The organism is Geomonas oryzisoli, assembly GCF_018986915.1.
Classification (GTDB): Bacteria; Desulfobacterota; Desulfuromonadia; order Geobacterales; family Geobacteraceae; genus Geomonas; species Geomonas oryzisoli.
The window spans coordinates 2096404-2557776 of the sequence record NZ_CP076723.1; the positions used below are offsets into that span (position 1 = coordinate 2096404).

Here is a 461373-nt window from a genome sequence, read left to right on the forward strand (position 1 = left end):
AAGTTCTTCGGTGGTGAAGGCGACGACGTCGTCGATGCTCTCGGCGTCGAGCAGAACCATGACCAGGCGATCGAGCCCCAGGGCGATGCCGGCGGCTTCGGGCATCTCCGCCAGCGCCGCCAGGAACTTTTCCGGTACGGGGTAGCTGTGCTTGCCGTGACGCGCCCGCTCGGCCGCCTCGGCCTCGAACCTCGTCCGCTGCTCGACCGGGTCGATGAGCTCGGAGAAGGCGTTGGCGATCTCCAGGCCGCCCAGGTAGAGCTCGAAGCGCTCGGCCACACTGGGGTCGTCGGCCTTGAGGCGGGCCAGGGCTGAACAGCTGGCAGGGTAATCGTAGATGAAGGTGGGGCGGCCGATGCCGAGCTTCGGCTCGATCCTGTCCACCATGAGCTCGTCGAAGGTCCCCGCGCTCAGGGCCGCTTCGGCGGTGGTGTCGGTGTAGCGCAGGAAGGCGTCGCGCACCGTGATCCGCTCCCAGGCTGTGGCGAGGGCGATCTCGACGCCGCGATAGGTGATGGTGTCCACCCCGGCTGCGGTCCTTACCAGTTGCTCGGTTTCGTCCATCAGCACGCGGTAGTCCGCCCGGGCCCGGTACCACTCGAGCATGGTGAACTCGCTCAGGTGGCGGGTGCCGCGCTCGCCGTCGCGCCAGCAGCGGCAGATCTGGAAGATGCGGGGATAGCCGGCGGCCAAGAGCCGCTTCATGCAGAGTTCGGGTGAGGTCTGCAGGAACCAGCCGTCGCTGGGGATGGCGTCGATCTGCGCCTCGGGGGCGGGAGCAGGTATGCGAAAAGGGGTCTCGACTTCGAGATACCCCTTTTCCTGGAAAAACATCCTGATCCTGGTGAAGATCGCGCCACGCTGGGCCAGGGCTTGAGAGCGCCTGGCCAGTGGCCAACTTCCCGACATGCCTTACCCCTTGACCCTGGTGGAGTACTCGCCGGTGCGGGTGTCGATGGTGATCAGCTCGCCTTCTTCGATGAACGGCGGTACGCGCAGCACGTAACCGGTCTCGACGGTGGCGGGCTTGGAGTCGCTGCCGGAGGTGTCACCCTTGACCCAGGGATCGGTCTGCACGACGCGGAGGTTGACGAAGTTCGGTACGTCGACCCCGATCGCCTTCTCCCTGAACAGGAGGACGTCGACCTGAAGGTTGTCGATCAGGTAGTTCTTGGCGTCGCCCATGGCGTCTTCGCTGATGTGGATCTGCTCGAAGGTCGAGTTGTCCATGAAGCAGTAGTGATCGTCTTCCTTGTACAGGTACTGCATCACGCGGTCTTCCAGGTTGGCCGGCTCGAAGGTCTCGCCGGAGCGGTAGGTGCGGTCCAAGGTGGAGCCGGTGATCATGTTCTTCATCTTGGTGCGGTAAAGGGCCTGCCCTTTGCCCGGCTTCGCGAAGTCGAAGTGGGTGATGATGTAGGGCTCGTTGTCGATGGTGATCTTCAAGCCTTTTCTCAGGTCTGCTGCAGTGTACATTGATTCTTCCTCTTCTTGCTGTGAGATTGAATAAAGGTTCAGTGCGCTGCGCGCGAAGCACGCAGCTAAACCGTAGTGGGTCCTATGTTATCCGTATGTGCCTTGCAGCGGTGCTGAGGATGGCAGGGACAGACGCCGGTGACGTACGGGGGAAGGGCTTATTTGGCGCGATAGGTGATGCGGCCGCGGCTCAGGTCGTAGGGAGAGAGCTCTACGGTGACCTTGTCGCCAGGCAGGATCTTGATGAAAAACTTCCTCATCTTGCCGGAGATGTGCGCCAGCACCATGTGGTCGTTTTCCAGCTTCACCTTGAACATCGCGTTGGGAAGCGGCTCAATGACCGTTCCTTCTACTTCTATTGCTTCTTCCTTGCTCATTTTTGCTCCTGAGGGATATATGGCTTCTTTTAACAATCTGTGAGTCTACAAATTTTTCCCGCAAAAAGCAAGCTGCATTTCACTGCTGTTACCATTTTCCCTTCGATATCATGCCTATTTACAGAACTCCCATAACATGCTAAAAAAATGGCCAGATTTTTCCAAGGAGTACCGAGGTTACATGCAAAAACTGATCAGGGAGATCCCGCTGTCCAACGGGCTCACCGTTCGCTTCTTCGATGCCACGCGCCGTTACTTTGGCGACTACCACCAGGTCCGCATCCAGATTTGCTGCGAAGTGCCGCTTTCGCCGGAGCTTTTCCCCGACGAGGACTCCCACCAGAGTGCCAGAAAACTGCTGGGCCCCAGCGTGAGCTACAAAAAGGAAATCGAGCACCAGGGCGTTGCCTCTCTCTCAGTGGAACAGACCGTGGAGCGGGTCATCGCCGACTTCGCCGCGCACTCCCTTGGGTACTTCAACAACCCCGGATTTCCGCAGAAGCTGATCCAGGCCGAACTGGCCCGAGTCCGGGGACGCAAGACGGGCTTCGTACCGCGCGGTGTCCATGGCTGAGCCGGTCGTTGTCATAGAAAGTCTCTGCTACGGCGGCGCCGGTTTCGGCAGGGTGGAAGGCAAGGCCTGTTTCGTCCCCTGCACCGCCCCCGGCGACCGGGCGAGGATCCGCGTGGTGAAGGAGAAACGCTCCTTCCTGGAAGGGGAGCTGGTCGAACTGCTCGAGCCTTCCGACCTCCGCGTCGTACCGCCGTGTCCCGTCTTCGGCGCGTGCGGCGGCTGCGACTGGCAGTTCCTGCCGTACCCCGAACAGTTGCAGCAGAAAGGGACCATCTTCGCGGACACGCTGGCGCGCATCGGCAAGGTCCCCAGGGAAAAGGTGCTGCCGGTCGCGGCGGCGCCGGAACCGTTCGGCTACCGCTCCCGCGTTCAGGTGAAGGTATCCGTGGTCGCAGGCGCGGTGCAGATGGGCTTTTTCCGCACCGGCTCCCATGACGTGGTCGATTTCGGCGCCGGGTGCCCCTTGGCCAACCCGCAGCTGAACCGCATGGCGGCCGAGTTCCGGGCGATCCTACCCGGGCTGCCGCAGTTCGAACTCATCCACCAGATCGACCTCTCCATCGGCGACACGGGGGAGGGGATCGCCATCGTGCACAGCAGGGGGGGCGCGGGGGGACGACTGATCGAAGCCCTGGCCCGGGAGCGGTCGCAACTCCCCTCGGTTGCCGGCGCCTTCCTGCGCAGCGGACAAAAGGGGGACCTGGCGAAGGTCTTCGGCATCGAAGCCCTGAGCTATCGAATCCCCGCCGGGTTGATACCGGGCTCGAAGGAGCTTACGCTCCGATTCGGGCGGGGTGGGTTCTCGCAGGTGAACTACCCTCAGAACCTCGAGCTGATCCGTACCGCCTGCGGGTGGGCCGGGCTGACCGGGAAAGAGAGGGTGCTCGACCTGTACTGCGGCAACGGCAACATCTCCCTGCCGCTGGCGCTTCAGGCCGCGGAGGTCCTGGGAATCGAAGGGTATGCCCCGTCCATCCTCGATGCCGCGGCCAACGCCGAGGCCAACGGCATCGGCAACGCCACCTTCCAGGTGAGCGATGCGGCCCAGGCCGTCCGGCGACTGGTCAAGCGCAAGGAGAGGTTCGACCTGGTGGTGCTCGACCCGCCCCGGGGAGGGGCCGAGGCCGCCGCCGAGCTCGCCGCTCTCGCACCGGCAAAGATCATCTACGTTTCCTGCGATCCGGCCACGCTGGCCCGCGATCTCGCTTCACTTGGCAGCAACGGGTACCAGGTGACCCGCTCGAAGCCGGTAGATATGTTCCCGCAGACCTACCACCTCGAGAGCGTTACCGAACTGGTTCGTGCATAAGTAATTACAATCCACCAAATGGAGGCTGCATGTTTTTCGGACTGTTCGGCAAGAAGGATTTTCGTCATTACCAGAACCAGGGTGCCAAGCACCTCGCCGCAGAGCGCTACGCTGATGCACGCGTCGACTTCCAGGAGGCGCTGAAACTCTGCCCTGCAGACGCTTCCCAGGAGGCAGCAGCCATCCGTCAGGGGCTCGACCAGGCCGGGAACCACCTGGGAGAGCTGAACCTGCAGGAAGGGGAGCACGCCCTGCGTGCCGGCGAGACGCAAAAGGCCTATGATCACTTCTGCCTTGCCGCCGACCTTGCCGCCGATCCCGCCATAAAGTCCCGGGCCCATGCCCAGGCCGCGAAACTGGAGCAGCCCGAGGCCCAGGCTGCCGCCAAGCCTGCCGAGGCACCGGCCGGTGCCGGCAACTACAAGCCGCACGGCGGCGGTTCCTGCACCACCTGCAAAGGGCACGGCGACCACCACCACGAGGAGCCGGCTCCGATGGAGATGAGCCTTTCCGAGGAAGACCAGTTCTACCTCATGGTCCAGCCGCTGCCGGGGGACCTGCCGGGGAGATACGCAGAACTCGGTCCCAAATTCGCCAAGGCGTACCTCATGATTCATGAAGGCAACGACCGCGACGCGTTCCCCATTTTGCAAGAAATGTTGTTATCTGGTGAAAATGACATTGTATTATACGAAGTGGCACTTATAATGTTCAGGGCGGGGCAAATTCATGAGAGCGAGGCGCTCCTGAATCGGGCACTGGCGCTCAACCCGCAGAACGCAACCGTGTACATCGCGCTCGTTCATTTGATGGCCGGCGGCGGACGCTACCCGCAGGCGAAAGCGGTTGTGCAGAGCATGCTGGACGCGGACATCCTGCCGGATCAGGCCCAGTTCATGCTGGCCGAACTGCACGAGACGACGGGAGACGTGGAACGGGCCATGGAGCTGTGGACCAAGTCGCTGGATTACCCGAGCGTGGCCAAGGCGGCGGCCGAGCGGCTCATCCCGATCCTGAACCGTCAGGGTCGTACCGACGACGTGAAGTACCTGTCCAAAAAATATTTAAAAGGATGTTGTTAAAAGAAGCTGGTTTCCGGAGGTGGACAATGAACAAATCAGAACTCATTGAATCTCTCGCAGCTAAAAAGACCCTCTCCTTCAAGAAGGCGGAGGAAGTCGTCAACGCCGTCTTCGCATCGATGACCGAGGCCCTGCTCTCCGGCGACCGGATAGAAATCAGGGGCTTTGGCAGCTTCGTAGTGAAGGAGTACGACGCCTATACCGGCAGGAACCCCAAAACGGGTGAATCGATCTCGGTCAAGGCGAAGAAGTTGCCCTTCTTCAAGGTCGGTAAGGAGCTGAAGGAGAAGGTCTCCGGCTGACCTTTCGGTTTCACCTGACACGAGCAACATAACCTCGACACCACCACTGCGCCCGCCGGTCGACATGGCCGACGGGCGCCCATTATTCTTGATGCAACGTTAGCCTTAACACGCTGGACTGGCCTTACCATGTTTCCCACCTCTTGGTCGTACATCGTCGAGGCTCTCGGCGGCCTGGCGCTCTTCATTCTCGGCATGCGCACCATGTCGGAGGGGCTGCAAAAGGTAACCGGAGAGCGCCTGCGCCGCGTGCTGGAGCGCACCACCGGCAACCGCCTCACCGCCCCCCTGATCGGCAGCTGCCTCGCTTCCATCCTGCAGTCCGGCTCTGCGGCGTCGGTCCTCGTGGTCGGCTTCGTGAACGCCGGGCTCCTCTCCCTGTACCAGGCGCTTGGAGTCCTGCTCGGCACCGGCATCGGCACCACGCTCGCCATACAGTTCATCGCGTTGCGCGTTTCCGCCCTCGCGCTCCCGGCCATCACCATCGGGGTGTTCCTCAATTTCTTCTCCCGCAGCCGCAAGCTTTCCGAAGCGGGAGGGATGCTGCTGGGGATCGGCCTCGTCTTCTTCGGCCTCTCCATCCTGGAAGGTGCCTGCCTGCCGCTCAGCGAGAGCGCCATCATCGCAGGGCTGCACCAGGGGCTCCCCTCGCTGCGCCTGGTCGCGGTCATTCTCGGCGCGCTGCTCACCTTCCTGGTGCAGTCAGGCAGCGCCACCCTCGGGGTCGTGATCGCGCTCGCCTCGGCCGGCGTCCTCTCCTATGATGCTGCCATCGCCATGGTGATCGGCGAGGTGGCCGGTGCGGCCCTGATACCTCTCATCGCCTCCATCGGAGGCACCCAGACCGCCAAGCGCGCCGTCATCATCTATTTCGGCATCAGTTGCGTGGCGATCGCCCTGGCCCTGGCCTTCTTCCCCTTCTTCCTGAAGGCCGTGGCGCTGGTCTCCCCGGGGGATCTCTCCCTTCTGCACCGGGGTGCGCCCCCCGAGGCGGTGGTGCAGGCCCTGCGCCCGCACATCGCCCGGCATCTGGCCAACGCGCACACCCTGTTCACCGTCGCCTCTCTGTTCATGTTCCTGCCCACCATCGGCTTCTTCGCCCGCTCCGCGGAGACGCTGCTCCCGACCAGGCGCTCCGAGAGCGAGCCGCGCCCCCGCTTCATCGACGTGCGGGTCATCAAGACCCCCACCATCGCCCTGGTGCAGGCATGGAACGAGCTTTCCAGGATGGGCGGCATCGCCGCCGCCATGTACGCCGATCTCGTTAGCCAGTTCGACGGCTTCAACCCCAAGGTCGCCGCCGCGGTGCGGGACAAGGAGGTGGTGCTGGACGTGCTGCACCGCGACATGTCCCAGTTCCTGGTGGCGCTTTCCCGGGAGACGCTCTCGCTGGACCGCGCCGTCGAGATACCCACCATGCTGGAACTGGTGAACGAGATCGAGCAGGTAGGGGACCAGGCCGAGGCCATCCTCAACTACCTCATGCGCAAGAAAGAGGAGCGGCTCCGCTTTTCCGCCAGCGCCATGGAGGAGTTGAAACGGGTCGCCGCCAAGGTGGGGGAGGTGGTCGCCCGGTGCGAGACCGCCCTGAAAGGTGAACAGGTCGAGGACGTGACCAACCTGAAACTGGAGATCGCCTCCCTGGAGAGCGAACTGCAGGCAAGCCACCTGCGCCGCCTGAAAAGCGGCAAGTGCAACATCGTCGCGGGGCTTCTTTACAGCGACATCATCGTCAGTTTCTCGAAGATATCGCAGCTCTGCTTCTCCATAATCGCCCAGAGAAAAGGACTCAACCCATGACAGACAAGGTAGCCGCCATCGACCTCGGCACCAACACCGCAAGGCTTCTCATCGCCACCCAGGCCCCGTACCGCCAGGTTCTGTTAAAACGCATCATCACCAGGCTCGGCGGCGGTTTCACCCGCGAGGTCGGCCTCTCACCCGAAGCCCAGGAGCGCTCCCTTGCCGCCCTTAAGGAATTCGCCGCCGACATGGCCGGTCACGGGGTGGTACGGCTGAGGGCGGTCGCCACCTCGGCTGTGCGCGACGCCAAAAACGGCGCCGATTTCTGCAGGCGCGTCCTGGAGGAAACGGGTATCGCGCTGGAGGTCATCGACGGCGGCGAAGAAGCCATGCTCACCCTGAGGGGGGTGGCCTCCATACTGGACAACAAGGACGAGGACCTGGCGGTGTTCGATGTCGGCGGCGGGAGTACCGAGTACACTTTGGCCGCGGCCCGCAAGCCGCTCTTCTCCCGCAGCCTCCCGATCGGCGTGGTGCGTCTCACCGAGGGGAAGGTGGGGGTGGCCGAGATGGAAGACAAGATCCGGCGCGAGCTCACGGCGCTTCGGGATGAACTCTCCGCAGAGGGACTTGCCGATCGGTTTAAGGGTGCGACCCTCGTGGGAACCGCGGGGACGGCCACCACCCTGGCCGCCATCGACCTCGGCATGACCGACTACGACTACAAGAAGGTGAACAACCACACCCTGCCTTTGGCCAAGGTGGAGGCGATGTTCCACCGGCTGCTTCCCCTCACGCCGCAGGAGCGTCTGCAGGTGCCGGGTCTCGAACCGGGGCGCGAGGACCTCATCATCGCCGGCATACTGGTCGTGCTGACCACGATGCGCGAGTTCGGCTTCGCCACCTTCAAGGTGAGCGACTCGGGGGTGCTGGAAGGGCTCATCCTCGGCGTCCAGGCGGCGCCGTAGCCGCTTTTGTTTTGACAACAAACGGCGAAACGTTATACTCATTAACCATTCGTTCCTTTACCTTTTAATACGCAGGTTGCCCCGTCCGTCCTTCGGGAAGCGGTCCGGCCTCCCTTTCTTGCCGAAGGAGCCTCGTGTCCATGTATCTCAGTAAAGATTCGTACAAAAAGATCATAGATGACCTGCGCGACGGGCTCTATATCGTCGACACGGACCGGAAGATCGTGTTCTGGAACCACGCCGCCGAACGGATCTCCGGGTACAGCGCCGAGGAGGTGATCGGCAAACCGTGTGCCGACAACATCCTTTGCCACGTCGACGACGTCGGCCTCAACCTCTGCTGCAGCGAATGTCCCCTCGCTTCGACCATCGACTCGGGTATCCCCCACGACGCACAGGTGTTTCTGCACCACAAAAACGGGCACCGGATCCCGGTGCTGGTACGTGTCATCCCCCTTACCGACGATACCGGCCAGGTGATCGGCGGGGTGGAGATGTTCTCGGACAACAGCGGCCAGGTGGACAACGACGACCGGCTCAAGGAGCTGGAAAAACTGGCGCTTCTGGACGGCCTCACCCAGTTGGCCAACCGCCGCTACCTGGACCGCGAGCTCGAGTCCCGCATCGAGGAGATGAACCGCTACGACATCCCGTTCGGCATCCTGTTCATGGATCTGGACGATTTCAAGACCATCAACGACCGCTACGGACACGACACCGGAGACCGGGTGCTGCAGTTCGTGGCCGGGACCCTGAGCGCCAACTCCCGCCCCTTCGACCTGTACGGCCGCTGGGGCGGGGAGGAGTTCGTCGGCATCATCCGCAACGTATCGAACGCGAACCTGAAGCACATGGGGCAGCGTTTGCGCCGCCTGGTCGAGAAGTCGTTCGTGCTGGTGGAAGGCGAGGCGCTGCGGGTCACCATCTCCATCGGCGCGACCATGGCCGTCGAAAACGACACCGTACAGACACTGCTGGCACGCGCAGACGGCCTTATGTACCAGAGCAAGGCCGCCGGCAAGAATCGTCTTACCATCGGCTGAGGCCGGAAACCGCTTCCCCGGCAACCTGCAGCATCCCTTTCTTAGTTCAGACCCGCACCCGTCTTCCGGTCCCCCCCCAGTCAGCTTTTCTTACAGAAACTCCCGTCCCCGACACCCACTGGCGAAAATGATGGTAGACTCATGTCGTTTGCTTAGACGCGCAGTCGCTGTCCTAACGCCATCAACAGGGAGGAACCAAAGATGGGTGTCAAGATCGCCACGAGATGTACTGTCGCCGTCCTTGCCAGTCTGGCCGCCACCGCAATCTGGGCCGGGTGCAGTCACCGCAACGCTGAGGTGCCGACGACACAGGTAACCGAAGCGCCGCTTGATCCCGCCGATGCGGCCATCGCCCCGGCGCGGTGGGGCAAGCTGTACCCGGTCCATTACCAGCAATGGAAGCTGACCAGCGAACCGACTCCTGCCGGGCTCAGCAAGTACAAACGGGGCTACGACGTGGGAGAAGAGCGTCGAGATAAGCTGGACGAATACCCCTTCCTGGCGCTGCTCTACAACGGGTGGGGCTTCGGGGCGGAGTATAACGAACCGCGCGGGCACTATTATATGGTGCAGGACCAGTTGGAGGTCGATCCCGGCAGGGTCAAGGCCGGAGGTGCCTGCCTTACCTGCAAGACTCCCTACGCTCCCAAACTGGCCAAGGAGATGGGGCCGGCTTACTTCTCGACTCCGTACAAGGAAGTGCTGGCGCGCCTGCCCAAGGCGAACCAGACCCTCGGGGTCGCCTGCATCGACTGTCACGACAACAAGGGGATGGCACTGCGGATTTCCCGCGGCTTTACTTTGGGCAAGGCACTGAGAGAGATCGGCCTGGACCAGGATAAGCTGACACGAGAACAGAAGCGCACCTTCGTCTGTGCCCAGTGCCATGTCACCTACATGATCCCTAAGGACAAGGAGATGCACTCCACCGACGTGGTCTTCCCCTGGGCCGGCAGCCGGGAAGGGCACATCACCATCGAGAACATCATCAAGCAGATCAAGAGTTCCCCATCGCACGGAGAATGGGTCCAGGCGGTCACCGGGTTCAAACTGGCCTTCATTCGTCATCCCGAGTACGAGTTCTACTCGAACCAGAGTCCTCACTACCTGGAAGGGGTGACCTGCGCCGACTGCCACATGCCGATGATGACCACCAGCAACGAGGAACTGACCGACCACAGGATCATGAGCCCGCTCAAGGGAAGCATGTCCGCCTGCGCCGCGTGCCACAGCGAAACGCCCGCACAACTGCGCCAGAAGGTTATCGCCATCCAGGACCGCTTCATCGACCGCTACCTGAAGACCGGGTATGCCGTGGCGACCGATGCGAAGCTCTTCGAAATGGCCAACAAGGCCAGGGGCGCAGGCAAGCAGATCGACGAGGAACTGTACGCGACCGCAAGGGAACACTACGAGCAGGCCTTCTACCGCCTGATCTTCCTCGGGGCCGAGAACTCCACCGGTTTCCATAACCCTGCGGAGGCCGCGCGCGTCATCGAGGATGCCGCCAACCATGCCGCAGGAGCGGATATGCACCTGCGCCAGTTGCTGGCCAAGGCGGGCGTATCGGTGCCGGACAAGGTCGACCTGGAACTCTCCAAGTACACGATGAACCGCGGCACCAAGAAGCTGCAGTTCAAGAAAGAGCACGAGATCCTGCCGCCGACGCTGGTGAAATAGCGGCGCCGACATTCGCTAGGAGGGGAGGGCGGGCCCACGGGTCCGTCCTCTTTTTTTGTCAGCATCCCTTTCCGCAAGTGGGGCAGCTTACCCGAAGGGGGGTACTGGCTCCGCAGGTGCCTGTCCCCTTGATGCTTGGAAAAGCCGATTGAGCCGAAAAGAGCGTTCCGCTAGAGGGACAGGCACCTTACGGAGCCTGTCCCTTCTGCCAACACCGGCTTGACGCTGCTCCCGCCGGCGGGTAGACTTGGCCCGTCTAATGATTTCAGCAGCATCGCTGCATTTCAAGTGAACCGGGGAGACCCGGGGGCACCGCGAGGGAGGAGAAAGTGGAATTTAAGGAATGGACGCCGGCAACGCTTCTTGAACTGTCCGGCAGCTACTGGAGCACCTGCACCCTGCATGCGGGGGTGAAACTGAACGTCTTCTCGCCACTCGCATCGGGTTCGATGACCGCAGACGAGCTGGCTCGTGACCTGGACCTGGATGCACGCGGTCTTGCCATGCTGCTGGACGCCCTTGCCGCCTTGGGGCTGTTGGTAAAGCAGGATCAACGTTACACGACAACCCCGTTTTCAGCGAAGTTCCTAAACCGCACTTCGCCCGATTACCTCGGGCACATCATCATGCACCACCATCACCTTGTTGCCGGCTGGAGCCGCCTCGACGAGTCGGTGAAATCCGGGCACCCGGTACGGGAACGGGTCTCGCACGAGGACGTGGCAAGCTCGCGCGAAAGCTTCCTGATGGGGATGTTCAACCTGGCCATGATACTCGCCCCCAAGATCGTCCCCCAGGTCGACCTGCAAGGGCGCCGGCGCCTGCTCGATCTCGGAGGCGGTCCCGGCACCTACGCGATTCACTTCTGTCTGCACAACCCTCACATCGATGCCGTCATCTGCGACCTCTCCACCACCAGGACCTTTGCCGAACAGACTGTCGCGCGTTTCGAGCTGTCGGACCGCGTTGGGTTTGTCGCCGTCGATTTCGAACAGGACGACCTGCCCGAGGGATTCGACGTGGCCTGGCTCTCCCACGTGCTGCACGGTATCGGCCCGGATGCCTGCGCAAGCGTACTCAGAAAGACCGTATCGGCCCTGGAGCCTGGCGGGTTGATCCTGATCCAGGAATTCATACTCAACGACAAGCGCGATGCACCGGTATTTCCCGCCCTGTTCTCGCTGAACATGCTGCTCGGTACGCCCGAAGGGCAGGCCTACAGCCAGGGCGAACTGTTCGAGATGCTGGAGAAGGCCGGGGCGACGCAGGTACGACGTCTCCCCATCGAGTTACCCAACGGTGCAGGCGTCATAGCCGCGCTAGTCCCGTAACAAGCTTGCACTTCACGAGTACAACGTAGCGGCGCATCCCCCTCCCCGAAGGGGGAGGGTTGGGGAGGGGGAAGGCAGGTACAGAACCGGGGGTATGAAAGGAGGCGATATGGACCAGGAGGAAAGTAAAACATCCGCCAGCAGCAGCGCGATCGTGCTGCCGATTTTCGCAGTTGCCTGTGCCGCCTGCGCGGCCCTGCTCCTTTTCTCCTCCGGGCCGGGTGCAAAGCTCCATGTCTGGACCTTCAGAACCGGTTTCTCCATGATCAAGGCGGCAGGCTACATCGGCTTTGGATGTGCGGTCATTGCGCTCGTATCGAGTGTCGTTTCGGTCAGGAGGAGGCACTTCAAAGGGATTTTCGTCTCGCTGCTCGCCCTGCTTCTCGCCCTGGTCTCCTTTGCGATCCCGCTCTACTGGAAGGTCCAGGCGCAAAGCTATCCGCGCATCCACGATATCAGCACCGACCTAAACAACCCGCCGCGCTTTGTCGCCATCAGCACCGAGCGTCGCGCCGGCGTGAGGTACGGTGGGATCGAGGTGGCGACGCAGCAGATGAAGGCTTATCCCGACCTGAAAACGGTGGTGCTGGCGGTGCCTGCGAACGAGGCCTACAAGATGGCACTGCTGACGGCGAGGGATCTGAAATGGGATATAGTGGCGGAGCGTCCGGCGGAAGGGATCATAGAGGCGACAGATACGACGAGGTGGTTCGGCTTTAAAGACGATATCGCGGTGCGGATCGTTCCGGCCGGAGATCGATCACTGCTCGACATACGGTCGGCATCCCGGGTGGGCATCTCCGATCTCGGCACCAACGCGAAGAGGGTGCGGGCATTTCTCGCGAGGATCGCGCCGCCCCACAAGTAAGGCGAAGGCGCAGATACTTCACGTGACGCAACCGACGCGCGAGTCACTTTGATCCCCGGTGGAACTCAGGTTCTCCGGGGTTTTTATTTGTCGTCCTTGCGCCGGATCAGCTTGAGGATGTTCTTGGCACAGAGGTCCAAGTTGTTGTGAACGAAGTCTAGGGTCTCCATGCGGTTGTCGACCGTCACGAAGTGCGTTTGGGGAGAGGTGCAGGTAGCCGCTCCCTTGCCGGAGAGCTGCACCTGCAGTACACAGAAGTTTGCCGAGTCCAACCTGGCACCGTTGCTGCGATCTCTGGAAGCCATCACGTCCTCCTTTACAGCTAATGACGTTGTACGCCAACCATCAGACTGAAAGCATCCACGTAGGTACCGGCAGCTTGAATTAAGTCCTGATATTTAGATGTAACTTAGATCACAGTTAACCCAATTAATTCCGGTTGTGCCGACGGACAAAAAACGGGAGCCCCACCGGAATGAAGCTCCCGCGCATAAAGTGACAGTGGTTGCAGCGACTCAATATTTCTCGAACCGTTGATCCTGTTCTTCAAGATCCAGAACCGCTCCCGAGTAGGTGAGCTTGCTGGAGGCGGGCTTAAGCCCGGCTTTTCTGGCCGCAGGTTTCGTGGGAGCTCTGCGCAGGGGGGCAGCGCCCTTGTCCCCTTTGTTGCCGGCGGTGAGAAGGGAGATAGCGCTTTGCAGCTGCTCTGCCTGTCCCGCGAGCTCTTCGGCGGTGCTGGCCATTTCTTCGGCAGCGGATGCATTCTGTTGGATCACCTGGTCGAGCTGCTGGATCGCCTGGTTGATCTGCAGCACGCCTGCGTCCTGCTCCTTGCAGGCTGCAGTGATCTCCTGTACCAGCTCGGACGTTTTCTGAATGTTCGGGAGCATCTGCGCCAGCATCTCACCCGCCTTGTCCGCAACCTCAACGCTCCCCTGGGACAGGCTGGATATCTCGGCAGCAGCCTTCTGGGAACGCTCTGCGAGTTTTCTCACCTCGCTTGCCACAACCGCGAAACCTTTGCCGTGCTCACCGGCACGGGCCGCCTCGATGGCGGCGTTCAGGGCCAACAGGTTGGTCTGGCGGGCGATCTCCTCGATTATCGAGATCTTTCCGGCGATCTCCCTCATGGCCTGCACCGTCTTGGTGACAGCCTGGCCGCTCTCCTTGGCGTCGGCAGCGGTCTGCAATGCGATCTTCTCCGTCTGCAACGCGTTGTCCGCGTTCTGACGGACATTGGCGGACATCTGCTCCATGGACGATGATGCTTCTTCCGCGGCCGCGGCCTGTTCGGTCGCCCCCTGGGAAAGCTCTTCGGCGCTTTGCGACATCTGCTGGCTGCCGGAGGAGACGTTGTTGGCAGCGCCCATAACCTCGGAGACCACTGCCCGCACCGAACGGATGATGAAAAGGGCCACCGCGATCACGATGCCTACCACGATCAGCGTCGAGGTCACCGCCAGGACCAGCGCGGATTTCTTGATGGCTATCGCGTCCTTGCTCCCCTTGTCCGACAGCACCAGGTTGTACTTCAGGTGGGTGGCGAAAACGCTGTCGGCCTTGGTGCAGACAGATTTGTTGGCCATGAACAGCTCTCTTGCTTCATTGTTTTTGTTGGCGCGGGACAAGTCCAGCACCTTGTCCACCAGGGCATAGAGCTCTGCGACGACGGCACGGTCATCCGCGAGATACTGCTTGTCCTTGTCGTCGGAGAGAAGCTGCTCGTACTCTTTGAGCGCCTTGTCCACCTCTGATCTCCCATCCTGGATGATCCGGTCCAATTCAGCCATCTTGGCGTGATCGGTGTTCAGGATGTGGATCAAGGTGTCGCTTTGCACATCACGCATCGCTATCGAAGCCCTGTTGAGGACCGTGATACTCGGGACGCTGTTAATGTTGCCGTAGTTAGCGGCGTTGTAGACGCGCTCCGATTGGAACTCATTGAACACCGTGAGTCCCACCATCGCGAACACCGAAACGAACAACAACAGGAATAATCTCTTCGAGATAGACATGCGCAGCTCCTTTTCGCCTCTCCGCCGGTTGGCGAAGGCCCTTTCTCATTGCCCAAGTCTTTTCGGAATTGCAATACGGTTCTTTAGTAAAAAAATTGGCTATTCACGACGGCTGGTATTAGGCGAACAGCCAACGTTGTACCAACCGTGTGTAGCGCGGCATTACCACGTAAACCATGAGGAAAACGATGATTCCGGAAATGAACAGGGTGTCGAGGTAGGGAAGGGGAGGTACGCCGATCCTGCGTAATAGCGGCATTACGGCCAGCGGCACACACGATGCCAGCGGAAAGATTGCCGACCAGGTCACCAGGAATTGCTTCCAGCGGACCGGTACTTTGGCCTTCGCGCCGGACGGGGTGAACCAGAAGTCGAGGCCGCTACGCACCAAGAAATCGTCATCGCCGGCGAGCAAGGGGCGTACCTTTTCGATCAGCCGCCGGCGCACCTCCGAGTTCATCCACTCTTGCAGGTGCTCGGCGGTATCGAAGCGGACGATTATGGTGTAGGTCTCCGACAGGTCGGGCAGGGGGCGAACTATGTGCCAGTCGAGATGGCCCAGGGACGCCCTGCACAGGGGGCCAATTTCGTTGAGCCACTCGTTGTACCCTGCCTGCTGCCCTTCCTTCACCCGGTGGGTGATGACCACCGTGGCCCCCTGCTGCAAGTTCTGCGGGAATTTGTCTTCCTCACCCATGGGGTCTCACCCTCACAGCCAAAAAATGAAGAGGGGTGCAGTGCATGCCACCCCTCCGAGAATGTATCACTGTCAGCTGACGGTGCTTACAGTGCGATGTAATTTCCGGTCCCCGTAGCATCGAGCTCGAGCAGGTAGCCGATGCCGGTCCCGGTGTAGGTCAGACGCACTCTCGCCCCATTGTCACCGGTGAACAGAAGTTGCCCTGAGATCGGATCCCCGTAGATAGTGGTGGTAGTGGAGAGAGGGGTGAGGGTGGTCATGGTGACATAGCCGTGATCGGAGTGATAAAAGGTTCCCTGGACGGTCATGGTGCTGTACGAGACAACCATGCTGAAATCCTTGTACCAGTAAGTCTTACCGGTTGCTCCGTCGATGAAGACCATGGAGAAGGTGATGGTTTTATCGAGGCCGTTCTCGATCGTCATCCTGCCTTTGACAGTGACGAACGTTCCTGCGTCGCCGCCATAAAGCCCCGGCTCAGCGATCTGAAGGGAAGAGATGACGATGGAGAGGCGGTCTAACTCCCCTGTTGCCGCAACGGAACCGCTGACAGTGACCGTGCCCGACAGGATTGCCGAACCAGCGGCCGGCTGGTAGGCGTTGTAGGTGAAGGTCGCCGACAACTTGCCCGTCGCGGGATCGAGAGAGCCGACATAGCTGAACGAACCGGAGTAGCCGTATTCGGTCCCGCTGGTTGCCTGCGCGACCGTCTTGGCCATGGCAGGTTTCCGCACCATCGACGCGACGCTGCTTTCAAGAACGTCTGAGAGCGATTTGACCGTGATTGAATCCGGACGAGAGGCGGCTACGTTCTTGGCAATCGCCCCTAAGGACGACACGCTGTCGAGACCGTCCATCACGTCGATCGACATCTGAGTTGCATTGCCGGCCGTCAGGGCTGCCGGGGCTGTCTTTCCCGTATAACCCGTCGTCTCGCCGCCCCCACCGCCACATCCCGCAAACTGCATCAGGGCGATCACCAGGGCCATTACTTTGGCAAACTTCATAAGCATCTCTTCCTCCTTCATTCATTCCATAATCTTGGCTACGAACAGCGCAAATTCGTTGCAGGATAACATCGCTATTAATGATAAACAACGAAAAAGTACAAACCAGTGACCGCTAACGATGCGGAGAACCACTACAGTGCCACCCCTTCCATGATCTGCCACCGGAGTCATGTTTCCACTCGACGCGTGGTTGCTGCCGCTAATTTGGGCGGCCTGCCCGTTGTCGTGCCACCTCTTCTTCGGAGTCCTGCGCGTGGCACTGAATACTTTCCATAGTGTTTTGCGACGTAATTCCGGTGAGTTGCGTCGACTGAGATTTGCGTATACCGTCTTGGAGTTTGCCGGTGGCACAGCTTCTGCTCTACCAGCTCAATGCCTGACGGCAGGTCGAGGGCAACGGCGCCCACCACGCTTTGAAAAACGGAGCTTGCGCTTCGGAGGGAGGCGACATGGGTGAGCAAACAAGAGTCTTCATCGGCGATACCACGTTGCGCGACGGCGAGCAGACCGCCGGCGTTGTCTTCAGCGCTCGAGAGAAGATCGCCATCGCAAGGCACCTCGACGCCATGGGGGTGCACGAGCTCGAATGTGGAATCCCAGCGATGGGTGAGGAGGAGCGCGAGTCGATTCGGGCCCTGGTCGACCTGGGACTGTCGGCCCGGCTCATCACCTGGAACCGCGCCCTGGTGACCGACATCGAGGCGAGCATCGCCTGCGGCATTGAGGCCGTGGACATCTCGCTGAGCGTCTCGGACATCATGATAGAGCACAAGATCAACAAGAGCAGAGAGTGGGTGCAGGAACAGCTCAAACGCGCGCTGGGGTTTGCCAAAGGGAAGGGGCTGTACGTCTGCGTCGGCGGCGAAGATGCCAGCCGTGCCGACGGCGACTTCCTCATCGAGTTGATGCGGACCGCCCGTGACAACGGCGCCGACCGCTTCCGCTTCTGCGATACGCTCGGCATCCTCGACCCGTTTGCCATGTACGAGAAGGTGGCGCGCCTGAGCGCGGCGGTTCCGGAACTTGAGATCGAGGTGCATACCCACAACGACCTGGGCCTCGCCACCGCAAACGCCCTTGCCGGAGTCAGGGGCGGTGCACGCTACATCAGCACCACGGTCAACGGCCTTGGCGAGCGCGCCGGCAACGCCGCCCTGGAAGAGGTGGTCATGGCCCTCAAGGTCGCCTGCGGCATCGACGTGGGCATCGACACCAGGCGCTTTCGCGCCGTATCCAAGCTGGTCGGGCGCGCATCCAATCGCGAGGTGCCGGCCTGGAAGGCGGTAGTCGGGGAAAAGGTCTTTTCGCACGAATCCGGCCTGCATGCCGACGGGGTGCTGAAGGATCCGCGCAACTACGAGCTGTTTCCGCCGGAAGAGGTGGGCCTCACCAGGCACATCGTGGCCGGCAAACACTCCGGCACCAACGGGATCGTGGAAAGCTACCGCCAGATCGGCATTCCGGTCTCGCGGGACGAGGCGCAGGAGCTCATGGCACTGGTGCGCAGCACTGCGCAGCGCATCAAGGGACCGCTGGCGCCGAAAGACCTGATCAAGCTGCACCAGGCGCGCTCAGTCTCGCTGGCCGCGTAATGCTGCGCGGCCCGGGGACGGTCAGACGAGCCTCACGCCGGTGCACAATAGTTAGGCAATTGCCTTGCTCGAAAGCTCGACAGGATGAAGATTGAGAAAACGGTAAACGATATATCAACGCAAAAGCAGCAAGTTACGGATTGGCACAGCAACTGCAATAAAGAAGACAAAACCGAATAGGGATACACCGAGGTATTCCAACTAGAGCAGGAAGGCAAGGGCGCCACCGTAGCAATACGGAGCGCCCTTTTTTATTGGAATTGGCCTCGAAAACCAAAAGAGCCCCGCGCCGCCTTCGAATCTGAGGTGGCCGGACGAGACCGGCGGGTTCGTCAGAGTGGCTGACGATGTCGGTCGAGCGGTTACCGGTAGACGGCGACGGCAGTGGGGCACACAAAAAGGAGAAGGAACATGAGACAGATCGCGATTTACGGCAAAGGCGGCATCGGCAAATCCACCACCACCCAGAACACTGTGGCAGGCCTGGCATCCCTGGGCAAGAAGGTCATGATCGTCGGCTGCGACCCCAAAGCTGACTCGACCCGTCTTATCCTGCACGCCAAAGCCCAGTCCACCGTCATGGATCTCGTCCGCGAGCTCGGCACCGTTGAGGACCTCGAGCTCGAGGACGTACTCAAGGTCGGCTACGGCGACGTCAAATGCGTCGAATCCGGCGGCCCGGAGCCGGGTGTCGGTTGCGCAGGCCGCGGGGTCATCACCGCCATCAACTTCCTCGAAGAAAACGGTGCCTACACCAGCGACCTCGACTTCGTCTTCTACGACGTTCTGGGCGACGTCGTCTGCGGCGGATTCGCCATGCCGATTCGCGAGAATAAGGCGGAGGAGATCTACATCGTCTGTTCCGGCGAGATGATGGCCATGTACGCCGCCAACAATATCGCCAAGGGCATCCTGAAGTACGCCTCCTCCGGCAAGGTGCGTCTCGGCGGCCTGATCTGCAACTCGCGTAACACCGACCGCGAGGACGAACTGATCATGGCGCTCGCAGCGAAACTCGGCACCCAGATGATCCATTTCGTCCCCCGCGACAACCAAGTCCAGCGCGCCGAGCTCAGAAGGATGACCGTCATCGAATATTCGCCTGAGCACAAGCAGGCCGATGAGTACCGCGAACTGGCCCGTAAGATCTCCGAGAACAAAATGCTGGTGGTGCCGACCCCGCTTACCATGGACGAACTCGAGGAACTGCTGATGGAGTTCGGCATCATGGAAGCCGACGACGAGTCGGTCGTCGGGGTGGCAGAGGCGGCATCGAAGTAACCATCTACCCAGGGCCCGGTGCTCTCGAGCACGGAGCCGGAGGAAATTTTATGTCCACTGAAATAAAGACCGTAGAAGGAATCACGAAAGAGTCGACCCAGGCCATGATCGACGAGGTCCTGGAACTCTATCCCGAGAAGGGTAAGAAAAAGCGCGCCGCGCATCTCGCGCCCAACGACCAGGCATCCGGTTCTGCCTGCGTCAAATCCAACAAAAAGACCGTCCCCGGCGTGATGAGCGCCCGCGGTTGCGCTTACGCTGGCGCAAAAGGGGTGGTGTGGGGCCCGATTCGCGACATGGTGCACGTATCGCACGGCCCGGTCGGCTGCGGATGGTACTCCTGGGGCACCCGGCGTAACCTCATGAGCGGCATCACCGGCGTCGACAGCTTCCCGATGCAGTTCACCTCCGACTTCCAGGAGAAGGACGTCGTCTACGGCGGCGACAAGAAGCTCGCCACCTTGCTCCAGGAAGCAAAGGACCTCTTTCCGCTCGCCAAGGGGATCTCGGTCCTGTCGGAATGCCCGGTCGGTCTGATCGGCGACGACATCAACCAGGTCGCGAAGGTTGCCGCCAAGGAACTGGACATCCCGGTCATCCCCTGCAACTGTGAGGGTTTCCGCGGTGTTTCCCAGTCGCTGGGTCACCACATCTCCAACGACACCATCCGTGACTACATCATCGAGACCCGCGAGTTCCCTGATCCCATCGGGCCTTACGACATCGCACTGATCGGCGAGTACAACATCGGAGGCGACGCCTGGTCCACCAAGCCGCTCCTCGAGGAGTGCGGTTTCAACGTCAAGGCGGTCTGGACCGGCGACGGCGAGATGGACCGCATCGCGGCCACGCACCAGGTGAAGCTGAACGTGATCCACTGCTACCGCTCCATGAACTACATGTGCAAGGTCATGGAAGAGAAGTACGGCATCCCCTGGATCGAGCTCAACTTCTTCGGCCCGACCAAGATCAAGGAGAGCCTGAGGAAGCTTGCGGAGCTCTTCGATGACAACATCAAGGCCAAGGTGGAGGCGGTCATCGCCAAGTACGATCCCCAGATGCAGGCGATCATCGAAGAGTACAAGCCGCGCCTGGACGGCAAGAAGGTGATGCTCTACGTGGGCGGCCTGCGTCCCCGTCACACCATCAACGCTTACGAGGACCTCGGCATGACCTGCGTCGGTTCCGGTTACGAGTTCGCCCACACCGACGACTACGACCGCACCGCACCCGAGATGCCGGACGCCACCGTGGTCTACGACGACGCCTCCGAGATCGAGATGGAGCACTTCGCCCACATCCTGAAGCCGGACCTGATCGGTTCGGGGATCAAGGAGAAGTACCTGTTCCAGAAGATGGCCATCCCGTTCCGCCAGATGCACAGCTGGGATTACTCCGGCCCGTACCACGGCTACAAAGGGTTCCCCATCTTCGCCCGCGACATCGACATGGCGGTCAACAGCCCGACGTGGAGCCTGGTTAAGGCACCGTTCTAACTTCATATTTACCTGGCGGTGTGACGGATGAGTCTCCCGCCGAAGGAGAAATGCAATGGCAAACAATCTCGGACTTAAAGTCAAGCCGGTCACCGAGACACCTGAATCCGAAATAAAGAGGGTGGCGGCCTGGATCAATACGGAGGAATACAAGGAGAAGAACTTCGCGCGTCAGGCCCTGGTGATCAACCCGGCCCACGCCTGCCAGCCGCTGGGTGCCGAGCTCGCCGCCCACGGTTTCGAGGGAAGCCTTCCCTTCGTGCACGGCTCCCAGGGGTGCGCTTCCTACTACCGCTCGACCCTGAACCGTCACTTCCGTGAGCCGGCTCCGGCCGTCTCCGACGCCATGACCGAGGACGGCGCGGTGTTCGGCGGCCAGAACAACCTGCACGAGGGGCTTGAGAACTGCTACAAGCTCTACAAGCCGAAGATGATCTCCGTCTTCACCTCCTGCATGCCGGAGATCATAGGCGACGACCTGACCGCGTTCATCAAGAACGCGCGCCTCAAAGGGTTCGTCCCCAACGACATTCCGATCCCGTACGCCAACACCCCGAGCTTCAACGGCTCACACATCCACGGCTACGACGCCATGCTGCTCTCCATACTGCAGACCTTGACCAGTGGCAAGAAAGTGGAAGGGCGCTGCACCGGCAAGCTGAACCTGCTTCCCGGCTTCGACGCCAACACCGGTAACATCAGGGAGTACAAGCGTATTCTGGAGGCCTTCGGTATTCCCTATACCGTGCTCGCCGACATCTCCGACGTCTTCGACTCCCCCAACGACGGCACCTACCGTCCGTACCCCGGTGGGACCAAGCTGGAGGACGCCGCCGACTCGATCAACGGCAAGGCCACCCTTGCCTTGGGGACTTACTCCACCGCCAAGACCTACGGCTGGATCAAGGACAACTACTCCGGCAAGCATGCCAGCATCCCGATGCCTTTCGGCATCGCCAAGACCGATGCATTCTTGCTGAAGCTCTCCGAGCTCACCGGCAAGCCGATCCCGGCTTCGCTGAAGGAGGAGCGCGGCCATGCGGTCGACCTGCTGACCGACGCGCACCAGTACATCCACGGCAAGAAGTTCGCCGTCTACGGTGACCCGGATTACCTGCTCGGCCTGGTCTCCTTCCTGCTCGAAGTCGGCGCCAAACCGACCCACGTGCTCTGCTCCAAGGGCTCCAAGAAACTCGAGAAAGAGCTGCAGGCACTGCTCGATTCCTCTCCGTTTGGCAAGGAAGGGAAGGTCTACATCAACAAGGACCTCTGGCATTTGAGGAGCCTGGTGATGACCGAGCCTGTCGATGCCATCATCGGCGATACCCACGGCAAGTTCGCCGCACGCGATGCCAAGGTGCCGCTGTTCCGCTTCGGCTTCCCGATCTTCGACCGGGTGAACCTGCACCGTGAGCCTCTGATCGGCTACCAGGGCGTCATGAACATGATGTCCACCATCTGCAACAAGTTCATCGACGTCACCGACGAAACCTGCGATGACCGTCAGTTCGAGATGATGCGTTAAAACCCAAAACCGTTAGCCACGGAGGAAATCTAAGAGAAGCAAAAGACTAAGACTTAACGTTAAGGCTTTTAGGTTTTCTCCGATGTTCTCAGAACTTCTCCGTGGCTAACGGTTTCAGCCCCAGAAAGGAGGCTCCAATGGCGAAGCCGGATTGGTACGACACGACAGACTGCGATACACACGACGCTGGGGCTCCCAAGTTCTGCAAGAAATCCGAACCGGGCGAGGGGACGGAACGAAGCTGCGCCTATGACGGTGCGCGCGTGGTCCTCATGCCCATCACCGACGTCATCCACCTGGTGCACGGCCCCATCGCCTGTGCCGGCAATTCCTGGGACAACCGCGGGGCACGCTCCTCGGATTCCCAGATCTACCGCCGCGGCTTCACTACGGAGATGCTGCAAAACGACGTGATCTTCGGCGGCGAGAAGAAGCTGTATCGCGCCATCCAGGAACTGGCGGCGCGCTATCCGGAGGCGAAAGCGATCTTCGTCTACGCCACCTGCGTTACCTCCATGACCGGCGACGATATCGAGGCCGTCTGCAATGCCGCCAGGGACAAGGTGAACATCCCGGTGATCCCGGTCAACACGCCTGGCTTCATCGGCGACAAGAACATCGGCAACCGTCTTGCGGGCGAAACCCTTTTCAAATACGTAATCGGGACCGCCGAGCCCGAGTACACCACCGACTACGACATCAACCTGATCGGCGAATACAACATCGCCGGAGACCTGTGGGGCATGCTGCCGCTCTTCGATCGACTGGGGATTCGCGTTCTCTCCTGCATCAGTGGCGATTCCAAGTTCGAGGACCTGCGTTACGCACACCGCGCCAAGCTGAACGTCATCGTCTGTTCCAAGAGCCTGACCAACCTCGCCAAGAAGATGCAGAAGAACTACGGCATCCCGTATCTGGAGGAATCCTTCTACGGCATGACCGACGTGGCCAAAGCGCTGCGGGATATCGCACGGGAGCTGGACGACCGGGTGAACGGCCTGGAGAAAAGGGTGATGCAGGACCGGGTGGAAAAGCTGATCGCCGAGTGCGAGGCCACCTGCCGCGCGGAACTTGCTCCCTACCGCGCCCGACTGGAAGGGAAGAGGGCGGTGCTCTTTACCGGCGGGGTTAAGACCTGGTCCATGGTCAACGCGCTTGCCGAGTTGGGGGTCGAGATCCTCGCCGCCGGCACCCAGAACTCCACCCTTGAGGACTTCTACCGGATGAAGGCGCTGATGCACGAGGATGCCTCCATCATCTCCGACACCAGTACGGCCGGGCTCCTTAACGTCATGTACGACAAGCTTCCCGACCTGATCGTTGCAGGCGGCAAGACCAAGTTCCTTGCATTGAAGACCAAGACCCCGTTCCTGGATATCAACCACGGACGCTCGCATCCCTATGCCGGATACGCCGGCATGGTTACCTTCGCCAAGCAGCTTGACTTGACGGTGAACAACCCTATCTGGCCCGCTCTCAACGGCAAAGCCCCCTGGGAGAAGGATGCCGCTGCACTGGAAGCGGATCTGGCTATAACATCAGGGCACGCAGCCGCGTTTGCTGCCATCGAGATGAAAGGATCGCGGGTGAAGGTGCCCACCAAAAACGCAACGGTGAACCCACAGAAGAACTCACCGGCGTTGGGCGCAACGCTGGCCTATCTCGGCATCGACGGTATGCTGGGCCTCTTGCACGGCGCCCAGGGCTGTTCCACCTTCATTCGGCTGCAACTCTCCCGACACTTTAAGGAGTCCATCGCGCTCAATTCGACCAGCATGAGCGAGGATGCCGCCATCTTCGGCGGCTGGGAGAACGTGAAGATGGGCCTGAACCGCGTCATGGAGAAGTTTAAGCCCGCCGTAGTCGGGGTCATGACCACCGGGTTGACCGAAACTATGGGCGACGACGTGAGAAGCGCGATCGTGCAGTTTAGAGAAGCCCACCCCGAGCACGATGATATTCCTGTGATCCATGCTTCCACCCCTGATTATTGCGGGTCGATGCAGGAAGGGTATGCCGCCGCGGTCGAAGCGATCGTCGCAACTGTGCCGGAAGGAGGCGTCTCAATACCTGGACAGGTAAGTATCTTGCCGGGTTGCCAGCTAACTCCCGCCGAGATCGAAGAAATTGCTGAGATCTGCCGTGCTTTCAGTCTTGATCCGGTGGTTATTCCCGACATCTCCAATGCCCTGGACGGCCATATCGATGCGACAGTTTCGGCTCTGTCCACCGGAGGGGTCAGCATCGAGCGGATCAAATCTGCCGGAAGAAGTGTCGCCACCCTGTACTTTGGTGATTCGCTGACTGACGCCGCCACCATTCTCAAAGACAAGTTCGGCATCCCGAGCTACGGCTTCACCTCGATCACTGGCCTTGTCGAGTCTGATCATTTGATGACCACGCTCTCTGCGATTGCGGGGAGGCCGGTTCCGGATAGGTTCCGACGCTGGAGAAACCGCCTCATGGACGCCATGGTCGACAGCCACTACCAGTTCGGCCAAAAAAAGATCGCGCTCGCCCTGGAGGCCGATCACCTGAAAGGAATGACCAGCTTCCTCAACGGTCTCGGCTGCGAGATCCAGGTCGCCATAGCGGCCACCAGGACCCGGGGACTAGACCAGTTGCCGGTAGAACACCTCTTCGTAGGGGATCTCGAGGACCTGGAGCAGGCGGCTGCGGGAGCGGACCTGCTGGTGGCCAACTCCAACGGTCGCCAGGCGGCCAAGAAGCTTGGGATCGGCGCGCACCTGAGGACAGGCATGCCGGTGTTCGACCGACTCGGGGCGCACCACAAGATGTGGGTAGGCTATCAGGGAACGCTGAACCTGATTTTCGAACTGGCCAACATCTTCCAGGCCAACGCCAAGGAAGCACAGAAGCTGGCGCACAACTAAAGCAGGTTAAATCTCAACCTCAACCTGGCTTTTAAGGAGACTCGCTATGAAGATCGCTTTTACTACCAGCACGGGCGAAACCATCGACATGCATTTCGGTCAGGCGGAGTCCTTCCACATCTGGGAGGTGGGGCCGGAAGAGGCACACTACGTCCAGACCGTCTCCGTGAGTGAGCACGGCAGCGACGAGGAGGACCGTATCGCCGCCCGCGCCAACCTCCTCTCGGACTGCGCCATCGTCTATACCATGCAGATCGGCGGTCCGGCGGCTGCGAAACTCGTGGCCAAACGGATCCACCCCATGAAGACCAACGTCGAGGTGGGGCTCAAAGAGTCGATCGAGAAGATGCAGGAGGTACTGAGGGGAAACCCGCCGCCCTGGCTGCGCAAGGCGATGAACAAGGACCAGGCGGGATCATTTCTGGACGAAGACTAGCCCCCTCCCCCTGGACGAGGACTAGCCTCCCCCCGGAGGGGGGAGGTTGGAGGGGGGGAAGCAGTGTTGCGCGGACTGCTTCCCCCTCCCTAACCCTCCCCCTCCGGGGGAGGGAACAAGACCGAGAGACTCCGCTTAACATTAATTCGATGCATTAACTATCAGCTGATAACTGACTTACAAAAGGAGAATTATCATGGCTTACATCACCGGTTTGACCAAGAGCAAAAAAGAATGGACCCCCGAATTCATCGTCGCCATCGACGACGAGACCTGCATCGGCTGTGGCCGCTGTTACAAGGTCTGCGCACACGACGTGCTGAGCTTCGAGGAACTGGACGAGGACGATTCGGCGAAGATGTTCATGAAAGTGGAGAATCCCGGCAACTGTATCGGCTGCGGGGCCTGCGGCAGGACCTGCTCCAAGAAGTGCTTCAGCTTTGCGCCGGTAGAGGCGTAAGAAACGTTTCCCCCCCTCCCTTGACGGGAGGGGGGACTTTCACGGAGGTGAAACATGTTATTCGCCGTTGCATCCAGGGATGGGAAGGAGATAAACCAGCACTTCGGCCACGTCGAGCGCTTCCTCATTTACCAGGTGGAGGACGATGGCGTTACCTTTTTGGAAGAGCGTCCTGTCGAGAAATACTGCCGCTTCGATCCGGAGCATCCGTTACGCGCCCACACGCTCAAGGACACCGCGGACGCACTCAAGGGATGCCGTGCGGTGGTCTGCTCCATGATAGGCGAGGCTCCCAAGATGGAACTCGAGCGCCTGGGCGTGGAACCGTACGTCGTGGAAGGCGAAATAGAACCTATCCTGAGGGATCTAGCGCGAGTGCTGTAAAAGCGTTCTTTCTCATCCTCAACCTTAACCTCAACCTGCCTTAGTCTCTCAGTTGGTGATTCAATGGAGAATTCATTCAACCACTGCAACCTTCCCCCGTGGGTCATCGCCTCCCGTCATTTCAACGACAACCCGCAGCCCTTGGAAATCCAGGGGGTGCGCGCAGTGAATCGCTTCCTGTTCGACAAACTGGACGGCATCACGTCACATGAGGAGCGTGCTGCTGTCTTCAACGACTACATGTCGGTGAAATTCCAGTTGCACCAGTGGCAGCAGGAGACGGCGACAGCACGCAAGAGCCTGAAAAACAGCTACCTGCGTTTCCTCAGGGGATGGATGATGGACTCCAACTCCGTGGAGGGCGCGGTTCTGAAAGGATGGGTGGAGAGCAGGATGGGGCTGGCTCCGACTTTCCACAACGTGCGCATCGCAGGAATACACGATGAGAATTACCTGCAGTACGCCGTGGACCGCACCAAGGGGAGCGCGCGCACTTCCGCGATCAATTCCCAACTCGACCTGCTCTACGAGTACTCGCAGTACGAGCTTGCCAAGAGATATCCGGACCGCCGGCACCTCACCCTGTACCGCGGCACATTTGACCGCTCCGAGTACGATGTTCTCGAGCCCCTATCAAAGCGTGAAGAGATCGTCCGCCTCAACAACCTCAACTCCTTCACGACGGACGAGGAACGCGCCTGGGAGTTCGGCTTCATCGTGTGGCAGGTGCAGGTCCCCCTGGCTAAGGTATTCTTCTACAGCGAATTGCTTCCCAACTCGATATTGAAGGGGGAGGGGGAATGCCTCGTGATCGGCGGCGAGTACCGCGTCAAGCGGCTGATGTGCACTGTTTAGTTGAAGCTCAATGCTTGAAAATTTATCACTTGCGATCGAGAACTCATGATTTGCGATCAACAACTCATCAGTTGCCGGGTCCACAACTTGTCAACCGCGGTTCACGTCTTATAAATCCCGGTTCACGGCTTATCAATCGCGGTTCACGTCTAATAAATCGTGGTTCACGTCTAATAAATCGTGGTTCACGTCTAATAAATCGTGGTTCACGTCTAATAAATCGTGGTTCACGTCTAATAAATCGTGGTTCACGTCTAATAAATCCGGGTTCACGTCTAATAAATCCGGGTTCACGTCTAATAAATCCGGGTTCACGTCTAATAAGTCCGGGTTCACGTCTAATAAATCCTGGTTCACGTCTTATAAATCCCGGTTTACGGCTAATAAATCCTGGTTTACGGCTAATAAATCATGGTTTACGGCTAATAAATCCTGGTTTACGTCTTATCAATCGCGGTTCACGGCTTATCAATCGGGATCAACGACTTATCGGCCGCGACCAATAAGTTATCCATCGGGTTCAACAAGTTGTCAACTGCGATCGACATCTCACCGCCGGCTACAACCTCTGCACAAGCGGCGACAGCCGCATCAACTGCTCGGCCAGGTCTGATATCTCGGCGACCAAATCCTTTGCCAGTTTCTTCCTCCATCTGGACGGAATTCCCTCTTCTCCATAATAAGCTCCGGCGAGGGCGCCTGCTACGGCGCCGGTCGTGTCGGCGTCCCCCCCCTGGTTGACGGTGTCGATGACGCAACCTTCGAAAGAGCGCGACCGGAAGAAACAGTGGAAGACTGTCTGCATGGTGTCCACCACGTAGCCTGTAGCCAACCCCTTGTATGGATCAAAAGCAAAGGAGGGATGCAGGGAAATGAGTTGGTCCGCCTCCCTGCGCAGTTGCAGCATGGAGCGCCCCGTAAGCGCCAGGTGCAACAGCCGACCCAGGTATATGGAGGCGGAATCGGAGTAGGGGTGGTTGTGGGTAAGATGGGCCTGCTCGAGGGTGAGACGGTCCAGTAAAAGATCATTGCCGACGGTGCAGAGGGCGACGGGCAGTGTCCGCATAGCCGCACCGTTGCCGCCATCCCACTCGTTGGGAGGAGTTTCCAGGATACCGCGCAGCATGTAATTCCTGATGCCGCGCCGGCAGGTGTCACCGACATCGATGGGCTTGGACTTGAGCCAGCCAGCAAGATTATCGGCTGCCGCCTGCAGGTTCCATCCTCCTTCCTTTACGATGGCCCGCGCAAGGCAAAGAGACATCTCGGTATCGTCGGTCACCTGTCCTGGCTTCAATCGGAGCCAACCGCCTCCCACCATCTCTTTCAGGACTCCGTATTTGTCCTTTATCTCCCCACGCGTCATGAACTCAACGGGAGCCCCAAGCGCGTCGCCGACCGCAAGCCCGATGAAGGCACCCCGAGCGCGGCTGATGACATCGCTATGTAAGAAATGGCCGCTCATGGCCGAAACTCTGCAATAACCAATCCGCCGGCACCCACAGCCGGCACCAGCGGAGAGAACAAGTCCAGGCGCAGGTTTCATCGCTATCCGCATAGCGGGAAAAGAGGAGCTTGCTACCACAGCGCCATCAGCAATGCACAAAATTTAGTCTGATGGTGGCATTCGTAAGCAGAACAACAGCAAGAAAAATTGAAAACAAGAGCACCGGAACGTACTGGCATACACCATCCGCACAAGGAATTCGGCCGGCAAGACAGAAGCTCCGATGTCCTGGGGCGATTCCGGGTAACGTGCTCTTTCTGCAAGGGTTACCGGCGATTCGTTTTCGGCTCACTTGGCTTATGCTTCGTCGGTTTCTGATGAGAGGGAGAAATTGTAGACGGAACCGGAGCCGGAAGCTGGCACGCTAAATGCTCATAAGAGGTCAAAGGTACAACGTTGTATCTGACAGTGACGGCAACGATGCCCGGCGGATAGAGATATCCGACCGGGCATTTTCGTTTTCAGGACCGCCTGAAAGAATCAAGGAGGATGACATGGCAACCTCGTGCGAAAAGATGAAGAAGATTCAGGGACATCCCTGCTTCGGCGGCAACCACCACAAAAACGGAAGGATGCACCTGGCTGTGGCCCCCAAGTGCAACATCAAGTGCGGGTACTGCACCAGGCGCCACGATTGTGCCAACGAGTCCCGCCCCGGCGTGACCAGCCGCCTGCTTTCGCCCGAGGAGGCGATCGTACGGGTGCGCGAGGTGATGGCTAGCCCGGTGACCGGCCCCATCATCAAGGTCATCGGCATCGCGGGACCCGGCGATCCTCTGTTCAACGAGGAGACGTTCGAGACCTTCCGCCTGGTGGACCGCGAGTTCCCCGACCTGATCAAGTGCATGAGCACCAACGGTCTCCTTCTGCCCGACAAGATGCCGGTCCTGAAGGCGCTTGGATTGCACAGCCTCACCGTCACCCTCAACACGCTGGACCCGGAAATCGGCGGAAGGATCTACTCCTATGTGCACTACCATGGCACGACCTACAGCGGGAAGGAGGCCGGAGAGATCCTGGTGCGCAACCAGCTCGAAGGAATCCGCCAGGCCGCGGAGCTGGGCATGACCATCAAGATAAACACGGTCCTGATCCCGGGGGTCAACGACGGGCAGATCCCGCTCATCTCCCAGAAAGTCAAAGAACTCGGTGCATTCGTGATGAACATCATGCCGCTGATCCCGCAGGCGGATTTCGCTCACATTCAGCCGCCTTCCGCTGAGCGCCTGGACGAGCTGCGCCGGGACAACGAGAAGACCATCGGGCAGTTCAAGCACTGCAAGCAGTGCCGCGCCGACGCTGTAGGACTTATCGGCGAGAATCTGCAACTGGCAGTGACAACGGCGGGCTGATCATGCCTGGCCCGTTTCTAAGCTCCGATATCGATCCGTTTCTCACGCTGGCAACGACGGAGGGATGGATCTGCGGGAAATGGGAGATGGAGTTCCTGTTGAACGCCTTCCCGCAGGGATGTCTGGTCAAGCGCGTCGAGAGCCGGGCGCTGGGCTACATCACCTCGCTGCGCCACGACAAAAGCGGCTGGATTGGGAACCTCCTGGTGGCACCCGACGCGCGCAGGGGCGGCATCGGGACGGAACTGATGCAGGGAGCGTTACAGGCGTTACTCGACGCCGGCGTCGAAACCGTTTGGCTGACCGCCTCTGCCAAAGGGGTGGATCTCTACAGGAAACTGGGCTTCATCGCTATAGACAGCATCAACCGCTGGGTGGGGGAGGGGGGAGGAACCCTCGGCTGGTCTCCCTTGAATCCTTGCGATCCCGAGATGATCCGGCACGTGGATCGCGTCGGTTGGGGAGACCGCCGCGATGCGCTGTTGGCCGTAACCGGCAACCGTGGACAGATCATCTGCGGCAACAATTCATTCGTCTGCATCCAGCATTGGGAGCAGGGGACACAGCTCGGCCCTTGGGGTGCACTTCACGAGGAGCATGCTGAGCCGTTGCTAGAAGTGGCCGTGGCCGCGGCGGGACCAGCCGTGTTTCTCGACGTCCCGGCAGGCAACCTCGCAGCTGCGGTATTGCTGACTCGCAAAGGCTTTTCAATCAGGGGCAGCAACACCCTTATGTACCTTGGCGCCAAGCCTAACTACTCGCCGCACAATGTGTTTGCACTGGCAAGCATGGGTAGCATGGGTTGATTACAAGATAAGTCGGTAAAACAGTAACCCAGCAAATGCATAAGTCGGTAAGTATGGTTTGCATAGAAAGCTGACAAGGAGGGGCGCATGTTAGTCGTCGCCTGCATCAAGCAGGTTCCGGACACGACGCAGGTACAGATCGATCCGGTAACCAACACTCTCATCAGGGACGGCATACCGTTCATCATCAATCCGTATGACAGTCACGCTCTGGAAGAGAGTCTGCGTCTTAAGGACAGCCATGGTTTCAAGGCGGTGGCCCTGTCTATGGGACCGCCCAATGCCGAGGCCACGCTCAGGAAGGCGTTGGCGTTGGGTGCCGATCGGAGCATTCTCCTTTCCGACCGCGTCTTTGGCGGCGCCGACACGCTCTCAACCAGCAACGTGATCGCTGCCGCCATCCGAAAGTTGGGCGAACAGGAAGAGGTGGGCATTGTTTTTTGCGGCAAGCAGACCATAGACGGCGACACCGCACAGGTCGGCCCCGGTATTGCCGTTCGCTTGGGGTACTCCCAGCTGACCCTGGTGGACCGGATCGAAAAGATCGACATGGTACAGAAAACCATCGTGGTGCGCCGCAAGTTGGAGGGGCGTTACGAGGTCGTCGAAGCGCGGCTGCCTGCCATGATCACCGTAGTGCGTGAACTGAACCGGCCGCGCTACCCGACCGTCCCCATGCGGCTTTCCTCCGCCAAGGCCCAGGTCGAATGCTGGAGCAACGAACAGTTGCAGCTGGACGTGAACAGCGTGGGGCTGAAAGGATCACCGACATGGGTGAGCCGCATTTTCTCCCCGGAACGCCAGGAAGGCGAGATCATCGGCGACGGCATGACCGACCCCGTGGGAGCGGCCAACCTGCTGCTCGACCGGCTGATCGACGGTGACATGTTGGCGGTTTAAGCGATTCTTGTCCGCCCAGTCTGACACGTCGGACCTGTCCGACGATATTCCCCAAAAGCAGGTGCCCCATGACTGAACCTGTAAAACAAAAGAAACCGCGCGGCAAGGCGCGAGTGATTTCCGGCAAGTGCATCGCCTGCGGCGCACGATGCCAAAGCGTCTGCCCCGTAAACGGCGTGGAGATGAGTGAGCAGGGTGAGCCGATCATCGAGGCGGCAAAGTGCATCGGCTGCGTGAAGTGCGTCAAGGCCTGCCCGGCAGGCGCGCTGGAGATGTTCTACACGCCGGAAGAGCTCGCCATCATCGCCAGTTTCGAAAAGCACGGCGGCGAAGATGTGGACGAGGAAGAACTGGAGCGGCGCCGCAGAATCGCGGCCTACAAGGGGGTCTGGGTCTTCATCGAGCAGAACGAAGGCGAGGCGGCCAAGGTTTCCTGGGAATTGACCGGGGTAGGTCGCGAGCTTGCCGACCAGCTCGGGGTGCCTCTTTCGGCGGTGGTGATCGGCTCCGGCGTGGAGCACCTTGCCGACCTCGCCTTCAGCTACGGGGCGGACCAGGCATACCTGGTCAACGACCCGGTTTTCCGCCAGTACCGAACCGAACCGTTTCTGGCAGCCATGTGCCACCTGATCGATAAACACAAGCCCGAAGTGGTGCTGATGGGGGCAACAGGCATGGGGCGGGACTTGGCCGGGGCCGTCGCGACCCGCGTAAAGACCGGGCTCACCGCGGACTGCACGGGCCTTGGCATCGACGCGAAAGGAAACCTCATGCAGACCCGTCCGGCCTTCGGCGGCAACATCATGGCGACCATCATGTGTGACCGGTTCCGGCCGCAGATGGCGACGGTGCGCCCGCACGTGATGCCGATGCCGCAGCAGACAAACGGCAGAACCGGCTCTGTCATCCACGAAAGCTGTCCCATCTCCGAGTCGTCCATCTTCACACGCGTACTGGAGGTGATCACCGAGAAGGGCGCCAAGGACAAGGTCGACGTGGCCGGGGCGGAGTTCATCGTCTCCGGCGGCCGCGGGCTGATGGCCAAGGAGAACTTCGCCATGTTGGAGGAGTTGGCCGAGGAACTGGGCGGCGTGGTCGGCGGGTCGCGCAGCGCCGTGGATGCCGGGTGGCTGCCCCAGGACCGGCAGGTAGGTCAGACGGGAAAGACAGTACGTCCCAAGATCTACATCGCCTGCGGCATCTCCGGCGCGATTCAGCACCTGGTAGGGATGCAGGATTCCGACGTCATCGTTGCCATCAATCGCGATCCCGAGGCGCCCATTTTCGAGGTGGCAACCTTTGGCATCGTTGGGGACCTGTTCCAGGTGGTGCCGGCGCTCACCGCCCGGGTAAGGGAGATGAAGCAAAGGACAGCTGCCTGAAAACCTTAAAGCAGTTACGCAAAGGACGCCGAGTGTCCGCTGAGGGACAAAGAATAATCTTGTAAGGTGTCTGGCGTTCTTTGCGCATGCTTCGTGTTCTTTGCGTAACTGCTTTTAGTCAAGACTTTATGGAGCACCTATGGAACACACACTATTTTTTGTAATCCTAAGCCTGTCTTTCTCGGCTTTTGCCTTCAGCTGTTACCGCAGACTGGCGCTGGTTGCTGTCGGCCGGAACGAGTACCGCTTTGACCGCCCCCTGGACCGTCTACGTGAGATGCTGGTCTACGCGATCGGCCAGAAGAGGGTGGTCAGCCGCCCCTTCGGCCTGAACCACGGCATCATCTTCTGGGCATTCCTGGTGCTGGCCCTGGCCAACCTGGAGTTCCTGGTCTCGGGAATCTTCCCGACAGTCTCTTTCGCTTTGCTCCCGCCCCCCCTACACGGTGCGCTGCTGCTCCTGTTCGACGTCTGTTCTATGGCAACGCTGGTAGCGGTAACCATAGCTGCGGTGCGCCGCACGGTGAACCCGCCCTTTGAGGGCGCCCGCACCTTCGAGGCCTACCTCATCCTGACCATGATCGCGACTCTGATGCTCGCCTACTTCGGACTGAACGGCGTGCGCATCGCTCAGGGGATAGTGCCCGCAACGAACACCACCCCGGTGTCGGATCTTGTCGCACGCCTGATCATGGCCACTCCTGCCGCCGGCGCCCTGGAACAGGCCGGCAGCGTCTTCTGGTGGCTCCATGCCGTGGTTCTTCTTGGATTCATGAACTTTCTCCCCTACAGCAAACACATGCACATACTTACCGCCATACCCAATATCTTTCTGCGCAGTATGGAGAAGTGCAATACGCAGGAGCGTGAGGAGTTCCTGGAAGGAAACAGCTTCGGGGCCGCAACGGTCGAACGGCTGACCTGGAAGGATCTGCTAGATTCCTTTTCCTGTACCGAGTGCGGCAGATGCCAGCAGTCCTGCCCGGCGTCGAGCACCGGCAAGGCGCTCAATCCTCGCAGCGTCATCCACGCCATCAAGGAGAACCTGCTGCAAAACGGCGCTGTCATCGAAAAACTCTCCGGCGACAGCGAGGCGGAACGCTGCATCTCTCTCATCGGCAAGGCCAAAGCGGGAAGTACCAAGGAGGCGGCGCTCTGGAGCTGCACCTCGTGCGGCGCCTGCATGGAGGCCTGCCCGGTCTTCATCGAACACCTCCCCAAGATCGTCAAGATGCGCCGGCACCTGGTGCAGATGGAAGCGAGCTTCCCCGAGGAGCTGCTCAGCCTCTTCGAGAACATGGAGCAGCGTTCCAATCCGTGGGGCATGGCCCCGTCGGAGCGGAGCAAGTGGAGCTCACAGCTGGACCTGCGCCCGTTTGTGGCGGGGGAGACGGAGTACCTGCTCTTCATCGGCTGCTCCGGTGCCTTCGATGCACGCAACAAGCAGGTCTCGGTGGCGCTGACCCGGGTGCTCGATGCGGCAGGGGTCTCCTACGGTGTCTTGGGCAAGGAAGAGAAGTGCTGCGGGGATAGCGTGCGGCGGCTGGGTAACGAGTACCTGTTCGACCAGATGGCGAAGGAGACCGTCCGGCAGTTCATAGCAAAGGGGGTGACCAAGGTGATCACCCAGTGCCCACACTGCTTCACGACGCTGAAGAACGACTACCGCCAGTACGGACTGGAACTGGAAGTGTTGCACCATAGCGAGCTGATCGAGCGGCTTTTTCAGGAAGAAAAGCTGATCCCCGAAGGGAAGGCCGAGCTTGGCAGGGTGGTGTTCCATGACTCCTGCTACCTCGGCAGGCACAATGATGTCTACCAGGCGCCTCGCGACGTGCTTAGGACAGCTACGGGGCATGAGGTACTGGAAATGGGGCGCAACCGGGCGAACGCCTTCTGCTGCGGCGCGGGGGGAGGGCGCATGTGGCTCGAGGAGCACGAAGGGACCCCCATCAACCGCAACCGGGTTCAGGAGGCACTGGCGCAGCAACCGGAAACCATCTGCGTCAGCTGTCCCTTCTGCATGACCATGTTCGAGGACGGCATCAAGGAAGTGGCCGGGAACACCACCCAGGTCAAGGACATCGCGGAAGTGGTAGCGCTCTCCCTGCAACCGGTCCCTTTTCCTCCATCCATTTCATAAGGGAGTAGGCCTGTTCCTCGTTCATGTGGAGGGTCGAGTAGAGGTATTCAGCGTCGGTCTCAGGATGCACCAGCTTCCTGATGTCCGCGTACTCCGGGGAGTTGAGCACCCGTACGATGCAGGGATGCAGAGTCGCTGCAGGGATGCCGTAAACCTGGCTGGTGAAAAGGCTCACCCTGGTCGGCCTGGGATAGACGCGGGATTCTTCCCGCACCGTGCCCACGATGGTGCTGCAGGCGTCGGAGACGGCGGAACGAACCAGCAGTGCCGCATATTTCTCCGTGATGTGCGCGTTGCAGTAGAGGTAGAGCTCGCCGCTGAAGGCGGAGACCGTCTTGATGTCCCTGTACTGCACCTGGGTCTGCATCTCGTTGAGAAGCGAACAGATTTTTACCGGCTTGATGTCCGGGAGAAGCGCGAACATGGCGTTGAGCGGCGTCAGGGCCGTGATCACCCGGGAGTCCCTGCGGATTTTTTCGGCCATGGCGTACTTCACTTCCTCCAGCTTCGCCTTGGCGGCCGCATCTTCGCTGCTCATGTAATCCTGGGAGTAGAGGAAAAGCTGTCCGGAAGGGGTTACCAGGGTGCGTATGTCACTGGCGATGGCACCCGTTGAGATCGCCTCAAGTACTCCATGTTGGAGGTCACCCGGCAATCCTTTGGCGAGGACGGTCACGATGCGGGATGAGGTCAACGCTCCGTACCTTTTCGAGTTGCGCCTGACATTGTGAATCAGCTTTGTCTTGACCTCTGTGATCTGCTCGGTCATGCCGGTCAAATGGAAGGTCTCAGCTGCGGCTCTTTGGCTGTGGTCGGAGTGGAATCCCTGATGCATTGTCAGTGGTACCTCGCACGGTGAGCATTAAAACATATTCATCGCCATTATAATAAACGACATTCGCACCGTGTAAACAGTACCCTGTATTTTTTTTCACCACCTCCGCAATTGCCTGTCTCCTTAGGTTTATACGCCATCGATATTCCCAACATTAACGCTACACCACTCTTGACATTAATCTCGCCTAATATATATTTGTACCCTCTAAAGTCTGGACATTCTGACCAAGGAGGTCGGCATGGAATATTCAGGGTTTATGCTCGTGTTGGGGGGCGTGTTGCCTTGCCTTGGGGTGGGGCTGTTCTGCTACCTGTTGAGACTGCTCCTCGAGTTCAAAGCCGAGAACTGCAGCACCGACGAACCGCATTATGTGCGTGAGATAAACAGAAAGTTGAACCTCAACGATGTTGAGACCGAGCGGGATCTTTACTGACATAGCCAACACTGTTGCGCCAGCCCGCTTCCTCCTGCTAAACTGCCGCGAAATCAACCGCCTCCGTGCGGGTTTTTCCGGTGGTATCCATGCATCTCCTCACATTCGTCTTCTTCATCCTTGTATCGGCCACCCCGGCATTGGCCGGCCCGATCGAGGACTGCCGGGAGTTCGCCACCTATGGCGTTCCGGGGCAAAGCGGTGATCTGCTGTGCCGTAAGGGTTTCCTGCTAAGCCATGATTCGCAAAAGAAGACGCCGCTTTGGGTCGTCGAGAGGATGACCAGGGAGCGGCTGCAGGCAAAGCTTAAGCGGGCCAACAACTTCCGCCCCGATGCCGAGCTTCCCAAGGGGCAGCGCGCGGAGCTTTCCGACTACCGGGGATCGGGCTATGATCGCGGTCACATGGCACCGGCGGCGGACATGGCGTGGGACGAGCAGGCGATGTCGGAGAGCTTCTACCTCTCCAACATGGTGCCGCAGGCGGGCGAGGGGATGAACCGCGGCATCTGGGCCGAGCTCGAGGGGAAGGTGCGCAAATGGGTGGAGAAACGGGGGGAACTCTTCATCTACAGCGGCCCGATCTATCCCAAGGGCGCGGTGAAAACCATCGGGCGCAACCAGGTGGCGGTGCCGGCCGCACTGTACAAGGTGATCCTCGATCCGGCCCGGCACGAGGCGCTCGCGCTGATCATGCCGAACCAGGCGCTGGAGAGCGATGACATGCCGAAGTACCTGGTGCCGGTGCGCGAGGTGGAACGGCAGACCGGCCTTGATTTCTTTTCGACACTCCCCAAGGACGAGCAGGACCGGATCGAGACACCGGTTCCGCCTGCACTCTGGCAATAAGTTGAACTAACGCTTGAGAGTCGTCCCGATAAACTCCGCCGCGTCCCTCTTGAGCTGAACCAGCGCATCCCCCTCCAAGTACATCATGTGGCCGGAGCGGTACCGTTTGACGGAGATGTTTCGGCGCAGCCCCGCAGCCAGGCCGAGGTGTGCCAGGGTATAGTCGGTGGCGAAATGCGGCGTGGCCAGGTCGAACAGCCCCGAGGCGACCATGACCTTCAGATAGGGGTTCTTGACCATGGCGTTACGCAGGTTTTCCCCGGTATCGGCATAGCTGTTCTTGGCCTCCCAATCCCAGCGGCCGGTGCCGCCTCCCAGCACGTAATACTCAAGATCCGACTGGTAGCCCAGTTCCTCCCGCAGATAAGCGTTGACGGTGCTGGTGAAGGGGGGACGGATGTTGGCAACGGTAGCATCGAACCCCAGCTGTCTACCGGGCTCCGCATTTTCCGCGTTGAACCTGCTGTCCATCAAGCCCACCATGCGCCCCTCGCCGCGCAGCAACTCCCTGGCGAAATCACGGTTATCAACCCGCAAGTTCCTGTTCTGTACCAGCTCGACACTGAGCCCGGTGAATCCCGCCAACTTTTCGGCAACGGACTTTCGCTCCGTCGCGGTCAGTCGATCACCCTTGTTGAGCGCCCAGAGATAGTCGGATGCCGCCCACTGTTCAGCCTGGGCCAAGGTCCGGTCCAGGTCGGCCTGCAACTCCGGTGCGAGTTTGCCATGGTACCAGGCGGTCGCCGTGTAACTCGGCAGGAAAAGCTGGTAGGGAAGGTCGTTACCGTAATCGAAGGACACGGTCTGCAGGTTGAGGATGCTGGAAACGAGGATCAGTCCGTTCAGCGCCACACCGTGCTCGACCAGGTGCTCAGCCAGCCCTGCCGACCGGAAAGTGCCGTAGCTTTCGCCGACCAGGAAGACGGGGGCGTCCCAGAGCCCGTTGCGGGTAAGGTAGAGCCTGACGAAACGATCCAGCGAGTCGATGTCGCCTTGGACGGCCGCGAATTTCTTGGTGAGGTCGGGCTTGGCGGCACGGCTGTATCCGGTGCCGACGGGGTCCACGAAGACAAGATCGGCGACGTCGAGCAAACTCGATGCGTTGTCGACCAGGTGGAAAGGAGGTGCCGGCATGCTGCCGTCGGGGAGCATCTGCACGCGCCTGGGTCCCAGTGCCCCGAGGTGCAGCCAGACGGAGGCGGCACCGGGACCGCCGTTGAAGACGAAGAGCACGGGGCGGGTTTTGGGCGAAGCGGGTTGCACAACGCGGTAGGAGACGTAGAAGATGTCGGCTTCGGTCTCACCGGTGTCGGTGAGCACCGGCAGTGTGCCGGCGCAGGCCTGATATGAAATCTCCTTGCCGCCGATCTGCGCCTTGTGATCGGTTACCACGGCTCGCGACGTTGTCGGTAGCTTTGTCTGCTTCTCCTGCTTCTCCTGCTGCTCCACGCTTTGCGGCTTGCTCTCTGGTACTGGAGGCGCGGCAGACGCAGGTGGGTGGGCTAAGGCAAGGAGCAATGCCGGAACGATCAACAATGGCTTATACAAGGGACACCCTCCTGGATGAAAGAACAAGATATGACATTGGATACTATCCGATGGTGTAAGCGAGGTCAATTATTGAGGAGGGCAAATAAAAAAAGCACCCTGCGTGGTGCGCAAGGTGCTTTGGCGATGCCGTGTCGCAGTTCTGTTAGTAAGCGACGTAGGGACCGGTGCCGAGCCCGGAGCTTTCACCTTCGATACCGAAGGCTACGCTGCGTCCCATGAAGAAGGGGAGCCCCCAGTCGAACCCGAAGCCGGACGGTCCGCCGATGTCGCTGAAGACCCGGTTGGAGCTGCTCACGAGGGTGTTGAAATTGGAGACCTGGAAACTGACCGTGGACCTTGGTGTGCCGCCTAGGCCGACGTTGGTCGCCAGCAATGACCTGGTAACCGGGGGGCAGTACCAATCGGTATTGGGCGCGGGACACACCGGGAGCACGCTGGGATCGGCGTTGGGGAAGAACAGGCCGTTGGAGCCGGTATCGACGAACCCGTTGGTGGGAACGCCGTTGAAGACGGTGGTGAAATCCCCGGCCGAGTCGGTCCTGAGCACCACCGGCCCCGAAAGGATGTTGTTGGTGCTGGTACCGATCCCGAGAATCACCGATCCTTCCACCGACGGCACGCCCCCCACGGGCACTGCCGGCAGGCTCACGATCAAGCCGTTGTGATCTGTCGGCAACGCAGCAACCGGGTTCTGCACCTGGTCAGCCAGCGGGACCGAGGCGCCGACACAGGTAGTGCCGTTGCAGCTGTAATACACACCGTTGTCGGCAGTAATGGTGCAGCCGAGCCCGCAATCCTCCTTGAGGACACCGATCCCGAGGATACCGGCGAAACCTGAGGAGACCGGGGTGGGGTCTGCGTTGGAACAGGTATTGGGAAGCGAGCCGAAGCTGGAGTTGATCACCTGGATCGGTACGGAGACGTACGGTTCGTTGCCCAGTTTGACCATGGCCGTCCTGATCGGCCCCCAAAGGGAGCTGCCGTCGGCGAACTGAACGCATCCGGTCAGCGAACCTGCACCGCTGGCAACAGGCGGCAGGGTCAGGTTCGGGATCGCCTGCTGGAAGACCCGCAAGCCGTAACTGCCGGTGTCCAGGAGGATGTCGTTCACCGTCTGGCAGACGGAAAGGTCGGGGTTGCAGATGGTGACGCTGACGCAGGCCTTGTTGAGGTAGCTTCCCCCGGAACAGAGGGAGCCGTTGACCGACATCGGCATCACGTTGGCGGCAGGGGACGATGTCGACGTCGTGGTCAGGTTGGTCGATCCGGCAACGGCGCCCAGCGTGGCGGTCACGGTCGTTATCCCCACCGAGACCGCGGTGGCCACCCCCTTGGTCCCGGTCGCGTTACTTATGGTCACCACCCCGGCAGCTGAGGAGGTCCAGGAAACCAGGCCGGTGATGTCCCGGGTACTGTTGTCGGAATAGGTTCCGGTTGCGGTGAACTGCCCGGTGGTGCCGACGGCTAAGGTCGAATTGACCGGAGCGACCGATATCGAGGTGAGGGTAGGGCCTTTTTTGCCGCCACCGCCGCACCCGGACAGGGCGACCAGCACCGCTACCATGATCGTGACGACCAGCAGCTTAACGGATCTCATCGAGGCTCACTCCTTCGGGCAGGAGTTCGGAAAGGTAGGCCCGCCCTTGCAGGTTGCGCATATGTCCCCAGGTTTCCACCACCAGCCGCCGCGTGGTCAATTTGAGACCTCGGCGCCCCGGCTGACGCGGTGTGCCGGCAAGCGCCTTGCGGTAGTCGTCGTGATAGTTGCCGAGCAGCACCTGTAAATCGGGGTGCACCAGCCCGTTCCAGGCTACCGCGAAGACCACGCCGGAAGGATTGACGTATTCCCGCACCGTGGTGGCCGTAATTCCTGATGCGATCGACTCGACGCGATACCTGGCGGTGTTGGTCGATTTCAGGAACTTGCCGGAAAAGGCGTTGGTGTCCCGGACAATGGTCTGGGCCGGTTCGCCCAGGGTCGCGTGCGCCAGGTCATAGCTCAAAGAGATGACCAGCGCCATGCAAAGCGAGATACGGCAGATTGGTAGCATCATCGTTGTCCCCTGTACCGCTCGGAATTTGGGTGTCCAAGAAACAAGGTGACATTCTACCAACAATTCTTTTCTTGTCTTAGCAAACGTTAATTTTTATCGACAACCGGAACAAGGTGGGCGGAGGCAGGCAAAAGAATACGCCGCCTCGGTATCCCGAGGCGGCGTACGGTAAACGCGGAATATGTGGTGGGGACAGGCCGTGCGGCTATTTCTTCCCTTTCTTGGAGAGCTCGGCAGCAACTTCCTCGCTGATGTCTTTGGGCTTCACCTTTTCATCGGCAAAGAGTACCCCTTTTTCCTCGACCACCAGCAGGTAGCCGTTGGCCTTGGCGTAGTCGGCAGCAGCCTTCTTGATGATGCCACCTATCTCATTGGTCAGCTTCTCCTGCAGCTTGTTTACCTCAAGCTCACTGGCGCGGGCCAGCTTCTGGTAATCCTCGACCTTCTTCTGGAACTCGGCGGCCTTGGCTGCGCGCTCTTTCTGGGTCATGGTGGGCAGCTTCGCCTCGATGGCGGCCTTTTGCTTCTCGAGCTGCTTGGTGCGGGCGTCGAGTTTGGCGCGCAGCTGTTCCGACTTCTTCTTCAGCGACTCGGTGGCCGCCTTCCCCTCGGGAGATTCCGATGCGACCTTGGACATGTCGATAAACGCGATTTTGACCGATGCCGCGTTCGCTTCGTCCTTGGCGGGAACAGCGGGGGCAACCGCAGCGGCCGGTGCCGGTGCGGGAGCGGGTGCTGCAACCGGAGCTGCTACGGGAGCTGCAACCGGAGCGGTCTCAGCGGCAAAGCCGTTGGCGGCGACGAAAGAGGTGAGTGCGGAACCGATGAGTAGTGTCACGAACCTGTTCATATGATCGTCCTTTGCTTGAGTAGTGGTGACTGCGACTGGAGAGCATAAAGCCTTTGTTACGCTTTGGCAATTAAAAGAAATGTGGTGTCGGGTATCGGAGACCTCCTCGGGGGCGGCAAAGTATCGGCAAAACGTACCTATAAAGGCTGTTGACTCGTATACGCCTCGCTGCTACCATGCCACCACTCAAGAGGAGCGCCCCATGACCGATATACTACAGAAACTGCAGACAGCGACACCCGATGACCCGACAATGGCAGAGCTGTTGCGCGAGGCTTTGCAGGAGATCCGCGAACTGAGAAAGCAAAGGGACGCCCTGGAAGAGATCATGATCGTGCTGTCCCGCACCGAGCTTCCCTGGGACGAGGAGGGGAAGCCGACCGAGGGCCTGCCGCACTTCAAGGAACGCTACCTGAACGCGGTCCACGAGGCAGCCGGACTGCTCGGTCTGGAGCTGCGCAGCACCATCACCAGGACCGAACCGAGAACCTAATTCCAGCGTTGTCCTGCTCTCCCCCTCCCTTGACGGGAGGGGGCAGGGGGGTGGGTGCCCCTGCCATGACCGCCGATGTGGCACCTACCCCCACCCCCTAACCCCCTCCCGCGAGGGGAGGGGGGACTTTAACCGGACAATCTTGCCTGATTCCACCCTTTACACCAAATACTGGAGCATACATGCCTACCAACATGATGGAATGGGGATTCGTTGTCGTTTTCTTTCTGCTGCCCGGCACCATCGGCGCTTGGGTCGCCTACACCAAGGGGCGCAACCCGCTGCTGTGGTTTGTGCTGAACGGCCTTTTCGCCCCCACGGTGATGATCACCCTCTTTCAGCGCCCGCTTCGGCCGATGCAGGGGCACTACCGGCAGTGCCCGAAGTGCAGCGAGTTCAGCAAGTGGCGCGAGCAGGCCTGCCGTTTCTGCGGCACCGCGCTTAGCTGAGCCGGGTCATGTTCTTCCGCAAGCAGCCTGATTTCGGCCAACTTCTGCGCGAACTGGGGACATTCAGCCGCAGGGACGTAACCCAGGGGCTGAAACTGGCCACATACAAGAAAGCGGCCCAGACGCTGCTGAAAAAGGATGCCGTCTCCGCGCACGTCCTGCTCGGACTGGTTGCCTGCCTGGAGCACGACATCGCTTCGATGCACGCCCAGTACCTCCAGGCCATCGAGCTTTCCGACTCCCATCTCTCCCTGATGTACTATGCCCTCGCCCTCGAAAAATCCTGTCTTTGGAACGATGCCGCAAAGTATGCCCTGCTTGCCCTGGACCGTGCGCCCCAGGAACCGAAACTGCTGAACGCCGCCATCGGCATCGCGCCGTTGACGGGAAGGTTTTCCCTGTTGAAGAAACTGCTGTCCCAGTGGCAGGAGAGTCACGAGGGGGTGCGCCACCCGCGCCAGGACGATTACGAGGCCGTGACCGACGCGCTGACACGCCAGGGGCTGGCGGAGCAGGACCTGAAATCCGTTCTGGCAGCCGTAGGCACCGCCTTCTCGGAGACCGATGCCATCGTGCTGCAGTGCCGCTATGAAGTTGTTCGCGGCAAGGATTCCGCCTTCATCCATTACCGTTTCGTGCTCCCGGACAGCCTGGTCGCCACCTACTACGAGGACCGGGTTTCCGAAAAACTCTCCGCCACCGCCTGCCATCCGCGCATCTTCGACGCGTTTTCCTTCTCGGTCGAGAACGGCACCCTGTATGAGCTCTACGACTGCATGGAGCGGGAGTTAGCCTTCAGCGCCGATACCATCAAGGTGCCGGATCCCGACAAGATGAAACTGATCGAGGAACTGATCCGGGACGTGGAGGTCTGAGATGGTGAGCAACGAGTCGCGCATCCGCTTTCACGCCGCGTTCGAACAGGTGCTGGACGAACTGATCGCCGTGGTGGCCAAGGAAAAGGAGAGGAATCCGCAGACCTATAAGACCTCACCGCAGGCGAAACTGCTGGCGCGGGTGTACCGGGCCATCAAGGACGAGATACCCGCAGACCCGCAGCACGCCTCGTACTACCAGGGGGAGGCCGAGGGGCACGCCTACCGGCAGTGGCGCCGGGCCAAGCCGACCAAGGAGCACCGCCTCTTCTTCAAGTGGGACAAGGAGACCAACGCCATCATCTACGCTTGGCTGAACAGCGAGGTGAGCCTGGTGAAATACAGAAGCCACATGGAGGCGTATCGGGCGTTCAGGGTGAAAAGCAAGGGTTGATGGGAATTATGGGAGGGATGGGATATGGGACTTATGGGAGCCCGGTAGGGTCCACCGCTTCCACAGAGCTATGGGCCGTAACGTCCCCCGCCCCCGGAGGGGGAGGGACGGGGAGGGGGCTGCAAGTCAGCAGTTGCTTGGTATGTCCCCCCTCCCAACCTCCCCCCTCCAGGGGGAGGAGTTCAGTGCCAAGGCTGCGCAATAACCGGAGGGGACCGGCAGGTCTACGAGGCGCCAGCGACCAAGCTCGGCGGGCTCCGCACCGTGCCCCAGAAGGGCCGCCGGTTCCCCCGGCCGCAGCGACACGTCGAACCCGGTGGATGGTTGGGAGAAACCGCTGCCGGTCGCCTTCATATAAGCTTCCTTCCTGGTCCAGCAGCGGTAGAACGCTTCCAGTTGCTGCCGCGGGTCCAACCCGAACAACTCTTCACGTTCCCGCACAGAAAAATAGCGCTCCGCCATGGGGCGAAACGCCAGCTCCTGCCGTATCTCTTCGAGGTCGACTCCTATCTCCGCACCGTAACACGCTGCTATCAACAATTGACCGCCGGAATGGGAAACGTTGAAGCGCAGCCCTTCGGCCGCCTGCCCAGCGACCAGGGACGGCTTCCCGAACTCGCCTTCCGCAAACACGAGCCGTCCGGGTTCCTCACCGACAAGATCCGCCAGAATCTCCCGCACCAAGCCGCGCCCGACCAGGAACAGTTCCCGCTTTTCAGGATCGAGCAGCCTCGCCCCGCGCCGCAGTTCGTCTTGGCTTAAGAAGCCGATAAGGCGTTCCTTGTCGTGCTCCGGGCGCTGCAGCGGTTCGAGGCGGTACTGCGCGCGCACCGGCTCCAGTCCGGGGACCGGTATCAAGCTCCCGCCTCGAACGATGCGCGCAGAAGCTTCAGCCCCTCCTGCGTCGAGATGCGGGGGGTATAGCCGAGGTCCCTGCGGGCAGCGGAGATATCGAACCAGTGGGACGTGGCCAGTTCCTTGGCGACGAAGCGGGTCATGGGAGGCTCGCCGGAAAGCCTGAGCGTCTTCCAGGCGACCTCGCAGGCGACGCCGGCGGCATAAGCGACTCCGGCCGGAATGGTGCGGGTGACCGGCGGGACACCGGCCGCCTCCAGGATCGCGTTCACCATATCCCACAGCGCGATGGGCTCGCCGTTGGAGATGAAGTACGCCTTCCCGGCGAGCGGGGCGTCGGCGGTGAGGCGGTCCGCCGCGTTCAGGTGCGCCTCGGCGGCATTCTCCACGTACACGGTGTCGACCAGACAGGTGCGCGTGCCGATGCGCCTCAAGGCGCCGGCGCGTCCCTTGGTGACGATGCGCGGCACCAGGTGGTTGTCGCCCGGTCCCCAGATCAGGTGGGGACGCAACGATACGGTGGACAGGGTGCGCGAGTTGGCGGCAAGGAGCGCCTGCTCCGCGAGCGCCTTGGTGTGCGGGTAATGCGCCTCGAAATGGGTGGGGTAGGGGAGGGACTCGTCGCCCCCCTCGACGTCGGACCCGTCGAAGACGACGCTGGGCGAGCCGGTGTGAACCAGGCGCCGGATGCCTAAGATGCGGCAGGCGGCGATCACGTTCTCGGTGCCGACGACGTTGGCCAGGTAGTACTCCTGGAAGTCACCCCAAATGCCGGCCTTGGCTGCGACATGGAAGATAATGTCGCACCCCTTCGCCGCATCGACCACGGCGTTAAGGTTGGAAAGGTCGCCGCGACGCTGCTCCACGCCCAGTGCTGCCAGCTCCGGGTACTCGCCACGCGAGAAACTGACCACCTCGTCGCCGCGGGTGCGCAACTGCCTGACGATGGCCGAGCCGAGAAAACCTCCACCTCCGGTGACTAGCGCGCGCATTTAAGGGTCTCCGCGGCCCAGACCGCCAGCTTCTCCCTGAAGATCTTGGCGTTGTGCCGGATATCCACCGGGAAGGCGGGGTGGAACAGGATGGTTTCGATGGAGCGGGTGTGGATATGCTCTTCTGCCAGCGTTTTCAGCTCCGTGCGCACCTGCTCCTGGTCGACCTTGACGTTCTTCTCCAGTTCGATGCAGATCACCGGAGTGAGGGCGCCCGGCTCGCCAACGCCCACCAGGGCGCTGCGGAACACGGCGGGATGCGTGTTGAAGACGGCCTCGCACGGGATGGTGTAGAGCGGGCCGCCCTCGGTCTCGACGCGATGGGACTTGCGGCCGCAGAACCAGACGCGACCATCTTCGTCCCTGCCGCCCAGATCGCCCATGCGGTGAAAGAAGGAACCGGTGGCCGGATCGATGATCTTGGAGAGGTGGTCCGATTCCGGACGGTTGTAGTAACCGCGGGTCACCTGCTCTCCCTGCACCACGATCTCGCCGATCTTTCCCGTTGGGACGCGCAATTCGTCATCCCAGCCATAGATGGGGTTGTCGGTGATCTGGATGATCTCCAGACGGATCCCTTCGACCGGGCGCCCCACGCAGACCCCGCCACCTGCGTCAGTGATCTTGCGGGTTTCCTCAAGGATCTCGGTGCTGCCGATGGAACAGACCGGGAGCGCCTCGGTAGCGCCGTAGGGGGTGAACACCTGCACGCCCGGATTGAGAAGGCTCGTGAAACGCTCCAAAACGGAGGCCGGGACCGGCGCACCGGCGGAGATGGCGCGGCGCAGGGTCGGGAGTTTGATGCCGTGCTCGACGCCGTAGCGTCCCACCCGGTTGATGAGGGCGGGGGAACCGAACATGGTGGTCACGCCGTATTCGTTGATAGGCCCCACGATCTTGCGCGGATCGACCGAACCGGGGCGGGTGAAGTCCATCTCCGGGATCACCGCGGTCATGCCGAGCGCCGGGGCGAACAGGGCGAAAAGCGGGAAGGTGGGGAGATCGATCTCGCCCGGTTCGATGCCGTAGACCTCTTTAAGCGCCTTGACCTGCGCGGAAAAGTTCCCGTGGCTGTAGATCGCCCCCTTGGGGATGCCGGTGCTGCCGCTGGTAAAGAGGATCGCCGCGACGTCGTCCTTCTGGGTCGGAGCGAGCGTGAAGGGGGAATCGTCCTGCTGCTCGGCGATGATCTTCGCGAGCGTGGTCCCCTCCCAGAACAGGCGCGGTCCGACGGTGACACAGGTGCGGATGGTTTCTTTCCCCCAGCCAAAGAGCTTGCGCGCTATGTGCGCCTTGGGGATGCCGATGAAGGCGTGCGGTTCCGCCTCGGAGAAACACTGCTTCAGGTTCTTGATCCCGAGCCCCGGGTCGATGAGTACCGGCACCGCACCCACCTTGAACAGGGCGAAGGTGAGGGCGAAGAACTCCGGGCTCGGCGTCACCATGAGCACAGTGCGTACGCCGCTGCAGATGCCGTTGGCGATCAACCCGCGCGCGATCTTATCGCTCAGGCCGTTCAGCTCGGAGAAGGTGAGGCTCCGCTTCCCCCTGGGGAAGATGATCGCCCTGGTGTCCGGCTGGCGCCTAGCCATCTCGGGCAGGTGCGCAGCTATGTTGACGAATTGGGTCTCGGACATGGGTCAGGCCGTCTCCCGGGTCTCGGTCTGCTGCATAAATTGGACGATGAGCGGCACCACTTCCTCTTTCATGTCTTCCAGCACGTAGTGGCCGGCGTCGGGGTAGCTTTTCACCTGTGCCTTGGGGAAGCGGCGCTGCCATTCGGCGAGGAAGGTGGTGTCGAACACAAAGTCGAGCTCGCCCCAGAAGATGGCCATGGGGAGGTCGCGGAAGCGATCCAGCCCGTCGGCGATCTCGCTCACCAGCTCGTAGCCGCGGTCGCCGGGCGCCAGCGGGATGTCCTGCACGAAGCGCAGCGTGGCGATGCGGTTCTGCCAGGAGTCGTAGGGGGCGCGGTAGGCCTGCATCAGCTCCTGCGACATCGGGTTCTTCTTGCAGCCGACGATTGAGGCGCCGACGCTGAAGGCATTGAAACCGCGCACCAAAAGGGTTCCCAGCAGCGTGTCGCGGCAGATCTTCAACCCCAGCGGGAAGGTCTTCTCCTTGGGAAGGTGGAAGGCCGCGGTATTGAGGACCACGATGCGGCCGATGCGCTCGGGGTGGCGGCTCGCGTACCCCATGCCGATCATCCCGCCCCAGTCGTGCACCACCAGGGTGATCTTCCCCTGCAGATCGAGGGAATCGATGAGGCGCTCCAGATCGTCGATGCGGCGGGAGAGGGTGTAGTCGTAGTGGTCGTCGCCGGGCTTGTCGGAGAAGCCGCAGCCGATGTGATCCGGCACGATGCAGCGGTAGTTGTCGCGCAGCGCCAGCACCAGGTTTCGGTAGTAGATAGACCAGGACGGGTTGCCGTGCACCATGACCACCGGCGCGCCGGTCCCTTCGTCCAGGTAGTGGTACGAAAGGCCGTCGAGGTCGAGGGTGCGGCCGGTGAAGGGATAGTAGTTTTTCACGGCGTCTCTCACCAGTCCACTCCCAGCATCAGACAGTTGAGCCCGCTCCCGATGCCCAGCAGGGCCACCCGGTCGCCGGCGGAAAGGATGTCGCGCTCGTCCGCCAGCGCGGCGGTCAGCGGCAGGGAAACGGTCCCCATGTTCCCCAGGAACTCGTAGCTGGTGAAGTCCTTGTGCAGGGGGATGCCCAGCGTCTTCAGGATGGCGCTCTGGTGCGCGCTCCCGACCTGGTGACACACCACGCGGTCCACGTCGGTTTCCCTCCAGCCCACTTCGGGGAGGAATTCGTCCCAGGTGCGTCGACCCAGTTCCACGCCGAAGTTCATGACGCTCACCGCGTCGGTGCTCATGGACTGCTCGTACCCGCCCTTGCCGTCGGGGGTGATGCCCCACAGGCACAGGCCATGGTGTTCCGGCGCAGCCTGGGTGATGCCGCCGCGCAGCCGCCTGCGGCCGGACTTGGAGAAGGAGCCGTCGGTGAGGAGCACCGCAACCGCGCCCGAGCCGCCGGTGAGGGTGGCCAGCGAACTGGCGAAGTTCTCCATGCTGCGGTCCTCCAGCATCTTCGCGATCATGACGTCGTTGATGTCGCGCGCGCTCTCGCAGGAGACCACCAGGCCGGCGCGGATCTGTCCGAGCTCGATGCGGTTGGCCACCTCCAGGATGCCGTTGAGGACTCCCAGGCAGGCGTTGGAGAGGTCGAAGATGGCCGCGTTGCCGGAAACACCGAGGCCCGCGGCGACGCGGCAGGCGGTGGCCGGTTCGAAGCGTTCCCGGCAGACGCCGGTGTAGAGCAGGGCGCCGATCTCGTTGGGGGAGATGCCGGCGGACGCCAGCGCCTTCTTGCCGGCCGCGATGGCGCCCTTGGAGAGCTGGAAGCCGGGTTCCCACCAGCGGCGTTCGCGGATTCCGGTCAGCGCCTGGAGTTGACCGGGCGTGAAGTGCAGCGTCTTGTAAAGCGGCTCCAGCCGCGCCTCGAGCTCATCCGAGGTGACCACCACCGGAGCGAGCTCGTAACCGAAAGATTCGATATATACCTTGGAATACTTCATCAATCACCTTAAGAAACGGAAGCTGGAAAACTTAAAAGCGGAAAGCGTGACCACAGAGGACACGGAGGTCCACAGAGGACACGGAGGTCCACAGAGGACACAGAGAAAAAATTGTAGTTAAAGTCACCACAGCTACCTGTCTGCCACCATGATGGAGAACGGAGAGGAAGACCAACCTCGAACGTAGAACGTAGAACGTTGAACAGGTTTAGCCTCTTTCTATCTGCACGGTGAAGTCGTTCATCTGGTAAATGGCCCGCCCATCCACGTACAGGAAGCCTGCGGCGGTGAGGATGCGATTGGCGTCATCCACGGCGGTGACCCAGGCCATCACGGTCACTTCCTTGTTGGCCGGCACCACCTGCCCGCGATAGAGCCAGCGGTGCTTGCGCTCCAGGGCGACGGCCGCGACGGTATCGCCTTCGTTCCACCCCCAGCGCTCGACGGCGGCGAACTTCATCAACTGCAGGAACGATTCCAGCCCCAGGGAACCCGGGGTTACCGGATCCTGGTAGAAATGCGCCTTGAAGTACCAATCCTCGCCGACAACGGTCTTGATCCCCCTGAGGTAGCCAAGGCCCGCCGGGCCTCCGTCCGGGACGTACAGTTCGATCCTGTCGATCATCCTCAGCGTCTTGTCCGGGAAGGGACGCTGCTCGGGGTAGGGGAGGGAACGCCCGCGCCCGGCTTCCTCGGCACTCGGGATATACGGAGCCGCCTCCCTGATCCCCACCTGGTTGGCCAGCGCTTCCTTGGCGAAGAACCCGAACATGGTTTCGCCTTCGTAGAGCACGCCGTGACGGTCGGCGACGGAGAAGTTGAACTCCTGGATGATCATGCCGCCGCTGGTGGCGGCCTTGGTAAGGGTCGCCGTGGCGGTAAGCGTGCCGCTGTGCGGCGTCACGGGGCGATGCTGGACCGCGGTACCTCCCAGGTTGCGGAAGGAGATATCGGTCGGGCTGGTGAGCGCGGAGCCGACGTAGGCCGCAAGCCAGCCGCAGGGCTGCAGCGCGGCTTCTAGGAGCACCGCGAAGGGCATGCGCGTCTGACGGTCGGCGGCGAAATACCACTCGTCCACCGGGATGTCGTACTGCGCCTCGGCCATGGCGCCCGGCACCATCTGCCACGGCTCGCCCTTGATGCCGGTGACGCGGTCCATGAACTGGAAGGGAGGACCGGGGAGGCGGGCGATCTTCCTCTCGCTGTCAAAGACCTTGTAGCGGTCGCCGAACCCTTCGGAAGGATTGCCGTTGCTGTACGCCAGGATCTGCTGCTTGGTGTAGAGCGCGGCTTTCCGGTCGTATAAAGGTGCCTGCACGCCCTGCGCGGCAGGCGCGGCAAAGCTCAGGGATTGCGCATGTTTGGACTGCCAGAGCTGAAGCAGGGCTTCACGCGTCGTACCGGTGAGACGGGCCGACATGTTGGTGATTTCCACGATGGGCTTGCCGTCGGCGTACATGAGTGCGTCGACGATGGCGTACGGTTCCGGCCGGTAGCCCAGTTCGCGCACGGTCACCTCGTAGGTCACCACCTTGGTGGTCTCCAGTACCTGGCCGCGGCAGCAGAGCTGGCTCGCGACGCCCGGAACCGGCTGCCACGCGGCGCCGTCGGCCTCCGCCACCCAGCCCAGGCGCAGCAGGAAGATACGCAGCGTGTGCATGCAGCACTCGTACATGAGCGTGCCCGGCATGACGCGGTCATCCACGAAGTGACAAGTGATGAACCAGTCATCGGGATGGATGTCCGCTTCGGCGCGGATGAAGCCGAGGCCGCAGCGCCCGCCGTCGGGGACCAGTTCCATGACCCGGTGCACCAGCTCCATCCTGCCGCCGGGAAGGGTAAGGGGACGCTGGACCGGGAGACCGGCGAAGAGCGGTCCGAAGCATGCCGCCAGGTCGCCTCGACGCAGGGCGTCGAGCTGCCGCGCGTCGTAGGATGCGGGCTGCATGGAGACCAGGTACTGCCAGTCCGCGGGGAGCTTTCCGGTGCGGGGACGCAGGTCGATGGCCCCGCGCACGATCCCCTTGCCGGCGTCCAGCTCCTGTTGGCTGAAGAAGCCGGCGCAGCCGTTGCGCATGGAGAGAAGCGGCTCCCCGTTCACGGTCGCCTCGAAATGGAACCGGAACAGGTAGGTCTCGCCCTGCCTGAAGAAGCGCTCGATGCGGATATCGTAGTTGATGGTCTCGCCGGGGGCGGGAAGCTCGCGGTGGAAGGTCACCACGGCGTCCAGGAGCCGGTAGACGGCGAGGCCCTTGGTGATGAAGTCGATGCCGAGATAGCCGGACAGGAACAGGTCGGCCTGGCCCGCCTCGACCGCGATGCAGGTCGGTATGCGCCCGCCGTCCAGGTACCAGGCGCCGGGATGCACATCGTGCTGGGTCACCACCCGACCGCTGGTCATCGATTTCGGCTCACCCTCGAGCGCCACGATGCGGTGCACGAGCTGCAGCGGCACGTCCGGCAGTCTCACCCTGGTCGGGTAGCTGTCCGCCTCGGCGAACTCGGGACCGAGCATCTTTGCGACCGACCCGATGGCGAATTCCAGGCACATGTCGTAGTCGTACAGCGCCGGCAGCGCACCGGGGTAGGGTGCGGGAGCGGGATTCGGTGCCGGAGCCATTCCTGATACTTGGGCTCTTCTCGGTGCTTGAGCCACTCCCGATACCGTAACTGCAGACGGTGCAGCATTATCAACCACTGCGCGTGCCTCACGTCCTCCCCTTTGCGAAGGGGAGACAGAGGGGATTTGCACCTCAACCGGTATCCCGGCAGCCAGCATCTGCTGCTGGATGGAGATCTGCAGCGCCAGCGTATCGGCGATGGACCGGCTCAGGTCGTTGGCCACTCTGAGGTACGCCTCGTGGGCCTGCTGGTGGGCATCACGCGCGCGGGCAAAGTCGCCGAGCAGAGGCTGAACCGTACTCTCCTGTGCAGGTATCTGCGACGGGGGGACTGGCTCCGTAGGTGCCTGTCCCCTTTTAGCCTGTCCCTTTTCTACCCCTTCTTCAGGCGTATTTCGTGCCGTACTTACCTGAACATCTGCGGGTCGGCTTATCGGAGGATTCGGTGTATCCGCAGGCGCTGGGCGGACAGGCGTCTGCAGCGGGGAAGCCGCCATCGGCACGGCCGTGGTCTTGGGCGACAGGGGGACTGGCACCTGCGGAGCCAGTCCCCTCTCCGGTGCGAACGGTGCCCCGCCGGTGGTGAAACGAAGGCCTTTGTGTTCGGCTGCGATAACCGACGCCGGCACGGGGACATCCGGAACAGTGGAGAAGAGCGGTTCCAGATCGACAGGGACGCGCTCGGCGGTAAGCTGCGCCAGCAACCGTAGTACCGCGGAGTTGGCATCGGTGCCGGGCTGGCAGACGGAACGCGCCACGTGCGGGCGGTTGTTGAGGATGCGCCCGATCATCCGGCTGCAGGAAGCACCGGGGCCCATCTCGATGAAGTAACGGATCCCTTCATCGTAGGCGGCTTCGATCACCTTCGGATAATCGATCCCTTCGACGGCCTGGGCCAGGATCGACTCGGCCGCGCTGCGGCGGTTAACCTGGTAGGCGCTCCCGGCCGCGCCGCTGTAGAAGGTGATCCCGGCGGGCGGATTGGTGTTGAAGACGTGCAGGTCGCGGTAGGCGTTCGCCACCTGGCGCGCCACCTCGCAATGCACGGTGGTCACACCCTGCAGCGGGAAGAAACGGCAATCGAGCATGGCCACCAGGTGCTTGACCCACTTAACATCGCCGCCGATGACGCACTCGTCGGGCGTGTTGACGATGAGGAGGTACACCCTGCTGGTCTTCTTGATGGCGCGCCGTACCTCGCGCGCCGGGGCGTCGACCACGCCGATGCTCCAGTTGATCTCTTTGCCTTCGGGCTCCCCCCATGCTTCGCGGGCGGCGCGGCATTCGCCGGCCAGGTCGCGGGTGAAGAGGGTGGAAGCCTTCATGCGGGTCAGCATGAGGTCGCGCTCGGTCCAGGTGCGGGTGGCGAAAAGCCCGGCGGATTCGCCCAGGCTGTAGCTGATCACCGCGCTCGGCTTGATCCCAAAGCGCTGCACCACGTCGGTGACCGCGCAGCCGGTGGCCACTTGGCCGAAGATGACGGCGAGATGGTTCTCGTGCACGCTGTCGATCGGCGCGCCGTTCCAGAACTGCTCCGGCTGGAACTGCTCGCGCAGGTAGAGGTTTTCCGCGTCCTGACGGCGATAGATCTCGGGCCAGCGGGCGGACAGCTCCATCCCCATACCGGCGAAATGGTTGCCGGAGCCGGGGTAGACGAAGCCGATCTTGCCGCTTTTGCCGATGGGCTTGGCGGTGAAGAAGAGGCGGTCGCGCTGGGAAGGATGCAGCACCGCCTCGGCGTAGGTCTCGTCCGAGCGCAGGATCCGCTCTCCCTGCAGGCAGAGCGAGGCGAGCTCGTCGGCGCTGCGGGCAACCAGGGAAACGGCAAGCGGTGCGCCGGAGGCGCTGCTTTCCTTGCAGACGCGCCGGGAGAGGGCGGCCACGTTCGGAGCCGGCTTTCTTTCCGCCGTCTCCCGCAGCTGCTGCAGCCCTTCGGCCAATTCCTGCCGGTCGGCACCGGTGACGCTGAACAGGAATTCGTCCCAGCCCCCCAGCGGCGCAATCTGCTCTACCACTGCGCGCTCGGGGACGTTATCGTACCCCTGCAGCACGACATGGCTCACGCTGCCGTCCACGCCAAAGACGCTGACGCCGGCATGGCGCGCTCCTTCGCTGCGGTTTCTCAGCCAGTAGCGTGATCCGTTGGGGAGGAAGAGGGCGCCGTTGCCGGAGAGCTGGCCCACGGGACGCTCGCCGGAGCGCGCTCCCGGGATGATCTCCTGGTACAGCGCCAGGCAGCCGCGCACCAGCGAGGCCAGACCCGAAGCGGCGCCGGTGTGACCGATATCGCCCTTGACGCTGACAACGGGGAGGCGCCTTTGTTGCGCCGTGGGACCCGGCTCGTCGAAGAACTCGGTGAGTGCGGCGGCTTCCATGCGGTCTTCGGCCGCGTTGCCGCTGCCGTGGGCCTCGATGAGACCGATGCCGGCGGGCGCTGCCTCGGCCTCGCCGTAGGCGCGCTCCAGCGCGTGACGGTAGGCGGGAACGCCGGGGAGCATGACTTCGCCGCTCGCGCTGCCGATGCCTCCGATGACGGCGTAGATACGGTCTCCGTCGCGCTCAGCATCTTCCAGGCGTTTCAGGATCACGGTGGCAGCTCCCTCGCCGACCACGGTGCCGTCGGCGGACTGGTCGAAGGGGGTGGCGCTGCCAAAGCCGGAGTAGGGGCGGTTAAGGTGTTGCCCGATCACGGCCCGCAGGTCGCCGGCGAGATCCACGGCTCCCACGATGGCACGGTCGATCTCGTCCGACTGCAGCTGGCGCACCGCCGTTTCCAGGGCGCGCAGGCCGGAGCTTTCCTCGCTGGACATGGTGAAGCTCGGGCCGCCACAACGGAATTCCCGGGCCACGCGGCTGGCGACCACGCTCCCCAGGGCACCCATGGTGCGGTTGGCGGTAAGTGCCGGGCCAGCCTGGTCGCGCAGTTGTTCGATCCACAGCTCCATCTCCTCCGGAGAGAGCTGCAGGCCAAGTTCCCGCGCCCACGCCTTGGCCTTTTCCGCGATGGTCCAGCGGAAGGCGAAATTGGTGCTGTTCAGGTCGAGCGCGATGCCGACGAAGACACCGGCGCGCAGGTTGTCGCCGCGCTCCATCCCGGCGTCTTTCATGGCGGCAGCGGCGGACTGCAGCATCAGGAGCTGCTGCGGCAGCATCTCCTCGAGTTCCTTGGGCGGGATGCGGAACTGGTCGGTCGGCTGGGAGAACTCGTCCAGGTAGAAACCGGCGAAGGGGGTGTCCTTCAGCTTTTCCTTGCTGAACCAGGCGCTTTGCTCGGCTCCCCACCAGTCCTTGGGCTGGGACGGCTTCGCACCGGGCTCACCGCCGAGTACGCGGGTCTGGAATGATTTCAGATCCTGCCATTTGCCAAAGCGGGCATCGAGGCCGACCACGGCAACAGCCGGGGACTGGCTCCGCGAGGTGCCTGTCCCCCTGCTTGTAGCTTCAGCAGCACCGGCTGCGCCGTCAGACAACCATTCCTCGACCAGCAGGTGCGCGTTGATGCCGCCGAACCCGAAGGCGGAAACGGCGGCACGGCGGGGCACGCCGTCGCCACGACGCTGCCACGGGGCTGCGCCCTGCAGGACTTTGAACGGGCTGCGCTCGAGCTGGAAGGTATCCGGAGCCTTATTGAAATTCGCCGTCGGGGGGAGGGTTTCCTCGGCCATGGCCAGGAGCACCTTGGTCAACGCGGCGGAACCGGCGGCGGTCAGGAGGTGGCCGATGTTGGATTTCACCGAGCCGATCACGCATCCCTTGCCGGGGGCGTCGCCCCAGAGCTCTCGCAGACTGCCGACCTCGGTCGCGTCGCCGACCGGGGTACCGGTGGCATGGCACTCGATGAGATCGACGTCCTGCGGCGCCCACCCGGCCTTGGCATAGGCGGCGCGCATGGCGCGCAACTGCCCGTCGGCCATGGGGGCCAAAAGGCTGCCGCCCACGTCGTTGGAGAGACCGATCCCCCTGATCACGCCGTAGATGTGATCTCCCTGCGCGATGGCGTCGTCGAGCCGCTTGAGCACGAAGATGCCGGCCCCTTCACCCACGACCAGGCCGTCGCCGGAGGCGTCGAAGGGCGAGCAGATGCCGCGCCGCGACAGGGCGCGCAACTGGGCGAAGCCCATCTGGGTGTAGAGGGGATCGGGACGGGACAGGCCGCCGGTGAGCATGGCGTCGGCGCGGCCGGAGATGAGCTCGTCGCAGGCAAGCTTGATGGCGTACAACGAGGAGGCGCAGGCGGCGTCCAGGGTGCTGCATCCTCCGCCGAGCCCGAGCGCGGAGGCCAGGAGTCCGGCAGGAAGCCCGGCGACGTAGCGGTTCAACGGGTTCGGGATCGGGTCGCTCCCGGCGTGCCCCAGGAGTTTTTCCTCGAAATTCCGGCCCAGGAGGGCGCGGGAGAGTTCGGCGGATTTCTCGCTGGGAAGGGCCAGGTTGCCGATGATGACGCCGATGCGGGAGCGGTCGAGCTTCGCCGTTACGGCGCTGTCGAAGGCACGCTTGCCGGCATGCAGCAGCAGGTGGAAGGCGGGATCCAGCCCGTCGGCGAGCTTCGGGTCGATGTGCAGCCCGGAAAGCGAGGACAGGGGCGGGAGGCCGTCGATGAAGCAGCCGCGTTTGGAGTACACGTGGTCCGGCTTCCCGGCCTCCGGATGGAAGGCGGCGTCAGCCGCGAGGGCCCAGCGTCCTGCCGGTACCTCGCGCGCTGCGCTCTTGGCGTTACGGATGTTATCCCAGAATTTCGTCAGTTCCGGCGCGTCGGGAAAGATCCCGCCCATGCCGACGATTGCCACGGAAGGCGACTGCTGCTTCATGCCTATGCCGCCCCCACAACAGTTACGGTTCTAAGCTTGTTGCGCTGGAAGGCCTGCTTGAGGGACGGGTCTATGACGCACTCGTACCCTTCCAGACGCGCGACCAGCTTGCCGCTGCTGCGATCCAGGAACTCCATGTCGGCGCTGGCGCCGTGCTTGCTCTCGGAGGTGACGCGGATGACCACCTGCACCCCTTCGCGCGGGAAGGACTCCTGGAACTGGCGGTAGCGCCCGGCAAAACAGGGGAGCGAACCGGCGCCGAAGCGCTCGAAGCTCCAGAGAATCATCATCTGGAAGGCGCTGTCGAGGACCAGCGGGTCGGTGAGCCAGGAGCTCCTCAGGGGGCGCCTGATCCACTTGGCAGGCGCCGGGGCACCCTTGACCGAGGCGGCGATTCCCTTGGCGGAGCAGCCGTCCACCTGCTCGATGCCGTGCAGGTCCGGCCCGTGGAACAGGCGCTCGTTGTTGTAGATCACGCCTTCATGCGGGGCGTACGGTGTGCTCGGGATCTCCTTGATGGAGCGGATCCCTTCCGGGTGCTTGGTGGCAAGCACGATCTCGGCGCGGGCGTGCAGGATGGTCTTGCCGTTGACGCCCGGGCTGGAGAGTTCCACCGGAACCAGCCAGAACGATTCGCGTTTCTCGGCGCGGCCCGCCATCACGTTCACCGTGAAGGGGGTGTTGTCCTCGAAGACGACCCCTTTGCAGATACGCAGGTCGTTGAAGCCGTGGAAGCGGAAACCGGGGTTGCCGTGCAGCGCGCCGTGGGCGAGCCACTCGACGATGACCGCCATGGGGAGTACCGCCTTGCCGTCCAGTACGTGGGAGCGCAGGAAAGGGTATTCCGGGACGGTCAGCGTGAGCGAGAAGGCCTCGGACAGGCTAAGCGACTTGCCGGCCGCGGGAGCCGCAGCAGTCACCTGTTCGGGAAGCTGGGCGATGGCCACGATCTCGACCGGCGCATCGGCCGCGGAAATCTCGCGTGCCAGGAACTCGCCGCCTTCGGCGAGATCGATGACGCCGATCCCTTCGGAGGCGAAGACCTTCTTCAGGGCCGGGGTGACCATGCCGCCGTCCCACGGGCCCCAGTTGATGCTGACGCAGTGGCAGCCGGAGCGGCGGCGCGCCTCGGCCTGGGCGGTCTTGTTCAGCACCTCGTTGGCCACCGCGTAGTCGACCTGGCCCACGCGACCGAAACGGCCGGTGGAGGAGGAGAAGAGGGCGACGAATTTGAGGTCGTCGTTGCGGGTCGCGTGCAGCAGGGCGCGCAGGCCGTGCACCTTGGTGCTGTAGACCTGCTGGAACTGCTCGGGTGTCTTGTCCACGATGAGCCGGTCGGCAAGGACGCCGGCGCCGTGCACCACACCGCGGATCGGGCCGTGGGCGCGGCGGATCTCGCCGAGTAGGAGCTCCATGGCGCTCTGGTCGCGGATGTCGACCGAGCGGTAGATCGCCTCGGCGCCGGTGGCGGCGATACTGGTGAGGGTCGCGCGCAGTTCGCGCCCCGCCACCACGGAACGGTAACGCTCCTCGATCTCCCGGGGGTGCAGCTTCCCGGTCGCGTTCTGCATGATGGCGCGCTTGATGTCGGCCTCGTCGGTCAGGCCGGTGAGCCAGGCAGGCTCCTCCTGCGGCTCCGGGCTGCGGCCCAAGAGAACCAGGAAGGGATGGTATTCCTTGGCGAGCGCCAGGGCTGAAACCGCGGTAACGCCGCGTCCGCCGCCGGTAATCACCACGACGTCACCCTGGTCCAGGACCGGGACGGCAGGAGCGGGGGCAGCGGGCAGGACAGCGGTCTGCAGGGCGAAACGTCCTTCCGGGGTGAGGCCTACCTCGACCGGACCGCGACGCAGCATCTCGATGGCCACGGCGCCCGCAGCGGCCGCCGGATGCGGGAATTCGCCGAGGTCGATCGCCTTGCAGGCGACATCGGGCCACTCGAAGGCGGCGGTCTTGGTGAGACCAGCCAGGGCGCCGGAGAGCGGATCCTTCAAGGTCTTGCCGGATCCGAAACCAAAGGCACCGTCCAGGCGGGAGACGGTAACGCAGACCGCACCTTCGGCACGCCCGGACTCACCCAGGGCGGCAGCGGCGTCCTTCAGGAGGCGGAAGGCGTTTTCAAGGAACAGATCGTCGGTACCGGCAACAGGCGCGCAGATGACCAGGCCGGAAAGTTTCCCGGCGGGTGCGATCTGCTGCGCCTGGGCGGCGTTGATCTTGCGCACCGAGCAGCCGTGCTCGAGCAGGATGCCGCACAGCTCGGCGGCAAAGGCGGAGCCGTCGTCGGTGACCCAGATCTCGCCGTCGTTGGCGATGGTGATCGCGTCGTCGTCGCTCTCCGCGATGACAACGGGAACCACGGAGCTGCGCTGGATCGGGTGCGCCACGCTTTCAGCGGGTGCCGAGGCAGCGGCCACAGGGGCGGCAGTCGCGGGTGCGGCTTCGCTCGCAGCCGGTGCTGCCGCTTCGACGACAACCGGAGCGGCGGCTTTTGCAGGCCCGGCCAGGAAGGCGGCGATGTCGCCCAGGGTACGCAGGGTCCCCAGGTGCTCGGGACCGATTGCCGGGCAGGCGGGGAGCCGTTCCTGCAGGGCGGAAAGGATCTCGACACGCTTGATCGAATCGATGCCGAGGTCGGAATCCATGCCCATGGTCAGTTCCAGCATTTCGGCGGGGTAACCGGTCTTGTCGCTGACGACATCAAGCAGGGCCTGGCAGACGGCGGCATGGTCGACCGCAGCGGTGGCGGGGGCAACCGGCGCAGCGGGTGCTGCCGGAGCGGCAACGGCGGCAGCGGTCGGGGCGGCGGCAGAACCGGCACCAAGGAAACCGGCGATGTCGCCCAAGGTACGCAGGGTGCCCAGGTGCTCGGGCCCGATGGTCGGGGAACCGGGGAGACGTTCCTGCAGCGTGGAGAGGATTTCCACGCGCTTGATGGAGTCGATGCCCAGATCGGAGTCCATGCCCATGGTCAGTTCAAGCATTTCCGTGGGATAGCCGGTTTTCTCGCTGACGACGTCCAAGAGGGTTTCTGTCACGTTGGAAGGGGGACAGGCACCTGCGGAGCCAGTCCCCATGCTGGTGACAGCGCTCGCGGTGGCAGTGACGGACACGGCGCCAGCGGCCAGGTGCCCGGCGATATCGCCCAGGGTGCGCAGGGTGCCCAAGTGCTCGGGGCCGATGGCGGGGGAGCCGGGGAGGCGCTCCTGCAGCGTGGAGAGGATCTCGACGCGCTTGATGGAGTCGATGCCGAGGTCGGAATCCATACCCATTTCCAGTTCGAGCATTTCGACGGGGTAGCCGGTTTTCTCGCTCACTACGGCGAGCAGGGTCTCGGTCACGTTGGAAAGGGGACTGGCACCTGCGGAGCCAGTCCCCGCGTTGGTGGCGGCACTCGCAGTGACTGGTGCGGCGGCAGCGACGGAAGCCATGCCTGCAGAAAGATGACCGGCAATGTCGCCCAGCGTGCGCAGGGTGCCCAGGTGCTCGGGGCCAATGGCCGGGGAGCCGGGGAGGCGCTCCTGCAGGGTGGACAGGATCTCGACGCGCTTGATGGAGTCGATGCCGAGGTCGGAGTCCATACCCATGTCGAGCTCGAGCATCTCCACAGGGTAGCCGGTCTTCTCGCTGATCACGGCGAGGAGGGTTTCGGTTACCTGGGAAGCGGGGCAGGCCGAAGGGGGACAGGCACCTGCGGAGCCGGTCCCCTGGCTGGCGGCAGCGGCAGGCGCGGCACCAGCGGCGAGATGACCGGCGATGTCGCCCAGGGTGCGCAGCGTGCCCAGGTGCTCAGGGCCGATCACGGGTGAGCCCGGCAGGCGCTCCTGCAGGGTGGACAGAATCTCCACGCGCTTGATGGAGTCGATACCGAGGTCGGAGTCCATACCCATATCGAGCTCAAGCATTTCAATGGGATACCCGGTCTTCTCGGAGATGACGGTCAAGAGGGTCTGGGTAATGTGACCGGCATCGGCGCCCTTCGCCGCGACAGGGGCCGAAGCGACAGACGCCACAGAGGCGGACGCTGCCGGCGCGGCAGCCACAGGAGCCGGAACGGCCTTGGCGGCAACCGGAGCAACCGGAGCCGGGGCTGCGGCCACCGGAGCTACGTAGGCAGGCGCCTGGACAGGGGCGGCGACGGGAGCGGCCGGAGCGAATGCGGTCGGCGCTACCTGCGCGGCCGGAACAACCGGCGCACCCATGATCAGTCGTTGTTGCTGCTCCAGCAGCGTCTGGAAGGTCTTGGCTGCGGCTTCCTGTCCTTCGAGGAAGCGGCGGTGCAGCAGCGCGGTATCCTCCTGCATTTTCTGCAGGACCGCCATCCCTTCACGAGCCAGGCGCAGCGATTCGTTCAGCGAGGCATGAGCAGCGGGCTGGGCAACGGCAGGTTGCGGCTGATACGTCGGCGCTGCGGGCGCGGCAGTCTGATAACCAGCCTGCTGGGGCACCGCTGCTGCGGCCTGAACCGGAGCGCTGGGAGCGGACATAGCGGCGACCGGTGCCGGAGCCGCGACCACGGCCGGCTTCGGCTGAACCGCCGGTTTCTTCGGCTTCGCCTTGACGTAGTTGGCGCCGCACAGCGGGATGGTCAGCGCAGGCTTCTTGCCGGTGGGTGCCGGGGCCGGACGGTGCCCCTCATCCCAAAGGGCGAGGTTCACGCCGTAACCGAGCACGGCAAGCTGAGCCAGGGTCCTGGCCAGGTCGGCTACGCCGGTACGTTTGCCGGAGGAGGCGTCGATGGCGAAGGCGAGGTGGGGACGTTTGCCCAGGATGGCCTGCACCAGGCCGGTCAGGCGGTTGCCGGGGCCGACCTCGACGAAGGAGGTAATCCCAGCTGCGTACATCGCCTCGATCTCGGCGACGAACTCGACGGGCTTGGCGAGTTGTGCGGCGAGCTGCGCCTTGGCGGCGGCCGTATCGGCCGGGTAGACCGCGGCGGTGGTGTTGGCGTAGACCGGGATCTTGGCCTGCGGCATATCGATCTTTTCCAGGGCAGCCAGGAACGGCTTGGCGGCATCGGCGACCAGCGCACTATGGAAAGCGGCGGCAACCGGGAGTTCCTTGCAGGTCAGGTCGAGCCCCCTGAAAACAGCCGCGGCGCGCTTGATCTCGGCGGTGGTGCCGGAAAGGACGGCCTGGGTCGGGGCGTTCCTGTTGGCGATCACCAGGTCGAGCTTCTCGGCGGCGACCACCTCGGCGACTTTCTCCAGCGGCGCGGAAACGGCCAGCATGCTCCCCTTGTCGCCGGCACCGGCACCCATGAGTTGGCCGCGCAAGCGCGACAACTCGTGCAGTGCGCTCTCATCGAGCCTCCCTGCAGCACAGAGGGCGGTGAGCTCACCGTAGCTGTGACCGGCGACGGCATTCGGCTCCACCCCGAAACTCCGCAGCACGCGCAGGGCGCCGAGGCTGGTCGCCCCGATGGCGGGCTGGGCGGCCTGGGTAGCCCGCAGTTCCTCTTCCTGTTTGGCGCGGGTAGCCTCGTCGAAAGCGGAAGGGGGATAGATCAGGTCGGAAAGTCTCTTGCGGCCGGCACCGACGAAGCCTTCGTCGGACGCGGCAACGGCGTCCAGCACCTGCGGGAAACGGCAGGCGAGGTCGTTGAGCATCCCGGTGTACTGCGAGCCCTGCCCGGGGAACAGCATGCCCAGCTTGCCGGAGGCATCGCCGCAGGCGTAGTAGGCGCCATCCGGAGTCTGCCACGCGGATTTCGCGTCCTTGTCCAGCATGGCGCGGGCGTTCTTCACCAGGGAGGCGAGGTTGGTCTTGTTGCGCTCCACGACCAAGGCGAGGCGGCAGGCCGCCTTGGCATCGAACGAGGCGCGGGAAGCAAGGGCCAGGTCGCGCAGCACGCCCCAGGCGGCATCCGCGGGAACGGAGTCGAGCCTGGCGGCGACAGCGGCGGCATCTGCGCCGGAGAAGGCCAGGATCTGCGTGTTGCCGTCCCAGTCGACAACCTGCTTCTTAGGCTGGTACTCCTCGAGGACCACGTGGAAGTTGGAGCCGCCGAAGCCGAAGGCGCTGACCCCGGCGCGGCGCGGCACATCGGGACGGGGGAACCAGGGACGCTTGCCGGTCGGGAGGTAGAAGGGGGAGTTTTCACCCACCACCACGCTTTGCGGGGTCTGTACCTTGATGGTCGGCGGAATCACCTTGTGGTGCAGGGCGAGCGCCGCCTTGATCAGGCCCGCGGAACCAGCCGCCGCCTTGGTGTGACCGATCTGCGACTTGACCGAGCCGAGGGCGCACCACGGGTTCTCGGCCGTGCCGTACACCTCGCGCAGCGCGTTCACTTCAACGGCGTCGCCGACCTTGGTGCCGGTGCCGTGCGCTTCCAGAAGGCCGATACTCTCCGGGGTGACGTCCGCATTCTTGTAGGCGTTCAAAAGCGCCTTCTTCTGCCCGGCGGAGCTGGGGGCGTAGATGGCGTCCCCTTTGCCGTCGCTGGAGGAACCGATGCCGCGGATCACCGCGTAGATCTTGTCGCCGTCGCGCTCCGCATCGGCCAGGCGCTTCAGCACCACGATACCCAGGCCTTCACCAAGGATGGTCCCGTCGGCCGAGACGTCGAAGGGCTTGGCGTTGCCGGAGGGGGAAAGCGCCGGGGTCTTGCTGAAGCACATGTACATGAAGATGTCGTTGAAGGTGTCGATGCCGCCGCTCACGACGATATCGGACTTGCCGGACATGAGCTCCATGGAGGCGAGATGCAACGCGCTGAAGGAGCTGGCGCAGGCGGCGTCGACCACGCAGTTGGTGCCGCCGAGATCGTACTGTTTGCTGATCCTGCCCGCGACCACGTTGCCCAGGAGCCCCGGGAACGAGTTTTCCTGCCAGGGAACGTAGGAATCGGAGATGCGCTCGACCACGTCTTTCGCGGTTTCCTCGTCGACGCCGGCGTCCTTGAGCGCGGAGCGCCAGACCGGGTGCCCCAGACGGGCCCCCAGCGGGATGACCAGTTCCAGCGTGCCGGTGACCCCGAGGATTACGGAGACGTTGCTCTTGTCGAAGGCGCGATCGGGGCCGTAGCCGGCATCTTTGAGCGCCTGACCAGCGGCGACCAGGCCCAGCAACTGGGAGGTGTCGATCGCCTCCAGGACGTTGGGCGGGATGTTGAACTCCATCGGGTTGAAGTCGACGGGAGAGAGGAAGCCGCCGCGGCGCCCGTAGGTGCGGTCGGGACTCTTCTGATCCTCGTCGTAATAGGCATCCACCGGCCAATGCGTGGAAGGGACTTCGGTGATGGCGTCGACCCCGTCCACGATGTTGGCCCAGTAGGCGTTTTTATCCGCTGCTTGCGGGAAGAGGCAACCGATGCCGATGATGGCAAGCTGAGTTCCGTTGCTGGAGACGGCAGGTTTCAGATCATCAGTTTTCAACAAAGGTACTCCTTGATTTGTGCGATTTCGAGGGGGTGCGGTGCGATCTCTTCCAGGCGCAGCTCGATGCCCTGGCTGCGCAGGAAGTTGGCGCGGGTAAGGTGCGCCGCGCCGTGCAGGATGTTGAGCGCCACCGTGACGATCTTGCGCTCGGCGGCTGCCTCGAGGAAGGAGCCGGCGGCCCATTCGTTGAAGGCGCCCATGGCGGGGCCGCACCAGACCTGGTAATCCATCTTGCGGGTTTCAACGCCGTCCTTGGCCCAGTGTGCCCCCATGCCGAGGTACCAGCGGAAGACCAGCGCCATCTTGTGCTTCGGGTCGCGCTCGCTGCGCTCCACCTGGGAAGGGTCGCGCTTCAAAAAGTAGTCGCGGGTGCCGCGCCAGATCTCTTCCAGCGGGGCGAGGAACATGGTCTTTTCCAGCTTCTCGCGTTCCGCGGCCGGGATCTCGTCCATGCTGCCGTAGCTGCGGTAGAGCTCGTAGAGCTTGGCGGCGCGCATGGGGAACATGGTGCCGCGCTTCAGGACCTGCACAGTGACCCCCATCTCGAACATGTCGGCGGCGGGCGCCATGGTGACGTCGGCCTGGCGGGTGCCGGCCAGCATGCCGCGCACGAGGTCGGAGGTGCCGGACTCGACGCAGGCCTGGTTGACCGAACCGGTCATGACGTAGGCGGCGCCCATGGCGAAGGCGGCTGCGGCGGAAGCCGGGGTGGAGACGCCGCCGCCAAGACCCACGCGAAGCTTGCAGTCATAGCCGTACTGGCTCTCCAGCCGTGCGGCAAGCGAGTTGATGGTCGGGAAGAGGGCCATGGCCGGCCGGTTGTCGGTGTGGCCGCCGGAGTCGGCCTCGGCCGTCACGTCCTGGGCCAGCGGCACATGGGCTGCGAGCTCGGCCTGCTCGGCGGTGATGGAGCCGTTTTCGACCAGGGCGCGCAGAAGCTTCTCGGGCGCGGGCGCAAAGAACTTCGCCGCCAGCTCCTCGCGGGACACCTTGGCGATGATCCGGTTCGGGGTGACGATGCTGCCGTCGGCCGCGCGCTTGATGCCGTGCAGGCGGTAGCGCACCAGGGGGAGGGTCAGGGCGAGAAACGCCGATGCCTCGATGATGCGCACACCCTTGCGGATGTAGAGTTCGGCCAATTCCTTCTCCAGCTCCGGCTCGTGCGGGGAGTGGATCAGGTTGAAGCCGTAGGGGATGTCGCCCAGGGACTGCTTGAGGCGGTCGGCTGTGTCAGAAACCGTGGAGATGGGAAGGCCGGCTGCGCCGAAGAAACCGAGCATCCCGGCACGACCGAGCTCTTCCGCCATGGCGGCGGAGCTGATCCCCTTGGCCATGGAGCCGCCCAGGTACGGGTACCGGATGCCGATCTCGCGGCAGAAGGAAGGATCGCCCAGGTTTTCAGGGAGACAGGCGGGGGCGTACCCGACGCAGGACTGCACGCTCCCGGCGCCACCAAGTTGGGGGACGAGGTTGCCATCGCGCTGCACCAGGTACAGGGGGTGGCGTACGACGCGGAGCGCGTCTCTAAGACTCATAACGGCAGGCTCGGAACTCTCGGATTTGGCAGAGCGAGCAGCAGACTCGCCCTGAAGTGAAAAAAGATCCAAACGGGATTCTCCTGTTGCCACGAATTTGCAGCGGAGTTGCGATGGCGTAAAGGTACTGAATCGGTAGAAGGACAAGGCTCGGGCATAGAGAAGGCAGGTTCACGCATCAGGTCTATTGCAGCAACGAAAGGCGGATCCGGCTGTAAGCAATGGTGCCCAGTTTAACAGAGTACGTGTACATTAAATCGTGCAAAAAAGCAAGACAAGACGCGGGTTCAGGGCAACTTTTAACAGTACGGAGGGAGGAGCTGTGGCTCATCGACCTCCCTTTTGTTGGATGGCTTTGAGCAGGTAGGGATAAACGGTCTCTGTGACGATGGTGTACCCAGTGGCGGTAGGATGGACACCGTCCGCCAGGTTGAGGCTCTCCTTGCCGGCGACCTTGTCCAGGAAGAACGGGACCAGGATCACCTTGTGCTCCTTGGCGACGCGGGGGTAGATGGCGGCGAATTTGGCGGTGTAGGCGGGTCCCAGGTTCTTCAGCATCCTCATGCCGGCCAGGACCACGACCACGCCCTTGGCCTGCAGGGTGGACACGATCTTGCCGATGTTGCGGTGGGCAAGTTCCGGGTCCTGACCGCGCAGGCCGTCGTTGGCGCCGGTTTCCAGGATGACGATGTCGGGCTTTAGCTTCATGACCCAGTCGACCCGGGCGAGTGCCCCGGAACTGGTTTCGCCGCTGATGCCGGCGTTGATGACGGTCCACTGGTAGCCGGCCTGCTGCAGTTTGCGTTGCAACTGGGCGGGGTACGCCTCGGACTCCGGTACGCCGTACCCTGCGGTGAGGCTGTCGCCGAAGGCGACGATGGTGCCGTGGCTTGCCGGTTTGGCGGCGCCTGCCGCGAGCACCGGCCCCGCACCGGCCACGGCGCAGAGAGCGAGGGTGAAGATGGTGAAGAGGTTGCGCATGTTTTCTCCTTTGCGGGCAGACCCGGCCGCCGAAGGGGACTGGCTCCGAAGGTGCCTGTCCCCCTCGCTTTTCTGGCTACTCGTCCGGGCCTCTGAAGCGGGCGCCGTAAACCAAAGGGGACAGGCACCTTTCGGAGCCAGTCCCCTTTCTACTCATCCGACTGCTCGCGCAGGAACGTCACCGGCTTTTGCCGCAGCAGCGGGAGGGTCACGGCCAAGCCGACCAGAACCACCAGCAAGGTTGTTCCGGCTAGCAGCAGCAGGCTGTCGGCAGGGTAGGGCTGGTACCCCATGTCGAGCCCCTTGCGGCAGATGAGCAGGCTCGCCACCTGGGACATGAGCAGGGCGATCGCCCCGCTGACCAGGCCGAGCAGCAGGTTTTCGGCTGCAAAAACGGCCAGCACGAAACCGCGCCTCGCGCCGAGGATGGTGAAGTAGACGGCCTCCTGGATCCTGGCGTAGCGGGTCGCGAAGACCGAGCTTACCACAATCAGCACCCCGGCGACGATACTGAAGGAGGTGAAGAAACGCACGATGGTGGAGAGCTTCCCCATAATCCGGCCGAAGACGACCACGGTTTCGGTGAGATCGATGACGCTCACGTTGGGAAACCGGGCGACGACCTGGTTCTGCAGGGAACTGATGCGATTCTTGTCGACGCGAACCGCTGCAAAGATGGTGTGCGGTGCACCGGCAAGCGCATCCGGCGGGAAAACGAAATAGAAAAAGGGGGTAAAACCGCTGCTGGTGCGGGTGCGGATACTGGCGATGCGGGCGGTCATCGGAACACCCTGGATCTTGAAGGTGATGCTGTCGCCCATCTTCATGTCGTGCATCTTGAGCACCGTGTCCAGCACCGACACCTGCAACGTGTCGCCCCAGTCCTTCCTGAACAAGGTGGCGCCGGAAACGATGCGCTCGTCGGCAAGAAGGTCGTTGCGGTAGGTAAGGTTCATCTCCCGCCCGAGGTTGTCTCCCCGCGACTGCCGCTCCTTTTCGGGATCGATAGCCTTGTCGTTCACGGCACTCACCGTTCCCTTGACGATGGGGTAGTAGCCGGCACCGGCCCCCAGGAGCCTGGCCACGCCTTCCTTCTGGTCGGGCTGGATGTCGATCAGGAACACGTTGGGGGCACCGGGAGGGAATGATTCGATGAAACTGGCATCGAGGTTCTTTTCCACCAGGGTGATGGAGAAGATCACACCGAGGGCGGCGGACAGGGTGACGATGATGGAGAGGGAGGCGTTGTGCGGCCGGAACAGTCCTTTGAGGGCCTGCCTGAGCGCGAGATTGCCCGGGCGGCTTCGCTTCAGCAGACCCAGCACCAGCGCGGCAAGCAGATAGGAAACCAGGACGAGCGTTACCAGTGCCAGCATGAAGTAAAGCCCGGTCTTCAGATCGCGCAGCCGGATCAGCACCATGGAGAGGAAAAAGAGCGCGCCCAGGCCGGCGATGACCCAGGTGGAGCGGCTCCAGATCCGCGCCGCGTCCTCCTTGCCGAAAATGGCGCGGGGCTTCACTTCCTTGAGCCGGTACAGGGGAAGGGCTGTGAACAGGAGCACCACCAAGAGACCGATCAGCATTCCCTGCCAGATCGCGCCCGACGAGATCTGCAGCGTCACCTGGGCGGGGATGAGCCCGCTGAAAAGGGCGGGGAGGAAGCGCTGCAACAGGAAACTGCCGGTGAGACCGATGATTGTTCCGACGGCGCCGAGGACCAGGGTCACGGCCAGGAAGTGCCAGATGATGAACCGGCTCTTCGCCCCCAGAGCCTTCAGCACGGCGATGGTCCGCTCCTGCTCCTTCAGTAGCGCAAAAAGAGTGCTCTGGATGCCGAAGCCCGACAGAAGCAGGGTGAAGATGCCGCTCAGGTTGAGGAAGAAGAGGAGGTTGTCGAAGAAGCGCTTTACCCTGGAGCCGGCGTTCTTGTAGGTGGCGACACGCACGCGGGTTTCGTCGCTGGCGGCGGTAAGGCGCGCGGCGATGGCATCGAGTTCCCCCTGGTGCGCGAGCTTGAGCAGGGTCACGTGTTCCACGCGGCTACCCACCCCGATCAGTCCCAATGCCTCCTTGTCTGCCGCGGCGATGAAAACCCTGGGGCCGAGCGAAAAGAAATTGACCGGCCGATCGGGCTCCTGCAGCACCACGTCGCGCACCACCAGCGTCGCGTTACCGACCTTGAGTGAATCCCCGAGATGCAGGCGCAGACGGTCCAGAAGCTGCTGTTCCACGACCAGGGTGCCTGGCTTGAGCACGTCGGCCAGGGGCTTGCCTGAGCCGAGCAGTACCCTGCCGTAGAAGGGGTAGCCCGGCTCGACCACCTTCAGGTTGCAAAGCAGAGAACCTTCACCCGTTACTTTCTGAACCACCGAGTAAAAGTCCCACAACCTAGCACTTTTTGCCTGACCGTTTTGTGCCAGGGTGGCGATTTCCTTTTCTACCGAAGGGGGTAGGGGGGCGTGGGACCTGACGATGATGTCGCCCGCGTGCAGCGACTGGGCGTCGCGCAAAAGCGAGCTCTCGACGCTCTCACGGAAGCTCCCCAGCGAGACCAGGGTGATCATGGAGAGGGCGACGCAGAGGATGAAGACGGCGCACTGCCGCTTAGCCCCGGTCATCTGTCGCGCTATGAAACGGAGGTTAACCATGCGCCGGATCCGCGACCACACGCCCGTCCTTGAGGGTCACCACGCGGTCCGCGCTCTGTGCGATCTCGGGACTGTGGGTCACCAGGAGCAGGGTGGTGCCGCGCTCGCGCTGCAGATCGAGAAGCAGTTGCAGTATCGCGGAACCGTTGACGGAATCGAGGTTGCCGGTCGGCTCGTCGGCGAAGATGATGCGCGGCTCGTTGATGAGGGCGCGGCAGATGGCGCAACGCTGCTTCTCCCCGCCGGAGAGTTGGTGCGGGAAACTGGTCATCCGGTGCGCCAGGCCGACACGCTCCAAAAGCGCCTCCGCCTTGGTTCGGGCATCTCGGTCGCCCCTCAGTTCAGCTGGGAAGGTCACGTTCTCCAGGGCCGTCAGCGACGGCACCAGGTGAAAGGACTGGAACACGAAACCGAAGGTGCTGTTGCGCAAGGGCGCGAGGGCGTCCTCGGCAAGGTCGGTTATGTCGCGCCCCTCGATAAAGACGCGCCCCTGGTCGGGGCGGTCCAGTCCGGAGAGGAGGGTGAGGAGTGTGGACTTGCCGCTGCCGCTTTCACCTTTGACGACCAGGAATTCCCCTTCGGACACTGTCAGAGAAACCCGGTCGAGCACGGTGATGTCGCGGCTGCCGATGCGATAGTTTTTGGTAACGTCGAGCGCTTGCAGGATGGTCATCAGGGTAGGGTCCGATCTCGTATCTGGCTTCACTGCATAAATCGAGGCTTACAGTCAGCAATATCTATCACAACTACAAAGAAAAGGGCAGGTCCCAGGACCTGCCCCCGCAGGTAATTATCACTCATCGGTAGCCCGTCAACGCTCCGGTTCCTCGGGATACGGTTCGAAGAAACTCTTGGCGGCCTTGCACACGGGACAGTGCCAGTCAGGAAGCAACTCCTCAAAGGAGATGTCCGGCGGGACATCGTTGATCGGGTCTCCCTCATCAGGGTCGTAGACGTGCCGGCAAATGGTGCAGATCCATCGCTGCATGGGCAATCCCCCCTCGCTTCGCGAGCTACCACTGAACCGAATCCGGCTCCCTCTTGACCAGCAGGATGCTGCAGGGCATACGGCGCAGGATCGCGTCGTTGTCCCGCCCAAAGAGCATGTGCTCGACGCGCCCTTCTTCATGGGCAAGCAGCACCATGAGGTCGATCCTTTCGTCCTTGACCACCTGCATGATCTCGTCTACCGGCTTCCCTTCTTTGATGATGACCTTGATGGGCAGGCCGGCGCGAATCTCCTGGCCGATCATCTGGTTCAGTTCGTCCTTGGCCCGCTCCCTAATGCTCGCGTAGTTCTTCACCTCGTCGGGGATGGCGCTGGGGGCGTTCAGCGCTCCTCCCGCCATGCTCATGGTCCCTTCGGGATTGCTTGCGATATGGAGCACCATGAGCTCGGAGCCGTATCTCCTGGCAATGGAGACCCCTGCCTGAACGGCATCCCTGCAGTATTCGCTCATCCTGTTGACCACGAGAACGCGTTTGTAATTTTCCATGGCCTTGCCTCCTGAGTGGACGTCGCTTTGTGGTTCCCGGTATCCCTGAATTTAAGTATCCGCCTGAATCGTGCAGCATTTTGGGATGTTAACGAATCCGGCGGGGGGGAGGCGCTAATGATTGACCAACCCAGTATATACGATTGCCAACCCGCAGCAACTTGGTATAAATATTTCCAATCTTTTGCCGCCCGCCTTCACAACCCTGCCTACACGTAAATCCAGCCCGTTAACGGAGGTGACACATGTGCAACCTGATCAGGATCGCCGTAGTCTTGTGCTTGACCAGCCTGCTTTGTTCCTGCGCTTCGGTTTCTGTGGTAGACACCTGGCGCAACCCGACCTTGACCGGCAGCCGGGTGCACAAGGTGCTCGTGGTGAGCTTTGCCAGAAAAGAGGGGAGCCGTGCCGTCTATGAGAACACGCTGGTCAGCGAACTGCACAAGCATGGAGTCGAAGCGGTGGCGAGCTACTCCATCCTTTCGCAGGCGACACTGCCGGACTGGCACGCACTGGACCGGGCGGTGCGCTCGACCGGATCACAGGGCATCATCACCATCCAGACCATCAAGGTCGAAAAGCAGACCACGGTGCAACCCAGCGCGATCGCGTCGCCGTACCCGGGTTACTGGTACCCTCCCGCCTTCCCGGATTGGAACTTCCCCGGTTACTACCAATCCATGGCCCTCTACGGTCCGACCTACGTGACCACCTACGACATCGCGACCATGCAGGTGAACCTGTTCGACGTGAGCTCCGACAAGCTGCTCTGGGCCGGCACCATGCAGACCTACGAACCCGAAGCGGTCACCAAGGTAGGTAAGGACCTGGCGCACAAGGTGGTCACGTCCCTCAAGAAAGAAGGACTTATCTAAGAGGTCCCCGATGTTGTGCCTGAACCCGGTGCCGCGTTCCTTCTACGACCGCGACACCATCACCGTCGCACATGATCTCCTGGGGGCGTTCCTGGTCCATGATGTGGCCGGAGAGGTGAGGGTGGGGAAGATCGTCGAGGTGGAAGCATATCTCGGCGAGACCGACCTGGCGGCGCACTCTTCCAAGGGGCTCACGCCGCGCACCCGCATCCTCTTCGGCCCGCCCGGCTTCGCCTACGTCTATCTCATCTACGGGATGTACTTCTGCATGAACGTGGTGACCGAGCGGGAAGGAAGCGCCTGCGCGGTGCTTCTGCGCGCCCTGGAACCGGTGCAAAACGTGAGCGAGCGCACCCGGGGCCCGGGGCTTCTCTGCCGCGCCATGGGAATCGACCTGCACCACAACGGGCAGGACCTCGAGAGCAGGGACTTCTTCATCGCGCCCAGAGACGACTATGCGCCACACCAGGTGGTGGCGAGGCCACGCATCGGCGTTGCCTACTCCGGCATCTGGGCCGCAAAGCCGCTTCGTTTCTACCTCAAAGGGAACCCTTACATTTCGAAGAAGTAGCCGCCACCCCACGCTCACCCTCCACCCGCAGTATCTTATCCCCCACGCGGTGAACCCGATCGAGATCCGACAGTAGATCCTGCCGGCCTCCGTGGAGCACATCCGGCCCCCAATTAACAGTCGACCGCCCCTTAAAACATTAGTGCAAACAAATCTTACTCCGTTATACTCTTCTGCATTTGCCAAGGAGAGCCCGCCATGGAAATGGAACAGGCCGAGCAGCTCTACCGCTTGATGTTCACAAATATGAGGGAGGCGCTCGTCATCCTGCACCTTGACGCGCGGACCCCGGACAAGCCGCCGCTGGTCATCGAGATGAACCCCGCTGCGGTCAAACTGTGCCGCTGCAAGTCCTTCAACTTCCAAAACTGCCTGGTGACCGACTGTTTCCCCGGCTGGCTCGATCCGGACCGGTTCAAGGATCAGTGTCATCGACTCGCCGCCTTCGGAGGGTCCCAGGAGCTGGGTGAGGTTTCCCGGGAGGAGCTGTATTACCGGATCCGGATCTTCGCCCTTACCGACAACCACATCGGCATGGTGATCAGCGACTGCACCCGTTATCGCGAAGAGGAGGCGGAAATCGCAGACCTGAGCGCGAAGCTGGAAAAGGAAGCCGCGACCATGGAGCGACGGGTCGCGGAAAGGACCTCACAGCTCGAGGAGATCAACGAGGAACTCGATTCATTCGCCTTCTCGGTCTCCCATGATCTGCGGGCTCCCATACGCGCCATGCAGGCCTTCGCGGAGATCCTGCTGGACGACGAACTGCAGACACCGGCGGAGCGCAACGCCTACCTGGTCCGCATCAAGACCGCGGCGCAGGGGATGGACCGTCTCATCCAGGACCTGCTCGCCTACAGCCGGGTCAGCAGACAGGAGATCACGCTGGAGCCGGTGAACCTGGACCAGGTGGTGCGCGACGCGGCACAGCAGCTGGAACTGGCAGCGGGGGGAAAGGCCTATCGCCTCGAGATCTCGAGCGACCTCCCCGCGGTCATCGGCCATCCTACCGTGCTGGTCCAGGTGCTGCTCAACCTGATGACCAACGGCATCAAGTTCGTGCCCAAGGGGGTGATCCCCCTGCTGCGCATCTGGAGCGACGAATCGCAGGAGTACTGCCGGCTTTACGTACAGGACAACGGCATCGGCATCGCGCCGCAGCACCAGGAGAGGATCTTCAAGATCTTCGAACGCCTGCACAGCATGGAGAGCTACCCGGGGACCGGGGTGGGGCTGGCCATCGTGCGCAAGGCGGTACAGCGCCTGGGCGGCCGGATCGGATTGGAATCGAAGGAAGGGGAGGGGAGCCGGTTCTGGATTGAACTCAGGAGGGCGGAATAGCGCCGGGGGAACCATGAGCTACGTGCACCACACCATCCTCCTGGTCGACAGCGACCAGGACCAGGCCCATTTCACCAAGCTCGCCCTGCAGCGGGTCGGCGTGATCACCCCCGTGCAGAGCGCCAGGGACGGCGAAGAGGCCATCGGCTACCTGAGCGGCCGGGGGACCTTTCAGGACCGGGAGTGCTACCCCATGCCGGTCCTGATGCTGCTCGACCTGAAACTGCCGCACATCTCGGGGGTGGGGCTTTTGTCCTGGTTGCGGGAACAGCCCGCCCTGAAGCGGCTCCCCGTGGTCGTGCTCACGACGCCGGTGCCCCCGGCGGATCTGAACCGGGCCTACGAACTCGGCTGCAACTCCTTCCTGGTCAAGCCCAATTCCTTCAACGCGCTGCTCGTGATGATGCAGAACCTGGTGCAGTACTGGCTGGGGCTGAACGTCGCACCTGAGCTCGCGGGCCATCCGACGTCCCAGGAACAAGATGGCAGCACCATCCAACCTCTTTGAAACCGGTACGGCAGTACGGCGGCAGGCCATCCTGGATTCGCACCGAGGAAAGACATGGCAGATGCGGCAACCACACTTCGTGCAGTGCCATCCGATGCCGAGAGCCCGGCGACAGGCAAGAGCGTCAGCCGCAGCCACCTGGTGAACCGCCTGAACTACATCAATTTCCAGGACCAGATCGTCCTGGTCGGCCTGAAACACCTGGTCTACGACGATTCCATCATGCTGCGGGCGCGCCCCGAACCGTGCGCGGGCGAGCAGCTGGACTGCCGCTGGGACGAGCCCTGGAGCATCCAGCAGATCCTGAAAACCTACCGCTTCGACTACCTCCTCATCGCCGACGGAAAGAAGTACCTGGTGGTCAACTCCGAGCTCACTTCCATGGACGAGACGGGGCTGTCGCTGCTGCTGCCGCCGGCCTGCCGCGAATTCCAGGCCAGGAAGATAAGGCGGCACCCCGCCGGCGACATCTCGGCGCAACTGCTGCAGCACGGCGTCCTCTTCAACTGCATCCTGGTCGACTTCACCCCGGTCACGCTCCGGTTGACGGGGAGCTGGGAACGGCCGGTGTCCCTCAACTGGATCAACACGGAAGAACCGGTACATCTCAAACTGTCACGCGGGGGTGAAGTGATCTTCTCGGGGACCTTCGACATCCTGTCGCTGTACGCCGATACCGCTTGCTGCACCTTCGTCCTGCAGCAGCACCAGAACAACTTCCGCCGCTTCAGGACCAAGAGCTACCGAAACGAGCGCAAGGAACTGGTTCCGTCTCCCAACATCGTGTTCGATCACCCCTTGATCGGCAAGAGGGTGAACCTGAAGATGGGGGACATCTCGGGGACCGGTTTCTCCGTCGAGGAGAACGAAGGGGAATCGGTGCTGCTGCCGGGGATGATGATCCCTGGGGTGAAGATCAGCTTCGCCCAGGGGCTCACCCTGGACTGCTTGGCCCAGGTGCTCTCGCGCAACGTGACGGGGGAGGAGGGGGAGGAGCGGACGGCCCGCTGCGGATGCGCGATCCTGGAGATGGACATCCTCGACCACGTCAAGCTCCTCTCCATCCTGCACCAGGCCGCGGACCGCAACGCCTACGTCAGCACCGAGGTGGATCTGGACGACCTGTGGGACTTCTTCTTCCAGACCGGTTTCATCTACCCGGGCAAGTACGCCTTCTTCCAGGCCAACAAGGAGCGCATCAAGGAGACCTACGCGAGGCTCTACAACGAGAACCCGCACATCGCCCGGCATTTCATCTACCTCAGTCGCGGGGCCATCCTGGGACACCTGGCGATGGTCCGTTTCTACCGCGACACCTGGCTCATCCACCACCACGCCGCCCGCAAGTCCGCCTCGGTGAAGGCGGGCCTTGCCGTGCTGGAGCAGGTCGGCCAGTACCTGAACGAACTGGAGAGTTTCCCCTTTGCCCACCTGCGCTACGTATTCTGCTACTACCGCCCCGACAACAAGTTCCCCGCCCGGGTCTTCGGCGGCTTCGCCCGGCACCACGATGACCAGAGAAGCTGCTCACTCGACCTGTTCGCCTACTCCCACTACCGTCAGCAGGAAGAGGAGCCCCCCTGGCCCGAGCCGTGGCTGCTCGCCCCCAGTAGCGACTTCGACCTCACCGAACTGGGACGCTTCTACCGGCATGTCTCCGGGGGGCTGCTGATCGATGCGTTCGACCTGTACCCGGGCGCCGCGGGGAGCAGTTCGGTCAACGAGGAGTACAGAAGCCTCGGCTTTCGCAAGGAGAGCTACCTCTACTCGCTGCGCAAGGGAAGCAGCCTCAAGGCCTTCTTCCTGGTGAACCGTACCGACGCCGGTTTCAACATGGCCGAACTCACCAACTGCGTCACGGTGCTGGTCATCGACGAGGAGACGCCGGCCGACCTGATCGAACTGGCCCTGGGGCGGGTGAACCGCCACTACGAAGGGGAGGAGATGCCGGTGCTTACCTTTCCCGACAGCTACGTCCAGAAGAAGGCGCTCCCCCGCGAGAAGAGCTATCTGCTGTGGACCCTGGACATGCGCCACAGCGATCACTTCCTGCAGTACTGCGACGGCCTTTTCAAGGGGCACGCGAAAGGGCAGTGAGTGCCCCTGGAGCCGGAATGGAACCATCCCGCCTACGCGACATGCCGCTTTACAACAGCAGGATCATCAACTCGTTCATCCTGCTGGTCAAGCACAAGTACAGCCACGTCGACATCAACGAACTGCTCGAGTACGCCGGGATGAAGGAGTACGAGGTGGCCGACCAGGCGCACTGGTTCCGGCAGGACCAGGTGGACCGCTTCTACGAGAGGCTGCTGCAGATGACCGGCAACCCGAGGATCGCCCGTGAAGCCGGGCGCTACGCGGCCTCACCCGACGTGCTGGGGGCGATGCGCCAGTACATCCTGGGGCTAGTCGATGCTTCCAGCACCTTCGACATCATCAGCAAGGCCACGGCCAACTTCACCAGGAGCACGACCTACCATTCCCGGCCTCTTGCCTCGAACATGGTGGAGATCACGGTCACGCCGGTGGAACCCGGCCTGGAGAAGCAGTACCAGTGCGAGAACCGGATCGGCTTCTTCGAGGCGATCGTGCTCATGTTCAACCACAAGCTCACCGACCTGCAGTATTTCCCGGAAATCCGCCACCTCCCCACCATCCAGCAGCCGGAATGCGTGTTCCGGGGCGACCCGGTCTGCCGCTACATCGTCACCTGGGAAAAAAGCGCCTTCACGTACTTGAAGAAGGCGCGCAACCTGCTGGCCCCGGTGCTGGTCGTCGCGAACCTGGTGCTGCTGGTGGCGCTGCAGGGAGACGGGGCGCTTACCATCCTGCTCGGCTCGCTGTGCCTTTTCCTCCTGGTATGGCTGGCGGCGGAAGTGGGGGAGAAGAGGGCCGTCAAGGAGGGGCTCGACAGCACCAACCAATCCATCGAAACCCTCCTTGAGCAGATCGATCTCAACTACAACAACGCCATGCTGACCCACGAGATCGGACAGCGGCTGGGGAACCTGACCCGGCTCGAAGAGATGCTCATGGACGTGGCCGACATCATGCAGCGCAGGCTCGAGTACGACCGCGGCGCCATCTTCCTGGTGAACGCAGAAGAGAAGAGACTGCAGCTGCGGGCGAGCTACGGTTACGGCGCCGGAGAACTGGCCTGCCTGAACGGCCTCAATCTGCCGCTGGACCACGACGGCGCGGGCAATGACGTCTACGTCGCCTGCCTCCACGAACAGAGGCCTTTTTTGGTCAACGACCTGGAGCGGGAGAAGGAGACACTGGGGCAACGCACGCTTTCCTGCGCCCTCAAAAACGGCACCCGCGCCTTTATCTGCTGTCCCATCGTTTCCGACGGGATCTCATTGGGCGTGCTGACCGCGGAAAACGTGAGGACCAAGCGCCCGCTCGTGGAAAGGGACGTGAGCCTTCTGATGGGGACGGCCTCAATAATCGGCATCAGCTACCGCAACTGCGAGCTGATCGGCGCTTTGGAACAGGCCAAGGAGGAGCTGGAAGAACGGGTGGCGCAGCGCACCGCCGACCTGGAACAGAGCACGCGCAAGGTCGAGCTGCAGCACGAGGAGCTGACGCGGACCCTGTTCGAACTGGAGGAGGAGACCGCCCAGAGGCTGCAGGCACTGGAAGAATTGGGGGAGAAGGAGCGCATGCTCCTGCAGCAAAACCGCTTGGCAGCCCTTGGGGAGATGATCAGCAACATCGCCCACCAGTGGCGTCAGCCGCTCAACGAGCTAGGGCTCATTGTGCAGGAGCTCCCGGTCATGTTCGACCGCGGCCGGCTCACCCGCGAATACCTGGGCGAAAGCGTAACGAGGTTCATGAAGGTGCTGACCCATACCTCGAGGACCATCGACGACTTCAGGAACTTCTTCAAGCCGGACAAGGAGGCGGTTTCCTTCCGGGTCGCCGAGGTGGTCGAGAAAACGCTGTCCCTGGTCCAGGAGAGCTTCCGGCACCTGCAGATCGCCGTGGACCTGCAGATAAAGGGGGAGCCATTGATCACCGGCCATCCCAACGAGTTCTCCCAGGCCGTTCTCAACATCCTGTTCAACGCCCGGGACGCCTTCCTGGACCGCAAGATCGAAAAGCGCGAGATACGGGTCGCGGTGTTCGAAGAGAAGGGGCGCTCCGTGGTGACGGTGCGGGACAACGCCGGAGGGATCCCGGAGGCAATTCTCGAGAAGATCTTCGATCCTTACTTCACCACCAGGGGGCCTGAGCGGGGGACCGGCATCGGGCTGTACATGTCCAAGATGATCATCGAGAAGAACATCCCCGGCAGGCTCACGGCGCGCAACGTGGCAAACGGGGCGGAGTTCCGCATAGAAGCGCCTGGAAACGCGAATTGACAAGGTGGTGGAGCAGGCTAGAATAAGCGTTTGTTAATTTGCAAAGAAACAGGTTCTAACCCCTGCCCACGGCAGGCAGCCGAGCAGACGCAAAAACTTCCGAACGCTCGGCTTTTTTTCGGCCGAGGGTCCCGCTGGCGGCGCGGAGAAGCACATGGCCCCTTCGTACATCCTGCTGGTAGAAGACAACCCCGACGATCTCTTCCTGGCCAGCCGCATCATAGGCAAGGCCTGCGCGCACGAGATCCTCACCGCTCGCGACGGGGAAGAGGCCGACGAACTGCTCCGGCGCATGGAGCAGGATGGGAGCTACCGCCAGATCGAGCTGGTACTGCTGGACCTTAAACTCCCCAAGGTCAGCGGGCTCGACCTGCTGCGCGGCATTAGGGGAAATACGAATCTGCAAGTCCTCAAAGTCGCCATACTCACTTCATCGGACAACGAAACCGACCAGGAGCAGTGCTGGGAACTCGGCGTCGTGGACTACATCTACAAGCCCATGACGGTGGAGCGGTTGAATCGCATCCTGTCGCGCAACGAGGAGGCTCAATGAAAGACGGGGCTCGGGTGGGCGCAGGGATCAGCATGCTCTATGTCGAGGACGAGGCCGACGCCCGCCAGATGGTGACGAGGATGCTGGCCCTGAACTACCCAAACCTCACCGTGTACGGCGCCGACAACGGTTTACATGCGCTGGAGCTGTACCGGCAGCACACCCCTGAAATCGTGATGACCGACATCAACATGCCGGTCATGGATGGCATCCGGATGTCCCGCGAGATCAAGGCCATCAACCCCGAGGTCCGCATCATCGCCGTCACCGCCCACAGCGACACCTCCTACCTCTTGAGCGCCATCGAAATCGGCGTCCACCATTACGTCCTCAAGCCCCTCAACTACCAGGAGCTCTTCACCGTGCTCGACAAGGTACTCGAGCAGATCGAACTGAAACGGCTGGTGAGCGCACAGCACCGGCGCCTCGCGGAAAGCGAGCACCAGCTCGTGGCGGCGCAGCGCATCGCCCATCTGGGGAGCTGGCAGCGTGATCGCGACGCGGAGAACATGGCCTGGTCCGACGAGATGTACCGCATCTGCGGGGTCGAGCCCGGCTCCGTCCCGGCGACCTACCCCTCGTTCCTGGAACGCTTCCACCCCGATGACCGCGACGAGGTAGCCGGCTCGATGCAGAAAGCGCTGGCATCGGAGCACCAGCCGGAGCACAAGTTCGTGCGGGTGCTGCGGTCGGACGGTTCCGTGCGCATCGTGCGGCTCGACGTCGAAGCCGTGCGGGAGACCGACAGCGCATGCGGCGTGATCGGCACCTGCCATGACGTGACGGAGCTGAAGCTGGCCGAACAGCAGGTCCGCTTGCTCACCGAGGAACTGGAACGGCGCGTGTTGCAGCGGACCTCCCTGCTACAGGCGACGGTGAGCGAACTGGAAAATTTCAGCTACTTCGTCTCCCACGATCTGAGGGCGCCTGTGGCGCGCCTGGAGGGATTCTGCACCGCACTCGTCGAGGACTGCGGCGTCTGCGGCCATGCCAACTGCCGCCAGTACGCCGAACGGTCGGCGAGCGTAGTCCAGCAGATCAAGCAGATCATGGACGCCTTCAACAGCCTGACCCACCTGGCGCGCTGTACCCTGACCATCCGCGACACCGACCTGAGCGCGCTCGCCCGCGACATCGCCGACGCATTGGCCGCCGAGGATCCCGAGCGCAAGGTCGAGTTCGTCATCGCCGAAGGGGCCCGGGTAAAGGGCGACCCGGAGCTCCTGGGGAAGGCGCTAGGACAGCTGCTGGGCAACGCCTGGAAGTTCACCTCCAAGACCGAGCTGGGACGGATCGAATTCGGCTGGAACGACCAGCAAGGCGTCCGGACCTACTTCGTGCGCGACAACGGAGCCGGGTTCAACATGAAGTACGCGCAGAAGCTGTTCAAGCCGTTCCAGACCATCCACGCTCCTGGTGAATTCGGCTGGACCGGGACGGGGATCGGGCTCGCCACCGCGCACAGCATCGTGCTCAGACACGGGGGGCGCATGTGGGCCGAAGGGGAGGTGGGGCAGGGGGCCACCTTCTACTTCACCCTGGAGGCGAACCCGGAATCGGGAAGTTACCTCAAGGAGGCATAGACTCTTGCGTGGCTTCGTGACACGAAAACCCGGGGCGATACCGGCGGCGGACAAGGAGGACGCCATGGCCTACCTGGCGGCCATCGTCGATTCATCGAACGACGCCATCTTCAGCAAGACCCCGGACGGAACCATCACCAGCTGGAACCAGGCGGCACAGGGCCTCTACGGCTACAGCGCCGAAGAGGCCGTGGGGAGCAACATCAGGATGCTGGTCCCCCAGGACCGGCACGAGGAACTGAAACAGATCACCGAGAAAGTGCTGCGCGGGGAGAAAATCCGCAACCTGGAGACGGTGCGCCTGGCCAAGGGGGGGCGCGAGATCCAGGTCTCACTCACCCTATCCCCCATCTTCGACCCGCAAGGAACCCTCACCGGCATATCGATCATCGCGCGGGAGAACGCGGAACGGATCCAGAAGGAACGGCTGCTGCGCGAAAGCGAGCGCTACTACCGCGCCCTGGTCGAGATGGCGCCGGACGCGGTCCTCGTGCATCGCGGCGGCTCCTTCCTCTACGCCAACTGTGCCGCGCTGGGCACCTACGGCGCACGCACCCTTACGCAGCTGCAGGAGCACGCATTCCTGGACCTGGTGCACCCCGAAGACCGCGAGGCGATGCGGCTCAGCATCGAGTCCGTCATGGGGGGGAATGAAGGGTCGACGCTGGAGTTCAGGCTGCTGCGGCTGGAAGGGGGCGAGCGCTTCATGGAAGGGTCCTCGACGCGCATCGGCTACCAGGGAGTGCACGCCATCCAGATGATCGCCCGCGACATCTCCGAGCGCCGAAACGCCGAGGAGGAACGGGAGAGCATGCTGAGGCAACTGGCCTTCCAGCAGAAGCGGTTCGAGGCGATCGTCGAACAGCTTCCGGTAGGTGTGGTCATCGCCGAGGCACCTTCCGGCAAGGTGGTCTACCAAAACGAGTTGACCCGGACCATCTTCCGTGAGGCCGTGGAAGATGTTGGCAGCATCGACGAGTTCGGCCGCTGGAAGATGGTCACCCTTGACGGCAAGCCGGTGCCCATCGAGCACTACCCGCTCATCCGCGCCATCCGCAAAGGGGAGACCGTGTTCGCCGAGGAATACCAGATCCTGCGCGGCGACGGCACCCGCGGCTTCATCAGTGTCAACGCCACCCCGCTGCGTGACATCTCCGGCGCCATCATCTCCGGCCTCATCGCCTTTAACGACATTACCGAAAGCAGGAACGCCGCCAAGGCCCTGCTGGAGAGCGAGGAGCGCCTGAAACTTGCCCTGGATGCGGCGCAGATGGGCTCCTGCGACATGGACACCTCCAGCGGACTGGGCATCTGGTCCCAGCGCCATTTTCTTGTCCTGGGGTACCCCGCGCCGCAGGAACCAAGCGGGCCGGCAACGCTTTCCATGTGGCAGGACCGGATTCATCCCGTCGACAAGATACGGGTCATGGCCGAACTGGACCGGGTCTGCAAGGAACATGAGCTGTTCAGTTCCGAGCATCGCGTATTCCGCGCCGACGACGGGGCGTTGTTATGGGTCAACGTGCTGGGACGCTTCTGGTGCGAGGAATCTTCCTGCCGCTTCATCGGCGTCATCTTCGACGTCACCGGGCGCAAGGCCATCGAGGAAGAGTTGCGCATGTCGGTACAGCGGTTTCGCGACCTGGCCGATTCCATGCCGCAGATCGTCTGGACCGCCAACCCCGACGGCAACCTGGACTATCTCAACGCCCACTTCGAGAACTACACCGGGCTGCGGCGCTGCATCCTGGTCCGGACCAAGGGGGACCCCGGCAGCCTGATCAACGACTGCATCCATCCAGAGGACCGGGAAGCGACCGCCCACGCGTGGAGCCACGCCGTCGCCACCGGGGAGATCTACCAGATCGAGCAGCGCATCAGGCACCGCGATGACGCTTACCACTGGCACCTAACCCGCGCGGTCCCGCAACTTGACGAGACGGGGAGGGTGGTGAAATGGTACGGCACCGCGACCGACATCAACGACCTGAGAGAAACCCAGGAAAAATTGCGCGCCAGCGAGACGAGGTTCCGCTGGTTGTACGAGTCGAGCCTGATCGCCATCTTCTTCTGGAACCGGGACGGATTCATTACCGACGCCAACGAGGCCTACTGCGAACTGGTCGGCTACGACGAAGCCCAGTGCCGCGGAGGGACCCTGAGCCTCGCCGACGTCACCACGCCCGAGGAATACGCGAAGGACCGGGCCGCGATGGACGAAACCATCACACGCGGCATCAGCAAAACCTACGAAAAAATCTTCATCAAGCGCAACAGCAACGAGAAGGTGGCAGCGCTGACGGCCTTGGCGCGGATGGCCGAATCCACAGCGGAGGGAATCGGCTTCGCCGTGGATCTGACCGACCAGAAAAGGGCGGAGCAGGCACTGAAGAAGAGCGAAGCGAGGCTGAAGCTCGCGGTCGAGGCGACCGGTCTGGGCATCTTCGACGTCAACCTGCAGACCGGCAAGGGGGATTGGTCCGACATAGCGAAACGACACTACGGGTTGGCCCCAGACGTCGACGTCGAACTCGAAATGGTGTTGCGGTTGGTGCATGCCGAGGACCGCGAGCGGCTGGAGCAGATCGTCAAAGACGCCCGCAGCACTACCGGCGCAGGCCTCTACAGCGCTGAGTACCGCACCATCGCGCCCGACGGCAAGGTACGCTGGCTCAGCATGCGTGCCAGGGTCTCCTACGACGAATATGGCGCGCCGTTGAGGCTTGTGGGGGCGTGCCTCAACATCACCGACAGCGTGCTCGCCCAGGAGGCGCTGAGAGAGGAGATGACCGAACGGGTGCGCGCCGTGGAAGAGCTGCGCCGCCAGGAGCAATTGTTGATTCGGCAGGGACGCTTGGCCGCGATGGGAGAGATGATCGGCAACATCGCCCACCAGTGGCGCCAGCCGCTCAACACGCTCGGTCTCATCGTCCAGGAGTTGCCGAGCTACTACGAAAAGGGGCTCTTCACCAAGCAGTACCTCGACAACAGCGTCAGCCGGGCCATGCAGGTCATCAACTACATGTCCCAGACCATCGACGGCTTCCGCAACTTTTTCGGCCCGGAAAAGGAACAGCAGAAATTCCTGGCGGCTGCGGCCCTGGAGCAGACGCTCTCCATACTGCAGGCAGCCTTCGCCGCGGCACGGATCGAATTCGACGTGTCGGCCGACCCCGAGGCGGAGATCTTCGGCTCCCCCAACGAATACTCACAGGTTCTGGTCAACATCCTGATGAACGCGAAGGACGCCCTCGCGGAGCGCAAGGTGGCTCAACCGAAGATCACGGTACGGCTCCACCGGGAAAACGGGAAAACAGTCCTCTCCATCGAGGACAACGCGGGCGGCATACCGGCGGACATCATCGACAAGGTCTTCGATCCCTACTTCACCACCAAGGGCCCCGACAAGGGGACCGGCATCGGCCTGTTCATGTCCAAAACCATCGTGGAAAAGAACATGAAAGGGTCGCTCACCGTTTGCAACACCGACCTGGGCGCACGATTCTGCATCGAGGTGTGACTGATGGAACAGCCCCGCCAACATTTCAAGGAAGCAGCCCTGCTCCTGGTCGAGGACGAGATCGAGGCACGCGAGATGCTTGCCCGGATACTGACCCTCAACTACCCCGGTATCAGGATCTATACGGCGGACGACGGCCGGGCCGGCCTCGAGCTGTACCGCCAGTACCGCCCCGACGTGGTGGTCACGGACATCAACATGCCGCAGATGAACGGCATAGCGATGGCGCGCGAGATCAAGGAGATCGATCCCGATGCCACCATCGTGGCGGTCACCGCCCACAGCGAGACCACTTACCTCATGAGCGCCATCGAAATCGGGATGGACCACTACGTGCTGAAACCTGTCAACTACCCGGAGCTGTTTCGGGTGCTGGACCGTGTCGGGGACAAACTTTCCCTGAGGCGGCTGGTAGAACAGCAGGTGACGGCCCTGCGCGCCTCGGAGCGGCGTTTCTCCACCATCTTCCAGGCAACCCCCGACCTTTTGAGCATCGCCTCCCTGACCGACCTGAGGCTGATCGAGGTGAACGAGGCGTTCCTGCGGGTGCTGGGATTCGACCGCGAGGAGGTCATCGGGCGCAGCGGCGCGGAGCTCGGGCTGTGGCTCGATGCGGGGCAGCCCGAGGCGCTGCTTCGGGAGGTGGCGCAAAGAGGGGCCGTGCGCGACCTGGAGGTCCGCATCCGCGGCAAGTCGGGGGAGGAGCTGGAGGGGCTGGTTTCGGCGGAGAGCATCGAGATGGACGGAAGCCCCTTTCTGCTGACCCTGTTCAAGGACATCAGCGAGCGCAAGCGCCTGGAGGAGGTGATCAAGCACCAGGCGCAGCACGACACCCTGACCGACCTTCCCAACCGCAAGCTTTTCATGGATTTCCTCGCCCTCGAGCTGGCGCAGGCGCGCCGCAACCGCAAGAACCTGGCTGTGCTGTTCCTGGACCTGGACCATTTCAAGCAGATCAACGACACACTTGGCCACGCGGCAGGCGACCAACTGCTGCAGTCGGTGGCCCAGAGGCTCAAGGGGTGCGTGCGAGAGTCCGACACGGTAGCCCGCATAGGGGGGGACGAGTTCAACGTGCTGATGCCGGACCTGACGCAGCCGGACGATGTAGGCACGGTGGTAAACAAGATCGTGGGGGTCTTTCAGGCGCCGTTTCGGCTGGAGGGGATCGAAGTGAAGGTGGGGACGAGCGTCGGCATCAGCATGTTTCCCGCCGACGGCGACAGCTGCGAAGAACTGCTGCAAAAGGCGGATGGCGCCATGTACGTGGCCAAGCAGAACCGTGGCAGCAGCTACCAGTTCTACAACAGCGAGATCAACGCGCGGACCCTGAACCGCCAGACCCTGGAGCGGCAGCTGCGCCAGTCGGTAGCGAATGGGGAGCTGGAACTTCTGTACCAGCCGCTGCTCAACCTGGGCAACGGACGGATCATCGCTGCGGAGGCCCTTTTGCGCTGGCGCCACCCGGAGCGGGGACTGCTGCTCCCCGAGCACTTCATCGCCGTCGCCGAGGAAAGCGGCGCCATAGTGCCGATCGGGGAGTGGGTCATCCACCACGCCTGCACCCAGGTGAAGCGCTGGCAGCAGAAGGGTTTCGACCTCTCGCTGGCGGTGAACCTCTCCAACCGCGAGTTCCACCAACCCCACTTCATCGAACAGACCCTCACCGCCCTGTCGGAAACCGGCATCGGCGCGGGAAGCCTGCAGATCGACATCCCGGAGCGCGCCATCATGGATAACGGCACGTCGTCGCGGCAGAACATGCTGCGGCTCACCGAAGCGGGGGTAGCGTTCTCGGTGGACGATTTCGGCGTGGGCACGTCGTCGCTGCAGCGGATCAGGCAGCTTCCCATCGCCAAGCTGAAGATCGACCGCAGCTTCATCAGGGCCCTCGACAACCCCGACAACCTGGACGTGGTGACCGCGATGATCTGCATGTCGCACAGCCTGAAGCTCAGGGTAAACGCGGTCGGCGTGGAACGGCCGGAGCAACTGACGCTCATGCAGAATTACGGCTGCGACGAGGTGCAGGGGAACCTGATCGGCCGGCCGCTCCCCGCGGCGGAATTCGAGCAGATGCTGGCCCGGGCGGCAGCCAGGGGAGCGCTGCCGCTGTAGTATCAGCGGCCGAAGGCCTTCAGGAACGCGGGGAGCAGGAAAGGATTGTCGCACGTGATGGCACCGCCGAGGAAATCCATGATTCCGGGACGATAGCCGTCGTACCAGATCCTTTTGAACATATCGGCGCCGGTGGTGCACTCACAGTCGACCGGTTCCGGCGTTGCCCCCCTGACCACCCGGTAGCCGTCGGGACCGACCACGATGGTGACCGTATCCTCTCCCAGGTGAAAGCGAAAGACAGTCTCCGCGTCAAAGACTCCCTTGCAGAAGGCGGCTTCCATTTCCGATATCATAATTTCGATCACAGCTAACTCCTTGTGCTATAGTAAATTTCTCTTTTAGATACTCTAAAAACTACGTCATGTGGTTGAACATATCGGCTTTCATGCGGGAACCTATCCGCCGTAAGTTCAGCGACACTGTCCCGGGGATGATATTGGCCACCCGCATGCGTGTCAAACTATTCCTGTGCATCCGACTTCATCGTAAGAACGATATTGTAGTCGCCGCTGTGCCAGTCTTTTTTTTGCGAATGAGTTCAGGCACTCTTGTATTATGCATGTCATGTACTATCTTTTAGTACAGAGGCACTCAGATACTTGTTCTTGATGGGAGCTCGCCGTGGAAAAGGTGCCTTTCAAATCGATACCCGACCTGCTACGGCACCAGGCTAACCGGCTGGACGCGAAGCTGGCGGTGAAATACAGGAAACAGGGAAACTGGGTCACCCTGAGCTATTCCCAGCTCTTCAACCGGTCCCTCATGGTGGCGCGCGGCCTGCGCAAGCTCGGCGTCAGGCCGGGCGACAAGATAGCCATCCTCTCCGAAAACCGCGTCGGGTGGATCATAGCCGACATGGGCATCCTCTGCGCCGGCGCCGTCACCGTCCCGGTGTATCCCACCAACACCCCCGAACAGGTCGAATACACCCTGAACCACAGCGACGCCCGCATCGTCTTCATCTCTGGCAAATGGCAGTACCGGAAACTTTTGAAGATAAAGGACGCCATCCCCATGGTGCAGCTGGTGGTCTCCTTCGAGCGTTTCCTGGGTGAGCCTTCACTGCCGCTCACGACGTTTTACCAGCTCTCCGAGATCGATGACCCGATCAGCGACGAGGAACGGCAGGAACTGTCAGCCGTGATCGACGGCATCGCACCGGAATCGCTGATGACCGTCATCTACACCTCCGGCACCACGGGCATCCCCAAGGGGGTGATGCTCTCGCACCGAAACATCATCTTCGACGTGTTCGCCACCATCGAGAAGGCTGCGGTGCTGGAGGAGGGGGAGGTATTCCTTAGCTTCCTGCCGCTTAGCCACGTGCTGGAAAGATGCACCGGCTACTACCTCCCCATGGCACAGGGGGCCATGATCGCCTTTGCCGACAGCATCGAGAAGATAGCGGAAAACATGCTGGAAATCCAGCCCACCATCATGGTCTGCGTGCCGAGGCTCTTCGAGAAGATCCACTCCCGCATCTACGAGCACGTGCACCAGCTTTCCCTGTACAAGAGGAAGCTGTTCAGAAGCGTCCTCGCCATCGGGCGCAGGTACGTCCACGCGAGGTACATCGAGAAGAAGGTGTCGCTGTGGCTCGCGCTGCAGCACGCGCTCGCCGACCGCATCGTCTTCAGCAAGCTGCGGCAGCGTTTCGGCAACAACCTCAAATTCTGCTCCAGCGGCGGCGCGCCACTGGACCGGGAGATCAACGAGTTCTTCTGGAGCATCGGCGTCCCCATCCTGGAGGGGTACGGCCTCACCGAGACGAGCCCCGTCCTTTGCAACAACACCTTCGAGGCACTGCGTTTCGGCAGCGTCGGGACCCCGCTGGAAAAGACCGAGTTCCGGGTGGACGACGACGGCGAACTGTTGGTGCGCGGACCGCAGGTCATGCTCGGCTACTACAAGGACGAGGCGGCCACCCGGGAAGCGTTCAGCGACGGCTGGCTGAGGACCGGCGACATCGGGCGCCTGGAGCAGGGTTTCGTGGTGATCACGGACCGCAAGAAGGATCTGATCGTCACCGCCGGCGGCAAGAACATCGCCCCCCAGCCCATCGAGAACCTGCTGAAACGGGACAAGTACATCTCCCAGGCCTACGTCTACGGGGACAAGAGGCCCTACCTGACGGCGCTCCTCGTGCCGACCCTGGAGAAGCTCCTGGAGTTCGCGCGTGAGAAGCGGATCGTCTACACGGACCTCGAGGAGCTGGTGGTGCACGAACCGGTGGTCGAGCTGTACCGGCAGCGCGTCGAGGCGGTCAACGCCGAACTGGCCCATTACGAGACCATCAAGCACTTCGTGCTGCTGCCGCGCGACTTCACGCTGGAATCGGGGGAGCTCACCCCGACACTGAAGGTGAAAAGACGGGTGATTTCTGAGCGTTATAAGGATATGATAGAGCGGATGTATACCGTCGCGGAGAACTGAGACCGCGTCCGGGCCGGAGGATGTGATGAGACAGATGAACAAGGTTGCCGTGTTGGGTGCCGGTGTCATGGGCGCGGCCATCGCCGCCCATCTCGCCAATGCGGGCATAGAGGTCCTGCTGCTCGACCTGGTGCCGGAACAGGCCAAGGGGTCGCAGGACAAGGCGCAGCGCAACCTGGTCGCCGACCAGGCGCTCGCGGCCCTGGCCAAAAGCAAGCCCGCCGCGCTCTACGCGCCGGAGTACGCGGCCTGGATCGAGACCGGCAACTTCGAGGACGACAGCCCCCGGCTCAGGGAGTGCGACTGGGTCATCGAGGTGGTGCTGGAAAACCTCGAGGTGAAAAAGCGTCTCTTCCTGGAGCACGTGGTCCCCAATCTCAGTGAGAACGCCATCCTCTCCAGTAACACCAGCGGCCTTTCCGTGAACGAACTGGCGCAGGTGCTCCCGGCCGACGTCAGGCGCCGCTTCATGGTGACGCATTTCTTCAACCCGCCGCGTTACATGCGCCTGATGGAGATGGTTCCCTGCACCGAGACCGATCCCCACCTGCTGCGCAACATGGCGTCCTTCCTGGACAAGCGGCTGGGCAAGGGGGTGGTGTTCGCCAAGGACACGCCCAACTTCATCGCCAACCGCATCGGCACCTATGCAGGCGCCGCCACCTGGCGCCACATGGTGGAGATGGGGCTCACCGTGGAGGAGGTCGACGTCATCACCGGCCAGGCCCTGGCCCGCCCCAAGACCGCCACCTTCGCCCTCTGGGATCTGGTTGGGATCGATACGGTGGTGCGGGTGATGGACAACAGCTACCAGCTTTTGACCGGCGACGACGAGCGCGAGCTGTTCCGGGTCCCGGAGAGCACCCGTCGCATGGTGGCCGAGGGGCTCACCGGGAAAAAAGGGAAGGGGGGCTTCTTCAAGCGCGAGAGCGTGGACGGCACCAGCGTCAAACTCTGCTACGACCCGCAAACCGGCGCCTACCGCGAATGCGTTTCTCCGAAGTTCGCCTCGGTGGGTGCGGCCAGGCAGGTCGACGACCCGGGCGCCCGGGTGAAGACGCTGCTTCAAGGAAGCGACCAGGCTGCCGAGTTCGCCTGGAGGACGCTGCGCGACACCCTGATCTACACCGCGAAACGGATCCCGGAGATCGCGGACGACGTGGTCAACGTCGACAACGCCATGAAGTGGGGTTACAACTGGGACCTCGGCCCCTTCGAACTGCTGGACACCCTGGGTGTCGCCTCCTTCGTGGCCCGCGCCGAGCGCGACGGCGTCACCGTGCCGCAGTATCTGCGCGAGGTGGACAGCTTCTACCGCGTCGAGCAGGGCAAGCGCTACTTCTACAGCGTCCCGGACAAGAAGTACCGCGAGGTGCCGCTCACCCGGGGCCAGGTCTCGCTCACCCTTTTGAAGAGCGCCGGCGGCGTCGCGGAACAGAATGCGGCAGCCTCGCTCATCGACATCGGCGACGGCATCTTCTGCCTCGAGTTCCACTCCAAGATGAACACCATCGGCGGCGACACCCTGAGCATGATCCAGAAGGGGCTGCGCCGGAGCGAGTCCGACGGCCTGGGCATGGTCATCGCCAACGAGGGAAGCCTCTTCTCGGCGGGCGCCAACCTGATGCTGATCGCCATGGCGTGCGCGGAAGGGGCCTGGGACGACCTCAACATGACCGTGAAATCGTTCCAGCGCGCCATGATGGCCATCAAGTACTCCAAGATCCCCGTGGTCGCCGCGCCCCACAGCCTGGTGATGGGAGGGGGATGCGAAACCTGCCTGCACGCCGACGCCATCAACGCCCATGCCGAGACCTACATGGGGCTCGTGGAAATCGGGGTCGGTCTCATCCCGGCCGGCGGCGGCACCAAGGAGATGGCGATCCGGGCCATCCGGCTCGCAGAGGCCAACGATACCGACGTCTCTCCGTTTCTCCTCAAGAACTACCGGAACATCGCCATGGCCAAGGTGAGCAGTTCGGCCACCGAGCTCATAGCGATGGGGCTCATGCGCCCCGGCGACGGCATCACCCTCGCCCTGGACCGCCGCATCCACGATGCCAAGCTCAAGGCGATCTCCCTCGCCGCCAACTACCGTCCCGGCAGGCCCGAAACGGCGCTCAAGGCGCCGGGGCGCGGCATCGCCGCCAGCATCAAGAGCCAGCTCTGGAACCTGGAGCAAGGGGGCTTCATCTCCGGTTACGACCACTACCTCGCCTCGGGGATCGCCGACGTCATTACCGGCGGCGACGTCCCGGCAGGGACCGTCATCACCGAGGAGTACCTGCTGGACCTTGAGCGGGAGACCTTCCTCAAGTTCTGCGGTCAGAAGAAGACCCAGGAGCGGATCCAGCACATGCTGAAGAAGGGAAAGCCGCTCAGGAACTGAGCCGTGCAGCAGGGGAGGGCGTCAACCGAAGCCAGCAAAGGAGCAATATCATGCGAGCAGCATATATCGTAGAAGCCGTGCGCACCCCGGCCACCAAGGCCTACAAAGGGAAACTCAAGGACGTCCGTCCCGACGATCTCGCGGCCGCGGCCATCAAGGGGCTCGTGGAGCGGACCGCCCTGGACCCGGCGCTGGTCGACGACATCATCATCGGCTGCGCCTTCCCGGAAGGGGAGCAGGGGATGAACGTCGCCCGCATCGCCGCCTTCAAGGCCGGCATCCCCTACCAGGTCCCCTGCCAGACCGTGAACCGGTTCTGCTCGTCGGGCCTGCAGACCATCGCCTCCGCGGCGGAGCGCATTATGGCCGGTTTCGCCGACTGCATCATCGCCGGCGGGACCGAGAGCATGTCCATGATCCCGATGGGAGGGAACAAGTACAGCGCCAATCCCGGCCTCATCGCCTCCTGGCCCGAGACCTACGCCTCCATGGGGATCACGGCGGAACGGCTTGTGGAGAAGTACCGCATCTCGCGGGAGGACCAGGACGCCTTCGCCCTCGCGAGCCACCAGAAAGCGGCACGGGCCCTTTCCGAGGGGAGGTTCGCCGAGGAGACCGTGGCGGTGCCGGCCCGGTACTGCTCCCTGCACAAGGGGAAACTCCAGTGCCGCGAGGAAGTGATCGACGCCGACGACGGGGTGAGGGGTGACACCACCCTGGAGGCCCTGGCGAAGCTCAAGCCCGCCTTCAAGGTCGACGGCACCGTCACCGCCGGGAACTCGTCCCAGATGACCGACGGGGCGGCCGCGGCGCTGGTGGTCTCCGAGGATTTCCTGAAACGGACCGGGATGAAGCCGCTGGCCCGCTTCGTCTGCTTTGCCGTGAAGGGCGTCCCCCCCGAGATCATGGGGATCGGTCCCGTCGAGGCCGTCCCCGCGGCACTGAAGATGGCGGGCATCACCCAGGACCGGCTCGACCTGGTCGAGTTGAACGAGGCCTTCGCCGTGCAGGCGCTCGCCTGCATGGGGGAACTGGGGCTCGACCCGGCCCGGGTCAACGTCAACGGCGGCGCCATTGCGCTGGGACATCCGCTGGGGTGCACCGGGACCAAGCTGACGGCGAGCCTGCTGCACGAGATGCGCCGGCGCGGGATGCGCTACGGCATGGTCACCATGTGCATCGGCGGCGGCATGGGGGCGGCGGGTATCTTCGAGATGAGCTGAGCCGGCGGTGCGTTCCACTACAAACGAGAGGTGTGACATGGCAGCAAGGATATTCAAGGGAGCGGAGTTCCTGATCACCGAGCCGGGCAAGGACGAGGTCTTCGTCCCGGAGGATTTCAGCGACGAACAGCGCCAGATCGGCGCGACGACCGAGCAGTTCGTGGCGAACGAGGTGATCCCGGCGCGTGAAGATATCGAGCATCAGGATTTCGGGAAGGTGGTGCAGCTGCTGAGGCGCTGCGGCGACCTGGGGCTGTTGATGATCGACGTCCCCGAGGAGTACGGCGGTCTCGAGCTGGACAAGGCCACCAGCATGCTGGCGGCCGAGAAGATCTCGGGGTCGGGCTCGTTCTCCGTCGCCTACGCCGCCCACAGCGGCATCGGCACGCTGCCGCTGGTCTACTACGGCACCGAGGACCAGAAGTCACGCTACCTGGACAAGCTGACCAGCGGCGAGTGGATCGCCGCCTACTGCCTCACCGAACCCGACTCCGGCAGCGACGCCCTGGGCGCCAAGGCGAGCGCCACGCTCTCCGCAGACGGAAGCCACTATATCCTCAACGGTACCAAGCAGTTCACCACCAACGGCTCCATCGCCGACCTCTACACCGTTTTCGCCAAGGTGGACAAGGAGCACTTCACCGCCTTCCTGGTGGAGCGGACCATGGCAGGGGTGAGCGTCGGGCCTGAGGAAAAGAAGATGGGGATCAAGGGCTCCTCGACCACCCAGGTCATCCTGGACAACGTCAAGGTCCCGGTCCAAAACGTCCTTGGGGAAATCGGCAAGGGGCACAAGATCGCCTTCAACGTCCTGAACATCGGCCGCTTCAAGCTCGGGGCCGCGGTCACCGGGTCGGCCAAGTTCGCCCTGGCCGACGGGGTGAAGTACGCGGTACTGAGAAAGCAGTTCGGCCGCCCCATCGCCTCTTTCGGGGCCATCCAGGAGAAGCTTGCCGACATGGCGGCCGAGATCTTCGCCTCGGAGTCGCTGGTCTACCGCCTGGCGGGGCTCATCGACGACCGGCTGGCCACCATCCCCAAGGAGACGCCCAACTACTACGACGCCTACCAGAAAGGGATCGAGGAGTACGCCATGGAGTGCGCCATCGCCAAGGTGTTCTGCTCCGAGATGCTCGCCTTCGTGGCGGACCAGGTGGTGCAGATCCACGGCGGCTACGGCTTCATCCAGGAGTACCCGGCCGAGCGCTACTACCGCGACGAGCGCATCAACCGCATCTTCGAGGGGACCAACGAGATCAACCGGCTGCTCATACCGGGCACCCTCCTTACCCGCGCACTGAAAGGGGAGATCCCGCTGCAGCGCGAGGCGATGAAGGCGCTCGACGCGCTGACCACGCCTTCCTTCGAGGAGCCGGACGACTCCGTCCCCTTCGCCGCCGAGAAGGCGCTTCTGTCCGGCCTGAAGCAGCTGTTCCTGGTCGTGGCCGGTTCCGCCGCCCAGAAGTACCAGGCGGCCATCAAGGACGAGCAGGAGGTCCTCATGGCGCTCGCCGACGTGGTGATCAACATCTTCGCCATGGAAAGCGCGGTGCTGCGCGCCGAGAAGATCCTGCCGCGGCTGAGCGAAGCGAAACGCCTGGCGGTGTCGGCGGCGGTCAGGTGCTTCTGCTTCGGCGCCAACGAGAAGACCGCCAGTGCCGCGCGCAAGGCGGCCTTCTACAGCGAGGAAGGGGATACCCTCACCATCCTGCTGGGCGCGGTCCGGCGCTTCACACGCTACCAGGCAGCGGGACTGCTTAAGGACAAACGCCTTGTGGCACAGGCGGTGATCGACGCGGAGAAATACCCGTTCTGACAGCGCCAGCCTTGACAGCCAAGCGGGCCGGTTCCTCAATGGGGGACCGGCCCGTTGCGTTCAGACAGCCGCATCAAGAGCAGGGCCCTGCAATGGTTGACAACACGTGCCGCCGTACTGAAAAATGTAACTTTTATGAGTGGTACAATGACACGTCTTGTGGCAAAATTGAGTTCCTAAGAGTGCTCTAAGCGGGACTGTGACAGTGGCGGCGGGAGGAGCAGATGGCAGTGCCTAAAGGCAGGGGCGAAAGCAAGTCAAGCGCCGGCAAGAATCCCGACAGCGGCGAGAACCGTGATGCGCAGCGCAAAGGGACCGGACCGGCGCCAAAGGAGGCAGTCTCCAGCCTGGCGCCGTCCGCGGGCGCATGTGAAAGAAGGCTTGCCGAGGCACAGCAGGAGCTTCGACGACTGCACGAAGAGCTGGCCAGGCAAAAGGCGAGTGCCGACAACCTGGGGCGGGAGTTGGAAACCTTCAGCTATTCCGTCTCACACGACCTGCGCGCTCCGCTTCGGCACCTGATCGGATTCAGCAACGCCCTCCTCGAAGATTACGGCGCAGCACTCGAGCCGACCGCCCACAGTTACCTGGACTGCATCGTGCGGGCGGGGCGCAAGATGGAGGGACTGGTGGACGCGCTGCTCGCGCTGTCACGTATCGGGCGCCAGGACATGACCCTTTTGAACCTCGACCTCTCCCAGATGGCCAACAGCTACACCGCATGCATCCGCGAGAGGGAGCCGGGGAGAAAGGTGACCTTCAGGATCGCGGAGCACCTCCACGCGCACGGAGACGCGGTGCTGTTACGGACCGCCGTGGAACATCTGTTGGAGAACGCCTGGAAATTCACGGGGAAGAAGGACTCCGCCACCATCGAACTGGGCAGCAAGGAGGAGAGGGGAGAGCGGGTTTACTTCGTAAGGGACGACGGGGCGGGCTTCGACATGCGTTTTGCCGACCGGCTGTTCGGCCCGTTCCAGCGCATGCACCGGGAAGAGGAATTCCCCGGCCTGGGGATCGGGCTCGCCATCGTGCAGCGGATCATCAACCGCCACGGAGGCAGGATCTGGGCGGAGGCGGAAGTGAACGCGGGGGCCACCTTCTACTTCACCCTGGGTAGCTGAAACGACCCTTGCGCTAAGCCGGGGCAGGGCACTCTTGGGACAGGGAGCCGAAGTACAGCTTGAAATCGTTCAACCTCATCACCATGGCGGCACGGGTGATATTTTCCGCCAGCAGAGCGTTACCGGCATTGGCTGCGGCCAGCATTTCGCGGTAGTAGTCACGCAACTGCAAGCGGTGCTTGTCCTTTGAAAAGAGCGCGGACCTGAGCTTGGAATAGACGCTGGCGAAGCTGTTCAGCATCAGGGGGTAGATGCGGTTGCCCGACATCACCGCCATGGCGAGGTGCAGCTCCCAGTCGAAGTTGACCAGGGCCGAGGAGCAGTTGCGCAGTTTTTCCGCCTTGCGCAGCACCGCGGCCAGCCCCGCCGCGTCGTTTTCGACCGCGCGGCGGGCGTAGTCAGGTGCGAACTGCACCCTCAGCTCCAGCAGGTGGGTGGCCAGGTCGTAGGGAAAAGGCTCGCTGTTGCGGTTGATGGAGGAAAGGAGCTCGAGGTCGCCCTCGGACCAGAAGTCCTTCACCATGGTGACATGACGTTGCTGCACCGAGATCCATCCTGCGTTCTGCAGCTTTTGCAGCGCTTCCCGTACCGTCGCCCTGCTGACGTCGAAGCGCGCGGCGAGATCACGTTCGCTGAGCAGCGGGCTTCCCGGCTTGAACTCCCCCTTCAGCATCCCGTCCACCAAAGCCTTCTCCACCATGTGGCAGGTTTTCCTCATAGGCCCCTCACTTTATCGATGACCAGGCGGACCGGCGGAGCTTGATCCGCCCCGCTTAGCACGGTTTTCGCGCGGCTGCACAACCTACATAAAACACAGTTTTGCTAAAATGACAACGGATTTTTTTGCCACCACGGGATAATTTTGCCTTCCACATCGGCCAAAGACTGCCAGTATTAGCCAATTCGAGATGGCGGGCAGTTACGCCGGACAGAACAAACAAACCGACAAACCAGCACCACGGAGCCACAGTTAGACGCTGTTTTAGGATGAGCACAAAAGACGGGGAGTACAGCGGGGCGACGGGCGCCCCGCGGGAGTGATCTCAGACGGGGAAGGTGCGGAACTCTCAGCAGGAAGTGTGGTCGGCCTTGCGTGGGGTCGAGAGGGTGAAGTAGAAGGCGGCCCCTTCACGCTCTTTTCCTTCGGCCCAGATGCTCCCTCCGTGACGTTCGATGATGCGGCGCACGGTGGCAAGGCCGATACCGGTCCCCTCGAACTCGGAGCCGTGCAGGCGCTGGAAGGGCTGGAACAGCTTCTCGACGTAGGCCATGTCGAAGCCCACGCCGTTGTCCCTGACGAAGAAGGCGTGCCTTCCCCCGACCAGGGTCTGTCCGAACTCGATACGCGGGGAAGCAGCGCGAGAGGAGTACTTGACGGAATTGCCCAGCAGGTTCTGCAGCACGAGCCTTACCAGGGCACTGTCACCGTAGGCGCTGATGCCAGGCTGGACCACGAATTCCGGCGGGTTGTCGGATTCGTCGCTCAGCATGTCCACCACATCGGCGGCCACCTGGCTGATGTTGAAGGTGGTCCGCTTCATGATGGCGCGCCCGACCCGGGTGAGGGCCAGCAGGTCGTCGATCTGTTTTCCCATCCGGTTACTGGCGGTGCAGATGCGTTCGAGGTAGTAGCGGGCGTCCTCGGGGAGCGACTCGCCGTACTCCTCGACCAGGATGGAGCTGTAGCTGTTGATATGCCGCAAAGGCGCGCGCAGGTCGTGAGAAACGGAGTAGCTGAAGGATTCTATCTCCTTCTTGGCGGCCACGAGCTGCGACGTCCTCTCGATCACCCTGCGGTCAAGCTCGTCGTTTAAGTTGCGGATCGCCTCCTCGGCGGCCTTTCTCTCGGTGATATCCTTGATGGTTCCGATCATGCGCACCTGTTTCCCGGCCGCGTCCCCGCTCAATTCGCAGCACTCGGTCACCCAGCGTTCCACGCCGTCGTTGTGCCTCCTGATCTTGTACTCGTGTTCGAAGGGACGGTTGTTGCCGATGGCGGCTCGGTAGCTGTCAATGAACTTCTCGCGGAACTCCTCGTGCACGATATCGAAGTGCCCCTGCAGGTTCTTGGGGTAGGCCGCGTCGATCCCCAGGATCTCCTCGAGCTTGCTGGAACAGGCCCACTCGTCTTTGGTGATGTCGAGGACGTAGCTGCCCAGTTGGGCGATGCGCTGGGTCTCCCGCAGCAGGCGGTCGCTGTCGGCAAGGACCTGTTCGCGTTTTTTCTGCTCGGTCACATCCTCCAGGGTCACGACGGTCCCGCTCACGGTGCTGGCCGGGTCCAGGAAGGGGGCGGTGCTGATGGAGAGGACCGCGGAACTGCCGTCGGACCGGGTGAAAACGAAGCTGGACTGCAGCAGACAACGCCCCTGTGCCAGGATGTGGCCGAGGGAGAGTTCCGAGCCGGTGGAGGGATCCCGTTCCGCCGACAGGATCGAGTCGATGACAGGGGGCTCCCTGTGCGCCATCTGCTGCTTGGTCGCCCCCAGGATCCGCTCCGCTTTGGGGTTCACGAAGGTGGTGTTGCCGTCGGACTCGATGAACATGATGCCGACCGGGCTGGTCGCGGTGATGAGGTTCAGCAGACCGTGTTCCATCTGCAGCAGGTGCTCCATGAGCTTGGCCCGGTTTATGTCCTGCAGAGTCCCGGCCAACCGGCAGGCCTTGCCGCAGGCGTCCCGCTCGGCCGCCTTGCCGGTGCAGCGGAACCAGTGCCATTTCCCCTCATTGGTTTTCAGGCGGAACTCGAGCTCGAACCTTTCAATGCCGCCGCTTATGCAGCTTTCCAGGACGCGGCGCGCGTTTTCCAGGTACTGCGGATGGATGATGTTGCTCCACTCCTCCAGCCGCCCCTGCATCTGACCGCCGGTATAGCCCAGCATCTCGTAGCAGTAGGGGCTGAAGTAGCAGTCGTTGCCCGCGACGTCTAAGTCCCAGATCCCCAACTCCGCCGCGTCCAGGGCGACGCGATGTCGGTCGACGCTGAGGGCTAGTTCCTGGTTTGCGTGGTGCTGCGCCGTGATGTCGATGGTGCACACCTGATAGCCGAGGAGGGCCCCATCCTGGTCGCGCAACGCGGCAACGACTGCCTGGAGACGTGACACCGCGCCATCGGCGTAGCGGTACTGGAACTGCCGGCACCACTGCCGCCCGGCCTCCATGGCGCCCCGAAACGACTCAGTCAGGGACTTTCGCTCCTGCGGGTTGAGAAAGCCGACCGCGTGCGTCGCGTCGTCATCGGGGCCTGCGGGGGAGCCAAAGGTTGAAGCCAAGGGGTGGCCCTCCGCATCGGTCCGGTACATCCCCAAAGGGGCGGACCTGAACATGTTGCGCAGCACCTGCTCATACCCATGAGCCGGCAAAGCAGGGTGGGCTATCGCAGGAGCGTCGTCCCCAATGCAGGCTCGGGAAACGGTGTTGCTGTTATCATTGACCTGGTTTACCTGCAACAATCGAGTCATGTGCTCCCCTTTGGGCAATGATCGGTCCTTGTGTCTCATAAACCTTTCCTGCACTTCATCGTCTGTCTCAGTTCAACCGAGAGAACAGTCATTGAAAAGTTTTTTCTAATATAACAACATTCCAACAAAGTAGCAACTGTAAATTATAAAAAAATAATGTCATAGACGGAAAGGTCGCCGGTCGCTCCCTGACAATGTACCACCTAAGAGTTGACTGTCGCCGCACCTTTGCAGTAGTAATGAGGAACACATAAGACAAAGGGGGAACACCATGGAAACCACCTCTACCTGCACCTGCGGAGCCAAACACACCGGGCACATCTGCATGCTCAAAAGCGCCGGACGCCTGGAAGACGTCGCACACATCACCAGCAGCCCGACCGTCGTCTGCTTTACCTGCGGGGTGGAAGCCAACTCCGAAGACAACGTCTGCAGTCCGATGCCCCTGGACAAGTAACCGGAGCGACCATGCCAGAGTTGCCCGAAGTAGAAGTAACCCGGCTCGGGATAAAGGACCACCTGGCCGGTGCGCGCATCGCCTCGGTGGAGCTGCGCATCGGCAAGCTGCGCAACATGGTCCCGGAGGGGCTCTCCCAGCTCCTCGCGGGACAGACGGTTACTTCCGTCGAGCGGCGCGGCAAGTACCTGATCCTCCACTTCAGCGCGGGCTCGCTGCTGCTGCACCTGGGGATGACCGGCCACCTGCGGCTGGTGCCTGCCTCCGCCGCACCGGGTCCCCACGACCATTTCGACCTGCGCCTCGCTTCCGGACTGGTGCTCCGCCTGAACGATCCGCGCCGTTTCGGCTCGATCCACTTCACCGGCTCCGATCCGCTGCAGCATCGGCTGCTCCGAAACATCGGCCCCGAACCGCTCACCGGTGCCTTCGTCCCGGATTACCTGTACCGGCTGAGCCGAGGCAGGAAGGTCGCCCTGCAGCGCTTCCTGATGGACAGCGCGGTGGTGGCGGGCATCGGCAACATCTACGCCGCCGAAAGCCTCTTTCGTTGCCGGATGCACCCGGACACCCCGGCTGGAGAACTGACCCAGGCTGACTGTGCCGCGCTGGTGGCGGCTATCAAGGAAACCTTGGCGACCTCCATCGCCACCGGACACGCGACCATGGATTTCCTCAAAACCGAAGAGAGGCTCGTCTATTTCCCGCAGCAGCTCTACGTCTACGGGCGGGCAGGGCTTCCTTGCCGTGAGTGCGGCACCCCCGTCACCAGGGGGAGGCTGGGCAACCGCTCCACCTTTTTCTGCCGGCAGTGCCAGCCGGAGTACCGGCCGCCGCGGTAAAGGGAGCGACCCTTTGTCGTTGCGGTTGTTCCAATGCCTGCTAAACTGCCGCAGGCGACGCACCGCTGTCATATCACACCAGCTTCAGGAGGTTTTCCCGCATGAGCATCCTTTTCACGCCGTTTACCCTGCGCGAGTTGGTCTTCAAAAACCGCATCTTCGTCTCCCCGATGTGCATGTACTCCAGCAAAGAAGGGCTCCCCACCGACTGGCACATGGTGCACCTGGGGAGCCGGGCCGTAGGGGGCGCCGGCCTGGTCATGGTCGAGGCGACCGCAGTCACGCCGCAGGGGCGCATCTCTCCTGATGACAGCGGTATCTGGAGCGCCGAGCACGCCGCCGCCTTCGCCCCCATCACCCGCTTCATCAAGGAGCAGGGCTCGGTGCCCGGCATCCAGCTTGCGCATGCGGGGCGCAAGGCCTCCACAGATCTCCCCTGGAAGGGTGGACGCCCGGTCGACGTCAACCACCGCGGCTGGCAGACCATCGCCCCGAGCCCGGTCCCCTTTTCCAGGGAGGACCCGGTGATCCCCCGGGAGGCGACCCTGGAGGACCTGGAAACACTGCTGGGGCAATTCGCGGCGGCTGCGCGGCGCAGTGTCGAGGCCGGGTTCGAGGTGGCCGAAATCCACATGGCGCACGGCTACCTGCTGCACCAGTTCCTGTCGCCGCTCTCCAACCAGCGCGTTGACGATTTCGGCGGCTCCCTTGAGAACCGCTGCCGCTTCCCGCTCAGGGTCGCCAAGGCCGTACGCGACATCTGGCCCGAGCACCTCCCCGTATTCGTCAGGGTTTCGGCCTCGGACTGGATGGAAGGGGGGTGGGACCTGGAGCAGACCCTGTACCTGACCAGGGCCTTGAAGCAGATCGGGATCGACTTCATCGACTGCTCCTCGGGCGGGATGGTCCCCGAAGCCATGCCGCCGTTTGGCCCCGGCTTCCAGACCCCATTCGCCACGGCCATCAGGAACGAGGTCGGCATCCCGACCGGGGCGGTGGGGGTCGTCACCGATCCGGTCCAGGCGGAGCAGATCGTCGCCACCGGCCTCGCCGATGCCGTGCTCCTCGCGCGCGCCATGCTGCGCGACCCGTACTGGCCGCTGCACGCCGCGAAGGCCCTGGGCGTGGATCTGCCCTGGCCGTTGCAGTACGAGAGGGCGAAATAGCCTGAGGAAGTCCCCGGAGCAGGTGCGCACGAGTACCGCACGAGTACCGCACGAGTACCGGGCGAGGTAGGGCAAGGTAGGCGAGCGAGGTAGGGAAGGTAGGAAAGGTAGTGAGAGGAAAGGGAAGGGGAGTCACATAAGGCGGCAGGGGATCGACACCCTGCCGCCTTATCTCTCAGTAGGCCGCTATCACGTCTCTAGTCGGCCGCTACCACATGGATGGCGACGATCGCCGCCACCGCGCCGACCCAGTACACCCAGCGGTATTCGCCGAAGTGCACGTCGCAGAACTCCTTGAAGGTCAGGCCGCTGTGGCTCTTTTTCGGCCGTTCTTCGGCGGCGGCCGCCGTCCCTTGGACGTCGTTCACCGCAACCAGCGTGGTGGCGCGCTCCTCGCGCGGCATCAGGTTCACGCCTTTTTGCGTTTCGGACTGCGCCGCGGGCTGCTGGTTCACCAAGAGCGCCACGTCCTGGGCTCCTGCTGCAGCGGGAGCGAACGAGACGAGGCAGGCAAGGATGGCAATTTTCTTCAACATGGTTTTTCCTCCTCTGGGTCAATGCGGCGCGAACGCCGCTCAAGGGCACCGTTTCCCGGCACCAAAAATAGTAGGAAGATGATTGTAACATCACCCCTTGCATATTCACGTCCGGATCATTATTTTTCTGCCTGAGCAATCGGCTTCATGGTATAAAGAGGGACGTAAATCACTGACAACTTGCGCCAGGAACTATTCCAAAGCGCCCAATCAAAGGGAACATTCAATGGAAAGATATCAAACCCAATACCGGACCATCAGTGTGGTAAACAGCGGCGTCATGAGAGGAGTCTACGGCTGGATGAGCGGCGGGCTGCTGCTGACCGCTCTCGTTTCGGTGATAACCGCATCGTCCCCGGCACTGCTGCAGGCGATCCTGGGTAACCGCATCCTCTTTTACGCCCTGATCTTCGGCGAGCTCGGCCTCGTGGTCGCCATAAGCGGCGCCATCAACAGGATCAGCACCGCCACCGCGAGCCTTCTGTTTCTGCTCTACGCGGCGCTGAACGGCCTCACCATGTCCACCATTTTCGTGGTCTACACGCACTCCTCGATAGCATCGACCTTCCTGGTCACCGCCGGTATGTTCGGCGTCATGAGCCTGTACGGCTATCTCACCAGGAGCGACCTCTCATCGTGGGGAAGCTTCCTGTTCATGGGACTGGTAGGTGTGGTGATCGCCTCGCTGGTGAACATCTTCCTGCATAGCTCGATGCTCAACTGGGTGCTGAGCCTGTGCGGCATCATCGTATTCACCGGCCTTACCGCCTACGACACGCAGCGGATCAAGCAGATGGGCAACACCGGCGGCAAGGGGGCGATCCTCGGCGCGCTCACCCTGTACCTCGACTTCATCAACATGTTCCTGCTGCTGCTCAGGTTCCTGGGGGACCGCAGGTAACGGGCAAAAAAGAACCCCGGCGCAAGCACTATACGCCGGGGTTCCGCGTGTCACCGGGAAGAAAGGGGGGCTTAACGGAGCCTGATCCCCTCCTTGGTGATCTCGATGACCCCTTCCCGGTACAGGTTACCGATCACGGTCTTGAAGTTCTTCTTGCTCATCCGGAACATCTCCGCGATCAGCTCAGGAGGCGACTTGTCCCCCACGGGAAGAAAGCCGCCCCTCTCACCAAGTACCCGCAACAGGGTCTCCCGTCCGCCGGTGAGGTCCTGCTTCCCACCTTTTCTCAGGGTCACGTCGATCTTGCCATCGACCCGAATCTTCTTCACGTACCCCTTCGCGGTGTCGCCGACCCGGTATTTGCCGAACAGCTCGGTCTTGAACAGCAGCCCGTCGTAACGGCCGTCGATGATGACCTTGGCGCCCAGGTTGCCGAACTCGTAGAAGGTCAGCGTCACGTCCTGCCCCTCCTTGAGGCCGGAGGCCGACTTCTCGAGGAACTTGCCGATCTTCGCCGACGCCGCGATCCGGTCCGAGCGGTCCAGGTACACCCGCACCAGATGCCGTTCCCCTTTCAGCATGGGGCGCGGCTGCTCGCTGAATGGGACCAGCAGGTCCTTTTCCAGCCCCCACTCCAGGAAGGCCCCCACCGGGCTTACGTCCTTGACTTCCATGAGCGCAAAATCGCCGACCTGTGCCTTGGGTTCCAGGGTGGTCGCGATGAGCCGATCCTCGGAGTCGAGGTAAACGAACACCTTCAGGTGCTCGCCGTGGTGCAGTCCCTCGGGAACGTACTTGGTCGGCAGAAGGATTTCTCCCAATTCCGACGCGAGGTAGGCACCAATGGCACTCAGTTTCTTTACTTCCAAACGGTTGTATTTACCTATTTCTAGCATCTTTGTCTCTGCTCCAGTCGCGCGGTTCTAATGTTTTGCCGCCGCAAACCGAAATACTATATCAAATCGCTGCGAGAACCTATCAATCTTTTCGTGCATGGGACATCCTTCACCGCGGCACGCACCGACAATCGCATAAAAAACGCTTGCTAAACAGGCACTTTGCAACACAACGGAAACATTTTTTTAGCTGGACAGCACCGACAAATTCATACTATGGTAACGAGTTCCCGCAACGCCGCGTAGCGCGGCCTGCCAGCGGAGGCTGATTGCGCCCCTTAAGCCTGAAAAACAAGATGACGGCAACCATATCCCTGCTGATTGCCGGGCTGCTGTCCATTCTTGCGCTTAGCACCCACCTGTACTTCACCGACCAGATCAAGGGGCTGCTTTACACCCAGCAGTTCAACATGGTGACGGCCCTTGCCGACCAGATCGACGACAAGTTACGGCTGTCGCAGGCCGAACTGGTCGCTACCGCCCGCACGCTCAAGATCGGCGCGTTAGGCGACCCGCGCACCTTGCAAAGCTTCTTCAACCAGCGGCCGGGCAACCTCACCATGTTCGACAACGGACTCTTCCTCTTCTCCGCCCGGGGAGCGCTCCTGTCGGGGAACCCGCTCGACAGCGGCATTGTCGGCAAGAACTTCCTCTACCGGGACTACCTCAAAAACACCCTTGCCACCAAACAGCCCCAGATCTCGGCACCCTTCATCTCCGCCCAGACCCACCAACACCCGATCATCATGCTCACCGCTCCCGTGCTGGACGAGAAGGGAGAGGTAGCTGCGGTCTTCGCGGGAAGCATCGACCTGACCAAGGACAACTTCATCACCAAGGTCGGCAGGGTGACTCTTGGCGACAAAGGGTACCTCTACCTGTACAGCACGGACCGGGTGATGATTGCCCACCCCGACAGCCGCAGGATTTTCAAGAAAGACGTCCCTGTCGGCAAGAACCGTCTCTACGACGAGGCCATCGCGGGGTACGAGGGAACCGGCGAGACCACCAACTCCAGGGGGATGCAGGTAATCAGCTCCTTCAAGCGGCTCCAGACCACCAACTGGATCCTCGCCAGCAACTTCCCGCAGGTGGAGGCATACGCCCCGATCTACCGGGCCCGCAGCTACGTCCTCGCCGCGCTGTTCGTCGTGTTCCTCATCTCCATGCTGGTGGTGTGGCTGTGCATGAAGTTCCTCACCGCTCCCCTCATCTCCTTCACCGAACAGATCAGGATGCTGACCCAGAACAAAGAAGGCGACGCCGCTCCCATCAACATCGCCGCACCGATCAACATAGCCGCAGGCGATGAGATAGGTGTGCTCGGGGATGCCTTCAACCAGCTGTTGCAGGAATTGCAGCTGCAAAGGCACGAGTTGAAGCGGCAACTGGAATTCTCCCAGAAACTGATCGAGGTCACCCCCATTCCGGTGTACTACAAGGGGGACGACGGCCGCTACCTCGGTTGCAACCAGGCCTTCCTCAACTTCACCGGTTTCACCAGGGAACGCGTCATCGGCAGGACCGTCTTCGATCTCGCCCCCGGCCCCTTCGCCGAAAGGCACCACCGCTCCGACCAGGAGATGATCGCCGGGGGCGGGGTCCAGGTCTACGAAGGCCAGGCGCTGCATGCCGATCAATCTACGCGCGACGTCATCTTCTGCAAAACCAGCTTCGTTTCCACGAGCGGCACCTGTGGCGGGATCCTGGGCGTCATGCTCGACATCACCGAACGCAAACAGGCCGAGGCGAACCTCCAGTCCCAGAAAGAATTCGCCGAGAGCCTGGTTCTGAACATGACCCAGCCGACCTTCGTGCTGGACTGCGAGCACCGGGTCATCATGTGGAACCATGCGCTGGAAACGCTTACCGGGATAAAGGCGAACGAGGTGCTCGGCTCCGCTAATCTCGGCAAGATCTTCTACGGTGTCGACCGGCCCGTTCTTGCCGACATCGTGCTGTACCAAAGCCACGAGGATGGGGCGCGGCTATACAGCAATTACCGTAGCTCCACCCTGATCAAGGACGGGATACAGGCGGAAGGATGGTACCAGGACCCGGACGGCAACGCCCATTACATCACCGTAAATGCCGCGCCGATCCGTGATCGGCAGGGCAGGGTGGTCGGCGCGATCCAGAGCCTGGAGGATATCACCGAGCGCAAACAAGCGGAGGACGCGCACGAAAAGACCCGGCGTCAGCTGCAGCTCATCCTGGATGCGGCCGGTGAAGGGATCAACGGCGTCGACCTGCAGGGACGCATCACCTTCGTGAACCCGGCGGCCGCGCAGATGGTGGGATGGAGCCAGGAAGAACTGCTTGGGCAGCATCAGCACTCCCTGATGCATCACACCCGTGAGGACGGTTCCGCATTCCCCGAACAGGAGTGCCCGATGTCGGCAGCCTGCTACGAGGGACGTCCCTACCAGGGGAGCGACGAGCTGTTCTGGCGCAAGGACGGCAGCAGCTTCTACGCCGAATACAACTGCAGACCGCTGCGGGAAGGCGGCGAACTGGTAGGGGCCGTGGTCGTCTACAAGGATGTCACCGAACGCAGACAGGCCGACGAGCAGTTGCTCAAGCTGTCACAGGCGGTCATGCAGAGCCCGGTTGCCATCATGATCACGGACATCAAAGGGACCATCGAGTTCGTCAACCCGCGCTTCACCGAGGTGGCGGGTTACACGTCCGAGGAGGTCATCGGGCAGACGCCGCGCATCCTGAAGAGCGGCAAGACCTCCCTGGAACTGTACCAGGGGATGTGGGACACCATCACGTCAGGCCGCGTCTGGACCGGCGAGTTGTACAACCGGCACAAGAACGGCACCACCTTCTGGCAGCATGCCACCATCTCACCCATTCTGAACAGTGCCGGCGTCATCAGCCATTTCATGGCCTTCATGGAAAGCATCGGTGAGCGCAAGAAGCTAGAAGAGCAGCTGAGGCAGGCACAGAAAATGGAAGCGATCGGGCAGCTTGCCGGCGGGGTCGCCCATGATTTCAACAACATCCTCACGGTCATCCTCGGCTTCGGGCAACTGCTGCAGCACTCCCTGCCCAAAGGCGATCCCATGCTTGATCATATGGAACAGATCCTCGATGCAGCCGACCGGGCGACGCACCTCACCAAGAGCCTGCTGGCCTTCAGCCGCAAGCAGGTCATGGTGATGCAGCAGGTGGAGCTGAACGAACTGACCCGCAGGCATGCCAAGTTCCTGGTCCGGATCATCGGCGAAGACGTCACCTTGAAGACCTCCTTCAGCAACGAGAAGCTGTTGGTACTGGCCGACAGCGGCCAGTTGGAACAGGTGCTGATGAACCTCGCCACCAACGCCAGGGATGCCATGCCCGCCGGCGGGGAACTGACCATCAAGACCGAGCTGGTCACCCTCGGCAAGGAATTCCATCGCCAGTACGGCTACGGCGTCCCCGGGCGCTACGCTCTCATCACCGTCGCCGATACCGGCACCGGGATGGATGCCGAAACGCAGCAGAAGATCTTCGAGCCGTTCTTCACCACCAAACTCCCCGGGCGCGGCACGGGGCTCGGCATGTCGATCGTGTACGGGATCATCAAGCAGCACGGGGGCTACATCACCGTCTTCAGCCAGGCCGGCTTCGGCACAGCCTTCAGCATCTATCTGCCCCTGATCACCGAGAAGGCGCAGTCGAGTGAGAAACCGGCCACCTTCATCCCCGAAGGTGGGAGTGAGACCATCCTCGTCGTCGAGGATGACGCAGCCGTGGGGCGGCTGGTCGAGTCAGTTCTGAAGAGGTACGGCTACCAGGTCATACTCGCGAGCAGCGGCGACGAAGCGTTGCAGCTTTTCGCGTCGAGGTGGCGCGAGATCAGCCTGGCGCTTCTGGACGTCATCATGCCCAAGATGAACGGCAAGCAACTCTGCGAGGAATTGCGCCGACTTGCACCGCAGTTGAAAGTCCTTTTCCTGAGTGGCTACACGGCGGACGTCATCCAGGACAAGGGGATTTTCCTGGAAGAGGGGGTCGACATCATCAAGAAACCGGCCCGCCCCATCGAACTGGCCAAGAAGGTGCGGGAAATGCTCGACACCTGATCCCCTTCCCCAGCCGCGAACAGGGTAGGGGAATGGCCCATTCGCGATTAAACTATTAATTTTCGGCTACTTACAGAGGTATTGTTATGCTTATTGAGAACATCACCATGGATGAGTTTGCCCGTGGGCTGGAGGGGTGTAAAACCGTTTACATTCCTTTTGGATCGGTCGAAGAACACGGCAGCCATCTGCCGCTTTCCACCGACACCATAGAGGCTTACGAAGTCGGAAAACGTGCGGCCGAGCGGATTCCGCTGTTTGTGGCGCCGCCGGTGCATTATGGCTGCTGCCGCTCGACATCGCGCCATCCGGGCACCGTGTCCATCAGCACGGCGACCCTCAAGGCGTTGCTCAAGGACATCGTACGTTCGCTGCACGCCCAGGGGCTGACCAATTTCATCGCGCTTACCGGGCACGCCGGCGGTTCGCACCGGATGGCGCTGCAGGATGCCGGCGAGGAATTGATCCAGGAACTGCCCGAGATCAACATGGCCGTGGTCACCGAGTACGAACTTGCCAAGGACAGCGGCGCCCATCTGATCGAGACCCGCGGCGACGCGCATGCCGGCGAGATCGAGACCTCGCGCATCATGCATTCGCATCCGCACCTGGTCAAAGGACTCGCTCCCGAAGAGTACCCGAATTTCCCGACCGGGATCCTGGTCCGTGACAAGCGGAGCTTCTGGCCCGGCGGAGTCTGGGGGAATCCGGGCAAAGCGAGCGCGGAAAAGGGAAAGATCCTGGAATCACTGGTGGCCGACAAGGTGGTCGAGCTGGTCAAGGCCCTGGAGAGCCGCCGCTGGTAATCGCCCAAAAAAGCGGCTTCCAAATTTGCCCTGTAGAGGGACTTTTCGATCGGGTGCAGGGGTAACCTTGCACCCGATTTTGCTACAGGAGCGCCAGGAGGGCTTTTAGGCCGATCCGGTGGCGACGACCTGCGAAAAAGTTCGACGGATGAGTTGGGCACCGAGACGTGCCGGGGTGAATGAGAGAGTCGCTCGACCGGTCGCTGCATCGTCGACCCGCAGGCTAGGACGGTTGCCTCGAAGGCGCAGTGATCGACCAAGGGTGGACCCGGGTAGCACTGATCCGGGAAGAAGGGACACGGTGACGGCGTACGCGGTCCCACGAGAATAAAAACAGTAAAGCAGCCGGCAGGTCAGCGGCAGATTGCGACAGCGAGGATCGACGATCGTAAAGGCCGGGGGCATTCCTATTTCATAAGCTGGTTGGCAGGTCGGCAGGGCCTCCAGAAGATAGGGGGTGCCGCCGGGGGCCGTGCTGGACATATACAGACCTTCAACTTGACATAATATATCTTATGGGACAAACAGAAGCCCAATCCCCTCATTGCCGCCGCCCACCACTCGCGCGACTCTCGGTTTTGGGTATCTAGGTCATGAGCCGCCTTGGGTGCCTGCTGCAGACGTAGTATTCCTTCATCCCCAACAGCAATGACATCTATCCCTTTCATGGTATGTGGAAATACGGGATGTGTATTGTCACGTTTGATCAGGGTCCTCGTTATTAGTCCCGCATATACAGCTGTGAAGCGGGGAAAGAGGTGCGCCATGAAACATCCCCGCTAGCCCTCCTCATCCCCTCACCTCGTGTGAATCGGCTTCGGATTCTAACCCCGTATCGGCGTCCAAAATCAACCTACTCCACATGAAATATCTCATAGTTACAGTTTTGAAGCGGGTCCCATTGATACCTAAAAGTGGGTTAAATTAGGATTACGATTCACATAGGTATACATTTTTCTGATTGACAGCGGACTAAAACGGGATAAAACCATAATCGTTTTGGCTTAACCAAAACTCGAATTAATCAACCTACTCAAACACCTCCCCACGCAAGCCACTAGAAACTTCTGCTATTAAACCGCTGCCGCCGCTATGAGTTGGAAAGGCGAAGCTGGTACACTTTCGCTCACGGCTGCCTCGGCTCTGATTGTTGTGCTACAACACTATGATGCTATATCGTTCCCGGGGCCAGGCACAGCCCCAGGAGAACGGAGGTGGGAACTGTGCAAAAGAACCCAGTATTGATCATTGCCGCCCTTGAACACCAAGGGTTATACCAGGCACTGCCGCTGTGGGACGAACAGGTTGAGTTCTACACTTTCGCAGCAGCGTCCCGACACATCAACCGCTTTAGAGCCGACCTGATCCTCCTTGACTGCGGCTTCGATGACGAGGACGGACTCATGATGCTCAAGGAGCTAAAGCTAAAAAACGAAGACATACCGGTGATGTTCATCACCAGCGCCGGTTCAGAAAGAACTGCTGTTGATGTGTTTCGGATCGGAGCCATCGACTACGTCAAACAGCCTGTAGACCTGATCGTCCTGAGAAATACGGTAAAGAACCTCCTGGAGGTGCAAAGGAGTGATTCCTGGCCCCAGTGGTGCCGCAAAATCGCCAGCCAGGTCATAGCCACCAGCAACTGCACGGGTCACGATGTCCCGCCACACATTCTGCGCTGCATCACGTACATCAAGGAAAACTTATCGTCTCCCATCTCCCTGGACAATATGGCCAGGGAAGGCGGCCTCAGCAAATCGTATTTCTGCAGGGAATTCAAAAAAACGATGGGTATGACGCCGATGCATTTCCTGTCACGGCTGCGGATAAAACGTTCAAAGGATCTGCTCCGCAAGAATATCCCTATCTCCGCAATAGCAATGAATGTGGGATTTAACGATCTTAGCAGTTTTAACAGGCATTTCCGGGACATGGTGGGCCAAACCCCGACCGATTTCCGGAAGTCCCACTGTCCTGACTAAACGTTGGCATCTGCACAGTAACTCACAGGCGGCCTGCCCCCACCCCGAGCCCGTCTTCCAAAGTCAATATCCGCCCTAACTAAAGCAACCTCAGCATAGTGTCATTTTTCTGGGATGCTATCCTTCTCCGTGCAAGCTCTCCTTGGTCCATTATTACACCTGCATCGCCGTGCTGACTCTCACTGGGGAAAGGGGGTGGAAATGGTACAGCAGTCATTCCGGCACCAGGAGCATACTAAGGAGCAGTGGGAGCTATGTCAAAAATTAAGAATCATTTTAGGGAGGAGAGTATGAATTTTTTTGCCATTCTCGCACTCGCACTTTTGACCGCAACGTCGGCTTTCGGAGCCTCTGCCAAGTTCACCGCAAATGTTGGGACTGTAGCCGTCGTGCACTCCGCGCTGGCTAGCAACGATGCCGATGGCTGGTCCACCGTGCTGCAAGGAGAAATCCATACCGCAACGCCGAAAGACCTGCTGATCGGCGTCTCTCTGGAGACCACCCTGCTTACCGACACCGCGGTCAAGAGCAGTGGTGGCGTGAAGGACACTTCAACGGCCGAATCCGGCATAGAGGTCAAGGTGCTTGTCGACGGGACCGAGGCTGCGCCTGGCGTGGTGGTTTTCGACAGGAGGAAGCAGCAACTTTCAGCGACCCTGGGGGGGTATTACAGCGCGTGCTTGGACCAAAACGGCGACGGCATCACTGACCTGCTCACCGAATGCACCCTCATCCCGGAAGAGATCCAGCTTCTTTTGGACACGACGGCAGCCCACCACTTCAACTTTATCAAGGCCGACCTTGGCCAAGGTGTCCACACCGTGGTCGTCAAGGCAAAGATAAGCAACAGCGCCCAGTTCTCAAACGGGACCGCATCGGCCTCCGCACTTCTTGGCAAAGGCTCACTTAGCGTCGAGGAAGTGCAAGCCATCAATGCCGCCGAGGGGATTGTCATGCAATAACCCCTTTGCAGGTTAGAGCATGAGGCGATGGGGCAACGGAAGAGGATATTCTTCGTAACGTTGCCCCATCACTTTCCCGGAAGGAAACAGCCAAATGGCATAGGCATCGCCTCCAGAAAAAGCACCCCCATCCCCCACGCGCTCTACACCACCACTCCCGCCATCCCCCCCTCCATCCGACCCTGGCTAAAGACGCGGCAAAGACTTCATACGAGAGTTTGAGCAATGCTGCACCAGGTCTCCCCCCCCAAGGCATGATGCGAAACCGACTCTTTCAACATTGCCGGACAAAGACATGAAAAAAACGTTAAGTGTAGCTGCGTAAATGCCGAGTAGGAATTGTGATCGTGCCGACAATGCCTGCTTGTGTTGTTCCATTTAAGGCTTCGTGTATGGACTCTGTTTAGCGAATACTACGACACCAAATCTGCAACCGGGAGGATCCTTATGTCTTGTCTCAAGGTCAGACACCTCTGTCTCATCTTGGCTTTTCTCTACTTACTAGCCCTTCCCTTCCAAGCCTTTGCCACAGAAAAGGTCTACACGCTGGCCATAGTGCCTAATCTTCCCGCGGTTACACTGCATAAAAACTGGACCCCGCTGGTGGAGCACCTTTCCCGCCAGGCGGGCATCAAAATCGAGCTCAAACTCTACGACAAGATCACCGCCTTCCTCGAGGACACCAAGGGGGACCACGTCGACTTCATGTACGCGGCCCCCAACATGTTCTACCTCGCATACCAGAAGCAGAAATACATCCCGCTGGTACGGGGCTCGAACATGCTGCGCGGCCAGGTCTTCGTCCGCAAGGACTCGCCCTACCACCAGGTGAAGGACCTCAAGGGGAAAACGATTGCCATCGTCGGCCCCAAGAACGTATGCAGCGTCATCACCCGCCACGCGCTTATTACCGGCCAGCAGATCGATTTCAACGTATCCTTCAGCGGTTCAACGATCAACGTCGCCAAGAGCGTCCTGGTCGGCAAGGCCGATGCGGGCGCAACGCTGGACAGCAGCATGATCGACGATTTTCCGGAGATGCAGAAGGAGTTCCGGATCATCATGAAAACCCCGGAGGTGGCCTCCCACCCTTTTGCAGCCCACCCCAGAGTCCCCAAAAAGATCAGGGACGCGGTTACCAAGACCCTGCTCGACCTGGACCATACCGAGCAGGGTCGCAAGATGCTGAAAGCGGTCAAACTCACGGCCCCCATCAAAGCAGACTACCAGCGTGATTATGCGTTCTTTGCGGACGTCAACTTCGACCTGCTGGACAAACAGCAGTCCCAATAACACAATCCTGCGATGTTAAAGCGCCTCGAAGTAAAGATCATCGTATCGTTGGCCCTGATCCTGACCGCCATGATCGCCGTTTACGGCTGGTGGACCGGAAGCCGGCAGCAGTCGATCTACGTCCAGGCGCTCTCGGACAACCTGCGGGTCCTCGCCCATGGACTCGCGGACAGCGCCGCCGGTTTCATCGTCATCCAGGAATACGCCGGGCTCGAGGCGCACATGCTTAACGCGGCGCAGATGCCCGATGTCGTGTCAATACAGGTAATTGAGCCTAACGGCAACCTGTTGTGCAACATCGAGCGCCCCTCGCGCAGCACCCCTCCCCGACTCGTGTACGGAAACAAGGCAGTCACCGTCCTTACCAAGGCGGAATCCTTGCTCATGCGCCAGGGCGACCAACTGGTGTTCTGGGCGCCCATTTCCGCAGGGACCCACCTTGGATGGGTGCGGATGGCCTTCAGCCTGGAAACGGCCAACCAGCTGCAGCTGGCTACGTGGCACAGCAGTCTGCAGATCGGCGCGCTCTGGATCCTGGTCGGCACCCTTTTGATGGTCCTCGTGGTCAAACGACCGCTGCGTGCCATTGCCGAGCTCAGCCGTTTCGCCCAGGAGCTGCAGGATCGCAAGGGAGCCCAGGTCTCGGTGCAGCGGGGAGTCTACGAAATCGACCTCCTTGCCGATGCATTGAACCATTCCTCCACCCAACTGCGCGACGCCGAACAGCGCCTGATCGCGGAACAGGAAAGACTTACCGTTACCCTGCAGTCCATCGGCGAGGGCGTCATCGCCACCGACACCAACGACCGCATCGTGCTGCTGAACCAGGTTGCCGAGACACTCACCGGCTGGACCGAGGCAGAAGCACGGCACCACCGGCTTGATCAGGTGCTGAAAGTAGCGGGAGAAAAAGAGCACTCAGAGGTGATGGCGGAACTGCACCACGTGATAGAGGCGAGACAGGCCCTTGAATTAGCCGGACAACACACCCTCGTTTCCCAAAGCGGCACCGAGCGCACCGTAACCGTCAACAGTGCGCCCATCATCGACAGTTCGGGAGAACTGGGGGGGATGGTCCTCGTAATCCGCGACATCACCGAAAAAGCCAAGATGGAGGCCGAAAAGCGCGGATTGACGCAACAGTTGGTGCAGTCCCAGAAGATGGAGGCGATCGGCCAGTTGGCGGGCGGAGTAGCCCATGACTTCAACAACATGCTGGGCGTGATCATGGGGCACGCCGAACTGGGCATACTGACCGCAGAGCCTGCCGGCCCGATGCACGAACGGCTCAAGGAGATTCTCGACGCGGCCAAGCGCTCGGCAGACATCACCAAGCAGTTGCTGGCCTTCTCGAGGCAGCAGCACGCCGAGCCCAAGGTACTCGATCTGAATGAGACCATTGCGCGGATGCTCAAAATGCTGCATCGCCTGATCGGCGAAGATATAGACCTGTCCTGGTCGCCAGGATTCGACCTCTGGAAAGTGAAACTGGACCCGTCACAACTGGACCAGGTCATGGCCAATCTCTGCGTCAACGCGCGCGACGCCATTGCCGGGGTCGGCAGGATAGAGATATATACCCAGAACGTTGCCCTTAACCTGCATGACCAGGCACGGATGGCCGACCTGGTGCCCGGCGACTACGTGATGCTGGAAGTTTCGGACAGCGGGCGCGGCATGTCCCGGGAGGTCATGGACCGGATCTTCGAGCCCTTTTACACCACGAAGGAGCTTGGGCGCGGTACCGGGCTCGGGCTCGCCACGGTGTTCGGCATCGTCAAGCAAAACAACGGCAACATCGAGGTGGCCAGTGAACCCGGCCATGGTGCAACCTTCCGTATCTATCTGCCCGCGGTGCATGAGGTCGCCCACGAGGCGAAGCCGGAGAGGGAACGGCCGGTGGGAGGAACGGAGAGCATCCTGGTTGTCGAGGACGAACCGGCCATCATGGAGATAGGAACCACCATCCTGTCCCAGTTAGGCTACACCGTCTATGCGGCAGGCTCGCCCGAGCAGGCCATCGAAATCGCTGCCGACCCCGGCAAGCGGATCGATCTGCTTCTGACCGACATCATCATGCCCGGGATGAACGGTCGTGACCTGTCCGAGCGGTTGCTGAAAACCCGCCCCAGCCTCAAGTGCCTGTTCATGTCGGGGTACACTGCCGATGTCATCGCAGAGCGGGGCAAGGTGGACGAGGACATGTGCTTTCTACAAAAGCCCTTCACCATGCAGTCACTGGCGCACAAGGTGAGGGAGGTCCTGACCGAGTCCTGAAATGAGAAGCGGCATCCCCGGAGACAGCCACCCGGAGATGCCGCAGGTGCGAGGTCTACCTGCCCATCATCCCCCCGCCCCCCATCATGCCGCCGAAATAAGAGGACATGTTGTGGAACGGTTGGCCGATCGTGATGTTGTTGAGGTCCGAGGACATCAGGGTCATCAACTGGGTCATGTCCGCATCGGTCGTGGCGGCCCGCACCGACGACATGTTGCTGAACATCACCCCCATCATGCCGCGGTAACGGTTGACATCCACGACGGTGTTGCTGCCCGACTGGTACACCTGCCCCATCTGCCCCCCCATCAAGGTGGCCATGTTCTGGGCGGTCTGGTGCAGCGCCGTGTTCTGCCCCGCCATGTAATCCCCCATCAGGTCGGCGTCCTGGGAAAGGTGCAGCTTGAGCCGCATCTGATCCATCGCCTGGGTCATGGTGTAGTTGCCGGTCTCCATCATCTCGCGCACCTGCGTGCTGATCGGGCTGATGAAGTTGCTGCTCACCGTCCCGGAGACGCTGTCCTTGGGGAGGCTCAACAGGTAGCTGTGCGCGACCGGCAGACCGGTATCCTGGTCTATGGTCACGTCCTTGACCGCGAGGGCGACGATGGGGTATTTGCCGACATCGGCAGGGTCCACAGTGAGGGTGTAAGCTCCGTTAGCGTCGGTTTGCGCAGTGGGCTCACCGGCATCGAGGCGATAATTGTTGTTCTTGTCCATAAACACCGTCGCCTGGTACAGGTATCCGTCGGCCACCTTGCCGGCCACTTTGGCCGCAGTGGTGGAGGAAGAACCGCCGCCGCACCCTGCCAGCATACCCACCGCCAAAACTGCTGCCGCCGCAATGATCTCTCGTTTCATGGTAATGCCCCCTCTTCTATCCGTGTAAGTTGGTGATTTCAAAAGTCGTAAGAAACCGCGATGCCGCTACCGTAATCGGCGCTGCTGCGGGTCCACCCCTTGGCAAGATACCCTTCGATGCTGGTGTGACCGGTGGCCAGGTACTTGAGCTTGAGGCGCGTTTCCACCAGGGCGCTTGCCCCCTCGATGGGAGCGGTTGAGCTCTTCACCACCAGCATGGGCAACAGCGAATCCGTTACCTCGTAGCCAGTTCCCGCGTTGAAGCTAAAGTAATCCTTCAGGGGCAGCAGCGAGGAATGCCCCTGTACGGTGTAACCGGTTTCCACGAAGGAATACCACCGGTCCACCTGTTTGAAGAATTCGACCGCGCCCCCCTCGTCGAAGGCCCCGGTGCCCAGGGCCTTGTTCTCGTCTCCGGTGGGAAACTTCACGAAAAGGTAGGGACGGATCCGCGGCATGAGCTCCCCCTCCGGCACCAGGACGTAACCGGCCTTGGCTGTGATGTCGCCGACACCGCTCGAGGAGCGGCCGTAGCTGTCGGGCTTGGCGGAGGACATGGAGCCGCTGCCGCCGTGCTGACCGTTCATGGCCGCGACTTCTTTTTGCATCCCGGCCATCTGCCCGCCGGAGCCGAGCAGCACGCCGGTGTTGACGGCGGAATTGCTCTGGTAGACATACGGTACTTCCAGTGAAAAACCGAGCCGGTCGGTGGCTGCGAGCGCTACGGTCAAGGGAAGATAGACGGACCGCGTCGTGACGCCGGTGCCGTAATCGCCCGTAGCGAACTCGAAGCCGAGGGTGGCGGAGAGCGCCGGCCCTTCCGCCCTCACCGCCGCCGGGACCAGCAACGATCCCACCACCAACAAACCGCCAACGACCTTGCCGCAGATACCCGTCCTGATCATCGTCACCTCACCGGCCCAACCTGATTGGCGGCGCTAGCGCCGCATGCCGCCGCCCATCATACCGCCCCCACGCATGAAGCCGCCGCCGAAGCCGCTGCCGCCGCCGGCGCCAAACCTGTTATCCTGCGCGCGGGCACCTGATCCGGCTCCTTTCACCGACCAGGCCGGTTCGCCGCTCTCGCTGCGCAGTTCGACAGCGGCTCCCGTGGTCCTGTTCACCAGTTTCTGGGTCAACAGGTAATCTTTGCCGTCCCGCCCCTGCGCCCGGGCTCCCTTGGCGCTGATCTCGTCGTTGATCCGGACGGCGATTCCTCTTTTCTGCCAGTAGGCGCCCGGTCCCACACTCAGGCTCACGGCGCCGGAGGCGGTCTGCACCTCCACGATGTACTGCTCGTTTTCTACCTGGTGCGGTGCGGCAGTGACACGCCCGGATACGCTCCCCACCGTGTTGAGGTCGTAGCCCCGGTTGAAGTCAAGACCGCTTTTCCCCTTGTCGTCGGAGCCGAAGCCGAGAAAGCCCGCGGAAGCTTCCCCGACCCACACCCCGTTCAGGAGCAAAGCCATGATCATCACAATTAAACGCCCACCTGCCATAACAATGCACCGTCCTTCCGATTGGTCACCACATCGGATGCAACATGCAGCATCCGGTCAGCAGCGCAAATGCCGCCATTACCACAACCACCGCTATCGTCTTCATCACTCCCCCGTTGTTCCGGTTACCGGCATCACTGATCAGCACGCTACCTCCCAAGACCTCAACCTCCTTTTGCGAAATGTCGACGATCAAGGGGTAATCACGGTCCGTGCCAGGTTACGGCAGCATCGCAACCAACCGATTCAGCGAGGTTTGCGGCGGCAGGGCATGTGCCGGGGAAGCGTCTTTGGTGCAAAGAACTGCACCATCGCGCAGCGGTCTTGCACCACTCATCCCTCATCCAGGAAGCCATACTCCTTCAGTTTGTACTGCAACGAGCGCCGGGAGATGCCGAGCTCCCCTGCTGCGAGGCGGCGGTTGCCGCCATGTTTCGCGATCGCCTGCGCGATCAGGTCGCGCTCCGCTCCTTTCAGGCGCTCCCGGCTGTCCAGTTGCCCCACCTGGGCGGAGGTCATGATCTCGTCCGGAAGCGTTCGTGCCCGGACCAGGTCCTTGGCGAGGATCACCGCCCTTTCCATCACGTTTTGCAGCTCGCGGACGTTGCCTGGCCAATGATAACGACGCAGAGCGGACAGCGCCTCGTGCTCGATCCCCTTCAGCGTCTTGCCCAGCTGCGAGCTGAAGCGATGCATGAAGTATTCAGCCAAACTAGCGATGGCATCAGTCCTTTCCCGAAGCGGTGGCAGTTGCAGCGGGAAGACGTTAAGCCGGTAGTAGAGATCTTCGCGGAAGCGCCGCTCGGCGACTTCATCGCGCAGGTTGCGGTTGGTCGCGGCGACGATGCGGACATCGGCCTTTATCTCCCGGGTCCCCCCCACCCTCTCGAAGGACCGCTCCTGGATGACGCGCAGCAGTTTGGCCTGGAGGGAAAGCGGCATCTCGCCTATTTCGTCCAGGAAGATGGTGCCCCCCTTGGCCAGCTCGAACTTGCCCTGGCGCGCCTGTACGGCACCGGTAAAGGCCCCCTTCTCGTGGCCGAACAGCTCGCTTTCCAAGAGGTTTTCCGGAATGGCGGCGCAGTTTATGGCGATAAAGGCAGCCTTGCTTCTCGGGCTCATCAGGTGGATGGTCCGTGCCACCAGTTCCTTGCCGGTGCCGCTTTCGCCAAAGATCAGCACGTTGGCCATAGTGACCGCCACATCGTGAACCAGTTGCCGCACCACGCGCATGGCGTCGCCGGCGAACAGCAGTTCCTCCGGCGGCAGTCCGGCGATCTCGGACTCCTTCAGGGAGAGGTAGTCACGGGCGCGCCCCTGCGTCTCGATGGTCCGTTGCACCAGGGTGAGCAGCGCCTGGGGATCCTGAAGCGGTTTGGTCAGGAAGTCCACCGCCCCCTCCTTGATGGCGCAGACGGCTTCATCAACGGTGCCGAAGGCGGTGAGGAAGATGAAGGGGGGCGCACCGGGATCGGGCCGCGTCTCCCGGAACAGGTCAAGCCCGCTCTTTCCGGGTAGCTTCAGGTCGGACACCACCACGTCGAAGCCGGTCTGGCGCAACAGGCGCAACGCCTTGGCGCCGTCGGCTGCGCATTCCACCTGGTACCCTTCGTCCTGCAAAATGGTCTGCACGAAGGCTCGAAAGGTCTCGTCATCCTCAACAACCAGCACTGATCCCTTCATCTCGGCTCCTCTACCTGGTCAGCGGGCGCAGGGGAGAGTCAGCGTGACCACGGTCCCCTCCCCTTCCCTGCTTTGCAGCGTGATGCGGCCACGGTTTGCTTCAACTATCTTCCTGCACAGGGCAAGCCCCAACCCGGTCCCGCGGCTTTTGGTGGTGAAAAACGGCTCGAAGACGAGCTGGCGGTGCTCCTCGGCAATGCCGCTGCCGTTGTCCCGGATGCTGATGACGGCATCCTTGCCTGACCGCTCTGCCAGGAACTGCAGCTCCCCCCCATCGGGCATGGCCTGAACCGCGTTATGCCCGAGGTTCAGAAGGGCCTGCTCGATCCGGTCGCGGTTGCCGCGAACCAGCAGATCGCCGGGACAGCGCCAGGAGATGCCGACGCCGTGCGTACCAGCATCGGGCTTGAGTAGAGAGACGGTGTGGTCGAAAAGGTTCGCCAGGGCGAAATCAGCCACGGCTTCGGGCTCATTGGCGGCATAGGCCAAAAGATCGTTCACCAGGCTCTCCAGGCGCACCGCCTCGGTCACGATGCTATGCGCGAAGGAGGCATTGCGGGACTCCTGGGGCCTGGCGGCGATCACCTGGGCGAACCCCTTGATGCCGGCCAGCGGGTTGCGGATCTCGTGGGCCAGTACGGCACCCATTTCGCCGAGCTTCGCCAGCGTCTCCCTGCGCGCCAACTCCTCCTGGTGACGTTCCTCGCGTCGCGCATACCGCGCGAGGCCCACGCTCAGGAGCCATCCCGCCACGACAAGCGCAAGCACGATGGTCATATTGAGGCGCGCGCGGCGTATCACCGCATCGGCGCGGTAGGTGTGCAGGGTAAGCACCAGGGCAAGCGGCTCCCCGCGTACCGTCACGGGCGAGCTGAACTGGTAGGCACGCTCCCCGGTTCCGAGCACGATACGGGTCTCGGACCTGGTCAGCAGCGGGATCATTTGTGAAGGGGCTTCGACGGCGGTGCCGACGAGATCGCGGTTGGAGTGGAAGCGGTAGACGCCGCGGCCATCGACCAGGGCGAAAAATGCGACATCGGTTGGATGGAAGGAGTGCAGAGTCTCCAGCGAGGGATCGTTGGCGGCCAGTTTCTCTATGGCGGTGGTGAGCGACAGCGCAAGCCCGCGCAGGTTTTCCCTGGCTATGGGCCCGGCCTCGCGGTAGTCGTAGACGGCGAACCAGAGCAGACAGCAGGTAACGGTGATGCCCAGCAGCAATATGGCTTTTTTGAACATGTGCTTCCCAGGCCCCGTCCCTGACCGTGCATCACTCCCGTCAGTGTTCCTTTATCTCCAGCGCGACCTCGCCGTCACCCGATGCGCTCCGTCCAAGCTTGTCGGTGATCTTCCAGTGCACCTTGACCGGCGCACCCGGTTGCAATGCCAGGGGAGTCTTGGTCTTCAGAACGCCGGCCATGTCGAAGACGGACTGGAAGATATCCCCCTCTATCTTCTTACCATCGGCACCGGAGAGGGTGAGCTCCTTGATGTCGACCGGCCGGTCGAAGAATGCGTCGATTTCCTCGACGTTGGCGGAGCCCTTCTCCTTCATGCCGACGACACCCAGAAGCCGGGGCGCGGCAAGAGGAAGCACAGCACTCTCATCGGCCTTGGCGACCAGTTGCTCCAGGGGCGTCTCGGCACCTTCGACCTTGATGACGACCCCGGTCACGCCGGTGAACTGGCGCAGGGTCAACGTCACCGCATTGACCACCGCCTGCCGCACTTGGGGGTCGGGCTTCATCGAATTGACTTCCTTGCTGAAGTTGACGGTCACCGTGCCGGCGGCTTGGGAGACATCGAGGACGCGGCTGCCGACCGGGAACGGCTGGGCCAACTCCCCCTGGTAGGTCTTCTGGTCCCCCATACCGGTTATCAGCTTGCCCAGCGCCACCTTTTTCAGGCTCGCCTCGTCGAAACTGAAGAACGGGAAAGGCAGCACCTTGCCGGGGTCCTTGGCGGACGGGAAGTAGATGACGAACCCGTAACAGGTGCCCTTGTCTACCGGCGGAACGGGCCCGAAGTACTTCACGAAAGCGCCGGTGGCGTTGACCCTGCCCTTGGCTTCAGGAGGCGTCTCCTGACGGGAGGTGCACCCTGCGAATACAGCGAGAAGAAGAAGCAGGAATACGCCCCGTACAGTACGGGCGAGGTTCGTTTTAGTCATGTAAGTATCCTCTAAGATATTTTAGAGAAAAACGCCAGGTGAAATTTCTTATAGCTCAATCAGTTGCGCTTAAAGACAACAAGAAGTGCCAGCGACATCGGAAGAGGACGGAAGCAACCGGGAGGGAAAGGATGAAGCGAAGGGCGGCTCCGGTTCCGGAGCCGCCCCGACTGTACTACTTCACGGTGTACCAGAACTTGGAGCTGCGCACCTGGCCGTCTTTCAGCTTGAACTTGCACATGACACCGTACTTGCCCTTCTTGGAAAGGTCGAAGTCCGCGCCGAAGTGCCCCTGCATGCCCATCAGGTCCTTGGTCTGCTCGGCCTTGTCCGGGCCCTGGACCTTCGCCTTCACCTCACCCTCGGTGAGCGCCTTGCCGGTCTTGGCATCCTTGAATTCGACGGCGATATGGTGAGTCTCTTTCATGCCTTTGGGCAGTTCCATCTTCATGGCAGCCATGTGCTCTTTCATGCTCATGACCTTGAAGGTGGCCTTCACGCCATTGACAACCTCTTCGTGAGCGACGCCGCCCATATCGTGATCCATCTTCATGTTGCCATGACCCATGTCCATGGAACCGTGATCCATGGCATAGGAAGCGATCGGAGCGGAGAGAGCGAGTGCGGCGGCAGCAAGAACGACGAGTTTTTTCATGGTGATTCTCCTTTTGCGTGAAAAATAACTGTTATTGACTAAGCACGCGGTGTGCCAAGAGCTAAAGTGCCGATTCAGAGCCATCTCGTCACAGTGTGGCACTGCAACGACGAAGAATATTCTACTACCGCAGTAGCATATTCGTCTAATGCTTCATGCCGGAGTACTTGAGCTTCCCTTTCTTCAGGTCGTGCTTCTTCATCAGCACGAAGATGACCGGGGTCATGATCAGAACGTGCACCGCGGACGAGATCATCCCGCCGATCATCGGTGCCGCGATCGGTTTCATCACGTCGGCGCCGGTACCGGAAGACCACATGATGGGCACCAGGCCAAGCAGGGCGACCGCGACGGTCATCAGCTTGGGACGCAGCCTGAGGACCGCCCCTTCGAAGGTGGCGTCGTAGATGTCCTGCTCGGTCACCGCCCCCTTGAGCAGTTTGCGGTCCAGCGCCTCGTGCAGGTAGATGACCATGACCACACCGGTCTCGACCGCGATGCCGTAGAGGGCGATGAAGCCGACCCAGACGGCTACGGACATGTTGTAGCCGAGAAGCTTCACCAGGTACACCCCGCCGACCAGCGCGAAGGGGACCGACAACATGACCATGCTCGCCTCCAGCGCGGAGTGGAAGGTGAAATAGAGCAGGATGAAGATGATCAGGATGCCGGCGGGAACGAGCATCTGCAGCCGCGCCTTGGCGCGCACCTGGTTCTCCCACTGACCGGACCAGGCGACGTAGTAACCCGGCGGAAGCTTCATCTGCTTCTCCAGCACCGTTTTCGCCTCGTTGACGAAGCCACCCATGTCACGCCCGCGGACGTTGAGGAAAACGATGGAGCGCAAGAGACCGCCTTCGCTGTTGATCTCCGGCGCACCGGTGGAGACCTTCAGCTTGGTCACCAGCGAGAGCGGCACCTGCGCCCCCTCCATCCCCGAAACGAGGATGCGCTGGATGGACGGGATGTCGCTGCGCATCTCGCGCATGTAACGCAGGCGGATCGGGAAACGGTTGCGCCCTTCAACGGAGGTGGAGAGCATCTCGCCGCCAAGCGCGGTGGAAATCACCTCCTGGATGTCCCCCACCGACACACCGTAACGCGCCGCTGCTTCGCGGTCGATGTCGATGTCGATGTAGTTGCCGCCGGTGACGCGCTCGGCGACGACGTCCGCAGCGCCTGGCACTGTCTTCAGGATCCCTTCGGCCTGCACCGCGAGGTCCTTGAGCACGTTCAAGTCGGAGCCGAAGATCTTGACGCCCAAGTCGGTACGCACGCCGGTGGAGAGCATGTTGATGCGGTTGATGATGGGCTGGGTCCAGCCGTTTCTGACGCCGATCTGCTGCAGCTTGCCGTCCAGCTCCGCGACGATGTCGGCCTTGGTGACACCGGGGCGCCACTTCTCCTTGGGCTTCAGGATGATGATGCTCTCGAACATGGAGACCGGCGCCGGGTCGGTCGAGGTCTCGGCGCGCCCGACCTTGCCGAGTACGTGCTCCACCTCCGGCACGCTCTTGATCACGGTGTCCTGCACCTGGATCAGGCGCTTCGCCTCGTTGATGGAGATATTGGGGAGCGTAACCGGCATGTACAGCAGCGAGCCCTCGTCCAAGGGCGGCATGAACTCGCTGCCTATGCTCATGAACATCGGGATGGCGATGGCGAGCGCCACCACGTTCAGCGCGATGGTGGTCTTCTTCCATTTCAGCACCCACCGAATCACCGGCGAATAGAGCTTGATGAAGAAGCTGGAGACCGGGTTCGAGCTCTCCGGCGGCATCTTGCCGCGCATCAGGAAATACATCAAAACGGGCACCAACGTGATGGCGATGAAGGCCGACCCCATCATCGAGAAGGTCTTGGTGAAGGCGAGCGGGTGGAACATCTTCCCTTCCTGCCCTTCGAGCAGGAACACCGGCACGAAGGAGAGGATGATGATGGCCAGCGAGAAGAAGATGGCGCGCCCCACCTGCTTCGCGGAGGTGATGATGACGTCCAGGCGTTTTTCCTTCCGCTCCTCGGGCGGCATCTCGGAGAGGTGGCGGTAGCAGTTCTCCACCATGATGACGCCGGCGTCGACCAGTACGCCGATGGCGATGGCGATCCCGCCCAGCGACATGATGTTCGAGGTGACCCCCATGAGCTTCATGGTAATGAAGGAGATCAGCACCGCGATGGGGAGCGTCAGCACGATGACCAGGGCGCTCTGGAAGTGCAGCAGGAACACGAGGATGACCAGCGACACCACCACCGATTCCTCGATCAGCGAGTGCTTCAGGGTGTGGATGGCGCGCTCGATCAGGTCGCTGCGGTCATAGGAAACCATGATCTTGACGCCCGGGGGGAGACCCTTTTCCAGGGAGACGATCTTCTCCTTGACCCGGTCGATGACGTCCTTCGCGTTCTCGCCGTAGCGCATGACCACGATGCCGCCCACGGCCTCGCCCTGCCCGTTCATGTCCAGCATGCCGCGCCGGATGGCGCCGCCGAGCTGCACGGTGCCCAGGTTCTTAACGTAGATGGGCGTGCCGCGCATGTCGGCGCCCACCACGATATTCTCAAGGTCAGCGGTGGATTTGACGTAGCCGCGCCCGCGGATCAGGTACTCGGCGTCGGCCTGCTCCAGGAGCCTGCCCCCAACGTCGTTGTTGGACTTCTTGATGGCATCGGCCACCTGCCCGACCTTGATGTTGTAGGCGAAGAGGCGGTTGGGGTCGAGGTCGACCTGGTACTCGCGCACGAAGCCGCCGATGGAGGCGACCTCGGCCACGCCGGGGACCGTGTTGAGCTGGTAGCGCACGAACCAGTCCTGCAGCGTCCGCAGTTGCTCCAGGTCGTACCCCTTTCCTTCCAGGGTGTACCAGAACACGTGGCCGACGCCGGTGCCATCCGGGCCCAGGGTCGGCACGACGCCCTGCGGCAACAGGCTCGCGGCGTAGTTCAGCCGCTCGAGGACGCGGGTCCTAGCCCAGTAGATGTCGGCCTTGTCCTCGAAGATCACGTAGATCATGGAGAAACCGAAGGCGGAAGAAGCGCGCACGGCGCGCACCTGCGGCAGCCCTTGCAGGTTCACCGCGAGCGGATACGTTACCTGGTCCTCGACCACCTGCGGCGAACGGCCCGGGTAATCGGTGAAGACGATGACCTGGTTGTCGGAGAGATCCGGTATCGCGTCCACCGGCGTCTTGTACACGGCCCAGACGCCCCAGGCGATCAGCAGGGCGAACAGCATCAGCACTATCACCCGGTTGCGGGCGGAATATTCGATGATCTTTTCAATCATGTAAAACCTCAGTGCTCATAGTAATTCCAACAACTACATCTTCATGTCGCCCATATCCATGCCGCCGCCCTTTTTCGGCGCGGCGGGTGCAGCCGGAGCGCCGTGGCCCTGGTGCTCGCCTGCTGCACCGGGAGCCGCAGGGGCCGCGGCGCCGGGAGCGGTAGCACCGCCGGCGTGCCCCTCGTGGCCACCGCCGCCGCTGCCGCCGGCAAGCTGCGATTCGGAATCGATCAGGTAACCGCCCGAAGCCGCCACCTTGTCGCCCTGCTTCAGGCCGGACAGGATCTGCACCTTGTCCCCGACGCGCGCACCCACCTGCACGTCGTGAGGCTCGAACATGCCGGGCTGGGACTCGACCCACACCACCTGGCGCTTGCCGGTGTCCATGAGCGCCGTGGTCGGCACCACCAGCGCGCTCCCCAGCGGCGCCTTGATGGAGGCGTTGACGAACATGTCCGGCTTCAGCTTGAGGCCGGGGTTCGCCAGTTCCACCCTCACCTTCACGGTGCGGGTCTTGGGATCGAGGAAGGGGTAGATGAAGGAGACGCGCCCGGCGAAGGTCTTGCCCGGGTACGACTGGGAGACGATCTCCACCCGCTGTCCCATCTTCACGAAGCTGAACTCGTTCTCGTACACCTCGACATCGACCCAGACGGTGGAGAGGTCGGCGATGTTGAAGAGCGGGTCCCCCATGTTGACGTACTGCCCTTCCTGGACCACCTTTTCGATCACCACGCCCGAAAGCGGCGTGTAGATGGGGAGCTTGATGTTCGGGTGCCCCGCCTTCTCCAGTCCCGCGATCTGCTCGTCCTTCACCCCCAGGAGTTTGAGCCTCTGGCGTGCCGAGGCAACCAGTCCCTCACCCCCCTGCGAGATGGCGTCGATGGTCGATTTCTTGAACTGCTCGCGGCTTCTCAGCGCCAGCAGGTATTCCTGCTGGGCGGCGACCAGGTCGGGCGAATAGATCTCCGCCACCGGCCTCCCCTTGGAAACGAAAGCGCCTACGGTGCTCACGTTGAGCTTGTCGATACGACCCGCCACCCAGGCGGTCACCTTGGCCTGCCTGGACTGGTCGTACTGCACGATACCGACCGCGTTGATCTCCTTGGACAGCGGTGCGTATTCGGCCGGCACCGTCGCCACGTTGGCCATGACCGATTGGGTCGGCGACAGCGAGACGTGCCCGAGCATCTTCTGCTCCTCGGCGCTTGCCTGGGTCCCCTCCACCTTCTTGATCAGCTGCATGCCGCAGATCGGGCAGACCCCGGGCTTATCCTTGATGATGAAGGGGTGCATGGCGCAGGTGTAGAGCACCTGCGCCTGGGCGGCCTTTTCCTTGCCGGCCGGGGCCTGGAGCTTTTGCTGCCACAGGTAGTATCCTCCGCCGGCTGCCGCCGCTACCAGGATCAGGACGATGGGGATTGCGACCTTCACGCTTTTGTTCATGAGTAAATACCTCGCGGGGTAGAAATTAAATAAATTGCAGCGGTCAACGCGAAGAAACATGCTGCTTTTACAACATAATGTGCTGTCGCGTCCCCTCCCCCGGAGGGGGAGGGACAGAGAGGGGGATCGTTACCTTGGGGGCTCCCCCCTCCCAACCTCCCCCCTCCGGGGGGAGGAGCTATAGCTACTGCAGATCCTTGCCGACCAGCGCTTCGAGCTGGGCCAGCTTCATCTGGTAATCCGCCATCGAGTCGTAGTATTCGCGCTCGTAATTGAAGAGGGTGACCCGGTTGTCCAAAAGGGTAAGGAAGTCGACCTTATTGACCCGGTAGCCGATCACCGCCGACTCAAGTGACTGCTCCGCCTGGGGGATGATGCCGGTGGTGTAGAGATCGATCAGCTTCCTGCGCCGCTCCATCTGAGCCAGGAGATCGTTGATCCCAGAGGAGATTGTGTTCCGCGTGCCGTTCAGCTCTTCGCTCGCCATGTTCACTTCCGAGCTCGACTCGGCCCTCATGGCGGCGCGGCGCTCCTTCTGGATGGGGAGGTTGAAGGTGACGCCCAGCGAGTACATGTCGGAACCGTCGCTCCCCATGGCCCTCTGACGCTGCATGTATTCGAAGGAGACGTTGAAGTCCGGGTAGGACTCCTTCTGCGCCAGCAGGTGCCCCACCCTTCCCTTCTCGATCTGTGCCTTCACCGACTTCAGTTGCGGCCGGTTCTCCTCGGCAATGTCGACCAACTGTTCCGGCGTGTAGCTGAAGGGGGCCGGCTTGAAATCGGGAACGGCGCCGACCTTGGTGCTCTGGGGGCGGTTCAGCAGCGAGTTGAGACTAACCTCGAGGCTCCTGCGCTGCTGCTCCAGCGAGATCTTCATGTCCAGCATCTTCGAGCGTTCCAGGAGCGCCTTGTAGATATCCTGCTGCGCACCCTGCCCGACCGAGTACTTGGTCTGCGCCAGGGTGATGAAGTCGTCCAGGATCTTGATGTTCTTCTCGATGATGTCCAGCGATTTGTCGGTGAAATAGACCTGGTAGTAGGCTTCCCGCACCATGCGCGTCAGTTCGAGCTTGCGCTCCTCGACGCTCCAGCGGTAGCTTTCGGCCTCCGCGGCGGCGATGTCTTCTTTGAGCTTTCTCTTGCCGGCAAAGGGGATCTGCTGGCTGATGCCGACCACCTTCTGGGTCATGGAGTCCTTGTTGAAGCTCAGCGGATCGGTAACGATCATGTTCTGCAACTTGAACATGATCATGGGATCCTCGAGGGCGCCCGCCTGCTTGATGCGGCTCTTGTACATCTCCCAGCGCGCCGAGGAGGACTTCAACTCCGGGTTGCTGGAAAGAGCGGTCTGCACGAGCTGATCGAGGTTTTCGGTGGCTGGTTTTGCGTCTTCTGCGAGAACCGCAGGGGCGGTCATCAGGATGGACAACAACAGGTACAGCGGAAAAAGCCGGTATTTCATGGTGACTCCAGAAAACATGGCGATAGCTTTCACAACGTTTTACACGATTCGTGCCGAGCCGTAAGTCACTGTTTTATCGAACCTCACACATCGCACTGGTGAAGAAACGCGAAGGATATTCGGCACTAACAGTGGAATATTATACACAGTTCGGCAGACTTTACTTTAGACTTGAGAAAAACGGCACAAAAAGAAAAATCTGAAGAACACTTCGATAGAAGAAGTATGTGTTCCCCAGATTTTTCTATTATAGAGGATGTTAGGTCGCCCTAAGCGCTGATCAAGCCATCCCTCAAGTGAATGGTTCTATCCGAATAAGCACCGTTCTCAGGGTTATGAGTAACCATCACCACGGTCTGGCCTGCCTCATTCAGTTGCCTGAACAGTGCCATGACCTCCTCGCTGGTCTTCGAATCGAGGTTCCCCGTTGGCTCGTCCGCAAGCAGGATGTGCGGGTTGTTGACGATGGCGCGCGCGATGGCGACACGTTCCTGCTCGCCGCCGGACAGCTGGTTGGGAAGCCGGTCCGTCTTGGCACCGAGGCCGACCCGCTCCAGCGCCTGGCGCGCGGCCTCCCGCTTGTCGGCGGTGCTCATCTTGACGATGGCCAACGGCAGCATCACGTTCTCAAGGGCGGTCAGGTACTGGATCAGGTGGAAGGACTGGAACACGAAGCCGAGGTTCTGGGCGCGGAAGTCAGCCAACTCCTCGCTCTTCAACTGGTACAGCTTCACCCCGGCCATCTCGACCTCGCCGCTGGTGGGGTGGTTCATCCCGCCCAGGACCGAAAGCAGGGTGCTCTTGCCAGAGCCGGACTGCCCCATGATGGTGATGAATTCGCCCGCCTCGATGGTGATGTCCACGCCGCGCAGCGCCTCTACCAGGTCCGAGCCGGTCTGGTACTGCTTCTTCACGCTCTTCATTTCTATGATTGCCATATCGTCCTCTTTTAAAGCGCCCGCAGGGCTTCGGTCGGGTCCATTTTGCTGGCGTGCAGCGCGGGATACAGACTGGCCAGGATGCCTAAAAGCAGCGCCAGGGCTATCGAGCCGAAGGCGACGGTCGTGTCCCAGACCAGGTGGGCGTTCTTGGTTTCCGCCATGAACGGGAGCGCCAGCTTGGCCCCACCCATCCCGGCCGCGTAGCCGAGGACGCCGGCCAGAAGGCTCACCAGCGCGGCCTCCAGGAGGATGATCCGCATGATGTGGCTCTTTCTGAAGCCGATGGCGCGGAAGACGCCGATCTCGGTGGTGCGCTCGTTCACGCTCCCCATCATGGTCACGAAGACGATGAGGGAGCCGATGAAGACGACGACGCTGGCCATGGCGTAGGAGAAGCGCTTGAACTGGTCCAGTGCCTTCAGGCGGCCCGCGACGACCTGCTGGATCGCGGAGACCTTGCTGTCAGGCAGCAACTCGGCAATCTGGTTCACCATGTCGCTGATGGGGCAACCGGAGCAAAGCGCCGCCACCTCGGCCATGGTGATTTTCCCTTCCTTGCCGAGAACCTTCTGCGCCTTGGGGAGCGCCATGAAGACGAGGGCATCGTCCTGCGACCCGGTCTGGTTCAGGACACCGGCCACCTTGAACTGCTCACCCTTGATCTCGATGTTGTCGCCGGAGGTCACGTTGAGGGTGTTGGACGCGTCGCTGCCCAGCAGCACCTCGTTGTCAGCCTTGGGCTCGCTGCCGAAGATCTGCCACCACTGTTTCATCTTGAGCTCGGCGGCGAAATCGACGCCGACCAGCAGCACGTCGTGGCTGCCGACTTTCACCCCGCCCAGCACCTTGGGTGAGATGGAGGAGATGTTCTTGTTGTTCTTGATCTTGCGGACCTTGTCCAGGTCTTCCTCTTTGATTTCGCGCTGATCGAAGGTGACGCCGCCCAGGTTGATGCCGCCGTAGTTCATTGACAGGCCGTTACTCTGCGGCGTGATCAGGATGTTGGCGCCGAACTCGTCCATCTTCCTTTCGATGTCGGTGGACATGGAGCGGGTCAGGGTGACCAGGGTGACGATGGTGGCGATGCCTACCATGAGGCCGATGGTCAGAAAGGCCATCTTGGCCTTGCGACGCTTCAGGTTGTTGATCGAGATGGTGTGCAGTTTCATCGTGTCTCCGTGCTGCGGTGTCGATCGGTGCTATTGGGGGGGGCGAATGATTATTCGCCCATGTTCGTATCCATTTCCCTGACGAGCCGCCCCTCCCCTCGCTAGGGAGGTCCATGACCGGGCAAGGGCGCTGCCGCGGGACCGAGGAGGAGGAGCCCCGCGGCAGCTTATGCAACGACTACCGGCTACCTTTTAATCAAGTGTCATGCCAAAGGTCGAGCGAAGGGGTAAGCCCCTGTAATCCCGTTGGAGCCCGGTGCCGGCGGCACGACACGGTAACGTCCGCGGGGGAATATTCCACGTTCCCCGCAGAATATTCCACACACGGCCGCGACGCGGCTAGTTGCCTACCTCGTCGCTTCTGACCAGCTTCATGCCGCAGATCGAGCAATCGGCGGTCGGATCGTCGCTGGTGATCCAGGGGTGCATCGGGCAGGCATAGAGAGCGCCCTTGGCGGCAGGCTTGATGGTAGCCTTTTTGCCGAAAAAGAACCAGAGGTTGCCCGCTATCAGGGCGACTCCGCCGACGGTGACCAGTATTTGGGAAGTGTCCATGATTATCCCCTCTCCACGGTAAACCCGCGCAGCCGCAGGGCGTTGGTAACCACGCTCACCGACGAAAGCGCCATCGTCAGCGACGCGATGATCGGGCTCAACAGCCAGCCGGTGAACGGGTACAGGATGCCTGCAGCAATCGGGATACCGAGTGTGTTGTAGAAGAAGGCGAAGAACAGGTTCTGCTTGATGTTGGCGATGGTGGCACGGGAGAGCGCGATGCTGGAGATGACGCCGTTCAGGTCGCCGCGCACCAGCGTGATGTCAGCGGCCTCGATGGCCACGTCGGTGCCGCTCCCCATGGCGATGCCGACGTCGGCCTGGGCGAGCGCCGGAGCGTCGTTGATGCCGTCCCCTACCATGGCGACCACCTTGCCCTGTGCCTGCAGTTTCCTGACCTCCTCCCCCTTCCCGTCCGGCAGCACCTCGGCGACCACGCGGTCGACGCCGACCTGCCGGGCGATGGCATCCGCCGTGCGCCGGTTGTCGCCGGTCAACATGATCACCTCGAGCCCCAGTTCGTGCAGCCGCTTGACGGCCCCGGCGGAGCCCTCCTTGACCGGGTCGGCGACGGCTATGACGCCGGCAAAGGCGCCGTCCAGGGCGACCAGCACCGGGGTTTTCCCTTGGTCAGCGAGATGGTGGGCCTTGGACGTGTCGGCGGCAACGCCATGGTTACTGAGCAGCAGTTCCGTACCGATCAGGATCTTTTTGCCGTCGACCTCCGCCTCGATGCCATGGCCGGGGATGGCGTTGAAGCCGGTCACCGGAAGCCTGTCCAGCCCCTGCTCCTCCGCCGAGCGCACGATAGCCTCCCCCAGCGGATGCTCGCTGCCCGCCTCGGCCGAAGCGGCCATGCGCAGCAGGGTCTGAGGATCGAACTTATCGCTCTCGATATCGGTGACCGCGGGTACGCCGCGGGTGATGGTGCCGGTCTTGTCCAGCACGATGGTAGTCAGCTTGTGTGCCGTTTCCAGCGCCTCACCCCCCTTGATGAGGATGCCGCTCTGGGCGCCGCGCCCGGTGCCGACCATGATGGCGGTCGGCGTGGCCAGGCCGAGGGCGCAGGGGCAGGCGATGATCAGCACCGAGACGAAGGTGAGCACCGCCATGTTCAGGCGCGTGTCGGGCGGCGAGACATCGAACCAGACCACGAAGGTTGCGATGGCCACGCTGATGACCACCGGGACGAAGTAGCTGGCGATCAGGTCGGCCAGGCGCTGGATAGGAGCCTTGCTCCCCTGGGCCTGCTGCACCAGGCGCACGATCTGCTGCAGCACCGTGTCCTTGCCGACCCTGGTGGCGCGCATGCGGAAGGAGCCGGTCTTGTTCAGCGTGGCGCCGATCACGGTATCGCCGTTTTTCTTGTGCACCGGCAGCGGCTCGCCGGTCAGCATGCTCTCGTCGACCGACGACGCCCCTTCGATCACCTCGCCGTCCACGGGAACCTTCTCGCCGGGACGCACCACGATGACCTCGCCCAGTTGCACCTCGGCGATGGGGATGTCTGTCTCCTTGTCGTCACGCACCACGCGGGCCAGCTTGGGCTGCAGACCGATCAGGGCGTGGATGGCGCCGCTGGTCTTGCTGCGGGCCCGCGCTTCCAGCAGGCGCCCCATCAGGATCAAGGTAACGATGATGGCGGCCACCTCGTAGTAGACGCCGACCGGCGCGCCCATGGTATGGCCGTGACCCGCGGCTGCGCCCGCCATCAGCCACTCGGGGGCGATGGTGGCGACCAGGCTGAAGACGTAGGCCGACAGTGTGCCGAGGGCGACGAGCGTGTTCATGTCGGCGACGCGGTGCTTCGCGGCGGTCCAGGCGCCGGTAAAGAACTCGCGCCCGGCCCAGAACAGCACCGGCGTGGTGAGGGCGAGCTCGACCCAGGCGCGGCCGGGAAAGTTGAAGGCCTCCTCCAGGGCAGGCACCACGTGTCCGCCCATGGCCAGCACGGCGACCGGCAGAGTCAGGGCCAGGGCCAGGAAGAACTTGGCCCTGTTCTTCCGGTACTGTGCCTCGTGCACCTGCGTCTGCGCTTCCAGCATGCCGGCTTCGTCCGCTTCCGCCCCGTCCCCCGCCTCCAGGACGTCATAGCCCATGTCGCGCACCACCTGCTTCAGGTCGTCAGGGCTGGTCCCCTTCGGATCGTACTTGATGGTGGCGCGGGTGGTGGCGAAGTTCACCGCCGCAGTCACCACGCCCGGCGTCGCATTCAGGGTCTTCTCGATCCGCCCGGCGCACCCGGCGCAGTTCATGCCCAAAAGCGGGAACTCGCACTGCTCGGCCTGCCCAGCATGCCCAGCCTGATGCGACTGTTCCGGCACCGGTTTTGTAGCCGCGACGGCAGCTCCCTCGTCGTTGGCGAGATAGGTAGCCGGCGAGGCCATGAACTTCTCCAGGCAGCTCGCGGAGCAGAAATTGTAGGTGGTTCCGTCATGTGCGGCGGAAAGAGGAGCCGGTGCAGGGACCTCCATGCCGCAGACAGGATCGCGTGACACAACTTTTCCAGACATAGTTTCCTCCCTCGACAGCTACTTCAGAAAGCGCGACAGCGCCGTCTTGACCTCGTCCAGCAGTTGCTGCTGGCTCATCGGCTTGGCCTGGTCGTGCTGCTTATCCCCCTGCCCCAGCACGCAGTTCTCGAGGTGCCGGGTCAGCAGTTCCACTCCCAGCGCGTCCAGCGCCGACCGAACCGCAGAGATCTGGTTCAGGATGTCGACGCAGTAACGTTTCTCCTCCAGCATCCGCTCGATGCCGGCCACCTGCCCGGCGATCCTTTTGACACGGGTATTCAGCTTGTTTGTTGGCGAGTCGCTCATGGCTCCCTCCGGACCTTTGATACCCCATGGGGGTATATTGACTAAAGCAACAATACCCCTAGGGGGTATCAAAGGTCAAGAGCATTATGCAGGGAGGACAAGAGCCATCGTCGGCGCCGCGTCGTATGTAGGTCGCCCGCCTTTGCCGTTCGATGACGCCGTAAGCAGCATGACGGAAACCGAGGCGCGACTCTTGCCGCTGGTGGGGGCAAAAAAAAGGGGCGAATGATTATTCGCCCCTACAGGTTGGAACGGTTGCCGCTGACTGCTTTTAATTCTTGAGAAACTGCCTCAGCACGAACGGGAGGATCCCGCCGTGGTGGTAATAATCGAGCTCGTTGGAGGTGTCGATGCGGACCTGGACGGTGAAGGTGCCGGTCGAACCGTCGACCCGGGCGTATTTCACCTCGAGCTTCTGCCCCGGCGTCAGGGCGTCCAAGCCGGTGAGATCGAAGCTCTCGGTACCGTCCAGGCCGATCCCCTTGTAGTTCTCACCGGGCAGGAACTGCAGCGGCAGAATCCCCATCCCGACCAGGTTTGAGCGGTGGATGCGCTCGAAGCTCTCGGCGATGACGGCGCGGATGCCGAGAAGCTTGGTCCCCTTGGCCGCCCAGTCGCGCGACGACCCGGTCCCGTACTCCTTGCCCGCGATGACGACCAGCGGCGTCCCCTCGGCCTGGTAGTGTTCGGATGCTTCGAAGATGGACATCTGCTTGCCGCTGCCGTCCCCCTTGGCGAAGTACATGGTGACGCCCCCCTCGACACCGGGCACGAGGGCGTTCCTGATGCGGGTGTTGGCGAAGGTGCCGCGCACCATCACCTCGTGGTTGCCGCGCCGTGCGCCGTAGGAGTTGAAGTCCTTGGGTTCGATGCCCAGCGACATCAGGTAGCGTCCGGCCGGAGTCGTCTTGCCGATCGAACCGGCGGGCGAGATGTGGTCCGTGGTGATGGAATCCCCCAACAGGGCCAGGCAGCGGGCACCGGTGATATCCGGGATCGGGTCCGGCTGGGGCGGCAGTTCGAGGAAGAATGGGGGCTCCTTGATGTAGGTCGAGTCTTGCTGCCACTGGTACAGCTCACCGCTCGGTACGGTAAGGCCGCGCCACTCGTCGTCGCCGTGGAAGACGTCGGCATAGTTGGTGGCAAACGACTCGGCATGGACGCAGCTTTGCACCAGTTCCGCCACCTCCTTGTCGTCCGGCCAGATGTCCTTCAGGTAGACCGGCTCGCCGTTGGGATCGGTGCCCAGGGGATCGCGGGTGAGATCGATGTTGATGTTACCCGCCAGCGCATACGCGACCACGAGCGGCGGGGAGGCGAGGTAGTTGGCGCGGACGTGACTGTTGATGCGCCCCTCGAAGTTACGGTTGCCGGAGAGGACGGCAGCGACGGCGAGATCACCTTCGACGACGGCTCGGGAGATATGGTCCGCCAGCGGACCGCTGTTGCCGATGCAGGTGGTGCAGCCGTAGCCGACCAGGTGGAAACGGAGCGCATCCAGGTACGGGGTCAATCCGGCGGCGGCCAGGTAGTCGGTGACCACCTTTGAACCGGGGGCGAGGCTCGTCTTCACCCAGGGGCGCACCTGCAGGCCGCGCCGCACCGCGTTCCGGGCGAGGACGCCCGCACCGATCATCACCGAGGGGTTCGAGGTGTTGGTGCAGCTGGTGATGGCCGCGATCACGATGGAGCCGTGGCAGAGGTTGTAGCTGGTGCCGTCGGGCTGGCGCACCGGGACGCACTGCCCCAGGGACCCCAGGGCCTTGTCCGGGTGCTCCGCCATCAGTTCCGGCGCGACGGTTACCGGCGATCCTCCTTCGCCGAGCCAGCGGTTAAGGGTCTCCTTGTCCACGTGCGCGGCATCCTGCTGTCTCAAGGTGACGAGCTGCCTGCGGAACGAACCGCGCACCTCCTTCAAACGCACGCGGTCCATGGGACGGCTGGGACCGGCCAGCGAAGGTTCCACGTCGGCCAGGTCCAGCTCCAGGGTGTCGCTGAAGATCGGTTCGGGACGGTCCGAGGAGCGCCACAGTTCCTGCTCCTTGAAGTACGCATCCACCAGCGGCACACCCGCCCCCCGGCCGGTCAGCCCGAGGTAGGCGGTGGTCTGCTCGTCGACGGGGAAGACGCCGATGGTGGCGCCGTACTCCGGGGCCATGTTGCCGATGGTGGCCCGGTCGGCGATGTTGAGCGAAGCGGCGCCGGGGCCGTAGAACTCGACGAATTTGCCCACCACCCCCTTCTTCCTGAGCATCTGGGTGATGGTCAGCACCAGGTCGGTCGCGGTGGCGCCGGGGCTCAGTGCGCCGGTCAGCCGGAAGCCGACCACCTGCGGGATAAGCATGGAGCAGGGCTGCCCCAGCATGGCGGCTTCCGCCTCGATCCCACCTACGCCCCACCCTACCACGCCCAGGCCGTTGATCATGGTGGTGTGCGAGTCCGTCCCCACAAGGGTATCCGGCAGCACCCACTCATCGCCGTCCACCGTGTTGACCAGGGCGACCTGCGCCAGGTATTCCAGGTTGACTTGGTGGCAGATGCCGGTCGCCGGCGGCACTACGCTGAAGTTCCTGAAGGCGGACTGTCCCCAGCGCAGGAACTGGTAGCGCTCGTGGTTGCGTTCGAACTCAAGCACCGAGTTGGCCTTGAGCGCGAGCTGGCTGCCGTACTGGTCCACCTGCACCGAGTGGTCGATGACCAGATCGGCGCGCTGCATCGGGTTGATGTCCGATGGGCGTCCCCCGAGGCGGCTCAGTGCGGAGCGCATGGCGGCCAGGTCGGCCACGGCGGGAACGCCGGTAAAGTCCTGCAGCAGGATGCGGGCCGGCATGAACTGCATTTCCTTGTCCGGCTCGGCCTGCGCGTCCCATCGCGCCACCGCCTCGATATCCTCCTTTTTGACCACCACACCGTCTTCGCGGCGCAGCAGGTTCTCCAGCAGGATCTTCATCGAATAGGGAAGCCGGGAAATATCGATGCCGGAATTGGCCGCGAAGGCCTTCAACGAGTGATAGCGGTAGGTCTTGCCGTCCACGGTGAGCGTGGAGAGGGTGTTATAGCTGTTGGTGGTAACGCTCATGCTGGTCTCCTCAGACTTTTTTTACCGCTACGTTGGCCGCGACGAGGATCGGGTCCCAAACCGGCGCGTAAGGCGGTGAATAGCTCAGGTCGAGCTCCGCGATCTCGAATACGGTCATGTTCTTGTAGATGGCGGTCGCCAGGACGTCGAGGCGCTTGGCCACCACGTCTTCCCCCACCATCTGGCACCCGAGCAGCAGGCCGCTCCCCTTCTCGCACAGGAGCACGATGCGGATGGTGCCGCCGCCGGGAAACTCGCCCCGGGTCGGCCCGTCGACCACCACCTTCACCACATCCTTGTTGAGCGTTTGCAACTGCCGCTCGCTCAAGCCCGTGGTGGCGATGGTATAGTCGAAAAACTTGAAGACTGCGGTCTGGTCGATGCCCCAGAATTGCATCATCCTGCCGGGATTGCAGATGTTATTTCCGATGACCCGACCCTGCTTGTTGGCTGTCGGTCCCAGCGGGAAGTAGGAGTTGAGCCCCAACTGCCGGACGTAGTGCTCAGCGCAGTCACCGCCGGAGAAGACGCCGTCCAGGTTGGTGCGCAGGTAGCGGTCCACCTTGACGGCCCCGGCAACGCCGAGCTCGCCACCTGCCGCGGCAAAGAGCGCCGTGTTGGGCCTGGCGCCCGCGGCGACCACCACCATGTCGGCCTCGAAGGTCCCCGCCGATGTCTTCACCTGGCGCCCCACCTTCTCCTCGACATCCACGCCGGTGAGAAGCTCGATCCCCTTCGCGCGGGCCTTTTCCATCACCTTGTTGCGCACCTCCTCGCAGAAGGCAGGGAGGATGACCGGCGCCTTCTCGATGATCACCGGGGTGAGTTTCATGTTGGTGAGTACGTCGGCGACTTCCAGGTTGGTGTAGCCGGCTCCGATCAGGAGCACCTTGGCGGGGGGATTGCGGTAGAGGAACTCCTTGGCGCGCCGCGTGTCCTCGAGGGTGCGGAAGTAGAACACATCGCTGCCGTCGAACCCCGGATAGTCGAGGCGAATCGCAGTGTTTCCGGTGGCATAGACCAGGAAGTCGTAAGGTTCACTGTAGATTTTGCCGCTCTTCAGGTCGGTGACATCGACCCGCTTACCGTCAGCGTCGATCCGGGTCACTTCCTGGTAGAGCCGGTAATCCACCCCGCGCTCGGAGCGGATGGTATCCAGCGGGATCGCGTACAGCTTCTCGACCGGCTTCTCCTTGAAGAAGAGGTTGTACGGCATCCCGCAGGCCGCGTAGGAGACATCGCCGCTCTTTTCGAGGACGATCACCTCGGCCTCGGGGGATTGCCGCTTGATCTGGCTGGCGGCGGAAAGTCCGGCGGCTATGCCGCCGATGATGACGCACTTCATGAGATGATCTCCCCAGAAGAAGCTTATGCCGGTTCGAACATGCTCTTGTCGACACCGCACACGGGGCAGACCCAATCCTCCGGGATATCCTCAAAGGCAGTCCCCGGTGCCACACCGCTGTCGATGTCCCCCACCTCCGGATCGTAGATGTAACCGCAAACCGTGCAGCGATACTTTTGCATGACTTCCTCCTTGGGGTTGATACAGCCCCGCACCCCGCCAGATTCAGTCTGACGCAGGACCTGAGCTGAAAAACATCATAAAAAGTAGCTGCCGTCCCATTAATGTCAAGCCGCCGCCTGATCATTAGAGAGAGCGGTATATACATTCGGGCGCCAACGGTGCTAAAAGTAGCGCTCTGCGCCGTGGCAGTCGGCGCGGGCTTAGCCTCGACGAACTGGAGATTTCAATGAAAGGTGTGCTGGGAAAATTCGACGCAGGGCTTTTAAGCTCGGAGCAGCGTCCCATGCTGCGCTTCCTGGTGGTGCTGACCGCCGCCTCGACCATCGGCCTGCAGGGCTATACCATCCTCTTCAACAACTTCGCCGCCGAAATGGTGCACCTGAACGGCAGCCAGGTAGGCGTGACGCAGTCGGTGCGCGAGATCCCCGGGCTGTTGTCGCTGCTGGTCGTGTTCGTACTGCTGCTGGTGCGGGAGCACAAGCTGGCCGCGCTTTCCATCGTCCTTCTCGGCCTCGGCACCGGAATCACCGCGTTGATCCCCTCCTACGGCTGGGTCATCTTCACGACGGTGGTCATGAGTTTCGGCTTCCACTACTACGAGAGCACGAACCAGTCGCTGACACTGCAATATTTCTCGACGGCCGTGTCACCACTTATTTTCGGTCGTCTGCGGGCGCTCGCGGCGGTGTCCAGCGTCGTCGCCGGCATCATCGTGTACTGCCTGAGCGGCATCGCACAGTACCGTGAGATGTACCTGACCATCGGCGGTCTCGTGCTGGCCGCAGGGATCTGGGGATTGTTCCAGAACCCGACCCACGCCGGCATCGTGCCGCAGCGCAAGAAGATGATCCTGCGCCGCAGGTATTCGCTCTTTTACCTGCTGACGCTCCTCTCCGGCGCGAGGCGCCAGATCTTCGTGGTCTTTTCGATCCTGCTCCTGGTCCAGGTGTTCCATTTCACGGTGCGGGAGATGACCATCCTCTTCATCGTGAACAACGTGGTCGCCTACATCCTCAACTCGCTGATCGGCAAGGCCATCAACCACTTCGGCGAGCGGACCATATCGTCCATCGAGTACTCCGGCGTCATCGTCATCTTCCTGGTCTACGCCTTCACCACTTCGAAAAATCTGGTCATGCTGATGTACATACTGGACAACATCCTCTACAATTTCGAGGTTGCTATCAGGACCTACTTCCAGAAGGTGGCTGATCCGGCCGACATCGCCTCGTCCATGTCAGTAGGGTTCACCATCAATCACATCGCGGCCGTTTTCCTGCCGGCTCTGGGTGGATACTTCTGGATGATGGATTACCGGATACCTTTCATAGCCGGCACCGTGCTTGGTGTGGTGTCGCTGGTTGCGGCACAGTGGATGCGGGTCCCTGAGAAAGGCCAGGGGGCAGTACTCATAGCCGAAGCAAAATAAACAACTACACAAGTAAAGCAGTAAGTACATACACAAATACGCCACCAAACCAGCGACAACTGCCAAGGAGGTTACGACATGATGATTGCGATTCCGGAGAAGATGAAAGAAGTGATGGCGCATGAGGGCGTGGTGGCCATAGTGACGCAGGGCATTGAAGGCCCGCACATGGTGAACACCTGGAACAGCTACCTGAGGATCAGCCCGGAGGGGAAACTGCTGGTGCCGGTCGGCTACATGCATGTCACCGAGAACAACCTGGCGCAAAACCCGAGGGTCCTGATGACGCTGGGTGCGCGGGAAGTGGAAGGAAGTCACGGTCCCGGCACCGGGTTCTTCCTGGAGGGGACGGGCACGATGGTCGATTCCGGTCCCACCTTCGACTCGACCAAGGGTGAATTCCCCTGGGCCCGTGCCGTGCTGGAGATCAAGCTCTCCGCCGCCAAGCAAACCCTGTAGATCACCTCACCACGCTGTAGATCACCTTACCCTCACACTGAACGTTGCCGGTAAGTTCCCCCCTTGTTTGTAAAAAGGGGGGGGACTACCCCTTCATCCTCGTCCGCTGCAGGTTGAACGTCGCCTGCGGCTCGCGTGCCGCACTTTTTCCCGATTCCAGTAGTGCAAAGCGCAGACAGTTGGCCCCTATGGTGGTCAGGGCCCCGCTCACCTTCCTTTTAACCGGAGAGCGCACCGGCAACAACTCGACCAGGATGCCCGTGACGAGAGCGGCCTTCGCCGCCGTCCACAACACGCCACCCTTCCCTCCCCTGGCGGCCGCGGCCACTTCGGGCACCGTCCCCTCGCTTCTCTGCATGGCAACCATGCAGGCGGCTTCCCCCGCCTTGCCGACCATGCCGAAACGCTGCACCACCTTTTCCTCGCGCTTGTCCAGCGGCATCAACTGCAACACCCCCGCCGTGCTTGCCGCGGCCGACGAGGTGAACAATAACGGCAGCAAAAGGCGCCGCTCCCGCCAGAGCGGGTTCGCCGTATTACCGAGCAGCACGCCCGTGTAGCCAGCCACCATGAGCCCGCCGAGTGCCGTGCCGTAGCGGGTCACCGCGCCGGAACGATCCCCCTGCAACAGGGAAAGGGTCGCCAGCATACCGGTCCCCGCCAGGGACCAGGACCCGAGGCTCATGGGGGAACTGGGACGCAGCACCCGCAGCATGTTCAGGAAACGGCTCATCTTGCCCAGGTCGTAGGTAAGGAGGGCCGGCCCAACCGTCGTACCGAGAAACGCGAGCAGACGACACCAGGCTGCCAGCCGCCGCAGACGCGTCTTCCCGTGCAGGGCAGCCGCCAGAACCGCCCCCCCGCCGGCCACGCCCCCCACATAGAAGTAAGCAGGCACCGACCAGATCCACACCGGCTCCTTGAGGAGCGCCAGCCGGTAATAGTCCTGCGCCGGTCTCGGTTGCGAGGGCACTTCCCGCCACAGCGGCACGATCCCCCCCGCGTCGGGCTCGGCATGTTTCACCCGCTGTGCCGCGCCCTCGCCGGTCTGCAGCGCCAGGGTCGGACTCATCTCTCTTCCTACCTGTGATCGTCTCTGTGCCAGGCTCATTTCCGCTCCCCTCCCCTGCTGTGCGCCGCCACCACGGCCGCTGCCGCCATCCCCGCCGCCGCAAGTGCCATGACGCCCCACGATCCACCCACCCCCTTGGTCGGCACGGACGGATCGGGCGGCAGGTTGTACGCCTCGGGGCGGTCCAACAGCAGGAAGAAGGCGTGCAAACCCTCCGTTCCGGGCTGGTCGCGCTCGCTCATCCCGTAGAGCCAGGCCTCGGTCACGCCGCGCCGGTGCAGCTCCTGCAACCGAGCCCGGGCCATCTCCTTCAGGTCGTCCAGCTTTCCGAAGGTGATCGAGTCGGTCGGGCACGCCTTGGCGCAGGCGGGCTCCATCCCGGCCTTCTGCCTGTCGTAGCAGAGCGTGCACTTCCAGGCGCGGCCGTCGTCCTCGCGCCGATTGATGACACCGAAAGGACAGCAGACCACGCAATAGCCGCAGCCGTTGCAGACGTCGGGCTGGACGTAGACGGTGTCGAACTCCGTGCGCACGATGGCGCCGGTGGGACAGGCCTCCAGGCAGCCGGCGCGCTCGCAGTGCTTGCAGACGTCGGACATGAGGAGCCAGGAGAACGGTCGTGACGTGGCCTGCCCGGAAAGGCGGGCCTGACGCTCGATGAACGCGACGTGCCGCCAGGTGGTCGCTTCGAGGTGGATGGTGTTGTCGTAGGAACGGCCGCTGAAGAAGTCGCCGTCGGCGGGAAGCTGGTTCCACTGCTTGCAGGCGACCTCGCACGCCTTGCAGCCGATGCAGACGCTGGTGTCGGTAAAGAAACCGGTAGCTGGCGTGGTCATGATTCCTCCGTCATTTCCGTCTTGCCTGCGTGAAGTCCGTGTTTGCCCCCGGGCTTCTCATGCACCGGCGGGAGGTCCCGCTCAGGCCCTGCCACCTCCCGCTCGGCGAGCGGTCCCTGGGCGGCGGCGCGCCGTTTCTTCGACCTTCTTCCCGCGACGAGCTGGACCGAGAAGGCCTTCGACTCCTCGATGCTCACGTTGGGGTCGGCCACGAACGCGGTGAGCTCGTTGGCCGCATCGCCGGTGGAGCGTCCGATCCAGCTCCAGTGATAGGGAATCCCCACGGTGTGCAGGGTCTGCCCCTGCTGCACGAAAGGCTGCATCCTGCCGGTCACCAGCACCCGCGCCTCGATCTCGCCCCGGATGGTGCTGACCGTGGCCCAGCCGCCATTCTCCAGCCCGCGCAGCTCAGCCAACTCCGGCGACACCTCGACGAACATCTCCGGTTGCAGCTCGCACAGCCAGGGGACCCAGCGGCTCATCCCTCCGGCGGTGTGATGCTCGGTAAGGCGGTAGGTCGTGGCGATGAACGGATAGTCCGGATCCCCCCAGGCCTTGTGGTAGGGGTTATCCTTGCGAATCCACTCCATGCGGGCCGGGTTGCACTGTTGCCCGTAGAGCGGGTTCTTCAGCACCGACTCCTCCGGCTCGTAGTGCGTGGGGAGCGGGCCGTCCAGAAGCCCGTTGGGGTCATAGAGCCACGCCTTCCCTTCCGCCTGCATGATGAACGGATCGATACCGGAGAGGGTGTCGATCCCCTTGGCGTCGGGGGGCGGCCGGTACTCGGGGGGACGGTCCACGATGAAATCGGGATTGTCGTAGCCGGTCCACTTGCGCTGCTCGGTATCCCACCATACGTATTTCTTCCGCTCGGACCACGGTTTGCCATCCGGGTCGGCCGAGGCCCTGTTGTAGAGCAGTCGACGGTTGGCCGGCCACGCCCAGCCCCATTCCGGCGCCACCCAGGTCTGCTCCGACGCAGGCTTCCTTCTGGCGGGCTGATTGACGCCGTCCTTGTAGCAGCCGCAGTAGATCCAGCAGCCGCACACCGTGCTGCCGTCATCCTTCAGCTCCTTGTAACCCGACAGGTACCTATGCCCCCCCAAGGTGTAGCCGCTTATCTCGGCAAGCACCTCCTCTGCATCAGGCTCCTCTATATCGCCGATGCTGCGGTAGTCCCAGGTCAGGTCGCGCAGGGCAAGATCCTTCTGCTCCGTCGAGGTCCTATACAGTTCCTTCAGCCTCCTGCCGAGATGCCAGATGAAGTGCAGTTCGGAGCGGCAGTCGCCGGGCGGTTCCACCGCCTTGTGGTGCCACTGCAAAAGGCGCTGCGTATTGGTGAAGGAGCCATCCTTCTCGGTGTGGGCGGCGCAGGGGAAGAAGAAGACCTCGGTGCCGATATCCGCCGGTTTGACGTCGCCGGCAACGATCTCGGGCGCATTACGCCAGAACTCCGCCGTTTCGGTTGGGGCGAAATCACGCACCACGAGCCACTTCAGGTTGCGCAGCCCCTTGCGCTGCAGGGCGCAGTTCATCGACCCCACCGCCGGGTTTTCTCCCATGACGAAATACCCCTGCACCAGGGAATCGGCCATCGCGGCCACCGTCACCATGTGGGAGTGGTCGCCGGAGATGTGAGGCAGGTAGTGGTAGCACCAGTCGTTTTGCAACGTGGCGGCCGCACCGTACCATGCCTTCAGCAGCGACACCGTGTACTTGGGAAACTCGCTCCACCAGCCTGAGGCCGATTCGTTGTACTCCAGGTACTTCTTGAGGTCGGTATCATAGGAAGCCTTGGGCATGGGGAGGTAACCGGGGAGCATGTTGTAGAGGGTCGGGATATCAGTGGAGCCCTGGATGGACGAGTGCCCGCGCAGCGCCATGATGCCGCCGCCGGGGCGCCCGATGTTGCCCAGCAGCATCTGCACGATGGCCGCCGTGCGGATGTACTGCACCCCTATGGAGTGCTGGGTCCAGCCGACGGCGTAGCAGAAGGCGCTGGTCCGGTCACGGCCGGAGTTGTCGCACAAAGCGCGCGCCACCTTCTCGAACAGCTCGGGAGGAACGCCGCAGGCCTCCTGCACCACCTCGGGCGTGTAGCGGGAGAAGTGCCTTTTCACGATCTGGAAGACGCACAGCGGATCGGTGAGCGTGAAGTCGTGTTGTTCCGCGGAAACGATAGCGCCGCGCTCTGCACGCGGTTCCCCCGAGAACATCTCACGGTGCCCGGCGGCGGGTGTTACCTCGAGACCCCGGTACTGCCAGGAGGATGGATCGTACTGTCCCTTCTCGGCATCCCAGCCGCTGAAGAGGCCATCCAGGTCCTCGGTATCCTGGTAGTCCTCCGAGACCAGCGCGGCGGCATTGGTGTAGTTGATCACGTAATCCCTGAACCAGCGGTCGTTGGTGATGATGTAGTTGACCAGGCCTCCCAGGAAGGCGATGTCGCTGCCGGGACGGATCGGGACGTGGATATCGGCTACGGCGCTGGTGCGGGTGAAGCGGGGATCGACGTGGATGATGGTGGCGCCGCGGCGTTTGGCCTCCATGACCCAGCGGAAGCCGACCGGGTGACATTCGGCCATGTTGGAGCCCTGGATGACGATGCAGTCGGAATGTTGCAGGTCCTGCTGGAAGGTGGTCGCCCCGCCCCTGCCGAACGAGATCCCCAGACCGGGGACCGTGGAGGAGTGTCAGATCCGCGCCTGGTTCTCAATCTGGACGATGCCAAGCGAAGTGAAGAGCTTCTTGATCAGGTAGTTCTCCTCGTTGTCGAGGGTCGCTCCGCCGAGATGGGCGATGCCGAGCGTCCGTCGCAGGGGGTGCCCCTTTTCGTGCTGATCCTCCCAGGTTTCATCGCGGCTCTGTTTGACCCGGTCGGCCACCATCTCCATCGCCTGCTGCAGCGGGATCTTCTCCCATCTGATGCCGTACGGGCGCCGGTACAGGACGTTCATGGCCCGGTGAGTACCGGTGACGAGTTGCATGGTGGCCGATCCCTTGGGGCAGAGGCACCCCTCGGAGATGGGGGAGTCGTAATCCCCCTCTATATCCATGATCTTGCCGTCTTTGACGTAGACCTTCTGGCCGCATCCGACGCCGCAGAAAGGGCAGATCGACTCTACCACCTTGTCCGCGTCGGCGGTCCTGGGACTGAGGGAGCGTGTTCTCTCTGTCATGGCGGATTCACGCAGTCCGCCCGGGTCGCGATTGGCCACCTGGCGCAGGGCCGGCCACGTTAGGAACCAGTTTTTCTTTGCCATCGCCTGCTCCTTGATAAACCGGGTTAAAAAACATTAGATGGGTTTAACATTGATGATAACAAAGTCAAACTTTAAATAGGGGACCAGCAGAAGCTTGGGGTAAAGGGTATAGTCTGTTTTCGGATCGTAGGAGTGCCGGCAAAGACAAATCCCCCCTGCCCCCCCTTTGACAAGGGGGAACGTGATGTCACGTTCAGCACTTCGTTTATTATTTGCACATAGAGCCAGACACGTGGTCCCTGTAGGGGCGAATAATCATTCGCCCCCCTGCCCGTTCACTCGCAATTTGCTGTAGGGACTCCCGCACTCAACATTGAATGAAAAAAGCACCTGCCGGCGCGAGGCCGACAGGTGCTTTTTACTATTAGGGGACTGGCTCCGCCAGGTGCCTGTCCCCTTAGTGCTTTGGGAAGGCGGCTGAGCTGAAAGGAGCGTTCCGCTAGGGGGACAGGCACCTAACGGAGCCTGACCCCTTCCGGCAAGGGGATTACTTGAAGGTAGCCAGGATGTACTTAGCGATGGCATTCGCCTCGGCATCGGGCACGGCCTTGGCGTCGAACTTGGTCATCCCCGGACCCGGATTGCGCATCTTGGCGACGATGTCCTTCTCGGTCTTCACGCCGTTGGCGGCGAGGTCCTTCTTGCCGAGCCCCTTCTTCGGGTTGATGATGTTGCCACCTTTCGGATGACAGGCGACACAGTGCTGATCGAACTTGGCCTTGGCATCGATCTTCTCGCCCTTCTTGGCTTCGGCGAAGGCGGGAACCGCGATTACCGACATAGACAGCACAGCAGCAGTAGCAATGACAACTTTTTTCATGTTGATTCCTCCTTGGTAGTATCGGGGGGGCGTGCCCCAGTTGAGTATCGCTTGCAGCCTAATAGCACCCGGCTGGAAAGGAAAAGCGGAATCAATGCTAGTCTAGATTTTCCTGTTGTCAATGACACGACATGCTTTGCCTTCCGCCCTCGGGATGCTGTTCGGCTCAACCAGCTTCACAACGGCACCGACGCCGAGTACGGAATCGATCTTCTTCTCGACCTTGTCCAGGAAAGCCTTTTGCATCTTCATCTCGTCGAAGAAGATGTTCTCGGTGACCTCGATCCGGATCTCGAGGGTATCGAGCGCCCCCTTCCGGTCCACGACCAGCTGGTAGTGCGGCTGGCACCCCTCGATGGCGAAGAGCACGTCCTCGATCTGGGACGGGTAGACGTTCACCCCCTTGATGATGAGCATGTCGTCGGAACGCCCCATGGTCTTCTTCATGCGCACCATGGTCCTGCCGCAGTCGCACTTTTCGTAGTCGAGCGAGGTGATGTCACGGGTCCGGTAGCGCACCATCGGGAAGGCTTCCTTGGTGAGGGAGGTGAGAACCAGTTCGCCCACGCTCCCCGGGGGCAACACCGCGCCGGTGTCGGGGTCGATGATCTCGGCTATGAAATGGTCCTCGGAGATGTGCATGCCGCACTTGCACAGGCACTCGCCGGCTACCCCCGGGCCGATGACCTCGGAGAGCCCGTAGTTGTCGGTAGCGGTGATGCCGAGACGCTCCTCGATCTCGCGGCGCATCGATTCGGACCAGGGCTCGCCGCCGAAGAGACCGACCTTCAGGGTCAGGCTCTTGGGATCGATGCCCATCTTCTCCATCCGCTCCGCGATGGTGACCGCGTAGCTCGGGGTGGAAACCAGCGCGGTGGTGCGGTAGTCCTGCATGATCATGATCTGTTTTTCGGTGTTCCCCGCTCCCATCGGGATGACGGAGGCGCCGATCATCTCGGAGCCGTAGTGCAGGCCGAAGGCGCCGGTAAAGAGGCCGTAGCCGAAGGCGATCTGAACCACGTCATCGCTGTTGACGCCGGCCGCGGTCATGAAGCGGGCCACCAGGCCGGACCACACCTTGAGGTCGTGCTTGGTATAGCCGACGACCGTCGGCTTGCCGGTGGTGCCGGAGGAGGAGTGGATGCGAACCACCTCGCGCAGCGGCACCGCGAACATGCCGTAGGGGTAGTTGAGGCGCAGGTCCTCCTTGGTGGTGAACGGGAGCTTGGACAGGTCGGCGAGGGACTGCACATCCTCGGGGACGATCCCCATCTCCTTGAACCTGGTGCGGTAGCAGGTGACGTTCTTGTAAACGCGGTTCAGAGTAGCCTGGAGCCGCTCCAGTTGGAGTTGCTCGATCTCTTCCCGCGGCATGCACTCGTAATCGGGATCCCAAATCTGCATAAAAACCTCGCTTCAATTGACAATTGACAATTGACAATGGACAACTAAAACCCGCTGCAATTGACAATTGACAATGGACAGCCCCCCCGCTTGCTGGCCTCGACACAGGCCGTCAGCAAATAGCGGGTTCATAATTGTCAATTGTCCATTGTCAATTGTGCATTGATTATCATCTCTCCCAAATTTCTTTCTTGTCGCGCCCGAGATAGGCGCGCTGCACGTCCTTGTTTTCCAGCAACTCGGACGCCTTTCCTTCAAGTATCACTTTACCGGTCTCAAGGACATAGCCGCGGTCGGCGACCTTCAGGGCGGCGCGGGCATTCTGCTCTACCAAGAGGATGGTGGTCCCTTCCTCGCCCCTCAGACGCTCGATCACCTTGAAGATGTCCTGCACGACCAGCGGGGCGAGCCCCATGGACGGTTCGTCCAGAAGCAGCAGTTTCGGGCGGGCCATGAGCGCACGGCCGATGGCAAGCATCTGCTGCTCCCCGCCGGAGAGCGTGCCGGCCGCCTGGCGACGGCGCTCCTTGAGCCTCGGGAACATCAGGAACATCCGCTCCAGGTCGGTGCCGATCTCGACCCTCTGTCCGCCGGCGCGGTAGCGCAGGTAGGCGCCCAGTTCCAGGTTCTCCTCGACGGTGAGCGGGTTGAATACCTGGCGCCCCTCGGGCACCTGCGACAGCCCGAGGGAAACCACGCGGTCCGCCGCCTGCCCGACAATGTTCTTACCCTCCAGCAGGATCTCTCCGCTCGCCGTGGGGATGATGCCGGACAGGGTGTTGAGGAGCGTGGTCTTGCCGGCACCGTTGGCACCGATCAGGGTCACTATTTCGCCGGCCTTCAAATGCAGCGACACGTTCTTGAGCGCGTGCACCTTGCCGTAATAGGCGTTGATGTTCTTGATCTTTAGCATTTGTGTCCTTTGAAGCTCTCTGCCCCGCATACTCCCGTGGAGGCAGATTTGGTTCTTGGGAGTGAGCCTGCACTCTCCTCCCCCCGGAGGGGGGAGGTTGGGAGGGGGGAATGATAAGCCGCTGTGCTCCCCCTCCCTGCCCCTCCCCCTTCGGGGGAGGGAACCAGACTTGCTACTCTTCGCCCAGGTATGCAGTGATTACGGCCGGATTGTCCTGGATCTGCCGCGGCGTCCCTTCGGCAAGCATGGTGCCGAGGTTCAACACCACCAGCTGATCGCAGATATCCATGACCAGGTCCATGTCGTGCTCGACCAGGGCCACGGTGACGCCCAGATCCCGGATCCTCTTGATCAACTCGGCCAGATCAGCGGTCTCACTGCTGTTCAGCCCCGCCGCCGGTTCATCCATCAACAGTATCTTCGGCTCCAGCGCCATAGCCCGGGCGATCTCGAGGAGCCTTCCCTTGCCGAAGGACAGGGTCCCGGCCTGTACCTCAGCCAGCTCCGGGATCCCGACGAAGTCGAGGAGCTCCATGGCCCGCTCGCGGATGCGGCGCTCCTCGCTCATCTGCCAGGGCATCCGGAAGGAGCAGGCGAACAGCCCGGAACTGCTCTGGGTATGCAGCCCGACCATGACGTTCTCCAGCACGGTCATCTTGCCGAAGAGCTCGATGTTCTGGAAGGTCCGCACGAGCCCCAGCCGCGCGCGCCCTTCCGGCGGCAGCTTGGAGATGTCCTTCCCCTCCAGGAGCACCGCCCCGCTGGAGGGGGGATAGATCCCGGTGGCGACGTTGAAGAGGGTGGTCTTGCCCGCGCCGTTGGGGCCGATGATGCCGGTGATGGACCCCTTGCCGACGTTGAAGCTGATCCCTTCCAGGGCGGTCAGTCCGCCGAACCTCTTGCCGATTCCGTTCAGGCTAAGCATCGCTCCCCTCCGCTACCTTCCTCGCCGGCACCAGGCGCCGAAACAGCGCCGGTATCCCCTCCACCAGCCCTCCGGGGAGGTAGATGGTCATGGTGATCAGCAAAAGGCCATAGACGATGATGTCGAAGTCCTGGAAGGAGCGCAGCATCTCGGGAAGCAGGGTCAGAAGCAGCGCCCCCAGGATGGAGCCGTACACGCTTCCCAGGCCGCCGATGACGATCATGGTGAGGAGCTCCACCGAGAAATGGAAGCCGAAGGAGTTGGGCGAGATGAAGGTCATCACGTGGCAGTAGAGGCTCCCCATGATGGCGGACATGAAGGCCGACAGGGTGAACACCTGCACCTTCATGAGCCTCGCGTTGACACCCATGACGCGCGCGGCGACTTCCGAATCGTGAATGGCCCGGAGACCGCGGCCGAAGCGGGAGTTCACCAGGTTCAGCGACAAAAGGATCATCCCCAGCGCGAAGACCCAGACCAGGTAATAGTTTTTGAGGTCCGAGTCGAAGGTGAGGCCGCCGATCTGCAGGTTGGGAATGCCGGAGAGCCCGGACGGCCCGCCGGTCAGGTCCACGGTCTCGTTGAAGGCGATGTTGACGATGATGCCGACGCCCAGGGTGGCCATGGCGAGGTAGTGCCCCTTCAGGCGCAGCACCGGGAACCCGATGGCGAACGCGAAGGCCGCAACGCAGAGCGCGACCACGACCATGGCGAGCCAGGGGTTGAGGCCGTAAGCGGTGGTGAGTACGCCGGAGCCGTAGGCGCCAAGGCCGAAGAAGGCGGCCTGCCCGAGCGAGATCTGGCCGGCGTAGCCCAGGAGGAGGTTCAACCCCAGGGCGAGCACGCTGTTGATCCCGACGAAGATGAGAACGTTGGTGAGATACCCCCCGGAAAGCGGCAGCGGGATGAGCAGGACCACGAGGGCAAAAACGAGAAATTTAATTCTGTCCGATTTCAAAGTAAAACCTTTAAACCCTTTCAGTTTCGCCCTTCTTGAATAGTCCCTGCGGCCTGATGAAGAGGATCAGGAGCAGGATGAAAAACGCGATGGCGTCCTTGTAGCCTGAAGAGATGAGCCCGGCCCCAAGCGACTCCAGGGTGCCCAGGATCAAGCCCCCCAGCACGGTGCCCAGGCCGCTCCCCATCCCCCCCATGATGGCGGCGCAGAACCCCTTCAGCCCAAGCATGACGCCGACGTCGTAGGCGGTCATGGTGAGCGGCGCGATGATGACGCCGGCCAGCGAGCCGACGGCGGCGCTGATCACGAAGGAGAAGAGCACCATGCGCCCGACGCTGATGCCGACCAGGTTGGCGGCGCGGCGGTTGAAGGAGCAGGCGCGCATGGCCTTGCCGCTGATGGTGTGGTTGAAGAAGAGCCTGCACCCCACGATGACCAGCACGGTGACCCCGAAGATCCAGAGGTGCTGCGGCAAAAGCGTCGCCCCGGCGATGCTGATCGGGTCGGTACCGGAGAAGGCCGGCAGCGCCTGGGTATCCTTCCCCCAAAGGAGCATCACCAGCCCCCGGATCAGAATGCTGGCGCCGATGGTGATGATGATGAGCATGAGCGGGGTGGCGTTTTTGAGCGGCCGGATGGCCAGCCGCTCGAAAACAAGGCCGATGATGGTGGTCACCGCGACCGCAACGGCGATGGCCACCACCAACGGCAGATGCAGCACGTTCAGCGAAAAGATGGCCAACACCCCGCCCAGCATGACGAATTCACCCTGGGCGAAGTTGATGATCCCGGTGGAATTGAAGATGATGGCGAAGCTTAAGCCGATCAGGGCGTAGATGGAACCTGTGGCGAGCCCCGATATGACGAACTGCGTTACCTGGTTTAAAAGCTCCATGAATCCTCTTACCTACTTGACCAGTACCCAGTCTTTTTTGCGCACTTCGACCAGGGTGAAGGCGTCCTTGGTCAGACCGGCGTGGTCCTTGGCGGAGTAGCTGAACACGCCGCCGATGCCCGGGAAGTTGCGGGTGGCTTCCAGCGCGTTGCGGATGCCGGCCGGGGTGTCCCCGCCCTTCTCGATGGCGCCTTTGAGCAGCATGACCGCATCCCAGGCGTGGCCGCCGAAGTGGTCGCCCTCGGCCTTGTAGTGGTTCTGGTAGTCCTTGATGAAGGCGAGCAGGGAGTTTCTCTGCTTGTCGGATTTCGGGAGCAGGTCGGCGACCAGAACCTTCCCGGACGGGAGTTTGATCCCTTCGGCGGCGTCACCGGCCAGTTCGATGAACTTCTTGGAGGAGACGCCATGGCTCATGTACACCGGGATGGCGAGGCCGAGCTGCTTCGCGTTTCTCGCGATGACGGCCGGCCCGGGGTTGGTGCCCCAGCAGATGAGGGCCTGGGCCTGGGAGCCGCGGATCTTGGCGAGCTGCGCGGTCATGTCGGTGTCCTTCGGACCATAGGTGTCGTCGGAAAGGATCTGGATGCCGTAGCGTGCAGCATGGGCCTTCAGCTGCTCCCGGCCGGAGGCGCCAAAACCATCGGAAACGGTAAGGAGCGCCACCTTGGTCTTCTTCTCCTTCTTCAGTTGTTCAAAGATCCTGGCGACGGCCAACCCGTCGTTCTGGGCGGTCTTGAAGACCCACTTCCTCACCGGTTCAGTGATCTTGCTCCCGGCCGCGCAGGAGATCAGCGGGATCTGGGCCCTCTCTACCACCGGAATGATGGCCATGCTGTCACCGGTGGTACTGGGGCCGATGATGGCGACCACCTGGTCGTTCTTCACCAGCTTGTTGGCGAGTTGTACCGCCTTGGTGGCGTCCCCGGTAGTATCGTAGGTGATCAGCTCCAGTTTGCGCCCTTTGACACCGCCGGCCTTGTTGATCTCGTCGACCACCATCTGCGCCGTGTTGCGCTCGGGCTCGCCGAGGAACGACGCGGGGCCGGTCACGGCGAAGAGCGCGCCGATCTTGATCGGCGGAGCTGCCAGCGCGGCGGTGGACAGACAGAACAAAGCAATCGAAGCAAAAGCAGTCGAGACGATTTTTTTCACGAATTCCCTCCTCTTTTGAGCGGCACTTGCGCCGCCGATCATTATTTCACGATGACCCAGTCGCCCTTGACGATGCGGACCATCTCGAAGGCGCCCAGGTCGAGGCCGTTGTGGTCGGTCGGGGACATCTTGAAGATGCCGGACACACCCACCATGCGGCCGTTTTTCTCGATGCCGTCGCGGATCTGCGCCGGGGTTACGGCGCCCTTCTTGATGGCCGCTGCGATAAGCTGGAACCCGTCGTAGGCGTAGCCGCCAAAGGTGGAAGCCTCGACGCCGTAGTTCTTCTTGTAGTCGGTGTTGTAGTCCTTCAAGAGCTTCGCCTGCGGGTCGGTCGGCTTGAGCAGATCGAAGACGGCCAGTTTGCCGGCCGGCAGCACGATTCCCTCTGCGGCCTGAGCGGTGGCGAGCTCGATGTACTTCTTGGAGGCGACCCCGTGGCTCTGATAGACCGGGGTCTTGATGCCGAGTTGCTGGATGTTGCGGGTGATGATGGCGGGGCCGGGGTTGGTGCCCCAGCAGATGATCGCGTCCGGCTTGGCCGCCTTGATCTTGGTGAGCTGCGCGGTCATGTCGGTATCTTTCGGGGAATATACCTCGTCAGCGACGACCCTGAAGCCGCGCTTGGTCGCCATCTGCTTCAGCTGCTCGCGACCGGAGGATCCGAAAGAGTCGGAAACGGTGATAAGGGCGATGTTTTTCTGCTTCAGCTTCTCCGCCTGGATCAGGATCTTTTCCGCGGCGACGTGGTCGTTGGCCGGGGTCTTGAAGACCCATTTCCTTACGGGATCGGTGATCTTGATGCCGGCGGCGCAGGAGACCAGCGGGATCTGCTCTTTCTCCGCGATGGAGATGACGGCCATCGATTCGCCGGTGGTGCTGGGACCGACGATGGCGGCGACCTTGTCGTTCTTGATCAGCTTGTTAGCGAGCTGCACCGCCTTGGTGGCGTCGCCGCCGGTGTCGTAGATGAAGAGTTCGATCTTGGAGCCGTTGATGCCCCCCTTGGCGTTGATTTCTTTGACCAGGAGTTCCAGCGTGTTCTTTTCAGGTTCGCCAAGGAAGGAAGCAGGACCGGTGACGGCGAAGAGTCCTCCGATCTTGATCGGAGCCGCGGCGAAGGCCGCAGTGGCACTGCACAGAAGCAGCATGGTGATACCGATTACAGCGAACATCTTTCTCATCTGTTGCCCCCTCTTTGGTGAAACACATTGATTATTAACAGGTTGTACGACAGCCGTTGAAGAAACGGTTCATGCTGGGCGGTTCAACGCTCCTCCCCCCGGAGGGGGGAGGCTGGGAGGGGGGAGCAGTTACAGAGGGGAAGTTTCCCCCTCCCCAACCCTCCCCCTCCGGGGGAGGGAGCGCCCCCCTTCGCAGCGCCCTGCGGATTACATGCTGTACAGCCTCTCCCCCGGCAGGATGTTGAAATTCTTGCCGGTAAGCGTAGTGATCGCCTTCTGGGTCTCGTCGAAGCGGAAGATCATCACCGCGTTCTCGCCGCAGCGCTCCACGAAGGCGTACATGTACTCGACGTTGATCCCGTCGGCGTCCAGCACCTGCAGGATGTCGGCGAGCCCGCCGGGACGGTCCGGGATCTCGACGGCGACCACCTCGGTCTTGCTCACCGTGAAGCCCCGCTCCTTGAGTACGCCCCTCGCCTTTTCCGTGTCGTTCACGATGAGGCGCAGGATTCCGAAATCGGAGGTGTCCGCCAGGGAAAGGGTGCGGATGTTGACCCCGGCATCGCCCAGAATGCGGGTCACTTCGGCCAGACGTCCGAACTTGTTTTCGATGAATATGGAGATCTGTTCTACGTGCATGACGGTCCCTCCTTAGGCCTTGTTCCTGTTGTCGATGACGCGCTTTGCCTTCCCTTCGCTGCGGGTGATGCTCTTGGGCTCGACCAGCCTCACGCGGCAGGTAACGCCCAGCATCTCCTTGATCTGCTTTTCGATCTTGGCCGACAGCGCCTGGAGGTGCTTGATCTCGTCGGAGAAGATGTTTTCGCCCACCTCGACCTGGACCTCGAGCGTGTCGAGGTTGTCCTTTCTTTCCACGATGAGCACGTAATGCGGCTCGACCCCCTCGACGCCCATGAGTATGGCCTCGATCTGGGACGGGAAGACATTGACGCCACGGATGATGAGCATGTCGTCGCTTCTGCCGCTCATGCGGGCGATGCGGGCATGGGTCCTGCCGCAGGCGCACGGTTCGTAGGTGATGGAGGTGATGTCGCGGGTACGGTAGCGGATAAGCGGAATCCCTTCCTTCGTGATGGTCGTGATCACCAGTTCGCCCATCTGCCCCTCGGGAAGCACCTCGCAGGTCTCGGGATTGATGATCTCCGGGATGAAGTGGTCCTCCCAGACGTGGAGCCCCTTCTTCGCCTCGCAGCATTCGATGGCCACGCCCGGTCCCATGATTTCGGAGAGACCGTAGATGTCGACTGCGGAGAGGTTCAGCTTGGTCTCGATGTCGCGGCGCATCTCCTCGGACCAGGGCTCGGCGCCGAAGATGCCGACCCTCAGCTTCAGGTCGCGGAAGTCGATCCCCTCCTCCTTGGCGGCCTCGGCCATGAACAGCGAGTAGGACGGCGTGCAGGTGAGCACGGTGGAGCCGAAGTCCTGCATGATCATGATCTGTTTCTTCGTGTTGCCGCCGGACATCGGGATGACCGAAGCTCCCAGCCGCTCCGCGCCGTAGTGCGCGCCCAGGCCGCCGGTGAAGAGGCCGTAGCCGTAGGAGTTGTGGATGATGTCGCCCTTATGCACCCCGGCCGCCACGAACGAGCGCGCCATCAGCTCGCTCCAGGTCTCGATGTCCTTTTTGGTGTAGCCGACCACAGTCGGTTTGCCGGTGGTGCCGGAGGAGGCGTGGATGCGGACGATGTCCTCCATGGGGACCGCGAACAGGTTGTAGGGGTAGGAGTCCCGCATGTCCTGCTTGTAGGTGAACGGGAGCCGCTGCAGGTCAGCGAGCGACTTGATGGAATCGGAAGCGACCCCGGCCTTGGCGAGCGCCTCCTTGTAGAAGGGGACGCTTTTTTCCACTCGCGCCACCATCGACTTCAGCCTCTTGAGTTGCAGCGCCTCCAGCGCCTCCCTCGGCAGTGTCTCGAATTCCTCGTTGAAAAACATGACTGACTCCTTAAAAACCAACGTCAAAAGCAAATTCTTTAACGCAAAGTCGCAAAGCCGCAGAGACGCAAAGTAGAGACCGAAAACTGGTTTAAAAACAAGAAATTTTTGCCTTTATCCTTTGCGGCTTCGCGCCTTTGCGCCTTTGCGTTAAGGCTTGCAGGTCTTGCCTTTACTTAAGCCCGCGCCCCATCTGGAACGCCTTGAGGTTCACTTCCAGTGCCTTTTTGGGCACCATCTTCTCGATCGCCTCGACCCAGTATTTCTCCTCGATATCCAGACGCTTGGAAACCGCACCCAAGAGCACGGTGTTCGCCGCGCGGGCGTTGCCGGCCTCTATGGCGAGGTTCTGGCCGTCCACCAGCAGGCAGTCCGGGCAGAGCTCCTGGATCTTCAGCGCCATGTCGGCAGGATACGTCTCCTGTCCGACCAGCACGGACGGCGGCGCAATGCAGAGGTCGTTGACCACGACGGTGCCGCCGGGCTTCAACAGGGACAGATAGCGATAGCTCTCCATCAACTCAAAGCCGAACAGGATGTCCCCCTCCCCTTCGGGAACCATCGGGGAGAAGACTTCTTTGCCGTAACGGACGTGCGAGACGACGGAACCGCCGCGCTGGGACATGCCGTGGATCTCGCTCTTCTTGACGTCGAAACCGGCCAGCATGAAGGTCTCGGAAAGGATCTCGGCGGCGAGCAGAATGCCCTGGCCACCCACGCCTACCAGGACGATGTTGGTTACCTTGTCGCTCATTTTGCCTCCTGAATCGCAGAGAACTTGCACAACTGGCTGCAGACGTCGCAACCGTTGCATAAAAGCGGATCAATGTGCGCCTTGCCCTTCTTGCCGCTGGCCGGGATCCACTCGATCGCCGGGCAGCCGATCTTCAGACAGGCACGGCAACCGGTGCAGGATTCCTCAACGACCTGCAGCGGTGCGCCGGCCTTGAAGATCCCTTCCCTCTTGATGAGGACGCAGGGCTTGTCGGTGATGATGACCGAAGTCTCGGGACGCTCCATCTCCTCGGAGATCACCGTGCGGCACTCGTCCAGGTCGAGCGGGTTGATGGTGCGCACGTTCTTGACGCCGATTGCCTTGCACAACAGCTCGAAGTCCACGGCGTTGGCAGGATCGTCCATCAAGGTGTGCCCGGAGCCCGGGTTTTCCTGGCGGCCGGTCATGGCGGTGATCCTGTTGTCCAGGATGATGACGGTGGCGGCACCCTTGTTGTAGACCATGTCCATCAGGCCGTTGATGCCGGTGTGCAGGAAGGTGGAGTCGCCGATGACCGCGACCACCTTCTTCCTCTCTTCCGGGGAGAGCACCTTGACCGCGCCGGTGGCCATGCCGATGGAGGCGCCCATGCAGACGCAGGTATCCATGGCGGAAAGCGGCGGCATGAAGCCCAGGGTGTAGCAGCCGATGTCGCCGGATACGTAGGCCTTCAGCTGGTTCAGGGTGTAGAACACGCCGCGGTGCGGACAGCCCGGGCACATGTTGGGGGGACGACCCGGGAGTTTTTCCACAGTGGTCTGGGCATTTTCGGGGAGACCGAACGCCTTCCTCACGCGGCCCGGGGTGAGCTCACCGCAGATCGAGATGATCTCCTTGCCGACGACCGGAATACCGATCGCTTTCACCTGCTCCTCGATGAACGGGTCCAGTTCCTCCACCACGTAGAGCTTTTCCACCTTGGCGGCGAAGTCACGGATGAGGTCGAAGGGAAGCGGGTGCACCATGCCCAGCTTCAGCACTGAAGCCTCCGGCAGCGCCTCGCGCACATGCTGGTAGCTGATGCCGGCGGTGATCACGCCGATCTTGGTATCGCGCATCTCGACGCGGTTGATCGGCATGCAGCAGCCGTCCTTGGAGAGCTGGACGGTGCGATCCTCGACCACGACGTGGCGCACGCGTGCGTTGCCGGGCAGCATGACGAACTTGGCGGCGTTCTTTTCGATCTTCGCCTCGCGGACCTGATCGGTGCGCTCGCCGAGGTTCACCACCGACTTGCTGTGCGAGATGCGGGTCGTGGTGCGCAAAAGGACCGGGGTGTCGTACTTCTCGGAAATCTCGTAGGCCAGCTTGGTGAACTCCAGGCACTCCTGGGAGTCGCCCGGCTCGAGCATCGGCACCTTGGCGAACTTGGCGTAGTTGCGGCTGTCCTGCTCGTTCTGGGAAGAGTGCAGTTCGGGGTCGTCGGCGCAGACCAGCACCAGGCCACCGTTGACACCGGTGTAGGAAAGGGTGAACAGCGGGTCGGCAGCGACGTTGACGCCGACGTGCTTCATGGTGACCAGGGACCGGGCGCCGACGAACGAAGCGCCGATGCCGACCTCGAGAGCGACCTTTTCGTTGGTGGCCCAGGAAGAGTCGATTTCCCGATAGCGGACGGTGTTTTCCAGGATCTCAGTGGAAGGGGTGCCGGGGTAGGCACAGGCAACCTTCACCCCTGCCTCGTAAGCGCCTCTGGCAATGGCTTCGTTGCCGGAAAGTATTTCCTTCATGGGTTGCACATCCTCTTCAGGGGACTGGCTCCGTCAGGGGCCTGTCCCCTTTTAGTTCAGGAGACTGGCTCCAGTAGGTGCCTGTCGCCCTAGTTGTTTAATGTGAGAGTCGGCGAAATATACCCGAGTATTGCCCGCGCTGTCAACTGGTTTATAGGAACGAGTTAATCGCTATAATCAGTATTTATGCGGGTTTAGACGGCCGCCCTCTGACTCGGACGGGAGGTTGTTACTGTTTTCACAACCACCGCCACCGCGATGTTTACTGTCAGGTTGAACATCGTTTTGACGACGCGAAACAACGACTGAAAATGAGCCTTGCGATGTACCTGGTGCGGGTGCAAGTAGAGCTTTGTGACGGGACAGAATCGGGTATAATGGGCGGGTCGTTGCAGATGGCTTAAAAGGAGGTTCAAGTGGGATTCATAGTGAAGTGGCTGGTACACGCCGTGGCGATTGTCATCACGGCCTATCTACTGCCGGGGGTGCGCCTGTCCGGATTCGGTGCGGCACTGATCGCGGCCCTGGTGCTCGGCCTCATCAACACATTCATCAAGCCGGTCTTGATGCTTCTCACCCTGCCGCTCAACATTCTGACCCTGGGTCTGCTCACCTTCGTGATCAACGCGCTGCTCATCATGTTGACCAGCGCCCTGGTGAGCGGTTTCTCCGTGGGCGGCTTCCTGTGGGCGCTCCTGTTCAGCCTGGTGCTGTCGGTGGTCAACTTCCTGTTGAACGCGATTTTCTAAAGCGGTTCGCCCATCAGCAGGCGGTTCTTGGGCGTGATGTCGAGCGGGATGGTCTGGGTGTAGACCCGGTACCCGCACGAGCGCAGCCAGGCGGCCCGGGTCGCATCGACGGCGAGGGGCCCGTCCAGCCATCCAGAAAGTCCGCCATCGTCACAACTGCGCAGGTCATGGCAGCAGGGAAGCACGGCAACCCGGCAACGAGCGGCGGTCGCCTTTTCCAGGACCAGGTCGGTAAGGGAACCGCAGGCATGGGCGGACACGACGATGTCGCCGGGACCTAACTCGACCAGGTTCAGGTCCTGTTCAAGGAGCGTGAACCGATCGGCAGCGCCGGGCCACTCGGCGCCGATCTCGGAGGCGAGCCGGGCGGCGCTTTGCGGGATGCGCAGATCGACGCCGACCCCTTCACGGAGTCCGCGGTCCAGGATGAGCAGCACCTGCGCCAGCAGACCATGACCGGCGGCCAGGTCCACCACCCTTCCGCCACGGAAGCGCCGGTGTACCCGCCGCGCCACCTCCCACGCCTCGTAGAGTTCTTTCCTGGGAAGACACCCGGCCCGGCAAACGGCTCGGGCGATGCGGTCAAAAAGGGTGTCGCCGGGAAAATGCGGCAGCATGTAAGGCGTCAGTCGGTTTTTGGAAGCTCGGTCCATTTCGTCCTTTCATCTACTCCCCCTCCCCTTTCGGGAGGGGATTAGGGGGTGGGGGAAGGTGCCCCAGGGCAACGCCCCGCAACTGCAGTCCCTCGGAGGTCTCATGGCGCCAGGCAAGATCCGCATCGGCACCTGCTCCTGGACCGAAAGCAGCCTCATCGAGAGCGGCGCCTTTTATCCGCGCGGTGCCGGCACACCCAAGGCACGCCTCAAGTTCTACGCCAGCCGGTTCGATACCGTCGAAATCGAAAGTTCCTACTACCAGATTCCCACCGTGGCAATGGCGCAGGCCTGGGTCGATCGCACGCCGGCCGGATTCCTGTTTCACGTCAAGGCCTTCGGCGCCCTCACCGGTCACAACATCGATCCGCGCCGGCTTCCTGACGACCTGCGCGGGATGCTGGCACCCGGCGACCTGGAGCGCGAAGAGCTGCACGTGGCCGAGCCAGCGTTATTGAAGGCAATGGCGCAGGCACTGCTGGACGCCCTGGAACCGCTCAGGCAGGCGCACAGGATGGGATTCGTGATCTTCCAGTTCCCGCCCTGGTTCGGTTACAAGAAGGCGAACCTGGATTACCTGCGCTACTGCAAAGAGCTCATGTCAGGGATCCCGATTGCGGTGGAGTTCCGCCACGGCAGTTGGTTCACCGCCCATCACCGCGACGAGGTCTTTGCCTATCTGAAGGAGCACAAGATCACCTACATCACCTGCGATGAGCCGCAGTACGGCAACCTCTCCACCGCCCCCTTCCACCCCGACGCAACCACCGGAATAGCCTACCTCAGGCTGCACGGCAGAAACGGCGACAGCTGGCACAGCGACGTCCCCGGCGACGAATACCTGTACCCCGAGTCCGAGCTGCAGGAGATCTCACGGCATGCCTTACGGTTAAGCGAGACGGCGCGGACCACGTTTGTCATGTTCAACAACTGCCGCTGCGGTTATGCGATGCAGAACGCGTTGGACATGCGCCGCCATTGCCGGAGGTTTGGTGAAGAGCAGCCGCCGGGCGAAAAACCGGGCGAATGATTATTCGCCGCTACAAGACCCAAAAACAAAACCTGATTGGCGACGATCTTCCGCTACCTCCTACTCCCCCTTTGCGAAGGGGGGGCGGGGGGGATTTGCCTTTCCAAAACCAAAAGCAAATCCCCCTAAATCCCCCTTCGCAAAGGGGGACTCTTACCAGCGGAAGATCGCTACTAATCCGGAAAATAAAATGCCCGAAGCAGCGGACCTCGGGCATCTTCTTCGATCGTGAAAGGGCCGGCCTCCCCTACCCTGGCTGCTGGGCCAGCAGGTCGTTCACCACGACCCCGGCCATGGTCAGCCCGAAGATGGACGGGATGAAGGAAACGCTCCCCAGGATGACGCGGCGGTGCTCGCAGGAGAATTTCTGGTCGTCCTTGTTCGGGCAGATGCAGTTCCCCTTGCAGCCGCCGTCTTTGACCTCCTGCTCGCGATACTCCTCGGTGGAGAACACCACCTTCACCCCCTGCTCGATCCCCTGCTTCTTCAGGAGCTTGCGCACCGAGCGCGCCATGCGGCACTTGTGGGTCTGCGAGATGTCGGCCACGCCGATCTTGGTCGGGTCGAGCTTGGCTGCGGCCCCCATGCTGGAGATGATGGGGATGTTCTTCTCCCGGCAGGTGCGGATCAGGTGCAGCTTGCTGGTGATATGGTCGATGGCGTCGACCACGTAGTCGTAGTGATCGTGCAGCAGGAAGTCGCTGTTCTCGGCGGAATAGAAATCGTGGTAGGGAACGATCTCCGCCTGAGGATTGATCTGGCGCATGCGCTCCGCCATGACCAGTGCCTTGGCCTTACCCACGGTGCCGTCCATGGCGTGCAGCTGCCGGTTCACGTTGGTGAGGCAGATGTCGTCGAAATCGACGATGACCAGTCGCCCGACGCCGGCGCGCACCAGGGCTTCAGCGGCATAGCTCCCTACGCCGCCCAGGCCGAAGATGGCAACGGTGGAATTTTTCAGTTTGTCGAGTCCGGCAGGTCCAATGAGGAGTTCAGTACGGGAAAAACGGTGCAGATGTGACATGTTTCCTTTGCCTTTGACGCTTGTGCAGAGATAGTGACGTCGAAGTATCTCATACATGTGGCGTATCTTGGAAGCAAAAAGGGGACTGGCTCCGCAGGTGCCTGTCCCCTTCTCATGTGTTGGTGCCGAAAGGGGACTGGCTCCGAAGGTGCCTGTCCCCCTTTTAACGCTGGTGCCCCCAGCAGGCCCCGCAGCTTATCAACCATCAGCGCCGAGGCAGCGGATTCCCCGACTCGGTCCGCATCCGTTCGAACCCCTCCTGCCGGGCGACGTCCTCATCATAAGTATAAAAAATGGCGTAGTTGCTCCCTACGCCATGTGGATCCAGCTGTATTCCCTTTTCTTCCCAGCGCCTGAAGAGCTCGAGGCTCTCCTCGAAGTTGCTGATCAGATCGGCAATTGTCCTGGCGCCGACTGCGGTGAACTTGATCTGATGAACATGCTCGTAGCGCACCCTTTGCATAGCCACCTCCCAATGCCGCATTAACACCCGCCAATTGTAGCGTGGATCGTGCGGCTGGCAAACTCGCCATGGGGGCGGTTATGGCTACTTCATCTTTTCGTAGAGGTGATCGGCCGCACGGTCGGAAACGCTGATCCCCTCCTGTTCCAGGATCTCCCCGGTCGCCCGCCACAGCTGGGTGATGGAGTTGTTGTAGTCGACCACGGCCTGGATCTGGTTCCCCTTGGCGGTCACCAGGTCGTTCTCCACGTCGAAAACGTCCTTGGTGGTGGCAAGCCCCACATCGTGCCGCTTCTGGAAGGCACGCAGCCGGTCCTCCGCGTAGGCGGTGCCGCGCGCGGTGACGTCGAGTTGCCGGTAGCTCGATGCCACCAGTCGCAGCGCCGCCTTTACGTCCCGCACTACGCCTGATTCCAGGTTTTGCAGCTGGGTCTGGGCCTGTTCAAGGGACAGCTTCTTTCTGATGTAGTCGTTTTCCGCGGCGCGGTTGCCCAGCGGGTAGCTGAACTGCAGCCCTACCCCCCAGCTCGGTTCATCTATGGTCGCGGTTTTCTCCCACCCGCGCAGGAAGCGGCGGTCGAAACCACCGGTACCGACGCTGGCGTTGAGGGTCAGATTCGGCAGGGTCTGATTCTGGGCCACCCGCTGCTGCAGGTCATTGATCTTGATCACGTCGCGCTGCGTGGCCAGTTCGGGGCGGTTGTCGAGCGCATCGTTCAGGGCCTGTTGTTCGGACAGGTTGAAGCTGCCTCGGTAGGGCTGATCGGCAAGGGCGATCTCCGCCGTGGCCGGGAGCTGCAGGTCGACGCGCAAGACGTCCATCTGGTCCCGGACCGCCCGCTCCGCATCGATGACCTGCTTCTCGCGGGTGGCGACCTGGAACTCGGAGTTCAGAAGTTCGTACGCGGGGAGGACGCCGGCCTTTACCCGCCCCTGGTCATCCTGCAAGATGCGCTTGGCCAGCGCAAGCGACGTGCGGCGCACATCGAGCACCTCGAGCAGGTTGTAGAGCTGGAAATAGTCGTTGCGCACCTTGGCGACGGTGTCGCTCAGCCGGGTCCGGAAAACGTTCAGGGTCTCCCCCTTGGTGAAACGGGAGACGTTGATAGCAAGCTCCGTGGTTTCCTGACCGAATCCCTTGAGCAGCGGCTGCTGGACGGTGAGATCGATCGCGTTGGAGTAATACTTTGCCGAGTTGCTGACCCAGCCGCTCTGGGCGGTGACGCCTACGACGGTGCCGGTGGGGAGGAGCTGGCTCACCCCGGCGTTGGCAGTGACCTGGTCGATCGGCTGGGGGCGGAAGGTCAGGAAGTTGCTGCTGTTGCTCCGCTCGTAGTTCAGCCCCAGGGCAAGCAGCGGATCGTAGATCCCAAGGGTGCGCCGGATGTCGGCCTCGGCCATGGCGGGGTTGTAGAGCTCCACCTTCAGGTCGAGGTTCTTCTCGAAGGCCATCCTGATGGCGTCCTTCAGCGTCAGGTTGACGGTGGGCTGCGCCAAAGCCGACGTGGCGGCGCCGAGCACCAGGCCAAGGGAAAGGGCCAGCACTTTGTTACTGTTTCTCTTCATGGGCGATCCTTTCGACCAGCTTGTTAAACGGTTACTCGTATCTCAGGGCGTCGATGGGGTTGAGCGACGCAGCCTTCCGGGCGGGGTAGAAGCCGAAAAAGACCCCGACCCCGGCCGAGAAGCCGAAGGCGATGATGATGGTGTTGACCGAAATCAGGGTGGGCCAGCCGATGAAGCTCGCCACGAGCTTCGCTCCCGCTACTCCGAGCAGCATACCGATCACGCCGCCGCAGGTGGTGAGGAGCACCGCCTCGGTCAGAAACTGCAGCATTATGTCGCGCTTCTTGGCGCCGATGGCGATGCGGATGCCGATCTCGCGGGTCCTTTCGGTGACGGAGACCAGCATGATGTTCATGATGCCGATGCCGCCCACGACCAGGGAAATGGAGGCGACCGCGCCGAGCAGGATGGACATCACCTTCGAGGACTGCTCGGTGACGGCCAGGAGCTCGGAGAGGTTCCTGATGGTGTAGTCGACCTCCCGGTTGGGGCCGATCCTGTGGCGCTGGTTCAAGAGCTCGGTCACTTCCTCCTCGGCCTTGTCCAGCACCTCGGCGTCTTTGGCCTGTACCATGATAGAGCCGACCACATTGGGGAACTGGCTCCCCAGAAGTTTCCTCTGGGCGGTGCGCAGCGGCACGTAGATGACGTCATCCTGGTCCTGCCCCTGCGGCGACTGCCCCTTCCGGCCCAAGATCCCCACCACGGTGAAGGGAATCTTCTTGATCCTGATGATCTTCCCGACCGGGTCGGTGCCGCCGAAGAGGTTATCAGCGACGGTCTGGCCGATCAAGCAGTTCTTGGTGGCGCCGTCGACATCTGACTGGGTGATGTTGCGGCCGGCGACGATGGTCCAGTCGCGCACGTCGACTATCTCCGGAGTGACCCCGTAGACGACGGTGGACCAGTTCTGGTTGCCGTACACCACCTGGCCGGAGCCGCGCACGTTGGGCGCCACCGCGGCTACCGACGGGCACTCGGCCTTGATGGCGCGGGCGTCGTCGTAGGTGAGCGTCTGGGTGCCGCCGGAACCGGAGCGCATGCCGCCGGAGGTGACCGAGCCGGGAAGGACCAGGAGCAGGTTCGACCCGATGCTGGAGATCTGGTCCGAGATCATCTTGCTGGCACCGGAGCCGATGGCCACCATGGCGATCACGGCGGCGATGCCGATGATGATGCCCAGCATGGTGAGCAGCGCTCGCATCTTGTTGACGCGCAGGGCGCGCAGGGCTATGAGCAGGCTTTGCCAGAGTGTCGTCATTGGTGCTGTACCTCGGCAGGCAAAACCGCGCTCTTCGCCTGGTACGGCGCGTCGGAGATGACCTCACCGTCACGGAAGATGATGTGCCGGTTGGTGAATTCGGCGACGTCGGGCTCGTGGGTGACCATGATGATGGTGATCCCTTGCCGGTTCAGTTCCTGGAAGATGGACATGATCTCGATGGTGGTCCTGGAGTCGAGGTTGCCCGTCGGCTCGTCGGCCAGGATGATGGAGGGGCGGTTGACCAGGGCGCGGGCGATGGCGACGCGCTGCTGCTGCCCGCCCGAGAGCTGGTTCGAGTAGTGCCCTTCCCTGCCCGCGAGCCCCACCCGCTCGAGCGCTTCCAGGGCGCGCGCCCGGCGCTCGGCGGCGGGAATCTGGGCGTAGACCAGCGGCAGCTCGACGTTCTGTCGCGCGGTGGTCCGCGCCAGCAGGTTGAAACCCTGGAACACGAAGCCCAGCTTCTTATTGCGCACCTCGGCCAGGGCGTCGGCGGAAAGCCTGCCGACATCCACTCCGTCCAGGAAGTAGCTCCCCCGGGTGGGGACGTCCAGGCATCCCAGGATATTCATGCAGGTGGACTTGCCGCTGCCGGAGGCGCCCATGATGGAGACGAACTCGCCGCGGTTCACGGTGAAGGAGACCCCCTTCATCGCCTCGACGCGCTCCTCTCCCATGGTGTATACCTTGACGACGTCTGTGAGACGGACCACTTCGTCCATTTAGAACCTCGGCCCCATGGGCGATCCCATGCCGCCTTTCTTCTTGTCCTGGCTCACCTGCTCCACGATGACGTCGTCGCCTTCCTTGAGATTGCCGGTCAGCACCTCGACGAAGCCGCCGTCGCTGATCCCGGTGGTGATGGAAACCGGCACGGGCTTTCCTTCCGCATTGAGGGTGTAGACCTTCTGCCCGCCGTCCTTGCCGCCGTCCTTGCCGCCGGGTTTCCCTTTGGGGCCCGTGCCCGCGCCGTGCCCGCCGCCGGTACCGGTCATGCTGCCGGAGCCGTTTTTCGCTGCGCCTGCCTTTTCCTTATCGGAACGAGGCTTGAAGCGAAGTGCCGCGGCCGGCACCTTGAGGAGGTTGTCCTTTCTCTGGGTCTCCACGGTGACGTTGGCGGTCATGCCCGGCTTGAGTTTCAGCTCCTTGTTGTCCACCGCGATGACGGTCACGTAGGTGACCACGTTCTGGGTCACCACAGGCGCGTTCCTGATCTGCACCACGGTCCCCTCGAACTGACGGTCGGAATACGCATCGACGGTGAAGGTCGCCTTCTGCCCCACCTTCAATTTGCTGATGTCGGACTCGTCCACGCTGGTGTCGATCTGCATCTTGGTGAGATCCTGGGCGATGGTGAACAGGGTCGGCGTCTGGAAGGAGGCGGCGACGGTCTGTCCGACATCGACGTTGCGGGAGACGACGGTGCCGTCTACCGGGGACCTGATGGTGGAGTAGTTAAGATTGGTTTCGGCCTGTTTCAGGGCACCGCGGGTCTGCAGGACCGATGCCTCGGCCGCCTTCACGCCGGCCAGGGCAGAGTCGTAGGCCGTCTGCGCCGCATCGAGGTCGCTTTGGGCGATGATCCCTTCCTTCAGAAGTTCCCGGTTGCGCCCCAGCGTTCTCTTGGCGTCGACCTGCGTCACCTTGGCCTTGGCAAGGGCCGCCTCGGCGTTGAGGGCGTTGCCGCGCGCCTGCTGCACCGCGGAGTTGAACAGCGCCGGATCGATCTGGGCTATCGGCTGCCCCTTCTTCACCGACGAGTTGAAGTCGACGTAGAGCTTGGCAATGGTTCCGGAAACCTGGGTACCGACCTGGACGGTGACCACCGCGTTCAGGGTGCCGGTGGCGGAAACCGTCGAGGTAATGGCGCCGCGCTCGACCTTCAGCGTCTTGTACTGCACCTTGGGGGGCTGTTTGAAGTAGAAATAGCCGGCCGCTCCCAGAACGGTCAGTAGTATGACGGCGCCTACGATTCTTTTCACAAGTCCACCTCGTAAATCATTCTTGAGACTGCCGTTGCATGCCCGTGGCAGCACCAGTCCTGCGACAGGGTAAGTGCCAAATGTGCAAGAAAGATGAAACGGGAAGAATTTCTGCAATCCGCAGTCAAGCCGTCACTTTAATCATGGACGAACATGGGGTCAATGAAAATATTTTATGCCTTGGACGGGCAACCGACATTTGACACTGTTAATCACCCCGCTACAATTGGGCAGTGTTTTTGCGGAACCGCTGCAAATGTCAAATTCAACCAAAGGAGAGAGATATGACGGCGTTCACGGCAAAAGACTACTCCCAACTGATCGGGATGCCCGGGTTCAGCGAGGCGCTTCTCAACAACCATTTCACCCTGTACCAGGGGTACGTGAAGAACAGCAACACCCTGGACGAGCAGCTCATGCAGCTGCGCAAGGACGGCAAGGGGTCCGATCCCATCTTTGCCGAGCTGAAGAGGCGTTTCGGGTGGGAATTCAACGGCATGAGGCTGCACGAACTCTACTTCGAAAACCTCGGCGGCAACCAGCCGATCAACCAGGACGGCAGGCTGGCGGCCCGGCTGCACCAGGACTTCGGGAGTTATGATGAGTGGGTTCAGGACTTCAAGTCCGTGGGGGCCATGCGCGGGATCGGCTGGGCCATTCTGTACCAGGATGCGCACAGCGGCAAGCTGATGAACTGCTGGATCAACGAGCACGACGTCGGTCATCCCGCCTGCTGCGTCCCGATCCTGGTAATGGACGTGTTCGAGCACGCCTTCATGACCGACTATGGCCTCAAGCGCGCCGACTACATCAACTCCTTCTTCCAAAACATCGAGTGGATCAAGGCCGAAGAAAGGATGCAGATGTAGTAGCGCCTGCGACAGAAGGTTTGAAGGAAAAGGGCCCCCCTCCGGGAGGGGGCCCTTTTTGTTTTTCAAATAAGTGCTGATGCTGTCAATTACGCGACACCCTTGCCTTGTGAAACGATCACAACAGAGCGCTGTGAGGTAGTATGCCATTTCGCTTGATCGGCGTACCGGTTCAAGTGAAGTGGTATACCGGTTTGTTTGAGTGGTAAACCAGTTGGGAGTAAGTGGTAGACCATTTGGCTTGAATGGTAAACCAGTTGGGAGTAAGTGGTTGTCCATTTGGCTTGAATGGTAAACCAGTTAGGAGTAAGTGGTTTACCATTTGGCTTGAATGGTAAACCAGTTGGGAGTAAGTGGTTGTTCATTTGGCTTGAATGGTAAACCAGTTGGGAGTAAGTGGTTGTCCATTTGGCTTGAATGGTAAACCAGTTGGGAGTAAGTGGTTGTCCATTTGGCTTGAATGGTAAACCAGTTAGGAGTAAGTGGTTGTCCATTTGGCTTGAATGGTAAACCAATTAGGAGTAAATGGTTGTCCATTTGGCTTGAATGGTAAACCAGTTGGGAGTAAGTGGTTGTCCATTTGGCTTGAATGGTAAACCAGTTAGGAGTAAGTGGTTGTCCATTTGGCTTGAATGGTAAACCAATTAGGAGTAAATGGTTGTCCATTTGGCTTGAATGGTAAACCAGTTGGGAGTAAGTGGTTGTCCATTTGGCTTGAATGGTAAACCAGTTAGGAGTAAGTGGTTGTCCATTTGGCTTGAATGGTAAACCAGTTAGGAGTAAATGGTTGTCCATTTGGCTTGAATGGTAAACCAGTTGGGAGTAAGTGGTATACCGTTTGGCCAGAATTGTGAACCACCTAGAATTAAGTGGTTGACCATTAGACCTTGAGGGCATACCGATCATGGTTGAGTGGCATGCCGTCAGGCCCAAACGGCATATCTGCTAAGGTCAAGCGGCACGCTGGCAGGTTTCGCAGAAGCTGACATCCGTGCTTGCAAGCCGGCAACCGCAGGAAGCGCAGGCATTGTCCCATTCCGGGTGCCCCGCGTCCATCGCCCTCTTCTTCGCCTCAAGCCTCCTCACCTCCGCCTCCATCTCTTCGTTGTACTGCGTCTCGAACATCGTGTGCTCTCCTTTTACATGCGTAACTATCCGACTCAGTTTTTTGGAATCAGTTGCCAAAGCGTCCCCTCCCCCGGGGGGAGTCCCGTAACTGAGGCAAGGAACCGAAACCGCTTAGACCTTCCTATTCTCCTTAACGAAGAACGAAAGCACCATGCCGGTGGCGAGGAAACAGATGGCGGCGGCAAAACTGTAGAAAGAGGCAAGTCCGGGGTTACCGGGAAAGCGGTCTTTCATCGCCGCCACAAGCTGCGGCCCGGCGATCCCGGCAGCCGACCAGGCAGTGAGGATGGCACCGTAGACCGCCGGCATGAGCCGCGCCCCGAACATGTCCAGGACGAACGAAGGCATGGTCCCGAAACCACCGCCGTAACAGAGAAGGATGTAACAGACCAGAGCCGCGAACAGCCAAGGGTGTGAGGTCTGCATCAAGACGGCGAAGGCCGCGATCTGCGAAGCGAGGATCAGCCTGAAAGCCAGTAGTCGCCCGAGACGGTCGGATAGAGCTCCCCACAAGAAACGCCCGATACCATTGAACACCGAACTTGCGGCGATGAGGGTCCCGCCGTAGCCCGCGAGTGCTTCCACCCCGAGTGCCGGGTCATGCTTTGCGCAGACATCCTGGAACAATGGGGATTGGAAACCGATGAGTGCGATCCCGGCCGTTATGTTGCAGAAGAAGATCAGCCACATCAGGACGAACGGCCTCGACGCGATGCAACTTCCGGCAGTCACCGCGTCACCATCCGAGACGGTACCGGCTGTAGCACTGGCAAGCGACGAAGCGGGAGGGTTGCAGATAAAGACCGCGGAAAGAAGCGACAGAGCGAGGAAGATTACGCCCATCACCGTGAAGGCGAGCACCATGTCTCCGCCGACGCTACGCAGCAAAAAAGGGGCGATCACCTTCGACATGAGCAGCGCGCCGAAACCGAACCCCATCACCACCGTCCCGGTCGCCAGCCCCTTCCGGTCGGGGAACCAGCGTGACACGGTGGCGACGGGAGTTACGTAGCCGAGGCCGAGTCCGATGCCGCCGACGACACCGTACCCGAGATAAAGAAGCGGCAGCGAGTGCATCCGGAGTGCGAGCGCCGCAAGGAGGTAACCCGAACCAAAGAAGACAGCGCCGGCAAGAGCAAGCGGACGCGGCCCGCTTTTGGGGAGAATGAGACCGCCGGCAGCGGCGGAAAGACCGAGAAAGCAGATGGCGAGGCTGAACGTCCAGACGACTTGGCTATTGGACCAGCCATAGGTTTCGCACAGCGGTTTCTGGAAGAAGCTCCACGCGTACACAGTCCCCAGGTTCAGCATGAGAAGCGTGCAGGCAGCGGCGATGACTACTCTGCGAGTTCCGATTTCAGATGGCAATGTGGCTCCTGTGTTCGTTTAAGGAAGACCTGTGGCAAGGCATTTCAATTTCTTCGAGCACCCTCTACCGGTGCACTTCAAGGCCCTGTGAGAGTACCGGCAAACTTACTCGGCGACAGCTTCTGTGTGGCGGAAGGATATCAAGACCCCCCAGATGATGGCTGCTGTCATGATGACGCCGCCGGTTACAAAGAAGAAGCTGCCGATGGAATGATCCCAGGAAAGCAGTCCAAGCTTCCCGAGCATCACCTCCCAGTCGTGGTAATCCTCCACCTCGCTTCCCGTCACCCCGCCCAGGAGCGGTAGCTCTCCTGCGCGGGCGTCATCCGCGTAGGGCGCCACGTCCGCCATGCTCTCCCCTACCCACCAGATACCGACCGCCGCAGCGTAACGGTCCCGGCGCAAGTAGAAGGATATTGCCACCACCGCCGGGACGAGCAGTTGCATGATGGTCCCCCCGGCGACCTGGAGGAATCGGCCCAAAGGGGAAAACAGGATGTGTCCTGCCTCGTGAAAGGGGAGATTGACCAGGTGCAGAAACGTTTCCCCGACGTAATTGGAGGCAATGGAATGGGTCAGGATACGAAAACTATAGAATGCGAGGAGTGCGAGGAATACCAAACGGGCCGCGACAATGCCCCAGGCACCCGGCTTGCCAGCAACATGCGCAGACGAAGAGATGCCGAGTACCTGCTCCGCTGGCGTTTGGTCAGGACGCTGCCGCACCTTGGCGAAGATGACCCCGCACTGAGGACAAGTGTCACAGTTCGGTGGACGAGGTGCTGAACACTTAGGGCAAACCTCCAGTGGCTGTTTTAGCTCCATCCCCCACGCCCTCTCTACTTGCGAAGATAAAGGTAAACGTTTACCTCGGCGGATTTGTTCAAGGTGTTGTAGAGGTAAATCCTGTAGCGCGGAAAAGTGATGACATGGTTGTTATCGCAACTGAAGTACTCGGAATCCCCACTTTTTATGTTGCAGGATGTCTCAAGAGGAAACTGGATCAGTTTAGCATCCTTGAGTACCCTCTGTATGGGTTCCTCATCAGGAACCAGGACTACCCCAACGGTTCCCAACGGGACACTGGTGCTTTTTATCTCTCCCTGCAGCATGAGCGACACGGACGTGTAGGTTTCGGTATCGAGCCGACCGGCATACACCATTTCACTCGGGTCGCCGCGGCGAGAAGGGGGCAGCAGGATAGTTTCCACCTTGGCGGCCTTCGTTGTCCCCTCTAGCGAAACCGAGCCATTTACCGTCTGGGTGCGCGGGAAGTTATTCACCCTGACGTCGATAGTTTCGCTGCCTCGCGCAGACGGCGGAATGACAAATGACAGCGCACACACTGAAAAAAACAGAAAGCTTAACCAGATCCTATGCAACGTCCCCTCCTCAGTTTGTAAGTCCTACAGGTCCCGGCATACCTGCTCAGTCACGGTAACGGCCAGCTGCTTCACAAACGTTCTCCGAGCAAAGCCACAGTAACAGGCTCACCGGCAAAAAAGCCCCGCCCGACAAAGCATCCCCCGGGCACGGAGGCAAGAATTCGGAGATTAACATGCAGGTTAATATGGATCAATTATATTTCTTGTACTGTAGGAATTTTGCATTATCGCTATCAAGCGACAGTCTGGTGACTGCTCTTGTGAGCACATAGCGACGAAGCTGCAGAGGACAGAAAAAACAAAAGGCTTAGCCCGTGAGAGCTAAGCCTTTTAAGTTTTATATGGTGCCGGAGGTCGGGGTCGAACCGACACGGGGTCACCCCCGCTGGATTTTGAGTCCAGTGCGTCTACCAATTTCACCACTCCGGCATTTGCAGCGGTTTTTAATAGTAACGCCTCAAAGAGATCCCTCTTATACCAACAAATCGGGCGCGGGTCAAGCGAACTTTCCCCAAACATGTCGCCTTCTTGTCAGCCCCCCTCCCCTTTCACGCTTCAGACGCCCCCCTTCCCCTCTGCTGTGCCAGATAACGCCCGGCTTCGTCCGGCGCGAGGGGCTTGCTGAAAATGTATCCCTGGATGATGTCACAGCCGTGCTGCACCAGAAAATCGAGCTGGGCCCGGGTCTCCACGCCCTCGGCACAGACCTTCTTCTCCAGGGTGTGCGCCATGGCGATGGTCGCCGAGGCGATGGCGGCATCGTCTGGATCGACTTCGATATCCTTAACGAAAGACCGATCGATCTTCAGCTTGTCCACGGGGAAAAGCTTCAAGTAACTGAGCGATGAGTACCCCGTCCCGAAATCGTCGATGGCGAGACCTATCCCCATGGCCTTCAAGGCGCCCAGAATCCTTGTGCTTTCGACGGGGCGCTCCATGGTCATGCTTTCGGTCACCTCCAGCTCCATCATGCCGGGTTCGACGCCGCACTCCTTCATGATGGCGGAGAGCATTTCCGGGAAGTCAGGCTGCCGCAACTGCCGGGCCGAAAGGTTCACGGCGATCTTTCCGAAGCAAAGCCCCTCGTCCCGCCACCGCGCGGCCTGCCGGCACGCCTTCTCAAAGACATGCCGCCCTATCTCCAGGATAAGCCCGGTCTCTTCGGCCACCGGGATGAACCGGTCCGGATACACGAGGCCGTTTTCCGGGTGCTGCCAGCGGACCAACGCCTCCATCCCTACCATGTTGCCGCTGCCGGGTTCGACCTGGGGCTGGTAATGGAGCACGAACTCGTCGTTGGCGACCGCGCTGCGCAGGCTGTTCTCGATGGCCAGCCGCTGCCGGGCCGCGGTGTGCATCTCGCTGGTGAACATCTGGTAGGTGTTACGGCCGGCGGCCTTGGCGTGGTACATGGCGGCGTCTGCGTTCTTGAACAGTTCGGCCACGGTCATCCCGTCGCTGGGAAAGACACCGATGCCGATACTCGGGCTGGTGTAGACCGTGTTGTTATCCAGGAAATACGGCGCGGCGACGGTCTGCAGGATCTTTTCCGCCAGATGTGCCGGCTCGATCTGAGAACGTATCCTGGGCTGAACCACCACGAACTCGTCGCCGCCGAAGCGCGCCACCACGTCTTCCGCGCGCAACGCCCCCCTGAGCCGCGCAGCCACCTCGGTGAGCAGCAGGTCCCCGACGTGGTGCCCCAGGGTGTCGTTGATCATCTTGAACCGGTCGAGGTCCACGAAGAGGACGGCAAGCATGTGCTCGCCCCGCTTGGCCTGCTCCAGGGCCTGGGTCAGCCGCTCCACCAGGGTGTGGCGGTTGGGGAGCGAGGTGAGCGTGTCAGTGTGCGCCAGCTGCTCGATCCGCTTCTCCGCCTCCTTGCGCAGGGTGATGTCGGAAAAGGTCGCGAAATAGTTGGTGATTATATTGTCGGCATCGCGAATCGCGGTGATGGTGAGCCACTTCGGATAGAGGGTGCCGTCCTTGCGCTTGTCCCAGATTTCACCTTGCCAGTAGTTGGTCTGCAGGATGGAGCGCCACATGTTCTCGTAAAACTTCTTATCCTCGATCCCCGATTTCAAGACCTTCGGGTTGTTGCCGAGGGCCTCCTCGCGGGTATATCCGGTGAACAGGGAGAAGGCTTTGTTGGTCTCGATGATCCGGTTGTCGCTGTCGGTGATGACAATGGCTTCGCCGCTGTCGTTGAAGATCTTCGCCAGCAGCTTGATCCGCTGCTGCGCCTTCATCTGCTCTGTAGTGTCCCTGATGCACTCGATGGCGCCTATGACCTCACCTTTGGAGTTGCGCAAAACCGAGGCAGATGAGGTGAGGTGGGTCGGCGTTTCGCCGAGGCCTAGGGCGTAGCATTCCCCTTGAACGATGTCGCCGTTGCGCGTGAACCCTTCGTAGCGCCCCTGACTGGCGAGGGTCGGGTTGAGGGCGAGATCGATCAAGAGAGGACGCCGGTGACCGTAAAAAGGAAGGGCGTATTCGAAGCCGCCACGACCGATCATCGCCTCGGGTGCTACGCCGGTCAGCCTGGTGAGCTCCCGATTCCAGCCGACCACCTCCCCGTTATTGTCGATGATCAGCGTCGCATCGGGCAGGAACTCGATGATGGTCAACAGGTACTGCTTGGAGTCCTGCAGTTCGAGGTTCTTCTCCTTCAACTGGGCCTCTTGCTGGGAGCGCTCCACCTCGACGATCAAGGTGCGGCGTGTGATGAAAACGATCGAGACGAGCCCCAAAAGCCAGATCGCCCCGTGGCTCGCCGCGACACCGCGCGCCTGTTTCCCGGCAGATGCGTAAAACGGCGCCAGCGGTATCGAGACGTCGGTCCCGCCGCGCAGTTCCCCCACCTTGATCCCAGTCCAGGCATGGCATTTGAGGCAGGACTGCTCCATGACCATGGGCTGCATCATGCGCAGGTAAGGCTTCCCATTTATGATGGTAGCCGCGTGATAATCCTCGCGCGTTCCCTCCACTATGAACAGTGCAGTCCGCTCCCACTCATCCGGAGCATCAACCGGGTTGATGTACAACCGGGAGGTGATCCTGGTATTGACTCCGTAGAATCTGGGCGCTTCCCGGGTGATCTCATTCATGATCATGGCCGGGTTTTTCAGGGTCAAGTGCACGCCCCGGGTGGTCTCCAGGTCCCGGTCAGGCACGTGGTTCAGAAACGGGCTTGGTGAAACCAAGGGCCCCAGTTCCATGTAGATACCGCCTCGCTTGGAGGCCCATTTCCTGAAAGCGAGGTCCTTGCCGAGCGCTATCTCGGCCTGGGTCTCTGCGAGATCCAACGCCTGCTGGTAGGCGACGCGGACGTTCCACCACACGGCGAGGGCGATGAGCAGGGTCCAAACCAATGCGGCGAATATAGCTCTAGATATGATTGTTTTGACAGGTCCGCTGTGCGGAGAGGAGTTTTGTTGACCGGATTTCACCTGAAGACATTCTCCTGGGCGTTCTGATGCCAGCCGCTTGCTTGAAAGTGGTCAGCGTTCCTGCGGAACATGATCCAAGAAACAGCGTATGGGTCGGGGAACAGGGTCACTAATGACCGCAGCCTGGTTGAGGTCTTGCCTGTTATATCGGTCGAAAGCCACCGTGGCTTTATAGGGGCAAACGAATTTTTTCATTCGAAGCGTTCCCCACCGGACCAAGACAAGAGCACAGCCGGCTCATCTATGAAAAGCACATAGTCTGGATCAGCCGCATAAAAAGAAGATATATCGGCGGCCGCAGGTGCATAGATCCGCAGCTGGTGCGGGTGTAGGTGAAAAAGTTTTTTGCATCCTTGCAAGAATTATGTATTGACAGTCAAAGCACCGTTTGCTATAAACAGGGCTCCTTCGATGGGGCTGTAGCTCAGTTGGGAGAGCGCTTGAATGGCATTCAAGAGGTCGACAGTTCGATCCTGTTCAGCTCCACCATCACTTATAAAGGACTTGGGAACTTCCCAAGTCCTTTTTTAGTTTCCAGAAAAAAAGCACCCGGTTACGGCCGGGTGCTTTTTTTTGGCTATCTGGCAACCGTGCCGGTTTTGTCTGCCGGGGCGCCTGCATATCCCGTCATCTCCAGGTAGCCGGAACCGCCCGGGCTCCCCTCAAGGCCACGCGCCGCAACCGCACCCTCCCAATAGCGGAAACCGGTCAACAGCTCCTGGCCGGCCAGCCTCGGCACGATCTCCAGGGCGATCCTCTCCGACGGGACCCGCAACCGCCAGAGCGAGGGGTAGCGCGCCCCGTCGGCCGGGCTCTCCCACCACTCCACCACCTCCAACTGCACGTCCTCACGCTTGAGCGCCCTGCTGCGCCCGTCGGCGGTGACCAGCGTCCCGCCGGAAAAGGGATCGCTGCTGCCATCGCCCCTGCGCAACCGGTAAAACATCAAGTCACGGCCGTCGTCCAGCTGCAGGGCAAACCAGTCCCAGCCGACCTGGTCCCGTTCCAGGGCGCTGGTGCTCCATTCCCGGTCGAGCCAGGAGAGCCCGCTCACCGCAAACCGCTCCTTCCCGACACGCACGGTCCCCGAGGTCGCCATGCGGGGGATCGAGTAGTAGTACGAGGCGTTCCCGGCGGCGGCGCTCTTGCGGCTCAGCCCCCCTGCCCCGTTCAGGACCTCCGGCTTCAGGCTCACCAGGTTGAGATGGAGGGCCGCGTCGGGCTCGGCTGCACTCAACGTGACGCCCCAGGGCCGAGCCGAATTCTGCAGCATGGTCCAGTCCTCCAGGCGCACGGCGAGCGGGTCCCCCCCGGCACCGGCGAGACCGAGCGCCGCGCGGCTGAAACGCTCGGCAAAGCGAAACCGCTTCCCCGCCACGTCGGTGATGGCGAAATGCGCCATGTAGACCTCATTGGTTCCCCAGGCCGAGGCCCGGGCTACGGCTGCCGGGGTGAGTGCAGTCTTGAAGAAGGTGAGCTGGTAGCCGAAGCGGCGGCCGTCCGCCGCCTGCAGATTGCCGGTGAAATACCACCACTCGTTGCGAAAGCCGGGGTGGGGACCGTGATCCGCAGGAAAGGAAAAGCGGCGCGGCTTGTCGGCACGGAGATACCCCGGCGCGGCGGAGCCGCCCAGGGTCTGGTTGACGCTCAAGGTTTCGCGCGGCGCGGTCCCGGGAGGTCGCGCGGCGGACCACAGGTACCAGAGCAGCAGCGAAACAAGGACCGCGCCCGCGGCGGCGGGAAGAAAGCGGCGCATGCTACTCCTCCTCCTTGAGCGCCAGGGCCGGCGAGGTGCGGGCGATCCTGAGCGAGGGGTAGATCCCCGCCAGGAGGGCTGCGGTGACGGAGAGCACCACCGCCTGGACGAGCTGGGCCGGCGGGATCGCCAGCTGCATGGTCCAGCCGAAGGAGCGGAGGTTCACCACGTAGATCAGCACCAGGGCCTCGACGATCCCGAGGGGGAGCGACAGCACCCCGGCTATCAGGCCGATGAGCACGGTCTCCCCGCAGACCACCCCCCACACCTGCCCCGGCGTGAGGCCTACCGCGCGAAGCACGGCAAGCTCGCGGGCACGCTCCACCTGCATGGCCATCAGAGCGGAGAGTATCCCCACGAAGGCGACCAGCATGGTCAGCATGCGCAGCACCCCGGTGATGGCGAAGGTGCGGTCGAAGACCTCGACGGTGGCCCGGCGTAACTGCGCGTTGGAAACCACCATCACCTGCTCTCCCCCTGCCGTGGCACGCACCAGTTCAAGAAGCCGCGCCACGCTGAGCCCCGACCGCGCCGTAAATGACATCCCGTCCACGCTTTCGTCGCCGAAGTTCCCGACGTAGCCGGCGCGGCTCATGATGACGATGCCGGTGTCGGAACCGTAGTCGTAGATGATGCCTGCAACGGGAAAGCGCCGGTCGCCGCGGCTGGTGCGCAGGGTGACGCTGTCGCCCGGGCGCAGGTGGTGCCGGTAGCTGTACGGCTCGGAAACGAGCACCGCCTCGCCGCTATTGAAGCGCCTCCAGGCGAGGGCTGGATCCCCCTCCTTGAACGGGTAGCGCAGGAAGGTCCGCTCGGGGACCTGCACCGAGAACACCTCGGTCCCCCCCGCCGCCCCCTCGATGCGGACGCGGCGGGACAGGGTCACCTGGGCCTCCCCCTGCAGGGCCGACAGGCGCCGCACCAAGGCCGGGTCGAGCGGAGGACGGTAGCGGCCGCCGCCGCGGTCGGCCGAGGTCAGGTAGACGTCCGCCTGCAGCCAGTTCCCGAGCCAGTTCTGCACGGTGAGCCGGAAGCCCCCCACCATGATGCCGACGCCGATCCCGGCGGAGACGGCGACCACCAGCGCCGCCGTGGCCACCCCTGTGCGCGAAAGCGACACCACCACGCCGCGCGCCGCCATCCTCCCCAGGGAGCCGAGTATGAGCTCGAGCGGAAAACGCAGCAGCGCGGAGAGGAGCAGCACCGCTGCGGGAACCATGAGGGTGTAGCCGACGATGACGGCGAAGAGCCCGACGAAGCCCCCCACGATGCCGCCCCGCTCGGTGAAGAAAAAGCCGCAACCGACCAGCATCAGGAGGAGTCCGCCGGCGGCGGCGAGCGGCACCAGCCGCCTGCGGCGCGTCTCCACCTGCGAACGCGACAGGACGGCACGCGGCGGCGCACCGGTTGACTCGAGGGCGGCCGGCACAGTGGCGGCCAGGGTGGCGGCGACGCCGAGCAGCGCCCCCTTCCAGAGTGCGCCCGGAAGCAGCGGCACCCGGCGCACCTCCATCACGAAGTAGAGGTCGTTGATGGTCCTCGTCACCAGCCGGGTCAGCTCGGCGCCGAGCAGGGCACCCGCCGCGAGCCCGGCCACGGTGCCGGCGATGCCGATGACGAGGGCCTCGCCGCAGATCATGGTGAAGACCTCGCGCCGGCTCACCCCGAGCGCCCGCAGCATCCCGATCAACCGTCTTCTGCGCACCACCGAAAAGGTCATCGTGTTGTAGATGAGGAACATGCCGACCACGAGGGCGAGGAGGCTCAGTGCCTTCAGGTTCAGCCGGAAGGCGCGGGTCATCTTGTCGAGGGCGCCGGCCCTGGCCCCGGCAGGGACGATGTCGGCACCGGGAGGAAGAACCGGGCGAAGCTCCTTGAGCACCCGCGCCCCCTCTTCCCCTTCCGGCAGCACCAGGTCGATGCGCGACAGGCGCCCGACCATGCCCAGGAGTTCCTGCGCGGTCGAGATGTCGCACACCAGCACCGAGGCGAGCGCCGCCCGGCTCACCTCGTCGGGTGGCTCCAGGAACCCGGCCAGCGTCAGCTGTCGCCTGACACCGGCACCGTCCGCCGGGAAGGCGGCGCCGCGTTTCAGGCCGCGCTCGGCCGCGCTCTCCGCGAGCATCAGCACGGAGCCCGGACGCGTCATGAGATCGGTGAGCATGCCGCGGTCGGCAAAGTGCGAGGAGAAGGTCCTGATGGGGGGCTCGGAAAAGGGATCGATGCCGATCAACTGGAAGGTGCGCCCGGAGAGCTGCAGGTGCCCGGTCACCACCGGGGCGCAGCCGCGGAAGCGAAGCCCGACGCGGATCGTGCGGTAGAGGCCGTCGGGAAGGCCGGTGGGGCCGCCGACCACCTGGTGCGTGGCCCGCCCCGCCACGGTCTCGGCGGCGAGCCGGAAGGCGCGCTGCGCGGCCTCGTTGGCGTGGTCCACCGCGGTAACCACGGCCACGCCGAGGGCGACGCCGAGTACGGCGAGCACGGTGAGCCAGGGATGACGCAGCACGTTGCGCATCCCGGCGCGCCACAGGATCACGGTTTCCCCCCAACAGGGACGGCGCTGTCCACGAGGACGCCGTCCCTGATGGTCAACACCCGGTCGGCGAGGGTGGCGACCTCGCCGCTGTGGGTCACCAGGACCAGGGTGGTGCCGGCCGGGCGAAGCAGGCGCTGGAACAGATCAAGCACCTGGCGGCCGGTATCCGCATCCAGGTTCCCGGTCGGCTCGTCGGCAAGGACCAGCTTGGGGGCGTGCACCAGGGCGCGGGCCACGGCGACCCGCTGCTGCTCGCCGCCGGAGAGCCGGTCGGGAAAGGCGCGGGCCCGGTCGGCAAGGCCGACGGCATCGAGCAGCTCGCCGGCGCGGCGGCGCTGTGCGGGGGTGAGGAGCCCGGCCAGTTCCAGGGGAAGCAGGACATTCTCCTCGACGGTGAGGGTGGGGATAAGGTTGTAAAACTGGAAAACGAAACCGATGTGGTTGCGGCGGAACAGGGTGCGTTCACGCTCGGACAGGCGGTTCAGGGCGGCGCCGTCCACCCGCACCTCCCCCCGGTCGGGAAGGTCGATGCCGCTGATCAGGTTCAGCAGGGTGGACTTTCCGGAACCGCTGCGCCCGAGCAGGAAGACCCAGGAGCCGGGGTCTATGGCGAGGGAGGCGTTGCGGAACACGACCCGCTCCCGGTCCCCCTCGCTGAAGCTCTTGCCGACCCCGTTAAGTTCGACAATCGGTTCTGCCATCGCATGTCCTTTGGCCTAAGCGGCGGGAACTCCCGATCAGCTTCCCTGCTTCGCCTGCAGGGCCTCCTGCTGGGCCCGCTCCATCTTCTTGTTGCTGAGGTAGGCGGCCTTGTCGATCTCCTTCAACTGGCGGGGATACTTGGCGGTCAGGTCGTACCAGCGGTTCAGGCGCTGCTCGAAGCGCTGCCCCTCCGGATACTTCTGCGTGTCCAGGTAGGTCTGCAGGGCGAGATAGTAGCGCATGGTGTTGCGCTCCACGGCACCGCGCACGCCGTCGATGTAGGTCTGTTTGCCGTCCTCCCCTACCAGGGTGAAGCCGACCTTGTCCCGCCCGAGGGTGGCGAAGTAGGTCTTGATGGCCATGCGCGCCATGGTGCCGTGGCTGTAGGTGTAGCTGAAGTGCAGGAAGGTACCCTGTCCCTCCAGCGGCACGGCCTGCACCCCGATGCGGTGGTCCTTGGTGCCGAAGGGTCCCTCCTCACCCACCAGGGCGAGTTCCAGGTAGTCGGGCTGGCTGGCGGCGACGCGGAAGGAGAGCTTGAGGGGATAGGCGTCGGAAGGGGGCTGGAAGTACTTGCGCCCGCTGTACAGGGTGAGCTGGGTCTGCTGCTTGACCGTCTTGTAGACGCAGGCCTTGATGTTGATGTGCAGCGGCGTGATGTCGCACCAGGCGGCCGGGGACTGCAGGGCCTCGCGGACCGCGTCGAAGGGATGGTGGAACACGCCGTACATGTCGACCCGCACCGAGTCTTGCCCCTCGACCGATTCGAGGAAGATCGGGGCGCCGAACTGGTTCTTCTCAAGTTTTACCTTGAGGGCTGCGTACTTGGCGAGGAGGGCCCGCTCGCCGGAAGGCTCGGTCTCCGCCGCACGCGCGAGGCTGCAGCAGAAAAGAATGATCAACAGGACCAATACCAAAAGCCTGGCGGAAACGATCCCTTTTTGAGCTGGCATAGGTTACATCCTCCTCCGGACGGCCGCAGAGCGGGGCCCGGGCGTCGGCATCAGGGGACGCCGCCCTCGTCGGTTGCCTCGGCGTCGGCGACGGCATCGTCCCACAGGGAAAACAGCACGGCGAAGATGACGGGGCCCACGATCAGACCGAGGAGCCCCATGCTGACCACCCCGCAGATGGCGCCCAGGACCACGGCGAGGGTCGAGATGTCGCTGGAGGCGCCGATGGCGAGAGGGCGGATGGCGTTGTCGGCGATGCCGACGAAGACGATGCACCAGGCGGCTAAGAGCCCTGCGGCGAGATAGGAGCCGTTGAGGGCTAGCACCGCGACCAGGGGCACCCAGACGACACCGGTCCCGACCACCGGGACCAGCGCGGCGATGGCGGTCAGGGCGCCGCAGAAGATCGGCGCCGGCACCCCGGCGACCCAGTAGCCGAGCCCGGCCAGCACCCCCTGGGTGGCGCAGGTCAGTACCGTCCCGACGGTCACCGCGGTGGTTATGGAGCGGATCTGTGCGGCGTACAGCTGTGCCTGGCGCGGATCCGGAGCGATCCGACCTATGAAGGCGGCAACGACCCGCTCGCCGTCGCGATAGATGAAGTAAAGGATGAACAATGCGATGGCAAGGGTGCCGAGGAAGCTGAACATGTTGCGCGCGAGATCTGCCGCCAGCCCCAGCACCACGGTGGAGCTCGTGGAGGCGATCTTCCCCCCGAGCCCGGCGAGATCGATGTTGAACCGGTCCACCAGTCCCATGATCTTCTGCACTACGGGGAGGTGCCCGAAATTGCTGGTGCCGGTCTTCCCGATGGTCTGTACCAGCTGCACCACCTGCCGGTACCAGTCCGGCGCGTTGACCGCCGCGGTGACCACCAGTGCGGCCACGGGAAGCACGAAACAGATCGCCACGGCGAGCACCATGATGCCGGCGGAGCGGTCGGGATGTTCAGGATAGCGGCGCAGCACGCGGTTGTAGTGAGGCATGGTGGCGACCCCGATGATGAGCCCCCAGGCGAGGGGCTTCAGGATGGGGGCGGCCAGGATCGTCATGAGGACGACGGCAGCGGCCGTGACCAGGGCCGCAAGTATGCTCAGATAGAGTTTTCTGTCCATCGGGCTCCCCTTTAGGATGGTATGGGCGTTTTCTGGATTACCGGGGTGCTTCGGGAAGTGCCATGGCTGGACCGGGTCCGGTCGCTGATCGAGGCGGGCGCCGAGGCGCCCGCGTGACGGGTAAGGGTGATGTCGCTACCTGGTGGTCTCTATCTTGCGTTCCTTCTCCTCGGGGGCGGCGGTCGGGCGCTGGGTCCCTTCCGGCTGCACCGACTGTTCGGTCTGGAAGGCGGGCCGTTCCCTGCGCTCGTTGCCGAGAACAGGCGGCTCTTCGACAACCTTCCAGTTCTTCCCCACCGGTATCGAGAGTTCTTTCACCCGTGCCGGCTGTACCTGGGGTTGTTGCTTTGCTTCGAAGAAGGTGCAGGCGCTGAGTGACAACAGACTGGTAACGAGCAAGGTGGCGTATGCGTATCTCATGGTGTCGACTCCTGAAGACTTTGTTGCCGGTGCGCTGAATCTGGCTTCCGCTGCCGAGCGGTGGGTCCTGCACTCTCATCGGTCTGAGAGTAAGAATAGCAAGACCCGGATATAATTAAAAGTTTTGTTTTGAACGGCTCGGCAACTCCAGCAGCAGCAACAACAATTGTTCCAGTCGAACATGCCGCAAAAACAGAACAAGGGCTAATTATGGCAAAGAACGGCCCGGGGTCAACCAGAGGGTGTCACATCACCTTGAATTCCGAGAGAGGATACACAGCCATTCCAGAGAGATCGGGCCTCAGTGAAGAGGACTCGACCGGTGCGTTCAGCTGCGGCTCGTCGAAAACGATGCGCACCTCCCCCCCGGTGGCGCTGCGGATCTCGATGGTTTCCGGGAAGGGAACCCCGTCCAGGCTCTGGTATCCCTGGTAGCGCACCTGGTCCCCTGAAGCCGCGACCTTGCGCTCGATCATCCCGATCTCGTCGTAGTAGTAGGCGGTGCCGTCGATCTCCACCTTCTGCCGCAGCGGCCCCGGTACCGGCAGGGGCGGCGGGGCCATCACCCAGCGAAACAGCTGCAGGCTCTTCAGTGCGCTCTCCGCGGGGAGCTCGGAGAGCAGCCCCGTGAAGGCAACCTGCTTGGAGGGGATCACGCAGGTGAACCGGTCGCTCTCGCCGAAAGCCTCCAGCATGGTCTGCCCGAACGGGGAAAGGATGAGCAGATGGTACAGGTCGGGCGCCTGGTAGACCAGGTAGCCGCGCCCGGCGCTGCTGCGCTCCCCCGACGAGGCGGAGAGGCTCACCGAGGACTGCACGGTGGTGATGCCGCGTCCCGGAACCAGTCCGGTGAGAGGCTGTTTGACGGTGGCACAGCCGGAAAAGAAGGCGGCGCAGACGGCGAGCAGGACCAGTCGGATCAACTGGGTGTGGATGCGGTGCGTTTTTATCACGGTAAACCTCGGGTTCATTTCGATAGGCTCTGACGGTTACGCTGAGGGTTCGGCCTGCGCCATGTCGTGGGCCACGAAGCGGCCGCAGACGAAGCAGAAGACGCCGGCAAGCGCCATCACCAGCGGGGTGGACAACAGTGCCGACCGAAGCCCCCACTGGTCGGAAAACCATCCCAGGATGGACGGCGAGACGGCATCCCCCAGGGCATGGATGAAGAAGATGTTGACCGCGAAGGCCATGGCGCGCACCCGCGGGTTGGTCACGTTGATGATGACCGTGTTGAGCGGGCCGGTGTTGAGAAAGAGGAAAAACTCCGCCATGAAGATCGCCGCCATGCAGGAGGGGATGTCCCGCGCCAGGATGGCCCAGGCGGCAAAGGGGGCGCCGATGAAAAAGCCCCACCCCGAAACGAGCAGGTACCCCTTGCTGCTCTTCTTCTGCCAGCGGTCGCCGAGGACGCCCCCGACCAGGGTGCCCAGGATGCCGGCCACCACGGTGACGGCGCCGAACATGAGGTTGGCCTTTTCGACGTTCAGCGCATGGGTGCGGAACAGGAAGGTGGGGATCCACTGCGCCAGCCCGCCGATGGCGAAGGTCATGGCGGCCATGGCGAGCGTGTTGGTGACGAAGGAGCGGTTGTGGAAGAGCTGCAGGTATCCGGCGACACCGCCCTTTTCCTGCCCCGCCGCCTGCTCGGGACTCTCGGCGCTCCCGCGTTCGGGGGTGCGCAGAAACCAGAGCGGCACGGCGATCAGGATACCGGGGAGGCCGACCATGAGGAAGGCGGAGTGCCAGCCGAAGCGCTGACCGAGGACGCCCCCCAGCAGATAACCGAGGGCGCTCCCGACCGGGATGGCGACGTAGAACCAGGAGAGGACGCTGCCGCGCTTTTCCTTCTCGAAGAAGTCGGCGATGAGTCCCGGAGAGACGGTGCCGAAGCTCGCCTCCCCTACCCCGACGGTGGCGCGGGCGGCGAGCAGGGTGCGGTAGCCGGGCGCGAAGCCGGCCAGGATGGTGGCGAAGCTCCAGATGACCACGCCGGTGGAGGCGAGCTTGACCCGATTCCAGTGGTCGCCCAGCCAGCCGAACACCGGCGCGATCACCATGTAGCTCACCATGAAGGCGCTGCCGAGGAGCCCCAGCTCGGTATCGGTTATGGAGAGGTCCGCCTTGATCAGCGGGAAAACGGCGAACAGCACCTGGCGGTCGATGTAGTTCAGGAGGTTTACCGCCAGCAGCAGCCCGAGGGCGTAGCGGCGGTAAGCCAGGGAAATGGGTTCCTTCATCCGACACACTCCTTCATCACAACATTCTTCATCACGACATCATTGAATTTCAGCCACCGCCGCCTGCGCCCTGGCAACGATCTGCGCGGGCTCCTCGAAGCGGAACGATAGCGGTTTCCCGAAGGTGACCGTCACCGTGCCGCGCCTGGGGATGCCGGTGTGCTTCGGCGGGAGGATCTTGTCGGTCCCCGCGATCTTAACCGGCACGATGGGAATCTCCAGTTCCTTGGCGATGATGCCCAGGCCGAGCTGGAAGTCCTGCATGGTACCGTCGTGCGAGTGGCCACCCTCGGGGAAGATCAGGGTGTTCAGCCCCCGGTCGGTGAGCTTTCCCATGTACCTGACGGCCGTGGAGAAGCCGCTGGTCTGAGGCAGCGGGAACAGGTTCAGGAACAGGGTGCCGTACTGGTAGGCAGCCAGGCGCCAGAAGCGGTCCAGACCGTGGTAGTCGCCGAAGAAGAATTCCTCCCAGGCGGCGGTCGCGGTACGGTAACGGACCTCCCTGGGGAGCGCGAACATGAGGGAAGGCTGGTCGAAATACCCCAGGTGGTTGGCGATGAAGATGACCGGGCCCTCAAGCTGCTCGACGTTCTCGCGCCCGCGCACCTCGAGCCTCGCAAAGAGGCGGTACAGGGGGTAGTTCAGGAGCGCGTCCCCCAGCATGCGCAGGGCGCGGACCGGAGCCGTGTTGGTCCAGAAGCGGTAGTGGCCGCGCCGGTGCCCCTTCTCGCGCCGGGCGATGATGCGACGCACCTCGGCGACCCTGGTCTGCGGGCCGATCTGGGAGTCCTCGATATCGAGCCTGAATTCCTGCTCGAGGTAGTTGACCAGTTCCAGGCGGCCGATGGAGGTGAGCCCGAGATCCGCGACCAGCAGGGAATCCTCCCTGATATCGCCGGCATCGGTGCCGGTGACCTTGGCGAGCAGGTTCACCAGGTGGTCCTGGGTCGCCCCGGAGCCGCCGGCGGCTGCGCCCTGCTTCACCTGCTCCTTGACCTGGAACTTTCTGATTTTAAGCGTGGTGGTCTTGGGGAACTCCGGCTCGCGCCAGATGGTGTAGCCGGTGATCTGGTGCATGGTGTCGAGCTGGGAGTTGGCCCGGGCCAGGATCTCGTCGGGTTTGGCGCCGCTGTCGTCCAAAAGGAGAACCGCGTGCACCTCCTCGCCGGCGCCGCGGTCCAGGCCGATGACGCACGATTCCTTCACCCCGGGGACCTTGTTCAGGACCGCCTCCAGCTCGTCGGGATAGACGTTGACCCCGCCGCCGGTGACGATGAGCTCCTTCTCGCGCCCCTTGATGGTGAGCCAGCCGTCGGCTCCGATCTCGCCCAGGTCGCCGGTCTTGAACCAGCCGTCCTCCGTGAAGGCGGCCCTGGTCGCCTGTTCGTTCTGGTAGTAGCCCGGAAAAACGTTGTCTCCTCTCACCACCACTTCCTTGCCGTCCAGCCTCAGCTCCACCCCCGGCAGCGGCGGCCCGACCGAACCGGCCACCTGCTTCTCCACGGTGTTGACGCAGAGAACCGGCGAGCACTCGGAAAGCCCGTACCCCTCGAGCACGGTAAAGCCCATGCTGTCCCAGAAGCGGAACACCTCGGGGTCGAGCGGCGCCCCGCCCGAGACGAACACGGTAAAGTTGGCGCCGAACTTTTTCTGCACCGGGAAGAACAGTTTCTTCCGGGCCGGCTTGGAAAGCCCCTGCCCCAGCTGCGTGAGCGACGCGAAGGCGCCGGTCAGATGCTTCTCGGCCAGCTCCCGCTCGATGGTGGTTTTCAACAGCTGCATCAGCCGCGGCACCGACATGATCACGTAGACGTCTTCCTCGCCCAGCGCCTCCATGATGGCGGAAGGCTTGAGGGTGCGCGGGTAGATGACGGCGGCGCCGCGGTACAGCGGCGTGAAGAAGCCCCCCATCTGCTCGAACATGTGCGACAGCGGCAGCAGCGACAGAAAGGAAAACTCGGGGGTGATGATGGGAACCTGACGGTTGATCTGGACCATGTTGGCCACCAGGTTCCCGTGGGTCAGGATCACCCCTTTGGGGTTGCCGGTGGTACCCGAGGTGTAGATGAGCTGGGCGATGTCGTCGGGGCCCGGGTGCACCACGTCGGCGTAGGGGGGGGCGTCCTCGAGCAGATACTTCAGGTCCTCCAGGAGCAGACCATCCGGAACGTCGAGCCGCTCCGGCTTGAACCGGCTCTGCAGCACCACCTTGGCCTGGGTGAGCTTCAGGATCGATTCGGCGCGGCCGCGGTCCGACATGAAATCGACGGGAACGGCGATGGCGCCGCGCATGATGATGCCCCAGTAGGCAACGCCCCACCAGGACGAGTTCGGCCCCCATAACAGCACGCGATCCCCGGGCGCCACGCCCTGACGCGCGAGCAGCCCCGCCATCTTCAGGGAGAGCTCGGAGAGCTCGCGATACGAAACCGCGAAGCGGCGCACGCCGGTTCGGTTCACCAGAGCGGTCTTATCCCCCCGCGGCGCAAAGCTATGAAAAAGATCTACCAGTGTCCGCATCTCTGACTCCCGTAGGCGGCGCATGTCAGTTGCAGCTTTATGAGGTACCATCACAACTTCGAACGAAAAGAAAGATCGGGCGGCACCACCTACTGACACTACTAAACGTCCGCATCATCTTCCCAAGGAAGCATTGTCACACGTGCGCATCGCTTTGGCAACCATGCAGCGCTGCCGAGCAATCAATCGCGGCGCTGTGAGCAACTGCTACGGGCAAGGGAGTTTAACCGAAGCCCGCCGCAAAACCAATCCCAAAACAGAAATAAAGAGCGGACTGAGCCGCAAACGCAGATGCTTACCCCTTTACCGCAGTATCTATGCAACAAAAAAAGCCGCCCCGTTAGGGAGCGGCTTTTAAACCGAATCAGTGCGGATCAGGCCACCTTCGCCTTTGCACTGTCCTTGGGAGCCTTGGCCCCTTTGGTGACCTTGGCGGGCTTGGCCGGCTTGACAGGCTTGGCCGCCTTGGCGGCCTTGGCGGGAACCGCCTTCTTCGCCTCGATGTTGGCCATGCGCACGCCGCGCGCCTTGGCGAGATTGTCGGCCAGACCGCGGTCCAGGGCCATTTTCCGGCGCGCTTCGGAGTAGTTCTTGGCCGCCAGCGGCTGCTTGCCCGGAATGCCGAACTGCTTCTTGTACTCGCCCGGCTTCATGCCATGCGCGGTGTTCAGGTGACGGGCCAGCGTCTTGAAGCCCCCTTTGCCACACAGCATGCAGACGACCTCGCCTTTCTTGAACGCTTCTTTTACTGTCAAGGAAGCTTTGGGTTCCTCTACACCCTCGACAGGTTCACCGGCTTCAAGATTTTTGAGGGCGCTGTGCACTTTGCTGATTTCGAATATAAGCTGATCAGAAGTCATCGGAGTGCTAGACGCATGTGACGCCACGATCTGAGCTGCGATTTCTACCAAAGTTGCCATTGATATCCCTCCATTGATCATTATGTACCTTGGATTATAGTGGCAGGTTTCCAAGCATTGTCAAATCAACAAAATAAACTTTTTATGTATGTCATCCGTGATAGCAAGAGAGGAGGATCAATGACAGGCAATGGGCCTGAGCGTTGTCAGTATCCCCAGAAGAGAAACCGACAGAATGTTCGATTGCCTGAGGTATAAAAGAGAATGAGCCTGTTGCTGCCGTACCAGATACAGAAAGACGCTTTGGTATACCATCCGGCCTCGTTCCGGGTAGCGGAGCGACGTCCCGGCGCACCGGGCAACACTACCTGGGCGGTAGGGAAAAGATTTACCAGAAATAACTTTTATTTTAGTCAACAAGTAGAGTTTTATGGTTGACAAAAGGACAGTGCCTCAGTATTACTAGAGTCACGGATTAAAGCAGCACCCCTGACAACCGAATAGCATAACTTATCCAGAGCGATCGAGGGACTGGCCCTATGACATCGCGGCAACCTCCCCACGGGGGGAAGGTGCCAAATCCAGCGGAACGGCAACGTTCCGAAAGATAAGGAAGTGCGGACCGACAATAGAAAAGTCCCCTTCCGACCCCGGAAGGGGACTTTTTCCATTTGGAGGCTACGATGCACATCGCAACCACTGCAGCACAGATAGGACTCGAGCGCGAGAGCCGGACCGGCGCGGTCACGGTCCCCATCTATCAGACCGCCACCTTCCGCCACCCCGGCCTGGGCCAGAGCACCGGGTACGATTACAGCCGCTCCGGCAACCCGACCCGCCAGGCCCTGGAGGAAGGGATCGCAAAACTCGAAGGCGCGAGCCGCGGCTTCGCCTACGCCTCCGGAATGGCCGCCATCACGAGCCTCATGTTCCTGTTTCAACAGGGAGACCACCTGATCGTCACCGAGGACCTCTACGGCGGAAGCTACCGGCTGTTCGAGAAGCTGTTCCAGCAGTTCGGCCTGAGCTTCAGCTACGTCGACACGAGCGACGTGGAGCTGGTGCGCCGGGCGATCCGCCCGAACACCCGCGCCCTGTTCGTGGAATCGCTCACCAATCCGCTGCTCAAGGTGGCCGACGTGCGGCGACTGGCCGAGATTTGTAAGGGCAACGACATGCTCTGCATCGTCGACAACACCTTCCTCACCCCGTACCTGTTGCGCTGCCTCGACCTCGGCGCCGACATCACCGTCTACTCGGGGAGCAAGTACCTGGCCGGGCACAACGACGTGGTCTGCGGCCTGGTGGCGGTAAAAGACGCGGCCCTCGCGGAAAAGGTCTATTTCCACCAAAACGGCGCCGGCGCGGTCCTGGGACCGCAGGATTCCTGGCTCACCGTCCGCGGCATCAAGACGCTCAGCATCCGCATGGACCGCCAGCAGGAAAACGCCCTGGCGCTGGCCCAGTGGCTTACCCGGCACCCGCGGGTGGGACGGGTCTACTATCCCGGGCTCCCCGACCACCCGGGGCACGACCTGATGAAGCACCAGTGCGGAGGCTTCGGCGCCATGATCGCCTTCGAGGTGACCGAACCGGAGCTGGTGAACCAGCTCCTGATGAAGACGGAGCTCATCTCCTTCGCCGAGAGCCTCGGCGGGGTCGAGAGCCTGATCACCTTCCCGCGGGTGCAGACCCACGCGGACATCGAGCCCGAGAAACTGCAGCGGCTCGGCATCAACCACCTGCTGCTGCGCCTGTCGGTGGGAATAGAAGACAAAGACGACCTGATCGCCGACCTGGCCCAGGCATTCGAAGGAGAGCACGCATGAAATTCGCCACCGAACTGATCCACGGCGTCGACCCGATCGACCCCGAGCACGGCTCCGTAAGCCACCCCATCTACCTCTCGTCGACCTTCGCGCAGCGCTCGGTAGACAGCTTCGGCCGCTACGACTACGCCCGCTCCGGCAACCCGACCCGCGAGGCGCTGGAGGAGGCGATCGCCGGTCTGGAAAAGGGAGCGGTCGGCCTGGCCTTCGCGTCGGGGATCGCGGCCACCGCCTCCACCCTGCTCCTGTTCAAGCCGGGCGATCACCTGGTGGTGTGCGAAGACGTCTACGGCGGCACCTTCCGGCTCCTCACCACCTTGTTCAAGGGATGGGGACTCGAGGCCACCTTCGTGGATGCCACCGACAACGCCGCCATCGCCGCCGCGATCCGGCCCGAAACAAAGGCCCTCTACCTGGAGACGCCGTCCAACCCGCTGATCAAGATCACCGATCTCGCCGCCGCGGTCGACCTGGCGAGGGAGAACGGCATCCTCACCATCGTGGACAACACGTTCATGACCCCGTACCTGCAGCGGCCGCTGGAGCTTGGCTGCGACATCGTGGTGCACAGCGGCACCAAGTTCCTGAACGGCCACTCCGACGTGATCTGCGGTTTCGCGGTCGCCAAGGACCCGGAACTGGGGCAGCGGCTGCGCTTCATCCAGAACGCCTTCGGCGCGGTGCTCGGTCCGCAGGACAGCTGGCTGGTGCTGCGCGGCCTGAAAACCCTCAAGGTCCGCATGGAGGAGCACCAGGCAAGTGCGCGAAAGATCGTGGCCTGGCTGGGCGAGCAGAAGGCGGTGCAGCGGGTCTACTATCCCGGCCTCCCCGACCACCCGGGTTACGAGATCCACAACCGCCAGGCCGGCGGTCCCGGGGGCGTGCTCTCCTTCGAGCTTGACAGCTACGACACCACCAAGCGTCTCCTGGAAGGGGTGAAGCTGGCTGCCTTCGCGGTCAGCCTGGGGGGCGTGGAGAGCATCCTCTCCTACCCCGCCAAGATGTCGCACGCGGCCATGCCCCCGGCCGAGCGCGAGGCCCGCGGCATCAAGGACACCCTGGTCCGTCTCTCGGTGGGTCTCGAGGACCCGGACGACCTCATCGCAGACATGGCGAGGTTCCTCAACGTTTAAGAGAGGCGGCATCGCGTCTGCCATACCCTGTAGGGGCGGATTATCATTCGCCCCCTCCATTGCGCACACCTTACAAGCAGTTACGCAAAGTACGCTGAGTATCCGCGATGATCGCAAAGAAAGGCTCTTGAGGTAATCCCCACAAGTTTTCATTGCGGTCTTTGCGCCTACTTCGGGTCCTTTGCGTAACCGCTTTTCAACAAGAAAGCCCGGGAAAATCTCTCCCGGGCTTTCGTAATCTCTCTACCCCCTCCCCTGCCTCACCTTCTCCACTTGAAGCTCACCGTCTTCACCCCCGGTATCGCCTGCTGGAAGACGGCCAGCCCCTCGTCGGTGATGCTGTTGCCGCTGCTGGTCAGCCCCTGCAGCCCCTGCATCCCCTGCAGGTAGACCAGGCCGCGGTCGGAGATACGGGTCTGGTACAGATAGATCCTCTTCAGGTTCGCCAGGGTCGAGATGCTGAGCAGCGCGGCGTCGGTAAGCCCCGAGCCGCACAGGTAGAGCTCCTCGAGCCCGGAGAGATGGACGATGCTGTCCAGGTCGGCGTCACAGACGTCGTAAAGATAGAGCGCCTGCAGGTCCTCGGGACGCACCCCCTGCAGCTGTTTGAGCTTCCGGCTCGCCCCCTCTTTCACGTCCAGGCGCAACGCCTGGTCCAGGGCGACCCTAACGGCGCCGATGGCGGGGCCCGCTTTCTTCCAGGCGTTGAAACCGACCGAGTGAAGATCGCGCTGGTAGAGATCGCCGCACTGTTCGTCGCCGGGAAAGGACACCACGCGGCTGTGCCTCGCCGCCCCCTGCGTCCGTCCACTGCCCTGCCCCCCTTGCAGCGCAGCCAGGCGTCGCTCGGCACGCGCGATGTTTATCTCGGCGGCCGCCACCAGGTCGGCGAAGAGATCGCTCCCTGCGGCGGCGCTCTCATCGACGCGCAGCTTGAAACGGTGCACGTAACTGCCGCGCAACTGCTCGATCTGCTCGTGGATCTCCCGGATCGCCTCGATCTCGACGGCTATCTGCTTCTTAAGCCGCGCCAGCTCGGCCCTCAGGTCGCTTTGCTCGGCCTGTTCGGGGAAATGGCGCCGCCAGCTCCTGAGGATCTCGCGCAGGGCCCGGTGGTCCTCGTCGGCATAGGCCTTGTTGGCCTTCAGCATCAGCTCGTGCCGCAGCGAGCCGGCGCCCTCCCCGGCCAGGTCGGGGTGGATGGCCTTGGCGACCTCACGGTAGAGCGCCTTTATGTCCTGGGGATCCGACTTCCAGACCCGACCGCGCGCCTGGCCTTCCCCCCGGAAGGTCGTGCCGCTTCGGTAGGTCTGACCATCGCTGCGGTCTTCCTTGTGACTGCGGCCGGCCGGTTCGTCCTCGGCGCCGTCATCGCCGTCCGGAACGTAAGCGCCGGTCAACCGCGCTATCTCGTGCTCCAGCCGTTCCAGCTCGGCCATGCGCCGCCCCAGCGTCTGCTGGTAATTCCTCTCGAAACCCGCGATCTCCTCGCGCAACTGGTTCAATACGGCGGCAGCCTCGGCGTGGCGGGCGCGCAGGGAGGCAAGCTCGGCCCGTTTCTGCTCGAGCTCTGTTTCCCCGGAAGACCTCTGTTGATAGTGGGCAGTCATAGGCGTCGCACTGTCTCAAGATTTATTGAAATACCGTCATTTTTGAGGCGACATTAACACGACCGGAGGCACAGGTACAAAAGATTTTATCACACAGCGAGGAAATCTGTTTCAGACAGGAAGGATGATACTGACATAGACGAAACGGCAGATAGGGAAGAGCCTTTGTGCAGGAAACGGTAAAGACCGCGACGTGACAGTGGAGGCGGGATAAAACGGTGACTATGACAGACGTTCAGGGGCGCTCGCCACGCACCATGCGGGTCAGCAGCCGGTCCAGAGCGGAGGCGAAACGCTGACGGTCGGCAAGCCCGAACTGCGCCGGGCCTCCCAGCAGCAGACCGTCGTTGCGCAGATCCTGCATCAGGTTGCGCATGGAGAGCCGCTCGCCCACGTTCTCCTCGGTGTAGAGCTCACCGCGCGGGTCCAGCGCGACGCCGCCCCGCTCCACCACCCTGGCAGCCAGCGGGATGTCGGCGGTGATGACCAGGTCGCTCGCCTGTGCATGCTCGGCGATGTAGTCGTCGGCCACGTCGAAGCCTGCGGCCACGCGCACGGAGCTGACCAGCGCCGTGTGCGCCCGCGACAGGTCGCTGTTGGCGACCAGGCAGACCGGCACCTTGAGACGCTGCGAGGCGCGAAACACTATCTCCTTGATCACCCGTGGACAGGCGTCGGCATCTACCCAGATCTTCATACTCTCATTTCCTTTGTGCTTTGGCATAGCAGCAGTGTCTGCCGTCCGGCTGACCGCAACGGCAAGGGCACGCTACTACAGCGCGCGCCCTGTGTCAACGCAACGCTTTCCGTATACAAAGCAAAAAACTTTAAATCTAATTTAAAATATATTGACACGGGAATTACAAAGTGATACTGTCACGCGTCCTCGAATACCCGTGGATTAAAACCAAAAAGAAGTATTATGGGAGAAGTAAGTAAATGGTAAACGGTACTGTAAAGTGGTTTAACGACAGCAAGGGGTTTGGCTTTCTTGAGCAGGAGAACGGCGAGGATGTCTTCGTTCACTTCTCCGCTATCAACAGCGACGGCTTCAAATCCCTCACCGAGGGTGACAGCGTGACCTTCGAAATCGTCAAGGGACCGAAAGGCCTCCAGGCAGCTAACGTCAGCAGGGTTTAATCCCAATAACATAGCGTAGAACTTTACGAAAGCCCCGGAGGAATCCGGGGCTTTCTTTTTTTTCGCCCGAAGGGACAGACTCCGTAGGTGCCTGTCCCTCTTGCGGAACGCTCCTTTCAGCTCAGCAACCTACCTCAAGCACCAAAGCACTAAGGGGACAGGCACCTTGCGGAGCCAGTCCCCTTGCCGCACACAGGGCATCCCTGCATCGAGAGCGGCTTCTCCAGCCGGCACTCCCGAAGCAGCGCCTCATCCCGGAAGATCTCCAGCGTCGGGCCGTCCGCCCGCACCACCCCTTGCGAAAGCACCACGGTCCGCTCGCAGACCTCCAGCACCATGTCCAGGTCATGACTGGTGATGATCTTGCTGTGGTGAAAATCCCGCAGAAGTCCGATCAGCTGCCTGCGGGCGTACGGGTCCAGGCCGTTGGTCGGCTCGTCCATGACCAGGATGTCAGGCGACATGGAGAGGACCGTGGCGATGGCCACCCTCCTCTTCTCGCCGGCGGAGAGATGATAGGGCGCCTTACCCGCCAGGTGCTCGGCGTCGACCCGGCGCAAGGCCTCGGTCACGCAGTGATTCAATTCAGCACCGGCCAGTCCCAGGTTCAGGGGACCGAAGGCCACGTCCTCGTAGACCGTGGGCATGAAGAGCTGGTCGTCGGGGTCGTGAAAGACCATCCCGACGGTGCGGCGCGCTTCGTCCAGGGTGGCGCGGCTCACCGGGACGTGCCCGATGCGCACCTCCCCCGCATGGGGGAGCAGGTGCCCGTTCAGGTGCGCCAGGAGCGTCGATTTGCCCGCCCCGTTGGCCCCGATCACCGCCACGGACTCGCCGTGGGTGACACTGAAGCTGATGTCGCGCAGCGCCTCGGTGCCGTCGGGATAGACGTGGCGCAGGTGATCAATTTCAAGGATGTGATGGCTCATGACAGATGCCCCGTTATCAGCGTCCCGAGTAACTCGGCGCCGTTGTAGAACCTCAAGGTGATGCAGAGCGTGCTCCAGAAGAGCAGGAAGACGACTTCGCGCGCGCCGAAGCGCCCGGCCTGGGCGGCGGGAAAGGCCCCGGTGTAGCCCCTGGCGAGCATCGCCATATGCATCCGCTCGGCCCGCTGCCAGGTGCGCAGCAGCAGGTGCCCCAGCAGCGAGGCGTAGCTGGCGAACCCGCTCCCCTTGCGGCCAAAGCAGCGCAGCTCACGCGCCCGGGCGGCCCGCCCCCCCTCCTCGGCCAGCACGAACAGGTAGCGGTACAGGAAAAGGAGCTGCATGGCGAAGGGCTTGGGCATCCCCAGGCGCACCAGGGCGCGGCAGATGGAGGTGAACCCGGTGAGCGCGGTCAGGGTGAGCGCGGCGCTGACGGTCAGCGCGGTGCGCACGACGATGGAGGCAAACGACACCCAGCCGCCGCTGATACCAAGCGGCCCCAGGTGCAACAGTAAGGTGCGGTCGAAAAAGGGGTTGCCGATGCCGACGGCGATGGCGAAGGGGGCGACCAGGGCCACCTTTGTCGCCAGGTAACCGGCGGGAAGCCGGCCCGCGGCGATCAGGCAGACGGGGAAGATGAAGAAGGGGATCAGGGCGGAGAGTTCGTAACGGCCGAAGGAAACGACGCAGACGATGAAAACAAGGGTGGCCAGCACCTTGGCGCGGGGGTCGAGCCGGTGCAAGGGGGTGTCTCCCCCCGCGAGTTGGTCCAGCCGCTTCAAATCAAGCAATGCTCCGTGCACCGATGCCATCAGGTTCCCATCCTTACCGGCCGCAGCCGTTCTTCGCTAGACCTCGGGGGGTACCGCGGCGCGGCTTCCCCTGCGCAGCAGCAGCGCAGCGCCCGCGACCAGCAGGACGGTGACAGCGGTGCCCACGACACCGGCGACCCCGCTCCCCTTGCCGGAGACCGGCCTCCCTTCGGAGGCGGCCATCACCGGAGCGGTCGCCGTGCCGGGGGCGGCGGCAGGAGCGGGTTGGTAATCGGGAAACCAGGCGGTCTTGCGCTGCAGCGCTCCCAAAAGGGCCGGCAGACCACCGCGTTGTTGCGGAAGGGAGGCGCCGCCGGCGACTTTGGCCACCGACCATTCCAGCCCGTCCGGTTGCACCGAGGCAAAGCGGGACAGGGCGCCGGCAACAAGCAGGGCACAGACCAGGAAACCGGCAAGCACCAGGCGGCCGGGAGCGCCAGCCGGGGCGCTCCCCCGGACGAGGAGTTCCGGGCGGGCCTTGCGCAGGAAGGAGACCACGGCCAGCGTCACCGCCCCCTCGACGAGGCCGATGGCCAGGTGGATGGGCTGCATCAGAAGCAGGAATTTGCCTAAAGGCAGCGCGCAGACCCCCGAGGCCGCCGTCTCGAGGACGACGCAGAGCGCTCCCAGCTGCATGGCGAGCAGCGCCGAGAACATGGTCACCGCGACCTCGCGCCGACGCCCCGGCGCGGGGCCGATGAGCCTGCGGTAACAAAGCGGGTAGACCAAAAGTGCCGGGATCATGCCCAGGTTGAAGATGTTGCACCCCAAGGCGAGGAGGCCGCCGTCGGCGAAGAAAAAGGCCTGGACCATGAGGACGGAGGCGACGGTGAGAAAGGCGGCACTGGGGCCCAGCAGGATGGCAAGGAGCAGGCCGCCGGTCAGATGACCGCTCGACCCGGTACCGGGAATGGAGAAATTGATCATCTGCGCGGCGAACAGAAAGCCGCCCAGCACGCCCATAAGCGGCGCCAGGCGGTCGTCACGCCTGCGGCACAACCGCGCCGAGCAGATGGCGACGCCCCCCGCGGACACGGCCCACATGGTCGCGCCTACCGTGGGCGAGAGCAGAGCGTCCGCCATGTGCATGATCTTCCCCCTCGTGCCGTGGCACCGCCGGAGCGGTAGCACGATTTTCAATTCAGTAACACGGCAATATATACAAGAAGCCCCGGGTGCTGTCAACGCATATGCCCGCCGTTGCGTCCGTGTTCGCGTATACATCATCGACGATCCACACTCTTTGTTCTTTGACAGGTCAAAAGCCAATTTGCTCGCTGTGATCAGGGCCGCCACACACATTTTGCGGTTAGTTGTACTCACCTGCGCACAACATCACAGTAGGATACGAACAGGTTCTGTTTAGATGAATCTTTCTAGGTGAAATACGTACAATGTTCTTCTCTTTTTCCTAAAATAGTGCTAATCTCGCCCGTCGGTGACGGTGCCGTTGGCTGCGGTCCAGTCGCCGGAGCACAAGGTTCTGACTCGGTTGCTGCGCAAGGAGCGCTTGCCCATGACTGGTTCTGAGAAGCAAACCGTCCACTTCACCGCCAACTGCACGGTATTGCTTGCCTTCTTCGTCGCCCTCTTCTTTCCCGTCGGTTACTTCGCCATCAGTTACCAGTACGCGGTTGGCAGTCTCGAGACCGAGGCTGATATAAACGCCCGCATCATTTCCGGACTCGGCGACCTCGACCCCGGTTCCTGGCACAGCGAGGCGCAGCGCCTGGACGCCCTACTCTCCCACCGCGGCACCGCCGCAGCGAAAGAGAGGCACCGCATCCTCGATTCGATCGGCAACGAGCTGGCGGCAAGCGGTTACCATCCTGAATCCCCGGTTATCCTACGCTCGCAGCCCATTTACTACGGCGACAAGGTGATCGGCAGCGTCGAGATCAGCCGCTCGCTGCGCCCCCTTCTGAAGAAATCCCTCCTGGTCACGGTGATCGGTCTCAGCATCGGCCTCATCGTCTTCATCCTGCTCCCCTTCCGGGCCATCAACCGCGCCAACCGCCAGCTGCAGGACTCCTACGACTTCCTGCGCAAGGTCATGGAGAGCAGCGCCAATGCGGTCATCGTCCTGAACCTCGACGGCACCATCGGCATGGTCAACGGGCGCTGCACCGAAACCAGCGGCTACACCCCGGAACAGCTGCACGGCAGGGACATCCTGGAGCTCGTGTGTCCGGAGGCGCGCGACATGGTGCTCAGGCAACTGCACCTGGTCGCCAGCGGTGCCGCGGACATCGTCAAGTTCGAGACGGACCTGGTGTGCCGGGACGGCAGCACGGTGACCATCGCCTGCGGCGCCACTCCCGTCTACCAGGAGGGGCGCATCGCCGGCACCGTCCTCTCGGTGGAAAACATCACCGAGCGCAGGCTGGCGGTGGAAGCGCTCAAATCGGCCAAGGAGTACACGGAGAACCTGATCCAGGCGGCCTGCGTGATGATCGTAGGCCTCGACCTCAAGGGCGAAGTGACGCTCATCAACAAGACCGGGGAAGAAATGACCGGCTACAGCCAGGAAGAGCTGGCCGGCAAGAACTGGTTCGAGACGGTGATGGGAGCAGAAGCGTTCTTCAAGATGTGCGGCGCTTCCCAGCGGGACAACGACGACCAGACGATGAACGCTTTCGAGGGGCAGATCGTCACCAAGGCGGGGACGATGCGCACCGTCTCTTGGCGCAACAGCGCCATCGTCGAGAAGGGAACCAGGATCGGCACACTCTGTTTCGGCATCGACATCACCGAGCACAGAAAGATCGAGGCGCAGCTCAGGCATTCGCAGAAAATGGAATCGATCGGGCAGCTGGCAGGCGGCGTAGCACATGATTTCAACAACATGCTGAGCGTGATGATGGGGTACGCGCAGTTGTGCCAGCTCGAATCAAGCGAAGCGACCCCTTTGTGGCTCTACCTGCAGGAGATCATCAAGGCGGGCGAGCGCTCCCGGGACATGGTGCGCAAGCTGCTCGCTTTCTCGCGCAAGGAGATCATCTCTCCCCGCGCGGTGAATCTGAACGAGCACTGCCTGGAAACGGAGAAAACGCTGAGCAGGCTGATCGGCGAGGAGGTCCGCTTCAGCTTCGCCCCCGACCCCGCGCTCTGGACCGTAAAGATCGACCCCTCGCAGGTGGACCAGATCCTGATGAACCTCGCCGTCAACGCCCGCGACGCCATGCCCGACGGCGGCACCCTCACCATAAAGACCGAAAACATGGTCGTGGACGAAGCCTTCTGCGACTACCGCCTGGACGCAAAGCCCGGCTCGTACGCCTGCCTGAGTGTCGTCGACACCGGAACCGGGATGGACCGCGAGCTCGTCAAGCGCATCTTCGAGCCGTTTTTCACCACCAAGGAGGTGGGGCGGGGAACCGGGCTGGGACTCGCCACGGTGTACGGCATCGTGACCCAGAACGGCGGCTTCGTCGACGTGCAAAGCGAGCCGGGACAAGGCACCACCTTCCGGATCTACCTCCCCCGGCTGACCGGGGAGTCTGAGTCACCCGTTTCGAACCCTCCCGGCACACTCAGCGGCTCCGGCACCGTGCTGGTGGTCGAGGACGACGACATGCTGCGCGCCATGGCGACCCAGATGCTGGAGAAGATCGGCTACCGGGTGATCCAGGCGGCCTCCCCGCTGGTCGCCCTCTCCATCTGCGGGGAAACCGGCAACGACATCGACCTCGTGCTCTCCGACGTGATCATGCCGGAGATGAACGGACTGGATATGGCGCGCGGCATCGCCGACCTGCGCCCGGACGCCAAGGTGCTGTTCATGACCGGCTATTCCTCGGAGATCATCGCCAAGCGCGGCATCGTCGCCGACCGCGACATGCACTACATCCAGAAACCTTTTGACATGGAGGGGCTGCACGCCAAGATCATGGAGATGCGCACCGCCTGTTGATACTATCCCGCCTCGATGCGATGCCCCCGCTTTGCCTTGCCCGACGGCTTCTGCTAGACTGGACCGGTGGCGCCATAGGCAACGGAGCCCTTAGGAGACAGCTATGAAAAGGTTATTGATCTTCCTGATGCTGACAGTACTGCTTCCGCTTACTGTCAAAGCCGCACCGGTTCATGCACAGTCGGAGCCAGGGTACTACCAGATTTCGGACCAGGGGGAGTACGTCGACGACGACCTGCTCTACCCCGAGGAACTGGACGACCTACTGGGACCGATCGCGCTCTACCCCGACCCGCTGATCGCCCAGATCCTGCCGGCGGCCACCTTCGTCGACCAGATCCACGACGCCGCCAATTTCGTCCGGCTGTACGGCGACACCCCGCGTATCGACTACCAGACCTGGGACATCAGCGTTCGTGCCGTAGCACATTACCCGCAGGTACTGTACATGATGGACCGCGAGTACCAGTGGGCCGCGTCGCTGGGGCAGGCCTACATCGAGCAGCCCCAGGATGTGATGGACGCCATCCAGAGGCTGCGCCGGTTCGCCTACGACCAGGGCAACCTCTTCAGCACGCGGCAGCAGCAGGTCTACTTCGAGGGAGACGTCATCCGCATCGTCCCGGCGCGCCCGCAGTACGTGTACGTACCGGTGTACGACCCCACCGTCGTCTACGTGGAGCGCTACTACCCCAGTTCCCCCTTCATCACCTTCAGCGTCGGCTTCACCATCGGTCCGTGGCTGAACCGCGACTGCGACTGGCGCGAACACAGGGTCTACTACCACGGCTGGAGGGGGAGCGGCTGGATCACCCGCTCGCGCCCCTACGTGAGCGACCGCCGCGGCGTCTACATCAACAGGCGTGCCGCCACCATCACCATCAACGAGCGGGTGGTGCAGCGCGATACCCGCAGATACCGCGAACAGCTGCGCGTAGAGAGCAGACGGTACCGGGACGAAGGGAAGATGCCGCCGGTTCGGGTGGACCAGCGCCGTCCGGGGAGATTCGAACAGCCGCGCCCAGGCCGGGTCGAGCAGCTCAAACCGGGCAAAGTGGAGCAGCAGCGTCCCGGCAAGTTCGAACAGCCGCGCCCCGGCAAGTTCGAACAGCCGCGCCCCGGCAATGAACGCCGCAGGGAACCGTGGAGCCGCCGTGAATCCGTCCCCGCCCCGGGCGTACCCGGCCAGACGACCACGGCTCCCAAACCGGGTGTGACTCCGCCGGCAACGCAGCGGCAGCCGACGCCGGTCCAGCCGCGGGTCGATGCGGTGCAGCCGCCGACATCGGGCAAGCCCCACCCCCAGGGACCACAGGGGAGGATACGCACACCGGCGCCTCCCAAGCAACAGCCCCAGGTACAGACCGGCACCCAGCAGCCGCCTGCCGCCGCGGAAGAGCCGGCCGCGGAACGCCCCGACCGGGGCGAACTGCGGCACAGGGAACCGCGCCCGGTGAACCGTCCCAACATGCAGCCGGCGCCGGGCACGCCCGCGGTGCGCGGTGCCGCGCCCCACGGCCCGGCAGGTGAACCCGCGGTCAAGGCGCCTGCGGCAGCTCCGGCAAACCCGGCCACTCCGGCAGCACCGGCACGACCGGCGACGCCTCGGGCCGAGAAACCGCATGGCGCACCGGCACCGGCGGTAACGCAGCCCAAGGGCGAGCACGCAGAACCTGCGCGCCCGGCGCGTGAAGTCGAGCCAGGACAGGGGCGCGGCCGCGGTGAATCATCCGGCGGGCGCGCGCTGCAGAGGGAGGATCGCTGATCTTTCACCCGGACGGCGGCAGGGCGAAACCTGGCGTCCGTCCGCTCCGGTTGATTGAAAATGAAAAGGGGCGCATCTTGCGATGCGCCCCTTTTTTACTGTCCGATCGGTTGTCTTCCCCTACCCCGCCGGGAGCAGATCGCAGGCGGCGGAGACGAAGGCCTTCACCCCCGCCCGCAGCGTCGGCTCCGGCAGCGGCGCGTAAAGGGGCGAATGCTGCGACGGAAGCGATACCCCCAGGCGCTGTCCCTCCTCGAAGCGGACCGGATCGGCCGCGCCGAGCCAGAACATGCAGACCGGAATCCCGCCCCCAAGCCCCCACGACCCGAAATCCTCGCTCACCATCTTCGCAGCCGAGCGCACCACGTTGTCCACCCCCAAAGCCGCCCGCAGCGCACCCGCCACGCGCTCCGCCAGGTCGGGGTCGTTGTAGGTCGCCGGGTGGCACGCGAGCACGGAAACGACGGGAGAGCGCTCCTCGGGAACACCGGCGGCGAGGGCGACCCCGGCACAGATGCGCCGTACCGAGTCGAGGATCCTGTCGCGCACGCGGTTGTCGAAGCTCCTGATGCTCAGCTGCAGCACCACCTCTTCGGGAATGACGTTGCACGCGGCCCCGCCGTGAATGGAGCCGACGGTGACTACGGCCGGCTCGTGCGGGGTGATCTCGCGGCTCACGATGGTCTGCAGCGCCAGCACGAGCTGCGCCGCCATCACCACGGGGTCCCTGCCGTGTTCCGGCGCCGAGCCGTGCGCCCCCACGCCGCGCACCACCACCTCCACCTCGGTGAAACTGGCCAGGAAGTTGCCAGGCGCGTACCCGGCGGTCCCGGCCTTCAGGAACAGGGTGCTGTGCAGGGCCAGGGCGTAATCCGGTCTCGGGCAGAGCCGGTAGGCGCCGTCATCGATCATCGCCTGGGCGCCGTCTCCCCCCTCTTCCCCGGGCTGGCCGACCAGCACCAGCGTCCCGGACCAGCACTCCCTGGCGCGAGCCAGCACCCGGGCCGCACCCAACAGGCAGGAGACGTGCAGGTCGTGCCCGCAGGCGTGCATCACCGGGACCTCGCTGCCGTCCCGGTAGGTCGCCCGCGCGCTGCTGGCGTAGGACAGTCCCGTTTTCTCCTCGACCGGCAGCGCATCCATGTCCGCACGCATCAAAAGCGTGGGCCCTGCCCCGTTCTCCAGCACCGCCAGCACACCGAAGCCGGGCCAGTCGAACCTGCTGTACCTGCCGATACCTTCCGTCACCGTGAAACCGAGCGCTTCCAGCTCGGCTGCGAGCAGCGAGGCCGTCTTGCGCTCCTGACCGGACAGCTCGGGATGGGCGTGCAGATGCTTGTAGATCTCAACCAGCGACGGCACTTCGGCTTCGACCAACCGGTTCAGTGAGTCGAGCTGCGTTTGTGTCGGCATAAAATCTCTCACAAGGGTAATGAAATACCGGTGCAGGTTACTATGTCTCGGCTTTGTTATCAACTCTTAGATACGAAGCTTGCTCTGCCGAGATCACCTAACCCAGTATCTCTTCACAACGTGCATTCGGGCAGCGACATCGAAGCCTCACGCCGCGGTGCACTGCACGGGAACAGGCAGGGTGGCTATTTAATGAGCAGCACGCGGAACGGCCCACGCGGCAGCTGCCGCCGTAACCATGCGGAAAGGCGTATGTCACGCCACCAGGCCCTGCGGCTGGCATGTTCCATGTAATGCGGCATACCCAAGGAGGAGCTGCCATGACAGAGATCATCGACGGGATCGCACACGTCACTGCGGCCGAGGCCGCCATCGAGCTGTCCACGACGGAAACCCGCGTCCTCATGCTGCTCAAGCAAAAGGCGCTGCAGGGAACCCTTTCCGACCAGGGATGGTTCATCACCAAGGCCTCGCTGGACAGCTACGACCGAGACGGTGAGGAAGTGCAGCAGCCGGCCTGCCGCAGCGCCTGCACCGCGTCCCGTTGCGGCTGCCACTAGGAGCGTCCCATGGGACTTGCCATCGTCGCCTCCGATCTGAAATACAAGTACCCGAAGGTTACCCGGACCAGGTTCGACGCCAAGTTTTCCGGCCCGGACGACAGCGCCCCTTTCAACCGGGACGACCTCTACGACATCCTGCCGCTGCTGGCGGCGGTCATGGATGAACTGCAGCGGGATGACGCCGCCACCCTGCACTTCCTGGAGGACCTGATGAACCAGGACATGCCCCGCTTCCTGGTCAGCCGCGGCGAGGTCTTCGACTTCCTCACCGGCTGCGGCAGGGAGATGCTCTCCTACCGGTAGCGGGCAACATCGGCACCACCCAAGGCACAGCAGCCTGAATTCCCTGACGCGCTGCAGCGTCAGCCACATAAAGGAGAGCGGCAATGAACAGCTTAGCCACCATGAGAGAGTCAACGACAGACGCGACCTGCGCCGGCTTCAACGAGACCGGCTGCACCATAGAGCCCATTCCCGGGCGCCCGGGCGGCTACCGCCTGGAGATGTCGGGTTTCCTCGCGCCGGGGTGGAGCGGCAGGCTTGCCGCCGGCCTCTCCGACCACCGTGTCGGCATCGTGCGGGGGAGCGCGGAGAAGGTCAACGCCAGCAACTGGCGCTCGAGCTTCGAACTGAAAAGCGCCCCCTTCGCGGGGAGCCCGGAAGGGCTCGATTTCCTGCGGCTGGCCGGCACCGAGCCCAACCACAGGGCAGCCGGCATCGAGCTCCTCTCCTTCACCATGGAGCCGACCGCGTGCCACAACGGGAGCCTCTTCGTCGAGATCAAGGGTGTGGACCGGCTGGGCTTTCTCGGAGACCTGCTGGACTACTTCAGCATGCGCTGCCTGTTCCCCGTGAAGATGACCATCGACACCCAGGGTGACACCGCCGTCGACCGCTTCTGGCTCAGAGGCGTGGGAGGCTCGGTACCGTCGGAGGCCATCTCCGAGTCCATGAAACGAAACCTGGAACAGCTCCTGGTGCGCTGAGGCGACGTCCCGCACTGTCACCCGCCTCGACCGCGCACGACACAGATGCGCCCTCCCCTCACCGGGAGGGCGTCCTTTCCCTCGCCCCTTCCCCGTAGTTCTCTTCGGTACAGCCCCTCTCACTCACACGGTTGGACATGCCACAGTCGCAACGGGTCGTCACCGTTCACCTGACCCTGACGGCGGCGGATAAAGACAGCCGGTTGCAAATCCAGAGAGATCCGCTAAAGTCTTTAGCGTCGCCTAATCCAGGGAGCCGCCCATGATCATTCACATAGTCCGTCACGCAGAAGCCATAGAGAGAACACCCGAGGTCCCCGAAGAGCACCGCTACCTCACCCGTCGTGGCAGAAGACGTTTCCGCAAAGCCGCCAAGAGCCTCGCCACACTCGGCATCGAGCCGGACCTGATCCTGACCAGCCCGCTGGTGCGCGCCGTGCAGACCGCTGACATACTGGCGGAAAGGCTGCGTTACAAGCGGGAGCTGATCGTGGCGCCCCAGCTCGCTCCCGGTTTCCGCCCGGAAAAGCTCGACGAGTTGCTCAAGCTCTACCCGCAGGTGAGCGAGGTCGCGCTGGTGGGACACGAGCCGGACCTGGGCCTGGTGACGCAGGCGCTGCTCGGGGAGGAGGCGTCCCTCACCCTGCCCAAAGGGGGAACCGTTTCGTTCAAGAGAAGCGCCAACGGCAGCGGAGAACCGCAATTCCAGCAACTGGTGACCGGAACGGGCAGGATCGTCACCGCACGCGGCAAGGCGATCGATCGCCTGCGGCAAGGGGGCTGACCCCAAGCCAGGCAAACAAGGGGACAGGCACCTGCGGAGCCAGTCCCCTCACCAAACGCACAAGGAGTCAAAGATGGTCCAGTCGGCAGCGGATTTCAGACGGCTGAAAGGGGTCGGCGCGATCCTCGGCAAGCGCCTGTACGATGCAGGGTTCGACAGCTTCGCCAAGATCGCCCAGGCCGGAGAGGAAGGTTTGAGCAAGGTGCGCGGGGTGAACCGGCGCCACATGGGGTCGATACTGCAACAGGCGAGGGAACTCGCCGGGATGGAACAGGACGACCGGCAGCCCGCCGGGGCACTGATGCAGCAGCGCGTGGCCGGGGTACGGGAAAAGGTGGAAACCCTGGCGCAGAGTACCCGCGACCGGTTCTTGGGGGAGATGTCGGAGAAGTGCGGCAGAAAGCTCGGCTCGGACCTGGAGAGGATCGAGAACGCCCTGCTGCAGATGCACGATTTCGGCACCAAGCGCTCCAAACGCATCGCGAAGATACTCACTAAGGCGGAGAAGAAGGTCACCGGACTGGAAGAGGCAAGTCTCAAGAAGGTCCGCAAGGGGTTCAAGAAAGCGAGAAAGGTCGTGTTGAAGGCGCTTGCCTAGCATTGCCACTCCCTCCATCCCGAGTTGTCACAATCCGCCCCGTCTTGATACAATCACCGGCATCCCAACACGTTCAAGGAGTAGCCGTTGAAACAGAACCGGCTGGCCGCCATCGATATCGGCACCAACTCGATCCGCAGCATCATCGTCGAGACCTCGGGGAGCGGCAAGTATAAGATCCTCGACGACGAAAAGGTGCTGGTGCGCCTGGGTGAAGGGCTGCACCAGACCGGAGCCATCTCGCCCGCCGCGTGGGAGCGCGCCGTCGAGGCGCTGTCCCGCCAGAAGAAGATCATCGACGGTTACCAGGTCGCCTCCATCGAGGCCGTCGCCACCAGCGCGATGCGCAAGGCCGCCAACGGGCGTGAGCTGATCGCGGCCATCAGGGAGCGGACCGGGCTCGACATAGAGGTGATCAGCGGCGAGGAGGAAGCAGAACTGGCCGCCCTCTCGGCGCAGCACAACTTCGAGCTGGACGGGGTGCGTCACCTGATCTTCGACATCGGAGGCGGCAGCCTCGAGCTCATCTCCGCCTTGGGGGCGCACACCGAGGAGATGCTGTCGCTGGAACTGGGCGCGGTCTTTCTCACCGAGAGCTTTCTGAAAAACGATCCCGTGCTGCAGACGGAACACCAGAAGCTGCGCAAGCATGTCCGCAAGACGCTGAAGGCCGCCTACACCGGGGAGCGCGCCGGCATGCAGTGCCTGGTAGGTTCCGGAGGAACCGTCACCTCCATCGCCGCCATGGTGGCCGCCGCCAGGCGCGAGAAATTCGATTCGCTGCACGGCTACGAACTGCTCCGCTCCGAGCTGGTGCACCTGGTGGCCATGCTGGTGCGAAAGAGCGACAAGGAGCGCCGGGCCATTCCCGGCCTGAACCCGGAGCGCTCCGACATCATCGTCGCCGGGGTGACCGCGGTCGACGAGCTGATGGACTTCTTCCAGGTGAACCACCTGAAGGTGAACGAGCGCGGTATCCGGGAGGGGCTCATCCTGCGCGGCCTGCGCCGACGCAACCTGCTCCCGGAAAAGAAGAAGCGCTCCTGGCGCGACAGCGCCCTCGAATTCGCCCGGTCCTGCCATTCCGACGAGGCCCACGCCCAGCAGGTCGCCGGGCTCTCCCGGCAGATCTTCCAGGCGCTGGCCAAGCGCTACGGCTGGGGCGACAAGGAACTGAGGCTCCTGGAAGCCGCCGCCATCATGCACGACGTCGGCTACTTCATCAGTTATTCGAGCCACCACAAACACTCCTACCACCTGATCCGCCACGCCGACCTGTTCGGCTTCACCCCGCGCGAGCGCGAGCTTATGGCCAACATCGCCCGCTATCACCGAAAGTCCATGCCCAAGAAAAAGCACGACGAATACACCCGCCTCCCGGCGGCGGATCAGCTCCTGGTCGCCCGGCTGGGCGGCATCCTCAGGCTGTGCGACGGTCTGGACCGGCGCCGCAACGCCGTGGTGCGGCAGCTCGACTGCAGTCTCGACAAGGATACCCTGCGGCTTGCCCTGAACGGAGAAGAGGACATGTCGGTAGAGTTGTACGGCGCGAAGGCCAAGAGCGACCTGCTCCAGGAGGCGTGCGCCCTGAAACTCATCTTCGAGTCCCATGTCGCTCCCGGGCAAGGTTCCATCCCCCTGTAGGGGCGAATGATCATTCGCCCGCCTTTCGCCGCGTCCGACTCCCGACTCCCGACTCCCGACTCCCGACTCCCGACTCCCGACTCCCGACTCCCGGCTCCCGGCTCCCGGCTCCCGGCACCGGCGGCACAGGTTGCCGCGCCCGGCAGGGCCGATATAGAGGCAAACAAAAAGGCCGGGGGAAGCTCCCCGGCCTTCATGCGTCCTGCCTGCGCTGTTTTCCACCTGCCGCCGAACCTCACCTGCGGCGATCTACAGGAGGAAAAAGGAGATGATGATTATCAAGAGCCCGCCGGTTATCCTGATCGGCACCGTTGCCAGGAGGTGGCGCGCACGCTTATACCAAACCGGCAGCACATCCAGAATCAGATGACAGATGACTAAAAGCAGGACGATGTAGATGATGCATTCGTGGCCGTAGCTTAAGTATCCCATACTGGCCACCTCCTCCATCGGCGGAAATTCTGTGCCTTTCGGCACATCAACCAAAGGAACCGCCACCGATTTACCCAGACTTTAGCATAGACAGTGCCATCGACCGCTTACGCGGGTGACTACCGAGGCACCCTGAACAGGCCGGAAACAAAGGCGCGAGGCCTCAGCCGGCAAAGAGCCCCGGACTCGACCAGGGCCGACACGTCTAGCTGTAAAGCTTATCGACACTTTTCGGGGAAACTTGTGTCGATTTCCTTTACAGCTTTACACATTCCGGGTTCACTTTCCCGCTTTCCTGCGTGCGGTGATCGACTCTCCGCCGATGCCCCAGTTGTCCGTATCCACCTCCTCGATGACCACCACGGTGGTGGCGGGATTCTTGCCGAGCGTGTCCACCAGCAGCTGGGTTACCCCCTTGATCAGCGTGGCCTTCTGCTCCGCCGTGGCTCCGTCCCTGGTGATCTTGATGTTGACGAATGGCATCTGGTTCCCCTCCTGAAAATTCACAAAGTTTCCGCTCCAGTCGCGGCGAGGCGGCCACTTTACCATCTGGGGCCGGCTTTGCACAGGAAGAATAAAAAAAATCGGCGGCGGGAGGGAGCCCCGCCGCCGCAATCGCAGCTGCACAAGATCAACAGATCGGAGAATTACGGCTGTACAGAGTTGTAATTCTGGCCGTCATCCACGATGGAATCGCCGGGGCTCTTGCTGTGGGGCACGCCGACCTGCACCGTCCCGTTGCAGACGCCACCCTGCCCGTCATCCGCGCTGAAGTTGATCCGGTAGACACGGCCGTTGCCGGTCCCGGAACGTTCGGCGCGCAGCAGGGCCTTGCCCCCCTGGACGATCGCGTCGGGACTGGTATCCCCGTCCCCGAGACCGTCGATGGGTTCGTCCTGGGTAATGCCGGTGATGGTGAGGGTGACTTTGTCGTTGTCCGGATCGGTCACGCCGGTTACGGCGACCGGAACCAGCTTGTGGTTGGGCGGCCAGAGCGCGCCCGGCATGACCTGGGCGTGGTCGCAGGAGGGAGGATCGTTGACATTGAGAACCTGCACCACCACATCGTCCGCCAGTTCGCTGGACGCAAGGCCATCGTTCACCATCAGCCTGAAGGTGAGGGTCTCGCCGCCCAAGCCGACCAGGGGCGCGGTGAAGGTGGGGGTCGGGCTGCCGGCATCGGACAGGACAACGGCGGGCCCGCCGACCTGGGTCCAGGTATAGACCAAGGCATCGAGATCGGGGTCGCTGCTCGCCGTCCCATCGAGGGTGACGATGCTCCCCTCGTTGCGGGTCTGATCCGCTCCGGCGTTGGCCAGCGGCGCGTGGTTGACGTTCTCGACCACGACATCGACCGTGTCGGTGGCGTTGTCGATCCCGTCGCTTACGGTGAGCAGGAAGGTGAGCCTGGCGCCCTCCACCCCTACAGCGGGAGCGATGAAGGTCGGAGCCGCCAGGTCAAAGTTAGGCAGCGGCACCGAAGGACCCGCAACCTGCACCCAGTTGTAGGTGAGCGTTTCACCGTCGAGATCCCAGCTGTCGGAACCATCCAGCGCCACCTGGGACTTTTCGGCGACGGTCTGGTCGTCACCAGCCAGTGCCTGCGGCGGATGGTTCACGTTTTTGACCGCGATGTTCACGGTATCGGGAGCGCTCGGGAAGTGGGTATCGTTCACGACCAGCTGGAACGAAAGGGTGCTGCCGCCGGCGGAGACCAGCGGGGCGACGAAGGTGGGATGAACCGGATCAGCCGTGTTCAACGTCACCCGAGGACCGGCGATCTGGGACCAGGTGTAGGACAAGGGGTCACCGCTGATGGAGCTGCTTGCCGATCCGTCGAGAACCACGACGGTACCTTCATTGAGGGTGTTGTCGGCACCGGCATTGGCAATGGGGGGGGCTCCCTTGGCGATACTGAAGAAGGTGCCGTTCGCGCCGGCAGCCGCGTACAGGCCACCTCTCCCCCCGATGACGGAGACGGTTCCGGAGTTCTGCAGGGATCCGTAGAAGATCTTGATCCGGCCGCCGCCGCCACCGCCGCCTCCGTCGTCCTGGCCGCACATGCCGGGGGTGCCGCACCCGTAGGCCCCGCCTCCCCCGCCGTTGGCTTTAAGGCTGCCGGTGTTGACGATGGTGCCGCCGTAGAGGAGGATGCCTCCCCCTGCGCCGCCGCCGGTGGAATCGTTGTAGTAAATCTTGCCGTCATCGCCGTTGGCGCTGATGATCCCTGCGTTGCTGATGGATTCCGCCTCGATCCAGAGAGCGCCGCCACCGTTGCCGCCGAAGCCGCCGTTGTTGTAGGCGTAATCCACGTATCCCGCCGCTCCAGCAGAGGATCCCATTTCGATACTGAGTGTGTCCGCGCTCCCGTACGGCGTGCCGCCGAGGCCATCTACCCTCCATCCCCCGTCGGTGACGCCGTTGCCACCTTTGCCGCCGTAGGCGCCGCCACCGCCGCCATCGATGCTCCCGATGCCGCCTGCTCCTGGGCCTTCGCCGCTGCTGTTGAACGCCCCCCGGTAGCCGCGCCCGTCGGCCACGATTGCAGATGTGGCGTCCACGACGACGGAGCTTGCCTTGAGCTTGAGATAGCCGCCCGTGGAGCCGTTGTACGGCTCAACGTACAACCTCCCGCCATTGATAATGCTGACTTTGTCAAAACTCTGCTGTCCTGACAGTGTCTGTACCCCGCCATTGACCACCAGATCGGCAGCCATGGCTGGAGAGACGCAGGAGATCGACAGAAGAAGCGATACTGCTGGAAAAGCCGTCAACCTGTTTCGAGACATCTTGAACCCTCCTTGAAATGGTTTCTCATGCCCCTAAAGAGAGCGCGTCGCCGATCGCCGCAACAGTGGGAAAACTCTTGCAGTTACGACCTCATGCTGTCCCGTAGGCGCCAAAGTGCCAGCGACTATATTAATTTAAATTTAATTTGTCAATTTGAATTTAAGAAAACTAATATTCTAAATATCCCGAGCAACTAAAGCCAGAGCTGACGAGGAGGGTGGCCAAAGGGAGCGTGCAGCGGCAGGAGGACCGCACACGGCGTCGAGAGGGAAGCACGCGGGAACAACGGGGGGGATGGGAGGGATGCAAAAAAGGGAGGAAGACCGCGTCCCCTCCCCTTTCCATACCGCAGTGAACGGACGGCTAACCGAAACTGGAGAAGGCGTCCTGCTCCGCGCTGGTGAACATGCGGTCGAGCTGGAGCATGAGCAGCAGCTGCTCGCCGTGCTTGATGACGCCGCAGATGAAATCCTGGTCCACACCGCCGGCGGCGATGCTGGGCGGGGGCTGGATCTCGCCGCTGGAAATCCTGATCACCTCGGAGACGCCGTCGACGATGAAGCCCATGAGCTTGCCGTCGATGTCCATGACCATGATCCGCGTGTGCTGGTCGTCATCGGTGCTGCACATGCCGAACCTGTTCCGGAGCGAGATGATCGGTATCACCTTGCCGCGCAGGTTGATGATCCCCTCCACGCTGGGGGGGGTGTTCGGAATATGGGTGATCGGGGTCATCCTGATGATCTCGCGCACCTTCAACACCTCGACGGCGTATTCTTCGGCGCCCAGGTTGAAGCTCACCAGCTGGATCAGTTCGCTGCTCGACTCACCTTTTTTGATCGGCAAATTGGCGGTAGACATTTATTCCTCCGGGGTTGCATGAATGTGTCAACGATTCTGAAGCGGTTGGGACCCCGCGTGAGGGGAGCTCTCCCCGCGACGCCGGATCGACCGTCTTCCGATACTTGTGTGACGTATCGGCACCCCCTGGTGAATCTTGAGGAGAAGTTGACATCCGCGAACCTTATACCTTGTTGATGGGACTGACCGGGCGCAGGTGCCAGATCCCTTCGTTGTACTCGGAGATGGTCCGGTCCGTGGAAAACTTGCCGCTCTTGGCGCTGTTGACGATGCTCATCCTGGTCCAGGCCTCCCGGTCCAGGTAAGCCGCGGCGGCCTTTTGCTGCGCCTTCACGAAGCTGCGGAAATCGGCGGCGACCATCCAGGGATCGTGCGGGCTCATGATCGCCTTGACGATCGGCTCGAAGATCCCCTTCTCGAACATGTTGAAGTGCCCGCTGGTAAGCAGCTGCATGACCCGCTCCAGCTCCGGGTCGGCAGCCACGATGCCGGCGGGATTGTAGCTGCGACGCTCCCGTTCCACCTCGTCGGCGGTGAGGCCGAAGACGAAGAAGTTCTCGTCACCCACCTCCTCCCGGATCTCGATGTTGGCGCCGTCCAGGGTGCCGATGGTGATGGCGCCGTTCATCATGAACTTCATGTTGCCGGTACCGGAGGCCTCCTTGCCCGCGGTGGAGATCTGTTCGGAAAGGTCGGTGCCGGGGCAGATCACCTCCATGGCGGTGACGCGGTAGTTGGGGAGGAAGGCCACCTTGAGCCGGTCCCCTACCACCGGGTCGTCGTTCACCACCCGCGCCACGTTGCTGATGAGCTTGATGATCAGCTTGGCCATGTAGTAGCCGGGGGCGGCCTTGCCGCCGATCAGCACGCAGCGGTCGGTCCACCCCTCGGTGTCGCCGCGCTTGATCCGGTCGTAGAGATGGATCACGTGCAACACGTTAAGGAGTTGGCGCTTGTACTCATGGATCCTTTTCACCTGGACGTCGAAAAGGCTGTCGGGGTTAAAGGCGACGCCGCACTGTTCCTGCACCAGGGCCGCCAGCCGCTCCTTGTTGGCTCTTTTCACCGCGTGCCACTCCCTGCGGAACTCCGGGTCGTCGGCGAAGGGTACCGCCTCGGAGATGCGCGCGAGGTCGGCCACGAAGCCGTCACCGATCCTGGATGCGAGCAGCCTGGTGAGCCCGGGGTTGCAGCGCGCCAGCCAGCGGCGCGGCGTGACGCCGTTGGTCTTGTTGTTGAACTTCTCCGGCCACAGCTCGTAGAAGTCACGGAACAGCCCCTGCACCAGGAGCTGTGAGTGCAGGGCGGCCACGCCGTTCACCGAGAAGCTCCCCACGATGGCGAGGTAGGCCATCCGCACCTGCTGGACCTCCCCCTCCTCGATGATGGACATGTTGCGCAGGCGCTCGCCGTCGCCGGGCCAGCGGCTGGCCACCTCGGCCAGGAAGCGGGCGTTGATCTCCAGTATGATCTCCAAAAGGCGTGGCAAAAGCTGCCTGAACAGCGGCACGGACCATTTTTCCAGGGCCTCCGGGAGGAGGGTGTGGTTGGTGTAGGCCATGGTGTGGGTGGTGATGTGCCACGCCTCGTCCCAGGAGAGTCCCTGCTCGTCCATAAGCAGGCGCATCAGTTCGGGGACGGCGCAGCTCGGGTGGGTGTCGTTCAACTGGAAGCAGTTGCGTTCGGCGAAGTGGTCGAAGACCTTTCCCTGGCGCGAGATCCACCGTTCGAGGACGTCCTGCAGGCTCGCCGAGGCCAGGAAGTACTGCTGCCTGAGGCGGAGCGCCTTGCCGTTCTCGCTGGCGTCGTTGGGGTAGAGCACCATGGTGATGTTTTCGGCCTCGTTTTTCATGGCGACGGACTCGGTGTAGCTCCCGGCGTTGAACTCCTCGAGGTCGAACACGTCCGTGGCGGCGGCCTTCCAGAGCCTCAGCGTGTTGACTGTGCCGTTTCGGTACCCTGGAATGGGGAGATCGTAGGGAACGGCCAGGACATCGTGGGTGTCCAGCCAGCAGAAGCTCACGGTGCCGTCGTCGTTGCGCCTGGTTTCGCAGCGACCGCCGAAGCGGACCCGCTGGGTGTACTCGGGACGCTCCATCTCCCAAGGGTTGCCGTCGCGCAGCCAGTGGTCCGGTTCCTCGACCTGCCGCCCGTCCTCGATACGCTGGCGGAACATGCCGTATTCGTAGCGGATGCCATACCCCATGACCGGAAGCTGCAGGGTGGCGCAGCTATCCAGGAAGCAGGCGGCGAGACGCCCGAGGCCGCCGTTGCCAAGACCCGCGTCGATCTCCTGCTCGGCAAGGTCCTCCAGCTGCAGGCCAAGCTGCTGCATCGCCTCAGCCGCCGGCTCGTCGAGCCCCAGGTTGAGCACGGCGTTGCCCAGGGCACGCCCCATGAGGAACTCAAGGGAGAGGTAGTAGCCGGTCTTGGTGTTGGCGTCGATGTAGGCGTAGCGGGTGTTGTTCCAGCGCTCGATCAGGCGCTCACGGACGGTGTAGGCGATGGCCTGGTAATGGTAGCGTATGTTGCGGCAGAACCGGTCCCGTCCCAGGTGGTGGAAGTAGTGGTGTATGAAATCCTTGACCAGGCCGTCGGCGTCCAAGGGGAGCGCCTCCGGCTCGCAGGCGTCTTTGGGGCAAAGGATATTCTTTTCCTTGTCGTGCATAAGCGAGAACTCCTTTTGCGTTTGAGTGAAGTCGCCCGACGGCGACCGGTAACCGGTACATTCTACACGTTTCGGCACAAAGGGGAGACAGCTGAAAGCGAAAGAGACAACTACAAAAATCCTAACGCCGTCCCCCAGTATCCCCGCGTCAGTATGGCGGGAGCGCTCCCCCTCCCTTGACGGGAGGGGGTTGGGGGGTGGGTGAAGCCGCCCCCCGCAACGTTGTGGGCCTTTCCACCCTCTCCCTGGGGAGAAAGTGGACGGGCGAATGATTATTCGCCCCTACAGGACCGTACCGGGGGCTCGGGGGGGCGCGGGACTCAGACCGGTTCGAAGAGCTTGGCCGCGGCGCGCATCTGCTCGGGGGTGGCCAGAAGGAGTGCGGTGTCCCCCTCCTGGAAGGTCCAGACCGGATCGGGATTGGCGGTGATCTCGTCCCCCCGCTTGATGGCAACCACGGTGGCTCCCGAACGGGAGCGCAACATCCCTCCCCTCAGGCTCTCACCCTCTATGGGCGCTTTCCTGCGCACCCGGAAGCTGCCGATCTCGGCGCCGGAAAGAAACCCTGCGATGCCTACGGCATGGCTGTGGCGCTTGCTCACGCTGCGCAGCATCTCGTAGCCGTCACGCCTCACGTCGGCGATGCAGTTTTCGATCACGTCCTGGGGGATCAGGAACCTCTTCAGCACGCGGAACAGGATCTCCACCGAGGTCTCGAACTCCTCCGGGATCACCTCGTTCACGCCCAACCGGAACAGGGGCTCCATCTCCAGGAGGTAGCGGGTGCGCACGATCACGTGGATCGAGGGATGCATCTTCCTGGCCTGCGCCGCGATGCGGCGGCTGGCGGCGGCATCCGAGATGGCCACCACCACGATGCGCGCGTCCCGTATCCCGGCGTGTTCGAGGATCTCCGGCTTGGAGGCGTCACCGAAGATGATCTCCTCCCCTTCCCTTCTCAGGCTGCGCACGGTGAAAGGGTTGGTCTCCACGATGACGCGCGGGATCTCCAGGTTCTTCAGGATGCGGGCCAGGTTCTTGCCGTTCACACCGTAGCCGACGATGATGACGTGGTCCTGGTAGCCGACCTTTTCGCCGTTTTGCGCGAGACTTTTCCGGCCGCGGGTCCAGGAGTGCGGCAGCGTCGCGGTCATGAAGTCCGCCACCGGTCCCGCAAGCTTCATGCACAGGGGCGTGAGCGCCATGGTGGCGATGGAGGCGGCAAGGAAGAGCTGGTAGGTCTCCGGTGTGAGCAGCCCGTATTTCAGGCCGCTGCGGGAGAGGACGAAGGAAAACTCGCCGATCTGGGCCAGGGAAAGCCCGGCTATGAGGGCGATGCGCATGGGGAGGCCGAGGGCGAGGCCGACCGCGGAGGTGAGCAGCGCCTTGACCACGACGATGGACAGCACCAGGCCCAGCAGAAGCAGCGGAAACTTGAACAGGATGGCAGGTTTCAGCAGCATCCCGACCGAGATGAAAAAGAGGCTCATGAAGGCCTCGCGAAAGGGCATGATGTCGCTGAGCGCCTGGTGGCTGTATTCCGATTCCGAGATGGCGAGTCCCGCGATGAACGCCCCCAGGGCCAGCGAGAGCCCGACCTGCGCGGTGAGCCAGGCGGTCCCCATGCCGATGAAGATGATGGAGAGGACGAAGAGCTCGCGACTCCTGGTCTTCACCACCTGCTCGAAGAGCCACGGGACCACGAAGCGGGCGCCGTAGTGGGCGCCGATGATGACGGCGCCCGCCTTGGCGGAGACGATGGCGATCTCGGCGAGCCCCTTGCCGCCCCCGGCGAGGAAGGGAGTGAAAAGCATCAGGGGCACGATGCAGAGGTCCTGGAAGATGAGAATCCCGAGCGCGGCCTTTCCCTGGGGGGTGTCCATCTCCCCCGCATCCATCATCAGTTTCATCAGGATCGCGGTCGAGGAAAGCGCCACCAGAAAGCCGAAGAAGACGGCCTGTGTCAGCGGGAAGCCTCCGACGGCACCCAGCCCGGCAACGGCGGCGATGGTGAGAACGAGCTGCAGGCCGCCACCTATGAGCACCATGTGGCGGATGCGCATCAGCTCCTTCAGGGAAAACTCGATGCCGATGGTGAACAAGAGGAGCACGACGCCGTACTCGGCCATCTGCTCCACCTGGTGGCTGTCCCTGATGAAGCCGAGGGCGTAGGGGCCGGCCAAAAGGCCGGTGATCAGGAAGCCGATGATGGAGGGGAAATTGAACCTGCGCAGCACCACCACGGTAAAGAGGGCCAGACCGAAGAGAACCACGATGTCGCGTAGAGCGTGAAAATCCATGAAACCTCACCTTATATGAATGCGCCCCCCCGGCGCCGCGAGAACGACTTGGTCAGCTCCAGCACGGGTACCACCGATCCCGAAGCAAGGATGATGACCGCCCAGTCCGCGGCTGTCAAGGAGAAGGTGCCGAAGGGTCGGTGCAGCACCGGCAGGTAGACCACGACCAGCATAAGGCAGATCTCCCACGCCACCGCGAGGTTCAGCCACCTGTTGGCGAAGGGCCGCCTGAAGACGGAGTCGCGGTCGGAGCGGAAGTTGTAGGCCTTGAAGAACTGGATCAGCACCAGCGATACGAAGGTCATGGTCATCGCCTCGGCGTCGGAGCACCCCGAGGCGCGGGCCCAGGCGAAGAGCGCCAGGTTGACCAGCGAGGACCACGCCCCGCCGGCCAGGATCAGCGTGACCACGGCGCGGTTGAAGATGCCGCGCGTGGCGTCCCGCGGGGGGCGGCGCATGAGATCCGGTTCGGCCGGATCGACCGCGAGTGCCAGGGCCGGTAGCCCGTCCGTCGCCAGGTTCACGTACAGGATCTGCACCGCGCTCAAGGGCAGCGGCAGCCCGACCAGCATCGCCCCGGCCATGAGGCCGATCTCGCCGATGTTCGAGGAGAGGAGGTACATCAGGTACTTCTTGATGTTGTCGAAGATGCCGCGCCCCTCTTCCACGGCAGCCACGATCGAGGCGAAATTGTCGTCGGTGAGGGTCATGGCGGCGGCCTCCTTGCTGACCGCGGTGCCGGTGATCCCCATGGCGATGCCGATGTCCGCCTTCTTGAGCGCGGGGGCGTCGTTGACGCCGTCGCCGGTCATCGCCACCACCTCTCCTTTTTTTTGCAGGGCGGCCACCACCCGGAGCTTGTGAGCCGGGGAAACCCGCGCGTAGACCCGGATCGCTGCGACCTCCCGCTCAAGGTCCGCGTCGTCCATCGACTCAAGCTCGCTGCCGGTGACCACGCGTCCCTCGTCCAGAAGCCCGAGCTCGCGCGCCACCGCGGTGGCGGTGGCCGGGTGGTCTCCGGTGATCATGACCGGCCGGATCCCGGCCTCCCGGCAGGTGGCGATGGCCGCGCGGGCCTCGGGACGCGGCGGGTCGATCATCCCGACCAGGCCGAGAAAGGTCATGCCGCTCTCGGCCTCGGCGCGGCTGGTCCCCTGTTTGCGGGCTACCGCAAGCACGCGCAGCGCGCCGGCCGCCATCGCGCGGGCGGCCTCCGCGATGCGTGCCGCCGCGGGCTGGTCCAGCGGACCTTCCCCATCCTCGCCCAGTTGCGCCGTGCAGGCCGAGAGGATCACCTCCGGCGCCCCCTTGGCGCAGGCGACCAGGCCGACCTCTTCCCTGTGCAGCGTCGTCATGCACTTGCGCTCGGAACTGAAGGGGATCTCGTCCAGGCGGGGATAGCGGGCGGCGAGCTCGTCCCGGGAAAGCCCCGCCTTGGCGGCGGCAACCACGAGGGCCGCCTCGGTTGGATCCCCCTGCGCCGCCCAGCGCCCGGTGGCCTGGTCCTGGAAGATTTTGGCGTCGCTGGCAAGGAGCGCGGTCCGGAGCAGTTCGACGAGTTCGGCGGAAGGCGCCCCCCCCCTCCCCTGTACGGAAAACTCCCCCACCGGCTCGTACCCGGCGCCGGAGACCTCGTACCAGGAGCCGGCGCAGAAGCAGCTGCGCACGGTCATCTCGTCCCTGGTGAGGGTCCCGGTCTTGTCGGAACAGATCACCGTGGTGCTCCCCAGCGTCTCCACGGCGGCCAGGCGCCGCATCAGTGCGTGGCGCTTGACCATGCGCTGCACGCCCAGGGCGAGGGAGATGGTGACCACGGCGGGAAGGGCCTCGGGGACCGCAGCGACCCCGAGGGCAATGCCGAAGAGCAGCATGCCGATGAACGGTTCGCCGCGCAGCAGCCCGGCGGAGACGATGACGGCTACCGCGACCAGGGCGGCGCGGGCCAGGAGGCTCCCCACCCGGTCCAGATTTTCCTGCAGCGGGGTCCTCCCCCCCTCGATGGTGGAGATCATCCGGGCGATGCCGCCGAACTCGGTTTGCATGCCGGTGGCGACCACCACCCCCGCCCCGCGCCCGTAACTCACCACGGTCCCCGCGTAGGCCATGTTGCCGCGCTCGGAAAGCGGCACGTCGGGGGCGGTCAGCGGCGCTGCGTGCTTGTCGACCGGAAGGGATTCACCGGTCAGCGCAGACTCCTCGAGCTGCAGCCCGTAGGCCTCGGTGAGCCTCACGTCGCCGGCGACCCGGTCGCCTGCACGCAAAAGGAGCAGATCCCCAGGCACCAGTTCGCGCGCCGGCACCGTGACCTCCGTCCCGCCCCTCAAGACCGCCGCGTCCGGCGCAGCCATGCCGCGCAACGTCTCCAGGGCGCGTTCCGCCCGGTATTCCTGCACGAAACCGAGCAGCGCTGCGAAAAGGACGATGACCGCGATGGCCACCGCCTCCACGGCATGTCCCAGGAAGGCGGAAAGAAGGGCCGCTATAAGGAGGATGACGATGAGGACGTTCTTGAACTGTCGCAGCAGTACCGGCCAGGGCGATAGCGGCTGCGCGGCGTCCAGTTCGTTGGCACCGTAACGGGAAAGCCTGACGGCCGCCTGGGCGGCATCGAGTCCTGCCGGTGAGGTTGCCAGCCGCTCATATAGCTGGGCCGGTTCGAGGGTGTGCCAGGGGGGCTGGTCCTGCGGCTCCGCGGTCACGGCTGTCCCTTTAGGGTCGGGCACCTCACCTGACGCCCGGGCGGATCGGCTGGCCGGGGCTGACGAAAGAGATTCCCTGCCCGGAGGTGGCGCCGATCATGACGCACTCGATGATGGGGGTGTTGATGGTACGGTCGGCCTGCCACTTCACGATGAAATTGGCACCAAAGCCTCCCGTCACGTCCTTCTCCTCGATGTGGACATAGGTACTGGCCAGCGGCGCCAGCGAGAGCGGCATGTCCCGGTAACGACGGAGCAGTTTGCCGCTGGTGTCATAGTAGTCGATGGAGGCGATACGGAGCCAGGAATCCATGTCGGTGTTCCTGATGCTGAGGGTGGCGGCCAGTTGGAAGGGAAGACTGCGCGGGCCGCTGAATACGTTGGAATAGACCGGTACGTAGACCGTCTGCCCCTTGGAGAGGCGGACGTCGGAGGCGGACCAGCCGGTGGCGGGTAAGGCCAGGAGAGCGAACAGCAGACAGGTGACGAGACGCATGGGGAAACCCTCCGTATTTTTTAGCGCGGCGGCCGGAGAGATGTCCAGGCCGCTGAAGCGGCATGCAGGCGTCGGCTAGCGGTTCAGAAACGGCACCAGGCCGCGCAGCAGATCCATGGTGAAGTTCACCCCCGCCAGGGCGCCCAGCGCCCCAACCGCTCCCAGGATGAGGGTGGCTAGGGTGTTTCTGAGCTTCCAGGCGCAGGGAATGAGGGTGAACGACATGAGCAGGTAAAGAACCAGTGTCAGCACAAAGGCTGAGACGCGCAGGTTGGCTGCCACGCTGAAGATATCGATGGCAGTGAGTACCACGGCGACCGCACTGCAGCGCAACAGCATCGCCCTGGCGTCCGTCCTTATTGCAGAGCGGAACGCGATGATCCACACTACTGCCTTTGATAGGATAGCAAAAAAAATCATGGAGGCTCCCTGTCGCTGATGTTTTTTCCGGGTGTGAGTCATTATCGGCCGTCAGAGAATAACATAATTATCCCGGCATATGGTTATTCAAAGCACAAGGTGGTATCATCAGTAGCTTTGAGGCTCAACAAGCAGTTTAAACAGTAACGGCCTCGCGTCGAACTGCAGGCGCAACGACTGATCCAGCGTGTGGCTGCTTGCCACACCGGTCTCGCAGCAGGGCGAACGGGCCCGGGAGCCGAATAAACGGGCTGTTTTCCCTTGACAACAAAGCCCCCGGCGAAAGATATTGAACCGGTGTTTACAGACACCGTTTCCCGGTTTCACATGGGAATACGAGGAAACCTGCAGCAACGCGCAGGCACCCCGCAGAGGCAACAGGTGACAGAACATGTATAACGGCAAGGTGATCATTTGCGACGACGAGGTCGAGATCCTCAGGTACCTGAGCAAGATTCTATCGGCCAAGGGGCTGGAGCTGGAGGTGTTCAGCTCCGGCACCTCCCTGATGAGCTGCCTGGAAAACCGTGGACTTGACGACGGCGACCTCATGCTGCTCGACGTCAAGATGCCCGACCTGGACGGTCTGGAGATACTGCAGCGCGTAAAGAAGATGAAGCTGGACGTCCCGGTGGTCATGATGACCGCCTACGCCTCCATCAACTCCGCCATCGAAGCCATGAAGCTTGGGGCATACGACTACGTCACCAAGCCCTTCCCCAAGGAGAAGATCTTCGGGATCCTGGAAAAGGTCCTGGAGCGCAAGGAACTGCTCAAGGAAAACATCGCGCTCAAGGACGAGCTCGGCATCCCGTCCACCGCCACCCCGCTCATCTTCACCTCGGACGCCTTCCGGCGGGTGCACGACATGGCCATGCTGGTGGCCCAAAGCGAGTCCAACGTGGTGATCCTCGGGGAATCCGGCACCGGCAAGGAGCTGGTCGCCAGCCTGATCCACAACAACAGCCCCAGGGCCAAGGAGCGCTTTCTCACCATCAACTGCGCCGCCCTCTCCGATACCCTCCTGGAAAGCCAGCTCTTCGGCCACGTCAAGGGTGCCTTCACCGGCGCCATCACCGCGCAGAAGGGGCTTTTGGAGGCGGCCAACCACGGCACGCTGTTCCTGGACGAGGTGGGCGACATGAGCCCCGCCATTCAGGCGAAACTCCTGCGCGTGCTGCAGGAGGGTGATTTCATCCCGGTGGGCGACACCAAGGCCAAGAGCGTCGATATCCGCTTCCTGGCGGCGACCAACAAGGACCTCGAGGAGGAGGTGCGCGAAAAGCGCTTCCGCGAGGACCTCTTCTTCCGCCTGAACGTGATCTCGCTGCACCTTCCCCCCCTGCGGGACCGGGGCGAAGACGTCGAGCTGCTGGCGCGGCACTTCCTGGCCAAGTACGCGGCGCGCATGAAGCGCGACATCACCGACTTCACCCGCGAGGCGATGCAGCTTTTGAAATCGTACAACTGGCCCGGCAACATCCGTGAGCTGGAGAACGCCATCGAACGGGCCGCCATCCTCACCCGCGGCAACACCATCACCGCCGAAACCCTGCCGGTCTGGCGCACCCCGCCGCAGCTCCCGGAAACGAAGCAGGAAGGGGGCAAACGCCTGGTTTCGCTGGAAACCGTGGAGCGCGAGCACATCCTGCACGTCCTCAAGGCCTCCGGCAACAACAAAAGCCGCGCCGCCAAGATCCTCGAGATCGCCCGGCGCACCCTGGACCGCAAGATCGAGGAATACGGCCTGGAAGACGAGGGAGTGCGCTGATGCTCAGGCGTTTCCCGATCCGGGCCAAGCTCACCGTAGGCTCCGTCGCCCCCCTCTTCGTCGCCTTCTTCATCTGCTCCCTGGCCGGCCTCTACATCATCAACGACAAGATCGCGAGCCAAGCGCAGGAAAAGGTGCGCACCGACCTCAACTCGGCCCGCGAGGTGTACCGCAACGAGCTGGAGCACATCCGCGAGTTGATGGATCTCACCGCCACCAACCCCTACAACGCCAACTCCATCGTGGCCGGCGAGAAGAACATCCAGTCCCTTTTGCGCAGCCGCATGGAGAACAAGCACCTCGACATCCTCACGGCGGTGGACGCTTCCGGACGGGTGCTCTTCCGCGCCCACAGCCCGCAGCTCAAAGGGGACCGGCAGTCCTCCTACTTCGTGGAACAGGCGCTCAAGGGAATCGCGGTCAGCGGGACCACCGTGCTCACCCCGGACGAGCTTGGCAAGGAAGGGATCGCCCTCACCAACCGCGCCACCATCCCCCTCATCTCCACGCCGCATGCCCGTCCGCGCGCCGACAAGACGGAGCGCTCCGGGATGGTGATGGTATCCGCCTTCCCGCTCAAGAACAACGCCGGCACCGTGATCGGCGCCCTCTACGGCGGCATCCTCCTCAACAACAACAACGTCCTGGTCGACAAGATCAAGGAGATCGTGTACGAGGGGGTGCAGTTCAAAGGGACCGACGTCGGGAGCGCCACCATCTTCCTGGGCGACACCCGCATCGCGACCAACGTGCGCACCACCGACGGCGCCAGGGCCATCGGCACGCGCGTTTCCGAGCAGGTCTACAAGCAGGTGATCCAGGAGAAGAAGAAGTGGATCGGCCGCGCCTTCGTGGTCAACGACTGGTACTTCACCGCCTACGAGCCGATCATCGACCTGCAGGGAAAGGCGATCGGCTCGCTCTACGTGGGGATGCTGGAAAAGCCTTACACGCACATGCAAAAAAGCGTCAACTCGATCCTGTACCTGGTGCTCTTCATCACCTCGCTGATCGGCATCGCGGTTTCCGGTTTCATTGGGACCCTTTTGGCGCGCCCGATCAAGGAACTGGAGAAGCTGGCGCACCGGGTGGCTCGCGGCGAGCGCGACCTGCAGATAGAGGTGCAGTCCACGGACGAGGTTGGCGATCTGGCCGAGGCCTTCAACCTGATGACCCGGGCCCTGGGGCGCCAGGAGGCGGAGATCGGCCTGTTGCACCGCGCACTGGAGCTGAAGATCGAGGAGCGCACCGCGCAACTCTCCGACAAGACCAAGCTCCTGGCCCAGACCCAGGCCGACCTGGCGCGCGCCGAGAAGCTGGCCGACCTCGGCATCGTGGCCGCCGGCGTGGCCCACGAGATCAACACCCCGCTGGCCATCATCCGCGGCAACACCGAGGTGCTGGAGATGTGCCTCCCCAACGACCACCCCAACCACGAGGAAGTGGAGATCATCAGCCAGCAGACCGAGCGCATGGCGAAGATCGTGGGAAACCTTTTGACCTTCGCGCGCCAAAAGTCGCTGAACCAGAGGCAGTTCATGGTGCACGAGGTGCTCGACGACATCGTGGCCCAGATCAGGCACCAGGTCCCCATGGACGCGGTCTCGGTGAAATGGGAGTACGACCTGAACCTCGGGCCGGTCACCGGGGACACCGACCAGTTGCGGCAGGTGTTCAGCAACATCATCCTGAACGCGGTGCAGGCCATGCTCCCGGACGGCGGGACGCTCAGGCTCACCACCCGCCGGCACGGCCCCGGCAACGGCTGCATCGTGGAGATCCGCGACACCGGCAAGGGAATATCGGCCGAGCACCTGGAGAAGATCTTCACCCCCTTCTTCACCACCAAGGACACCGGCACCGGCCTCGGCCTCTCGGTCTCCTACGGCATCGTGAAGGACCACGGCGGGGATATCAGGGTGTCGAGCACCCCGGGAATGGGAACCTGCTTCGAGATTGAACTGCCCGGGGTGGATCCTCTCGCCCCTGCGGAAAGCGAGCACTGACGCTCCCACGGCACAAGGGCCCCAGCGCCCGCCATAAACGACACACCCAAACGAAAAAGGAGCGAGACATGAACATCGAGTGGACCAGCGACCTGGCCATCGGCGTAACCGAGATCGACGAGCAGCACAAGGAAATCTTCAGGAGGTTCGACCGCCTGCTGACCGCCTGTAACGAGGGGAAAGGCAACGAGGAAGTCCTCAAGCTGCTGCTCTTTCTCGAGGACTACGTGAAAGAGCATTTCGCCGCCGAGGAGCAACTGCAAAAGGGGAGCAACTATCCCGACTACCCGGCGCACAAGGCGCAGCACGTCGCTTTCATCACCGACGTGCACAAGCTGACCGACTCCTTCCGGAGCGAGGGGGCCACCCTCCCCCTGGTGATCCAGACCAACAGGACCCTCGCCAATTGGCTGATCCAGCACATCAAGAAAGTGGACACCGCTTTCGCCAAATACCTGCGCGAGAAGTAAGACGAGCAGCACTCTGCCGTTTGCTGCACCCACAAAAAAAGGTCCCCCTCGAGTAAGAGGAGGACCTTTTCGTTTTAGCGCCATATTGGCCGACGGGAGCAGCGCCTGAGACAGTGCGTCAGGACGGCTTCTTCGCCTCGGTCGCCCCTTCCGGCTTGCGGGTGCCGTCCTTGCCGTGCCTGAAGGACTTCCTGTGCCGGGAACGGCTGCGGGGGCGGTCGCCTCCGGCCGGTTTGGCCTGCTGCTGGACCGCTACCTTATCCTTTTCCTTCTGCGGCTGGTTTTTTTGCGGCTGATCCTTTGGCTGCTGCTCCGGGCGATTGGGAGACTTCAGTCGGGCGATCAGGTCGCGCGCCCATTCGGTATCACCGTCGCAGCATTCCTTGGCTACGTACTGCAGATCTTCGGGGGTGGTTTTGGTCGACTTGATCTTGAAGAGCCGCTCGATCAGTTCGCGAGACCAATAGTATTCCCTGATGTATTTCTTGCCTTCTATCTCGTCGTAGCTGTAATCGGTGCAGGGTACCACGCTCTTCAGCCATTGCGGCGTGACCTTGAGTCTGGCCGCAGCCGCCTCTTTTTCGTGATGATCGTGGTCCTGGCATTTGCGCACGATGTTGCTGCCGGATCCTTTTTCCTCAACCACGGGTGTCGCCTGGGCCTGCCGCGCCAGTCCCTCGAGGTAGCGAGCCAGGTCTTCCAGGGCCGCAACGCTCAGACGCGAGATGGTCGCGTCGGAGCGGTAGAGGACGCCGGGACGATCGACGCGGAAGTCAACGGTGGGCTCGGTCTCCCCTTCCTGGACGCCGACACTCACCTCCAGGTCGAAGGAGCCGTTGACCAGTTGTTCGGCGAGATCGCCTTCGACGGCATCGAGGATCAGGCCGGTCAGACACTCCTTTAGTGCCCCCTCTTCTACTCTGAAGTAGGCGTGGCCGTGGAGCTTGGTCAACTGGTCGGAAACTTTTTGCAGATGTTCTGTGGTCATGATGAAATACCCATCCCTACATTCAATGTATTTCTCGTGGCCGGAAGCAGATGCCGTGGCCGCCGCTTGGCAAAACACTACCCTAGCACAAGCAGGGGCAAATCGCATACATCAAATTGGTGGTCAAGTGGAAGCAGGTCGCGCATAGAGCGCTTCTGTCACCCGAATCGGTGCGGAAGATGTCGGCACGGCAGCCGTTGAAAAAAAAATGGGAGCCAAAACGGCTCCCATTAACGCAACGACTATGACTGACGGACAGGCAGCATACGCGGCATCTACCGTCACGATATCAAAAACTCCAGAGTCTCCATCACATATGACAAGAAAATGAAACATTTAAAAGAACATTGCATACACCAAATCACATCAAAGCATTACATTTCATTGCATAACAACCATTCAAAACCGATACAGAGCATTGCATCACAAGAGCATCTACAACATCACAGAACAAGAATTCAGCAGCATCACAAAACATCAGTAAAACCGCAACAGCAACATCATCGAAAAAAAGCTGCAATCACAATGAGAGGCGCAATTCAGGCAGCCAAGGCCTGGTACAGCTGTGCGGGCAAAAACGGTTTGCGCAAAAAGGTGCTTCCTTCGCTGCGCAGTTCCTTGGGGGGAGTCTCGAACTTCGAGTATCCCCCGCTGCAGAAGACGATGCGCGTGCTGTCGTCCATGTCGCGAATCTCCCGCGCCGCTTCCACGCCGGTCATCAGCGGCATGTCGATGTCCATGATGGTGATATCCGGGCGATGTTCGCGGTACTGCTCGACCGCCTCGATACCGTTGGCGGCCTCCCCGACGATGATATGCCCCTCCCTCTCCACCATGAAGCGCAGCATCTGCCTGATATCCTCGACATCATCAACAATCAGGACCCTTCTCTTCATTTCACACCCCAAATGCATTCAATCGTGCTGATAAAGTCCCGCCGGTATTACGCGGATACAGTTGCCTAAAACGTGCCCAAATTGTGCAAAGTTCGCACATTTGCGGGGGAGCTATCCGTTTATTAGAAAACCGCCGCCGGCGCGGGCCGGCAAACCACGGGAAATCCTTGTCGATTTGCCGGCTATTCCCGAGGAAAATTAATCCATCCTCGGCAGCGTGTAACGGCGCGCGGGCTCGACACAGCCCTGGCAGCGGCAAAGTGGCCGGTCTTTACGCCGAATGCGCCGCCGGTTTGCGCGAAATGACGTAGTCATGCCAGGCGAAATGCCCCACCGCGACCGCGCTGAACGATGCTCTTGCTTTTGCAAAGGATATGATTAGAATTTGCTAAGCCAAATTCAGACGGCCTGAATGTGCGTTGAACTGACCGTGTCGAGCAGCATAACTTCAAAAGGAGGAAGGATGATGGAAAGGATATTACTGACTAACGACAGCTGGACCGGGACGGTACTGAGAATGGGACTGGGACTCGTGATGTTGCTCCATGGCGCACAAAATCTGCTAGGATGGTTCTATGGACTGGGATTTGAACAGGCCATGGCAGTGATGACAACACAAATGGGAATGCCCAAGATAGTCGGAGTCCTCATCGTCATGACCCAGTTCTTTGGAGGTCTCGCACTCGTGCTGGGCGCATACGTACGTATCGCAGCCGTTGCCGTTATCGTGTTGATGCTCGCCTCATTCGGCGTACTGAACTACGGCAACGGTTTTCTGACCACCTGGAGCGGTAAGCAGCTGTCGCCGGGGGTGGAGTTTCAGCTTCTGGCGATCACCATGGCGGTTGCCATCACGATCTGGGGCGCAGGCCGCTGGTCCATCGACCGGGCCCTGGAAAGTCCGCGTAGCAGGATCAGCCGCGAACGTGCGGCACGAGAGGCTGAGCTGACCGTTCAGCCCCCCTCGCACCTCTAGGGTGCGCCGGCGCACAAGGAGGATGAATCATGGTGAAGTTCTACGATGCCAAAACCGAAGCCGAACTGGCCCGCGTCGAGGCGGTGCTGAAACAGGGTGGGGTCGAGTATTTCGTGACCGGCCTCTCCAGGGAACAGGTAACCGGTGAAATCGAGGTAGCGGAGGAAGATCTGCCCAGGGCGGAGGAACTGCTCCTCAAAGCGAAGTGAAGCATGGGAAGGAAACTGCGATAGGTTCGTCCGTTGGTCTTATCCGAGCGGGCGATCCGAGTGAGCATCGGCAGTAAAAGCCATCACGCCTTCTACCCTGATCTCGAGCCGCCACTGTACCTGAGGTAAACCGGCCGGCTCGAGATCAGGGACATATCCGTTCAACACCGCAGTGTCAGTCGTCTTCTCCACCTTACCCACGAACTGGTAACCGTTTCCGGCCTCGTCGGCAACGACCACCGAGACGTGCGGGTTGTCCTGCAGGTTCTTCATCGTGGTCGGGCAGAACCAGGACTCGAACACCAGCCGGTTCGGCTCGAACAGGGCGATCCCCCTCCCCGCCGCGAGGTGCGGGTGACCACCGGTATCGCAGGTAGCCACGAAGGCATGTCCTACCCGCTCGGCCAGTTCCCTTATCTTTTCCGTGATCATGTTGACGTACCTCCTCTTGCCGATGCGGATCAGCCGGCGATGCCAGCGCATCCTGATCGGCCACCGGCGCGAAGGATGACGGTGCCTGTTACCGGGAACGAGGGAGCCTCGAACAAGAGGCCGCACCCCTTGCGGAACCGCCGCTTTAGTCAGCCTGACTCTGGATCGCATCCTCATTTCTCCTCGGGATCAATCTTTCCGTCACCCCCCCTTGATTTAACCGTGCGTCAGCATTAGGTTCTTGTAGCACCGGGATAAAAATAGTCAAGGAAGGGGGCCGGGCCGCCGTTTGAGCCGGCCGGCTGCAGGTAGAGGCACGATGGAGCGACAAGAAGAGCAGACCTGCGGCGACATCTCGCCTTTGTTGATGACGGCGCAGCGAGGATCTGAGATACTGCCGGGCATGACCGAGGACCAGGAACATAGCGTAGAGCCGCAGGACGATTGGCGAATCGTCCCGGTCTGGCGGGTGGAGGAGCGGGGGCGCAAGCTGACACTGCGCCAGGCCCGCCTGTGGGCGCTGGTGCTTGAGTCACGTTACATAGAGTGCCGACTGGAGCCGGGTCCGAGAGGGTGGCAGGTATGGGTGGCACCGGAGAACTACGATGCGGCCTGCCGGGAGCTGAACCTCTACGTCGAGGAGAACCGCAACTGGCCGCCGTTCCTACCGCCGGTGCACCCGATGAAGGAGAACACCCTCCCTACCCTTTCCATCCTGGTGCTGCTGGCCACCTTCCACAACCTGACCAACCTCGACCTGAAGATCCTGGGGCACTACCCGGTCGACTGGCTCGACATCGGCAACGCCCATGCCGGGCTCATCCTGAAGGGAGAGTGGTGGCGCCTGGTCACGGCGCTTACCCTGCACGCGGATGCGCTGCACCTGGTGAGCAACCTCGCCATCGGCGGCGTCTTCATCGTCTACCTCTGCCGCGACCTCGGCTCGGGGCTCGCCTGGACGCTGCTCCTCGCCTCCGGCGTCTGCGGCAACCTGGCCAACGCCTACGTCCAGCTTCCCAGCCACACCTCGGTGGGTGCCTCGACAGCCGTGTTCGGCGCGGTCGGCATCCTGGGCGCGCTCACCATGATGCGCTACCGGCACCACTTGCGCCGACGCTGGCCGCTACCCATCGCCGCTGCGCTGTCGCTGCTGGTGCTACTGGGAACGGAGGGGGAAAGGACCGACCTGGGCGCCCACCTCTTCGGTTTCATGTTCGGTTGTCTCTTCGGATTTGCGGCTGAACTGCTGGTGGGCTACGTGGGCAGGCCGGGGCGTCTGGCCAACGCCCTGCTCGCGCTGGCCAGCACCTCGGTGGTGATTTACGCCTGGTGGATGGCCATCAGCCAGTCCGGCTGACGCCTAGTCGTGGCCGCGACCATGGCCGCGGCCGCCGCCGTGGCCGTACCCCCCTCTTTCCTTCTTCCATTGACCGTAGGGGATGTGACGTTCCTTGCCGTACATCGCGCGGTACTCCTTCGGCACCCGGTACACGGCACGCGGCACCGAACTGCGGGACACCATGCGCCACGGTCCGTCATAGTCGCCCGCCCGATACCAGCGATCGCCGCGGGGCGACCACCAGTAGCCACCGTAGAAGAAGATGTCCACGTCAAAACCGGGCGCGAAATAAACCCTGGTCCCCGGTACCATGACCATGGCCGACGGCGCGCCGATCACCACCGGCGGGCCTATGTTGATGCTGAGGCTTACCTCTGCCGCAGCAGTGTGACCTGAAAGCCCGATCGACAGAAGCGCCACGAGGATCAGAAAACTTCTTTTCATAACTCCTCCTCAACCATTACAGGTTCCTCTCCAGCCCGCGCTTGTTGCATCTATCCCGGCAGTTAAACTCGTTACGCCCGGGAAGACACTCACATCGAACCGGATCACGACAATTATAACGCCGTCGGAAAGCTTCTGTCACTATCGGCCGAGGAAGGAGAGTCCCTCACTCACTGGGCCTGATCCTGTTTGACAAAGGGCAGCGGCTTTCCGGTCCGATATGCCAGAGCCTGACACACCGCGATCAGGACTCCATTCTGATCGTGCACCTTTATGTCATAGCTGGCCGTTTTCCTGGTGCTGTTAACCTCCCGGGCCTCCGCCCTGAGCCGCGCGCCCAACTCGGGGCTCGCCACGTAGTTCACCGAGACGTTGAGGGCGACGGTGACGCTGCCGACGGTCTGGCACACGGTCTCGAAGGCCTCGTCGATAAGGGAAAAGATTGCGCCGCCATGGGCTCGACCGAACATGTTGTTCATCACCTCCGCGTCGTAAGCCATCTCCACGGCGGAAAATCCCTCATCGAGCTGTACCAGCTCCATCTTCAATGCCTGCGCGAAAGGTTCGCATTCAACCTGCCGGAAAATCGCCTCTTTCAGCTTTTCATCCATATCGTGGCTCCTTTGGTCGGTTCAAGCCGTAGCTGCTGGCGCAAACTAGCACACGGTGCGTCGGCTGCAAAGACAAATGACGCCGGCTTTTGATACAGGTCCGGCGTCACCTGCAACGGATGCGTACCGCCCTTTGGGCGCCTTGACAGGCAAGGATCCCACCCTATACTGTGAATTTGTTTTAATTTTAGGGTCAAATGGGCGGCTCACAGGGAGGCAAGGTATGCGCAACAACTGGAACCTCAGGGCGAAACTCGTCGTCGGCTTTGGCATCAGTAGCGTGCTGTCGGTCCTTCTGGCAGGCGCAGCCTTTTACGGCATGAGCGTGGCGGCCGGCAGCGCACAGGGCCAGGCCGAACGCCGACTGGCAAGGATGCGAACCATGGCGGAGATAATCTCGGCAAACGCAGGTGCCGGCCAGCGACTCACCGAGGCACAGGCGACGGGGGGGATGACGGGACTCCGCTCCGAGTTGAGCGCCGCGGCTGCCTCGGAGAAATCGGTATCCGACCAGGTGGCCAAGCTGAAAGCCGAGTCGGCCAGCGACAAGGAGAAGGCCCTACTCCAAGCGCTTTCTGCGAAGGTCACCGCCGTCCAGGCAGGCCGCAGCAGGGTTTTACAGCTGATCAGCCTGGGAGACAAGGACCTCGCGCTCCAGGAACTGCGGGATCTCAAGGCGCGCCGGGGCGAAATCCAGGATACGCTGAGTCAACTGGTCGCCGCTAACGCGGACCAGGGCGCGGCGCAGGCCAAGGCTCCTGCAAGCGTGCGCGGCGCGAGGCTGGCCATCCTCGCCCTTTTGCTGGTCGCCATCGGCGGCACATTCCTCGGGGCGCTGTGGCTGGACAGATGCATTACCGCTCCCCTCCAGGTCGCCGTCGCCACCGCCGGGCGTATAGCCCAACGTGACCTTACGGCAAAGATCGAGGGGGACGATTCGGCGGCAACGGGTCGACTCATGGCAGCAATCGGCAGCATGCTGCAGCACCTGCGAGAGGTGGTCACCCGCACCAGTGACATCTCCAGCGGCATTTCCGCATCGGCGGGATTGCGGCATCGCAGTTCCGAACAGATGGCAAGCGGTGCGGAACAGGTCGCCTCCCAGGCCCAGACCGTCGCAACGGCAAGCGAGCAGATGTCAGCCACCTCCAACGAGATCGCGCTCAACTGCCACGAAGCCGCCAGAAACTCCAAGCAGGCCAGCAGCGCGGCCGAGACCGGTGCGCAGGTGGTGGCACAGACTGTCGAGGTGATGAACAGGATCGCCGATCGGGTCAACGCAACCTCGCGGACGGTGGAAAGCCTCGGTGAGCGTTCGGACCAGATCGGGGCCATCGTGGGTACCATCGAGGACATCGCCGATCAGACCAACCTGCTCGCGCTCAACGCCGCCATCGAGGCGGCCCGCGCCGGGGAACAGGGACGCGGATTCGCGGTGGTTGCCGACGAGGTGCGCGCCCTGGCGGAACGGACCACGAAGGCGACCAGAGAGATCGGGGAGATGATCAAGGCGATCCAGGGAGAAACGAAAGGGGCGGTGCTGGCGATGGAGGAAGGTGTACGCGAGGTGCAACAGGGGACCGAGGAAGCCGCCAAATCCGGAGCGGCTCTGCAGGAGATCCTGGACCAGATCAACGCGGTAAGCATGCAGGTAAACCAGATCGCCACCGCGGCTGAGGAACAGACGGCTACTATAAGCGAGATAACGGGAAACATCACCAGGATCTCGGAGGTGGTGCAGCTCACCGTCCAGGGGGCGCAGGAGTCCTCGATGGCCGCTACGGAACTGGCGACCCTGTCCGACGACCTGGGGACTCTGGTGACCCAGTTCAAGATGGCCTAGCGGCGGCGTGGCTGCAGCCTGCCCCGAGGCAGCTGCAGCCACGACCGGTAAGGTTTTAGCGCTTCATCAATCCCAGCTTTGACAGCACGTTGAAAAGCCCCTCTTTGGAAACCGGCTTCACGAGGTAGGCAGCCGACTGGGCGTTGCAGAACGATTCCATGGCATCGTTGGAAGAGTTCAACGCGGTCAGCATGACGATGTTCACCCGCTTGGCCGGTTTCTGCTCCTTCTCTATGTGCCTGATTGCCTTAGCCGCATCGTGGCCGCTCATCCCCGGCATCATGATGTCCATGATCACCAGGTCGAACGGTTCATCGGTTGCCAAGGCGGCGTTATATTTCTCGAGAGCCTCCATGCCGCTGCTGGCCTGGTGGCAGTCCGCGGTCGCGCTGAGCAAGGTGGCGACAAAGTCACGGCAAAAAGCCTCGTCATCTACTATCAAGCACTTCATAGCTCTCCCCCAGATCTTGGTGTGTGTGTTTCATGCCGGCAGGCACTTCCCGTCGGGAGCATGGCGCCCTGCAGCACTTTTTCCTATCGGCTCATGGGAACCATTCTTTAGCGTCATAATAAAAAAAACGGGCGCGGCTGCAGAGGGGGATGCACGAGCCAAATCCCTCGCGCGGGGCCTGCGCAGGGATATGAGCCGGACGGCGATGAAGCCGCGGCAACTGGAGAGGGCTGGGATCAGCGGTATTTGCTACAAGAGGAATCGACGAGCGATAGAGACGGGGATAGCGGGAAAGAAAGGGGCAAGCCGACGAAGCCTACCCCTTTTTCGGTCACATTAGCAGGTGCACCGGATTTTCCAGCACGTCACGCAGTTCAACCAAGAATTGGGCGGCGTAGGCGCCGTCGACCACCCGGTGGTCCGCCGAGAGGGTGACCTTCATCATCCTCGCGGTGGCCAACACGCCTGAGCGCAGCACGGGGACGTCGACCACCGCCCCGACTGCGAGCACGCCCGCCTGTGAGGGCGGAATCACCGCGGTGAAGCTGCTCACCTGGTACATGCCAAGGTTGGAGACGGAGAACGTACCTCCGCTCATCTCCTGCTCGGTCAGGGCGCCCGACCTAGCCCGCTGCACCAGCCGATCGGCCTCCAGGGCGATCTCCGGCAGTGAAAGCGCGTCACAGCCATGGACCACCGGCATGAGCACCCCCTCGGGCACACCTACCGCCACACTGACGTTAACTTCACCGTGGAACTGCAGCCCTTCCGGGCTGAAGCTAGCGTTCATCTGGGGGAACTTTACCAGCGCGAGTGCGATGGCCTTCACGATGATGTCGTTCACCGTGATCCGCATCCCCGCCTGCTTCAACTGGCGCCGTATCGATTCCGCCTCGTCCATGGCTATATCCATGGTCACCGTGAAATGAGGGATGTGCGCCCAGGAATCGGCGACCGTCTTGGCAACCGCCGCCCTCAGCCTGGACATCGCCTTCACCTCCTGCACCAGCTTCGGTCCCCGCGCTGTAGCCTCGGCCGAGGCCTGAGCCTGGGGGGGAGCCGACGGTGCCTGCGGCTGCGCCTGGGACTGGGGCGGACGCCCACCTTCCCCCTCCAGGTCCTGGAGCAGGATTCGGCCATCAGGGCCGGAGCCGCGCACCTGACCCAAGTCGATCCCGAGTTCCCTGGCGCGGCGGCGGACCACTGGCGCAGCCCGTTCCCGCCCCGGGGGTAGGGTTTCCGGTGCAGGCCCGCCCGGAGAAGGGGCCCTGGTCTGAATGAACTGCCTGGAGGCTCCCGGGGATTGTGTCGCCGGCTGCGTCGGTTCCTCTCCTGCGACAGGCGGCGCGGCGGGAGCCTGGTGTTCCCCCTCCTGGACGGCGAGGTCCTCCGCATGTGCCGGCTCCGCTTCGGGCGCAGCGCCACCCTGGTCGCCGCCCGCCGGTGCCGCCTTGGACGCCTCGGTTCCCTGCCCCGGGACGGTCTGCGGCGTCTTCCCCTGCGTTTGCGATGGCGCGGCAGGCTCCGTCCCCGCCGTCCCCGCCGCCCCCGCTGTCCCCGCCGCCCCCGCCGTCTCCTGCCGTTCCGCTTGCGCGGGGGTTGCCGCGGCCTCGGCCGGGGCTTCCGGCGCGCCGCCCGCTTTTTCGCCCGCCTTGCCGACCACGGCAATCACCGTCCCCACCTGTACCATTTCACCGGTCTGCACCTTGATCTCGAGTATCACCCCCGGCACAAAGGCCTCAAGTTCCATATTCGCCTTGTCGGTTTCCACCTCGGCGATCACCTCGCCGCGGCGCACCTCGTCCCCTACCCGCTTCTTCCAGCTGACCAGCCTCCCCTCGGTCATGGTATCGGAGAGTTTAGGCATGACGATCTCGTTCATGGCGGCTCCTCAGTACGGTTCGTTAAGAAGGTCATGTACTCCCTGCACGATCCCCTCCAGCTGCGGGATGCAGAGCTTTTCGATCTTGCGTGAATACGGCATCGGCACATCGAGGCCCGAGATGCGTCGTACCGGCGCCAGCAGGGTATCGAAGCACCCCTCGTAGATGCGGGAGGCGATGTCCCCGCCAAGCCCGGCGCTTTTCCAGCATTCCTCGATCACCACGGCGCGCCCGGTCTTGCGCACCGAGGCGAGCACCGTCTCCATGTCCAGCGGAACCAGGGTGCGCAGATCGATCACCTCGCAGGAAGTCCCTTCTTTCTCCAGCTGTTGCGCCGCCTGCAGCGCGAGGATGGCCATCCTGCCGTATCCCACCAGGGTGACATGGTCACCATCCCTCATGACGGATGCCTTGCCGAAGGGAACCAGAAACTCCGGGTCCTCGGGGACCTCCCCCTTGCTGTTATAGAGGAGTTCGTGCTCGAGGAAGATGACCGGGTTGTCCTCCCTGATCGACGTCTTCAGGAGACCCTTCGCGTCGGCGGGCGTCGCGGGATAGGCGACCAGCATCCCCGGGCAGTGCATGAAATAGCTCTCCAGGCTCTGCGAGTGCTGGGCGCCCAACTGGCTCCCCCCGCCCCCCGGCATCCTGATCACCATTGGAACTTTGGTCTGGCCGCCGAACATGTAGCGCACCTTGGCCATGTGGTTCACGATCTGGTCCATGGCGAGCAGGGCGAAGTTGACGGTCATCAGTTCTGCCACAGGACGGACCCCAGCCATGGCGGCGCCGACGGCGACCCCGACGATGGTGTTCTCGGATATGGGGCAATCCCGCACCCGCAGTTCCCCGAACTCGGATAACAGCCCGCGGGTCACCTTGAAGGCCCCCTCGTACAGCGCCACGTCCTCACCGTAGGTGACGACCGTCTTGTCGCGCCGCATCTCTTCCTTGAGCGCCAGGTTGATGGCGTCACGATAGGTCATCTCAGCCATACATCGTCTCCGTTAGCGCAGGGGATTGTTACTTTCGCAACACAAGGTTCAAATACTATCAAAGCATCAAGCGAAGACAACGATGGAGAGATCAAATATGGGCAGTTGCAGCCAAGGTTTCCCTTGGGATGACTCAAGCGCTGACATAAGTTTGCGGGGCAATGGCCCTGCCGGGTGATGGCGTAACGTGGATTACATCGCAGGGTTCCTTATTAGGCCATAAGAATTAAAATCTTGCTTTCACCAATGATTCAATATAGTTATGTCGGTATACAGAACCGTAAATAGTTTATACCACCGAAAGGGTAACGTCAGGGAAACCTGGCTGCACAAAGTCACCTATCCAGTTTCTGGAAAGAGGGGCTTGTCGAAGTGGTGTTTGCTTGGATGCTTGCGTCCAAAAAACGCCCCACCTTTAGACGAGACGGGGCGTTTTTTTGTGCCTGCAGTACCCGTCGTCATATCGACTACGGCAAAAATACACTGAAGGAGAGCTTATGAAATCAAGTTGTCGTCTCGTTTCCCTGATGTTGATCTGCAGTCTTTTAACCTGCATTGCCCCTGCCTTTGGTGAAGATGAGGGTCTAGGAGAGTGGGTCAGCCAAGCGGCCCCGAAAAAGGAAGCACAGGTGATCCCTCCGGGGCAGTTCGCCATGCTGGCCAAGTATGCCAATGCCTTCCTGGGCACGGCGCCGGGCGGGTCCCGGACCATCTACGCCGAGACCCTCATGGACGGCGTCGATGCCCCGAACCTGGCGGACGAACTGAACGACTTCTTCCTGGTCGACGTCAGGCCTGCCAACGAGTACTGCGCGGATACCGTTCCGGGCGCCATCAACATCCCGATGAACGAGTTGGCGACAGCCGAGAACCTCGCCAAGTTGCCGACCGACAAGCCGATCCTTCTTATCTGCAACACCGGCCATACCGCCAGCATCAGCACTGCCGTGCTCGGCATGCTCGGTTACGACGTCTGGACCCTGCGTTTCGGCATGATGGGGTGGCGCGCCGCGACCAAAGCCAAGGTGTGGTCCCCGAAATCATCGCAGGTCGTGTACGGTGCCGGTTACCCGGTACAGAAGTGCCAGTAAGCAAGGCTTTACAGCAAATTAGAGCGGCAGAGCGACCATAGAAAGCACGTTCAGCCCCCTTTCGCGAGGGGGCTTTTTTTGCAGGTCTTACGGATGTTGCTCGCACCAACGGAGTGGTAGCAGTGAAAATAAACATGCACAAGTCAATCAGTGTGAAGGTCGTCGCCATCCTTCTGCTGGTGCTGACTGCAGGACAGGGAGTGGGCGCGTACATCTTTATCTCCTCCACGCGCAACGACTTCATGGAGTCCCTTCATGCCAGAATGAAACGGGGAGCGAAACAAAACGCGGGCATCCTGGCCGAACCGCTGGTCAACTACAACACCCCCCTCATCACCTCGTTTATTACCGAATCCTTGAAGGACGCGGACATCAGCTCGATAAAGGTCATCGACAAGAACGGAAACACCATAAAGGAAGGGATGGTGGACCGGGGGGAGCGTGAACACTTTACCCTGAGCGAGCCCATCCTGGCAGACGGTGAGACCGTCGGCACGTTCAAAATGGTGTACACCGCCAAGACCATCGACGACAGCATGAGGATGAGCCGGATCCTCATACCGCTGTACCAACTCGGCATGCTCCTCGTCATGGCGTCTGTCCTGATCTGGTTGTTCCGTCTGTACGTCAAGCTGCCGGTGGAGCGGCTCAACCAGGCCATCTCGGGCATAACAGGCGGGGACCTCACCGTCGAGGTGCCGGTACTTCGCGACGATGAGATCGGCACCATAGCGAGCGGGGTACGTTTCCTGGTACAGCGACTGCGCGGGACCGTGGCCAGGATCAATACCAACTCGGACAAGGTGACCAAGGCAGTCCGGCAACTGAACGACACCTTCGACAGGGTCAGGCATGTCATCGACAGCCAGAATGCCTCCACGGGCGAGGTCTCCTGCGCAGTGAGAGACGTCGCAGAGTCCCAGTTGCTGATAGTCACCAACACGGACGATCTGCTTTCTCTTTCCAACGAGAATCTCTCCTCGCTGCTGCAAATGCAGGGCAACTCCGAGGAGATCGCCGGAACTACGGATGATCTCAACAAGAATCTCCAGGACTCCTACTCGGCCCTGACAGAACTGGCCCAGTCAGCCAAAGGGATCACGCATCTAGCCGACGATGCCGCCTCTTTTGTCTCGGCGACCTCGTCGTCGGCGGAAGAGGTATATCGTTCCGTAAAGCACGCGGAGTCGCTGATAAACGAATCTGCCAGGATCAGCACCGCGACCACTGCCATCATTTCCGAAAAGGGGATGGTCGCCATAGATGAGGTGACGGGCGGGATGAAGCGGATCGGCATCTTCATCGATTCGCTCATGTCGGCCATCGAGAATCTCGGCGGCCGATCGCGGGACATCGGCAAGATCCTCAGCGTAATGGAGGAAGTCACCACGCAATCCCGCCTGCTCAGCCTGAACGCCCAGATAATCGCTGCCCAGGCGGGGGAAAACGGCAAGAGCTTCGCGGTGGTAGCGGAAGAAATGAGGCTCCTCTCTGATAAGGCGGCGCTCTCGACCCAGGAGATCGACACCATCGTCAAGGTGATACAGCATGAGATCGAGCAGGTCGTCAAGGAGACGCATGACAGCGTCAACGTGGTCAGAGACGGAGAAACGGTGGTCGGGAAAACGGCCAACGTGTTGATGGAGATCCTGGAGACGTCGCGTCAGGCGACCGACCTCGCCAAAGGGATCGAGCGGGCCTCGATCGAGCAGACCGAAGGCCTGAAGCATGTGGTCACCTCGACTGAGCAGGTGCGCCAGAAGATAGACCAGGTCAACCGAGCCACCAGCGAGCAGGAAAAAGGGACCGCTTTCCTGCTGCAGGCGCTCAATCCGATCAAGGACGCCATGGTGGCGACCAAGCGGGGGACCGAAGAGCAGGTGAAGAGCACCAGGTTCATATCGGCCAACATAGAGCAGGCCAACCAGAAAAATTACGATATCGCGCGCGCGTCCTCGAACCAGCAGGAACTCAACCAACGGGTGCTCGAGGCGCTCGAAGACGTGAAACTGATGGGAAGTTCGACGGTCGAAGAGGTGAAAAGGCTCATCCCCGTCGTCACCGCCCTGCTCGAAGACATGGATGCTCTGCGGCTGGAGATGTCCGGCTTCACGGTAATTACAACCAGTGCCGGAACCGGCGACGTGGGAGGGGAATGGCAATTGAACGCCCCGCCGCCCCTCGTGCCGCTGGCAACGGCATAAAAAAGGAGAAGCAAATGAAGAAGAACGTTGTGGTCATGCTGATGGGTTTGATCTGTTTGATGCTGGCGGCCGGAGCATCGCTCGCCGCCGAGGGGTACCCCCTGCGGGCCAAGTACCCCAAGTTGAAGTACATCAGCACCGAGGAGCTTAAAAAGGATTACGCACGCGCAGTCATCGTCGATGTCCGCTCCAAACTGGAATTCGACGTCATCCACATCGCCAAGGCGGTCAATGTGCCCGTGGCACAGAAGACCTTCGAGAACGAAATCAAGGAACTCAGGAGCAAAAACGAAGCCGGACCGATGGTTTTCTACTGCAACGGGCACACCTGTGAGAAGTCCTACGAAGCCGCGGAACAAGCGACCACGGGCGGAATACACAACATCCTGGTCTACGATGCGGGCATCCACGACTGGGTCCAGGCCAACGCGCAGAAGACGACCCTGATGGGGGAGACTCCGGCGGTCAAGTCCAAGCTTATCCCCGCCGAAAAACTGAAAAGCCACAAGATCAAGTACGCCGAGTTCTCCAAGAAGGCACAAGCGGCTGATGCAATCTGCATCGACATCAGGGAACCGTTCCAGCGCAAGGAGATTCCGAAACTCCCCCGCCTGCGGAACATCCCTTCCGACAGACTGGTGCAACTTCTTTCCGGCACTGAATTCAAAGGGAAGACCTTGTTGATAACCGACGCTGTCGGCAAGCAGGTGGAATGGATTCAGTACTACCTGGAGAAATACGGCATCAAAGACTACTACTTCCTCGAGAACGGCGTGCTGAGCGCCAAGAATTAGCAACAACGATCGGCACGTGCTGTAATGTGACGCGAAAGCCTCATCAGGTTCCTGGTGAGGCTTTCGTTATCACGCATCATGCTGTTGTTGTGAACGATGCTTTGTTACCGCGTCGTATCAGACATAGATATCCTCCCAGACTTCGCCGTCCTCCGGCCAGGGGGATTCCTCCGCGAAACGGACGCTTTCTTCGACTTGGGCGAGGCAGCGCTTGGCGATCTCGTCGAGTCGTTCCTGGGTCGCGATCCCCTCTTCCAGAAGCCTGCGCGACAGGTTGGGGATCGGGTCGCGGCTTTTCCAGACGTCGGTTTCCGAGGAACTGCGGTACTTCGCGGGATCCGACATGGAGTGCCCGCGGAAGCGGTAGGTGACCGCCTCGATGAAGTACGGGCGCTGGCGCTCCCTCACCCACTCGGCGGCCCGCTTGGTGGCTTGGTACATGGCGATGACATCCATCCCGTCGACCTTCTCGCTGGGGATATCGTAGCCACAGGTGCGCCGGTGCAGCGCCGCCTGAGCCGAGGCCCGATGCACCTCGGTCCCGATGCCGTAGAAGTTGTTCTCGCAGACGAACAGTACCGGCAGATCCCAAAGGCGCGCCCAGTTCAGCGACTCGTGGAAGGTCCCCTGGTTCATGGAGCCGTCGCCGAAGAAGCAAGCCGTGACGCGGTCCTCCTCGAGTAGCTGGCTCCCCCAGGCGAGCCCGGTGGCGATGGGGAACTGACCGCCTACGATGGCATAGCCCCCCATGAAATTGAGCTGCGGCGCGAAGAGATGCATGGAGCCCCCCTTCCCCTTGCAAAGCCCGGTCGCCTTGCCGAAGAGTTCCGCCATCACCTTCTTGGGATCGGCGCCTCTGACGATGGCCTGGGCATGGTCGCGGTAGGCGGAAAGAATGTAGTCCTTTTGCTGCAGACCGGCGGTGCAGCCGACCGCTACCGCCTCCTGCCCGGTGTACAGGTGCAAAAAGCCGGTGATGTGCCCCTTCGAATACTGCTCGGCGCAGCTCTCTTCGAACTCGCGGCAGAGCACCATCTGCTCGTAGAAGCCGATCAGTTCCTCCTCCGAGAGCAGCTCTTTCAGAGTCTCAGCCATGATTCTCCTCCTTTACCGAATTAAGCAGCCCCCCCGCCACCAGCTCGCGGCGCTCGCGTTCCGAGGCGTGCAACAAAGTCACGATCTCGGCCCCGTTGACCCGGATCGGGATCTCGGTGGCCCCGTTCAGGGTGAGTTCCCGCACCCCCGGGATGGTGATGCGGTCACCCTGCCGGATCCGGTCGTAATCGGCAGGATCCTTGAATACCAGCGGCAGGATGCCGAAGTTGATCAGGTTGGAACGGTGGATCCTGGCGAAACTCTTGGCGAGCTTCACCCTGATGCCGAGGTAGCGCGGCGCCAGCGCCGCGTGCTCCCGCGAAGAACCCTGGCCGTAGTTTTCACCTCCCACCACCGCGCCGTCCCCTTTTTCGGCCGCCCGCACCGCGAACTCCGGGTCCGCCTGCTCGAACACGAACTTGCTGATGGCGGGGATGTTGCTGCGAAACGGGAGCACCTTGTTCCCCGCCGGCATGATGGTGTCGGTGGAGATGTTGTCCCCCACCTTGATGATCACCTCCACGTCGAGCTGGTCCGGAAGCGCCGGAAACTCAGGGAACGGGACGATGTTGGGGCCGGTCACGATCTCGACCGGGCCGCCGTCCTTAGGAGGCACCTGGATGCCGGAATCGTCCACGAGGTAGCTGTCCGGGTTCTTCACCTCGGGCCAGGGCAGGAGCTCGGAGAGCTTGCGCGGGTCGGTTACCACGCCGTAGACGCCGGCCGCGGCCGCGGTCTCCGGGGAGCAGAGGTAGACCCGGTCTTCCTTGGTGCCGCTACGCCCCGGGAAGTTGCGCGGGAACGTCCGCAGCGAGACCTGATTGGTGCCGGGGGCCTGCCCCATGCCGATGCAGCCGAGGCAACCGGGCTGGTGCACCTGCCCGCCGGCCAAAAGCAGCATCATGAAGCCGCCGTGGGCCACCACGTTTTCGAGCACCTGGCGGCTGCCGGGGTTGATGTGGAAGGCGAGCCCGGGGGCGATGCGACGCCCCTCGAGGATGCGGCAGACCGTCATCAGGTCACGGAAGGAGGAGTTGACCGAACTTCCCACGATGACCTGGTCCACCTTGAGCCCTTCGATCTCGGAAACCGGCACCACGTTGTCCGGCGACGACGGGCAGGCGATCAACGGCACCACCTGGGAGAGGTCGATTTCGTCGTATTCGTCGTAGCCTGCGTCCGGATCGGGACCAAGCTCGCGCCAGAGCTCGCCGCGCCCCTGCGCCTTCAGGAAGGCCCTGGTGTTTTCGTCGCTTGGGAACACGGTTGTGGTCGCGCCCAATTCCGCCCCCATGTTGCCGATAGTGGCGCGGTCGGTCACCGAAAGGGTGGCGACGCCCGGCCCATAATACTCAATAATCTTTCCCACCCCTCCCTTCACCGTGTGGCGCCTGAGCATCTCGAGGATCACGTCCTTGCCCGAGACCCAGGGCTGCAACTGCCCGGTGAGCTTCACCCCCCAGATTTTCGGGCAGGTAAGGTGGAAGGGGTATCCCGCCATGGCGAGCGCAACGTCCAGCCCGCCCGCCCCGATGGCGAGCTGACCCATGCCAGCGGCCGTCGGGGTGTGCGAATCGGCGCCCAAAAGCGTGGTGCCTGGAACGCCGAAGCGTTCCAGGTGCACCTGGTGCGAGACGCCGTTGCCCGGTTTCGAGAGATGGACCCCGAACTTCTGCGCGGCGCTGGCAAGAAAGGCGTGGTCGTCGGCGTTCTTGTTATCGGTCTGCAAAAGGTTGTGGTCGACGTACTGCGTCGCCAGTCCTACCTTGACCCTCGGGATGCCGGTGGCCATGAACTCCAGCATGGCCATGGTGCCGGTCGCGTCCTGTAAAAGGGTCTGGTCGATCCGGATGGCGATCTCCCGCCCCGGCACCAGTTCCCCTTCCACCAGGTGTTCCTTCAGTATCTTTCTAGCCAGATTGTCTCCCATCGTAGCCTCCCAAACCGCGGTCATGCCGCGGCATCAGCCGATGCCGGAGTCTTCCAGGAGTTCCTTCAGTACAACCGCGTTGTTGTGTTCTTCGTCCTTTGCCGCGTAGAGCAGGGTCAGGGTGCCGCGGGCGGCGAGCTCCGCAAGATCCTTCAGCAACGCCCCCTGCCCTGCCAGTTCCTTGCAGTAACGCTCCCGAAACTCCAGCCATTTCTCGGGATCGTGACCGAACCAGCGGCGCAATTGGTCCGAGGGAGCAAGCTCCTTGTCCCAGCGGTCCAACTGCGCCTTGTCCTTGGACAACCCACGGGGCCAGAGCCGGTCCACCAGCACGCGCACCCCGTCCTGCGCTGCCGGCTCGTCGTATATCCTCTTTAGCCGTACCATTATTCAGCTCGCTACCGGGTGCAGCCCCGCCATAACCCGCTGCAGGCTCTGCTTGACCGTGACCGAGAGCTCGTTCAACTGGCTGTTTCCCACGAGGGAAAGCCCCGCGACCGGATCCATCACCATCACCACGGTGCGTGACTCACTCACCGAGTAGACCGCCACGTTGCACGGCAGCAGCGTACCGATGTTGATCTCAACCCCGAAGGCCTGGTAGGCCAAACCCGGGTTGCAGGCCCCGAGGATGTGGTAGTTGCGGAAGTCCTTATCGAGCTTTTCCTTGAACTTTTGCTTCACGTCGATCTCGAACAGGACCCCGAATCCCTCCCTTTGCAGTTCCTGGTGTACTCTGGGCAGTGCATCGGCAAAGGGAAGCGCCATGGTAATGCCGAAGGCGTACAGGGTGGTCAAGGGTTTCGCCTCCTGCGCATCGAGTGTTTCCGCTTTTTCTTTCAAGCTGATCACCTCTCTTTGGATCTGCTCCGGCAGGTCGCTGCGGATCATACGCTCGGCCTGGTCGTCTTTGGGCACCCACTCGACCTCGATGGTCAGCACCTGCGGAGCCACCGGACTTTGCACCGAAGAGGGCACCACCCGGTTCACTACCCGGCCGGTAAAGAGCGGATGTTCCAGGAGAAAATAGCGCACCTCGCCGTGAGTCTTGTCGAGAACGACCTTCTCCGTGATCAGGATACCCTCCCCCCTAATCTCGCGCAGCAGCCCATTACCGTAATGCTGCAGGGTGCGCGACTGCGTCACCCCCGGCAGGTAGGAATGCGGCTGTTCCACCTTTTCTATAAGAAGGTTCCACACGGTATCAAGCGCAGCATGTACTTCGCAGCTATGAGAGATCTTGCGCATGGCGTGCACCTCCCGCTCGCTTTGCCCCGGAGGGCTCATTAGTTATTGTATTCCTCCGACGAAACAACTGGAATACTTTACCCGATTGTCGAGGGGCAGCAACGACCGTTCGAGGGATTTTCATGGGAAAACGGCTGAGAAATAAAGCCCTCTCACTGCGCGTCGCCGATAGAGGGAGCACAGGTGACGCGCCAGCGGAACGAGGAAAGCTACGGCTTGTGTTAGGGGGCGATCTCCATTAAGATAACGCGCGCAACAGCGCGACTAGCCTCAGGAGGATTGGAAATGGAAAAGTGTGCCCTCATTACGGGAGCATCGTCGGGAATTGGCGCCGCCTGCGCGCGGGCGCTGCCTGAGTTGGGCTGGAAACTGGTGCTGACGGCCCGCCGCGAGGATAAGCTGCGCGCGCTCCAGCAGGAACTTGCCGGGAAGACGAAGGTACATACCGTGGTGCTGGACGTGCGGGACGGCGCTGCCGTGGCCGCCGCCTGTGCCGGGCTGCCGCCGGAATTCGCCGTGGTGGACCTTTTGGTCAACAACGCAGGGCTCGCCTTGGGTCTGGAACCGGCACACCAGGCATCGCTTCAGGACTGGGAGACCATGGTGGACACCAACATCAAGGGGGTGATGTACTGCACCCGCGCCATCCTCCCCGGCATGGTGGCGAGAAACCGCGGCCACGTGGTCAACATCGGCTCGGTGGCCGGAAGCTGGCCCTACCCCGGCGGCAACGTCTACGGCGCCACCAAGGCCTTCGTGCAGCAGTTTTCCCGGAACCTGCGCGCCGATCTTTTGGGAACGGCCGTGCGGGTCACCAACATCGAGCCGGGCATGGCGGAGACCGAGTTCTCCAAGGTCCGCTTCAAGGGAGAGGACGAAAAGGCGCAGCGGGTCTACACCGGAACCGAACCGCTGCGGGCGGAGGATATCGCCGATATCGTCGCCTGGGTGGCCTCGGTCCCGGCGCGGGTCAACATCAACAACGTCGAGGTGATGTCGGTCAACCAGGCCTGGGGGCCGCTGGCGGTACATCGCTCTTAAATAGGATCCCACCAGTCCGGCACAACAGGGCTCTTCGGTCCCCTCCCCCTCCCTTGACGGGAGGGGGCCGGGGGGTGGGTGAAGTAGCCATGAGCGGCAATGATGGCACCCTCCCCCACCCCCTACCCCCCTCCCGCAAGGGGAGGGGGAACCAGATACAACAAAGAAGGGGAGCCCGATATGATCGGTGCTCCCCTTTCCTGTTCGGAACTCCTGCCCGCTGTGAAGCGAAGGCTAGTGATCGCCGTCCCCCCCCGGTGTCTCGCTGTGCCCGCCGTTGCCGTTTCCGTTCTGGCCGGTGTCCTTCAGGAAGTCGATGAACTCCTTGTCCAGCTTGTTGAAGTGGGAGCGGAGCCATTCGCACATGGCGGTGATGACAGCCACGATCATGAGTGTGTTGTCCCCCTGCTCGGCGTGCAGCGTTTCCAGGCGCAGCACCTCACGGAAAAAGATCTCGTGCTGCGTCTTGTGAGAGTGGTAGCCGGGATACCCCGACTCGAGCATCAGCTTCTCCTCGTCCCGGAAATGCCACCGCACGTACTTTTTCAGAAACCACATCAACCTGCCGATCTCGTCGGCGCCCTTCTTTTTTTTCGCCCCCTTGAGCAGGTCGTCGACCCGGCGCAGCAGCTCCTTGTGCTGCTTGTCCACCGCCTCGCTTCCCGTCGCCATATCCTCATGCCACTGCGTCAACATTTCCCGTCTCCTTGACACGCCACGGCGGCTGCAAGCACCACCGATACCGCAGAACCGGTTTCTTGACCGGTTACTTCTCAGATCGGCAGGCACCCGTCTTTGCTTGAGGACTTTCGTTAAAAAAAAAGCCCCGGGATCGCCCAGGGCCTTGAAAGTACTGATGTGCCTGCTGAAATTTAGGCTTTTTTCTCCTCGTTCAGCTGGACCACGTCCTCGCCGGCGGAGGCTTTCTTGAAGTTCTTGATGCTGCTCCCCAGCGCCTGTCCCAACTGGGGAAGCTTGGCGGGGCCGACAACCACGAGGGCTATCACGAGCACGATGATCATTTCCGGCATACCGAATCCAAACATTTACCTTCTCCTTTGAACTCCCGCGCCGGGGAGCTGTTGCGTTGACGCCTCTTGGTTCAGGCCGCCCTTAGGCTAGGCCTGCGCTTTCTGTGCTTGCTCGGCGGCAGGCAGGTTCTCAGTAGTGCCGGTCCTGACCTTGTCGCCGTTTCTCAACTCGTAGTATTCCTGCGGGGTGTTGATGTTGCTGAAAGAGTCGAACTCAGGATCGAAGCCGGCCACCTCGCTGGCCGGGATCTCGTTCACCTTCAACTGCGGCAGGATGGAGACGATGCGCCGCTTCCCCTGCTCCAGGCACTGCTCCATGGCGGCCAGGGCACTCTTGTTGTAGAGCGCGTGCAGCGGCTCGTAGCCGTGCCCGCTTTTCGGGAGCACCAGGTCGCAGTCGCCTCGACGCCCGGCGATGTGCCTGATCAGGGCCGGATCGAGGTGCGGCATGTCGCAGGCTACGGTGAAGACGCTCGGGGTGTTAGCCTGGGCGAGACCGGCGTGGATACCTGCCAGGGCACCCATCCCCGGGTAGAGGTCGGCCACCTTGCGGCAGGGCAGAAACTGGTACTGCTCCGGGGTGTTGGTCACCAAGATCACCTCAGGGAAGATCTCGGAGAGCTCCCGGTAGATGCTCTCGATGAAGCGCCCCCCCTTGTGCGGCAGAAGAGCCTTGTTGCTCCCCATGCGGCTGGAGGCGCCCCCCGCAAGGATTACGCCGGTGACGCCGGCGATCTTCTCGGGGCCGGAGGTGCTGATGGCTTCGGCGTGGGTGTAGACCTTGAAACTGTCGGCCCTGACGTAGCCGACCAGGGTGATGCCGGCCTCCTCGGCCATCTTCACCGCCATGTCGGTGGGCGAGGTGCGCGAGGCGATAAGGTCGATGCCGAGCATGGACGCCTTGGCGACCAGTTCGGTGGAGACGCGCCCCGAGGTGACCAATATGGTTCCAGCCAGCGAGATCCCCTTCAAGAGGGCCTCTCCGGCAATTCTGTCAATGGTATTGTGGCGGCCGATGTCCTCGGCATGCAACAGCAGCGTGTCGCTGCCGACGCCCGCGGAGTGCATCCCGCCGTGGTTCTTGTACCCTTCGCACTGCTGCGCCAGCTGGTTCATCAGGGCGAAGATGGTCTCGGGTGCGTGCACCCGGGAGGGGCCGGACTTCTCGACCGGCTTGGGCATGTTGAAACTGATCCCGGTGCCACAACCGGAGGTGAGTACCGGCTTGAGACGCTCGGGAAGCTCGCCGCGGATGGTGACGCTGGCGGCGCCGAAGTCCTGGCAGATGGCCAGCGCGAGGAAGTCGTCAACCTTGGAGACGAAGCCCTGCAGGCGCAGGAAGCCGGCAACCAGGAAACGCAGGTCGTGGGGTGAAGCGATTAGGGTCGCCATCTCGCGCCCGTTCACCACCAACTGCAGGGGGTACTCGGTAACCACCCCGCCTTCCAACTGCTCCATGACGCCCTTCTTGAAACTGTAAATAGTTGCCACCTGCGGACTCCTTGAATCTGATCTGGCTTGAGCTCTTGCCGTCCCCCGCCCTGCCCCTCCCCCGCCTGCGCGGGAGAGGGGACTTCGGGAGGGTTTCCTCGTACTTCTAAGCTTTTACTGCGAAAGATTCAAACTGTTGCTGCAACTTCCGTTAGGCCTTGGCCGCACCGTGAGCGTGGCCTTTCTCGGTTTTATGGAAGTGGTCCGGAATCGAGTAGTCGACGGTTTCCGGATGGTGCTCGAAGATCGGGAAGTACTTCGCGATCAGCACGAAGAACAGGATGTGCGCAGCGATGATGCCGATGGTAACCAGGCTCTCGATGAAGGACGGGTAGTAGAAGGTACCCGGTGCCTCCATGCCGAACATGGAGACGTTGAAGCGGTTCAGGATGATGCCGGCGATCACCAGCCAAGCGGCGGTAGCGCGCAGGCGGTTGTCTTCGCGGACCTTCCTGCTCATCAGCATGACCAGCGGCAGGATCATGCCGACGGCAACCTCGACGATGAACAGGACCAGCAGGCCCGGACGGTTGAAGAGCGGTCCCTGGGTCAAGGCGAAGAGGGAGAAGAACTTGACGGTCAGGTACACGGTGATGACCCAGGGGAGGATCTTGGCCAGGGTCTCGAGCAGTTCGCCCTCGTCCGGCTGCCCCATGTACTTGTGGCTCATGGTGGCTTCCACGATGATGATGGAAATGCCGGCGCACATCGCGGAGATCCAGAACAGCAGCGGCAGCAGCGGGTTGTACCAGAGGCTGTGCAGCTTATCGACCGCGATCAGGAAGAAGGTGCCCAGGGACGACTGGTGCAGGGTCGAGATGGAGGCCGCAGCTACAACCAGCGGCATCTCGATGGTGCGCAGCAGACGTAGCGGCACGTGGTAGCCGAACTTCTCGCACACCGGCGACAGGAACTCCAGGAAGAGCACCGTGGTGTAGGCCATGATGCACATGGAAACCTCGAACATCGGGGAGTGCGGGTTCCAGTACACCATGGTGTGCCAGCAGCGCTGCGGCTGGCCCAGGTCGAGCAGAAGCCCGACGCTGACCAGGGAGTAACCGAGGAAGCCGGTCACGATGGCCGGACGTACCAGCGGCTCGAGCTTCTTGATGTGGAAGCAGTGCACGATGGCCCCGAGGGTGAAGGCGCCCGCCGCGAGCGGTACCGCGGTGACGACGTCGAAGGAGATCCAGAGACCCCACGGGAAGGTATCGTTCAGGTTGGTGGTGACGCCCAGGCCGAACACGAAGCGGGCCAGGGAGGCGAGCGCGCCCACAGCCACCAGGACGATCAGGAACTGCACGAAGCGGTGGTAGCCCTTGATCTCGTTAGCGATTATCTTTGCAGCGGTCATCTAGCTCTCCTCCTTCGGCGTAGCGCCGGATTTTCTCTGCTCCTCTTCCTTGGCGATCCTCTCCTTCCTGTGGTTGAACCAGGACAGCAGCGACAGCGAGCCGCCGACGGTGAGGAAGATGCCCGGGACCAGGCGCAGCGCCTGCCAGGTGTAGGACGGGAGCGGACGCTTGGTGACCGGCTTGAAGCCGAGCTCGTCGAAGGGAAGCGCGGTCAGGTAGATGACCGAGGTGCCGCCCGCCTCTTCGGAACCGTAGAGCTTCTTAAGGTACTTCTCCGGACGTGCCGCGATCCTCTTGTTGGCTTCCTTGATCATGTCCTCGCGGTTGCCGTAGGTGATGGCGGAGACGCAGGTGGTGGCGCAGGCCGGCTTCAGCCCTTCCTTCACCCTGGAGTAGCAGCCGGTGCACTTTCTCACCAGCGGCAGGGCCTTGCTCCACTCGTACTTGGGCACCCCGAACGGGCAGGCGACCATGCAGAAGCGGCAGCCGATGCAGCGCTCCGCATCATAGGTGACCGGGCCTTCCTTGGTCTTCTTGAAGGCGCCTACCGGGCAGACCGATGCGCAGGCCGGCTCGTTGCAGTGCATGCACATCTCTTTGTAGAAGGCGAACTCGTTCTGCCCGTTCTTCTCGTAGTCCCGGAACTTGATGCGGGTAAAGGTGTATTCCGACATGAGCGGCGGGTTCTGGTAGCCTTCGCCGGTGAAGAACTCGGTCTTCTCGGCGCCCAGTTGGTTCCACTGCTTGCAGGCAACCTGGCAGCCGCGGCAGCCGGTGCACTTGGTCATGTCGATCAAAAATGCCTTGGTCTTGTTGAAGTCTTGGTTCTCGCTGCTCATGCGCGCTTACCCCCTTTCTCGATGTTGCAGAGGAATGCCTTGAACTCGGGGATGCTTGTGTTCGCGCAACCGACCGACGGCGTAAGGACGTTGCCGGAGTCGCCGGTAGCAAGACCTGCATAACCGAAGTGCCAGGGGAGACCCACCTGCTCTACCTCTTTCCCCTGCACGCTGAAGGGCTTCAGCCTGGAGGTGACCAGTGCCTTCGCCTCGATGGAGCCGCGCTCGCTGGTTACCTTGACCATGTCGCCGTTGTTGATTCCCTTGGCGCGGGCAAGCGTCTGAGAAATCTCTACGAACATGGTCGGGACCAGTTCGACCAGCCACGGGAGCGAACGGGTCATGGCGCCCGCCTGCCAGTGCTCGGTCATCCTGTAGGTGGTGCCGACGTACGGGAACTTGGCCGTATCGCTGGTCATGTTGGCCGGAATCTTCACGGCCGGGTTGGTCTGGGTTTTGGAAAGGAGGTTCTTTGCCGGGCTCTCGATCGGCTCGTAGTGCTCGGGGAACGGACCGTCCTTCATGTCCAGGGCGTAGAGACGGCCGTGGCCTTCAGCCAGCATGATGAAGGGGTATTTGCCTTCCTTGGCATCGTTCATCGGCGGCCAGGGACCGTCGGGCACGTCGCCTTTCCATTTCTTCTCCAGGGCGTCCCAGGTGATGACGACGCGCTTGGGGTTGAACGGCACACCGTCCGGGTTGACCGAGGCGCGGTTGTAGATGATGCGGCGGTTGACCGGCCAAGCCCAGGACCATTTCGGGTACATGCCCAGGCCGGTCGGGTCGGCGAGGTCGCGACGCGCCATCTGGTTGCCTTCCTTGGTGTAGGAGCCGCAGTAGATCCAGCAGCCGGAGACGGTGGAGCCGTCGTCCTGGAGGTACTTGAACATCGGGACCTGGTCGCCGGCCTTGAACTCCAGGGTCTTGTCCTTGTCGACGATGGTCATGTCCTTGGTGAAGTAGCCGTTGATCTCCTTGGCCACCATGTGCACTTCCGGCTCCTCGCCGTGACCGTAATTCCAGGAGAGCTTGGTGATCGGCTCGGGGAAGGCGCCGCCTTTTTCGTACGCCTTCTTCATGCGCTTGGCGAACTGGTCGATGATCCAGAGGTCGCTCTTCGCATCGCCGACCGGCTCGGCGGCCTTGTAGCGCCACTGGGCCCAGCGGCCGGAGTTGGAGATGGAACCTTCCTTCTCGACGGAGGAGGCTGCCGGCAGCATGAAGACTTCGGTCTTGATGTCTTTCGGGTTCACGCCGGGACGCTTCCAGAAGATGGAGGTCTCGGTTTCCCACAGGTCGACGGTGACGAGCCAATCGAGCTTGCCGAGAGCCTCGCGGGTCTTCAGGGAGTCCGGCCCACCGACGGCCGGGTTCTGGCCCATGCAGACCAGGCCCGCAAGTTCCCCTTTGCCCATTTTCTCCATCAGCTTGGTGAAGGAGTAGTTGCCGCTTCTCTTGGGCAGATAGTCGTAGCAGAAGTTGTTTTCCTTGGTGGCGTTGTCGCCGTACCAGGCCTTCAGGAGGCTCACGGTGTACTTCGGGGTGTTGCCCCACCAGTTGGCGCTCTTCGCATCCTTGGTCTTAGGGGTCCACTTCTCGAGGTAGGCCTTGAGGTCCACGTTGTCGAACTCCGGGGACTTCAGGTAGCCCGGCAGGAGGTGGAACAGCAGGCCGTAGTCGGTCGACCCCTGTACGTTGGACTCACCGCGCAGCGCGTTGACGCCGCCGCCGGCGATGCCGATGTTACCCAGCAGCATCTGCAGCATGGCGGTAGCACGGACGTTCTGGGAGCCGTGGGTGGACTGGGTGATTCCCATCGCGTAGAGGATGGTACCTGCCTTGTCGGCGCGACCGGTTGAGCAGTAGGCCTTGGCGACGGCGACGTAGTCTTCCTTCTTGGTGCCGGTGATGTTGCAGACCATGTCCACGGTGTAACGGGAGTAGTGCTTCTTCAGGAGCTGGTAAACGCAGCGCGGATCCTTCATGGAGTGGTCGCGCTTGGGGTTACCGGCGCCGTCCACCGCGTAGGCCCAGGCCTTGGCATCGTAGGTCTTCTCCTGGTCGTCGAATGCGCAGAAGATCCCCTCGTTGAAGTCGTACTTGTCGTTCACGATGAAGGTGGCGTTGGTGTACTCGCGGACGTACTCCTCGTGGATCATGTTGTTCTGCAGCGCGTAGTTGATCATGCCGCCCAAGAAGGCGATGTCGGTGCCGGGACGGATCTGCGCGTAGTGGTCCGCCTTGGAGGCGGTCCTGGTGAAGCGGGGATCGACGGCGATCAGCTTGCCGCCGTTATCCATGGCCGCCTCGATCCATTTCATGGAAATCGGGTGGTTCTCGGCCGGGTTGCAGCCGATGGCGAGAATCGCGTCAGCGTTTCTCAGGTCGATCCAGTGGTTGGTCATTGCCCCACGTCCAAACGAAGCCGCCAGACCGGCGACTGTAGCGGAGTGTCATATTCGGGCTTGATGTTCGAGGTTAGCCACACCCATGGAGCGGGCGAACTTGCTCCAGAGGTAGCACTCCTCGTTGTCCAGACCGGCGCCGCCGAGGAAAGCCATCCCTTCGGTGCGGTTGACCACGTACTCTTTGTTGTCTTTCTTGTTGATCTCTTTGGCCTTGAAGGACTTGTCGCGCGTCTCCTTCATCTTCTGCGCGATGCGCTCCAGGGCCCAGTCCCACGACTTCTCTTCGAACTTGTCGCTGCCGGGGGCGCGGTACATGACCTTCTGCAGGCGGCGCTCGTTGTTGGCCACCTGGAACAGCGCGCTACCCTTCGAGCAGAGCGCACCCTGGTTGATCGGGTGCTGGGTGTCCCCCTCGATGTTCACGATCTTGCCGTTCTTGGTATGCACCACAAGCCCGCAACCTACCGCGCAGAAAGGACAGATGGTGGTCGAGCTTTTCAGCCCCTTGGTGCGCATCTGCGAGCTGTCTGCGCCGCCCGCTTCTGCCTTTTTGCCGGAGAGGATCAGTGCCGCCGCAGCCGCCCCCCCCTGCAGAAACTCCCGTCGTGAAACTGCCATGTTGAATCTCTCCTTTTTCCATGATAAACGTCGTCGACGCCGGATAAGCACCGCGTATACGGCAATTGCCATGCCAGCGCGTAAACGTTTACGAGAAAAATAGTTGTGTACCGTAAACGTCCGAAATGATAATGTTGTCTGCGCCAGTCGGGAATTTCGCAAACATGAACTTTAATTAACAAATGCGTCGTTTTGTCAAAATGTGTGACATTTTGTCCAAAACGACTCTTCCAGCAACGGCGCGGGAAAGAAGCGAGGAACGCCCCAAAATGACACAAGAACGAATTCTGATCTGTGACGACGAGGAAGGGATCCTCATCTACCTGAAGAAGCTGTTGCAGACCCAGGGGTACCTGGTGGAGACCTTCAACGCCGGAGCGCTGCTTTTGCGCCGCCTGCGCGAAGGGGATCCCGGCGACGCCGACCTCATCCTGCAGGACGTCAGGATGCCCGACCTCGACGGTATCAGCGTGCTGCAGGAGGTGAAGCGGCTCCGCCCTACCCTCCCCATCATCATCATGACCGCCTTCGGAACCATCGATGCCGCGGTAGAGGCGATCAAGCTGGGCGCCTACGACTACGTCACCAAGCCCTTCCCCAAGGAAAAGATCCTGAGCGTCTTGAAGAATGCGCTGGAAAAGGAGCAGCTGTTGCAGGAAAACCGGGCGCTCAAGACCGAGCTGGGCAAGCCCATCCTGCAGGACGCCATCATCTTCAGAAGTGCCGTGTTCCAGGAGACCTACGACCTCACCCTCCAGGTCGCGGCGAGCGAGGCCAACATCCTGGTGCTGGGCGAATCCGGCACCGGCAAGGAGTTGATCGCCGGCGCCATCCATTACAATAGCCCCCGGCGCGAGCGCCGCTTCCTCTCCATCAACTGCGCCGCCCTCACCGAAACCCTCCTGGAGAGCCAGCTCTTCGGGCACGTCCGCGGCGCCTTCACCGGTGCCATCACACACCAGAAGGGACTCCTGGAGGAGGCCGACGGCGGCACCCTGTTCATGGACGAGATCGGCGACATGAGCCTCCCCATCCAGGCGAAGCTCTTGCGCGTGATCCAGGAACGCGACTTCATTCCCGTGGGTGCCACCCGCGCCAAGAGCGCCGACATCCGCTTCGTAGCCGCCACCAACAAGGACCTCGAGGAGGAGGTGCGCGTCGGCAGGTTCCGCGAGGACCTCTACTACCGCCTGAACGTGATCAACATCCCCCTCCCCCCCCTGCGCGACCGGAAGGACGACATCGAGCCGCTGGCCCAGCATTTCCTCAAGAAATACAGCCTCAAGATGAAGAAGGAGGTGACCGGGGTCACCCCGGAGGCGCTGCACCTCCTGTGCAGCTACGACTGGCCCGGCAACATCCGCGAACTGGAAAACGTGATGGAGCGTGCCGTGATCCTGGCCCGCACCCCGCTGGTGACCCCCAAGGAGCTCCCCATCTGGCGTAGGCAGCAAAAAGCTTCGGCCGCGCCCGTCGAGCCGCAGCTGGTTTCCCTGGAGAACATGGAGAAGGCGCACATCGAGCGCACCCTGCTCGGCACCGGATACCACAAGAGCCGCTCCGCCGAGATCCTGGGCATCTCCAGGAAGACCCTGGATCGCAAGATCGCCGAGTACGAGATCACCATCCCCTCATGAATATCCCCAGGCTCCGATTTCCCATCAAGACCAAGCTCACGGTCGCCACGCTGATCCCGCTGGCGATCGCCATCCTGATCTGCTGGATGGCCGGCGTCTTCATCCTGAGCGCCAAGGTGGCCGCCCAGGCCCAGGAGAAGGTGCGTTACGACCTCTCCGTGGCCCGCGAGGCGTACCTGAACGAACTGACCCGCCTCTACGACGCGGTGAAGCTCTCCGCCTCTTTCGGCAGAACCTCCGAGACCGTCATCGCCGCGGACCAGCGCGCCCTGGCCGCGACGCTATCGCCGGTGCGCAAGAGCGAGCACCTGGACATCCTGGCGGCGGTGGACGCCTCCGGCAAGGTGATCTTCCGGGCCAACAACCCCAAGCAGTTCGGCGACGAGAAACTGCGCAACCTATTCGTGGCGCGGGCCCTCAAGGGGGAACTGGTGAGCGGCACCACCATCATCCCCACCGCCGAATTGGCGCTGGAGGGTGAGGAACTGGTGCGCCAGGCCCATGTCCAGGTGGCCGGAACCAAATCGGACCCAACGCCGCCCGCTCCGCTCACCGGCGCCATGCTCCTCTTCGTGGCCGCGCCGGTACGGGACCAGGCCGGCAACGTGGTGGGAGCGCTGTACGGCGGGGTTTTGTTGAACAACAACAAAAAGCTGGTGGACAAGATCAAGACTGTCGTCTACGAAGGGGCGAAATCCAACGGCCGCGACGTGGGTAACTCCACCATATTTCAGGGGGACGTCCGGATCGCGACCAACGTCCCCAATACCGACGGCAGCCGTGCCATCGGCACCAAACTCTCGGCGCCGGTGTACGACCGCGTCCTGCTAAAAGGGGCCAAGTGGGTGGGGAGGGCCTTCGTGGTCAACGACTGGTACCTGACCGCCTACGAGCCGATCTTTTCGCTGCAGGGGGTGCCGATCGGGGCACTCTACGTGGGGATGCTGGAGAGTCACTACTCGGCGGTGAAGACCGACATGGCGGTCCTTTTGAGCTTCGTGCTCCTTTTGAGCGGGCTGACCGGGGTTTCCATGTCCGGTTTCCTGGGACGCAAGCTGGCGCAACCGATCAAGGAACTGGAGCTCTTGACGCGGCGGGTGGCGGCGGGCGAGCGGGACGTAAAGAGCACCATCGACTCGCGCGACGAGATCGGCGACCTGGCTGAGCGCTTCAACGACATGAGCCAGTCCCTTGCCGAGCGCGAGGACAGCATCATCGAGCTGAACCGGAACCTGGAGCAGAAGGTACAGTTGAGGACGGCAGAACTGGAGGAGAAGAACCGACTCCTGGTGCAGACGCGTGAGGAGCTGTTGCGGGTCGAGAAGCTGGCGGCAATCGGCGAGTTGGCGGCAGGCGTCGCCCACGAAATCAACAACCCCATGGCCATCATCCGCGGCAACACGGAGCTTTTGCAGCTCTCGGTCCCGGAGGACGCCCCCAACCGTGAGGAGGTGGACACCATCTTCCAGCAGGTAAAGCGGGTGGAGCGGATCGTATCAAACCTGTTGAAGTTCGCCCGGCGCGAGCAGATGGAGCGCGGCGAGGTACACCTGAACGAGCTTTTGCACGAGATCGTGGGGCAGATAGGTCACCAGGTTTCCCTGGAGAAGATCGAGGTGTTCGAGTTCTACGCCGAGGAGGTGGCCGTGGTCGAAGGGGACCAGGACCAGCTGCGGCAGGTATTCACCAACTTGATCCTGAACGCCGTGCAGGCGATGCCTGACGGCGGCGTTCTCGACATCAGGAGCGCGCCGGTGGGGAGTGGGGACAACTACGAAGTGAAGATTTCCGATACCGGAGTCGGGATCCAGCTGGAGAACCTGAGGCAGGTATTCAACCCCTTCTACACCACCAAGGCGAACGGCACGGGGTTAGGGTTGTCGGTAAGTTACGGCATCATCAGGGAGCACGGCGGTTGCATCGACGTGGAGAGCATCCCAGGTCGAGGCAGCAGTTTCACCGTGCTGCTCCCCTGCGAGCACTGAAGCCCCCCCTTTACGCAAAGAGGCCGCGAGCGTGCAGACGCCTCGCGGCCTTTCACTGTTTTGTACCAGTTGCAGCGTCTTACACCACCACCTTATCCCCGGGCCGAACCACCCCGCCCTTCAGCACCCTGGCGAAGATCCCCTCTTTGGGCATCACGCAGTCACCGGCCTGGTAGTAGATGGCGCAGCGGGTATGGCACTCCTTGCCGATCTGGGTCACCTCCAGGAGGGTCTCCCCGAGCTCGATCTTGGCGCCGATGGGGAGGCTCACCAGGTCCACCCCTTCGGTGGTGATGTTCTCGGCGAAGTCCCCTTCCTTCACGTCCAGCCCGAGCGCCTGCATCTTGGCGATGCTTTCCTGGGCGAGAAGACTTACCTGCCGGTGCCAGTCGCCGGCGTGGCCGTCGCCGACGATGCCGTGCTCCTCGCGCATAGTGACCTCGGGGACCGGGGTCTTCCTCTCCCCTTTGTTCTTGCTGATATTGACGGCGATTACCTTTCCGATCATGCCTTCTCCTTGTTCTCTAGCCGCCTACGCGGGACATTGCGAATGGTTTGGTTTCCACACCTTCATCGGTCACCTCGTGCCGCCCCGGTTTGGCCGCCACGATGCGCCGGATTTCCTTGCGTAAAAGTTCGTCGTCGCCCGTCACCAGCACCGGTTTCAGGTCGACGCCTTCCCCGGAGAACAGGCACCCCTTGGCGACACCGGACGCGGTCACCCGCAGGCGGTTGCAGCCGTCGCAGAAGTGCCCCGTCATGGCGGTGATGATCCCCAGCGACCCGGGCGCCCCCTGAATCCGGAAATTCTTGGACGGGCCGGAGCGCTCGCTGTTGGTGCTTTCCTCGATGGTGTACTCGCGGGCAATGCGCTCCCTAATCTCGGCACCCGGTACGGTGAGGTCACGCCAGTCCGCGTCGCCAGAGGTCGGCATGTACTCGATGAAGCGCACCGCATAGGGACGCTTCAGGGTCAGCGCCGCGAAATCAAGGATCTCGTCGTCGTTCACCCCGCGCATCACCACCACGTTGATCTTGTGGGGCGGGAAGCCGACCCGTTCCGCCTCGTCGAGCCCGTCCAGTACCCGCTGCAGGTCTCCCCCGCGGGTGATGGCGGCAAAGGTTTCCGGCTTGAGAGAATCGAGGCTCACGTTCAGCCTCTGTACCCCGGCATCTCTCAACCCCTGCGCCATCTCCTTCAAAAGGAGGCCGTTGGTGGTCAGGACCAGTTCCTTCAGCCCCGGCAAGGCGGCCAGGCGTGCCAGGAAGTCGACGATTCCCTTGCGCACCAGGGGCTCCCCGCCGGTGACGCGGATCTTCTCGATCCCGGCGGCAACGGCCTCGGACGAGATCCGGAGCAGATCCTCGTAGGAGAGCATCTCGCAGTGGCTCAGCTTCTCGACACCCTCTTCAGGCATGCAGTAGCTGCAGCGGAGGTTGCAGCGATCGGTGACCGAGAGTCGCAGGTAGTTGATGCGCCTGCCGTAGGTATCTATCAATGACATAAAATTCCCTGATTACAGGTGTTTAAACTGCTTGACCTCAAGCGGCGGGTGATCCCGCAGGCAGCCGGTCGCGGCTCGACTGTCTGGTACACGCTAAAAACCATACCTTGTTTGTCAAACGGAAATCAACCACTTTAATGAGCATGGTTGGGGTGCCCCTGCAGACTGGCTAGAAAAGTATACGGCTTGGAGGCGAGGCGGCGCAGCCTCCGAAAACCACTAAATTACAAGGTGTTACCATGGCGTTGGCACGGCCCGGGGTGCAACCCTTAAGCTAAAATAATTGTTTATTTCCGCCCAAATATGCTATGGCTTTGGGAAAATATGCACAACGTCTCCGAGCTGCTGCCGTCTAAAGGGAAACACCCCAGGGCGCCGCAGCCGATGGGTGCTGCCGGAAACGGCACCGCCTCCCTCTTGGAAAGGAGAAGCACCGCCGCATCAGCGCACGGGCCCCCTCTTCCTTCACGGAGACGGGGCTTTTTTCGTAACTGCCATTAACAAGGAACAAAGAGGAAGAGATGACGAACTACGAGCAAGCCAGACGCATGGTCATCGAAAAGGTGGCGCCCGTTGGCGTGGAAAGGGTGCTGCTTCTGGAAGCCGCCGGACGGGTGCTGGCCGAGGACTACGTGGCCCCCAAGGACATGCCGCGCTGGGACAACTCCGCCATGGATGGATTCGCCGTCAGGAGCGCAGACTGCGCGCCGGGCACCGTACTGAAGGTCACCGACTACATCCCCGCCGGTGTCAGTTCCGACGACGCCGTGACGCCGGGGTGCGCGGCGCGCATCATGACCGGCGCCCCCATCCCGCCGGGTGCCGATGCGGTCGTGCCGATAGAGGAGACCGAGAACACGGCCGAGACCGTGAAGCTCCTGCAGCAGGTGAAAAAGCACGACCATATCCGCTTCCAGGGCGAGGACGTGCGCAGCGGTGAGGCGGTCATGCCGCGCGGCACCGTCATCGGCGCTCCCCAGGTGAGTCTGCTGGCCTCCTTCTCGGCGGTCCTGGTTCCGGTCTACCGCAAGGTGCGCGTTGCGATTCTCTCCACCGGCGACGAACTGGTCGAAGTAGGCACCGAGCCCAAAGAGAGCCAGATCGTCAACAGCAATACCCTCGCCCTCGCCACCGCCATCAAGCTCTGCGGCGCCGAACCAGTCATCCTCGGCATCGCCCGCGACGACCGCGACAGCCACCGGGCCCTGCTCTCCGAGGGACTGAAGGCGGACGTGCTGATCACCTCGGCCGGGGTCTCCGCCGGGGACCGTGACCTGGTGCGCGAGGTGCTGGCGGAACTGGGCGTAGTGGAGCAGTTCTGGAAGCCCGGCATCAAGCCCGGCGGCCCCACGGCCTTCGGCATGAAAGGGAACATCCCCGTTTTTTCACTGCCCGGCAACCCGGTTTCCACCATGATCACCTTCGAGGAGTTCGCCCGGCCGGCGATCCTGCGCATGATGGGGCACGAGAAGGTGTTCCGTCGCACCGTCAGGGGCGTCCTCAAGGAAGGGGCGCGCAAGAAGGCGGGTAAGGTCAACTTCCTGCGTGTCCACGTCGCCATCGAGGGAGGGCGCTATATCGCCAGCACCTCGGGAGATCAAAACACCGGGATACTGAAGACCATGCTGCGCTGCAACGCCCTCGCCATCCTCCCCGCCGAGGCGACCGAGTTCGCCGCCGGCGCGGAAGTAGATCTGCACCTGCTCGATCCCACCTTGGAAATGGAGGTTTAACATGTCGTTCAACCACTTTGACGCCAGCGGCAACGCCATCATGGTCGACGTAAGCCAGAAGACCCCGACCATGCGCACCGCCGTAGCCGGCGCCGTGCTGACCCTGAAACCCGAAACCGTGCAGTCCATCGTCTCCGGGAAGATGGCCAAGGGCGACGTCCTCGGCGTGGCCCGCCTGGCCGGCATCGCCGGCGCCAAGAAGACCCCCGACCTGATACCACTCTCCCACCCGCTCGCCATTCACCACGTCGCCATAGAGTTCGAGGTGGACGAGGCGAAGGGAACCATCGGCGTCATGGCCACCGTGCGCGCCTTCGAGCGGACCGGCGTGGAGATGGAGGCCATGACCGCCGCCACCGTAGCCGCACTCACCGTGTACGACATGTGCAAGGGGACCGACAAGGGTATCGTCATCTCGGATGTGAAGCTGCACTACAAGGAAGGCGGCAAGAGCGGCGTCTTCAAGCGCGAGGACTAAGCACGCGTCGATGGGGACTGGCTCCGCAGGTGCCTGTCCCCTTTCGCTGCGTCAGACCGGTCGGACGTCCGACGTCCACCAGACTTAAAGGAGCCTCTACATGCGAGCAGCCATTCTCACCCTCAGCGACCGCTGTTCCACCGGGGAGCGTGCCGACGGCAGCGGCCCCGCCCTGCGGGCCTGGCTCGAAGAGCGCGGCGTCACGGTCGCCTGCACCGACGTCATCCCCGACGAGGGCGCCCTCATCTCGGAAAAACTCACCGAGTGGGCCGACAGCGGCCTCTACGACCTCATCCTCACCACCGGCGGCACCGGCGTCTCGCCGCGCGACGTCACCCCTGAGGCCACCGAGCGCGTGGTGGAGCGCCTGCTCCCCGGCTTCGGCGAGGTGATGCGCATGGAAAGCCTGAAGAAGACCCCGCACGCCATCATCTCCCGCGCAGTCGCCGGCATCAGGAAAAACGCGCTCATCATCAACCTTCCCGGCAGCCCCAAGGGCGCCACCGAGAACATCGGCTTCGTCTGGGCCGCGGTGCCCCATGCGGTCGCCAAACTGCAGGGAGACCCCGAGGAGTGCGGCACGCCGCTGCCGCGCTGACCGCCGAAGGGACGGCTTTTTTATTGACCGATCCCGCCCGCTGGGTTATATAACTAACACGGTTTTATAATTCAATTACGGAGGAATGCCCATGCCGTTGGTTAAGCAGATTCACGAGAAGGCGAAATCGAAACTCAAGACGGTGGTCTTGCCGGAGAGCTACGACGAAAGGATGCTCTTTGCCGCGCAGCAGATCGTGGAACAAGGTTTGGCCAAGATCGTGCTTTTGGGCAAGCCGGATGCGATCCAGGCGGCGGCCGCTGCCAAGGGGATCAACCTGGCCGGCGTGGAACTGGTCGACCCCGCCACTTCGCCCAAGCTCGACGCCTACGTCGGCAAGCTCGTGGAACTGAGGAAATCCAAGGGGCTCACCCCGCAGCAGGCCCAGGAGATGCTGACCGCGCCGGACAACCTCTACTTCGCAGGCATGATGGTGCGCGAGGGTGATGCCGACGGCGAGGTGGCCGGTGCCACCGGAACCACGGGTGACGTGTTGCGTGCCGCCTTCCAGACCGTCGGTCCCGCTCCCGGCATCAAGACCGTTTCCTCCTTCTTCCTGATGGCCACCCAGACGCCGAACTTCGGCGAGAACGGCGTCATCCTCTTCGCCGACTGCGCCGTCAACCCGAACCCCGATGCGCAGGCATTGGCCGAAATCGCCATCGCGACCGCGAGGAACTGCAAGTCCTTCCTCGACGTCCCGGCCCGCGTCGCCATGCTCTCCTTCTCCACCAAGGGAAGCGCGAGCCACCCCGACGCCGACAAGGTGCTGAAGGCGCTGGAGATCGCCAAGGGGATGGATCCCGAGCTTTCCATCGACGGCGAGCTGCAGGCCGACGCCGCACTCATCCCGGCGGTCGGCGCCAAGAAGGCACCGGGGAGCGGCGTGGCGGGCAAGGCCAACGTCCTCGTCTTCCCGACCCTCGATGCAGGCAACATCGCCTACAAGCTGGTCGAGCGTCTGGCAGGCGCCAAGGCCATCGGCCCGGTGATCCAGGGTCTCGCGAAGCCGGTCAACGACCTCTCCCGCGGCTGCTCCGTGCAGGACATCGTCGACGTCACCGCCATCACCGCGGTGCAGGCGCAAGGGTAACGCGCGGCATTCTCCTCAGGCTTCCCCAGGTCCCCTCTCCCTTTGGGAGAGGGTGCCCGCAGGGCGGCTGAGGGCGCTGCCACGACTGATCACTTTGATTGCAACGCCCTCACCCCATCCCTCTCCCGGAGGGAGAGGGGGTATCAAGCAACTGGCAAGAGCGTGACAACTATATAAAAAAGGCCGGCGGGGTTAACCCCGCCGGCCTTTTTGCTGTCTAGTGTCGCCTGACTTACTTCCTTACGAAGTCGGGCCTGGAGAAGCTGTACTCGAAGTTCATGTGATCGGTGTAGGTGCCGTTCAAGATGGCGGCCACGTCCTCGGTGAACACCAGCTCCTCGTCGGTCGGGATCACGTACACCTTGACCGGCGAATCGTCGGTGGTGATCAGCGTCTCGCGCTTCCTGGTCATGGCCGAGGCGTTGCGCTCCTTGTCTAGAACGATGCCCAGGTGCTCGAGCCCGGCGATGGCACGCTCCCTGATCGGCGCCCCCATCTCCCCTACCCCGGCGGTGAAGACGACCGCATCAAGCCTCCCCACAACAGCCATGTAGGTGCCGATGTACTTCTTGAGCCGGTACGCCTCGATGTCCAGCGCCAGCGAACAGAGACGGTCGCCGTCGTTGGCGTTTTCGATCACGTCGCGGCGGTCGGTGAAGCGGCCGGTGATGCCGATGACGCCGCTCTTCTTGTTCAGAATGGAGTCGATTTCCTTCGCGGAAAGGTTCTCCTTCTGCATCATGAAGGCGGGGATGGCGGGGTCGATGTCGCCGCAACGGGTACCCATCATGGCGCCTTCCAGCGGGGTGAGCCCCATGCTGGTGTCGACCGACACGCCATTTTTAATGGCACAGTGGGAGACGCCGTTGCCGATGTGCATGGTGATGACGTTGCACTGGTTGGCGGGCTTACCCAGGATCGCGGCGATCCGCTTGGAAACGTAGAGGTGCGAGGTACCGTGGAAACCGTAGCGGCGCACGCCGTACTTCTCGTACCACTCGTACGGCAGCGGATAGAGGTAGGCATGCTCGGGCATAGTCTGATGAAACGCCGTATCGAAAATGGCGACCTGCGGTACGCCGGGGAGCACGGCCATGGCGCCCTCGATGCCGGCGATGTTGGGCGGGTTGTGCAGCGGCGCCAGGTGCTGTACCTCGGTGACCGCGGCCAGGACCTCGTCGTCGATCAGCACGGACTTGGTGAACTTCTCGCCGCCGTGCACCACTCGGTGGCCGACAGCAGCGATCTGCTTGATGTCCCGGAGGACGCCGTGAGTCGGGGAGGTCAGGGTTCTCAGGATCAGGTCAACTGCGGTCTTGTGGTCCGGGCAGTCGGAGTCTTCACGGTAGGTCTCACGCCCGGGGACCTCGTGCAGGATGAAGGAGTCGCCGATGACCACGCGTTCCACCATCCCCTTTGCCACAACCACTTTTTTATCCCAGTCAAACAACTGGTATTTTACAGAAGAACTCCCGCAGTTAAGTGCCAGAATATCCATCGATTAGCATCCCCCGTGATTGTAGTTTGCCCAGTGATACGAGGAAGATCCACACCGGACAAAAAGTACACAAATAAAACCTTTTTTTATATATACAGGAGAGTCGCCCTCAGTTCAAGATTTTTCTCCCGATTAGGAGTTTATTGTCTACAGCTTTATGGTGGACTTTTTGCGAGCGCTGTGCTAGTTTCCACGTCAACTTTTAACTCCAGGTGAAGGAGGTGAATACTTTGGCACATACCATCAGCGACGAATGCATCAACTGCGGCGCCTGCGACGATTCCTGCCCGGTCAACGCTATCAGCGAGGCTGGCAGCAAGAGGGCTATCGCTGCGGATACCTGCATTGACTGCGGCGCTTGCGTCGACACCTGCCCGGTGTCCGCAATCTCCCCGGCCTAATCAGCAACCGCACAAAAGAAGCATGTAATGCCATGGCCTGCAGCCGGCTCGTCCGCTGCAGGCCTCATTTTTTGCCTCGTAACATCAAAAAGGAGGGCGCCCCGAGGGGCGCCCTCCTTTTTTCGTCGGCAGCTCCCGCAGCCTACTTCGCGAGGACGGCGATGGCGCGTTCGATACGCTTTTTGGTTTCCTGCAGCCCGAGCACCTCGATCATCTCGTAGATCCCCGGGGACGCGGTCGTGCCGGAAAGGGCGAGACGCACGGCCGGACCGACCTGCCCCAGTTTGATCCCCTTCTCCGCCATGAGCTCCTTGAAGGCCTGCTCGATGTTGGCCTGATCCAGGGCAGGCAGTGCCGCCAGCTTCTCCACCAGGGCGGTAAGCAGCGCCGGAGTGTCGGCGTTATACGCCTTGGCGACTCCCTGCTCGTCATAGGAGAGCTCGTCCCTGTAGTAGAAAAGCGCCCCGTCGGCGAGTTCCAGCATGGTCTTGGCCCGCTCCTGCAAGGTCTTGATCACGGCCACCAGGTCCGGTCCCCCCTGCGACGGGTCCACGCCGCGCTCTTTCAGGAACGGCACCAGGAGGTCGGCCAGGCGTTCCGGGTCGCCGGTCTTGATGTAGTGGGCGTTCAGCCACAGGAGTTTTTCCGTGTTGAAGACACCGGCCGAGCGGCCGACGTTCTCGATGGAGAATTTCTCGATCAGGTCCTGCAGGGAGAAGATCTCCTCGTCGCCGTAGCTCCACCCCAGGCGCACCAGGTAGTTGACCATCGCCTCCGGGAGAAAGCCCATGTCGCGGTAGGCCATGACCGAGGTGGCGCCGTGGCGCTTGGAGAGACGGGCCTTGTCGGCGCCGAGGATCATCGGTACGTGCGCGAACACCGGGACCGGTACCCCCAGCGCCTGGTAGATCAGGATCTGGCGCGGCGTATTGTTGACGTGGTCGTCACCGCGGATCACCGTGGTCATCCTCATGGTGACGTCGTCGACAACCACGACGAAGTTGTAGGTCGGGGTGCCGTCGGTACGCTGGATGATCAGGTCGTCCAGCTCCGCGTTCTCGAAGGAAACCTTCCCCTTGATGAGGTCGTTCCAGGTGGTGGTCCCTTCCTTGGGGGTCTTGAAACGGATCACGTAGGGGCGGCCATCGTCCTCCTGGGGAGGGAGATCACGGCAGGTACCGTCGTACTTCGGTTTCCCCCCTTCCGCAAGCGCCTTCTCACGCTTGGCCTCGAGCTCCTCGACGCTGCAGTAGCACTTGTACGCCTTGCCCTCCGCGACCAGCTTGTCGATGTACTCCTTGTAGACCGGGAAGTAGTCGGACTGGAAGAAGGGGCCCTCGTCCCAGTCCAGCCCCAGCCATTTCATCCCTTCGAAGATGGCATCCACCGACTCCTGGGTGGACCGGGTCACGTCGGTATCCTCGATCCTGAGCACGAAGGTGCCGTGCTGCTTTCTGGCCAAAAGCCAGTTGAAAAGCGCCGTGCGCGCTCCTCCGACATGAAGGAAGCCGGTCGGGCTCGGTGCGAAACGAAGACGTACTTCTGACATGAGTGGCTCCTTTACTGCTTTGATCATTGCATGGCTGCAATAAAATGATGTGTCGTATCGCGTCGGGACGTGCGGGGATGGTTACCCCTCGTCCTCATCGTCATCCTGGTGCTGGGGCGCCTTCTCGCCGGGGATGCGGTACCCTTCGCTGGCCCAGGTGCCGAGGTCGATCATCTTGCACCTTTCCGAGCAGAAAGGGCGGTACGGGTTCCCGGCCAGCAGGGCTTCCTTGCGGCAGTGCGGGCACTTGACGGTCTGTATGGCGCACATGGCGTTTCCTCAAATAAATACCTCCAGCGCCGGACGGGGCTGGAGGGTGCGTGGTCCTGGTGATATTTGCGGCGAACCGCTTAGCTTAACTGGTACGTGCGCTCCCGAAACTGCAACGCCCTCTTCACCCGCGTGATCAGGGTCTCCTCGCGCACCGGCTTCTCTATGAAGTCGAAAAAGCCCTTCTCGAACGCCTTCACCTCGTCCTCCGGCTTCAGGGAACTGGTGATGAGTATCACCGGTATGGCGTTCAGGTCGGGCACGCTGCGCAGCGCGTCGAAAAGCCCGAAGCCGTCCAGCTTGGGCATCATCAGGTCGGTGAGCACCACGTGCGGCTTCTCGGTCAGGACCGCCTTGTAGGCCTCCAGACCGTCCGCGGCGTGGATGACGCGGAACCCTTCCCGGCCCAGAAAGTCGCCGAACATGACTCCCATCAGCTTGTCATCCTCGACCACCAGCACAGTGTGGGCGGCCGCGCTGGAGACCTCTTTTTGCAGGTAATTCCTGCAGATGGCGGCGTAGATCTCCTTGCGGGTGGCGATGAAGGGGGTGATGGTCAGCCCGAGGTTGGCCGAAATGTTGCGCACCACCCGGGTCTCCGTGGGATCCGCCATGGCCAGCGCCAGTCGCTTCTCGTCCAGTTTGAGCGGGAAGATGTAGTTGTGCATGGCCACATCGACCGTGATGGTCTTCAACAGTTCCGGCGAGAAGCTGTAGCCGGAAAAGTTGCTGGCGACGCGGCAGCCGTACTGCGTGGCCAGGGCCTGGGCCAGTTCCTCGCCGGTGACCAGTTCCAGGTCCTCCAGCACGGTGCCGAAGCGCTTGCCGAGCTTTTTGGACAGCACCAGCATCCGCTCCACCGTCTTCTCGGAGAGCAGCCCGTTCTCGATGAATATTTCACCCAGCTTTTTTCGTCTTTCCATAACACGCTCCCCATCCCGGGGTTAACTGTAGCTCGGGGAGAGAAAAAAACCACGCTGGGGGCCGAAAAGCTATTCCGCGACCACCGTCGCCCCGCTCCCAACCTTCCCGGCCAACTGCTGCGCCTCCGGCTTCGACAGGTGATGCCCTACCCTGATCCGGTACCAGACTCCCTTGTCCTGTAGCTTCGATTCCACCAGGTATGCGGCCACGCCCTTGGCGACGAGCTTGGCGCGCACCGCGTCCGCCTCTTTCCTGTCCTTGTACGAAGCGACCTGCACCAGGTAGCGTGCTTCGCCACCCTGCTTTTCGGCGGCAGGCTTCTCCGCGCCGGCGTCCGTGGCCTTGTCCCCGGTTTTCTCCGCGGCTTTGGCCTCCGGCGCCTTGGCGGGTACGGCGGCAGCGGCCGGCTTTGCGGAGGCCGGCTCGGCAACGTGCGCCGCGGTCGCGGCCGGTGCGGCGGCTGCCGCCTTGGACTGCACTTCGGGAAGCTTCGTGTTGATGCCGCTGCCCATGGCCCCCTTCCCTCCTGAGGGAAGGGTCTTGTAGAAGGTAAGCGGGACCTCGGGGGCGGGCTGCCCCGGCTGGCCGGGTTGGCCCGCCTGTCCTGCTTGAGCGGGTGCCGCCGGTTGCGCCACGGGTGCGGCCTGCGCCTTCTGCTGAGCTGCGGCCTGCGCCGCGGCGAGGGCCTTGGGATCAACCTTCCCCTTGAACAGGAACCACCCGGTCAGCACACCTGCCCCGTACCCCAGGGCGAGCAGCAGCAGACCGACCACCGCGAAGGTGCCGATCGGCTCCCGGCGGGGACGGTTCTTCTGCACGGGTTTGACGCGCTCGGCGCTTTCCCTGACCGCCCTCATCTTTTCGCTGTAGTCAAGCCGCATGCGCCCCTCCTACATCCTCTCCGGAGCCGACATCCCGAGCACGGTCAGCGCGTTCTTCAAGGTCACGGCGACGCAGTGCAGCAGGAACAGACGGGCCTGGGTGAGCTCGGGCTCCTCGGGGGTGATCACCCTGCTCTTGTTATAGAAGCTGTGGAACTCGCCGGCCAGGTCCTGCAGGTAGTAAGTGATCCGGTGCGGTTCGAAGTTGACCGCCGCCCCCTCCAGGATCTCCGGGTAGAGGGAGAGCTTCTTGATGAGGCTCATATCGTCGGCGCTCTCCAGCAGCTCCAGACGCACCCCGTCGAAGTTCGGCTCCACGCCGCGCTCTTTGGCCGTGTCGAAGATGCTCCTGATCCTGGCGTGGGCGTACTGCACGTAGTAGACCGGGTTGTCGTTGCTCTGGCGCTTGGCGAGCTCGAGATCGAAATCGAGCTGGCTGTCGGAGCGGCGCATCAGGAAGAAGAAGCGGGCGGCGTCGCGGCCGACCTCGTCCACAACCTCCTTCAGCGTCACGAACTCGCCGCTTCTGGTGGACATGGCCACCGGCTGGCCGTCGCGCAAAAGCGATACCAGTTGTACCAGGATGATGCCGAGGTCGTCGGCCTTGCGCCCCAGTCCCTGCACCACGCTCTTCAGCCTCGGCACGTAGCCGTGGTGGTCGGCGCCCCAGACGTCGATGACCCAGTCGAAGCCGCGCGCGTACTTGTCGCGGTGGTAGGCGATGTCGGAAGCGAAGTAAGTGGTGACGCCGTTACTTCTGACTACCACGCGGTCCTTGTCGTCGCCAAACGCCGTGGTTCTGAACCAGAGCGCTCCTTCCTGCTCGTATATGTGCCCCTTCTCCTGCATTTCGGCGATGGCCGAGGTGACCTTGCCGTCATCGAAGAGCGACTGCTCGGAGAACCAGTTGTCGAAGCGGATGCCGAAGTCCTGCAGGTCGTCGTCGATCCCCTTGAGGATCAGATCGCCCCCCATCTTGGCGAAGAAGGAAACGCCCTCCTCCTGCGGAGCCTTCAGAAAGCGGTCGCCGTGCTTGGTGATGGCGTCCCGTGCGATGTCCTTGATGTAGTCGCCCTGGTAGCAGTTCTCGGGGAACTCGATCTTCTCGCCCAGCAGTTCCTTGTAGCGCAACAGTCCGGAGAGCCCCAAGGTGTTCATCTGGTTGCCGGCGTCGTTGATGTAGTACTCGCGCTGCACGTCGAAGCCGGCGGCGGAGAGGAGGGAGGCGACGGCATCACCGGTCGCGGCGCCGCGGCCGTGGCCGATATGCAGCGGACCGGTCGGGTTGGCGCTGACGAACTCGACCTGCACCCGCTTGCCGGCGCCGACCTTGCTCTTGCCGTACTGGTCGCCGGCTCGGTCGATCGTGGTGAGGACCTGCCTCCAAGCCGCGTCCTTGACGAAGAAGTTGATGAAACCGGGGCCGGCGATCTCGACGGACTGGATCAGGTCCGACGCCTCGGCGAGCTTCTTGACCAGGGCCTCCGCGACGGCGCGCGGCGCCTTGCGCTCCTGCTTGGCCATCTGCATGGCGACGTTGGTAGCGAAATCTCCGTGCTCGGCGTGTGCCGGCTTCTCCACGTTGATGGCCGGAACCACACCAGAGGTGAGCGTGCCGTCGGCGAAACACCCCTCGATTCCCTTCAGGATGCATGCGCGCAGCTGCTCCTTCATATCTTCTCCTCCCTTTCCTTATCCTTTTCCGCGTCGGGCACGGGTTTTATGGTCACGTCGCGTGTGAAGTCCGGGCAGCGGGCGCCGCCGTCGGGCACGCAGAATTTCTTGGAGCAGTGTTCGCGCCAGGCGCAGACCACGCAATGCTGTTTTCCTGTCTGAGTCATGCTGATTACCTCGAATGCCCGCCTGGGGCTTGCGTTACTTGCCGGAGTGCGGTGCCGGCTGTGCGGGCTGAGCCGGTTTGGCAGCCGACGCTCCCTGTGCCGCCGGTGCGACGGGCGCGGGCACCTGCGCAGCTCCCTGGGCCGGAGTCCCGGCAGCGGCGGGCTTGCCCCCCCCCGGGAACTGGTAGATCACCTCGTTGCTGCGCACCAGGCCGAAGTCGCGCCTGGCGATGCTCTCCAGGTAGCGCCGGTCCGACTGCAGCGCGGCGATCTCCCGCTTCAGCTTGTCGTTTTCCTCTTTCAACTCGTTCAGGCGCTTCTGCGTCTCGTCGAGGTCGCGGTGCAGGTGGTTGATGCGCAGCAGCCCCCGGTCACCGAAGACGGTGAAGCCGAGGATGAAGATGATTACCGCTGCCGGTACTAAAAAAAATCGTTTCTGCATGCGTTCCTATGCCGAGGTGAGGACGGACCGGAAATAGTCGATGGTCTGCTTGAGCCCGTCGTCCACGCTCACCGTGGGTTCCCAGCCCAGCATCTGCTTGGCCAGCGAGATGTCCGGCTGCCTCTGTTTCGGGTCATCGGCCGGCAGTGGGCGGTACACGATGCGCGAGGTGGACCCGGTGAGGGCGATGATCTTCTTGGCGAATTCCAGGATGGTCGTCTCCGCGGGGTTGCCGAGGTTGACCGGGCCGGTGAATCCGGGGGTCTCCATCATGCGCATCATCCCCTCCACGAGGTCGGAGACGAAGCAGAAGGAACGGGTCTGCTCCCCCCCGCCGTAGACGGTGATGTCCTCGCCCTTGAGGGCCTGGAGGATGAAGTTGGAGACCACGCGGCCGTCATTCTCGGCCATCTTGGGGCCGTAGGTATTGAAGATCCTGATGATCCTGACGTCCACGTGATTCTGGCGGTGGTAGTCCATCATCAGGGTTTCGGCGACGCGTTTCCCCTCGTCGTAGCAGCTTCTCAGCCCCAGGGTGTTGACGTTGCCCCAGTACGCCTCCGTCTGCGGATGCACCTGCGGGTCGCCGTACACCTCGGAGGTGGAGGCCTGCAGGATCCTGGCCCTCACCCTCTTGGCGATCCCCAGCATGTTGATGGCGCCCATGACGCTGGTCTTGGTGGTCTTCACGGGGTTGTACTGGTAGTGGATCGGCGAGGCGGGGCAGGCCAGGTTGTAGATCCGGTCCACCTCGAGGAGGATGGGCTCGGTAACATCGTGGCGGATCAGCTCGAAGGAGCGGTGGTCCAGCATATGCGCGATGTTGCGTTTGCTGCCGGTGAAGAAGTTGTCGAGGCAGATGACATCATGCCCTTCCCTCAGGAGCCTCTCGCAAAGATGTGACCCAATGAACCCGGCGCCGCCGGTGACCAGTATGCGCATAAAACCTCTCAAAACCCGTTCGACGTTCAACGTTCGACAGGTTCCCTGCCTTTGAATAACTGCACCTTGGCGGCTGAGACATCAGGTGCCGCCAGGAAGAAAAGAACCAACGCAAAAAACTGGACGAACGTTGAACGTTTAACGTTGAACGGCCGTTATTGCATCTCGCAGGACGCAGCGCCGTTTCTGCCGATGGGGTAGTACTCGTAGCCGATCTCGCGCATCCGCTCAGGCTGGTACAGGTTGCGGCCGTCGAAGATGAGCGGGTTGATCAGGAGCGTCTTGATCCTCTCGAAGTCGGGGTTGCGGTATTCGTTCCACTCGGTGATGATCACCAGGGCGTCGGCTCCCTTGAGCGGTTCGTACTGGTTCATGTGGTAGCCGATCCGGTCGCCGAAGTGTTTCTTCGCCTCGTTGAGCGCCTCGGGATCGTGGGCCCGCACGGTGGCGCCCAGTTCCAGCAGCCGGTTGATGATGGTCAGCGAGGGAGCCTCCCTCATGTCGTCGGTGCGCGGCTTGAAAGAAAGCCCCCAGACCGCGATGCTCTTGCCCGCCAGCGGCTGGTCGCCCCCCTGCCCCAGATGACGTTCGATCTTGTCGGAGAGGATGCGCTTCTGGCGCTCGTTGGCCTCTTCCACCGCCTTCAGCAGGATGAAGTCGTAGCTGCACTCGTCAGCGGTCCTCGCCAGCGCCTTCACATCCTTCGGGAAGCAGGAGCCGCCGTAGCCGACGCCGGGGAAGAGGAAGTCGTAGCCGATACGGGAGTCGGAGCCGATCCCTTCGCGCACGGCCATCACGTCCGCACCCATAAGCTCGCAGAGGTTGGCGATCTGGTTCATGAAGGTGATGCGGGTGGCCAGCATGGCGTTGGCGGCGTACTTGGTCATCTCGGCGCTTCTGATATCCATGACCAGCATCCGGTTGGACTTGCGCATGAAGGCCGAGTACAGCTCTTTCATGATTTCGGCGGTGCGCACGTTGTCGGTGCCGATCACCACGCGGTCGGGTTTCATGAAGTCATCGATGGCCGCCCCCTCTTTGAGGAACTCGGGGTTGGAGACCACATCGAACTCGATGTGCACGCCGCGCTCGGCCAGCTCTTCCTTGACAGCAGCGCGCACCTTGTCCGCGGTCCCCACGGGGACGGTGGACTTGTCCACGATGATCTTGAAGCTTTCCATGGAACGGCCGATGTTGCGGGCCACGGAGAGCACGTACTGCAGGTCGGCGGATCCGTCCGCACCCGGCGGGGTACCGACGGCGATGAAGCAGACCAGGGACTCCTTGACTGCGGCGTCCAGGTCGGTGGTGAACTTAAGGCGCCCTTCCTCGCCGTTTCTGAGCACCATCTCCTTGAGGCCGGGCTCGTAAATGGGGATCACGCCACGCTTGAGACCTTCTATCTTTTGCTGGTCGACGTCGACGCAGATGACGTCATTGCCGCTTTCGGCGAAACAGGTGCCGGCAACGAGGCCGACGTAACCGGAACCGATCACGCATACTTTCATGAGGCGCTCCTCTGGTGATTAAAAATTAGCGTTCTTATATAGCACATTCATGTGTCGTTATGCCAGAGTTTTCCCCGAGCACAAGTCCCTGGAGAGGGCCGCGAATTCTTCCAGCGACAGGGTTTCCCCGCGCCTGAGACCGTCGATGCCGCAGCGGGAGAGCGCGGCGGAGAGCGAGCCGTCGCCGTCGTCGAAGCCGGCGGAACGAAGGGAGTTCAGGAGGGTCTTCCTGCGCTGGTTGAAGGCGCCCTTCACCAGGCGGCGGAACAGGTCCTCGTCCCCCACCTCGACCCGCGGCGCGGCGAGCGGAATGAAGCTCAGCACGGCCGAGTCCACCTTCGGGACGGGACGGAAGGAGCCCGGCTTCACAATGAACTCCCGGCGGATGTCGAAGTGCAGCCGCAAAAGGACCGTGAGGGCGCCGTACTCCTTGCAGGCCGGAGGGGCGGTCAGGCGGTCGCCGACTTCCTTTTGCAGCATGAGCACGAGGGATTCGAAGAGGTCGCAATGATCCATGAACTTGAAGAGCACCTGCGACGAGATGTTGTACGGGAGGTTCGCCGCGACCTTCCACTTCCTGCCTGGTGCCCGCGTGTTCAGGATCTGGGGCAGGTCCACCCTGAGGATGTCGCCGTGGCCGATCTCGACGCGGTCGTTGCCGGCGAACTCTGCGTGCAGAAACGGGATCAGCTCGCGGTCCCACTCGACCGCGACGAAACGCGCGCCGCTTGCCACCAGCAGCCGGGACAGAGCCCCCCTGCCCGGCCCCACCTCGAGGATGCAGTCGTCGCTGACGGGTGCCACGCAGGCAACGATGCGGGAAAGCACGTTGTCATCCACCAGGAAGTTCTGGCCGAATTCCTTTTTGGCCTTGATTCTCTTCTCCATTACATCCCTCCCGGGAAACGCGCCGAAAGCTTGTCCAGCGGCCAGACCGGCAGGGCGTCGAGATCGAAGCCGCTTTGGTAGCCGGCGCCGAGGTAAAAGTCGCCGGGGACCGCGATCATCGCCGCGTTGTCGGCGCACAGCTTCGGAGAGGGGATGGAAAGCTCCACCCCGTTCGCCTCGGCGTACTCTGCCATGGAGCGGCGCAGGCCGCTGTTGCAGGCCACCCCGCCGGCCACCACGAGCCGTTTGATCCCGGTCTCGGCTATGGCCGCCGCGGTCTTCTTGGTCAGCACCTCGCAGACCGCGGCCTGAAAGGAGGCGGCCAGGTCGTTGATCCCCTGCTCCTTCGCCTCCGGATGCTTGCCCACGTGGGTGAGCACCGCGGTCTTTAGCCCCGAGAAGCTGAAGTTGAAGGTGCCGTCGTGCAAAAGAGGGCGCGGGAACTTGATGGCCCGCGGGTCGCCTCCGGCCGCCAGGCGGTCGATGGCCACGCCCCCCGGGTAGGGAAGACCGATCAGTTTGGCCACCTTGTCGAAGGCCTCGCCGGCTGCGTCGTCCACGGTCTGCCCGAGGGTCTTGTAGCGGCCGATGCCGTCGACCCGGTAGAGATGGGAATGTCCTCCCGAAACCGCCAGGGCGATGAAAGGGAACTCGACCGGCCGTTCCAGGAAGACGGCCAGGAGGTGCCCCTCGATATGGTTCACCCCGACCAGCGGGATCCTTCTCCCGAGGGAGAGCCCCTTGGCGGCGGAGATGCCGACCAGGAGCGCGCCGGCCAGTCCCGGCCCTTGGGTCACGGCGATCCCCTCGATGTCGGTGATCGCTACCCCCGCCTCCTGGAGTGCCTGCTCCACCACGAGGGAGACCGCTTCCAGGTGCTGCCGCGAGGCGATCTCGGGCACCACCCCGCCGTATTCGGCATGGATGTCGATCTGGGAGGCAACGATGCTGGAGAGCACGGTCCTGCCGTCCCTCACCACCGCGGCGGCGGTTTCGTCACATGAAGATTCCAGCGCAAGAAGAAGCATAAAAAAATAGAGAGGGCACCAGCAGCGTGCCCCCTTTTTCTCTCCCGTTGTGAGGTTTTCGCGTCAGCTACAGCAGGTTCGCCGCCAGTTCGGCCAGTTCGCTGCGTTCACCCTTGGTCATGGTGACGTGGGCGGAGATGGTCTGTTCCTTAAGGCGCTCCACCACGTAGGTAAGGCCGTTGCTCTCGGCGTCCACGTAGGGGTTGTCGATCTGGTACGGGTCGCCGGTCAGGATGATCTTGGTCCCCTCGCCGGCGCGGGTAACGATGGTCTTGATCTCGTGCGGGGTCAGGTTCTGCGCCTCGTCGACGATCATGTACTGGTTCGGTATCGAGCGTCCCCTGATGTAGGTGAGCGGCTCGATCTCGAGGATCCCCATCGCCATCAGCTCCTTGTACCCCTTGCTGTGGCGCTTCTCCCCTTCGTGCCCGCTCAACAGGAGCTCGACGTTGTCGAAAATCGGCTGCATCCAGGGGGAGAGCTTCTCCTCGATGTCCCCCGGGAGAAAGCCCAGGTCGCGCCCCATCGGGAACACCGGTCGCGAAACCAGCAGGCGGTTGTAGACGTTCTCCTCGGCGGTCTTCTGCAGGCCGGCCGCGATGGCGAGGAGCGTCTTGCCGGTGCCGGCCTTGCCCACCAGGGTCACGATCTTGATGTTGTCATCCAAAAGGGCGTCCAGCGCCAGGGACTGTTCCAGGTTCCTGGGGAACAGGCTCCAGACCCCTTCCTTGTCCAGCTTGCCCAGCGGCATCATCCTGCGCGAGACGTGGTCGAAACGCCCTACCGCACTGTGCGAGGGGTTACCCGCTTCGGACAGGAGCAGGTACTGGTGGGGCAGGTAGCCGTTGTCCAGGTCCAGCCACCCCTGACTGTAGAAGCGGTCGATGACGTCGGCCCCGACCTCGAGGGTGGCGCATCCGGTATAGAGCTCGTCGATGGCGACCTTGTCGGATTCGTAATCCTGTGCCGCGAGCCCCAGTGCGTCGGCCTTGATGCGCAGGTTGGTGTCCTTGGTGACCAGGATGACCGGCATCTGCTTCTGGGATTCCATGAGGTCGACGGCCACTGCCAGGATGCGGTTGTCGCCCCTCTCCTCGCGCAGTTCGGGGGGGAGCCGCTTCATCACCTTCTCTTCGTAGATCTCGATCTTCAGCGTGCCGCCGCTTTCCAGGTCGAGTCCCTGCGAAAGCGAGCCTTCCTTGCGAAACGCGTCCATGAGTCGGGAGACCTGGCGGGCGTTGCGCCCCGTCTCGTTCATGTCCTTCTTGAAACGATCGATTTCCTCGATTACCGTGATGGGTATGATGATGGAGTTGTCTTCGAACTTGGTGAGAGCCTGCGGGTCGTACAGAAGTACATTTGTATCAAGAACATAGATTTTCTTCATATCCACTCCCTGTACGTGGCTGCCTTCAGAAAAACCGAATACCTCATCCCTGACCAACAAAGCTGAACTTTTCGTAGTATCCCCTTCCACGGCTCCAAGGCCGTCTCGTGCCGGTTGAATGTGGGGCGAATGATCATTCGCCCTGCCCCCTCATCCCGCCCAAGTCCGTGCAGGCTGTTACAGAGAGGGAGCCGTGCGCGCCGCTAATGAGCGGGCAAAACTTTCATGATATTATCGCACGCAGCGCGTTAAGAAAAAAGTCGATATCCGATTCGGTGTTGAAAAAACCGGGGCTGACCCTCACGGTCCCCTCGGGGAAGCTGCCGATGCTGCGGTGCACGTCCGGCGCGCAGTGCAGCCCTACCCTCACGCTGATGTCGTACTCCGCGTCGAGCAGGTACCCCAGGGCCGCCGGGTCATGTCCGTCCACATTAAAGGAGACGGCGGCGCCGCGTTCACCCTGCCGGGGACCGTACAGCCGCACCCCGGCGATGCCGGAGAGACCCTCCAGGAGCTGGTCGACCAGGGCAGTTTCCTTGGCCCGGATCACGTCCAGGCCGGTCGATTCGATGAAGTCGAGCCCCGCCTTCAGGCCGGCGATGGCAGGGGTGTTGACGGTGCCGCTCTCCAGCCGCTCGGGCATCTGCTCGGGGGGCTCGGGAGCGCTGGCGCTGCCGCCGGTCCCCCCCACCTGCAGCGGCTCCAGCGTGATGCCCGGGGCGACGGCGAGGATCCCCGTGCCGGGAGGACCGTAGAGCCCCTTGTGGCCGGGGGCGGCCAGAAGATCGATGCCTATCGCCTCGGCGTCGATCGGGAAGAAGCCGGCGCTCTGCGCCGCGTCCACCAGGAAGAGTGCCCCCCCGCGCCGCGCCGTCTGGGCGATATCGGCGATGGGCTGTACCGCACCGGTGACGTTGGAGCAGTGGGCGAGCGCCACCAGCCTCGTGTTGGGGCGCATGGCGCGGGCGATGTCCTGTTCGGAAACCACGCCGTCGGCGTCGGATGCAACGAAGGTCACCTCGACGCCGCGCTTGGCCGCGAGGTGCAGCGGACGCGACAGCGCGTTGTGCTCGACGCAGGTGGAGACGACGTGGTCGCCGGGCTTTAGCAGTCCGAACACCGCGATATTGATCGATTCCGTTGCGCTGTGGGTGAACACGAGGCGGGAGGAGTCCGAGACCCCGAAGAAACGGGCTAATGCGGAGCGTGCTTCGTAGACTATGCGGGCCGCGGCAAGCGACTGTCGGTATCCTCCCCTGCCGGGCGCAACGCCTACTTCCCGCATGGCAGCGTCCATCGCCTGGTACACGGCATCCGGTTTCGGGAATGAAGTCGCTGCGTTATCTAGGAATACGGACATACCGTATTTACTAGCATTTTAAGGGGGCTTTGGCAACCGCTTTCATGAATTGTTTACGGGACTAAGGCCAATGGCGGATCGGTCACCGCGAGCTCGGTCAGGAACCTCTGAGTCAGCACAGCTTCGAGTTCTCCGACCCGCTCCGGCTCCACTTCGTCGATCTTCCCCCCCGCCATCATGCCGTGCCCGCCGGCGGTGCCGATGCCGGCCACCAGCTTGCGGATCAGCTCTCCGGCGTTGATCTCCTCGCTGGTGGTCCGGATGGAGAGAACCAGCTCGTGGCTGTAGTGTCCCAGACAGAGGACGGTCTCGGTCCCCTCCAACCGCACCAGGAGGTCGGCCAGCTCCGACACCACCTCGGGGAACTGCACCCCGTCCAGTGAGGCGACCAGCACCTTGCCGTAGAGGTTCGCGTGCTCCAGCGCGCTGTGCAGCGCGATGAAGTATTCCCTGGGGAGATTGGGACGGGTGATGCTGTTCAAAAGCGTCTTGTTGGCCAGGGGGAAAAGGACCAGGTAGGCATCGCGGTCGGGACGGGTCGCCTCGCGTCCCAGGTCCTGGGTCTCTGACTTGATGGCGTAAAAGAGCGCCGTCGCGAGCTTGGTTCCCACCGAGACACCCTGCACCTTCAGGTATTCGTAGAGGATGGTCGCGGTGGTGCCATAGTTGGGGCGGATATCAACCCAGCGGCAGGAGGCGCTTCCGTCCCGCATGGGATGGTGGTCTATGACGATGTCGGCGCGCACGTCGAGGGGGAGCGAGTTGTTGCCGGTGCCGGGTTGGGTGTCCAAAAGGCAGACCACCGGGAAGGCCTTGAGATCGATCAGCGGAAACGGGGTGAGCGGTATCTGCAGCAGCTTGGCCATGGCGAGGTTCTCGCTCCGGCCGATCATACCCGAGAAGGCGATCACCGCCTCACGGTTCAGCTTGACCGCGAAGAGGTGCCTGAGCGCCATCGCGGAGGCGAGCGAGTCGGGGTCGGGATTGTCGTGCACCACGATCAGAATCCGCCCGCGCCCGCTGACCCAGGTAAGCATGGCATCGGTATAGGCAAGCAAGTCGGACCGTGTTTCGATTTCCGCCAAAGGGCACCCCCGGCTGTTTAATGTCAAACAGCGTGAAGTTTATACCACCCCAGGTACAGGTGCAAAAAAAAAGGGAGGCGTAGCCTCCCCTTAGGGTTCGTATCATATCGAGGGGATGGATCAGAACTTGCCGCGCAGCAGCTCGGCCATGGCGACGATGTTGCTCTGTCCCTTGACGTTCCCTTCCCGGAATTCAGGGTGGATGGTGGGAATGGCAAACTTCACCTTGCCGTTTTCGTACTCCGCGAGGGACCTGGAAGTGATGACTGCGCCGTAGACCGCACCGACGATAACACCGATACCGGCTCCGATGCCAACGTTCTGCAGGTGGTCACCGGGCTTGTCGGTGAAGGCGAGCATGGCCGCCCCGACGAGGCCGCCGGCGAGACCGCCGTAGAGAGAATCTTCAAAGATGGTCTTCATCGCGTTTTCTTCTGCGAGACAGGGAGTTGCTATAGAGAGGAGGGTTACTAGGATAGCCACTGCGCGCTTCAGATTCTTCATACGATCCCCTTTTCCGATTTTTGCGGCAAGTCGCCGTCACCCTTGCAAATCAGGGGCCAAAAAAGGTACGACAAACGACACACACGCTAAGTAACCGAAATAACGTGAACAACTGGCTAAGACGGACGAAATGGGATACGTTGAAAAGTGAGGAAGGGATTTTTAATGTGCTGTAAACGCCTCACATCACAGGCGCTTGCAGCAAAAAACGTTATTTACCGGCATTTTACGCAGCCACCGTGAAAAGGCGGTGGTGTGGCAAAATTGCAACAGCTACGACTGCAGCTCCCGCACCAGCCGGAGTTCATCCTCTTTGGAGGAGACCCTGCCGTTCATCCTGGCGCTCAATACCGCGTCCAGAAGCTCCCGATAGATGGGGCCTGGCTTGATGCCCAGCCGCTTCAGGTCTTCGCCGCCGATCAGGGGCTCCATCCCGTGCAACTTGGTGAAATAAAGCGAGATGCAGCGCTTGGTTTCCGGGTTTCCGCTTCTGGCCATGTGGTAGAGCAGGATCTCGACGGAGAGCCCGCGCAGGGTGAAGTAGATATCGCTGTTCTCCAGCCGCTCCTGCCGCACCAGCTTGCGCTCCATCGCGCCGATCAGCTCCGCGCCCTGCCGCCGCATCTCGGCCAGGTGCTCGCTTTGGTGCTCGCTGACCGCGAGCCTGGTGCAGGTGGCCCAGAACTGCTCGGGCGAAAGCACCTCGCACAAGGCAAGGAAGTAAACCGCCCAGCGCTCGTAGGGGCGCTCCAGGTACAGGAGGTCGAACCAGGAGACGACGTAGCGCACCTCCTCGAGGGCTGCCTGTAGTTCCGACGTCAGTTCGATGGAAGGGTGGATGAAGCGCAAAAGCCCAAGCGAGGCCATGCGACTGATCCCCTGCAGCGGTTCCTTTTCCCGAAGGATCTGAACCAGTTCGGAAAGGAGTCTTCTCCCCCCCAGCTTCACCAGGAAGTCCATCTTCACCGCATTCTTGATCAGATCCTCTGTGTGCTTGGCGATCCTGAAGTTGAGCCGCTGCTCGAAGCGGATGGCGCGGAACACGCGGGTCGGGTCCTCGACGAAGGAGAGGTTGTGCAGCACCCGGATCACCTTGGCCTGCAGGTCGCGGTAGGCGCCGAAGTAGTCGATCAGCTTGCCGAACGACTGGCTGTTGAGTGCGATGGCCAACGTGTTCACCGTGAAATCGCGGCGGTACAGGTCCATCTTCAGCGACGAGCGCTCCACAGTGGGGAGTGCCCCGGGCGAGACGTAGTACTCGAGTCTTGTGCTGGCGACGTCGATCTTGAAGCCGTCGGGAAAGACGATGACCGCGGTGCCGAACTTCTCGTGACTCTTCACCCGGCAGCCGAACTCGGCGGCGAAAGTCTCCGCGAACAGGATGCCGTCGCCGTCAACGGTCACGTCGACATCGGAATTGCGCTGACCGAGCAGCAGGTCCCGCACGAAGCCCCCCACCGCGTAAACCGGAAGATCGAGCCGGTCGCCGACACGTCCCAGGTTGTGCAGGATCTCCACTGAGGTCTTGGGGAGGTAGCGCCTCATCATCCCCTCAACCTCGCGGTTCTTCACCTGGATGGCGTCGCGCGACAGGTCGTAGATCGCCTCGCTCCCCAGGCTGTAGCGCAAAAGGTCCGTGCGGGTGATCACCCCCACCAGCTGTCCCTGGTCGAGAACAGGCACCAGACGGGAATCCCCCCCCACCATGTAGCTCTGGATCTCGCTGATCGGCGTCTCCGGCGTCGCGGCGTAAAACTCCGAGTGCATGTAATCGGAGATGGGGACCGAGTTGAGGTTGTGGTAGAGCGCCTTCTCGACCGTCTTGCGTGAGATGATGCCCATTACCTGGTCGCCCGACAGCACCGGCATGGCACTCACGTTGTAGCGCACCAGCCGCTCGCGCGCCTCCTCGATGGTGCAGTCGGGGGGAAGGGTCTTGACCGGCGAGGACATGATGCTCCGCGCGACGCGGATGGGATCGACCCGTTTGCGCAGCACCGCTTCCAACTGCTCCAGCACCTGGATCAGGGTGAGCCCACGCACCGTCGCCGACGCCGCCGTGGCGTGCCCGCCCCCCCCCAGCTCGCGCAGGATCTCCCCTACCCTTACCTCCGGGATCCTGCTGCGGGCGACCACGAAGACGCGGTCCTGCATCCCCACCACCAGGAACAGCACCTGCAGGTTCTCCATGTCGCGGATCATGTGCGCCAGCGAGGCGATGTCGCCGATGTAGCGGTCCACGGAGGCATGCGCCACAGAGACGTCGACCCCTTTGAGGGAGCTGGTTTTCAAAGAGGTGAGCAGGTCGTTGAGCAGCGAGACCTGTTCCACGGTCAGCTCCCGGCCTATGGAGTCGGCGACCTCATTCAGTTGCGCGCCGCGTTCCAGGAGCCAGGCGGCAACCGCGTAGTCTTCGGCGGTGGTCGAGGGGAAGGTGAGGTTGCCGGTGTCCTCGTGGATGCCGAGCATCATCAGGGTGGCTTCAGCGGGACTGACCTCGATGCCGCGCTGCATCAGGAGCGTGGCGAGAATTGTGGTGGTGGAGCCGCAGGGACGGATGATACCGCCGACAGCCTTGAGGTCACCGGAGCTGATCGGGTGGTGGTCGTAGATCAGCAGTTCGACCCCCTCTTTCTGCGCGAGTTCTCCGAATTTGGCGAGACGTGCGGAGTGCTGGCAATCGACGACGATGAGGCGGGTCACAGCGGAAAAATCCACGTCCTTGATGCGGGTGGCTTCGAACTCGGGATGGGGTGCCTTCTGGAAGAATTCACGCACCCCCTTTTCCTGCGCCCCGGAAAACACGAGGACCGCGTCCGGATACAGCTTTTTGGCCGCGACCATGGAGCCGATACAGTCGAAATCCGCGTTGACGTGGGTGGTGATTATCTCCATCAGGAAACCATGAGGGCGGCGTAGGCGACCACGCTGTGCAGGTCGCCGTTCACCTCGCCGCTGTTGGTGTAGTGCACCAGGCGACAGGAACGGGCTCCCATGATCTTGGCTGCGACCAGGAGCGCGGTGGCGGGGATGACGCCGCACATGGTGATGTTTTTCTCACGGCACACCTTCAAAAGCCCCTCGGGGTCCATGTCCGCCAGCCGCGCCAGCGCCTGGTCGTCCTTCACCTTGGCCGCGGCGGCGGATTCGTAATGGGTCATGTCGGAGCTCGCCACGATGAGAACCTCCTCGCCGTAGGCGGCGATGGCGCGGGCTATCCCTTCACCCACCCGGGCGATCGAAGGGAAGTCGGGGAGCGCGAGGCAGAGCGCGGCGATGGAGACGCCGGGATTGCGATATTGCAGGAAAGGGACCTGGACTTCCAGGGAGTGTTCGTAGCGGTGCGCCAGCGGGTCCTCGCGGACCAGCGGGGCGTGTTCGAGGATGAGTTGCGACAGGCGCCGGTTTACCGGCACCGGGCCAAGCGGCGTGAGCCATTCGTTCTCGGGGGCGAGCGCCGCGGCCACACCGGCGCCGGTGTGATTCGGCCCCAGGATGAGCACAGCGTCGGGCACCTCGACCGCGGCGTACACCGTGCCTGCTGCCTTTCCGGAATAGACATAGCCCGCGTGCGGGGCGATGATGCCGATCGCCTTTTGGGTCGTCCCCTGCCCCTGGGGCATCATCTCTGCGAGCTCCAGGCGAAGCCGATCGGGGTCGCCGGTGTAGAACTTACCAGCCACTGCAGGTTGCCGTACCATACCAGCCTCCTTTTGCGGAAATGCTAATGAGCAGCGTACCAGGCAATATTCTAACTCAGCAGCGACTACGGTTCAACGAACTCCGAGGGGTCGGAGGAATCCGAGGGGTCGGAGGATTCCGAAGAGTCGGCGGAATAATCGGTAGCAGCGGATTCGACAGAATCTGCGGCAGGCGCGGAGTCGGTAGCAACGCCGGCTCCCAGCGGGAGCGCCGGCTGGTCGGCGAACGGGTCAGGAGGCACCAGTTCCTGGATCTCCTTGAGGGTGGGGAGCTGGTTCAGGTCCTTCAGGCCGAAAAGTTCCAGGAATTCACGGCTGGTGCCGTAGATGAGCGGCTTACCCGGGACGTCCTTCTTGCCCATGATGCGCAGCAGCTTCTTTTCCAGGAGGCTTTTCATCACCCCGCCGGAATCGACACCGCGCAGGTATTCCACCTCGGCGCGGGTGATGGGCTGGCGATAGGCGACGATGGCGAGGGTTTCCAGGGCGGACTGGCTGAACTTGACCCCCTTGGTCTTGTTGAGCCTGCGGATGTAGTCGCCGTGCTCGGGGCGGCTTCTCAGCTGGTAGCCGCCGGCAACCTGGATCAGCACGATGCCCCGCTCGGCGGTTTCGTAATCCTCGATCAGCTCGTCCAGCGCGGCACGCAGGTCGGTGCGGTCGTACTCCTCCAGAATGCCGGTCAACCGGTCCAGGGTGAGCGGCTGGTCGTGAACGAACAGGATGCTTTCAACGATTCCTTTTAGCGACTTTCCCGACAACAGATTCCTCCGTAAACGTTCGTAAAGGGGAGAGGGGGACTGGCTCCGCCAGGTGCCTGTCCCCTTGGGGGTTGGGTAAAGGGTGGGCGGATGGAGCGTTCCGCTAGGGGGACAGGCACCTAAACGGAGCCAGTCCCCTCTTCGCCACCCTCACCCTCTCCTCCCTCCTTGGCCGCGAGATGTAACCAGATGGAGCCCTGGTTTTCGGTCTGCACCACCTTGATCAGCTTCAGCTTGCACAGCTCCAGGATGGAGAGGAAGGTGACCACGAGGAGGTCGCGGGTCATGCCGGTGTTGAAAAGGGAGTCGAAGCAGACCGTCTTCTCCGCATGCAGGACCGAGAGCACCTCGCCGATGCGGTCGGCGATGGAGATGCCGTCGGCGACCACGTCGTGGAAGGTATCGACAGACACGCGGGCCAGCACCTTCTGGAAGGCCTCGATCAGCTCGAACAGCTCGACGTCGGCCGGTTCCTCAACCGGCTCCAGCTCATCCAGCTCCGGGGAATCGAACTTGCGGGCGAAGACCTCGCGGCCGAGCAGGTTGCGGCAGTTGAGCATCTGCGAGGCGTCGCGGTAGCGCTGATACTCCAGAAGGCGCCGCACCAGTTCGGCGCGCGGGTCCTCCACCTCTCCATCTGCGTCCTCCTCCGGGGTAACCGGCAGGAGCATGCGCGACTTGATCTGCAGCAGCGTCGCCGCCATCACGAGGAACTCACCCGCGATATCCAGGTTCAAGTCCTTCATGATCTCCATGTAGTCGAGGTACTGCCTGGTGATGGCAGCGATGGGGATGTTGTAGATGTCCACCTCGTTCTTCTTGATGAGGTGGAGCAGCAGGTCCAACGGTCCCTCGAACTCCTCGATCTGCACCCGGTAGGACTGCTCCAGGGCCTCGGAGAAAAGGTTGCTCTGCATCTCTTCCAGGGACAAATAAACTCCTAAACCTAAAACTGTTCTATGTTCTACGTTCTATGTTCTACGTTACCAACCGAAACATTCATGGCAGAGCCTGCCACCGCGACAACAATTCCCTTCTAGAAGGTTCTAACGTAGAACCTAGAACATAGAACGTAGAACGTCTTCTAGACCTTAAGCGCGGCGCGGGCGTCATCCATGGTCTGTTTGGCGACGACTTCTGCCTTGCGGCTTCCTTCCGCAAGCACCTCTTCCACCAGGCCCGGCTTCTCGGCCAGCTCCACGCGCTTCTCGCGGAACGGCGCCAGGGTGTCGACCATGGCCTGGGCCAGGATCTTCTTGCAGTCGACACAGCCAAGCTGGGCACCGCGGCACCCCTCGACGATCTCGGCGCGCTTGTCGGCGTCGACATAGAGGGAATGCAGGGTGAAGGCAACGCAGCGGTCGGGCTCGCCCGGATCGCGCTTGAAGGGGCGCAGCGTGTCGGTGACCATGGACATGACCTTCTTCCTGGTCTCCTCGGCGTCATCGGAGAGGAAGATGGCGTTGCCGTAGCTCTTGCTCATCTTGCGGCCGTCGATGCCCAGCACCTTAGGTGTTTCGGTCAAGAGTGCCGCCGGCTCCGGGAACACCTCGCCGTAAAGGTAGTTGAAGCGGCGGGCGATCTCGCGGGTGATCTCCAGGTGCGGGATCTGGTCCTGCCCTACCGGCACGCGGGCAGCCTTGTACACGATGATGTCGGAGGCCATCAGCACCGGGTAACCGAGAAAGCCGAAGGTGGAGAGGTCCTTGGTGGTCAGGTTCTCCTGCATCTCCTTGTAGGTCGGGTTGCGCTCCAGCCAGGAGACCGGCGTGATCATGGAGAGGATCAGGTTCAGCTCAGCGTGCTGCGGCACCCGGCTCTGCTTGAAGATCACGCTCTGCTCAGGATCGATTCCGAAAGCGAGCCAGTCGAGCACCATCTCGTTGATGCTGTCCTGGATACCGTCCGTGCTGGCATACTCGGTGGTCAAGGAGTGCCAGTCGGCGGCGAAGAAGAAACACTCGAAGTTGCGCTGCAGATCCATCCAGTTGGACAGAACCCCGTGGTAGTGCCCCAGGTGCAGCTTTCCGGTCGGTCTCATGCCGCTAACGATACGGTTGTTGCTCATAGAATCGAACTCCTTAATGAATTGTGTAAAAGATTTGCAATAATCAATAGCCGAAGAATCCCTTAGTCAGAAACCTTTCGACGATCGGGTAAGCCCACCTGCTGCTGTCTCCTGCCAGTACCTCAACAACATAGATAACGGCGGGTAAAAGCACCTTCCCGTAAAATTGAGTCAGAAAAACCAAAGCAAGGACCACAATGAATCCCACCGGCTCTACTCTAGCAAGAACCGACGAAAGCTTCAGCGGGAGGAAGCCGACAGCCACTCGCCCACCGTCAAGCGGGGGTACAGGTAAAAGATTAAAAAACCCAAGTACCAGATTGATAAATATGGAGAACCCACACATGGTTGCCAAGGGAGCAACAAAAGCAAACAACGTCGAATCCTCCGCAGCATTATCTGCGATCCCGGCGAAAAGTCGCAAGGCAATGGCCGAAAGTATTGCAAGACTGAAATTAGCAAGAGGCCCTGCAGCAGCGACCCAAACCATATCTGTTTTCGGTCGTCTGAGGTTGCCAGAAACCACTGGAACGGGCTTGGCCCAACCGATACCGATGAAGTAAATCGCCAATGTTCCGATGATATCCAGGTGTTTAAGAGGGTTGAGTGTTAAGCGTCCCAAAGATCTTGCCGTCTTGTCTCCTAACCTATCGGCAACGAAGCCATGTGCCACTTCATGACAAGTAATTGCCCAAAGAGCAGGAACCAAAGTTATGACAATTCGTTGAAGGTACAACTCCATTTGGTTCCTTTCCCGTAAAGAACAGCCTACAGTCTCTAGCAGATCGGTGCCGGAAAGTCAACGATAGCAGGCGATTGAGAGGAGGCATAGCGCGGCGGAAGGGACTGGCTCCGCAAGGTGCCTGTCCCTTTAGCGGATCGCTTCTTTCAGCTCAGCCACCTTTCCAAACACCAAGGGGACAGGCACCTGGCGGAGCCAGTCCCCCTTTATACCTCGGTCACGGTCTCATGCCTCGCCTCATGCCCCCACAGCTGGAGAATGAGACCGCCGAACAAAAGCACGGCACCGCCGAACCCCTGCAGCGGAGTGATACGCTCGCCGAGCAGAAGCGCGGAGAGGAGCACGGTGATCAGCGGCTCCAGCATGCTGATGATGGAGGCGTTGGTGGCGCCAATCAGACGCAGACCGGCGAAGAATCCCATGACACCGAAAATGGTCGGGAAGATGGCGATCCCGACGATGGAAAGCCACCCTGCGGGGGTGATGTCGAGCACCAATTCGCCCCTTATCAGGCCATAGCAAAGGGAGGCAAGCCCGGCGGCACCGCAAACCCAGAGCGAGGTCACCATCGGATCGATGTTCTTGAGGATACGGTTGCCGATGATGATGTAACAGCTGTAGATCACCGCTGCCCCCAGACCCGAGAGTACCCCTGCCAGCCGCGCCCCTTCGAACGACGCGCCCAACAACGACACCAGCCCGACCGAGCAAACCACCAGCGCTATCCCCTTTGGAGCATTGAACCGCTCTTCGCCTATGATCAGCGCCAGGACCGTGACCAAAGCGGGATAGGCATAGAGCAGCATGCTGGTGAGCGATGCGGGCAGATAGTGGATGGCGTTGGCGTAGAGCCCGGACATGCCGTCGTAGCCGACGGCCCCCATCAGGATGAGCTGGAAGGCGGTCTTGCGCTCCAACCGGCAGTTGACGCCGCGAGCGCGGAGGATGGCGAAAAGAAAGATTGCGGCCAGGAGGAAGCGACCCGACAGGACGGTGCTGATGTTGGCGCCGCCGGCGAAGGCGCTTTTTATGAGGATGCCGAGCGTGGCGAATCCCGCCGCCGAGGCGACGATGTACCAGGCTCCACGATGCTTGTCATTCATGAACAAAATTCCTTGTCCCCCCTCCCCTTGCGGGAGGGGGTTAGGGGGTGGGGTAAGGTGCCAAGGGCAGAATTCTCGCCAGTGGCCAGTTCACCCTCCTGCCCCCTCCCGCCTTCGCGGGACGAAGTGCTTCGGCACGCAGTCCCGTCAAGGGAGGGGGAGATGGCTAGTCGAGTTGTATTGTCTGGTCGGTAATCTCGGTGAAGCTGACGTCGTGGCTCACCAGGAAGAGCTGGTCGTACCAGTGTTCGGTGACTTCTTCCTGGCCGACATCGATGGCGCGGAAGGCCTTGGCCAGGTTCTCGCGACGCTCGGCATCGAGGTTCGAGGTGGGCTCGTCGAAGAAGGCGATGCGGGCTCCGATGGTCTGCAAAAGAGCCAGTCGCAGCGCCACCACGGCACTCATCATCTGGCCGCCGGAGAGCTGATCGTCGCTGCGCTCCCTGATGGTTCCGTCGACGATGTCCTTCAAGACGATCTGGTAGTTGTCGCCCCAAAGAAGTTCTTCATCGGACTCGCAGATGCTGCGATAGATCCGGTCGGCCCGGAAGCTGATCTCCTCCCGGAAACGCTCGGAAAGCTGGGCCGAGACGTTCTTGAACACCTGGTTGCGCAGAAACTTGACCAGGTCGGCCTGTTCCTTCAGCTTCTCGATGGCGGCCAGCTTCTGCTCGATCTCGGCGGCGACGACCCGCAGTGCGGCCGTTTCCCCCTCCAGCCGCGATACCCCTTCGGCAATGGCACCAATCTCGGCTTTCAGCCGTGTCGCCGCCATCACCAGCTGCTCGCGGTCGTTCTTCGCTGCTTCGTGCTGCTCAGGACGGTAATCGCCCACAAGCCTGGCCAGTTCATCCTGCTTCGTCGCCAGTGTCGAGATGATCCCCTGCAGGCCGCGTTGGTACTTCTCCAGCGTCTCCTGGTGCTTACCCAGCTCTTCCGCCGACTTCTGGTTCGCTATGTAGCTATCGCGCGCGGGCTGGAAGCGGGCTAGTTCGCCCTCGGCGTCCTTCACGCTCCGCTCCACGTCGGCGAAGATGGCGACCTCGGCTTTTCGGGCACCGACCTCCGTCAGCAAGGTGTCCAGACGCGCTTTGTGCCGTGCCACAGACTGTTCACGCCGGGCGGCGTTTTCCTGTGCCCCGGCGAGCTCGCGCTCTTTTTGTGCCAGCGACTCCCCTCGCGCGGAGAGCTCGGCAAGCTTGCGCGCTGATTCCTGAACCGGCTCGGCCGCTTGTTTCACCCGTTCTTCCAGTGCCGTTTCCAGCCTGGTGATGACGCCCTGCCAGGCATCGGTCGCATGGGCCAGTGCGTCCCGACGCTTCTGTGGGGCCGCCGCGAGGTCGAGTTCCGCACACGGCAACTCGGCGAGAGAAACCTCGCCAATGCCGGCAGTTGCCAGCCAACCCTCAAGTGGTGCGCGAAGTGCGGGTACGGCGATCTGGGCGTAGTTGCGGCTGAACTCTTCTTCCTGTTTAGTCCGCTCCCCCCCTGCCTTGGCCAGCTCCAAGGCCACCTGCTCCATCCCGGCCAGCTCACGAGCGGCTTGCTGAGCGGCAGTCACTTGGGACGCCAGCTCAGCCGCTTCGAGATCAAGTCCGGCCATTTCAGCATCCAGTGCGTTGATGCGGGCGTCGAAGATACCAGCCGGATCAACACCTTGCAGATTCTGACACGGCTCCTGGAAGAAGGGGCAGGCACCTGCCCCGATCTTGTCGCGCCCCTCCACCAGGGAATGCCTGCGCCCGGCAAGTTCCGACCGCTGCGCCTGGATCTGCTCCAGCCGAGCCTGACGCGCCGCTAACTGCTCCGCCTCCGCCTTGAGCGGCCCGGAGCCGGCCAAGACACTCTCCCGCTCGCGGATCTGTCGGTCGATCTCTTCGATCCGGCTGAGGGCGACGTGGAGGTACGGCAGCGTGGTCTCCATGTTGTGCATGGGGAGCTTCCGGAAAAGGACCCGGCTCTGCTCTGCCGCAGCCAGCCCTTGGGCCGCCACGGTCTCCAGCTGTTTCTGCGCCGCCAGGGCCGCTGCCAGCGCCTCCCGGTCGTTCTCCAGGCGTTTGCGCTCCTCGTCCATTGACGACCTGGCAAGCCCGAGTTCGCGGCTCTCAGCATCCAGCATGGCCTGAACGCTCCCCTGTTCCCGTTCCAGGTCGGCAAGCTTCTTTTCCAGTTGGTGCTTCTGCAACTGTTGATCGCGCAGTTCCTTAAGCCTTGCCTCAGCGGCGTCGTATCCCTGCTTTCCCGCCGTCGACGCCGCGACCACGGCCGCCGCCTGCCGCGATTGTTCGACCAGGAGCTGCTGGGTGGAGACGTAGTTCCTACCTGATTCGACACGCTCCTGCAGCCCCTGCACCTCCTGCTGGACCGATTGGATCGCCTCCTTCTTCGACTCCAGCGCATTGAGCAGGGTCGTTGCGTGCTCAAGCTCTATCGTCTTGGTCGCCAGCTCTGTCTGCTTGGTATCGCCCTGTTGCCGCAAGGCGGCCAGTTCCACTTCCTTGGCGGGAAGGACGGCAACCTGCTCCGATCTGGAATCCACCTCGGCCTGCAGCACGTCGAGTTTTGCCTTAATGGTGCTGGTCAAAACCTTCGTTCTATCTTGGGTCTTGCGCCAGGCGTCGATGCCGAGAATCTCGTCGAACGCGTCCTGACGCTTGGCGGGCTGTTTGATGACAAAGGGGCCCAGGAAGTCATTCTGGAAGGGGCCGATCACCAGCTTGAACTGCTCCGACAACGGCCGAGCTGCGGAGAGGCCGAGCAGCTGCGCGATGCGCACCTCGGTCTCCTCCATGTTGGCGTGCTCCTCGACCTCGAACGCGCCGCCGACCTCCTTGGCCAGCAGCCACTTGCCCGCGGTTCCCACGGTACGGGTAACCCGGTACAGCTCTCCCGGTTCTGGTTCGAACACCACGCCGATTTCGCCGCGCTTGGTGCCGATGGTGAGGAAGCGTTCCGCGTTGGAGACAAAGTCCTTGGCGTCGACGCCGAACAGGGCGTAGCCGATGGCTTCGAAGATGGTGCTCTTGCCGGAACCGTTGGCGCCGGAGAGGACGTTGATCCCGGGTGAGAAGACGAGTTCCTTGTCGCGGTGCGACTTGATGTTCTTGAGCTGGACCGAGACTATGCGCACTGATCACCTCCGGAGGAAAGCAGGCTCAGCAACTCCTCGCCCTCCACGTCCCCCTTCAGCACCAGGTCCCGCAGCGCCAGGCTCAGACGCGTCAGTTCGTCCACGCGCCCCTGGTAGTGGCTGTTGGCGCCGATCAGCTCACCCAACACGTCACGTTCGATCTCGGCAAGACTCTTCTTGACCTTCTCCTCGCCGCTTCCGCCGGCGACCAGCGAGAGGTGATTCTTGATTTCCAGGTGCAACGGCTCGCAGACCTCGCACAGCGACGCGCGCAGGCGGTCGCGGCTCAACTCGAAGGGGTGGAAGCAGACCTTGCCAGCAAGGCGTACCTCGACAAGCGGGGCCCGCTCATCTCCGGAACCGGCAAGCTTCTCCGCCATCTGGCTTTTGAACAGCTCCAAGGCGTCGGTGGCGTTGCCCGCGCCGTCCAGGTTGGCGGTGACGACCAGCATGGGACGCGGCGAGGTGCGCCGGAACTCATGGGCGACCGCTCCGTCGGGCGCCAAGGTCACGACGTAATACCCTTTGTCGTAGCGCTCTTCCCCGAAGTTGACGCAATCGGGCGAACCGGGGTTGAAGGCGTAGGGGCGGCCGTTGGCGTCGTTGACGATATAGGGCTTATGGCCGTGGCCGAGGGCAACGTAGTCGAAACATGCCGCCAGGGGCTGGGCTTCCTCGGGCTTGATGTTGCCGATTTCGACCGGCGAATAGGTCCAGACCCCGACGTGAAAGAGCAGGATGTTTCGTTTGGTGGCGATGGCCTCGCAGATGCGCGGGACGTGGTTACCGGCCTGGGATCCGATGTAACCGAGACCGTAGATGTTGACGCCGCTTACCTCGATGTGCCCGCCGGTCCCCTGCTCGGCATCAAAGGGTTCGAAGAGGTAGCCGCCGTCGGCACTCCTGGAGGGGCGCAGCAGGGAGATATAGCCCAACTGGGAGAGCGCTTCCATCCAGGAGACGCTGTCGCGGCGGTGGATCCAGTCGTGGTTTCCTTCCACGGCGAGACAGGGGATGCCCGCATCCTTCAGGGGCTGCAGGATCTCGATGGTCTTCGCAAAGGTCTTGGGGAGGATCTGACCGGTGTGGAACAGGTCTCCGCCGATCAGGACGAAGTCGACCTCTTCGCGCACGGCGTCGGCAACGATGGCGGCGAAGGTCGTGAAGAAGTCCTGGTAGCGCTGGGCGTCGCAGCCGGAGGTGCGGTAGGTCTTGCCGAGATGAACGTCGGAGGTGTGGATGAAGCGAACGGGCATGGATGCTCCGGGAAAAGGAATTGCACAGGTATAACGCCGCCCGCGGGGACAAGTCAAGCTCTCTAACCCGGCAACTTGTGCCGGAGCTCGAAGTACCCCGACCACGGTTCCTGAACCAGCTATCTGCACGCCCTCTAACCAAGGGGCGAATAATCATTCGCCCCCTGTCGCACAGAATAAGTGCTCACCCGAAGCGGTAGTGGGGCACCGGCGGCTGGGCAAATGATTATTTGCCCCTACAGCGTGCGGCGAACCAGACGCGGAGGCGCCCCCGGTGATGATCACCAAGTTTCAATGCGTTGCGAAGATCTCGTTAAAGAAGAGCTTCATGGCCTCGAAGGAGCGCCGGTCGGCCTTTTCGTTATAGGCGGCACCTTTGCTGTTGTCATTGCCGGACTTTGGATTGGTGAAGCTGTGCACGGCGTTGCCGTAGAAATTCATCTGCCAGTCCACCTTGGCGTCCCGCATTTCTTTCTGGAAGGCGGCCACTTCATCCGCCTTCACGTACGGGTCATCCGCACCGTGCAGCGCAAGCACCTTCCCCCGTATGTTCCTTGCATCGGCGGGGTTGGGGGTGCTGAGCCCGCCATGGAAGCTGACCGTGCCCAGGACGTCGGCACCACTTCTGGCCAGTTCCAGCGCCGCCGTCCCGCCGAAGCAATACCCCATCACCGCCAGCCGCTTCGGGTCCACCTGCGGATAACTGGCGAGCCTCGCCAATCCTGCAGCACCGCGCGCACGGAGCAGGCTCCGGTCATTGCCCCGGTACTTTCCTGCTTCCTTGGCTGCCTGCTCCGGTCCTGTCGGACGCACACCTTTGCCGTAAATATCAGCGGCAAAGGCGACATACCCTAATTTCGCAAGTTGCTCTACGCGCATCTTCTCGTATGCGGTCACGCCGGTCCATTCGTGAATCACGAGGATACCTGGCCGGGTTCCCTTGATCGAATCATCATAAGCCACGTATCCCTCGAGGACCGTGTCACCCTGGCGGTAATCGACGTTCTGCCCTACCACGCCGGCACTGGCACCTTGTGCCACCAGCGTCATCATCAAAGCTAAAAGATACCTTTTCATGATCTCCTCCACGCTGTCGATTCAACGGCTCCAGTCTCATTAGCTGATAGCGGATTACGTCATTGTATCAAAAACGTTCTTTCGCCGCAGCCGGCGATACGCTGCGCTGCGTTGCTGGTGGCGTTGACACCTTATATACATTAAGTATCATTAATCAGCCGTAAAGCATAACAGGAGCCTGTCATGAGACAACGAAACTATCGTCCTATTCTGGGTTGGCTGGCAGTAGCCTTAATGGGGGCCTCAACGGCGGCATGCAGCTCGTGGTGGGCCGGAGGGCGCGACGGGAAAAGCGCCTCGCTGCAGACGGTGCAGGACGACCTGCGGTACGCCCGGCAAAAAACCCAGGAGACGCGCAAAGCGTTGGATGACGTCAGGTTTGCGGACCAAATCGACCTGCCAAGGGCCTACCGCGCCTTCAGGGACGAGGTAAACACCATGTCCGGCGCGGGCAGTAAGCTGGTGCAGCACGCCAACGGGATGCACTACCAGGGAAACGCCTACCTGGTGGAGGCGGAACAATCGGCGGGACAGTGCCGCTATCCCCGGCTGTCCAAGACGTCCAGGATGCCACGCATGGAATTGGGAGACGCCTTTGAGCCGATAGACGTGCAGGGGCAACAGGTGCAACGGGCCTACCGATCTTTCGAGTTCGACATTCGGACCATCGAGGAGTATCTGTCCCGGGAGTTGACCGAGCAAGGGGTGAGGGACATGGAAATCTTCATGCGCAGGAGCGAGGTGGACGGGGACAACCTCTTGTACGCCCTGGAAGCGGAGTTGACAGTGGTGGAGAGGGCAAAGAGGGCGTACGACGAAACTGCACAGGGAAAAGAAGGGAGTAGGCCCTAGTACTTATCCGACTTATCGCCGCTGATGGGAAGCTGGCAGTGCAGACATTTACGCAGGTAAAGCAGCATCATGCCATGCATGTGGTAGTAGTTGCGGCAGCGCGGGCAACGAGCGGTGGCTGAATAGAACATCACGCCGAGCAGCACGGCGAACCAGATGAAAAAGACCGGCATCGAGCCGTTGAAGGAATGGGTAATTTTTTGGGTCACGTACATGGTCGGGAGGTAAACGATGAGAACGGTCCAAAGACACCAGCGGCGCTTACGCACGACCGCCAGGCCACGGGCAATCTCGGCCGGGTCTACCGGTTGGACAGCTTCGGCCGCGGCAGCGGCCACTTCGACTTCATGATGGTCCAAGCGAACCTCCCTTCAGCCTTTAGTCCTGTGCACCTTCCCGGTATTTCATGGTCAATCCCTTGAGAAAATTCCGCAGCATCTGGTCTCCGCAAGGCTTGAAATTGTCCTGGCCCTTGGCACGGAACACCGCGCTTAACTCGGACTTGGAAACCGGAAACTTCGCCAGTTTAAAGATCGCCAGCATCTCCTCCTCTTTAAAAGACAGGGCGATCCGGATCTTCTTGAGTATGTCGTTGTTGCAGAGCTGTGCAGGTGGCGGTGTGGCCTTGTCACCCTCCCCTTCCCGCTTGCCGCGCTTCAGGGCGATGAGGCCATCGAGGAAAGCCTGCAGCACCTCGTCGCTGCACTCGCGAAATCCGTCTTCCTCTTCCTTCTTGACCAAGCTGGTGATGTCCGCCTGCCCCATCTTCATGTCCGAAAGCCGGAAGGCCTCGACAACGGCCTGTGTGTTGAGGTTGAGGGCGTAGCGCAGCCTACGGAAAACATCGTTGTTGGTCATCAGGCACTCCTAACTGTTGATGGGGGCCGCAGCCCGGTTATTACATAGCATTTTACTTATTAGGTCCGCAAGTTAAGTTATCATTGCACGACGCGAAAGAGCACAACTCTGCGTCGCAAGCGTAACGAAACCTCTTCAGGTCTCTCGCGATTGTCGCAACAACCTTCGCGCTTGGTGTAAGCCCCTTCGCACACGGGGGAAGACCCTTCGCGCGCGGTGCGAGACCTCTTCCACACGGGGGAAGACCCCTTCCGCACGGGGGAAGACCCCTTCCGCACGGGGAGAGACCCCTTCCGCACGGGGAGAGACCCCTTCCGCACGGGGAGAGACCCCTTCCGCGCGGGGAGAGACCTCTTCCACACGGGGGAAGACCCCTTCCGCACGGGGGAAGACCCCTTCCGCACGGGGGAAGACCCCTTCCGCACGGGGAGAGACCCCTTCCGCACGGGAAGAGACCCCTTCCGCGCGGGGAGAGACCCCTTTCGCGCGCGGGAAACCGTTTCCGCGCGGGGGAAGACCTCTTCAGCGCGGGGAGAGACCTCTTCCGCACGCGGGAAGCTATTTCCGCACCGGGGAGACCTCACCCGGTTGTGAGGGACTACTGCAGAGCGATTGCAGAGTCCAGCAAGCTGAAAGATCCCGCCGTTCTGCAAATGGAAAGGCCCCTCTACCGCTTGGCAGAGGGGCCTTTCGACGTTGGTGTATTTCAGAGGAATGAGACTATGCGGCGACGGCGGCCTGCATACCTGCACCCTCACCGGACACAGGCAATCCGAGAATGGCGTCGATCTCGGCGGAGTCGAGGGTCTCCTTGGCGACGAGCTCCCGCGTCAGCCTCTCCAGGGCATCCATGTTCTCCTTCAGCAGGGCCACCACGTCGGAGTAACAGCCGGTGACGATGGAGCGGATCTCGTTGTCTATCTCAAGGGCGGTGACGTCGCTGAAACCTTTCTGCGACTTTCCGCCTGCGTCCGTATTCTCCTGGTGGCCGAAAGCAACCGGACCGAAGGCACGCGACATGCCCCACTCGGTGACCATCTTGCGCGCAGTATCCGTGGCGCGCGCCAAGTCGTTACCAGCCCCGGTGGTCGTCGTGCTGTAGATGATTTCCTCGGCAGCGCGCCCACCCATGAGCACCTTGAGGTGCCCCACCAACATCTCCTTGGTGTAGCAGTAGATGTCGTCCTCGGGAATCTGGACCGTTACCCCCATCGCCCTCCCTCTCGGGATGATGGTGACCTTATGCACCGGATCGCATCCCGGGATCAGCTTTGCCACCAGCACGTGCCCGGACTCGTGGTATGCCGTCGAGAGCTTGAGTTTTTCCGAGAGGACCATCGACTTCTTCTCGGCCCCCATCAGCACCTTGTCCTTGGCGAGATCGAAGTCTATCATCTCGACGGCACCCTTGTTGGAGCGCGCCGCGAGGATGGCAGCCTCGTTGACCACGTTGGCGAGGTCGGCACCGGAGAAGCCGGGAGTGCCACGGGCAATCACCATGAGGTCGACCTTCTCGTGCAGCGGGACGTTCTTCGCGTGGACCTTGAGGATCGCTTCGCGACCCCGAATATCCGGGGAGCCTACGGTCACCTGGCGGTCGAAGCGCCCGGAGCGGAGCAGCGCGGCATCGAGAATCTCGGGACGGTTGGTGGCCGCGAGAACAACAATACCGGAGTTGATCTCGAAGCCGTCCATTTCGACCAGCAACTGGTTCAGGGTCTGGTCGCGCTCATCGCTTGCGCCGCCACCCGCAGCAGCATCACGTTTGCGTCCCACCGCGTCGATCTCGTCGATGAAGACGATGCAGGGAGCAGCCTTCTTGGCCTGGGCGAAGAGATCCCTGACCCGGGAGGCACCCACGCCGACGTACATCTCGACGAATTCGGACCCGGAGATGGAGAAGAAAGGAACATCGGCTTCGCCCGCGACCGCCCTGGCGATGAGGGTTTTGCCGGTGCCCGGAGGCCCGACGAGGAGGACGCCGGTGGGCATCTTACCTCCCAGCGTGGAGAATTTCTCGGGGTCCTTCAGAAACTCGACCGTATCCAGCAGTTCCGCCTTGGCCTCTTCGGCACCGGCCACGTCGTTGAAACGGGTGGTCGATTCCGAGTAGTCCACCAGACGGGCGCGGCTTCGGCCGATACCGGTAAAGCGCCTGAGGACGGCGAAGAGGAAGATCGCTATGGCGACAAGAAACCCGATTTGGAACCAATTGGGACCGCCGGAAGGCGGAGTGGAAGAGAAGTCGACCTTTTTGGCGATGAGCAGATCGCCCAGGTAGGCGCCCGCCGGAAGAAAAAGGCTGAACTTGTCGCCGTTTTTCGCTTCGGCGTTGATCTCGTCGCCGACGATTCTCACTTTGGCTATGTTCCCGGCGGAAACTTTCTGGATGAAGGTGGTGTAGCTGATCTGCCTGCTACGGTCCGCATGTGATTGCTGCCAGGAATAGAGCCCGTAACCGGCGACGGCCAGAAAGCTCAGAGACAGACCTAACAACAGCAGCTTCTTGTTTCTCGTGTTGCCCATAGTTCTCCCATTACTACTGTAGTAGTAATAATGTTACGGCTCGTATAATACTATCTTTATTCTTGATAACCGTAACAGTGAAAAGTGATTATCGTTAGCTTTGCCAACAAGCAACAATTAACACTTACTAAAAACGTATAAATATTGGTTCCAAAAATTGAATATCTATTTTTACTGCAGCTGGAAGTTTTTTGTACACACAATTTTTTTTCATTTTCAGGGGTCGTTTGAAATCAAAGGAGGTGTTACGACCACCAGTAGGGGCGAATGAATCGCCAGCCTGCCTCATCTCCCCCCCCTAGAGCCCTTACCCGCAGGAGGGGACTGGCTCCGCCAGGTGCCTGTCCCCTTGGGCTTGGGGAGTATGGAGGGCGGAATGGAGCGTTCCGCTAGAGGGACAGGCACCTACGGAGCCAGTCCCTTCTGCCTCAGGACAAAAAAAGAGGCGCCCTTTTGGGGCGCCTCTTTTTGGCAACGATGTCGAAGCGAGTTACTTGCGCAGCAGCTTCACGATGGCGGAGAAATCTTCTTCCCCCCTACCGTCCTGAACGGCCTGGTCATAAATCGCGGAAACGGTCTTGGCGGCCGGCAGGTCGAGCTCAAGCTTTTCGGCCATTTCCAGTACGCGCCGCATCTGGGAGTCGACGTACTTGAGGGCCAGGTTGCGGCTGAAGTCGCCGCGCGCGATGGAGCGCCCCTTGGAGTGGAACAGCGGCGAGGCGACCCCGCCGGAGTCGAGCACCTCGAGGATCTTGTCCGGCTTGAAGCCCATCTTCTCACCGAAGACGAGACCCTCGGAAAGGGACTGCATCATCTCGGCCTGCAGCAGGTTCACGATCAGCTTCATGCGGGTCGCATCGCCGATCTTGCCGATATGGATGATATTGAGACCGAAGTAGGAGAACGGCTCGCGGCAACGCCCGAGCAGGGCCTCGTCGCCACCCGCCAAAATGGTGAGCAGACCGTTGGCGGCGTGTTCCTTGCTCCCCCACACCGGCGCCTCCAGGAACATGACGCGGCGCTGCTTCGCTTCCTCGGCCATGCGCTCGATGGTTTCAAGGCAGTGGGTGCCCATGTCCACCAGGATGGTGCCGGGGTCGATCCCTTCGAGAACGCCATTCTCACCAAAGACAAGGTACTTGCTCTCCGGCACGATGACGATGACCAGGTCCTGCCCCTTGGCGGTCGCCATCGGCGAATCGCCGACCTTGACGCCGAGTTTGGCAAGTTCTGCCATCGCATTTGCGTCCTGGTCAAACACCGTTAATTGGTAGTCCGACTTGGCAAGGTTGGCTGCCATGTGAACACCGACGGTGCCCAGACCGACAAAACCTATCTTCTTAAGCATAATCCCCCCAGAGTGGCTGATGCTTCGCATCAGCGGATAGCATTATTGCTGACCTGAAAAATCTCAAGGCCCCATTATACTCAAAGACCAACTTTGTGCAACACTGTTTTATCTTGATTTAACGACACCCACCCTGTCGCAGAACTGGTATAGCGGGCAGGTTGAGCAATGCGGCGAAAGCGGTGTGCACAGGTTCTGCCCGAAAGTTACCAGAAGATCGTTGATTATGATCCAGTACTCGACCGGCAGCTTCTCTCTCAAGGCAAATTCAGTCTGCTCGGGGGTACGGGTGTGCACGTAGCCCCAGCGGTTGCAGATGCGGTGCACATGAATGTCGACGCAGATGCCGGGCTTGCCGAAACCTAGGGTGAGCACCAGGTTGGCGGTCTTGCGCCCCACCCCTTTGAACTTCAACAGCGTCTCCAGGTCGTCCGGAACCGTCCCGCGGTACAGATCACACAGGGACCGCGAGATCTCGAGTATCTGTTCCGCCTTGACGCGGTAAAAACCGACCGGGTAAATCGCCGCCTCGATCTGCGGCACATCCAGGCCGACCATCTTTTCCGGGGTATCCGCCAGTGCGAAGAGGCGTGCCGAAGCCTCGGCCGTAGTCAGATCGCGGGTCCGCAGCGAGAGGATGCAGGAGACCAGCACCTTGAACGGATCGCGCCCCTGGGTGGCGACTATGGTGACCGCGGGACTCACCCAGGCCTTGACCGCCTCAGTGAGGATCGCTATGGCCTGGTGGATCTGGTCGTCCCCCATGCTATAACCTGTTGTTGACCACGCGCATTACCAGAACACCCGCGATGGAAGCGAGAAGCCCCACACACACAAGCAGAATGCCGATGCTGCGCCCCTCCCCCCAGCCAAGCAGATCCTGGTTTTTCATAAACGCTATGAGCCCCAGTCCGGTAAAAGTGAGAATGCCCCCTATGATGAATGTCGACAGTGCGAATACCGCCCCTGCCATACCCTTGGTCTTTGCCACACACACCTCTGTCTAACTTGAAAAGTAATGCTTCCTTATACAAGATGGTACCGGTCAAGGCAACTGCTAAGTGCGTCCTTAGCGGTTGCACAAACGTGAGAAACCCCTATAATGGCCAGATCTAAATTTGAGGGAGATACATGAGAGAACTGGTAGACCTGCATATGCACTCGACGTTTTCCGACGGGGTGCGCACCCCTGCCGAACTGGTGGCAATGGCAAAGGGGCTGGGACTGAAGGCGATCGCGATCGCCGACCACGACACCGTGGACGGCATCGACGAGGCGCTTGCGGCAGGCGCAGCCGCCGGTGTGGAGGTGCTCCCCGCGCTGGAATTCTCGGTGGCGTACGGCTCGTTCCGCGACGTCCACCTGCTCGGATACCTGCTTGATCACCGCGACCCGCAGTTGCAGTCGATTCTCAAGGAATTCCGGGACAGAAGGGAGGCCCGCGGCGAGGCCATCGTGGGGCGGATCAACGAAAAACTGGCCACCGAAGGAAGAGCACCCATCTCGAGCGCCGAAGCCGCCGCCCTGGCGGGCGGAGCCCTTGGACGCCCGCACATCGCCCAGGTGCTGATGGGAAAAGGGTATGTCCGCGACATGCAGGACGCCTTTGTGCGTTACCTGCTGCCGTGCGACGTGCCGAAACGCTACTTCCCGATGGAAGAGGCCCTGGCGACGGTCCAGAGACTCGGAGGGGTGGCGGTTCTGGCCCATCCCACCACCATCACCAACGAACGTGACACGCTGAACCGGATTATCGATGAGCTGTGCGCGATGGGACTTGCGGGCGTCGAGGCGTTCAACAACGTCTGCAACGAACAGGAGAGCGCCTTCCTCCTCTCATGCGCCGAGAAGAAAGGGCTCATCTGGACCGGAGGTTCCGATTACCACGGCATCGAGGAAGGTATCAACATGGGCACCGGCAAGGGAGGCATGGCCGTCCCCTACAGCTGCGTCGAGGCGCTGAAGCGGGCGCAAAATCGAGCGGCGTAGCAGGCGAGATAAAGCGAAAAGACAACCTGATTGGCGACTCATCCGCTACCTGCCACTCCCCCCTTTGCGAAGGGGGGCCGGCGGGGGGATTTACCTTGCCCAAATCTAAAGCAAATCCCCCTAAATCCCCCTTCGCAAAGGGGGACTTCTACCAGCGGAAGATCGTCACCTAATCCGCAAAACAAAGGGGCTGGAGCGAGGAATACACCTCATCTCCAGCCCCTTCTGACTTAGTCTTAGTCTTAGTCTTAGCCTTAATCCTTCACCGGCTTATAGCTCAGCACGTCCAGGTCGCTCTCCACGTCGGTCACGCCCTCGACCGACTTGGCCAATGTGATGGCCTCCTCGATCTCATCCTCACTCTGCACGTGACCGGCCAGGGTTACCACACCGTCCTCACAGGTGATGCAGAACTTGAGCGCGCGCGCCAGCGACGACTTGAGCAGCTCAGCCTCGACCCTCTTGGCCACGATCAGGTCTTCGAGCAGCGCCATGGACTCCTCTTCCCCTTCCTTGAGGCGGGTGTCCTTGGACGCGGCGATGATGGCTTCGATCATTGCGTGCGGGGTGGAAGCCTTGGTGTTGAACAAAAGGTCGTAGGCCAGCGGGTCGTTCCAATCACGGTCGAAGTAGAAATGGATGAAGCCGCCCAACTGGTGATCGCTCCGCCTGATCAGCTCGCGGGCCAGATCCGGATCGATCCACTCCCTCTCGGCGAATTTTTCCACCCTGTCTTCGAAGGGGGCTATGAAACGGACCCGCAGTACGTTGGTCAATACCTTGATGAGATCCTGCGCACCCCTTCCGTAGAGGATCACGTTACCCTTCTTGGCGCAGTCCAGCAGGATGAGCTCCATGGTGGCAAGATGCGCGGCTTGGAGGCGGTCTTCGGCGGTCCGGTAGGACGGCGGCTTCTCGTCCACCCTTTCCAGGATCTCGGGGGTCAGGCCGTATGCAGGGGCCAGTTCCTCGATCTTTACCCGGTCAACGAGGGTGTACTTGAGCTTTTTTGCCAGTTCCTTGGCAATGGCGTAGGCGCCGGTACCCATCTCCCTGGAAATTGTGATGATTGCCATGCAAGCCTCCTTTGCTAATGAGAAACCGCCGCATCATAGCACGTAAAGTCTGCCGTATACAAGGAATTTTGCTGTCTTGGATGAACCGCACGCAGCGTGGAGGCAGGCCCAACGGGGATGAAGCGGAACAGGGGCGAGGGAGAAGCGGATCTCCCCCGCCCCAGCAGGTTAGTAGTTTTCGGCGAGGCGCTCGAAGTGCGCCTTGGGGTGGTGACAAACCGGGCAGATATCCGGCGCAGCGTCACCCTCGTGGATGTGCCCGCAATTGCGGCACTTCCAGCTGGTGGGAGCGTCTTCCTTGAAGACGGTCCCCTCTTCTATCGACGCCAGCAGCGCCTTGTAACGCTCCTGGTGTGCCTTCTCGATAGCCGCGATGCCGTCGAACATGGCCGCGATGGCGGTAAAGCCCTCTTCACGGGCCTCCTTGGCCATACGCGGGTACATGTCGACCCACTCCGCATACTCGCCGGCCGCAGCGGCCTTCAGGTTGGTAATGGTGTCGCCGAGCCCGGCGAGGGCCTTGAAGTGCAGCTTGGCGTGCTCCTTCTCGTTCTCTGCCGTTTCGAGGAACAGTGCCGCGATCTGCTCGTACCCTTCCTTCTTGGCCACCGCCGCGTAGTAGGTGTACTTGTTGCGCGCCATCGACTCGCCGGCGAACGCTTCCTGCAGGTTCTTCTCTGTCTTGCTTCCTTTCAGTTCCGCCATGCTCTGTTCTCCTTTCCTTTTGTTACCTGCTTAAAACGAGGGCTGCTCGGAGGATCAGTCGATACCGATCCTCTTGACGCCCTCAATTGTGCTCAGGCGGGCCATGAGGTCTGCCGAGCGGGATTTCTTGGGCTGCTTGACCTGGAACTCGATGAATATCACACCGTGCTCGATGTCCTTCTGCAACTTGGCGTCCACCTTTTCGATGCCGGCGCCGCTGAGGGTCTGGTAGACGCGGGTGACGAAGTCGGCACGATCCTCGCCCCACACCTTGACCAGCACGTAGGTGTCGCGAGTGAGCCTCTTCTCCACCTCCTTGAGCAGCAGGAGGTTGGCCAGGGCCACGAGCGTCACGGAAACCGCGAGCCAGAACAGGCCGATGCCGCAGGCGATGCCCAAGGCTGCGGCAACCCAGAGGCAGGCGGCGGTGGTGAGCCCGCGGATCGAGGCGCGCTCCCTGATGATGGCGCCGGCGCCGAGAAAACCGATGCCGGTGACCACCTGGGCGGCGATGCGGCCGGGATCGACTCCGACCGGCCCGCCGGTGAAGTTACCGAAGATGCGGTAGATCTCGATCGAGGTGATGGAGAAGAGGCACGAACCGAGAGAGACCAAGAGGTGGGTTCGGAAGCCGGCGGGGCGACCGTGGATCTCACGCTCCAGGCCAATCAATCCCCCCAGGAACGAGGCGAGCAGCAACCGGCACAGCAGATGGATGTCGAACTCGGGGCCCAAGCGCTACTCCTCGGAGAGCCCGAGCGACAGGGTCAGCACCACTGTCTTCTCGCGAGAGCCGCTGCGGATGGTCAGCGGCACGCGGACCACGTCGCCTGTAGCCACTGGGTCCCCGGCTATCTCGAGCGAGAGGTCTGCTTCAGGTGGTGTCGCCGGCACCACAGGCGCCGCCGGTGCCGGCGGCGGCTGCACGGATACGGGCGCGACAGAAGGTGTCTCACGTACAGGCGGTGCCGGAGCCGCCACCGGTGCAGGGCTCTCCACCATGTGCTGCAGCCCTTCGCCGTTGCCTATGGCTTCGGCCCCCTTGGCACGCAATCCGGTCAGAATGCTTTTCACCAGCGCCATGAGCCCTTGCAGGACCCCTTCGCCGGTCTGGCTGCTGGTCTTGAAGCTGACGAGACCGGACGGATTGAGCTGCTGCTCCAATTGTCCCAGGGATGCCGGGTCGGCGAGGTCGCTCTTGTTGTACTGCAGGATGGACGGGATGGTGGTCAGGCTCTGGCCGTACCCTTTCAGGTACTCAACGAGCTGGTCCAGCGCGGTCTTGTTGTCGTCCAACCGCTGGGGTGCCGAGTCCGCCACGAAGACGACGCCGTCGGCTCCCTTCAGCACCATCTTCCAGGCGGCCGGATCGACCAGCGGACCCGAGACGGTGTAGAGGTGAAAACGGACCCGGAAACCATCGACGTTGCCGTCACCCGGCGGGGTGAAATCGAAAAACAGCATGCGCGCGCCCTGCACGCTCATCACCTTCAATGCACCACGGAATTCCGGCTTCAGCTTGTTGAAGACGTGCCTGAGACTGGTCCCCTTCCCCGCCTGTCCGGGTCCGAAAAAAACAATCTTCGCGTTTATTTCACGTTTTGCCTGGTTGACCAGAGCCATACGTAGATCCTCCCGAGTTACGCTTTTTCCTTCTTGCTCAACAAAATCTTACGGGCCTGTGTCGCTATCACCGTATTGATGTTCCTGCTTTTGGCCAGGTTGGCGAGGTCCTTTTCCCCCAGCGTCCCGAGAAAGCGCAGTGCGTTTGGTAGCGGCGTTTTGTGGTTTTCAACCAGCGCCTTCCTGATCTGGCCGTTCTTGATCCATTCCTTGTTGGCGCAGATGACCCGTATGATCTCGTCGTTTTGTATCTGGGACTTGGCGATGCCCAAGACCTCGGCCTCCGTCATGCGGGGGTTCTTGATGGCAGCTCCCGATACGAGCTTATTGTTGTCCTTGATCAGGATGGCGCGCCACTCCTTGTCGCCGGTCATAGCCATCTTGATCTTGTCGCTCACCCCCATGGACTGCGCCATCTGGTACTTGGACTGGAACTCCTCCTCGTCGATGGGGTCATCGTCGTCGGGTCCCGGCGCCTCGACGGCCTCCGCTTCGGCAACGGCCGCCTGGGAGGGCGCCTGTTGCGGCGCAGCCGCGGGCGCCGCTGCGGCGGCGGCAGTTCCCTGTACCCGGAGAAAGGCCGACGCCTTTTCGGTGAGGCTCGGGTGCCCGGCCAAAAGCGGCGCGATCTCCGGCTTCCTGCCGTGCAGTTGCACCAGGGCGTCCAGGATCTGGGGATGGAGCTCACGGTCGGCCAGGACCTGTTCGAGCAGCGGCCGCTCCAGTGAGCGCAGTGTGGCGATCGCCTGCTGCTTCACCTCCTGGTCCGCATCATGGCAGAGGTAGTACAAAAGCAGCACCAACTCGCCCGGCGGGAGCGAAACCCGGCCGGCAGCAGCATGCAGCCTGTTCTCCCTGGGCTTGTCGGCCCCGACATACGGGGCCGCAGCCGCAGAAATCCTGAAGGTGACCTTCGACACGTGCCTTATTTCCCTGCCTTGACGACCTTTGCGGAGAGGCCGGTCTTCTTGAGGTGCGCCGCCGCCTTCTCGGCACTGGTCGGATCGGCGTAGCTCCCGCCACGGACCCTCACAACCGTAACCGGAATGTTGGCTTTCTTGAGCACCAGTCGGACCCCCTTGTCGTAGAGACGGTCCTGTTCAACGGCGGCCTTCCCTTCCCTCATGAAGGAGCCGGCGTAGACTGCGTAGCGCCCCCCTTCCTTGAGCATGAACGCATTGGGAGCGACACCTTTGAGTCGAGCCAGCTCTTCTGCCGCCTCGTCGCGGCTCGCGAAGTCCGCCAGGAACAGGCGGTGCATCGGCTCGCCCTTGTGGGTCTTAGTAGTCACGACCGGGGCAATCCCGGCTTTCTTCAGCTTCGCCGTCACCGAGGAGACCTCGCTTTCGGCGACGTCGCTGTCGAGCTCCAGGGCAAAGGCGCCCGCTTTGGCCTTGGCCTTGGCAGCGCTCTTGACCGGCTTAGCGGGCGTCGCCTCTTTGGCCTCCTTGACGGCCGGCTTCGCTTCCTTAGCGGCCGCAGGCTTCGCTTCCTTGCCGGCTGCAACGGGTTTGGCTTCCTTGGCGGCAGGTTTGGCCTCCTTGCCGGGGGCGGGCTTGGCTTCTTTCGCCGCTGCGCCAGGCTTGGCCTCCTTGCCTGCGGCGGCTGGAGCCGCAGCTGCAGGCTTGCCAGGCTGTGCGGGTGCCCCAGGTTTGGCTGCGGGTGCGGCAGGTGAGCCCGGCTTGGCGCCAGGAGCAGGTTTCGCCTCGCCGGGCTTGCCCTCGGCAGGTTTCCCCGCAGCAGGTTTCGCCTCGGCAGGCTTACCCCCAGCCGGTTTACCAGCCGCAACCTCGGTAGCCGGCTTGCCGGCCGCAGCTTTGGCGGAGCCAGGAGCTTGTGCGGAGGAGGCTGCGTCCTGCGGGCGCGGCGGCAACGGCTTTTTCACGACGGCAGGAGCGGGCGCGGGCGGCGGAGGCGCGGGGGCCTCCTCGCGCGGCTTGATCAGGCCGGTAAAGAAGTAAAGGTAGGCAAAAAGGGCGATGAGCAGCAGTAGAAGCAGAAGCAGCCGCTGTTGCGAGGCCTTCTTCTGTTCCATGTTTCCATCTTCATCGGGTGTAAAATCCTTCGCCATCTGCTCATCCTCCCTGTCATGACATTCGAAATTAAGCCTGCCCGGCCATCTACCTTCGCCGAGGCTACGGCGGACAACGTCCATCTTCACCTAGGCTACGGCGGACATTGCCCACTTTCGCTAAAGCTACGTGGGGCGAGCCCCCCTTGGCCAAGGCTTACAGGGGGGCCTGCCCACCGTAGCCTTGGCGGCTTACAGGGGCCTGCCCACCGTAGCCTTGGCGAAGGTGGGACCGGGCAGTAGACATGCTGAAACGTCAGCTATGCACTTTTGTGGTTGTTGCCCTTCTGATCCTGGGCCTCGGCGATGATCTTCTGGGCCAGGTGGCTCGGAACCTCCTCGTAATGGGAGAATTCCGAGGTGAACATGCCGCGGTCGCTGGTCATGGAGCGCAGATCGTTGGAGTAGGTAAGGACCTCGGACATCGGCACCACGCTCCTGATGATCTGCGAATTAGCCTTGGGTTCGACCCCGACTACCTTGCCGCGCCTGGAGTTGAGATCGCCGATCACGTCCCCCATGTTCTCGTCCGGGACGGTGATCTTCATGTTGACGATCGGCTCCAGCAGGACCGGTTTGCACTGTTCCATAGCCTTCTTGAAGGCCATGGAGCCGGCCACCTTGAAGGCCATCTCCGAGGAGTCGACGGTGTGGAACGAGCCGTCGTAGAGGGCGACCTTGAAGTCCACCACCGGGTTGCCGGCCAGGAATCCTTCCTTGGCCGCCTCCTGGATCCCCTTGTCGACCGCCGGGATGTACTGGCGCGGGATGACGCCGCCCACGATCTTGTCCTCGAATCTGTACCCCTCGCCGCGCGGCAGCGGGGAGAGTTCGATCCAGCAGTCGCCGTACTGGCCGCGCCCGCCGGACTGCTTCTTGTATTTGCCCTGCACCTTCGCGGAGCCGCGGATGGTCTCGAGGTACGGGACCTTCGGGGTCTTCAGAATGACGTCGACGCCGAACTTACGCTTCAACTTCTCGACCACCACCTCGAGGTGCACCTGCCCCATCCCGGAGATGATGAACTCGCGGGTCTGCGGGTCGCGGTGGCTCTCGATGGTCGGGTCTTCCTCGATCATGCGCTGCAGCGCGCTATGGATCTTGTCCTCGTCGTTCTTGGTCTTGGGCTCGATGGCGTAAGAGATTACCGGCTGCAGCGGCTGGGCCGGCTCGTACACGACCGGTTTGCCCTCGTCGCAAAGAGTATCGCCGGTAACGGTCTCCTTGAGCTTCGCAACGGCCACGATGTCACCGGCAACCGCCTGCTTGATCGGATGCTGCTTCTTACCTTCCAGCTCGAAGATCTGGCCGATGCGCTCCTGGACCCCCTTGGTCGAGTTGTACACCAGCGAGTCCGAGTTCAGGACGCCAGAATACACGCGAAAGATGGTGATCTTGCCGGTGTAGGGGTCGGAGGTGGTCTTGAAGACCAGCGCCGAGAACGGCTCGCTCTCAGCGGGGGCACGCTCGACGACCTGTTCGGTCTTGGGGTCCATCCCCACCGCCGCAGTGCGGTCCAGCGGAGACGGCAGGTAAGCGCAGATCGCGTCCAGGAGCTGCGCCACGCCGATGTTCATGGCCGCGGAACCGCAGAAGACCGGGGTGAAGGTGCTGCGCATGGTGCCGACCCTGAGTCCGTCCAGGATCTCCTCTTCGGAAAGCTCGCCCGTGTCGAGGAACTTTTCGGTAAGGGCGTCGTAGGCCTCGGCCACCGTCTCTACCATCATCTCTCTGAGCCGCTTGGCCTCATCGAGGTACTCGGCCGGGATATCGCCCTCGGAGAACTTGCCGGAGAAGTCCTTCTGATAGCGGTACGCCTTCATCCGCACCAGGTCGATGACCCCCGCGAGGTTCTCCTCCGCGCCCAGGGGCATCTGCACCGCGACCCCTCTCGCCCCCAGCGCCTTTTCCATGTCGTCGATGGCGCGCAGGAAGCTGGCCCGCTCGCGGTCCATCTTGTTGACGAAGGCGATGCGCGGGATCTCGAACTCGTTGGCCCACTGCCAGACCTCCTCGGTCTGAACCTTGACGCCGGAGATGGCCGAGAGGATGACGACGGCGCAGTCGAGCGTCCTCATGCAGGCGCGGGTGTCGGCGATGAAGTTGCCGTATCCCGGGGTGTCGACTATGTGGATGGAGTGCCCGTTCCACTCGCAGTGGTCCAGGGAGGAAGTGATCGAGATGCGGCGCTTGATCTCTTCGGGCTCAAAATCCATAGTGGAGCTGCCGTCATCCACCCTCCCCAGCCGGTCGATCATGCCCGTATCGAACAGGATCGCTTCGGCCAGCGAGGTCTTGCCGGCACCTCCGTGAGCTACAATACCGAGGTTACGCAGTTTTGCCGTTTCATACCTTCCCATAACGCCCTCCCTTTAGAATGAAGATCATCAATGACCTACGCTTCAACGAGAAACCGACTTGAGCAAAGCTAACGAAACAAACAACGAACTAACAACTACCTGGCTGAACTCTCACTGGATTTTGATGTACCTCCCTCACCCGCTGTCTGAGCGAGTGAACCAACTGTTACTATTCAACTGAGAACGCCCCTGGGAGCAGCCTTGTCTTCCACAAAGCGTTTCAAGTGACCTCACGTCCCCCCCTTTGCGAAGGGGGGCCAGGGGGAATTTAGCCAAGCTAGCCACAACGTCCCTGCCTGCAAGGACAGCTAAATCCCCCTCAATCCCCCTTTGCAAAAGGGGGAAGCTGGATTACGGCTTGTTCCTCTTGTAGATGATGCGCAGCCCCTCCAGGGTGAGGAACTCGTCCACCGCCTCGATGGTGCTCGATTCGGGGGCGATCAGGGAGGCGAGCCCGCCGGTGGCGATGACCTTTACGTTTTCCTTCCCCTCGGCCTTCATGCGCTGCACGATGCCGTCCACGAGCCCCACGTAGCCGAAGAAGATGCCGGCCTGCATGGAATTCACCGTGTTCTTGGCGATGATGGCGGGCGGCCGTGCGATGTCCACCCGCGGCAGCTTGCTCGCCTTCTGGAACAGGGCTTCCATGGAGATGGCAAGCCCGGGGGCGATGGCGCCGCCGCAGTACTCACCCTTCTTGTTGACGTAGTCGAAGGTGGTGGCGGTGCCGAAGTCCACGATGATGAGCGGCGAACGGTACTTCTCGAACCCGGCGATGGCGTTCACGATCCGGTCCGCCCCCACCTCTTTCGGGTTGTCGTAGTGGATCGGCATGCCGGTCTTGATGCCTGGGCCGACAACGTAGGGGGTGATCTTGAAGTACTGGCGGGCCAGTTTCTCCAGCACCCCGGTCAGGGTCGGCACCACCGAGGACACGATGATGTCCTTTACATCGGCAAAGACGATGCCCGACAGGCGGAAAAGGTCGTGGAACAGGATGCCGTACTCGTCGATGGTCTTGGACTTGTCGGTGGAAACCCGCCAGTCTTGAACCAATCGTTCCTCATCGTAAATCCCGAGAACGATGTTGCTGTTCCCGACGTCGATCACTAAAAGCAAGCCGAACCTCCAAAACCTGAGACATAAACAAAAGCTTCAACGCAAAGACGCAAAGCCGCTAAGACGCAGAGAAAATCTTTTAAAAGGGAAAAGCAAATTCTTCTTGGTTCTACTTGGCGTCTCTGCGCCTTTGCGTCTTTGCGTTAATGCCGTTTACCTTCCCCGTCAAACCAGGGCGACGTCGCCGGACAGGACGGTTTCGACCTTGCCATCGCCCAGTTGCACCAAAAGGGCACCGAAGGAGTCGACCCCTTGCACCATGCCGATAAACTCGCGCTCCCCCTGGCTCACCTTGACGCTGCGCCCCTTGATGGCGGAACGCTCCAGCCACTCGGCCCGCACCGGCGCCTCGCCCTCACGCAGGAACACGTCGTAGAGCCGGTCGAGCTCGACCAGCAGCGCCCGGGTGAAGGCGAGCCGATCCACCTCGACGCCCCCCTCCTGCAACAGCGAGGTGGCCGGGTGGCGCAAGAGCGACTCCGATATCGAGGACATGTCCAGGTTCAGGTTCACCCCGATGCCGAGCACCACGAAATTCACCTTCTCGGTCTCGGCATTCATCTCGTTGAGAAGCCCCGCGACCTTTTTGCCGTTGATCAGGATGTCGTTGGGCCATTTGATCTGCGGCTTGAGTGTCGTGCAGCTTTCGATGGCGCGAGCCACGGCAACCACGGAGAGAAAGGTGAGCTGACAGGCGGCCATCGGCGCGATGGCGGGTCGCAGCACCACCGAGCAGTACAGGTTGACGCCGGGAGGCGACAGCCAGATGCGCCCCAGCCGTCCTTTGCCGGCGGTCTGGGCATCGGCGATGACCACGGTCCCTTCCGCGGCACCATCCTCGGCCAGCTTGAAGGCGACCTGGTTTGTGGACTCGGTTTCCTTGAGACAGATGATGCTGGTGCCGATCCTGCTGGTGGCAAGGCCGGCAGAGAGGTCCAACTGGGTGAGAACTTTGGGTGAAGAGAGCAACCGGTAACCCTTGGAGGGGACGGCTTCGATAAGGTACCCGCTGGCGCGAAGTCCCTTGACGTGCTTCCAGACTGCGGTTCGCGACACCCCCAAAAGGCGGCTCAGCGCAGCGCCGGAAACCACCCCGTCGCCGGAGCGGAACAGCTCGATTATTCTGCCGTCGACCCCGGAGTCTTTCAAACGCCCTCCATCAGCATTGAGATGTCGGTCGCGCGTACCGAGTGGGTGAGCGCACCGACCGATATGATATCCACACCGGTCAGGGCTATGGACCTGATCGTCTTCAGGTTCACCCCCCCGGACGCTTCGACCAGCGCCCTCTTATTTATAATCTGTACCGCCTCGGTCATCTGCTCAAGAGACATGTTGTCCAGCATGATGATGTCGGCGCCGGCTTCTAGCGCCTGCTTCACCTCGTCCAGGGTCTCGGTCTCCACCTCGATCTTCAGGGTGTGCGGGATGTAGGCGCGTGCGGCACGCACCGCCTCGGCGATGCCGCCGGCGGCTGCGATATGGTTTTCCTTGATGAGGACCCCGTCGTAGAGGCCGGTACGGTGGTTGGTGCCTCCCCCTACCCGTACCGAGTACTTCTCCAGCACACGCAGGCCGGGGGTGGTTTTCCTGGTATCGACCACGCGCGCACCGGTCCCCTCCAGCTCTTTCACGTATGCGGCGGTCTGGGTGGCGATGCCGCTCATCCTCTGCAACAGGTTCAGAGAAACCCGCTCCCCCTGCAAAAGGGTGGCAGCGTTCCCCTCCATGACGGCGATGATGTCGCCCTTGGCAAGCCGGGCGCCGTCCTCGAAATGAGCGGTAAAAACGATGTCGGCGTCAAGCCTTGCGAAGACGCGACGGGCCACGTCGATGCCGGAGAGGACCATCTCCTCTTTGGCAACCAGCCTGGCGCGCATGCGGCGCGGCTTGGCGACTACGGAGAGTGTGGTGATGTCGCCGGTGTGGATATCCTCTGCAAGAGCGTTGTCTATTATGTTATCGATTTGGTTCATATAATCCGGGTTCTCCCTGTGTTAAGCGGCAGTTTTTTATAGCACAGCTTAACTAGGCCCGCAACCGCTAATAAATTGCGCCAGCAAGCTACTGACGCCACTCTACGGGTACCGCGGCCTGGGCGGCGGCGAGATCGAGGGCGGCTATGCGGTTCAGCATCTCGCTGATCTTCCCGTCGATGGTGGAGATCTGAGCTTCCATGGTGTTGATCGCCTCGCGGTCCCGGGCACGCTGGAAGATGGTGCGCTTGCGGCGCAGCTCGACCAGTTGCTGATCCAGGCCGGTCCGCTGGTCCTGAAGCGTCTTCAGCTCGGTGCGCAGGGCCTTGAAGCGATCGCGCCACCAGCGTTCGTCATGTCCGCCGGGGGCGAGTGCCGCGGGGGAGGCGGTGGTGGCGCCGGGAGACACGACCGCAGGAGCGCTGTCGGAGACCTCAACCCGGCTTGCCTTGTCGCGGTATTGCTTGGGGATGTTGTTGCGGTTGTCGGTGAAGTGAACGACACCTTGGGCGTCGGTCCACTGGTAGAAAGCCGCGCGGACCAGTGAGGGGGCAAGAAGAGATAGCAGCAAAAGGGAGAGCAAAATCGTTTTCATCTTCCCTCCAATAAACAGGGCCTAAGCGGCCAAACATAAAAAACAATCAATAGTTTTGAATTGACGATGCCCTTTGCGATGTGTATATTATCCCGGCTATTGCCCTAAGGAATAGCAAATAAACAGCCAGAAGGAGTGTACCATGCAGTTTCGCCTCGCCTTGCTTATGGTTCTTATCGTCTGCGCGTCACCGGTTGCGCTTTTTGCCAAGGAGACCAAAGACGTCAAGTTTCCTCTTAAGAACGGGGACGCCGTTGTCTTCAGTCACGATGTACACCTGCTGAAATATAACAACAATTGCAGGATCTGTCACAACGCAATCTTCGATCTGAAGGCTAAGCGTCACTTCACCATGGCCGAAATGGAAAAGACCAAGTCCTGCGGTGCCTGCCACACCGGCATCAAGGCTTTTAGCGTAGCCGATGAAAAGAGCTGCGTCAAATGTCACAAGGGCAAGCCCCGTAATGTGGAGTTCAAGATCAAGGGTCTGGGTCAGACCACGTTCAACCACTCCATCCACCTGGCCAAAGTCAGTGACGGCTGCAAGTCCTGCCACAACGGCACCGTGATCACCGGCAAAGACCGCCGCGTAACCATGGCCCAGATGGAAAAAGGCAAGACCTGCGGCGCCTGCCACAACGGCAAGAAGGCCTTCACCGTCGCCGGCAACTGCGGCAAGTGCCACGCCGGCATGAAGCCCCGCGAGATCACCTGGAAAGCCAAAGGGGTGACCGACGCCAAGTTCAGCCACGACTTCCACCTGGAAGCCTTCTCCTGCAAAGACTGCCATACCAAGCTCTTCGCCTTCAAGGCAGGCGCCAAGCACTTCACTATGGCTGAGATGGGCAAAGGCAAGTCCTGCGGCGGTTGCCACAACGGCAAAGAGGCCTTCTCCGTAGCCGGCGATTGCAACAAGTGCCACAAAGGCTACAAGCCGGGTGCGGTGATCTTCAAGAACGAGGGCGGCGAGGTGAAGTTCAGCCACGAGTTCCACCTGGAAGCCTACAAGTGTGCCGACTGCCACAACAAGATCTTCCCGATGCAGGCCGGTGCCAAGCACCACACCATGGGCGACATGGAGAAAGGTCAGTCCTGCGGCGCATGCCACAACGGCAAGGACGCCTTCACTTCCAACGGCGACTGCGACAAGTGCCACAAGATGTAACAGGCAATACACGATGAACAACGAGGCGGGACCGAAAGGTCCCGCCTTTTTTATTACCCTCCCCCTACCCTCCCAGAGCACTGGCCGGTACGGCAGCATCGGGTATACTTGGCAAGTTTGTAAATTTTAACGTCATCATCCCGCCAGGTCGCATTGCTTGCAGCCGGTGTGCAAACACCGTATGTCACCAGAAGGAGGCCGCAGATGTCATCATCACGCTCGTTCCTGGTAACGCTGGTCCTTTGGTCCTCGCTGGTCGGAGTATCGACAGCCTCAGCCGACAGCGCACTCATCGGCCACACGGTCATGACCGCCATTCCCGTGTCCGCCATCGCAATCGCCTTCTTCAAGCACGACACCGAGGGAGAGAAGCAATGGCTGCGCAACCTTGCCGTCAACCAGGCACTCACCTCCGTCGCCAGGCTCGGTTTCAACGAGACCGACTGGGGCCGCCGCCCCAACGGGCATCCTTACGGGTTTCCCTCGGGGCATGTCGCTTTCGCCGGGTCCGGCGCTGCCTTCCTCAGCGAGCGCTATGGCTGGAAATACGGGGTGCCCGCCTGGCTTGCCACCGCGTACGTCGCCTACAACCGCGTCGACAACAACGACCACCGCTGGCGCGACGTGATCGCCTCGGGCCTGTTGTCCTACGGTGTGGGCAAACTGTTCGTCACCCCGGAAAACGCAACCCACATAGCGCCGGTGATAGGACCGGAATGGTTCGGCATGCGCTGGCAACGTTCCTGGTAAAGAGGAGGCAAGGCAATGGCAAAGCTCTATCTAGGCTGCAGCGGTTTCAGCTACAACCATTGGCGCGGCAACTTCTACCCGGCTGAACTTAAGACCAAAGAGTGGTTCGAACACTACCGCTCAATCTTCGACACGGTTGAGCTCAACGTCACTTTCTACCGGACTCCTACCGCTGCCACCTTCAAGCACTGGCACGACGAAAGCGAGGCGAACTTCACCTTCGCCGTGAAAGGGAGCCGCTACATAACCCACATAAAGAGGCTGCACGACATCGAAGGCGCCCTCTCCAAATTCTTCGGGCCGACCCATGAGTTGCAGGAGAAACTGCAGGTCGTGCTCTGGCAGTTCCCCCCGCAGTTCAAGGTGGACCTGAAGAGACTGGAGCATTTCCTGGACCAGGTCGCGCCGTACCACGGCAGGCACACGCTGGAGTTCAGAAACGAAAGCTGGCTCACCGACGAGGTCGTGAGTATCTGCCGCGACCGCAACGTGTCGCTGTGCATGGCGGACCACCCGGTATTCATCGACGCACCGCCCATCACTGCGGACTTCGTCTATATCAGGCGGCATGGGATGGAGGGGAGTTACAACGGGTTCTACACGAAGGAACAACTGGAAAAGGACGTGGTGAGGATCAGGAAGTACTTGAGCCGCGGCCTGGACGTCTATATCTACTTCAACAACGACATGGGTGGCGCTGCACCGCAAAATGCCAGGGATCTGGCCATAATGATGCAGGCGCCGCTGGACAAAGAGTAAACCTAGCGAGTTCCCGTTCCGGGCCGGACCAGGTCACCGGCCCGGCCTTTCGACTCCCCTCCCTCCTTTCCTTCGGGCACCAGCACCAGGTCAAGTTGCGCCTTTTGGGCGCCTCGTTTGGGATAATGCTGCGTCACCAGTCCCTCGAACTCCTTCACGTCCACCAGGATGTGGATGTGAGGCGGGCGATTGGCGTAGGGAACGGCCGGGAAGGTCTGGAGGCGGTAGCGCCCCCTGCTGTCCGAGTAGACGGTCGCGCGGTAGGCATCGTCATACCGGCCGTCGGGACCGGCCTGCCAAAACTCGATGCGGGCCTTGGGGATGGGCGAGCAATCGGCTGAGGAACGGACCGTGCCGCTCAGGAGATAACCTTTGCCGATGGTGTCGCGCACCGGCGCGTTGGGGCGGTAAAAAGGACCGATCTCGTCCCATGGGGTGGGCGGACAGGAGGCGGCAAGACCAGAGGACGAGGTGGCGTTGACTAGCAGTAACAGTGAAAGAGAAATGACGTAACGAGGCATAAACATAGTATTGCCCCCTCCTCTCCTCCCTCTATCAGCCTACCAAGGGAGGACCGCAGACATGTTCCAGTGTAGTCTCAATGGTCTGATCGCCGGCGGTGAGATAGATGTTTCCCTCTGTGACCGTGACGGACCAGTTGATGACCCGTTCCAGTTTAGCAGAAAGCAGGGTGAGAAACTTGAAATCGAGGGTGAGCACCGAGAGGTTCTTGATGCCGGCCAGCTTTTGCTGGTGCTGCGGCAGCCAGCGGCCGACGTTGGCGCCGAAGGCAAACAGGAAAGCGCGCTCTACGTGGCGGCAGGATTTGGCGAGCCGCTCCGGGTCCGGTTGCCCCACCTCGACCCAGAGTTGCACCCTGCCGTCCGGACCTTTGCTCCAGAGATCAGGCTCGTCGCCGGAACCGACCCCCTTGGTGAAGGACAGATCCTCCTCGTAGCAAAGCGCGTAGGCCAAAAGCCTGGCCAGCAGCCGCTCCGCAGTCTCGGAGGGATGCTGGGCGACGGTGGTCTGAATATCGGCGTAGATCTGACGATCCAGATCCGACAGTTGCACGGAGGCGCGGTAAATGGTGGAAGGGAGAGCCATCGGTAAATCCTTTTAAAGGTGTTATCTACACTATGGGGAATGATGCCCAACGAAGCTATGTGGTGACTATGGTGTCCCCTCCCCCGGAGGGGGAGGGACAGGGAGGGGGCTCGCAGCAGCTATGCAGGCAAATCCTCCCTCCCTACCTCCCCCCTCCTGGGGGAGGAGCGTAAACCCTACCATACGAGGAGAGTTAATTAATCCTCCCCCTCCCCCGCCCAGCGCCTCCAGTCGAACCCGTCGAAATCGATCATCAGCGCCAACGGGATGAAGGTATCCAACTCACTCACCCTCTGTCCGAGCAGCTTCTGGGTGAAATCCCGGAACAGGGCCACCTCCTCCGTGAAGATGGCATCGAAGGGAGCGGTGAGAGCCGGCAGTACCAAGGGGTCCACCGAGGTGAAATTCATGGTGCACCACTCGTCGTGCATGACCTCCCCTTCCGCGTCCACCAGCGGGATGCCGTGCAGCCGGCAGGTCATGGGGCGGTACTCGTAGACCAGGCAGCGGCCATCGTCGCCGAGCAGCACGCAAGGGGTCTCGTCCTCGTCGGGCATGAGCAGTTCCCAGTCCTCCTCCGGGCGGTAATTGAGCACGAAAGGGTGGTCCAGTTCAGGCCACTGTTCCCGCATCAGCGTAAGCCGCTCGCGGCACTTAACCAACACCTGCTCCTTCACCGCGTCTGACAGCTGGTCGAAGCCGCGCTTGAGGAAATAAGCGTCCAGCAGGGTGATATCGAAGGTGCCCCGGCAGCAGCCCGAGCAGCCGCCCTGGCAGGCGATGTGCTGGGGATAAGCAGCCATGCAGCGGGCAAACCAGTCATCCACCTGCGCCAGCAACGCGCGATTTCTTTTCAGGATTTCTTGCATAAGTCTCAGTCAGTCCACCGTCCCCTCCCCCGGAGGGGGAGGGGCAGGGAGGGGGAAGCTCTTCACAAACAGCCCCCCTCCCGGCCTCCCCCCTCCGGGGGGAGGAGCGCCATGTGCAGCAAGGAAAAAAAAGGCGGCAATAGCATCTATTGCCGCCTTCAGTACGCACAGTATCTATCTGCTGTTATGCGAGAATCTCGGCCTTGGTGAAGATGGACTTCAGCCAGTACCCTTCGGCTTCGATGTTCTCGCGGCCGCCTTCCTCGCGGTCAACCAGGGTGACCACGCCAAGCACCACCAACCCTTCTTCTTCGGCGCGCTTGATGGCCTTCAGGGAAGAACCGCCGCTGGTCACGACGTCTTCGACGATGACTACCTTGGAGCCGGGTTTCAGGTTCTTGCGCCCTTCCAGCCAGGCACCGGTGCCGTGCCCTTTGGGCTCCTTGCGGATGATGAAGCCCGGAACCGGCTTTCCTTCCAGGAAGCTGACCACGGAGGTCGCGGTGGCGATCGGGTCGGCGCCGAGGGTGAGCCCCCCTACCCCTTCAACACCTTCCACATCCTTGATGGCTTCGAAGAAGAGCTTGCCGGTCAGGTAGCCGCCCTCGGGGTGCAGCGTGGTCTGCTTCCCGTCAAAGTAAAAATCGCTCTGACGACCGGAAGCCAAGGTCACGTTCCTCTTCTCGTAGGACAGCTCAATGATGATCTTTTTCAGTCTTTCCTTTTCGGTCATTGCTCGGCAGTCTCCTTTTCGAATAGTCCCATCTGCGGTTCATCCTGATCCATCAGACGCGGGAATTTAACCGGGTACCCCCCGGTAAAGCAGGCGGTGCAGAATCCGGCATTCTCGGCGCCGACGGTTGACATGAGACCTTCTTCGGAAAGGTACCCGAGCGAGTCGGCGGTTATATAGCGGCGGATCTCGTCGATCGAGTGCGACGAAGAGATCAGCTCCTTGCGGTTCGGGGTGTCGATGCCGTAGTAGCAGGGGTAGCTGGTCGGCGGGGAGGAGATGCGCACGTGCACCTCGGCGGCTCCGGCGTTCCTGATCATCTTGACGATCTTGCGGGAGGTGGTGCCGCGCACGATGGAGTCGTCGATGACCACGACGCGCTTGCCCTTCAGCACCTCGCGCACCGGGTTCAGCTTGATCTTGACGCCGAAGTGGCGGATCGCCTGTTGCGGCTCGATGAAGGTGCGGCCGACGTAGTGGTTACGGATGAGCCCCAACTCGAACGGGATGCCGGATTCCTCGGCGTAGCCGAGCGCCGCGGGGACGCCGGAATCCGGGATCGGAATGACGATGTCGGCGTCGACCTTGTGCTCGCGGGCCAGTTGACGCCCCTGCTCCTTGCGTACCTGGTACACGTTCTTGCCGAAGATGTGGGAGTCGGGACGCGCGAAGTAGACGAACTCGAAGATGCACGGGGTGGGCTGCACCTTCTTGAGCGGGAAGAAGGAGGTCAGGCCGTTCTTGTCGATGACGATCACCTCGCCCGGCTCGATCTCGCGGATGAACTCGGCGTCGATGAGGTCGAGGGCGCAGCTCTCGGAGGCGACCACGTAGGCGCTCCCCTGGCGGCCCAGGCAAAGCGGGCGGAAACCGTTGGGGTCGCGCACCGCCACCATGCGGCTTTCGGTCAGGAAGAGGAGGCAGTAGGCGCCCTGGATGCGGGTGAGCGCGTCGGTGATGCGGTCCAGCAGCGAGTTCTGTTTCGAAGTGGCGAGCAGGTGGACGATGATCTCGGTGTCCATGGTGGTCTGGAAGATGGAACCGTAGGCCTCCAGCTCGTCCTTGATGATCTGGGCGTTGACGATATTGCCGTTGTGGGCTATCGCGATGGAGCCGCGGGAGTAGTCCACGTTGATGGGCTGGACGTTCTTGATGACCGAGGAACCGGTGGTCGAGTAACGTACGTGGCCGATGGCGGAACGGCCGGGCAGCGTCTTGAAGATTTCGGGGTTGCCGAACACGTCGGCGACGAGCCCCATGCTTTTATGCGCGTGCAGGGTACTTCCGTCCGAGGAGACGATACCGCAACTTTCCTGTCCCCTGTGCTGCAAGGCGTAGAGCCCGAGATAGGTGAGGTTCGACGCCTCCGGGTGGTTGAATACACCGAAAATGCCGCACTCTTCTTCGGGCCTGCGCATCATCATTTCTTCCACGACTGCTCCTTATAAAAGAACTGCTTACCTGTCGATCCTTGTTGTATGCCCCGAAGGGCTGTCCACCAATTCCTCCCCCCGGAGGGGGGAGGTCAGGAGGGGGGAACGGTTGGCGCACGTGGCTTCGCTCCCCCTCCCTGACCCTCCCCCTCCGGGGGCGGGGATTATCTAGAAGTTTTCTTTCACGTACTTCGCCGCGTTCTTGAAGAAGATCAGGCCTTCGCCCTCTTCCGGCAGTTCCTCGCGGGTCCAGCGCGGATGCTGGGTGCGGTGCACGAAGGCCTCGGGGTGCGGCATGAGCCCCATGATCCTGCCGGTCTCGTCGCAGATACCGGCGATGGCGTTCACGGAGCCGTTGGGGTTCTCCGGGAACTCCATGGTGGCTGCCGTGTAGTTCTTATCGGAGTACTTGAGGCAGGAGAGGTGCTTGGCCTCAATCGCCTCCAGGGTCTTGGCGTCGTCCACCAGGAACTTCCCTTCGCCGTGGCGTACCGGGAGGTAGACGCCCCCTTCGATGCCGCGGGTGTACAGGGACGGGGAAGCCGCGTCGACCTTCAAGTAGCACCAACGGTCCTGGAAGCGGCCGCCTTCATTGTAGGTCAGCGTCGCCGTCTGGTTCAGGTAGTTGCCGCCGAGGGCCGGAAGCATCCCCATCTTCACCAGGAGCTGGAACCCGTTGCAGACGCCGAGGATCAACTTGCCGTCGGCGATGAAGCGGGTGATCTGGTCCACCAGGCGCTCTTCTTTGCCTTCCACGGCAGCGTAGCGCAGGCGGTTGGCCTGGGCCTTGGCGCTCCCCAGGTCGTCGCCGTCCAGGAAGCCCCCGGTCAGGTTCAGGAAGTGGTAATCGTCCAGGGTGACCTCACCGGTCAGCAGTTCAGCTATATGGGCGATGCGCGCCTCGTCGAAGCCGCCCAGCTTGCAGGCGTGGGCCGCCTCGGTTTCGCAGTTGGTGCCGTTGCCTGTTATGACAAGCGCTTTAGCCTTGGTCATCAATAAAGTCCTCTATCGGATGGTTAGTAGCGGGCACAACGGTCCTCATTATTGCACAACCCGCTTTTTTTCTGCATATAAAAGATTCGCAATATCTTACAGGTCCTTCAGCGGCTCCTGCCAGGCGGCCTTCAGCTCGGCATTGGGGGCATTCACCACCACACCACCGGCAACACCCTTCACCTTCAGGGTCGGCTCCTCGGTCACCGCGCCGATCTTGGCGAACGCGGTACCGGCCATCGCCTTCTCGAACTCGGCAGCCTTCTCGGCGCGCACCGTCACCAGCAGGCGGGATGCGGACTCGGAGAAGAGGAGCACGATGTCGCTCTTCTCTGCCGTATCGCCCTTGAAGGGCACCTGCGCCAGGTCGAGCTCGATGCCGAAGCCGCCGGCGAAGGCGGACTCGGCAGCTGCAACGGCAAGGCCGCCGTCGGAGAGGTCGTGGCAGGAAGCGACCAGCCCGGCCTTCAGTGCCGCACCGTAGGCGCGGTAGGTGGCCAGTGCCGCCTGTGCGTCCACCTTGGGCACGTTGTTGCCGACAAAGCCCTTCTGCGCCAGGTACTCGGAAGCGCCCAGCTCGTTGGCGGTAGCGCCCAGCAGGTACACCTGGTCACCGGCACGCTTCACGTCCATGGTGACGGCGAGGCGGGCGTCCTCCATCTTGCCGATGACCGAGAAAAGCAGGGTCGGCGGGATGGAGATCTTGGTGGTGCCGTCGTAGAAGTCGTTCTTCATGGAGTCCTTGCCGGAGATGAGCGGCATGGAGAAGACGGTGCAGTAGTCGTAGAGCGCCTTGTTGGCGCGCACCAACTGGGCCATCTTGTACGGGCCGTCCGGGGTCCTTTCGGAGAGGACCGGATCGCACCAGCAGAAGTTGTCCAGACCGGCGACGAGGTCGAGCGAGCCGCCGACGGCGACGTAGTTCCTCAAGCCCTCATCGATGGCGTTGGCAGCCATGTCGTAGGCGTCGATGTCGCTGTAGCGCGGGCAGATGCCGTGACCGACCACGACACCCTCGAAGGAGTCGAGGATCGGGCGCACGACGGCGGCATCGGACGGGCCGTCGTTGTCAACGCCGGTGAACGGCTTGACGACGGAACCGCCCTGGACCTCATGGTCGTAGCGACGCACCACGCTCTCCTTGGAGCAGATGTTCAAGGAGGAAAGGAGCGCCTTCACGTCGGTGGTGTAGTCCGCCGCCGGGGCCAGTTTGGGCTCCTCGTGCACCGGTTTTTCCCAGCGCGCCGGGATCTGCATCGGCGGCAGCCCCGCGTGCATGAAGGAAAGCGGCAGGTACGCCACGGTCTTGTCGCCGTAGAGCATGTGGAAGATGCCGGAATCGGTGAAGGTGCCGAGCACGGTCGCCTCGACGCCGTAGCGCTTGGCCATTTCCATGAACTCGTCGATCTTCTCGGGCGGAACGGCGAGGCTCATCCTTTCCTGCGCCTCGGAGATCAGGATCTCCCACGGAGCCAGGCCCGGGTACTTGAGCGGAGCCTTGGAGAGGTCGAGCTGGCAGCCGCCGCACTCCTCGGACATCTCGCCAATGGAGGAGGAAAGCCCCCCCGCCCCGTTGTCGGTGATGAAGCGGTACAGCGCCTTGTCGCGGGCGCGGATCAGGAAGTCGAACATCCGCTTCTGGGTGATCGGGTCGCCGATCTGCACCGCGGATACCGGCGAGTTCTCGTTCAGCTCTTCCGAGGAGAAGGTGGCGCCGTGGATGCCGTCCTTGCCGATGCGGCCACCGGTCATCACGATCAGGTCGCCCGGGATGATGTTCTTTTTGTGCGACGCCTCACCCTTGATGGTGGCGGGCATGAGCCCCGCGGTGCCGCAGAATACCAGCGGCTTGCCGGCGAAGCGCTCGTCGAACACCAGGGAGCCGTTCACGGTCGGGATGCCGCTCTTGTTGCCGCCGTGCTCGACGCCCTCGACCACGCCCTCATAGATGCGGCGCGGGTGCAGCAGGCGCTTGGGGAGCTCCTTCTCGTAGAACGGATCGGCGAAGCAGAAGACGTCGGTATTGAAGATGAGCTTCGCGCCCTTGCCGGTGCCGAACGGGTCGCGGTTCACGCCCACGATGCCGGTCAGCGCCCCGCCGTAGGGGTCGAGCGCGGACGGGGAGTTGTGCGTCTCCACCTTGAACACCAGGGACCAGTCGTCGTTGAACTTGATGACCCCCGCGTTGTCCTTGAAGACGGACAGGCAGTAGTCCTTGTCGCCCTGGGCGGCGCGCACGTCGGCGGTGGTCTTTTGGATGTAGCTCTTGAACAGGGAGTTGATCTTCTCGGTCTTGCCGGTGCCGTCGTCGTAGGTGACGTCGGCGGAGAAGATCTTGTGCTTGCAGTGCTCGGACCAGGTCTGGGCGAGCGCCTCCAGCTCGACGTCGGTGGGTGCCGCGCCAAGGCCCAGGCTCTTGCGCTTCTCGACCACCTGCGGGTCGCGGTAGTGCGCCTGGATGATCTTCATCTCGTCCAGGGTGAGGGCCAGCACGCCGTCACGGCTGATGCGCATCAGCTCCTCGTCGGAGACCTCGAGGTTGATGGTGTTGACCTCGACCTTCGCCTCGACCTGTACCTTGGGAACGAAGGGAGCGACGCCCCCCTGGGCCTTGAAGGTGGCCGCGTCCAGGATCTGGTAGCGCTGGATCAGCGTGTTGCACAGAAGACCGGTGGCGATCTTCTCGGCGTCGGACTGGGAGAGCTTCCCGGAGATCAGGTACTGCACCGAGGTGTACACCCCCTCCCCTGCAGCCAGCGGCCGGCCCAAGAGATAGCCGATCGCTTCGCCGGCGGTGCGGCCGATGTTGTCGGTGACGCCGGGACGGAAGCCGACCTCGACCAGGTAGTCGAAACCTGCCGCGGCGGGCTTGTCGATCGAGTAGTTCTGGATGACCGGGTCGCTGAAGGGACCGGCGGCAACCTGGTTCAGTTCCTCTGCGGAGAGCGGCGCGTCGACAGTGTAGACGTCGATGGTGCGCACATCGGCCACGTCAAGGTGGAGGAAGTGTGCGATCTCGCGCTTGATGCGCTCGCCGCGCGGGTCGCGGACCTCGTCCTTAAGGGTGATCTCAATCCTGTGGGGCATTGTTGGTGTCCTTTTCATGGATAACCGTACGCGTCGGGTACGGGATGGTGATGCCGTTGTCCTGGAAGCACTGCAGCAGGGCGCTGTTGATCTGGTCGGTGGCCGCCACGGTGTGGGTGTAGTCGGCGACCCAGAAGAAGAGCGAGAGATTCAGCGAGCTGTCGCCGAAGTTCATGAAGAAGGCCTCGGGCCTGGGCTCCTTGAGCACGCTCGGGGCAGCGAGTGCCGTCTGCACCATGAGTTCCTTGGCGCGTTCGACGTCGCACTCGTAGCCGATGCCGATGTTGACCCGCCCCTTCACCCGCACGTCCGGAAAGGCCATATTGACCAGGGTGGAGTTGCACAGCTCGGAGTTCGGGATGATCAGGAAGGTGTTGTCAGCCCCCTTGATCTTGGTGCTCCTAAGACCGATATCGATGACGTCCCCCACCTGGGTCCCCAGCTGGATACGGTCGCCGATCCGGAAGGGGCGGTCGATCATGAGCGTGAAGCCGGACACCATGTTGGCCAGGGTGTCCTTGGCGGCAAGACCGATGGCCAGGGAGCCGACGCCCAGGGCGGTGACCAGCGACAGGATGTCGTAGTTGAAGTGCTTGAGGGTGATGATGAGCGCGGTGACCACCAGGAAGATGGTGCACAACTTCTCCACCAGCGGCATGATCTGGCGGCTCACTTCGGCCCCGGCCACCCGCGCCCCGTACGCCTTGAGGAGCTCGTCGAGCACCCGGTAGGCGATCACGGTGAGGATGGTGATGTTCACCACGAACAGAAGCCCGGCGGCCGCGATACCGACCTTGTCGTGCAGCGGCAGGCGCTTGATGGCCAGGTACAGACCGGCGCAGTTGACCAGCAGCATGGCGGGTCCGGAAACCCGCTCAAGGATCCTGTCGTCGAGATCCGTCTCCGTGACGGCGCAGAGGCGGGTGCCGATCTTGGCGATCAGCACCTGCAACAGCCTGGAGAGGAGGTAGAAGACGGCGATGATCGCGACGGAAATCAGCGCCTGCTTGGCCCAGAAGAGATAGAACGGGTCCATCTCGTCCGGTCTCAGGTAGTAGAGGAGGTTATCCACCAAAGACCCTCGTGAAAATGGTGTCGACGTGCTTCATGTGGTAGCCGAGGTCGAACGCTTCCTTGATCTCCTCGGCGGGGAGGAACGAGGTCACTTCCTCGTCGTTCAAAAGCTCGGTCTGGAAGTCCTTGCCCTCTTCCCAGACCTTCATGGCGTTTCTCTGCACCAGGGCGTAGGCCTTCTCGCGGGAAGCGCCCGCCTCGGCGAGCTTCAGGAGCACGCGCTGGGAGAAGATCAGGCCGCGCATCTGGTTCAGGTTGCGCATCATGTTTTCCGGGTACACCACCAGGTTCTCGATGAGGCCGATGGCGCGGTTCAGCATGAAGTCCAGGGTGACGGTGGCGTCCGGACCGATGATGCGCTCGACGGAGGAGTGGGAGATGTCACGCTCGTGCCACAGCGGCACGTTCTCGATGGCGGAAAGGGCGTAGCCGCGCATCAGGCGGGCCAGACCGGTCAGGTTCTCGGAAAGGACCGGGTTGCGCTTATGCGGCATGGCGGAAGAGCCCTTCTGCCCCTTGCTGAAGAATTCTTCGGCCTCGAGCACCTCGGTCCTCTGCAGATGCCTGATCTCGACGGCGAACTTCTCGATGGAAGAAGCGATGATGGCGAGGGTGGAGAAGTATTCGGCGTGGCGGTCGCGCTGCAGCACCTGCGTCGAGCAGGGCGCCGGCTTCAGGCCCGCCTTCTTGCAGACGTACTCCTCGACCTGCGGGTCGATGTTGGCGAAGGTGCCGACGGCGCCGGAGATCTTGCCGTAGGAGATGGTCTCGAGGGCAGCTTCCATGCGCTTGAGGTTACGGGCCATCTCGTCGTACCAGAGCGCCATCTTCAGGCCGAAGGTCACCGGCTCGGCGTGGATGCCGTGGGAGCGGCCCATCTGCGGGGTCATCTTGTGCTCAAAAGCGCGGGTCTTGATGACAGCCATGAGGCGCTTGATGTCGGAGATGATCAACTCGCCCGCTTCTTTCAGGAGCATGGCGAAGGAGGTATCGAGGATGTCGGAGGAAGTGAGGCCCAGGTGGACGAAGCGGGAGTCGTCACCGATGTAGTCGGCGACCGAGGTGAGGAAGGCGATGACGTCGTGCTTGACGGTGCGTTCGATCTCGTCGATGCGCGGCACGTCGAAGCTCGCCTTGGCCCTGATGCGGGAGACCGCCTCTTTCGGGATGCGCCCCATCTCGGCATGCGCCTCGCAAGCGTAGATCTCTATCTCGAGCCACTTGGCATAGCGGTTCTCGGGTTCCCAGATGCGGGTCATTTCAGGACGGCTGTAACGTTCGATCACGAATTCTTCCCCCTTGCTGAATTGTCTGATTTTTTTATGGCAAAAACAGGTGCATCCCCTGTAAAGGGGACTGGCTCCGTCAGGTGCCTGTCCCCCTTCAAGGGAAGCGCCGATAAGTGGTCCGGGCAAAAGGGGACAGGCACCTTACGGAGCCAGTCCCCTCCCCTCACGCTGAGAATACGCCGCTTACCTGGTGCTGGCACCCCAGGAAGAGTTCGGGGCCGCACAGGTTCTGGCGGCTCAAAAGTCCGCGCGCGGCGGCAAGCGCCAGCGCCGGATCGTTGTTCACCTCGGAGAGATGGGAGAGAAAGACCCCCTGCAGGTCGCCATGCAGAAGTTCCTCAAGAAGGTTCGCCCCCTCCGCGTTGGAGAGGTGCCCGTGGCGGGAGCGGATGCGCTGCTTGAGGTGCCAGGGGTACGGCCCGTCCTGGAGCATCTGCTCATCGTGGTTGAATTCCAGCACCAGCGCGCGGCACCCCTTAAGCTTTTCCTGGGTGAGCCGGGTGGCGATGCCGAGGTCGGTGGCAAAGCCTATGCACCCCTCGCCGCTCTCGATCCGAAAGCCGACCGGGTCGCAGGCGTCATGGGTGATCGGAAAGGGATCGATGGAGATCCCCTTGAAGGTGAAAGGTGCGCCGGCTTCGAACTCGATGCACTCCGCCTTGCCGATCACGTGGTGCGCCGCCTGCAGCATCCGGCTCGAACCGAGCACCGGGACCTTCAGGCGCCGGGCCAGCGTTCCCACGCTGCGGATGTGGTCGGTGTGCTCATGGGTGACCAGGATGCCGTCCAGCGTGGCGGCATCGACGCCGATGGAGGCGAGCCGGTTGGTGGTCTCCCGACCGGAGAGGCCGGCATCGATCAGCAAACGGCAGGAATCGGTCTCCAGAAACAGGGAATTCCCCTTGCTGCCACTTGCCAAGAGGCTGAGCCTCATGCATCCCTCCAAAACTAGCGCGAATCAGCCCCGAGACGGGACTCATGAACGGCAGAAAAACCTTATTTTTATACAGGAATTGGTCGGCAGATTCAAGATGAAGTTGCTGAGATTTGATTAACGCAAAAGCCTGCTGTAGTCCGTGCTTCCCTCGTTCAGCCCGGGTGCCACGGGGAGCAGGATATGGAAGGTGGAGCCGGGGAAACGGTCGGGGTTGTAACCGGTGGACTCCACCCAGATCTCGCCGCCGTGCATGTCGACGATCCCCTTGGCGATGGAGAGGCCGAGACCGGCCCCCTTGGCCTTGAAGGCGACCTTGCCGCTGGAATGTTCCTGGATGTTGCCCACCTCGTAGAACTTGTCGAAGACGCGCAGCTGATCCTCGCGGTCGATGCCGATGCCGGTATCGGTGACGGTGATCTCGAGGAACAGGTGGTGCTCCCGCCCTTCCCCGGTCCCCGAGGGGCCACGCAGCAGGTATTTGGCGGAGCTGGAGACCGTGATGCGGCCGCCGTCCGGGGTGAATTTGATGGCGTTGCCGAGGATATTGGAAAGAAGCTGCATGAGGCGCAGCGCGTCGCCGCGGATGGTGGGGAGCGACTCGTCCAGGTTCAGCACCACCTCCTGCTTTCTCATGGAGAAGAAGAAACGAAGCTCGTTGACCGAGGCCTCGATCAGGCGGTTCAGCTGGATGTCCTCGACCTTGAGCTGCAGCCGCTTTTCGTCGATCATGGAGACGTCGACCATGTCCTTGATGATGTTGTCCAGGCGGGCCGCGGCGTTGGCTATGTTGACCACCATCTCGAGGACGGTCTTGTCCACCTTGTCGGCGAGGTCGGTGGTGATCAGCTCGGAGTACCCCATGATCACCGTAAGCGGGGTCTTCAGCTCGTGGGAGGCAAGCCCCAGGAAGGAGTCCTTCATCCGGTTCAGGCGGGCGAGATCGGCGGAGCTCTTCTCCAGGTTGAGGATGATCTCGCGCTCGCGGGTCACGTCGCGGAAGATGGCCTGCACCAGGGTCTCCGATCCGCTCTTGATGCTGGAGGCGTGCAGCATGGCGACCATGGCGCCCCCCTCCTTGCGGGAGAGCTGCATCTCCTCGGCGATGTGCGCCCCTTCGGCCGCCTCACGGAAGATACGGTGCACTTTGGGGATGTTGCTGATGTTCAACAGCAGGAGCATCTTGGTGAGCGGCAGCCCCACCAGTTCTTTCGCCTCGTAACCGAAGAACTCCTCCGCCATCTTGTTCACCATGCGGATGCACTCGTCGGACCCGATCACCACAATGGCGTCGCTTGCGTCCTCCATAAGCGACTTGTAGAGCTCCTCGGAGCGCTCCAGGTCGGTGGAGAGCTTCTCCAGCTTGCGGTAGGAGGCCTGCAGCTCGTCGAAGGTCCGCTCCATGTCCTGGTAATTCTTCTTGATCTCGGCGTCCCTGTTTTTCAGGAACTGGGACATGATATTGACGTTGCGGGCGAGCTCGTTGAATTCGTAGACCTGCACCTCTCCTATGTGGGTGTCGAAGGCCCCCTCGGAGATCTGCTTCACCCCTTTGAGCAGCATGGAGATCGGCTGCATCACGTATCTCTTCATGAAAAGCATGATGAGGGTAAAGGAGGTGACCAGGGAGATCGCCAGCAGGAACAGGGTCTTCAGCACCATCCCCTTCATCTTGTCGAAGACGACCTGGTCGCTGAAGCCCACGTGGGCCTGTGCCAGCGGCTTGCCGTACGGGCTCATCACCATGACCGCGTTGTCGTAGTAGGAGTTGGTCGCTCCCTCGACCGTCATGGTGATGCGGCGCTTGTAGACCGGCTCTTCCCCAAGCCGCGCCTCCTCCTTCTGAGACTCCTGGATGGGCATGGACATAAAGCGGGGATCGCTGGCGAAGAGCACCTTGCCGTTCAACTCGGTCACCACGCAGTAGGCGATGTCCGGGTTCCCCTCGATGATCTCCCGGCACTTCTCGGACACGCCGGTCATGTCCTTCAGTTCCAGACCGAGGTTGATGACCTTTTCGATGTTGGACTTAAGGGCGACGGCGAGGCCCTTGGAACGCAGGCTGAGTGCGTTCACCTGGTCCTTGCGCAACGCCATTATGTCCATACCGGAACCAATGAAGATGGTGAGGAACAGGATCAGGAAGGAGAACAGTAAGATGCGTTTTTCCAGAGTCATTTTCATCTATAGTCTATTTCCAGCAACGGCGTGGAGGAAGAAATGCGCATCATGGGCCACGCCAGCATAATTTATACGTCAACTGAAAGTCAATTATTATGTGGATTTTTTCACTGACAAAAATCCCGTCTCAAGCTCGCGAATCCCCGCTGAAAGCCACGAGAGTCACACCCATTGTCGGTATCGACCGTACCGGAAAAAGCTTGAATAAAATCTTGACGGGCTCCGGTTCGGCTGTTAGTATCCCAATTGTGAAGGAATACTTAATTAACAGGAGGGGGACATGGCTTTAAGAGTAGCTATTAATGGATTCGGCCGTATAGGACGTTGTGTACTCAGAGCTGCTGCACAGGCGCAAGATTTCGAATTTGTAGCAATCAATGACCTCACCGATGCAAAAACGCTGGCGCACCTGTTAAAGTATGACTCTGTTCATGGGAAATTCCCCGGCGAGGTTTCCGTAGACGGCGATCAGCTGATCGTCAACGGCAAGGCCATCAAGGTTCTGGCGGTTAAAAATCCGACCGAACTCCCCTGGAAGGACCTCAAGATCGACATAGTGCTCGAGTCGACCGGCCTGTTCACCGCACGCGACAAGGCGGCGCAGCACCTCACCGCCGGTGCCAAGAAGGTCATCATCTCCGCACCCGCCACCGACCCCGACCTCACCGTCGTGCTCGGCGTCAACGACAAAGAATACGACAAGAACAAGCACCACATCGTCTCCAACGCCTCCTGCACCACCAACTGCCTGGCTCCGGTCGCCAAGGTGCTGCAGGACAGCTTCGGCATCGAGAAAGGCCTGGTCACCACCGTCCATTCCTACACCAACGACCAGAACATCCTGGACCTGCCGCACAAGGACCTGCGCCGCGCGCGTGCCGCCGCCCTCTCCATGATCCCGACCACCACCGGCGCCGCAAAGGCGGTGTCCCTGGTGCTCCCGGCCCTGAAAGGGAAACTCGACGGCATGGCCATCCGCGTCCCGACCCCGAACGTTTCCGTCGTCGACCTGGTGGCCACCCTCACCAAGCAGACCGACGCCCAGCAGGTGAACGCCGCGCTCAAAGCCGCCGCCGAGGGGCCGCTGAAAGGGATCCTGGGTTTCTGCGAAGAGCCGCTGGTTTCCTGCGATTTCAACGGCAACACCCTCTCCTCGATCGTCGACGCATCCTGCACCAAGGTCATCGACGGCAACATGGTGAAGGTGCTCTCCTGGTACGACAACGAGATGGGTTTCTCCACCAGGGTGGTCGGCTTGATGAAAATCATGTTGTAAGAAGAGACGAAACCGAATACATATTGCGGGGGGGGAGCCATCTCCCCCCCCTTTATTTTTTTGCGTCTAGGAGGAGTCATGTCAATTCGTTACATCGATGAGATCGAAAGCCTTGCCGGGAAGAAGCTGTTCATGCGTGTCGACTTCAACGTGCCGTTGGACGACAACCAGAACATCACCGAGGACACCAGGATCCGTGCCGTGCTGCCGACCCTGAACTACGCGCTCGACCAGAAGGCGAAGATCGTACTGGCCTCGCACCTTGGGCGCCCCAAAGGTGAGCGCAAGGAGAAGTACTCGATGGCGCCCGCCGCCAAACGTCTCTCCAGGCTCCTGGGCAAAGAGGTGAAGCTCGCTTCCGATTGCATCGGTGATGACGTGCGGGCCATGATCGACGCCATGCAGCCGGGCGACGTGGTCATGCTGGAGAACGTGCGCTTCTATGCGGGCGAGGAGAAAAACGACGTCGATTTCGCCAAGGCGCTGGCCAACGGCTGCGAGGTGTACGTGAACGACGCCTTCGCCGTGTCGCACCGCGCCCACGCCTCCGTCGAGGCGATTACCGACTTCTTCCCCGTTGTGGCCGCCGGCTTTTTGATGAAGAACGAGATGAACTACTTCGAGAAGGCGATGAAGAACCCGATCCGCCCGCTGGTTTCCATCCTGGGCGGCGCCAAGGTCTCCGGCAAGATCGAGGTCCTCGAGAACCTGTGCGACAAGGTTGACAAGATCATCATCGGCGGCGGCATGGCCTTCACCTTCCTGAAGGGGATGGGCTACAACGTCGGCAAGTCCCTGGTCGAGGACAACCTGATCGAAACCGCCATGAAGACCTACGAGAAGGCGCGCGCCAAGGGGGTCAAGTTCTACCTCCCGGTCGACTGCGTGGTGGCCGACCAGTTCAACCCCGCCGCCGAGACCAAGGTCTGTCCGATCCAGGAGATCCCGGAAGGTTGGATGGCGCTGGATATCGGCCCCGCCACCGTGGCCCTCTTCACCGAGGCGCTGCAGAACGCGAAGACCATCGTCTGGAACGGGCCGATGGGCGTTTTCGAGATGGATGCCTTCTCGCGCGGCACCTTCGCCATGGTCTCCGCCGTGGCGAACTCCTACGCCCTTACCATCGTCGGCGGCGGCGACACCGACGTCGCGGTACACCGTGCCGGCGAGTACGCCAAGATCAGCTACATCTCCACCGGCGGCGGCGCCTTCCTCGAACTGCTCGAAGGCAAAAAACTGCCGGGCATCAAGGTCCTGGAAGACAAGGGGCACAAGTAACAGACAGGGGACTGGCTCCGCAGGTGCCTGTCCCCCTTTCTTCGGACCTTGTCCGACCTGCCAAATTAACTAGCAGCCACTACCATTTTGTGGAGGGACTTATAATGCGCAAGCCGGTCATAGCTGGAAACTGGAAACTCTATAAGACAAAGGACGAGGCGCTGGCGCTGATCGAGGAACTGGCGCCGCTGGTCGCAGGGGTGGACAACGTCGAGGTGGTTGTGGCGCCGGTTTTCACCGTGCTTCCCGCCCTCCCCGCCGCGCTCGCCGGCACCAGCATCAGCCTCGCCGCCCAGGACGTGTTCTGGGAGGAGGAAGGTGCCTTCACCGGCGAGGTGTCGCCGCGCATGCTGCTCGACGCCGGCGCAAGCCACGTCATCATCGGCCACTCCGAGCGCAGGCAATACTTCGGTGAAACAGACCAGACCGTGAACAAGAAGATCAAGGCGGCCCTCAAAGGCGCCCTGGTCCCCATCTTCTGCATCGGCGAGACGCTGGAGGCGCGCGAAGCCGGCGACACCTTCAAGGTGCTGGAGCGCCAGGTGCAGGGCGGCCTGGAAGGGCTCAGCGAGACCCAGTTGGCACCGGTCATCATCGCTTACGAGCCGGTCTGGGCCATCGGCACCGGCAAGGTCGCCACCGACGAGCAGGCACAGGAAGCACACGCTTTCGTGCGCGGCGTGGTCGCCAAGATGTTCGGCCAGGCGGCTGCCGACAAGGTGCGCATTCTCTATGGCGGCTCGGTCAAACCCGACAATGTCAAAGGGCTCATGTCCTGCGCTGACATAGACGGCGCCCTGGTCGGTGGTGCAAGTCTCAAGGGGGCCTCTTTTGCTTCCATCGTCCGTTTCGGCGAATAAAGGCTTGGTTATTTTTTGCAAATATGCTAAACAGTCTCTTTGGCAGTCTCGTGAACACTCTCGGAGGTTAGTTTTTTAATGACTATTTTACTGGTAACCCTGCACGTCATCGTTTGTTTCGCTCTCATCGTTGTCGTCCTGCTGCAGTCCGGCAAAGGGGCAGAGATGGGTGCATCCTTCGGCGCCAGCGGCAGCCAGTCCGTGTTCGGCGCGGGCGGCGGCAACACCTTCATGAGCAAACTGACCACCTATGCAGCGGTCATCTTCATGCTGACCTCCCTCTCCCTGGCCTTCGTGTCCGGCAAAGGCGGCGGCTCTTCCATCATGTCCAAGGCCCCAAAGGTCAAGCCGGCCCCGATGGGCGGCATGCCGTTGCAGCAGCCTGTCAAACCGGCAGCACCCGGCAACGCGGCAGCACCCGCAGCGCCCGCCGCTCCGGCTGCGCCTGCAGCACCGGCACCGGCAGCACCCGCAGCTCCGGCAAAGTAGTTAATTAGAAGTTTGCTGTTGACATCTCTTTCGAGGGATGCTAAAAACTGGGTTCTTCTTGCCGAAGTGGTGGAATTGGTAGACACACCATCTTGAGGGGGTGGCGGGCGATAGCCTGTACGAGTTCGAGTCTCGTCTTCGGCACCATCCAGAAAAACAGGGGTTACGGATATTCCGTAACCCTTTTTTCATTTCAGCTTCCTTTTAAAACCAGAACCATTGGCCACGGAGGATCTGAGAACATCTGAAAGAACTAAATCAAAAGTTTTGTACTCTAAGATGTTCTCCAAAGTTCTCCGTGGCTAATGGTTGTCATGTTTCTCTTGACTTCAGTCTCAGCAGATGATACAAACTGGTTTCTTCTTGCCGAAGTGGTGGAATTGGTAGACACACCATCTTGAGGGGGTGGCGGGCGATAGCCTGTACGAGTTCGAGTCTCGTCTTCGGCACCACAAACAAACCAAGGGTTACGGACATTGTCCGTGACCCTTTTTTTATTCCCGCTTCCCCTCAAAACCAAAACCATTGGCCACGGAGGAAATCTGAGGACATCGGAGAAAAGCAAAAGGCTTGTTTCTCTCCGATTTTCTCCGAAGTTCTCCGTGGCCAATGGTTTTAATGTTTTTACGTGTCAACAGTACGGGAACTGCGCGTTCCAACTTGGCACGGGCGCGTTCCAACTTGGCACGGGCGCATTCCTTCTTGGCATGTGCGCATTCCTTCTTGGCATGTGCGCATGCCTTCTTGGCATGTGCGCATTCCTTCTTGGCATGTGCGCATTCCTTCTTGGCATGTGCGCATTCCTTCTTGGCATGGGCGCATTCCTTCTTGGCATGTGCACATTCCTTCTTGGCATGGGCACATTCCTGCTTGGCATGGGCGCATTCCTGCTTGGCATGGGCGCATTCCTGCTTGGCATGGGCGCATTCCTGCTTGGCATGGGCGCATTCCTGCTTGGCATGGGCGCATTCCTGCTTGGCATGGGCGCATTCCTGCTTGGCACGTACGCACGCAAGCTTGTCACGGACGCATGGTCCGATGATGGAGGCAAATTGCTCACGCCCGTTGGTTGGTATGGTTGAACCAAGGCACCCTGCTCTTTTCTGCGCGGGCCCTTTTCTCTGAGCAACTGTCACATTCGAGAAATTCCCGTAACACCAACGACTGATCCGTTGCGTCACCGTTTGATCTTGCGCCACCACGTATTACACGCCGCTCATCTTCCTTATTCGCCGCCACACTCCCCTTCCCCACTGGCACTGCACAGTCAAAGTGGTGCGGTTGACAACCCAATAACACCCCATATAATGTTTACACCAACCACTTTAATGATATTCAAAGGTACAGGAGGTGTGAATGAAAGACACGCAAGACGCACTGAAACAGGCCATTCAAACTGAAAAGAACGCGATGAACTTCTACCAGATCGGCGCACAGCATATGAAGGACGCAGAAGCCAAGCGACTGTTCGAGCAACTGGCACGTGAAGAGAAAGAGCACGCTGCACAGTTCTTCAAGGCCTACCACGGCAGCGACCTTGGTTCCTTTGAGGAGTTCATCACCTCTCCTCCGCAAAACGAGGCGCTCTGGGTCACCTCGATTCAGAAGGCCATCGACTCAGACTTCACCGAGCAGAAGGCCCTGGAGTACGCGATGGACAAGGAGACCCACCTGGAGAATGCCCTGCGTGAGACGGCGGGCAGGATCACCGACCCCGGCATCAAGGAAATCTTCCTGTGGAATGCCAACGAGACCCACAACCACTTCCTCACCATCGAGGCCGAGTACGCCAGGATCATGGCCATGGTGGACGAATCCGACATGGACACCTACGTCAGGGAATAACAGTTTGACTGCAGAAACCGGCAGCACAGAAGGGGGGCGCCAGCCCCCCTTTTTGCTTCCCTCGGTTTTTTAATAATTTATGCCGCCGGGCAAAAAAAGATAATCATTCAGGCATTTTTTTCTTGCACGGAAGCGGCTCCTTTGCTATAAGTAGGTCTCTCGCAAGCCGGAGTGGCGGAATTGGTAGACGCGCTAGATTCAGGTTCTAGTACTCGCAAGGGTGTGCTGGTTCGATTCCAGTCTTCGGCACCAAAAGATCAAGAGGTTGGGCGTTAGCCTAACCTCTTTTTTCTTCCTTCGATCCGCGAGAGACAATGGGGCTGTAGCTCAGTTGGGAGAGCGCTTGAATGGCATTCAAGAGGTCGTCAGTTCGATCCTGATCAGCTCCACCATCAATCAGAAACGGGGTCCGGCAATTCGCCGGGCCCCGTTTTTCTTTTCTGATGCGCACCGTCCTTCTCCCTTTCACCTAAATCCCCTCACACTCCTCCCCCACCACCTCTCCGACTACCACCTGCAGTCTCTCTCGCAGACACGAAGTATTCGCCCAGCCATAACCGTGATCGGCGTAAAATAAGGAATGGCGATGAGATGACCAGCTCCGAAGGTATGTTGAAAGGAGGCAAACCGAGGAGGTCAATCATGAGAAAACACGGACATCAAACTTACAGACATGCCGACCCGACTGCAGACCTTGACCGAAAACACCAAGGGTCGGTCGGAGGTCAGCGACTGGCCGAACATGCGGAGAGGAAATCGCAAGAAAAAACCTTTGCCAGCCTCAACCAGGGCCGCAACGAGGATTTTACACCAGGTCGCGATCCGGCTGAAGGTCCCGACATCGCGTTGACATCCCCTTCCCATGAACGGTGGGCGCAACACACGGCCGAGCGGGATCCAACCGAAGGCTCGCCAGCGGCGATATCGACCTACAAAGGTAAAAGATAACCTGACTAGCGATGATCTTCCGCCACGATGCCCATCCCCCTCTCCCCCCGGGAGAGGGCTGGGGTGAGGGCGCTGCAATAGGCAATGATCCCGCTTCGTGGCACCTCCTCACCCGCCCTTCGGGCACCCTCTCCCAGAGGGAGAGGGCATTGGCGGAAGATTGTAGCTAATCGTCAAAGGTAATACTTGCGCATGCGGGACGCTTCGATGAAGCCGTCCCGCTTTTTTGTCGCACTTCCCCTTCCCCTCTATGAAATCATCTCAACCATTCCCGTCCCGTTACCCTCCTCATAGCGAGGTTCGAAGCAGGACCGTCTCTCACTTCGATCCAGAGAGTTGCCACCCCTCTTCGCCCGTATATAATTATCGAACTCTAATACTTCCCTCCATAGAGGCTTCTCTATCAGTGAACGTTACAACAGAACAAAGGGTGGCATCTCTGTGATCAACAGCAGGTTCATCATAAATAGGCCGGACCGCCCCCTTTATGGGGTGATCGTCTCTGTCGCCCTTTCCCTCGGCTTGCTCAACGTCGCGGTCTATTTCTTTTCCCCTCCGACCAGGTTCGAAGTGGTGCCGTGGTATCTGCCGACGGTTCATGCCTTCGTCGCCCTTTGTTCCTTCTGTGTCGCCTTTCTCGCCCTCGGCCGGCACCAGGTCCTCAGGTATCCCGCCCCGTTCTGGATCGGAATCGCCTACCTCGCTCACTCCATCTACTCCATTTTCCGCCTGTTGGTGTTCCCGACCCTGCCGGGCAATCGAGGCATCATCGAGACTCTGCCAAGCACTTCACCCTGGCTGGTGAACCTGCAGATGGCAACCCTGGCCGCATGCGTCATCATCGCTCCCTTCAGCCCGGTACCTCGAGATCGGCGCGCATCATGGATAATGGCTGTGGTGGCGGTCGCGGCGGTCACCTTGGCCGCCACCGCCGTAGTGAAGTTGGATCACGCCCTCCCGGTCATGGTGGTCGTTGGCCGGTTCACCGAACCGGAAAGGGCCCTGCTGTTGTTCCTGGCGGGGATGCTCTTCGCCAGCGCCATCGTTGCCACCGCCACCTACCTCGACACAGGAGACCGCCTCTTTGCCTTCACGGCCCTTTCCCAATTGGCAGCCACCTCATCCGTGGCGATGAACGCGCTGGGATCAAACTGGTTCAACCTACCCTTTTACCTGGGCCGCAACATCGTCGTAGCCGGCGCCCTGGTCATGCTGTTCGGCTTGCTCTCCGATTACGTGCAACTGGCCCGCAACGAGCAGGACAAGAGCCAGGAACTTGCACAAAGGACCGAGGAGCTGACGCAGAGCGAGGAGAGGCTGCGCTACAACGAGGTCACCCTGCAGATGGCCATCAACGCCACAGGTCTCGGTACCTTCGAGTTCGAGCCGGGCACCGGCAATCTCACCTGGTCCGTTCACGCCAAGCGGCACTTCGGTTTGGCACCGGAAGCTACGGGAAGCTACCAGTTGTTCGAGTCAGCTCTCCATCCGGAGGACCGCGACCGCGTGCTGACGGCACTCCGCAGGTCCTTCCAACCCGAGAGCGGCGGCATCTACCGGATCGAGTACCGGGCCATCGGCATTGAGGACCACAAAGAGCGCTGGCTCATGGCGAGGGGCCAGGTCTTTTTCGACGAGGATGGAGCCCCCATCCGTCTGGTCGGTGCCACCCTCGACATCACCGAACCGAAAAAGGCGGAGGCCCGCCTGCGCCGGATCTTCGACTCCGGAATGATCGGCCTGATCTACTGGAACATGCGCGGCGACATCCTCGACGCCAACGACGTTTTCCTGCGGATGCTGGGCAGGAGCCGTCACGAGCTGGAAGCAGGCACCGTAAAATGGAGCGATCTCACCCCCCCTGAGTACGCCGCCCTGGATGACTTCGCCCTTGACGAGTTACGTGCCACCGGCCTGGACACTCCCTATGAGAAGGAGTTTTTCCGCAGCGACGGCGCCAGGGTTCCAGTTCTCATCGGAGCGGCGACCTTGCCTGAAGCCCCGGAAGAAGGTGTCGCATTCGTGCTCGACATAACGGAGCGCAAGAAGGCCGAGGAGGAGGTCCGCCAAGCCAGAAACACGCTCGAGTTGCGGGTCCAGGAACGGACCGAGGAACTGAGGCAGGCGCTGCAAAGCCTGCGGGCGGAAACCGAGGAGCGCCTGCGCGCGGTCGAGGAACTAAGGCTGAAGGAGCAGATGCTGATGCAGCAGAACCGGCTGGCGGCAATGGGTGAGATGCTCGCCAACATCTCGCACCAGTGGCGCCAGCCTTTGAACATGCTTGGCCTTATCCTGCAGAATCTCACCAGGAGTTACGACCGAGGCACGTTCTCGTCGGAGATGCTGCAAAAGAGTGCCGACAGGGGGACGGAGCTCATCGAACACATGTCCAAGACCATTGAGGACTTCTCCGCCTACCTGAACCCGGACAAGACCAAGGTATCGTTCGACGTCGGGGAAGTCATCGCGAAGGCCCTGTCCATGATGGGGGAAACCCTGCAGGGCATGACCGTGGAGGTGGACACCCCGCCTCAGGCGGTTCACGCCATCGGTTATCGCAACGAGTACGCGCAGGTGGTGATCAATATCCTGGTGAACGCCCGTGACGCACTGCGGGAAAGGAACGTGGCGGACCCGCGGGTCACCATCAGGATCAGCAGGGAGGGCGAACGCAGCGTGGTCGCTATCTCGGACAACGCCGGCGGCATCGCCCACGATATCCTGGACAAGATTTTCGAGCCTTACTTCACCACCAAAGCGCCCGGCGAGGGTACCGGGATCGGCCTGTTCATGTCTAAGGCCATCATAGAAAAAAGCATGGGTGGGAAACTCTCGGCAAGCAACACCGACACGGGCGCGGAGTTCAAGATCGAGGTATGAGAGGTCGAGATGGAACCATCGGCTGCTCCTGATTTCAAAAAGCTATTCGAGAAAGCACCGGGGCTCTACCTGGTGCTCGATCCGCAGCTGCGCGCCGTGGCCGCGACCGACGCCTACCTCGAGGCGACCCTCACCACCCGTGAAGGGATAATCGGTAAACACATATTCGAGATCTTTCCGGACAATCCCGACGATCCAAGCGCCGACTCGGTGCGCAACTCCCGGGCGTCCTTCAACCGCGTTGTGCAAACGAGGCAACCCGACACCATCGGGCTGCAGCGGCACGACGTCCGCAGACCCGACGGGGGTGGCTTCGAGGTGCGCTACTGGAGCGCTGTCAACTACCCGGTGCTCGCACCCGACGGTTCTCTCGCCTACATCCTGCACAAGGTGGAAAACGTCACCGAGTTCATGGAGCTGAAGCGAAAGGGAGTGGAGCAAGCGAAGATCACCGACGAGTTGCGCGAGCGCTCCTTCAAGATCGAGGCGGACCTGTACGAGAGGTCGCGCGAGATGGCGGAGACCAGCCAGAAATTGAAAGCCGCCAACGAGGAACTGGCCCGCCTCTACGAAAAAACCCGCGAATTGGATACCCTGAAGACGCAGTTCTTCGCCAACGTCAGTCACGAACTGCGCACTCCGCTGAGCCTGATTCTCGGCCCTGTGCGCAAGCTGATGAATGCCGACCGCCTCGACCGGAAACAGCGCGGCGACCTCGCGGTCGTGGAGCGCAACGCCCGGCTCCTGCTGAAAAACGTCAACGACCTGCTCGACCTGTCCAAACTCGATGCCGGCAAGATCGATATGGAGTATGCGCGCACCGATCTCGCCTGGCTGACCCGCTTTGTCGCATCGCACTTCGAGACGGTAGCCGACGACAAGGGCATCCGCTTTACCATCACCGCACCGGATGAGCTTTGGGGTGAAGTCGATTCGCAAAAACTGCAAAGGGTACTCGTCAACCTCCTTGGCAATGCCTTCAAGTTCACCCCACCCCGCGGCGCGATCAGGCTGACCCTGGCACCCCAGGCCGAGTCAGCCCTCTTCGTCGTCGAGGACACCGGCCCCGGCATCCCTGCCGAGTTGAGGCAGGCGGTTTTCGAACGTTTCCGTCAAGTCGACAGCGGTCCGACCCGCAGCCACGGCGGCAGCGGTCTCGGGCTCGCCATCGTGCGGGAGTTCGTAGCGCTGCACCGCGGCACTGTTGCTGTCACAGCTGCGCCGGAGGGGGGCGCCCGTTTTTCAGTCTCGATCCCGCTGGCGGCACCGGAGGGGACCGCGGTGGCCGCCACTAGGAAAGTCCATCCGCTGGAACTCGATGAGACCGAGGGGACGCCCCCGGTGCTCACATCAGAGCGGGATGAAGAAGCGCCGTCGCCAAGTGCCCCGCTCGTGCTGGTAGTGGAAGACAACCCGGACATGAACGATTTCATCCGCTCGATACTGCAGGAGCAGTACCGGGTCAGTTCGGCGTCGAACGGGGTCGAGGGACTGGAAAAAGCGCTGTCGTCGCGGCCCGACCTGGTGGTGACGGATTACATGATGCCGAAGATGACGGGAGAAGACCTGGTGAAGGAAATCCGCCGACACCCAGACTTCGACGAGATGCCTATCCTGCTGTTAACGGCGAAAGTCGATGAGAAACTGCGGGTGCACCTGCTGCAATCCGGGGTCCAGGACGCGTTGGACAAGCCGTTTGAAGCGGAGGAGTTCCTGGCGAGGGTCACGGGGTTAATCGCACGCAAGAGGAAGTCCCAGGCGGCACTATGGGAAAGTCACGCGCTGCTCAAAGCCGTGACCGAAGGCATAGACAATTCCATCTTCATCAAAGACGCCCAGGGCCGGTATCAGCTAGTCAACGGTCCAGGGGCGCGCAGGATAGGAAAACCGGTTGCCGAGATCATCGGACAAGACGACGAGGCACTGTTCGACCCGGCCGCCGCGGAACACATCAAGTGGCAGGACAAGATCGTGATGACCAAGGGGGAGATGCTGACTTTCGAGGAGACCAGGTTGGTGGAAGGAAAGCCGCGCACCTATCTGACCACCAAGGCCCCCCACCTCGACGCGAATGGGGAGGTCATCGGCGTGCTTGGCATCTCCCACGACATCACTGAGCGCAAGCTGGCCGAGGAGGAGTTGCAAAAGTCCAAGGACCTCCTGGAAGAGCGGGTCAAGGAGAGGACGACGGAACTGAGGAAAGCCTTGCAGGTTCTCAAAACAGAAACAGAGGAACGCCTGCGGGCGGTGGAGGAACTGCGACGCAGGGAGCAGATGCTGATGCAGCAGAATCGCCTGGCGGCCATGGGGGAAATGCTCGTCAACATCTCGCACCAGTGGCGGCAGCCTCTAAACGTGCTTGCCGCCATTTTGCAGACCATGGCCATCAGCCACGAGCGTGGCACCCTGTCCGGCGAGATCCTGCATAAAAACGTCAATCGCAGCGTGGAGCTGATCGAGCACATGTCCAAAACCATCAACGACTTCTCGTTCTACCTGACTCCGGACAAGACCACGTCCACCTTCGACGTCAGCGAGGTGGTGACAAAAACAATCGCCATGGTGGGCGAAACAATGCACGACGTTCAAGTGGAGGTGCAATGCCCTGAGGAAGAGGTCACCGCCACCGGCTACCGGAACGAATACGCGCAGGCTCTGCTCAACATCCTGTTCAACGCCCGGGACGCGCTGCGTGACAGAGCTACCCCCGATCCCAAAGTCACTATCAGGGTCTCCGGCGAGGGCGGCAAAAGCGTGCTGACCATCACCGACAACGCAGGAGGCATCCCGGAGGAAATCATGGACAAGATCTTCGAGCCGTACTTCTCCACCAAAGGACCCGACAAGGGGACCGGCATCGGCTTATTCATGTCAAAAACGATCATCGAGCAGAGCATGGGCGGGAAACTGACCGCCCGAAACCGCGAGGGCGGCGCCGAGTTCACTATCGAGGTCTGAGATGCCAACTTCCAGAGAGCGAGTAACGAGCATCCTCTACGTCGAGGACGAAGCCGAGGCACGGAACCTTATCGGCGACCTGCTGCGCGAGGAGCACCCGCAGCTCACGATCATCATCGCAGCGAACGGCGCAGAGGGGCTGGCCCTGTTCAAGGAGCACCGGCCGCAGGTCGTGGTGACCGACATCAGGATGCCGGTCATGGACGGCCTCACCATGGCCGGCCACATCCGGGAGTTAGACCAGGAGGTCGACCTGATCGCGGTGAGCGCCTACAGCGATACCAGCTTCCTGGTGCGCGCCATCGAGCTCGGCTTCAGCAACTACGTTTTCAAACCGGTCAACTTCTCGAAGCTGCTCACCGCGCTGACCAGGATCATCAAGGTGAGGGAGTTGAAGCACCGGTTCAGCGAGCAGAACGAACGGCTGCGGCAAAGCGAGCAGCGCCTACAGGCCACCTTCGACCAGGCGGCCGTAGGAGTCGGGCACGTAGCCCTCGATGGCACCTTCTTACGCATCAACGACAAGTACTGTGACATCGCGGGGTGCAGCAGCGGCAACGCTCCGACCACCATCTATGACTTCACCCACCCGGAGGATCTGCCGGTATGCAAAACGCACCACGAACTTCTGCTGGCAGGAAAACAGCGCAGCTACTCCCTGGAAAAGCGGTACGTGCACGACGAGGCCGTCGTCTGGGCATCGCTGACCGTCTCGATGGTGCAGGACCGCTCCGGCAAGGACACCTTCATGGTTGCCATCGTCGATGACATAACGGAACGCAAGCTCCTGGAGGGGAAGATCGCGGATCTGAACCGCGCCCTGTCAGCGAGAGCGGAGGAACTGGAGAGCGCAAACAGTGACCTCACCGCCTTCAACTACACGGTGGCCCACGACCTGCGCCAACCCTTGAACCTGATCAGCGGCTACTGCCAGGCGGTCAGCATGACCTGCGGAACGATGTTGAGTGAGGATTGCCGGGATTTCCTGCAAAAGGCCTACGAGGGGACGGTGAAGATGAACAAGCTGGTCAACGCCCTGCTCGAATTCGCGGAAATGGCGCACGCCGAACCGAAGCAGGAAACCGTCTACCTCAGCCGCGAAGCGGAGGAGATTGCGGCCGAACTGGCGCGCTCGGAGCCGCAGCGGCGTGCGAGGTTCGCCATCGTGCCCGGACTTTCGGCACAGGGGGACACCCAGTTGCTCAGGGCGGTCCTGGCCAACCTGCTGGGCAACGCATGGAAGTACACCGCGGTTCGCGAGGAAACTGTAATCGAATTCGGTAGTACCGTCCGTGAAGGCGAGACCGTTTTCTTTGTCAGGGACAATGGGATCGGTTTCGACATGGCGCAGACCAAGGAGATCTTCGTCCCCTTCCGGCGTCTGCCCGGGGCGCAGCGGTCTGGAGGCTTCGGTATCGGGCTGGCGACGGTAGAGCGGATCATCAGGCGGCACGGAGGTGAGGTTTGGGCGGAAGGCGAACCGGACAAGGGAGCCACCTTCTACTTCTCACTCCCATGAAACGTCATCACGGCTTAGGGACCGCCCCCTGGCCCTTCAAGTCCAGCTTACATTCCAGCAGGGCGAGAAATGCCTTCAACAACGCGCTGCGATAGTCGTTTTTCCTGGTGACAATCAACAGCGTTCGCTGCAGATCAACCGGATTGGCCACCTCGAACAGCCACCCCTGGTCGAGCTCTCGCTGCACGGCCATCCTCGAGATGCACCCCACGCCTAACCCCGCCTCCACGGCCTTCTTGATCGCCTCCGTGTGTCCCAGTTCAAGAGCCACGGCGTATTTTACCCCTGCCCTTTCCATGGCAGTCTCAAATACCTCGCGCGTTCCGGACCCTTTTTCCCTCATGATCCAGGTTGCAGAAGCAAGCATCTCCGGGGTCACCCGCCCAAGGGATGCCCAGGGATGCTCCTTGCCAACGATCAACACGAGCTCATCCCGCCTCCACGGGGTCGCCGTCAGAGACGGCAGGTGCTGCAGCCCCTCGATAAGGCCAAGGTCGAGTTCCCCCGATTCGACTCCCTGCTCGATCTGGAGAGCGTTGCCCACCTGCAAAAGCGGCTTGGCACCGGGATAGAGGCGTGAAAACTCGCCGATCATGGCAGGGAGCAGGTAATTGCCGATGGTCGTGCTGGCACCTACGACCAAGGTCCCCACCGGCGTCCCAACCGAATCTTCAAGAAACTGCTCAATCTTGCGTACCCTTGCCAGCACTTCACGCGCCTCGGGGAGCAACTGGCGGCCGCGATCGTTCAAGAACAACCGCCTGCCGGAGCGCTCGAACAGCGGTGCGCCCGCGAGCCTCTCCAACTCTGCGAGTGCCATGCTCACCGCTGACTGGGTCAGCAGCAGGTGGCTGCTGGCTTGTGTCACCTGCCCGCACACGGCAACCTTCTCGAAAATCTCAAGCTGCCTGAGGGTTATCGCCATGATCGCCTCCAAATATCAGTTGAATTGATCCAAAAAAAATATATTACTCATTTTTATTTATATAGCAAGAAGGATATGATCCTCACATATTTCCGCATACGGGAGGGGGAAAATGCAGAGGGAACTTGTTATGAAATTGGCTTTGGCACTTTGTCTCATGGCAGTGGCGGCACCATGGGGGAGCACAGGATTTGCGCTGGCGCTGGGTATCGCCTTCGCCCTCACCCTGGGGAACCCCTGGCTGAAGCTCACGGCACGGTTGAGCAGAATCACCCTGCAACTCTCTGTGGTGGGGCTTGGTTTCGGCTTGGAGATTGGGACGGTAATGCAAACGGGCAAGGAAAGCCTCATTTACACCATCGTGGGTATCTGCGGGACGCTCAGCGTCGGGTACTTTCTGGGCAAGGCGTTCGGGACCGACAGCAACACCTCGCTGCTCATTTCCGCGGGGACGGCCATTTGCGGCGGCAGCGCCATAGCCGCCATGGCTCCGGTACTCAAGGCCAAGGACGATGAGACTGCAGTCGCGCTGGGCACCGTGTTCACCCTCAATGCGGTCGCGTTGCTCATCTTCCCTCTTATCGGGCACCTGGTCGGCCTAAGCCAGGATACCTTCGGAACCTGGGCCGGCCTTGCCATCCATGACACCAGCAGCGTCGTCGGTGCCGCCTCGACCTACGGCACCGAGGCCCTTAGAATCGGCACCACCGTCAAACTGACCCGCGCCATGTGGATCATACCGGTGGTGCTGGGCTTCGCACTGCTAAGAGGAACGCGGGAGAGGATCAGCACCCCTCTTTTCATCATCGGGTTCCTTGTTGCAGCAACCACGAGGACCGCCCTGCCGGCATATGGGGCCCAATGGGACCAGGTCGCCGCGCTGGCAACGCACTGCCTCAAGTTTTCGCTGTTCTTCGTGGGACTTGGGCTTAGCAGGGAGGTCTTAGGGAGGGTCGGCTTACGCCCCATGCTGCAAGGCGTGACACTCTGGGCAGCCGTAAGCGGCATCACCTTGGCCGCATTGATGGCTATCGGGATTGCGTAAGAGAACAAATACAAAAAGCCCCGGCATTGCTGCCGGGGCTTTTTGGCTAAGGGACGCCCGCCTCTCTCAGAGACGGGCTAAATACTGCAACCTTCTTTGCAGTGCGATACAGGGCGAATAGCAAACTTAGAGGTCCACATTGCCATGATCTCCTTTCCCGAAATAGAAGTTATCTACTCTTACACCGCCGCGGCGGTACAAGTCAACATAAAAAGATCAATTCGATCCTTTTTGGTTTGCTGCAGGATTCAGGAGCTCTGGTGGCACCCTTCGCAGGTAATGGGACCCTCCATTTTGCCGGCCTCCGGCTCGTGACACCCGATGCAGACCCGGTGGGCATAAGCCTTGCCGAAGGACCTGATGGCACCTACCTGATTTTCGTGGCAGACTTTGCAGTCATTGTCGGCAAGCTTCTCATGCTTTGCGTGTGCGAAGATGACTGTGCCCTTGCTGTTTCGAAACTCGAGGAAATCCTTACCGTTGGCAAAGGCAACCCCGGCGAGGCCGGCAAAAACAACCGGCACAAAAATCCATTTCATGACATCCCCCTCCAACGGCTCATTGCATAACAGACTTGCTCACACCGACACTATCTAGTACCTTTCAAGATCTAAGTCAAACAATTTAGGCAGATGTCGCCTGAAGTGCGACATGCGAAGGCTTACTAGGTAAGGCAAGGAGGAAGCGATGCGCGACATCCCCGATCTTTTGGATTCACTGAGAAGGACACCCAATATTTTGTCCCAGTTGGTCGATACCATCCCGCAGCAGAAACTGGATCTGAGACGTGGTGAAGGTTTCTGGACCATAGCCGAGCATGTCAGCCACCTGGCCGAGGTGCAGCCCATGCTGCTGCAGAGGATCGAGCGTTTTCTGAAGGAGGAACATCCGGAATTCATCCCGTACCTCCCCGGCCAAGGAGAAGAGGAACCGGAGACCCCGGCGCGGTTGGAAATGGCGTCGGCTCTGGAGCAGTTCACGACCTGCCGGCTGCGGCAATTGGAGCTGTTGAAGGGACTGGACCAGGGAACCTGGCGCAGGACGGGCACCCACCCCGAATACGAGGCATATTCGCTGTACATCCTGGTCAGACACATACTCATGCACGATCACTGGCACATGTACCGGATCGAAGAGCTGTGGCTGACCAGGGACGCCTACCTCACCCGGCTTTAGCAGCGGGCACTAGGGCCGGCGCGGTGCCGGTTTTTCCATGAAGACGATGGCGAAGCTGCCGGGGACCTCTTTTGTCTCGAAGATCCGGTAGCCCAGTTTTTGGTACAGGCGGATGTTGTTCTCGCTTCTCGCGCCGGTGAAGAGCCGGTAACAGCAGGCTTCGGGAAAGGCGGCCTCGATGGCACGCATCAGGGCCGCCCCAGTCCCCCTCCCCTGCCTTTCCGGGTGCACCATAAGGCGACCGATGAGACAGCGGCCCTTGCTCATCCTGCCGTTGACCGATCCCACGATCCTGCCGTCCTGGACCGCCTTGAGGATCGTGTTGCGGGAAAAGCTGTCCTTCAGTTCCGCCAGGGTCTGGGTGAGCGGCGGGATGGCGTAGTCCTGGTAGATGACCGCCTCGCTCAGGTAGGCGGTCTTTTGCAGCGCCAGGATCTCGGCGGCATCGGTTGTGTCAGCGCGGGTGATGATCACGAGGCGCGGATCTCTTTGACCTTGGCGGCGATGAGTGCGGCCGCCCGGTCGATTTCCGCGCCGGTGGTCAGACGGCCGAGGCTCAGGCGCACGGCGCCGAACCCCTGTGCCCGGGACAGCCCCATCGCTTTCAGCACACCTGAGAGTTCCCCCTTGCCGTCGTGACAGGCTGAACCGGTGGAGGCCGCGATATCAGGAAGACGCGCGAGCAGGTCCGCCCCCACCACCCCTTCAAAGCTTACGTTCAACGTGTTGGGCAGGCGCTCCTTTTCCGGCCCGTTCAGCACCACCCCGCCGGCCAGCTCCTGGAGTTTCGCATGGAGGCGGTCCCGCAGCTCCCGCACCTCGTTCGGCTCACCCGCTGTGATGCGTCCGGCCGCAAGTTCCATCGCTTTCCCCAGCGCCGCCATGTAGGGGACGTTTTCGGTCCCCGCCCGCAAGCCACCCTCATGCCCCGCCCCGTGCAGGTACGGCGCCACGCGCACCCCTTTGCGGATGTACAAAGCGCCCACACCCTTGGGTGCATAGAGCTTGTGCCCGGCGACGGTGAGGAGGTCGACTCCCAACTGGTCCACCAGGGTAGGGATTTTTCCCACCGACTGCGCCGCGTCGCTGTGCAGCAGGACGCCGAACTGCCTGGTGATGGCGCTGATCTCGGCCAAAGGCTGGATCGATCCCACCTCGTTGTTGGCGTGCATGATGCTCACCAGCGAGGTTTGAGGGGTGATGGCACTGCGGACCGCGTCGGGGTCGACCATCCCCGCGCCGTCGACAGGCAGGTAGGTCACGGCGAAGCCCTGCTCCTCCAGCCAGCGCAGCGGCCTGAGCACCGCAGGGTGCTCCACCGCAGAGGTGATGATGTGGTTGCCGCGCTCCCGGTTGGCGAAGGCGGTCCCGATCAGGGCCTGGTTGTCGGACTCGGTACCGCCGCTGGTAAAGATCACCTCACCCGGGGTGCAGCCAAGGGCCGCCGCCACCCTCCCCCGCGCCAGTTCCACGGCCTCTTTGCCGGTCCTGCCGTAAGGGTGGTTGCTGGAAGGGTTGCCGAAGTGCGTGGTGAGAAAAGGAAGGAGCTCGTCCACCACGGCCAGGTCGACCGGAGTGGTGGCGTTGTAGTCGAGATAGATGGGGTTCATGGCGGCCTCCGTGGACGTCGGACTGGTCGGACTGCTGGATGTTAAACTAAAAAAGGCCAAGGGGCAATAATGCACCCCTTGGCCTTTCACTTGCCCGGCTAGATACCGGTGCCGTCGTCACCGTACCCCTTTACCGGGGTACTGCCGCGCTTGAAGAGCAGGATGCTGACGCCGTCGCCGTTTCGGTCAAATTCGAAAGCAAGCTCATGCTCGTAGGCCAGCTGCGCCACCGGTTCCAGCTGGGACAGGTCGCGCAACCGGATCAGGATGCGGTTCCCCTTGTTCAGGTAGTCGTGGATGCTCTGCGCCAGATCGAGGATGAATAGCCCCTTCTCCTCGGTGAGATCGACCACGTTCAGGTTGGTCGCAGCCACAGCGTCGAGGGTGATGTGCCGGGGAGCCCAGGGGTTGCTCTCGCCTGCCGAGAGATGCGCCCGCTGCGACTCGTCGGGAGCGTTCAACACCATGCCTGCCGCCACGGTCGCGTTGGTGAAACGATCAATGAGGATGAAACTGCCGGTGTCGCGGTTGGCGCCGTACGGGTCGAAGGAAACGGGACGGTCCAGCTCGATGCGTGCCAGGCCGATCTCGTTCAGACCAAGGGTGGCGACCTGCTTCTGCTCCAGGGTGTTCACGTCCACCGCGTACTGCACGGCGGTCACCCGGCCCGGTGTCACGCCGGTGGCGGTCTTCACCAGGTAGAGCTGCCCGGGCTGCAGCGGCTCGTCGTGCATCCAGACCAGGTGCGCCTCGGGATGCCTGGTGTAGAGCGGCGGCGCCTCGGGACGGGTCAGCATGTCGCCGCGGCTGATGTCGATCTCGTCCTCCAGGGTGAGCGTAACCGCCTGCCCCGCCACCGCCTCGTCGAGGTCGCCGTTGAAGGTGACGATACGGGCAACCTTGCTGGTCTGCCCGGAGGAAGCCACCCTGACCTCGTCGCCGGGACGGATGGTGCCGGAAGCGACGGTGCCGCAGAAGCCGCGGAAGTCGAGGTTGGGACGGTTCACCCACTGCACCGGGAGGCGGAACGGCTGCTCGTCGCGGTCATCCTCGACCTGGACCGTCTCCAGGAAGTGCATCAGGGTCGGACCCTGGTACCACGAGGTCTCACCGCTCTTCTCGATGATGTTGTCGCCGTTCAATGCGGAGATGGGGAGCGCCGTGATGCTGGTGAAGCCCAAAGGTGCTGCGAACTCGCGGTAGTCCGCCTCGATTGCGCGGAACTTCTCCTCGTCGTAGCCGATCAGGTCCATCTTGTTGATGGCCAGGACGATGTGCTTGATCCCCACCAGGGAGACCAGAAAACTGTGGCGGCGGGTCTGGGTCAGAAGCCCCTTGCGCGCATCGACCAGGATGACGGCGACCTTGGCGGTCGAGGCGCCGGTCACCATGTTGCGGGTGTACTGCTCGTGCCCCGGGGTGTCGGCGACGATGAACTTGCGGCGGTCGGTGGAGAAAAAGCGGTAGGCCACGTCGATGGTGATCCCCTGCTCCCGCTCCGCCTGCAAACCGTCCAGAAGCAGCGCGTAGTCGATGGCGCCGCCTTGCGTCCCCACCTTCTTGCTGTCCGCTTCGAGCGCCGCCAGTTGGTCCTCGAAGACCATCTTGGAATCCCACAACAGCCGCCCGATGAGGGTGCTCTTGCCGTCGTCCACGCTGCCGCAGGTGATGAAACGGAGCAGCGACTTCTCTTCCTGGCTCTTCAGGTAGGCAAGGATATCTTTCTCGATCAGTTCTGATTGATGTGCCATTAGAAGTACCCTTCCTGTTTCTTTTTCTCCATCGAACCGGCCTGGTCGTGGTCGATCAGGCGCCCCTGGCGCTCGGAGGTGCGGGTGAGCAGCATTTCCTGGATGATCTCGGGGAGCGTGTCGGCCTCGGACTCGACCGCGCCGGTCAGCGGATAGCAGCCCAGGGTGCGGAAGCGGACCGACTTGTACTCCACCTGCTCGCCCGGCTTCAGCTCCAGCCGGTCGTCGTCGACCATGATCAGCATGCCGTCGCGCTCGACCACGGGGCGCACCGCGGAGAAGTACAGGGGCACGATGGGGATCTCTTCCAGGTGGATGTACTGCCAGATGTCCAACTCGGTCCAGTTGGAGAGCGGGAAAACGCGGATGCTCTCGCCCGGCTTGATGCGGGTGTTGTACAGGCTCCAGAGCTCGGGGCGCTGGTTCTTCGGGTCCCAGCGGTGGTTCGCGCTACGGAAGGAGAAGATGCGCTCCTTGGCGCGGGACTTCTCCTCGTCGCGGCGCGCGCCGCCGAAGGCCGCGTCGAACTTGTACTTGTCCAGCGCCTGCTTGAGCCCCTCGGTCTTCATGACGTCGGTGTAGAGCGCGGAGCCATGGGTAAAGGGAGAGACCCCCTTCTTCACCCCTTCCTCGTTCACGTGCACCAAAAGCTCCATGCCGGACTCCTTGGCCATGCGGCCGCGGAACTCGATCATGTCGCGAAACTTCCAGGTGGTGTCCACATGCAGAAGCGGAAACGGCGGCGGGGCCGGGTAGAAGGCCTTGCGGGCCAGGTGCAGCATGACGGCGGAGTCCTTGCCGATGGAATAGAGCATCACCGGGTTGTCAAACTCGGCCACCACCTCGCGGATGATGTGGATGCTTTCGGCTTCGAGCTGCTGCAGATGGGTCAAATTTGTCTTCATGGCATTATCCCGTATCGATCTTCGTGTGCCGGAGCTATCTCAGCGCCGGGCGGGTGTTCCCTACCCCTGTTACCTGCGGTGCAGACCGCACTCCTTGTGCTCAGGGTTCTCCCACCACCACCGTCCGGCGCGGGCGTCCTCGCCCGGCTGGACCGCCCTGGTACAAGGGGCGCAGCCGATGGAGCGGTACCCCTGCTTCAAGAGGCGGTTCTGGGGCAGACGGCGCTCCTTGACGAACTCCAGGAGTTGCGCCTCGCTCCAGTCGAGGAGCGGGTTGAGCTTCAAGATGCCGCCGTTCAACTGGTCCAGCTCGATCGCCTTCAAGTCGGTCCGGGTGACGTTGTGCTCGCGGCGCATGCCCGTGACCCAGCCGGCCAGACCTTGCAGCGCACGCCCCAGCGGTTCGACCTTGCGGATGTGGCAGCACTCGTGGCGATTGTCCAGCGATTCCCGGAACGAGAACAGTCCCTTCTCACGCTCCAGCTGCTCCACCGCCTCGTGTTTCGGGAAATACCAGTCGATTTTGAGGCGGTAGCGTTCGGTGAGGGCGTCGGCGACTTCGTAGGTTTCCTCGTTCAGCCTGCCGGTATCGAGCGCGAACACGCCGATGTCAAGGCCGGCCTCCTGGGCCAGTTCGATGATGGCGACATCCTCAAGCGAGAAGGAGCAGGCCAGTTGCACCGGACCTTTGGCTGCTTCAAGACCGAGGCGAAGGATATCCTGGGCGGTTGCGTTGGCGGGGACTTCAGGCACAGCGTTCATTGGGGCTTCCTTTCCAGAGACGATTCGGATCCACGACAGTACTCGGTGTAAATACCACCGATCCAAGCTTGTGTGACGTTGTAGCTTATTCAACCAAAGCAGTCAAGAAAAATTATCTTAATTGCACAGCTTAACGGTAGGTTTTTGTATTACCTTGTTACCGCCCATGGCAACGGGAAAGCGCTATACCTCCCAACATGCTGATTATGCGCAACAATAGCACAGGAAGACACTATCAGGCGTGGTGTCCGACCGGGACAAAAAGTACAGGGAGAGACAGCTGAGGGAGTAGTGACTGAAGTGGATACTACAGCAGATATAGTAGGGAATATTGGTGACTACGCGGGCAGGCTCTGCGGGCAGGCTCAGTGTGAATCGTGCAGCACCCGGATTCCTCTCCAGGCGCCGGAGCGAAAGCGCAATGACCAGACAACGGCGGTAAAGAGGACGAAACAGGTGCCGAGGGTCCACTCGGCGACCAGGCCGGGCATGAAGCTGTCGATCAGCCACAAAAGCAGCAGGAAACCGGCGGAGGAACAGACGAAGGTGCGGGCGACCCAACCGGTGTCACCGGCGGAGGAGAGCACACAGCCGGTCATGACATTGGCGGCATCGAAGAGGCAGTAAAAGGCGACGAACTTCATGATGAGAGAGCCGGTCTCTACGATGCGGGCGCTCTCCGGCCCGTGACCGGCGAAGACGGAGATGAGCGGGGCCGAGCAGGTGGCGAAGAGCACCGCCATGACCAGCATCCAGACCTCGCACACCAGCAGCGACTGCGACGCGATGGCCGGGACCTCGTCGTCCTCCCCTGCCCCGCGTGCGTGTCCCACCAGGATGCCCGCCGCCTGGCCGAGGCCCAGCGCCGGGAAGAAGGCCATCCCGTTGATCCGGAAGGCGATGCTGGAGGCGGCCAGTTCCACGGTCCCCAGCCGCCCGAGCACCACCAGAAAGAGGGTCCAGGCGAGGAGCTCGCCGCTGATGCGCAACCCCATGGGCATGGCGAGTTTCAGGAAGCGGGAGAGCTCACCGCCGTCAAGGCGCCTGGCGCCGGGGTCGGAGCACCCCCTGCCGACGACGAAGATGGCGACGTACAAAAGCGCGGCGACGCCCTGGGCGGATACCGTTGCCAACGCGGCGCCGGTGATCCCCAAACGCGGGAAGCCCCAGACACCCAGCACCAGCCCCCAGGCGAGCAGCGCGTTGACGGCGAAGGAAAAGAAAGTCACCGCGGTGACGATGGCCGGGCGCCCGATGCCGGAGAGCCAGCCGGCCAACGCGGAGCCCAGCACGGGAAAGAGCGAACCGGCCATGCAGATGGTGAAGTAGCTGATCTCGTCGGCGGCAACGTCAGGAGTGTGGCCCGCCAGCCGGAAGAGCTGGCCGATGGGCCAGGCGACGGCCAGCGCGAGGACGCCGGAAGCAAGCGAGGTATGGATACCGAGCCAGGCCGATTTGCGCACGCCGGCGGCGTCGCCCCTGCCGTGGTTGTGGGCAACGAAGGTGCCGGCATACCCCGCGGTGCCGAAGAGAAAGCCCTGAAACAGGATCACGGCCAGGCCGGCCGGACCGATGGCCGCGACCGCAGCGCTGGAGTGCCGGGACAGGACGATGGCGTCGACGATCTGCATCAGCGTGATGGCAGAGGTGGAGAGTATCATGGGGCCTGCCAGTTTCAACAGGCGCGGTACGTGATTCGTTGCCAAGAGAGCCTACCTGGTTTCTGTTCAGCGGGCCTCACTCGCAACGCGGGGCGTCGATGGGGGTGAGACCGGCTGCCCGGCGCGACGGGAAAAAATCGAGGATACCCCTAATGGCCCCAGAAAACAAGAAGCATAGGGCATGGTGTTCATGATGCGGGTCCTACCAAGCGTAGGCCGCCACCGTGCGAGGCCGGAACTATACTGTCTGGGCCTGGCCCGTTATCTTTGAGTGTTGATTTTTTTACTGTGACAGTGTCGCATATACAAAAGAAACTGCTATAACTCAAGAATGTCATACCGATACGTATCTTTACCACCTTTACCTACTGCCACCGACGCCCATCCTACTCCACTCTCAAAGGAGGAAACGCGATGTCTGTTCGAAGAATCAGCTGTTCACTGTCAGCTCTGTCAGTCGTAGCCCTGCTCACCGTGCAGGGAGCACTAGCGGGCGATACGGTACCGGCAAAGGCAAAGGCGAAGGCGAAAGACGTGAAATCCTGCTCGGTCTGTCACAAACCGGCCGAGGGACAACTGCGGGCCTTTTTCGACAGTGTCGCTATGAAATCACAGACGATACAGCTCAGGTTCGACGATGGCGCCGAGGTTCTCGTTTTCGACAAGGACACCCTCAACATCGTCAACGCGGCCGTTCCGGGGAACCTGGAGAAGTCGTTGCGGGCCATAAAGAAAGGGCACGAGGTGCGGGTGGCGTACCAGGAAGCGAGTAACGGGATCAAGAAGATCAGCGAAATCTCCATCAAGCCCGCTATGAAGGTCCCGGCCGAAAAGCAGCTCAAGGTCGAGCAGCTGGAAAGGCTCATCTCGGGTAAGAAGAAGTACACCCTGGTGGACGCGCGGCCGGCTCCCAAGTACCAGGAGGGTTCCATCCCGACGGCAATCAACATCCCCTTCCCCGCCTTCCAAAAGAACCTGGACAAGCTCCCCAAGGACAAGGGTGAACTGCTGGTCTACTTCTGTGCCGGCGTCACCTGAGCTCTCAGCCCCTCTTCCGCCCGTGAGGCGGAGAAACTCGGCTACACCAATGTAAAGATATTCCACGACGGCGTCCCCGAATGGAACAACCGCAACTTCACCGTGTTGACGGCCAAGTCCCTGAAGGAGGCATGGCTCGACAAGGGACTCTCCTTCGTGCTTCTGGACGTGCGCCCCGAGGCGCAGGCGGGCCAGGGGTTCATCCCAGGCGCGGCCAACGTGCCGGAACAGGAACTGGACCAGGCCGTGGCGACATTCCCGAAACAGGAACTGAAGCCTCCGGTGGTTATTTATGACGCCAAGGGCGACGGCAGCGCCGAACGGGTGGCCCGCAAACTCATCAAGGCCGGGTACCCGGGACCGCGCGTGTTGACCGGCGGCTTTGCCGCCTGGCAGGGAGCAGGCTTCCAGACCGCCACAGGGAAACCGCCGGCCGTGGTCAGCTACGTTCCCAAGCCAAAACCCGGCACCATAGCAGTCAGCGAGTTCCAGTCCTTCGCCCGAGGCATCCCGGCCGGCGTACAACTGCTGGACGTGCGCGGAGCCGACGAAGCGGCCAAAACAGGGATGATCAAGGGTGCGGTCAACATCCCTGCCGACGAGATCGCAGACCGGCTGGGAGAGGTATCGAAGGAGAAGAAGGTCGTCTTGCACTGCTCCACCGGCACACGCGCCGAGATGGGATACACGATCCTCAAGGAGAAGGGGTACCAGGTCCAGTACCTCGACGCTACCATCACGCCAAACCAGGACGGAGGCTTCACCATCAAGTAAGCGGCGCCACGCAGGCGGCGCCGGTTGGGAACGGGGAAACGTCCGGCGCAATCCGACCGGACTGCGGAACGCGCGATTATGGGAGGAGTGGATGAAAGCCGTAGCGATCGTTGTACTCTCTCTGGTTGTCTCGGGTACGGTTTGGGGCTTCGAGGCGGATTCTCAGTGCGTCGTGTGTCACAGCGACAGGAACCTGTTGAAGTCGCTGGGTGCTGAGGCGATGTTCCTCGACCCGGCGCAGGTGGACCGTGAAGTGAACATGCCCGGGGTCACCTGCATCGACTGCCACCTGGGCGACGAAAGCGTAAAGGACAAGGAGGCCGCGCACAAGGACATGCTGCGCCCCTTCGTGGTCGGCGTGGGACCAAAAATCAAGGGGGAGGCCCTGTCCCGGCAGGCGGCAGGGGCGGTAAAGCCACTGGTTCCACGTTCCTCCGACATGGAAGCCCTCACGCCGGAAGGCGACCCGAACAAGCTTGCCACCCTGGGAGTGAAGGCGGTGACCGGCATCCACTGGCAGGACCGCGATCCGAAGACCTTCGCTTTTTCCCCCGACATCGCCCGCAAGACCTGCGGCAAGTGCCATGCCCAGGAGGTAAAGGATTACGCGGGCTCGGAGATGGGGCTGCTGAAGCACCAGAGGTCGTTCCGCACGTGGTCGGAGCGGCTCCCCGGGCCCCAGAACTGCGGCATGTGGTTCGGGCAGAACTATGACAACCTGAAGGGACAGACCGCCGTCCCCTACTCCCTGGCCCAGAACGATGCCTCGAACCGCTCCTGCAACATGTGCCATCCGGGCTGCAACGATTGTCACTACAAACCGCACGCAGGAAGCGGCAGCCACAGCTTCGGCCTTCCGGACACGACCAGTTGCTACGGCGGCGGTCGCGGCACCATCTGCCACGCTGGACCGATGGATCGCAGACGTGGTGCCGGGTACTTCCGCGGCGACTATTCCTTCCCTCCCAACCTGCCCCAGGAGGCGCACTTCAAGGCGGGGATCACCTGCATCGACTGCCACAAGCCTCAACAGCACCAGTTCGGCCACCTCGGTTCACCCCGGGCTCGTGCCGCCTGCGCCAACTGCCACGCCGAGATCGTGAAGGCGGTGCAGAGCTCGGCGCACGCCACGGTAGACTGCGCGGCCTGCCACGTCACCGTGGTCGGCGCCTACCAGTACACCTTCTGGGGGCCGGGCGTCACCTTCGGCGTCGAGACCCCGTACGGCAAGCACAAGGAATACTACGGCACCCGCGATCTCCCAACCATCGTGAAGAACGCCGACGGGCGCTGGATCGGCGTGAAACCCTACCCCATGGCGGTGATGAACCAGACCGCCGAACTCGCCCCGACCGGGCTTTTGTTCCGCGAGATACCCAAGCGGCGCATACCGGGTAACACGTCCATCGGAGAGCCGGCGTTTTTCGAGGCGGTGCGCGGCGCGCGCGACGTCAACGACGCCTACATCGGCGTCGGTACGCGCAGCGACCTTCCCTCCGGCAACAAGGCGATTCTCTGGGTGCAGATGGACAAGATGAGCCATGCCCTCGGCAAGCCGCGCAGTTGCGCGACCTGCCACGACTCCCCGACCCAGGTGGGCAGATCGGAGTGGAGCTATTTCGAGAAGTCCGATGTGAAAAAGCCCTTCAAGGGGAGTTACAAGGTCCTTGCTGACAAGGACGGGTTGAGGTTTATCGAGCAGGTCTGGGACAAGCCGGATCCCGCCGGCAACCGCAAAGCGGAGGACTTCGCCCCCTTTACCCTGCTGCCGGCCGGTGCCTGGGACGTGAAGGGGATCGACTTCTCGCTTCCCTACGACAAGAAGAAGACGGACGCGGCACGCAGGGAGCTCGATCTGTTCCTGGCGCAGCTTGCGAACCGCAAGGACGCGGAAGGGGCCCGGCTGAGGGCGGTGGCCTATCACAACCTCGAACTCGCCAAGTCAATGCTGCAGCAACGCTGACTCCAGAACATGGGGGACTGGCTCCGCCAGGTGCCAGTCCCCTTTACCCTCTGTCCCCCTTACCCCTGAACACAAAGAAGGGCGCGCTGCAGCAGGCAGCGCGCCCTTTCTTTACGCCATCAGCAAGGCCGGAACCCGAAAGTCTCCGCCAGTGCCGACCCCACCCCCGCTAGTGCCGGGTCAACACGCGCAGCGTGTCGTTGGCCTCCTGAAGTTTCTTCTTGAGGATTTTCAGCTCGTCGACCGTGTAGGTGGTGGCACCTTGCTCATTGATGGCAACCTGCAGCTTCCTGATCCTGTCCTGGATGCTGTCGACCTGGTTGTTGCAATCCTTCAGGAGCATCGCGCACTCTTTCTCACACTGAGCGTCGCCTGCCTTATGCATGGTGCCGTGGGTCGGCGCCTCGTCAGCCAGTACCGGGGTTGCCGCCGCGAAAAGGGATACAGCCATAAGAACCAAAAGTTTACGTTTCATCGTTACATCCTCCTTTGATCGAGAGTTTTGTGCTGCGCTTCGTTGCGCACCTGCCTAACTATGAGCATCGGGCGTGCCAAAACGTAACTACCTGTAACTACGTGACCCTTTCAAAGAGGAAGCTCGTAATTAGAGAATATTCGACAACACCAGTGGCTTATTCGGCAAGGTTAACTCAGTCAATCAAACGCTGCGGCCCCAAACGAAGCGCCCCCTGCAGCGAAGGCTGCAGGGGGCGCAGTTTTTTAAAAACAGTTATGCCGGTTAAGTCGGGATGTTCACCAGGGACACCACCAGTTTCCGCCCCTCGGCATCGCACAACACGTCGAGGTTGACCTTACGGGCCTCGGGACCGGGCTCCTTGCGCTTGATCCCCATCCGGTCCACAACCAGCGTCTCCTTCCCCACCCAGAGATACTCCTCGGCGTGCCCCAGCACGTCGGCTACCACTGCGAGGTACACCTCCAGCATCTTGTCGTCTTTACCTATCTCCAGGAGCTGCGCCTCGATCTTTGCCAGTTGTTGCTCCAGGCCTGCCACGTCCGTAGCCGCGCCGGTGCGGGGATCGAAGCCGAAACCGCCGCGGCTCAACAGGGAGAGCTTCGAATCCAAAAGGGTGCGGTGTTTTTCCAGGTTGCCCCGCCGGGTCTTGATCTCGGTTATTCTCCCCAGGGCGATGCGCAGCAGGTGGTCGTAGGCCCGGCGCTTCAACTGGTAGCGGGTTTCCTCTTCCTTGCCGTTGAGGTCGAGGATCCGGTGCGCCTCGAAGCTCACCGTCACCTGCGGCACGTCGCGCAGCACCAGGTCGCCCGATATCTCCGCCCCCAGGATAAGCCGTTCCTGTTTCTCCATGAGCAGCAGCCCCGTGGCGGCGTGCCGGCCGTTGCCGCGCGTGCCGCGCAGTTGCGCCACGCCCGGGTCGCGCTCCAGGAACTGCCCCATTTCGGCGGCGGAGATGAAGTAGGTGCGCAGGTAGGTGTCTTCGTCGTAGCGCTGCGGATCGAGCGTCAGGACAGGGCCGGTACCGTCCACCAGGGAGACCACGTGGCCTATGGCGTGCAGCACGGCGGGGCGGAGTTTTTTCTTGTAGCCGAACACGGCGCGGATCCAGGGGTCGGTGCCGTCGACAGCGCGTTCAATGGCCTTGTTGACCAGGGCATCGGGCACGGCACCCGCCTTGGTGCCGCGCCGGAAGATGGAGTGAAGAAACCTCAGCAACTGCTGCCTCCTACCTACTTCTGCTCTTTGGTTTGCTCGATGTCGAAATCGCGCTTCATCGTGTACAGGGTCCGGATCAGTTCGTACTCGAAGGGCGAGCCGGTCTGGCGGTACCTGAAGGGGGTGCGATGCCTGCGGTCGATGGCGTAGATCCCGGAATAGGCAAAGGTGAACGTGCTGTCGTTGATCCAGGCGACCGGGCCGAGATAGTTGGACGTGGCCAGGTCCGCGATCAGCCCCGTGGTATCCCGGACGTTGGAGGCGCCCAGCACGGGGAGCATCAGGTAACTCCCGCTCCCGGTTCCGTAATGTCCGAGGGTGAGCCCGAAATCTTCGGTCTGGCGTTTGAGCCCCATCTTCTTCGCCTGATCCCACAAACCGCCGACACCGATGGTGGAGTTGATCACGAAGCGGCTCACGGTGATGCCGGCGCCCTTCAGATTGAACTGCATGAGATTATTAGTCAAGTTGGTAATTTCACCCAGGTTGTCGATGGCGTCGGAAACCCGGTCCTCGAGGTAGTTGGGCATGATGAACTCGTAGCCGCGCACCACGGGACGGTACAGGTACTCGTCGAAGTAGTAGTTGAACCGGTAGCTGCCGCGGTTGAACCCCTCGACCGAGTCCTTCACGTCCAGCATGTTGGGCTGCCCGGGCTTGACCAGGTCCTCGTAGCGCCTAAGCGGCGGTTCCACGGGACCGGTCACCGTGGGCATGGTGGAGCATGCCGAAAGCAGCAACAGGAATAACAGCGGGGCCAGGAGCCGCCATGCTGCGGCTGCTGCGGCCATCGTGGTCCGGTCCCCTCTTCCGCGCGAGATGGAGCAAGGCATGTAAGCGGCATGCGGTTTCATGATCACTCCTCCTTCCCTTTGAGAAAGCCGGTTATGGCGGAGACCACGTCGGGATGGAACATGTTGCCCATGTGTCCGCCGCTGGGGAAGATCCAGGCCCGGTCATCGAAGACGCGTTGCAGGTAGTCGATGTCACCGGAGACCAGGATGATGTCGTCCTCGTTGTGGATCAGCCCGAACTTCTTGTTCCCCTTCAGGTACCCTTCCAGCGAGCGCAGGGTCTCGCGCCGCAGCAAAGCCTCGCGGGTCAACCCCGACTCCATCTTCTGATAATGCGGGAAAAGCCACTGTTCGAAGTAGTCGACGAAGCTCGTCTTGTAGGCGACGATGGCGTAGCGGGTGAGCGAGGTCGTCGAGGTGAGACGAACGTTTTTGGGGACGATGTAGCCGCCGCCGTTCATGACGTCAGCCGTGAAGATCATGTCCGCGGCGTTCATGCGTGCGGTGAGACCGATCAGGGCGGCGAGGTTGCTCTCGCTGGGCTGCATCCGCTTGTAGGTGCGGTACATCGATTCGCCGCTCAGCCCGCCGGGACTCCAGGCCTCGGAAAGATGCATGGTCTGGCTGAAGACGCCGCGGAACCAGTTGTCGAAGTTGTCCATTCCTCCGGGAACGTTGTCCACCAGCAATCGGTCCAGGGCCGAAACCGAGTCGTAGAGGCATACCGGCGGGTTCATGAGCAGCACGCGCGTGAAATTGAAGCGGTGCTCCCTGTCGTCAAGGTTGGCGATGAAGGCGGCATCGAAGCCCCCCAGGCTGTACCCTGCCAGCAGGAACTCGGAGACCTCGACGCGTCCGCGGACCTTCTGGTAGGCGAGATCCATGACCCGGTACAGGTCCTTGGCGTCGTCGGTGGCAATCCCGGGGAGACCGCTGGACGCGTTCACCACGAAGTCCATGTGGGTCGGCGAAGTTATCGAGATGACATGGAAACCGGCTTGATACAACACCTTCTGCAGCTTGAGCATGCGCGGCACGTCGAACCGGGAGCCAGAGCCTGCGACCAAAAAGACCAGCGGTGCCTTGTGGTCCTGGTACACCAGCGAGCAGGCGAGCCCGTCCTCGTACCAGAACACCTCGGGTATCTTCCTTTTCGGGAAGGGGCGGACATCGAACTCGTACACCGGGATCTGGTCCGGCAGCCTGACCTCGAACTCCTTCGGGAGCTCCATCACCGTCGCCTCGTACGGGTTCACAAAGGGATAGAAATAGGATTTCGCAGGCGTCGCCCAGGCAGTCCGGACGGCAAGAAAAGAAACGAGCAGCAGAGTCAGCGCAAGTAGACGTTTCATGATTACCTCCCCACAGCCGGCCGCTACGGTATCAGGCCGGACTCTTTGAAGTAGCGTGCCGCTCCGGGATGCAGGGGAATAACGTTGACCCGCGCCGCCTGTTCAGGCGTCAGATCCTGCAGGATCGGGTGCTGGCGCCGGAACAGGTCGAGGTTGCCCAGGATCTCGCGCACCACGTGGTAGACATTGTCGTCGGGCTGGTCGGAGTTGGTGAAAAGTAAGGTGCGGATGCCGAGGCTTGGCACGCTTCCCGTTGCCTGCACGTTCGGGTAGAAGCGCATCGGGATGAGGACCGGGACGAGGAGCGGGTTGTTCCCGGTCACCTGCCTGATCAGCTCTTCACCCAACGGAACCAGGAGCACCTTGCGCTTCCCCGCGCTTGCCTCGAGCACGGTGAGGTTTGGGTGCCCGACGATGCAGAGGTAGGCATCGATGTCACCTTTTTGCAGCAGTTCCGGGGCGAGCGCGGTGGAATGCTCGGAGGTGAAAACCTCTCCGGGGTTGAGCCCCGACATCTGCAACAGCGCGCCGGCGTAGGTGTTGTCGATGGAACCGGGGGCGCCTATGCTGAGCCTTTTCCCTTTCAGGTCGGAGACGCGCTTCACGCCGCTGTCGACGGCGGCGACGATGGTGACCGTGGCCGGATAGAGCCCGAGCACGGCCCGCAATCCTTCCCTCGCCTTCCCTTCCCAGGGACGCACCCCCTGCATGGCGCGCTTCAAAAGTTCGGTCTCGGCGATGCCGAACGCAGCCCGTCCCTCGGCGACCGCGTCGATGTTCGCCACCGACCCGGCCGAGGCCACGGTGGCGAGCCTCACGCCGTAGACCGCGCTCTTCTTGTTGAATACCTTGGCCGCGGCACTTGCGGCGGCGTAGTAGGAACTGGTGGTGGTGCCTGAGGAGATGGGCAGGGACTGCAGCGGTGCGGCGAGAACCGGGGGAGGCGAAAGGTGTAACAGTGTGACGGCGAGAAACGCCAGAGAGTACGCGGCCAGTCGGCAAACATGCATAGGGTCCCCCCGTTAAGCAGTTTCGACAACAAGCCTTAGTTATACCATTTTTTCTTAATTCCACACATGGAAGCGGCGGTGCAGGTATCAGCGCCGGGGGCTAGTGTTTGAGGAGGAAGTGGACCAGGTTGACAGGCCACTCGGGAAGTGGCTCGGGAGCGAGGAGATAGTACGCGAGGGTCAAGGCAATGGCGGCGATGCAGCAGTAGAGGGTGATGCGTGCTCTGGACAACGGGGCTCCTTTCGGCCGCAGGGAATTCGACACAGTTCGCCTCCCTGCGCCATACTGCTTCCCCGGGCCGGGATCGGCCCGGGGATAGGTGCTGATTCTGTCTGTTACTTGCTGCCGCCCCCCAATACCTTGTAGAGGGTGACCATGTTGTTCAGGCGCGCGAGGCGGGTGGTGATCAGGTTCTGCTGGGCCACATAGAGCGAACGCTGCGCGTCGAGGACGTTGAGGTAGCTGTCCACGCCGGTCTGGTAGCGGGCCTGGGAGAGACGGAAGGTCTCCGCAGTGGCGCCGGTGAGGGACTGCTGCGCCGCCACCTGCTCGTCGATGGTGCCGCGCTGGGCCAGCGCATCGGCCACCTCGCGGAATGCGATCTGAATCGCCTTCTCGTACTGGGCCACGGCTATGTCGCGGTCCACCTTGGCCACTTCGAGGTTCGCCTTGTTGCGCCCCCCCTCGAAGATGGGAACGGATATGCTCGGCGCGAAGCTCCAGGCCAGGTTCCCCCCCTTGAAGAGGCCGGTAAGCTGGTCGCTGCCGAAGCCCACGCTGGTGGTCAGGGCGATGCGCGGGAAGAAGGCGGCGCGAGCCGCACCGATATTGGCGTTGGCCCCTTTCAGGTTGTTCTCGGCCTGCAGGATGTCCGGGCGGGAGAGGAGCACGTCGGACGGAAGCCCCGGCGCCACGTCCTTCACCGCGGTCAGTGTTTCGGTCAGCGACTTGGGCAGGAGATCCTGCGGTACGTCTGAGCCGACCACCAGGACGAGGGCGTTCAGGTCCTGCGCCACCAAGGTGGTATAGCGGGCTATGTCTACCCGGGCGGAGTCGACGCTGGTCTGGGCCTGCTGCAGGTCGAGGGCGGAGGAAACCCCAGCCTCGAACCGGCTCTTGCTGAGGCGGTAGGACTCCTGCTGGTTCGCCAGGGTGTCCTTGGCAAGCTGCAGCCGCTCCAGGTCCGAGCCGAGCGTCAGGTAGGCGTTGGCTACCTGAGACACCAGGGTGATCTGCACACTGCGCCTGGCCTGCTCGGTGGCGAGGTACTGCTCCAGTGCCTGGTCCTTCAGGCTACTGACCCTGCCGAACAGGTCGAGCTCGTAGGAACTGATGCCGACCGAGACGTTGTAGGAGTGGCCAACGCCACCGTTGCCGTTCTGGCTCAGATCGTCCGCCGTCTTCCTCACGGCAAAGGCGCCGTCCCCGGTGACGGTGGGGAAAAGGTCGGCACGTTTGATCTGATACAGGGCGCGATAGCGGTCCATGTTCAGAACCGCCACCTTGAGGTCACGGTTGTTGTCCAGGGCGAGCGTAATGAGCTTTTGCAACTGCGGCTCGACGAAGAACTCCTGCCAGGGGATCTCGGCCAGGGGCTTCTGCGCCGCCTGCTCCGTCTTGTAGGACGGGCCGGTGGGCCAGTTGCCGGCAACCGGGGGGGCTGGCGGGGTGTATTTAGGTGCCATCGAGGCGCACCCTCCCAGGAACAGGAAGGCGGCCAGGGCAAGGGGTCTGGCGATCGTGCGTGTCATGCTAGTGCACCTCCGCAGCGGCAGCGGCCTTCTTGGCCGTTCCGTGCTTCTTGGAGAACATCTTCGTCACCATGACGAAGAAGAACGGGATGAAGATAAGGTCGATGAAGGTCGCCGACAGCAGGCCGCCGGTCACCGCGGTGCCGATGGCGTTCTGGGCGCCGGCGCCCGCCCCCTTGGTGAGCGCGAGCGGCAGGGTACCGAAGAAGAAGGCGAGCGAGGTCATGATGACCGGACGCAGCCTGATCTTGACGGCGGTAAGCGTCGCCTCGACCAGTTCGTGTCCCTGGTGCAGCTGGTCCTTGATGAACTGGATGATCAGAATCGCGTTCTTGGTCGACAGGCCCACCGTGGTCAACAGACCGATCTGCAGGTAGATGTCGTTCGGGAGCACCCGGAGCGTTACCGCGGTGACCGCACCGACCAGGCCCAGCGGGAGCATGAGCAGGTTGACGAACGGGATGGTCCAGCTCTCGTAGAGGGCGGCTACAGCCAGGAAGACGACCAGGAGCGAGATGGCGTAGAGGGCCGGGGCCTGTTTCCCTGCGTTCTTTTCCTCGTAGGAGAGGCCGGTCCACTCGTAGGCGATACCCGGCGGCAGCTTGGCGGCCATGGCCTCCATCTCGGCCATCGCCTCGCCGGTAGAGATACCCTTGGCCGCGTTGCCCATGATTTCTACGCTCGGGATGCCGTTGTAGCGCTCCAGGCGCGGAGAGGCGTGCTCCCACTTGGCGGTCGCGAAGGCGGAGAAGGGAACCATCTCGCCCTTGTCGTTTCTCACGTACCACCTGTTGATGTCTTCGGGCACCATGCGGTAGGCCGCATCGGACTGCAGGTACACCTTCTTGACCCTGCCGTTTTGCAGGAAGTCGTTGACGTAGGAGGAGCCCCAGGCGGTGCCCAGGGTGTTGTTGATGTCGGAGAGCGACACGCCCAGGGCGCCGGCGCGGACGTCATCGATGTTCAGCTTGAACTGAGGGGTATCGTCCTGGCCGTTGGGGCGCACCGCCATGAGTTTCTTGTTCTGGCTTGCCATGCCTAAAAGCTGGTTCCTGGCGTCCATGAGGGCCTGGTGGCCAAGACCGCCGCGGTCCTGCAGCTGGAAGTCGAAGCCGTTGGCCTGGCCCAACTCGACGACGGCCGGGGGCGAGAAGGCGAAGGCCATCCCATCCCTGAACTTCGAGAAGGCGCCCATGGCGCGGCCGGCGACGGCCGGGGCCTTCAGGTCCGGGGTCGGGCGCAGCTTCCAGTCCTTGAGCTTGACGAAGGCGAGGCCCATGTTCTGGCCGCGGCCGGCGAAGCTGAAGCCCGCCACGGTGATCAGGGAGTCGACCGACTTCTTCTCGTTCTCGAGGAAGTGCTTTTCCACCTTCTCGAGCATCTTGATGGTGCGCTCCTGGGTGGCGCCCGCCGGAAGCTGGATCTGGCAGACGATGAAGCCCTGGTCCTCGTCCGGAAGGAACGCGGTGGGGAGCCTCAGGAAGAAGAAGGCCATGGCGCCGACCAGGCAACCGTAGAAGATGAGGTAGCGCAGCGGCTTGCCGAAGGAGTTGCCGACGATGGACTCGTACTTGTGACGCGCCTTGTCGAACACCTTGTTGAACCAGCGGAAGAAGCCGCAGAACCAACCGGACTCGCACGCCTCGTGCCCTTTAACCACCGGTTTGAGGAGCGTGGCGCACAAGGCCGGGGTCAGGATCTGGGCGGTGAGCACCGACAGGATCATCGCCGAGACGATGGTGATGGAGAACTGGCGGTAGATGACGCCGGTGGAACCGCCAAAGAACGCCATCGGGATGAAGACGGCGGAAAGCACGGTGGCGATGCCCCAGAGGGCCGAGGTGATCTGCCCCATTGACTTGACCGTCGCGTCGTGTGGGGAGAGCCCCTCCTCGGTCATGATCCTTTCCACGTTCTCGACCACGACGATGGCATCGTCAACCAACAGGCCGATGACGATGACCAATGCGAACATGGTCAGGGTGTTGATGGAGAAGCCTGCCGCGAAGAGAACGCCCAGGGTGCCCAGGAGAACGACCGGGACCGCGATGGTCGGGATCAGGGTAGCGCGAATGTTCTGCAAAAACAGGAACATGATGATGAAGACCAGGCACACCGCCTCCATCAGGGTCTTGACCACCTCCTCCATCGAGATCTTGACGAACGGGGTGGTGTCGTACGGGTAGACGACCTTGGCGCCGGCCGGGAAGAACTTCTCCAGGTCCGCCATCTTGGTCCTGACCCGCTCGGCGGTGTCGAGCGCGTTGGCGCCGGCGGCGAGCCTCAGCGCCATGGCCGCAACCGGTTTCCCTTTGTAGCGGGCCAGGGTGTCGTAGTTCTCGGTGCCGATGTCGATCTTGGCCACGTCCCTGAGCTTGACCGTAGAGCCGTCGGGGTTGGTGCGCAGCACGATCTCCTGGAACTGCTCCGGGTTCTGCAGCAGGGTCCGCGCGGTGATGGTGGCGTTTAACTGCTGCCCCTGCATGGCGGGCATGCCGCCGAACTGGCCGGCGGACACCTGCGCGTTCTGCGCCTGCAGCGCGGTGGTGACGTCGTTGGGGGTGAGCTTGTAGTTGTTCAGCTTGTCCGGGTTCATCCAGATGCGCATCGCGTTCTGGGAACCGAACACGGTCACCTCACCCACGCCTTCGACGCGGCTGATGATGTCCTGGACGTTGGACACCATGTAGTCGGTCAGCTGGTAGCGGTTGAGGCTGCTGTCCTCGGAGACGATGCCGACGATCAGCAGGAAGTTACGGGTGGATTTCACCACCTGGACCCCCTGCTTCTGCACCACCTGCGGCAACAGCGGCGTAGCCAGCTGCAGTTTGTTCTGCACCTGAACCTGGGCGATATTGGGATCGGTCCCGGCCTTGAAGGTCAGGTTGATGGAGACCGCACCGGCGGAGTCGCTGGTGGAGGACATGTAGAGCAGGTTGTCGATGCCGTTCATCTTCTGCTCGATCACCTGGGTGACCGTGTCCTGCACCGTCTGGGCGGAGGCGCCCGGGTACATGGCGTTGACCGAGATCTGCGGCGGCGCGATGGGCGGATACTGGGAGACCGGCAGCGACTTCATGGCCAAGAGGCCGGCCAGCATCACCCCGATGGCGATGACCCAGGCGAAGATGGGTCTGTTTATGAAAAACCTGGACATGGAATAAGCTCCTTAAAATCCGTTCAACGTTCAACGTTCAACGTTCGACGTTTACTTCACATCGACGAGAGTGGCTGTTTTAGTGGTCGCGCCTACTTTTTCTGAGGCTGTGCCGGGGCTGCCGGGGCACCGGGGGCTGCCGCCTTGGCGCCTGCGGCACCCTGACCGCCCTGCCCTGCCGCTGCCGGAGCGCCCGCGCCGGGACCGCCCTGCCCTTCGGGGGACTGGAACGGCACCACCTTCACCTGGGTGCCGGGACGCGCTTTCTGCAGCCCCTCCAGGATCACCTTCTCGCCGCCCTTCAGGCCGGAGCTCACCAGCCAGGCGTCACCCACGGTGCGGGCAACCTGGATCGGCCTCGGCTCAACCTTGTTCTCGGCACCGACCACCATGACGATGGCCTGGCCGGCCGCGTTGCGGGTCACGCCGCGCTGCGGGATCAGGATCGCCGACTCGTTGATCCCCTCTTCAAGTACCGCACGGACGAACATGCCCGGGAGCAGGGTCTGCTTCGGGTTCGGGAAGACGGCGCGCACGGTGATGGAGCCGGTGCTCTGGTCGACGGTCACGTCGGAGAATTTAAGCGAGCCGGTCACCGGGTACGGGGTGCCGTCCTCGAGCAGGAGCTTGACGCGGGCCTGGCCGGCCTGGTCGCGCTTCAAAAGACCGGTGGCGAGGCTGCGGTTCAGCTTCAGCATGTCGGAGCTCGACTGGGTCACGTCCACATACATGGTGGAGAGCTGCTGGATGGTCGCCAGGGCGGTTGCCTGGCTCGCGGTCACGAGTGCGCCGTCGGTGACGGTGGAGCGCCCGATGCGGCCGGAGATGGGGGCGGTCACCTTGGTGTAGGCCAGGTTGATCCGCGCCGTCTCGACGGCGGCCTTCGCGGAGGCGACGTCGGCCTCGGCCTGTTTGAGCGCAGCGTAGGCGGCGTCGTAATCCTGCTTGCTGACCGCGTTGATCTTGACCAGTTCGCGGAAGCGCTCCTCCTTCAGCTTGGCGGGGAGGACGTTGGCCTCGGCGCGCGCCTCGCTCGCCTTGGCGCTGGCGTAGGCGGCCTGGTAGGTCGCGGGATCGATCTGGTACAGCACCTGGCCGGCCTTGACGTCGCTACCCTCGGTGAAGACCCGCTTCAAAATGATGCCGCTCACCTGGGGACGGACCTCGGCTATCAGGTAAGGGGACGTGCGCCCCGGAAGTTCGGTGGTCAGGGCGACGCGCTCGGGCTTCACCTCGATGACGCCCACCTCGGGCGGACCCATCGGCGGACCGCCGGCCTGCTGCTGTTTCTTGCCGCACCCGGAAAGAAGCAGGGAGCCGCTCAGAACTACAACGACGGATAACAACTGTGCCCTGTACTTGATCTGCATGAAAACACCTCGTTTGGTTGGGTTACTGCCCGTGAAAAGGTTAAGCGGACCGCGTGCGGACCGCCGTAGTTATTTGCGCCTAAAGGAAACGAGTACCACGATGCCGCCCCAGGTAAGGGCGAACAGGATCAGACAAAGCTTCATCAGCATCTGGGAAAAAACCTCATTGGAATGAACAATCAATCCGGTCTAGCGACGCAGGGCGTCCCAGCAGGCCCCGACCACCTGCTCGATCAGGGCATCGTCCAGCTTGATGAAGCCAAGGATGTGGTCGCGACAGATATCGACCAAAGGACCGAAAAAGAGCGAAAAGAGGATGGCCAACTCCAGAGGCTTGAAGATCTGCTGCGCCACCGCCTCGTCGAAGAGCTCGCTGATGATGTCCTTTCTCCCCTGCCCGAAGAGCTTCTCGCGGCGGTGGTCCACGCCGTACGGGGAGTTGTGGAACTGCTCGACGAAACGCAACTGCAGCGGTTCGTTGATCAGGTGGCGCACCAGCGCGGTGCCGATATGCACCAGGCGCTCGCGCACCGGCCCGTTTTCCGGGTACCCCTGCATCATCACCTCGACGAAACGTTCTTCCACGTTTTTGTAGATCCAGCGGATCAGGTCGTCCTTGTTTTCGAAATAGCGGTAAATGGTACCGGCGCCGACGCCGGCCTTCTCTGCTATCATCGCCATGGGCGCGCCGTGGAACCCCTGCTCGGCCACCAACTCCAACGCCGCCTGGATGATCGCTTCACGCTTCTCGGCACATTTGTCCGGCTTGTCACACTTTTCTGCTTTATCCATCTTCTTCCCCTTTTGCGGAATGACCGTTCATTCCTTTTATATGCTCCTCTTTTTATGCTGTCAATAAGTCAAAACAGAAAAACGATTAAAAGCAGGTAAAAAAGACACACACCACACGGCGAGCAGCGCTCACCAGAGCGGGTTTGACTGGGAAAGGGTTTTGGAGTAGATTTGCGCCTCTGTCACAGCAAAGCCGACCAAACCAGTCATAAGGGAAAAGTCATGATCGAACTGTTACGCAAACGCCGCAGCATAAGGAAGTTCACCGAAGAGAAGGTCTCCGCAGAGGCCGTGGAGACATTGGTCGAGGCCGCTTTGAGAGCGCCCGCTTCTCGCAGTCTGAATCCTTGGGAGTTCATCGTCGTCGACGACCCGCAACTGCTGCAGCAACTCGCCGCAGCCAAGCAGCACGGCTCCGAGTTCGTGGCGCGGGCGCCTTTGGCCATCGTGGTCTGTGCCGACAGCACCAAGTCCGATGTCTGGGTCGAAGACTGCTCCATCGCCGCCATCCTAATCCAGTGCACCGCCCTGTCGCTGGGGCTGGGGAGCTGCTGGGCGCAGATCCGCGAGCGCAGGCACGATGCCCAAACGAGCGCCGAGCAGTACCTCCAGAAACTGCTGGGACTCCCGGAACACCTGAAGGTGGAATGCATCCTCGGCATCGGCCACCCTGCCGAGCGTCCGCGCCCCCTTCCCGCCGAGAAGCTGCAGCGCGAAAAGGTGAGGAAGAACCGCTGGTCCTGATGCGCATAACGAGTCAGGGTGCAGCTGGCCTATCTTCGCAATAGAGGACACGTTAGAAACCCTTATGCTGCCATCTTCAACTCCTGCTGCTCGAACTCTTCTGGGGAGCAATAGCCGATGGCAGAGTGTAGCCTCTTGCGATTGTAAAAACCTTCGATGTAGCAAAAGATCCGGCTTTGCGCCTCCTGCCGGGTTTTGAAGGAGCAGTGGTAAACCAATTCTCTCTTCAGTGTCGAGAAGAATGTCTCCGTCACAGCGTTGTCGTAGCAGCATCCGGTGCCGCTCATGCTTTGTACGCCGCCAGCTTTGCTGATCGTGGTACCGAAGCGCTTACTGCAGTACTGCGAACCGCGATCGCTGTGGAAGATGAAGCCAGCTCCTGGCCGACGCTTCACCGCTGCATTGGCAAAAGCCGTTACAACCAGGTCGTCTGTCATTCGGTCGCTCATGCTCCAGCCAACGATCCGGCGGGAGAAGAGATCCAGCACGACTGCCAGGTACAACCAGCCCTGGGCAGTCTCGATGTACGTGATGTCACCAGTCCAAACCTGATTAGGGGCTGGAGCAGAGAAATTCCGCTGTAAAAGGTTTGGCGCGACAGGACGTTTGTGATCCGAGTTCGTGGTGACTTTGAATCGCCGCTTAGTCTTCACTCGCAGATCATTTTCACGCATCAGGCGCCAGACGCGGTTCTTTCCGACGTACTTTTGTTGCTTTTGCAGCTCTTTGACTACTCGTACTGCACCGTACGTCTTGTCGCTGTCGTGAAAGGCTTTTTTGATAGCTGGTAGCAGTGCCTGGTCTTCACGCTGCCGCTTGGTTACCCGGCCGGCTGCATGGGCGTAGTACCAACTCCGAGTCACTCCAAGAACTCGGCACATCTCCTGAACTCCGAATTCGGAGCGGTGCTCGGTTATGAACCCGAATATCGATTCGGATCCGTCGAGAAGATGGCCACTGCTTTTTTTAGGATTTCACGCTCGCGCAGTAGCCTCTCGTTCTCTTTACGCAGGTGCTTCAGTTCGGCTTCAACTGATGCATGCTTAACTTTTACAGGATCTTGTTGGTCCCGATGTTTCTGGACCCACCCTTTGAGAACCCCATGGGTGATCCCTAGGCTGCTCTCTACCTCACGGATGGTACGGCCTTCATCAATGACTAACTTGATCGCTTCTCGTTTAAACTCTGAATCGTACTTGCGATTCGATCTCATGACACACCCTCCTAGCTCGTTAGGATATATGGTGTGTCCTCAAAAGTGAAGATAGCTCAAGCGTCACCTGAACTCCCCCTCCCTTGACGGGAGCACCTCCCCCCCTAGCCCCCTCCCGCCGAGGGGCGGGGGAACCACGAACAAGGGATCAATGGCGCTCGAACAAATAGAAAGGCCCGCCCCCGGGATGGGACGGGCCTTTCTTTTACTCATTGGTGACTCTGCTACCTGCCACTCCCCCCTTTGCGAAGGGGGGTCGGGGGGGATTTGCCTTTCCCTGAAGCAAATCCCCCTAAATCCCCCTTCGCAAAGGGGGACTTTTACCAGCAAAAGATTGTCACTGATCGGGTTCTTTTGCTCAGCCAAGGTGAAGGAAAAAAAGGCACACCCCGGAGGAGGTTTACAGGGGTGTGCCAATAACACCGTTTAGCCGCCGTTGATATCGGACTTGATGTTTTGCAAAAGGGAGCCGATGGACTCGTCCAGTTGCTGTTCCAGCATCCGGCGCGTCTCTGCGCTCAGGCCGTGAGGCTGTGAGGGCGGGGCCGCCGCGACCTCGGGAGCGTTCCCGCTCTCATCGGTCACGGGACGACCGCTGGGGATCTGCTCGTAATGGACGTGCGGGCCGGTCGACCTGCCGCTGTTGCCGGAGAAAGCCAGCACCGCCCCAGCCTCGACCTGCTCACCAGAATGAACGTTCACCCTGGCGTTGTGCCCGTACAGGGTGCGGTCGCCGCTGTCATGCTCAAGGATGACGGCAGCGCCGTAGCCGCGGCGCTCCCCGGCGAAGACCACCCTCCCCTTGCGCGTTGCCCGTACCGGGGTGCCGACCGGGACGGCGATATCGATGCCCCGGTGAAAGGCGAGCTTGCCGCTCCCGAAGGGATCGAGCCGCCAGCCGACACCCGAGGTGACCACCCCCTCGACCGGGAGGGGACCGGAAGCCCGCGCAGGAAGCGGTGCGTGGCACAGCAGAATGATCAGTATGAAAAAGAAATGCCGTGCTGCAGTCACCGGGTCCCCGACATGAAGTAGATGTGATGCTCGAGACAGCGAGTATCTATCAAGGAGCGTGCCCGCCCCGTCGTTTTTCAGCTAAGCCACTGACTTGTATGAACTCTGCTTGACACCAGCCATGGGAACCTGGCGCGGACGCTGCAGAATATTCACTGCTCGTTGCAGAATATTCCGCAGGGCTTGTTCCCGCCCGCCCGTCTCACCGGGGGAAGGAGGGTGGACGGGCGAATGATTATTCGCCCCGACAGGAGCGGTGCGGGACGGCAGTTATCAAAAAAAAGGGACCGCCCCCTGGCGGTCCCCTGTGTGGATCGCTACTGCCCTGCCCGTTACTGGTCGCGGAAACGGTACGGCCAGGCCATGATGCCGCCGTCCATGAATTTCACATCGGCAAAGCCTGCGGCGTCGAGGATCTTCTGGGCCTCGTACCCCCTGAGGCTCACCTTGCAGAAGGCGACGATTTCCTTGTCCCTGGGAAGCTCTTCCAGCCGCTCGCGCAGCGCTCCCAGCGGGATCAGTTTGGCACCGTCGATGCCGATCTCGCCGTGCTCGGCCGGCGAGCGGACGTCCAGCAGGATGAAGTCGTCCCCCTCTTCCAGCTTCTTTTTCACCTCGCGCGCCGTGATGCCGCGGGCATGCCCGGAAAGCTTGTTCTTCATGATGTCGGCGGCGACGATCAGGTTGTCCATGGCGGCGCCATACGGGGGCGCGTAGGCCAGGTCCAGCTGGGAGAGCTGCTCCGCGCTGGCCTTGAAGGTGATGGCGGTTGCGGCTGCGTCGAGGCGTTTGTCCACGGCGCCCTCCCCCGCCGCCTGCAGCCCCAGAATGCGGCCGGTGGCGCGTTCGGCGACCAGCTTGAGCAGGATGGGTTTCGCCCCCGGGAAAAAGTGGGCGCGGTCGGGCGCCGGCGAGATCACGGTCTCCACGTCGAAGCCGTGCCTGCGTGCCTCGCTCTCGGTGAGTCCGGTCTTGCCCGCGTTGACGTTGAAGACCTTGAGGATGCTGGTTCCGATCACGCCGGCGAAGGTCGCCTCGCCGCCGGCCGCGTTGATCCCGGCGACGCGCCCCTGCTTGTTGGCGGTGCTCCCCAGCGGGATGAACACCTTCTTGCCGGTGACAAGATGGGTGGTTTCGCAGCAGTCGCCGCAGGCGTAGATATCGGGATCGCTGGTGCGCAGCTGTTCGTCCACCGCGATGGCGCCGGTCACCCCGATGGCGAGACCGGCCTCCCGGGCAAGGGCCACGTTAGGCGTCACCCCGGGGGCGAGCACCACCAGGTCGGCGGCGATCTCCCTGCCGCCGGCACAGACCTGCTGCACCCTCCCCAGGCCGGCGAAGCCGGTGACGGCGCAGCCGGTCAGGACGGTCACCCCCTGCAGCTTCACGTGTTTTTCCACCACCGCCGCAACCTCGGCGTCGAGCACGCCGGGGAGGAGCTGGTCTCGCATCTCCACCAGGGTTACCTGTACCCCCTTGTCCCGCAGCGCTTCCGCGGTCTCCAGGCCGATCAGACCGGCGCCGATGATGCAGGCTGCGGTACCCGGAAGGGCCCGTTCCTTCAAGAGTTCGGCGTCCTCGATCGATTTCACCGTGAAAACGTTCGATAAAGAGACGTTCTCCAGGGCCGGGATGAACGGCGAGCTGCCGGTGGCCAGCACCAGCTTGTCGTAGGGAAGCTCACTCTCCACCGCTTCACCCTCGCGCAGGCGGATCAGCTTGCGCTGCCGGTCGATGCCGGTGACCTCGGTGTTGGTTCGGACCGACACACCCTTGACTTTGCTGAAGAAGTTCCGGTCGCGCACCACCCCGACCGGGGTGCTCATCAGCTCCTTAAGCTCCTTCACCGTGTCGGAGACGTAGTACGGAATGCCACAGGCGCCGTACGAAATGAAGCTGCCCCGGTCAAGCACCACGATCTCCGCGTTGGGGTCCGTCCTTCTGGCCTTGGCGGCCGCCTTGGCACCCGCGGCGTTAGCGCCTATCACCACTATTTTCTTGGTCATCCACATCTCCTTCGAACTTCATCTCGGCCTCGCACCGGCCGCAGCCGGAATCAGCGCACCGGTGCCCCTGCCACGGTCAGCGAGGGGTTTCCCCCCGCCCCCTGAAATCCGTCGTCACCCGCAGTGCCAGCAGCGCAAAGGGCCAGGCGTGCCAGAACAGGTCGAATATGTCGAGCGGTCGGACCAGGGTCCCGGAGAGGAGCATCCTCACCTTGCCGAACAGGTGCGGCTCCGGAACAAAAGGGGCGAAGCCAAGCAGCAAGGCGATCGGGATCAGGGTCCCGTAGCCGGGCAGTTTAAGCTGTGTCACACGTCCTCCAAACCGCTCGGGGGCTCGTTCTGGCCCCCGGGCAGCCACGGAACAATACACATTCGCCTTTTTGCATGTCAACACAATTCCGCCGTTTACAGCACCAGCGACTGCAAAAACTAAAAAAAGAGGAGGTCTGCGGGACCCCCTCTCTCTCTTCGTTCAACGCCCCAACTGGGCGCCGGTCAGAACCTTCAGCCGCCGCTGTTGCACTTCGTGTCCGAAGCGCTCCCCGCGGCGAACGTCGACAGCCCCTTCTTCACCTTCGCCGAACCGCAGGTCGGACAGTTGCACTCATCCACTGCAGCTCCCTTGTGCAGCTTCTCGAAACGGGTACCGCAGTCGTTGCAAACGTACTCGAATATCGGCATCACAGCTCTCCTCGCCTTTTGTATGCAAACTCTCGCATATATTATAGCCGCGATAATTCTCTGTCAAGGTTTGATCGCATCCCCCTCCCCGCCGGCCAGCACTTTCCAGATGCGCTCAGAGGCGTGGCCGTCCCAGAGTTCTGGAACCCGCGCCCTTTCCTTTTTCGCCAGGCTTTCCCGGAGGCCGGCCAGGATTCCCTCGGGCGAGGTCCCCGCCAGCACGTTGCTGCCGATCTCGACGGTGATGGGGCGCTCGGTGTTCTCCCTGATGGTGACGCAGGGTACCCCAAGTGCCGTGGTTTCCTCCTGCAGCCCGCCGCTGTCGGTCAGGACGGCCTCGGCATCCTTCCAAAGAAAGAGAGCCTCCCGGTAACCCAAAGGCGGCAGCAGGACCACCTTGTCGGCCAGGCGAATGCCGTTTTCCTTCATCGTCTTCGCGGTGCGCGGGTGCACCGGAAAGAAGATGGTTCGGTTCCGTGCCAGTTCGTTCAAGGCCCGGGCAATCCCCGAGAAGGTCTCGCGGCAGTCGACGTTGGAGGGACGGTGCAGGGTGAGGAACAGGTAGGGGGACGCCTCCTTTTTCAGGTGGAACCCTTTCAGGAGCGTCTGGTCCTGGCGCGACAGGCACGCCACCTGATGCAACAGGTTGTCAACCATCACGTGCCCTACCGCGTGAATGCGCTCGGCCGGCTTCCCCTCCCTGAGCAGGTTCACGGTGCCGCTCTCCTCGGTGACGAAGAAATGGTCCGAGATGGCATCGGTCACCATCCGGTTGATCTCCTCGGGCATGGCAAGGTCGAAACTGCGCAGCCCCGCCTCGACGTGTGCCACCTCGATGCCGCACTTCTTGGCCACGATGGAACAGGCCAGGGTGGAGTTGACGTCTCCCACCACCAGGACCAGGTCGGGGCGCTCCTTGAGGCAGACATCCTCGAAGGCCACCATGACCGCGGCGGTCTGAGCGGCATGACTGCCTGAACCACAGGTGAGCGAGTACCGCGGCTGGGGGATCTCCAACTCCTCGAAAAAGGTCCCCGACATCTCCTGATCGTAGTGCTGCCCGGTGTGCACGATGCTGCAACGGACCGAACCGCAGGCGAGCGAGGCGCGGTAGATGGGAGCGATCTTCATGAAATTGGGGCGGGCACCGGCAACCAGCAAGACGTTCATGTTTTTCCTCGTCGGTCAGCGGCCGATGTCGCGCGGGGGGACGGGCCGCTGCATTTTATTTTAGGTCAAACAACATTGTAAGTTTTTAACATTGAGACCCATGAATGCAATCGGCCGAGAAAAAATCTGGGGAAAACAAAACATCAGAACGACATTCTATCGATGAAATTAATTTTAGTTGACCTCCGGACGGCAAACTCATAGTATTGGCCTGATTTCGGCTGATTACCTTTTACCAGATCGTTTTATTTTGACGTACACAGGACTTACCGCCACTGCTCTTGCTTCGAGCCTGTTACCAAGATACGCAGGAAGGGAACAGCCACTTGCCACTGCAAATCCTCATCATAAGCGACAACGAGTCCTTCACCACCTACCTTGGTGAACTGCTGCAGGATGCCGGACACGCCACCCGTTCCGTCGCGCAGGAAAAGGAGGCCTTTCCCGCCATCAGGAGGCAGAAGCCGGATCTGATCATCCTCGCGCTGGAAGCCTCCAAGATCGCCCCCCTCGCCATAGAACACAGGGTGCAGACGCCGGAAGGACCGCGGTCGGTCCCCGTCATCGTCATCTCCGAATGTCTGCGGCTCGAGGCGGAACTGTTGCAGGTCTTCGACTTCATCGGCAAGCCACTGGACGTGAAGCGTCTTTTGGAGGACGTCGCGGCGGTGGCGCTCAGGAAATCTCTCCCGTCCCAGGACCAGGAGCTCGAACCGCGTTTGGCCGCCGTCTTTTCCCGGCACATCCTCTCCCGCAGCGGCCTTCATTTCGACCAGCGCAACCGGCCGGCCCTGACCAGGGGGTTGCTCAAACGGATGTCGGCGCTGCGCCTGACCGACTTCAAGGAGTACTTCCAGTACCTCAAAGAGCACGGCGAGGACCGCCACGAGCTCCAGAAACTGCTGCAGTTTCTGACCGTCGGCGAGACCTATTTCTACCGCTACCCCGCCCACTTCGAGGTGCTCAAAGAGCGTTTTGCCGAGCACGCCATCTCCACCGCTCCCATCCGGATCTGGTCGGCGGGGTGCTCCACCGGGGAGGAGCCCTATTCCATCGCGATGGCGCTCATGGAAGCGCTCCCCGACTGGCGGCAGCGGGACATCAGGATCATCGCCACCGACATCAACAACCGCTCCCTGAAAAGGGCGCGCGACGGGGTCTACTCCCCGTGGTCGATGCGGATCACCACTCCCGAGCAGTCCCAGCGCTATTTCAGGCGGGTCGGAGAGAGTTTCCTGATCCGGGACGAGGTCAAGCAGCTGGTGCAGTTCTCGCACCTGAACCTGTCGATCCCCTGCCGTGAACCGGTCTGCGACGAGCTGCAGAACCTCGATGCCATCTTCTGCCGCAACGTCCTTATCTATTTCACGCCGGAGACCGCCTGCGGAATGCTGCAGCGGTTCACCCGGGCGCTGAAGCCTTCGGGCCTGCTCTTTCTCGGGCACTCCGAAACGCTGCTGCAGCGCGGCCTGGACCTGGAACTCAGACGCAGGGAGCGCAGTTTTTACTACGTGAAAAGCGCCTCTGCCGCCGAGCCCGGCGTCATCACGCCCCTCCCCTTGGCACCGCCGGCCGAGGCGGATCCCTACAGCGGCCTGACCGCAGAGCAGATCCGGCTGGCAACGGCATGGCTCAACGAGCAGAAACCGTGGCAGGGAGAGGCGAATCCTACGCCGACCCAGACCCCGCCCCAGCCATCGGAGCGGTCGGATCGGTCGCAGCCGCCTGAGCCATCGCGGCCGGTCGCCGCGGCGCAGGACGACGCGCAGCTGCTGCAGGCGGCACGCGAGCTTTTTGATCGCGAGGAGTTCGACCCGGCCCTGGAGCTTCTGGAACTGGTGCTGCGGCGTCGCCCCGACCTGCCGGAAGCCTTGGTCCTGAAGGGTTTCATCCTGGCGGGGAAAGGTGCACTGGAGCAGGCGCTGACGACCAGCGAGCGGGTGCTCGCCCTGAACGACCTCCTCCCGGAGGCCTACTTCCTCAAGGGGGTGCTTCTGGATGCGGCGGACCGGCTCGACGAGGCGGCCCGGGAGTACCGCAAGGCGCTCCTTTTGGACCACGACTTCATCATGCCGCGCTTCCACATGGGGCGGCTGCACCTGCGCCAGGGACGACTCGCCGAGGGGACGCGTGAGATCAGGAACAGCATCAAGATCCTGTCGCGCTGCGGCGAGGAAGAGACCATCCCCTTCTCCGGGGGGCTCACCAGGGCGGTGTGCATGCTGCAGCTGCAGAATACGCTGGCACGGGTAACCTAGCCGGACCCACCGCCGCTACGAGAGGTATTAGATGGGAGACGACAACAGCTACGACATCCGCACCATCCTCAGCCAGATGCGCGAGGAATACTGGCAGGCGCTTGCCGAGGAGGAAACCGAGGCGAAGGAGACGGTGGAATGCCTGGTCTTCACGCTGGGGGGTAAACGCTACGCCTTCGAGACCCACTACGCCTGCGAGGTGATCCGGGTCCCCAAGCTCGTGCGGGTACCGGCGGTGCAGAGCCTGATCAAGGGGATCTTCAACCTGCGCGGCGAGATAACCGCCGCCATCGACATCCGGCCCATGCTGGGGCTCCCCCAGCCCGAGATCGGGGCGACGGGAAGGATCCTGGTGGTGCGCGGCGACAACTTCACCACGGGGATCCTCGCCGAGGCGGCGCACGGCGTCCAGGGGCTCTGTTTCGAGAATTTCGAGCCCTTCACTTCCGGGTCCGGGACCAAGGCGGACTTCGTCCGCGGACACTTCAACCTCGAGGACGGCAACGTCATCCTGCTCGACGTGGAGGCGCTGCTCGCGGATCCGGAACTGCTGGCGGGCGAGGCCTGAGCCGGTACGGACGGGCTGCCATAAAGATTGCTAAGGCTCAGAACATAAACTAGATACTGGGGTTTTCGACATGTCCAACAAGCTATCGGTAAAGATCGTCAGCGTCCTGATCATGGTCATGGTGGTCATCATGACCGCCTTCTCGGTCTACTTCGTCCGCTCGCGCCGGGCCAACATGGAGGAGGAACTCCTCTCCAAGGGGCGCATCCTTGCGCAGACCGGTGCCCGGTCGATGGAGCGCATCCTCGAGGAGGCAGTGGCCAACGGCACCCTGACTCAGGAACAGCTCTTCGACGAGCACTACGTCCCGATCCCGAACACGGAGCCGCAGAAGTTCCACACCCAGTTCGACCGGTTCACCGACCAGGCGGTGCAGGCGCTCGAGGATGAGTTCCTGAAGGACGACCAGATCGTGTTCGCGGTCCTCACCGATAAAAACGGCTATATCCCGACCCACAACTCCAAGTATTCCGTCCCCCTTACCGGCGACCGGGAAAAGGACAAGCTCAACAACCGCACCAAGCGGATGTTCAACGACCCGGTGGGGCTCGCGGCGGCGAAGAACGTGGAGCCGATGCTGAAGCAGGTCTACCAGCGCGACACCGGCGAGACCATGTGGGACCTCTCCGCCCCGGTCTACGTGAAGGGGAAACACTGGGGCTCCTTCCGGATCGGCTTCTCCATGGTGAAGACCGAGCAGAAGGGGGCCGAGCTCAGGAACCAGATCGTCGGGAGCATGGCGGTCATGCTGCTGGTTGCCAGCATCACCATCCTGGTGGTCGTAAGCCGCGCGGTGCAGCCGTTACGCAAGCTGACCGAGAAGGCGCACAAGATCACGGGGGGCGATCTGGACGAGACCATCCCCGTCGAGAGTAACGACGAGATCGGCGAACTGGCCGAGGCCTTCAACGTGATGACCACCGTGATCGTGAGGGACCTCAAAGACGAGATCGGGCGCTCGGGCCGCCTGATCGCGTCGGTGAAGGAGGCGGTGATCCAGCTTTCCAGCGCCGCCAACGAGATGATGGCCATCAGCGCCCAGCAGGCGTCGGGCTCGACGCAGCAGGCAAGCGCGGTCCAGGAGGTGACCACCACCAGCGAGGAGATCGCCATCACCGCGAAGATGATCACCGGCAACTCCAAGAGCGTCGAGGCGGTCGCCGAGGACACCACCAGGAACTGCAACAACGGCCGCGAAGACGTCACCAACGCCATCGAGGGGATGGGACAGGTGAGAAGCCAGGTGCAGAGCATCGCGAAAAGCATGCTGGAGCTTGGCGACAACAGCCAGAAGATCGGCGGCATCGTGGAGATCATCGACGAGATCAGCGACCAGACCAACCTCCTCGCGCTCAACGCCGCCATCGAGGCGGCGGGTGCGGGCGAGGCGGGCAAGCGTTTCGCCATCGTGGCCCAGGAGGTGAAGCGCCTGGCCGACCGGACCGTGGACGCTACCCGCCAGATCAAGGGGCTCATCGGCGAGATCCAACGCGCCACCAACAACACCATCATGGTCACCGAGGAAGGGACCAAGGCGGTCGACGCGGCCTCCCAGCTGGTGGACAAGGTGCAGTTCTCCTTCGCGTCGATCATGTCCACCGCCCACGAGACCGCCCGCACCGCCAAGGAGATCACCCTCTCCACCCAGCAGCAGACCTCGGCGTGCGAGCAGATGGCGGAGACCATGTCCGAGGTGCGCGACGTGGCGCAGCAGGTGGCGCTGTCGGCCCACGAGACCGAGAAGGCGATTGCCGAGATCCTCGAGCTTGCCGAGCGCCTGAAGGAGATCACCGAGGAAGAGGCCTAGATGGCGAACCGTTACCTGGAGATCTTCTGCCGGGAGGCGGAGGAACATCTGGCCTCGCTGCAAAGCGGCCTCCTGGTGCTGGAGAAGAACCCCGCCCGGACCGACCTGCTGCACGAGCTGCTGAGAAACGCCCACACCCTGAAGGGGTCGGCGCGCATGGTGGGGCTTGCCGACATCAGCGCCATCACCCATACCATGGAGGAGCAGTTAAAGGGTATGGAGCGCGGCGAGCGCAAGGTGGACGCGCAGGCCATCGACCTCTTGCTGCGCGGCGCCGACGCGGTGGCACTGATCACCTCCGCCCTGATGCGCGGGGAGGCGCCGGAGCTGGACGTGGAGCGCTTCGTCGCGGAATACGACCGGGGCGAGCTGGGGCAGCACCTCACCCCGGAGCCCAGGGAGGCCCAGCCCGAGGCGATCTCGGATACGGTGCGGGCGGACGTGAAGACCCTGGACCAGCTGGTGAACCTGGTCGGGGAGCTCATCATCAACAAGAAGCGCCTGGAGTCGAAACTGGACCGCCTCAAAGAGGTGACCTACGCGCTCCCCGCCGAGCACGCCGCCCCGCTCGCCGAGTTCCGGGGCGATCTGGAGGAGGACGTCCTCTACCTCGACTACCTGATCCAGGAGCTGCACGGCAAGGCGATGGGGCTGCGCATGCTCCCCTTGCGCACCATCTCCGACGGGCTGGAGCGCCTGGTTCGGGACCTGGCCCAGCAGTTGGGGCGCGAGGTGCAGTTCCAGATCGTAGGGCAGGCCATCGAGATGGACCGCGTGCTCCTGGAGGGGCTCAAACCGATCCTGATCCACCTTTTGACCAACGCCCTCAGCCACGGCATCGAAAGCCCCGAGGTGCGCGCCGCCGCCGGGAAACCCCGGCGCGGCACGGTGCTCCTTTCGGCCCGCCACCAGGGGAACTCGGTCCTGGTCGAGGTGCGCGACGACGGACGCGGCATGAACCCCGCCGGCATCAAGGCGGCCGCGGTGTCGCGGGGGGTGATCGATCACCGCGAGGCGGACGGGCTTTCCGACGAGGAGGCCCTCTACCTGACCTTCCGTCCCGGCTTCTCCACCGCCGAGATCGTCACCGACGTCTCCGGGCGCGGGGTGGGCATGGACGTGGTGAAGAAGAACATCGAGCGGGTCAAGGGGGGCGTGACCCTGGCCAGCGAGTTCGGCAGCTTCACCCAGGTCACCCTGCAGCTGCCGCTCACCCTCTCGGTGCTCGATGCGCTCATCGTCGCCTGCGGCGGCGAGACCTTCGCCATCCCCACCACCTACCTGCAGGAGATCGTCAAGGTGCGCGCCAGCGAAATCGACACGCTGGGCAGCGGCGAGGTGATCAAGGTGCGCGGCGCGACCACGCCGCTGTACAGCCTGTCCGGCATGCTGGGGCTATCCGCACGCCGCGAGACCGGCGACCTGCCGCTGTCGGCCGTGGTGCTCAAGCACTGCGACCAGCGCATCGCCTGCGTCGTCGAGGCCCACCTGGGCTACAGCGAGGTGGTGGTCAAGGGACTGGGGAAGCAGTTCCGAAACGTCCGGTTCCTGTTCGGCGCCACCATCCTCGGGGACGGCAACCCCGCCCTGATCCTGAACGTCCCGGACCTGTTCGAGTCCGGGCGCGGCGTGCAGCGCACCCCGCTGTCGGCCGAAGAGGTACAGGCGGCCCAGCGCCGCCTCAAGGTGCTGGTGGTGGACGACTCCATCACCACCCGCACCATGGAGCAGAGCATCCTGGTCAGCCAGGGGTACGCGGTGGTAACCGCCGTCTCCGGGGAAGACGCACTCGAGAAAAGCGCCGAGGAGCGTTTCGACCTGGTCATCTCGGACGTCGAGATGCCGGGGATCAACGGCTTCGAGCTGACCAGGGCGCTCAGGGCCTCCGAGCAGTACCGGGAAACGCCGATCATCATCGTTTCCTCGCTGTCGCGTGACGAGGACAAGCGCCAGGCACTGCAGGCGGGCGCCCAGGCCTACATCGTCAAGGGGGCCTTCGACCAGGGGCTGCTGCTGGAAACGGTTCAGATGCTGATCGGATGAGTAGCTGCCAGATAACGGCTTGATGCGCGCGTGATGGCCGCGCCAAGGAAGGATACGTTTTATGACCACGAGGGTTCTGCTGGCCGACGACTCCCTCCTCGCACGCCAGTTGCTGAAGGACATGCTGCAAGCAAGAGACGATATCCGCGTGGTCGGCGAGGCTTGCGACGGCAGGCAGGCCGTCGACCTGGCCCTGGCGCTCAAGCCCGACCTGGTGATCATGGACCTCCTCATGCCGGTGCTGGACGGCCTGGACGCCATCGAGGAGATCATGGCCCTTTGCCCCACCCCGGTGCTGGTCCTCTCCGCGGCGGTGGAGGCGAGCGAGGTGGACCGCGCCTTCATCGCCATCAAGAGGGGCGCGCTGGACGTGATGGAGAAGCCGACCCTGGACGACAACGGCGCGCTGGAGGGGTTCGCCGCCACCCTGCGGGAAAAGGTCCTGTTCCTCGCCAAGATCCGGGTGATCAGGCACCCCCGTCGCAAGCTGCGCATCGGCGAACCGCTGGGGACGCTCCCCGGCGGCCCAGGGCACAACATCCTCGCCATCGGCGCCTCTACCGGCGGCCCCAAGGCGGTGATGCGGCTTTTGAAGTCCCTGCCGGCTGATTTCCCCGGCGCGGTCTTCGTGGTGCAGCACATAGCGCAGGGATTTGCCGCGGGGTTCGCCACCTGGCTGGACCGGGAATGCGCCCTGCCGGTGCGGCTGGCGGGTGACGGGGTCCCCTACCGCCCCGGCGAGGCCCTGATAGCGCCCGACGGCAGGCACATGACCGTTGTCGAAGGGTTGATCCGGCTCAACGACGCCCCGCCGGTCAACTGCTGCCGCCCCTCCATCGACATTTTTTTCGAGTCGCTGGCCCGGCAGCGCTGCGATCAGGTGGTGGCCGTGCTGCTGACCGGCATGGGGCGCGACGGCGCCCAGGGCATGCTGCGCATCAAGGAGGCCGGCGGCACCACCATCGTCCAGGACGAGCCGTCCTGCGCAGTCTTCGGCATGCCCAAGGCCGCGATCACCCTGGACGCGGCCGACCAGGTGGTCCCCCTGGACCTCATTCCGGCGGCATTGGATAAACTGTTCGTGGCGGAGCGCCCCGAACCTGCAAGCGGCGTTTTCGCACCGCACAACTGACCCACAAAGGAGACGCGCCTTGAAAAAAAAGATCCTCATCATCGACGACAGCGAACTGGTACTTGCCATGGCCAAGGACGCCCTTGACCAGGCCGGATACCAGGTGGTAACCGCCACCAACGGCATAGAGGCCAACCGCTTCATCTTCTCCAAGGACAAACCCGACCTGATTATCATGGACATCATGATGCCCATGCTGGACGGCAACAAGAAGGCGAAGCTTCTGAAGGAAAACGAGGTGAGCCGGGACATCCCGATCCTGCTCCTCTCCTCCAAGAGCGAAGTCGAGATGCGCGAGCTCGTGAACGAAGCCAAGGCGGACGGCTACATCCTGAAGCCGTTCACCCCGGAGCAGATCATGAAGGCGGTGAGCTCGGCGCTGGGCCGATGAGCCGGCGGGCCGGGCAGAGTGTAAAAAAACGAACAGTTCTCTTTTTTACAGCGCCCGGCTAAACAGCCGTTCTACCGACATTTCACCGCAAGGCAACACCAAGGTGTAAAAAAACGAACACCTCGCCCCCCCGCACCCCGAAACCAGGAGCGCCGTAACCCACTGTTTTCCGATGACTTCTCCGCGACATACTTGGCACGGATATTGGAAATACATCATGTATTTTCAATGTCATTGCGATGGGGAGAAAGACATGGATCACCAGTACAGCATCATCAACCAGTGCCTCCAACTGCTCAAGCAAAGCGACCTGCCCACCATCAAGAAGCTGCGCGTCGAGATACAGCTCATCCAGATGAAACGGCTGCTTTTGAACGACCGGCTCACCAACGACATGGTCACGGGGGCCTGCGGGGAAGACGTTTTTGAAGGGTTGTTGAACCAGATGCGCAGGATCTGCGGCGAGGGGTCCCAGGGTGACGCGCTAACCGACCTCATGGAGCGGATCGGCGGCATGCTGACCGTACTGGGCGGGGAGCACGCCCACCACTGACGAGGCGGCGACCGGAAGTGCAACGGTGGCCACCGTTCCCTTCCCGACCGTGGAAGAGAGCTGCAGCCGGCCGCCGTGTTCGGACACGATGAACTGCGAGATGTACAGGCCCAGCCCGCTGCCGCCCAGCTCGAGCTTGGTGGAATAGAAAGGTTCGAAGAGCCGCTCCATGGTCTCGGCAGCGATGCCGGCCCCGTTGTCGCGCACCTCGACCACGACCTCGCCCCTGGCGGCATCGTGGCGGGTACTGAGCTCGACCTCGCCGTGCCCGCCGCCAAAGGACTGCATGGCGTTGAGTATCAGGTTGATGAGCACCTGTTCGATCTGTTGCTGGCTGCCGGCGACCGCCGGTATCGCCGTCCCGAGGGAAGTGTGCAGCTGCACGTCGCGTTTCATCTGGCAAGCGAGCACGGAAAGGGCCGCCGAGACGGCGGCGTTGATCTCCAACCGCTGACGCAGCCCCTCTCCTCCCCCTACCCCGTAATCCCGCAATCCTTGCACCACCTGGCCGATGCGCTCCGAGTTCTCCACGATCTTGCTGGCGTTCTCGGTAAGAACCTGCCGCGCCTTCTGGTACGGCACCCCCCCGAGATAAAATTCCCCCTCCTCGTGCCATACCCCGTCCAGAAGCGGTAGCGCGTCGACGAGCATCTTTCCGATCATATGGCCGGAGAAACGGATGGAGGCGTTGGGGTTGTTGATCTCGTGGGCCATCGAGGAAAGGAGCAGCCCAAGCGAGGTCATCTTGTTGGTCTGGATCAGGCGCGCCATGACGCGCTTCTTCTCCTCCTGCACCTCCAGCCGCATGGCCCGGAGCAGTTCGTCCTGCAGCGCCTGGTTTTCCAGTTCGCGCAGCTCCAGCGAGGCCGCCATGGCATTGATGGCGTTGGCGGCCCGTCCCAGTTCGTCGTCGCCGTCGAGGTCCACCCGCGCGGAAAGCGTGCCGTTGCCTATCTCCTCGATGCCACCGAGGAGCAGGTTGAAGGAGTTGGTGACCCGTTTCAGGATCTGGTAGCAAAGCAGGGACACCACGATCCAGAACAGGGTGCCGATGGCCAGGGAGGCGGCCACCAGGGTGACCAGCCGTTGCCGGGCCCCGGAGGTGTCCAGTTTCAGGCGCACCTCGCCGATGACCCGCTGCTCGTTCCCCTGGGGCTGTCCGAGCAGGGCCGATTCCGGGGAGAGCACCCCGCTGGGAGAGCTGATGGGCACCCGCATGTCGATCAGCTCACCCGGGACCTGCTGGGACTTCACCTGCTGGGCATGCAGCCTCCCCTCCCGGTCCACGATGGCGACCGACAGCACCGAGGGGTAGCGCGCGGTTCCTTCGGCCAGGACGGCGAGGGCCTGGCTGTTTTCGGCGAAAAGGGGAAGCCGCGCATTCTGCGCCAGGACCGTCGCCAGCAGCTTCCCTTCCCGTTCCAGGTTGGAGCGGTAGGCGTTCAGCTCGGTGGCCACATAGAAGGTGACGAAGGCGGCGGTCAAAAGCGCGATGGTGCCGGTGAAGATCAGGTAGAGCCGGAACCGGAAGCTCTTGGCATAGGGGGGGAGGCGCAGTTTTCTTCTTCTCATATCAGCGCCCCGCCAAACTGTTCAGTCTCAACTGGCGTACCACGCCTTCGTTGGTCCTGGTGACCGCACGTCGGGGAGGCTCACCCCCCTCATCCTGCTGGTTCCCATCCAGCACGTTCTGAGCCAGCTCGGCCAACTGCCTTCCTATGTCGTAACGGTCGATGATCAAAGCGACCGCTCCTCCCATGGAGAGATAGACCTCGGCAAAAGTCACCACCGGCACCCGTTCAGCCTGGGAAAAGAGGAAGTACGCCTCGGTGGAGCCAGGGGAGACCGCCGTCGTGTCGGGAAGCATCCACAGCGCGTCCACCTTCCCCTTGAGCGAGGCAATCATGGCCGGCGTCTCCTTGGGGGCGTGCACCTCGCGCAGCACCAGCCGGATCCGGCTGCGACCGGCCAGGGCGAGGGCACGTTTCACATAGGCGCCGCTTCGGGCCGGATCGTACAGCACCCCCACCCGTTCGCATCCCAACTCCTCCAGCACCGAGAGATACCGTGCCGGGTCGAGCAGCATGCTGACGCCGCTTGCCGGCCTGCGCGGCTTGGCGTTCAGGGCCATCATGTAGACCACGGGCGTTGCGTGCTGCTTTTGCGCCACCTCCAGGGCCCGGTCCCCCACGGCCACTATCAGTTTGGGATGTTCCTCGCGGGTAATGCGCGTGAGGTCGAAGTCGGCGTAATCGGTGAGCACGATGCGTCGCACCGAGCCGCGGTAGTCGCGCTTGAAACCGCGCACCGCCTCGTCGTACCCCTTGTCGTGCATGGACTGGAGCAGCAGGACGTCGTAGGCCAGGGCGAGGGTCGGTATCAGCGTGAAGAACACCAAGACCAGCAGCCTTAGAAGTGACATCTCACCCCCACTTCCGCCCAACGTCCGGTGTTCGTGTACATATCGGTGACGTACTGCTGACCGGCGAAGATGTTCCTGAGCGAGCCGAACACCTCGAAGGAGGTGTACTCAGCGTACTCGAAGGTCTTGCTCACGTGCAGGTCCCAGAGCACCCCCCTGTTGCTGGAGCCGGTGGCGTTCCAGTCGATGTAGTTGCCGATCAGTTGTGCCTGCAGTCGGGATGGATCCCGGTAGCGCAGCCCGAGCTTGAGGGTGTGTTTGGGTACGGACTGGAACATCTGACCGTCACCCCCTTCGGTGTGTATGTAGGTATACCCTGTAGAAAGTGAGGTATTGAAGACGGGAACGGTGCGCAGTTCGAATTCGCCGCCATGCTTTAACTGCCGCGTCTTGGCCAGCCGGCCCAAGTCGTTGCTGATGACGTCCCAGGTGTCGTTTCTGAAGAGAGTCGCCTTGAGCCAGAGGGAGGGGACATCCCCCGACTCGAATCCCAGCTGGGACGTCCACACCTTCTCGGTTGACTCGGCGCGGTTCAGGGAAGTGAGACTGTACCCCCTCGCGGTATAACCGCGAAGAAGACTGTTCTCGCTCAGGGCGTAGGTGATGCCGAAGCTCGGGCTGAAGCGGTCTCCCCCGAAGCCGGTCCAGTCGTAGCGGGCACTCGGGGTAATGGCGAAGTTGCCGACGGTGAAGGTGTCGTTGAGGTAGATGCCGGCACGGTCGGCGGTCTTCGCCTCTTCACCGGCGATCCGCCCGCCGCGCAGGCTCACCTTCACGTGGTCGTAGTCTACGCCCGCCACAACCAGCTGCCACTCGCCCAGCCACGAAGCTTTGAGACTTCCCCCGATGCTGTTGTCGTTTTCACGGGTGCTCTGCAAGGTAACGCCACCGGGCGCACTGATCGTGAACATCTCCATGGTGCTCTGGCGAGTCCGCACCGCAGCGTCCAGGGAAAGGCGGTTATCCAGCGGCAACAGCAGGGCGGCCGACGCTATCAGTTCATGCTTTTGATCGTTGATATCGGCATAAGGAACGGCCAAAACCCCCGACTCTCTGGTGGTGTAGAGGGTGGTCAGGGTGACTGTCCCACGCACGGGGAGTTCGTACTGCAGTTTGCCGTACAGGTTCCCGAGATCGACCTGGTTGTTGGGGCGCAGGCCGTCGGAGTGCAGATTTCCCGCGAACAGGTAGTACCCCAGTCGGTCCACGGTACCGGTCGCCTCCACGCGTCCGTCCACGGTCTGCCTGGTCCCGTAGGAGCCGGCCAGCGTGCCGCCGGCGGGCCGGTCTTGCTGCGGCACCTTGGTTATCACGTTGATGACGCCGCCCAAGGCGCTCCCCCAGGCGCTGGAGGCCGCCCCTTTGACGATCTCGATACGATCGATGATTTGAGCTGGTATTGAGGCTAGGTCCGGGAAATTATCGGAAAGGCTGTTGAGCGGCACGTTGTCGATCAGTACCAGGACATGGTCGAAGTCGGAGCCTTGAATCTCGATATTGGTGAGCGTGCCCGGAGTGCTGATGACCTCCAACTGGATGCCGGTTACGGCGTAGATGATGTCAGGCAGGGTATGGGCGTTCAGCGCCACGATTTCATCGGCCGTGACCACCGTGATGTTTTCCGCTGTCTGTGAGGCCGGGCGAGGCGACCGGTTCGCCGAGACCGGATCGCCGCCTGCGCCGTTGAACAGCTCAACAGAGCTCAGATCGTCGTCGCTTCTTGCAGGCATCACTGTCAGCAGGCAGAGCGCCACAGTCAGCACCATCGGCTTAACGGCGGCTCCCACTGACAAAACAGCAGACCGAATACTCACACCACCTCCTAATAAAAAAAAACAAATTTTAAGTTGCACAACATATAAATTAATGCTAATGTATCACGGCTTGTTAAAAAAGTCCAAAGTTTTCACGACACCAAAGAGGGGGGAAAACACAATGGCAAAAGAAAACCTGGCAGTGGAAATTCTCGACGAAGGCAACAACGTGATGGAAGCAAACGGGTTCGGCTGCTGTATCTACTTGTACCTTTACATCGGCCTCATATAGACCCGGATCAGTCTCGCCTTCCCCTGTGAGAAGGCGAGACTGTTGTCATGCCATCCACACACCGCTTCATTTGGCAGACGGCCAGACGCAGGTATAATCGCCCATGAAACTTTCGCGCTACCTAAAGATCTTTCCCTCCCCCGACCGTCCCGGTCACGTCATCCTCTATTCAACACTGCGCGGTTCAGTCGCCGCAGTCCCGGCCGAAACGCTGGCGGCCCTGCAACAGGGAGCATTCCCCGTCGAGGGGTGCGATGCGCTGACGCGGCTCGGCATGCTGGTGGAAGACCCGGATGCGGAAAAAGAACAGATGCGGGATCTGGTCGCCCGCGTCAACGCCCAGACCCGGCACTTCTTGGTGTCGGTGGTGCTGAACCTCGACTGCAATCTCGACTGCGGCTACTGTTTCGAAGGGGAGTTCCGCTGCGGGCACTACATGTCGGGGGAAACCGCCGATCTGCTGGTGGCGATGCTGGTACGGGAAAGGATCTCTCAGGGATGGGACGTCACGGCCTCTTTCTACGGCGGTGAGCCGCTGCTTTCGCAGGACCTGATCCGGCGCATCTCGCAGCCGTTGCAGGAGGCGGCCCGGAGCCACGGTGTGAAGTACGCCTTCACCCTGGTGACCAACGGAACGCTGCTGGACCGGGATACGGCGCTGGAGCTGCTCCCCCTGGGGTTGCAGGGGGCCAAGTTCACCCTGGACGGTCCCCGCGAGATCCACGACGTCCAGCGCCCCTACGCCTCCGGCGCCGGGAGTTTCGACATCGTGGCAACAAACCTGGCGCAGGTATGCGACCTCATCTCCATCCAGCTGGGGGCGAACTTCCGGCCGGAAAACTACCGGGAGTTCCCGCGGCTGCTGGACCAGCTCCCCCTTTACGGCATCACTCCGGACAAGCTGTCCGTGATGATGTTCACGCCCGTCGTCTCCACGGGGGGGTGCTCGGACTTCAACACCGGCTGCGCCCTCTCCGAGGCACCGTGGCTCATGGAGGCGGCCCCGTTCCTGCGCGAAGCGGCCCTGGCCCGGGGGTACCGCGCCCCCACGCTCAAGCCGTCAGCCTGCATCGTGGAACTCGTCGACAACCTGGTGGTCGACTGCACCGGGAAGTTCTACAAGTGCCCGGCCTTCATGGGCTCGGAAGAGATGAGCATCGGGAGCTTGACGGAGGGGTTGAAGGATTACCGGGGTTCGCACGGGATAGGAAACTGGCAGGTGGAAGCCTGCCTGGAGTGCTGCTATCTACCGCTTTGCTTCGGCGGCTGCCGTTTCGTCAGCAGGCTGCAGGGCAAGGCGTTGACCGAGGTCGACTGCAGGCGCAAATTCTACGACGCGACCCTGGAACAGACCGTGCTGCAGAACCTCACCTACCTCGCCCCCAGGAAAAAGGCCGCCGCGCCCACTGCACCATTCCAGGTGGCAACTCCACCCTACTGACGTTCCTGCTTCAGCCTCTTGTTCAAGGTCGGCCGGGTCAGCCCCAGCAACTCCGCTGCCTGGGTCTGGTTGCCGTTGGTGATCTTCATGGCCTCCGCGATCATGTATTCCTCTACCTGGACCACAGTCGGGAACTTCCCGAACAAGGACAGCAAAGGGTTGCCCCAATCGACAGGCTGCGTGGCCCGCACCGGTACCGCGGCAACCCCGGGAAAGTCGGAGACCGACAGGGGCGCCCCCTCGTTGCAGGTGACCGCGTGGTGCACCATGTTGTAGAGCTCGCGCACATTGCCGGGGAACCTGCACTGCTGCAGCGCCGCGATCACGTTGTGCGGCACCCTGGGAACCGGTTTCCCCTGCTGTGCCGCGATCTGGTGCGCGAAGTAATCCACCAGCGCCTCCATGTCCTCCAGGCGTTCCCGCAGCGGCGGGACCCTGAACTCATGGGCGCACAGGCGGAAGTAGAGGTCGTTTCGGAAGGTCCCTGCGGCGCGCAGCGCGGCGAAGTCCATGTTCGAGGCGGCCACGATGCGGGCGTCGCTCTTGAGCAGCAGGTCCGAACCGAGCCGGTAGTACTCCCTTTCCTGCAAAAGCCGTAACAGCTTGATCTGGGAGGCGAGGTTCAGATCGCCGATCTCGTCCAGGAACAGGGTACCGCCGGCGGCGGCGCTGATCAGGCCGTCGCGCTTGCTGTCGGCGCCGGTGAAGGCCCCCTTCTTGTGACCAAAGAGGGTGTCGGAGAACATGAAGTCGTCCAGCCCGGCCGCGTTGAGCGAGATGAAGGGGCCGGGGACGCCGGAGACGTCGTGTACCGCGCGCGCCAGCAGTTCCTTGCCCACGCCGGTCTCACCGGTGATCAGGACCGGGAGCCGTGAGCCGGCGATCGCTTCAATGTACTGGAAGATGCCACGCATCTTCTTCGAGGTGGTGATGATCCCCGCGAATGCATCGGGGTTGCCCAGAGTGTCCGCCAGCAGATAGTCCTTGAGCATGCGGTTTTGCTTCCCGAGCTCACTCACCTGGAGCGCCTTCTTGGCGCTGGCCACCAGGCGGTTGGGATCGACGGGCTTGGTGAGAAAATCGAAGGCCCCCTGCCGCATGCAGGACACCGCCGTCTCGACGTCCCCCATCGCGGTCATGACGATCACCGGGATTTCCGAGTGTTCCACGGTGAGGCTCTGCAGTATCTCGGCGCCGGTCACGTTCGGCATCACCCAGTCCAGGATCACCGCGCTCACCTTGTGCTCCCGCACGTACGGCATCACCCGGCGGCTGTCCGAGATGGTCGCCACCCCCGGGATGTCGCTCGATGCGAGCAAAAGCGACACCTCGGTGAGGATACCCGGCTCATCGTCCACGAGCAGCATGAGTTGTTGTGTGGTCGTTTTGACTGTCATCTCACCACCTGGCATAGAAGTATCTATTTAAAGGATTCACATCATATCCGGTCGCGTGCCGATATTCAACTCTTTCTTGACACAACCTGATCAGCTCGAGGTGGTAAGGCGCGAGCGACGGGGTTGCAATCAGTGGGCGAATCGGCATACTCTATATCCCTGGAGCCGGACCACCACCTATGCGGAGGCGCATTTTGAACCCAAGGGCACTGCTTGAGAAATATTTCCCGGACAACGAGCAAGGACTGGATATCGTCTACCGGCACAGCCGCAAGGTGGCCGATAAGGCACTCGCCATAGCAACACGCGCCGGCAGAAGCGATGCGGAACTGCGCTTCATCGAGGAGGCCGCCCTGCTGCACGACATCGGCGTCGCCCGCACCTACGCCCCCAAGCTCAACTGCTTCGGCAAGTCCCCCTACATCTGCCACGGCCTGATCGGGCGGCAGATGCTGGAGTCCGAGGGGTTGCCGCATCACGCCCTGGTCTGCGAACGCCACATCGGGGTCGGGCTCACCGCACGCGACATAGCGGAGCAGAAGCTGCGCCTGCCGCTGCGGGAGATGTCCCCGGTCACCGACTGCGAGCGCATCGTGGCCCTCGCCGATCTCTTCTATTCCAAGAAAGGGGGAGAACTGGACTTCGAAAAAAGCCCGGACCAGGTGCGATCCGACCTGCTGCGCTTCGGACAGGAGAAGGTGCGCATCTTCGAGAGCTGGCTCAAGGAGTTCAGCCTCGACGGCGCCGAAGCACCCGCCCCATCTAATTAGTTCCCCGCCACTTCGCGGCCAACGAACTGTGCTATACTGTAAGCGCCCAGCCTCACAGGGCATTTTCCAGCATACGGCACAGGCTCCCCCCCCCCGGCCGATCATGTGCCTGCCACGGAAGGTGTTTTCATGGGAAAACCGCTCCGCGTTCTGATCGTTGAGGACTCCGAGGACGACGCCCTGCTCCTCATCTTCGAGTTGCGCCGCGGCAACTACGCGCCGGTATCCAGACGGGTCGAGAGCGCCGATGCAATGCGCAAGGCGCTGGCGGAGGAGGACTGGGACCTGGTGGTCTCCGATTACGTCCTTCCCGGGTTCACCGGCCTCGAGGCACTGCAGGTCCTGCGCGACTCCGGACTGGACATCCCCTTCATCATCGTTTCCGGCAAGATCGGCGAGGATACCGCGGTCGGCGCCATGAAGGAGGGGGCCAACGACTACCTCATCAAGGGGAACACCTCGCGGCTGATCCCCGCCATCGAGCGCGAGATGCAGGAAGCGCAGGTGCGGCGCAAGAAGCGCGAGGCGGAAGCGGCACTGGTCAGAAGCGAGCGGCGCTACAAGAGACTGGTGGCGGCCGTCACCGACTACATCTACACGGTGACCCTCAACGACGGAGACGTGGTGAAGACCTCGCACGGCCCGGGCTGCCTCTCGGTCACCGGCTACAGCGACGAGGAGTATCAGCAAAACCCCTTCCTCTGGTACCAGATGATCCACGAGGAGGACCGCGCCGCGGTGACCAGCCTCACCGAGGAGTTGCGCTCCGGCAAGGAGGTCCCCTCGGTCGAGCACCGGATCAGGCATAAGGACGGCTCGCTGCACTGGGTCATCAATACCATCGTGCCGCGCTACAGCGAACAGGGGGACCTGATCGCCTACGACGGCCTGATCTCCGACATATCCGAGCGCAAACAGGCCGAGGAGTCGCTGCGGGTGCAAAGCGCCGCCCTGGAAGCGGCGGCCAACGCCATCGTCATCACCGACAGCGACGGCATGGTGCTGTCGGTCAACGATGCGTTCACCAGGATGACCGGCTATACGCCGGAAGAATCCGTGGGGCGCGACCTGAGCTTTCTAAAATCGGACCGGCAGGACCCCGATCTGTACCATAACCTTTGGTCCACCATCATGGCCGGGAAGATCTGGCACGGCGAGCTGGTGAACCGGCGCAGAAACGGCGAACTCTACCCGGAGGAGCAGACCATCACGCCGGTACTGGACCAGGACGGCCGGATCAAGCATTTCATCTGCATCAAGCAGGACATCACCGAGCGCAAGCGCGCGGAACAGGCGCTGTTGCAGAACACGAGCATGCACAAGGAGATGGAGATCGCCAGGCAGATCCAGCTCTCGCTGCTGCCTGCCGCCCCGCCGCTTCTGACCGGTATAGACTGCGCCGGTCGCTGCGTCCCGGCAAGCCACATCGGCGGCGACTATTACGACATCCTGCTCCACGGCGAAAGGCTCGATCTGGTGATCGCGGATGTCTCGGGGCACAGCGTGGGTGCCGCCCTGATCATGGTGGAGACCCGCAGCGTGCTGCGCGCCCAGATGCCCGCCCTGGACGGCCCTGCCCAGGTGGTGGCGGCCCTGAACGAGATCCTGCACGACGACCTCTCCCGCGCCGAACTGTTCATTACCATGTCCTACCTAAGCTACCACCGGACTTCCGGGAAGCTGCGCTACAGTAACGCCGGCCATCCCCCTCCCCTGCTCTACCGCCCCGCCGAGGAGCGCTTCTTCGCCCTCGACGCCGAGGGGCTCATCCTGGGTGTGCAGCGCAGGGTCGCCTTCGACGAACCGGTCATGCAGGTGGAAAAAGGAGACCTGCTCCTTCTGTACACCGACGGCATCACCGAGACGCAAAACCCCTCCGGCGAGCTTTTCGGGGTGCAGCGGCTGAAGGGGGTTCTGACGCGCGAGCACCGCAAGCCTTCGGCCGCCATCATCGACGCCGTACTCGATGCCCTGCGGGCCTTCACCGGCTGCACCACCTTCGACGACGACATCTCCATGCTGCTGCTCAAATTCCTCCCCTGACGGCACCTCCCACCCCGTATTGCCTTCCCTGTATGACTTTTCTTGACGGCACGCTCGCAGATGGTGTAAACATACGCCATTCCATAGAAACAGGGGTGTGTACATGGCGAAAAAGATCTTCGTTGCGGCGACCGGACAAAACTGTGGCAAGACGACCATCAGCATTTCGCTCATGCACCAGGCCAGAAAGAAGTACCAAAGGGTCGGTTTCGTCAAACCCTTCGGGCCCAAAGTCCTTCTCTACGACGATTTCATGGTGGACATGGACGCCCTGCTCATGGCCAAGGCCTTCGGGCTGGAGGAGGACATCGCGCTGATGTCGCCGGTGGCGCTGTACCGGGATTTCACCAAGGACTACCTGGCAGGGAAACTGGACGACCTCTCCCTGGCGGACTGCATACTCGAAGCCGTGCGGGAGTTGGAGCAGAAATACGACTTTCTGATCATCGAAGGGGCGGGACACGGCGGCGTGGGTGCCGTCATCGGGCTTTCCAACGCCAAGGTGGCCAAACTGATCGGCGCGCCGGTCATGATCGTCAGCGAAAGCGGCATCGGCAAAGTGATCGACGCAGTGCACCTGAACCTGGCGCTGTACGAACGGGAGGGTGCGGACGTGAGGGGGATCATCGTCAACAAGATGATGCCCAGCAAGAAAGAGGTGACCACGAAGTATCTGAAGCGTGCCTTCGAGCCGCAGATCAAGGTGATCGACGGGTTCAACTATTCGCCGATCCTTGCCAATCCGACCCTCAGTCACATCTCGAAGCTTTTCGACCTCCCCCTGCAGGGGAATATCAACGAGAAAAGCAGGATCATCCACAACATACAGCTCGGAGCAGCCTCATCACAGCGGGTGATCGACGGGCTGCTCGATTCGACACTGATGATCGTGACCAGTTCCCGCGACGAACTGATCGTGACCCTCTCGTCGCTCTACCACATCCCCGCCTACAAGGAAAAGATCGCGGGGCTGGTCATATCGGGGCACGTGCCGGTATCAGAGGTGAGCCAGCAGATCCTGCACGATTCGCACATACCGTACATTCGTGTCGAGGAGACCACCGCCGAAGTCTTCACCGCGCTGTCTGACGACGTGGCGAAAATCACCTATGAAGACCAGGAAAAGCTGAACTGGATCATGGCCAACGCCGAGAGGGACGTGGACTTCGCGGCCATCGACGCATTGCTGTAAGAACAAAAACAGGGGCTGGGACTGGGGCTAGGGGCTGGTAAAATCCCCTTTCGCTCCACGTCCCCAACCCCTAGTCCCCAACCCCTAGTCCCCAACTCCCCTACTCCCCTACTCCCCTACTCCCCTACTCCCCTACTCCCCTACTCCCCTACTCCCCTACTCCCGTGCTCCCGTGCTCCCGTGCTTTAAGGGGACAGGCACCTGACGGAGCCAGTCCCCCTAGTCCCTAGTCCCTGCCTCTAGATCTTGGTCCCCGGCGGCTTCGACGGTATCTCCTGCTCCTTCTGACACTCGACGCAGTACGCGGTAAAGGGCATCAGCTTCAGCCGCTGCAGCCCGACCGGCTCTCCGCACCCTTCACACTTGCCGTAGGTCCCCAACTCCACACGTTTTTGCGCTTCCTCCAACGCGGTGAGCTGCTGCCGCCTGATGTCGGCAACGGCCAGCCCGGCGTCGGACAGGACGTCCAGCATGCTCTTCTCGCCCGGGTCCTGCGGTATGTCGTACTGGGTCGCCAGGTCCGCGCCGGCCTGGGCAAAAACATCTTCGCGCAGCTCCGCCCACAGCCGCCGCTTGTACTCCGCCAGCAGATTCCTGAATTCAAGCTGATCGCCTTGCAGTTTTTCCGGCATCTCGTCCTCCTAAAATCCGGTGACCGTCCCGGCTACCGGCGCCCTTGTTACCAAGCGCGTCAATCCCGGCCTCAGGGAACATCTTCGACGTCGCAAAGCGGGCAAAACAGCTCGCCGCTCTCCTTGTCCCTCTCAAGCTGTGAGCCACAAAGCGCGCAGACTGCGGTGGCGTCTTTGACCACGACCGGCTTGTCCTTCAGAATGTCTTCTTCCACGCTTACCCGTCTCATATGGCCTCCTTTGGCTGACTGCGGACCAAAACAGCCCAAAGTATACCTTAAAAAGAAAAAAAGGGCTTGGTATCCCCGTTCTATCTACCGGGGGGCCAAGCCCTGAACTTTTTATGCGCGGAGGCAAGCTGTGCCGGTTCAGCAAGTCTCTCCCGAGAGGAAGCCGGCATAGATGCATTCCATGAATTCCACCACCGCCGGATCCTGCCTGCGCTCGCTCTTCACCACGACACTGCGTCGCCGCGACTGCTCGAATCCGGCAACGACATGTTCCTGCAGCTGTCCGGCTTCAAGCTCCTTCGCCGCGATGCTGCGCGAGACGAAAGAGATACCGCCGCCGGCAAGCACCGTCTCCAGCGCCAGGCGGAGGTCGTCGACGACCACGACGGCCTTGAAATCGTCCACACTGCGGCCGGAGCGCGAGAGGTTTAGGTCCAGCAGGCGCCGTGAGGTGCAATCGGGTTTGCGGGCGATAAGGCAGTTCTCGAACAACTGATCGAGCTCCACCTCGCCCGTGGGGAGCCCCAGGGACGGCGCGCTGACGAACACCAGTCGGTCGCTCGGCAGTTCCACGACATCGAATCCGGGAACCTCCATCGTCTCGCAATGTTCGATAACCGCCAGGTCGAATTCGTTTTCCTGTAGCTCCTTCACGGCGCGGTCCAGCGAGTGGAACATGAAACGGAGATCGACGTTGTCGTCCTTGCGGGCCATGAATTTCTCCATGACCTGGGGCAGAAAGCCGACGCCGAAGGTCGGCGTACAACAGATGGCGAGGCGGGTTTTCTCCCCTCTCAGCTTCAGGTCGTTGGCGAGCTGCGCCTCCAAAAGGAGAATCTGTTCCGCTCGTTGCACCACGAGCCGCCCCGCGTCGGTCAGCAACAACAATTTCCCTGACCGGTCCACCATCTGGCAGCCGTAGTGGTCCTCGAGGTACTTGATCCGTTGCGACACAGCGGACTGCGTAATGGAAAGATCGGAGGCAGCCTTGGAAAAGCTTCCCACCTGCCCTAACACCACCAGCGTTTTCAGGTACTCAGTTTGCATTCAGTTTAACCTATATATGATAATCTTGATTCAGGTATACGCTTATAGCACGCCGCGCGCGCACAAGGCAAGGTTACTTTCCGGAAAAACCCCGGCAACCGAAGCAACTACGCAGATTATCGACGCAATTGCCGCACAACTTGAGTGGGAAATATCAGGGGTGCAAAAAAGCCGGATGAGGGAACCATCCGGCTTGGGGAAACACGTGGGAGTGGGGAGGAGCTTCAGGCTTCGCCGTATTCGATCTCCTCACCGAGGTAATTACGCACGAAGAGGCGGCGGCCGTCGGCGCTGAACCGGGCGGAGGAAACTTCCACCTTACCCTTGCCACCCGGCAGATCGATGACGTAGTGCGGTACCGCAAGGCCGGAGGTGTGCCCCCGCAGGGCCGCCATGACCGTGATGCCGTCGACGACGCGGGTACGGAAATGGGCGGTTCCCTGGACCAGGTCCATCTGGTGGATGTAGTAAGGGCGCACCCGGATGGCCAACAGGCGCTGCATCAGCTCGCGCATCACCTGGGGCTCATCGTTCACCCCCTTCAGGAGCACGCTCTGGTTGCCGAGCTGGACGCCGGCGTCGGCCAGCCGCGCGCAGGCGCGGGCCGACTGCTCCGTGATCTCGCGCGGGTGGTTGAAGTGGGTGTTGATGTAGAGCGGCTGGTGGTGCTTCAGCATGCGGGCGAGCCGCGCCGTGACCCGCTCGGGGAGGGTGACCGGGACGCGGGTGCCGATCCTGATGATCTCGACATGCGGGATGCGGCGCAGAGCGGTGAGGATCTGGTCCAGGCGGTCGTCGGAAAGGAGCAGCGGATCGCCGCCGGAAAGGATAACGTCGCGGATCTGGGGCTTGGAGGCGATGTAGGCCACGGCCTCGTCCACCGGTGCGGGGCTCATCCCCTGGCACCCTACTCCCCTCTTCCTCATGCAGAAGCGGCAGTAGACGGCGCAGGCGGTGGAAACCAGGAACACCACCCGGTCGGGGTAGCGGTGGATCAGGCCCGGTACCGGCGACAGGCGTTCCTCGTCCAGTGGATCCGGTGACTGGGCCAGGTCGCACAGCTCGGCCGGGTCAGGGACGCACTGGCGCCAGATCGGGTCGCCCGGCTCGCGGATCAGGCCGAGGTAGTACGGGGTAATGCGCATGGGATAGCGCCGCACCACATCGGCGAGGTCTTGGCCCTGCACATGAAAAAGCCCGGCAAGCTCCTCCGGGCTGGTGATGCATCTTTTAAGGCTGTGTTCCCAGGCTTCCATCAGACTTCGAGGGCTCCGATCAGGGAGCGTACGCTAGCGATGCCGTGGTCGACCAGGTACTGCTCCATTTCCTGCGCGATCCTTTGCGCAGCGGACGGATCGAGGAAACTCGCGGTGCCGACCTGGATGGCGGTGGCGCCGGCCAGCATGAACTCCAGGGCATCGCGGCCGTTCATGATCCCGCCGATGCCGATCAACGGCAGCTTGACCGCTTTCGCCACCTGCCAGACCATCCTGAGGGCCACGGGCTTGATGGCGGGACCGGAGAGGCCGCCGGTTACGTTGGCCAACACGGGGCGGCGGCGCTCCAGGTCGATGGCCATGCCGGTCAGGGTGTTGATGAGCGAGAGCGCGTCGGCACCAGCGTCGGCGCAGGCCTTGGCCATCAGAACGACGTCGGTCACGTTGGGGGAGAGCTTCACGATGAGCGGCTTGGAGGTGTTCCTCTTCACAAGGGAGACCACTTCCCGGGCGGCGCCGGGGTCGGTGCCGAACACGATCCCCCCCTGCTTCACGTTGGGGCAGGAGATGTTGACCTCGATGCCGGCCACGCCGGCCAGACCGTCCAGGCGGCTCGCCACCTCGCCGTACTCCTCCAGGGTGTTGCCGTAGAGGTTGGCGATCACCGGGGTGTTCACGTTCTTAAGGTAAGGGAGCTTTTGCTCGATGAAGGCGTCGATCCCCACGTTCTGCAGGCCGATGGCGTTCAGCATCCCGCCCGGCGTCTCCACGATGCGCGGTGTCGGGTTGCCGGCCTTGGGCTTCAGGGAGAGCCCCTTGGTCACCATGGCGCCGATGCTCTCCAGGTCGAGGTAGTCGGCGAACTCGGCGCCGTAGCCGAAGGTGCCGGAGGCGGTCATCACGGGGTTGCGCATCGGGATCCCGGCGAGGACCACGGACATGTCAGGTCGTTGCATTGCTAACTCCATTGCAGTTCAAAGCTGTCGAAGACGGGACCGTCCTTGCAGACGCAGCGGTAGTCGGGGGTCTCGTCGGTATGGTTGGCCCCCTTCATCACGCAGCCAAGGCAGGCGCCCACGCCGCAGGCCATGTACGCCTCCATGGAAACCTGGCAGGGGACGCCGTGTTTCTGGGACATCTTGGCGACGGCGTTCAGCATCGGGGTCGGGCCGCAAGCGAAGATGCGCATGCCGGAGGAGAGGTGGCGCTCCAGCACCTGGGTCACGAAACCGCGCTCGCCCAGGGTGCCGTCGTCGGTCGCCACGTAGGTCTCGACGCCCAACCTCTCAAACTCGGTGATGCAGAGAACGTCATCGCGGTTGCGTCCACCGGCGAAGAGACGCACCTTCTCGCCGCGCTCTTTCAACTCCTTGGCGAGGTAGTACAGCGGGGCGAGGCCCACGCCGCCACCCACCAGCACCTTCTCCTCACCGGCCGGGCCCATCTGGAACCCCTTGCCCAGCGGAACCAAAAGATCGACCAGGTCGCCGTGATGCAGCGCGGAGAGGAGCTTGGTCCCCTTACCCACCACCTTGTACAGGATCTCGCAGTAGACCTGGGCGCCGCAGCCGGCGTATTCGGGAACGAAGCTGCCGACGTCGAACAGGCCGAAGGGACGCCTGAGCAGCGGATCGATGGCGTCGTTCACCTTCAGCATGACGAACTGCCCCGGGACCGCGGAGGCGAGCTCCTGGGGGGCGGTCATCCTCATCCTGAAGTAATTGGGTGACACCTCGACATTGGAGATAACCATGGATTTAAACTGCATCGCATTCCTCTACTTGAGCTATGGATAGGTCCATCAGAATGGCATCGTCGCCATTTTCATAATAGTTCTTGCGCCGCCCCACCTCGGCGAAGCCAAGGCGCCGGTACAGCGAGATCGCCTCGTGGTTGCCCACCCGCACTTCCAGGCAGAGCATGCGCAACGTATGCTCGCGGCAAAAGGCGATGGCCCAGTCGACCAAAGCGCGGCCGATGCCGCCCCCTCGGAAGGCGGGGTCGACGGCGACGTCGAGGATCTCCGCCTCGTCCAAGACCTGCTTCAGGCAGAGGTATCCGGCGACCACTCCTTCGCCGGTCGCGGCCACCATCGGGTGGCTGTCGGGATGCTCGATCTCGTCCAGAAAATGGCGCCGGGTCCAGGGGCGGGGGAACGATGCCGACTCGATCTGGAGAACGCTGTCTAAGTCCCCGTCACACATGGCACGTAATGTTATTTTCATCCCCGAGGCTGACACAGCAAGGCATATTAAGCAAAGGACATGGCGAAGTAAACAACTTTTTCACTTTGACTTTTACGGGGGAATGGGATAGATTTCGTCTTTACTTTATCGGAGGTTTCGCCTTGAAAGAGAAGAAAATCACATACAAAGACGCCGGGGTAGACATAGACGCCGGCAATACTTTCGTCAAGATGATCAAGCCGTTGGTGAAGGCTACTTCCCGTCCGGAAGTCCTCGCCGACATAGGCGGATTTGGCGGTCTCTTCTCACTGAACACCGGGAAGTACAAACATCCCGTGCTCGTCTCCGGCACCGACGGTGTCGGCACCAAGCTGAAACTTGCCTTCCTGGCCGACCGCCATGACACCATCGGCATCGACCTGGTAGCTATGTGCGTCAACGACATCATCGTGCAGGGCGCCGAGCCCCTGTTCTTCCTGGACTACCTCGCCACCGCCAAGCTCGACCCGGCCAAGGGCGCCTCGATCATCAAGGGCGTTTCCGAAGGCTGCGTGCAGGCCGGCTGCGCCCTGATCGGCGGCGAGACCGCCGAGATGCCCGGTTTCTACACCGGCGACGAGTACGACATGGCCGGCTTCGCGGTCGGCGTGGTCGAGCGTGAGAAGATCATCGACGGCTCCTCCATCACCGTGGGCAACAAGCTGATCGGCCTCTCCTCTTCCGGCCTGCACTCCAACGGCTACTCCCTGGCCAGGAAGGTCATCCTGGAGCACATGGGGCTCAACATCAACGACGAGCTCCCGGGCCTGGGCAAGACCGTCGCCGAAGAACTGCTCACCCCGACCCGCATCTACGTCCGTTCCGTGCTGAACCTGCTCAGGGACTTCAACATCAGCGGCCTGGCCCACATCACCGGCGGTGGTCTGCTGGAGAACGTCCCCCGCGTGCTGCCCAACGGCTGCAAGGCCGTCATCAAGAAGGACAGCTGGGACGTACCCGAGATCTTCAAGATCATCGAGAAAGGCGGCAACATCGAGGAGAACGAGATGTACCGCACCTTCAACTGCGGCATCGGCATGGTCCTCGTTGTCCCCGAGAACGAGGCCGACGATATCATGATCAGACTCTCCGGGCTCAACGAAACCGCATTCATGATCGGCGAAGTGGTCAAGTGCGAAGCCGGCAAGGAGTGCGTGGAGCTGGTCTAGTCCGCGGAGCCTGTATGGGAAAAGAGCTCAAAATAGGGGTACTGATCTCGGGCAGCGGCAGCAACCTGCAGTCGATCATGGACGCCTGCGCCGCAGGCGCCATCAACGGGCGCGTGGTCTGCGTGATCAGCAACAAGGCCGATGCCTTCGGGCTCGAGCGCGCCAGGAAGGCCGGCATACCGGCGCTGCACCTCGATCACCGTGCCTACTCCGGCCGTGAGGCCTACGACGAGGCGCTGGTGGCGACCCTGCGTGAGTTCGACGTGGAACTGGTGGTGCTGGCGGGCTTCATGCGCATCATCACCTCGGTGCTTTTGGATGCCTTCCCGATGCGGGTCATGAACATCCATCCTGCGCTGCTCCCCGCCTTCCCCGGGTTGCACGCCCAGCGCCAGGCGCTGGAATACGGTGCCAAGGTCGCCGGGTGCACCGTCCACTTCGTGGACTGCGGCACCGACACCGGCCCCATCATCATCCAGGCGGCGGTACCGGTCCTGGAGGGGGACACCGAGGAAAGCCTGTGTGCCCGCATCCAGAAGGAAGAGCACCGCATCTACCCGGAAGCGGTTCGGCTCTTTTCCGAAGGGCTCCTTCAGGTCGACGGCAGGGTGGTCACCGTCTCGGCGTAACTCCCGGTCTAACGGAACATGAAAGCCCCTTGGCATTGCCAGGGGGCTTTTTTATTTCCCCTTTCATCCCTTTCTGTTATAACCACGCCCATGTCCATCCATCGCACCGCCACATTGCTCATCTTCTCCCTGCTGGCCGCCCTGCTCTGCGGCTGCTCCATCACCCAGGCGCTACGCGTCCGGGACCGCGAAAGGGTCGACGTGCCGACCATGATTGCAGGCATCTCCGACGCGCCGGTGCTGTTCCTTGGGGAGAGACACGACGCCTCGGCTCATCACGAGCTGCAACTGCGTGTCCTTGAAGCTCTGAAGGCTCAGGGCAAAGAGGTCGTTATCGGCATGGAGATGTTCGAGCAGGTAAGCCAGCCCGCGCTGGACGCCTGGAGCGCCGGACGGGTACCGGAATCCGCCTTCAGAAAGGTCTACGAGTGGAGCTGGCGTCATATCCCCTGGGGGATGTACAGCGATATCTTTTTCTTCGCCCGCGACAACCATATCCCGATCGTGGCGCTGAACGCGCCGCGCGGGGTGGTGCAGGCCGTGGCACAGCGGGGATTCGCGTCCCTCACGCCCGCGCAGCTCGCTGAACTGCCGCCGGACGTCGACGCCAGGGTGACCGACCAATTCCTCGACTCAATGCGGGAATATTCCCCGACTCACGGCAGAAACAGCGAGGGTTTCCGGCACATCGCGGAGGCGCAGATGCTGCGCAACATGGTCATGGCCAGGCGCATCAGCGACTACCTCTCGGCTCACCCGAAAAAGGTCATGGTGGTCATTGCAGGCGGGGGACATGCGCGCGGGGTGGGAGGAGTACCTGCCGAATTGAGGGGGAACGTGGCGTACCGGATCGTACTCCCCCCTGTGCCGCCGCTGGACGAGGAGAGCGTCACGGTCCAGGACGCTGATTACCTACTGATCGAGCGCTTCTAAGCGGTAATAGCAGAGGTCAGAGTTGCCGGTCCAGTTGCTGGTCCAGGGAGTAGAGCCAGGCCAACAGTTCGGCGACGGCCTGATACAGCTCCGGCGGGATCTCGGCGTCCAGATCCACCTGCATAAGCATGGCGACCAGTTCGGAAGACTGGTGCACGTACACGCCGTGTTCCTTGGCCAGCGAGATGATCGCCTCCGCACTGATGCCGGCGCCCTTGGCGATGACCCTGGGAGCACCCCCCTCATCGGGGTTGTAGGCCATGGCGACCGCGCGCTTCATGTCCGAGGTCTTCTTAGCCATCTTTGGCCGCCATCTTGTTCAGGTGCAGTCCCTGGGCGGCAAGCGAGGCGCGCAGCTCGCCGCTTTGGGTACGCATGAGCTCGGCAGCGCCGGGCCGGTCACAGACCAGTTCCACGTTGATACCTTCCGGAGTGAAACGAAGCCTCGCTTCGACCGCCCCCAGGCGCGGCAGTTCCAGGGAGAGGTTCGCCTCTACCCCCTGGTCCCACTGTTCGGCGCTCCCCTCCCCCACCACCAGTTTCATCTCCTGTCCGGGCCACGCCTCCCCCTGCCAGGCCAGCACGCCGGTATTCAACAGGTGGAGCTGCTCCTTGATGAGCGGCAGCGTACGGCTGTCGGCGATGGCGCCGCCTGCCGTTTCGTCTCCGGCCGAGCCCGACTCCCTCTCCGACAACAGCCGGGAAAGCTTACCCTGGGGCTCCTTGAGCAGTTCCTTGAGGGAAAAACCGCCCAGAGCCCACTGGGCCAGGTGCGATTCGTAGAAGAGGCCGTTCTGGGTGAGGCTCGTTTTCAGCCTCCCGGCAAGCTGGGCGGCCGCCTGCTCCGGGTGCTCGACCAGCGGCTCCTGGGCCGGCGGCAGGCCCGGCGCGTTCTGCACCACGTCGGCGAGCCACTTGCCCATCGAGCTTAACTGCACGGATTCGGTCTGGGGACGCAACATCTGGAAGGTGACCCGGGGGTCTGCGGTGACGAAGGTAAGCTCCAGGGTTTCCCCCGGCTGCACGTTGAGCGGGATCTCCAGCTTGTAGAGCTCGCCCGCGACCCGCGCCATGTACATGCTGTTGGGGAGGTTGGCGATGATCTCGGCCTTGACCTGCTGCCCGGGGTTGAGCTGCAACAGCGAACTGGCGCGCTCCTGCACGTCGGCGGTCGGGGTGACCGCCGTCTTGGCGAGGATGGTCAGTACCTGTTTTTGGACTTCGTCGTTGATCAACATGGCCGCCCCCAAAAAGGCGAAAGACGTTCTACGTTCTACGAGGCGAAAAACGTTCTACGTTCTACGTTCTACGTTCCGCGTGCTACGTTCTGCGTTCTCCCCTCTTAACATCACAGCTACGGCTGCGTAGCCGGCGCTTTCCTCCGGAAAAACTCCCGCCCTCTCTGCACCGCCCGGTCCAGGTAGTAGTAGACCACGGGGGTGATGTACAGCGTCAATAGCTGCGATACCAGGAGTCCCCCTACCACCGCGAGCCCCAAGGGGCGGCGCCCTTCGGAACTTGCCCCGATGGCGAGCGCGATGGGGAGCGTGCCCATGAGCGCTGCCATGGTGGTCATCATGATGGGACGGAAACGGACCAGACACCCCTGATGGATGGCATCCATCGGGCTCTTTCCCTCTCGCCTCTGCGCGTCCAGCGCGAAGTCGATCATCATGATGGCGTTCTTCTTCACGATCCCGACCAGCATGATGATCCCCACGAAGGCGTACAGGTCGAGTTCCTTGTGAAACAGCATCAGCGTCAGCAGCGCCCCGAGCCCGGCGGAAGGAAGCCCGGACAGGATGGTGATCGGGTGCACGTAGCTCTCGTACAGGATCCCCAGTACCAGGTAGATCACCACCACCGCCGCCAGCAAAAGAAGCGTGAGCCCCTTGGTCGAGGACTGAAACGCCTGCGCCGCCCCTTGGAAACCGGTGTTGATCCCCGGAGGCAGCGTGCTCGCCGCCATCTTCTCGACCGCGGTCACCGCCTCGCCCAGGGGGGCCCCTGGCTTCACGTTGAACGAGACGGTGACGCTGGTGGTCTGCCCCAGGTGGTTCACCGACAACGGCCCCAGCGACTTGCTGAGCGTGGTCATGGTGGAGAGCGGCACCAACGCACCCGACGAGGAGCGTACGTAGAGAAGCCCCAGTGCCGCGGGATCGAGCCGGTACTGCGGCTCCAGTTCCAGGATCACCTGGTACTGGTTGGTCGGCGCGAAGATTGTGGAAACCTGCCGGGAGCCGTAGGCGTAGTAAAGGGCGTCCTCGATCTGCTGGGCCGTGACCCCGAGCGCGGTCGCCTTGTCCCGGTCGATCTTCAGGTCGACCTGCGGGTTCTTGAGCTGCAGATCGCTGGTCACGTCGAGCAGCTGCGGCACCTGCTTCAGCTTCTGCTCGAGGGCGGCCGCGCTCTCGTACAGGACCTGGGTGTCCGGGCTTTGCAGCACGAACTGGTACTGGCTCTTGGAGAGCTGCGCCTCCAGCCTGATCGGCGGCGGGTTCTGCATGAACCCCTGGATGCCCGGCACCTCGGCCAGTTTCGGACGCAACTGCTGGATCACCTGGTCGACCGAATCCTTCCTCTCACTTCTCGGCTTCAAGGTGATAAACATGAAGCCCGAATTGGAGCCAACCCGGGAGCCCGAGGCGCCGACCGTGGACATGAACCCCTTGATGTTGGGATTGGCGGCAATCCTCTTGGCGAGTTCCTGCTGGTGGGTAACCATCTCCTCGAAAGAGGCCCCCTGCGCTCCTTCGGTGGTGCAGTAGAAGGAATTCAGGTCCTCGCTGGGGAGAAGCCCCATGGGCATCACCTTGAACAGGTACACCGTGACCACAGTCATGACCAGCGTGACCGCCAGGGTGGCGCGGCGGTGCCTGAGCACGGCGCTGAGGGTCCGACTGTAGGCGGCGAGCATGGCGTCGAAGCAGCGCTCCAGAAAAAGGTACAGCCTGCCGTGGCGCTCCTCGGCGGGCGGATGCAGGAAGCGGCTGCAGAGCATAGGGGTGAGGGTCAGGGATACCACGCCGGAGATCAGGATGGCGCAGGTGATGGTGACGGCGAACTCGTGCAGCAGACGCCCCAGCATCCCTCCCATGAAGAGCACCGGGATGAAGACGGCGACCAGCGAGATGGTCATGGAGACGATGGTGAAGCCGATCTCCTTGGCCCCCTTGAGCGCCGCCTCCATGGGGCGCTCCCCCTGCTCCATGTGACGCACTATGTTTTCCAGCATGACGATGGCGTCATCCACGACGAAACCGACCGACAGGGTGAGCGCCATCAGGGTGATGTTGTTCACCGAGAAATGCAGGGCGTACATCGCCGCGAAGGTGCCAACGAGCGAGATAGGGAGGGCCAGGCTCGGGATCACCGTGGCGGAGAGGTTCCGGAGGAACAAAAAGATCACCATGATCACGAGCGCGATGGTGAGCACCAGGGTGAACTTCACGTCGGCCACCGAATGCCGGATGGCCTGGGAACGGTCGTAGAGCTCGTGCAGGGTCACCGAGCCGGGAAGCTGGTCGCGGAACCCGGGGAGGAGCTTCTTGATGGAGTCCACGACCTCGATGGTATTGGTGCCGGGCTGGCGCTGCACGGCGAGGATGATGGCCCGCTCACTCCCGTTGAACCAGGCGGCGATCTTGTCGTTCTCGACCGAGTCCACCACGCTCCCCAGGTCGGAGAGCCGCACCGGTGAGCCGCCGCGGTAAGCGACGATCAGCGGGCGGTACGCGGCGGCGTCGAGGAGCTCCCCCTGCGACTGTATCGCGTAGGCCTTGCTGGCGTCCTGCAGGGTGCCGGTTGGGAGGTTCACGTTCCCCCCGGACAGCGCCTGCGAGACCTCGTCGATCCCGATCTTCTTGGAGGCAAGCGCCATCGGGTTCACCCGGGCCCGGACCGCGTACTTCTGTGAGCCGTAGACCATCACCTGGGCCACGCCGCTCACCATGGAGATGCGCTGCCCGATCATGGTGTCGGCGTACTCGTTCACCTGCGCGAGCGGCAGGGTCTTCGAGCTGAGTACCAGGTAGAGCACCGGCTGGTCGGCGGGATTGACCTTCTGGTAGGAGGGGGGCGACGGCATGTCCTGGGGGAGCTGCCTGCTCGCCTTGGTGATGGCGGACTGCACGTCCTGCGCCGCCGCATCGATGTCGCGCTCCAGCGCGAAACGGAGCGTGATCCGGGTAACCCCCTGGCCGCTGGTGGAGTTCATGGTGTCGATGCCGGCGATGGTGGAGAGCTGACGCTCCAGCGGCGTGGCGACCGCGCTCGCCATGGTCTCCGGGCTCGCCCCGGGGAGGTTCGCGGTTACCTGGATGGTCGGGTAGTCGACGCTGGGGAGGTCGTTCACCGGGAGCAGCTGGTAGCCTATCAGGCCCGCCAGCACGATGGCGAGCATGACCAGGCTGGTCATCACAGGGCGCCGGATGAAGATTTCGGCGAGGTTCATGCGGGTGCCCCGCCCTTCACGGCCACCTTTCCTCCCGGAACCAGTTTCACCTGCCCGTCGGTCACCACAGTGTCGCCGGGGGCAAGCCCTTTCTCGATCACGGTCATGCCGTCCAGCGAAGGACCGGTCGTCACCGGGCGCACCTCCGCCGTGGCGTCGGGCTTCACCAGGTAGACGAATTCACCCTGCTGGCCGGTCTGGACGGCACGGGTGGGGACGACGGTCGCCCCCTTCCTGGTGTCGAGGGTGATGGCAACGTTGACGAACTGGCCGGGCCAGAGCGCCTTGCGGGCGTTGGCGAAGGTCGCCTTCACCTTTATGGTGCCGGTGGCCGGATCGACACCGTTGTCGAGGAAGGTCACCGTTCCCCGCTCGGCGACGGCACTCCCGGCGACCCGGGCCTCGACCGGGAGCTTGCCGCCGATCCTCCCCTTGATGGTGGCCAGGTCCTTTTCGGGCAGGGCGAAGGTGACGTAGAGCGGGACGATCTGGTTGATGCTGACCAGCGCGGTGTCGTTCTCCTTGACCAGGTTGCCGGGGTGGGTGGTAAGGCCGCCGGTGCGCCCGGCCATGGGGGAGCGGATGAAACAGTATTCCAGCTGCAGCTTGGCGTTGTCGACCGCGGCGCGCAGCGAGGCCACCGAGGCGGCCAGTGAGTCGGCGGTGGCCTGGAGCTGGTCGTACTGCTCGCGGGTCACGATCCCCTCCTGCCAGAGCGACGCGTACCGCTTCGCCTGCTCCCTGGCGTTGTTGGCGCTGGCGAGATCCCGGGCCAGGTTCGCCTGGGCCTGGGCAAGAGAGGCCTGGAAGGGGCGCGGGTCCACCGTGAACAGCAGCGCTCCCTTGGCGACGTCGTCCCCTTCCTTGAACTGCACCCCGGTGATCATGCCGGCGACGCGGGACTTGAGCGCGACAGTGGCGTAGGGCTCGACGTTGCCGATGGCGCGCAGCTCGACGGGAACGTCCTTCTGGGTGACTCGGGCCACGGTAACCGGCGCCGGAGCTTTCGTTTTGGGTTTTTCCGTCTTGTTGGAACAGCCGGTATCTGACAAGGCCAAAAGGAGCAAAAGCAGCAGGAATCTGGGAATGGGATGGGAAAAAGAGATGATGCGCACGCTGTATTCTCCTTTGCGGGCGGGAGGGTAGCAAGATTCATAACATACTCCGCCGGCAATTAGTAGCCAAGAAAGCAGATCCATATTCTTTCCTTTTTTCATAAAAGTCATCCCACAGCTAAACCTATCGAGGCTGCCGTCCGATAAGAAGGTGCAGGTAGGACTCGAATCAGATGCAGCAACCGCGGGGGCCCGGCCCAGATGAAACATCCACTGCGCATCCTGATCGTAGACGACTCTCCCGAGGACGCCATACTCATCGTTCGGCACCTGCAAAAGGAGTTCTCCCCCGTCTATGAACGGGTGGAGACTCCGGACGAGATGAACGAGGCGCTGGACCGGGGTGGGTGGCACCTGGTCGTCTCCGATTACGTCATGCCCCGGTTCAGCGGCCTCGGAGCGCTGCAGCTCATGCACGAGCGCGGCATCGACCTCCCTTTCATCATGGTCTCCGGCCAGATGGGCGAGGATGCCGCCGTCGAGGCAATGCGCGCCGGTGCCCACGATTACCTGATCAAGGACCGCCTATCCCGGTTGATCCCGGCCATCAGGCGCGAACTTAGGGAAGCGGTGGTGCGTCGCGAGCGGCGTACGGCGGAAGAGGCGCTATCTGCCACCGAGGCGCGCTTTCAGAGTCTCGTGGAACAGTCCCTGGTCGGCATCTTCATGCTGCAGGAAGATATCTTCATCTATGCGAACCCGAAGCTCGGTGCGATCTTCGGCTACGCCCCCGACCAGCTCATCGAGAAACGGAGCCTCCTCGACCTGGTCGCCGGCGACGACCAGATCCGGGTGCTCACCCAGTTTCTGCGCCCGCTCAAGGAAGGGAGCGAGCCGCTACACTTCTTCTTCCGCGGCAAACGGCAGGACGGAGCGGCCATCGACCTCGAAGTCAACGGCACCAGGACCTTGATCAACGGGTCGGACGCCGTGATCGGCACCCTGCTCGACATCACCGAGCGGCGGCGCGCCGAGGCCGAGCTGAGCAAACTGTGGCGTGCGGTGGAACAAAGCCCCGTGTCGGTGGTGATCACCGATCTGCGCGGCTGCATCGAGTACGTGAACCCGAAATTCATCGAGGTGTGCGGCTACTCCGAGCCGGAGCTGATCGGCGTGAAGACCAGCATTCTCAAGTCCGGCAACATGGGCGATGACTTCTACAAGGATCTGTGGCAGACCATCTGCTCCGGCAAAGAGTGGCACGGCGAGCTGCACAACCGGAAGAAAAATGGCGAGCTGTTCTGGGAAAGCTGCTCCATATCGGCGGTGAAGAACCCTGAAGGTCAGATCACCCACTTCGTCGGAGTAAAGGAAGACATCACCGAGAGAAAGCTGGTCGTCGACCAGTTGCGGCAGGTACAGAAGATGGAGGCGGTCGGACAGCTGGCCGGCGGCATCGCCCACGATTTCAACAACCTGCTCACCGTGATCAACGGCTACAGCACGCTGTTGATCCGGGCCCTGGACGCGAGCTCCCCCATGCGCAAGGAGGCGGAGCAGATCCTGCGTGCAGGTGAGCGCGCCGCCGACCTCACCAGGCAGCTGCTCAGCTTCAGCCGACGCCAGATCATGGAACCGCGGGTGCTGGACATCAACCGCCAGGTGAAATCGGTCCAGAAGATGCTGGAGCGGCTGATCGGCGAGAACATCCGGCTGGTTACCGCACTCGCGCCGGACGCCGGGCTGGTCAGGATGGACCCCGGACAGCTGGAACAGATCGTGATGAACCTGGTGGTGAACGCCCGCGACGCATCGGAGACCGGGGGGGTGATCACGGTGGAGACCACCAACTGCGAGCTGGACGAAAGTTACATCCATCTCCACCCCGGTTCCCAGGCCGGAAGTTTCGTCAGGCTCAGCGTGTCCGACCGGGGCCAGGGGATGACCGCCGAGGTGAAGCAGCGGCTCTTCGAGCCCTTCTTCACCACCAAGGAGATAAGGCGCGGCACGGGCCTGGGCCTGGCCACCGTGTACGGCATCGTGAAGCAGTGCAGCGGTTACATCGAGGTGATCAGCGAGCCGGGGCAAGGGGCGCGTTTCGACATCTACCTCCCCCGCACCTTCCAGGAGGCGGAGTCCCAGGGCAAGCAGCAACTCGACGAGCCGATTGACACCGACCACACCATCCTGGTAGTAGAGGACGAACCCGGGGTGCTGAACCTGGTGGTGCACACACTGAGGATGCGCGGGTTCAGGGTGCTGGAGACCACGGACCCGGAACAGGGGATCGTCCTGTTCGAGCAGCACGCCGACGAGATCGACATGCTGCTGACCGACGTGGTCATGCCGTTTATGAGCGGCCCGACCCTGGCAGAGCGGCTTTTGGCCAAGAAACCGAAGCTCAAAGTGCTTTTCATGTCTGGACACACAGACAACAGGACCAGCTTCGAGAAGACGCTGGAGAGAGGAATGCAGTTCCTGCCCAAGCCCTTTGCAAGTGACGCCCTGATCAGAAAAGTGAGGGATACCTTGCAGGGGACCGGGTCGCAAGAAGCAACCCGGGCGATTTCAGGAGGTAGCAATTGAAAGGGAACATACTCATAGCCGACGACGAGGACATGATCAGAGAACTGATCAACATCACCCTGTCCAAGGAAGGGTTCACCTGCTTCCAGGCCGGCAGCGCGGAAGAAGGTTTGGACATAATCAACAGCCAGCAGTTGGACCTGGCGCTTCTGGACATCATGATGCCCGGGCGCTCCGGGATCGACCTGCTCAAAGACATCAAGCAGGTGACGCCGGACACCACGGTGCTGATGATCACCGCCATGAACGACATGGACACGGCCCTTTCCTGCATCCACAACGGGGCCGAGGACTACATCACCAAGCCCTTCAACCTGGACCGGGTGCTTTTGACCGTGAAGAACACGCTCGAAAAGCGGCGCCTTGTGATGGAGAACAAGGAGTACCAGGCCAACCTCGAGCTCAAGGTCCGCGAACAGACCGAGGTGATCAGGACCGTCATGGGCGAGATCAACCTCGCCTACGAGCACACGCTCGCGGCCCTGATCCGGGCGCTGGATGCGAGGGAGAAGGAAGTCGGCTCTCACTCCGAGCGGGTCATGGCCTACACCTGCCTGCTGGCCGAAAAGGCGGGGATCGGGGCGGAAGAGCGGATCATCATGGGCAAAGGCGCGCTTTTGCACGACATCGGCAAGATCGGGGTGTCCGACAACATCCTGTTGAAGCCGGGGAAGCTGGACGACGAGGAGTGGAAGGTGATGCGCCAGCACCCGAAGATCGGCTACGACATCCTGGCCGGGATCAAGTATTTCACCGACGCCGCCGAGCTGGTGCTGTTCCATCACGAGCGGTATGACGGCACCGGCTATCCCCACCGCGCCGCCGGCGAGGCCATCCCCATCAGCGCGCGCATCTTCTCGCTGGTGGACACCCTGGATGCCATGACCTCGGATCGCCCGTACCGGAAGGCGCTCAGCTTCCAGGCGGTGCTGGACGAAGTGGTGCGCTGCTCCGGCGAGCAGTTCGACCCGAAACTGGTGGACGTGTTCCTCTCCATCCCAAAGGAGGAGTGGGAAAAGGCGGCAGGGAAGACGCTGTAACCGCGAATGCCGGCAACGCTGTAGGGGCGAATAATCATTCGCCCAGCACCGGCGGCACCATGGACCGGCGTTCGCATCTGCAGCAAAACCAGGGCGAATGATTATTCGCCCCTACAGGAAATCCCCTAACAGAAAGAGCCGGCAGACCATCAGGTCGCCGGCTCTCTTCATTTCTCCCCCTCCCCTTGCGGGAGGGGGCTGGGGGGTGGGGGAACGTGCCATCAGCGGGGAAGCCGTTGGCAGAGTAAGGGGACAGGCACCTGGCGGAGCCAGTCCCCTCCGCAACGTGCTTACGACGGCTCGCCGACCCCGATCCGGTAACGCTCCAGGCGGTCCCTCAGCGTGTTGCGGCTGATGCCCAGCAGCTTCGCCGCGAAGACCTGGTTGTTGTTGCTTTTCTCCATGGCCATGTGGATCAGCGCCTTCTCAAGCCCCATGTTGACGCTCTCGTAGATGGCACCCTTGTTCTTCGCGCAGATGCCGTCGAAGACCGGCTCGAGCATGCTCCAGAACACCTCGTAATAGTCGTCGCCCACAACTTCGAGGTCCACTTCCTTGAAACCGGCCTTGGCGGTCAAGAAGGATTCGAAATCACCCGGCACGAGAATGTCGCCGCGGCAGAAGACAACCGCGGAGTTGATGACGTTCTTAAGCTCCCTGATGTTCCCCTCGAACTGGTGGTTCATCAGGAGCGCCATGGTGTCGGGGGCTACCCCTTTCACGTTCTTCCCGTACTTCTTGGCGAACTTCTTCACGAACAGGTCGACCAGCAACGGGATGTCCTCGACCCGGTCCCTTAGCGGCGGCAGGAAGAAGTTCACCACGCGCAGACGGTAGAAGAGGTCCATCCTGAACGACTTCTCTTTCACGGAGGCCAGCAGCGAGCGGTTGGTGGCCGCGATAACGCGGACATCTACCTTGATGGTCTCGTTCCCCCCTACCCGCTCGAACTCCTGGTTTTCGAGGACGCGCAGGAACTTCCCCTGGTTGGCGGGGCTCATCTCCCCGACCTCGTCGAGGAAGATGGTGCCGCCGTTGCATTGCTCGAACTTACCGATGCGACGGGAATGGGCGTCGGTGAAGGCCCCCTTTTCATGGCCGAACAACTCGGATTCCAGCAAGGCCTCGGGGAGCGCCGCGCAGTTCACGGCGAGGAAAGGACGGTTCTTGCGGCGGGAGTTGTTGTAGATGGCGCGGGCCAACAGTTCCTTGCCCGTGCCCGACTCGCCCTGGATCAGGACGGTGGCGTCGGAATCGGCCACGGTGCCCACCATCTTCCAGATCTCGATCATCTCGGGCGAGGAACCGATCATCAGGTCCTCGGTGAGATCCTCCTCGGCCTGGGGGCGCTCCTTGGTGTAGCGCACCTTGCGGCTCAGGAGGTTGCATTCCAGCGCCTTCTTCACCGCCCCTTTCAGCTTGCTCATATCAAAGGGCTTGGTGACGTAGTCGAAGGCGCCGTGCTTCATCGCTTCGATGGCGTTTTGGGTGGTCTTGTAGCCGGTGGCCATGATCACGGCCAGGCCCGGGTCGATCTTCTTCGCCTCCTTCAGTACCTCGATACCGGACTTCTGGGGCAGGCTGATATCCATGATCGCCACATTGGGACGATCGGCGATGATGCGCTTCAATGCTCCTTCACTGTCGCTTTCCAGCAGCAGTTCATATTCCTCGCCCGTGAAGATAGTCTTCAGCATGAGCAGGATGTCGTGATCGTCATCCAGAATGAGCAGTTTAGCTGTCATGGCCGGTCCCCCCGATGGGCTATTATAATCCGCACCGGTCACTTGCCAAGACCGGACGTAGAAAGATGAAAGTCGTACCGGTGATACCAAAAGAACCGCCTGAATAAAGCGGTTCTCCGGTTTCACCTCTAAAGAGCAAAGCTGTTACTGTTCGTCATCCTCGTAATCGTCATCCCCGTAGGAATCGAGGTCGTCAGCATCTTCCTCCTGGTCCTCGTCGAATTCGTCGGCCAGGTACTGAGGACGGTCATCCTCCTCCTTGATAGCCTCGAAACGGGCCAGGATGTCGGGATTGGTGCAGAAGCGCCCGTCCTTGCAGGTGCAGGTATCGAGGTCGCAGAGGTCAAACAGCTGGATTTCGCTGCACAACCTTTTGGTGCTAGTAGTCATTTCTTACCTCTGGAATTACTGGTTAATACAATTATCGCCGTACTGCTTGACAACTTTAGCGAAAAACGCCGCAGGACGATCAATGGTACAACAAAACGCTAGCCGTTGACAAACGATGCCGCGGCGGCCGGTGCCGCTTGCTGGTCGACGAGGAAATCGGTGGCGGCCTTCACGTCGGCCTTGCAGCCGATGTAGATCGGCGCCCTCTGGTCCAGCGACTCGGGGACGATGTCGAGGATCGGGATGTTGCCGTTGCTGGCGGCGCCGCCTGCGTGCTCGATGATGAATGCCATCGGGTTCAGTTCGAACAGCACGCGCAGTTTCCCGTTGGGCGAACCCTTGAGGGCCGGGTACATGAAGATCCCCTTCCCTTTCATCAGCACCTGGTTGATGTCGGGCACGAAGCCGCCGGAGTAGCGCAGCTTGCATCCCTTGGCCTCCAGGTGGCGGATGAACTTCTCGTCGCCGTCGTTGTACTTGTTCCTGAGGCCGCCGGGGGCGTAGATGTTCCCCTCTTCCTGCATCCTGATGTTCTCGCGGGTCAGGGTGAACTCCATCAGGTTGTTCATGGTGAATTCGTGCACGCCGTCGCCCACGGTGTAGACCAGGGAAACCCTCGGTCCGTAGAGGATGTACATGGCGGCGACCTGGTTGCGGCCGGGCTGGAGCAGGTCGCATCCTTCGTAGATGGAAACGATGGTGCCCACGGCGAGGTTGACGTCGACCAGCGAGGAACCGTCGAGGGGATCGTAGGCGACCGAGTAGAGCCCGTCGGCGCTGGCCTGGGCCTGGTAGATCTCGTCCATCTCCTCGGAAGCGATGTTGCAGACCACGCCGGAGTGGATCAGACGTTTCCTCATGATGCGGTCGGAGAGCACGTCGAGGGCAAGCTGCTCCTCGCCGTAGAGGTTCGAGGTACCGGCGACACCCAGGTCACCGGTGCGCACCGCGTTGATGACGTACTTGCTGGCCTCGGCAATCTCGCAAATGAGATGCACGAGGTTGTCACTGATGTTCTGACCACGCAGATGACGGCGCAGTTCTATCTGGAATTTCGACGTTCCCGGTGCGGCTGGCATAGGTCCCTCCCAAGATTAAATTAAAATTATTTTACGACCCGGTAGATTATGTCAAAAAAGGTTTCAAAGCAAGGAAAAAAAGGGCGCATTCTGTAAACCGGAGCGATCAACTTGGTAAACAAAATTGACCACATAGTGAGAGCAATAGGTTATGCGTTGCCCCCTTCTCGGCGTGCCTTTGGAGGGGGACTGTAATGCGGGAATCAGAGCATGAAAAAGCGCCTGCACTCATAAAAGTGCAGGCGCTCAGGTTACCTCAATTGCTTCTGTAGGGGCGAATAATCATTCGCCCCCCTTTACCGCATCTGCCGCCTCGGACCTTCTCGCCATTGACACCGACAAGGACCAGGCGGCTGGGCAAATAATTATTTGCCCCTACAACACCAACCGACCTCTTAGGCGACCCAGTCGTCGTCCTCCTCGACCGGTGCGAAGCCGCGGCGCATGGTGTTCTCGGTGACCACCCTCGGATCCATGAAGTGCAGCAGGTAGTCGTGCCCGCCCGCCTTGGTGCCGACGCCGGACATCTTGGAGCCGCCGAAAGGCTGGCGGCCGACGAGAGCGCCGGTGTTGTTGCGGTTGAGGTACAGGTTGCCGACGCGGAACTGGCGGCGGGCCTGGGTCAGGTGCTCCGGGCTCCTGGAGAAGACGCCGCCGGTGAGGGCGAACTTGGTGGAGTTGGCCCACTCGATGGCCTGGTCGAAGTCTTTCGCGCGCATCACGGCAAGGACCGGTCCGAAGATCTCCTCCTGGGCGATCCTGTGCTCAGGCTTGATGCCGCCGATGATGGTCATCGGCACGTAGAAGCCGCCGTCGCTCGGCACCTTGCTCTCGTAGAGCACGTGCCCTTCCTTCTTGCCGATCTCGGCGTATTCCTTGATGGTCTTCATCGCCTTGTCGTCGGCGACGGCGCCCATGTAGTTGGCCGGATCCTCGGAGGGGCCGACCAGGGTCGCCTGAGCCATGGAGACCAGGCGCTCGACGAACTTGTCGTACACCGCGTCGAGCACGATAACGCGCGAGCAGGCCGAGCACTTCTGCCCCTGGAAGCCGAAGGCGGAGTAGAGGACATGCGGCACCGCCTCGTCCAGGTCGGCATCGTCGTCGATGATGATGGCGTTCTTGCCGCCCATCTCGCAGACGATCTTCTTGACGTTCTCCTGGCCCGGGTAAACCTTGGCGGCGCGGTCGATGATCCTGAGACCGACTTCCATGGAACCGGTGAACGCGATGAGGGAGACGTCCGGGCTGTCGACCAGGAAGTCGCCCATGACCGAGCCGCGGCCCGGGGTGTAGTTGAAGACGCCTTCGGGCAGGCCCACTTCGCGGAACAGTTCCACGATGTGGTAGCCGATGACGGAGGTGATGCCGGAGGGCTTGAACACCACACAGTTACCGGCCACGATGGCGGCGGAGGCCATGCCGAGGCTGATGGCCAGCGGGAAGTTCCACGGCGCGATGACCGCGGCGACGCCTTTGGGCTCGTAGAAGTAGTGGTTCAGCTCGCCCGGTGCGTTGCCCACGCGTTTCGGGGTGCCCAGGGTGATCATCTCGCGGGCGTAGTACTCGAGAAAGTCGATCGCCTCGCAGACGTCGGCGTACGCCTGATCCCACTGCTTGCCGATCTCCAGCACCTGCCATGCGGAGAGCTCGAAGATGCGGCGGCGCGCCACGGCGGCAGCCTTGATCAGGTACTGGGCGCGGTCCTTCGGATCGGTGTCGCGCCATGCCGGGAAGGCCTTCTTGGCGGCCTGGATGGCGTCGCCCACTTCCTTGGTGCCGGCCTGGCAGATGACGCCGATGGTCTCGGACGGCTTGTTCGGGTTCACCGACGGAATGGTGTCGGCGGTCTTCACTTCCTTGCCGTTTATGAAGAGCGGATAGGTCTTGCCGAGCTGCTTCCTCACTTCGGCGATCTCTTTCGGGAACGCGGCGCGGTGATCGGCGCGGGTGAAATCGACCATGGCCTCGTTATAGAACGGCTTCAGACCGCCGGGGCCCTTGGCTTCCTCCTTCTTGGCGGCGGCGCGTGCGGCGCGCTCGCGCTGTACGGTGACCTCCGGGTCCTCGAGCAGGCGCTCGATCTGCGCGTCCTCGGCGAAGCTCTGGCGCAGGAAGGACTCGTTAGCGGTGTTCTCCAGCAGGCGGCGCACCAGGTAGCCCATGCCCGGGACCATGTCGCCGTACGGGCAGTAGAGACGGATGCGGCCGGCGACCTTCAGGATGCCCCTTCTGACCGGCTCGGCCATACCGTAGAGCACCTGGAACTCGTAACGATCTTCGGGAACGTTCAGATCCTTCGCCATCTCCATGACGGCGGAAATGGTCCTGATGTTGTGTGAAGCGCAGGCGAAGTGGCAGATATCGGAGCTCTCGAGGATCATCTTGGCCTGGCGCTCGTATGCGGCGTCGGACTCGGCCTTGATGGTCCAGACCGGGATCGCCCAGTCGTTCTGCTTGGCCTTGACGGTTTCCATGTCCCAGTAGGCGCCTTTCACCAAGCGGATGGAGATCTTGACCTTGTTCTGGCGCGCCCAGGTCAGCAGTTCCGGGAGATCCTTGTCGGTGTCAACCAGGTAGGCCTGGAGCACGATGCCGAACTGGTCGTAGTTGGGGAACTCGAGCTTGAGGCGCTTGTACACCTCGATGATGATGTCCTTGTGGCGGTAGGACTCCATGTCGATGCAGAGGAAGCCGTCCAGTTCCATTACCTTCTTGGCGATCTTTCTGACACGGTCAAGAATGGCAACGACCGAGCCCTCGAAGTCCTGCGGGTTGGCGAGGCAGAAGAGCGCTGTCGGCTTCACGGCGACGTTGACCTTGGGCGCGTGACCCCAGTCGAGGTTCGCATCGCCCCCCTTGCCCGGCAGCGGCTTCCAGTCCTTGTATTCCTTCTTGAGCGAATCGAGCAGCTCCAGGTAGGTGTTCATGTAGATGTCCGCTTCCTTCTCGGAAAGCGTCGCCTCGCCTAACACGTCCACGACGAACGCGAAGCCGTCTTTCCTCAGACGCTCCATGTTCTTGATGGCTTCCTTGGTGTTCTCGCCCACGATGAACTGACGTGCCATCTCCTGGATGTTGGTTGTGAGGAACTTGTTCAGCACGGCCCCGCCGAAGGAGCCGAGCATGCCGGCCACCTTGGCGCCGGTGGAGAGGACCGGCGGCATGTCCTTTTCTTCGCCGAAGTACTCGCGGATGTGGTCGGTAAGGAGCTTGCCGGTGGTGAGGGACGGGAAGACGTCGACAAAGCGGAACATCTGGATCTTGAAGGTTTCGTTCTTCATGCTCCAGTCCATCACCTTGCCCATCCAGGCGCCCTTGTTGAAGAGGGACGGCTTTTCACCGGAGATGGTAGAGAAGAACTCCTTGCCCCGTGCAATAACTCTGTTGTTCAGTTCGGTGTTGTTCATCCAAAGGCTCCTTTAATACAGGTTGTTCCAAGAGGAAATCATAAACATGTAATGCTAGAGCACAAGCTGTGCCATCCAGTATACGATTTCGTTCTTGGTGGAGACGTGGAGGCGGTCGCTAGGATCGGAATTGCGGTAAAGGGAGGTGTTTCATCCAGCTAAACAGCCGGAAGTATTATAGCATTGGTGAGAAAAAAGGTAACCTGGGGTGATGAAGAAGTAATAGAGAGAAGCTAAGGATTGGGCTCTTTGACAAGAGAACGGAACAAGAGAGCGAACAGCAATATGCAGCAACGCATAAATTTCCCCATTCGTTCCCGCCCCCGGAGGGGGAGGGTCAGGGAGGGGGAAGCTTTTGCGCCGCAAGCCCCCCTCCCAGCCTCCCCCCTCCGGGGGGAGGAGTATTGACCTACGCAATGCCGTGTTTCTTCAACTTCCTGGCAATGGTCGACTGGTTCACCCCCAACGCCTCGGCCATGCGCACCTGGTTGCCGTGCGTTGCCAGCGCCTTTTCCAGGATGGCCTTTTCCACCTTGTCCAGCGTCTCCTGAAGCGTCACCTCGTCGTGCCATACGCCCCCTACCCCCGCCGAGGATACCGTGCCGGAAGCGATCTCCGCAGGCAGATCCTTGACATCGATGAGGTCGGTTTCCGTCATGACCACCAGCCTCTCGCAGATGTTCATCAACTGCCTGACATTACCTGGATAATCGTACGCGAGCAGGGCATCGGAGGCTGCTCGTGTCAGGCGCTTGCGGATGGAGTCGCGTGCCCCGAACAGGTCGACGTAATGACGGACCAGCGGCAGGATGCAGTCGCGCCGCTCCCTGAGCGCCGGCACGTGGATCGGAATTACGTTCAGGCGGTAGTACAGGTCGAGTCGGAAGGTGCCGTCTTTGACCATCTGGTCAAGATTCCGATGGGTTGCCGCCAGGATCCTGACATCGAGCGTGCGCGCCTTGGTCCCCCCAAGCCGCACCACGCGGCCGTTCTCCAGGAACCGGAGCAGCTTCACCTGGGCCGCCTGCGGCAGCTCCGCGATCTCGTCCAAAAACAGAATGCCGCCGTCGGCGAGTTCGAGATACCCCGGCTTGCCGCTTACCTGCGCGCCGGTGAAAGCGCCCTTCTCGTAGCCGAAGAGCTCGGATTCAATGAGGGATTCCGGAATGGCTCCGCAATTGATCTCGATGAGCGGCTTATCGGCCCGGCTGGAGTTCTTGTGGATGAGTTCCGCGATGAGCCCCTTGCCGACACCCGATTCACCGAGGATCAATACCGTCGAGTTGACCGCGCTCACCTTGAGCGCCTGCTTCAGCGCGTTGACCATGAGCGGGCTGCGGGCGATGACGCTGCGCGAAGCGAGATCCGCCTGCTGCATCTCCAGCATGTGGCTGCGGAACTGGTCCCGAAGCGCCTCCTGCTCCTCCAGCTCGCGCTGCAAGTTGTCGATTTCTGTAACGTCCCGCTCGCTGACCACGACCCGGATCACCTTGCCGTTGGCATCGAGAACCGGCGTACCGGTGGAAATGAGTTTGCGCCCCTGCCGGTTCTGCAACTGGCTCACAACCTTGCCGGTAGTGAGAGCTTCCAGCGCCGCCGATCGGTCGATGAACCCCTGATCCAGCAGCTCGTGCATGTTTTTGCCGACAACCTCGGCGGCGGTGATGTTGTTGATCCGCTCCGACGCAGGGTTGATGCGGATGACCACGGCATCCGCGTCGCAGATCCAGAGCCCGTCAGAGGACGAGTCGATGATGGCATCGAGCTCCCGTGTCAGATCCTGGAACGCGCGCATCTGCCGCGCCATCTCCTCCAGGTCGAGAGCTGCGATAGATCCATTTACAGCTTCAGTCATAAAAACCTCCAGCAAACCAATAGCCGGAGATCATTTATGCATAAACGCATGCAATATGCAATAGAGAATATCAGGAAACTGAATCAGCCCCTGACAGTGCGATAGGCGTGGATGGAGTAGAGAACCAGGCCGGCCCAGATGAACAGGAAACTGATCAGGTGGGTGTGGGTGAAGGTCTCGCCGAAAAGCGTTATGGCGAGCAGGAAGTGCATGGTGGGGGTGATGTACTGCAAAAAGCCGATGGTGGCGAGCCGCAGCTTCTTCCCGGCTGCGGCAAACAGCAGCAAGGGGATGGCGGTTACCACACCGGACATCGGGATCAGCATGTCCAATGCAACACCGTGGGTGAGGAAGATACCGGTCCCCTTCTGGTTCAACTGCACCAGGTAAAAGAGGGCAAACGGCATGAGGAGCAGGGTTTCGACGGTGAGGCCGACCAGCGGCTCCACGTGCAGCACCTTGCGGATCAAGCCGTAGAGCCCGAAGGAGAGCGCCAGAAGCAGCGAGATCCAGGGCACGCTGCCGTATTGGATGGCGAGATAAAGGACGCCAGTGAAGGCAAGCACGAGGCTGATCCACTGCGGGCGTTCCAGTCGCTCGCGCAGGAATATGAACCCGAGCAGCACGTTGACCAGCGGGTTGATGAAGTAGCCGAGACTCGACTGCAACACCTCACCGACACTGATGGCGTAGATGAAAACCAGCCAGTTGGTGGCGATGAGGATGGTGGTGACAAATAGGACGGCGAGGGACTTCGGGCGTTTGAGCACTTCAATGGTGGCCGGCCACGCACCTTTCCACGATATAAGCAGCACTAAGAACGCGAGCGACCAGACGATCCGGTGCGAGACCATCTCCAGCGGCGGGACAACCTTGACGCTCTTGAAGTAGACCGGGAAGAATCCCCAGCAAAGGTAAGCCGCCAGGCCGTAGATGACGCCCTGGCGGCTTTTTTGCGCAGCGGTGAGCTCGGTATGTTCAGTAAGGTTGCTCATGTGGCAGATGTCCTTGTGCTAACGGGTCCACATCTCCTCCCTACGAGGAGGAGCAGGTCCATTTCTCCTCCCCCCGGAGGGGGGAGGTCGGGTGGGGGGAAGTCTTAGGCTAACGACGCCCCTTCCCCCTCCCCAGCCCTCCCCCTCCGGGGGAGGGAGCTTAGCTTCGATAACTAGATAACTTTAAGCCCGCGCAGCAGGATTACGGTGATGGTGATGGGGGCAACGTACTTCACCAGGAACAGGAAGATGCTGATGATGGCGCCATTCTTCAACTGGCCGTCGTTGGAGAGAGCCGCCCTCACCTTTTCCTCGCCCCAGACCCAACCGACAAAGAGGCAGATGAACAGACCGCCCACCGGCATCAGGAAGTTCGAGGTCACGAAGTCGTAGAGGTCGAACATGGTCATACCGAACAGCTTGAAGTTGGCCAGCGTGCTGTTGGAAAGCGCCGCGGTGGAACCGATCAGGGCCAGGAGGACCACGGTCAAAACGGTCGACTTGAATCGGGATACACCGAAGCGCTGGTGCAGGTAGGCTACCGGCACCTCGAGGATAGAAAGCATGGCGCCGGTGGCGGCGATGGCACCGAGCACGAAGAAGAGCACCACGAAGACATTGCCGAACGGCATCTGCGAGAAAACGGCCGGGATGGTAATGAACAGCAGCGACGGACCCGCCTCCGGTTTGAAGCCGTAGGTGAACACGGCCGGGAAGATGGCGATGCCCGCCAGGATGGAAACGGTCAGGTCGGCGAGCATGACGCGCAGCGCGGTCATCGGGATATTCTGGTCATCGCGGAAATAGCTGCCGTAGGTGATCATGGTCCCCATGCCGACGGAGAGCTTGAAAAAGGCGAGCCCCATGGCGGTCAGGACGACAGACCCGGTCACCTTGGAGAAGTCCGGGCGGAACAGGAATTCGAGACCGGCGGCCGCGCCGGGGAGCATGAGGCTCCTGACGCCGATCATGACCAGGATCAGGAACAGCACCGGCATGAGGCGCTTGGTGGTCTTCTCGATTCCCTTGGAGACGCCGGCGATGATGATGGCGCCCACGAAGACGAGCACCAGACACTGCCAGAATACGGACTGCACCGGATCGGTGATCAGCTTTTCGAAGCCGGCAGAGGTGACCTTGGGATCGGCGGAGAGGATGCTGCCGGAAGCGGCTTTGAAGATGTAGGCGAAGACCCAGCCTGCCACCTCGGTGTAGAAGGCGAGGATCAGGAAGGCCGAAAGCACACCGGCCGCGCCGATGAGGGCCCAGCTTTCGTTCTTGGGGTGCAGCACTTTGAAGGTCGTGAGCGCGTCGGACTTGGAGCGACGGCCCAGCATGAGCTCGGCGACCATGACCACGAGGCCGGCCATCAGGGTCGACAGCAGGTAGACGATGATGAACGCGGCCCCGCCGTTAAGGCCGGTCAGCGCGGGGAATTTCCAGATGTTGCCCAATCCTACCGCCGAACCGAGCGTTGCGGCGATGACTCCTAAACCCGTGGTGAAACTGTCCCGTGCCTTGGTTACTGTTACGTTTTGCATGTCCTTGCCTGTGTCCTTTGCTCTGCTTCCTGTAAATTAGCGGCAGTATTGCCGCGACAGCTAAACTAAAATCGTTGCGCCCGGACCTCTTCAATGAGGGGCTGTCAATGGCGCCTTGCGCTCCTCCCCCCGGAGGGGGGAGGCTGGGAGGGGGGCAACAACGCCAAGTGAGAAGGCTACCCCCTCCCTGTCCTCCCCCTCCGGGGGAGGGTACGATACTGCCGCCTGCGCTATGCCACCCCCCTACTGCTTACTCCCTACTTCTTTATGGCGGCAACCTGCCCCGAGGTGATCTGGCAGAGCTGGTCCGGGGTCAACGCGAATACGGCGTTGGGGGTCCCGGCGGCAGCCCACAACTCCGTGTAGCCGAGCAGGTCTTCGTCGATGAAGGTGGACAGCGGCGCCGGATGCCCGACCGGCGAAACCCCGCCGATGGCATATCCCGTCTGCTCGCGCACGAAATCGGGCGTCGCCCGCTCTATCTTCTCGCCCACCAGGGCTGCCAGCGCCTTCTCGTTGACCATGTTGGCGCCGCTTGCCACGACGAACACCGCGTTGCCGCTTTCCTTGCCGCGGAACACCAGCGACTTCACGATCTGCCCGACCTCGCACCCCACGGCGTTGGCCGCATCGACGGCGGTGCGGGTGCTTTCACCCATTTCCTTGACCCGACAATCGATACCGAACCCGTTCAGTGCATCCTGTACCCGTTTCGCGCTTGCACTCAATGCTGAATCCATCGCTGCTTTCCTCCCTGCGAAAGTCATAGAATCAAAGCCGTTGGCCACGGAGAAAATCTGAGAACTTCGGAGAAAATCTTTAAAAGGGATTTGCCTTTCTCAGATTTCCTCAGATGTTCTCCGTGGCTAATGGTTTATCGGTTTTAGCAGTTACCCTGGTGAAGAGATACAGCCCGGCGAAGATGATGGACCCGCCTATCGTCTGCCGCACAGTCGGGTTCTCGCCCAGGAACACGGCGGCCCACAGAATCGCCCCCAACGGCTCGCCCAGAATGCTCACCGACACGACGGACGCCTGCACATAGCGCAGCACCCAGTTGAAGACGGTGTGTCCGAGGATGGTGCAAACGAGCGCCAGCGCGACGAATATAAGCCAGTCCTGCCCGGAGTACGGGTAGAATGGCACGCCACCTGCGGCAGCGGCTGCGCTCAGAGTAATCGCGCTGGCGCCGTAGGTCACGAAGGTGTAGCCGGTAAGCGGCAGACCGTGGCGCAGCCTCCTGCCGATCAGCAGGTAGCCGGAGACCATCACGGCCGCGAAGAGCGCGAGCAGGTCGCCGATGAAAGCCTTCTCCCCGACCTGAAAGTCGGTGGCGCCGATCACGACGCTCCCCACGAAGGCAAGGAAACAGCCGTAGAGCGCCTTGCGCGGCACCCGCTCCTTGAAGAAAATCCAGGAACCGAGCACGACGAAGAGCGGCTGGGTGGTGACCAAGACCACCGAACTGGCGATGGAGGTGTACTTGAGCGAAATGAACCAGGTGACGAAGTGCAGAGCGAGAAAGACACCGCTGGCGGCAGAGAGCCAGACCTGGCGCGCGGTCATGCCGCGCAAAGCGGGCGCGCCGCCCCAAAGGGTGAAAGGCGCGAGGAAGCAGAAGGTGAAGATGAGCCGGTAGGCCGCTATCACCAGGGGGGGAGCCGTGCAGACCCTCACCAGGATGGAGGAGAAGGAGACAGCAAAAACCCCTACCAGGATGGCCAGGTAGGGGTTGATCCAAGGTTTGCTTGTGGTGTCAGACACCCTACTCTCCCAGGTATGCCTTTCTCACTTCGGGGTTGGACGCGAGTTCCTTGGCGTCGCCCTGCAGAACCACCTCGCCGGTCTCGAGGACGTAGGCGCGGTGGGCGATGGAGAGCGCCATGTTGGCGTTCTGCTCGACCAGGAGGATGGTGGTGCCGCTGGCGTTGATCTCCTGGATGATCTGGAAGATCTGCTCGACCAGCATCGGGGCGAGGCCCATGGAGGGCTCGTCCAGAAGAAGCAGTTTCGGGCGGGACATGAGCGCCCGGCCCATGGCCAGCATCTGCTGCTCGCCGCCGGAAAGGGTCTTGGCGGGCTGCTTCTTGCGCTCATTCAGGCGCGGGAAACGCTGGAAAATCTTCTCCATGTCGGAGGCGACCTCGTTGTCGCTTCTCGTGTAGGCGCCCATCTCCAGGTTCTCGAGCACGCTCATCTTGGCGAAGACGCGGCGCCCCTCGGGGACCTGGGAGATGCCCAGCTTGACGATCTCGTGCGGCGGAAGCTTGGTGATCTCCTTGTCGAGGTAGGTGATCTTGCCGCCGACCGACGGAACGATGTTGGAGATGGTGTTCAGGATGGTGGTCTTACCCGCGCCGTTGGCGCCGATGAGCGCCACGATCTCACCCTGGTTGATCTGGAAGGAAACGTTTTGCAGCGCCTTGATGGCACCGTAGTTCACGCTGACATTCTCTACCTTAAGCATCCGCTGCTCCTTTGCCGAGGTACGCCTCGATGACCTTCGGGTTCTTCCTGATCTCCTCGGGCGTGCCTTCGGCGATCTTGACCCCGTAGTCGAGGACGGCGATGCGGTGCGAGATTCCCATGACGAACTTCATGTCGTGCTCGACCAGGAACACCGTGACGCCGGTGGCGCTGATCGCCTTCACCATCTCGGCCAGAACCTGCTTCTCCTGCGGGTTCATGCCGGCGGCCGGCTCGTCAAGGAGGATGATCTGCGGTTTGATGGCCAGGGCGCGGGCGATCTCGAGGCGGCGCTGCTCACCGTAGGGAAGGTTCCCCGCCAGTTCGTAGGCCTTGTGGGTCAGGTCCACCTGCTTCAGGCAGGACATGGCCAGTTCCTTGAGCTCGTTCTCCTCTTTGCGGACCCACGGGAGGAACTTCAGGGCGGCACCGGTCAGGTCGAAGGAGCCCTGGGTGTGCGCGCCGATCAGGACGTTCTCCAGCACGGTCAACTGGGTGAAGAGCCTGATGTTCTGGAAGGTCCTGCCGATGCCGGAACCGGCGATCTTGAAGGCGGGCTTCCCGGAGATGCTCTCTCCCATGAAGGAGATCTGCCCCTCGGTCGGGGTGTAGATGCCGGTGATCAGGTTGAACATGGTGCTCTTGCCGGCACCGTTGGGCCCGATCAGGGCCATGATGCTCCCCTTCTCGACCTCGAGGTTTACCTTGTCTACGGCGACCAGGCCGCCGAAGCGGATGGTGACGTTATCGAGTTTCAGAATGGACATGCGTTACTCTCGTTTCGTGAGTTATTTGAGTAAGTTACTTGCCTGCCGGCTTCCTGCCCACCGCGCGCAGCAGCAGTTCGGTGACGTTGACGCCACCCAGGAGCCCGTTGGGGCGGAACACCATCAGGAACACCAGCAGCGCGCCGTACACCAGCATGCGGTACTGGGACATGAAGCGCAGGAACTCCGGAGCAGAGGCGAGCACCGAGGAACCGATCACGGCGCCGGGGACGCTGCCCAGGCCGCCCAGAACGACCATGGCCAGGATGTCGACCGATTTCAGGAAGCCGAAGTCGGAGGGGTTGATGTAGCTCAGGAAGTGGGCATAGAGGCCGCCGCCGATGCCGGCCAGGAAGGAGCCCAGAGCAAAGGCCTGGATCTTGTAGCGCGCGGTGTTGATGCCCATGGCGTCGGCCGCAATCTCGTCCTCGCGGATCGCCTTGAGCGCGCGCCCGAAGCGGGAGTTCTGCACGAAGGTGACCAGGATGATGGCCAGGATGGCGACCACCCACACGTAGATCGGCATGGGGATGGAGGTCTTGGCCTGCGGGACGGTGAGGCCGAGTGCCTTGTTGGTCGGCTCGAAGTTCAGGAAGAATACTTTGACGATCTCGGCGAAACCCAGGGTGCAGATGGCCAGGTAGTCACCGGTGAGCCTCAGGATCGGGAAACCGATCATGGCCGCCACGATGGCGGTGACCACGCCGGTCACGGCGAGGTTGGCGAAGAAGGGAAGACCAGTCTTGATGGTCACCATGGCGCTGGTGAAGGCGCCGATGCTCATGAACGCGGCGTGCCCCAGGGAGAGCTGACCGGTCAGGCCGGTGATGACGTTAAGCCCCAGCGCCAGCACGATAGCGATGCCGACGTTGACGAGGATCTGCAACATGTACGGGTCGATCGAGCCGACCAAGCTGTTCAGGAAGTCTGCCATCGAATCTATACCTTCTTTGTAATTTTTTGGCCGAGGAGACCGGTCGGTTTGACGAGGAGCACCAGCACCAGGATGGTGAAGGCGATGGCGTCACGGTAGGACGAGTAGCCGATGGCAACGCCGAACACTTCGGAGACGCCCAGGAGCAGGCCGCCCAGCATGGCGCCGGGGATGGACCCGATCCCGCCCAGGACCGCCGCGGCGAAGGCCTTCAGGCCGGCCATGAGGCCCATGTTGAAGGAGACCGCGTTGAAGAGAACGCCGACCAGTACCCCGCCGGCCGCAGCAAGCGCGGAGCCGAGGGCGAAGGTGAAGGAGATGACGCGGTTCACGTTGATTCCCATGAGGGCCGAGGTGTTGTAGTCCTCGGAGGTGGCGCGCATCGCCTTGCCGATCTTGGTCTTCTGGACGATGAACTCGAGGGCCATCATGAGGACTGCGGAGACGCCGATGATGAGGATCTGCAGGGTGGAGATGTCAGCGGTCCCCACTTTGATCTGCCGCACCGGGAAAGCCCCGTCGGGGAAACCCTTGGCGTCGGCGCCGAATACCATGAGCGCCAGCGAGGAGAGGAAGATGGAAACGCCGATCGCGGAGATGAGCGCGGAAAGGCGTGAGGACTTCCTCAGCGGACGGTAGGCGATCAGTTCGATGATCACGCCCATGAGCATGCAGAAGACCATGGCGCCTGCCATGGCGACGAACACGTTCACCTTGAAGGCGGAGACCAGCAGCAGGCCGATGAAGGCGCCCGCCATGAAGATCTCGCCGTGGGCGAAGTTGATCAGGGTGATGATCCCGTAGACCATGGTGTAGCCGAGGGCGATGAGCGCGTAGACGCTCCCCAGTGCCACGCCGTTTACTAGCTGTTGTAAGAACATGTCGACTTCCTTCCGACTGGATTTGTCTGACCAAAATCCGGCATCCGCATCGGAGCCAGGATTTACGGTTAAAACTTTCTCAAAATAAAACAAGGGAATAGCTATCGATGTATACCATAAGCGTCTGGAAATAAGCAAGCTATTGGTAAACGCGACAGAAGTCGTAAAACGAAGCCGTTGCCGAAAATAAAACAACAACAGCCCCTCTAATGAGTGGCCTGACCCTCGACCGCGCGACACTTTACAACAGCTTGATCTGTTTCGCAACGTTAAACTTTTGATTACTACAAAAAACGGCCCCACGATGTGTGGGGCCGTTTCATATATATTCCGCTTCGAATTTTTAAAACAGTGGCTGAATCCACCGCATCAGCCGCGTTTACGGCGACACCTCCATGCAGCGTCGGACCGGTTCCGTTTTATCCCGGGACAAAAAAAGGTGCCGTGACCGGAGGAGGAGTCGGCCACGGCACAATTACATAACAACAATGCTTTTTCCTGGTTCCCAAGCTCCAGCTTGGGAATCCCATGTGCCGCAAAGCTCCAGCTTTGCATCCGAGGGAAGTTGCAGCTTCCGAGAGGCTTTGCATTCCCAAGGCGGACCTTGGGAACGAGATCAAAAGGGGGACTGACTCCGCAGGCGCCTGTCCCCTTTCTGTTTCAAGGGGGACTGGCTCCGCAGGTGCCTGTCCCCTTTCCCGCCGAGATCTAGACTTCAACCTCGGCCTTACTCTTCTCGAACCAGCCGTACACCGCGGGAATGATCAACAGGGTCAACAGGGTGGAGGTTATCAGCCCGCCGACCACGACCGTTGCCAGCGGTTTCTGGATTTCGGCGCCGGTCCCGCCGGCAAAGAGCATCGGCATCAAGCTGAAGATGGCTATGGACGCGGTCATCAAGACCGGGCGCAACCGGTCCACCGCCCCTTTGCGCACGGCCTCCTCGACGGAAAGCCCCTCTTCCCGCAACTGCGCGATCCTCGATACCAGCACCAGTCCGTTCAGCACAGCGACGCCGAACAGGACTATGAAGCCGACCGACGCGGGAACGGACAGGTACTGACCCGACAGGAACAGCGAGAAGATCCCACCAATCAAGGCAAACGGGAGGTTTGAGATCACCAGCAATGCCAGTCGTATCGACCGGAAGGTGACGTAGAGCAACAGCAGTATCAACGCAACAGCCACCGGACCGATAATCATCAGCTTGTTCATCGCGCGCTGCTGGTTCTCGAACTGTCCGCCCCAGGTAAGGTAGTACCCGGCGGGGAGCTTGACCTGATCCTTGATCTTCTGCTTCGCCTCGGCGACGAAGCTGCCGATGTCCCTGCCGCTCACGTTCATCTCGATGCCGATCCTTCTTACCCCGTCCTGGCGGCTGATCTGCACCGGCCCCTCCACCATCTTCACCTCGGCGAGCTGTTCCAGCGGGATGTTCATGCCCGACTTGGTCGTGATGAGGAGGTTACGAATCGCCTCGACGGAGTTCCTTTTATCCTCGGGCAGGCGAACCGTGATGTCGAAGCTGCGGTTGGACTCGTAGAACGTGGAAGCCGCCTTGCCTGCCACGGCGATCTCGATCACCTGCTGCACGTCGCTTATGTTCAGGCCATAACGGGCGATCTTGGTTCGGTCGATGGCGACGGTAAGGTAAGGCTGCCCCGAAACCTTCTCCGTATTGAGGTCCGTCCCGCCCCTTACCGTTGAGAGAACCTTGGCGATTTCGGCGGACTTGTCGCGCAGCACGTCCAGGTCGTCGCCGAACAGCTTTACTATGAGCTGCGCCCTGGTCCCCGCCACCAGCTCGTCGATGCGGCACTGGATCGGCTGGCTGAAGCCGAAGCTGATACCGGGGATCGTTTCCAGCGCCTCCCTCATCTCGTTGGTCAGCTCCTCCTTTGAGATGTCGCGCTTCCACTGCTCCTTGGGCTTGAACACGCCGACGTAGCCGGTCTTGTCGGGGCCGCGGGTGTCGAGGGCTACGCCGGTCTGCCCGATGCGCCCCACTACCACGTCCAGCTCGTCGAACTTTTTCAGCTTCGCGGTTGCCTGCTGGTTCACTTCGAGCGCCTTGGCCAGCGAAACACCCGGCAGCATGGCGATGTCCATATCGAAGGAGCCTTCATCCATGATGGGCATGAACTCGGTGCCGAGCCTGGTCACGAGGAACAGAGAGAAAACGAGCAGCCCACCCGCGATACCGAGCACCACCTTCTTGCGGTTCATGGCGTACTCGAGCAGCGGCAGGTACTGCTCCTTGGCGTACAGCATGATCCTGCTTTCCTTCTCCGGTTGCGGCTTCAAAACGACGCTGCAGAGCACCGGGATGATGAAGATGGAGAGGAGTAGCGACGCCAGGAGCGCGATGGCGACGGTGATGGCCAAGGGGCCGAACATCTTCCCTTCGATCCCCTCCAGGGTGAGGATGGGGATAAAGGTGAGCGCGATGATCAGTTCGCCGAAGATGCTGGGCTTTCTCACCTCCATCACCGCCTTCAGCACGGTCTTCAGCTTGGGCTGTCCCTCCCCTGCCTCGCTCAGGTGACGCTGCACGTTCTCCACCTGGATGATGGTGGTGTCGATGATCATACCGATGGAGATAGCGAGGCCGCCCAGGGACATCAGGTTCGCGGTGATGCCGGTCAGCTTCATGACGATGAAGGTGGCCAGAAGCGACAGCGGCAACGCCAGGAGTACCACGATGCTGCCGCGGATGCTGTTCAGAAGGAGGTACAGAACCACGAGGACGAGGATCGCCCCCTCGATGAGCGCCTTGTTCACCGTGCCGACGCTCGCCTTGACGATGTCGCTTCGGTCGTAGTACGGCACCATCTTGATGCCGTCGGGAAGCATGTTGCTCTCGTTGATCTCTTTCACCTTGGCGGCGACCCGGGCCACGACGTCGCGGCTGTTCTCACCCCGGAGCATCATCACGATGCCCCCCACCGACTCGCCCTTCGCGTCCTTCACCGCCGCCCCCATGCGCACGGCCTCGCCGACTTTCACCTGGGCCAGGTCGCGCAGGTAGACCGGCGTCCCCCCCTGCGATTTGAGGACGATATTCTCGATGTCGCCGGTGCTCTGGATGAGCCCCACGCCGCGCACGATGTACTGGTCGGTGCCGCGCTCGAGCACGTTGCCGCCGACGTTGCTGTTGTTGCTGCCGATGGCATCGTGCACGTCCGCCACCGTGACCCCGTACTTGACCAGCTTGTCCGGGGATACCTCCACCTGGTATTGCTTGAAGTAGCCGCCGAACGAGTTGATCTCATTGACGCCCGGCACGCTCTTCAGCTGCGGGGTGATCACCCACTCCTGGATGGTGCGCAGGTTGGTGAGGTAGGCGCGCTGCTCGTCGGGGTTCTGGGACATCTTCCCCTCGAGGGTGTACTGGTAGATCTCCCCCATGGCAGTGCCGATCGGCCCCATGGCCACCTCGACCCCTTTGGGGACCTTTTCCCGCGCCTCGGCCAGCCGCTCGAAGACGAGCTGGCGGGCGAAATAGATGTCCACGTTGTCCTTGAAGACCACGGTGACGATGGAGAGGCCGAACTTGGTCACCGAACGGAGCTGTTCGATGTCGGGAAGCCCGCGCATCGCCATCTCGATGGGATAGGTGACGTTCCTCTCGATCTCGACGGCCGAGAGCCCGTCTGCGTGGCTCACCACCTCCACCTGGATGTTGGTGACATCGGGGAAAGCGTCGATGGGAAGTTTGAGATACGAATAGAAGCCGAAGACAACGATAGCCAGCGCAAGGAAGATGACCATCCCCTTCTGCTTCAGCATGAATGCGACTGTTTTTTCAAGCATCGGTGCTGGTCTCCTTAGTGATCGTGCCCCTCGATTTCGCCCTTCTGCAGCTCCGATTTGAGGACGAAGCCCCCCCTGACCGCCAGCCGCTCACCTTCCCTGATGCCGGAAAGGATCTCGACCATGCCGCCGGAGGCCCGGCCCGGTTCCACCTGGCGCGGTTCAAAGACACCCTCTTTTTCCGAGACGAAGACGAGCTTCTTCCCTTCCAGCTCCTGGACCGCCTCCTCGGGCACCGCGATTACCGCCGGGGCGTCTGACGCTGTCGCGAGTTCGACCGTGGCGAACATCTCGGGCTTGAGTTTGCGCCCGGGGTTGGCCACCTCTACCCGCGCCTTGATGGTTCGGGTCGCGCCGTCGACGACGTCAGCCAGGTAGGTGATCCGGCCGCGGAACTTGGTTTCGGGAAAGGCGTTAACCACGACCGTCGCCGCCTGTCCGCGGCGTACCTTGACCAGGTCCTTTTCGTGAATATCGACCATCACCCAGACCGAGGAGAGGTCGGCGACCGTGTACAGGCTCTTGGCGGGATCGGCAAGCTCCCCGACGATAGCGTGTTTCTCAGTGATGACGCCGGAGATGGGAGAGCGCACCGGCAACAGCGGCTTTCGATCCGCCTTTAGGTCGCCGGCGGAGACGCCGTACAGGGAGAGGCGTTCCTGGTCGGTGTGCATCTCGGTCTGGGCCGTCTTGTAATCGGTCTCAGCCTGGAAGATCTCTTTGCGCGCGGCGATCTTCTTGTCCACCAGCGCCTTAACGCGCTCCATGTTGGACTGGGCCAGGGAGAGCCTGGTCTTGGACTGGTGGTAGCGGCTCAGTGCCTCGCCAAGCTCAACGCTGTCCAGCGTCGCAAGCACCTGACCGGAGCCGACGCTGTCGCCAAGCGAGGCGCGCACGGCGACTATTTTGCCGGAAATACGCGGGGAAACATGGGCGATGCGGTCGGCGTTGGCCTCGACCTTGCCGGTCGCACTGATGACGCCCGCTAACTGCTGCTTCTTCACGGCGGCCACGGCCACGCCGCTTTGCTTTTGCACCTCGGCCGTCATCTTGATCAGCTTCGCGCCGTGCTCGTCATGCCCTTCGTGCCCCTTCTCCTCCTTCCCTTCCGCGTGCCCGCCTTTCTCTTCGCCGTGCCCTGCTTCAGCGTGTTCGGCGTGCTCGCCTCCCGCGGTGGAGTTGACGAGACGATAAGCGACACCGCCGCAGAGGGCAGTGGCGAGGATAAGTCCGATGATGATTCCCTTCTTGTTCACTGCGCACCTCCGTTGATGTCAGCGGCAACCGCCGATTCCAGTCTGTTGAAAGCGACCTGTCTCGCATGCAGAGCGGCCAGGTAGCTGTCGCTCACCTCGAAGTACTTCTTCTGCTCCTCGATCACCGCCAGGATGCCAACCTCCCCGAGCCGGTACGCCTCCTGGGTCAGCTTCAGGTTTTCATCGAGCTGGCGCAGGATGTCGGAGCGGTACAGGGAGAGTACCTTTTCGGCGTTGGCGAGGCTCGCATGGGCGCTCTCCACCTCGCGCTCGACGCCGGCGGCGGCGCCCTGGAGGCGGATTCCGGCGCCGCTGCGTTTGGCCCGCGCCTCCTGTTGCCCGGCCTGGTTCCGATCGAATACCGGGATCGGCATGGAAAACCTCACGCCGATGGTGTAGGAGGTTTCCCTACCTGTGACGCCGCCGATCTCCATGGAGGAGGCATCGCGGCTCAGCGATATCCCGGCGGTGAGGTTGGGGATCCCTTCCGCCTCGGCGAGTGCGACCTCGGCGTCGCTCTTCTGCATCGCCGCATGCAGCGCCTTGAGGTCGGGACGGTCCTGCATGGCGACCTGCTTCAACTCCCCCACCCCCTTGATGGCAACGTCCTTACCGTTCAAAGTCCCGCTCAAAACCGGGGACGCTGTCGGCGGGAGGGCCATGAGCGCAAAGAGCTTGGCACTGTTGTCCAGCACCCCCCGCTGCAACTCGATCAGATTCCCTTCGCTGCGAGTCAACTCGACTCGGACCAGGTACATCTCCAGTTCCGGGATATCCCCCGCCGCGAGACGGTCCTCGGCCACCTGGAGCAGTTGCTTGTTCAGTTCGATGGAATGGCGCGCAAGGCCGACCCGCTCCCGGGCGAGCAGCACATCGCAGTAAGCCGCCTGCACCTGCTCCTTGAGAGCGCGCTCGCGGTCAGCTACCAGCCAGCGGTAGGCGGCAAGGTCACGCTCCGCAACCGCGCGGCGCTTGAGGCGCTTGTCCCCCAGCAGGAACTCCTGGGATATACCCAGCGAGAGGTTACTGTCGTCGCTGCTGCCGGTAAGCGCACCGGTGGCAGCTTCCACGTCCAGCGTAGGATTGGGAATAACCCCGGCCCGCACAGCGGCGGCGTCGAGGATGCCGGTTTCTTTGCGTAAGGAGACGAGCTCCGGGTTGTTTTGGAGCGCCGCGTCCACGGCCTGCTGCAGCGAAATGTGCTGCGGCTCGGCAAGTGCGGGTACGGCTGCCAATAGAGACAAGGCGACGGCCACGGCTAGGCGCGCGCCCCTGAAGGCGTTTGTTGCCAAGAAAAACCTCCTGGATGCAATGTTGGAAAGGCGGAGAAAACAGGGCAGACCACGGCACGTTACGCCGGGAGCATGGGCTCCTGCGCAGGACGTACTACGGCCGTAAAGGGGGTGTTAGGCGCGTAACTGCGGGGGAACGAACTTGGAGAGAAAAACTTCGGGTATGAAGGTGAAGCGGTCGAAGCTCTGGAGTGAGGCGAAAACAGGATTGTATGCGAGAGAGAAATGACCGACGCTCAGCGAGACATGGCAAGCGCAGTCACAGCAGAAGTCGCAGTCGTCATGACCGGCGTCCCCCTGCAAGGGGCAGTCGGGGGTGTCGCAGCCCCGGTCGGCGTGGGAATCGACCTGAACGCAGTCAGCGACAGTACCGCAGCGCTCAAAGGCGTGCGCGTTGTCACATGCTCCACCAACAAAGGTGCAGAAGATCACTGCGAGCAGCAGGAAAGAGAAAAATTTGACGGGGAATAACTTACGCATGCACCGGCGAACATAACGAATGAGCACAGAAAGTGTCAAGGTAAAAGGGGCGCATGCTATTCGCCCCTTATTTCAGTATCAAGGTGTGGCTCATGCAGTTTGACCGGTTTGCCGCGCCGCATCCGCAGGTTGAGCATCTCCACCATCACCGAGAAAGCCATGGCGAAATAGATGTATCCCTTGGGAATGTGCATCCCGAAGCCCTCACCGATGAGGGAGACACCGATCAGCAGCAGGAAGCTCAGGGCCAGCATCTTGATGGTGGGATGCCTTTCCACGAACGCACTGATCTTGCCGGAGAAGAGCATCATGAATCCGACGGCGATGACCACGGCGGCAACCATGATGAAGAGCTGGTTGGCCATCCCGATCGCGGTGATGATGGAGTCGAGCGAGAAAACGATATCCAGCAGCAGGATCTGCACGATGACCGCGCCGAAGGTAGCACCGACCTTCGCCGCATGCACCACCTCCTCCCCTTCCAGCTTCTCGTGGATCTCCATGGTGCTCTTCCAAAGCAGGAACAGGCCGCCCGAGATGAGGATCAGATCGCGGCCGGAGATCTCGTTGCCCAGCACGCTGAAGAGAGGCGTGGTGAGCCCCATGAGCCAGGCGAGCGAGAACAGGAGCGCGACGCGGATGAACATCGCCAGTCCCAGGCCGGTCAGCCTCGCCCTCTCCTGCTGGGCGGCGGGCAGTTTGCTCGCCTGGATAGAGATGAAGATGATGTTGTCGATGCCTAGCACGATTTCCAGCGCGCTCAAAGTAACCAGGGCCATCCAGACCTGCGGGTCAGTAAGCCAGTCCATTTAAAGGTTCTCCTTCAATAGTTCAGTAGTAAATATGCCGCCGCACTCGGGTCCCCTCCCCCGGAGGGGGAGGGACAGGGAGGGGGAAAATGCCGGCTATTCCCCCCTCCCAGCCTCCCCCCCTCCGGGGGGAGGAGTGATGGACGAGAGAGGAGCAAGTCGTCATCAGCGCCGTACCGCCATCTGCTCCAGCCGCGCGATGCGCTCTTCCATAGGCGGATGCGTGGAAAACAGCTGCATGACCCCTCCGCCGGTCAAGGGGTTCACGATGAACATATGCGCCGTGGCAGGCCGTGCTTCCTGCATCGGGAGCGCTTGCGAACCCATGTGCAGCTTCCTCAGCGCCGAGGCAAGCGCCAGCGGGCGACCGCAGATCTCGGCGCCGGTGGCGTCGGCCAGGTACTCGCGGGAGCGGGAAACCGCCATCTGGATCAGCATCGCAGCGATGGGCGCGATGATTGCCATAGCCAGCGAACCGACCAGACCGCCGATGCCGCCTCCCTCCTCGTCGTCGCTGCGCCCGCCGCCGAGGATGGCGCCCCACTGCAGCATGTTGCCGATCATGGAAATGGCGCCGGCGAAGGTGGCGGCGATGGTGCCCACCAGGATGTCGCGGTTTTGCACGTGGGCCAGTTCGTGCGCCATCACCCCTTCCAGTTCCTCCGGGGACAGTATGCGCAGGATCCCTTCCGTCGCGGCAACCGCTGCGTGTTCCGGGTTGCGACCAGTGGCGAACGCGTTGGGGCTGTCGGAGGGGATGATGTAGACCTTGGGCATGGGGAGCCCGGCCCGGGCCGCGAGGTTGCCCACCAGGTTGTAGAACATGGGGTGGTCTTGCGGCCCGATCTCCTGGGCGCCGTACATGCTGAGCACGATCTTGTCCGAGAACCAGTAGGAGAAGAAGTTCATGCCCAGGGCGAGGACGAAGGCCATCATCATACCGGAGCGGCCGCCGAGGGCCTGCCCCATGGTCACCATGAGCACGGTGAGAAGAGCTAACAGGAACGTGGTTTTCAGTCTTTGCATAACATTTACCTCTACGAGTGTTGTGTCCCGAAGGACTTGTTTCGGGCCGAGGGTAAATAAAAAGACCTTTACCCTCGGCACATAGTTACCAGGATAAAGGTCTTGTTGACAGGTTAACTGTCCCGGCTCCGGGTCTTGCGACCGTATTGACGAAGTCCGGGTCGGCCTTTTCTGTAGCCGATAACTACTCCCCTTTAACGATTCGAAATATAATTTCTCCTATCAGAGTTGTCAAGGGTAATCGGTAACAGCAAAGGCTGAGTCAAAGGCCAAAACATAAACAAACAGGGATAAAAGGGATAAAAGGGATAACACCACATCCAAAAAGCCTTTGGGGTTTAAAACCAATACAGGTTTAAGCCGTTATCCTTTTTATCCCCTTTATCCCTGTTCAACGGTTTAAGGTTTCCAAAAAAAAACGGCCCCTGCCGAAACAGGGGCCGTTTGTACTGCACTTTCAAGCATTAGTCCATCTTGACGGGTACTTTTGCCTTGAGGACGAACTTGCCGTCCTTGACAACCAGCAGGGACAGCGGGCTCTTGATCGGCTCGCGGTTAGCCTGCATGCTGATGGTGCCGGAAACGCCTTCGAACTTCTTGGTCTGTGCCAGAGCGGTTTTGAAGACTTTCGGGTCAACGCTGTTAGCGCGCTTCATGGAGTCGGCCAGCAGCATCACAGCGTCGTAGCCCTGGGCGTCGAACAGGCCCGGGAGCTCGCCGTTGTGCTTGGCTTTGAACGCCTCGATGAACTTGGCGGTAGCAGGAGCTGCCTGCTCGGTGGAGAAGCCAAGAGCGGACATGGAGCCCTCGACTGCCGGACCGCCCAGCTCGATGAATTTCGGGGAGAACAGGCCGTCGCCGCCGAACATCGGAGCCTTCAGACCCTGTTTGCGGGCCTCTTTCATGATGAGAGCGCCTTCGGTGTAGTAACCGGAGAACAGGATGACGTCCGGCTTCTTGCTCTTGATGTTGGTGATCTGGGCGGAGAAGTCCTTGTCGCCGTCTTTGACTTTCTCATCAGCAACGATCTTGATGGACGGAACCTTGGCGGCTGCGTCGCGGAAGGTCTGGGACAGACCGACGGAGTAGTCGTTGTTGTCGGAGGTCACGATGGCGACTTTCTTGAAGCCGAGGTCTTTGGCGAAGTACTCGATGCAGGCCGGGATGGCGATGGAGTCGAGCAGGGTGTCGCGGAAGATGAAGTCGCCTACTTCGACGACGCCCGGGCCGGTTGCGCCTGCGGAGAGGAGCACAACGCCGGCTTTCTGAGCGATCGGAGCGGCAACCTTGGTGATGCCGGTGGTCGGGTCGCCAACGATGGCGGTGACGTTGTCACGGGAGATGAACTTCTGGGTAACGGAAGCACCTTCCTGCTTGTCGCCGCGGTTGTCGGCTTCGACGATCTCGATCTTCTTGCCCTGCACGCCGCCGGCTGCGTTGATCTCGTCGGCAGCCATCTTCATGCCTTCGAGGGTCGGCTTGCCGAACATGGCCACGTCGCCGGTGAGGGCGCCGAGGAAGCCGATTTTGATGGTGTCGCCGGCGGGTTTCGCCGCCTCGGCGCCAGGGGCCGGGGCCTCTTCTTTCTTCTTGCAGCCGAATGCACCGACTGCGAGCATTGCTACGAGCAGCAGCGCGCTGATCTTCTTAAAGCTCATGCAGACTACCTCCTTGGGGATTGATGTATCACATTGTTAAGTACAGCTCTAGTTCGTCAACAGATATTAATGGTCACTACTCGATTGTCAAGACAGTGGCACTGAATTTCCCCTCTCCGGCTCTGTTCAGGCCGGAGAGAGGAACGTATCTGTCTTAGAAGTTGTACTTGGCGATGAGTTTCATGTCCCACAGGTTGTCTGCGTTGAGAGCTTTGAAGTGGTCGCCCAGGAATACGTAGCCGCCACGTGCGCCGAGGGTCACGTTAGCAGTGAGCTTGTAGTAAGCTTCTGCGTTCAGCTCGGTGCCGATGTACTTGCTTTCGGTGTTGTTGAGGTCCTTGGCAACGGCAGCGAAGCCAGCGTTGGCGCTGGCGGATACCTTGTCGTTGAAGGTGTAGTCGTAGCCGAGGGTGCCCATGATGACGCCTTCGTCGTTGTTGTTCACATCGTAGATGATGGCGTTGTCGATGGTGGTCGCGTACTTGTCGCGGCCCAGCATGATCATTTCGGAGTCATAGAATTGGCCACCTTCGGTGTAGCCGTTGTCGGAGGCCGGTACGTACCAGGCGTTCTTGCCACCGCCAACGTAAATGAACTCGGAGCGGGCGGTGCCGCCTGCCAGCGGCATCTTGGCGCCGATGTTGAGGGCGAAACCTTTGGCATCAACATCGGTGGTGATCTCGCCTGCCTGCTTGGCGGCGAAGGCGGTCACGGAAACCGGACCGAAGTTGCCGGCAGCGTTCAGGCCGAAGGTGTGAACCTTGGCGTCAGGGAACACGGTGTAAGCACCCGGGGTGTGCTGGTCGCGGATGAAGTAGTAAGCTGCACCAACGGAGAGATCCTTGCTGATGTTGTACTTGCCGTCGAGGGAGTACATATCGAAGGTGTTCTTGCCGAGAGTTTCGCCGTTCACGCCGGCGTCAGCGGAGTCGTGGAAACGGAAGTAGCCGGCTGCGATGCTGGCGTTGGAGTAGTCGTGGGAAAGGAGCACACCGGCCATGTCGGCGTCGAACAGGACCCCTTTGAAGGAATCGTTGTACGGCTGCATACCGATCTTGGCGTTGATCTGCGGGTAGTTCAGGTCGAGGTAGATGTGCTTGGTTTCCATGTTGACGGAGTCAGCACCGAGAGCGCCGCCGCCGCCGCGCTTGTCAACGTAGGAGCTGTTGCCCCAGAAGTTGTAGTCGAACTCGAATTTGGTGACGAGTTTGACATGGTCGTCGGCCTTGGCGGTGTAGCCGAGGCGGAAACGCTGAACAAAGTAGTTAGCGGTCGGGGCGTTGTTCTCGAGTCTGCCGCTGCCGGCGAAGTTGCCGGTGTCAAAGAACGTGGTGAATGCGCCGCTGAACTGGTTCTCCAGTGCGAGAGCGGAGCCTGCGGATGCTGCGGTGAGTGCGGTTGCGATGGCTACTACTAACAGCTTCTTGTTGCTTTTTTTCATACTGCCTCCTCGTTGTGTAGTAATTGCATTACAGCTTTTTTTTACAACTGTGTTGCCAGGCTAAACTGAGAAGAAACCTGTCCCCCCTTTCCTTTATTGAAATAAACAAATCGTAGATACAAAAACTGGCCCCTGCTGACGCAGGGGCCAGCAATGAACTACAATATCTGGCTCAAAAACAACTTGGCGCGCTCGTGCGTGGGCGCGGTGAAGAAGTGCTCTGGAGTGCCCTCCTCCACGATGCGACCCGCGTCCATGAATATGACGCGGTCGGCCACCTCGCGCGCGAAGCCCATCTCGTGGGTAACCACGGCCATGGTCATACCGTCCTTGGCGAGATCCTTCATGACGTCGAGCACCTCCCCGATCATCTCAGGGTCGAGGGCGGAGGTCGGCTCGTCGAACAGCATGAGTTTGGGGTCCATGGCGAGAGAACGTGCAATGGCGACGCGCTGCTGCTGCCCGCCGGAGAGTTTGCCCGGATACGACTTCGCTTTCGCGGCAAGACCCACGCGCTCCAGAAGCATCATGGCCTTCTCCTCGGCCTCCTGCTTCGAACGCTTGCGCACCACGATCTGGGCGAGGGTCAGGTTCTCCAGCACGGTCTTGTGCGGGAAGAGGTTGAAGGACTGGAACACCATGCCCACTTCCTCGCGCACCTTGGTGATGTCGGTCTTCGGGTCGTAAAGGTCCATGCCGTCCACGACAATGGTGCCGCGGTCGATCTCCTCGAGCCTGTTGATGGAGCGCAAGAGGGTCGACTTGCCTGAACCGGAAGGCCCGATGATGACCACCTTTTCGCCGTCATAGACGTCCAGCGAAACGCGGTCAAGCGCACGGAACGAACCGTACACCTTGATGATTTCCTTTGCCTCTACCATTTTCCTGCGGCTATTTGTTGACACTGACACGCTCCTCCATTACGCCGATGATCTTCGAGAAGAACAAGGTGATGATCAGGTAGATCAGCGCGATGACCGTGTAGGTCTCAAAATAGGTGAAGGACTCGGAGGCGTACTCACGGCCGCGACGCAGAAGGTCGGCGACGGCGATGATGGAGACCAGCGAGGAGTCCTTCAAAAGGGCGATGAATTCGTTACCCACCGGCGGCAGGATCACCTTCACCGCCTGCGGCAGGATGACGTGAATCATGGTCTGGCGGCCGTTCATCCCCAGGGAGAGCGCAGCCTCGCGCTGGCCCTTGGCGATCGACTCGATCCCGGCGCGCACCACTTCGCCCATGTAAGCGCCATAGCAGACGGCCATGGCGATGATGGCGGAAAGGACGGCCGGAACCTTCACAATGGTGCCCAGTGCGTAGTAGATGTAGAAGATCTGCACCAGCAGCGGGATGCCGCGGATGACCTCCACGTACAGGGAGGCGACGCCGTTGAAGAAGCGGTTCTTGGAGATCCGGCCCAGGCCGGTGATAAGGCCGATGACGATGGCCAGCAGTATCGCCCCGAGGGTCACCTGGAAGGTCACCGCGATGCCGTCGGGAACGAACTTGATGATGTTGAGATACGGGTCCGGCTTGCTCCAGACCAGGTAGGCAATGGTGCCAATGGCGCCAAAGAACGCTATGCGCCAGGCGGTGAACAAGCCCCGGTCGCTTTTACGGGGAATGGCCGCGCCGTCCCCTACATCGATGATCTGCTTTTTTGCTTCAGTACTCATGCTTTCTTGTGACCGTCCCGGGCCGGCGTACCGGCTTTTGTTGATGTGCTGCTGTGCTGCGGGTTTCTGTTTAAAGAAAGCTCCTGCAGAATCGGCGACTACTGTCGGGTAGCGTTCCGTTCTGCAGGAGCTTTGAGGTGTTACTTAAGCTGCCACTTCTTCTTGAGCTGTGCGTCGATCTTCTTTTTCTGAACCGCTGCGATCCCCTTGTTCAGCTGGGCGACCAGGTCCTTGTTCCCCTTCTTGACTACGATGCCGTAGGCCTCTTTGGTGAAGGACTTGCCCACGATCTTGAACTTGGAGCTGTACTCCTTCTTCTGGAGAGCGTAGGTGATGGCGGTCGGCTCGTCGCAGACGACGCCGGCGATGCGGCCGGCAGCCATGTCCTCGAAGGCCAGGCCGACTTCGTCGTAGGTTTTCAGCTCGACGCCGGCAACTTTCTTGACTTCCATGGCGCCGGTGGTGCCGATCTGAGCGCCAACCTTCTTGCCTTTGAGGTCAGCGATCTTGCTGCCCTTCTCAGCCTTGGGCACGACCAGGATCTGGCCGATCTGGACGTACGGGTTGGTGAAATCGTACTTGGCCTGACGCTCCGGGGTGATGGTGACCGAGGAGATGATGGCGTCGTACTGACCCGCCTCAACGCCGGCGAAGATGCCGTCCCAAGCGGTGTTCTTGAAGGTGACCTGCAGGCCGGCCTCTTTGGCGACGGCGGTCATGAAGTCGATGTCGAAGCCAACGATCTTCTTGTTGGCGTCAACGAACTCCATCGGCGGCCAGGTTGCGTCGGACGCGACGGTGATCGCCTTCGGTGCGGCGAAAGCCGCGGAGACAAAACAGAGTCCCAAAGCCAAAACTGCAGTCAGAGTACGAAGTGCTTTCATGCTTCCTCCATAAAATGTCTTTAATATTAAACGGAATACACCATTTAGCTTTCCGCCGCATACTTTTAAAGCTATTCCACCCTCTTGTCAACCACTTATTAATTTGGCGTTGCGCTCGTTTTAAGCTCATGTTAACTTGTCTTACCACAATTTAAGAAATTCAAGGTTTTATGAGGTCAAAATTACTTTGGGATCTGTGAAAAAAATTCGAGCGGGTATACTTCTTTTGATAACGACGTTCTTCTGGGGCGTAACCTTCACTGTGGTGAAGGACGCAATCAGCAAGGTGGACGTATTTATTTTTCTAGCTCAAAGATTTCTAATTGCCGCTGCGATCATGCTGCCCATAGCTTTAACGCGGGTTGACAGAATAAAGATTAGACTATTCACACACGCGTCCATTCTTGGAATTCTTTTATTTGCTTCATACGCCTTCCAGACCGTTGCCCTGAAGTACACCAGCGCATCGAACACCGGCTTTCTCACCGGCCTGAGTGTCTTGTTGGTGCCGCTATTCGGCGCTGCCATTTTCCGACATGCCGTCGCCCCCGGCATCAAGTGGGGAGTTGGTCTTGCCACCCCCGGCTTATTCCTTCTTTGCACTGACGGCAGCCTGAATTTCAATGTAGGTGACATCCTCGGAGCGATCTGCGGAGCCTGCGTCGCACTGCACCTTCTCTACACCAGTCACTTCGCCCGCCACGCCGACAGTGACGTCTACCTGCTCACTACGTTGCAACTATCGGTGGTGGGGCTCTTGAGTCTTGTCTCAGCAGAGGCGCGGGGACAGGAGGTCTTCGTCTGGCACCCGGAACTGCTCTGGACCCTGGTGGTGTGCGTGCTGATAGCCACCATCTTCGCCTTCCTGGTACAGACCACCATGCAGAAGTGGATCAGTCCCGCCCACACGGCCCTCATCTTCTGCACCGAACCCGTTTTTGCCGCCGTGTACGCCTACTACGCGGCAGGGGAGAGGCTGGGCGCCCTCAGCTTATTGGGAGCGGTGCTTATCCTTGCGGGAATGGTGGTTTCCGAATTGCTACCCGATGGCGCCGACAGCGAAGCGACCGTGACTGTCGCCGCCGAAGGGTGACGGCAAGTTATCCGTTGACACCGGTTTCTCCTTATAATATTTTTTTCGACCTAGCCATACCGGCACACGCACAAAGGGGCGCACTTTCCCGCGCCAAAGGGGACGCAATGATAAACACAGGACACCACAGCGAGCTCAAGCACCATTTCGCCAGCGACAACTACGCAGGGATCTGCGCAGAGGCGTGGCAGGCGATGGCGGAGGCTAACAGCGGGCTGGCGAGTTCCTACGGCGACGACCGCTGGACAGCCCTGGCGTGTGAGAAGATCCGCGAGCTTTTCGAGACGGATTGCGAGGTTTTCTTCGTCTTCAACGGTACTGCGGCAAACTCGCTGGCGCTGGCATCGTTGTGCCAGTCCTATCACTCCATCGTCTGCCACGAAATGGCGCACATAGAGACAGACGAGTGCGGCGCCTCCGAATTCTTTTCCAACGGTACCAAGGTGCTTCTGGTCCCCGGTGAGAACGGCAAGATCAACCTCGACGCCGTCGAGCACACCATCACCAAACGCAGCGATATCCACTATCCCAAGGCGCGCGCCCTGAGCATCACCCAGGCGACGGAGCTCGGCACGCTGTACTCAGTATCGGAACTGCAGGCGATCGGGGAACTGGCGAAACGGTTCGACTTGCGCGTGCATATGGACGGCGCGCGTTTCGCCAATGCGGTCGCGGCCCTGAACGTCGCGCCCAAGGAGATCAGTTGGCAGGCCGGCGTCGACGTCCTCACGTTCGGCGGGACCAAGAACGGGTTTGCTGTCGGTGAAGCCGTGGTGTTCTTCAACAAGGAGTTGGCCTACGAGTTCGACTACCGCTGCAAGCAAGCCGGCCAGTTGGCCTCCAAGATGCGCTTTCTTACCGCACCCTGGATTGGAATGCTGGAGAGCGGCGCCTGGCTCAGGAACGCCGCGCACGCGAACAGCTGCGCACGTCTGTTGGCAAACGAGATCAAGAAGATACCGCAGGTCCGCATCATGTTCGAAAGCCAGGCCAACTCCGTCTTCCTGGAAATGGCACCCGAAGCGCTGGAAGATTTAAGGGCTCGCGGCTGGCACTTCTACACCTTCATCGGCTCGGGCGGCGCCCGCTTCATGTGCTCCTGGGACACCAAGGTCGAGGAGGTCGCCAACCTGGTGGCCGACATCAAGGCAGTCGTGTAGAAGGGACTGTCTAGCGGAACGCCCCTTTCAGCTCAGCCACCTTCCTCAAACGACTCGGAAACGGGGCGCTGAGTATATTCCCAGCGCCCCGTTCGTGTTACCCCCGCCACCTAGATTGCCGGAGCTCCAACGCCCCCTTAACGGATCAACCTGCAACCTCGCCAACAAGCCTGCAACTTCAAGGCTCCAAATTGTCACTTCAACGCTCCAAGTGCAACTTACAGGCTCCAAATTGACACTTCAACGCTCCAAGTGAAACTTCAACGCTCCAAGTGAAACTTTCAGGCTCCAAAATTGACACTCCAACGCTCTAAGTGAAATTTCCATGCTCCAAGTTACAACTTCAAGGGTCGAACCTGCAACTTCGCCCCCAAAAGGACATTCGGACTCCCTTTATCTCCACTCCATATCCAGTTGGTGCGCGGCGGTGAAGTAACTCCGGTAGCCTTGCAGCACGATAAGATAAGCGGTAATGGCAACGGCACCGGTGATGGCGCACATGATGGCGACCTGGTAACGGACGGCAACCATCGGCTCGGTGCCGGAGAGGATCTGCCCGGTCATCATCCCGGGAAGAGAAACGATACCCATGGCCGCCATGGTATTGGCGGTCGGCATGATGGCGGCACGGAAGGCGTTCCGTAGCGCAGGTTTCGCGGCCTGTCGAGCACTTGCCCCCAAACAGAGTGCGGTTTCTATCTCCTCGCGCCGCTCCCGCATCTCCGCTCCCAGGCGCTCGGCAGCAAGGCTCGCGCCGTTCATGGAGTTGCCGATGATCATACCCGCCAACGGAATCAGGTAACGGGGATCGTACCAGGGGGAATAGTGTACCACCAGCGAGCAGAAGACGAAGGTAACGCCTCCGCAACCGATCAAGAGAGCCGTCCCCACCACCTGGTAGAAACGCGGCATCTTCCGCTTGATGCGGGAACCGATCACCTGCAGCGAAAAGCCCCCCATGACCAGCAGGATGGCCAACACCGGCAAGGGGTGCTGGACGGCAAAGATGAAATGAAGCAGATAGCCCACCGCCAACAGTTGGAACACCATCCGCAGCGAAGCCCAAAACATCTGCCCTTCCTGGCCGATGCGCTTCAGTTTCGCAAGCCCGATCGCGAGCAGCACCAGGCTGTAAGCCACCACGAGATCGAGGATACCCAGATTCACTAAACCCTGATTATCCATCTACCCCTCCTGCCCTGAAGGCTCCGACAGGAACGTCTTCAGCTCTCTGGTCGCCGGGTGAGTCAGCAACTCGGCAGCCCTCCCCTGCTCCAGAATCCTGCCTGCTTCCAGGTAGAAGCAGTAATCGGCAACCTTTTCCGTCAGGCGCAGGTCATGAGTCACCATGATCATGGTGAGGTTCCTGCCGTGGCAGATCTCGCGCAGGGTTGCGGTTAGTTCGTCTGAAGTCCTGCGGTCCAGCGCGCTGGTCGGTTCGTCCAAAAGTAGCACCTGGGGCTTGGTTATCAGAGCCCGGGCCACGCCCACCCGCTGCTGCTGCCCCAGCGACAGGGAGCGTGAGTCCCGTTCCAATAGGTCCCGGTCCAGCCGCGCCAGTGTCAGCACCTCGGTTACCTCCGTGCTTTGTGCTGCGGGAGGATCCTGGTGCCGGTAGCGGAATGGCATCTGCAGGTTGTCGAGCACCGTCCCTTCGAACATGAACGGCTTCTGCGGCACCAGCGCCACCATGCGGCGCAACTTAAGCGGATCCATGGTGGCGATGTCAGTGCCCCCGATAGTGATCCGCCCTTCGCTTGGATCCGTGAGCCGGTTGATCAGGCGGATCAGCGTACTCTTGCCGCCCCCGGACGGCCCGATAATGGCAGTTATCTCCCCCGCCTTGGCAGAGAAGGAAATGCCGTCCAGCAACTCGACGGCCGCCCCATCAGCACTGCGTCCTAAAAAGGAAACTGTGTCGACGGTGACCATGTCTGTATGGGGTCCACTCAAAGCTTAACCTCTCCGTCTTTCTCACCCGATTGAAGCGAGCTCCAGCCTCCCGCCCCAACGCAGCATCAACTCTCCACGCAGCCTTTCATGACCCGACTGGTTCAGTTCCGGATCCTTCTCGACCAGGGCAAAGGCATCCTTTCTTGCCTGCTCCAAGACGCCGCCGTCGCGCAGGATGTCGGCGACGCGCAACTCCGGCATGCCAGCCTGACGGGTGCCCAGAAAATCACCGGGACCTCTGATTTGCAGATCGGCCTCGGCGATAACGAAGCCGTCGGAGCTTTTCACCATCACCTCCAGCCGCTTCTGACCATCCTCCGAGAGCTTGTCGCCCGCCAGCAGGAGACAGCGGGAACGTTCGCTGCCGCGCCCTACCCTGCCGCGCAACTGGTGCAACTGCGAGAGCCCGAAACGCTCGGCGTGCTCGATCACCATCACCGTCGCATTAGGGACGTCGATGCCCACCTCGATGACGGTGGTCGATACCAGGATATCGGTGTCACCCGCCTTGAATCCCTTCATGACCGCTTCCTTCTCGGCGGCGCTCATCCTGCCGTGCAATACGGCCACGCACAGGTCCGGGAACACGTCCTGGGCCAGATGCTCGGCCATCTGCACCGCGGCCTTCAGGTCGATCTTCTCGGACTCCTCGACCAGCGGATAGATTACGTAGGCCTGCCTCCCCTTACCCACCTCCTCGCGCACCAGCGAGTAGACCTCGAGGCGGCGGGACTCGCGCACCATGCGGGTTTCGATGGGCGTCCGCCCCGGCGGCAGTTCGTCGATCACTGACAAAGAGAGATCGCCAAAAACGGTCATGGAAAGGGTCCGCGGAATCGGGGTCGCCGTCATGACCAGGATGTCCGGGTTACTTCCCTTCTTCTTCAGGAGCGCGCGCTGCACAACGCCGAAGCGGTGCTGCTCGTCGATGATCCCCAGCCCCAGTCGGTGGAATTCGACCTTGTCCTGGATCATGGCGTGGGTACCGACCACGATGCGGGTCTCACCGGAGGCGATCCTCTCCAGTGTGTCGTTCTTACCCTTGATGCTGGCGGTGAGAAGCGCCACCGTGATGCCGAGCTTTTCGCAGTAGCCGTGGATGTTCAGATAGTGCTGCTCTGCCAGCAGTTCCGTCGGGGCCATGATGGCGACCTGATAGTCATTCTCCACGCAGATGAGCGCGGCCATGAGGGCCACCAGCGTCTTCCCGCAGCCGACGTCCCCCTGCACCAGACGGTGCATCGGGTGCGGCGCGATCATGTCCTCCTTAATCTCGGAGAGGACGCGCTTCTGTGCGCCGGTCAGGCTGAAAGGAAGTAGCTTCAGCAGTTCCTTGGTGTAGCGATGGGTAACGTGGAAGCTGATGCCGTCCTCGAGCGCAATGCCGCGCTTTTTCATGGCGAGCCCCAGTTGCAGGAAGAACAGCTCGTCAAAGGCAAGTGAACGGTGTGCCGCGGAGCGCCCGCTGTTGAGATCGGCGATCGAACAGGAAGGATCGGGCTGGTGCGCTTCCCTGAGCGCAACCGGGAGGCTCAAGAGGCGGTGCCGATGTAAAAGCTCCTCCGGGAGCGCCTCCTTCACGTAGCGGCTGTAGCGGGGCACGGTGTCGCGCATGATGCGGCGCATCACCTTCTGGCTCACTCCCTCGGTCAGCGGGTACACGGGAAGAATCCGGCCGAAGTTTTCAGGATCGCGCGCCATGACCTCTTCGATCCCCTCCCCCTCGCCGGCCCATTCCACCTCGGGGTGGTGCATCTCGCGCTGGAAGCCGAACTGGGCGACATCCCCGATGAAGATGCCGCGCCTACCGGCATAGAATTGCTTCTTGAGGAAGTTGGGATGGAAGTTGAACCACTTGAGCGGCAGGCTGCCGCTTTCGTCCCTGACGATGGCCTCGAAGTAGCGCCGTCCGCCCTTGGTGACCTGCGCCTCGGCGGAGACCACGGTAGCGAAGAACGCCTCGGAGTTGCCCGGTCGCAGTTCCGATATGCGCTTCAGCTGGCGCCGGTCCTCGTAGCGGTTTGGGAGGATGTAGAGCGCATCCTCGACCGTTGTGATCCCCTTTTTGGCGAATATCTCGGCGAGCTTGGGCCCCACCCCCTTGATGACGGTCATCGGGGTCTTCAGTTCCTCGGGGACGGCAACGACGTTGGCTGATGCGGGCTTAACAGTTGTAACAGGCTTGGCGGGTTTAGAAGGGACGTGTCTGGAAACGCGGAGGGCGCCGTCGACAACCTCGACGCTGACCTGGTCGCCGGGAGCGAGCTGCAGGGATTCCCTGAGCTGTTCCGGAAGCTTGAGCGACCCGTCTGGCGCGAGCGTTATGATCGGCATGGGAGGAAAAGAAAGGCGCCCGGAGCTAGCTCCGGGCGCCGGTCGTGGTTATTCGAAGATCTTGTTGAGGTCGGCGACGATGTCGTCCACGCTGATGCCGTGGGCGGCGCAGCCCTGCTCGAGGGACTCGTTCTGAGCACCCATGCAGCCGATGCAGCCGAGGTTGTATTTAGCGAGCACCTTGACGACGTCCGGGTGCATCCTCATCACTGCGGCAAAAGTCATGTCCTTGGTTACCTGAGCCATGTAAATCCTCCTGGTCACGCGCTGGCGCGCATGTTGGTTGTGGTGCGAAACGTGGGTGCTGCTGTTATTCGTAGCGAATCTCGATGATCTCGTATTCCTTCATACCGGAAGGAACACTGACGCGGACGGTGTCGTCCAGCTTGTGCCCGATCAGCGCCTTGCCCACCGGCGAGGTGCAGGAGATCTTGCCCAGCTTGATGTCGGCCTCGTCCTCACCGACGATTTTGTAGGTGATCTCTTCTTCGGTCGCGGTGTCGTACACGGTGATGGTGGCGCCAAAGACCACCTTGTCCGGCTTCAGGTTGGAGAGGTCGACCACGTAGGCCCTCGCCAGTTTGTCCTGCAGCTCCAGTATGCGCCCCTCGATGAAACCCTGACGGTTCTTGGCCGCATCGTACTCCGCATTTTCGGAAAGGTCGCCGTGCGCCCTGGCCTCTGCAATATCCTGGATCACCTTGGGGCGTTCTTCCTTAATCAGGCGTTTAAGGTCCTCCTGGAGGGCCTCGTAACTCTCCTTGGTCAATGGAACTGTCTGAGACATCGCTATTTGCTCCTTGATGAACTTATAGGGGGGCCTGGAGGCCCCCCGCTGTGCTGCATGTGCTGGATTTGGAAAGGGAGCGCCTTGTGCGGCGCTCCCCGGTCGGTTACTTCAGATATTCCTGGATGGACTTCACTTCCAGCTTGGACTGTGCCGTGGCAATGATGCCGTCGACCGCTGCCCGTGCCCCCGATGCCGTCGTGTAGTAGGCGACGTTGTTGATCAGGGTGTTCCTGCGAATCGAGTAGGAATCCGCCACTGCCTGGGCGCCGTGGGTGGTATTGATCACCATGCAGATCTCGTTGTTCTTGATCGCATCCACGATGTGGGGACGCCCTTCGAGCACCTTGTTGATCACCTGGACGGGAATTCCCTTTTCCTGCAGGTAGGTTGCCGTACCGCGCGTGGCGACCAATTCGAAGCCCTGATCATACAGTCTTTTTGCCGCGCTGACAATATGTTTTTTGTCCAAGTCTTTCACTGATATGAAGACTTTACCGGTTGTCGGCAGCTTCACGTTGGCACCCATCTGGGCCTTCGCGTAAGCCTTGGCAAAGGTCTCGCCGATACCCATGACTTCGCCGGTCGACTTCATTTCGGGCCCGAGGATGGTGTCGACGCCCGGGAACTTGGCGAAGGGGAACACCGACTCTTTCACCGAAATGTGCTCGGGGATGATCTCCTCGGTGACGCCCAGTTCGGTAAGGGTCTTGCCGGCCATGACGCGGGCCGCGATCTTCGCCAGCGGCCTGCCGGTCGCCTTGGAAACGAAGGGCGAGGTGCGGGAAGCGCGCGGATTCACCTCGATGATGTAGATCTGGTTGTCCTTGACGGCGTACTGGACGTTCATCAAGCCCTTCACGTTCAGCTCCAGCGCCATCACCTTGGTCTGGCGTCTGATTTCCTCGACGATCTCCGGGGTGATAGAGTACGGCGGCAGCGAGCAGGCAGAGTCGCCGGAATGGATGCCCGCTTCCTCGATATGCTCCATGATGCCGCCGATGACTGCGATGTTGCCGTCGCACAGCGCGTCCACGTCGATCTCGATCGCCTCGTCGAGGAACTTGTCGATAAGGATCGGGTGCTCAGGCGAAGCCTGCACCGCGGTGTGCATGTAACGGCGCAGGTTGTCCACGTCGTACACGATTTCCATGGCGCGGCCGCCCAGGACGTAGGAAGGACGGACGACGACCGGGTAGCCGATGCGATCGGCGACGGCCTCAGCCTCCTCGAAGGAGCGGGCGGTGCCGTTCTCAGGCTGGCGCAGGTTCAGCTTCTGCAGCATCTCCTGGAAGCGCTCGCGGTCCTCGGCGCGGTCGATGGCATCGGGCGAGGTGCCGATGATGGGCACGCCCGCCTTCTCCAGGGCGACAGCGAGTTTCAGCGGGGTCTGGCCGCCGAACTGCACGATGACGCCGGTCGGCTTCTCCACGTCAACGATGTTCAGTACGTCCTCGAAGGTGAGCGGCTCGAAGTAGAGACGGTCCGAGGTATCGTAGTCGGTGGAGACGGTCTCCGGGTTGCAGTTGACCATGATGGTCTCGTAGCCGTCCTCGGAGAGGGCGAACACGCCGTGCACGCAGCAGTAGTCGAACTCGATCCCCTGGCCGATGCGGTTGGGTCCGCCGCCCAGGATGATGATCTTCTTGCGGTCGGTCGGCTCCGCCTCGCATTCCTCCTCGTAGGTCGAGTAGAGGTACGGGGTGTGGGCCACGAACTCGGCGGCGCAGGTGTCGACCCGCTTGAAGACGGGCTTGACGCCGTTGGCCAGACGCAGTTCGCGCACTTCGCCTTCGGTGATCTTCCAGAGCTGGGCCAGGTACTTATCGGAGAAGCCGTAGCGCTTGGCGTCCCAGAGGGTGTCGCGCAGCACTTCGCCGCCAGCCTTGAGGTCGGCCTCTTTCAGGCACTCCTCCATCTCGATGATCTGGCGGATATTGTGCAGGAACCAGGGATCGATGGCGGTCAGGGCGTAGATCTCCTCCACGGTCATGCCGCAGCGAAAGGCGTCGCCCACGTACCAGAGACGGTCGCAGTTGGGGGTTCTGAGCTTATCGAGGAGCAGGTTGCGCTCCTTCTCGGTGAGCGCGCGGCGGGTGTCGCCGCCCACGCCGAAGAAGCGGGACTCGAAGCCGCAGGAGCCGATCTCCAGGGAGCGGAGCGCCTTCTGGAAGCTTTCCTTGAAGGTACGGCCGATGGACATGACCTCGCCCACCGACTTCATCTGGGTGGTGAGGGTCGCGTCGGCTGCCGGGAACTTCTCGAAGGTGAAGCGCGGGATCTTGGTGACCACGTAATCGATGGTCGGCTCGAAGCAGGCCGGCGTCTCCTTGGTGATATCGTTGGTGATCTCGTCCAGGGTGTAGCCGACGGCGAGTTTGGCGGCGATCTTCGCGATCGGGAAGCCGGTCGCCTTGGAGGCAAGCGCCGAGGAGCGGGAGACGCGCGGGTTCATCTCGATGACGATGAGGCGGCCGTTCTTCGGGTTGATGCCGAACTGGATGTTGGAGCCGCCGGTGTCGACGCCGATCTCGCGGATGATCTTCAAGGAGGCGTCGCGCAGGATCTGGTACTCCTTGTCGGTCAGGGTCTGCGCCGGTGCCACGGTGATGGAGTCGCCGGTGTGCACGCCCATGGCGTCGAAGTTCTCGATGGAGCAGATGATGACGACGTTGTCGGCCGTGTCGCGCATGACCTCGAGCTCGTACTCCTTCCAGCCGATCAGGGACTCCTCGACCAGGATCTCGTCGGTCGGGGATGCCTCGATGCCGGCCATGGACATGCGTTCGTACTCTTCCATGTTGTAGGCAATGCCGCCGCCGGTGCCGCCCAGGGTAAAGGAGGGACGGATGATGGCCGGGAAGCCGACGTGCTTGATCACATCCATGGACTCCTGGTAGTTGTGCGCCAGACCAGACCTCGGGATATCGAGGCCGATCCTCACCATCGCCTCCTTGAACAGGGTGCGGTCCTCAGCCTTCTTGATGGCTGGGAGCTTCGCGCCGATCAGTTCCACCCCGAACTTCTCCAGGGTGCCGTTCTCGGCCACCGCGACCGCCGTGTTGAGAGCGGTCTGGCCGCCCAGGGTCGGAAGCACCGCGTCCGGGCGCTCCTTCTCGATGATCCTGGCCAGTACCTCCGGGGTCACCGGCTCGATGTAGGTAGCGTCGGCGAAGTCCGGGTCGGTCATGATGGTAGCCGGGTTGGAGTTCAGGAGGACGACCTGGTATCCCTCCTCCTTGAGCGCCTTGCAGGCCTGGGTGCCGGAGTAGTCGAACTCGCACGCCTGGCCGATGACGATCGGGCCCGCGCCGATGATGAGGATCTTCTTGATGTCTGTGCGTTTAGGCATTTAAATCTCCCTCTTAATCTAAAAACGTTCAACGTTCAACGTTCAACGTTCTGCGTTATGTCACTTCGAATGTAGGTCAGCGCCGCTTGTGCCAACAGACCGGGGCAAGATTGGTTTTAACGTCGAACGTTGAACGTTGAACGGGGTTCACTCCGGTTCTTCCTGCACCCAGCCGTTTTCCAGCTCCAGCTCTTCCAGCGCCTCGACTGCCTCGGCGTACTCTTCGCTGGTGATCCTTCTTTCTATCCCGGGCGTCTGCGCCGCCGCGTGGGCGGGGAAATACTGGCTCATCAAGGCGATGTGCGTTTCCGTCCCCAGGTTCTCCGCGATCCAGGCCAGCGTCTCGGGAGTCCCCGCCTGCCCCAGCGGCAACACCAGGTGGCGCACGATCAGGCCGTGTACAGCGATGCCGTCCTCGTCACATTCCAGATGCCCCACCTGCCTGAGCATCTCGGGCAGGGCCCGCCGGTTCACCTCGGTGTAACCCTTGGCGCCGGAGAGCTTTACAGCTACTTCATTGCAGCAGTACTTCATGTCCGGCAGGTAGATGTCCACAACTCCGTCCAGCAGGGCCAAAGTTTCCAGGCTCTCGTAGCCGCTCGTGTTCCACACGATCGGAATCCGGAAGCCCTTGCGTATGGCAAGGTAGAGCGCAGCCAGGATCTGCGGCGTGAAGTGGGTCGGCGTGACGAAGTTTATGTTGTGCACGCCCTTCTTCTGCAGCCCCACCATCTTGTCGGCCAACTGCCCCACGTTCAGGTCGGTGCCGTTTCTCAACTGACTGATCGGGAAGTTCTGGCAGAACTTGCAGTTCAGCGTGCAGCCCGACAGGAAGATGGTGCCGGAGCCTTTGGTGCCGGAGATGGGCGGCTCCTCGCCGCGGTGCACGTTGGCCGAGGCGATGCGCACCTCTTTGCCGCTTTCGCACAGCCCCGTCTCTCCCTGCAGGCGGTTCACACCGCAGGCATGGGGACAGAGGTCGCAGGCGGCCAGGCGGGCGTAGGCCATCTTGATGCGCCGGGACAGCTCGCCGTTTTCATAAAGCTCTAAATATTTCATCAACCTACTGCAGCTTCCTTCAACTAGTGACCAAACCTCTTCCCCCTCCCTAACCCTCCCCCTCCGGGGGAGGGGACTGTTGCGCGGGCGTCAGCTGTTCCTCCACCTGAGGGACGGGAACTGCTGCGCAGGCGTCCACTACTCCTCCCCCCGGAGGGGGGAGGCTGGGAGGGGGGGAAAGTTTTACTATGCCTTATGCTTCTCCATCATCTCCACGAACCTGTTGAACAGGTAGTGCGAGTCGTGCGGCCCGGGGGACGCCTCGGGGTGATGCTGCACCGAGAAGATGGGGAGCGTCTTGTGCGCCATTCCCTCGACGGTCTGGTCGTTCAGGTTCTCGTGAGCGAGACCGGCCACGTTGGAGAGCGACAGGATGTCGACAGAGAAGCCGTGGTTCTGGGCGGTGATCTCCACCTTCTTGGTGGCGATGTCCATGACCGGCAGGTTGGAGCCGTGGTTGCCGAACTTCAGCTTGATGGTGCGGCCGCCCAGGGCAAGGCCCAGGAGCTGGTGCCCGAGGCAGATGCCGAAGATCGGCTTCTTGCCCACGAACTTCTTGATGTTCTCGATGACTTCCTTCATCGGCTCCGGGTCGCCCGGGCCGTTGGAGAGGAAGATGCCGTCCGGGTTCATGGCGAGAGCCGATTCGGCCGGGAACGTGGCCGGGACGACGGTCACGTCGCAGCCGGCGGAAACCAGGCAGCGCAGGATGTTCAGCTTGATGCCGAAGTCGTAGGCGACCACCTTGTACTTGAGATCCCTCTTGTCGACTTCCGGGTAGCCGGTCTGCAGGTCCCACAGCCCCTGGGTCCAGTGATAGGGGGCGGAGCAGGTGACGCCGGTGGCGAGGTCCAGGCCGCTCATGGACGGGATGGCGCGTGCCTTTTTCACCAGGCTCTCCGGATCGAAGTCGATGGTGGAGATGATGCCGTTCTGGGCGCCCTTGTCGCGCAGGTGCCGGGTCAGGGCGCGGGTGTCTATCCCCTGGATGCCCACGACGCCGTTCTCTTTCAGGTAAGCGTCCAGGCTCATGGTGGCGCGGTAGTTGGAGTAGCAGTCGAGGTACTCCCGGACGATGAAGCCGGAGAGGTAGAGCTGGTTGCTCTCGATGTCCTCCGGGTTTATCCCGGTGTTCCCGATCTGGGTGTAGGTCATGGTCACCATCTGCCCCTTGTACGAGGGGTCGGTGAGCACTTCCTGGTAGCCCGACATGGCGGTGTTGAACACCACCTCGCCGCTGGTTTCGCCCGTTGCGCCGAAGGCCTTCCCTTTGAAAATCCGGCCGTCCGCCAGAGCAAGCACTGCTTTCATGTATCTTCTCCCGAATCCGTTATATTTCTGCCGCGCGTCACGCGCGTATCACTCTCTCGTTACCAATGCCCGGCGTTACGTTCCCGCCCCCGGAGGGGGAGGGACAGGGAGGGGGAGCGAAGCGTCTCGTTACAAGCATCCCCCACCCGACCTCCCCCCTCCAGGGGGAGGAGTACTACGCCTGGTACACCACCTGCCCCTTGACGACGGTGTACACCGCCTTCCCTTTCATCTTCCACCCCAGGAACGGCGAGTTCTTCGACTTCGACTCCAGCTTGGCCGCCTCGACCTGCCACTCCTTGGCCGGGTCGATGACCGTTACGTCGCCGACCGCTCCGACCCTCAGGGTGCCGCGGTCGACCCCAAGGATCTTCGCGGGGTTGCACGACATCACCGAAACCAGACCTTTAAGATCGAGAACCCCTTCCTCGACCAGCTTCAGCGACAACGACAGGGAGGTTTCCAGGCCGACGATGCCGTTCAGCGCAACGTTGAACTCGACGTCCTTCTCGTCCGGGTGGTGCGGAGCGTGGTCGGTGGCGATGGCGTCGATGGTGCCGTCGGCGAGGCCCGCTTTCATGGCCGCCACGTCAGACTCGCCTCTAAGCGGCGGGTTCATCTTGGCGTTGGTGTTGTAGCCGCGCACCGCGTCGTCGGTAAGCGTAAAGTAGTGCGGCGCTGTCTCGCAGGTCACCTTGACGCCGCGGGCTTTCGCGTTGCGGATGATGCGCGCGGAACCGGCGGTGGAGATGTGGGCGATGTGCACCGGCGCGGCGGCGAACTCGGCGAGGTAGACCTCGCGGGCCACCGCGATATTTTCGGCCGCCCAGGGAATCCCCTTCAGGCCGAGCTCGGTAGCTACGAACCCTTCGTTCATCACCCCTTCACCTACCAGGGCGAGGTCCTCGGAGTGGGAGATTACGGTGATGCCGATCCCCTTGGCGTACTCGAGGGCGCGGCGCATCAGTTCAGAGTTGCACACCGGCTTGCCGTCGTCGGAGACCGCGACGCAGCCGGCCTCTTTCAGGTCGCCCATTTCCGCGAGGCTGTCCCCCTTGCTCCCCTTGGTGATGGAGCCGATCGGGAAGACGTTGACCAGGGCCTCGCTCTTCGCCTTGTTGACCACGTAGCTGGCGACTGCCTTGTTGTCGATGACGGGCGAGGTGTTCGGCATGCAGGCGACCGAGGTGAAACCGCCTGCCGCAGCGGAGCGGCTCCCGGTGGCGATGTCTTCCTTGTACTCGAGGCCCGGATCGCGCAGGTGCACGTGCATGTCGATCAGGCCCGGGGTGACCAGGAGCCCGGAGGCGTCGATGGTCTGGGTCCCTTCCGGCGCCGCGATTCCCTGCCCCAGTTCGAGGACCACACCGTCGGCAATCAGCACATCCATGGTTTCGTCGATCCCCTGCGAAGGATCGATCACTCGCCCACCTTTTATCAGAAGATTCATCTCTAACCCCTCCTAAAACCCGTTAAAAGGTTCAACGTTCAACGTTCAAGTTGCCGTCCTGCCTGTGGCATCTGACGTGGAACGGCTTGTTCACTGCAGGATTTACTCGGGTCCAGCGTCCAACCAAAGCGATGAGGTTAACATCGAACGTTGAACGTTGAACGGCCTCTCGTTACTCCACCGGCTCTCCGCCGCAGACGTGGTACAGCATGGCCATCCTGACCGCCACGCCGTTCTCGACCTGCTTCAGGATTGCGGACTGGTCACAGTCGGCCACGCTGGAGGCGAGCTCGACACCGCGGTTGATCGGGCCGGGGTGCATGACGATGGCATCTTTCTTGGCCAGGGCCAGCACGGCGGGGTTGAGGCCGAAGTAGCGGGAGTACTCACGCATGCTCGGGAGCAGGGTCTTGCCCTGGCGCTCCAGCTGGATCCTGAGCATCATGACCACGTCGGCCTGGTCCACAGCTTCGCGCATGTCCTTGCAGACGGTGACGTTGCCCAAACGCTCGACACCGGGGGGCATCATGGTCGGCGGGCCGGCCAAAAAGACCTGGGCGCCCATGGTGGTGAGGCCGTAGATGTTGGAGCGGGCCACGCGGCTGTGGGTGATGTCGCCGACGATGGCGACCTTCAGGCCGGCCAGTTTACCGAACTTCTGGCGCATGGTGAGCATGTCGAGGAGCCCCTGGGAGGGGTGCTCGTGGGCGCCGTCACCGGCGTTGATCACGGAGCAGGAGACGCGCTTGGCAAGGTACTCGTGAGCGCCGGACACCGAGTGGCGCATGACGATGATATCGGGCTTCATGGCGAGGATGTTGGCGGCGGTGTCGGAGAGGGTCTCACCCTTGACCACGGAACTGGTCGACGCGGTGATGTTGACGGCGTCGGCGGATAACCGCTTGGCAGCGATCTCGAAGGAGGTACGGGTCCTGGTGGAGGCCTCGTAGAAAAGGTTGATCACCGTCTTGCCGCGCAGAGTCGGCACTTTCTTGATGTCCCGCTGGTTGATCTCGCTTAGGTTGTCCGCCGTGTCGAGGAGCAGTTCGATCTCCTCTTTGGTCAGATCCTTCAGGGCGATGATGTCTTTGTGCCTGAAACCCATGGTCCCCCCCCAGAAACTAGTTTTGCGCCACGCACCGTTACGTGGCACGTTGAAAACGATCAGAGAATCACATGCACAGCTCCCTCCCCCCTTGCGGGGGAGGGTTAGGGTGGGGGGGAAGGCGCCATCAGCGTAACAGTTGGCAGCTTCGCCCACCCCCCTGCCCCCTCCCGTCAAGGGAGGGGGGGAGGAAACAGTTTATTTCTGCAGGATCACTTCCGTCGGCTTGTTGTCCGCGTCAAAGGCGACCATGATGTTCTCGCTGCGGCTGGTCGGCACGTTGCGACCGACAAAGTCGGCACGGATGGGAAGGTCGCGGTGCCCGCGATCCACCAGTACGGCAAGCTGGATGCACGAGGGACGCCCCTGGTCGAAGATGGCGTCCATGGCGGCCCTAATGGTGCGGCCGGTGAAGAGGACGTCGTCCACCAGCACCACCTTCTTACCTTCCACGGAGAAGGGAAGCTCGGTCTTGCCGACCGGAAGGTGCTCATGGTGCCCCTTGATGTCGTCGCGGTACATGGTGATGTCCACGGCGCCGACCGGAACCTCGACCCCTTCGATCTCGCTCAGCCGGGTGCCGAGCTCCTGGGCCAGGTGCACGCCGCCGGTCCTGATGCCCACCAGCACGAGTCCCTCGACGCCCTTGTTCTTCTCGAGCACCTCATGGGCTATCCTGGTCAGGGCCCTTTTAACGCCGGTGCCATCCAGTATCACAGTGTTTTCAGCCATAAGAACCCCCTGTCATCGGCGTAAGCGCCTGTCGTGAATCGGTTTTGGTGCCGCGCCTGGGCGCGTAATTAAAAAGAGCCTTTCCGCGCAGGTGGGCGAAAAGGCTCTTCCTTTTGATAGTAAAAGAGTGCTTTATGCTTCACCTTTGCTAACCTCACGGGGCTAATTTAAAAGGCATCGGATAAATTTGAGACAAAGTAGCATCGAGGCTCATCGGAGTCAAGGAAAAGGAAGCCGTAAACAGACGGAATCCGATTAAGATTCACTTACAAATCTACAGCTACAGTACCTGTGTCTGGCTCAGCGATGCCGGGACATACCACTTCCGCTCCGGGAGTTCTCCTGCTCTCAATTCGACCGCCCTCGCCGTCCTTGCCATACCGAGGTCAAAATGCTATAAAGCTCGCACCGTTTTCGGAATAATACTGACTTTTTGCAGACAGTACCGGGCCTGCCCCGGCTCGCTGCATGGGTACAAAGGAAGAAGTGATGTTGACAGGAAAGCAGAAGAGGTTTCTCCGCGCACTCGGCCACGGCCTGAAGCCGGTGATCCAGGTGGGCAAGAGCGACGTCAGCGAAGCACTCATCAAGGAGACCGTGGAGGCGCTGGCCAGCCACGAACTGATCAAGGTGAAGGTGCTCGAGAGTTGCCTCATGGATCGCCACAGCGTGGCCGAAGAGCTTTGCGCCGCCTGCGAGGCGGAACTGGCGCAGGTGCTGGGGCGCACCCTCTTGCTCTACAAGCCGGCCAAGGAGCCGAAACTGGAGCTTCCCAAGGGAAAGTAAGCGCGGCAGAAGGGACTGGCTCCGTTAGGTGCCTGCCCCTTTAGCAGAACGCTCCTTTCAGCCAGCCACCCAGCACTAAGGGGACAGCCACCTGGCGGAGCAAGTCCCCTCAACAAAAAGCCTCCCCGGACACCGGGGAGGCTTTTTAATTTCAAAAAGGAACGAACTAGCGCAGCCCGGACGCGTTGAACAGGGCCGAGTACTTCATGTCCGTCCCCAGGATATGGTCCTGCAGCCAGCGCTTGAGGAATTCCAGGATCTCGGCCGTGAAGATGAGCCCCTGGTTGTCGACCCGGTTTTTCAGGTCCAGCGCCTTGGCCGCAAATTCTTCGTGCTCTCTCTTGTGTGCCTGGAACTCCGGGTACTGCAGTCTTTGCATGTAAGCCTCTTCGCTCTGGAAATGGCTGGTGACGTAGGTCACCATGGAGGCGATGATTTCCTTCTGCGCCTCCTTTCCCGCCCGCGCCATGTGCGCGTCGTGCAGCGAATTCAACATCTCCACCAGCTTCTTGTGCTGATCGTCAATCTCCTTAACCTTTACGCTCAGTGCATCACTCCATTCAAGATAAGCCATTCAGATCACCTCAACCGTATTGTTTTCCCTGAGCGCGTAATTATCACAGCTTTCATCTAAGGATCAAGTCACAGAATTGCACTTTTTCTGTTTACAGATACAGTGTCGCCCACTCCAGTGTCAGACCCTCTCGTATGGCTCGAACAGCCTCTTGAACTCGTCCAGTGCGAAGCGGTCGGTCATGCCGGCGATATAGTCGCAGATCACCCGCTCGCGCCCTTCACGCTCCATCTTCACCTGGTGCTTCATGGGGAGCAGCGTCGGATGTTTCAGGTAGACCTCGAACAATTCGGCCAGGTAGCGCTCGGCCTTGACCCGCATCCTCTCGACCTTGTAGTGGCGGTACAGGTTCTGGAACAGGAAGCGCTTGAGCTGCGCGTTGCGTTCGGTCATGGCGGGGCTGAAACTGACCACCGGGACGTTCACCCTTCTCAGGTCCTCCTGGCTCTCGATCTTCAGCTTGGCAAGGTTCTCCGCCGTGGTCTGCACAAGATCGTTGATCAGCACACCGATCAGGGCGCTCACGGTCTGGCATACGCCCCGCTCGACGTCCATGTCGGGGTATCTGGACATGATCCCCTCGTGCACCACGTTCCAGAGCTCCACTTTCTTGAGCTGGCCAAGATTGATGTACCCGGACTTCAGGCCGTCGTCGATGTCGTGGTTGTTGTATGCGATCTCGTCGGCGAAGTTGATGAGCTGCGCCTCTATGGTCGGGACGGTTCCGGGGAGGAATTCGGCGAAGATCGGGGCGGGGGAATCGTAGGGGGAGGAATGCTTGGCGATGCCTTCGCGCACCTCCCAGGAGAGGTTGAGGCCGTTGAAGCCGGGGTAACGCTCCTCCAGTTCGTCCACCACCCTCAGTGACTGCAGGTTGTGCTCGAAGCCGCCGCACCCGTCCATCAGGCGGTTCAGCACCTCCTCCCCGGTGTGCCCAAAGGGGGTGTGCCCGAGATCGTGGGCGAGGGCGAGCGCCTCGGTCAGCTCTTCGTTAAGCCCGAGCCTCCTCGCGATCCCCTTCCCTATCTGGGCCACTTCGAGCGAATGGGTGAGGCGGGTGCGGTAGTAATCCCCTTCGTGGTTGACGAAGACCTGGGTCTTGTACTCCAGGCGCCTGAAGGCGGCGCAGTGGATGATGCGGTCGCGATCCCGTTCGAAAGCGGGACGGTTGTCCCTGAATTCCTCATGGTACTTGCGTCCGCGGGATGTGGCACTGGTGGCCGCATAGCCGGCCAGGTCGCTGCGCTCCAAGGCATTGCCCTCTTTCATCCGCCCCCCTGCTCAAGTCAGTTAAAAGTAGGTAATTTATATACTGGCCGCCAACCCTGTCAACAGCAAACTTGATTGACCTTATCCATCCATCGTGCTAATAGAGCAGCTTGCGGCGTAATGTCATACACACCTGCCGCCCGACACGCTGCCACAGGATCAGACCCTGTGCAGAAGAGGGAGTTGTTCTTTTTATGACGTACCTAAACCGGAGATGCTCTTCATGCGGGTGATCGCGGGAAGCGCCCGCGGCCGCCAGCTTTTGGCCCCCAAAAACCAGCGGGTACGCCCGACCGCGGACCGCGTCAAGGAGGCGCTCTTCAGCATCCTGGTGAGTCGCCTGGGTGACCTGTCGGGCATGCGGGTACTGGACATCTTCGCCGGCACCGGCAACCTCGGCATCGAGGCGCTCAGCCGTGGCGCGGAAAGCGCGGTGTTCATCGACTCGCACCGGGAGTCCGCGGAGCTGATCCGCAAGAACCTGGAAGGGACCAGGCTCTCCGACCGGGCCAAGGTCGTGGTGCAGGAAGCCGCCGCGGCGGTAAGATGGCTCTCCCGCGGCGAGGCGGCCTTCCACCTGGTGTTCCTCGACCCACCCTACGCCGAGGGGCACACGCAAAGGTTGCTGGAGTTGCTGTCGACCTCGCCGCTCATCGATGCCGGCACCACCGTGGTCGCCGAGTTCTCCGCCAAAGAGGATGTACCAACCCGTTTCGGCAGGCTGGCTGAAAGCGAGCGCCGCATCTACGGCGACACCGCCCTCTCCTTCCTGACCCTTTCCGACAGAGGTGAACCGTGCCCTTGAGAGTGGCTGTCTATCCCGGCTCCTTCGACCCCGTAACCTACGGCCATCTGGACATCATCGACCGCGCCCTCAAGATCTTCGACGGCGTGATCGTGGCCGTTGCCAGAAACTCCGAGAAGAACGCCCTGTTCACGGTCCAGGAGCGGATCGACATGCTCACCGAGATCCTGAAGGACCGCCCGCAGGCGCGGGTGGAGACCTTCGAGGGGCTCTTGG

The 461373-nt window shown here is 61.8% G+C and carries 385 protein-coding genes, 6 tRNA genes, 2 pseudogenes and 2 riboswitches (2 of these 395 cut by a window edge); of the genes and pseudogenes, 135 read left to right on the top strand and 258 right to left on the bottom strand.

Annotation, left to right across the window (positions count from 1 at the left end):
- The 3 genes from epmA to infA all read right to left on the bottom strand — a co-directional run.
- On the bottom strand, nucleotides 1–909 hold the 5' portion of the coding sequence (gene epmA / locus KP004_RS09275; protein ID WP_216802032.1) for an EF-P lysine aminoacylase EpmA. The gene continues 3 nt to the left of window position 1, outside the view; only the first 909 of its 912 coding nucleotides appear in the window; its start codon is at nucleotides 907–909; the stop codon falls past the left edge of the window.
- Between the two features lie 3 nt (nucleotides 910–912).
- Nucleotides 913–1476: an elongation factor P gene (efp, locus tag KP004_RS09280; protein ID WP_216802033.1), complete on the bottom strand. Its 564-nt coding sequence runs from the start codon at nucleotides 1474–1476 to the stop codon at nucleotides 913–915.
- Nucleotides 1477–1634: 158 nt separating this feature from the next.
- Complete coding sequence (gene infA / locus KP004_RS09285; RefSeq protein WP_012530490.1) at nucleotides 1635–1853, bottom strand: translation initiation factor IF-1; 219 nt, start codon at nucleotides 1851–1853, stop codon at nucleotides 1635–1637.
- 181 nt (nucleotides 1854–2034) lie between these two features.
- Here infA and KP004_RS09290 point away from each other — a divergent pair, with 181 nt between their 5' ends.
- The 10 genes from KP004_RS09290 to KP004_RS09335 all read left to right on the top strand — a co-directional run bounded on the left by KP004_RS09290 (nucleotide 2035) and on the right by KP004_RS09335 (nucleotide 12753).
- Nucleotides 2035–2427: a hypothetical protein gene (locus KP004_RS09290; protein ID WP_216802034.1), complete on the top strand. Its 393-nt coding sequence runs from the start codon at nucleotides 2035–2037 to the stop codon at nucleotides 2425–2427.
- Nucleotides 2420–3736, top strand: a complete 1317-nt coding sequence (gene rlmD / locus KP004_RS09295) for a 23S rRNA (uracil(1939)-C(5))-methyltransferase RlmD (protein ID WP_216802035.1) — start codon at nucleotides 2420–2422, stop codon at nucleotides 3734–3736. The genes KP004_RS09290 and rlmD overlap by 8 nt, the downstream gene beginning before the upstream one ends.
- Nucleotides 3737–3765: 29 nt before the next feature.
- Nucleotides 3766–4818: a tetratricopeptide repeat protein gene (locus tag KP004_RS09300; protein ID WP_216802036.1), complete on the top strand. Its 1053-nt coding sequence runs from the start codon at nucleotides 3766–3768 to the stop codon at nucleotides 4816–4818.
- A 26-nt stretch (nucleotides 4819–4844) separates the two neighbouring features.
- Nucleotides 4845–5120, top strand: coding sequence for an HU family DNA-binding protein (locus KP004_RS09305; protein WP_183349941.1), 276 nt, complete (start codon nucleotides 4845–4847; stop codon nucleotides 5118–5120).
- A gap of 129 nt (nucleotides 5121–5249) precedes the next feature.
- On the top strand, nucleotides 5250–6920 hold the full coding sequence (locus KP004_RS09310; RefSeq protein WP_216802037.1) for a Na/Pi cotransporter family protein: 1671 nt from the start codon (nucleotides 5250–5252) through the stop codon (nucleotides 6918–6920).
- A complete protein-coding gene (locus KP004_RS09315; protein ID WP_216802038.1) occupies nucleotides 6917–7831 on the top strand; it encodes a Ppx/GppA phosphatase family protein in 915 nt (304 codons plus the stop codon). Before KP004_RS09310 ends, KP004_RS09315 begins: the two co-directional genes overlap by 4 nt.
- 140 nt (nucleotides 7832–7971) lie before the next feature.
- On the top strand, nucleotides 7972–8874 hold the full coding sequence (locus tag KP004_RS09320; RefSeq protein ID WP_216802039.1) for a sensor domain-containing diguanylate cyclase: 903 nt from the start codon (nucleotides 7972–7974) through the stop codon (nucleotides 8872–8874).
- 201 nt (nucleotides 8875–9075) lie between these two features.
- Complete coding sequence (locus KP004_RS09325) at nucleotides 9076–10554, top strand: ammonia-forming cytochrome c nitrite reductase subunit c552 (protein WP_216802040.1); 1479 nt, start codon at nucleotides 9076–9078, stop codon at nucleotides 10552–10554.
- A 329-nt stretch (nucleotides 10555–10883) separates the two neighbouring features.
- Complete coding sequence (locus KP004_RS09330; protein ID WP_216802041.1) at nucleotides 10884–11885, top strand: methyltransferase; 1002 nt, start codon at nucleotides 10884–10886, stop codon at nucleotides 11883–11885.
- Between the two features lie 109 nt (nucleotides 11886–11994).
- Nucleotides 11995–12753 carry a DUF1499 domain-containing protein gene (locus KP004_RS09335; protein ID WP_216802042.1) on the top strand — a complete coding sequence of 253 codons (759 nt, stop codon included), beginning with the start codon at nucleotides 11995–11997 and terminating at the stop codon, nucleotides 12751–12753.
- Nucleotides 12754–12836: 83 nt separating this feature from the next.
- Here the strand turns inward: KP004_RS09335 and KP004_RS09340 are convergent, their stop codons facing one another.
- The 4 genes from KP004_RS09340 to KP004_RS09355 form a co-directional block, all read right to left on the bottom strand.
- The gene (locus KP004_RS09340) at nucleotides 12837–13058 is read right to left on the bottom strand and encodes a hypothetical protein (protein ID WP_216802043.1); all 222 of its coding nucleotides are present in this window, start codon (nucleotides 13056–13058) and stop codon (nucleotides 12837–12839) included.
- 210 nt (nucleotides 13059–13268) lie between these two features.
- Entirely contained in the window at nucleotides 13269–14768 is a 1500-nt protein-coding gene (locus tag KP004_RS21485) for a HAMP domain-containing methyl-accepting chemotaxis protein (RefSeq protein WP_216802044.1), read from the bottom strand.
- Nucleotides 14769–14886: 118 nt separating this feature from the next.
- Nucleotides 14887–15465 carry an antibiotic biosynthesis monooxygenase gene (locus KP004_RS09350; protein WP_216802045.1) on the bottom strand — a complete coding sequence of 193 codons (579 nt, stop codon included), beginning with the start codon at nucleotides 15463–15465 and terminating at the stop codon, nucleotides 14887–14889.
- An 86-nt stretch (nucleotides 15466–15551) separates the two neighbouring features.
- Nucleotides 15552–16481, bottom strand: a complete 930-nt coding sequence (locus KP004_RS09355) for a hypothetical protein (protein WP_216802046.1) — start codon at nucleotides 16479–16481, stop codon at nucleotides 15552–15554.
- Nucleotides 16482–16927: 446 nt separating this feature from the next.
- Here KP004_RS09355 and nifV point away from each other — a divergent pair, with 446 nt between their 5' ends.
- From nifV to KP004_RS09400, 9 genes are all read left to right on the top strand, one after another.
- Nucleotides 16928–18070 carry a homocitrate synthase gene (nifV, locus tag KP004_RS09360; protein ID WP_216802047.1) on the top strand — a complete coding sequence of 381 codons (1143 nt, stop codon included), beginning with the start codon at nucleotides 16928–16930 and terminating at the stop codon, nucleotides 18068–18070.
- 411 nt (nucleotides 18071–18481) lie between these two features.
- Nucleotides 18482–19351, top strand: a complete 870-nt coding sequence (nifH, locus tag KP004_RS09365) for a nitrogenase iron protein (RefSeq protein WP_216802048.1) — start codon at nucleotides 18482–18484, stop codon at nucleotides 19349–19351.
- Between the two features lie 50 nt (nucleotides 19352–19401).
- A complete protein-coding gene (gene nifD / locus KP004_RS09370) occupies nucleotides 19402–20847 on the top strand; it encodes a nitrogenase molybdenum-iron protein alpha chain (RefSeq protein WP_216802049.1) in 1446 nt (481 codons plus the stop codon).
- A 55-nt stretch (nucleotides 20848–20902) separates the two neighbouring features.
- Nucleotides 20903–22372, top strand: coding sequence for a nitrogenase molybdenum-iron protein subunit beta (nifK, locus tag KP004_RS09375; protein ID WP_216802050.1), 1470 nt, complete (start codon nucleotides 20903–20905; stop codon nucleotides 22370–22372).
- A gap of 137 nt (nucleotides 22373–22509) precedes the next feature.
- Entirely contained in the window at nucleotides 22510–25266 is a 2757-nt protein-coding gene (locus tag KP004_RS09380) for a bifunctional nitrogenase iron-molybdenum cofactor biosynthesis protein NifEN (protein WP_216802051.1), read from the top strand.
- A 46-nt stretch (nucleotides 25267–25312) separates the two neighbouring features.
- Entirely contained in the window at nucleotides 25313–25702 is a 390-nt protein-coding gene (gene nifX / locus KP004_RS09385; protein WP_216802052.1) for a nitrogen fixation protein NifX, read from the top strand.
- 196 nt (nucleotides 25703–25898) lie between these two features.
- Nucleotides 25899–26162, top strand: a complete 264-nt coding sequence (gene fdxB, locus KP004_RS09390) for a ferredoxin III, nif-specific (RefSeq protein WP_216802053.1) — start codon at nucleotides 25899–25901, stop codon at nucleotides 26160–26162.
- A gap of 54 nt (nucleotides 26163–26216) precedes the next feature.
- Nucleotides 26217–26546, top strand: coding sequence for a NifB/NifX family molybdenum-iron cluster-binding protein (locus KP004_RS09395; RefSeq protein WP_216802054.1), 330 nt, complete (start codon nucleotides 26217–26219; stop codon nucleotides 26544–26546).
- Between the two features lie 63 nt (nucleotides 26547–26609).
- Complete coding sequence (locus KP004_RS09400) at nucleotides 26610–27401, top strand: NAD(+)--dinitrogen-reductase ADP-D-ribosyltransferase (RefSeq protein ID WP_216802055.1); 792 nt, start codon at nucleotides 26610–26612, stop codon at nucleotides 27399–27401.
- A 132-nt stretch (nucleotides 27402–27533) separates the two neighbouring features.
- Here the strand turns inward: KP004_RS09400 and KP004_RS09405 are convergent, their stop codons facing one another.
- A complete protein-coding gene (locus tag KP004_RS09405) occupies nucleotides 27534–27758 on the bottom strand; it encodes a hypothetical protein (protein WP_216802056.1) in 225 nt (74 codons plus the stop codon).
- Nucleotides 27759–27960: 202 nt separating this feature from the next.
- Complete coding sequence (gene draG / locus KP004_RS09410) at nucleotides 27961–28866, bottom strand: ADP-ribosyl-[dinitrogen reductase] hydrolase (RefSeq protein ID WP_216802057.1); 906 nt, start codon at nucleotides 28864–28866, stop codon at nucleotides 27961–27963.
- A 536-nt stretch (nucleotides 28867–29402) separates the two neighbouring features.
- On the opposite strand from draG, the gene KP004_RS09415 reads away from it, so the two are divergent.
- The 5 genes from KP004_RS09415 (at nucleotide 29403) to KP004_RS09435 (ending at nucleotide 35491) form a co-directional block, all read left to right on the top strand.
- Nucleotides 29403–30260 carry a radical SAM protein gene (locus KP004_RS09415; RefSeq protein WP_216802058.1) on the top strand — a complete coding sequence of 286 codons (858 nt, stop codon included), beginning with the start codon at nucleotides 29403–29405 and terminating at the stop codon, nucleotides 30258–30260.
- A 2-nt stretch (nucleotides 30261–30262) separates the two neighbouring features.
- On the top strand, nucleotides 30263–31066 hold the full coding sequence (locus KP004_RS09420; RefSeq protein WP_216802059.1) for a GNAT family N-acetyltransferase: 804 nt from the start codon (nucleotides 30263–30265) through the stop codon (nucleotides 31064–31066).
- Nucleotides 31067–31153: 87 nt separating this feature from the next.
- Nucleotides 31154–31966 carry an electron transfer flavoprotein subunit beta/FixA family protein gene (locus KP004_RS09425; protein ID WP_216802060.1) on the top strand — a complete coding sequence of 271 codons (813 nt, stop codon included), beginning with the start codon at nucleotides 31154–31156 and terminating at the stop codon, nucleotides 31964–31966.
- 68 nt (nucleotides 31967–32034) lie between these two features.
- Nucleotides 32035–33348, top strand: a complete 1314-nt coding sequence (locus KP004_RS09430; RefSeq protein ID WP_216802061.1) for an electron transfer flavoprotein subunit alpha — start codon at nucleotides 32035–32037, stop codon at nucleotides 33346–33348.
- Between the two features lie 139 nt (nucleotides 33349–33487).
- The gene (locus KP004_RS09435) at nucleotides 33488–35491 is read left to right on the top strand and encodes a (Fe-S)-binding protein (RefSeq protein WP_216802062.1); all 2004 of its coding nucleotides are present in this window, start codon (nucleotides 33488–33490) and stop codon (nucleotides 35489–35491) included.
- On the opposite strand, the gene KP004_RS09440 is transcribed toward KP004_RS09435, so the two are convergent.
- Nucleotides 35424–36260 (bottom strand): YdhW C-terminal domain-containing protein, encoded by an 837-nt coding sequence (locus KP004_RS09440; RefSeq protein WP_216802063.1) that lies wholly within the window; start codon nucleotides 36258–36260, stop codon nucleotides 35424–35426. The two genes, KP004_RS09435 and KP004_RS09440, sit on opposite strands and share 68 nt — an antisense overlap.
- Before the next feature lie 307 nt (nucleotides 36261–36567).
- Here KP004_RS09440 and KP004_RS09445 point away from each other — a divergent pair, with 307 nt between their 5' ends.
- Entirely contained in the window at nucleotides 36568–36762 is a 195-nt protein-coding gene (locus KP004_RS09445; RefSeq protein WP_216802064.1) for a hypothetical protein, read from the top strand.
- Between the two features lie 89 nt (nucleotides 36763–36851).
- The gene (locus KP004_RS09450) at nucleotides 36852–37610 is read left to right on the top strand and encodes a DNA/RNA non-specific endonuclease (protein ID WP_216802065.1); all 759 of its coding nucleotides are present in this window, start codon (nucleotides 36852–36854) and stop codon (nucleotides 37608–37610) included.
- Nucleotides 37611–37616: 6 nt separating this feature from the next.
- On the opposite strand, the gene KP004_RS09455 is transcribed toward KP004_RS09450, so the two are convergent.
- The 4 genes from KP004_RS09455 to KP004_RS09470 form a co-directional block, all read right to left on the bottom strand.
- Nucleotides 37617–39002 (bottom strand): S10 family peptidase, encoded by a 1386-nt coding sequence (locus tag KP004_RS09455; RefSeq protein WP_239027011.1) that lies wholly within the window; start codon nucleotides 39000–39002, stop codon nucleotides 37617–37619.
- A 301-nt stretch (nucleotides 39003–39303) separates the two neighbouring features.
- Nucleotides 39304–40758, bottom strand: a complete 1455-nt coding sequence (locus tag KP004_RS09460; protein WP_216802067.1) for a DUF3443 family protein — start codon at nucleotides 40756–40758, stop codon at nucleotides 39304–39306.
- Nucleotides 40745–41215, bottom strand: a complete 471-nt coding sequence (locus tag KP004_RS09465; RefSeq protein ID WP_239027012.1) for a DUF2844 domain-containing protein — start codon at nucleotides 41213–41215, stop codon at nucleotides 40745–40747. The genes KP004_RS09460 and KP004_RS09465 overlap by 14 nt, the downstream gene beginning before the upstream one ends.
- A 205-nt stretch (nucleotides 41216–41420) precedes the next feature.
- The gene (locus KP004_RS09470; protein WP_216802068.1) at nucleotides 41421–42065 is read right to left on the bottom strand and encodes an OmpH/Skp family outer membrane protein; all 645 of its coding nucleotides are present in this window, start codon (nucleotides 42063–42065) and stop codon (nucleotides 41421–41423) included.
- Between the two features lie 202 nt (nucleotides 42066–42267).
- On the opposite strand from KP004_RS09470, the gene KP004_RS09475 reads away from it, so the two are divergent.
- The 4 genes from KP004_RS09475 (at nucleotide 42268) to KP004_RS09490 (ending at nucleotide 44276) form a co-directional block, all read left to right on the top strand.
- Nucleotides 42268–42558 (top strand): hypothetical protein, encoded by a 291-nt coding sequence (locus KP004_RS09475; protein WP_216802069.1) that lies wholly within the window; start codon nucleotides 42268–42270, stop codon nucleotides 42556–42558.
- A gap of 182 nt (nucleotides 42559–42740) precedes the next feature.
- On the top strand, nucleotides 42741–43007 hold the full coding sequence (locus tag KP004_RS09480) for a hypothetical protein (protein WP_216802070.1): 267 nt from the start codon (nucleotides 42741–42743) through the stop codon (nucleotides 43005–43007).
- Between the two features lie 8 nt (nucleotides 43008–43015).
- Entirely contained in the window at nucleotides 43016–43882 is an 867-nt protein-coding gene (locus tag KP004_RS09485; RefSeq protein WP_216802071.1) for a hypothetical protein, read from the top strand.
- Nucleotide 43883: 1 nt separating this feature from the next.
- Nucleotides 43884–44276, top strand: coding sequence for a type II toxin-antitoxin system YhaV family toxin (locus KP004_RS09490; protein WP_216802072.1), 393 nt, complete (start codon nucleotides 43884–43886; stop codon nucleotides 44274–44276).
- 126 nt (nucleotides 44277–44402) lie between these two features.
- On the opposite strand, the gene KP004_RS09495 is transcribed toward KP004_RS09490, so the two are convergent.
- The 13 genes from KP004_RS09495 to KP004_RS09555 form a co-directional block, all read right to left on the bottom strand.
- Entirely contained in the window at nucleotides 44403–45134 is a 732-nt protein-coding gene (locus KP004_RS09495) for a 4'-phosphopantetheinyl transferase family protein (protein WP_216802073.1), read from the bottom strand.
- Nucleotides 45131–46123 (bottom strand): NAD-dependent epimerase/dehydratase family protein, encoded by a 993-nt coding sequence (locus KP004_RS09500; RefSeq protein WP_216802074.1) that lies wholly within the window; start codon nucleotides 46121–46123, stop codon nucleotides 45131–45133. Before KP004_RS09500 ends, KP004_RS09495 begins: the two co-directional genes overlap by 4 nt.
- Nucleotides 46111–47760 carry a fatty acid CoA ligase family protein gene (locus tag KP004_RS09505; protein WP_216802075.1) on the bottom strand — a complete coding sequence of 550 codons (1650 nt, stop codon included), beginning with the start codon at nucleotides 47758–47760 and terminating at the stop codon, nucleotides 46111–46113. The genes KP004_RS09500 and KP004_RS09505 overlap by 13 nt, the downstream gene beginning before the upstream one ends.
- A gap of 3 nt (nucleotides 47761–47763) precedes the next feature.
- Complete coding sequence (locus KP004_RS09510; RefSeq protein WP_216802076.1) at nucleotides 47764–48666, bottom strand: alpha/beta fold hydrolase; 903 nt, start codon at nucleotides 48664–48666, stop codon at nucleotides 47764–47766.
- The gene (locus tag KP004_RS09515) at nucleotides 48663–49706 is read right to left on the bottom strand and encodes a 3-oxoacyl-ACP synthase III (protein WP_216802077.1); all 1044 of its coding nucleotides are present in this window, start codon (nucleotides 49704–49706) and stop codon (nucleotides 48663–48665) included. The genes KP004_RS09510 and KP004_RS09515 overlap by 4 nt, the downstream gene beginning before the upstream one ends.
- A 208-nt stretch (nucleotides 49707–49914) precedes the next feature.
- Nucleotides 49915–57135 (bottom strand): beta-ketoacyl synthase N-terminal-like domain-containing protein, encoded by a 7221-nt coding sequence (locus KP004_RS09520; RefSeq protein ID WP_216802078.1) that lies wholly within the window; start codon nucleotides 57133–57135, stop codon nucleotides 49915–49917.
- Between the two features lie 2 nt (nucleotides 57136–57137).
- Complete coding sequence (locus KP004_RS09525) at nucleotides 57138–64514, bottom strand: type I polyketide synthase (protein WP_216802079.1); 7377 nt, start codon at nucleotides 64512–64514, stop codon at nucleotides 57138–57140.
- Nucleotides 64511–66124, bottom strand: a complete 1614-nt coding sequence (locus tag KP004_RS09530) for a PfaD family polyunsaturated fatty acid/polyketide biosynthesis protein (RefSeq protein ID WP_216802080.1) — start codon at nucleotides 66122–66124, stop codon at nucleotides 64511–64513. Before KP004_RS09530 ends, KP004_RS09525 begins: the two co-directional genes overlap by 4 nt.
- Before the next feature lie 255 nt (nucleotides 66125–66379).
- Nucleotides 66380–67033: an arylesterase gene (locus KP004_RS09535; protein ID WP_216802081.1), complete on the bottom strand. Its 654-nt coding sequence runs from the start codon at nucleotides 67031–67033 to the stop codon at nucleotides 66380–66382.
- 149 nt (nucleotides 67034–67182) lie between these two features.
- The gene (locus tag KP004_RS09540; RefSeq protein ID WP_216802082.1) at nucleotides 67183–69681 is read right to left on the bottom strand and encodes an ABC transporter permease; all 2499 of its coding nucleotides are present in this window, start codon (nucleotides 69679–69681) and stop codon (nucleotides 67183–67185) included.
- Nucleotides 69674–70354: an ABC transporter ATP-binding protein gene (locus tag KP004_RS09545; RefSeq protein ID WP_216802083.1), complete on the bottom strand. Its 681-nt coding sequence runs from the start codon at nucleotides 70352–70354 to the stop codon at nucleotides 69674–69676. Before KP004_RS09545 ends, KP004_RS09540 begins: the two co-directional genes overlap by 8 nt.
- 138 nt (nucleotides 70355–70492) lie before the next feature.
- The gene (locus KP004_RS09550) at nucleotides 70493–70669 is read right to left on the bottom strand and encodes a rubredoxin (RefSeq protein WP_216802084.1); all 177 of its coding nucleotides are present in this window, start codon (nucleotides 70667–70669) and stop codon (nucleotides 70493–70495) included.
- 25 nt (nucleotides 70670–70694) lie between these two features.
- Nucleotides 70695–71177, bottom strand: coding sequence for a universal stress protein (locus KP004_RS09555; RefSeq protein ID WP_216802085.1), 483 nt, complete (start codon nucleotides 71175–71177; stop codon nucleotides 70695–70697).
- 245 nt (nucleotides 71178–71422) lie between these two features.
- Between KP004_RS09555 and KP004_RS09560 the strand changes: the two genes are divergently transcribed.
- From KP004_RS09560 to KP004_RS09605, 10 genes are all read left to right on the top strand, one after another.
- Nucleotides 71423–72052, top strand: a complete 630-nt coding sequence (locus KP004_RS09560; RefSeq protein WP_216802086.1) for a DUF4136 domain-containing protein — start codon at nucleotides 71423–71425, stop codon at nucleotides 72050–72052.
- A gap of 10 nt (nucleotides 72053–72062) precedes the next feature.
- A complete protein-coding gene (locus KP004_RS09565; RefSeq protein WP_216802087.1) occupies nucleotides 72063–72623 on the top strand; it encodes a DNA-3-methyladenine glycosylase in 561 nt (186 codons plus the stop codon).
- Nucleotides 72624–72821: 198 nt separating this feature from the next.
- On the top strand, nucleotides 72822–73964 hold the full coding sequence (locus tag KP004_RS09570) for a sensor histidine kinase (RefSeq protein WP_216802088.1): 1143 nt from the start codon (nucleotides 72822–72824) through the stop codon (nucleotides 73962–73964).
- A gap of 13 nt (nucleotides 73965–73977) precedes the next feature.
- Nucleotides 73978–74472: a response regulator gene (locus KP004_RS09575; RefSeq protein ID WP_216802089.1), complete on the top strand. Its 495-nt coding sequence runs from the start codon at nucleotides 73978–73980 to the stop codon at nucleotides 74470–74472.
- 54 nt (nucleotides 74473–74526) lie between these two features.
- Nucleotides 74527–76569, top strand: coding sequence for a PilZ domain-containing protein (locus tag KP004_RS09580; protein WP_216802090.1), 2043 nt, complete (start codon nucleotides 74527–74529; stop codon nucleotides 76567–76569).
- Nucleotides 76570–76586: 17 nt separating this feature from the next.
- Nucleotides 76587–78842, top strand: coding sequence for an ATP-binding protein (locus tag KP004_RS09585; protein WP_216802091.1), 2256 nt, complete (start codon nucleotides 76587–76589; stop codon nucleotides 78840–78842).
- Nucleotides 78843–78996: 154 nt separating this feature from the next.
- Nucleotides 78997–79395, top strand: a complete 399-nt coding sequence (locus tag KP004_RS09590) for a response regulator (RefSeq protein ID WP_216802092.1) — start codon at nucleotides 78997–78999, stop codon at nucleotides 79393–79395.
- The gene (locus KP004_RS09595; RefSeq protein ID WP_216802093.1) at nucleotides 79392–80978 is read left to right on the top strand and encodes a sensor histidine kinase; all 1587 of its coding nucleotides are present in this window, start codon (nucleotides 79392–79394) and stop codon (nucleotides 80976–80978) included. The genes KP004_RS09590 and KP004_RS09595 overlap by 4 nt, the downstream gene beginning before the upstream one ends.
- Before the next feature lie 16 nt (nucleotides 80979–80994).
- Nucleotides 80995–84498, top strand: a complete 3504-nt coding sequence (locus KP004_RS09600) for a PAS domain-containing sensor histidine kinase (RefSeq protein ID WP_239027013.1) — start codon at nucleotides 80995–80997, stop codon at nucleotides 84496–84498.
- A 3-nt stretch (nucleotides 84499–84501) separates the two neighbouring features.
- Entirely contained in the window at nucleotides 84502–86616 is a 2115-nt protein-coding gene (locus KP004_RS09605) for a putative bifunctional diguanylate cyclase/phosphodiesterase (protein ID WP_216802094.1), read from the top strand.
- 2 nt (nucleotides 86617–86618) lie between these two features.
- Here KP004_RS09605 and KP004_RS09610 read toward each other — a convergent pair whose 3' ends face one another.
- On the bottom strand, nucleotides 86619–86924 hold the full coding sequence (locus KP004_RS09610) for a hypothetical protein (RefSeq protein ID WP_239027014.1): 306 nt from the start codon (nucleotides 86922–86924) through the stop codon (nucleotides 86619–86621).
- A gap of 316 nt (nucleotides 86925–87240) precedes the next feature.
- On the opposite strand from KP004_RS09610, the gene KP004_RS09615 reads away from it, so the two are divergent.
- From KP004_RS09615 to KP004_RS09635, 5 genes are all read left to right on the top strand, one after another.
- Nucleotides 87241–89052, top strand: coding sequence for an AMP-dependent synthetase/ligase (locus KP004_RS09615; RefSeq protein WP_216802095.1), 1812 nt, complete (start codon nucleotides 87241–87243; stop codon nucleotides 89050–89052).
- A gap of 25 nt (nucleotides 89053–89077) precedes the next feature.
- On the top strand, nucleotides 89078–91441 hold the full coding sequence (locus KP004_RS09620) for a 3-hydroxyacyl-CoA dehydrogenase/enoyl-CoA hydratase family protein (RefSeq protein WP_216802096.1): 2364 nt from the start codon (nucleotides 89078–89080) through the stop codon (nucleotides 91439–91441).
- 50 nt (nucleotides 91442–91491) lie between these two features.
- Nucleotides 91492–92664 carry a thiolase family protein gene (locus tag KP004_RS09625; protein WP_216802097.1) on the top strand — a complete coding sequence of 391 codons (1173 nt, stop codon included), beginning with the start codon at nucleotides 91492–91494 and terminating at the stop codon, nucleotides 92662–92664.
- 37 nt (nucleotides 92665–92701) lie between these two features.
- Complete coding sequence (locus KP004_RS09630) at nucleotides 92702–94480, top strand: acyl-CoA dehydrogenase FadE (protein WP_216802098.1); 1779 nt, start codon at nucleotides 92702–92704, stop codon at nucleotides 94478–94480.
- 224 nt (nucleotides 94481–94704) lie between these two features.
- Nucleotides 94705–95604 (top strand): sensor histidine kinase, encoded by a 900-nt coding sequence (locus KP004_RS09635; protein WP_216802099.1) that lies wholly within the window; start codon nucleotides 94705–94707, stop codon nucleotides 95602–95604.
- Between the two features lie 13 nt (nucleotides 95605–95617).
- On the opposite strand, the gene KP004_RS09640 is transcribed toward KP004_RS09635, so the two are convergent.
- From KP004_RS09640 to KP004_RS21575, 3 genes and pseudogenes are all read right to left on the bottom strand, one after another.
- Nucleotides 95618–96322 carry a GntR family transcriptional regulator gene (locus KP004_RS09640; RefSeq protein WP_216802100.1) on the bottom strand — a complete coding sequence of 235 codons (705 nt, stop codon included), beginning with the start codon at nucleotides 96320–96322 and terminating at the stop codon, nucleotides 95618–95620.
- A 349-nt stretch (nucleotides 96323–96671) separates the two neighbouring features.
- Nucleotides 96672–97478, bottom strand: a complete 807-nt coding sequence (locus KP004_RS21570; protein WP_437178150.1) for a sensor histidine kinase — start codon at nucleotides 97476–97478, stop codon at nucleotides 96672–96674.
- 9 nt (nucleotides 97479–97487) lie between these two features.
- Nucleotides 97488–99104, bottom strand: a pseudogene (locus tag KP004_RS21575) (PAS domain-containing protein); the annotation flags it as partial.
- A gap of 232 nt (nucleotides 99105–99336) precedes the next feature.
- Here KP004_RS21575 and KP004_RS09650 point away from each other — a divergent pair.
- The 3 genes from KP004_RS09650 (at nucleotide 99337) to KP004_RS09660 (ending at nucleotide 101530) form a co-directional block, all read left to right on the top strand.
- A complete protein-coding gene (locus KP004_RS09650) occupies nucleotides 99337–99522 on the top strand; it encodes a hypothetical protein (RefSeq protein WP_216802102.1) in 186 nt (61 codons plus the stop codon).
- Between the two features lie 11 nt (nucleotides 99523–99533).
- On the top strand, nucleotides 99534–100364 hold the full coding sequence (mutM, locus tag KP004_RS09655) for a bifunctional DNA-formamidopyrimidine glycosylase/DNA-(apurinic or apyrimidinic site) lyase (protein WP_216802103.1): 831 nt from the start codon (nucleotides 99534–99536) through the stop codon (nucleotides 100362–100364).
- Between the two features lie 101 nt (nucleotides 100365–100465).
- Entirely contained in the window at nucleotides 100466–101530 is a 1065-nt protein-coding gene (locus tag KP004_RS09660; protein ID WP_216802104.1) for an NADH:flavin oxidoreductase/NADH oxidase, read from the top strand.
- A 197-nt stretch (nucleotides 101531–101727) separates the two neighbouring features.
- On the opposite strand, the gene KP004_RS09665 is transcribed toward KP004_RS09660, so the two are convergent.
- Nucleotides 101728–102066: a hypothetical protein gene (locus KP004_RS09665; protein WP_216802105.1), complete on the bottom strand. Its 339-nt coding sequence runs from the start codon at nucleotides 102064–102066 to the stop codon at nucleotides 101728–101730.
- 226 nt (nucleotides 102067–102292) lie between these two features.
- Between KP004_RS09665 and KP004_RS09670 the strand changes: the two genes are divergently transcribed.
- Nucleotides 102293–102967 carry a Bax inhibitor-1/YccA family protein gene (locus KP004_RS09670; RefSeq protein ID WP_216802106.1) on the top strand — a complete coding sequence of 225 codons (675 nt, stop codon included), beginning with the start codon at nucleotides 102293–102295 and terminating at the stop codon, nucleotides 102965–102967.
- Between the two features lie 71 nt (nucleotides 102968–103038).
- Here KP004_RS09670 and KP004_RS09675 read toward each other — a convergent pair whose 3' ends face one another.
- Nucleotides 103039–103836 carry a CvfB family protein gene (locus KP004_RS09675; RefSeq protein WP_239027016.1) on the bottom strand — a complete coding sequence of 266 codons (798 nt, stop codon included), beginning with the start codon at nucleotides 103834–103836 and terminating at the stop codon, nucleotides 103039–103041.
- A gap of 323 nt (nucleotides 103837–104159) precedes the next feature.
- Between KP004_RS09675 and KP004_RS09680 the strand changes: the two genes are divergently transcribed.
- From KP004_RS09680 to KP004_RS09705, 6 genes are all read left to right on the top strand, one after another.
- A complete protein-coding gene (locus tag KP004_RS09680) occupies nucleotides 104160–107939 on the top strand; it encodes a PAS domain S-box protein (protein WP_239027017.1) in 3780 nt (1259 codons plus the stop codon).
- Nucleotides 107940–108025: 86 nt separating this feature from the next.
- A complete protein-coding gene (locus tag KP004_RS09685; protein WP_216802109.1) occupies nucleotides 108026–108745 on the top strand; it encodes a creatininase family protein in 720 nt (239 codons plus the stop codon).
- A 1214-nt stretch (nucleotides 108746–109959) separates the two neighbouring features.
- The gene (locus tag KP004_RS09690; RefSeq protein ID WP_275423155.1) at nucleotides 109960–110727 is read left to right on the top strand and encodes a helix-turn-helix domain-containing protein; all 768 of its coding nucleotides are present in this window, start codon (nucleotides 109960–109962) and stop codon (nucleotides 110725–110727) included.
- 254 nt (nucleotides 110728–110981) lie between these two features.
- The gene (locus tag KP004_RS09695; protein ID WP_216802110.1) at nucleotides 110982–111689 is read left to right on the top strand and encodes a hypothetical protein; all 708 of its coding nucleotides are present in this window, start codon (nucleotides 110982–110984) and stop codon (nucleotides 111687–111689) included.
- A 447-nt stretch (nucleotides 111690–112136) separates the two neighbouring features.
- Nucleotides 112137–112982 (top strand): phosphate/phosphite/phosphonate ABC transporter substrate-binding protein, encoded by an 846-nt coding sequence (locus KP004_RS09700; protein WP_216802111.1) that lies wholly within the window; start codon nucleotides 112137–112139, stop codon nucleotides 112980–112982.
- A 12-nt stretch (nucleotides 112983–112994) separates the two neighbouring features.
- Complete coding sequence (locus tag KP004_RS09705) at nucleotides 112995–115259, top strand: ATP-binding protein (protein WP_216802112.1); 2265 nt, start codon at nucleotides 112995–112997, stop codon at nucleotides 115257–115259.
- A 55-nt stretch (nucleotides 115260–115314) separates the two neighbouring features.
- On the opposite strand, the gene KP004_RS09710 is transcribed toward KP004_RS09705, so the two are convergent.
- From KP004_RS09710 to rd, 19 genes are all read right to left on the bottom strand, one after another.
- On the bottom strand, nucleotides 115315–116121 hold the full coding sequence (locus KP004_RS09710) for a hypothetical protein (RefSeq protein ID WP_216802113.1): 807 nt from the start codon (nucleotides 116119–116121) through the stop codon (nucleotides 115315–115317).
- Between the two features lie 38 nt (nucleotides 116122–116159).
- Complete coding sequence (locus KP004_RS09715) at nucleotides 116160–117026, bottom strand: transporter (RefSeq protein ID WP_216802114.1); 867 nt, start codon at nucleotides 117024–117026, stop codon at nucleotides 116160–116162.
- Nucleotides 117027–117059: 33 nt separating this feature from the next.
- Complete coding sequence (locus KP004_RS09720) at nucleotides 117060–117596, bottom strand: MamS/MamX family magnetosome protein (protein ID WP_239027018.1); 537 nt, start codon at nucleotides 117594–117596, stop codon at nucleotides 117060–117062.
- Between the two features lie 49 nt (nucleotides 117597–117645).
- Nucleotides 117646–117768 carry a hypothetical protein gene (locus tag KP004_RS21300; protein ID WP_275423156.1) on the bottom strand — a complete coding sequence of 41 codons (123 nt, stop codon included), beginning with the start codon at nucleotides 117766–117768 and terminating at the stop codon, nucleotides 117646–117648.
- A 185-nt stretch (nucleotides 117769–117953) separates the two neighbouring features.
- Nucleotides 117954–119303, bottom strand: coding sequence for a sigma-54-dependent transcriptional regulator (locus KP004_RS09725; protein ID WP_216802116.1), 1350 nt, complete (start codon nucleotides 119301–119303; stop codon nucleotides 117954–117956).
- Between the two features lie 18 nt (nucleotides 119304–119321).
- Nucleotides 119322–120539, bottom strand: coding sequence for a two-component system sensor histidine kinase NtrB (locus tag KP004_RS09730; RefSeq protein ID WP_216802117.1), 1218 nt, complete (start codon nucleotides 120537–120539; stop codon nucleotides 119322–119324).
- 40 nt (nucleotides 120540–120579) lie between these two features.
- Complete coding sequence (locus KP004_RS09735; RefSeq protein ID WP_216802118.1) at nucleotides 120580–121470, bottom strand: GerMN domain-containing protein; 891 nt, start codon at nucleotides 121468–121470, stop codon at nucleotides 120580–120582.
- A gap of 175 nt (nucleotides 121471–121645) precedes the next feature.
- Nucleotides 121646–122125, bottom strand: coding sequence for a hypothetical protein (locus tag KP004_RS09740; protein WP_216802119.1), 480 nt, complete (start codon nucleotides 122123–122125; stop codon nucleotides 121646–121648).
- A 145-nt stretch (nucleotides 122126–122270) separates the two neighbouring features.
- Nucleotides 122271–125408, bottom strand: coding sequence for an efflux RND transporter permease subunit (locus KP004_RS09745; RefSeq protein WP_216802120.1), 3138 nt, complete (start codon nucleotides 125406–125408; stop codon nucleotides 122271–122273).
- 33 nt (nucleotides 125409–125441) lie between these two features.
- Nucleotides 125442–126854: an efflux RND transporter periplasmic adaptor subunit gene (locus tag KP004_RS09750; protein ID WP_216802121.1), complete on the bottom strand. Its 1413-nt coding sequence runs from the start codon at nucleotides 126852–126854 to the stop codon at nucleotides 125442–125444.
- Between the two features lie 184 nt (nucleotides 126855–127038).
- Nucleotides 127039–128316 (bottom strand): TolC family protein, encoded by a 1278-nt coding sequence (locus tag KP004_RS09755; protein WP_216802122.1) that lies wholly within the window; start codon nucleotides 128314–128316, stop codon nucleotides 127039–127041.
- A 269-nt stretch (nucleotides 128317–128585) separates the two neighbouring features.
- Nucleotides 128586–129254: an ABC transporter ATP-binding protein gene (locus KP004_RS09760; protein WP_216802123.1), complete on the bottom strand. Its 669-nt coding sequence runs from the start codon at nucleotides 129252–129254 to the stop codon at nucleotides 128586–128588.
- Between the two features lie 11 nt (nucleotides 129255–129265).
- Nucleotides 129266–130426: an ABC transporter permease gene (locus tag KP004_RS09765; protein ID WP_216802124.1), complete on the bottom strand. Its 1161-nt coding sequence runs from the start codon at nucleotides 130424–130426 to the stop codon at nucleotides 129266–129268.
- A 339-nt stretch (nucleotides 130427–130765) separates the two neighbouring features.
- Complete coding sequence (locus tag KP004_RS09770; protein ID WP_216802125.1) at nucleotides 130766–130981, bottom strand: heavy metal-binding domain-containing protein; 216 nt, start codon at nucleotides 130979–130981, stop codon at nucleotides 130766–130768.
- Between the two features lie 2 nt (nucleotides 130982–130983).
- Nucleotides 130984–133494, bottom strand: coding sequence for a heavy metal translocating P-type ATPase (locus KP004_RS09775; protein ID WP_216802126.1), 2511 nt, complete (start codon nucleotides 133492–133494; stop codon nucleotides 130984–130986).
- Nucleotides 133495–133512: 18 nt separating this feature from the next.
- Entirely contained in the window at nucleotides 133513–133800 is a 288-nt protein-coding gene (locus KP004_RS09780; protein WP_216802127.1) for a metal-sensitive transcriptional regulator, read from the bottom strand.
- A gap of 271 nt (nucleotides 133801–134071) precedes the next feature.
- Nucleotides 134072–136879, bottom strand: a complete 2808-nt coding sequence (gene acnA / locus KP004_RS09785) for an aconitate hydratase AcnA (protein WP_216802128.1) — start codon at nucleotides 136877–136879, stop codon at nucleotides 134072–134074.
- Between the two features lie 10 nt (nucleotides 136880–136889).
- Nucleotides 136890–138224 (bottom strand): FAD-dependent oxidoreductase, encoded by a 1335-nt coding sequence (locus tag KP004_RS09790; protein WP_216802129.1) that lies wholly within the window; start codon nucleotides 138222–138224, stop codon nucleotides 136890–136892.
- A 23-nt stretch (nucleotides 138225–138247) separates the two neighbouring features.
- Nucleotides 138248–138406, bottom strand: a complete 159-nt coding sequence (gene rd, locus KP004_RS09795) for a rubredoxin (RefSeq protein WP_135869943.1) — start codon at nucleotides 138404–138406, stop codon at nucleotides 138248–138250.
- 227 nt (nucleotides 138407–138633) lie between these two features.
- On the opposite strand from rd, the gene KP004_RS09800 reads away from it, so the two are divergent.
- Together KP004_RS09800 and KP004_RS09805 are read left to right on the top strand one after the other, a co-directional pair.
- Entirely contained in the window at nucleotides 138634–139836 is a 1203-nt protein-coding gene (locus KP004_RS09800; RefSeq protein ID WP_216802130.1) for an MFS transporter, read from the top strand.
- A gap of 78 nt (nucleotides 139837–139914) precedes the next feature.
- Nucleotides 139915–140295, top strand: a complete 381-nt coding sequence (locus KP004_RS09805) for a pyridoxamine 5'-phosphate oxidase family protein (RefSeq protein ID WP_239027019.1) — start codon at nucleotides 139915–139917, stop codon at nucleotides 140293–140295.
- 85 nt (nucleotides 140296–140380) lie between these two features.
- Here KP004_RS09805 and nrfD (KP004_RS09810) read toward each other — a convergent pair whose 3' ends face one another.
- The 15 genes from nrfD (KP004_RS09810) to iorA all read right to left on the bottom strand — a co-directional run bounded on the left by nrfD (KP004_RS09810) (nucleotide 140381) and on the right by iorA (nucleotide 158178).
- Nucleotides 140381–141367, bottom strand: a complete 987-nt coding sequence (gene nrfD / locus KP004_RS09810; RefSeq protein WP_216802131.1) for an NrfD/PsrC family molybdoenzyme membrane anchor subunit — start codon at nucleotides 141365–141367, stop codon at nucleotides 140381–140383.
- A 35-nt stretch (nucleotides 141368–141402) separates the two neighbouring features.
- On the bottom strand, nucleotides 141403–142203 hold the full coding sequence (locus tag KP004_RS09815) for a 4Fe-4S dicluster domain-containing protein (protein ID WP_216802132.1): 801 nt from the start codon (nucleotides 142201–142203) through the stop codon (nucleotides 141403–141405).
- Nucleotides 142200–145466, bottom strand: a complete 3267-nt coding sequence (fdh, locus tag KP004_RS09820; RefSeq protein ID WP_216802133.1) for a formate dehydrogenase — start codon at nucleotides 145464–145466, stop codon at nucleotides 142200–142202. The genes KP004_RS09815 and fdh overlap by 4 nt, the downstream gene beginning before the upstream one ends.
- Nucleotides 145467–145953: 487 nt before the next feature.
- Nucleotides 145954–146286 (bottom strand): c-type cytochrome, encoded by a 333-nt coding sequence (locus KP004_RS09825; RefSeq protein ID WP_216802134.1) that lies wholly within the window; start codon nucleotides 146284–146286, stop codon nucleotides 145954–145956.
- Nucleotides 146287–146388: 102 nt separating this feature from the next.
- Complete coding sequence (locus KP004_RS09830) at nucleotides 146389–147690, bottom strand: phenylacetate--CoA ligase family protein (RefSeq protein ID WP_216802135.1); 1302 nt, start codon at nucleotides 147688–147690, stop codon at nucleotides 146389–146391.
- Between the two features lie 169 nt (nucleotides 147691–147859).
- Entirely contained in the window at nucleotides 147860–148603 is a 744-nt protein-coding gene (locus KP004_RS09835) for an ABC transporter ATP-binding protein (RefSeq protein ID WP_216802136.1), read from the bottom strand.
- A 172-nt stretch (nucleotides 148604–148775) separates the two neighbouring features.
- On the bottom strand, nucleotides 148776–149528 hold the full coding sequence (locus KP004_RS09840; RefSeq protein WP_216802137.1) for an ABC transporter ATP-binding protein: 753 nt from the start codon (nucleotides 149526–149528) through the stop codon (nucleotides 148776–148778).
- Nucleotides 149521–150486: a branched-chain amino acid ABC transporter permease gene (locus tag KP004_RS09845; protein ID WP_216802138.1), complete on the bottom strand. Its 966-nt coding sequence runs from the start codon at nucleotides 150484–150486 to the stop codon at nucleotides 149521–149523. The genes KP004_RS09840 and KP004_RS09845 overlap by 8 nt, the downstream gene beginning before the upstream one ends.
- Before the next feature lie 10 nt (nucleotides 150487–150496).
- The gene (locus tag KP004_RS09850; RefSeq protein ID WP_216802139.1) at nucleotides 150497–151381 is read right to left on the bottom strand and encodes a branched-chain amino acid ABC transporter permease; all 885 of its coding nucleotides are present in this window, start codon (nucleotides 151379–151381) and stop codon (nucleotides 150497–150499) included.
- A gap of 12 nt (nucleotides 151382–151393) precedes the next feature.
- On the bottom strand, nucleotides 151394–152533 hold the full coding sequence (locus KP004_RS09855) for an ABC transporter substrate-binding protein (protein WP_216802140.1): 1140 nt from the start codon (nucleotides 152531–152533) through the stop codon (nucleotides 151394–151396).
- Nucleotides 152534–152574: 41 nt separating this feature from the next.
- Nucleotides 152575–153717: an ABC transporter substrate-binding protein gene (locus KP004_RS09860; protein WP_216802141.1), complete on the bottom strand. Its 1143-nt coding sequence runs from the start codon at nucleotides 153715–153717 to the stop codon at nucleotides 152575–152577.
- Nucleotides 153718–153924: 207 nt separating this feature from the next.
- A complete protein-coding gene (locus KP004_RS09865) occupies nucleotides 153925–154356 on the bottom strand; it encodes an ACT domain-containing protein (protein ID WP_216802142.1) in 432 nt (143 codons plus the stop codon).
- Nucleotides 154357–154368: 12 nt separating this feature from the next.
- Complete coding sequence (locus KP004_RS09870; RefSeq protein WP_216802143.1) at nucleotides 154369–155673, bottom strand: phenylacetate--CoA ligase family protein; 1305 nt, start codon at nucleotides 155671–155673, stop codon at nucleotides 154369–154371.
- A 172-nt stretch (nucleotides 155674–155845) separates the two neighbouring features.
- Complete coding sequence (locus tag KP004_RS09875) at nucleotides 155846–156427, bottom strand: indolepyruvate oxidoreductase subunit beta (RefSeq protein ID WP_216802144.1); 582 nt, start codon at nucleotides 156425–156427, stop codon at nucleotides 155846–155848.
- On the bottom strand, nucleotides 156424–158178 hold the full coding sequence (gene iorA, locus KP004_RS09880) for an indolepyruvate ferredoxin oxidoreductase subunit alpha (protein ID WP_216802145.1): 1755 nt from the start codon (nucleotides 158176–158178) through the stop codon (nucleotides 156424–156426). The genes KP004_RS09875 and iorA overlap by 4 nt, the downstream gene beginning before the upstream one ends.
- A 416-nt stretch (nucleotides 158179–158594) precedes the next feature.
- On the opposite strand from iorA, the gene KP004_RS09885 reads away from it, so the two are divergent.
- Entirely contained in the window at nucleotides 158595–158927 is a 333-nt protein-coding gene (locus tag KP004_RS09885) for a phage holin family protein (protein ID WP_216802146.1), read from the top strand.
- Here the strand turns inward: KP004_RS09885 and KP004_RS09890 are convergent.
- Nucleotides 158924–159544, bottom strand: a complete 621-nt coding sequence (locus tag KP004_RS09890; RefSeq protein WP_302467688.1) for a methyltransferase — start codon at nucleotides 159542–159544, stop codon at nucleotides 158924–158926. The two genes, KP004_RS09885 and KP004_RS09890, sit on opposite strands and share 4 nt — an antisense overlap.
- 139 nt (nucleotides 159545–159683) lie before the next feature.
- Between KP004_RS09890 and KP004_RS09895 the strand changes: the two genes are divergently transcribed.
- Nucleotides 159684–160610, top strand: coding sequence for a DUF72 domain-containing protein (locus KP004_RS09895; RefSeq protein WP_216802148.1), 927 nt, complete (start codon nucleotides 159684–159686; stop codon nucleotides 160608–160610).
- 247 nt (nucleotides 160611–160857) lie between these two features.
- Here the strand turns inward: KP004_RS09895 and KP004_RS09900 are convergent, their stop codons facing one another.
- The 6 genes from KP004_RS09900 to KP004_RS09925 form a co-directional block, all read right to left on the bottom strand.
- Nucleotides 160858–161634, bottom strand: coding sequence for a tRNA threonylcarbamoyladenosine dehydratase (locus tag KP004_RS09900; RefSeq protein ID WP_216802149.1), 777 nt, complete (start codon nucleotides 161632–161634; stop codon nucleotides 160858–160860).
- 205 nt (nucleotides 161635–161839) lie between these two features.
- Nucleotides 161840–162097, bottom strand: coding sequence for a hypothetical protein (locus KP004_RS09905; RefSeq protein ID WP_216802150.1), 258 nt, complete (start codon nucleotides 162095–162097; stop codon nucleotides 161840–161842).
- Between the two features lie 84 nt (nucleotides 162098–162181).
- A complete protein-coding gene (locus KP004_RS09910) occupies nucleotides 162182–163663 on the bottom strand; it encodes a TolC family protein (protein ID WP_216802151.1) in 1482 nt (493 codons plus the stop codon).
- Between the two features lie 31 nt (nucleotides 163664–163694).
- Nucleotides 163695–164924 (bottom strand): ABC transporter permease, encoded by a 1230-nt coding sequence (locus KP004_RS09915; RefSeq protein ID WP_216802152.1) that lies wholly within the window; start codon nucleotides 164922–164924, stop codon nucleotides 163695–163697.
- Nucleotides 164921–165646, bottom strand: a complete 726-nt coding sequence (locus tag KP004_RS09920; protein ID WP_275423157.1) for an ABC transporter ATP-binding protein — start codon at nucleotides 165644–165646, stop codon at nucleotides 164921–164923. Before KP004_RS09920 ends, KP004_RS09915 begins: the two co-directional genes overlap by 4 nt.
- A complete protein-coding gene (locus KP004_RS09925; protein ID WP_216802153.1) occupies nucleotides 165647–166906 on the bottom strand; it encodes an efflux RND transporter periplasmic adaptor subunit in 1260 nt (419 codons plus the stop codon).
- 80 nt (nucleotides 166907–166986) lie between these two features.
- Between KP004_RS09925 and KP004_RS21305 the strand changes: the two genes are divergently transcribed.
- Both KP004_RS21305 and KP004_RS09930 read left to right on the top strand, forming a co-directional pair.
- The gene (locus KP004_RS21305) at nucleotides 166987–167109 is read left to right on the top strand and encodes a hypothetical protein (protein ID WP_275423158.1); all 123 of its coding nucleotides are present in this window, start codon (nucleotides 166987–166989) and stop codon (nucleotides 167107–167109) included.
- An 81-nt stretch (nucleotides 167110–167190) separates the two neighbouring features.
- On the top strand, nucleotides 167191–167775 hold the full coding sequence (locus KP004_RS09930; protein WP_216802154.1) for a superoxide dismutase: 585 nt from the start codon (nucleotides 167191–167193) through the stop codon (nucleotides 167773–167775).
- A 315-nt stretch (nucleotides 167776–168090) separates the two neighbouring features.
- On the opposite strand, the gene KP004_RS09935 is transcribed toward KP004_RS09930, so the two are convergent.
- The 7 genes from KP004_RS09935 to KP004_RS09965 form a co-directional block, all read right to left on the bottom strand.
- The gene (locus KP004_RS09935; RefSeq protein WP_216802155.1) at nucleotides 168091–168570 is read right to left on the bottom strand and encodes a hypothetical protein; all 480 of its coding nucleotides are present in this window, start codon (nucleotides 168568–168570) and stop codon (nucleotides 168091–168093) included.
- A 156-nt stretch (nucleotides 168571–168726) separates the two neighbouring features.
- A complete protein-coding gene (locus KP004_RS09940; protein ID WP_216802156.1) occupies nucleotides 168727–168900 on the bottom strand; it encodes a hypothetical protein in 174 nt (57 codons plus the stop codon).
- Between the two features lie 114 nt (nucleotides 168901–169014).
- Nucleotides 169015–170271, bottom strand: a complete 1257-nt coding sequence (locus KP004_RS09945; protein WP_239027020.1) for an OFA family MFS transporter — start codon at nucleotides 170269–170271, stop codon at nucleotides 169015–169017.
- 105 nt (nucleotides 170272–170376) lie between these two features.
- Entirely contained in the window at nucleotides 170377–170718 is a 342-nt protein-coding gene (locus KP004_RS09950; protein WP_216802157.1) for a hypothetical protein, read from the bottom strand.
- A 392-nt stretch (nucleotides 170719–171110) separates the two neighbouring features.
- On the bottom strand, nucleotides 171111–171653 hold the full coding sequence (locus KP004_RS09955; protein ID WP_216802158.1) for a hypothetical protein: 543 nt from the start codon (nucleotides 171651–171653) through the stop codon (nucleotides 171111–171113).
- Nucleotides 171654–171998: 345 nt separating this feature from the next.
- Nucleotides 171999–172085, bottom strand: a tRNA-Leu gene (locus KP004_RS09960).
- Between the two features lie 119 nt (nucleotides 172086–172204).
- Nucleotides 172205–175027, bottom strand: coding sequence for an EAL domain-containing protein (locus KP004_RS09965; protein WP_216802159.1), 2823 nt, complete (start codon nucleotides 175025–175027; stop codon nucleotides 172205–172207).
- A 491-nt stretch (nucleotides 175028–175518) separates the two neighbouring features.
- Here KP004_RS09965 and KP004_RS09970 point away from each other — a divergent pair.
- Nucleotides 175519–175594, top strand: a tRNA-Ala gene (locus KP004_RS09970).
- A gap of 88 nt (nucleotides 175595–175682) precedes the next feature.
- Here the strand turns inward: KP004_RS09970 and KP004_RS09975 are convergent.
- The 10 genes from KP004_RS09975 to KP004_RS10020 all read right to left on the bottom strand — a co-directional run bounded on the left by KP004_RS09975 (nucleotide 175683) and on the right by KP004_RS10020 (nucleotide 188267).
- A complete protein-coding gene (locus tag KP004_RS09975) occupies nucleotides 175683–176861 on the bottom strand; it encodes a lipocalin-like domain-containing protein (RefSeq protein ID WP_216802160.1) in 1179 nt (392 codons plus the stop codon).
- Between the two features lies 1 nt (nucleotide 176862).
- Nucleotides 176863–179397: an ABC transporter permease gene (locus KP004_RS09980; protein WP_216802161.1), complete on the bottom strand. Its 2535-nt coding sequence runs from the start codon at nucleotides 179395–179397 to the stop codon at nucleotides 176863–176865.
- The gene (locus tag KP004_RS09985) at nucleotides 179394–180098 is read right to left on the bottom strand and encodes an ABC transporter ATP-binding protein (RefSeq protein WP_216802162.1); all 705 of its coding nucleotides are present in this window, start codon (nucleotides 180096–180098) and stop codon (nucleotides 179394–179396) included. The genes KP004_RS09980 and KP004_RS09985 overlap by 4 nt, the downstream gene beginning before the upstream one ends.
- A 36-nt stretch (nucleotides 180099–180134) precedes the next feature.
- Complete coding sequence (locus KP004_RS09990) at nucleotides 180135–181052, bottom strand: hypothetical protein (protein WP_216802163.1); 918 nt, start codon at nucleotides 181050–181052, stop codon at nucleotides 180135–180137.
- Nucleotides 181053–181102: 50 nt separating this feature from the next.
- Nucleotides 181103–182167: an AI-2E family transporter gene (locus KP004_RS09995; protein WP_216802164.1), complete on the bottom strand. Its 1065-nt coding sequence runs from the start codon at nucleotides 182165–182167 to the stop codon at nucleotides 181103–181105.
- 135 nt (nucleotides 182168–182302) lie between these two features.
- Entirely contained in the window at nucleotides 182303–182587 is a 285-nt protein-coding gene (locus tag KP004_RS10000; RefSeq protein ID WP_216802165.1) for a hypothetical protein, read from the bottom strand.
- 245 nt (nucleotides 182588–182832) lie between these two features.
- Complete coding sequence (locus KP004_RS10005) at nucleotides 182833–183558, bottom strand: lipoprotein insertase outer membrane protein LolB (protein ID WP_216802166.1); 726 nt, start codon at nucleotides 183556–183558, stop codon at nucleotides 182833–182835.
- Nucleotides 183559–183576: 18 nt separating this feature from the next.
- Nucleotides 183577–184827, bottom strand: a complete 1251-nt coding sequence (locus KP004_RS10010; protein WP_216802167.1) for a spinster family MFS transporter — start codon at nucleotides 184825–184827, stop codon at nucleotides 183577–183579.
- 39 nt (nucleotides 184828–184866) lie between these two features.
- Nucleotides 184867–187347, bottom strand: a complete 2481-nt coding sequence (locus KP004_RS10015) for an AMP-binding protein (RefSeq protein ID WP_216802168.1) — start codon at nucleotides 187345–187347, stop codon at nucleotides 184867–184869.
- Nucleotides 187348–187721: 374 nt separating this feature from the next.
- Entirely contained in the window at nucleotides 187722–188267 is a 546-nt protein-coding gene (locus KP004_RS10020; RefSeq protein WP_216802169.1) for a Ros/MucR family transcriptional regulator, read from the bottom strand.
- A gap of 447 nt (nucleotides 188268–188714) precedes the next feature.
- A riboswitch (SAM riboswitch) is annotated at nucleotides 188715–188821 on the top strand.
- Nucleotides 188822–188890: 69 nt separating this feature from the next.
- Between KP004_RS10020 and KP004_RS10025 the strand changes: the two genes are divergently transcribed.
- Nucleotides 188891–190036 carry a trans-sulfuration enzyme family protein gene (locus tag KP004_RS10025; protein WP_216802170.1) on the top strand — a complete coding sequence of 382 codons (1146 nt, stop codon included), beginning with the start codon at nucleotides 188891–188893 and terminating at the stop codon, nucleotides 190034–190036.
- Complete coding sequence (locus KP004_RS10030; RefSeq protein WP_216802171.1) at nucleotides 190033–191169, top strand: trans-sulfuration enzyme family protein; 1137 nt, start codon at nucleotides 190033–190035, stop codon at nucleotides 191167–191169. Before KP004_RS10025 ends, KP004_RS10030 begins: the two co-directional genes overlap by 4 nt.
- A gap of 260 nt (nucleotides 191170–191429) precedes the next feature.
- Here KP004_RS10030 and KP004_RS10035 read toward each other — a convergent pair whose 3' ends face one another.
- Nucleotides 191430–192779, bottom strand: coding sequence for a coiled-coil domain-containing protein (locus KP004_RS10035; protein ID WP_216802172.1), 1350 nt, complete (start codon nucleotides 192777–192779; stop codon nucleotides 191430–191432).
- A 235-nt stretch (nucleotides 192780–193014) separates the two neighbouring features.
- Complete coding sequence (locus KP004_RS10040; protein ID WP_216802173.1) at nucleotides 193015–193476, bottom strand: YaiI/YqxD family protein; 462 nt, start codon at nucleotides 193474–193476, stop codon at nucleotides 193015–193017.
- Nucleotides 193477–193718: 242 nt separating this feature from the next.
- On the opposite strand from KP004_RS10040, the gene KP004_RS10045 reads away from it, so the two are divergent.
- Nucleotides 193719–193919 (top strand): cold-shock protein, encoded by a 201-nt coding sequence (locus tag KP004_RS10045; protein ID WP_129126184.1) that lies wholly within the window; start codon nucleotides 193719–193721, stop codon nucleotides 193917–193919.
- Between the two features lie 149 nt (nucleotides 193920–194068).
- On the opposite strand, the gene KP004_RS10050 is transcribed toward KP004_RS10045, so the two are convergent.
- Genes KP004_RS10050 through KP004_RS10060 form a run of 3 tightly spaced genes read right to left on the bottom strand, consistent with a single transcriptional unit; the run spans nucleotide 194069 to nucleotide 196746 of the window.
- Nucleotides 194069–194848, bottom strand: coding sequence for an energy-coupling factor ABC transporter ATP-binding protein (locus KP004_RS10050; protein WP_216802174.1), 780 nt, complete (start codon nucleotides 194846–194848; stop codon nucleotides 194069–194071).
- Nucleotides 194845–195657 (bottom strand): cobalt ECF transporter T component CbiQ, encoded by an 813-nt coding sequence (gene cbiQ, locus KP004_RS10055; protein ID WP_216802175.1) that lies wholly within the window; start codon nucleotides 195655–195657, stop codon nucleotides 194845–194847. The genes KP004_RS10050 and cbiQ overlap by 4 nt, the downstream gene beginning before the upstream one ends.
- Before the next feature lie 36 nt (nucleotides 195658–195693).
- The gene (locus KP004_RS10060; protein ID WP_216802176.1) at nucleotides 195694–196746 is read right to left on the bottom strand and encodes an energy-coupling factor ABC transporter permease; all 1053 of its coding nucleotides are present in this window, start codon (nucleotides 196744–196746) and stop codon (nucleotides 195694–195696) included.
- A 427-nt stretch (nucleotides 196747–197173) separates the two neighbouring features.
- Here KP004_RS10060 and KP004_RS10065 point away from each other — a divergent pair, with 427 nt between their 5' ends.
- Nucleotides 197174–199570, top strand: coding sequence for a PAS domain-containing hybrid sensor histidine kinase/response regulator (locus tag KP004_RS10065; RefSeq protein ID WP_216802177.1), 2397 nt, complete (start codon nucleotides 197174–197176; stop codon nucleotides 199568–199570).
- 103 nt (nucleotides 199571–199673) lie between these two features.
- Entirely contained in the window at nucleotides 199674–201335 is a 1662-nt protein-coding gene (locus KP004_RS10070; RefSeq protein ID WP_216802178.1) for a DUF3300 domain-containing protein, read from the top strand.
- 120 nt (nucleotides 201336–201455) lie between these two features.
- On the opposite strand, the gene KP004_RS10075 is transcribed toward KP004_RS10070, so the two are convergent.
- Nucleotides 201456–202748, bottom strand: a complete 1293-nt coding sequence (locus tag KP004_RS10075) for an amidohydrolase (protein WP_216802179.1) — start codon at nucleotides 202746–202748, stop codon at nucleotides 201456–201458.
- A gap of 320 nt (nucleotides 202749–203068) precedes the next feature.
- On the opposite strand from KP004_RS10075, the gene KP004_RS10080 reads away from it, so the two are divergent.
- From KP004_RS10080 to KP004_RS10105, 6 genes are all read left to right on the top strand, one after another.
- Complete coding sequence (locus tag KP004_RS10080) at nucleotides 203069–203308, top strand: hypothetical protein (RefSeq protein WP_216802180.1); 240 nt, start codon at nucleotides 203069–203071, stop codon at nucleotides 203306–203308.
- Between the two features lie 9 nt (nucleotides 203309–203317).
- Nucleotides 203318–203614 carry a hypothetical protein gene (locus tag KP004_RS10085; RefSeq protein ID WP_216802181.1) on the top strand — a complete coding sequence of 99 codons (297 nt, stop codon included), beginning with the start codon at nucleotides 203318–203320 and terminating at the stop codon, nucleotides 203612–203614.
- Between the two features lie 83 nt (nucleotides 203615–203697).
- On the top strand, nucleotides 203698–204297 hold the full coding sequence (locus KP004_RS10090) for a hypothetical protein (RefSeq protein WP_216802182.1): 600 nt from the start codon (nucleotides 203698–203700) through the stop codon (nucleotides 204295–204297).
- A gap of 262 nt (nucleotides 204298–204559) precedes the next feature.
- Entirely contained in the window at nucleotides 204560–205081 is a 522-nt protein-coding gene (locus KP004_RS10095) for a SixA phosphatase family protein (RefSeq protein ID WP_216802183.1), read from the top strand.
- A gap of 73 nt (nucleotides 205082–205154) precedes the next feature.
- Nucleotides 205155–205679 (top strand): helix-hairpin-helix domain-containing protein, encoded by a 525-nt coding sequence (locus KP004_RS10100; RefSeq protein ID WP_216802184.1) that lies wholly within the window; start codon nucleotides 205155–205157, stop codon nucleotides 205677–205679.
- A gap of 87 nt (nucleotides 205680–205766) precedes the next feature.
- Complete coding sequence (locus KP004_RS10105; RefSeq protein WP_216802185.1) at nucleotides 205767–207323, top strand: Ppx/GppA phosphatase family protein; 1557 nt, start codon at nucleotides 205767–205769, stop codon at nucleotides 207321–207323.
- A gap of 249 nt (nucleotides 207324–207572) precedes the next feature.
- Here the strand turns inward: KP004_RS10105 and KP004_RS10110 are convergent, their stop codons facing one another.
- The 9 genes from KP004_RS10110 to KP004_RS10150 all read right to left on the bottom strand — a co-directional run bounded on the left by KP004_RS10110 (nucleotide 207573) and on the right by KP004_RS10150 (nucleotide 219989).
- Nucleotides 207573–207755 carry a hypothetical protein gene (locus tag KP004_RS10110; protein WP_216802186.1) on the bottom strand — a complete coding sequence of 61 codons (183 nt, stop codon included), beginning with the start codon at nucleotides 207753–207755 and terminating at the stop codon, nucleotides 207573–207575.
- A gap of 279 nt (nucleotides 207756–208034) precedes the next feature.
- The gene (locus tag KP004_RS10115) at nucleotides 208035–208238 is read right to left on the bottom strand and encodes a 2-hydroxymuconate tautomerase family protein (protein ID WP_015720309.1); all 204 of its coding nucleotides are present in this window, start codon (nucleotides 208236–208238) and stop codon (nucleotides 208035–208037) included.
- Between the two features lie 164 nt (nucleotides 208239–208402).
- Complete coding sequence (locus KP004_RS10120) at nucleotides 208403–210544, bottom strand: PKD domain-containing protein (protein WP_216802188.1); 2142 nt, start codon at nucleotides 210542–210544, stop codon at nucleotides 208403–208405.
- 364 nt (nucleotides 210545–210908) lie between these two features.
- Nucleotides 210909–211406 carry a chemotaxis protein CheW gene (locus KP004_RS10125; RefSeq protein WP_216498852.1) on the bottom strand — a complete coding sequence of 166 codons (498 nt, stop codon included), beginning with the start codon at nucleotides 211404–211406 and terminating at the stop codon, nucleotides 210909–210911.
- Between the two features lie 163 nt (nucleotides 211407–211569).
- A complete protein-coding gene (locus tag KP004_RS10130) occupies nucleotides 211570–214074 on the bottom strand; it encodes a glycogen/starch/alpha-glucan phosphorylase (RefSeq protein ID WP_216802189.1) in 2505 nt (834 codons plus the stop codon).
- Between the two features lie 320 nt (nucleotides 214075–214394).
- Nucleotides 214395–216374, bottom strand: a complete 1980-nt coding sequence (locus KP004_RS10135) for a monovalent cation:proton antiporter family protein (protein WP_216802190.1) — start codon at nucleotides 216372–216374, stop codon at nucleotides 214395–214397.
- Between the two features lie 11 nt (nucleotides 216375–216385).
- Nucleotides 216386–219073, bottom strand: coding sequence for a cation-translocating P-type ATPase (locus tag KP004_RS10140; protein WP_216802191.1), 2688 nt, complete (start codon nucleotides 219071–219073; stop codon nucleotides 216386–216388).
- A gap of 25 nt (nucleotides 219074–219098) precedes the next feature.
- The gene (locus KP004_RS10145) at nucleotides 219099–219569 is read right to left on the bottom strand and encodes a DUF3124 domain-containing protein (RefSeq protein ID WP_216802192.1); all 471 of its coding nucleotides are present in this window, start codon (nucleotides 219567–219569) and stop codon (nucleotides 219099–219101) included.
- Between the two features lie 75 nt (nucleotides 219570–219644).
- On the bottom strand, nucleotides 219645–219989 hold the full coding sequence (locus tag KP004_RS10150; protein ID WP_216802193.1) for a hypothetical protein: 345 nt from the start codon (nucleotides 219987–219989) through the stop codon (nucleotides 219645–219647).
- Nucleotides 219990–220380: 391 nt separating this feature from the next.
- Between KP004_RS10150 and KP004_RS10155 the strand changes: the two genes are divergently transcribed.
- From KP004_RS10155 to KP004_RS10165, 3 genes are all read left to right on the top strand, one after another.
- Nucleotides 220381–221760 (top strand): sigma-54-dependent transcriptional regulator, encoded by a 1380-nt coding sequence (locus KP004_RS10155; protein WP_216802194.1) that lies wholly within the window; start codon nucleotides 220381–220383, stop codon nucleotides 221758–221760.
- Complete coding sequence (locus tag KP004_RS10160; protein WP_216802195.1) at nucleotides 221760–223766, top strand: cache domain-containing protein; 2007 nt, start codon at nucleotides 221760–221762, stop codon at nucleotides 223764–223766. Before KP004_RS10155 ends, KP004_RS10160 begins: the two co-directional genes overlap by 1 nt.
- A 68-nt stretch (nucleotides 223767–223834) precedes the next feature.
- Nucleotides 223835–224236, top strand: coding sequence for a bacteriohemerythrin (locus tag KP004_RS10165; protein WP_216802196.1), 402 nt, complete (start codon nucleotides 223835–223837; stop codon nucleotides 224234–224236).
- 118 nt (nucleotides 224237–224354) lie between these two features.
- Here KP004_RS10165 and KP004_RS10170 read toward each other — a convergent pair whose 3' ends face one another.
- Nucleotides 224355–225224 (bottom strand): hypothetical protein, encoded by an 870-nt coding sequence (locus tag KP004_RS10170; RefSeq protein WP_216802197.1) that lies wholly within the window; start codon nucleotides 225222–225224, stop codon nucleotides 224355–224357.
- Between the two features lie 539 nt (nucleotides 225225–225763).
- Nucleotides 225764–226120: a response regulator transcription factor gene (locus KP004_RS10175; RefSeq protein WP_216802198.1), complete on the bottom strand. Its 357-nt coding sequence runs from the start codon at nucleotides 226118–226120 to the stop codon at nucleotides 225764–225766.
- A 535-nt stretch (nucleotides 226121–226655) separates the two neighbouring features.
- Here KP004_RS10175 and KP004_RS10180 point away from each other — a divergent pair.
- Nucleotides 226656–227096: a DoxX family protein gene (locus KP004_RS10180; RefSeq protein ID WP_239027042.1), complete on the top strand. Its 441-nt coding sequence runs from the start codon at nucleotides 226656–226658 to the stop codon at nucleotides 227094–227096.
- A 29-nt stretch (nucleotides 227097–227125) separates the two neighbouring features.
- Nucleotides 227126–227305: a putative signal transducing protein gene (locus KP004_RS10185; RefSeq protein WP_216802200.1), complete on the top strand. Its 180-nt coding sequence runs from the start codon at nucleotides 227126–227128 to the stop codon at nucleotides 227303–227305.
- A 39-nt stretch (nucleotides 227306–227344) separates the two neighbouring features.
- Here KP004_RS10185 and KP004_RS10190 read toward each other — a convergent pair whose 3' ends face one another.
- Nucleotides 227345–227788: a pyridoxamine 5'-phosphate oxidase family protein gene (locus tag KP004_RS10190; protein ID WP_239027021.1), complete on the bottom strand. Its 444-nt coding sequence runs from the start codon at nucleotides 227786–227788 to the stop codon at nucleotides 227345–227347.
- 268 nt (nucleotides 227789–228056) lie between these two features.
- Here KP004_RS10190 and KP004_RS10195 point away from each other — a divergent pair, with 268 nt between their 5' ends.
- Entirely contained in the window at nucleotides 228057–229094 is a 1038-nt protein-coding gene (locus tag KP004_RS10195) for a rhomboid family intramembrane serine protease (RefSeq protein WP_239027022.1), read from the top strand.
- A gap of 3 nt (nucleotides 229095–229097) precedes the next feature.
- Here the strand turns inward: KP004_RS10195 and KP004_RS10200 are convergent, their stop codons facing one another.
- Together KP004_RS10200 and KP004_RS10205 are read right to left on the bottom strand one after the other, a co-directional pair.
- Nucleotides 229098–229520, bottom strand: coding sequence for a hypothetical protein (locus KP004_RS10200; protein ID WP_216802201.1), 423 nt, complete (start codon nucleotides 229518–229520; stop codon nucleotides 229098–229100).
- 170 nt (nucleotides 229521–229690) lie between these two features.
- A complete protein-coding gene (locus tag KP004_RS10205) occupies nucleotides 229691–230131 on the bottom strand; it encodes a PaaI family thioesterase (protein ID WP_216802202.1) in 441 nt (146 codons plus the stop codon).
- Nucleotides 230132–230354: 223 nt separating this feature from the next.
- Between KP004_RS10205 and KP004_RS10210 the strand changes: the two genes are divergently transcribed.
- Nucleotides 230355–231974 carry a methyl-accepting chemotaxis protein gene (locus KP004_RS10210; RefSeq protein WP_216802203.1) on the top strand — a complete coding sequence of 540 codons (1620 nt, stop codon included), beginning with the start codon at nucleotides 230355–230357 and terminating at the stop codon, nucleotides 231972–231974.
- Nucleotides 231975–232029: 55 nt separating this feature from the next.
- Here the strand turns inward: KP004_RS10210 and KP004_RS10215 are convergent, their stop codons facing one another.
- From KP004_RS10215 to KP004_RS10225, 3 genes are all read right to left on the bottom strand, one after another.
- Entirely contained in the window at nucleotides 232030–232425 is a 396-nt protein-coding gene (locus KP004_RS10215; RefSeq protein WP_216802204.1) for a response regulator, read from the bottom strand.
- A 331-nt stretch (nucleotides 232426–232756) separates the two neighbouring features.
- Complete coding sequence (locus tag KP004_RS10220) at nucleotides 232757–234307, bottom strand: dihydrolipoamide acetyltransferase family protein (RefSeq protein ID WP_216802205.1); 1551 nt, start codon at nucleotides 234305–234307, stop codon at nucleotides 232757–232759.
- A 9-nt stretch (nucleotides 234308–234316) separates the two neighbouring features.
- The gene (locus tag KP004_RS10225; protein WP_216802206.1) at nucleotides 234317–235303 is read right to left on the bottom strand and encodes an alpha-ketoacid dehydrogenase subunit beta; all 987 of its coding nucleotides are present in this window, start codon (nucleotides 235301–235303) and stop codon (nucleotides 234317–234319) included.
- Nucleotides 235304–235932: 629 nt separating this feature from the next.
- Between KP004_RS10225 and KP004_RS10230 the strand changes: the two genes are divergently transcribed.
- The 3 genes from KP004_RS10230 (at nucleotide 235933) to KP004_RS10240 (ending at nucleotide 239392) form a co-directional block, all read left to right on the top strand.
- A complete protein-coding gene (locus tag KP004_RS10230; RefSeq protein WP_216802207.1) occupies nucleotides 235933–236394 on the top strand; it encodes a rhodanese-like domain-containing protein in 462 nt (153 codons plus the stop codon).
- Nucleotides 236395–236528: 134 nt separating this feature from the next.
- Entirely contained in the window at nucleotides 236529–238598 is a 2070-nt protein-coding gene (locus KP004_RS10235; RefSeq protein ID WP_216802208.1) for a methyl-accepting chemotaxis protein, read from the top strand.
- A 14-nt stretch (nucleotides 238599–238612) separates the two neighbouring features.
- Nucleotides 238613–239392 (top strand): rhodanese-like domain-containing protein, encoded by a 780-nt coding sequence (locus KP004_RS10240; protein ID WP_216802209.1) that lies wholly within the window; start codon nucleotides 238613–238615, stop codon nucleotides 239390–239392.
- A gap of 117 nt (nucleotides 239393–239509) precedes the next feature.
- Here the strand turns inward: KP004_RS10240 and pdhA are convergent, their stop codons facing one another.
- From pdhA to KP004_RS10260, 4 genes are read right to left on the bottom strand one after another with little or no spacing between them, the layout of a single operon-like run.
- On the bottom strand, nucleotides 239510–240487 hold the full coding sequence (gene pdhA / locus KP004_RS10245) for a pyruvate dehydrogenase (acetyl-transferring) E1 component subunit alpha (RefSeq protein ID WP_216802210.1): 978 nt from the start codon (nucleotides 240485–240487) through the stop codon (nucleotides 239510–239512).
- The gene (locus KP004_RS10250; protein WP_216802211.1) at nucleotides 240480–242417 is read right to left on the bottom strand and encodes an aconitate hydratase; all 1938 of its coding nucleotides are present in this window, start codon (nucleotides 242415–242417) and stop codon (nucleotides 240480–240482) included. Before KP004_RS10250 ends, pdhA begins: the two co-directional genes overlap by 8 nt.
- 33 nt (nucleotides 242418–242450) lie before the next feature.
- Nucleotides 242451–242804, bottom strand: a complete 354-nt coding sequence (locus KP004_RS10255) for a DUF488 domain-containing protein (RefSeq protein ID WP_216802212.1) — start codon at nucleotides 242802–242804, stop codon at nucleotides 242451–242453.
- Between the two features lie 3 nt (nucleotides 242805–242807).
- A complete protein-coding gene (locus KP004_RS10260; protein WP_216802213.1) occupies nucleotides 242808–243665 on the bottom strand; it encodes a DUF302 domain-containing protein in 858 nt (285 codons plus the stop codon).
- Between the two features lie 285 nt (nucleotides 243666–243950).
- Here KP004_RS10260 and KP004_RS10265 point away from each other — a divergent pair, with 285 nt between their 5' ends.
- Entirely contained in the window at nucleotides 243951–244706 is a 756-nt protein-coding gene (locus KP004_RS10265) for an SDR family oxidoreductase (protein ID WP_216802214.1), read from the top strand.
- Nucleotides 244707–244940: 234 nt separating this feature from the next.
- On the opposite strand, the gene KP004_RS10270 is transcribed toward KP004_RS10265, so the two are convergent.
- The 6 genes from KP004_RS10270 to fdnG form a co-directional block, all read right to left on the bottom strand.
- Nucleotides 244941–245402: a bacteriohemerythrin gene (locus KP004_RS10270; protein ID WP_216802215.1), complete on the bottom strand. Its 462-nt coding sequence runs from the start codon at nucleotides 245400–245402 to the stop codon at nucleotides 244941–244943.
- A 176-nt stretch (nucleotides 245403–245578) separates the two neighbouring features.
- The gene (tatA, locus tag KP004_RS10275) at nucleotides 245579–245752 is read right to left on the bottom strand and encodes a twin-arginine translocase TatA/TatE family subunit (protein WP_129126225.1); all 174 of its coding nucleotides are present in this window, start codon (nucleotides 245750–245752) and stop codon (nucleotides 245579–245581) included.
- 72 nt (nucleotides 245753–245824) lie between these two features.
- Nucleotides 245825–247228: a formate dehydrogenase accessory sulfurtransferase FdhD gene (gene fdhD / locus KP004_RS10280; RefSeq protein ID WP_216802216.1), complete on the bottom strand. Its 1404-nt coding sequence runs from the start codon at nucleotides 247226–247228 to the stop codon at nucleotides 245825–245827.
- Nucleotides 247229–247379: 151 nt separating this feature from the next.
- Nucleotides 247380–248582: an NrfD/PsrC family molybdoenzyme membrane anchor subunit gene (gene nrfD, locus KP004_RS10285; RefSeq protein WP_216802217.1), complete on the bottom strand. Its 1203-nt coding sequence runs from the start codon at nucleotides 248580–248582 to the stop codon at nucleotides 247380–247382.
- Nucleotides 248583–249422: a 4Fe-4S dicluster domain-containing protein gene (locus KP004_RS10290; RefSeq protein ID WP_199388663.1), complete on the bottom strand. Its 840-nt coding sequence runs from the start codon at nucleotides 249420–249422 to the stop codon at nucleotides 248583–248585.
- Nucleotides 249419–252448 (bottom strand): formate dehydrogenase-N subunit alpha, encoded by a 3030-nt coding sequence (fdnG, locus tag KP004_RS10295; RefSeq protein ID WP_216802218.1) that lies wholly within the window; start codon nucleotides 252446–252448, stop codon nucleotides 249419–249421. The genes KP004_RS10290 and fdnG overlap by 4 nt, the downstream gene beginning before the upstream one ends.
- A gap of 269 nt (nucleotides 252449–252717) precedes the next feature.
- On the opposite strand from fdnG, the gene KP004_RS10300 reads away from it, so the two are divergent.
- Nucleotides 252718–254085, top strand: a complete 1368-nt coding sequence (locus KP004_RS10300; RefSeq protein ID WP_216802219.1) for a sigma-54-dependent transcriptional regulator — start codon at nucleotides 252718–252720, stop codon at nucleotides 254083–254085.
- Nucleotides 254082–256070, top strand: coding sequence for a cache domain-containing protein (locus tag KP004_RS10305; protein WP_216802220.1), 1989 nt, complete (start codon nucleotides 254082–254084; stop codon nucleotides 256068–256070). The genes KP004_RS10300 and KP004_RS10305 overlap by 4 nt, the downstream gene beginning before the upstream one ends.
- A gap of 79 nt (nucleotides 256071–256149) precedes the next feature.
- Here the strand turns inward: KP004_RS10305 and KP004_RS10310 are convergent, their stop codons facing one another.
- Both KP004_RS10310 and moaA read right to left on the bottom strand, forming a co-directional pair.
- On the bottom strand, nucleotides 256150–256578 hold the full coding sequence (locus tag KP004_RS10310; RefSeq protein ID WP_199388659.1) for an MOSC domain-containing protein: 429 nt from the start codon (nucleotides 256576–256578) through the stop codon (nucleotides 256150–256152).
- 16 nt (nucleotides 256579–256594) lie between these two features.
- Nucleotides 256595–257575 (bottom strand): GTP 3',8-cyclase MoaA, encoded by a 981-nt coding sequence (gene moaA, locus KP004_RS10315; RefSeq protein ID WP_216802221.1) that lies wholly within the window; start codon nucleotides 257573–257575, stop codon nucleotides 256595–256597.
- A 323-nt stretch (nucleotides 257576–257898) separates the two neighbouring features.
- A riboswitch (molybdenum cofactor riboswitch) is annotated at nucleotides 257899–258019 on the top strand.
- A gap of 77 nt (nucleotides 258020–258096) precedes the next feature.
- Between moaA and KP004_RS10320 the strand changes: the two genes are divergently transcribed.
- From KP004_RS10320 to pta, 4 genes are all read left to right on the top strand, one after another.
- Nucleotides 258097–259308 carry a molybdopterin molybdotransferase MoeA gene (locus KP004_RS10320; protein WP_216802222.1) on the top strand — a complete coding sequence of 404 codons (1212 nt, stop codon included), beginning with the start codon at nucleotides 258097–258099 and terminating at the stop codon, nucleotides 259306–259308.
- Nucleotide 259309: 1 nt separating this feature from the next.
- Nucleotides 259310–259786 (top strand): cyclic pyranopterin monophosphate synthase MoaC, encoded by a 477-nt coding sequence (gene moaC, locus KP004_RS10325; protein WP_216802223.1) that lies wholly within the window; start codon nucleotides 259310–259312, stop codon nucleotides 259784–259786.
- Nucleotides 259787–259886: 100 nt separating this feature from the next.
- Nucleotides 259887–260384 carry a MogA/MoaB family molybdenum cofactor biosynthesis protein gene (locus tag KP004_RS10330; RefSeq protein ID WP_216802224.1) on the top strand — a complete coding sequence of 166 codons (498 nt, stop codon included), beginning with the start codon at nucleotides 259887–259889 and terminating at the stop codon, nucleotides 260382–260384.
- Nucleotides 260385–260475: 91 nt separating this feature from the next.
- Nucleotides 260476–261477 carry a phosphate acetyltransferase gene (gene pta, locus KP004_RS10335; protein WP_216802225.1) on the top strand — a complete coding sequence of 334 codons (1002 nt, stop codon included), beginning with the start codon at nucleotides 260476–260478 and terminating at the stop codon, nucleotides 261475–261477.
- A 232-nt stretch (nucleotides 261478–261709) separates the two neighbouring features.
- Here pta and KP004_RS10340 read toward each other — a convergent pair whose 3' ends face one another.
- Nucleotides 261710–262975: an acetate kinase gene (locus tag KP004_RS10340; protein ID WP_216802226.1), complete on the bottom strand. Its 1266-nt coding sequence runs from the start codon at nucleotides 262973–262975 to the stop codon at nucleotides 261710–261712.
- 230 nt (nucleotides 262976–263205) lie between these two features.
- Between KP004_RS10340 and fdxA the strand changes: the two genes are divergently transcribed.
- Complete coding sequence (gene fdxA, locus KP004_RS10345; RefSeq protein WP_129126239.1) at nucleotides 263206–263376, top strand: 4Fe-4S ferredoxin; 171 nt, start codon at nucleotides 263206–263208, stop codon at nucleotides 263374–263376.
- A gap of 142 nt (nucleotides 263377–263518) precedes the next feature.
- Here fdxA and gltX read toward each other — a convergent pair whose 3' ends face one another.
- From gltX to KP004_RS10470, 25 genes and pseudogenes are all read right to left on the bottom strand, one after another.
- Entirely contained in the window at nucleotides 263519–264925 is a 1407-nt protein-coding gene (gene gltX / locus KP004_RS10350) for a glutamate--tRNA ligase (RefSeq protein ID WP_216802227.1), read from the bottom strand.
- 81 nt (nucleotides 264926–265006) lie between these two features.
- On the bottom strand, nucleotides 265007–265195 hold the full coding sequence (locus KP004_RS10355; protein WP_216802228.1) for a DNA gyrase inhibitor YacG: 189 nt from the start codon (nucleotides 265193–265195) through the stop codon (nucleotides 265007–265009).
- 80 nt (nucleotides 265196–265275) lie between these two features.
- On the bottom strand, nucleotides 265276–266118 hold the full coding sequence (locus KP004_RS10360) for a response regulator (RefSeq protein ID WP_216802229.1): 843 nt from the start codon (nucleotides 266116–266118) through the stop codon (nucleotides 265276–265278).
- A gap of 69 nt (nucleotides 266119–266187) precedes the next feature.
- Nucleotides 266188–267000: an SPOR domain-containing protein gene (locus tag KP004_RS10365; RefSeq protein WP_216802230.1), complete on the bottom strand. Its 813-nt coding sequence runs from the start codon at nucleotides 266998–267000 to the stop codon at nucleotides 266188–266190.
- Between the two features lie 9 nt (nucleotides 267001–267009).
- Nucleotides 267010–268674, bottom strand: coding sequence for an arginine--tRNA ligase (gene argS / locus KP004_RS10370; RefSeq protein WP_216802232.1), 1665 nt, complete (start codon nucleotides 268672–268674; stop codon nucleotides 267010–267012).
- A complete protein-coding gene (locus KP004_RS10375) occupies nucleotides 268671–268841 on the bottom strand; it encodes a hypothetical protein (RefSeq protein ID WP_216498899.1) in 171 nt (56 codons plus the stop codon). Before KP004_RS10375 ends, argS begins: the two co-directional genes overlap by 4 nt.
- 34 nt (nucleotides 268842–268875) lie before the next feature.
- A complete protein-coding gene (locus tag KP004_RS10380; protein ID WP_216802234.1) occupies nucleotides 268876–269283 on the bottom strand; it encodes an FtsB family cell division protein in 408 nt (135 codons plus the stop codon).
- Nucleotides 269284–269289: 6 nt separating this feature from the next.
- Nucleotides 269290–270225 carry a UDP-glucuronic acid decarboxylase family protein gene (locus KP004_RS10385; protein WP_216802236.1) on the bottom strand — a complete coding sequence of 312 codons (936 nt, stop codon included), beginning with the start codon at nucleotides 270223–270225 and terminating at the stop codon, nucleotides 269290–269292.
- A 155-nt stretch (nucleotides 270226–270380) separates the two neighbouring features.
- Nucleotides 270381–271733, bottom strand: coding sequence for a UDP-glucose dehydrogenase family protein (locus tag KP004_RS10390; protein WP_216802237.1), 1353 nt, complete (start codon nucleotides 271731–271733; stop codon nucleotides 270381–270383).
- Between the two features lie 57 nt (nucleotides 271734–271790).
- Nucleotides 271791–272621 (bottom strand): 16S rRNA (adenine(1518)-N(6)/adenine(1519)-N(6))-dimethyltransferase RsmA, encoded by an 831-nt coding sequence (gene rsmA, locus KP004_RS10395; protein WP_216802239.1) that lies wholly within the window; start codon nucleotides 272619–272621, stop codon nucleotides 271791–271793.
- Complete coding sequence (tsaD, locus tag KP004_RS10400) at nucleotides 272621–273649, bottom strand: tRNA (adenosine(37)-N6)-threonylcarbamoyltransferase complex transferase subunit TsaD (RefSeq protein WP_216802240.1); 1029 nt, start codon at nucleotides 273647–273649, stop codon at nucleotides 272621–272623. Before tsaD ends, rsmA begins: the two co-directional genes overlap by 1 nt.
- A 67-nt stretch (nucleotides 273650–273716) precedes the next feature.
- Nucleotides 273717–275036: a PhoH family protein gene (locus tag KP004_RS10405; protein WP_216802242.1), complete on the bottom strand. Its 1320-nt coding sequence runs from the start codon at nucleotides 275034–275036 to the stop codon at nucleotides 273717–273719.
- Nucleotides 275037–275259: 223 nt separating this feature from the next.
- On the bottom strand, nucleotides 275260–276396 hold the full coding sequence (locus KP004_RS10410; protein ID WP_216802244.1) for an aminotransferase class V-fold PLP-dependent enzyme: 1137 nt from the start codon (nucleotides 276394–276396) through the stop codon (nucleotides 275260–275262).
- Between the two features lie 53 nt (nucleotides 276397–276449).
- On the bottom strand, nucleotides 276450–277433 hold the full coding sequence (locus tag KP004_RS10415) for a DHH family phosphoesterase (RefSeq protein ID WP_216802494.1): 984 nt from the start codon (nucleotides 277431–277433) through the stop codon (nucleotides 276450–276452).
- Between the two features lie 168 nt (nucleotides 277434–277601).
- A complete protein-coding gene (locus KP004_RS10420) occupies nucleotides 277602–277904 on the bottom strand; it encodes a hypothetical protein (RefSeq protein WP_239027023.1) in 303 nt (100 codons plus the stop codon).
- Between the two features lie 354 nt (nucleotides 277905–278258).
- A complete protein-coding gene (locus tag KP004_RS10425; RefSeq protein ID WP_216802247.1) occupies nucleotides 278259–280880 on the bottom strand; it encodes a CBS domain-containing protein in 2622 nt (873 codons plus the stop codon).
- Nucleotides 280880–281686: an AmmeMemoRadiSam system protein B gene (gene amrB / locus KP004_RS10430; RefSeq protein ID WP_216802248.1), complete on the bottom strand. Its 807-nt coding sequence runs from the start codon at nucleotides 281684–281686 to the stop codon at nucleotides 280880–280882. The genes KP004_RS10425 and amrB overlap by 1 nt, the downstream gene beginning before the upstream one ends.
- A 194-nt stretch (nucleotides 281687–281880) precedes the next feature.
- A pseudogene (gene scpB / locus KP004_RS10435) lies at nucleotides 281881–282447 on the bottom strand (SMC-Scp complex subunit ScpB); the annotation flags it as partial.
- Between the two features lie 119 nt (nucleotides 282448–282566).
- The gene (locus KP004_RS10440; protein ID WP_216802249.1) at nucleotides 282567–283379 is read right to left on the bottom strand and encodes a segregation and condensation protein A; all 813 of its coding nucleotides are present in this window, start codon (nucleotides 283377–283379) and stop codon (nucleotides 282567–282569) included.
- A 152-nt stretch (nucleotides 283380–283531) separates the two neighbouring features.
- Nucleotides 283532–284515 carry a tryptophan--tRNA ligase gene (gene trpS, locus KP004_RS10445; protein WP_216802250.1) on the bottom strand — a complete coding sequence of 328 codons (984 nt, stop codon included), beginning with the start codon at nucleotides 284513–284515 and terminating at the stop codon, nucleotides 283532–283534.
- A 43-nt stretch (nucleotides 284516–284558) separates the two neighbouring features.
- Nucleotides 284559–285257 carry a site-2 protease family protein gene (locus KP004_RS10450; RefSeq protein ID WP_216802251.1) on the bottom strand — a complete coding sequence of 233 codons (699 nt, stop codon included), beginning with the start codon at nucleotides 285255–285257 and terminating at the stop codon, nucleotides 284559–284561.
- 206 nt (nucleotides 285258–285463) lie between these two features.
- Complete coding sequence (locus tag KP004_RS10455) at nucleotides 285464–286360, bottom strand: DMT family transporter (protein WP_216802253.1); 897 nt, start codon at nucleotides 286358–286360, stop codon at nucleotides 285464–285466.
- 166 nt (nucleotides 286361–286526) lie between these two features.
- Nucleotides 286527–289490, bottom strand: a complete 2964-nt coding sequence (locus KP004_RS10460; RefSeq protein WP_216802254.1) for an AAA family ATPase — start codon at nucleotides 289488–289490, stop codon at nucleotides 286527–286529.
- Nucleotides 289481–290746: a metallophosphoesterase family protein gene (locus tag KP004_RS10465; protein WP_216802256.1), complete on the bottom strand. Its 1266-nt coding sequence runs from the start codon at nucleotides 290744–290746 to the stop codon at nucleotides 289481–289483. Before KP004_RS10465 ends, KP004_RS10460 begins: the two co-directional genes overlap by 10 nt.
- A 291-nt stretch (nucleotides 290747–291037) precedes the next feature.
- Nucleotides 291038–291823: a dienelactone hydrolase family protein gene (locus tag KP004_RS10470; protein WP_216802257.1), complete on the bottom strand. Its 786-nt coding sequence runs from the start codon at nucleotides 291821–291823 to the stop codon at nucleotides 291038–291040.
- Between the two features lie 234 nt (nucleotides 291824–292057).
- Here KP004_RS10470 and KP004_RS10475 point away from each other — a divergent pair, with 234 nt between their 5' ends.
- Nucleotides 292058–292675 (top strand): hypothetical protein, encoded by a 618-nt coding sequence (locus KP004_RS10475; protein ID WP_216802258.1) that lies wholly within the window; start codon nucleotides 292058–292060, stop codon nucleotides 292673–292675.
- Here KP004_RS10475 and KP004_RS10480 read toward each other — a convergent pair.
- The 6 genes from KP004_RS10480 to KP004_RS10505 all read right to left on the bottom strand — a co-directional run bounded on the left by KP004_RS10480 (nucleotide 292672) and on the right by KP004_RS10505 (nucleotide 298398).
- On the bottom strand, nucleotides 292672–293034 hold the full coding sequence (locus KP004_RS10480) for a hypothetical protein (protein ID WP_216802259.1): 363 nt from the start codon (nucleotides 293032–293034) through the stop codon (nucleotides 292672–292674). The genes KP004_RS10475 and KP004_RS10480 overlap by 4 nt on opposite strands.
- A gap of 19 nt (nucleotides 293035–293053) precedes the next feature.
- Nucleotides 293054–293533 carry a YehS family protein gene (locus KP004_RS10485; RefSeq protein WP_216802260.1) on the bottom strand — a complete coding sequence of 160 codons (480 nt, stop codon included), beginning with the start codon at nucleotides 293531–293533 and terminating at the stop codon, nucleotides 293054–293056.
- 720 nt (nucleotides 293534–294253) lie between these two features.
- Nucleotides 294254–296059, bottom strand: a complete 1806-nt coding sequence (ftsH, locus tag KP004_RS10490) for an ATP-dependent zinc metalloprotease FtsH (protein ID WP_216802262.1) — start codon at nucleotides 296057–296059, stop codon at nucleotides 294254–294256.
- 490 nt (nucleotides 296060–296549) lie between these two features.
- Nucleotides 296550–297407, bottom strand: coding sequence for an NAD(P)-dependent oxidoreductase (locus tag KP004_RS10495; protein ID WP_216802264.1), 858 nt, complete (start codon nucleotides 297405–297407; stop codon nucleotides 296550–296552).
- 108 nt (nucleotides 297408–297515) lie between these two features.
- Entirely contained in the window at nucleotides 297516–298172 is a 657-nt protein-coding gene (locus KP004_RS10500) for an endonuclease III domain-containing protein (protein WP_216802266.1), read from the bottom strand.
- A gap of 1 nt (nucleotide 298173) precedes the next feature.
- The gene (locus tag KP004_RS10505; RefSeq protein ID WP_216802268.1) at nucleotides 298174–298398 is read right to left on the bottom strand and encodes a hypothetical protein; all 225 of its coding nucleotides are present in this window, start codon (nucleotides 298396–298398) and stop codon (nucleotides 298174–298176) included.
- Between the two features lie 140 nt (nucleotides 298399–298538).
- Between KP004_RS10505 and KP004_RS10510 the strand changes: the two genes are divergently transcribed.
- Nucleotides 298539–299396, top strand: coding sequence for a PHP domain-containing protein (locus tag KP004_RS10510; RefSeq protein ID WP_216802270.1), 858 nt, complete (start codon nucleotides 298539–298541; stop codon nucleotides 299394–299396).
- Nucleotides 299397–299650: 254 nt separating this feature from the next.
- On the opposite strand, the gene KP004_RS10515 is transcribed toward KP004_RS10510, so the two are convergent.
- The 11 genes from KP004_RS10515 to KP004_RS10565 form a co-directional block, all read right to left on the bottom strand.
- Nucleotides 299651–300472 (bottom strand): cytidylate kinase family protein, encoded by an 822-nt coding sequence (locus KP004_RS10515; RefSeq protein WP_216802272.1) that lies wholly within the window; start codon nucleotides 300470–300472, stop codon nucleotides 299651–299653.
- 168 nt (nucleotides 300473–300640) lie between these two features.
- Entirely contained in the window at nucleotides 300641–301177 is a 537-nt protein-coding gene (rbr, locus tag KP004_RS10520; protein WP_216802274.1) for a rubrerythrin, read from the bottom strand.
- A 54-nt stretch (nucleotides 301178–301231) separates the two neighbouring features.
- Complete coding sequence (locus KP004_RS10525) at nucleotides 301232–301912, bottom strand: MgtC/SapB family protein (protein WP_216802276.1); 681 nt, start codon at nucleotides 301910–301912, stop codon at nucleotides 301232–301234.
- A gap of 3 nt (nucleotides 301913–301915) precedes the next feature.
- Nucleotides 301916–302800: a GTP-binding protein gene (locus KP004_RS10530; RefSeq protein ID WP_216802277.1), complete on the bottom strand. Its 885-nt coding sequence runs from the start codon at nucleotides 302798–302800 to the stop codon at nucleotides 301916–301918.
- A gap of 17 nt (nucleotides 302801–302817) precedes the next feature.
- Complete coding sequence (locus tag KP004_RS10535; protein ID WP_216802279.1) at nucleotides 302818–303720, bottom strand: hypothetical protein; 903 nt, start codon at nucleotides 303718–303720, stop codon at nucleotides 302818–302820.
- A 5-nt stretch (nucleotides 303721–303725) separates the two neighbouring features.
- A complete protein-coding gene (locus KP004_RS10540) occupies nucleotides 303726–304835 on the bottom strand; it encodes an SPOR domain-containing protein (RefSeq protein ID WP_239027024.1) in 1110 nt (369 codons plus the stop codon).
- A gap of 296 nt (nucleotides 304836–305131) precedes the next feature.
- Nucleotides 305132–307231, bottom strand: a complete 2100-nt coding sequence (fusA, locus tag KP004_RS10545; protein WP_216802283.1) for an elongation factor G — start codon at nucleotides 307229–307231, stop codon at nucleotides 305132–305134.
- 351 nt (nucleotides 307232–307582) lie between these two features.
- Nucleotides 307583–308350, bottom strand: a complete 768-nt coding sequence (locus tag KP004_RS10550) for a type III pantothenate kinase (protein WP_216802284.1) — start codon at nucleotides 308348–308350, stop codon at nucleotides 307583–307585.
- A gap of 165 nt (nucleotides 308351–308515) precedes the next feature.
- Nucleotides 308516–309499: a biotin--[acetyl-CoA-carboxylase] ligase gene (locus KP004_RS10555; protein ID WP_216802286.1), complete on the bottom strand. Its 984-nt coding sequence runs from the start codon at nucleotides 309497–309499 to the stop codon at nucleotides 308516–308518.
- The gene (gene nadC / locus KP004_RS10560; RefSeq protein WP_216802288.1) at nucleotides 309496–310326 is read right to left on the bottom strand and encodes a carboxylating nicotinate-nucleotide diphosphorylase; all 831 of its coding nucleotides are present in this window, start codon (nucleotides 310324–310326) and stop codon (nucleotides 309496–309498) included. Before nadC ends, KP004_RS10555 begins: the two co-directional genes overlap by 4 nt.
- A gap of 88 nt (nucleotides 310327–310414) precedes the next feature.
- A complete protein-coding gene (locus KP004_RS10565; protein ID WP_216802289.1) occupies nucleotides 310415–310921 on the bottom strand; it encodes a DUF4124 domain-containing protein in 507 nt (168 codons plus the stop codon).
- 142 nt (nucleotides 310922–311063) lie between these two features.
- Between KP004_RS10565 and KP004_RS10570 the strand changes: the two genes are divergently transcribed.
- The 3 genes from KP004_RS10570 (at nucleotide 311064) to KP004_RS10580 (ending at nucleotide 313595) form a co-directional block, all read left to right on the top strand.
- Nucleotides 311064–312086: a cytochrome c3 family protein gene (locus KP004_RS10570; protein WP_216802291.1), complete on the top strand. Its 1023-nt coding sequence runs from the start codon at nucleotides 311064–311066 to the stop codon at nucleotides 312084–312086.
- A 204-nt stretch (nucleotides 312087–312290) separates the two neighbouring features.
- Nucleotides 312291–312836, top strand: a complete 546-nt coding sequence (locus KP004_RS10575) for a phosphatase PAP2 family protein (protein WP_216802293.1) — start codon at nucleotides 312291–312293, stop codon at nucleotides 312834–312836.
- Nucleotides 312837–312851: 15 nt separating this feature from the next.
- Entirely contained in the window at nucleotides 312852–313595 is a 744-nt protein-coding gene (locus tag KP004_RS10580; RefSeq protein WP_216802295.1) for a DUF72 domain-containing protein, read from the top strand.
- A gap of 2 nt (nucleotides 313596–313597) precedes the next feature.
- Here KP004_RS10580 and KP004_RS10585 read toward each other — a convergent pair whose 3' ends face one another.
- The 11 genes from KP004_RS10585 to KP004_RS10635 all read right to left on the bottom strand — a co-directional run bounded on the left by KP004_RS10585 (nucleotide 313598) and on the right by KP004_RS10635 (nucleotide 327298).
- Nucleotides 313598–314122, bottom strand: coding sequence for a peptidase associated/transthyretin-like domain-containing protein (locus tag KP004_RS10585; RefSeq protein ID WP_216802297.1), 525 nt, complete (start codon nucleotides 314120–314122; stop codon nucleotides 313598–313600).
- A gap of 28 nt (nucleotides 314123–314150) precedes the next feature.
- Nucleotides 314151–314702 carry a YaeQ family protein gene (locus KP004_RS10590; RefSeq protein ID WP_216802298.1) on the bottom strand — a complete coding sequence of 184 codons (552 nt, stop codon included), beginning with the start codon at nucleotides 314700–314702 and terminating at the stop codon, nucleotides 314151–314153.
- A gap of 197 nt (nucleotides 314703–314899) precedes the next feature.
- A complete protein-coding gene (locus KP004_RS10595) occupies nucleotides 314900–315571 on the bottom strand; it encodes a YkgJ family cysteine cluster protein (protein WP_216802300.1) in 672 nt (223 codons plus the stop codon).
- Nucleotides 315572–315755: 184 nt separating this feature from the next.
- The gene (pyrE, locus tag KP004_RS10600; RefSeq protein WP_183346315.1) at nucleotides 315756–316304 is read right to left on the bottom strand and encodes an orotate phosphoribosyltransferase; all 549 of its coding nucleotides are present in this window, start codon (nucleotides 316302–316304) and stop codon (nucleotides 315756–315758) included.
- Nucleotides 316301–317728 carry an amidophosphoribosyltransferase gene (purF, locus tag KP004_RS10605; RefSeq protein ID WP_216802496.1) on the bottom strand — a complete coding sequence of 476 codons (1428 nt, stop codon included), beginning with the start codon at nucleotides 317726–317728 and terminating at the stop codon, nucleotides 316301–316303. Before purF ends, pyrE begins: the two co-directional genes overlap by 4 nt.
- Before the next feature lie 177 nt (nucleotides 317729–317905).
- The gene (locus tag KP004_RS10610) at nucleotides 317906–318730 is read right to left on the bottom strand and encodes a phosphoribosylformylglycinamidine synthase subunit PurQ (RefSeq protein WP_216802301.1); all 825 of its coding nucleotides are present in this window, start codon (nucleotides 318728–318730) and stop codon (nucleotides 317906–317908) included.
- Nucleotides 318731–318826: 96 nt separating this feature from the next.
- Nucleotides 318827–321817 carry a phosphoribosylformylglycinamidine synthase subunit PurS gene (locus KP004_RS10615; RefSeq protein ID WP_216802303.1) on the bottom strand — a complete coding sequence of 997 codons (2991 nt, stop codon included), beginning with the start codon at nucleotides 321815–321817 and terminating at the stop codon, nucleotides 318827–318829.
- Nucleotides 321801–322889, bottom strand: coding sequence for a mechanosensitive ion channel family protein (locus tag KP004_RS10620; RefSeq protein ID WP_216802499.1), 1089 nt, complete (start codon nucleotides 322887–322889; stop codon nucleotides 321801–321803). The genes KP004_RS10615 and KP004_RS10620 overlap by 17 nt, the downstream gene beginning before the upstream one ends.
- Complete coding sequence (gene purB / locus KP004_RS10625) at nucleotides 322882–324177, bottom strand: adenylosuccinate lyase (RefSeq protein ID WP_216802305.1); 1296 nt, start codon at nucleotides 324175–324177, stop codon at nucleotides 322882–322884. The genes KP004_RS10620 and purB overlap by 8 nt, the downstream gene beginning before the upstream one ends.
- Nucleotides 324178–324343: 166 nt before the next feature.
- Nucleotides 324344–325114 carry an MBL fold metallo-hydrolase gene (locus tag KP004_RS10630; protein WP_216802307.1) on the bottom strand — a complete coding sequence of 257 codons (771 nt, stop codon included), beginning with the start codon at nucleotides 325112–325114 and terminating at the stop codon, nucleotides 324344–324346.
- Nucleotides 325115–325231: 117 nt separating this feature from the next.
- Nucleotides 325232–327298, bottom strand: coding sequence for an ATP-binding protein (locus tag KP004_RS10635; protein ID WP_216802308.1), 2067 nt, complete (start codon nucleotides 327296–327298; stop codon nucleotides 325232–325234).
- A 277-nt stretch (nucleotides 327299–327575) separates the two neighbouring features.
- Here KP004_RS10635 and gap point away from each other — a divergent pair, with 277 nt between their 5' ends.
- The 6 genes from gap to KP004_RS10665 all read left to right on the top strand — a co-directional run bounded on the left by gap (nucleotide 327576) and on the right by KP004_RS10665 (nucleotide 331650).
- Entirely contained in the window at nucleotides 327576–328571 is a 996-nt protein-coding gene (gene gap / locus KP004_RS10640) for a type I glyceraldehyde-3-phosphate dehydrogenase (protein ID WP_216798527.1), read from the top strand.
- Nucleotides 328572–328649: 78 nt separating this feature from the next.
- Nucleotides 328650–329849 (top strand): phosphoglycerate kinase, encoded by a 1200-nt coding sequence (locus KP004_RS10645; protein WP_216798528.1) that lies wholly within the window; start codon nucleotides 328650–328652, stop codon nucleotides 329847–329849.
- A gap of 104 nt (nucleotides 329850–329953) precedes the next feature.
- On the top strand, nucleotides 329954–330709 hold the full coding sequence (gene tpiA, locus KP004_RS10650) for a triose-phosphate isomerase (protein WP_216798530.1): 756 nt from the start codon (nucleotides 329954–329956) through the stop codon (nucleotides 330707–330709).
- A 78-nt stretch (nucleotides 330710–330787) separates the two neighbouring features.
- Complete coding sequence (gene secG / locus KP004_RS10655; RefSeq protein WP_216798531.1) at nucleotides 330788–331198, top strand: preprotein translocase subunit SecG; 411 nt, start codon at nucleotides 330788–330790, stop codon at nucleotides 331196–331198.
- A gap of 60 nt (nucleotides 331199–331258) precedes the next feature.
- A tRNA-Leu gene (locus tag KP004_RS10660) sits at nucleotides 331259–331345 on the top strand.
- Between the two features lie 218 nt (nucleotides 331346–331563).
- Nucleotides 331564–331650: transfer RNA gene (locus KP004_RS10665), tRNA-Leu, on the top strand.
- A 42-nt stretch (nucleotides 331651–331692) separates the two neighbouring features.
- Here the strand turns inward: KP004_RS10665 and KP004_RS10670 are convergent.
- Nucleotides 331693–332397, bottom strand: a complete 705-nt coding sequence (locus KP004_RS10670; protein WP_216798533.1) for a hypothetical protein — start codon at nucleotides 332395–332397, stop codon at nucleotides 331693–331695.
- A gap of 157 nt (nucleotides 332398–332554) precedes the next feature.
- Between KP004_RS10670 and KP004_RS10675 the strand changes: the two genes are divergently transcribed.
- The 7 genes from KP004_RS10675 (at nucleotide 332555) to KP004_RS10705 (ending at nucleotide 341348) form a co-directional block, all read left to right on the top strand.
- Nucleotides 332555–333043, top strand: coding sequence for a ferritin-like domain-containing protein (locus tag KP004_RS10675; protein WP_216798535.1), 489 nt, complete (start codon nucleotides 332555–332557; stop codon nucleotides 333041–333043).
- 165 nt (nucleotides 333044–333208) lie between these two features.
- A tRNA-Leu gene (locus KP004_RS10680) sits at nucleotides 333209–333295 on the top strand.
- 64 nt (nucleotides 333296–333359) lie between these two features.
- Nucleotides 333360–333435, top strand: a tRNA-Ala gene (locus KP004_RS10685).
- A 250-nt stretch (nucleotides 333436–333685) separates the two neighbouring features.
- Nucleotides 333686–333991 (top strand): hypothetical protein, encoded by a 306-nt coding sequence (locus tag KP004_RS10690; protein ID WP_216798536.1) that lies wholly within the window; start codon nucleotides 333686–333688, stop codon nucleotides 333989–333991.
- Nucleotides 333992–334432: 441 nt separating this feature from the next.
- The gene (locus KP004_RS10695) at nucleotides 334433–336871 is read left to right on the top strand and encodes a PAS domain-containing sensor histidine kinase (RefSeq protein WP_216798538.1); all 2439 of its coding nucleotides are present in this window, start codon (nucleotides 334433–334435) and stop codon (nucleotides 336869–336871) included.
- 9 nt (nucleotides 336872–336880) lie between these two features.
- Entirely contained in the window at nucleotides 336881–339829 is a 2949-nt protein-coding gene (locus KP004_RS10700) for an ATP-binding protein (protein ID WP_216798539.1), read from the top strand.
- A 1-nt stretch (nucleotide 339830) separates the two neighbouring features.
- Nucleotides 339831–341348 (top strand): sensor histidine kinase, encoded by a 1518-nt coding sequence (locus KP004_RS10705; protein WP_216798540.1) that lies wholly within the window; start codon nucleotides 339831–339833, stop codon nucleotides 341346–341348.
- 7 nt (nucleotides 341349–341355) lie between these two features.
- Here KP004_RS10705 and KP004_RS10710 read toward each other — a convergent pair whose 3' ends face one another.
- Nucleotides 341356–342273, bottom strand: coding sequence for a LysR substrate-binding domain-containing protein (locus KP004_RS10710; RefSeq protein ID WP_216798541.1), 918 nt, complete (start codon nucleotides 342271–342273; stop codon nucleotides 341356–341358).
- A gap of 130 nt (nucleotides 342274–342403) precedes the next feature.
- On the opposite strand from KP004_RS10710, the gene KP004_RS10715 reads away from it, so the two are divergent.
- Nucleotides 342404–343318 carry a YeiH family protein gene (locus KP004_RS10715; protein ID WP_239026769.1) on the top strand — a complete coding sequence of 305 codons (915 nt, stop codon included), beginning with the start codon at nucleotides 342404–342406 and terminating at the stop codon, nucleotides 343316–343318.
- 248 nt (nucleotides 343319–343566) lie between these two features.
- Here KP004_RS10715 and KP004_RS10720 read toward each other — a convergent pair whose 3' ends face one another.
- Nucleotides 343567–343857 (bottom strand): cytochrome c3 family protein, encoded by a 291-nt coding sequence (locus KP004_RS10720; RefSeq protein ID WP_216798543.1) that lies wholly within the window; start codon nucleotides 343855–343857, stop codon nucleotides 343567–343569.
- 148 nt (nucleotides 343858–344005) lie between these two features.
- Between KP004_RS10720 and KP004_RS10725 the strand changes: the two genes are divergently transcribed.
- Nucleotides 344006–344494: a DinB family protein gene (locus KP004_RS10725; protein WP_216798544.1), complete on the top strand. Its 489-nt coding sequence runs from the start codon at nucleotides 344006–344008 to the stop codon at nucleotides 344492–344494.
- A gap of 9 nt (nucleotides 344495–344503) precedes the next feature.
- Here the strand turns inward: KP004_RS10725 and KP004_RS10730 are convergent, their stop codons facing one another.
- The 6 genes from KP004_RS10730 to KP004_RS10755 all read right to left on the bottom strand — a co-directional run bounded on the left by KP004_RS10730 (nucleotide 344504) and on the right by KP004_RS10755 (nucleotide 351228).
- Nucleotides 344504–344968 carry a GNAT family N-acetyltransferase gene (locus KP004_RS10730; RefSeq protein ID WP_216798545.1) on the bottom strand — a complete coding sequence of 155 codons (465 nt, stop codon included), beginning with the start codon at nucleotides 344966–344968 and terminating at the stop codon, nucleotides 344504–344506.
- Entirely contained in the window at nucleotides 344965–346104 is a 1140-nt protein-coding gene (locus KP004_RS10735) for a cysteine desulfurase family protein (RefSeq protein WP_216798546.1), read from the bottom strand. Before KP004_RS10735 ends, KP004_RS10730 begins: the two co-directional genes overlap by 4 nt.
- 98 nt (nucleotides 346105–346202) lie before the next feature.
- Nucleotides 346203–347855, bottom strand: a complete 1653-nt coding sequence (gene cysN, locus KP004_RS10740) for a sulfate adenylyltransferase subunit CysN (protein WP_216798547.1) — start codon at nucleotides 347853–347855, stop codon at nucleotides 346203–346205.
- On the bottom strand, nucleotides 347855–348760 hold the full coding sequence (cysD, locus tag KP004_RS10745; RefSeq protein WP_216798548.1) for a sulfate adenylyltransferase subunit CysD: 906 nt from the start codon (nucleotides 348758–348760) through the stop codon (nucleotides 347855–347857). Before cysD ends, cysN begins: the two co-directional genes overlap by 1 nt.
- 69 nt (nucleotides 348761–348829) lie before the next feature.
- Entirely contained in the window at nucleotides 348830–349522 is a 693-nt protein-coding gene (locus tag KP004_RS10750) for a phosphoadenylyl-sulfate reductase (protein ID WP_216798549.1), read from the bottom strand.
- A gap of 365 nt (nucleotides 349523–349887) precedes the next feature.
- A complete protein-coding gene (locus KP004_RS10755; RefSeq protein ID WP_216798550.1) occupies nucleotides 349888–351228 on the bottom strand; it encodes an MATE family efflux transporter in 1341 nt (446 codons plus the stop codon).
- Nucleotides 351229–351597: 369 nt separating this feature from the next.
- Between KP004_RS10755 and KP004_RS21490 the strand changes: the two genes are divergently transcribed.
- Nucleotides 351598–352995 (top strand): rhodanese-like domain-containing protein, encoded by a 1398-nt coding sequence (locus tag KP004_RS21490; RefSeq protein WP_216798551.1) that lies wholly within the window; start codon nucleotides 351598–351600, stop codon nucleotides 352993–352995.
- Nucleotides 352996–353086: 91 nt separating this feature from the next.
- Entirely contained in the window at nucleotides 353087–354958 is a 1872-nt protein-coding gene (locus KP004_RS10765; RefSeq protein ID WP_216798552.1) for a cytochrome C, read from the top strand.
- A 169-nt stretch (nucleotides 354959–355127) separates the two neighbouring features.
- Here KP004_RS10765 and KP004_RS10770 read toward each other — a convergent pair whose 3' ends face one another.
- The 10 genes from KP004_RS10770 to KP004_RS10810 form a co-directional block, all read right to left on the bottom strand.
- Nucleotides 355128–355433, bottom strand: a complete 306-nt coding sequence (locus KP004_RS10770) for a hypothetical protein (RefSeq protein ID WP_216798553.1) — start codon at nucleotides 355431–355433, stop codon at nucleotides 355128–355130.
- A 264-nt stretch (nucleotides 355434–355697) separates the two neighbouring features.
- Complete coding sequence (locus KP004_RS10775; protein WP_216798554.1) at nucleotides 355698–356651, bottom strand: hypothetical protein; 954 nt, start codon at nucleotides 356649–356651, stop codon at nucleotides 355698–355700.
- Nucleotides 356652–356665: 14 nt separating this feature from the next.
- On the bottom strand, nucleotides 356666–357505 hold the full coding sequence (locus KP004_RS10780; protein ID WP_216798555.1) for an MlaA family lipoprotein: 840 nt from the start codon (nucleotides 357503–357505) through the stop codon (nucleotides 356666–356668).
- 2 nt (nucleotides 357506–357507) lie between these two features.
- Nucleotides 357508–358797, bottom strand: coding sequence for an alpha/beta hydrolase (locus tag KP004_RS10785; RefSeq protein ID WP_216798556.1), 1290 nt, complete (start codon nucleotides 358795–358797; stop codon nucleotides 357508–357510).
- Between the two features lie 23 nt (nucleotides 358798–358820).
- Nucleotides 358821–359807, bottom strand: coding sequence for a TAXI family TRAP transporter solute-binding subunit (locus KP004_RS10790; RefSeq protein ID WP_216798557.1), 987 nt, complete (start codon nucleotides 359805–359807; stop codon nucleotides 358821–358823).
- A gap of 100 nt (nucleotides 359808–359907) precedes the next feature.
- Nucleotides 359908–360039 carry a hypothetical protein gene (locus KP004_RS21310; protein WP_275423134.1) on the bottom strand — a complete coding sequence of 44 codons (132 nt, stop codon included), beginning with the start codon at nucleotides 360037–360039 and terminating at the stop codon, nucleotides 359908–359910.
- Between the two features lie 104 nt (nucleotides 360040–360143).
- On the bottom strand, nucleotides 360144–361559 hold the full coding sequence (gene adeC / locus KP004_RS10795) for an AdeC/AdeK/OprM family multidrug efflux complex outer membrane factor (RefSeq protein ID WP_216798558.1): 1416 nt from the start codon (nucleotides 361557–361559) through the stop codon (nucleotides 360144–360146).
- Nucleotide 361560: 1 nt separating this feature from the next.
- Complete coding sequence (locus tag KP004_RS10800; RefSeq protein WP_216798559.1) at nucleotides 361561–364716, bottom strand: efflux RND transporter permease subunit; 3156 nt, start codon at nucleotides 364714–364716, stop codon at nucleotides 361561–361563.
- Between the two features lie 92 nt (nucleotides 364717–364808).
- Nucleotides 364809–366086, bottom strand: coding sequence for an efflux RND transporter periplasmic adaptor subunit (locus KP004_RS10805; protein ID WP_216798560.1), 1278 nt, complete (start codon nucleotides 366084–366086; stop codon nucleotides 364809–364811).
- Nucleotides 366087–366275: 189 nt separating this feature from the next.
- Nucleotides 366276–366878 carry a TetR/AcrR family transcriptional regulator gene (locus KP004_RS10810; RefSeq protein WP_216798561.1) on the bottom strand — a complete coding sequence of 201 codons (603 nt, stop codon included), beginning with the start codon at nucleotides 366876–366878 and terminating at the stop codon, nucleotides 366276–366278.
- 222 nt (nucleotides 366879–367100) lie between these two features.
- Between KP004_RS10810 and KP004_RS10815 the strand changes: the two genes are divergently transcribed.
- The gene (locus KP004_RS10815; RefSeq protein WP_216798562.1) at nucleotides 367101–367622 is read left to right on the top strand and encodes a nitroreductase family protein; all 522 of its coding nucleotides are present in this window, start codon (nucleotides 367101–367103) and stop codon (nucleotides 367620–367622) included.
- A gap of 62 nt (nucleotides 367623–367684) precedes the next feature.
- On the opposite strand, the gene KP004_RS10820 is transcribed toward KP004_RS10815, so the two are convergent.
- The 7 genes from KP004_RS10820 to wecB all read right to left on the bottom strand — a co-directional run bounded on the left by KP004_RS10820 (nucleotide 367685) and on the right by wecB (nucleotide 373706).
- Complete coding sequence (locus tag KP004_RS10820; RefSeq protein ID WP_216802408.1) at nucleotides 367685–368551, bottom strand: IS3 family transposase; 867 nt, start codon at nucleotides 368549–368551, stop codon at nucleotides 367685–367687.
- Nucleotides 368536–368835, bottom strand: a complete 300-nt coding sequence (locus tag KP004_RS10825; protein WP_216798563.1) for a transposase — start codon at nucleotides 368833–368835, stop codon at nucleotides 368536–368538. Before KP004_RS10825 ends, KP004_RS10820 begins: the two co-directional genes overlap by 16 nt.
- Nucleotides 368836–369261: 426 nt before the next feature.
- Nucleotides 369262–369849, bottom strand: coding sequence for a M23 family metallopeptidase (locus tag KP004_RS10830; RefSeq protein WP_239026772.1), 588 nt, complete (start codon nucleotides 369847–369849; stop codon nucleotides 369262–369264).
- A 332-nt stretch (nucleotides 369850–370181) separates the two neighbouring features.
- Nucleotides 370182–371855: an FAD-dependent oxidoreductase gene (locus KP004_RS10835; RefSeq protein ID WP_216798564.1), complete on the bottom strand. Its 1674-nt coding sequence runs from the start codon at nucleotides 371853–371855 to the stop codon at nucleotides 370182–370184.
- A gap of 76 nt (nucleotides 371856–371931) precedes the next feature.
- On the bottom strand, nucleotides 371932–372165 hold the full coding sequence (locus KP004_RS10840) for an RND transporter (RefSeq protein WP_216798565.1): 234 nt from the start codon (nucleotides 372163–372165) through the stop codon (nucleotides 371932–371934).
- Between the two features lie 194 nt (nucleotides 372166–372359).
- A complete protein-coding gene (locus KP004_RS10845; RefSeq protein WP_216798566.1) occupies nucleotides 372360–372536 on the bottom strand; it encodes an FmdB family zinc ribbon protein in 177 nt (58 codons plus the stop codon).
- A gap of 63 nt (nucleotides 372537–372599) precedes the next feature.
- Nucleotides 372600–373706 carry a non-hydrolyzing UDP-N-acetylglucosamine 2-epimerase gene (gene wecB, locus KP004_RS10850; RefSeq protein WP_216798567.1) on the bottom strand — a complete coding sequence of 369 codons (1107 nt, stop codon included), beginning with the start codon at nucleotides 373704–373706 and terminating at the stop codon, nucleotides 372600–372602.
- A 326-nt stretch (nucleotides 373707–374032) separates the two neighbouring features.
- Here wecB and KP004_RS10855 point away from each other — a divergent pair, with 326 nt between their 5' ends.
- The 7 genes from KP004_RS10855 to KP004_RS10885 all read left to right on the top strand — a co-directional run bounded on the left by KP004_RS10855 (nucleotide 374033) and on the right by KP004_RS10885 (nucleotide 382458).
- A complete protein-coding gene (locus tag KP004_RS10855) occupies nucleotides 374033–375964 on the top strand; it encodes a CheR family methyltransferase (RefSeq protein ID WP_216798568.1) in 1932 nt (643 codons plus the stop codon).
- A 31-nt stretch (nucleotides 375965–375995) separates the two neighbouring features.
- Entirely contained in the window at nucleotides 375996–376532 is a 537-nt protein-coding gene (locus tag KP004_RS10860; protein ID WP_216798569.1) for a chemotaxis protein CheW, read from the top strand.
- A gap of 70 nt (nucleotides 376533–376602) precedes the next feature.
- Nucleotides 376603–378339 carry a methyl-accepting chemotaxis protein gene (locus KP004_RS10865; protein ID WP_216798570.1) on the top strand — a complete coding sequence of 579 codons (1737 nt, stop codon included), beginning with the start codon at nucleotides 376603–376605 and terminating at the stop codon, nucleotides 378337–378339.
- Nucleotides 378340–380382 (top strand): hybrid sensor histidine kinase/response regulator, encoded by a 2043-nt coding sequence (locus KP004_RS10870; RefSeq protein WP_216798571.1) that lies wholly within the window; start codon nucleotides 378340–378342, stop codon nucleotides 380380–380382.
- A gap of 61 nt (nucleotides 380383–380443) precedes the next feature.
- Complete coding sequence (gene cheB / locus KP004_RS10875) at nucleotides 380444–381514, top strand: chemotaxis-specific protein-glutamate methyltransferase CheB (protein WP_216798572.1); 1071 nt, start codon at nucleotides 380444–380446, stop codon at nucleotides 381512–381514.
- 19 nt (nucleotides 381515–381533) lie between these two features.
- Nucleotides 381534–381905 (top strand): response regulator, encoded by a 372-nt coding sequence (locus KP004_RS10880; protein ID WP_216798573.1) that lies wholly within the window; start codon nucleotides 381534–381536, stop codon nucleotides 381903–381905.
- A gap of 253 nt (nucleotides 381906–382158) precedes the next feature.
- On the top strand, nucleotides 382159–382458 hold the full coding sequence (locus KP004_RS10885) for a hypothetical protein (protein ID WP_216798574.1): 300 nt from the start codon (nucleotides 382159–382161) through the stop codon (nucleotides 382456–382458).
- Here KP004_RS10885 and KP004_RS10890 read toward each other — a convergent pair.
- The 3 genes from KP004_RS10890 to KP004_RS10900 are packed head-to-tail and all read right to left on the bottom strand — an operon-like array spanning nucleotide 382390 to nucleotide 386694.
- Nucleotides 382390–384030 (bottom strand): sensor histidine kinase, encoded by a 1641-nt coding sequence (locus tag KP004_RS10890; protein WP_216798575.1) that lies wholly within the window; start codon nucleotides 384028–384030, stop codon nucleotides 382390–382392. The genes KP004_RS10885 and KP004_RS10890 overlap by 69 nt on opposite strands.
- A 1-nt stretch (nucleotide 384031) precedes the next feature.
- Entirely contained in the window at nucleotides 384032–384880 is an 849-nt protein-coding gene (locus KP004_RS10895) for an ABC transporter substrate-binding protein (RefSeq protein ID WP_216798576.1), read from the bottom strand.
- Nucleotides 384868–386694 carry a TonB-dependent receptor plug domain-containing protein gene (locus KP004_RS10900; RefSeq protein ID WP_239026773.1) on the bottom strand — a complete coding sequence of 609 codons (1827 nt, stop codon included), beginning with the start codon at nucleotides 386692–386694 and terminating at the stop codon, nucleotides 384868–384870. Before KP004_RS10900 ends, KP004_RS10895 begins: the two co-directional genes overlap by 13 nt.
- A 335-nt stretch (nucleotides 386695–387029) precedes the next feature.
- Between KP004_RS10900 and gptM the strand changes: the two genes are divergently transcribed.
- A complete protein-coding gene (gene gptM / locus KP004_RS10905) occupies nucleotides 387030–388367 on the top strand; it encodes a geopeptide radical SAM maturase (RefSeq protein ID WP_216798577.1) in 1338 nt (445 codons plus the stop codon).
- Here gptM and KP004_RS10910 read toward each other — a convergent pair.
- Nucleotides 388361–389764: a sigma-54-dependent transcriptional regulator gene (locus KP004_RS10910; RefSeq protein WP_239026774.1), complete on the bottom strand. Its 1404-nt coding sequence runs from the start codon at nucleotides 389762–389764 to the stop codon at nucleotides 388361–388363. The genes gptM and KP004_RS10910 overlap by 7 nt on opposite strands.
- A gap of 194 nt (nucleotides 389765–389958) precedes the next feature.
- Between KP004_RS10910 and KP004_RS10915 the strand changes: the two genes are divergently transcribed.
- The 3 genes from KP004_RS10915 (at nucleotide 389959) to KP004_RS10925 (ending at nucleotide 393769) form a co-directional block, all read left to right on the top strand.
- Nucleotides 389959–390534 carry an HD domain-containing protein gene (locus KP004_RS10915; RefSeq protein WP_216798578.1) on the top strand — a complete coding sequence of 192 codons (576 nt, stop codon included), beginning with the start codon at nucleotides 389959–389961 and terminating at the stop codon, nucleotides 390532–390534.
- 129 nt (nucleotides 390535–390663) lie between these two features.
- Nucleotides 390664–392577 (top strand): SpoIIE family protein phosphatase, encoded by a 1914-nt coding sequence (locus tag KP004_RS10920; protein ID WP_216798579.1) that lies wholly within the window; start codon nucleotides 390664–390666, stop codon nucleotides 392575–392577.
- A gap of 103 nt (nucleotides 392578–392680) precedes the next feature.
- The gene (locus tag KP004_RS10925; RefSeq protein ID WP_216798580.1) at nucleotides 392681–393769 is read left to right on the top strand and encodes a dethiobiotin synthase; all 1089 of its coding nucleotides are present in this window, start codon (nucleotides 392681–392683) and stop codon (nucleotides 393767–393769) included.
- A 239-nt stretch (nucleotides 393770–394008) separates the two neighbouring features.
- Here the strand turns inward: KP004_RS10925 and KP004_RS10930 are convergent, their stop codons facing one another.
- From KP004_RS10930 to rimI, 7 genes are all read right to left on the bottom strand, one after another.
- Complete coding sequence (locus KP004_RS10930; RefSeq protein ID WP_216798581.1) at nucleotides 394009–394401, bottom strand: TraR/DksA family transcriptional regulator; 393 nt, start codon at nucleotides 394399–394401, stop codon at nucleotides 394009–394011.
- 71 nt (nucleotides 394402–394472) lie between these two features.
- Entirely contained in the window at nucleotides 394473–394631 is a 159-nt protein-coding gene (locus tag KP004_RS10935; RefSeq protein ID WP_216798582.1) for a hypothetical protein, read from the bottom strand.
- A gap of 138 nt (nucleotides 394632–394769) precedes the next feature.
- Nucleotides 394770–395678 (bottom strand): LysR family transcriptional regulator, encoded by a 909-nt coding sequence (locus KP004_RS10940; protein WP_216798583.1) that lies wholly within the window; start codon nucleotides 395676–395678, stop codon nucleotides 394770–394772.
- 224 nt (nucleotides 395679–395902) lie between these two features.
- Nucleotides 395903–396934, bottom strand: a complete 1032-nt coding sequence (locus KP004_RS10945; RefSeq protein ID WP_216798584.1) for a KamA family radical SAM protein — start codon at nucleotides 396932–396934, stop codon at nucleotides 395903–395905.
- Entirely contained in the window at nucleotides 396934–397851 is a 918-nt protein-coding gene (locus KP004_RS10950) for a dihydroorotate dehydrogenase (RefSeq protein ID WP_216798585.1), read from the bottom strand. The genes KP004_RS10945 and KP004_RS10950 overlap by 1 nt, the downstream gene beginning before the upstream one ends.
- 2 nt (nucleotides 397852–397853) lie before the next feature.
- Nucleotides 397854–398663, bottom strand: a complete 810-nt coding sequence (locus KP004_RS10955) for a dihydroorotate dehydrogenase electron transfer subunit (RefSeq protein WP_216791848.1) — start codon at nucleotides 398661–398663, stop codon at nucleotides 397854–397856.
- The gene (rimI, locus tag KP004_RS10960; RefSeq protein ID WP_216798586.1) at nucleotides 398653–399120 is read right to left on the bottom strand and encodes a ribosomal protein S18-alanine N-acetyltransferase; all 468 of its coding nucleotides are present in this window, start codon (nucleotides 399118–399120) and stop codon (nucleotides 398653–398655) included. Before rimI ends, KP004_RS10955 begins: the two co-directional genes overlap by 11 nt.
- A 122-nt stretch (nucleotides 399121–399242) precedes the next feature.
- Between rimI and purM the strand changes: the two genes are divergently transcribed.
- The 3 genes from purM (at nucleotide 399243) to KP004_RS10975 (ending at nucleotide 401851) form a co-directional block, all read left to right on the top strand.
- The gene (gene purM / locus KP004_RS10965; RefSeq protein ID WP_216798587.1) at nucleotides 399243–400289 is read left to right on the top strand and encodes a phosphoribosylformylglycinamidine cyclo-ligase; all 1047 of its coding nucleotides are present in this window, start codon (nucleotides 399243–399245) and stop codon (nucleotides 400287–400289) included.
- 14 nt (nucleotides 400290–400303) lie between these two features.
- Nucleotides 400304–400918 carry a phosphoribosylglycinamide formyltransferase gene (gene purN, locus KP004_RS10970; protein ID WP_216798588.1) on the top strand — a complete coding sequence of 205 codons (615 nt, stop codon included), beginning with the start codon at nucleotides 400304–400306 and terminating at the stop codon, nucleotides 400916–400918.
- Nucleotides 400919–401008: 90 nt separating this feature from the next.
- Nucleotides 401009–401851 (top strand): ChaN family lipoprotein, encoded by an 843-nt coding sequence (locus tag KP004_RS10975; RefSeq protein WP_216798589.1) that lies wholly within the window; start codon nucleotides 401009–401011, stop codon nucleotides 401849–401851.
- 16 nt (nucleotides 401852–401867) lie between these two features.
- Here KP004_RS10975 and KP004_RS10980 read toward each other — a convergent pair whose 3' ends face one another.
- The 4 genes from KP004_RS10980 to KP004_RS10995 all read right to left on the bottom strand — a co-directional run bounded on the left by KP004_RS10980 (nucleotide 401868) and on the right by KP004_RS10995 (nucleotide 407422).
- Nucleotides 401868–402152 (bottom strand): EscU/YscU/HrcU family type III secretion system export apparatus switch protein, encoded by a 285-nt coding sequence (locus tag KP004_RS10980; protein ID WP_216798590.1) that lies wholly within the window; start codon nucleotides 402150–402152, stop codon nucleotides 401868–401870.
- Nucleotides 402145–403089, bottom strand: coding sequence for a flagellar hook-length control protein FliK (gene fliK, locus KP004_RS10985; protein ID WP_216798591.1), 945 nt, complete (start codon nucleotides 403087–403089; stop codon nucleotides 402145–402147). Before fliK ends, KP004_RS10980 begins: the two co-directional genes overlap by 8 nt.
- Before the next feature lie 116 nt (nucleotides 403090–403205).
- Nucleotides 403206–406307 (bottom strand): efflux RND transporter permease subunit, encoded by a 3102-nt coding sequence (locus tag KP004_RS10990; protein ID WP_216798592.1) that lies wholly within the window; start codon nucleotides 406305–406307, stop codon nucleotides 403206–403208.
- The gene (locus tag KP004_RS10995; RefSeq protein ID WP_239026775.1) at nucleotides 406304–407422 is read right to left on the bottom strand and encodes an efflux RND transporter periplasmic adaptor subunit; all 1119 of its coding nucleotides are present in this window, start codon (nucleotides 407420–407422) and stop codon (nucleotides 406304–406306) included. The genes KP004_RS10990 and KP004_RS10995 overlap by 4 nt, the downstream gene beginning before the upstream one ends.
- 201 nt (nucleotides 407423–407623) lie before the next feature.
- Between KP004_RS10995 and KP004_RS11000 the strand changes: the two genes are divergently transcribed.
- Both KP004_RS11000 and KP004_RS11005 read left to right on the top strand, forming a co-directional pair.
- The gene (locus KP004_RS11000; RefSeq protein WP_216798594.1) at nucleotides 407624–409948 is read left to right on the top strand and encodes a PAS domain-containing hybrid sensor histidine kinase/response regulator; all 2325 of its coding nucleotides are present in this window, start codon (nucleotides 407624–407626) and stop codon (nucleotides 409946–409948) included.
- Nucleotides 409945–410988, top strand: coding sequence for a response regulator (locus KP004_RS11005; RefSeq protein WP_216798595.1), 1044 nt, complete (start codon nucleotides 409945–409947; stop codon nucleotides 410986–410988). The genes KP004_RS11000 and KP004_RS11005 overlap by 4 nt, the downstream gene beginning before the upstream one ends.
- Nucleotides 410989–411278: 290 nt before the next feature.
- Here KP004_RS11005 and KP004_RS11010 read toward each other — a convergent pair whose 3' ends face one another.
- The 24 genes from KP004_RS11010 to KP004_RS11125 form a co-directional block, all read right to left on the bottom strand.
- Nucleotides 411279–412733 (bottom strand): sigma-54-dependent transcriptional regulator, encoded by a 1455-nt coding sequence (locus tag KP004_RS11010; RefSeq protein WP_216798596.1) that lies wholly within the window; start codon nucleotides 412731–412733, stop codon nucleotides 411279–411281.
- Between the two features lie 144 nt (nucleotides 412734–412877).
- Nucleotides 412878–413123, bottom strand: a complete 246-nt coding sequence (locus KP004_RS11015) for a hypothetical protein (RefSeq protein ID WP_216798597.1) — start codon at nucleotides 413121–413123, stop codon at nucleotides 412878–412880.
- A 98-nt stretch (nucleotides 413124–413221) separates the two neighbouring features.
- Entirely contained in the window at nucleotides 413222–414202 is a 981-nt protein-coding gene (locus tag KP004_RS11020; RefSeq protein ID WP_216798598.1) for a class 1 fructose-bisphosphatase, read from the bottom strand.
- 395 nt (nucleotides 414203–414597) lie between these two features.
- Nucleotides 414598–417612 carry an L-glutamate gamma-semialdehyde dehydrogenase gene (gene pruA, locus KP004_RS11025; RefSeq protein WP_216798599.1) on the bottom strand — a complete coding sequence of 1005 codons (3015 nt, stop codon included), beginning with the start codon at nucleotides 417610–417612 and terminating at the stop codon, nucleotides 414598–414600.
- 409 nt (nucleotides 417613–418021) lie between these two features.
- Nucleotides 418022–419467 carry a sigma-54 interaction domain-containing protein gene (locus tag KP004_RS11030; RefSeq protein ID WP_216798600.1) on the bottom strand — a complete coding sequence of 482 codons (1446 nt, stop codon included), beginning with the start codon at nucleotides 419465–419467 and terminating at the stop codon, nucleotides 418022–418024.
- A gap of 83 nt (nucleotides 419468–419550) precedes the next feature.
- Nucleotides 419551–420462: an EamA family transporter RarD gene (gene rarD, locus KP004_RS11035; protein WP_216798601.1), complete on the bottom strand. Its 912-nt coding sequence runs from the start codon at nucleotides 420460–420462 to the stop codon at nucleotides 419551–419553.
- 173 nt (nucleotides 420463–420635) lie between these two features.
- Entirely contained in the window at nucleotides 420636–422003 is a 1368-nt protein-coding gene (locus tag KP004_RS11040; RefSeq protein ID WP_216798602.1) for a sodium-dependent transporter, read from the bottom strand.
- Nucleotides 422004–422260: 257 nt separating this feature from the next.
- Nucleotides 422261–422743: a YbaK/EbsC family protein gene (locus KP004_RS11045; protein WP_216798603.1), complete on the bottom strand. Its 483-nt coding sequence runs from the start codon at nucleotides 422741–422743 to the stop codon at nucleotides 422261–422263.
- Nucleotides 422744–422852: 109 nt separating this feature from the next.
- Complete coding sequence (locus tag KP004_RS11050; RefSeq protein WP_216798604.1) at nucleotides 422853–423767, bottom strand: DMT family transporter; 915 nt, start codon at nucleotides 423765–423767, stop codon at nucleotides 422853–422855.
- Nucleotide 423768: 1 nt separating this feature from the next.
- Nucleotides 423769–424470 carry an ABC transporter ATP-binding protein gene (locus KP004_RS11055; RefSeq protein WP_183346398.1) on the bottom strand — a complete coding sequence of 234 codons (702 nt, stop codon included), beginning with the start codon at nucleotides 424468–424470 and terminating at the stop codon, nucleotides 423769–423771.
- Entirely contained in the window at nucleotides 424463–425236 is a 774-nt protein-coding gene (locus KP004_RS11060) for an ABC transporter ATP-binding protein (protein WP_216798605.1), read from the bottom strand. The genes KP004_RS11055 and KP004_RS11060 overlap by 8 nt, the downstream gene beginning before the upstream one ends.
- A gap of 34 nt (nucleotides 425237–425270) precedes the next feature.
- Nucleotides 425271–426170, bottom strand: a complete 900-nt coding sequence (locus KP004_RS11065) for a branched-chain amino acid ABC transporter permease (RefSeq protein ID WP_216798606.1) — start codon at nucleotides 426168–426170, stop codon at nucleotides 425271–425273.
- Between the two features lie 5 nt (nucleotides 426171–426175).
- Nucleotides 426176–427051 carry a branched-chain amino acid ABC transporter permease gene (locus KP004_RS11070; protein ID WP_199388525.1) on the bottom strand — a complete coding sequence of 292 codons (876 nt, stop codon included), beginning with the start codon at nucleotides 427049–427051 and terminating at the stop codon, nucleotides 426176–426178.
- A 708-nt stretch (nucleotides 427052–427759) separates the two neighbouring features.
- Complete coding sequence (locus KP004_RS11075) at nucleotides 427760–430864, bottom strand: efflux RND transporter permease subunit (protein WP_216798607.1); 3105 nt, start codon at nucleotides 430862–430864, stop codon at nucleotides 427760–427762.
- A 14-nt stretch (nucleotides 430865–430878) separates the two neighbouring features.
- On the bottom strand, nucleotides 430879–432120 hold the full coding sequence (locus tag KP004_RS11080; RefSeq protein WP_216798608.1) for an efflux RND transporter periplasmic adaptor subunit: 1242 nt from the start codon (nucleotides 432118–432120) through the stop codon (nucleotides 430879–430881).
- Nucleotides 432117–433412 (bottom strand): TolC family protein, encoded by a 1296-nt coding sequence (locus tag KP004_RS11085; protein WP_216798609.1) that lies wholly within the window; start codon nucleotides 433410–433412, stop codon nucleotides 432117–432119. Before KP004_RS11085 ends, KP004_RS11080 begins: the two co-directional genes overlap by 4 nt.
- A 114-nt stretch (nucleotides 433413–433526) precedes the next feature.
- Nucleotides 433527–433892 carry a hypothetical protein gene (locus tag KP004_RS11090; protein ID WP_216798610.1) on the bottom strand — a complete coding sequence of 122 codons (366 nt, stop codon included), beginning with the start codon at nucleotides 433890–433892 and terminating at the stop codon, nucleotides 433527–433529.
- 56 nt (nucleotides 433893–433948) lie between these two features.
- Complete coding sequence (locus tag KP004_RS11095; RefSeq protein ID WP_216798611.1) at nucleotides 433949–434701, bottom strand: TerC family protein; 753 nt, start codon at nucleotides 434699–434701, stop codon at nucleotides 433949–433951.
- 165 nt (nucleotides 434702–434866) lie between these two features.
- A complete protein-coding gene (gene htpX, locus KP004_RS11100; protein ID WP_216798612.1) occupies nucleotides 434867–435727 on the bottom strand; it encodes a zinc metalloprotease HtpX in 861 nt (286 codons plus the stop codon).
- Between the two features lie 464 nt (nucleotides 435728–436191).
- Complete coding sequence (locus KP004_RS11105; RefSeq protein ID WP_216798613.1) at nucleotides 436192–437385, bottom strand: ABC transporter substrate-binding protein; 1194 nt, start codon at nucleotides 437383–437385, stop codon at nucleotides 436192–436194.
- A gap of 154 nt (nucleotides 437386–437539) precedes the next feature.
- Entirely contained in the window at nucleotides 437540–438826 is a 1287-nt protein-coding gene (locus tag KP004_RS11110) for a porin (protein ID WP_216798614.1), read from the bottom strand.
- Between the two features lie 158 nt (nucleotides 438827–438984).
- Nucleotides 438985–439707, bottom strand: a complete 723-nt coding sequence (locus tag KP004_RS11115) for an amino acid ABC transporter ATP-binding protein (RefSeq protein ID WP_216798615.1) — start codon at nucleotides 439705–439707, stop codon at nucleotides 438985–438987.
- Nucleotides 439708–439717: 10 nt separating this feature from the next.
- Entirely contained in the window at nucleotides 439718–440503 is a 786-nt protein-coding gene (locus KP004_RS11120) for an amino acid ABC transporter permease (RefSeq protein ID WP_216798616.1), read from the bottom strand.
- Nucleotides 440504–440643: 140 nt separating this feature from the next.
- Nucleotides 440644–441387 carry a basic amino acid ABC transporter substrate-binding protein gene (locus KP004_RS11125; RefSeq protein ID WP_216798617.1) on the bottom strand — a complete coding sequence of 248 codons (744 nt, stop codon included), beginning with the start codon at nucleotides 441385–441387 and terminating at the stop codon, nucleotides 440644–440646.
- 265 nt (nucleotides 441388–441652) lie between these two features.
- Here KP004_RS11125 and KP004_RS11130 point away from each other — a divergent pair, with 265 nt between their 5' ends.
- The gene (locus KP004_RS11130) at nucleotides 441653–442480 is read left to right on the top strand and encodes a DMT family transporter (RefSeq protein WP_239027043.1); all 828 of its coding nucleotides are present in this window, start codon (nucleotides 441653–441655) and stop codon (nucleotides 442478–442480) included.
- A 107-nt stretch (nucleotides 442481–442587) separates the two neighbouring features.
- A complete protein-coding gene (locus tag KP004_RS11135) occupies nucleotides 442588–443640 on the top strand; it encodes a threonine aldolase family protein (protein WP_216798619.1) in 1053 nt (350 codons plus the stop codon).
- 393 nt (nucleotides 443641–444033) lie between these two features.
- On the opposite strand, the gene KP004_RS11140 is transcribed toward KP004_RS11135, so the two are convergent.
- The 11 genes from KP004_RS11140 to pyrR all read right to left on the bottom strand — a co-directional run bounded on the left by KP004_RS11140 (nucleotide 444034) and on the right by pyrR (nucleotide 457723).
- Nucleotides 444034–444825 carry an ABC transporter permease gene (locus KP004_RS11140; protein WP_216798620.1) on the bottom strand — a complete coding sequence of 264 codons (792 nt, stop codon included), beginning with the start codon at nucleotides 444823–444825 and terminating at the stop codon, nucleotides 444034–444036.
- On the bottom strand, nucleotides 444826–445593 hold the full coding sequence (locus KP004_RS11145) for an ABC transporter ATP-binding protein (protein WP_216798621.1): 768 nt from the start codon (nucleotides 445591–445593) through the stop codon (nucleotides 444826–444828).
- A gap of 21 nt (nucleotides 445594–445614) precedes the next feature.
- Nucleotides 445615–447927 carry an ATP-dependent DNA helicase RecG gene (gene recG / locus KP004_RS11150; RefSeq protein ID WP_216798622.1) on the bottom strand — a complete coding sequence of 771 codons (2313 nt, stop codon included), beginning with the start codon at nucleotides 447925–447927 and terminating at the stop codon, nucleotides 445615–445617.
- A 48-nt stretch (nucleotides 447928–447975) separates the two neighbouring features.
- Nucleotides 447976–448173, bottom strand: coding sequence for a DUF1858 domain-containing protein (locus KP004_RS11155; protein ID WP_183346418.1), 198 nt, complete (start codon nucleotides 448171–448173; stop codon nucleotides 447976–447978).
- 64 nt (nucleotides 448174–448237) lie between these two features.
- On the bottom strand, nucleotides 448238–448714 hold the full coding sequence (gene greA, locus KP004_RS11160) for a transcription elongation factor GreA (protein WP_199388510.1): 477 nt from the start codon (nucleotides 448712–448714) through the stop codon (nucleotides 448238–448240).
- Nucleotides 448715–448820: 106 nt separating this feature from the next.
- Nucleotides 448821–452066: a carbamoyl-phosphate synthase large subunit gene (gene carB / locus KP004_RS11165; RefSeq protein ID WP_216798623.1), complete on the bottom strand. Its 3246-nt coding sequence runs from the start codon at nucleotides 452064–452066 to the stop codon at nucleotides 448821–448823.
- Nucleotides 452067–452213: 147 nt separating this feature from the next.
- The gene (locus KP004_RS11170) at nucleotides 452214–453125 is read right to left on the bottom strand and encodes a radical SAM protein (protein ID WP_216798624.1); all 912 of its coding nucleotides are present in this window, start codon (nucleotides 453123–453125) and stop codon (nucleotides 452214–452216) included.
- 186 nt (nucleotides 453126–453311) lie between these two features.
- Entirely contained in the window at nucleotides 453312–454436 is a 1125-nt protein-coding gene (gene carA, locus KP004_RS11175) for a glutamine-hydrolyzing carbamoyl-phosphate synthase small subunit (protein WP_216798625.1), read from the bottom strand.
- A 175-nt stretch (nucleotides 454437–454611) separates the two neighbouring features.
- Entirely contained in the window at nucleotides 454612–455886 is a 1275-nt protein-coding gene (locus KP004_RS11180) for a dihydroorotase (RefSeq protein WP_216798626.1), read from the bottom strand.
- A 172-nt stretch (nucleotides 455887–456058) separates the two neighbouring features.
- The gene (locus tag KP004_RS11185; protein ID WP_216798627.1) at nucleotides 456059–456991 is read right to left on the bottom strand and encodes an aspartate carbamoyltransferase catalytic subunit; all 933 of its coding nucleotides are present in this window, start codon (nucleotides 456989–456991) and stop codon (nucleotides 456059–456061) included.
- 198 nt (nucleotides 456992–457189) lie between these two features.
- The gene (pyrR, locus tag KP004_RS11190) at nucleotides 457190–457723 is read right to left on the bottom strand and encodes a bifunctional pyr operon transcriptional regulator/uracil phosphoribosyltransferase PyrR (RefSeq protein WP_216798628.1); all 534 of its coding nucleotides are present in this window, start codon (nucleotides 457721–457723) and stop codon (nucleotides 457190–457192) included.
- A gap of 489 nt (nucleotides 457724–458212) precedes the next feature.
- Between pyrR and yhbY the strand changes: the two genes are divergently transcribed.
- Nucleotides 458213–458509, top strand: a complete 297-nt coding sequence (gene yhbY / locus KP004_RS11195) for a ribosome assembly RNA-binding protein YhbY (RefSeq protein ID WP_216798629.1) — start codon at nucleotides 458213–458215, stop codon at nucleotides 458507–458509.
- A gap of 166 nt (nucleotides 458510–458675) precedes the next feature.
- Here yhbY and KP004_RS11200 read toward each other — a convergent pair whose 3' ends face one another.
- Nucleotides 458676–459083 (bottom strand): bacteriohemerythrin, encoded by a 408-nt coding sequence (locus KP004_RS11200; protein WP_216798630.1) that lies wholly within the window; start codon nucleotides 459081–459083, stop codon nucleotides 458676–458678.
- A gap of 120 nt (nucleotides 459084–459203) precedes the next feature.
- Nucleotides 459204–460352: a deoxyguanosinetriphosphate triphosphohydrolase gene (locus KP004_RS11205; protein ID WP_216798631.1), complete on the bottom strand. Its 1149-nt coding sequence runs from the start codon at nucleotides 460350–460352 to the stop codon at nucleotides 459204–459206.
- A gap of 223 nt (nucleotides 460353–460575) precedes the next feature.
- Here KP004_RS11205 and rsmD point away from each other — a divergent pair, with 223 nt between their 5' ends.
- Nucleotides 460576–461157: a 16S rRNA (guanine(966)-N(2))-methyltransferase RsmD gene (gene rsmD / locus KP004_RS11210; RefSeq protein ID WP_216798632.1), complete on the top strand. Its 582-nt coding sequence runs from the start codon at nucleotides 460576–460578 to the stop codon at nucleotides 461155–461157.
- Nucleotides 461148–461373 carry the beginning of a pantetheine-phosphate adenylyltransferase gene (coaD, locus tag KP004_RS11215; protein ID WP_216798633.1) on the top strand. It continues 266 nt past the right edge of the window, so 226 of the gene's 492 nt are visible here — the first part of the coding sequence; its start codon is at nucleotides 461148–461150; the stop codon falls past the right edge of the window. Before rsmD ends, coaD begins: the two co-directional genes overlap by 10 nt.

Excerpts from the sequence above, each read along its gene's own strand:
- KP004_RS11135 (WP_216798619.1), top strand. The coding sequence starts at position 442,588 with ATGATAAACACAGGACACCACAGCGAGCTCAAGCACCATTTCGCCAGC.
- KP004_RS09565 (WP_216802087.1), top strand. The coding sequence starts at position 72,063 with ATGTTGTGCCTGAACCCGGTGCCGCGTTCCTTCTACGACCGCGACACC.
- KP004_RS10240 (WP_216802209.1), top strand. The coding sequence starts at position 238,613 with ATGAAGAAGAACGTTGTGGTCATGCTGATGGGTTTGATCTGTTTGATG.
- KP004_RS09635 (WP_216802099.1), top strand. The coding sequence starts at position 94,705 with ATGGCAGTGCCTAAAGGCAGGGGCGAAAGCAAGTCAAGCGCCGGCAAG.
- KP004_RS10735 (WP_216798546.1), bottom strand. The coding sequence starts at position 346,104 with ATGAACCCCATCTATCTCGACTACAACGCCACCACTCCGGTCGACCTG.
- gltX (WP_216802227.1), bottom strand. The coding sequence starts at position 264,925 with ATGTCAGAAGTACGTCTTCGTTTCGCACCGAGCCCGACCGGCTTCCTT.
- KP004_RS09485 (WP_216802071.1), top strand. The coding sequence starts at position 43,016 with ATGTTCTTCCGCAAGCAGCCTGATTTCGGCCAACTTCTGCGCGAACTG.
- KP004_RS09875 (WP_216802144.1), bottom strand. The coding sequence starts at position 156,427 with ATGAGCGACAAGGTAACCAACATCGTCCTGGTAGGCGTGGGTGGCCAG.
- KP004_RS09505 (WP_216802075.1), bottom strand. The coding sequence starts at position 47,760 with ATGTCCGAGACCCAATTCGTCAACATAGCTGCGCACCTGCCCGAGATG.
- KP004_RS10925 (WP_216798580.1), top strand. The coding sequence starts at position 392,681 with ATGGCGAAAAAGATCTTCGTTGCGGCGACCGGACAAAACTGTGGCAAG.
- KP004_RS10130 (WP_216802189.1), bottom strand. The coding sequence starts at position 214,074 with ATGCACGACAAGGAAAAGAATATCCTTTGCCCCAAAGACGCCTGCGAG.
- KP004_RS10805 (WP_216798560.1), bottom strand. The coding sequence starts at position 366,086 with ATGCAGATCAAGTACAGGGCACAGTTGTTATCCGTCGTTGTAGTTCTG.
- KP004_RS09350 (WP_216802045.1), bottom strand. The coding sequence starts at position 15,465 with ATGGGTGAGGAAGACAAATTCCCGCAGAACTTGCAGCAGGGGGCCACG.
- KP004_RS09585 (WP_216802091.1), top strand. The coding sequence starts at position 76,587 with ATGGAACCATCCCGCCTACGCGACATGCCGCTTTACAACAGCAGGATC.
- KP004_RS10225 (WP_216802206.1), bottom strand. The coding sequence starts at position 235,303 with ATGGCTGAGATGACCTATCGTGACGCCATCAACCTGGCGCTCAAGGAA.
- KP004_RS09765 (WP_216802124.1), bottom strand. The coding sequence starts at position 130,426 with ATGAAACTGCACACCATCTCGATCAACAACCTGAAGCGTCGCAAGGCC.
- KP004_RS09985 (WP_216802162.1), bottom strand. The coding sequence starts at position 180,098 with ATGGCAGAACCGATTGTCGAACTTAACGGGGTCGGCAAGAGCTTCAGC.
- KP004_RS10000 (WP_216802165.1), bottom strand. The coding sequence starts at position 182,587 with ATGAGATACGCATACGCCACCTTGCTCGTTACCAGTCTGTTGTCACTC.
- KP004_RS10575 (WP_216802293.1), top strand. The coding sequence starts at position 312,291 with ATGTCATCATCACGCTCGTTCCTGGTAACGCTGGTCCTTTGGTCCTCG.
- nifD (WP_216802049.1), top strand. The coding sequence starts at position 19,402 with ATGTCCACTGAAATAAAGACCGTAGAAGGAATCACGAAAGAGTCGACC.
- KP004_RS09425 (WP_216802060.1), top strand. The coding sequence starts at position 31,154 with ATGTTAGTCGTCGCCTGCATCAAGCAGGTTCCGGACACGACGCAGGTA.
- KP004_RS10720 (WP_216798543.1), bottom strand. The coding sequence starts at position 343,857 with ATGAAATGGATTTTTGTGCCGGTTGTTTTTGCCGGCCTCGCCGGGGTT.
- KP004_RS10885 (WP_216798574.1), top strand. The coding sequence starts at position 382,159 with ATGGATCACCAGTACAGCATCATCAACCAGTGCCTCCAACTGCTCAAG.
- KP004_RS11000 (WP_216798594.1), top strand. The coding sequence starts at position 407,624 with ATGAAACATCCACTGCGCATCCTGATCGTAGACGACTCTCCCGAGGAC.
- rsmA (WP_216802239.1), bottom strand. The coding sequence starts at position 272,621 with ATGGAGAAGAGAATCAAGGCCAAAAAGGAATTCGGCCAGAACTTCCTG.
- KP004_RS09915 (WP_216802152.1), bottom strand. The coding sequence starts at position 164,924 with ATGACGACACTCTGGCAAAGCCTGCTCATAGCCCTGCGCGCCCTGCGC.
- KP004_RS10770 (WP_216798553.1), bottom strand. The coding sequence starts at position 355,433 with ATGAAACGTAAACTTTTGGTTCTTATGGCTGTATCCCTTTTCGCGGCG.
- KP004_RS10265 (WP_216802214.1), top strand. The coding sequence starts at position 243,951 with ATGGAAAAGTGTGCCCTCATTACGGGAGCATCGTCGGGAATTGGCGCC.
- KP004_RS10975 (WP_216798589.1), top strand. The coding sequence starts at position 401,009 with ATGTCCATCCATCGCACCGCCACATTGCTCATCTTCTCCCTGCTGGCC.
- moaA (WP_216802221.1), bottom strand. The coding sequence starts at position 257,575 with ATGTCATTGATAGATACCTACGGCAGGCGCATCAACTACCTGCGACTC.
- KP004_RS09790 (WP_216802129.1), bottom strand. The coding sequence starts at position 138,224 with ATGAAGTGCGTCATCATCGGCGGCATAGCCGCCGGACTTTCCGCCGCC.
- nrfD (WP_216802131.1), bottom strand. The coding sequence starts at position 141,367 with ATGAGTCCGACCCTGGCGCTGCAGACCGGCGAGGGCGCGGCACAGCGG.
- secG (WP_216798531.1), top strand. The coding sequence starts at position 330,788 with ATGACTATTTTACTGGTAACCCTGCACGTCATCGTTTGTTTCGCTCTC.
- yhbY (WP_216798629.1), top strand. The coding sequence starts at position 458,213 with ATGTTGACAGGAAAGCAGAAGAGGTTTCTCCGCGCACTCGGCCACGGC.
- nrfD (WP_216802217.1), bottom strand. The coding sequence starts at position 248,582 with ATGACCGCTGCAAAGATAATCGCTAACGAGATCAAGGGCTACCACCGC.
- KP004_RS09840 (WP_216802137.1), bottom strand. The coding sequence starts at position 149,528 with ATGCTTAGCCTGAACGGAATCGGCAAGAGGTTCGGCGGACTGACCGCC.
- KP004_RS10420 (WP_239027023.1), bottom strand. The coding sequence starts at position 277,904 with ATGAAGACCATCTTTGAAGATTCTCTCTACGGCGGTCTCGCCGGCGGC.
- KP004_RS09460 (WP_216802067.1), bottom strand. The coding sequence starts at position 40,758 with ATGAGATCCGTTAAGCTGCTGGTCGTCACGATCATGGTAGCGGTGCTG.
- KP004_RS10405 (WP_216802242.1), bottom strand. The coding sequence starts at position 275,036 with ATGAAGAAAATCTATGTTCTTGATACAAATGTACTTCTGTACGACCCG.
- KP004_RS09605 (WP_216802094.1), top strand. The coding sequence starts at position 84,502 with ATGGAACAGCCCCGCCAACATTTCAAGGAAGCAGCCCTGCTCCTGGTC.
- KP004_RS11125 (WP_216798617.1), bottom strand. The coding sequence starts at position 441,387 with ATGAAAGCACTTCGTACTCTGACTGCAGTTTTGGCTTTGGGACTCTGT.
- KP004_RS10375 (WP_216498899.1), bottom strand. The coding sequence starts at position 268,841 with ATGACTCAGACAGGAAAACAGCATTGCGTGGTCTGCGCCTGGCGCGAA.
- KP004_RS09535 (WP_216802081.1), bottom strand. The coding sequence starts at position 67,033 with ATGCGCAACCTCTTCACCATCTTCACCCTCGCTCTCTGCGCCGTGGCC.
- KP004_RS09680 (WP_239027017.1), top strand. The coding sequence starts at position 104,160 with ATGACGGCAACCATATCCCTGCTGATTGCCGGGCTGCTGTCCATTCTT.
- KP004_RS09760 (WP_216802123.1), bottom strand. The coding sequence starts at position 129,254 with ATGGCAATCATAGAAATGAAGAGCGTGAAGAAGCAGTACCAGACCGGC.
- KP004_RS09800 (WP_216802130.1), top strand. The coding sequence starts at position 138,634 with ATGAAAGGTGTGCTGGGAAAATTCGACGCAGGGCTTTTAAGCTCGGAG.
- mutM (WP_216802103.1), top strand. The coding sequence starts at position 99,534 with ATGCCAGAGTTGCCCGAAGTAGAAGTAACCCGGCTCGGGATAAAGGAC.
- KP004_RS09515 (WP_216802077.1), bottom strand. The coding sequence starts at position 49,706 with ATGAAGTATTCCAAGGTATATATCGAATCTTTCGGTTACGAGCTCGCT.
- KP004_RS10160 (WP_216802195.1), top strand. The coding sequence starts at position 221,760 with ATGCTCAGGCGTTTCCCGATCCGGGCCAAGCTCACCGTAGGCTCCGTC.
- nifV (WP_216802047.1), top strand. The coding sequence starts at position 16,928 with ATGGGTGAGCAAACAAGAGTCTTCATCGGCGATACCACGTTGCGCGAC.
- KP004_RS09480 (WP_216802070.1), top strand. The coding sequence starts at position 42,741 with ATGCCTACCAACATGATGGAATGGGGATTCGTTGTCGTTTTCTTTCTG.
- KP004_RS09450 (WP_216802065.1), top strand. The coding sequence starts at position 36,852 with ATGCATCTCCTCACATTCGTCTTCTTCATCCTTGTATCGGCCACCCCG.
- KP004_RS09995 (WP_216802164.1), bottom strand. The coding sequence starts at position 182,167 with ATGGACAGAAAACTCTATCTGAGCATACTTGCGGCCCTGGTCACGGCC.
- KP004_RS09415 (WP_216802058.1), top strand. The coding sequence starts at position 29,403 with ATGGCAACCTCGTGCGAAAAGATGAAGAAGATTCAGGGACATCCCTGC.
- KP004_RS09705 (WP_216802112.1), top strand. The coding sequence starts at position 112,995 with ATGTTAAAGCGCCTCGAAGTAAAGATCATCGTATCGTTGGCCCTGATC.
- KP004_RS21305 (WP_275423158.1), top strand. The coding sequence starts at position 166,987 with ATGTGCAAGAAAGATGAAACGGGAAGAATTTCTGCAATCCGCAGTCAA.
- KP004_RS10950 (WP_216798585.1), bottom strand. The coding sequence starts at position 397,851 with ATGCAACGACCTGACATGTCCGTGGTCCTCGCCGGGATCCCGATGCGC.
- KP004_RS11170 (WP_216798624.1), bottom strand. The coding sequence starts at position 453,125 with ATGAAATATTTAGAGCTTTATGAAAACGGCGAGCTGTCCCGGCGCATC.
- KP004_RS10890 (WP_216798575.1), bottom strand. The coding sequence starts at position 384,030 with ATGAGAAGAAGAAAACTGCGCCTCCCCCCCTATGCCAAGAGCTTCCGG.
- KP004_RS10095 (WP_216802183.1), top strand. The coding sequence starts at position 204,560 with ATGATCATTCACATAGTCCGTCACGCAGAAGCCATAGAGAGAACACCC.
- KP004_RS09910 (WP_216802151.1), bottom strand. The coding sequence starts at position 163,663 with ATGAAGAGAAACAGTAACAAAGTGCTGGCCCTTTCCCTTGGCCTGGTG.
- KP004_RS10365 (WP_216802230.1), bottom strand. The coding sequence starts at position 267,000 with ATGCGGCTTGACTACAGCGAAAAGATGAGGGCGGTCAGGGAAAGCGCC.
- KP004_RS10635 (WP_216802308.1), bottom strand. The coding sequence starts at position 327,298 with ATGAAAATGACTCTGGAAAAACGCATCTTACTGTTCTCCTTCCTGATC.
- KP004_RS10700 (WP_216798539.1), top strand. The coding sequence starts at position 336,881 with ATGGAACCATCGGCTGCTCCTGATTTCAAAAAGCTATTCGAGAAAGCA.
- KP004_RS10465 (WP_216802256.1), bottom strand. The coding sequence starts at position 290,746 with ATGCCCGTTCGCTTCATCCACACCTCCGACGTTCATCTCGGCAAGACC.
- KP004_RS09430 (WP_216802061.1), top strand. The coding sequence starts at position 32,035 with ATGACTGAACCTGTAAAACAAAAGAAACCGCGCGGCAAGGCGCGAGTG.
- KP004_RS10220 (WP_216802205.1), bottom strand. The coding sequence starts at position 234,307 with ATGAACGAGATCGTCATGCCTAAACTCTCCGATACCATGACCGAGGGG.
- KP004_RS10040 (WP_216802173.1), bottom strand. The coding sequence starts at position 193,476 with ATGAAGATCTGGGTAGATGCCGACGCCTGTCCACGGGTGATCAAGGAG.
- KP004_RS10415 (WP_216802494.1), bottom strand. The coding sequence starts at position 277,433 with ATGCTTACCTGGGTCAGCGGGCGCGGGCGGATTCTGATCGTGGTGCAC.
- KP004_RS09475 (WP_216802069.1), top strand. The coding sequence starts at position 42,268 with ATGACCGATATACTACAGAAACTGCAGACAGCGACACCCGATGACCCG.
- KP004_RS09320 (WP_216802039.1), top strand. The coding sequence starts at position 7,972 with ATGTATCTCAGTAAAGATTCGTACAAAAAGATCATAGATGACCTGCGC.
- KP004_RS09560 (WP_216802086.1), top strand. The coding sequence starts at position 71,423 with ATGTGCAACCTGATCAGGATCGCCGTAGTCTTGTGCTTGACCAGCCTG.
- KP004_RS10380 (WP_216802234.1), bottom strand. The coding sequence starts at position 269,283 with ATGCAGAAACGATTTTTTTTAGTACCGGCAGCGGTAATCATCTTCATC.
- KP004_RS10810 (WP_216798561.1), bottom strand. The coding sequence starts at position 366,878 with ATGGATAAAGCAGAAAAGTGTGACAAGCCGGACAAATGTGCCGAGAAG.
- KP004_RS09930 (WP_216802154.1), top strand. The coding sequence starts at position 167,191 with ATGACGGCGTTCACGGCAAAAGACTACTCCCAACTGATCGGGATGCCC.
- KP004_RS09725 (WP_216802116.1), bottom strand. The coding sequence starts at position 119,303 with ATGAAGGGATCAGTGCTGGTTGTTGAGGATGACGAGACCTTTCGAGCC.
- KP004_RS09570 (WP_216802088.1), top strand. The coding sequence starts at position 72,822 with ATGGAAATGGAACAGGCCGAGCAGCTCTACCGCTTGATGTTCACAAAT.
- KP004_RS10010 (WP_216802167.1), bottom strand. The coding sequence starts at position 184,827 with ATGAAGGAACCCATTTCCCTGGCTTACCGCCGCTACGCCCTCGGGCTG.
- KP004_RS10135 (WP_216802190.1), bottom strand. The coding sequence starts at position 216,374 with ATGGATTTTCACGCTCTACGCGACATCGTGGTTCTCTTCGGTCTGGCC.
- KP004_RS09435 (WP_216802062.1), top strand. The coding sequence starts at position 33,488 with ATGGAACACACACTATTTTTTGTAATCCTAAGCCTGTCTTTCTCGGCT.
- KP004_RS10895 (WP_216798576.1), bottom strand. The coding sequence starts at position 384,880 with ATGTCACTTCTAAGGCTGCTGGTCTTGGTGTTCTTCACGCTGATACCG.
- KP004_RS10255 (WP_216802212.1), bottom strand. The coding sequence starts at position 242,804 with ATGGTACGGCTAAAGAGGATATACGACGAGCCGGCAGCGCAGGACGGG.
- KP004_RS11020 (WP_216798598.1), bottom strand. The coding sequence starts at position 414,202 with ATGCCAGCCGCACCGGGAACGTCGAAATTCCAGATAGAACTGCGCCGT.
- KP004_RS10005 (WP_216802166.1), bottom strand. The coding sequence starts at position 183,558 with ATGAACCCGAGGTTTACCGTGATAAAAACGCACCGCATCCACACCCAG.
- nifX (WP_216802052.1), top strand. The coding sequence starts at position 25,313 with ATGAAGATCGCTTTTACTACCAGCACGGGCGAAACCATCGACATGCAT.
- KP004_RS10920 (WP_216798579.1), top strand. The coding sequence starts at position 390,664 with ATGGGAAAACCGCTCCGCGTTCTGATCGTTGAGGACTCCGAGGACGAC.
- KP004_RS11070 (WP_199388525.1), bottom strand. The coding sequence starts at position 427,051 with ATGTTCTTACAACAGCTAGTAAACGGCGTGGCACTGGGGAGCGTCTAC.
- KP004_RS10710 (WP_216798541.1), bottom strand. The coding sequence starts at position 342,273 with ATGGCGATAACCCTCAGGCAGCTTGAGATTTTCGAGAAGGTTGCCGTG.
- KP004_RS09920 (WP_275423157.1), bottom strand. The coding sequence starts at position 165,646 with ATGGACGAAGTGGTCCGTCTCACAGACGTCGTCAAGGTATACACCATG.
- KP004_RS10195 (WP_239027022.1), top strand. The coding sequence starts at position 228,057 with ATGGAGCGACAAGAAGAGCAGACCTGCGGCGACATCTCGCCTTTGTTG.
- KP004_RS10495 (WP_216802264.1), bottom strand. The coding sequence starts at position 297,407 with ATGCTTAAGAAGATAGGTTTTGTCGGTCTGGGCACCGTCGGTGTTCAC.
- rlmD (WP_216802035.1), top strand. The coding sequence starts at position 2,420 with ATGGCTGAGCCGGTCGTTGTCATAGAAAGTCTCTGCTACGGCGGCGCC.
- KP004_RS09620 (WP_216802096.1), top strand. The coding sequence starts at position 89,078 with ATGAGACAGATGAACAAGGTTGCCGTGTTGGGTGCCGGTGTCATGGGC.
- KP004_RS10470 (WP_216802257.1), bottom strand. The coding sequence starts at position 291,823 with ATGAAAAGGTATCTTTTAGCTTTGATGATGACGCTGGTGGCACAAGGT.
- KP004_RS11045 (WP_216798603.1), bottom strand. The coding sequence starts at position 422,743 with ATGGATTCAGCATTGAGTGCAAGCGCGAAACGGGTACAGGATGCACTG.
- KP004_RS10330 (WP_216802224.1), top strand. The coding sequence starts at position 259,887 with ATGCGAGCAGCCATTCTCACCCTCAGCGACCGCTGTTCCACCGGGGAG.
- KP004_RS10500 (WP_216802266.1), bottom strand. The coding sequence starts at position 298,172 with ATGGGGGACGACCAGATCCACCAGGCCATAGCGATCCTCACTGAGGCG.
- KP004_RS10210 (WP_216802203.1), top strand. The coding sequence starts at position 230,355 with ATGCGCAACAACTGGAACCTCAGGGCGAAACTCGTCGTCGGCTTTGGC.
- KP004_RS09830 (WP_216802135.1), bottom strand. The coding sequence starts at position 147,690 with ATGCAGATTTGGGATCCCGATTACGAGTGCATGCCGCGGGAAGAGATC.
- KP004_RS11200 (WP_216798630.1), bottom strand. The coding sequence starts at position 459,083 with ATGGCTTATCTTGAATGGAGTGATGCACTGAGCGTAAAGGTTAAGGAG.
- KP004_RS09890 (WP_302467688.1), bottom strand. The coding sequence starts at position 159,544 with ATGCTGCCGCATTTTCCCGGCGACACCCTTTTTGACCGCATCGCCCGA.
- KP004_RS10035 (WP_216802172.1), bottom strand. The coding sequence starts at position 192,779 with ATGACTGCCCACTATCAACAGAGGTCTTCCGGGGAAACAGAGCTCGAG.
- KP004_RS09975 (WP_216802160.1), bottom strand. The coding sequence starts at position 176,861 with ATGCGCCGCTTTCTTCCCGCCGCCGCGGGCGCGGTCCTTGTTTCGCTG.
- KP004_RS09325 (WP_216802040.1), top strand. The coding sequence starts at position 9,076 with ATGGGTGTCAAGATCGCCACGAGATGTACTGTCGCCGTCCTTGCCAGT.
- argS (WP_216802232.1), bottom strand. The coding sequence starts at position 268,674 with ATGAAGGAGCAGCTGCGCGCATGCATCCTGAAGGGAATCGAGGGGTGT.
- KP004_RS11075 (WP_216798607.1), bottom strand. The coding sequence starts at position 430,864 with ATGCTTGAAAAAACAGTCGCATTCATGCTGAAGCAGAAGGGGATGGTC.
- wecB (WP_216798567.1), bottom strand. The coding sequence starts at position 373,706 with ATGAACGTCTTGCTGGTTGCCGGTGCCCGCCCCAATTTCATGAAGATC.
- KP004_RS09870 (WP_216802143.1), bottom strand. The coding sequence starts at position 155,673 with ATGTTTTTCAACGAGGAATTCGAGACACTGCCGAGGGAGGCGCTGGAG.
- KP004_RS09500 (WP_216802074.1), bottom strand. The coding sequence starts at position 46,123 with ATGCGCGCGCTAGTCACCGGAGGTGGAGGTTTTCTCGGCTCGGCCATC.
- amrB (WP_216802248.1), bottom strand. The coding sequence starts at position 281,686 with ATGGTACGGCAACCTGCAGTGGCTGGTAAGTTCTACACCGGCGACCCC.
- KP004_RS10090 (WP_216802182.1), top strand. The coding sequence starts at position 203,698 with ATGAACAGCTTAGCCACCATGAGAGAGTCAACGACAGACGCGACCTGC.
- KP004_RS09590 (WP_216802092.1), top strand. The coding sequence starts at position 78,997 with ATGGCCCCTTCGTACATCCTGCTGGTAGAAGACAACCCCGACGATCTC.
- KP004_RS10015 (WP_216802168.1), bottom strand. The coding sequence starts at position 187,347 with ATGCGGACACTGGTAGATCTTTTTCATAGCTTTGCGCCGCGGGGGGAT.
- KP004_RS10690 (WP_216798536.1), top strand. The coding sequence starts at position 333,686 with ATGAGAAAACACGGACATCAAACTTACAGACATGCCGACCCGACTGCA.
- cbiQ (WP_216802175.1), bottom strand. The coding sequence starts at position 195,657 with ATGGCATCGGTGCACGGAGCATTGCTTGATTTGAAGCGGCTGGACCAA.
- KP004_RS10910 (WP_239026774.1), bottom strand. The coding sequence starts at position 389,764 with ATGACAGTCAAAACGACCACACAACAACTCATGCTGCTCGTGGACGAT.
- KP004_RS10940 (WP_216798583.1), bottom strand. The coding sequence starts at position 395,678 with ATGCAAACTGAGTACCTGAAAACGCTGGTGGTGTTAGGGCAGGTGGGA.
- KP004_RS09575 (WP_216802089.1), top strand. The coding sequence starts at position 73,978 with ATGAGCTACGTGCACCACACCATCCTCCTGGTCGACAGCGACCAGGAC.
- KP004_RS10180 (WP_239027042.1), top strand. The coding sequence starts at position 226,656 with ATGTTGCTCCATGGCGCACAAAATCTGCTAGGATGGTTCTATGGACTG.
- KP004_RS09490 (WP_216802072.1), top strand. The coding sequence starts at position 43,884 with ATGGTGAGCAACGAGTCGCGCATCCGCTTTCACGCCGCGTTCGAACAG.
- KP004_RS09315 (WP_216802038.1), top strand. The coding sequence starts at position 6,917 with ATGACAGACAAGGTAGCCGCCATCGACCTCGGCACCAACACCGCAAGG.
- KP004_RS10020 (WP_216802169.1), bottom strand. The coding sequence starts at position 188,267 with ATGGCAACTTTGGTAGAAATCGCAGCTCAGATCGTGGCGTCACATGCG.
- KP004_RS09380 (WP_216802051.1), top strand. The coding sequence starts at position 22,510 with ATGGCGAAGCCGGATTGGTACGACACGACAGACTGCGATACACACGAC.
- KP004_RS10100 (WP_216802184.1), top strand. The coding sequence starts at position 205,155 with ATGGTCCAGTCGGCAGCGGATTTCAGACGGCTGAAAGGGGTCGGCGCG.
- KP004_RS10860 (WP_216798569.1), top strand. The coding sequence starts at position 375,996 with ATGGGAGACGACAACAGCTACGACATCCGCACCATCCTCAGCCAGATG.
- KP004_RS21485 (WP_216802044.1), bottom strand. The coding sequence starts at position 14,768 with ATGTCTATCTCGAAGAGATTATTCCTGTTGTTGTTCGTTTCGGTGTTC.
- KP004_RS09335 (WP_216802042.1), top strand. The coding sequence starts at position 11,995 with ATGGACCAGGAGGAAAGTAAAACATCCGCCAGCAGCAGCGCGATCGTG.
- KP004_RS10945 (WP_216798584.1), bottom strand. The coding sequence starts at position 396,934 with ATGGAAGCCTGGGAACACAGCCTTAAAAGATGCATCACCAGCCCGGAG.
- KP004_RS10060 (WP_216802176.1), bottom strand. The coding sequence starts at position 196,746 with ATGCACATGGCGGACGCTCTGCTCTCGCCCACGGTAGGCGCGACCATG.
- KP004_RS10070 (WP_216802178.1), top strand. The coding sequence starts at position 199,674 with ATGAAAAGGTTATTGATCTTCCTGATGCTGACAGTACTGCTTCCGCTT.
- KP004_RS10610 (WP_216802301.1), bottom strand. The coding sequence starts at position 318,730 with ATGACCAAGGCTAAAGCGCTTGTCATAACAGGCAACGGCACCAACTGC.
- KP004_RS10145 (WP_216802192.1), bottom strand. The coding sequence starts at position 219,569 with ATGCGTCTCGTCACCTGTCTGCTGTTCGCTCTCCTGGCCTTACCCGCC.
- KP004_RS10630 (WP_216802307.1), bottom strand. The coding sequence starts at position 325,114 with ATGAGGCTCAGCCTCTTGGCAAGTGGCAGCAAGGGGAATTCCCTGTTT.
- KP004_RS10050 (WP_216802174.1), bottom strand. The coding sequence starts at position 194,848 with ATGAGCCATCACATCCTTGAAATTGATCACCTGCGCCACGTCTATCCC.
- KP004_RS10270 (WP_216802215.1), bottom strand. The coding sequence starts at position 245,402 with ATGTTGACGCAGTGGCATGAGGATATGGCGACGGGAAGCGAGGCGGTG.
- pyrR (WP_216798628.1), bottom strand. The coding sequence starts at position 457,723 with ATGGCTGAAAACACTGTGATACTGGATGGCACCGGCGTTAAAAGGGCC.
- KP004_RS09670 (WP_216802106.1), top strand. The coding sequence starts at position 102,293 with ATGGAAAGATATCAAACCCAATACCGGACCATCAGTGTGGTAAACAGC.
- KP004_RS10025 (WP_216802170.1), top strand. The coding sequence starts at position 188,891 with ATGCACATCGCAACCACTGCAGCACAGATAGGACTCGAGCGCGAGAGC.
- KP004_RS10385 (WP_216802236.1), bottom strand. The coding sequence starts at position 270,225 with ATGCGCATACTGGTCACCGGCGGCGCCGGGTTCATTGGGTCACATCTT.
- KP004_RS10455 (WP_216802253.1), bottom strand. The coding sequence starts at position 286,360 with ATGAATGACAAGCATCGTGGAGCCTGGTACATCGTCGCCTCGGCGGCG.
- KP004_RS09440 (WP_216802063.1), bottom strand. The coding sequence starts at position 36,260 with ATGACCGAGCAGATCACAGAGGTCAAGACAAAGCTGATTCACAATGTC.
- pruA (WP_216798599.1), bottom strand. The coding sequence starts at position 417,612 with ATGAACAACACCGAACTGAACAACAGAGTTATTGCACGGGGCAAGGAG.
- KP004_RS09625 (WP_216802097.1), top strand. The coding sequence starts at position 91,492 with ATGCGAGCAGCATATATCGTAGAAGCCGTGCGCACCCCGGCCACCAAG.
- KP004_RS10870 (WP_216798571.1), top strand. The coding sequence starts at position 378,340 with ATGGCGAACCGTTACCTGGAGATCTTCTGCCGGGAGGCGGAGGAACAT.
- KP004_RS10825 (WP_216798563.1), bottom strand. The coding sequence starts at position 368,835 with ATGAGATCGAATCGCAAGTACGATTCAGAGTTTAAACGAGAAGCGATC.
- KP004_RS11015 (WP_216798597.1), bottom strand. The coding sequence starts at position 413,123 with ATGACTACTAGCACCAAAAGGTTGTGCAGCGAAATCCAGCTGTTTGAC.
- KP004_RS09950 (WP_216802157.1), bottom strand. The coding sequence starts at position 170,718 with ATGCAACTGCTCGTCCCGGCGGTGGTGGCAATATCCTTCTACTTGCGC.
- KP004_RS09395 (WP_216802054.1), top strand. The coding sequence starts at position 26,217 with ATGTTATTCGCCGTTGCATCCAGGGATGGGAAGGAGATAAACCAGCAC.
- KP004_RS11065 (WP_216798606.1), bottom strand. The coding sequence starts at position 426,170 with ATGGCAGACTTCCTGAACAGCTTGGTCGGCTCGATCGACCCGTACATG.
- KP004_RS11110 (WP_216798614.1), bottom strand. The coding sequence starts at position 438,826 with ATGAAAAAAAGCAACAAGAAGCTGTTAGTAGTAGCCATCGCAACCGCA.
- KP004_RS10715 (WP_239026769.1), top strand. The coding sequence starts at position 342,404 with ATGAAATTGGCTTTGGCACTTTGTCTCATGGCAGTGGCGGCACCATGG.
- KP004_RS10360 (WP_216802229.1), bottom strand. The coding sequence starts at position 266,118 with ATGGAAAGACGAAAAAAGCTGGGTGAAATATTCATCGAGAACGGGCTG.
- KP004_RS10165 (WP_216802196.1), top strand. The coding sequence starts at position 223,835 with ATGAACATCGAGTGGACCAGCGACCTGGCCATCGGCGTAACCGAGATC.
- KP004_RS10815 (WP_216798562.1), top strand. The coding sequence starts at position 367,101 with ATGATCGAACTGTTACGCAAACGCCGCAGCATAAGGAAGTTCACCGAA.
- KP004_RS10935 (WP_216798582.1), bottom strand. The coding sequence starts at position 394,631 with ATGAGACGGGTAAGCGTGGAAGAAGACATTCTGAAGGACAAGCCGGTC.
- KP004_RS09640 (WP_216802100.1), bottom strand. The coding sequence starts at position 96,322 with ATGAGGAAAACCTGCCACATGGTGGAGAAGGCTTTGGTGGACGGGATG.
- KP004_RS09355 (WP_216802046.1), bottom strand. The coding sequence starts at position 16,481 with ATGCTTATGAAGTTTGCCAAAGTAATGGCCCTGGTGATCGCCCTGATG.
- cheB (WP_216798572.1), top strand. The coding sequence starts at position 380,444 with ATGACCACGAGGGTTCTGCTGGCCGACGACTCCCTCCTCGCACGCCAG.
- KP004_RS09305 (WP_183349941.1), top strand. The coding sequence starts at position 4,845 with ATGAACAAATCAGAACTCATTGAATCTCTCGCAGCTAAAAAGACCCTC.
- KP004_RS10150 (WP_216802193.1), bottom strand. The coding sequence starts at position 219,989 with ATGATTTTTTTTGCTATCCTATCAAAGGCAGTAGTGTGGATCATCGCG.
- recG (WP_216798622.1), bottom strand. The coding sequence starts at position 447,927 with ATGCCGATCATAACGCTCGCGCCAGACGGGTCGCTCAAGCTTCCGGAA.
- cysN (WP_216798547.1), bottom strand. The coding sequence starts at position 347,855 with ATGGCACATCAATCAGAACTGATCGAGAAAGATATCCTTGCCTACCTG.
- KP004_RS10410 (WP_216802244.1), bottom strand. The coding sequence starts at position 276,396 with ATGTCCGTATTCCTAGATAACGCAGCGACTTCATTCCCGAAACCGGAT.
- KP004_RS11090 (WP_216798610.1), bottom strand. The coding sequence starts at position 433,892 with ATGCGTAAGTTATTCCCCGTCAAATTTTTCTCTTTCCTGCTGCTCGCA.
- KP004_RS09660 (WP_216802104.1), top strand. The coding sequence starts at position 100,466 with ATGAGCATCCTTTTCACGCCGTTTACCCTGCGCGAGTTGGTCTTCAAA.
- KP004_RS10320 (WP_216802222.1), top strand. The coding sequence starts at position 258,097 with ATGACGAACTACGAGCAAGCCAGACGCATGGTCATCGAAAAGGTGGCG.
- KP004_RS09730 (WP_216802117.1), bottom strand. The coding sequence starts at position 120,539 with ATGTTCAAAAAAGCCATATTGCTGCTGGGCATCACCGTTACCTGCTGT.
- carA (WP_216798625.1), bottom strand. The coding sequence starts at position 454,436 with ATGAAAGCAGTGCTTGCTCTGGCGGACGGCCGGATTTTCAAAGGGAAG.
- KP004_RS09340 (WP_216802043.1), bottom strand. The coding sequence starts at position 13,058 with ATGGCTTCCAGAGATCGCAGCAACGGTGCCAGGTTGGACTCGGCAAAC.
- KP004_RS10125 (WP_216498852.1), bottom strand. The coding sequence starts at position 211,406 with ATGTCTACCGCCAATTTGCCGATCAAAAAAGGTGAGTCGAGCAGCGAA.
- KP004_RS09815 (WP_216802132.1), bottom strand. The coding sequence starts at position 142,203 with ATGACCACGCCAGCTACCGGTTTCTTTACCGACACCAGCGTCTGCATC.
- pta (WP_216802225.1), top strand. The coding sequence starts at position 260,476 with ATGCCGTTGGTTAAGCAGATTCACGAGAAGGCGAAATCGAAACTCAAG.
- KP004_RS10510 (WP_216802270.1), top strand. The coding sequence starts at position 298,539 with ATGAGAGAACTGGTAGACCTGCATATGCACTCGACGTTTTCCGACGGG.
- KP004_RS10205 (WP_216802202.1), bottom strand. The coding sequence starts at position 230,131 with ATGGATGAAAAGCTGAAAGAGGCGATTTTCCGGCAGGTTGAATGCGAA.
- KP004_RS10615 (WP_216802303.1), bottom strand. The coding sequence starts at position 321,817 with ATGCCCCACAGGATTGAGATCACCCTTAAGGACGAGGTCCGCGACCCG.
- KP004_RS11055 (WP_183346398.1), bottom strand. The coding sequence starts at position 424,470 with ATGCTTAAGGTAGAGAATGTCAGCGTGAACTACGGTGCCATCAAGGCG.
- cysD (WP_216798548.1), bottom strand. The coding sequence starts at position 348,760 with ATGAAGACAAATTTGACCCATCTGCAGCAGCTCGAAGCCGAAAGCATC.
- KP004_RS09720 (WP_239027018.1), bottom strand. The coding sequence starts at position 117,596 with ATGATCATGGCTTTGCTCCTGAACGGGGTGTGGGTCGGGGAAGCTTCC.
- KP004_RS11205 (WP_216798631.1), bottom strand. The coding sequence starts at position 460,352 with ATGAAAGAGGGCAATGCCTTGGAGCGCAGCGACCTGGCCGGCTATGCG.
- KP004_RS10200 (WP_216802201.1), bottom strand. The coding sequence starts at position 229,520 with ATGAAAAGAAGTTTTCTGATCCTCGTGGCGCTTCTGTCGATCGGGCTT.
- KP004_RS09710 (WP_216802113.1), bottom strand. The coding sequence starts at position 116,121 with ATGAAACGAGAGATCATTGCGGCGGCAGCAGTTTTGGCGGTGGGTATG.
- KP004_RS09860 (WP_216802141.1), bottom strand. The coding sequence starts at position 153,717 with ATGAGAAAGATGTTCGCTGTAATCGGTATCACCATGCTGCTTCTGTGC.
- rd (WP_135869943.1), bottom strand. The coding sequence starts at position 138,406 with ATGCAAAAGTATCGCTGCACGGTTTGCGGTTACATCTACGATCCGGAG.
- KP004_RS10250 (WP_216802211.1), bottom strand. The coding sequence starts at position 242,417 with ATGGGAGACAATCTGGCTAGAAAGATACTGAAGGAACACCTGGTGGAA.
- ftsH (WP_216802262.1), bottom strand. The coding sequence starts at position 296,059 with ATGGGCAACACGAGAAACAAGAAGCTGCTGTTGTTAGGTCTGTCTCTG.
- infA (WP_012530490.1), bottom strand. The coding sequence starts at position 1,853 with ATGAGCAAGGAAGAAGCAATAGAAGTAGAAGGAACGGTCATTGAGCCG.
- rarD (WP_216798601.1), bottom strand. The coding sequence starts at position 420,462 with ATGAGCAACCTTACTGAACATACCGAGCTCACCGCTGCGCAAAAAAGC.
- KP004_RS11155 (WP_183346418.1), bottom strand. The coding sequence starts at position 448,173 with ATGGCTCAGGTAACCAAGGACATGACTTTTGCCGCAGTGATGAGGATG.
- KP004_RS11120 (WP_216798616.1), bottom strand. The coding sequence starts at position 440,503 with ATGAGTACTGAAGCAAAAAAGCAGATCATCGATGTAGGGGACGGCGCG.
- KP004_RS10515 (WP_216802272.1), bottom strand. The coding sequence starts at position 300,472 with ATGGCAATCATCACAATTTCCAGGGAGATGGGTACCGGCGCCTACGCC.
- KP004_RS09400 (WP_216802055.1), top strand. The coding sequence starts at position 26,610 with ATGGAGAATTCATTCAACCACTGCAACCTTCCCCCGTGGGTCATCGCC.
- KP004_RS10580 (WP_216802295.1), top strand. The coding sequence starts at position 312,852 with ATGGCAAAGCTCTATCTAGGCTGCAGCGGTTTCAGCTACAACCATTGG.
- KP004_RS09580 (WP_216802090.1), top strand. The coding sequence starts at position 74,527 with ATGGCAGATGCGGCAACCACACTTCGTGCAGTGCCATCCGATGCCGAG.
- KP004_RS09310 (WP_216802037.1), top strand. The coding sequence starts at position 5,250 with ATGTTTCCCACCTCTTGGTCGTACATCGTCGAGGCTCTCGGCGGCCTG.
- KP004_RS09865 (WP_216802142.1), bottom strand. The coding sequence starts at position 154,356 with ATGCACGTAGAACAGATCTCCATATTCATCGAAAACAAGTTCGGACGT.
- KP004_RS09555 (WP_216802085.1), bottom strand. The coding sequence starts at position 71,177 with ATGGAAAATTACAAACGCGTTCTCGTGGTCAACAGGATGAGCGAATAC.
- fliK (WP_216798591.1), bottom strand. The coding sequence starts at position 403,089 with ATGTTGATCAACGACGAAGTCCAAAAACAGGTACTGACCATCCTCGCC.
- KP004_RS09900 (WP_216802149.1), bottom strand. The coding sequence starts at position 161,634 with ATGTCACATCTGCACCGTTTTTCCCGTACTGAACTCCTCATTGGACCT.
- KP004_RS10085 (WP_216802181.1), top strand. The coding sequence starts at position 203,318 with ATGGGACTTGCCATCGTCGCCTCCGATCTGAAATACAAGTACCCGAAG.
- KP004_RS09465 (WP_239027012.1), bottom strand. The coding sequence starts at position 41,215 with ATGATGCTACCAATCTGCCGTATCTCGCTTTGCATGGCGCTGGTCATC.
- KP004_RS10590 (WP_216802298.1), bottom strand. The coding sequence starts at position 314,702 with ATGGCTCTCCCTTCCACCATTTACCGCGCCTCCGTGCAACTGTCGGAT.
- KP004_RS09550 (WP_216802084.1), bottom strand. The coding sequence starts at position 70,669 with ATGCAGCGATGGATCTGCACCATTTGCCGGCACGTCTACGACCCTGAT.
- KP004_RS11040 (WP_216798602.1), bottom strand. The coding sequence starts at position 422,003 with ATGCAAAACGTAACAGTAACCAAGGCACGGGACAGTTTCACCACGGGT.
- KP004_RS11140 (WP_216798620.1), bottom strand. The coding sequence starts at position 444,825 with ATGGATAATCAGGGTTTAGTGAATCTGGGTATCCTCGATCTCGTGGTG.
- KP004_RS11180 (WP_216798626.1), bottom strand. The coding sequence starts at position 455,886 with ATGAATCTTCTGATAAAAGGTGGGCGAGTGATCGATCCTTCGCAGGGG.
- KP004_RS11095 (WP_216798611.1), bottom strand. The coding sequence starts at position 434,701 with ATGGACTGGCTTACTGACCCGCAGGTCTGGATGGCCCTGGTTACTTTG.
- pdhA (WP_216802210.1), bottom strand. The coding sequence starts at position 240,487 with ATGGCTGAGACTCTGAAAGAGCTGCTCTCGGAGGAGGAACTGATCGGC.
- KP004_RS10425 (WP_216802247.1), bottom strand. The coding sequence starts at position 280,880 with ATGGAGATAATCACCACCCACGTCAACGCGGATTTCGACTGTATCGGC.
- KP004_RS10530 (WP_216802277.1), bottom strand. The coding sequence starts at position 302,800 with ATGGCTCTGGTCAACCAGGCAAAACGTGAAATAAACGCGAAGATTGTT.
- KP004_RS09650 (WP_216802102.1), top strand. The coding sequence starts at position 99,337 with ATGGAAACCACCTCTACCTGCACCTGCGGAGCCAAACACACCGGGCAC.
- KP004_RS09905 (WP_216802150.1), bottom strand. The coding sequence starts at position 162,097 with ATGCAAAGGGTGCGCTACGAGCATGTTCATCAGATCAAGTTCACCGCA.
- KP004_RS10115 (WP_015720309.1), bottom strand. The coding sequence starts at position 208,238 with ATGCCATTCGTCAACATCAAGATCACCAGGGACGGAGCCACGGCGGAG.
- KP004_RS09935 (WP_216802155.1), bottom strand. The coding sequence starts at position 168,570 with ATGGACAACCATTTACTCCTAACTGGTTTACCATTCAAGCCAAATGGA.
- greA (WP_199388510.1), bottom strand. The coding sequence starts at position 448,714 with ATGTCTCAGACAGTTCCATTGACCAAGGAGAGTTACGAGGCCCTCCAG.
- KP004_RS21570 (WP_437178150.1), bottom strand. The coding sequence starts at position 97,478 with ATGATCGGAACCATCAAGGATATCACCGAGAGAAAGGCCGCCGAGGAG.
- KP004_RS10845 (WP_216798566.1), bottom strand. The coding sequence starts at position 372,536 with ATGCCGATATTCGAGTACGTTTGCAACGACTGCGGTACCCGTTTCGAG.
- draG (WP_216802057.1), bottom strand. The coding sequence starts at position 28,866 with ATGAGCGGCCATTTCTTACATAGCGATGTCATCAGCCGCGCTCGGGGT.
- KP004_RS09665 (WP_216802105.1), bottom strand. The coding sequence starts at position 102,066 with ATGTTGAAGAAAATTGCCATCCTTGCCTGCCTCGTCTCGTTCGCTCCC.
- KP004_RS10310 (WP_199388659.1), bottom strand. The coding sequence starts at position 256,578 with ATGATCGGAAAGGTAATCGCCGTCAATATCAGCAAGAACAAAGGGGAG.
- nadC (WP_216802288.1), bottom strand. The coding sequence starts at position 310,326 with ATGAACCAAATCGATAACATAATAGACAACGCTCTTGCAGAGGATATC.
- KP004_RS10155 (WP_216802194.1), top strand. The coding sequence starts at position 220,381 with ATGTATAACGGCAAGGTGATCATTTGCGACGACGAGGTCGAGATCCTC.
- carB (WP_216798623.1), bottom strand. The coding sequence starts at position 452,066 with ATGCCTAAACGCACAGACATCAAGAAGATCCTCATCATCGGCGCGGGC.
- moaC (WP_216802223.1), top strand. The coding sequence starts at position 259,310 with ATGTCGTTCAACCACTTTGACGCCAGCGGCAACGCCATCATGGTCGAC.
- KP004_RS09805 (WP_239027019.1), top strand. The coding sequence starts at position 139,915 with ATGATGATTGCGATTCCGGAGAAGATGAAAGAAGTGATGGCGCATGAG.
- rimI (WP_216798586.1), bottom strand. The coding sequence starts at position 399,120 with ATGAAAATAACATTACGTGCCATGTGTGACGGGGACTTAGACAGCGTT.
- KP004_RS09685 (WP_216802109.1), top strand. The coding sequence starts at position 108,026 with ATGCTTATTGAGAACATCACCATGGATGAGTTTGCCCGTGGGCTGGAG.
- KP004_RS09735 (WP_216802118.1), bottom strand. The coding sequence starts at position 121,470 with ATGACTAAAACGAACCTCGCCCGTACTGTACGGGGCGTATTCCTGCTT.
- pyrE (WP_183346315.1), bottom strand. The coding sequence starts at position 316,304 with ATGACCGAAAAGGAAAGACTGAAAAAGATCATCATTGAGCTGTCCTAC.
- KP004_RS10065 (WP_216802177.1), top strand. The coding sequence starts at position 197,174 with ATGACTGGTTCTGAGAAGCAAACCGTCCACTTCACCGCCAACTGCACG.
- KP004_RS09540 (WP_216802082.1), bottom strand. The coding sequence starts at position 69,681 with ATGGTTAACCTCCGTTTCATAGCGCGACAGATGACCGGGGCTAAGCGG.
- rbr (WP_216802274.1), bottom strand. The coding sequence starts at position 301,177 with ATGGCGGAACTGAAAGGAAGCAAGACAGAGAAGAACCTGCAGGAAGCG.
- tpiA (WP_216798530.1), top strand. The coding sequence starts at position 329,954 with ATGCGCAAGCCGGTCATAGCTGGAAACTGGAAACTCTATAAGACAAAG.
- KP004_RS09700 (WP_216802111.1), top strand. The coding sequence starts at position 112,137 with ATGTCTTGTCTCAAGGTCAGACACCTCTGTCTCATCTTGGCTTTTCTC.
- fusA (WP_216802283.1), bottom strand. The coding sequence starts at position 307,231 with ATGGGAAGGTATGAAACGGCAAAACTGCGTAACCTCGGTATTGTAGCT.
- trpS (WP_216802250.1), bottom strand. The coding sequence starts at position 284,515 with ATGAGCAACAACCGTATCGTTAGCGGCATGAGACCGACCGGAAAGCTG.
- adeC (WP_216798558.1), bottom strand. The coding sequence starts at position 361,559 with ATGACACGCACGATCGCCAGACCCCTTGCCCTGGCCGCCTTCCTGTTC.
- KP004_RS10080 (WP_216802180.1), top strand. The coding sequence starts at position 203,069 with ATGACAGAGATCATCGACGGGATCGCACACGTCACTGCGGCCGAGGCC.
- KP004_RS10865 (WP_216798570.1), top strand. The coding sequence starts at position 376,603 with ATGTCCAACAAGCTATCGGTAAAGATCGTCAGCGTCCTGATCATGGTC.
- KP004_RS10190 (WP_239027021.1), bottom strand. The coding sequence starts at position 227,788 with ATGCGCTGGCATCGCCGGCTGATCCGCATCGGCAAGAGGAGGTACGTC.
- purF (WP_216802496.1), bottom strand. The coding sequence starts at position 317,728 with ATGATGATGCGCAGGCCCGAAGAAGAGTGCGGCATTTTCGGTGTATTC.
- KP004_RS10110 (WP_216802186.1), bottom strand. The coding sequence starts at position 207,755 with ATGGGATACTTAAGCTACGGCCACGAATGCATCATCTACATCGTCCTG.
- KP004_RS10075 (WP_216802179.1), bottom strand. The coding sequence starts at position 202,748 with ATGCCGACACAAACGCAGCTCGACTCACTGAACCGGTTGGTCGAAGCC.
- KP004_RS10390 (WP_216802237.1), bottom strand. The coding sequence starts at position 271,733 with ATGAAAGTATGCGTGATCGGTTCCGGTTACGTCGGCCTCGTTGCCGGC.
- KP004_RS09775 (WP_216802126.1), bottom strand. The coding sequence starts at position 133,494 with ATGTCTGGAAAAGTTGTGTCACGCGATCCTGTCTGCGGCATGGAGGTC.
- rsmD (WP_216798632.1), top strand. The coding sequence starts at position 460,576 with ATGCGGGTGATCGCGGGAAGCGCCCGCGGCCGCCAGCTTTTGGCCCCC.
- KP004_RS09695 (WP_216802110.1), top strand. The coding sequence starts at position 110,982 with ATGTCAAAAATTAAGAATCATTTTAGGGAGGAGAGTATGAATTTTTTT.
- KP004_RS10570 (WP_216802291.1), top strand. The coding sequence starts at position 311,064 with ATGCAGTTTCGCCTCGCCTTGCTTATGGTTCTTATCGTCTGCGCGTCA.
- KP004_RS09755 (WP_216802122.1), bottom strand. The coding sequence starts at position 128,316 with ATGAAATACCGGCTTTTTCCGCTGTACCTGTTGTTGTCCATCCTGATG.
- KP004_RS10475 (WP_216802258.1), top strand. The coding sequence starts at position 292,058 with ATGGGGGCCTCAACGGCGGCATGCAGCTCGTGGTGGGCCGGAGGGCGC.
- KP004_RS09850 (WP_216802139.1), bottom strand. The coding sequence starts at position 151,381 with ATGGAGCTTTTAAACCAGGTAACGCAGTTCGTCATATCGGGGCTCGCC.
- nifK (WP_216802050.1), top strand. The coding sequence starts at position 20,903 with ATGGCAAACAATCTCGGACTTAAAGTCAAGCCGGTCACCGAGACACCT.
- KP004_RS10235 (WP_216802208.1), top strand. The coding sequence starts at position 236,529 with ATGCACAAGTCAATCAGTGTGAAGGTCGTCGCCATCCTTCTGCTGGTG.
- KP004_RS09520 (WP_216802078.1), bottom strand. The coding sequence starts at position 57,135 with ATGAAGCAGCAGTCGCCTTCCGTGGCAATCGTCGGCATGGGCGGGATC.
- acnA (WP_216802128.1), bottom strand. The coding sequence starts at position 136,879 with ATGAGCGTTACCACCAACAGCTATAACACCCTCTCCACGCTCACCGTG.
- KP004_RS09630 (WP_216802098.1), top strand. The coding sequence starts at position 92,702 with ATGGCAGCAAGGATATTCAAGGGAGCGGAGTTCCTGATCACCGAGCCG.
- KP004_RS10450 (WP_216802251.1), bottom strand. The coding sequence starts at position 285,257 with ATGGAGTTGTACCTTCAACGAATTGTCATAACTTTGGTTCCTGCTCTT.
- KP004_RS10030 (WP_216802171.1), top strand. The coding sequence starts at position 190,033 with ATGAAATTCGCCACCGAACTGATCCACGGCGTCGACCCGATCGACCCC.
- KP004_RS10980 (WP_216798590.1), bottom strand. The coding sequence starts at position 402,152 with ATGGCTAAGAAGACCTCGGACATGAAGCGCGCGGTCGCCATGGCCTAC.
- KP004_RS10565 (WP_216802289.1), bottom strand. The coding sequence starts at position 310,921 with ATGAAAACGATTTTGCTCTCCCTTTTGCTGCTATCTCTTCTTGCCCCC.
- KP004_RS10485 (WP_216802260.1), bottom strand. The coding sequence starts at position 293,533 with ATGACCAACAACGATGTTTTCCGTAGGCTGCGCTACGCCCTCAACCTC.
- KP004_RS10675 (WP_216798535.1), top strand. The coding sequence starts at position 332,555 with ATGAAAGACACGCAAGACGCACTGAAACAGGCCATTCAAACTGAAAAG.
- KP004_RS10725 (WP_216798544.1), top strand. The coding sequence starts at position 344,006 with ATGCGCGACATCCCCGATCTTTTGGATTCACTGAGAAGGACACCCAAT.
- KP004_RS10175 (WP_216802198.1), bottom strand. The coding sequence starts at position 226,120 with ATGAAGAGAAGGGTCCTGATTGTTGATGATGTCGAGGATATCAGGCAG.
- KP004_RS09300 (WP_216802036.1), top strand. The coding sequence starts at position 3,766 with ATGTTTTTCGGACTGTTCGGCAAGAAGGATTTTCGTCATTACCAGAAC.
- KP004_RS09940 (WP_216802156.1), bottom strand. The coding sequence starts at position 168,900 with ATGTTCGAGACGCAGTACAACGAAGAGATGGAGGCGGAGGTGAGGAGG.
- KP004_RS10215 (WP_216802204.1), bottom strand. The coding sequence starts at position 232,425 with ATGAAGTGCTTGATAGTAGATGACGAGGCTTTTTGCCGTGACTTTGTC.
- KP004_RS09595 (WP_216802093.1), top strand. The coding sequence starts at position 79,392 with ATGAAAGACGGGGCTCGGGTGGGCGCAGGGATCAGCATGCTCTATGTC.
- KP004_RS10185 (WP_216802200.1), top strand. The coding sequence starts at position 227,126 with ATGGTGAAGTTCTACGATGCCAAAACCGAAGCCGAACTGGCCCGCGTC.
- KP004_RS10785 (WP_216798556.1), bottom strand. The coding sequence starts at position 358,797 with ATGAAACGTCTACTTGCGCTGACTCTGCTGCTCGTTTCTTTTCTTGCC.
- KP004_RS09445 (WP_216802064.1), top strand. The coding sequence starts at position 36,568 with ATGGAATATTCAGGGTTTATGCTCGTGTTGGGGGGCGTGTTGCCTTGC.
- KP004_RS09745 (WP_216802120.1), bottom strand. The coding sequence starts at position 125,408 with ATGATTGAAAAGATCATCGAATATTCCGCCCGCAACCGGGTGATAGTG.
- KP004_RS09780 (WP_216802127.1), bottom strand. The coding sequence starts at position 133,800 with ATGAGCGACTCGCCAACAAACAAGCTGAATACCCGTGTCAAAAGGATC.
- KP004_RS10990 (WP_216798592.1), bottom strand. The coding sequence starts at position 406,307 with ATGAACCTCGCCGAAATCTTCATCCGGCGCCCTGTGATGACCAGCCTG.
- KP004_RS10300 (WP_216802219.1), top strand. The coding sequence starts at position 252,718 with ATGACACAAGAACGAATTCTGATCTGTGACGACGAGGAAGGGATCCTC.
- fdxB (WP_216802053.1), top strand. The coding sequence starts at position 25,899 with ATGGCTTACATCACCGGTTTGACCAAGAGCAAAAAAGAATGGACCCCC.
- KP004_RS09750 (WP_216802121.1), bottom strand. The coding sequence starts at position 126,854 with ATGAACAAAAGCGTGAAGGTCGCAATCCCCATCGTCCTGATCCTGGTA.
- iorA (WP_216802145.1), bottom strand. The coding sequence starts at position 158,178 with ATGAAGGAAATACTTTCCGGCAACGAAGCCATTGCCAGAGGCGCTTAC.
- KP004_RS10800 (WP_216798559.1), bottom strand. The coding sequence starts at position 364,716 with ATGTCCAGGTTTTTCATAAACAGACCCATCTTCGCCTGGGTCATCGCC.
- KP004_RS10780 (WP_216798555.1), bottom strand. The coding sequence starts at position 357,505 with ATGAAACCGCATGCCGCTTACATGCCTTGCTCCATCTCGCGCGGAAGA.
- KP004_RS09770 (WP_216802125.1), bottom strand. The coding sequence starts at position 130,981 with ATGGACACTTCCCAAATACTGGTCACCGTCGGCGGAGTCGCCCTGATA.
- KP004_RS10790 (WP_216798557.1), bottom strand. The coding sequence starts at position 359,807 with ATGCATGTTTGCCGACTGGCCGCGTACTCTCTGGCGTTTCTCGCCGTC.
- tatA (WP_129126225.1), bottom strand. The coding sequence starts at position 245,752 with ATGTTTGGATTCGGTATGCCGGAAATGATCATCGTGCTCGTGATAGCC.
- KP004_RS10955 (WP_216791848.1), bottom strand. The coding sequence starts at position 398,663 with ATGCAGTTTAAATCCATGGTTATCTCCAATGTCGAGGTGTCACCCAAT.
- KP004_RS09420 (WP_216802059.1), top strand. The coding sequence starts at position 30,263 with ATGCCTGGCCCGTTTCTAAGCTCCGATATCGATCCGTTTCTCACGCTG.
- KP004_RS09715 (WP_216802114.1), bottom strand. The coding sequence starts at position 117,026 with ATGATCAGGACGGGTATCTGCGGCAAGGTCGTTGGCGGTTTGTTGGTG.
- KP004_RS10540 (WP_239027024.1), bottom strand. The coding sequence starts at position 304,835 with ATGGAACAGAAGAAGGCCTCGCAACAGCGGCTGCTTCTGCTTCTACTG.
- KP004_RS10835 (WP_216798564.1), bottom strand. The coding sequence starts at position 371,855 with ATGACCAAGAAAATAGTGGTGATAGGCGCTAACGCCGCGGGTGCCAAG.
- KP004_RS11010 (WP_216798596.1), bottom strand. The coding sequence starts at position 412,733 with ATGACAGCTAAACTGCTCATTCTGGATGACGATCACGACATCCTGCTC.
- KP004_RS11185 (WP_216798627.1), bottom strand. The coding sequence starts at position 456,991 with ATGGGTTTCAGGCACAAAGACATCATCGCCCTGAAGGATCTGACCAAA.
- KP004_RS10340 (WP_216802226.1), bottom strand. The coding sequence starts at position 262,975 with ATGGATATTCTGGCACTTAACTGCGGGAGTTCTTCTGTAAAATACCAG.
- efp (WP_216802033.1), bottom strand. The coding sequence starts at position 1,476 with ATGTACACTGCAGCAGACCTGAGAAAAGGCTTGAAGATCACCATCGAC.
- KP004_RS10750 (WP_216798549.1), bottom strand. The coding sequence starts at position 349,522 with ATGAACGCTGTGCCTGAAGTCCCCGCCAACGCAACCGCCCAGGATATC.
- KP004_RS09740 (WP_216802119.1), bottom strand. The coding sequence starts at position 122,125 with ATGAAAAAACTCGTCGTTCTTGCTGCCGCCGCACTCGCTCTCTCCGCT.
- gap (WP_216798527.1), top strand. The coding sequence starts at position 327,576 with ATGGCTTTAAGAGTAGCTATTAATGGATTCGGCCGTATAGGACGTTGT.
- KP004_RS11105 (WP_216798613.1), bottom strand. The coding sequence starts at position 437,385 with ATGAGCTTTAAGAAGATCAGCGCGCTGCTGCTCGTAGCAATGCTCGCA.
- tsaD (WP_216802240.1), bottom strand. The coding sequence starts at position 273,649 with ATGCTTCTTCTTGCGCTGGAATCTTCATGTGACGAAACCGCCGCCGCG.
- KP004_RS10120 (WP_216802188.1), bottom strand. The coding sequence starts at position 210,544 with ATGTCTCGAAACAGGTTGACGGCTTTTCCAGCAGTATCGCTTCTTCTG.
- KP004_RS11115 (WP_216798615.1), bottom strand. The coding sequence starts at position 439,707 with ATGGTAGAGGCAAAGGAAATCATCAAGGTGTACGGTTCGTTCCGTGCG.
- KP004_RS10260 (WP_216802213.1), bottom strand. The coding sequence starts at position 243,665 with ATGCGCAAGATCTCTCATAGCTGCGAAGTACATGCTGCGCTTGATACC.
- KP004_RS10290 (WP_199388663.1), bottom strand. The coding sequence starts at position 249,422 with ATGAGCAGCGAGAACCAAGACTTCAACAAGACCAAGGCATTTTTGATC.
- KP004_RS09835 (WP_216802136.1), bottom strand. The coding sequence starts at position 148,603 with ATGCTAAAGATCAAGAACATCAACGCCTATTACGGCAAGGTGCACGCG.
- KP004_RS10930 (WP_216798581.1), bottom strand. The coding sequence starts at position 394,401 with ATGCCGGAAAAACTGCAAGGCGATCAGCTTGAATTCAGGAATCTGCTG.
- KP004_RS09825 (WP_216802134.1), bottom strand. The coding sequence starts at position 146,286 with ATGAAAAAAGTTGTCATTGCTACTGCTGCTGTGCTGTCTATGTCGGTA.
- KP004_RS10170 (WP_216802197.1), bottom strand. The coding sequence starts at position 225,224 with ATGACCACAGAACATCTGCAAAAAGTTTCCGACCAGTTGACCAAGCTC.
- KP004_RS09290 (WP_216802034.1), top strand. The coding sequence starts at position 2,035 with ATGCAAAAACTGATCAGGGAGATCCCGCTGTCCAACGGGCTCACCGTT.
- KP004_RS10645 (WP_216798528.1), top strand. The coding sequence starts at position 328,650 with ATGTCAATTCGTTACATCGATGAGATCGAAAGCCTTGCCGGGAAGAAG.
- KP004_RS10765 (WP_216798552.1), top strand. The coding sequence starts at position 353,087 with ATGAAAGCCGTAGCGATCGTTGTACTCTCTCTGGTTGTCTCGGGTACG.
- gptM (WP_216798577.1), top strand. The coding sequence starts at position 387,030 with ATGAAACTTTCGCGCTACCTAAAGATCTTTCCCTCCCCCGACCGTCCC.
- KP004_RS10595 (WP_216802300.1), bottom strand. The coding sequence starts at position 315,571 with ATGCAAGAAATCCTGAAAAGAAATCGCGCGTTGCTGGCGCAGGTGGAT.
- KP004_RS11030 (WP_216798600.1), bottom strand. The coding sequence starts at position 419,467 with ATGACTGAAGCTGTAAATGGATCTATCGCAGCTCTCGACCTGGAGGAG.
- KP004_RS09545 (WP_216802083.1), bottom strand. The coding sequence starts at position 70,354 with ATGACCATCCTGCAAGCGCTCGACGTTACCAAAAACTATCGCATCGGC.
- KP004_RS10705 (WP_216798540.1), top strand. The coding sequence starts at position 339,831 with ATGCCAACTTCCAGAGAGCGAGTAACGAGCATCCTCTACGTCGAGGAC.
- purN (WP_216798588.1), top strand. The coding sequence starts at position 400,304 with ATGGGAAAAGAGCTCAAAATAGGGGTACTGATCTCGGGCAGCGGCAGC.
- KP004_RS11060 (WP_216798605.1), bottom strand. The coding sequence starts at position 425,236 with ATGTCCATTCTGAAACTCGATAACGTCACCATCCGCTTCGGCGGCCTG.
- KP004_RS09895 (WP_216802148.1), top strand. The coding sequence starts at position 159,684 with ATGGCGCCAGGCAAGATCCGCATCGGCACCTGCTCCTGGACCGAAAGC.
- KP004_RS10305 (WP_216802220.1), top strand. The coding sequence starts at position 254,082 with ATGAATATCCCCAGGCTCCGATTTCCCATCAAGACCAAGCTCACGGTC.
- KP004_RS10355 (WP_216802228.1), bottom strand. The coding sequence starts at position 265,195 with ATGTGCGCCATACAGACCGTCAAGTGCCCGCACTGCCGCAAGGAAGCC.
- KP004_RS10585 (WP_216802297.1), bottom strand. The coding sequence starts at position 314,122 with ATGTTTATGCCTCGTTACGTCATTTCTCTTTCACTGTTACTGCTAGTC.
- KP004_RS09470 (WP_216802068.1), bottom strand. The coding sequence starts at position 42,065 with ATGAACAGGTTCGTGACACTACTCATCGGTTCCGCACTCACCTCTTTC.
- KP004_RS10045 (WP_129126184.1), top strand. The coding sequence starts at position 193,719 with ATGGTAAACGGTACTGTAAAGTGGTTTAACGACAGCAAGGGGTTTGGC.
- htpX (WP_216798612.1), bottom strand. The coding sequence starts at position 435,727 with ATGCAAAGACTGAAAACCACGTTCCTGTTAGCTCTTCTCACCGTGCTC.
- nifH (WP_216802048.1), top strand. The coding sequence starts at position 18,482 with ATGAGACAGATCGCGATTTACGGCAAAGGCGGCATCGGCAAATCCACC.
- KP004_RS09990 (WP_216802163.1), bottom strand. The coding sequence starts at position 181,052 with ATGCCAGCTCAAAAAGGGATCGTTTCCGCCAGGCTTTTGGTATTGGTC.